At 59.2% G+C, this 442,681-nt stretch carries 453 protein-coding genes, 1 tRNA gene, 39 pseudogenes, 1 riboswitch and 1 other annotated feature (2 of these 495 only partly in view); of the genes and pseudogenes, 289 read left to right on the forward strand and 204 right to left on the reverse strand.

Annotated features, from left to right (window positions below; translation table 11 throughout):
• Positions 1-258, forward strand: partial view of a DUF982 domain-containing protein gene (locus ACR9ZQ_RS01125; protein ID WP_481426612.1) — the 3' portion only. 42 nt of this gene lie to the left of the window's left edge; 258 of the gene's 300 nt are visible here — the last part of the coding sequence; the start codon falls outside the window, past its left edge; it ends in the stop codon at positions 256-258.
• Positions 259-310: 52 nt separating this feature from the next.
• Here ACR9ZQ_RS01125 and ACR9ZQ_RS01130 read toward each other — a convergent pair whose 3' ends face one another.
• The 3 genes from ACR9ZQ_RS01130 to ACR9ZQ_RS01140 all read right to left on the reverse strand — a co-directional run bounded on the left by ACR9ZQ_RS01130 (position 311) and on the right by ACR9ZQ_RS01140 (position 3,215).
• The gene (locus ACR9ZQ_RS01130) at positions 311-1,096 is read right to left on the reverse strand and encodes a transglutaminase family protein (RefSeq protein ID WP_481427262.1); all 786 of its coding nucleotides are present in this window, start codon (positions 1,094-1,096) and stop codon (positions 311-313) included.
• 477 nt (positions 1,097-1,573) lie between these two features.
• A complete protein-coding gene (locus ACR9ZQ_RS01135) occupies positions 1,574-2,434 on the reverse strand; it encodes a D-amino-acid transaminase (protein ID WP_481426613.1) in 861 nt (286 codons plus the stop codon).
• A 7-nt stretch (positions 2,435-2,441) separates the two neighbouring features.
• Positions 2,442-3,215 carry a LamB/YcsF family protein gene (locus tag ACR9ZQ_RS01140; RefSeq protein ID WP_439018680.1) on the reverse strand — a complete coding sequence of 258 codons (774 nt, stop codon included), beginning with the start codon at positions 3,213-3,215 and terminating at the stop codon, positions 2,442-2,444.
• A 243-nt stretch (positions 3,216-3,458) separates the two neighbouring features.
• On the opposite strand from ACR9ZQ_RS01140, the gene pxpB reads away from it, so the two are divergent.
• The 8 genes from pxpB to ACR9ZQ_RS01180 are packed head-to-tail and all read left to right on the forward strand — an operon-like array spanning position 3,459 to position 10,284.
• Positions 3,459-4,202, forward strand: a complete 744-nt coding sequence (pxpB, locus tag ACR9ZQ_RS01145; RefSeq protein ID WP_481426614.1) for a 5-oxoprolinase subunit PxpB — start codon at positions 3,459-3,461, stop codon at positions 4,200-4,202.
• On the forward strand, positions 4,199-5,167 hold the full coding sequence (locus ACR9ZQ_RS01150; RefSeq protein WP_481426615.1) for a 5-oxoprolinase subunit C family protein: 969 nt from the start codon (positions 4,199-4,201) through the stop codon (positions 5,165-5,167). The genes pxpB and ACR9ZQ_RS01150 overlap by 4 nt, the downstream gene beginning before the upstream one ends.
• Positions 5,167-5,811, forward strand: coding sequence for a GntR family transcriptional regulator (locus ACR9ZQ_RS01155; protein ID WP_481426616.1), 645 nt, complete (start codon positions 5,167-5,169; stop codon positions 5,809-5,811). Before ACR9ZQ_RS01150 ends, ACR9ZQ_RS01155 begins: the two co-directional genes overlap by 1 nt.
• The gene (locus ACR9ZQ_RS01160; RefSeq protein WP_481426617.1) at positions 5,808-6,755 is read left to right on the forward strand and encodes an NAD(P)-dependent oxidoreductase; all 948 of its coding nucleotides are present in this window, start codon (positions 5,808-5,810) and stop codon (positions 6,753-6,755) included. Before ACR9ZQ_RS01155 ends, ACR9ZQ_RS01160 begins: the two co-directional genes overlap by 4 nt.
• Positions 6,752-8,011 carry a hydantoinase/carbamoylase family amidase gene (locus ACR9ZQ_RS01165; protein WP_481426618.1) on the forward strand — a complete coding sequence of 420 codons (1,260 nt, stop codon included), beginning with the start codon at positions 6,752-6,754 and terminating at the stop codon, positions 8,009-8,011. Before ACR9ZQ_RS01160 ends, ACR9ZQ_RS01165 begins: the two co-directional genes overlap by 4 nt.
• Positions 8,004-8,642 carry a GntR family transcriptional regulator gene (locus ACR9ZQ_RS01170; protein ID WP_439018674.1) on the forward strand — a complete coding sequence of 213 codons (639 nt, stop codon included), beginning with the start codon at positions 8,004-8,006 and terminating at the stop codon, positions 8,640-8,642. Before ACR9ZQ_RS01165 ends, ACR9ZQ_RS01170 begins: the two co-directional genes overlap by 8 nt.
• 10 nt (positions 8,643-8,652) lie before the next feature.
• On the forward strand, positions 8,653-9,837 hold the full coding sequence (locus ACR9ZQ_RS01175; RefSeq protein ID WP_481427263.1) for a M24 family metallopeptidase: 1,185 nt from the start codon (positions 8,653-8,655) through the stop codon (positions 9,835-9,837).
• 33 nt (positions 9,838-9,870) lie between these two features.
• Positions 9,871-10,284, forward strand: coding sequence for a VOC family protein (locus tag ACR9ZQ_RS01180; RefSeq protein WP_481426619.1), 414 nt, complete (start codon positions 9,871-9,873; stop codon positions 10,282-10,284).
• A gap of 62 nt (positions 10,285-10,346) precedes the next feature.
• Here the strand turns inward: ACR9ZQ_RS01180 and ACR9ZQ_RS01185 are convergent, their stop codons facing one another.
• Positions 10,347-11,522: a M24 family metallopeptidase gene (locus ACR9ZQ_RS01185; protein WP_481426620.1), complete on the reverse strand. Its 1,176-nt coding sequence runs from the start codon at positions 11,520-11,522 to the stop codon at positions 10,347-10,349.
• A gap of 290 nt (positions 11,523-11,812) precedes the next feature.
• Between ACR9ZQ_RS01185 and ACR9ZQ_RS01190 the strand changes: the two genes are divergently transcribed.
• The 7 genes from ACR9ZQ_RS01190 (at position 11,813) to ACR9ZQ_RS01220 (ending at position 16,942) form a co-directional block, all read left to right on the forward strand.
• Positions 11,813-12,439, forward strand: coding sequence for a DUF1989 domain-containing protein (locus tag ACR9ZQ_RS01190; protein WP_481426621.1), 627 nt, complete (start codon positions 11,813-11,815; stop codon positions 12,437-12,439).
• Positions 12,436-13,245 carry an amino acid ABC transporter ATP-binding protein gene (locus ACR9ZQ_RS01195; protein WP_439018670.1) on the forward strand — a complete coding sequence of 270 codons (810 nt, stop codon included), beginning with the start codon at positions 12,436-12,438 and terminating at the stop codon, positions 13,243-13,245. The genes ACR9ZQ_RS01190 and ACR9ZQ_RS01195 overlap by 4 nt, the downstream gene beginning before the upstream one ends.
• Complete coding sequence (locus tag ACR9ZQ_RS01200; RefSeq protein WP_439018669.1) at positions 13,245-13,901, forward strand: amino acid ABC transporter permease; 657 nt, start codon at positions 13,245-13,247, stop codon at positions 13,899-13,901. Before ACR9ZQ_RS01195 ends, ACR9ZQ_RS01200 begins: the two co-directional genes overlap by 1 nt.
• A 6-nt stretch (positions 13,902-13,907) precedes the next feature.
• Positions 13,908-14,867 carry an agmatinase gene (gene speB / locus ACR9ZQ_RS01205; RefSeq protein WP_481426622.1) on the forward strand — a complete coding sequence of 320 codons (960 nt, stop codon included), beginning with the start codon at positions 13,908-13,910 and terminating at the stop codon, positions 14,865-14,867.
• A 60-nt stretch (positions 14,868-14,927) separates the two neighbouring features.
• Entirely contained in the window at positions 14,928-15,716 is a 789-nt protein-coding gene (locus tag ACR9ZQ_RS01210; RefSeq protein ID WP_481426623.1) for a transporter substrate-binding domain-containing protein, read from the forward strand.
• A gap of 92 nt (positions 15,717-15,808) precedes the next feature.
• The gene (locus ACR9ZQ_RS01215; protein WP_481426624.1) at positions 15,809-16,753 is read left to right on the forward strand and encodes a 2-hydroxyacid dehydrogenase; all 945 of its coding nucleotides are present in this window, start codon (positions 15,809-15,811) and stop codon (positions 16,751-16,753) included.
• A 45-nt stretch (positions 16,754-16,798) separates the two neighbouring features.
• Positions 16,799-16,942: a hypothetical protein gene (locus tag ACR9ZQ_RS01220; RefSeq protein WP_481426625.1), complete on the forward strand. Its 144-nt coding sequence runs from the start codon at positions 16,799-16,801 to the stop codon at positions 16,940-16,942.
• Between the two features lie 315 nt (positions 16,943-17,257).
• On the opposite strand, the gene ACR9ZQ_RS01225 is transcribed toward ACR9ZQ_RS01220, so the two are convergent.
• Entirely contained in the window at positions 17,258-18,286 is a 1,029-nt protein-coding gene (locus ACR9ZQ_RS01225) for an SDR family oxidoreductase (RefSeq protein WP_481426626.1), read from the reverse strand.
• A 100-nt stretch (positions 18,287-18,386) separates the two neighbouring features.
• On the opposite strand from ACR9ZQ_RS01225, the gene ACR9ZQ_RS01230 reads away from it, so the two are divergent.
• Positions 18,387-19,313: an AraC family transcriptional regulator gene (locus ACR9ZQ_RS01230; RefSeq protein WP_481426627.1), complete on the forward strand. Its 927-nt coding sequence runs from the start codon at positions 18,387-18,389 to the stop codon at positions 19,311-19,313.
• Between the two features lie 73 nt (positions 19,314-19,386).
• On the opposite strand, the pseudogene ACR9ZQ_RS01235 reads toward ACR9ZQ_RS01230, so the two are convergent.
• Both ACR9ZQ_RS01235 and ACR9ZQ_RS01240 read right to left on the reverse strand, forming a co-directional pair.
• Positions 19,387-19,467, reverse strand: a pseudogene (locus ACR9ZQ_RS01235) (plasmid pRiA4b ORF-3 family protein); the annotation flags it as partial.
• A gap of 108 nt (positions 19,468-19,575) precedes the next feature.
• Positions 19,576-19,875 (reverse strand): hypothetical protein, encoded by a 300-nt coding sequence (locus tag ACR9ZQ_RS01240; RefSeq protein WP_481426628.1) that lies wholly within the window; start codon positions 19,873-19,875, stop codon positions 19,576-19,578.
• A gap of 555 nt (positions 19,876-20,430) precedes the next feature.
• Positions 20,431-20,562: riboswitch (TPP riboswitch) on the forward strand.
• 92 nt (positions 20,563-20,654) lie between these two features.
• Between ACR9ZQ_RS01240 and thiC the strand changes: the two genes are divergently transcribed.
• Genes thiC through ACR9ZQ_RS01265 form a run of 5 tightly spaced genes read left to right on the forward strand, consistent with a single transcriptional unit; the run spans position 20,655 to position 25,039 of the window.
• Complete coding sequence (gene thiC, locus ACR9ZQ_RS01245; RefSeq protein WP_481426629.1) at positions 20,655-22,478, forward strand: phosphomethylpyrimidine synthase ThiC; 1,824 nt, start codon at positions 20,655-20,657, stop codon at positions 22,476-22,478.
• Positions 22,478-23,455, forward strand: a complete 978-nt coding sequence (locus tag ACR9ZQ_RS01250; RefSeq protein ID WP_481426630.1) for an FAD-dependent oxidoreductase — start codon at positions 22,478-22,480, stop codon at positions 23,453-23,455. The genes thiC and ACR9ZQ_RS01250 overlap by 1 nt, the downstream gene beginning before the upstream one ends.
• 4 nt (positions 23,456-23,459) lie before the next feature.
• Positions 23,460-23,657, forward strand: coding sequence for a sulfur carrier protein ThiS (gene thiS, locus ACR9ZQ_RS01255; protein WP_018444541.1), 198 nt, complete (start codon positions 23,460-23,462; stop codon positions 23,655-23,657).
• 3 nt (positions 23,658-23,660) lie between these two features.
• Positions 23,661-24,434 carry a thiazole synthase gene (locus ACR9ZQ_RS01260; RefSeq protein ID WP_481426631.1) on the forward strand — a complete coding sequence of 258 codons (774 nt, stop codon included), beginning with the start codon at positions 23,661-23,663 and terminating at the stop codon, positions 24,432-24,434.
• Complete coding sequence (locus ACR9ZQ_RS01265) at positions 24,431-25,039, forward strand: thiamine phosphate synthase (RefSeq protein WP_481426632.1); 609 nt, start codon at positions 24,431-24,433, stop codon at positions 25,037-25,039. The genes ACR9ZQ_RS01260 and ACR9ZQ_RS01265 overlap by 4 nt, the downstream gene beginning before the upstream one ends.
• 574 nt (positions 25,040-25,613) lie before the next feature.
• Here the strand turns inward: ACR9ZQ_RS01265 and ACR9ZQ_RS01270 are convergent.
• The 4 genes from ACR9ZQ_RS01270 to ACR9ZQ_RS01285 form a co-directional block, all read right to left on the reverse strand.
• A complete protein-coding gene (locus ACR9ZQ_RS01270) occupies positions 25,614-26,558 on the reverse strand; it encodes a DMT family transporter (RefSeq protein ID WP_481426633.1) in 945 nt (314 codons plus the stop codon).
• A 2-nt stretch (positions 26,559-26,560) separates the two neighbouring features.
• Complete coding sequence (locus ACR9ZQ_RS01275; RefSeq protein ID WP_481426634.1) at positions 26,561-27,283, reverse strand: GntR family transcriptional regulator; 723 nt, start codon at positions 27,281-27,283, stop codon at positions 26,561-26,563.
• A 70-nt stretch (positions 27,284-27,353) separates the two neighbouring features.
• On the reverse strand, positions 27,354-27,707 hold the full coding sequence (locus tag ACR9ZQ_RS01280; RefSeq protein ID WP_481426635.1) for a RidA family protein: 354 nt from the start codon (positions 27,705-27,707) through the stop codon (positions 27,354-27,356).
• A 41-nt stretch (positions 27,708-27,748) separates the two neighbouring features.
• A complete protein-coding gene (locus ACR9ZQ_RS01285; RefSeq protein WP_481426636.1) occupies positions 27,749-28,996 on the reverse strand; it encodes a D-amino acid dehydrogenase in 1,248 nt (415 codons plus the stop codon).
• Positions 28,997-29,210: 214 nt separating this feature from the next.
• Here ACR9ZQ_RS01285 and ACR9ZQ_RS01290 point away from each other — a divergent pair, with 214 nt between their 5' ends.
• From ACR9ZQ_RS01290 to ACR9ZQ_RS01315, 6 genes are all read left to right on the forward strand, one after another.
• Entirely contained in the window at positions 29,211-30,305 is a 1,095-nt protein-coding gene (locus ACR9ZQ_RS01290) for an ABC transporter substrate-binding protein (RefSeq protein ID WP_481426637.1), read from the forward strand.
• 82 nt (positions 30,306-30,387) lie between these two features.
• The gene (locus tag ACR9ZQ_RS01295; protein ID WP_481426638.1) at positions 30,388-31,281 is read left to right on the forward strand and encodes a branched-chain amino acid ABC transporter permease; all 894 of its coding nucleotides are present in this window, start codon (positions 30,388-30,390) and stop codon (positions 31,279-31,281) included.
• Entirely contained in the window at positions 31,274-32,167 is an 894-nt protein-coding gene (locus tag ACR9ZQ_RS01300; protein ID WP_481426639.1) for a branched-chain amino acid ABC transporter permease, read from the forward strand. Before ACR9ZQ_RS01295 ends, ACR9ZQ_RS01300 begins: the two co-directional genes overlap by 8 nt.
• Positions 32,160-32,918, forward strand: a complete 759-nt coding sequence (locus tag ACR9ZQ_RS01305; RefSeq protein WP_481426640.1) for an ABC transporter ATP-binding protein — start codon at positions 32,160-32,162, stop codon at positions 32,916-32,918. The genes ACR9ZQ_RS01300 and ACR9ZQ_RS01305 overlap by 8 nt, the downstream gene beginning before the upstream one ends.
• Positions 32,915-33,634, forward strand: a complete 720-nt coding sequence (locus ACR9ZQ_RS01310) for an ABC transporter ATP-binding protein (protein WP_481426641.1) — start codon at positions 32,915-32,917, stop codon at positions 33,632-33,634. Before ACR9ZQ_RS01305 ends, ACR9ZQ_RS01310 begins: the two co-directional genes overlap by 4 nt.
• A 27-nt stretch (positions 33,635-33,661) precedes the next feature.
• Entirely contained in the window at positions 33,662-34,459 is a 798-nt protein-coding gene (locus tag ACR9ZQ_RS01315; RefSeq protein ID WP_481426642.1) for a maleate cis-trans isomerase family protein, read from the forward strand.
• 124 nt (positions 34,460-34,583) lie between these two features.
• Here ACR9ZQ_RS01315 and ACR9ZQ_RS01320 read toward each other — a convergent pair whose 3' ends face one another.
• From ACR9ZQ_RS01320 to ACR9ZQ_RS01330, 3 genes are all read right to left on the reverse strand, one after another.
• Entirely contained in the window at positions 34,584-34,907 is a 324-nt protein-coding gene (locus tag ACR9ZQ_RS01320) for a transposase (RefSeq protein ID WP_481427264.1), read from the reverse strand.
• Between the two features lie 294 nt (positions 34,908-35,201).
• The gene (locus ACR9ZQ_RS01325) at positions 35,202-35,585 is read right to left on the reverse strand and encodes a type II toxin-antitoxin system VapC family toxin (RefSeq protein WP_310389972.1); all 384 of its coding nucleotides are present in this window, start codon (positions 35,583-35,585) and stop codon (positions 35,202-35,204) included.
• Positions 35,582-35,782 carry a type II toxin-antitoxin system VapB family antitoxin gene (locus tag ACR9ZQ_RS01330; RefSeq protein ID WP_016736583.1) on the reverse strand — a complete coding sequence of 67 codons (201 nt, stop codon included), beginning with the start codon at positions 35,780-35,782 and terminating at the stop codon, positions 35,582-35,584. Before ACR9ZQ_RS01330 ends, ACR9ZQ_RS01325 begins: the two co-directional genes overlap by 4 nt.
• Positions 35,783-36,022: 240 nt before the next feature.
• On the opposite strand from ACR9ZQ_RS01330, the pseudogene ACR9ZQ_RS01335 reads away from it, so the two are divergent.
• Positions 36,023-36,634 (forward strand): annotated as a pseudogene (locus tag ACR9ZQ_RS01335) (GTP 3',8-cyclase MoaA); the annotation flags it as partial.
• 480 nt (positions 36,635-37,114) lie between these two features.
• Here the strand turns inward: ACR9ZQ_RS01335 and ACR9ZQ_RS01340 are convergent.
• Positions 37,115-38,023: a LysR family transcriptional regulator gene (locus tag ACR9ZQ_RS01340; protein ID WP_310389956.1), complete on the reverse strand. Its 909-nt coding sequence runs from the start codon at positions 38,021-38,023 to the stop codon at positions 37,115-37,117.
• A gap of 1 nt (position 38,024) precedes the next feature.
• Here ACR9ZQ_RS01340 and ACR9ZQ_RS01345 point away from each other — a divergent pair, with 1 nt between their 5' ends.
• Positions 38,025-38,897, forward strand: coding sequence for an SDR family NAD(P)-dependent oxidoreductase (locus ACR9ZQ_RS01345; protein ID WP_481426643.1), 873 nt, complete (start codon positions 38,025-38,027; stop codon positions 38,895-38,897).
• A 66-nt stretch (positions 38,898-38,963) separates the two neighbouring features.
• Positions 38,964-39,800, forward strand: coding sequence for an alpha/beta fold hydrolase (locus ACR9ZQ_RS01350; RefSeq protein ID WP_481426644.1), 837 nt, complete (start codon positions 38,964-38,966; stop codon positions 39,798-39,800).
• Positions 39,801-40,044: 244 nt separating this feature from the next.
• On the opposite strand, the gene ACR9ZQ_RS01355 is transcribed toward ACR9ZQ_RS01350, so the two are convergent.
• Positions 40,045-41,055, reverse strand: a complete 1,011-nt coding sequence (locus ACR9ZQ_RS01355; RefSeq protein WP_310389949.1) for a LacI family DNA-binding transcriptional regulator — start codon at positions 41,053-41,055, stop codon at positions 40,045-40,047.
• A gap of 132 nt (positions 41,056-41,187) precedes the next feature.
• Here ACR9ZQ_RS01355 and ACR9ZQ_RS01360 point away from each other — a divergent pair, with 132 nt between their 5' ends.
• The 4 genes and pseudogenes from ACR9ZQ_RS01360 to ACR9ZQ_RS01375 all read left to right on the forward strand — a co-directional run bounded on the left by ACR9ZQ_RS01360 (position 41,188) and on the right by ACR9ZQ_RS01375 (position 44,528).
• Positions 41,188-42,111, forward strand: coding sequence for a TIM barrel protein (locus tag ACR9ZQ_RS01360; RefSeq protein WP_481426645.1), 924 nt, complete (start codon positions 41,188-41,190; stop codon positions 42,109-42,111).
• A gap of 19 nt (positions 42,112-42,130) precedes the next feature.
• Positions 42,131-43,303 carry a Gfo/Idh/MocA family protein gene (locus ACR9ZQ_RS01365; RefSeq protein ID WP_310389945.1) on the forward strand — a complete coding sequence of 391 codons (1,173 nt, stop codon included), beginning with the start codon at positions 42,131-42,133 and terminating at the stop codon, positions 43,301-43,303.
• Between the two features lie 108 nt (positions 43,304-43,411).
• A pseudogene (locus ACR9ZQ_RS01370) lies at positions 43,412-43,519 on the forward strand (rhizopine-binding protein); the annotation flags it as partial.
• A 106-nt stretch (positions 43,520-43,625) separates the two neighbouring features.
• Complete coding sequence (locus ACR9ZQ_RS01375) at positions 43,626-44,528, forward strand: sugar phosphate isomerase/epimerase family protein (RefSeq protein WP_113319459.1); 903 nt, start codon at positions 43,626-43,628, stop codon at positions 44,526-44,528.
• Between the two features lie 207 nt (positions 44,529-44,735).
• Here the strand turns inward: ACR9ZQ_RS01375 and ACR9ZQ_RS01380 are convergent, their stop codons facing one another.
• Positions 44,736-45,617, reverse strand: coding sequence for a LysR family transcriptional regulator (locus ACR9ZQ_RS01380; protein WP_481426646.1), 882 nt, complete (start codon positions 45,615-45,617; stop codon positions 44,736-44,738).
• 180 nt (positions 45,618-45,797) lie between these two features.
• Between ACR9ZQ_RS01380 and ACR9ZQ_RS01385 the strand changes: the two genes are divergently transcribed.
• The 18 genes and pseudogenes from ACR9ZQ_RS01385 to ACR9ZQ_RS01470 all read left to right on the forward strand — a co-directional run bounded on the left by ACR9ZQ_RS01385 (position 45,798) and on the right by ACR9ZQ_RS01470 (position 62,240).
• A complete protein-coding gene (locus tag ACR9ZQ_RS01385) occupies positions 45,798-46,790 on the forward strand; it encodes a hydroxyacid dehydrogenase (protein ID WP_481426647.1) in 993 nt (330 codons plus the stop codon).
• A gap of 34 nt (positions 46,791-46,824) precedes the next feature.
• Positions 46,825-47,508: an RraA family protein gene (locus ACR9ZQ_RS01390; RefSeq protein ID WP_310389939.1), complete on the forward strand. Its 684-nt coding sequence runs from the start codon at positions 46,825-46,827 to the stop codon at positions 47,506-47,508.
• 87 nt (positions 47,509-47,595) lie between these two features.
• Positions 47,596-48,552 carry a Bug family tripartite tricarboxylate transporter substrate binding protein gene (locus tag ACR9ZQ_RS01395; protein WP_113319462.1) on the forward strand — a complete coding sequence of 319 codons (957 nt, stop codon included), beginning with the start codon at positions 47,596-47,598 and terminating at the stop codon, positions 48,550-48,552.
• Complete coding sequence (locus tag ACR9ZQ_RS01400; RefSeq protein ID WP_481426648.1) at positions 48,552-49,016, forward strand: tripartite tricarboxylate transporter TctB family protein; 465 nt, start codon at positions 48,552-48,554, stop codon at positions 49,014-49,016. Before ACR9ZQ_RS01395 ends, ACR9ZQ_RS01400 begins: the two co-directional genes overlap by 1 nt.
• Before the next feature lie 12 nt (positions 49,017-49,028).
• Complete coding sequence (locus ACR9ZQ_RS01405) at positions 49,029-50,537, forward strand: tripartite tricarboxylate transporter permease (protein ID WP_481426649.1); 1,509 nt, start codon at positions 49,029-49,031, stop codon at positions 50,535-50,537.
• A 70-nt stretch (positions 50,538-50,607) separates the two neighbouring features.
• Complete coding sequence (locus ACR9ZQ_RS01410; protein WP_481426650.1) at positions 50,608-51,588, forward strand: D-2-hydroxyacid dehydrogenase; 981 nt, start codon at positions 50,608-50,610, stop codon at positions 51,586-51,588.
• A gap of 2 nt (positions 51,589-51,590) precedes the next feature.
• Positions 51,591-52,901, forward strand: coding sequence for a glycerate kinase type-2 family protein (locus tag ACR9ZQ_RS01415; protein ID WP_481426651.1), 1,311 nt, complete (start codon positions 51,591-51,593; stop codon positions 52,899-52,901).
• An 18-nt stretch (positions 52,902-52,919) separates the two neighbouring features.
• Positions 52,920-53,930, forward strand: coding sequence for an ABC transporter substrate-binding protein (locus ACR9ZQ_RS01420; RefSeq protein ID WP_481426652.1), 1,011 nt, complete (start codon positions 52,920-52,922; stop codon positions 53,928-53,930).
• 52 nt (positions 53,931-53,982) lie between these two features.
• On the forward strand, positions 53,983-55,032 hold the full coding sequence (locus ACR9ZQ_RS01425; RefSeq protein ID WP_481426653.1) for an amidohydrolase family protein: 1,050 nt from the start codon (positions 53,983-53,985) through the stop codon (positions 55,030-55,032).
• Positions 55,029-55,961 carry an SMP-30/gluconolactonase/LRE family protein gene (locus ACR9ZQ_RS01430; protein ID WP_481426654.1) on the forward strand — a complete coding sequence of 311 codons (933 nt, stop codon included), beginning with the start codon at positions 55,029-55,031 and terminating at the stop codon, positions 55,959-55,961. Before ACR9ZQ_RS01425 ends, ACR9ZQ_RS01430 begins: the two co-directional genes overlap by 4 nt.
• Positions 55,962-56,085: 124 nt before the next feature.
• Complete coding sequence (locus ACR9ZQ_RS01435) at positions 56,086-57,147, forward strand: ABC transporter substrate-binding protein (RefSeq protein WP_481426655.1); 1,062 nt, start codon at positions 56,086-56,088, stop codon at positions 57,145-57,147.
• A complete protein-coding gene (locus ACR9ZQ_RS01440; RefSeq protein WP_481426656.1) occupies positions 57,147-57,968 on the forward strand; it encodes an ABC transporter ATP-binding protein in 822 nt (273 codons plus the stop codon). The genes ACR9ZQ_RS01435 and ACR9ZQ_RS01440 overlap by 1 nt, the downstream gene beginning before the upstream one ends.
• Complete coding sequence (locus ACR9ZQ_RS01445; RefSeq protein WP_481426657.1) at positions 57,961-58,851, forward strand: ABC transporter permease; 891 nt, start codon at positions 57,961-57,963, stop codon at positions 58,849-58,851. The genes ACR9ZQ_RS01440 and ACR9ZQ_RS01445 overlap by 8 nt, the downstream gene beginning before the upstream one ends.
• A 182-nt stretch (positions 58,852-59,033) precedes the next feature.
• Positions 59,034-59,379, forward strand: a pseudogene (locus tag ACR9ZQ_RS01450) (MOFRL family protein); the annotation flags it as partial.
• 5 nt (positions 59,380-59,384) lie between these two features.
• Positions 59,385-60,554 (forward strand): alpha-hydroxy acid oxidase, encoded by a 1,170-nt coding sequence (locus tag ACR9ZQ_RS01455; protein ID WP_481426658.1) that lies wholly within the window; start codon positions 59,385-59,387, stop codon positions 60,552-60,554.
• A gap of 304 nt (positions 60,555-60,858) precedes the next feature.
• Positions 60,859-61,515: pseudogene (locus ACR9ZQ_RS01460) on the forward strand (thiamine pyrophosphate-dependent enzyme); the annotation flags it as partial.
• A 21-nt stretch (positions 61,516-61,536) separates the two neighbouring features.
• A complete protein-coding gene (locus ACR9ZQ_RS01465) occupies positions 61,537-62,172 on the forward strand; it encodes a 5-deoxy-glucuronate isomerase (RefSeq protein WP_481426659.1) in 636 nt (211 codons plus the stop codon).
• Positions 62,169-62,240, forward strand: coding sequence for a 5-deoxy-glucuronate isomerase (locus ACR9ZQ_RS01470; protein WP_481427265.1), 72 nt, complete (start codon positions 62,169-62,171; stop codon positions 62,238-62,240). The genes ACR9ZQ_RS01465 and ACR9ZQ_RS01470 overlap by 4 nt, the downstream gene beginning before the upstream one ends.
• 471 nt (positions 62,241-62,711) lie before the next feature.
• On the opposite strand, the gene ACR9ZQ_RS01475 is transcribed toward ACR9ZQ_RS01470, so the two are convergent.
• The 4 genes from ACR9ZQ_RS01475 to ACR9ZQ_RS01490 are packed head-to-tail and all read right to left on the reverse strand — an operon-like array spanning position 62,712 to position 67,353.
• The gene (locus tag ACR9ZQ_RS01475) at positions 62,712-63,485 is read right to left on the reverse strand and encodes a crotonase/enoyl-CoA hydratase family protein (RefSeq protein WP_481426660.1); all 774 of its coding nucleotides are present in this window, start codon (positions 63,483-63,485) and stop codon (positions 62,712-62,714) included.
• Positions 63,486-63,524: 39 nt separating this feature from the next.
• On the reverse strand, positions 63,525-65,684 hold the full coding sequence (locus tag ACR9ZQ_RS01480) for an acetate--CoA ligase family protein (RefSeq protein WP_481426661.1): 2,160 nt from the start codon (positions 65,682-65,684) through the stop codon (positions 63,525-63,527).
• A gap of 48 nt (positions 65,685-65,732) precedes the next feature.
• Positions 65,733-66,167 carry a Zn-ribbon domain-containing OB-fold protein gene (locus ACR9ZQ_RS01485; protein ID WP_446957023.1) on the reverse strand — a complete coding sequence of 145 codons (435 nt, stop codon included), beginning with the start codon at positions 66,165-66,167 and terminating at the stop codon, positions 65,733-65,735.
• A 13-nt stretch (positions 66,168-66,180) separates the two neighbouring features.
• Positions 66,181-67,353, reverse strand: coding sequence for a thiolase family protein (locus ACR9ZQ_RS01490; protein WP_481426662.1), 1,173 nt, complete (start codon positions 67,351-67,353; stop codon positions 66,181-66,183).
• Between the two features lie 191 nt (positions 67,354-67,544).
• Here ACR9ZQ_RS01490 and ACR9ZQ_RS01495 point away from each other — a divergent pair, with 191 nt between their 5' ends.
• Complete coding sequence (locus tag ACR9ZQ_RS01495; RefSeq protein WP_481426663.1) at positions 67,545-68,210, forward strand: TetR/AcrR family transcriptional regulator; 666 nt, start codon at positions 67,545-67,547, stop codon at positions 68,208-68,210.
• A 295-nt stretch (positions 68,211-68,505) separates the two neighbouring features.
• Here ACR9ZQ_RS01495 and ACR9ZQ_RS01500 read toward each other — a convergent pair whose 3' ends face one another.
• The gene (locus ACR9ZQ_RS01500) at positions 68,506-70,083 is read right to left on the reverse strand and encodes a 4-hydroxyphenylacetate 3-hydroxylase N-terminal domain-containing protein (RefSeq protein WP_481426664.1); all 1,578 of its coding nucleotides are present in this window, start codon (positions 70,081-70,083) and stop codon (positions 68,506-68,508) included.
• Positions 70,084-70,331: 248 nt separating this feature from the next.
• Here ACR9ZQ_RS01500 and ACR9ZQ_RS01505 point away from each other — a divergent pair, with 248 nt between their 5' ends.
• The 8 genes and pseudogenes from ACR9ZQ_RS01505 to ACR9ZQ_RS01540 form a co-directional block, all read left to right on the forward strand.
• Positions 70,332-70,946: an FAD synthetase gene (locus ACR9ZQ_RS01505; protein WP_481426665.1), complete on the forward strand. Its 615-nt coding sequence runs from the start codon at positions 70,332-70,334 to the stop codon at positions 70,944-70,946.
• On the forward strand, positions 70,939-71,463 hold the full coding sequence (locus ACR9ZQ_RS01510; RefSeq protein WP_481426666.1) for a flavin reductase family protein: 525 nt from the start codon (positions 70,939-70,941) through the stop codon (positions 71,461-71,463). Before ACR9ZQ_RS01505 ends, ACR9ZQ_RS01510 begins: the two co-directional genes overlap by 8 nt.
• Before the next feature lie 51 nt (positions 71,464-71,514).
• The gene (locus ACR9ZQ_RS01515) at positions 71,515-72,384 is read left to right on the forward strand and encodes a dioxygenase family protein (RefSeq protein WP_481426667.1); all 870 of its coding nucleotides are present in this window, start codon (positions 71,515-71,517) and stop codon (positions 72,382-72,384) included.
• Between the two features lie 64 nt (positions 72,385-72,448).
• Complete coding sequence (locus ACR9ZQ_RS01520; protein ID WP_481426668.1) at positions 72,449-73,627, forward strand: muconate/chloromuconate family cycloisomerase; 1,179 nt, start codon at positions 72,449-72,451, stop codon at positions 73,625-73,627.
• A gap of 8 nt (positions 73,628-73,635) precedes the next feature.
• Positions 73,636-74,031 carry a hypothetical protein gene (locus tag ACR9ZQ_RS01525; protein WP_481426669.1) on the forward strand — a complete coding sequence of 132 codons (396 nt, stop codon included), beginning with the start codon at positions 73,636-73,638 and terminating at the stop codon, positions 74,029-74,031.
• On the forward strand, positions 74,028-74,897 hold the full coding sequence (locus ACR9ZQ_RS01530) for an alpha/beta fold hydrolase (protein ID WP_113319474.1): 870 nt from the start codon (positions 74,028-74,030) through the stop codon (positions 74,895-74,897). Before ACR9ZQ_RS01525 ends, ACR9ZQ_RS01530 begins: the two co-directional genes overlap by 4 nt.
• 7 nt (positions 74,898-74,904) lie before the next feature.
• Positions 74,905-75,801, forward strand: a complete 897-nt coding sequence (locus tag ACR9ZQ_RS01535; protein WP_113319475.1) for a LysR family transcriptional regulator — start codon at positions 74,905-74,907, stop codon at positions 75,799-75,801.
• Positions 75,802-76,049: 248 nt separating this feature from the next.
• Positions 76,050-76,295, forward strand: a pseudogene (locus tag ACR9ZQ_RS01540) (aromatic-ring hydroxylase C-terminal domain-containing protein); the annotation flags it as partial.
• An 18-nt stretch (positions 76,296-76,313) separates the two neighbouring features.
• On the opposite strand, the pseudogene ACR9ZQ_RS01545 reads toward ACR9ZQ_RS01540, so the two are convergent.
• From ACR9ZQ_RS01545 to ACR9ZQ_RS01610, 14 genes and pseudogenes are all read right to left on the reverse strand, one after another.
• Positions 76,314-76,472: pseudogene (locus tag ACR9ZQ_RS01545) on the reverse strand (FAD-dependent monooxygenase); the annotation flags it as partial.
• The gene (locus tag ACR9ZQ_RS01550; RefSeq protein WP_481426670.1) at positions 76,423-77,412 is read right to left on the reverse strand and encodes a hypothetical protein; all 990 of its coding nucleotides are present in this window, start codon (positions 77,410-77,412) and stop codon (positions 76,423-76,425) included. The pseudogene ACR9ZQ_RS01545 and the gene ACR9ZQ_RS01550, both read right to left, overlap by 50 nt.
• 100 nt (positions 77,413-77,512) lie before the next feature.
• On the reverse strand, positions 77,513-77,905 hold the full coding sequence (locus tag ACR9ZQ_RS01555; protein ID WP_481426671.1) for an ester cyclase: 393 nt from the start codon (positions 77,903-77,905) through the stop codon (positions 77,513-77,515).
• Positions 77,906-77,919: 14 nt separating this feature from the next.
• On the reverse strand, positions 77,920-78,789 hold the full coding sequence (locus ACR9ZQ_RS01560) for an NmrA family NAD(P)-binding protein (protein WP_481426672.1): 870 nt from the start codon (positions 78,787-78,789) through the stop codon (positions 77,920-77,922).
• A gap of 2 nt (positions 78,790-78,791) precedes the next feature.
• A complete protein-coding gene (locus ACR9ZQ_RS01565) occupies positions 78,792-79,496 on the reverse strand; it encodes a ribonuclease activity regulator RraA (RefSeq protein ID WP_113319479.1) in 705 nt (234 codons plus the stop codon).
• Between the two features lie 81 nt (positions 79,497-79,577).
• On the reverse strand, positions 79,578-81,119 hold the full coding sequence (locus tag ACR9ZQ_RS01570; protein WP_481426673.1) for an aldehyde dehydrogenase family protein: 1,542 nt from the start codon (positions 81,117-81,119) through the stop codon (positions 79,578-79,580).
• A 57-nt stretch (positions 81,120-81,176) separates the two neighbouring features.
• The gene (locus tag ACR9ZQ_RS01575) at positions 81,177-81,719 is read right to left on the reverse strand and encodes a flavin reductase family protein (protein ID WP_113319481.1); all 543 of its coding nucleotides are present in this window, start codon (positions 81,717-81,719) and stop codon (positions 81,177-81,179) included.
• Complete coding sequence (locus ACR9ZQ_RS01580) at positions 81,716-83,185, reverse strand: 4-hydroxyphenylacetate 3-hydroxylase family protein (protein ID WP_481426674.1); 1,470 nt, start codon at positions 83,183-83,185, stop codon at positions 81,716-81,718. The genes ACR9ZQ_RS01575 and ACR9ZQ_RS01580 overlap by 4 nt, the downstream gene beginning before the upstream one ends.
• A 160-nt stretch (positions 83,186-83,345) precedes the next feature.
• Entirely contained in the window at positions 83,346-83,723 is a 378-nt protein-coding gene (locus ACR9ZQ_RS01585; RefSeq protein WP_481426675.1) for a hypothetical protein, read from the reverse strand.
• Between the two features lie 18 nt (positions 83,724-83,741).
• Complete coding sequence (locus ACR9ZQ_RS01590; RefSeq protein ID WP_162747884.1) at positions 83,742-84,755, reverse strand: ABC transporter permease; 1,014 nt, start codon at positions 84,753-84,755, stop codon at positions 83,742-83,744.
• A gap of 94 nt (positions 84,756-84,849) precedes the next feature.
• Entirely contained in the window at positions 84,850-86,409 is a 1,560-nt protein-coding gene (locus tag ACR9ZQ_RS01595; protein ID WP_481426676.1) for a sugar ABC transporter ATP-binding protein, read from the reverse strand.
• A 93-nt stretch (positions 86,410-86,502) separates the two neighbouring features.
• A complete protein-coding gene (locus ACR9ZQ_RS01600; RefSeq protein WP_113319485.1) occupies positions 86,503-87,090 on the reverse strand; it encodes a carboxymuconolactone decarboxylase family protein in 588 nt (195 codons plus the stop codon).
• Between the two features lie 18 nt (positions 87,091-87,108).
• The gene (locus ACR9ZQ_RS01605; protein ID WP_481408023.1) at positions 87,109-87,696 is read right to left on the reverse strand and encodes a carboxymuconolactone decarboxylase family protein; all 588 of its coding nucleotides are present in this window, start codon (positions 87,694-87,696) and stop codon (positions 87,109-87,111) included.
• A 78-nt stretch (positions 87,697-87,774) separates the two neighbouring features.
• On the reverse strand, positions 87,775-88,866 hold the full coding sequence (locus ACR9ZQ_RS01610) for a TMAO reductase system protein TorT (protein WP_481426677.1): 1,092 nt from the start codon (positions 88,864-88,866) through the stop codon (positions 87,775-87,777).
• Positions 88,867-88,969: 103 nt separating this feature from the next.
• Here ACR9ZQ_RS01610 and ACR9ZQ_RS01615 point away from each other — a divergent pair, with 103 nt between their 5' ends.
• Positions 88,970-90,391: a GMC oxidoreductase gene (locus ACR9ZQ_RS01615; protein ID WP_481426678.1), complete on the forward strand. Its 1,422-nt coding sequence runs from the start codon at positions 88,970-88,972 to the stop codon at positions 90,389-90,391.
• Positions 90,392-90,679: 288 nt separating this feature from the next.
• On the opposite strand, the gene ACR9ZQ_RS01620 is transcribed toward ACR9ZQ_RS01615, so the two are convergent.
• On the reverse strand, positions 90,680-90,967 hold the full coding sequence (locus ACR9ZQ_RS01620; RefSeq protein WP_481426679.1) for a DUF1330 domain-containing protein: 288 nt from the start codon (positions 90,965-90,967) through the stop codon (positions 90,680-90,682).
• Positions 90,968-90,984: 17 nt separating this feature from the next.
• The gene (locus ACR9ZQ_RS01625) at positions 90,985-91,836 is read right to left on the reverse strand and encodes a fumarylacetoacetate hydrolase family protein (RefSeq protein WP_481426680.1); all 852 of its coding nucleotides are present in this window, start codon (positions 91,834-91,836) and stop codon (positions 90,985-90,987) included.
• Between the two features lie 243 nt (positions 91,837-92,079).
• Between ACR9ZQ_RS01625 and ACR9ZQ_RS01630 the strand changes: the two genes are divergently transcribed.
• The 7 genes from ACR9ZQ_RS01630 to ACR9ZQ_RS01660 all read left to right on the forward strand — a co-directional run bounded on the left by ACR9ZQ_RS01630 (position 92,080) and on the right by ACR9ZQ_RS01660 (position 98,435).
• The gene (locus ACR9ZQ_RS01630) at positions 92,080-93,000 is read left to right on the forward strand and encodes an FAD binding domain-containing protein (RefSeq protein WP_481426681.1); all 921 of its coding nucleotides are present in this window, start codon (positions 92,080-92,082) and stop codon (positions 92,998-93,000) included.
• A gap of 11 nt (positions 93,001-93,011) precedes the next feature.
• Entirely contained in the window at positions 93,012-93,509 is a 498-nt protein-coding gene (locus ACR9ZQ_RS01635; RefSeq protein ID WP_113322646.1) for a (2Fe-2S)-binding protein, read from the forward strand.
• The gene (locus tag ACR9ZQ_RS01640; RefSeq protein ID WP_481426682.1) at positions 93,506-95,131 is read left to right on the forward strand and encodes a xanthine dehydrogenase family protein molybdopterin-binding subunit; all 1,626 of its coding nucleotides are present in this window, start codon (positions 93,506-93,508) and stop codon (positions 95,129-95,131) included. The genes ACR9ZQ_RS01635 and ACR9ZQ_RS01640 overlap by 4 nt, the downstream gene beginning before the upstream one ends.
• A 1-nt stretch (position 95,132) precedes the next feature.
• Positions 95,133-96,074: a VOC family protein gene (locus ACR9ZQ_RS01645; RefSeq protein ID WP_481426683.1), complete on the forward strand. Its 942-nt coding sequence runs from the start codon at positions 95,133-95,135 to the stop codon at positions 96,072-96,074.
• Positions 96,075-96,267: 193 nt separating this feature from the next.
• Positions 96,268-96,684, forward strand: coding sequence for a cupin domain-containing protein (locus tag ACR9ZQ_RS01650; protein ID WP_481426684.1), 417 nt, complete (start codon positions 96,268-96,270; stop codon positions 96,682-96,684).
• 68 nt (positions 96,685-96,752) lie between these two features.
• The gene (locus ACR9ZQ_RS01655) at positions 96,753-97,154 is read left to right on the forward strand and encodes a RidA family protein (protein ID WP_113322642.1); all 402 of its coding nucleotides are present in this window, start codon (positions 96,753-96,755) and stop codon (positions 97,152-97,154) included.
• A gap of 252 nt (positions 97,155-97,406) precedes the next feature.
• Positions 97,407-98,435, forward strand: coding sequence for an ABC transporter substrate-binding protein (locus ACR9ZQ_RS01660; protein WP_481426685.1), 1,029 nt, complete (start codon positions 97,407-97,409; stop codon positions 98,433-98,435).
• Between the two features lie 80 nt (positions 98,436-98,515).
• Here the strand turns inward: ACR9ZQ_RS01660 and ACR9ZQ_RS01665 are convergent, their stop codons facing one another.
• Complete coding sequence (locus ACR9ZQ_RS01665) at positions 98,516-99,196, reverse strand: GntR family transcriptional regulator (RefSeq protein ID WP_113322641.1); 681 nt, start codon at positions 99,194-99,196, stop codon at positions 98,516-98,518.
• Between the two features lie 320 nt (positions 99,197-99,516).
• Between ACR9ZQ_RS01665 and ACR9ZQ_RS01670 the strand changes: the two genes are divergently transcribed.
• Complete coding sequence (locus ACR9ZQ_RS01670; RefSeq protein ID WP_481426686.1) at positions 99,517-99,747, forward strand: transposase; 231 nt, start codon at positions 99,517-99,519, stop codon at positions 99,745-99,747.
• 405 nt (positions 99,748-100,152) lie between these two features.
• Here the strand turns inward: ACR9ZQ_RS01670 and ACR9ZQ_RS01675 are convergent.
• The 3 genes and pseudogenes from ACR9ZQ_RS01675 to ACR9ZQ_RS01685 all read right to left on the reverse strand — a co-directional run.
• A pseudogene (locus tag ACR9ZQ_RS01675) lies at positions 100,153-100,599 on the reverse strand (type II toxin-antitoxin system HipA family toxin); the annotation flags it as partial.
• Positions 100,592-100,876, reverse strand: a complete 285-nt coding sequence (locus ACR9ZQ_RS01680) for a helix-turn-helix domain-containing protein (RefSeq protein ID WP_481427266.1) — start codon at positions 100,874-100,876, stop codon at positions 100,592-100,594. The pseudogene ACR9ZQ_RS01675 and the gene ACR9ZQ_RS01680, both read right to left, overlap by 8 nt.
• Positions 100,822-101,514 carry an NAD-dependent epimerase/dehydratase family protein gene (locus ACR9ZQ_RS01685; protein ID WP_481426687.1) on the reverse strand — a complete coding sequence of 231 codons (693 nt, stop codon included), beginning with the start codon at positions 101,512-101,514 and terminating at the stop codon, positions 100,822-100,824. The genes ACR9ZQ_RS01680 and ACR9ZQ_RS01685 overlap by 55 nt, the downstream gene beginning before the upstream one ends.
• A 100-nt stretch (positions 101,515-101,614) precedes the next feature.
• On the opposite strand from ACR9ZQ_RS01685, the gene ACR9ZQ_RS01690 reads away from it, so the two are divergent.
• Positions 101,615-102,541: an AraC family transcriptional regulator gene (locus ACR9ZQ_RS01690; RefSeq protein ID WP_481426688.1), complete on the forward strand. Its 927-nt coding sequence runs from the start codon at positions 101,615-101,617 to the stop codon at positions 102,539-102,541.
• Positions 102,542-103,079: 538 nt separating this feature from the next.
• Here ACR9ZQ_RS01690 and ACR9ZQ_RS01695 read toward each other — a convergent pair.
• On the reverse strand, positions 103,080-103,640 hold the full coding sequence (locus ACR9ZQ_RS01695) for a TetR/AcrR family transcriptional regulator (protein WP_439018661.1): 561 nt from the start codon (positions 103,638-103,640) through the stop codon (positions 103,080-103,082).
• Positions 103,641-103,784: 144 nt separating this feature from the next.
• Between ACR9ZQ_RS01695 and ACR9ZQ_RS01700 the strand changes: the two genes are divergently transcribed.
• The 3 genes from ACR9ZQ_RS01700 (at position 103,785) to ACR9ZQ_RS01710 (ending at position 106,540) form a co-directional block, all read left to right on the forward strand.
• Complete coding sequence (locus tag ACR9ZQ_RS01700) at positions 103,785-104,480, forward strand: glutathione S-transferase N-terminal domain-containing protein (RefSeq protein ID WP_113322638.1); 696 nt, start codon at positions 103,785-103,787, stop codon at positions 104,478-104,480.
• Positions 104,481-104,587: 107 nt separating this feature from the next.
• Entirely contained in the window at positions 104,588-104,965 is a 378-nt protein-coding gene (locus ACR9ZQ_RS01705) for a tautomerase family protein (protein ID WP_113322637.1), read from the forward strand.
• A 114-nt stretch (positions 104,966-105,079) separates the two neighbouring features.
• The gene (locus ACR9ZQ_RS01710; RefSeq protein WP_481426689.1) at positions 105,080-106,540 is read left to right on the forward strand and encodes an NAD-dependent succinate-semialdehyde dehydrogenase; all 1,461 of its coding nucleotides are present in this window, start codon (positions 105,080-105,082) and stop codon (positions 106,538-106,540) included.
• A gap of 534 nt (positions 106,541-107,074) precedes the next feature.
• Here the strand turns inward: ACR9ZQ_RS01710 and ACR9ZQ_RS01715 are convergent.
• A pseudogene (locus ACR9ZQ_RS01715) lies at positions 107,075-107,754 on the reverse strand (IS110 family transposase); the annotation flags it as partial.
• 315 nt (positions 107,755-108,069) lie between these two features.
• Positions 108,070-108,960, reverse strand: a complete 891-nt coding sequence (locus tag ACR9ZQ_RS01720; RefSeq protein ID WP_481426690.1) for a LysR family transcriptional regulator — start codon at positions 108,958-108,960, stop codon at positions 108,070-108,072.
• A 233-nt stretch (positions 108,961-109,193) separates the two neighbouring features.
• Here ACR9ZQ_RS01720 and ACR9ZQ_RS01725 point away from each other — a divergent pair, with 233 nt between their 5' ends.
• Together ACR9ZQ_RS01725 and ACR9ZQ_RS01730 are read left to right on the forward strand one after the other, a co-directional pair.
• The gene (locus tag ACR9ZQ_RS01725; protein ID WP_131622108.1) at positions 109,194-109,748 is read left to right on the forward strand and encodes a nuclear transport factor 2 family protein; all 555 of its coding nucleotides are present in this window, start codon (positions 109,194-109,196) and stop codon (positions 109,746-109,748) included.
• A 102-nt stretch (positions 109,749-109,850) separates the two neighbouring features.
• A complete protein-coding gene (locus tag ACR9ZQ_RS01730) occupies positions 109,851-110,180 on the forward strand; it encodes an Atu4866 domain-containing protein (protein ID WP_113322633.1) in 330 nt (109 codons plus the stop codon).
• 102 nt (positions 110,181-110,282) lie between these two features.
• Here the strand turns inward: ACR9ZQ_RS01730 and ACR9ZQ_RS01735 are convergent, their stop codons facing one another.
• Positions 110,283-111,182 (reverse strand): LysR family transcriptional regulator, encoded by a 900-nt coding sequence (locus tag ACR9ZQ_RS01735; RefSeq protein ID WP_481426691.1) that lies wholly within the window; start codon positions 111,180-111,182, stop codon positions 110,283-110,285.
• Positions 111,183-111,277: 95 nt separating this feature from the next.
• Between ACR9ZQ_RS01735 and ACR9ZQ_RS01740 the strand changes: the two genes are divergently transcribed.
• Positions 111,278-112,075 (forward strand): SDR family oxidoreductase, encoded by a 798-nt coding sequence (locus ACR9ZQ_RS01740; RefSeq protein WP_481426692.1) that lies wholly within the window; start codon positions 111,278-111,280, stop codon positions 112,073-112,075.
• A 115-nt stretch (positions 112,076-112,190) separates the two neighbouring features.
• Entirely contained in the window at positions 112,191-112,775 is a 585-nt protein-coding gene (locus ACR9ZQ_RS01745; RefSeq protein WP_481426693.1) for a dioxygenase family protein, read from the forward strand.
• A gap of 96 nt (positions 112,776-112,871) precedes the next feature.
• Here the strand turns inward: ACR9ZQ_RS01745 and ACR9ZQ_RS01750 are convergent, their stop codons facing one another.
• The gene (locus tag ACR9ZQ_RS01750) at positions 112,872-113,612 is read right to left on the reverse strand and encodes an SDR family NAD(P)-dependent oxidoreductase (protein ID WP_310390134.1); all 741 of its coding nucleotides are present in this window, start codon (positions 113,610-113,612) and stop codon (positions 112,872-112,874) included.
• Between the two features lie 79 nt (positions 113,613-113,691).
• Here ACR9ZQ_RS01750 and ACR9ZQ_RS01755 point away from each other — a divergent pair, with 79 nt between their 5' ends.
• Entirely contained in the window at positions 113,692-114,372 is a 681-nt protein-coding gene (locus ACR9ZQ_RS01755) for a TetR/AcrR family transcriptional regulator (protein WP_310389908.1), read from the forward strand.
• 107 nt (positions 114,373-114,479) lie between these two features.
• Here the strand turns inward: ACR9ZQ_RS01755 and ACR9ZQ_RS01760 are convergent, their stop codons facing one another.
• The 5 genes from ACR9ZQ_RS01760 to ACR9ZQ_RS01780 all read right to left on the reverse strand — a co-directional run bounded on the left by ACR9ZQ_RS01760 (position 114,480) and on the right by ACR9ZQ_RS01780 (position 119,214).
• Positions 114,480-115,118 carry a class I SAM-dependent methyltransferase gene (locus tag ACR9ZQ_RS01760; RefSeq protein ID WP_481426694.1) on the reverse strand — a complete coding sequence of 213 codons (639 nt, stop codon included), beginning with the start codon at positions 115,116-115,118 and terminating at the stop codon, positions 114,480-114,482.
• Entirely contained in the window at positions 115,115-115,753 is a 639-nt protein-coding gene (locus ACR9ZQ_RS01765; RefSeq protein ID WP_481426450.1) for a DedA family protein, read from the reverse strand. Before ACR9ZQ_RS01765 ends, ACR9ZQ_RS01760 begins: the two co-directional genes overlap by 4 nt.
• Positions 115,754-115,756: 3 nt before the next feature.
• Entirely contained in the window at positions 115,757-116,740 is a 984-nt protein-coding gene (locus ACR9ZQ_RS01770; RefSeq protein WP_481426451.1) for an oxidoreductase, read from the reverse strand.
• A gap of 255 nt (positions 116,741-116,995) precedes the next feature.
• Positions 116,996-117,847 (reverse strand): SDR family oxidoreductase, encoded by an 852-nt coding sequence (locus ACR9ZQ_RS01775; RefSeq protein WP_481426452.1) that lies wholly within the window; start codon positions 117,845-117,847, stop codon positions 116,996-116,998.
• Positions 117,848-117,900: 53 nt separating this feature from the next.
• Positions 117,901-119,214: an MFS transporter gene (locus ACR9ZQ_RS01780; RefSeq protein ID WP_310389899.1), complete on the reverse strand. Its 1,314-nt coding sequence runs from the start codon at positions 119,212-119,214 to the stop codon at positions 117,901-117,903.
• A 163-nt stretch (positions 119,215-119,377) separates the two neighbouring features.
• Here ACR9ZQ_RS01780 and ACR9ZQ_RS01785 point away from each other — a divergent pair, with 163 nt between their 5' ends.
• On the forward strand, positions 119,378-120,301 hold the full coding sequence (locus ACR9ZQ_RS01785) for an AraC family transcriptional regulator (protein WP_481427267.1): 924 nt from the start codon (positions 119,378-119,380) through the stop codon (positions 120,299-120,301).
• Positions 120,302-120,821: 520 nt separating this feature from the next.
• Here the strand turns inward: ACR9ZQ_RS01785 and ACR9ZQ_RS01790 are convergent.
• Positions 120,822-121,730, reverse strand: coding sequence for a LysR family transcriptional regulator (locus ACR9ZQ_RS01790; RefSeq protein WP_481426695.1), 909 nt, complete (start codon positions 121,728-121,730; stop codon positions 120,822-120,824).
• Between the two features lie 249 nt (positions 121,731-121,979).
• Here ACR9ZQ_RS01790 and ACR9ZQ_RS01795 point away from each other — a divergent pair, with 249 nt between their 5' ends.
• The 5 genes from ACR9ZQ_RS01795 to ACR9ZQ_RS01815 are packed head-to-tail and all read left to right on the forward strand — an operon-like array spanning position 121,980 to position 126,235.
• On the forward strand, positions 121,980-122,756 hold the full coding sequence (locus tag ACR9ZQ_RS01795; protein ID WP_481426696.1) for a 5-oxoprolinase subunit PxpA: 777 nt from the start codon (positions 121,980-121,982) through the stop codon (positions 122,754-122,756).
• A gap of 18 nt (positions 122,757-122,774) precedes the next feature.
• Positions 122,775-123,017, forward strand: coding sequence for an acetyl-CoA carboxylase (locus ACR9ZQ_RS01800; protein WP_310384180.1), 243 nt, complete (start codon positions 122,775-122,777; stop codon positions 123,015-123,017).
• Entirely contained in the window at positions 123,014-124,399 is a 1,386-nt protein-coding gene (locus tag ACR9ZQ_RS01805) for an acetyl-CoA carboxylase biotin carboxylase subunit (RefSeq protein WP_481426697.1), read from the forward strand. The genes ACR9ZQ_RS01800 and ACR9ZQ_RS01805 overlap by 4 nt, the downstream gene beginning before the upstream one ends.
• Positions 124,399-125,274, forward strand: coding sequence for a 5-oxoprolinase subunit B family protein (locus ACR9ZQ_RS01810; RefSeq protein WP_481426698.1), 876 nt, complete (start codon positions 124,399-124,401; stop codon positions 125,272-125,274). Before ACR9ZQ_RS01805 ends, ACR9ZQ_RS01810 begins: the two co-directional genes overlap by 1 nt.
• On the forward strand, positions 125,264-126,235 hold the full coding sequence (locus ACR9ZQ_RS01815; protein ID WP_481426699.1) for a 5-oxoprolinase subunit C family protein: 972 nt from the start codon (positions 125,264-125,266) through the stop codon (positions 126,233-126,235). The genes ACR9ZQ_RS01810 and ACR9ZQ_RS01815 overlap by 11 nt, the downstream gene beginning before the upstream one ends.
• Positions 126,236-126,257: 22 nt before the next feature.
• Here the strand turns inward: ACR9ZQ_RS01815 and ACR9ZQ_RS01820 are convergent, their stop codons facing one another.
• Complete coding sequence (locus ACR9ZQ_RS01820) at positions 126,258-127,277, reverse strand: GntR family transcriptional regulator (protein WP_310384187.1); 1,020 nt, start codon at positions 127,275-127,277, stop codon at positions 126,258-126,260.
• A gap of 548 nt (positions 127,278-127,825) precedes the next feature.
• On the opposite strand from ACR9ZQ_RS01820, the gene ACR9ZQ_RS01825 reads away from it, so the two are divergent.
• From ACR9ZQ_RS01825 to ACR9ZQ_RS01885, 13 genes are all read left to right on the forward strand, one after another.
• Complete coding sequence (locus ACR9ZQ_RS01825; RefSeq protein ID WP_481426700.1) at positions 127,826-128,914, forward strand: ABC transporter ATP-binding protein; 1,089 nt, start codon at positions 127,826-127,828, stop codon at positions 128,912-128,914.
• Positions 128,915-128,951: 37 nt separating this feature from the next.
• Entirely contained in the window at positions 128,952-129,851 is a 900-nt protein-coding gene (locus ACR9ZQ_RS01830; protein WP_310384191.1) for an ABC transporter permease, read from the forward strand.
• A gap of 1 nt (position 129,852) precedes the next feature.
• Positions 129,853-130,698, forward strand: a complete 846-nt coding sequence (locus ACR9ZQ_RS01835; RefSeq protein WP_310384193.1) for an ABC transporter permease — start codon at positions 129,853-129,855, stop codon at positions 130,696-130,698.
• Positions 130,698-131,435 (forward strand): SDR family NAD(P)-dependent oxidoreductase, encoded by a 738-nt coding sequence (locus ACR9ZQ_RS01840; RefSeq protein WP_310384195.1) that lies wholly within the window; start codon positions 130,698-130,700, stop codon positions 131,433-131,435. Before ACR9ZQ_RS01835 ends, ACR9ZQ_RS01840 begins: the two co-directional genes overlap by 1 nt.
• A 13-nt stretch (positions 131,436-131,448) precedes the next feature.
• Positions 131,449-132,222, forward strand: coding sequence for an SDR family NAD(P)-dependent oxidoreductase (locus ACR9ZQ_RS01845; RefSeq protein ID WP_481426701.1), 774 nt, complete (start codon positions 131,449-131,451; stop codon positions 132,220-132,222).
• 103 nt (positions 132,223-132,325) lie between these two features.
• Positions 132,326-133,561 (forward strand): ABC transporter substrate-binding protein, encoded by a 1,236-nt coding sequence (locus ACR9ZQ_RS01850; protein ID WP_481426702.1) that lies wholly within the window; start codon positions 132,326-132,328, stop codon positions 133,559-133,561.
• A 99-nt stretch (positions 133,562-133,660) separates the two neighbouring features.
• Positions 133,661-134,770, forward strand: a complete 1,110-nt coding sequence (locus tag ACR9ZQ_RS01855) for an ABC transporter ATP-binding protein (protein WP_481426703.1) — start codon at positions 133,661-133,663, stop codon at positions 134,768-134,770.
• A gap of 53 nt (positions 134,771-134,823) precedes the next feature.
• On the forward strand, positions 134,824-135,705 hold the full coding sequence (locus ACR9ZQ_RS01860; protein WP_481426704.1) for a polysaccharide deacetylase family protein: 882 nt from the start codon (positions 134,824-134,826) through the stop codon (positions 135,703-135,705).
• An 11-nt stretch (positions 135,706-135,716) separates the two neighbouring features.
• A complete protein-coding gene (locus tag ACR9ZQ_RS01865) occupies positions 135,717-136,049 on the forward strand; it encodes a hypothetical protein (RefSeq protein WP_310384205.1) in 333 nt (110 codons plus the stop codon).
• A complete protein-coding gene (locus ACR9ZQ_RS01870; protein ID WP_481426705.1) occupies positions 136,042-137,091 on the forward strand; it encodes a CobW family GTP-binding protein in 1,050 nt (349 codons plus the stop codon). The genes ACR9ZQ_RS01865 and ACR9ZQ_RS01870 overlap by 8 nt, the downstream gene beginning before the upstream one ends.
• Positions 137,088-138,302 carry an ABC transporter substrate-binding protein gene (locus tag ACR9ZQ_RS01875; RefSeq protein ID WP_481426706.1) on the forward strand — a complete coding sequence of 405 codons (1,215 nt, stop codon included), beginning with the start codon at positions 137,088-137,090 and terminating at the stop codon, positions 138,300-138,302. The genes ACR9ZQ_RS01870 and ACR9ZQ_RS01875 overlap by 4 nt, the downstream gene beginning before the upstream one ends.
• A gap of 20 nt (positions 138,303-138,322) precedes the next feature.
• Complete coding sequence (locus tag ACR9ZQ_RS01880; RefSeq protein WP_310384211.1) at positions 138,323-139,696, forward strand: amidase; 1,374 nt, start codon at positions 138,323-138,325, stop codon at positions 139,694-139,696.
• A 44-nt stretch (positions 139,697-139,740) separates the two neighbouring features.
• Positions 139,741-140,709, forward strand: a complete 969-nt coding sequence (locus ACR9ZQ_RS01885; RefSeq protein WP_481426707.1) for a cyclase family protein — start codon at positions 139,741-139,743, stop codon at positions 140,707-140,709.
• A gap of 262 nt (positions 140,710-140,971) precedes the next feature.
• Here the strand turns inward: ACR9ZQ_RS01885 and speB (ACR9ZQ_RS01890) are convergent, their stop codons facing one another.
• Complete coding sequence (speB, locus tag ACR9ZQ_RS01890) at positions 140,972-142,027, reverse strand: agmatinase (protein ID WP_310384215.1); 1,056 nt, start codon at positions 142,025-142,027, stop codon at positions 140,972-140,974.
• A gap of 96 nt (positions 142,028-142,123) precedes the next feature.
• On the opposite strand from speB (ACR9ZQ_RS01890), the gene ACR9ZQ_RS01895 reads away from it, so the two are divergent.
• A complete protein-coding gene (locus ACR9ZQ_RS01895) occupies positions 142,124-143,287 on the forward strand; it encodes an aminotransferase (RefSeq protein ID WP_310384217.1) in 1,164 nt (387 codons plus the stop codon).
• Here ACR9ZQ_RS01895 and ACR9ZQ_RS01900 read toward each other — a convergent pair.
• From ACR9ZQ_RS01900 to hutC, 4 genes are all read right to left on the reverse strand, one after another.
• A complete protein-coding gene (locus tag ACR9ZQ_RS01900; RefSeq protein ID WP_310384219.1) occupies positions 143,264-143,803 on the reverse strand; it encodes a flavin reductase family protein in 540 nt (179 codons plus the stop codon). The two genes, ACR9ZQ_RS01895 and ACR9ZQ_RS01900, sit on opposite strands and share 24 nt — an antisense overlap.
• Positions 143,800-145,155, reverse strand: a complete 1,356-nt coding sequence (locus ACR9ZQ_RS01905; protein ID WP_481426708.1) for an LLM class flavin-dependent oxidoreductase — start codon at positions 145,153-145,155, stop codon at positions 143,800-143,802. Before ACR9ZQ_RS01905 ends, ACR9ZQ_RS01900 begins: the two co-directional genes overlap by 4 nt.
• Positions 145,156-145,265: 110 nt before the next feature.
• A complete protein-coding gene (locus ACR9ZQ_RS01910; RefSeq protein ID WP_481426709.1) occupies positions 145,266-146,207 on the reverse strand; it encodes a LysR substrate-binding domain-containing protein in 942 nt (313 codons plus the stop codon).
• Positions 146,204-146,947: a histidine utilization repressor gene (gene hutC, locus ACR9ZQ_RS01915; RefSeq protein WP_481426710.1), complete on the reverse strand. Its 744-nt coding sequence runs from the start codon at positions 146,945-146,947 to the stop codon at positions 146,204-146,206. Before hutC ends, ACR9ZQ_RS01910 begins: the two co-directional genes overlap by 4 nt.
• A 221-nt stretch (positions 146,948-147,168) precedes the next feature.
• Here hutC and ACR9ZQ_RS01920 point away from each other — a divergent pair, with 221 nt between their 5' ends.
• From ACR9ZQ_RS01920 to ACR9ZQ_RS01975, 12 genes and pseudogenes are all read left to right on the forward strand, one after another.
• Complete coding sequence (locus tag ACR9ZQ_RS01920) at positions 147,169-147,996, forward strand: transporter substrate-binding domain-containing protein (RefSeq protein ID WP_454857942.1); 828 nt, start codon at positions 147,169-147,171, stop codon at positions 147,994-147,996.
• 98 nt (positions 147,997-148,094) lie between these two features.
• The gene (locus ACR9ZQ_RS01925) at positions 148,095-148,736 is read left to right on the forward strand and encodes an amino acid ABC transporter permease (RefSeq protein ID WP_481426711.1); all 642 of its coding nucleotides are present in this window, start codon (positions 148,095-148,097) and stop codon (positions 148,734-148,736) included.
• Positions 148,733-149,401, forward strand: coding sequence for an amino acid ABC transporter permease (locus ACR9ZQ_RS01930; protein WP_310384232.1), 669 nt, complete (start codon positions 148,733-148,735; stop codon positions 149,399-149,401). Before ACR9ZQ_RS01925 ends, ACR9ZQ_RS01930 begins: the two co-directional genes overlap by 4 nt.
• Positions 149,398-150,189 (forward strand): amino acid ABC transporter ATP-binding protein, encoded by a 792-nt coding sequence (locus tag ACR9ZQ_RS01935; RefSeq protein ID WP_454857948.1) that lies wholly within the window; start codon positions 149,398-149,400, stop codon positions 150,187-150,189. Before ACR9ZQ_RS01930 ends, ACR9ZQ_RS01935 begins: the two co-directional genes overlap by 4 nt.
• Positions 150,190-150,260: 71 nt before the next feature.
• On the forward strand, positions 150,261-150,506 hold the full coding sequence (locus ACR9ZQ_RS01940) for a sterol carrier protein domain-containing protein (protein WP_481427268.1): 246 nt from the start codon (positions 150,261-150,263) through the stop codon (positions 150,504-150,506).
• A gap of 323 nt (positions 150,507-150,829) precedes the next feature.
• Positions 150,830-151,285 (forward strand): NUDIX domain-containing protein, encoded by a 456-nt coding sequence (locus tag ACR9ZQ_RS01945; RefSeq protein ID WP_481426712.1) that lies wholly within the window; start codon positions 150,830-150,832, stop codon positions 151,283-151,285.
• Between the two features lie 227 nt (positions 151,286-151,512).
• Positions 151,513-151,797: a type II toxin-antitoxin system TacA family antitoxin gene (locus ACR9ZQ_RS01950; protein WP_113324334.1), complete on the forward strand. Its 285-nt coding sequence runs from the start codon at positions 151,513-151,515 to the stop codon at positions 151,795-151,797.
• Positions 151,797-152,272, forward strand: a pseudogene (locus tag ACR9ZQ_RS01955) (GNAT family N-acetyltransferase). Before ACR9ZQ_RS01950 ends, ACR9ZQ_RS01955 begins: the two are co-directional and overlap by 1 nt.
• A gap of 120 nt (positions 152,273-152,392) precedes the next feature.
• Positions 152,393-153,076: an IS6 family transposase gene (locus ACR9ZQ_RS01960; RefSeq protein ID WP_481426713.1), complete on the forward strand. Its 684-nt coding sequence runs from the start codon at positions 152,393-152,395 to the stop codon at positions 153,074-153,076.
• Between the two features lie 522 nt (positions 153,077-153,598).
• A tRNA-Met gene (locus ACR9ZQ_RS01965) sits at positions 153,599-153,676 on the forward strand.
• 112 nt (positions 153,677-153,788) lie between these two features.
• Complete coding sequence (locus ACR9ZQ_RS01970; RefSeq protein ID WP_405049730.1) at positions 153,789-154,103, forward strand: hypothetical protein; 315 nt, start codon at positions 153,789-153,791, stop codon at positions 154,101-154,103.
• 94 nt (positions 154,104-154,197) lie between these two features.
• Positions 154,198-154,452: a hypothetical protein gene (locus ACR9ZQ_RS01975; RefSeq protein ID WP_439019144.1), complete on the forward strand. Its 255-nt coding sequence runs from the start codon at positions 154,198-154,200 to the stop codon at positions 154,450-154,452.
• A gap of 146 nt (positions 154,453-154,598) precedes the next feature.
• Here ACR9ZQ_RS01975 and ACR9ZQ_RS01980 read toward each other — a convergent pair whose 3' ends face one another.
• The 4 genes and pseudogenes from ACR9ZQ_RS01980 to ACR9ZQ_RS01995 all read right to left on the reverse strand — a co-directional run bounded on the left by ACR9ZQ_RS01980 (position 154,599) and on the right by ACR9ZQ_RS01995 (position 159,235).
• Entirely contained in the window at positions 154,599-154,880 is a 282-nt protein-coding gene (locus tag ACR9ZQ_RS01980) for a hypothetical protein (RefSeq protein ID WP_481426714.1), read from the reverse strand.
• A gap of 152 nt (positions 154,881-155,032) precedes the next feature.
• Complete coding sequence (locus ACR9ZQ_RS01985) at positions 155,033-155,227, reverse strand: hypothetical protein (RefSeq protein ID WP_481426715.1); 195 nt, start codon at positions 155,225-155,227, stop codon at positions 155,033-155,035.
• Positions 155,228-155,630: 403 nt separating this feature from the next.
• Positions 155,631-157,633 (reverse strand): annotated as a pseudogene (locus ACR9ZQ_RS01990) (CocE/NonD family hydrolase).
• Between the two features lie 21 nt (positions 157,634-157,654).
• Positions 157,655-159,235, reverse strand: coding sequence for an ABC transporter substrate-binding protein (locus tag ACR9ZQ_RS01995; protein WP_481426716.1), 1,581 nt, complete (start codon positions 159,233-159,235; stop codon positions 157,655-157,657).
• Positions 159,236-159,356: 121 nt separating this feature from the next.
• Here ACR9ZQ_RS01995 and ACR9ZQ_RS02000 point away from each other — a divergent pair, with 121 nt between their 5' ends.
• The 7 genes from ACR9ZQ_RS02000 (at position 159,357) to ACR9ZQ_RS02030 (ending at position 167,201) form a co-directional block, all read left to right on the forward strand.
• Positions 159,357-160,142 (forward strand): helix-turn-helix domain-containing protein, encoded by a 786-nt coding sequence (locus tag ACR9ZQ_RS02000; protein WP_481426717.1) that lies wholly within the window; start codon positions 159,357-159,359, stop codon positions 160,140-160,142.
• Positions 160,143-160,690: 548 nt separating this feature from the next.
• The gene (locus ACR9ZQ_RS02005; RefSeq protein WP_481426718.1) at positions 160,691-162,100 is read left to right on the forward strand and encodes an ABC transporter substrate-binding protein; all 1,410 of its coding nucleotides are present in this window, start codon (positions 160,691-160,693) and stop codon (positions 162,098-162,100) included.
• 149 nt (positions 162,101-162,249) lie between these two features.
• Positions 162,250-163,221 (forward strand): ABC transporter permease, encoded by a 972-nt coding sequence (locus ACR9ZQ_RS02010; protein WP_481426719.1) that lies wholly within the window; start codon positions 162,250-162,252, stop codon positions 163,219-163,221.
• Positions 163,222-163,234: 13 nt separating this feature from the next.
• A complete protein-coding gene (locus tag ACR9ZQ_RS02015; protein WP_113321138.1) occupies positions 163,235-164,122 on the forward strand; it encodes an ABC transporter permease in 888 nt (295 codons plus the stop codon).
• Complete coding sequence (locus tag ACR9ZQ_RS02020; RefSeq protein ID WP_481426720.1) at positions 164,119-165,093, forward strand: ABC transporter ATP-binding protein; 975 nt, start codon at positions 164,119-164,121, stop codon at positions 165,091-165,093. Before ACR9ZQ_RS02015 ends, ACR9ZQ_RS02020 begins: the two co-directional genes overlap by 4 nt.
• Positions 165,090-166,079, forward strand: a complete 990-nt coding sequence (locus tag ACR9ZQ_RS02025; RefSeq protein WP_481426721.1) for an ABC transporter ATP-binding protein — start codon at positions 165,090-165,092, stop codon at positions 166,077-166,079. Before ACR9ZQ_RS02020 ends, ACR9ZQ_RS02025 begins: the two co-directional genes overlap by 4 nt.
• A gap of 42 nt (positions 166,080-166,121) precedes the next feature.
• Entirely contained in the window at positions 166,122-167,201 is a 1,080-nt protein-coding gene (locus ACR9ZQ_RS02030) for a serine hydrolase domain-containing protein (RefSeq protein WP_481426722.1), read from the forward strand.
• Between the two features lie 9 nt (positions 167,202-167,210).
• Here ACR9ZQ_RS02030 and ACR9ZQ_RS02035 read toward each other — a convergent pair whose 3' ends face one another.
• Positions 167,211-168,431: a LysR family transcriptional regulator gene (locus tag ACR9ZQ_RS02035; protein WP_481426723.1), complete on the reverse strand. Its 1,221-nt coding sequence runs from the start codon at positions 168,429-168,431 to the stop codon at positions 167,211-167,213.
• 123 nt (positions 168,432-168,554) lie between these two features.
• Between ACR9ZQ_RS02035 and ACR9ZQ_RS02040 the strand changes: the two genes are divergently transcribed.
• Positions 168,555-168,737: a hypothetical protein gene (locus tag ACR9ZQ_RS02040; protein ID WP_481426724.1), complete on the forward strand. Its 183-nt coding sequence runs from the start codon at positions 168,555-168,557 to the stop codon at positions 168,735-168,737.
• A 9-nt stretch (positions 168,738-168,746) separates the two neighbouring features.
• On the opposite strand, the gene ACR9ZQ_RS02045 is transcribed toward ACR9ZQ_RS02040, so the two are convergent.
• The 4 genes from ACR9ZQ_RS02045 to ACR9ZQ_RS02060 are packed head-to-tail and all read right to left on the reverse strand — an operon-like array spanning position 168,747 to position 172,483.
• On the reverse strand, positions 168,747-169,523 hold the full coding sequence (locus ACR9ZQ_RS02045) for an ABC transporter permease (protein WP_481426725.1): 777 nt from the start codon (positions 169,521-169,523) through the stop codon (positions 168,747-168,749).
• On the reverse strand, positions 169,507-170,337 hold the full coding sequence (locus ACR9ZQ_RS02050; protein WP_310384261.1) for an ABC transporter ATP-binding protein: 831 nt from the start codon (positions 170,335-170,337) through the stop codon (positions 169,507-169,509). Before ACR9ZQ_RS02050 ends, ACR9ZQ_RS02045 begins: the two co-directional genes overlap by 17 nt.
• Positions 170,338-170,351: 14 nt before the next feature.
• Positions 170,352-171,353 carry an ABC transporter substrate-binding protein gene (locus ACR9ZQ_RS02055; RefSeq protein ID WP_481426726.1) on the reverse strand — a complete coding sequence of 334 codons (1,002 nt, stop codon included), beginning with the start codon at positions 171,351-171,353 and terminating at the stop codon, positions 170,352-170,354.
• Between the two features lie 47 nt (positions 171,354-171,400).
• Positions 171,401-172,483: a 4-oxalomesaconate tautomerase gene (locus ACR9ZQ_RS02060; protein ID WP_481426727.1), complete on the reverse strand. Its 1,083-nt coding sequence runs from the start codon at positions 172,481-172,483 to the stop codon at positions 171,401-171,403.
• Between the two features lie 109 nt (positions 172,484-172,592).
• Between ACR9ZQ_RS02060 and ACR9ZQ_RS02065 the strand changes: the two genes are divergently transcribed.
• Positions 172,593-173,495 carry a LysR family transcriptional regulator gene (locus ACR9ZQ_RS02065; protein WP_439019159.1) on the forward strand — a complete coding sequence of 301 codons (903 nt, stop codon included), beginning with the start codon at positions 172,593-172,595 and terminating at the stop codon, positions 173,493-173,495.
• Positions 173,496-173,806: 311 nt separating this feature from the next.
• Here ACR9ZQ_RS02065 and ACR9ZQ_RS02070 read toward each other — a convergent pair whose 3' ends face one another.
• The 7 genes and pseudogenes from ACR9ZQ_RS02070 to ACR9ZQ_RS02100 form a co-directional block, all read right to left on the reverse strand.
• A complete protein-coding gene (locus ACR9ZQ_RS02070) occupies positions 173,807-175,195 on the reverse strand; it encodes an enoyl ACP reductase FabMG family protein (protein ID WP_481426728.1) in 1,389 nt (462 codons plus the stop codon).
• 252 nt (positions 175,196-175,447) lie between these two features.
• Positions 175,448-176,113 (reverse strand): annotated as a pseudogene (locus tag ACR9ZQ_RS02075) (IS6 family transposase).
• 209 nt (positions 176,114-176,322) lie between these two features.
• A complete protein-coding gene (locus ACR9ZQ_RS02080) occupies positions 176,323-177,048 on the reverse strand; it encodes a ribonuclease activity regulator RraA (protein ID WP_439019161.1) in 726 nt (241 codons plus the stop codon).
• 14 nt (positions 177,049-177,062) lie between these two features.
• On the reverse strand, positions 177,063-178,799 hold the full coding sequence (araD, locus tag ACR9ZQ_RS02085; RefSeq protein WP_310384272.1) for an L-arabinonate dehydratase: 1,737 nt from the start codon (positions 178,797-178,799) through the stop codon (positions 177,063-177,065).
• A gap of 40 nt (positions 178,800-178,839) precedes the next feature.
• A complete protein-coding gene (locus ACR9ZQ_RS02090) occupies positions 178,840-179,709 on the reverse strand; it encodes an ABC transporter permease (protein WP_439019162.1) in 870 nt (289 codons plus the stop codon).
• A gap of 4 nt (positions 179,710-179,713) precedes the next feature.
• Positions 179,714-180,532: an ABC transporter ATP-binding protein gene (locus ACR9ZQ_RS02095; protein WP_481426729.1), complete on the reverse strand. Its 819-nt coding sequence runs from the start codon at positions 180,530-180,532 to the stop codon at positions 179,714-179,716.
• A gap of 62 nt (positions 180,533-180,594) precedes the next feature.
• Positions 180,595-181,599: an ABC transporter substrate-binding protein gene (locus tag ACR9ZQ_RS02100; RefSeq protein ID WP_310384278.1), complete on the reverse strand. Its 1,005-nt coding sequence runs from the start codon at positions 181,597-181,599 to the stop codon at positions 180,595-180,597.
• Between the two features lie 147 nt (positions 181,600-181,746).
• On the opposite strand from ACR9ZQ_RS02100, the gene ACR9ZQ_RS02105 reads away from it, so the two are divergent.
• The gene (locus ACR9ZQ_RS02105; RefSeq protein WP_310384280.1) at positions 181,747-182,439 is read left to right on the forward strand and encodes a GntR family transcriptional regulator; all 693 of its coding nucleotides are present in this window, start codon (positions 181,747-181,749) and stop codon (positions 182,437-182,439) included.
• A 127-nt stretch (positions 182,440-182,566) separates the two neighbouring features.
• Here the strand turns inward: ACR9ZQ_RS02105 and ACR9ZQ_RS02110 are convergent, their stop codons facing one another.
• The 5 genes and pseudogenes from ACR9ZQ_RS02110 to ACR9ZQ_RS02130 form a co-directional block, all read right to left on the reverse strand.
• Positions 182,567-182,794 carry a CopG family transcriptional regulator gene (locus ACR9ZQ_RS02110; protein ID WP_439019322.1) on the reverse strand — a complete coding sequence of 76 codons (228 nt, stop codon included), beginning with the start codon at positions 182,792-182,794 and terminating at the stop codon, positions 182,567-182,569.
• 244 nt (positions 182,795-183,038) lie between these two features.
• Entirely contained in the window at positions 183,039-183,245 is a 207-nt protein-coding gene (locus ACR9ZQ_RS02115) for a helix-turn-helix domain-containing protein (protein WP_439019165.1), read from the reverse strand.
• A 44-nt stretch (positions 183,246-183,289) separates the two neighbouring features.
• Positions 183,290-183,862 (reverse strand): CGNR zinc finger domain-containing protein, encoded by a 573-nt coding sequence (locus tag ACR9ZQ_RS02120; RefSeq protein WP_481426730.1) that lies wholly within the window; start codon positions 183,860-183,862, stop codon positions 183,290-183,292.
• Positions 183,863-183,918: 56 nt separating this feature from the next.
• Positions 183,919-184,245 carry a hypothetical protein gene (locus ACR9ZQ_RS02125; protein WP_310384284.1) on the reverse strand — a complete coding sequence of 109 codons (327 nt, stop codon included), beginning with the start codon at positions 184,243-184,245 and terminating at the stop codon, positions 183,919-183,921.
• Between the two features lie 40 nt (positions 184,246-184,285).
• Positions 184,286-185,163: pseudogene (locus tag ACR9ZQ_RS02130) on the reverse strand (alpha/beta fold hydrolase).
• A gap of 361 nt (positions 185,164-185,524) precedes the next feature.
• Here ACR9ZQ_RS02130 and ACR9ZQ_RS02135 point away from each other — a divergent pair.
• Positions 185,525-185,863 (forward strand): GNAT family N-acetyltransferase, encoded by a 339-nt coding sequence (locus ACR9ZQ_RS02135; RefSeq protein WP_481426731.1) that lies wholly within the window; start codon positions 185,525-185,527, stop codon positions 185,861-185,863.
• Positions 185,864-186,175: 312 nt separating this feature from the next.
• Here ACR9ZQ_RS02135 and ACR9ZQ_RS02140 read toward each other — a convergent pair.
• A pseudogene (locus tag ACR9ZQ_RS02140) lies at positions 186,176-186,995 on the reverse strand (agmatinase); the annotation flags it as partial.
• A 1,450-nt stretch (positions 186,996-188,445) separates the two neighbouring features.
• Between ACR9ZQ_RS02140 and ACR9ZQ_RS02145 the strand changes: the two are divergent.
• On the forward strand, positions 188,446-188,637 hold the full coding sequence (locus ACR9ZQ_RS02145; protein WP_481426732.1) for a hypothetical protein: 192 nt from the start codon (positions 188,446-188,448) through the stop codon (positions 188,635-188,637).
• Positions 188,638-188,813: 176 nt separating this feature from the next.
• On the opposite strand, the gene ACR9ZQ_RS02150 is transcribed toward ACR9ZQ_RS02145, so the two are convergent.
• A complete protein-coding gene (locus tag ACR9ZQ_RS02150) occupies positions 188,814-189,077 on the reverse strand; it encodes a DUF982 domain-containing protein (protein ID WP_310384293.1) in 264 nt (87 codons plus the stop codon).
• 462 nt (positions 189,078-189,539) lie between these two features.
• Here ACR9ZQ_RS02150 and ACR9ZQ_RS02155 point away from each other — a divergent pair, with 462 nt between their 5' ends.
• On the forward strand, positions 189,540-189,707 hold the full coding sequence (locus ACR9ZQ_RS02155) for a hypothetical protein (protein ID WP_481426733.1): 168 nt from the start codon (positions 189,540-189,542) through the stop codon (positions 189,705-189,707).
• A gap of 429 nt (positions 189,708-190,136) precedes the next feature.
• Here the strand turns inward: ACR9ZQ_RS02155 and ACR9ZQ_RS02160 are convergent, their stop codons facing one another.
• Positions 190,137-190,373: a DUF6894 family protein gene (locus ACR9ZQ_RS02160; protein ID WP_310384300.1), complete on the reverse strand. Its 237-nt coding sequence runs from the start codon at positions 190,371-190,373 to the stop codon at positions 190,137-190,139.
• A gap of 681 nt (positions 190,374-191,054) precedes the next feature.
• On the reverse strand, positions 191,055-191,378 hold the full coding sequence (locus ACR9ZQ_RS02165) for an I78 family peptidase inhibitor (protein WP_481426734.1): 324 nt from the start codon (positions 191,376-191,378) through the stop codon (positions 191,055-191,057).
• A gap of 572 nt (positions 191,379-191,950) precedes the next feature.
• On the opposite strand from ACR9ZQ_RS02165, the gene ACR9ZQ_RS02170 reads away from it, so the two are divergent.
• The 5 genes and pseudogenes from ACR9ZQ_RS02170 (at position 191,951) to ACR9ZQ_RS02190 (ending at position 193,468) form a co-directional block, all read left to right on the forward strand.
• Entirely contained in the window at positions 191,951-192,103 is a 153-nt protein-coding gene (locus ACR9ZQ_RS02170; RefSeq protein ID WP_310384303.1) for a hypothetical protein, read from the forward strand.
• A gap of 27 nt (positions 192,104-192,130) precedes the next feature.
• Positions 192,131-192,363: pseudogene (gene rpsU / locus ACR9ZQ_RS02175) on the forward strand (30S ribosomal protein S21).
• Between the two features lie 50 nt (positions 192,364-192,413).
• On the forward strand, positions 192,414-192,608 hold the full coding sequence (locus tag ACR9ZQ_RS02180) for a hypothetical protein (RefSeq protein WP_310384305.1): 195 nt from the start codon (positions 192,414-192,416) through the stop codon (positions 192,606-192,608).
• A gap of 27 nt (positions 192,609-192,635) precedes the next feature.
• The gene (locus ACR9ZQ_RS02185) at positions 192,636-193,220 is read left to right on the forward strand and encodes an alpha-ketoglutarate-dependent dioxygenase AlkB (RefSeq protein WP_481426735.1); all 585 of its coding nucleotides are present in this window, start codon (positions 192,636-192,638) and stop codon (positions 193,218-193,220) included.
• A gap of 77 nt (positions 193,221-193,297) precedes the next feature.
• The gene (locus tag ACR9ZQ_RS02190) at positions 193,298-193,468 is read left to right on the forward strand and encodes a cold-shock protein (RefSeq protein WP_310384309.1); all 171 of its coding nucleotides are present in this window, start codon (positions 193,298-193,300) and stop codon (positions 193,466-193,468) included.
• Between the two features lie 61 nt (positions 193,469-193,529).
• Here the strand turns inward: ACR9ZQ_RS02190 and xth are convergent.
• Both xth and ACR9ZQ_RS02200 read right to left on the reverse strand, forming a co-directional pair.
• A pseudogene (gene xth, locus ACR9ZQ_RS02195) lies at positions 193,530-194,304 on the reverse strand (exodeoxyribonuclease III).
• Between the two features lie 3 nt (positions 194,305-194,307).
• Positions 194,308-194,484 carry a hypothetical protein gene (locus tag ACR9ZQ_RS02200; RefSeq protein WP_310384311.1) on the reverse strand — a complete coding sequence of 59 codons (177 nt, stop codon included), beginning with the start codon at positions 194,482-194,484 and terminating at the stop codon, positions 194,308-194,310.
• Positions 194,485-194,683: 199 nt separating this feature from the next.
• On the opposite strand from ACR9ZQ_RS02200, the gene ku (ACR9ZQ_RS02205) reads away from it, so the two are divergent.
• The 6 genes from ku (ACR9ZQ_RS02205) (at position 194,684) to ACR9ZQ_RS02230 (ending at position 198,749) form a co-directional block, all read left to right on the forward strand.
• Positions 194,684-195,586, forward strand: coding sequence for a non-homologous end joining protein Ku (ku, locus tag ACR9ZQ_RS02205; protein WP_310384313.1), 903 nt, complete (start codon positions 194,684-194,686; stop codon positions 195,584-195,586).
• Between the two features lie 12 nt (positions 195,587-195,598).
• On the forward strand, positions 195,599-196,411 hold the full coding sequence (gene ku, locus ACR9ZQ_RS02210; RefSeq protein WP_481426736.1) for a non-homologous end joining protein Ku: 813 nt from the start codon (positions 195,599-195,601) through the stop codon (positions 196,409-196,411).
• Positions 196,408-197,439, forward strand: a complete 1,032-nt coding sequence (gene ligD / locus ACR9ZQ_RS02215; RefSeq protein WP_481426737.1) for a non-homologous end-joining DNA ligase — start codon at positions 196,408-196,410, stop codon at positions 197,437-197,439. The genes ku (ACR9ZQ_RS02210) and ligD (ACR9ZQ_RS02215) overlap by 4 nt, the downstream gene beginning before the upstream one ends.
• A gap of 172 nt (positions 197,440-197,611) precedes the next feature.
• Complete coding sequence (locus ACR9ZQ_RS02220; RefSeq protein WP_481426738.1) at positions 197,612-198,085, forward strand: Hsp20 family protein; 474 nt, start codon at positions 197,612-197,614, stop codon at positions 198,083-198,085.
• Between the two features lie 76 nt (positions 198,086-198,161).
• Positions 198,162-198,461, forward strand: coding sequence for a DUF982 domain-containing protein (locus ACR9ZQ_RS02225; RefSeq protein ID WP_310384322.1), 300 nt, complete (start codon positions 198,162-198,164; stop codon positions 198,459-198,461).
• A gap of 9 nt (positions 198,462-198,470) precedes the next feature.
• A complete protein-coding gene (locus ACR9ZQ_RS02230; RefSeq protein ID WP_310384323.1) occupies positions 198,471-198,749 on the forward strand; it encodes a hypothetical protein in 279 nt (92 codons plus the stop codon).
• Between the two features lie 12 nt (positions 198,750-198,761).
• Here the strand turns inward: ACR9ZQ_RS02230 and ligD (ACR9ZQ_RS02235) are convergent, their stop codons facing one another.
• The gene (gene ligD / locus ACR9ZQ_RS02235; protein WP_481426739.1) at positions 198,762-201,425 is read right to left on the reverse strand and encodes a DNA ligase D; all 2,664 of its coding nucleotides are present in this window, start codon (positions 201,423-201,425) and stop codon (positions 198,762-198,764) included.
• 226 nt (positions 201,426-201,651) lie between these two features.
• Positions 201,652-202,242, reverse strand: a complete 591-nt coding sequence (locus ACR9ZQ_RS02240) for an SOS response-associated peptidase (protein WP_481426740.1) — start codon at positions 202,240-202,242, stop codon at positions 201,652-201,654.
• A gap of 50 nt (positions 202,243-202,292) precedes the next feature.
• Between ACR9ZQ_RS02240 and ACR9ZQ_RS02245 the strand changes: the two genes are divergently transcribed.
• Together ACR9ZQ_RS02245 and ACR9ZQ_RS02250 are read left to right on the forward strand one after the other, a co-directional pair.
• Complete coding sequence (locus tag ACR9ZQ_RS02245) at positions 202,293-202,802, forward strand: SOS response-associated peptidase (RefSeq protein WP_310384329.1); 510 nt, start codon at positions 202,293-202,295, stop codon at positions 202,800-202,802.
• A 32-nt stretch (positions 202,803-202,834) separates the two neighbouring features.
• Positions 202,835-202,915, forward strand: a pseudogene (locus ACR9ZQ_RS02250) (damage-inducible mutagenesis protein); the annotation flags it as partial.
• Here the strand turns inward: ACR9ZQ_RS02250 and ACR9ZQ_RS02255 are convergent.
• From ACR9ZQ_RS02255 to ACR9ZQ_RS02265, 3 genes are all read right to left on the reverse strand, one after another.
• Positions 202,905-205,091, reverse strand: a complete 2,187-nt coding sequence (locus tag ACR9ZQ_RS02255) for an ATP-binding protein (protein ID WP_310384331.1) — start codon at positions 205,089-205,091, stop codon at positions 202,905-202,907. The pseudogene ACR9ZQ_RS02250 and the gene ACR9ZQ_RS02255 overlap by 11 nt on opposite strands.
• A gap of 231 nt (positions 205,092-205,322) precedes the next feature.
• Entirely contained in the window at positions 205,323-207,011 is a 1,689-nt protein-coding gene (locus tag ACR9ZQ_RS02260; protein WP_481427269.1) for an ATP-binding protein, read from the reverse strand.
• Positions 206,998-208,518 (reverse strand): ATPase domain-containing protein, encoded by a 1,521-nt coding sequence (locus ACR9ZQ_RS02265; protein WP_310384332.1) that lies wholly within the window; start codon positions 208,516-208,518, stop codon positions 206,998-207,000. The genes ACR9ZQ_RS02260 and ACR9ZQ_RS02265 overlap by 14 nt, the downstream gene beginning before the upstream one ends.
• Positions 208,519-208,773: 255 nt before the next feature.
• Between ACR9ZQ_RS02265 and ACR9ZQ_RS02270 the strand changes: the two genes are divergently transcribed.
• Positions 208,774-209,382 (forward strand): LOG family protein, encoded by a 609-nt coding sequence (locus tag ACR9ZQ_RS02270; RefSeq protein WP_481426741.1) that lies wholly within the window; start codon positions 208,774-208,776, stop codon positions 209,380-209,382.
• A gap of 437 nt (positions 209,383-209,819) precedes the next feature.
• Here the strand turns inward: ACR9ZQ_RS02270 and ACR9ZQ_RS02275 are convergent.
• Positions 209,820-210,082: pseudogene (locus ACR9ZQ_RS02275) on the reverse strand (DUF3302 domain-containing protein).
• A gap of 127 nt (positions 210,083-210,209) precedes the next feature.
• Here ACR9ZQ_RS02275 and ACR9ZQ_RS02280 point away from each other — a divergent pair.
• Complete coding sequence (locus ACR9ZQ_RS02280) at positions 210,210-210,509, forward strand: type II toxin-antitoxin system TacA family antitoxin (RefSeq protein ID WP_481426742.1); 300 nt, start codon at positions 210,210-210,212, stop codon at positions 210,507-210,509.
• A gap of 6 nt (positions 210,510-210,515) precedes the next feature.
• On the opposite strand, the pseudogene ACR9ZQ_RS02285 reads toward ACR9ZQ_RS02280, so the two are convergent.
• The 5 genes and pseudogenes from ACR9ZQ_RS02285 to ACR9ZQ_RS02305 form a co-directional block, all read right to left on the reverse strand.
• A pseudogene (locus tag ACR9ZQ_RS02285) lies at positions 210,516-210,851 on the reverse strand (glycosyltransferase); the annotation flags it as partial.
• Between the two features lie 88 nt (positions 210,852-210,939).
• Positions 210,940-211,362, reverse strand: a complete 423-nt coding sequence (locus ACR9ZQ_RS02290) for a hypothetical protein (protein ID WP_439019181.1) — start codon at positions 211,360-211,362, stop codon at positions 210,940-210,942.
• On the reverse strand, positions 211,337-211,639 hold the full coding sequence (locus ACR9ZQ_RS02295) for a hypothetical protein (RefSeq protein ID WP_481426743.1): 303 nt from the start codon (positions 211,637-211,639) through the stop codon (positions 211,337-211,339). Before ACR9ZQ_RS02295 ends, ACR9ZQ_RS02290 begins: the two co-directional genes overlap by 26 nt.
• Positions 211,640-211,697: 58 nt before the next feature.
• On the reverse strand, positions 211,698-213,326 hold the full coding sequence (groL, locus tag ACR9ZQ_RS02300) for a chaperonin GroEL (RefSeq protein WP_113321190.1): 1,629 nt from the start codon (positions 213,324-213,326) through the stop codon (positions 211,698-211,700).
• Positions 213,327-213,382: 56 nt separating this feature from the next.
• Positions 213,383-213,697, reverse strand: a complete 315-nt coding sequence (locus tag ACR9ZQ_RS02305) for a co-chaperone GroES (RefSeq protein WP_310388834.1) — start codon at positions 213,695-213,697, stop codon at positions 213,383-213,385.
• Between the two features lie 275 nt (positions 213,698-213,972).
• Between ACR9ZQ_RS02305 and ACR9ZQ_RS02310 the strand changes: the two genes are divergently transcribed.
• From ACR9ZQ_RS02310 to ACR9ZQ_RS02320, 3 genes and pseudogenes are all read left to right on the forward strand, one after another.
• Positions 213,973-214,245 (forward strand): usg protein, encoded by a 273-nt coding sequence (locus ACR9ZQ_RS02310; protein ID WP_113321192.1) that lies wholly within the window; start codon positions 213,973-213,975, stop codon positions 214,243-214,245.
• Between the two features lie 94 nt (positions 214,246-214,339).
• Positions 214,340-214,630 (forward strand): hypothetical protein, encoded by a 291-nt coding sequence (locus tag ACR9ZQ_RS02315; RefSeq protein WP_113321193.1) that lies wholly within the window; start codon positions 214,340-214,342, stop codon positions 214,628-214,630.
• Positions 214,631-214,930: 300 nt separating this feature from the next.
• Positions 214,931-215,017: pseudogene (locus ACR9ZQ_RS02320) on the forward strand (Hsp20 family protein); the annotation flags it as partial.
• Here the strand turns inward: ACR9ZQ_RS02320 and ACR9ZQ_RS02325 are convergent.
• On the reverse strand, positions 215,013-215,741 hold the full coding sequence (locus ACR9ZQ_RS02325) for an SDR family oxidoreductase (protein WP_113321194.1): 729 nt from the start codon (positions 215,739-215,741) through the stop codon (positions 215,013-215,015). The pseudogene ACR9ZQ_RS02320 and the gene ACR9ZQ_RS02325 overlap by 5 nt on opposite strands.
• 95 nt (positions 215,742-215,836) lie before the next feature.
• On the opposite strand from ACR9ZQ_RS02325, the gene ACR9ZQ_RS02330 reads away from it, so the two are divergent.
• Positions 215,837-216,259: a winged helix-turn-helix transcriptional regulator gene (locus ACR9ZQ_RS02330; protein ID WP_113321195.1), complete on the forward strand. Its 423-nt coding sequence runs from the start codon at positions 215,837-215,839 to the stop codon at positions 216,257-216,259.
• A 10-nt stretch (positions 216,260-216,269) separates the two neighbouring features.
• Here ACR9ZQ_RS02330 and ACR9ZQ_RS02335 read toward each other — a convergent pair.
• Positions 216,270-216,583, reverse strand: a pseudogene (locus ACR9ZQ_RS02335) (hypothetical protein); the annotation flags it as partial.
• A 327-nt stretch (positions 216,584-216,910) separates the two neighbouring features.
• Here ACR9ZQ_RS02335 and ACR9ZQ_RS02340 point away from each other — a divergent pair.
• Positions 216,911-217,183: a hypothetical protein gene (locus ACR9ZQ_RS02340; protein ID WP_481426744.1), complete on the forward strand. Its 273-nt coding sequence runs from the start codon at positions 216,911-216,913 to the stop codon at positions 217,181-217,183.
• A gap of 520 nt (positions 217,184-217,703) precedes the next feature.
• On the forward strand, positions 217,704-220,328 hold the full coding sequence (locus tag ACR9ZQ_RS02345) for an autotransporter family protein (RefSeq protein WP_481426745.1): 2,625 nt from the start codon (positions 217,704-217,706) through the stop codon (positions 220,326-220,328).
• An 836-nt stretch (positions 220,329-221,164) separates the two neighbouring features.
• Here the strand turns inward: ACR9ZQ_RS02345 and ACR9ZQ_RS02350 are convergent.
• On the reverse strand, positions 221,165-221,368 hold the full coding sequence (locus ACR9ZQ_RS02350) for a hypothetical protein (protein WP_481426746.1): 204 nt from the start codon (positions 221,366-221,368) through the stop codon (positions 221,165-221,167).
• A 182-nt stretch (positions 221,369-221,550) separates the two neighbouring features.
• Here ACR9ZQ_RS02350 and ACR9ZQ_RS02355 point away from each other — a divergent pair, with 182 nt between their 5' ends.
• The 3 genes and pseudogenes from ACR9ZQ_RS02355 (at position 221,551) to ACR9ZQ_RS02365 (ending at position 225,243) form a co-directional block, all read left to right on the forward strand.
• The gene (locus ACR9ZQ_RS02355; RefSeq protein ID WP_113321489.1) at positions 221,551-222,609 is read left to right on the forward strand and encodes an alpha/beta fold hydrolase; all 1,059 of its coding nucleotides are present in this window, start codon (positions 221,551-221,553) and stop codon (positions 222,607-222,609) included.
• 168 nt (positions 222,610-222,777) lie between these two features.
• The gene (locus ACR9ZQ_RS02360) at positions 222,778-223,827 is read left to right on the forward strand and encodes a class I SAM-dependent methyltransferase (RefSeq protein ID WP_481427270.1); all 1,050 of its coding nucleotides are present in this window, start codon (positions 222,778-222,780) and stop codon (positions 223,825-223,827) included.
• A gap of 740 nt (positions 223,828-224,567) precedes the next feature.
• A pseudogene (locus tag ACR9ZQ_RS02365) lies at positions 224,568-225,243 on the forward strand (transcriptional regulator).
• A 13-nt stretch (positions 225,244-225,256) separates the two neighbouring features.
• Here the strand turns inward: ACR9ZQ_RS02365 and ACR9ZQ_RS02370 are convergent.
• Complete coding sequence (locus ACR9ZQ_RS02370) at positions 225,257-225,598, reverse strand: MBL fold metallo-hydrolase (RefSeq protein WP_481426747.1); 342 nt, start codon at positions 225,596-225,598, stop codon at positions 225,257-225,259.
• A 127-nt stretch (positions 225,599-225,725) separates the two neighbouring features.
• Positions 225,726-226,103: an RT0821/Lpp0805 family surface protein gene (locus tag ACR9ZQ_RS02375; protein WP_481426748.1), complete on the reverse strand. Its 378-nt coding sequence runs from the start codon at positions 226,101-226,103 to the stop codon at positions 225,726-225,728.
• Between the two features lie 943 nt (positions 226,104-227,046).
• Here ACR9ZQ_RS02375 and ACR9ZQ_RS02380 point away from each other — a divergent pair.
• The 4 genes from ACR9ZQ_RS02380 (at position 227,047) to ACR9ZQ_RS02395 (ending at position 228,379) form a co-directional block, all read left to right on the forward strand.
• Positions 227,047-227,256: a cold-shock protein gene (locus ACR9ZQ_RS02380; RefSeq protein WP_113186317.1), complete on the forward strand. Its 210-nt coding sequence runs from the start codon at positions 227,047-227,049 to the stop codon at positions 227,254-227,256.
• Between the two features lie 130 nt (positions 227,257-227,386).
• Entirely contained in the window at positions 227,387-227,611 is a 225-nt protein-coding gene (locus tag ACR9ZQ_RS02385) for a hypothetical protein (RefSeq protein WP_481426749.1), read from the forward strand.
• A 29-nt stretch (positions 227,612-227,640) separates the two neighbouring features.
• Positions 227,641-228,021: a DUF6481 family protein gene (locus ACR9ZQ_RS02390; protein ID WP_113322098.1), complete on the forward strand. Its 381-nt coding sequence runs from the start codon at positions 227,641-227,643 to the stop codon at positions 228,019-228,021.
• An 82-nt stretch (positions 228,022-228,103) separates the two neighbouring features.
• Complete coding sequence (locus ACR9ZQ_RS02395) at positions 228,104-228,379, forward strand: hypothetical protein (protein ID WP_113186314.1); 276 nt, start codon at positions 228,104-228,106, stop codon at positions 228,377-228,379.
• 904 nt (positions 228,380-229,283) lie between these two features.
• Here the strand turns inward: ACR9ZQ_RS02395 and ACR9ZQ_RS02400 are convergent.
• A pseudogene (locus ACR9ZQ_RS02400) lies at positions 229,284-229,597 on the reverse strand (plasmid stabilization protein).
• Between the two features lie 140 nt (positions 229,598-229,737).
• Here ACR9ZQ_RS02400 and ACR9ZQ_RS02405 point away from each other — a divergent pair.
• From ACR9ZQ_RS02405 to ACR9ZQ_RS02420, 4 genes and pseudogenes are all read left to right on the forward strand, one after another.
• Positions 229,738-230,631 carry an SDR family oxidoreductase gene (locus tag ACR9ZQ_RS02405; protein WP_113322096.1) on the forward strand — a complete coding sequence of 298 codons (894 nt, stop codon included), beginning with the start codon at positions 229,738-229,740 and terminating at the stop codon, positions 230,629-230,631.
• A gap of 22 nt (positions 230,632-230,653) precedes the next feature.
• Positions 230,654-231,152: pseudogene (locus ACR9ZQ_RS02410) on the forward strand (alpha/beta fold hydrolase); the annotation flags it as partial.
• Positions 231,153-231,592: 440 nt separating this feature from the next.
• Positions 231,593-231,841, forward strand: a complete 249-nt coding sequence (locus tag ACR9ZQ_RS02415; RefSeq protein ID WP_113186312.1) for a type II toxin-antitoxin system VapB family antitoxin — start codon at positions 231,593-231,595, stop codon at positions 231,839-231,841.
• Entirely contained in the window at positions 231,838-232,251 is a 414-nt protein-coding gene (locus ACR9ZQ_RS02420) for a type II toxin-antitoxin system VapC family toxin (protein WP_113186311.1), read from the forward strand. Before ACR9ZQ_RS02415 ends, ACR9ZQ_RS02420 begins: the two co-directional genes overlap by 4 nt.
• Positions 232,252-233,217: 966 nt before the next feature.
• Here the strand turns inward: ACR9ZQ_RS02420 and ACR9ZQ_RS02425 are convergent.
• Positions 233,218-233,517 (reverse strand): DUF982 domain-containing protein, encoded by a 300-nt coding sequence (locus ACR9ZQ_RS02425; protein ID WP_113186310.1) that lies wholly within the window; start codon positions 233,515-233,517, stop codon positions 233,218-233,220.
• Positions 233,518-233,539: 22 nt separating this feature from the next.
• On the opposite strand from ACR9ZQ_RS02425, the gene ACR9ZQ_RS02430 reads away from it, so the two are divergent.
• Positions 233,540-233,941, forward strand: coding sequence for a hypothetical protein (locus tag ACR9ZQ_RS02430; RefSeq protein WP_481426750.1), 402 nt, complete (start codon positions 233,540-233,542; stop codon positions 233,939-233,941).
• A 203-nt stretch (positions 233,942-234,144) separates the two neighbouring features.
• Here the strand turns inward: ACR9ZQ_RS02430 and ACR9ZQ_RS02435 are convergent, their stop codons facing one another.
• Together ACR9ZQ_RS02435 and ACR9ZQ_RS02440 are read right to left on the reverse strand one after the other, a co-directional pair.
• The gene (locus ACR9ZQ_RS02435; RefSeq protein ID WP_481426751.1) at positions 234,145-234,654 is read right to left on the reverse strand and encodes an Hsp20/alpha crystallin family protein; all 510 of its coding nucleotides are present in this window, start codon (positions 234,652-234,654) and stop codon (positions 234,145-234,147) included.
• 52 nt (positions 234,655-234,706) lie between these two features.
• Positions 234,707-235,183 carry an Hsp20 family protein gene (locus ACR9ZQ_RS02440; RefSeq protein WP_481426752.1) on the reverse strand — a complete coding sequence of 159 codons (477 nt, stop codon included), beginning with the start codon at positions 235,181-235,183 and terminating at the stop codon, positions 234,707-234,709.
• Between the two features lie 213 nt (positions 235,184-235,396).
• Here ACR9ZQ_RS02440 and ACR9ZQ_RS02445 point away from each other — a divergent pair, with 213 nt between their 5' ends.
• The gene (locus tag ACR9ZQ_RS02445) at positions 235,397-235,621 is read left to right on the forward strand and encodes a hypothetical protein (protein WP_113322091.1); all 225 of its coding nucleotides are present in this window, start codon (positions 235,397-235,399) and stop codon (positions 235,619-235,621) included.
• A 57-nt stretch (positions 235,622-235,678) separates the two neighbouring features.
• Here ACR9ZQ_RS02445 and ACR9ZQ_RS02450 read toward each other — a convergent pair.
• Positions 235,679-235,931 (reverse strand): annotated as a pseudogene (locus ACR9ZQ_RS02450) (amylo-alpha-1,6-glucosidase); the annotation flags it as partial.
• A 142-nt stretch (positions 235,932-236,073) separates the two neighbouring features.
• Between ACR9ZQ_RS02450 and ACR9ZQ_RS02455 the strand changes: the two are divergent.
• Positions 236,074-236,457, forward strand: coding sequence for an SPW repeat protein (locus ACR9ZQ_RS02455; protein WP_481426753.1), 384 nt, complete (start codon positions 236,074-236,076; stop codon positions 236,455-236,457).
• Between the two features lie 680 nt (positions 236,458-237,137).
• Here the strand turns inward: ACR9ZQ_RS02455 and malQ are convergent.
• From malQ to ACR9ZQ_RS02475, 4 genes and pseudogenes are all read right to left on the reverse strand, one after another.
• A pseudogene (gene malQ, locus ACR9ZQ_RS02460) lies at positions 237,138-238,967 on the reverse strand (4-alpha-glucanotransferase); the annotation flags it as partial.
• Positions 238,968-239,884: 917 nt separating this feature from the next.
• The gene (locus tag ACR9ZQ_RS02465) at positions 239,885-240,088 is read right to left on the reverse strand and encodes a DUF6894 family protein (protein WP_481426754.1); all 204 of its coding nucleotides are present in this window, start codon (positions 240,086-240,088) and stop codon (positions 239,885-239,887) included.
• A gap of 419 nt (positions 240,089-240,507) precedes the next feature.
• A complete protein-coding gene (locus ACR9ZQ_RS02470) occupies positions 240,508-240,996 on the reverse strand; it encodes a hypothetical protein (RefSeq protein ID WP_113322089.1) in 489 nt (162 codons plus the stop codon).
• Between the two features lie 131 nt (positions 240,997-241,127).
• Positions 241,128-241,814 carry a TetR/AcrR family transcriptional regulator gene (locus tag ACR9ZQ_RS02475; protein ID WP_113322088.1) on the reverse strand — a complete coding sequence of 229 codons (687 nt, stop codon included), beginning with the start codon at positions 241,812-241,814 and terminating at the stop codon, positions 241,128-241,130.
• Positions 241,815-242,034: 220 nt separating this feature from the next.
• Between ACR9ZQ_RS02475 and ACR9ZQ_RS02480 the strand changes: the two genes are divergently transcribed.
• The 5 genes from ACR9ZQ_RS02480 (at position 242,035) to ACR9ZQ_RS02500 (ending at position 246,927) form a co-directional block, all read left to right on the forward strand.
• A complete protein-coding gene (locus ACR9ZQ_RS02480; RefSeq protein WP_481426755.1) occupies positions 242,035-243,174 on the forward strand; it encodes a patatin-like phospholipase family protein in 1,140 nt (379 codons plus the stop codon).
• A 27-nt stretch (positions 243,175-243,201) separates the two neighbouring features.
• Positions 243,202-243,960 carry an acetoacetate decarboxylase gene (locus ACR9ZQ_RS02485; RefSeq protein WP_481426756.1) on the forward strand — a complete coding sequence of 253 codons (759 nt, stop codon included), beginning with the start codon at positions 243,202-243,204 and terminating at the stop codon, positions 243,958-243,960.
• A gap of 25 nt (positions 243,961-243,985) precedes the next feature.
• Positions 243,986-244,768: a 3-hydroxybutyrate dehydrogenase gene (locus ACR9ZQ_RS02490; RefSeq protein WP_113322085.1), complete on the forward strand. Its 783-nt coding sequence runs from the start codon at positions 243,986-243,988 to the stop codon at positions 244,766-244,768.
• A gap of 129 nt (positions 244,769-244,897) precedes the next feature.
• On the forward strand, positions 244,898-245,791 hold the full coding sequence (locus ACR9ZQ_RS02495; protein ID WP_481426757.1) for a DUF2092 domain-containing protein: 894 nt from the start codon (positions 244,898-244,900) through the stop codon (positions 245,789-245,791).
• Positions 245,792-246,111: 320 nt separating this feature from the next.
• On the forward strand, positions 246,112-246,927 hold the full coding sequence (locus ACR9ZQ_RS02500) for a hypothetical protein (protein WP_481426758.1): 816 nt from the start codon (positions 246,112-246,114) through the stop codon (positions 246,925-246,927).
• Positions 246,928-247,037: 110 nt separating this feature from the next.
• Here the strand turns inward: ACR9ZQ_RS02500 and ACR9ZQ_RS02505 are convergent, their stop codons facing one another.
• Positions 247,038-247,721, reverse strand: a complete 684-nt coding sequence (locus tag ACR9ZQ_RS02505) for a TetR/AcrR family transcriptional regulator (RefSeq protein ID WP_481426759.1) — start codon at positions 247,719-247,721, stop codon at positions 247,038-247,040.
• Between the two features lie 175 nt (positions 247,722-247,896).
• Between ACR9ZQ_RS02505 and ACR9ZQ_RS02510 the strand changes: the two genes are divergently transcribed.
• From ACR9ZQ_RS02510 to ACR9ZQ_RS02530, 5 genes are all read left to right on the forward strand, one after another.
• Entirely contained in the window at positions 247,897-248,961 is a 1,065-nt protein-coding gene (locus ACR9ZQ_RS02510; RefSeq protein ID WP_481426760.1) for an efflux RND transporter periplasmic adaptor subunit, read from the forward strand.
• Between the two features lies 1 nt (position 248,962).
• Positions 248,963-250,060, forward strand: coding sequence for an efflux RND transporter periplasmic adaptor subunit (locus tag ACR9ZQ_RS02515; protein ID WP_481426761.1), 1,098 nt, complete (start codon positions 248,963-248,965; stop codon positions 250,058-250,060).
• Positions 250,057-253,089, forward strand: a complete 3,033-nt coding sequence (locus tag ACR9ZQ_RS02520) for an efflux RND transporter permease subunit (protein WP_481426762.1) — start codon at positions 250,057-250,059, stop codon at positions 253,087-253,089. Before ACR9ZQ_RS02515 ends, ACR9ZQ_RS02520 begins: the two co-directional genes overlap by 4 nt.
• 1 nt (position 253,090) lies before the next feature.
• The gene (locus tag ACR9ZQ_RS02525) at positions 253,091-254,374 is read left to right on the forward strand and encodes an alpha/beta hydrolase (RefSeq protein WP_481426763.1); all 1,284 of its coding nucleotides are present in this window, start codon (positions 253,091-253,093) and stop codon (positions 254,372-254,374) included.
• A gap of 64 nt (positions 254,375-254,438) precedes the next feature.
• Positions 254,439-255,089, forward strand: coding sequence for a TetR family transcriptional regulator (locus ACR9ZQ_RS02530; protein WP_481426764.1), 651 nt, complete (start codon positions 254,439-254,441; stop codon positions 255,087-255,089).
• Between the two features lie 221 nt (positions 255,090-255,310).
• On the opposite strand, the gene ACR9ZQ_RS02535 is transcribed toward ACR9ZQ_RS02530, so the two are convergent.
• A complete protein-coding gene (locus ACR9ZQ_RS02535; protein ID WP_481426765.1) occupies positions 255,311-255,478 on the reverse strand; it encodes a hypothetical protein in 168 nt (55 codons plus the stop codon).
• A gap of 146 nt (positions 255,479-255,624) precedes the next feature.
• Here ACR9ZQ_RS02535 and ACR9ZQ_RS02540 point away from each other — a divergent pair, with 146 nt between their 5' ends.
• Complete coding sequence (locus ACR9ZQ_RS02540) at positions 255,625-255,873, forward strand: hypothetical protein (protein WP_162748115.1); 249 nt, start codon at positions 255,625-255,627, stop codon at positions 255,871-255,873.
• A gap of 163 nt (positions 255,874-256,036) precedes the next feature.
• On the opposite strand, the gene ACR9ZQ_RS02545 is transcribed toward ACR9ZQ_RS02540, so the two are convergent.
• A complete protein-coding gene (locus tag ACR9ZQ_RS02545; protein WP_439019202.1) occupies positions 256,037-256,240 on the reverse strand; it encodes a hypothetical protein in 204 nt (67 codons plus the stop codon).
• Positions 256,241-257,474: 1,234 nt separating this feature from the next.
• Here ACR9ZQ_RS02545 and ACR9ZQ_RS02550 point away from each other — a divergent pair.
• From ACR9ZQ_RS02550 to ACR9ZQ_RS02565, 4 genes are all read left to right on the forward strand, one after another.
• Positions 257,475-259,037 carry a PAS domain-containing sensor histidine kinase gene (locus ACR9ZQ_RS02550; RefSeq protein WP_113324756.1) on the forward strand — a complete coding sequence of 521 codons (1,563 nt, stop codon included), beginning with the start codon at positions 257,475-257,477 and terminating at the stop codon, positions 259,035-259,037.
• Positions 259,038-259,616: 579 nt separating this feature from the next.
• The gene (locus ACR9ZQ_RS02555) at positions 259,617-261,059 is read left to right on the forward strand and encodes a DUF7125 family protein (protein ID WP_481426766.1); all 1,443 of its coding nucleotides are present in this window, start codon (positions 259,617-259,619) and stop codon (positions 261,057-261,059) included.
• A complete protein-coding gene (locus ACR9ZQ_RS02560) occupies positions 261,056-262,096 on the forward strand; it encodes a sensor histidine kinase (RefSeq protein ID WP_481426767.1) in 1,041 nt (346 codons plus the stop codon). The genes ACR9ZQ_RS02555 and ACR9ZQ_RS02560 overlap by 4 nt, the downstream gene beginning before the upstream one ends.
• Positions 262,097-262,238: 142 nt before the next feature.
• Positions 262,239-262,610 carry a response regulator gene (locus ACR9ZQ_RS02565; RefSeq protein WP_481426768.1) on the forward strand — a complete coding sequence of 124 codons (372 nt, stop codon included), beginning with the start codon at positions 262,239-262,241 and terminating at the stop codon, positions 262,608-262,610.
• A 113-nt stretch (positions 262,611-262,723) separates the two neighbouring features.
• Here ACR9ZQ_RS02565 and ACR9ZQ_RS02570 read toward each other — a convergent pair whose 3' ends face one another.
• Positions 262,724-263,233, reverse strand: coding sequence for a GNAT family N-acetyltransferase (locus ACR9ZQ_RS02570; protein ID WP_113186299.1), 510 nt, complete (start codon positions 263,231-263,233; stop codon positions 262,724-262,726).
• A gap of 307 nt (positions 263,234-263,540) precedes the next feature.
• Between ACR9ZQ_RS02570 and ACR9ZQ_RS02575 the strand changes: the two genes are divergently transcribed.
• Entirely contained in the window at positions 263,541-263,882 is a 342-nt protein-coding gene (locus ACR9ZQ_RS02575) for a hypothetical protein (RefSeq protein ID WP_481426769.1), read from the forward strand.
• A 331-nt stretch (positions 263,883-264,213) separates the two neighbouring features.
• On the forward strand, positions 264,214-265,071 hold the full coding sequence (locus ACR9ZQ_RS02580; protein ID WP_481426770.1) for a polysaccharide deacetylase family protein: 858 nt from the start codon (positions 264,214-264,216) through the stop codon (positions 265,069-265,071).
• A gap of 719 nt (positions 265,072-265,790) precedes the next feature.
• Here ACR9ZQ_RS02580 and ACR9ZQ_RS02585 read toward each other — a convergent pair.
• The 3 genes from ACR9ZQ_RS02585 to ACR9ZQ_RS02595 form a co-directional block, all read right to left on the reverse strand.
• Positions 265,791-266,711, reverse strand: coding sequence for a Hint domain-containing protein (locus ACR9ZQ_RS02585; protein WP_481426771.1), 921 nt, complete (start codon positions 266,709-266,711; stop codon positions 265,791-265,793).
• 466 nt (positions 266,712-267,177) lie between these two features.
• Positions 267,178-267,786, reverse strand: a complete 609-nt coding sequence (locus tag ACR9ZQ_RS02590; protein WP_477924218.1) for a J domain-containing protein — start codon at positions 267,784-267,786, stop codon at positions 267,178-267,180.
• A gap of 263 nt (positions 267,787-268,049) precedes the next feature.
• Entirely contained in the window at positions 268,050-268,277 is a 228-nt protein-coding gene (locus ACR9ZQ_RS02595) for a hypothetical protein (protein ID WP_113186294.1), read from the reverse strand.
• A gap of 531 nt (positions 268,278-268,808) precedes the next feature.
• Between ACR9ZQ_RS02595 and ACR9ZQ_RS02600 the strand changes: the two genes are divergently transcribed.
• Positions 268,809-268,958 carry a hypothetical protein gene (locus tag ACR9ZQ_RS02600; RefSeq protein ID WP_310390474.1) on the forward strand — a complete coding sequence of 50 codons (150 nt, stop codon included), beginning with the start codon at positions 268,809-268,811 and terminating at the stop codon, positions 268,956-268,958.
• A 139-nt stretch (positions 268,959-269,097) separates the two neighbouring features.
• Here the strand turns inward: ACR9ZQ_RS02600 and ACR9ZQ_RS02605 are convergent, their stop codons facing one another.
• Both ACR9ZQ_RS02605 and ACR9ZQ_RS02610 read right to left on the reverse strand, forming a co-directional pair.
• Positions 269,098-269,847, reverse strand: a complete 750-nt coding sequence (locus ACR9ZQ_RS02605; protein WP_481426772.1) for a hypothetical protein — start codon at positions 269,845-269,847, stop codon at positions 269,098-269,100.
• 472 nt (positions 269,848-270,319) lie between these two features.
• Positions 270,320-270,889 (reverse strand): type 1 glutamine amidotransferase domain-containing protein, encoded by a 570-nt coding sequence (locus ACR9ZQ_RS02610; protein ID WP_310390472.1) that lies wholly within the window; start codon positions 270,887-270,889, stop codon positions 270,320-270,322.
• 185 nt (positions 270,890-271,074) lie between these two features.
• Between ACR9ZQ_RS02610 and ACR9ZQ_RS02615 the strand changes: the two genes are divergently transcribed.
• Both ACR9ZQ_RS02615 and ACR9ZQ_RS02620 read left to right on the forward strand, forming a co-directional pair.
• The gene (locus tag ACR9ZQ_RS02615) at positions 271,075-271,428 is read left to right on the forward strand and encodes a hypothetical protein (protein ID WP_481426773.1); all 354 of its coding nucleotides are present in this window, start codon (positions 271,075-271,077) and stop codon (positions 271,426-271,428) included.
• Positions 271,429-273,369: 1,941 nt separating this feature from the next.
• Positions 273,370-273,791: pseudogene (locus ACR9ZQ_RS02620) on the forward strand (alpha/beta hydrolase); the annotation flags it as partial.
• A gap of 6 nt (positions 273,792-273,797) precedes the next feature.
• Here ACR9ZQ_RS02620 and ACR9ZQ_RS02625 read toward each other — a convergent pair.
• The 6 genes from ACR9ZQ_RS02625 to ACR9ZQ_RS02650 form a co-directional block, all read right to left on the reverse strand.
• Complete coding sequence (locus tag ACR9ZQ_RS02625; protein ID WP_481426774.1) at positions 273,798-274,037, reverse strand: DUF6894 family protein; 240 nt, start codon at positions 274,035-274,037, stop codon at positions 273,798-273,800.
• 3 nt (positions 274,038-274,040) lie between these two features.
• Positions 274,041-274,175: a hypothetical protein gene (locus ACR9ZQ_RS02630; RefSeq protein WP_481426775.1), complete on the reverse strand. Its 135-nt coding sequence runs from the start codon at positions 274,173-274,175 to the stop codon at positions 274,041-274,043.
• Positions 274,176-274,250: 75 nt separating this feature from the next.
• Positions 274,251-275,126, reverse strand: a complete 876-nt coding sequence (locus ACR9ZQ_RS02635; RefSeq protein ID WP_481426776.1) for an alpha/beta fold hydrolase — start codon at positions 275,124-275,126, stop codon at positions 274,251-274,253.
• A 16-nt stretch (positions 275,127-275,142) separates the two neighbouring features.
• The gene (locus ACR9ZQ_RS02640; protein ID WP_481426777.1) at positions 275,143-276,411 is read right to left on the reverse strand and encodes a cation:proton antiporter; all 1,269 of its coding nucleotides are present in this window, start codon (positions 276,409-276,411) and stop codon (positions 275,143-275,145) included.
• 256 nt (positions 276,412-276,667) lie between these two features.
• Positions 276,668-277,012: a hypothetical protein gene (locus tag ACR9ZQ_RS02645; protein ID WP_481426778.1), complete on the reverse strand. Its 345-nt coding sequence runs from the start codon at positions 277,010-277,012 to the stop codon at positions 276,668-276,670.
• Between the two features lie 190 nt (positions 277,013-277,202).
• Complete coding sequence (locus tag ACR9ZQ_RS02650) at positions 277,203-277,433, reverse strand: hypothetical protein (protein WP_481426779.1); 231 nt, start codon at positions 277,431-277,433, stop codon at positions 277,203-277,205.
• Between the two features lie 599 nt (positions 277,434-278,032).
• On the opposite strand from ACR9ZQ_RS02650, the gene ACR9ZQ_RS02655 reads away from it, so the two are divergent.
• The 4 genes from ACR9ZQ_RS02655 to ACR9ZQ_RS02670 all read left to right on the forward strand — a co-directional run bounded on the left by ACR9ZQ_RS02655 (position 278,033) and on the right by ACR9ZQ_RS02670 (position 279,895).
• The gene (locus ACR9ZQ_RS02655; protein WP_481426780.1) at positions 278,033-278,533 is read left to right on the forward strand and encodes an MgtC/SapB family protein; all 501 of its coding nucleotides are present in this window, start codon (positions 278,033-278,035) and stop codon (positions 278,531-278,533) included.
• A 226-nt stretch (positions 278,534-278,759) separates the two neighbouring features.
• Positions 278,760-278,987, forward strand: coding sequence for a hypothetical protein (locus tag ACR9ZQ_RS02660; protein ID WP_113322056.1), 228 nt, complete (start codon positions 278,760-278,762; stop codon positions 278,985-278,987).
• A gap of 155 nt (positions 278,988-279,142) precedes the next feature.
• Entirely contained in the window at positions 279,143-279,418 is a 276-nt protein-coding gene (locus tag ACR9ZQ_RS02665) for a hypothetical protein (RefSeq protein ID WP_481426781.1), read from the forward strand.
• Positions 279,419-279,481: 63 nt separating this feature from the next.
• Positions 279,482-279,895: a YybH family protein gene (locus ACR9ZQ_RS02670; protein WP_481426782.1), complete on the forward strand. Its 414-nt coding sequence runs from the start codon at positions 279,482-279,484 to the stop codon at positions 279,893-279,895.
• 24 nt (positions 279,896-279,919) lie between these two features.
• Here ACR9ZQ_RS02670 and ACR9ZQ_RS02675 read toward each other — a convergent pair whose 3' ends face one another.
• The 4 genes from ACR9ZQ_RS02675 to dinB form a co-directional block, all read right to left on the reverse strand.
• A complete protein-coding gene (locus tag ACR9ZQ_RS02675; RefSeq protein ID WP_481426783.1) occupies positions 279,920-280,630 on the reverse strand; it encodes a DUF899 family protein in 711 nt (236 codons plus the stop codon).
• Positions 280,631-281,000: 370 nt separating this feature from the next.
• A complete protein-coding gene (locus tag ACR9ZQ_RS02680) occupies positions 281,001-281,909 on the reverse strand; it encodes an alpha/beta fold hydrolase (RefSeq protein ID WP_481426784.1) in 909 nt (302 codons plus the stop codon).
• Positions 281,910-282,536: 627 nt separating this feature from the next.
• Positions 282,537-283,034, reverse strand: coding sequence for a hypothetical protein (locus tag ACR9ZQ_RS02685; protein ID WP_481426785.1), 498 nt, complete (start codon positions 283,032-283,034; stop codon positions 282,537-282,539).
• Positions 283,035-284,462: 1,428 nt separating this feature from the next.
• Positions 284,463-285,551, reverse strand: a complete 1,089-nt coding sequence (dinB, locus tag ACR9ZQ_RS02690) for a DNA polymerase IV (protein WP_113322073.1) — start codon at positions 285,549-285,551, stop codon at positions 284,463-284,465.
• Between the two features lie 277 nt (positions 285,552-285,828).
• Between dinB and ACR9ZQ_RS02695 the strand changes: the two genes are divergently transcribed.
• From ACR9ZQ_RS02695 to ACR9ZQ_RS02710, 4 genes are all read left to right on the forward strand, one after another.
• Positions 285,829-286,020, forward strand: coding sequence for a CsbD family protein (locus ACR9ZQ_RS02695; protein WP_113186274.1), 192 nt, complete (start codon positions 285,829-285,831; stop codon positions 286,018-286,020).
• A gap of 71 nt (positions 286,021-286,091) precedes the next feature.
• The gene (locus ACR9ZQ_RS02700; RefSeq protein ID WP_113322049.1) at positions 286,092-286,430 is read left to right on the forward strand and encodes a hypothetical protein; all 339 of its coding nucleotides are present in this window, start codon (positions 286,092-286,094) and stop codon (positions 286,428-286,430) included.
• Between the two features lie 276 nt (positions 286,431-286,706).
• The gene (locus tag ACR9ZQ_RS02705; protein WP_481426786.1) at positions 286,707-287,063 is read left to right on the forward strand and encodes a hypothetical protein; all 357 of its coding nucleotides are present in this window, start codon (positions 286,707-286,709) and stop codon (positions 287,061-287,063) included.
• Positions 287,064-287,084: 21 nt separating this feature from the next.
• Entirely contained in the window at positions 287,085-287,324 is a 240-nt protein-coding gene (locus ACR9ZQ_RS02710) for a hypothetical protein (RefSeq protein ID WP_481426787.1), read from the forward strand.
• 57 nt (positions 287,325-287,381) lie between these two features.
• Here the strand turns inward: ACR9ZQ_RS02710 and ACR9ZQ_RS02715 are convergent.
• From ACR9ZQ_RS02715 to ACR9ZQ_RS02725, 3 genes and pseudogenes are all read right to left on the reverse strand, one after another.
• Positions 287,382-287,629: pseudogene (locus tag ACR9ZQ_RS02715) on the reverse strand (TraM recognition domain-containing protein); the annotation flags it as partial.
• A gap of 581 nt (positions 287,630-288,210) precedes the next feature.
• A complete protein-coding gene (locus ACR9ZQ_RS02720; RefSeq protein ID WP_481426788.1) occupies positions 288,211-288,435 on the reverse strand; it encodes a hypothetical protein in 225 nt (74 codons plus the stop codon).
• Positions 288,436-288,567: 132 nt separating this feature from the next.
• A complete protein-coding gene (locus ACR9ZQ_RS02725; protein WP_037062590.1) occupies positions 288,568-288,777 on the reverse strand; it encodes a cold-shock protein in 210 nt (69 codons plus the stop codon).
• 408 nt (positions 288,778-289,185) lie between these two features.
• Between ACR9ZQ_RS02725 and ACR9ZQ_RS02730 the strand changes: the two genes are divergently transcribed.
• Entirely contained in the window at positions 289,186-290,253 is a 1,068-nt protein-coding gene (locus tag ACR9ZQ_RS02730; protein WP_113322046.1) for an AI-2E family transporter, read from the forward strand.
• A gap of 164 nt (positions 290,254-290,417) precedes the next feature.
• Here the strand turns inward: ACR9ZQ_RS02730 and ACR9ZQ_RS02735 are convergent, their stop codons facing one another.
• A complete protein-coding gene (locus ACR9ZQ_RS02735) occupies positions 290,418-290,594 on the reverse strand; it encodes a hypothetical protein (protein WP_310390460.1) in 177 nt (58 codons plus the stop codon).
• Between the two features lie 322 nt (positions 290,595-290,916).
• On the reverse strand, positions 290,917-291,357 hold the full coding sequence (locus ACR9ZQ_RS02740; protein WP_481426789.1) for a hypothetical protein: 441 nt from the start codon (positions 291,355-291,357) through the stop codon (positions 290,917-290,919).
• A gap of 375 nt (positions 291,358-291,732) precedes the next feature.
• On the opposite strand from ACR9ZQ_RS02740, the gene ACR9ZQ_RS02745 reads away from it, so the two are divergent.
• Positions 291,733-292,215: a pyridoxamine 5'-phosphate oxidase family protein gene (locus tag ACR9ZQ_RS02745; RefSeq protein ID WP_405049802.1), complete on the forward strand. Its 483-nt coding sequence runs from the start codon at positions 291,733-291,735 to the stop codon at positions 292,213-292,215.
• 243 nt (positions 292,216-292,458) lie between these two features.
• Here ACR9ZQ_RS02745 and ACR9ZQ_RS02750 read toward each other — a convergent pair whose 3' ends face one another.
• On the reverse strand, positions 292,459-292,686 hold the full coding sequence (locus ACR9ZQ_RS02750) for a hypothetical protein (RefSeq protein WP_481426790.1): 228 nt from the start codon (positions 292,684-292,686) through the stop codon (positions 292,459-292,461).
• Between the two features lie 83 nt (positions 292,687-292,769).
• Entirely contained in the window at positions 292,770-293,003 is a 234-nt protein-coding gene (locus tag ACR9ZQ_RS02755) for a hypothetical protein (protein ID WP_481426791.1), read from the reverse strand.
• 509 nt (positions 293,004-293,512) lie between these two features.
• Here ACR9ZQ_RS02755 and ACR9ZQ_RS02760 point away from each other — a divergent pair.
• On the forward strand, positions 293,513-293,698 hold the full coding sequence (locus ACR9ZQ_RS02760; RefSeq protein ID WP_481426792.1) for a hypothetical protein: 186 nt from the start codon (positions 293,513-293,515) through the stop codon (positions 293,696-293,698).
• Positions 293,699-293,942: 244 nt separating this feature from the next.
• On the opposite strand, the gene ACR9ZQ_RS02765 is transcribed toward ACR9ZQ_RS02760, so the two are convergent.
• Positions 293,943-294,314, reverse strand: a complete 372-nt coding sequence (locus ACR9ZQ_RS02765) for a low affinity iron permease family protein (protein ID WP_481426793.1) — start codon at positions 294,312-294,314, stop codon at positions 293,943-293,945.
• Between the two features lie 274 nt (positions 294,315-294,588).
• Between ACR9ZQ_RS02765 and ACR9ZQ_RS02770 the strand changes: the two genes are divergently transcribed.
• Positions 294,589-294,861, forward strand: coding sequence for a hypothetical protein (locus ACR9ZQ_RS02770; protein ID WP_481426794.1), 273 nt, complete (start codon positions 294,589-294,591; stop codon positions 294,859-294,861).
• 190 nt (positions 294,862-295,051) lie between these two features.
• Positions 295,052-295,333 (forward strand): hypothetical protein, encoded by a 282-nt coding sequence (locus ACR9ZQ_RS02775; protein ID WP_481426795.1) that lies wholly within the window; start codon positions 295,052-295,054, stop codon positions 295,331-295,333.
• Positions 295,334-295,544: 211 nt separating this feature from the next.
• Here the strand turns inward: ACR9ZQ_RS02775 and ACR9ZQ_RS02780 are convergent, their stop codons facing one another.
• The 6 genes from ACR9ZQ_RS02780 to ACR9ZQ_RS02805 form a co-directional block, all read right to left on the reverse strand.
• Positions 295,545-295,721, reverse strand: a complete 177-nt coding sequence (locus ACR9ZQ_RS02780; protein ID WP_481426796.1) for a hypothetical protein — start codon at positions 295,719-295,721, stop codon at positions 295,545-295,547.
• 394 nt (positions 295,722-296,115) lie between these two features.
• Entirely contained in the window at positions 296,116-296,745 is a 630-nt protein-coding gene (locus ACR9ZQ_RS02785) for a hypothetical protein (RefSeq protein WP_481426797.1), read from the reverse strand.
• A 406-nt stretch (positions 296,746-297,151) separates the two neighbouring features.
• Complete coding sequence (locus tag ACR9ZQ_RS02790) at positions 297,152-299,452, reverse strand: glycosyltransferase family 4 protein (protein WP_481426798.1); 2,301 nt, start codon at positions 299,450-299,452, stop codon at positions 297,152-297,154.
• Positions 299,449-302,691, reverse strand: coding sequence for a glycosyltransferase (locus tag ACR9ZQ_RS02795; protein ID WP_481426799.1), 3,243 nt, complete (start codon positions 302,689-302,691; stop codon positions 299,449-299,451). The genes ACR9ZQ_RS02790 and ACR9ZQ_RS02795 overlap by 4 nt, the downstream gene beginning before the upstream one ends.
• Positions 302,684-305,038 carry a UDP-galactopyranose mutase gene (glf, locus tag ACR9ZQ_RS02800; RefSeq protein ID WP_481426800.1) on the reverse strand — a complete coding sequence of 785 codons (2,355 nt, stop codon included), beginning with the start codon at positions 305,036-305,038 and terminating at the stop codon, positions 302,684-302,686. Before glf ends, ACR9ZQ_RS02795 begins: the two co-directional genes overlap by 8 nt.
• A 72-nt stretch (positions 305,039-305,110) precedes the next feature.
• Positions 305,111-306,247, reverse strand: a complete 1,137-nt coding sequence (locus ACR9ZQ_RS02805) for a glycosyltransferase family 4 protein (protein WP_481426801.1) — start codon at positions 306,245-306,247, stop codon at positions 305,111-305,113.
• 682 nt (positions 306,248-306,929) lie between these two features.
• Between ACR9ZQ_RS02805 and ACR9ZQ_RS02810 the strand changes: the two genes are divergently transcribed.
• The 3 genes from ACR9ZQ_RS02810 to ACR9ZQ_RS02820 all read left to right on the forward strand — a co-directional run bounded on the left by ACR9ZQ_RS02810 (position 306,930) and on the right by ACR9ZQ_RS02820 (position 308,695).
• Entirely contained in the window at positions 306,930-307,202 is a 273-nt protein-coding gene (locus ACR9ZQ_RS02810; protein ID WP_481426802.1) for a BON domain-containing protein, read from the forward strand.
• A gap of 127 nt (positions 307,203-307,329) precedes the next feature.
• Positions 307,330-307,725, forward strand: coding sequence for a DUF1236 domain-containing protein (locus ACR9ZQ_RS02815; RefSeq protein ID WP_481426803.1), 396 nt, complete (start codon positions 307,330-307,332; stop codon positions 307,723-307,725).
• 121 nt (positions 307,726-307,846) lie between these two features.
• The gene (locus ACR9ZQ_RS02820) at positions 307,847-308,695 is read left to right on the forward strand and encodes a DUF1236 domain-containing protein (RefSeq protein ID WP_481426804.1); all 849 of its coding nucleotides are present in this window, start codon (positions 307,847-307,849) and stop codon (positions 308,693-308,695) included.
• A gap of 497 nt (positions 308,696-309,192) precedes the next feature.
• Here the strand turns inward: ACR9ZQ_RS02820 and ACR9ZQ_RS02825 are convergent, their stop codons facing one another.
• A complete protein-coding gene (locus tag ACR9ZQ_RS02825; RefSeq protein WP_113186366.1) occupies positions 309,193-309,375 on the reverse strand; it encodes a hypothetical protein in 183 nt (60 codons plus the stop codon).
• Between the two features lie 409 nt (positions 309,376-309,784).
• On the opposite strand from ACR9ZQ_RS02825, the gene ACR9ZQ_RS02830 reads away from it, so the two are divergent.
• Positions 309,785-310,102: a DUF982 domain-containing protein gene (locus tag ACR9ZQ_RS02830; RefSeq protein WP_481426805.1), complete on the forward strand. Its 318-nt coding sequence runs from the start codon at positions 309,785-309,787 to the stop codon at positions 310,100-310,102.
• A gap of 152 nt (positions 310,103-310,254) precedes the next feature.
• Here the strand turns inward: ACR9ZQ_RS02830 and ACR9ZQ_RS02835 are convergent, their stop codons facing one another.
• Positions 310,255-312,033 carry an adenylate/guanylate cyclase domain-containing protein gene (locus ACR9ZQ_RS02835; protein ID WP_310384705.1) on the reverse strand — a complete coding sequence of 593 codons (1,779 nt, stop codon included), beginning with the start codon at positions 312,031-312,033 and terminating at the stop codon, positions 310,255-310,257.
• Positions 312,034-312,648: 615 nt separating this feature from the next.
• On the opposite strand from ACR9ZQ_RS02835, the gene ACR9ZQ_RS02840 reads away from it, so the two are divergent.
• A complete protein-coding gene (locus ACR9ZQ_RS02840) occupies positions 312,649-313,044 on the forward strand; it encodes a response regulator (RefSeq protein ID WP_113322033.1) in 396 nt (131 codons plus the stop codon).
• 626 nt (positions 313,045-313,670) lie between these two features.
• Here ACR9ZQ_RS02840 and ACR9ZQ_RS02845 read toward each other — a convergent pair.
• The 3 genes from ACR9ZQ_RS02845 to ACR9ZQ_RS02855 all read right to left on the reverse strand — a co-directional run bounded on the left by ACR9ZQ_RS02845 (position 313,671) and on the right by ACR9ZQ_RS02855 (position 315,562).
• Complete coding sequence (locus ACR9ZQ_RS02845) at positions 313,671-313,859, reverse strand: hypothetical protein (RefSeq protein ID WP_481426806.1); 189 nt, start codon at positions 313,857-313,859, stop codon at positions 313,671-313,673.
• A gap of 316 nt (positions 313,860-314,175) precedes the next feature.
• Positions 314,176-314,457, reverse strand: coding sequence for an SDR family NAD(P)-dependent oxidoreductase (locus ACR9ZQ_RS02850; protein ID WP_481426807.1), 282 nt, complete (start codon positions 314,455-314,457; stop codon positions 314,176-314,178).
• Between the two features lie 160 nt (positions 314,458-314,617).
• Entirely contained in the window at positions 314,618-315,562 is a 945-nt protein-coding gene (locus tag ACR9ZQ_RS02855) for a DMT family transporter (protein WP_481426808.1), read from the reverse strand.
• 96 nt (positions 315,563-315,658) lie between these two features.
• On the opposite strand from ACR9ZQ_RS02855, the gene ACR9ZQ_RS02860 reads away from it, so the two are divergent.
• Entirely contained in the window at positions 315,659-316,270 is a 612-nt protein-coding gene (locus ACR9ZQ_RS02860; protein WP_310384698.1) for a CGNR zinc finger domain-containing protein, read from the forward strand.
• Here ACR9ZQ_RS02860 and ACR9ZQ_RS02865 read toward each other — a convergent pair.
• Positions 316,192-316,657: pseudogene (locus ACR9ZQ_RS02865) on the reverse strand (ATP dependent DNA ligase). The gene ACR9ZQ_RS02860 and the pseudogene ACR9ZQ_RS02865 sit on opposite strands and share 79 nt — an antisense overlap.
• Positions 316,658-316,897: 240 nt before the next feature.
• Positions 316,898-318,787: a molecular chaperone HtpG gene (gene htpG / locus ACR9ZQ_RS02870; RefSeq protein WP_481426809.1), complete on the reverse strand. Its 1,890-nt coding sequence runs from the start codon at positions 318,785-318,787 to the stop codon at positions 316,898-316,900.
• 496 nt (positions 318,788-319,283) lie between these two features.
• On the opposite strand from htpG, the gene ACR9ZQ_RS02875 reads away from it, so the two are divergent.
• The gene (locus tag ACR9ZQ_RS02875) at positions 319,284-319,430 is read left to right on the forward strand and encodes a hypothetical protein (RefSeq protein ID WP_310384693.1); all 147 of its coding nucleotides are present in this window, start codon (positions 319,284-319,286) and stop codon (positions 319,428-319,430) included.
• Positions 319,431-319,645: 215 nt separating this feature from the next.
• On the opposite strand, the gene ACR9ZQ_RS02880 is transcribed toward ACR9ZQ_RS02875, so the two are convergent.
• Complete coding sequence (locus ACR9ZQ_RS02880) at positions 319,646-319,930, reverse strand: hypothetical protein (protein ID WP_029868566.1); 285 nt, start codon at positions 319,928-319,930, stop codon at positions 319,646-319,648.
• Between the two features lie 461 nt (positions 319,931-320,391).
• Here ACR9ZQ_RS02880 and ACR9ZQ_RS02885 point away from each other — a divergent pair, with 461 nt between their 5' ends.
• On the forward strand, positions 320,392-320,709 hold the full coding sequence (locus ACR9ZQ_RS02885; RefSeq protein ID WP_481426810.1) for a DUF982 domain-containing protein: 318 nt from the start codon (positions 320,392-320,394) through the stop codon (positions 320,707-320,709).
• A 670-nt stretch (positions 320,710-321,379) separates the two neighbouring features.
• Here the strand turns inward: ACR9ZQ_RS02885 and ACR9ZQ_RS02890 are convergent.
• The gene (locus ACR9ZQ_RS02890; protein ID WP_310384749.1) at positions 321,380-322,846 is read right to left on the reverse strand and encodes a sensor histidine kinase; all 1,467 of its coding nucleotides are present in this window, start codon (positions 322,844-322,846) and stop codon (positions 321,380-321,382) included.
• Between the two features lie 204 nt (positions 322,847-323,050).
• Between ACR9ZQ_RS02890 and ACR9ZQ_RS02895 the strand changes: the two genes are divergently transcribed.
• Together ACR9ZQ_RS02895 and ACR9ZQ_RS02900 are read left to right on the forward strand one after the other, a co-directional pair.
• On the forward strand, positions 323,051-323,293 hold the full coding sequence (locus tag ACR9ZQ_RS02895) for a hypothetical protein (protein ID WP_481426811.1): 243 nt from the start codon (positions 323,051-323,053) through the stop codon (positions 323,291-323,293).
• 625 nt (positions 323,294-323,918) lie between these two features.
• Positions 323,919-324,782, forward strand: a complete 864-nt coding sequence (locus ACR9ZQ_RS02900; RefSeq protein ID WP_481426812.1) for an alpha/beta fold hydrolase — start codon at positions 323,919-323,921, stop codon at positions 324,780-324,782.
• 231 nt (positions 324,783-325,013) lie between these two features.
• Here the strand turns inward: ACR9ZQ_RS02900 and ACR9ZQ_RS02905 are convergent, their stop codons facing one another.
• On the reverse strand, positions 325,014-325,358 hold the full coding sequence (locus ACR9ZQ_RS02905; RefSeq protein WP_029868648.1) for a hypothetical protein: 345 nt from the start codon (positions 325,356-325,358) through the stop codon (positions 325,014-325,016).
• 624 nt (positions 325,359-325,982) lie between these two features.
• Here ACR9ZQ_RS02905 and ACR9ZQ_RS02910 point away from each other — a divergent pair.
• From ACR9ZQ_RS02910 to ACR9ZQ_RS02920, 3 genes are all read left to right on the forward strand, one after another.
• Entirely contained in the window at positions 325,983-326,351 is a 369-nt protein-coding gene (locus ACR9ZQ_RS02910) for a response regulator (protein WP_310384686.1), read from the forward strand.
• Between the two features lie 353 nt (positions 326,352-326,704).
• On the forward strand, positions 326,705-327,181 hold the full coding sequence (locus ACR9ZQ_RS02915) for an Hsp20 family protein (protein WP_481426813.1): 477 nt from the start codon (positions 326,705-326,707) through the stop codon (positions 327,179-327,181).
• A gap of 69 nt (positions 327,182-327,250) precedes the next feature.
• Positions 327,251-327,550 carry a DUF982 domain-containing protein gene (locus ACR9ZQ_RS02920; protein WP_481426814.1) on the forward strand — a complete coding sequence of 100 codons (300 nt, stop codon included), beginning with the start codon at positions 327,251-327,253 and terminating at the stop codon, positions 327,548-327,550.
• Positions 327,551-327,945: 395 nt separating this feature from the next.
• Here ACR9ZQ_RS02920 and ACR9ZQ_RS02925 read toward each other — a convergent pair whose 3' ends face one another.
• Together ACR9ZQ_RS02925 and ACR9ZQ_RS02930 are read right to left on the reverse strand one after the other, a co-directional pair.
• Complete coding sequence (locus tag ACR9ZQ_RS02925; protein WP_481426815.1) at positions 327,946-329,523, reverse strand: PQQ-dependent sugar dehydrogenase; 1,578 nt, start codon at positions 329,521-329,523, stop codon at positions 327,946-327,948.
• Entirely contained in the window at positions 329,523-329,960 is a 438-nt protein-coding gene (locus ACR9ZQ_RS02930; RefSeq protein WP_310384679.1) for a DUF2231 domain-containing protein, read from the reverse strand. Before ACR9ZQ_RS02930 ends, ACR9ZQ_RS02925 begins: the two co-directional genes overlap by 1 nt.
• Before the next feature lie 629 nt (positions 329,961-330,589).
• On the opposite strand from ACR9ZQ_RS02930, the gene lov reads away from it, so the two are divergent.
• Together lov and ACR9ZQ_RS02940 are read left to right on the forward strand one after the other, a co-directional pair.
• Positions 330,590-331,585: a blue-light-activated histidine kinase gene (gene lov, locus ACR9ZQ_RS02935; RefSeq protein ID WP_481426816.1), complete on the forward strand. Its 996-nt coding sequence runs from the start codon at positions 330,590-330,592 to the stop codon at positions 331,583-331,585.
• 47 nt (positions 331,586-331,632) lie between these two features.
• Positions 331,633-332,864 (forward strand): IS3 family transposase gene (locus tag ACR9ZQ_RS02940; protein ID WP_112904619.1). Its coding sequence is split into 2 segments (ribosomal slippage): positions 331,633-331,924 and positions 331,924-332,864, totalling 1,233 coding nucleotides; the frame shifts between segments, so codons are not numbered across the junction.
• Positions 331,917-332,033 (forward strand) — a sequence feature (AL1L pseudoknot). It overlaps the preceding gene by 117 nt.
• Before the next feature lie 180 nt (positions 332,865-333,044).
• Here the strand turns inward: ACR9ZQ_RS02940 and ACR9ZQ_RS02945 are convergent.
• On the reverse strand, positions 333,045-333,323 hold the full coding sequence (locus ACR9ZQ_RS02945) for an HU family DNA-binding protein (RefSeq protein WP_310384674.1): 279 nt from the start codon (positions 333,321-333,323) through the stop codon (positions 333,045-333,047).
• A gap of 429 nt (positions 333,324-333,752) precedes the next feature.
• Between ACR9ZQ_RS02945 and ACR9ZQ_RS02950 the strand changes: the two genes are divergently transcribed.
• Positions 333,753-334,187: a hypothetical protein gene (locus tag ACR9ZQ_RS02950; RefSeq protein WP_310384673.1), complete on the forward strand. Its 435-nt coding sequence runs from the start codon at positions 333,753-333,755 to the stop codon at positions 334,185-334,187.
• A gap of 120 nt (positions 334,188-334,307) precedes the next feature.
• The gene (locus ACR9ZQ_RS02955; RefSeq protein WP_481426817.1) at positions 334,308-334,895 is read left to right on the forward strand and encodes a hypothetical protein; all 588 of its coding nucleotides are present in this window, start codon (positions 334,308-334,310) and stop codon (positions 334,893-334,895) included.
• A 379-nt stretch (positions 334,896-335,274) separates the two neighbouring features.
• On the opposite strand, the gene ACR9ZQ_RS02960 is transcribed toward ACR9ZQ_RS02955, so the two are convergent.
• Positions 335,275-336,087, reverse strand: coding sequence for a DUF1206 domain-containing protein (locus ACR9ZQ_RS02960; RefSeq protein ID WP_481426818.1), 813 nt, complete (start codon positions 336,085-336,087; stop codon positions 335,275-335,277).
• Positions 336,088-336,630: 543 nt separating this feature from the next.
• On the opposite strand from ACR9ZQ_RS02960, the gene ACR9ZQ_RS02965 reads away from it, so the two are divergent.
• The 3 genes from ACR9ZQ_RS02965 (at position 336,631) to ACR9ZQ_RS02975 (ending at position 345,161) form a co-directional block, all read left to right on the forward strand.
• The gene (locus ACR9ZQ_RS02965) at positions 336,631-336,786 is read left to right on the forward strand and encodes an entericidin domain-containing protein (protein WP_025668328.1); all 156 of its coding nucleotides are present in this window, start codon (positions 336,631-336,633) and stop codon (positions 336,784-336,786) included.
• Between the two features lie 538 nt (positions 336,787-337,324).
• Positions 337,325-343,477 carry a HAMP domain-containing protein gene (locus ACR9ZQ_RS02970; RefSeq protein ID WP_481427271.1) on the forward strand — a complete coding sequence of 2,051 codons (6,153 nt, stop codon included), beginning with the start codon at positions 337,325-337,327 and terminating at the stop codon, positions 343,475-343,477.
• Positions 343,478-343,487: 10 nt separating this feature from the next.
• The gene (locus tag ACR9ZQ_RS02975) at positions 343,488-345,161 is read left to right on the forward strand and encodes a response regulator (protein ID WP_481426819.1); all 1,674 of its coding nucleotides are present in this window, start codon (positions 343,488-343,490) and stop codon (positions 345,159-345,161) included.
• Between the two features lie 311 nt (positions 345,162-345,472).
• On the opposite strand, the gene ACR9ZQ_RS02980 is transcribed toward ACR9ZQ_RS02975, so the two are convergent.
• Entirely contained in the window at positions 345,473-345,739 is a 267-nt protein-coding gene (locus ACR9ZQ_RS02980; protein WP_481426820.1) for a DUF6894 family protein, read from the reverse strand.
• A gap of 321 nt (positions 345,740-346,060) precedes the next feature.
• Between ACR9ZQ_RS02980 and ACR9ZQ_RS02985 the strand changes: the two genes are divergently transcribed.
• The 4 genes from ACR9ZQ_RS02985 to ACR9ZQ_RS03000 all read left to right on the forward strand — a co-directional run bounded on the left by ACR9ZQ_RS02985 (position 346,061) and on the right by ACR9ZQ_RS03000 (position 349,020).
• Positions 346,061-346,291, forward strand: coding sequence for a VOC family protein (locus ACR9ZQ_RS02985; protein WP_405049734.1), 231 nt, complete (start codon positions 346,061-346,063; stop codon positions 346,289-346,291).
• A 529-nt stretch (positions 346,292-346,820) separates the two neighbouring features.
• Positions 346,821-347,234: a hypothetical protein gene (locus ACR9ZQ_RS02990; RefSeq protein ID WP_481426821.1), complete on the forward strand. Its 414-nt coding sequence runs from the start codon at positions 346,821-346,823 to the stop codon at positions 347,232-347,234.
• A gap of 421 nt (positions 347,235-347,655) precedes the next feature.
• Complete coding sequence (locus tag ACR9ZQ_RS02995; RefSeq protein WP_481426822.1) at positions 347,656-347,952, forward strand: hypothetical protein; 297 nt, start codon at positions 347,656-347,658, stop codon at positions 347,950-347,952.
• Between the two features lie 204 nt (positions 347,953-348,156).
• Positions 348,157-349,020, forward strand: coding sequence for an SDR family oxidoreductase (locus tag ACR9ZQ_RS03000; RefSeq protein ID WP_481426823.1), 864 nt, complete (start codon positions 348,157-348,159; stop codon positions 349,018-349,020).
• Positions 349,021-349,032: 12 nt separating this feature from the next.
• Here ACR9ZQ_RS03000 and ACR9ZQ_RS03005 read toward each other — a convergent pair.
• Together ACR9ZQ_RS03005 and ACR9ZQ_RS03010 are read right to left on the reverse strand one after the other, a co-directional pair.
• Positions 349,033-349,244 (reverse strand): annotated as a pseudogene (locus ACR9ZQ_RS03005) (IS5/IS1182 family transposase); the annotation flags it as partial.
• 722 nt (positions 349,245-349,966) lie between these two features.
• Positions 349,967-350,500, reverse strand: coding sequence for a DUF4142 domain-containing protein (locus ACR9ZQ_RS03010; RefSeq protein ID WP_310384654.1), 534 nt, complete (start codon positions 350,498-350,500; stop codon positions 349,967-349,969).
• 466 nt (positions 350,501-350,966) lie between these two features.
• Here ACR9ZQ_RS03010 and ACR9ZQ_RS03015 point away from each other — a divergent pair, with 466 nt between their 5' ends.
• The 9 genes from ACR9ZQ_RS03015 to ACR9ZQ_RS03055 all read left to right on the forward strand — a co-directional run bounded on the left by ACR9ZQ_RS03015 (position 350,967) and on the right by ACR9ZQ_RS03055 (position 360,129).
• A complete protein-coding gene (locus ACR9ZQ_RS03015) occupies positions 350,967-351,224 on the forward strand; it encodes a GlsB/YeaQ/YmgE family stress response membrane protein (protein ID WP_310384652.1) in 258 nt (85 codons plus the stop codon).
• 842 nt (positions 351,225-352,066) lie between these two features.
• Entirely contained in the window at positions 352,067-354,463 is a 2,397-nt protein-coding gene (locus ACR9ZQ_RS03020; RefSeq protein WP_481426824.1) for an FdhF/YdeP family oxidoreductase, read from the forward strand.
• A gap of 54 nt (positions 354,464-354,517) precedes the next feature.
• Complete coding sequence (locus ACR9ZQ_RS03025; RefSeq protein WP_310384745.1) at positions 354,518-355,054, forward strand: c-type cytochrome; 537 nt, start codon at positions 354,518-354,520, stop codon at positions 355,052-355,054.
• The gene (gene coxB, locus ACR9ZQ_RS03030; RefSeq protein WP_310384650.1) at positions 355,054-356,043 is read left to right on the forward strand and encodes a cytochrome c oxidase subunit II; all 990 of its coding nucleotides are present in this window, start codon (positions 355,054-355,056) and stop codon (positions 356,041-356,043) included. The genes ACR9ZQ_RS03025 and coxB overlap by 1 nt, the downstream gene beginning before the upstream one ends.
• On the forward strand, positions 356,040-357,953 hold the full coding sequence (ctaD, locus tag ACR9ZQ_RS03035) for a cytochrome c oxidase subunit I (protein WP_481426825.1): 1,914 nt from the start codon (positions 356,040-356,042) through the stop codon (positions 357,951-357,953). The genes coxB and ctaD overlap by 4 nt, the downstream gene beginning before the upstream one ends.
• Complete coding sequence (locus tag ACR9ZQ_RS03040) at positions 357,950-358,552, forward strand: cytochrome c oxidase subunit 3 (protein ID WP_310384646.1); 603 nt, start codon at positions 357,950-357,952, stop codon at positions 358,550-358,552. Before ctaD ends, ACR9ZQ_RS03040 begins: the two co-directional genes overlap by 4 nt.
• Positions 358,549-358,860 carry a hypothetical protein gene (locus ACR9ZQ_RS03045; RefSeq protein WP_310384644.1) on the forward strand — a complete coding sequence of 104 codons (312 nt, stop codon included), beginning with the start codon at positions 358,549-358,551 and terminating at the stop codon, positions 358,858-358,860. Before ACR9ZQ_RS03040 ends, ACR9ZQ_RS03045 begins: the two co-directional genes overlap by 4 nt.
• Positions 358,848-359,741: a cytochrome c oxidase assembly protein gene (locus ACR9ZQ_RS03050; RefSeq protein ID WP_481426826.1), complete on the forward strand. Its 894-nt coding sequence runs from the start codon at positions 358,848-358,850 to the stop codon at positions 359,739-359,741. Before ACR9ZQ_RS03045 ends, ACR9ZQ_RS03050 begins: the two co-directional genes overlap by 13 nt.
• 79 nt (positions 359,742-359,820) lie before the next feature.
• Complete coding sequence (locus ACR9ZQ_RS03055) at positions 359,821-360,129, forward strand: c-type cytochrome (RefSeq protein WP_310384743.1); 309 nt, start codon at positions 359,821-359,823, stop codon at positions 360,127-360,129.
• Here ACR9ZQ_RS03055 and ACR9ZQ_RS03060 read toward each other — a convergent pair whose 3' ends face one another.
• Entirely contained in the window at positions 360,130-361,095 is a 966-nt protein-coding gene (locus ACR9ZQ_RS03060) for a cytochrome c (RefSeq protein WP_310384640.1), read from the reverse strand.
• A gap of 240 nt (positions 361,096-361,335) precedes the next feature.
• On the opposite strand from ACR9ZQ_RS03060, the gene ACR9ZQ_RS03065 reads away from it, so the two are divergent.
• The 8 genes from ACR9ZQ_RS03065 to ACR9ZQ_RS03100 all read left to right on the forward strand — a co-directional run bounded on the left by ACR9ZQ_RS03065 (position 361,336) and on the right by ACR9ZQ_RS03100 (position 366,271).
• The gene (locus tag ACR9ZQ_RS03065; RefSeq protein ID WP_025668348.1) at positions 361,336-361,536 is read left to right on the forward strand and encodes a hypothetical protein; all 201 of its coding nucleotides are present in this window, start codon (positions 361,336-361,338) and stop codon (positions 361,534-361,536) included.
• Position 361,537: 1 nt separating this feature from the next.
• The gene (locus ACR9ZQ_RS03070; protein ID WP_481426827.1) at positions 361,538-361,744 is read left to right on the forward strand and encodes a hypothetical protein; all 207 of its coding nucleotides are present in this window, start codon (positions 361,538-361,540) and stop codon (positions 361,742-361,744) included.
• 406 nt (positions 361,745-362,150) lie between these two features.
• Positions 362,151-362,666, forward strand: coding sequence for an acyloxyacyl hydrolase (locus ACR9ZQ_RS03075; protein ID WP_405049737.1), 516 nt, complete (start codon positions 362,151-362,153; stop codon positions 362,664-362,666).
• Between the two features lie 479 nt (positions 362,667-363,145).
• Positions 363,146-363,307: a hypothetical protein gene (locus tag ACR9ZQ_RS03080; RefSeq protein ID WP_162747955.1), complete on the forward strand. Its 162-nt coding sequence runs from the start codon at positions 363,146-363,148 to the stop codon at positions 363,305-363,307.
• Positions 363,247-363,750, forward strand: a complete 504-nt coding sequence (locus tag ACR9ZQ_RS03085) for a BA14K family protein (RefSeq protein WP_481426828.1) — start codon at positions 363,247-363,249, stop codon at positions 363,748-363,750. Before ACR9ZQ_RS03080 ends, ACR9ZQ_RS03085 begins: the two co-directional genes overlap by 61 nt.
• Positions 363,751-364,297: 547 nt before the next feature.
• A complete protein-coding gene (locus ACR9ZQ_RS03090; protein ID WP_481426829.1) occupies positions 364,298-364,867 on the forward strand; it encodes a nutrient deprivation-induced protein in 570 nt (189 codons plus the stop codon).
• Positions 364,860-365,276, forward strand: coding sequence for a phage holin family protein (locus ACR9ZQ_RS03095; RefSeq protein WP_025668358.1), 417 nt, complete (start codon positions 364,860-364,862; stop codon positions 365,274-365,276). The genes ACR9ZQ_RS03090 and ACR9ZQ_RS03095 overlap by 8 nt, the downstream gene beginning before the upstream one ends.
• Positions 365,276-366,271 carry a DUF3618 domain-containing protein gene (locus tag ACR9ZQ_RS03100; protein ID WP_481426830.1) on the forward strand — a complete coding sequence of 332 codons (996 nt, stop codon included), beginning with the start codon at positions 365,276-365,278 and terminating at the stop codon, positions 366,269-366,271. The genes ACR9ZQ_RS03095 and ACR9ZQ_RS03100 overlap by 1 nt, the downstream gene beginning before the upstream one ends.
• A gap of 211 nt (positions 366,272-366,482) precedes the next feature.
• On the opposite strand, the gene ACR9ZQ_RS03105 is transcribed toward ACR9ZQ_RS03100, so the two are convergent.
• Positions 366,483-367,094 carry a hypothetical protein gene (locus tag ACR9ZQ_RS03105; RefSeq protein WP_481426831.1) on the reverse strand — a complete coding sequence of 204 codons (612 nt, stop codon included), beginning with the start codon at positions 367,092-367,094 and terminating at the stop codon, positions 366,483-366,485.
• A 196-nt stretch (positions 367,095-367,290) separates the two neighbouring features.
• Between ACR9ZQ_RS03105 and ACR9ZQ_RS03110 the strand changes: the two genes are divergently transcribed.
• On the forward strand, positions 367,291-368,370 hold the full coding sequence (locus tag ACR9ZQ_RS03110) for an ROK family protein (protein ID WP_310384742.1): 1,080 nt from the start codon (positions 367,291-367,293) through the stop codon (positions 368,368-368,370).
• Positions 368,371-368,529: 159 nt separating this feature from the next.
• Here the strand turns inward: ACR9ZQ_RS03110 and ACR9ZQ_RS03115 are convergent, their stop codons facing one another.
• The 9 genes from ACR9ZQ_RS03115 to ACR9ZQ_RS03155 form a co-directional block, all read right to left on the reverse strand.
• Positions 368,530-368,820: a hypothetical protein gene (locus ACR9ZQ_RS03115; RefSeq protein ID WP_113321425.1), complete on the reverse strand. Its 291-nt coding sequence runs from the start codon at positions 368,818-368,820 to the stop codon at positions 368,530-368,532.
• Positions 368,821-368,975: 155 nt separating this feature from the next.
• Complete coding sequence (locus ACR9ZQ_RS03120) at positions 368,976-369,275, reverse strand: hypothetical protein (protein WP_481427257.1); 300 nt, start codon at positions 369,273-369,275, stop codon at positions 368,976-368,978.
• Positions 369,275-370,912, reverse strand: coding sequence for an IS66 family transposase (tnpC, locus tag ACR9ZQ_RS03125; protein WP_481426832.1), 1,638 nt, complete (start codon positions 370,910-370,912; stop codon positions 369,275-369,277). Before tnpC ends, ACR9ZQ_RS03120 begins: the two co-directional genes overlap by 1 nt.
• Positions 370,913-370,970: 58 nt before the next feature.
• Positions 370,971-371,321 carry an IS66 family insertion sequence element accessory protein TnpB gene (gene tnpB, locus ACR9ZQ_RS03130; protein ID WP_481426833.1) on the reverse strand — a complete coding sequence of 117 codons (351 nt, stop codon included), beginning with the start codon at positions 371,319-371,321 and terminating at the stop codon, positions 370,971-370,973.
• Positions 371,318-371,725 carry an IS66-like element accessory protein TnpA gene (gene tnpA / locus ACR9ZQ_RS03135; RefSeq protein WP_481426834.1) on the reverse strand — a complete coding sequence of 136 codons (408 nt, stop codon included), beginning with the start codon at positions 371,723-371,725 and terminating at the stop codon, positions 371,318-371,320. Before tnpA ends, tnpB begins: the two co-directional genes overlap by 4 nt.
• Before the next feature lie 124 nt (positions 371,726-371,849).
• A complete protein-coding gene (locus tag ACR9ZQ_RS03140; protein WP_310384619.1) occupies positions 371,850-372,176 on the reverse strand; it encodes a hypothetical protein in 327 nt (108 codons plus the stop codon).
• Position 372,177: 1 nt separating this feature from the next.
• Positions 372,178-372,537, reverse strand: a complete 360-nt coding sequence (locus tag ACR9ZQ_RS03145; RefSeq protein ID WP_481426835.1) for a hypothetical protein — start codon at positions 372,535-372,537, stop codon at positions 372,178-372,180.
• On the reverse strand, positions 372,537-373,757 hold the full coding sequence (locus ACR9ZQ_RS03150) for an NRAMP family divalent metal transporter (RefSeq protein ID WP_481426836.1): 1,221 nt from the start codon (positions 373,755-373,757) through the stop codon (positions 372,537-372,539). Before ACR9ZQ_RS03150 ends, ACR9ZQ_RS03145 begins: the two co-directional genes overlap by 1 nt.
• Positions 373,754-374,179, reverse strand: coding sequence for a hypothetical protein (locus ACR9ZQ_RS03155; protein WP_025668367.1), 426 nt, complete (start codon positions 374,177-374,179; stop codon positions 373,754-373,756). The genes ACR9ZQ_RS03150 and ACR9ZQ_RS03155 overlap by 4 nt, the downstream gene beginning before the upstream one ends.
• A 341-nt stretch (positions 374,180-374,520) precedes the next feature.
• Here ACR9ZQ_RS03155 and ACR9ZQ_RS03160 point away from each other — a divergent pair, with 341 nt between their 5' ends.
• From ACR9ZQ_RS03160 to ACR9ZQ_RS03180, 5 genes are all read left to right on the forward strand, one after another.
• Positions 374,521-374,919 carry a DUF1236 domain-containing protein gene (locus tag ACR9ZQ_RS03160; RefSeq protein ID WP_025668368.1) on the forward strand — a complete coding sequence of 133 codons (399 nt, stop codon included), beginning with the start codon at positions 374,521-374,523 and terminating at the stop codon, positions 374,917-374,919.
• 214 nt (positions 374,920-375,133) lie between these two features.
• Positions 375,134-375,313, forward strand: a complete 180-nt coding sequence (locus tag ACR9ZQ_RS03165; protein WP_310384612.1) for a hypothetical protein — start codon at positions 375,134-375,136, stop codon at positions 375,311-375,313.
• Positions 375,314-375,389: 76 nt separating this feature from the next.
• On the forward strand, positions 375,390-375,656 hold the full coding sequence (locus ACR9ZQ_RS03170; protein ID WP_481426837.1) for a hypothetical protein: 267 nt from the start codon (positions 375,390-375,392) through the stop codon (positions 375,654-375,656).
• 405 nt (positions 375,657-376,061) lie between these two features.
• Entirely contained in the window at positions 376,062-376,679 is a 618-nt protein-coding gene (locus ACR9ZQ_RS03175; protein WP_113321398.1) for a flavodoxin family protein, read from the forward strand.
• A gap of 4 nt (positions 376,680-376,683) precedes the next feature.
• Positions 376,684-376,845, forward strand: coding sequence for a hypothetical protein (locus ACR9ZQ_RS03180; RefSeq protein WP_310384608.1), 162 nt, complete (start codon positions 376,684-376,686; stop codon positions 376,843-376,845).
• Between the two features lie 556 nt (positions 376,846-377,401).
• Here the strand turns inward: ACR9ZQ_RS03180 and ACR9ZQ_RS03185 are convergent.
• The 3 genes from ACR9ZQ_RS03185 to ACR9ZQ_RS03195 all read right to left on the reverse strand — a co-directional run bounded on the left by ACR9ZQ_RS03185 (position 377,402) and on the right by ACR9ZQ_RS03195 (position 379,053).
• Positions 377,402-377,629 carry a hypothetical protein gene (locus ACR9ZQ_RS03185; RefSeq protein ID WP_310384605.1) on the reverse strand — a complete coding sequence of 76 codons (228 nt, stop codon included), beginning with the start codon at positions 377,627-377,629 and terminating at the stop codon, positions 377,402-377,404.
• Between the two features lie 232 nt (positions 377,630-377,861).
• A complete protein-coding gene (locus tag ACR9ZQ_RS03190) occupies positions 377,862-378,440 on the reverse strand; it encodes a CHAD domain-containing protein (RefSeq protein ID WP_481426838.1) in 579 nt (192 codons plus the stop codon).
• 19 nt (positions 378,441-378,459) lie between these two features.
• Positions 378,460-379,053 (reverse strand): CYTH domain-containing protein, encoded by a 594-nt coding sequence (locus ACR9ZQ_RS03195; protein ID WP_481426839.1) that lies wholly within the window; start codon positions 379,051-379,053, stop codon positions 378,460-378,462.
• 71 nt (positions 379,054-379,124) lie between these two features.
• On the opposite strand from ACR9ZQ_RS03195, the gene ACR9ZQ_RS03200 reads away from it, so the two are divergent.
• From ACR9ZQ_RS03200 to ACR9ZQ_RS03220, 5 genes and pseudogenes are all read left to right on the forward strand, one after another.
• Positions 379,125-379,595, forward strand: a complete 471-nt coding sequence (locus ACR9ZQ_RS03200) for an NUDIX hydrolase (protein ID WP_481426840.1) — start codon at positions 379,125-379,127, stop codon at positions 379,593-379,595.
• 31 nt (positions 379,596-379,626) lie between these two features.
• Positions 379,627-380,511, forward strand: a complete 885-nt coding sequence (locus ACR9ZQ_RS03205; protein ID WP_310384597.1) for a hypothetical protein — start codon at positions 379,627-379,629, stop codon at positions 380,509-380,511.
• A 140-nt stretch (positions 380,512-380,651) separates the two neighbouring features.
• The gene (locus tag ACR9ZQ_RS03210; protein WP_310384596.1) at positions 380,652-380,819 is read left to right on the forward strand and encodes a hypothetical protein; all 168 of its coding nucleotides are present in this window, start codon (positions 380,652-380,654) and stop codon (positions 380,817-380,819) included.
• 73 nt (positions 380,820-380,892) lie between these two features.
• Positions 380,893-381,255: pseudogene (locus tag ACR9ZQ_RS03215) on the forward strand (ProQ/FINO family protein); the annotation flags it as partial.
• A gap of 453 nt (positions 381,256-381,708) precedes the next feature.
• Positions 381,709-382,023, forward strand: coding sequence for a DUF982 domain-containing protein (locus ACR9ZQ_RS03220; protein WP_481426841.1), 315 nt, complete (start codon positions 381,709-381,711; stop codon positions 382,021-382,023).
• 18 nt (positions 382,024-382,041) lie between these two features.
• Here ACR9ZQ_RS03220 and ACR9ZQ_RS03225 read toward each other — a convergent pair.
• Positions 382,042-382,230: pseudogene (locus ACR9ZQ_RS03225) on the reverse strand (glycoside hydrolase family 32 protein); the annotation flags it as partial.
• Positions 382,231-382,557: 327 nt separating this feature from the next.
• Between ACR9ZQ_RS03225 and ACR9ZQ_RS03230 the strand changes: the two are divergent.
• From ACR9ZQ_RS03230 to ACR9ZQ_RS03250, 5 genes are all read left to right on the forward strand, one after another.
• On the forward strand, positions 382,558-382,803 hold the full coding sequence (locus ACR9ZQ_RS03230) for a type II toxin-antitoxin system prevent-host-death family antitoxin (protein WP_310384590.1): 246 nt from the start codon (positions 382,558-382,560) through the stop codon (positions 382,801-382,803).
• A 53-nt stretch (positions 382,804-382,856) separates the two neighbouring features.
• The gene (locus tag ACR9ZQ_RS03235) at positions 382,857-383,192 is read left to right on the forward strand and encodes a hypothetical protein (RefSeq protein WP_481426842.1); all 336 of its coding nucleotides are present in this window, start codon (positions 382,857-382,859) and stop codon (positions 383,190-383,192) included.
• 53 nt (positions 383,193-383,245) lie between these two features.
• The gene (locus tag ACR9ZQ_RS03240) at positions 383,246-383,551 is read left to right on the forward strand and encodes a four-helix bundle copper-binding protein (protein ID WP_310384586.1); all 306 of its coding nucleotides are present in this window, start codon (positions 383,246-383,248) and stop codon (positions 383,549-383,551) included.
• A gap of 247 nt (positions 383,552-383,798) precedes the next feature.
• A complete protein-coding gene (locus ACR9ZQ_RS03245) occupies positions 383,799-384,095 on the forward strand; it encodes a hypothetical protein (protein WP_310384584.1) in 297 nt (98 codons plus the stop codon).
• Positions 384,085-384,675: a type II toxin-antitoxin system VapC family toxin gene (locus tag ACR9ZQ_RS03250; RefSeq protein WP_439019223.1), complete on the forward strand. Its 591-nt coding sequence runs from the start codon at positions 384,085-384,087 to the stop codon at positions 384,673-384,675. Before ACR9ZQ_RS03245 ends, ACR9ZQ_RS03250 begins: the two co-directional genes overlap by 11 nt.
• A 62-nt stretch (positions 384,676-384,737) precedes the next feature.
• Here the strand turns inward: ACR9ZQ_RS03250 and ACR9ZQ_RS03255 are convergent.
• Positions 384,738-385,042 (reverse strand): annotated as a pseudogene (locus tag ACR9ZQ_RS03255) (L,D-transpeptidase); the annotation flags it as partial.
• A 947-nt stretch (positions 385,043-385,989) separates the two neighbouring features.
• Between ACR9ZQ_RS03255 and ACR9ZQ_RS03260 the strand changes: the two are divergent.
• The 3 genes from ACR9ZQ_RS03260 (at position 385,990) to ACR9ZQ_RS03270 (ending at position 388,695) form a co-directional block, all read left to right on the forward strand.
• Positions 385,990-386,439 carry a type II toxin-antitoxin system RelE/ParE family toxin gene (locus ACR9ZQ_RS03260; RefSeq protein ID WP_481426843.1) on the forward strand — a complete coding sequence of 150 codons (450 nt, stop codon included), beginning with the start codon at positions 385,990-385,992 and terminating at the stop codon, positions 386,437-386,439.
• Positions 386,436-386,816 (forward strand): helix-turn-helix domain-containing protein, encoded by a 381-nt coding sequence (locus ACR9ZQ_RS03265; protein ID WP_481426844.1) that lies wholly within the window; start codon positions 386,436-386,438, stop codon positions 386,814-386,816. The genes ACR9ZQ_RS03260 and ACR9ZQ_RS03265 overlap by 4 nt, the downstream gene beginning before the upstream one ends.
• A gap of 457 nt (positions 386,817-387,273) precedes the next feature.
• Positions 387,274-388,695: an ISNCY family transposase gene (locus ACR9ZQ_RS03270; protein ID WP_477921601.1), complete on the forward strand. Its 1,422-nt coding sequence runs from the start codon at positions 387,274-387,276 to the stop codon at positions 388,693-388,695.
• Between the two features lie 6 nt (positions 388,696-388,701).
• Here ACR9ZQ_RS03270 and ACR9ZQ_RS03275 read toward each other — a convergent pair whose 3' ends face one another.
• Positions 388,702-389,439 carry a hypothetical protein gene (locus ACR9ZQ_RS03275; protein ID WP_477921599.1) on the reverse strand — a complete coding sequence of 246 codons (738 nt, stop codon included), beginning with the start codon at positions 389,437-389,439 and terminating at the stop codon, positions 388,702-388,704.
• A 424-nt stretch (positions 389,440-389,863) separates the two neighbouring features.
• Between ACR9ZQ_RS03275 and ACR9ZQ_RS03280 the strand changes: the two are divergent.
• The 7 genes and pseudogenes from ACR9ZQ_RS03280 to ACR9ZQ_RS03310 all read left to right on the forward strand — a co-directional run bounded on the left by ACR9ZQ_RS03280 (position 389,864) and on the right by ACR9ZQ_RS03310 (position 395,436).
• Positions 389,864-390,053: pseudogene (locus ACR9ZQ_RS03280) on the forward strand (type II toxin-antitoxin system HicA family toxin).
• 8 nt (positions 390,054-390,061) lie between these two features.
• Complete coding sequence (locus ACR9ZQ_RS03285) at positions 390,062-390,487, forward strand: type II toxin-antitoxin system HicB family antitoxin (protein WP_310384733.1); 426 nt, start codon at positions 390,062-390,064, stop codon at positions 390,485-390,487.
• A 550-nt stretch (positions 390,488-391,037) separates the two neighbouring features.
• Positions 391,038-392,234: pseudogene (locus ACR9ZQ_RS03290) on the forward strand (DUF932 domain-containing protein).
• A 42-nt stretch (positions 392,235-392,276) separates the two neighbouring features.
• A pseudogene (locus tag ACR9ZQ_RS03295) lies at positions 392,277-392,528 on the forward strand (hypothetical protein); the annotation flags it as partial.
• Positions 392,529-392,536: 8 nt separating this feature from the next.
• Positions 392,537-393,571, forward strand: a complete 1,035-nt coding sequence (locus tag ACR9ZQ_RS03300) for a DUF7146 domain-containing protein (protein WP_310384464.1) — start codon at positions 392,537-392,539, stop codon at positions 393,569-393,571.
• A 330-nt stretch (positions 393,572-393,901) separates the two neighbouring features.
• Complete coding sequence (locus ACR9ZQ_RS03305) at positions 393,902-394,822, forward strand: DUF2493 domain-containing protein (RefSeq protein ID WP_481426845.1); 921 nt, start codon at positions 393,902-393,904, stop codon at positions 394,820-394,822.
• Positions 394,823-395,169: 347 nt separating this feature from the next.
• Positions 395,170-395,436 carry a WGR domain-containing protein gene (locus ACR9ZQ_RS03310; RefSeq protein ID WP_310384460.1) on the forward strand — a complete coding sequence of 89 codons (267 nt, stop codon included), beginning with the start codon at positions 395,170-395,172 and terminating at the stop codon, positions 395,434-395,436.
• A gap of 52 nt (positions 395,437-395,488) precedes the next feature.
• Here the strand turns inward: ACR9ZQ_RS03310 and ACR9ZQ_RS03315 are convergent, their stop codons facing one another.
• A complete protein-coding gene (locus ACR9ZQ_RS03315; protein ID WP_310384457.1) occupies positions 395,489-395,659 on the reverse strand; it encodes a hypothetical protein in 171 nt (56 codons plus the stop codon).
• Between the two features lie 444 nt (positions 395,660-396,103).
• Between ACR9ZQ_RS03315 and ACR9ZQ_RS03320 the strand changes: the two genes are divergently transcribed.
• The 4 genes from ACR9ZQ_RS03320 to ACR9ZQ_RS03335 all read left to right on the forward strand — a co-directional run bounded on the left by ACR9ZQ_RS03320 (position 396,104) and on the right by ACR9ZQ_RS03335 (position 397,814).
• Positions 396,104-396,415: a DUF736 domain-containing protein gene (locus ACR9ZQ_RS03320; RefSeq protein WP_025668403.1), complete on the forward strand. Its 312-nt coding sequence runs from the start codon at positions 396,104-396,106 to the stop codon at positions 396,413-396,415.
• A 275-nt stretch (positions 396,416-396,690) separates the two neighbouring features.
• Entirely contained in the window at positions 396,691-396,957 is a 267-nt protein-coding gene (locus ACR9ZQ_RS03325) for a type II toxin-antitoxin system prevent-host-death family antitoxin (RefSeq protein WP_310384454.1), read from the forward strand.
• Complete coding sequence (locus ACR9ZQ_RS03330; protein WP_481426846.1) at positions 396,954-397,370, forward strand: hypothetical protein; 417 nt, start codon at positions 396,954-396,956, stop codon at positions 397,368-397,370. The genes ACR9ZQ_RS03325 and ACR9ZQ_RS03330 overlap by 4 nt, the downstream gene beginning before the upstream one ends.
• 273 nt (positions 397,371-397,643) lie before the next feature.
• Complete coding sequence (locus tag ACR9ZQ_RS03335; protein WP_310384451.1) at positions 397,644-397,814, forward strand: hypothetical protein; 171 nt, start codon at positions 397,644-397,646, stop codon at positions 397,812-397,814.
• A gap of 90 nt (positions 397,815-397,904) precedes the next feature.
• Here the strand turns inward: ACR9ZQ_RS03335 and traG are convergent, their stop codons facing one another.
• Genes traG through traC form a run of 3 tightly spaced genes read right to left on the reverse strand, consistent with a single transcriptional unit; the run spans position 397,905 to position 400,327 of the window.
• Positions 397,905-399,827 (reverse strand): Ti-type conjugative transfer system protein TraG, encoded by a 1,923-nt coding sequence (traG, locus tag ACR9ZQ_RS03340; RefSeq protein WP_481426847.1) that lies wholly within the window; start codon positions 399,825-399,827, stop codon positions 397,905-397,907.
• A complete protein-coding gene (gene traD, locus ACR9ZQ_RS03345; protein WP_481426848.1) occupies positions 399,814-400,029 on the reverse strand; it encodes a type IV conjugative transfer system coupling protein TraD in 216 nt (71 codons plus the stop codon). Before traD ends, traG begins: the two co-directional genes overlap by 14 nt.
• Before the next feature lie 4 nt (positions 400,030-400,033).
• A complete protein-coding gene (gene traC / locus ACR9ZQ_RS03350; RefSeq protein ID WP_439019243.1) occupies positions 400,034-400,327 on the reverse strand; it encodes a conjugal transfer protein TraC in 294 nt (97 codons plus the stop codon).
• A 248-nt stretch (positions 400,328-400,575) separates the two neighbouring features.
• On the opposite strand from traC, the gene traA reads away from it, so the two are divergent.
• The 4 genes from traA (at position 400,576) to ACR9ZQ_RS03370 (ending at position 406,238) form a co-directional block, all read left to right on the forward strand.
• Positions 400,576-403,887, forward strand: coding sequence for a Ti-type conjugative transfer relaxase TraA (traA, locus tag ACR9ZQ_RS03355; RefSeq protein ID WP_481426849.1), 3,312 nt, complete (start codon positions 400,576-400,578; stop codon positions 403,885-403,887).
• 65 nt (positions 403,888-403,952) lie between these two features.
• Positions 403,953-404,450, forward strand: a complete 498-nt coding sequence (gene traF, locus ACR9ZQ_RS03360; protein ID WP_481426850.1) for a conjugative transfer signal peptidase TraF — start codon at positions 403,953-403,955, stop codon at positions 404,448-404,450.
• Complete coding sequence (locus ACR9ZQ_RS03365; RefSeq protein WP_310384443.1) at positions 404,440-405,603, forward strand: conjugal transfer protein TraB; 1,164 nt, start codon at positions 404,440-404,442, stop codon at positions 405,601-405,603. The genes traF and ACR9ZQ_RS03365 overlap by 11 nt, the downstream gene beginning before the upstream one ends.
• A gap of 17 nt (positions 405,604-405,620) precedes the next feature.
• Complete coding sequence (locus ACR9ZQ_RS03370; protein ID WP_310384441.1) at positions 405,621-406,238, forward strand: TraH family protein; 618 nt, start codon at positions 405,621-405,623, stop codon at positions 406,236-406,238.
• 227 nt (positions 406,239-406,465) lie between these two features.
• Here the strand turns inward: ACR9ZQ_RS03370 and ACR9ZQ_RS03375 are convergent.
• Positions 406,466-406,909, reverse strand: a pseudogene (locus ACR9ZQ_RS03375) (nucleotidyl transferase AbiEii/AbiGii toxin family protein); the annotation flags it as partial.
• A gap of 78 nt (positions 406,910-406,987) precedes the next feature.
• Positions 406,988-407,854, reverse strand: coding sequence for a type IV toxin-antitoxin system AbiEi family antitoxin domain-containing protein (locus ACR9ZQ_RS03380; protein WP_481426851.1), 867 nt, complete (start codon positions 407,852-407,854; stop codon positions 406,988-406,990).
• A gap of 471 nt (positions 407,855-408,325) precedes the next feature.
• Here ACR9ZQ_RS03380 and ACR9ZQ_RS03385 point away from each other — a divergent pair, with 471 nt between their 5' ends.
• From ACR9ZQ_RS03385 to ACR9ZQ_RS03440, 12 genes are all read left to right on the forward strand, one after another.
• On the forward strand, positions 408,326-408,454 hold the full coding sequence (locus ACR9ZQ_RS03385; protein ID WP_310384434.1) for a hypothetical protein: 129 nt from the start codon (positions 408,326-408,328) through the stop codon (positions 408,452-408,454).
• Between the two features lie 224 nt (positions 408,455-408,678).
• On the forward strand, positions 408,679-409,686 hold the full coding sequence (locus ACR9ZQ_RS03390) for an ABC transporter substrate-binding protein (RefSeq protein ID WP_481427272.1): 1,008 nt from the start codon (positions 408,679-408,681) through the stop codon (positions 409,684-409,686).
• A gap of 9 nt (positions 409,687-409,695) precedes the next feature.
• A complete protein-coding gene (locus ACR9ZQ_RS03395) occupies positions 409,696-410,595 on the forward strand; it encodes an ABC transporter permease (RefSeq protein WP_310384432.1) in 900 nt (299 codons plus the stop codon).
• Positions 410,592-411,395, forward strand: a complete 804-nt coding sequence (locus tag ACR9ZQ_RS03400) for an ABC transporter permease (protein WP_310384430.1) — start codon at positions 410,592-410,594, stop codon at positions 411,393-411,395. The genes ACR9ZQ_RS03395 and ACR9ZQ_RS03400 overlap by 4 nt, the downstream gene beginning before the upstream one ends.
• Complete coding sequence (locus ACR9ZQ_RS03405) at positions 411,392-412,477, forward strand: ABC transporter ATP-binding protein (protein WP_310384428.1); 1,086 nt, start codon at positions 411,392-411,394, stop codon at positions 412,475-412,477. The genes ACR9ZQ_RS03400 and ACR9ZQ_RS03405 overlap by 4 nt, the downstream gene beginning before the upstream one ends.
• 112 nt (positions 412,478-412,589) lie before the next feature.
• Positions 412,590-413,453, forward strand: a complete 864-nt coding sequence (locus ACR9ZQ_RS03410; RefSeq protein WP_310384426.1) for a TauD/TfdA dioxygenase family protein — start codon at positions 412,590-412,592, stop codon at positions 413,451-413,453.
• Positions 413,454-413,477: 24 nt separating this feature from the next.
• Positions 413,478-414,131: an RraA family protein gene (locus ACR9ZQ_RS03415; protein ID WP_310384424.1), complete on the forward strand. Its 654-nt coding sequence runs from the start codon at positions 413,478-413,480 to the stop codon at positions 414,129-414,131.
• Positions 414,128-415,021, forward strand: coding sequence for a carbon-nitrogen hydrolase family protein (locus ACR9ZQ_RS03420; RefSeq protein WP_481426852.1), 894 nt, complete (start codon positions 414,128-414,130; stop codon positions 415,019-415,021). Before ACR9ZQ_RS03415 ends, ACR9ZQ_RS03420 begins: the two co-directional genes overlap by 4 nt.
• 73 nt (positions 415,022-415,094) lie before the next feature.
• Positions 415,095-415,382 carry a hypothetical protein gene (locus tag ACR9ZQ_RS03425; protein WP_481426853.1) on the forward strand — a complete coding sequence of 96 codons (288 nt, stop codon included), beginning with the start codon at positions 415,095-415,097 and terminating at the stop codon, positions 415,380-415,382.
• Between the two features lie 25 nt (positions 415,383-415,407).
• Positions 415,408-415,749: a hypothetical protein gene (locus tag ACR9ZQ_RS03430; protein WP_481426854.1), complete on the forward strand. Its 342-nt coding sequence runs from the start codon at positions 415,408-415,410 to the stop codon at positions 415,747-415,749.
• A gap of 424 nt (positions 415,750-416,173) precedes the next feature.
• Positions 416,174-416,485 carry a PepSY domain-containing protein gene (locus tag ACR9ZQ_RS03435; RefSeq protein WP_310384418.1) on the forward strand — a complete coding sequence of 104 codons (312 nt, stop codon included), beginning with the start codon at positions 416,174-416,176 and terminating at the stop codon, positions 416,483-416,485.
• 36 nt (positions 416,486-416,521) lie between these two features.
• Positions 416,522-417,124 carry a general stress protein gene (locus tag ACR9ZQ_RS03440; protein WP_310384416.1) on the forward strand — a complete coding sequence of 201 codons (603 nt, stop codon included), beginning with the start codon at positions 416,522-416,524 and terminating at the stop codon, positions 417,122-417,124.
• A gap of 323 nt (positions 417,125-417,447) precedes the next feature.
• Here ACR9ZQ_RS03440 and ACR9ZQ_RS03445 read toward each other — a convergent pair whose 3' ends face one another.
• Positions 417,448-417,789 (reverse strand): response regulator, encoded by a 342-nt coding sequence (locus ACR9ZQ_RS03445; RefSeq protein ID WP_310384414.1) that lies wholly within the window; start codon positions 417,787-417,789, stop codon positions 417,448-417,450.
• Between the two features lie 244 nt (positions 417,790-418,033).
• Positions 418,034-418,447: an HD domain-containing protein gene (locus ACR9ZQ_RS03450; RefSeq protein WP_049818532.1), complete on the reverse strand. Its 414-nt coding sequence runs from the start codon at positions 418,445-418,447 to the stop codon at positions 418,034-418,036.
• A 243-nt stretch (positions 418,448-418,690) separates the two neighbouring features.
• Between ACR9ZQ_RS03450 and ACR9ZQ_RS03455 the strand changes: the two genes are divergently transcribed.
• Both ACR9ZQ_RS03455 and ACR9ZQ_RS03460 read left to right on the forward strand, forming a co-directional pair.
• Positions 418,691-419,074 carry a response regulator gene (locus ACR9ZQ_RS03455; RefSeq protein WP_310384412.1) on the forward strand — a complete coding sequence of 128 codons (384 nt, stop codon included), beginning with the start codon at positions 418,691-418,693 and terminating at the stop codon, positions 419,072-419,074.
• Positions 419,075-419,152: 78 nt separating this feature from the next.
• Positions 419,153-419,662, forward strand: coding sequence for a sigma-70 family RNA polymerase sigma factor (locus tag ACR9ZQ_RS03460; RefSeq protein ID WP_310384410.1), 510 nt, complete (start codon positions 419,153-419,155; stop codon positions 419,660-419,662).
• A 330-nt stretch (positions 419,663-419,992) separates the two neighbouring features.
• On the opposite strand, the gene ACR9ZQ_RS03465 is transcribed toward ACR9ZQ_RS03460, so the two are convergent.
• The 3 genes from ACR9ZQ_RS03465 to ACR9ZQ_RS03475 form a co-directional block, all read right to left on the reverse strand.
• Positions 419,993-420,520, reverse strand: coding sequence for a response regulator (locus ACR9ZQ_RS03465; RefSeq protein ID WP_310384408.1), 528 nt, complete (start codon positions 420,518-420,520; stop codon positions 419,993-419,995).
• A 701-nt stretch (positions 420,521-421,221) separates the two neighbouring features.
• Complete coding sequence (locus ACR9ZQ_RS03470; RefSeq protein ID WP_310384406.1) at positions 421,222-421,467, reverse strand: hypothetical protein; 246 nt, start codon at positions 421,465-421,467, stop codon at positions 421,222-421,224.
• 158 nt (positions 421,468-421,625) lie between these two features.
• Positions 421,626-422,213: a cysteine hydrolase family protein gene (locus ACR9ZQ_RS03475; RefSeq protein WP_025669692.1), complete on the reverse strand. Its 588-nt coding sequence runs from the start codon at positions 422,211-422,213 to the stop codon at positions 421,626-421,628.
• Positions 422,214-422,615: 402 nt separating this feature from the next.
• Here ACR9ZQ_RS03475 and ACR9ZQ_RS03480 point away from each other — a divergent pair, with 402 nt between their 5' ends.
• The 5 genes from ACR9ZQ_RS03480 to ACR9ZQ_RS03500 all read left to right on the forward strand — a co-directional run bounded on the left by ACR9ZQ_RS03480 (position 422,616) and on the right by ACR9ZQ_RS03500 (position 426,732).
• Entirely contained in the window at positions 422,616-423,029 is a 414-nt protein-coding gene (locus tag ACR9ZQ_RS03480; RefSeq protein ID WP_310384401.1) for a CBS domain-containing protein, read from the forward strand.
• A 423-nt stretch (positions 423,030-423,452) separates the two neighbouring features.
• The gene (locus ACR9ZQ_RS03485) at positions 423,453-423,788 is read left to right on the forward strand and encodes a hypothetical protein (RefSeq protein WP_310384399.1); all 336 of its coding nucleotides are present in this window, start codon (positions 423,453-423,455) and stop codon (positions 423,786-423,788) included.
• 250 nt (positions 423,789-424,038) lie between these two features.
• Positions 424,039-424,539, forward strand: a complete 501-nt coding sequence (locus ACR9ZQ_RS03490) for a YciE/YciF ferroxidase family protein (RefSeq protein WP_025669695.1) — start codon at positions 424,039-424,041, stop codon at positions 424,537-424,539.
• Positions 424,540-424,688: 149 nt separating this feature from the next.
• Complete coding sequence (locus ACR9ZQ_RS03495) at positions 424,689-425,102, forward strand: GFA family protein (RefSeq protein WP_481426855.1); 414 nt, start codon at positions 424,689-424,691, stop codon at positions 425,100-425,102.
• Positions 425,103-425,292: 190 nt separating this feature from the next.
• On the forward strand, positions 425,293-426,732 hold the full coding sequence (locus ACR9ZQ_RS03500; protein WP_481426856.1) for a phospholipase D-like domain-containing protein: 1,440 nt from the start codon (positions 425,293-425,295) through the stop codon (positions 426,730-426,732).
• Here ACR9ZQ_RS03500 and ACR9ZQ_RS03505 read toward each other — a convergent pair.
• Complete coding sequence (locus ACR9ZQ_RS03505; RefSeq protein ID WP_310384390.1) at positions 426,724-427,692, reverse strand: putative bifunctional lysylphosphatidylglycerol flippase/synthetase; 969 nt, start codon at positions 427,690-427,692, stop codon at positions 426,724-426,726. The two genes, ACR9ZQ_RS03500 and ACR9ZQ_RS03505, sit on opposite strands and share 9 nt — an antisense overlap.
• 117 nt (positions 427,693-427,809) lie before the next feature.
• Between ACR9ZQ_RS03505 and ACR9ZQ_RS03510 the strand changes: the two genes are divergently transcribed.
• On the forward strand, positions 427,810-428,508 hold the full coding sequence (locus ACR9ZQ_RS03510) for an endonuclease/exonuclease/phosphatase family protein (RefSeq protein ID WP_481427273.1): 699 nt from the start codon (positions 427,810-427,812) through the stop codon (positions 428,506-428,508).
• A 37-nt stretch (positions 428,509-428,545) separates the two neighbouring features.
• On the opposite strand, the gene ACR9ZQ_RS03515 is transcribed toward ACR9ZQ_RS03510, so the two are convergent.
• From ACR9ZQ_RS03515 to ACR9ZQ_RS03525, 3 genes and pseudogenes are all read right to left on the reverse strand, one after another.
• On the reverse strand, positions 428,546-429,346 hold the full coding sequence (locus ACR9ZQ_RS03515; RefSeq protein WP_481426857.1) for an SDR family NAD(P)-dependent oxidoreductase: 801 nt from the start codon (positions 429,344-429,346) through the stop codon (positions 428,546-428,548).
• Positions 429,347-429,356: 10 nt separating this feature from the next.
• A pseudogene (locus tag ACR9ZQ_RS03520) lies at positions 429,357-430,527 on the reverse strand (zinc-dependent alcohol dehydrogenase).
• 263 nt (positions 430,528-430,790) lie between these two features.
• The gene (locus ACR9ZQ_RS03525) at positions 430,791-431,858 is read right to left on the reverse strand and encodes a YihY/virulence factor BrkB family protein (RefSeq protein WP_481426858.1); all 1,068 of its coding nucleotides are present in this window, start codon (positions 431,856-431,858) and stop codon (positions 430,791-430,793) included.
• A gap of 604 nt (positions 431,859-432,462) precedes the next feature.
• On the opposite strand from ACR9ZQ_RS03525, the gene ACR9ZQ_RS03530 reads away from it, so the two are divergent.
• Complete coding sequence (locus tag ACR9ZQ_RS03530) at positions 432,463-432,654, forward strand: hypothetical protein (protein ID WP_310384383.1); 192 nt, start codon at positions 432,463-432,465, stop codon at positions 432,652-432,654.
• A 154-nt stretch (positions 432,655-432,808) separates the two neighbouring features.
• Here ACR9ZQ_RS03530 and ACR9ZQ_RS03535 read toward each other — a convergent pair whose 3' ends face one another.
• The 11 genes and pseudogenes from ACR9ZQ_RS03535 to ACR9ZQ_RS03585 form a co-directional block, all read right to left on the reverse strand.
• Positions 432,809-433,210, reverse strand: a complete 402-nt coding sequence (locus ACR9ZQ_RS03535; RefSeq protein WP_310384381.1) for a hypothetical protein — start codon at positions 433,208-433,210, stop codon at positions 432,809-432,811.
• Positions 433,211-433,218: 8 nt separating this feature from the next.
• Complete coding sequence (locus ACR9ZQ_RS03540; RefSeq protein WP_481427274.1) at positions 433,219-434,088, reverse strand: TIGR02587 family membrane protein; 870 nt, start codon at positions 434,086-434,088, stop codon at positions 433,219-433,221.
• Positions 434,089-434,312: 224 nt separating this feature from the next.
• Complete coding sequence (locus ACR9ZQ_RS03545) at positions 434,313-434,471, reverse strand: DUF6894 family protein (RefSeq protein ID WP_405049733.1); 159 nt, start codon at positions 434,469-434,471, stop codon at positions 434,313-434,315.
• A gap of 3 nt (positions 434,472-434,474) precedes the next feature.
• On the reverse strand, positions 434,475-435,206 hold the full coding sequence (locus tag ACR9ZQ_RS03550) for a Crp/Fnr family transcriptional regulator (protein WP_310384379.1): 732 nt from the start codon (positions 435,204-435,206) through the stop codon (positions 434,475-434,477).
• Between the two features lie 426 nt (positions 435,207-435,632).
• Positions 435,633-436,031 carry a response regulator transcription factor gene (locus tag ACR9ZQ_RS03555; RefSeq protein WP_481426859.1) on the reverse strand — a complete coding sequence of 133 codons (399 nt, stop codon included), beginning with the start codon at positions 436,029-436,031 and terminating at the stop codon, positions 435,633-435,635.
• Between the two features lie 228 nt (positions 436,032-436,259).
• Positions 436,260-436,544 carry a hypothetical protein gene (locus ACR9ZQ_RS03560; RefSeq protein ID WP_481426860.1) on the reverse strand — a complete coding sequence of 95 codons (285 nt, stop codon included), beginning with the start codon at positions 436,542-436,544 and terminating at the stop codon, positions 436,260-436,262.
• Positions 436,545-436,951: 407 nt separating this feature from the next.
• Positions 436,952-437,214 (reverse strand): annotated as a pseudogene (locus ACR9ZQ_RS03565) (hypothetical protein).
• 41 nt (positions 437,215-437,255) lie between these two features.
• The gene (locus ACR9ZQ_RS03570) at positions 437,256-437,510 is read right to left on the reverse strand and encodes a DUF6894 family protein (RefSeq protein ID WP_481426861.1); all 255 of its coding nucleotides are present in this window, start codon (positions 437,508-437,510) and stop codon (positions 437,256-437,258) included.
• A 134-nt stretch (positions 437,511-437,644) separates the two neighbouring features.
• Entirely contained in the window at positions 437,645-440,911 is a 3,267-nt protein-coding gene (locus ACR9ZQ_RS03575) for an error-prone DNA polymerase (protein ID WP_481426862.1), read from the reverse strand.
• On the reverse strand, positions 440,908-442,422 hold the full coding sequence (locus tag ACR9ZQ_RS03580; RefSeq protein ID WP_481426863.1) for a DUF6504 family protein: 1,515 nt from the start codon (positions 442,420-442,422) through the stop codon (positions 440,908-440,910). Before ACR9ZQ_RS03580 ends, ACR9ZQ_RS03575 begins: the two co-directional genes overlap by 4 nt.
• Positions 442,343-442,681, reverse strand: partial view of an ImuA family protein gene (locus ACR9ZQ_RS03585; RefSeq protein WP_481426864.1) — the 3' end only. The gene runs 417 nt beyond the window's last position; only the last 339 of its 756 coding nucleotides appear in the window; the start codon falls outside the window, past its right edge — the gene reads right to left on this strand; its stop codon occupies positions 442,343-442,345. Before ACR9ZQ_RS03585 ends, ACR9ZQ_RS03580 begins: the two co-directional genes overlap by 80 nt.

The raw sequence follows: 442,681 nt of genomic DNA on the forward strand, positions 1-442,681 counted from the left end.
GGCCTTGGCTTTCCGGCAGAGGTTCGCAGCGTCATGGACGCCTACCGGCATCTTTGCGAATGGCCAGCATCGCTCAGGGATCCTGCGCATTCTGTTGCTCTCAAGGCATGCGTCGCGGCGTTGCGCGGCGAGATCGAAGCCGAGACCGCGCGCGGCCTGTTTGCCGCCTTTGCCGAGAAACACGATTTGTTCGCGCCGGAAACCAGCGTGATCGCCAGCTCACACCTGCAGCGCGACCGGGATCAGCACGTGCAATAAGTGCCATGGGCGAATGGCTGGACGACTAAAATCCTCGTGGGCCTGCCGAGACTCACGTGGATACCTCGACCTCCACGTCCATCGATATGAAGGCATCGGACGCACCGACGAAGCTGCCGGCGACGGGAACGGATTGCGCGATATCGCGAGTGACGGCGACAGGGATGAGATTGGCCCCGCCCATGCTGCGATTGGTCGGATCGAACGTAATCCATCCAGCACCGGGTACGAATACCTCGACCCAGGCATGGGTCGAGCCCTGATCCCGCGAACCAAGCAATATTCGATCGGGATTGAACAGGTATCCCGACACGATGCGCGCTCCAAAGCCCAGACAACGAACAGTTTCAACAAACAGCACCGCGAAGTCACGGCATGATCCCCAACCACGTTCCAGAGTTTGGGTCGGCGTCTGTGTGCCTTCCGCCTCACGGCTTTGATAGGAGATCGATGAAGACACTCCCGCACTTATGTCCTTGAGAAGCGACAGCGTGTCCGTCGAATTGCTTGCGACAAATCCCTGTGCCCACCGCTGAAGTTGCTGGAACGGGTCGGCAAACTGACGAGCCGTCAGCGCGCCGAGATCGGTCCATTCCTCATCCGAATAGCGGAATGGAAAGGTAATGGCGGAGCCTGCAATAGCAAAGACCGGCCATGCGGCAGCGGTGAGGTTGACCAAGGCGACGCTGTCGACGGTCAGGATATCGGTCATTTCGCTGAAAACCGCGGTGGCAACCGCGTTGCCGAATACATCGGTCGCCCAACTGATCTGGGCTTGTGGCGTTGTCGACACTTCATGCGAAAGCAGCCGGAGATCTCTGCCCTCGCGCGGCCTCAGCGACGGCGGCGATTGCGAGCGATGAATTCGTTTCAGCGCTCATCAGCAACGCCGATACGTGGGCGCTCCTGCTTGTCGGTATATTTTGATTTGTCACCACGGGGCATGGGAATTTCCTCCTTTGCTGACCTTGGAAGAAACGGACGCTAGAAAGCTTCGTTCCACCGCCGGTGGCGTGGGTCGCCAGTTCGAATCCCGTCAAGGCGAAGGATCTGTTTGAAAGGTTACGGCTCGTAAATAGACAAACCGATTTGTGAAACTGCCTTATTACGGCAACTAAAATATCTGCCATGAGGGAATTGATTGAGGATCGCGGTAGCGTCAAGCGCGAATGGTTGACGACTGTTTATTAAAATTTGATCCTACAAAACCGTATAAACCCAGAGGCTGCCTAGCGCTAATGAGGTTTGTCAATGGTGATGGGCCACGGGACGCGGGACAACATCGTTGTCACCCGCGAACGGGCGACAAGAAGGGTCAGATGGCGTTCGCCAACTTGTTATCGATGTAGAGCTGGCGAAGCTTCAACGTCCGCGGCCCCGGCTCGCCGTCACCGACCGGCTGCCCGTCGATCGAGGTCACCGGCAAGACGAAGTTGGTTGCCGAGGTGATGAAGGCCTCGGGGGCATTCTTTGCTTCGTCAGGCGTGAAGGCGCGCTCTTCGACGACGAGCCCAGCGTCGCGGGCGATGTCTAGAACGCTGAGGCGGGTGATGCCGTGGAGGATCGCGTTCGACAGGCCGCGCGTGATCAGTTTCCCGTCCCTGCTGATGATGTGCGCGGTGGCCGAGCTCGCTTCAGTGACAAAGCCGTCCTCAACGAGCCAGGCGTCATCGGCGCCGACAGATGCCGCCTTCATCTTCGCCATCGAGGGATAGAGCAGCTGGACCGTCTTGATATCGCGCCGCGCCCAGCGCTGATCGGGGACCAGCGCCACGGAAATCCCCGTCTTCACCTTTGGATTGTCGAGTACGGCTTTCGCCTGGGTGAATAGAACCAGGGTCGGGGTTGCGTCCGTTGGGAAGGTGAAGTCGCGATCGGCTACGCCGCGGGAAATCTGCAGATAGATGAGCCCCTCATCAAGATCGTTCCTGCGAACGATCTCGCGATGGACGGCAAGCAACTCCACCTGCGTCAGTGGGCAGGCTATGCCGAGTTCGAACGTGGAGCGCTGAAGGCGGGCCGCGTGACCGGCATATTCCAGCAGCTTGCCGCCGACAACGCCGGTGACTTCGTAGATCGCGTCGGCGAACAGGAAGCCCCGGTCGAAAACGGAAACTTTCGCATCGGCTTCGGGGAGCCAGCTGCCGTTCAGGTAGACGGTACGGGTCAAGATCATTCCTCGTTCAGATTCTAGGCGTGGAGAAGGGGGCAATGTCGATTCCGGCGGCGGTGAGTTTACTGCGCAGCGCCCGCGCCGTCGCGGCGGCGCCTGGTGTGTCGCCATGAATGCAGACCGTTGCGGCCTCAACGGCGAGGCTCCCACCGCCGAGTGTCGGAATCTTGTTGTCGGCAACCATGGACAGCACCTGGTCGACGCTTTGTTCGACATCATGAATGACGGCGCCATCCATCTGCCTCGGCGCCAGCATGCCGTTGTCGAGATAGCGGCGATCTGCATAGACCTCGCAGGCAACGCGCAGACCGGCTGCTTCTGCCGCACGCATGGTTTGCGAATATGGGAGGGTGATGAAGCCGAGGTTTGGATCAACGGCGCGGATGGCGCGCACGCAGACGCCGGCCAGTTCCGCGTCCTCGGCGGCCATGTTGCCGAGCGATCCGTGCGTCTTGACATGCGTGATCGGCCAGCCAAGCGCCGTCGCCATGCCCTGAATGGCGGCGATCTGGTAGATGATCTGCGCCTCGAGATCCTCCGGCCGTTCACCCGAGATGCGGCGACGGCCGAAACCATAGAGATCCATGAAGGATGGATGGGCGCCGACCGCGACGCCATGCTTCTTGGCGCTCAAGATCGTGTCGCGCATGACAATGGGATCGCCTGCATGGAAACCGCAGGCTACGTTGGCCGTGGTAATGATCTCCATCATGGCCGCATCGTCGCCGATCTTGTAGGCGCCGAAGCTCTCGCCCATGTCGCAGTTCAAATCCACTGATACCACGGTCGAACTCCTTGTTTGCGAGGGCGGTGCCGCCCATTCGTCAGATTCAGGCGGCGTAGGATAATGCTTGACATACAGTTGGTGTACTGAAATGACAAGAGCATTGTCGATTGAGAATCTCGCTTGTCGAGACGTGTAATGGTGATGGTGGAAATGTCTCTCACTTTACGTTTGCGCCCGGCACTTACGCCGCTTGAGCGGCATTACTGCGCCCGAAGCCCTCGTAAGGATTAAGTCCCTGAAATGGCCACGACGCAGCCGGTAAAGCACAACTATCCGCGCATTATCCCGTCTGGCGACAGCGCGCTTGTTGTCGAATTTTCCGATCAGATCGATGAAGAGACGAATGAGCGCGTGATCGCGCTAGCGGACATGCTGGCGACACAGCCGATAACGGGCGTCATCGAAACCGTTCCGACCTATCGTTCGCTACTCGTCGCCTATGATCCCATCATAATCCGTGGGAAAAACCTCTCCGCTTCGCTCGAAACGCTGCTCGGCCAGCTGTCGTTGGGCGGCGCAATTGCACGCCGGCTCACCGTGCCTGTCCTTTACGGTCACGAGGTCGGAATCGATCTCGAAGAACTTGCGGAGATGAAGCAGATGTCGCGCAAGGAACTGATCGCCTTGCATGCCTCGGCGGACTATCGTGTCTACATGATCGGTTTCGCGCCGGGCTTTTCCTATCTCGGCGGCCTACCGCAGCAGTTGCACACGCCGCGCCTTGCCGTTCCGCGCCAGCGGATCGAAGCCGGCGCGATCGGCATCGGCGGCAAGCAGGCCAGCATCAATTCCGCTCCTGGACCCAGTGGTTGGCGGTTCATCGGCCGCACGCCGCTGAGGCTGTTCGATCCCTCGCGCGCCGACCCGTTCCTGTTGCGCGCCGGCGATCGCGTGCGCTTCCGCCCGGTTGATGCCGACGAGGCCGAAAGCCTCGATGCCGCCATCACGCGAGGTGAGCCGGTGGAGGAGTGGGAGACGCGATGACTGTGCTCCATATCAAGCAAGCCGGCCCCATGCTGACGGTCCAGGATCTCGGACGCACCGGGCTGATGCGTCTCGGCGTCTCCGGCGCGGGTGCCATGGACCGTGCATCGATGCTGATCGGCAACCGGCTTGTCGGCAACGCGGATAGCGACGCGGCGCTGGAATTCGCGCATGTCGGCGGGGCCTTTGTGGTCGAGAAGCCGGTGCGTTTCGCGGTGACCGGCGGCGCCGTCGATATCACCGTCGATCGTCAGGTCAGGCATGGTTGGGAAAGCCACTGGCTGATGCCGGGCGAGATCCTGAAGATCGGCGCTTTGAGGCAGGCCGTCTGGGGTTATCTCGCCATCTCGGGTGGCATCGAGACGCCGAAGGTTCTGGAGGCGCGCTCGACGCATCTTCGCTCCGGGCTCGGTGGCGTGGACGGCCGGCGTCTTGCGATCGGCGATGCGCTCCCGCTTGGCGAGACGAAACAATCGTCGCTGCTGGCGTTGCGCAAGCCCTGCTCCCGCTCGAATGGTCCGATGCGCGTCGTTCCGGGGCCGCAGGCGGATCACTTCGACGCCACCGCCTGGAAGGATTTCCTGCGGGAACCGTTTCGCATCACGGCAAGCCGAGACCGCATGGCGCAGGTCCTGGATGGTCCCGCGATCCATGCCTTCGCCGGTCACGATATTGTCTCGGATGGCACGGTGGCGGGCTCGATCCAGGTGCCCTCGTCTGGCCGGCCGATCGTGTTGATGGCGGAGCGCCAGACGACGGGCGGCTACCCGAAGATTGCAACCGTTGCCTCCGTCGATTTGTCACGGTTGGCGCAGACCGCGACGGGCAGCACCATTCGTTTCAAATCCATATCTCAAGACGAGGCGGAGGATCTGCTGATCGCGCGTAACAAGGCGCTCGCGGATTTTCTTGCGTCTCTCGAAGAAAAACCAGAGGCCGCTATAAAGGCGGAGGAACGAGAATAATGAACCAACCGCTTGCCAAGCAGGCCTATGCGAAAATCATCGAGATGATCCTCGCTGGCGAACTCAAGCCCGGCGATGTCTTGCAGGAGGCAAAGCTCGGTGAGGAGCTTGCCATGTCGCGCACGCCGGTGCGCGAAGCGATCAAGCGCATCGAGGCCGAAGGGCTCGCCGTCCAGGAAGGGCGCTTTCTCAAGGTGCGCACGCTGACACCAGCCGAGGTGAACGAGATCTTCTTCCTCAGGAGCGTCATCGAAGGCTATTGCGCCCGCCATGCGACCGCGGTCGCTCTCACCATCCTCGACGGTCTCGAAAGGCGTGTGACCGCACTGATGACGGAGGGGCCGGGCGAGGAGGACGAGCAGCGCCGAGTCGATGACGATTTCCATCTGACGCTGGCGCGCTCCACGTCCAACCAGATGATGGTGCGCACCATCAGCGATCTGAGGCGCCGGACCTGCATGTTCGACCACAGCCTCGTTCCCGCACGCTATCTAAAGGGGTGCGAAGAGCACCTCGAAATCATCGCCGCGCTGCGCGGCAAGGATGGCGAGCGCGCCGGGAAGCTGATGAGCCAACATGTCCTCAATGCCCGCGACGCGATTGTCGGGCGGCTTGAAAGCAATGAGCGGAAAGCAACACGATGAAGTGCCTGATCGTTCAGCCCATTCACAAGGATGGCCTTGATCTCTTGCGGCAAGCGGGCGTGGAACCCGTCCTGTGCCCATCGACTAATGTAGAAACCGTATCGACGATGATCATTGGCTGCGACGCCGTCATCACCCGCGATGCCGGCCTGTCGGCCGCACCCATTCTCGCAAGTGACCGCCTGAAGGTGATCGTCGTTCACGGCGCGGGCCACGATGCCGTCGACAAGCGCGCGGCGCACGAGAAGGGCGTGCTGGTGTGCAATACGCCTGGCGCGAACGCGCAATCGGTTTCAGAACTCGCCTTGGGGCTCACGCTCGCCGCAGCCCGGCTTGTTCCGGCAGCGGATCAGGCGGTTCGCTCCGGCGAGCGTAGTTTCCGTGAGGCCCACAAGTTTCGTGAATTGTCAGGCAAGATCGCGCTCGTCGTCGGATGGGGCGCGACGGGCGCCGGGCTGGGGCGGATGCTTGACGCAGCACTCGGCATGAGGGTTCTCGTCTTTTCGCCGAGAAGCGCCGACACCGGTTTGTTCCAGCGGGTGAGCACGCTTGCAGAAGGCCTCGCGCAGGCCGATGTCGTCTCGCTACACACCCCCATGCGCGACGAAACGCGTGGGATGATCGGCGCCAGCGCGTTTGCCGCAATGAAGCCGGGCGCCATTCTCGTCAACACGGCGCGCGCCGGCCTGATCGATGAGGACGCACTTGCCGAGGCGCTTGCAAGCGGCATTGTCGCCGCAGCGGCACTGGACGTCTATTCGCCGGAAGCACCGAGTGGTCAGCTGGGCGCGTCCGAGCGGGTTATCTTCACCCCGCATCTGGGGGGCACGACGCCGGAGGCGTTGCAGCGCGTGGCCGTCGGCGCCGCCCGCAATGCGCTTCTGGCGCTTTCCGGCGCGAAGCCGGCCACAACCATCGAATTCCTTCCGGTGGTAGCCGCGTGAGCGCAATCATCAGTGACACGATCGCTCGGCTGCTCGATCGCATCAACGCCATCTCCGATCCCGGACCGGGTTTCACCCGCCCATCATACAGCCCGCTTGAAAGCCGCGCGCATGATGTGGTCGCCGACGAGGTGGAACGTCTGGGCATGACAGTGACACGGGACGCCGCGCTCAATCTCTTTGCGCGCCTGCCGGGACGCGATCGCGATGCACCACCAATCTATATCGGCTCGCACGTCGATACGGTTGCCATGGGCGGCGCCTATGACGGCGCGGCCGGCGTCGCCGGCGCCGTCGCCCTTGCAGCCGCTTTCGTGGAAAGCGGAGAGGCGCCGCCGGTCGATCTTGTCGTCACCGTCACGCGCGCAGAAGAAAGCGTGTGGTTTCCGGTGTCCTATGCCGGATCCCGCGCAGCGCTCGGGCGCTTGACGGCGCCCGAACTGCAGGCGAAGCGAGCCGATAATGGCCGCACCCTCAGCGACCACATCCGCGCGGAAGGCGGGGATCCCGATGCCATATTGAGTGGTTCAGGCCTTTCGCCCGCACGCTTCATCGAACTGCACATCGAGCAGGGACCGGTGCTTTATGACGCGAACGAGGCGTTCGGTATCGTCGATGGCGTGCGCGGTGGCTTGCGCTACCGCAACGCAAGCGTCCACGGAACCTGGGCGCATTCCGGTGGCGCGCCGCGCGCTGCGCGCTCTGATACCGTTTTCGCGCTTGCCGACCTTGTCGTCGCGATGGACCGGCATTGGGGAGACGTGCTGCGATCGGGCCACGATCTCGCCGTCACCTTCGGCAGGGTCGATGCGGCTAGTTCGGAACATGCCTTTGCCAAGGTGCCGGGCCGGGTCGACTTCTGTGTCGATCTGCGCAGCGACGATGTCGCGGTGCTGGACCAGGTCGACGGTCTCCTGCAGGCCGAGGCCGCGGCGATCGCCACAGAGCGCGGCGTGCGCTTCGATTTCGGTGCACAATCGAGCAGCCAGCCGACGCGGCTATCCGCGACGCTTGGCAATATGATCGCAGATGCGGCGAGAGTTTTGGGCCATTCGCCACGGCGCATGCTCTCGGGGGGAGGGCACGATGCCGCCGCCTTCGCGCAGGCCGGTTGGGATTCCGTCATGGTGTTCCTGCGCAACTGGAACGGCAGCCACAATCCCGACGAAGCCATGGATAATGCGGATTTGGCCGCAGCGGCTGAAACCTTGTACGCGGCAATATCAGACGAGAGGGGCGGTTCACGACATGAGTGACAAGGAAACCCTGACACAGCAGGTCTATCGCGACCTGAAGCAACGCATCCTCGAAGGGCAGTTCTCTTCCGGCGATATGCTGACGGAACGTTCGCTCGCGCAGGACTCCGGCATATCGCGCACGCCATTGCGGGCGGCGATCTCGCGCCTGGAGAAAGAGGACGTCATCTCGAGGCTGCCGAACGGCGCGCTCATGGTGCGCCAGGTGAGCGTCGAGCAGTTGCTTGAGATCGTCCAGCTTAGGCGACTGTTGGAGGGGGCCGCCGCCGAGACGGCGGCAACGCGGCCGCTTACGCCCGATCTCATCCAGTCGCGTGAGCGCATGTGCGCCTACGCCAATGGCGGTGACATTGCCTTCGATCACTTCTGGCTCGACGACGATGCATTTCACAACGCCGTTGCCTATGCAGCCGACCTCCCTTTGCTCGCGACCATGCTGACCGAGATGCGCGGCATTGCCCGCCGCTGCACGATCACTCGCACCCACGACCGGTTCGACCAGCAGGCGCTCGAGCACATCGCCGTGATCGACGCGATCGAAGCCGGGAACGGGGCGGCCGCGCGAGCGGCGATGGAGACTCATTTCGACAGCGTGCGCGCCCGCTTCCTCGGCTGGCTGGCGCGGAGCTGAGATAGTGAACATGCAGCCCAACCTACCCAATGAAGATCTGGAAGCGCTCTGCGGAAGCGAGGCTTCTTTTTCGCGGGACGAGTTCGCCCGACGCCAGGCGCTGGCCGTGTCGGCGCTGGGGGCCAGCGGCCACCAAGCGCTTATCGTCACCGGACCGGAGACGATCTACTGGCTGACCGGCCGCCAGACCGCTGGATATTTTGCTTTTCAGGCGTTGATCCTGACGGCGTCGGGAGACGTGACGCTGCTGGTTCGGCAGTTGGAACTTTATGGCACGGCGGCCAACACCTGGCTTTCCGATATCGCCGTCTATCAGGATGGCGACAGCCCCGTCTCAGCGCTGGTGGCGCTGCTGCGGGACCGGAAGATCACCCGGCCGGCAATCGAACTCGGTGGCTGGTTTCTGCCGCCCAGACTCGCCCACGAGCTTGCCAGGGAGCTGGGGCAGGAGCGTCTTGCCGACGGCTCCGACATTCTGCCGCCGCTGCGCATGATCAAATCCGCCGACGAACTCGCAGCGATCCGCGCCGCCGCGCGCTACGCCGAAGCGGGCATGATCGCGGCTATCGATGCCTGCGGGGAAGGCAGCAACGAAAACGAGATCGCCGCCGTCATGCTGCAGGCGGCAACGCGGGCCGGCTCCGAGGCCATGGCGATGGAGCCGCTCGTCTCCTCCGGCCACCGCAGCGGCCTGCCGCACATGACCTGGCGGCGGCGCCGGCTGGAAGCAGGAGATCCGGTCTTCCTCGAGCTCGCGGGCAGCCATGCGCGCTACCACGCGGCGCTGATGCGCACCGTGTGGATCGGCAATGCGCCGGATGAAGCGCTCCGGATGATGGATTGCTCATTGCAGGCGCTCGATGCTGCGCTGGCCGCGATCCGCCCGGGCGCCGCCTGTTCGGCGCCACACGAGGCGGCGCAGCGTATCATAGACGATGCCGGCTACACCGCCGCCTTTCGAAAGCGCATCGGCTATTCGATGGGCGTCGCCTTCGCGCCTGATTGGGGCGAAGGCGGCATATTGAGCCTGTTTACCGGCGTGTCACGCGTGATCGAACCGGGGATGGTGTTCCATCTACCCGCCACGCTTCGAAGCTACGGTCACTGGACAGTCGGCGCGTCGGAGACGGTCATCGTCACGGACGACGGCGCCGAGCCGCTGTCCGTCCTGCCGAGAACACTCACAATTCGCTGATCAATACCTTTCACACTCACAAAGGAGGCCACCGTGCGCTCACTTTTCCATCTCGCCTACCACGTCACCGATCTTGACGAAGCACGACGCTTCTATGGTGACGTCCTCGGTTGCGCCGAAGGTCGTTCCACCGACACCTGGGTCGATTTCGACTTCTTCGGCCACCAGATCTCGCTGCATCTCGGCAAGCCGTTTGATGTGACGCGCACAGGCAAGGTCGGCGATCACATGGTGATGATGCCGCATCTCGGAGTCGTCCTGCCGCTCGAGGATTGGTTGGCGCTCGCCGAGCGTCTGCAGAAGGGCGGCATCGCTTTCGATATTCCGCCGGTCATTCGCTTCGAAGGCGAGCCGGGTGAGCAGCGCACGATGTTCTTCTTCGATCCGAGCGGCAATCCGATCGAAGTGAAGGGTTTCAAGGACTTCGACAGCGTTTTTGCACATTGACATGAAAGGACCGGGCGATCGCATCGCCCGGTCCTTTGAATTCCGGCAGTCGCTAAGCTTCTCTAGAAGACGCTCGGCGAGTTCGTGACCAGCTCGTTGCCGTCTTTACCGATAATGATGATGTCTTCGAAAAACGCTGCGCCGACGCCGTCGAGCGACAGAAATGATTCGACGCCGAACACCATGTTCTGCTCCACGATATCATCGGGCATAGACATGGTGGTCGAGATGCGCGGCAGCTCGAAGCCTAGCCCGATCCCGTGGCCGTAGAAGGGGAAGTTCTTCATGATCGGTGAAATCGAGCCGCCGAAGGCTGCCGTCATCCGGTCGCCCTCCGCCGCGACTTCAAGAAGCTTTACGCCTGGCCGCAGCATGTCGGACAGCCCATGCACGATGTTAGCGGCCGCTTCGATCAGGCGCAGCTGCTCGCTGTTGGCCTTGCCGCGAACCGCCGTCCGGCCGGGATCGAGATAGTATCCCTGAAACAGCGGGCCATGCAGTGTGCCCGTGACGATATCGCCGTCTTGAGGTGTATCGGCGCTATAACCGGTCAACGGGAACCGCTGGTCGAAGCCGAGCGTATCGCCGTGATTGGTTCCGATCATCTGGATGCGGCCGCCGCGCCTGACGACCTCACGCGCCGCTTCGCCGGCCGCCTCGCGTTCCGACATGCCGCCGATCAGGCCCTGCATCAGGGCATTCACACCCGCCGTCGCCGTCTCGCCGGCGACGCGATAACAGTCGAGCTCGCGCGCGCTCTTGATGCGGCGCACGGATCGAACGAGATCGTCGGCCGGGACCCATTCGATCTCGGGTGCGATGGCTTCCAGCTGCCGGTAGTATTTCACCGGAATGAAGTTGGTTCCGACGATCGCCACCGGACCCGTCACGCCTCGTTCGACCAGCGAGCGGGCGACGCTTTCGAATGGATGGTTGCTGGACCGGACGTCATCGATGGAGACGAGATCGCGGCGAACCTCTGGTTCGTCGATATGCAACTGCGGTGCGCGGCCTTGCTGCAAGATGACGCCCGCGAAGGAGCGCGCCGTCCAGATCAGCGAATCCATGCCGCCGCTGATGGCGTAGTGGTTGGAGAGGTAGAGGATATCGCCGCAATTGTCGGTCGTCCCGCCGCCGCGTCCGAAGACGACGGCGGTCTCGAAGCCGCGCCGTTTCATCTCCGCCTGAACGCGGGTCAAGCGCTGCGCGTATTCGTCCGGCGGGAAGTAGCGGTCCATGATTTCACTCCGTATGCACTCATGCGTCAAAGCTCTGATTTTCGGTACACCACGAGTATCCGAACGTCAATCAAGCCTTTTGACCTTCTGCTAACTAAAGCGCCGATCCGTGAAATCTGCTCACAGCATAGGCATTCCATGTCTAAATTATATACAAGAAGGCAATTATATAGGCGGTAATTTATTGAAATTGCTACTTGAACTCCACTGGTATACTGAATACGGTTGCCTGCGCTCGATCGATCGGCCCCACCCCCACACCGATCGCATCGAAGAAAGACGAGTTTGAAATGAGCCTAGACGCAGACATTGTTCCCGCCACCGAGGGGCGCTCCTTCAAGATGAGGGCCGGGCAATTCGCCCTCGTGACGAACACCCACGGCAACCAGGTCGTCGATGCCTGGACATTGGCCGCGAGCGATCTCTTCGAAACATCATCTCTCGATCACACGCGGTCGATGAACAGCAACATCTTCTTCACCGAGGGCATGGCGCTGATGAGTTCGCGCCGCCGGCCGATGCTGACGATGGTCGCCGACAGCGCCAAGGTGCGGCACGATACGCTGCTCTGCCCGTGCAATCGCGAGCTCTACCAGCAGCTCGGTTGCCAGGAATATCACCGCAGCTGCACCGACAATTTTCACGAAGCGCTTTCGGATCTGGACATTGCGTTGCCGTTCACGCCGGCGTCGCTCAACCTGTTTATGAACGTTCCCGTCAAGGCTGACGGCCAAGTCGATCGCGTTCCGCCGGATACCGCCGCTGGCGACTACGTCGTCATGCGCGCCGAGATGGATCTGGTCCTCGTGCTGTCCGCCTGTCCGCAAGATATCACGCCGATCAACGGTGCCTCTCGCACCCCGCGGGATGTCGCCGTCAGCATTCTCGATGTGCTTCCGGCGGAGGTGTCCGCATGAGCGAGCCGCTTCTGACATTACGCGAAATCCGCAAGAGCTTCGGCGAGAACGAGGTTCTGAAGGGCGTGTCGCTGACGGTCCAGGCAGGCGAGGTGGTTTCGATCATCGGCGCCAGCGGCTCCGGAAAGAGCACGTTCCTGCGATCCATCAACGCGCTTGAGATGCCGCAGTCCGGCTTCATGGATTTCGAGGGATTGTCCTTCGATTTCCGCCCGGCATCGCGCTTTTTCCCCACACCGTCGCAGCTGCAGTCGCTGCGCGCTCGCGTTGGCATGGTGTTTCAGAGCTATAATCTCTGGCCGCACATGACCGTTGTCGAAAACGTCACGCATGCGCCGAGGCGCTTGCTGAGGATGCCGCGAGCACAGGCGATCGAGGAGGCTGAAGCGCTGCTGTCGCGGATCGGCCTTTTCGAGAAGCGCCATAGCTATCCATCACAATTGTCCGGCGGGCAGCAGCAGCGCGTGGCGATCGCCCGCGCCTTGGCGATGAAGCCGCGCCTGATGCTGTTTGATGAGGTCACCTCGGCGCTCGACCCGGAGCTCGTTCATGAGGTCCTGGTGTTGATGGCCTCGCTGGCATCCGACGGCATGACCATGCTGCTCGTGACCCACGAGATCGCGTTTGCGCGCGACGTTTCCTCCCGCGTGCTGTTCTTCGACAAGGGTGTCGTCGCAGAGGAAGGGCCGCCCGAGATCCTCAGGCATCCAGAAAGCGATCGCCTGAAGCAGTTCCTCCATCGCATTCTGCATGACGAGGTCGGCCACTCCGTTTCGAGAGACAATGGCCAGGGAGTGAAGGCGTGATGGGCGGCTTTATGGAGGAACTTCAGCTCTATGGTCCGGGCTTCCTCGAGGCGGCATGGGCGGTCTTCGGCCTCACGATTCTGACCATCATCGTCAGCTGGGCCTGCGGCTTGCTGGCAGCCCTGGCGCAACGCTCCAAATGGAAATCCGTGCGTGCGATCGCCGGCTTCTACATCTGGTTCATCCGCGGCACGCCGACGCTGATCCAGGTCTTCATCATCTATTTCGGCCTGCCGCAGATTGGCATCCGGCTCTCTCCGTTTACGGCGGGCGTCATTGCGCTCGGCATCAACAGCGGCGCTTATGTCGCTGAAATCGTTCGCGGCGGCCTGACTGCCATTCCACGCGGACAGAGTGAATCCGCCCTGGCGCTCGGCTTCAGTCCGAGCGAGACCATGCGCACGATCATCCTGCCGCAGGTCTTCCGCATCATCCTGCCATCAGTCACCAACGAGGCGATTTCGACGCTGAAGAACACCTCGCTCCTGTCGACGATCACCGTCGTCGAGCTGACGCTCTACGCGCAGACGCTGATCGCTGCCACCTTCCGCCCGTTCGAGTTCTACATCGCGGTCGCGGTCATCTATCTCGTTCTGACCACGATCCTGACCTTCGTCGCTTCCTGGCTCGAGCGACGCTACGCGAAGCTGGGGTGAGGGCACATGAGCGTTCTTCCAATCGATTCTCTTGAGACCCCACGGTTCTGCGGTATTCCCACCTTCATGCGCCTGCCGCAGGCGACGACGCTGAGCGGATTGGACGCCGCGGTCATCGGCCTGCCGTCCGATTCCGGTGGCCCCTATCGCACCGGCGCGCGCTTCGCGCCGAACGCAGTGCGCGCCATGTCGGTGATGCTGCGTCCGATCAATCCCTATCGCGGCAATATCAACGTCTTCGAGCAACTCTCCGTCGCCGACGTCGGCGACGCCAATGTCGTGCCGGGATACGAGATCGAATCCCTTGACCGCATCGAGGAGTCGGTCGCCGCGCTCGCCAATGCCGGCATCGTCCCCTTCGCGATCGGCGGTGATCACTCAATCACGCTTGCCGAGATCAGGGCGCTCGCCAAGGTTCATGGCCCAATCGCACTGATCCACTTCGATTCCCACACCGATACCTGGGACAAGTATTTCGCTGGCAAGAAGTACAGCGCCGGAACGCCGTTTCGTCGCGGCGCCGAGGAAGCGATCATCGATCCCACGCACTCGATCCAGATCGGTATGCGCGGCTCGCTGTTTCAGAAGGACGATATCAGCCAGTCGATCGATCTCGGCTACGACGTGCTGTCCACCGACGATGCACTCGATCTCGGCCCTCACGGTCTCGCCCAGCGCATCGCCGATCGCGTCGGCGCGCGACCCGCCTTCGTCTCCTTCGACATCGATTTCATCGATCCGTCCGCTGCCCCTGCGGTCCAGACGCCCGAGGCGGGCGGGCCAACGGCGCGCGAGACCTTGCAGATCCTGCGCGCCCTTCACGCCATCAACCTCGTCGGCTGCGACGTGGTTGAGGTCAATCCGCTCTACGACGGGCCGGGACAGGTCACCGCTTTGTTGGCCGCAACCGTGATGGCGGAACTGATGGCCTTGCTTGCTTCCCAACGCGCCAAGGCGAAGGGCTGACGAAAACCGGCGTGCGATGCCGAGTGAATGCACCGAACCAACATAAAAGGGAACTGAACCATGACATTGAAGTCGCTGATCATGACCGCCGCCGCCCTTGCCGGGATGGCTGTCGGCTCTTTCGCCCACGCCACCGACCTCGAGCTGCTCCAGCCGGGCAAGCTGATGGTCGCCACTGAAGGCACCTACGCGCCGTTCAGCATGCGCGCACCTGACGGCAAGCTCGACGGCCTGGAAATCCGCGTCATGACCGAGGTGGCAAAGCGCCTCAACCTCGAATACACGCCGGTCCTCATCAAGTGGGACTCGCTGCTTGTCGGCCTCCAGGCAGACCAGTACGACGTCATCAGCGCCGCGATGGACATCACCGAAGCCCGTCAGCAGCAGGTGACCTTCTCCAACGGCTGGCTGGAATCCGGTGGCCGCGTTGTCATCCCCAACGATTCCGCGATCAAGAACGCGGCTGATCTCAAGGGCAAGACGGTCGGTGCGCTCGTCGCATCGAGCTGGACCAAGATCGCCGAGGAAAAGGGCGCGACCGTCAAGGGCTACAAGGCCGAGTCCGACACCATGCAGGACCTGGTCAACGGCAATGTCGACGCCGTCATCACCGATGCGATCGCAGCCGCCTACGTCATCAAGTCTGCAAAGATGCCGCTGAAGATGACCGACGATTATGTCAGCCACGTCCAGAAGGGCTTCGCCTTCAAAAAGGGCAAGCCGCATCTGGTCGCGGCCGTCAACAAGGCGCTGGCCGATATGGTCGCCGATGGCACCTATGCCAAGCTGACGACGGAACTGGTCGGCTTCGATCCGGCACCGAAGGATCCGATCAAGACCATCCAGTAATGATTATACGGCCGGGCATCGAAAGTGCCCGGCCTGCGTTTTTTCCAATATCGCCCGGCGTTTTCGCCGGACAGGTCATACAGAGCTGATCGATGTCGACTCTCATCGCGCTTGTCACGCGCTTGTCCGAAGAAGCCGAAAAAAACTGGCTCATGGTCCTCAGCGAAGCCATGCCGCGCGAAACCATCCGCTCCATTCGTGAACTGCGGCCGGATGAGCTCGCCTATGTCGATATAGCCATCGTCGCCAACCCCGACCCCGCTGATCTCGAGCGGCTGCCGAACCTCAAATGGGTGCACAGCCTGTGGGCCGGCGTCGAGCGGCTGGTTCTGGAGCTTGAAGGTTTTCCACATCCGATCGTGCGTCTCGTCGACCCGGATCTGGCGCGGACCATGGCCGAAGCCGTGCTCGCCTGGACGCTCTATCTCTCCCGCGACATGCCCGCTTACGGCATGCAGCAGCGCCAAAGCCTTTGGCGGCAGCTCCCTTACCGGTCGGCGCCCGATACCCGGGTGGGTCTGCTGGGCCTCGGCGCTCTTGGCTGCGCCGCCGCACGACAATTGCAGCTGGCGGGCTTTGCGGTAAACGGCTGGAGCCGGACCGAAAAGCAGGTCGAGGGTGTCGAGACCTACTTCGGCCTGGATGGCTTGGATGCCATGCTCAAGACGTCAGACATCGTGGTGTGCCTGCTGCCGCTGACGTGGGAAACGACTGGTCTCCTCGGCACGCGCGAATTCCAGCTGCTTCCCGCGAATGCCGGCTTCATCAATTTCGGGCGTGGCCGGATCGTTAGAACACTTGAGCTGGTGGCTGCGCTGGACGCCGGCGTCGTCAAACACGCCGTGCTCGACGTCTTCGAGAGCGAACCGCTGGAAGAACAAAGCCCTCTATGGGATCGCCCCGGGGTAACCGTCTTGCCGCATATCTCCGCGCCCACCAATCCGTCGACCGCCGCGCAGATTGTCGCTGGCAGGATTGGTCAGTATCGCGCGGATGGCATCTTGCCTGATGGCATCGATTTCAATCGAGGCTATTAGTGACGTTCCGTCATCATTTTTGAAATGTCGCGACGAGGGGCAGGAGTGACGAATTCGCACTGGGGTGGTCCTGGACCACGCGATACGCCGAAGCCGATGGTGCAGCCGAACGATATGTATGTTCGCGATCTCCAGGTCGATACGCAGATGGCGAAGCCATGGGAAAATTTCATCGATTGGCGCTCATAAATAGCGGATCTCAGGTTCGTATCGGTTCAAGGCGCGCATGGCTGGCTCGCTTTCGCAAGCGCCAAATTGGAAATGAAGATTAGCTGGCTGAACGTTGGCTTGGCGCCCGTCATGTCGATCGTTCAGGCATTTCGGAACGGGGCGTTAAGCTACCGTTCGCTATGGCGAAAAAAGTCGGCGTTGCTGTCGGTGGGAAGTTCTGATTCAGTCTTTCCAGACATTGGGAGGACCTGGCGACGATGGGCGCTCGAGGCTGGCGAGACGGCAGGATGGGTCCGATCCCGTCCCCCCGTCTCGGGCCATAGGGGGCGCCTCTCAGACGTTGATTATACCGATCTCGATCATGCTCCGCGCGGCCGCCTCGATCGCCTCGGCGGGCGGTCGCGGTTGCCATCCCAAAAGACGCCTGGCCTTATCGCCGCTGGCCGACAGATCAATGCCAAGAAGCGGAAGAAGCGCTCTCACCTTGGCGTCGGTCTCGGCTGCGGCCTTCATGTCTGCGTCCGACACCTCTTTGGTGGATACCTTTCGCGCCTGTTCGCCGAGGCGTTCCTTGAGAATCCTGGCTACATCGACGAGCCATAGCGCGTCGCCAGAGGTCGCGAGAAAGCGTTCGCCCGCGGCGGCCGGATCAGTCATTGCCCGCAAGTGAAGGTCAGCCACATCGCGAACGTCAACAAAACAGGACTGGATCCGAGGCTGCCCGGGCTGGCCCTCGATCATGCCCTTCAGCATCATCAGCGAATGCGAGGTGTCCGGGCCAAGAGCCGGGCCCATGACGGCGGTCGGATTTATCGTTGCCAGTTCCATCTGACCGCCTTCATCGGAGATGAACTCCCAGGCGGCGCGCTCCGCCAACGTCTTCGATTTCTGATAAGGCGCGATAGGACCGTCGAGATCACTCCAATCCTCCTCGGTGAAGGGGCGACCGGGACTGGCCTTGCCGGCGCCAATGGCCCCGAAGGCGGAGGTCAGCACCACTCGTTTCACCCCAGCGTCGCGGGCCGCACGGAGCAACCGAAGGTTGCCGTCGACGGCGGGCCGGATCCAGTCTTCTTCGCTCGCATAGTTTCCTGAGGGCGTGGAGGACGCGCTATGAATGGCATAGACGCAACCTTGCGCGGCGTCGGCCCATCCCTCGTCCTTGAGCAGGTCGGTCTCGACGAAGCTTAGCCGGTCCCCCGGCTCGGCGCCGCCATGGGCCAGATAGGCACGGACCTCTGCTTCCCGGTCGAGCGATCGAATGGCGGCCCGTACCCGGAAACCGGCGGCAAGCGCTGCGATGATGGTGTGCTGCCCGATAAATCCGGTTCCGCCGGTGATTAGGACTGTGTCGTCTGCCATAAATGCTCCGAAAGCGGTTAATGTCTTCAACCGTAAAATAGCCGGTCAAGTCGGATTGAGAATGCTTGAACGTCTAAGATACATACGCGATAGTCCAAAGATGACTTCTGACGCACTCTCCGAAATTCTCCATCTCACAACCGTGGAATTGATGGTAACCGGTGGCTTTGACGCAGGGGGGCAATGGGCCCTCCGGTTTCCGGCCCCGAAGTCGATCAAGTTTTTCGCCCTGACTCAGGGCGCATGCTGGACGCAGATCGATGGCGAAGCGCCTGTGCGCTTCGAAGAAGGGGATGTCGGTCTTCTGACGGCGCAGCGCCCCTACACAGTATCGAGCGATCCGTCGGTGACGCCGCTCGACGCGATGGCGCTGTTTTCCGGGCGCGGCCGCTCGTTCGTCACCCTGGGCGATGGAGCGGATTGCAGTTATCTGGGTGGGCATGTCTTGCTCGATCCGACCAGCGGCACGCTTCTGTCGGAAGCCCTGCCGCCGTGGCTGCGCATCGACGGTGCGACCGAGCAGGCCGGGCGGTTTCGGTGGTTGCTCGACGAACTGGTGACCGAGCGCACGCAGCGCCTTCCGGGAAACGCCCTTGTCGCATCGCAGCTGGCGCAATTGCTGTTCGTTCAGATTTTGCGGGCACAGATGAATGGCAACAGCCGCATTCCCCGGGGTTGGTTGCGCGCACTAGGCGATCCACGCCTCGCGCCGGCCGTGCAGCTCATGCATGAGGACCCGGCGCGCTCGTGGCATTTAGACGAACTGGCCCGGGCCTGCGCGATGTCGCGGTCGAGCTTCGCCGCGCGCTTTACCGCGACGGCAGGTATCGGGCCGCTCGGCTATCTTGCTCGGTGGCGTATTCACATTGCTTGCAGGGCGCTGCGGGACGACGATTTGCCGGTGGCATCGGTTGCCGCCCTGATAGGCTATTCCTCGCAAGGAGCGTTCAGCAATGCCTTCAAGCGGGCGACCGGCCTGTCGCCTTCTCTGTGGCGCGAAAGACAAGCGGGAGCCAACGCGGCTTGAAGCCGTTGCTGCGGGTCAGGATGGATGTAGGCTCGGGTTTTTTTGAGACATTCCACTTCGACCCTCACCCAACTCATTTCTTTGGGGTGGCTTTCGGTTTCGGTTGATAGAGACGCCGTTTGACGTTCGAGCGCAGAGCGTTGCGCACATCCTTGCCCCACAAGCGTCTCAGGTGGCGGATCGCTTTCATCTCATCCAGAATCTTCGGCTCGCTATCGAGGAGCGGATGAGCCTCTCGGGCCGAGCCACCGCCAGGGCACTGCTACCAGACACGGAGATCGAGAACGATCATGACGATCGGGCATTGGATGAGCCGGCGCCTAAGACGCCTTGGCGCAATCAGCTTCGAGGCGCGCATCGACAGTCGCGGAAGGATGTGTTCGAGACAGTACACGCCTTGAGCAAAGAAGGCCCGACCTGCTCGGACATTGCACGTCGCACAGGATATGGCCGACGAGATGCCGATCATCCCAGACAAAAGCTGACCGAACAGCGCGGCGCCGGCACCTATCAACGCCGCGATGATCGCGATACCTTCAGGTCTGGACAACAGATCGAGCATGTTTCCTACGATGGCGCGACCCTAGGCTTGAGCGGTTGCAGGGTCAATCGAAGCCACATGTCAACAAAGGTCCGAAATCGTGCCGGCTATTTTGGAGGCCCGGTGGCGTCGTCTTATTATCGGGTAGTGACCGATGACTGTAGAGAGCAATGTTGGAGAAGAAGAAGCACTATTTTAGTCACTTCGGCCTGTCCGCCGGTATCGGAGAATGTGCAGCGCGAAATCTGGTCTATGTGTAGGGGGCACTGCATGCCCGATGTCTCTGCCTCCGCTCAGAAGTCGATCCAATCCCGCATCGACACCGAGCTCCGCAATGCCAGCGGCCTCGGCTTGCGCACTTCTCCAAATAGGGTCGTTCGCATTTCAAACGGCGTATCCATCGAGAGTCAGTGGCTTAGCTAGTTCTTATCCCTTCAAGGCGAGAATTTGGAAGTTCGGCGACATCCTTCTCCCACATTCCATCATCTGCCCGGTTTCCACATCAAAACATGTCCAAGAGCCGGACGACGGAAGTTCCACGGTTGACACGAACTCGGCCCAGGACATAGTCTTTGCGACATTCACCAGGGGGGTCCCGGCAAGGGGCTGAGATACTGCTGGACAATATGGCTTTGCCTGTTGTGGCGCAGTGACCCGTTGAACCTGATCCAGTTCATACTGGCGTAGGGACGGTGCAAGCGCTCGAAGGCTTCGGATTCCCGCGTGGATTCCATGCCGGCGTCTTTTCATCATTCCGGCTGATTGACTGGGTCTCCAATTGCAACTTGGAGCCTCAAACCATGACCATTGCTGCAAAGAACGTCACACCCACCGTCACTACCGGCCCGCTACCGGCCTCGCGGAAAATCTACATCCCCGGAGATATGCACTCCGACATCCGCGTGCCGATGCGCGAGATCAGCGTCCATCCGACATCGGGCGAGCGGCCTGTCGTCGTTTATGATTGCTCCGGCCCTTACACTGTCGAGGGCGCTGATATCCGCATCGAGCAGGGTCTGTCACAGTTCCGTCGCGGCTGGGTGCTCGCCCGCGGCGATGTCGAGGCCTATGAAGGCCGCCATGTGCGTCCCGAAGACAACGGCTTTGTCAGCGGCGAACGGCTGACACCGGAATTTCCGGCCAAGCGCCAGCCGCTGCGGGCGAGGGGCGACAAGGCCGTGACCCAACTCGCCTATGCGCGCGCCGGCATCATCACTCCGGAAATGGAATTCATCGCTATCCGCGAAAATCTCGGCCGCAAGGCACAGGCGGAGGCCATGAGCCGCGATGGCGAATGCTTCGGCGCCCATATTCCCGATCATGTGAGCCCGGAATTCGTCCGCCAGGAGGTCGCCGGCGGCCGGGCGATCATTCCCGCCAACATCAATCACCCGGAAAGCGAGCCGATGATCATCGGCCGGAACTTCCTGGTGAAGATCAATGCCAATATCGGCAATTCCGCCGTCACCTCGTCCATGGCGGAGGAAGTCGAGAAGATGGTCTGGGCGATCCGCTGGGGTGCCGACACGGTCATGGACCTGTCGACCGGCCGCAACATCCACAATATCCGCGAATGGATCATCCGCAATTCGCCGGTGCCGATCGGTACCGTGCCGCTCTACCAGGCACTCGAAAAGGTGAACGGCATTGCCGAGGACCTCACCTGGGAGGTCTATCGCGATACGCTGATCGAACAGGCCGAGCAGGGCGTTGACTATTTCACCATCCATGCCGGCGTGCGGCTCGCCTATATCCCGCTGACCGTCAATCGCGTCACCGGCATCGTTTCCCGCGGCGGCTCGATTATGGCCAAGTGGTGTCTGCACCACCACAGGGAGAGTTTTCTCTACGAGCATTTCGAGGAGATCTGCGACATCTGCCGCGCTTACGACGTTTCCTTCTCGCTCGGTGATGGCCTGCGCCCGGGATCGATCGCTGATGCCAACGATGCGGCGCAGTTCGCAGAACTGGAAACGCTCGGCGAGTTAACGAAAATCGCCTGGACGAAGGATTGCCAGGTGATGATCGAAGGCCCCGGCCATGTACCGATGCACAAGATCAAGGAAAACATGGACAAGCAGCTCGCGGTCTGCGGCGAGGCGCCCTTTTATACGCTCGGACCGCTAACCACCGATATCGCGCCGGGCTATGACCACATCACGTCCGGCATCGGGGCTGCGATGATCGGCTGGTTCGGCACCGCCATGCTCTGCTACGTGACGCCCAAGGAACATCTCGGCCTGCCGGACCGCAACGACGTCAAGGTGGGCGTCATCACCTATAAGATCGCGGCACATGCCGCCGATCTCGCCAAGGGCCATCCGGCGGCGCGGGTGCGCGACGATGCGTTGTCGCGCGCCCGTTTCGAGTTCCGATGGGAGGACCAGTTCAACCTCTCGCTCGATCCGGAAACCGCCCGTTCCTTCCACGACGAAACACTGCCGAAGGAGGCGCATAAGGTGGCGCATTTCTGCTCCATGTGCGGCCCGAAATTCTGCTCGATGCGGATTTCGCACGATATCCGCGCCGAAGCGCAGAGGGAGGGGTTGCAAGCAATGGCCGCCAAATATCGCGATGGCGGCGATCTTTACATGCCGGTCGAAAACCTTCCGAGGAACGCATAGTGGCTGCGTTTGTCGTCAAAGGGGCCGGCGTTGCCGGCCTGGCGGCGGCCCATGAACTTGTCAAGCGGGGCTTTTCGGTTGAGGTGATCGAGAAGGCCGGCGCGGCGGGGCTTGGCGCCTCGCATTTTGCTGGAGGAATGCTGGCACCCTATTGCGAGCGGGAGGCGGCCGAAGACGTTGTCCTGACACTGGGGCTGGGCGCAGCCGGATGGTGGGAGGAGGCCGTGCCCGGCGAGGTTCGTCGCCGCGGTACTCTGGTAGTGGCGCAGCCACGCGACCTTCCGGATCTCGCCCGGTTTGCCGCGCGCACGACCGGTCATGTCGTGATCGATCGCAAGGGCGTAGGCGACCTGGAACCTGCCCTTGCCGGCCGCTTCGAAAAGGCTCTTTTCTTCGAGCAGGAAGCTCATCTCGATCCACGGCGCGCACTGGCCGGGCTAGCCGACAGACTCCGTGAGCGCGGCGTGGTCTTCCATTTCGGCGGACACGAGCCGCAGGACCGGCGATTTGCTGGCGTGCTCGACTGCACCGGGCCAGCGGCGATACCGCGACTTTCCGGCTTGCGCGGCGTGCGAGGCGAAATGCTCTATCTGGAAACTGCGGATGTGACGCTTTCCAGGCCGATCAGGATGCTGCATCCACGCCATCCGATCTACATCGTGCCCCGCGACGATCACCGTTTCATGATCGGGGCGACGATGATCGAGGCCGAAGATGACGGACCGATTGCCGCGCGTTCGCTAATGGAATTCCTGAACACGGCCTACGCGCTGCATCCGGCGTTTGGCGAGGCACGCGTTATCGAGACCGGGACTGGCATACGTCCGGCGTTTGCCAACAACATTCCGCAAGTAATCGAAACGGAGGAGGGGCTCGCCATCGCCGGTATGCATCGGCATGGCTTCCTGTTGGCACCCGCCATGGCTATGCGGGCCGCCGATATTCTCCTCGGGCGACATTCACGTCTGAAAGGCTAACCCCATGAAACTGATCATCAATGGCGAAACCCAGGACTGCAAGGCCGTAACCCTGGCCGAACTTCTTCATGTTCTGGAATACGAGGGCGACTGGTTGGCAACCGCCGTCAACGGAGATCTCGTGCATCGCGAGGACCGAGCCGGCCACCGACTCGACGACGGTGATCGTATCGAAATCCTGTCCCCGATGCAGGGAGGTTGATCCATGCTTTCTCTTTATGATGCTGAGTTGTCTTCGCGGCTTCTGCTCGGTACCGCGCGTTATCCGTCACCGGCCGTCCTTGCCGAGGCGGTTAGCCGGTCCGGTGCGGAGATCGTCACGGTCTCGCTTCGCCGCGAAACGGCCGGCGGAAAGATGGGGGGAGCCTTCTTCGAACTCATCCGCCAGCTCGCGGTGCACGTCCTGCCCAACACCGCGGGATGTCACAGTGCGTCGGAGGCGATCCTGACCGCCAAGATGGCACGCGAAGTATTTGGTACCGACTGGATCAAGCTTGAGGTGATCGGCCATCACGACAGTCTCCAGCCGGATGTGTTCGAACTGGTCGAAGCCGCACGCATACTTTGCGCGGAAGGGTTTTGCGTATTTCCCTATACGACGGACGATCTGGTGGTCGGTGAAAAACTGGTCTCCGTCGGATGTCGGGTCTTGATGCCCTGGTGCGCGCCGATCGGTTCTGCGGCCGGTCCGCGCAACCCTTCCGCGCTCAAGGCAATGCGGAGCGCCTTTCCGGACATCCCGCTGATCGTGGATGCGGGGATCGGGAGGCCGTCGCATGCGACAACGGTGATGGAATTTGGTTACGACGCGGTGCTGCTCAATACCGCGGTCGCCGTCGCAGGCGATCCGCCTGCCATGGCCGAGGCGTTTGGCAAGGCGATCGAGGCCGGAAGGCTCGCTTATCTTTCCAGCATCCTTGAGCCGCGCGACATGGCGGTACCGTCCACCCCGGTTGTCGGAAAGGGCGTTTTCGCATGAGGCTCGATCCCTTCTATCTCATCGTCGACAGTTCCGAATGGATCGAACGTCTCGTGCCGCTGGGCGTCAAGCTGGTGCAACTGCGCGTGAAGGATCGCCCGGACGAGATCCTGCGCCAGGAAATCCGTCGTACCAAGGCCGTTTGCGCAGCGGCGAATTGCCAGCTGGTTGTCAACGACTACTGGAAACTGGCGATCGACGAGGGATGCGATTTCATCCATCTTGGCCAGGAGGATTTTGTGGAAGCGGACCTTGATGCTATTCACAGAGCCGGCCTGAAATTCGGCCTCTCCACGCATGACGAGTCAGAGCTTGAAACGGCTCTGGCTGCGAGACCCGCCTATGTGGCGCTCGGTCCGGTCTATCCCACCATTCTCAAGCAGATGAAATGGGCGCCGCAAGGTCTGGAACGGATCACAGACTGGAAAAGGCGTGTCGCACCCTTGCCGCTGGTGGCGCTCGGCGGCTTGAATGTCGACAGGCTACAGGGCGTATTCGACGCGGGCGCCGACACCGCAGCCGTTGTCACCGACATTACCTTGAACGCCGATCCCGAAGCGCGGACGCGCGAATGGATCGATCGCACGGCACCGTGGCGTTATTGAGGGTACCACCACGCTTCCGTGGTGTGCTCTTCAGGAAGTCCGATATCGAGCGTCGACTCGCTGTGGACGCTGATCGCGCCGGAAACGGGAATTTCACGAGTTGCCGAGCGGCGCTTCCTAAAAACGGAGCCCGGATACGTCTGATATGATCTCCACCAGTCGAATGATCGGCCCGAGGAGTTTTTGTTCTACGAGATTTGGGAGGATAAAATGCGCTCGATGTGCACAACAATACCGAGGCCATGAAGGCGTTGGGCGCCAAGAATGGGCACTTGTTCAAGTCTGTCGCCCTAGAAGTACACACGCATTGCCTGACCACGCGCCGACTGGCCGGTTCATCGGCTGGCCCGCAGTTTCACGGTGCCAACACCGGCTAACGCCGCTTGTAGTGTTCTGGAGGCATTCCCAATGAGGGCTTTCACGCCGCCTTCTGATCGCGCCTCAAGGCAGTATCAAAAGCGAGAGAGATTAGGCACGCAAACGACGAAGTTCCATATATAAACTTTATGCCACGAAGTCGAAATAGCGGGTCGAGGGTTCTAACCCCCTCAAGGCGGGACAAGGTGTGAACATTTCAACCTCGTCGCGTCGTAAACATGATCGTCGAGACGCCAAGCAAGATCAGTGCAGTCCCGAGCAGTGAAAGCAGGGCCGGTGTTTCACCAAGTGCTGCCCAGCCAAGTGCAACGCCGACGAGCGGATTAACATAGGCAAAGGTCGAGGCGATCGTCGGAGGAAAGATCTTCATCACCGCTATATAGGCCAGCAAGCTAGCCACTGAACCGAAGGCCACCAGGTAAAGAAATGCGGTGACCTGAAGCGGTGCGAAATCGGTTGGCGGCAGAACAGCGTTCCCGCTCGTCCAGCAAAGGCCGGTGAGGACCATCGCTGCCGAAAGCGTCTGAAGTCCGGCGGCCCATACGGGTGACGTTGCTGCAAACAGCGGTTTCTGGATCAGGCTGCCGATCGACCATGTTAGACCTGCGCCACAGAGCACGAAAGCCAGCCAGACGGCATATCCGCTTTCGACGGGTGAAGAACCGGCGAGGACAATTGGCGGTCCGACAACGAAAAACAGGCCGCACAGACCGATGGCGAGGCCTGCCACGACTTGGCGCGAGGGGCGGGTTCTGTCGATCATGCCGGAGATGAGCGTCGTCCAGATCGGGATCGTGCCCATGGCCATGACGATAAAGCCCGAGGCAGCGTGCGGGGATGCGAGTGTTGCGAGCCCATTGCCCATCACCCACATGAGGATACCGGAGGTCGCGCAAATTATGACCTGTCTGGCCGTTAGAGCGGGAAATCGCCGGGTGCTCACAAGGCCGATCATGATCAGCATCGCCGATGCAGCCCACATGCGCCAGGTTTGCAATTGCAGCGGGGCGACTGCCGGCGGGCCGGTGACAGCGATCTTCACCGCGAAATAGGTGCTGCCCCAGACAAGATAGACGACCAGCAGATTGCCAAGACCGTTCCACGCGGTACTGCGCGACTTTGCCCCTTCGAGTACGGACATGCTCAGGCCTCCCGCATGAAGATGCGCGCAAGGCCTTCCTTCATCGTTTCCATGGCGTCGGTAGCGCTGATCTTGATGTGCTCGCCCATGATCTGCGATGCCGTCTGTCCATCTCTACGCGCCATCGCCTCCGCAATGCTCTTATGCTCGGTATAGGTGGTGGAAAGGCGCCGATGTTTTTCCACTTCGATCTGCCGGACAAAATGAATGCGGGTATTGATGCCCTCGATCATCTTGGCGAGTTCGGGATTGCCCGAAAGCCTGGCGATACGCATGTGGAATTCCTCGTCCTTGGCCGTCAGGTCGACACTGGACAGCGCATCTGCCATGGCGGAGGTCTTCTGCCACCAGTCGACCAGTGCCCTCAATTCGGGATCGGACGCTTTTTCCGACGCGAGCCTTACGGCTTGTTCCTCAAGCAAGATGCGCACATCGGTCAAGTCGAGGATTTCCTCGACATCGAAGCCGCGGCAGAAGAAGCCGCGATTGACCTGAAACGTGATCAGCCCTTCGGTCACCAATCTTTGCAGGGCTTCGCGGATCGGGCTGCGGCTGACCTGCATTTTCGCCGCAAGTTCCAGTTCGTTGATCCGCTCATTCGGCTTGAACCGGTATTCCATCGCCATACGGCGAATTTCCTCATAGACACGAGGTCCGGTTTTCGCAGGTTTCGGTGCCAACACGTCGTGATCCTTGAGGTTGTGGCGATAGGACGGCGGGACCATTGCGCTAATGCCATGCAGCCTGTCAATTGAAACCGGTGCGGCCATGCGAGGATGACCGCACCGGACCGATTTAGATACCCGCGATGACGGCAATTTCGACGGTAAACGGTGGGGCTGCAAGCTTGGATTCGACGCAGGCGCGGGCAGGGGTGTTGCCGGGCGCCACCCATGCGTCCCAGACGGTGTTCATCTCGTTGAATGTCGCAATGTCGGTCAGCCAGATCGATGCGGAAATGAGCTTGCTCTTGTCCGAGCCTGCTTCGGCTAGAAGTTCGTCGGTTTTTGCGAGGATATCGGCCGTCTGCTCGGCAACAGAGGCGCCGGGCGCACGCAGGGCGACCTGGCCTGCAAGAAAGACGAGGTTTCCATAGGCAACGGCCTGCGACATGCGGGGGCCCGCGCCAAATCGGGTAATCTGGTTCATGCTTTCTCCTTTTCGGTGGGATGATGATAGGTGTGCTGCTGTCAGGCGGCGTGAGGAATGCTCTCCAGATCGACGGGAGAGCTTCGTCCAGCGATCAGGTCGGCGATAATGCGCGCCGAGCCATGCGACATCGTCCAGCCGATATGGCCGTGCCCAGTATTGAGCCACAGGTTGTCGATGCCCCGGCGGCCGAGCACCGGAAGGTTGTCCGGCGTCATGGGACGCAGTCCCGCCCACATATGGGCGCGATCATAGGCGATGCCGTTGGGGAACAGCGATCGCGTCACCTCCATCATGAAGGCAAAGTCGGACGGCTTGTGGGACCGGTCGTAACCGGCAAACTCTGCCGTTGCCGTGACGCGGATTGCATCGCCCATCGGCGTGATCGCGACGAGATTGTGCTCGTCGAGGACCGGCACTTTGGGCGCCAGGTCGGGATCGGTGATCGGGATCGTTAGGGAATAGCCCTTGATCGGATAGATGGGCAGCGAAAGCCCGATCTTGCGGGCCAGTAGCGGGCTTTCGCTGCCGAGACTTAGCACATAATTATCCGCGGTGAACTCGCCCTTGCTGGTTACGACACGGGTAATGCTGTTGCCGCTGCGCTCCAGTTTGAGAATGCGGGTGGCGGTCAGGATGCGGCCGCCGCGGCTGCGGACGATATCGGCCAGCGCCTTGGTGAATTTGGACGAACTGCCGGTCTCGTCGGTGGGGCAGAGAATGCCGCCGGCGATGAGGTTGCGGGAAGCGAGCAATGTCGGCTCGCGACGCACGATTTCGTCGGCGTCGATGACGCTTATCTGCTGGCCGTCACTTTCCAAAAGCCGCATGTTGTGGACGCCGGCATCGAGCGCCGCCTTGTTGCGGTGGAAATAGATGATCCCCGACGTGGTGCGGTCATAGGCGATCCCTTCGCGGGCCACGACATCCTGCAGGACGGCCTGCGAATGGGTTGCCAAGCGATGCTTGCGCAGCGTGTTCAACCTTGCCTTTTGCGCCGTGCATTGCATCAAGAAGTGCCACGACCAGCTGTAGAGATGCGGATCGGTGGACAGGCGAAAGCGCAGCGACTGGTTCTTCAAGACAAGTGATTTCAACAGGATTTTCGGTGCGGCGGGTGACGACCAGACGAAGGAATGGCCGGGCGCGATCATGCCGGCATTGCCCCAGCTTGTGCTCTCCGCCACCTGATTTTCCTGCTCCAGCACCGTCACCTCATGGCCGTCCTGAAGCAGCTGATAGGCGGTGGTGATGCCGACGACGCCACCACCGAGGATCAAGGCATGCATGATCACTTCCTCTCTGTCGAAATTAGTGTCGACAATAAATATGCCGCGCGATGCGCTGTCAATATCGATTTTCCATAACCCTGGAATGCGGGAATTCGCGCATATCCGGACCGATTACTGACGCATCGCAAAAAAATGTTGCAGTGCATCTTGACGGAAAAATTTATTGTCGTTTCTATTGTCGACAATAAATCTCAAGCAAGAGGGGTGTGACATGAAGAGCATTTTGTTGAGTGGCGTGTTCGTTCTGGGCCTGTCGATGGCGGCCTATGCGCAGGAAGCGGTGATCGGTGCGATCCTGCCGCTTTCGGGGTCAAGCGCCACGCAGGGCGACGATCAGCGGCGGGGCATGGAACTGGCGCTCGAGAAGATCAATGCCGGAGGCGGTGTCCTCGGTCATCCGCTCAAGATCGTCACCGAGGATTCCGGCGGACGCACGGCAACCGCACTGGATGCGGCCAAGAAGCTCGTCACCGTCGACAAGGTGCCCGTCATCCTTGGTGAATTTTCGTCTGGCATCACCATTCCGATTGCCCAATATCTTCTGCAGCAGGGCCGGGCGCATATCAATATCGGCAGTTCCAGCACCCAGATCCGCACGCTCGGCAAGGGCGCCTTCAGCGTCATCGGCCTCGATGACGTCTCCGGGACTTTCGCCGCCCAGGACGTCTTTGCTGACGGTGCCAGAAAGGTTGCGGTCATCGCCCCGAACAATGCCTATGGCCAGGGCATTGCCAACGCGTTTGCCGCCAAGTTCAAGGCGCTCGGTGGCGCCATCACCTCGACGGTTCTTTATACGGAGGGGCAGACGACCTATCGCCGCGAGCTGCAGCAGCTTGGAGCCGGCGCGCCGGATCTTTACGTCTATACCGCCTATGGCAAGGAATCGGCGACCATCAACCGCGAAAGCTTCGAACTCGGCCTCAACGACAAGAAATGGTACGGGCTCTATCTGACCATGTGCACTGCCGACAGCGACCCGCAATATGTCGAGGGCCAGATCGGCATGGACCTGAACTATATCGGTGGCAACGGTGTCGACTACCAGAAGGCATACGAGACCAAATACAAGGGCGGCTTCACCTCGACCTTCAACGGCTTTGCGTATGACGGCGTCATGCTGGTGGCCGCTGCCATCAACAAGGCGAACTCGCTCGATCCGCAGAAGTTCGAAACGGCGATCGCCGAAATCGGCAAGAGCTACGAGGGCGCCACAGGTCCGATCGCGCTCGATGCCGACGGGCAGCGCAGCGCCCAGCCCTATCTTCGTCTGAAGATCGAAAGCGGCAAGGCCGTCGCCACCCAGTAAGCACCGTCGGCGCCGGCGTCCCGCGGGGAGACCCACAGGAAGCCGGCGCTCCGATATCCGCTGATTGAACCGGACGAAAATCATGTTTCAATTTCTTGCCGACGTGTTGATGCGCGCCTGCGACCTCATGCTCGTGGCGATCGGCATGAGTGCCGTCTACTCGCTGATGAAGTTTCCCAATATCGCGCTCGTCCAGTATGCCGCGACCGGCGGTGTCCTGGCGATCGCGCTGCAGAAGGCAGGCGTGCCGGTCGGCGTGGCGATCATCTTTGCAGTCGTCCTGACAGGCCTGCTTGCGGTCGTTCTCAACGAATTCCTGTTCAACCGGATGCTGAAAATCGGCTCGTCAACGGCGATGATCGGATCGCTGGCGGTCAGCATGGTCTTCTCGGCCATCTTCCTCGTCACCGTCGGCCCGAGCCCCAGCCGATTTGCGCTGCCGGTCTCACGTCCCATCCGCATCCTCGATGCCCGCATCACCGAACCGCAGCTTCTCGGCTTCGCCATTGTTGCGGCCACGATCGGGGTATTCGCGTTTCTCTATTTCCGCACCGATCTCGGACGCTGCATGCGCGCGACATCAACGAATGAAGTGCTTGCCGATGCCACCGGTATCAATACCGGCCGGATGAAGACCATCATCGTGCTGATCAGCGGAGTGATGGCGGCGCTCGGCGGCGTGGCGATCGCGCTGAAGGGCGAAGTCGACATCCAGGTCGGCATGGACCTGCTGCTGCCGGTGTTTGCCTCCGCCATTCTCGGCGGGCTCGGCAACCCGTTCGGCGCCATTGCCGGCGCGTTGCTGATCTCCGCGGCTGAAACGGTCGTGACGGCCGTCAATTTCGGTCCGCTGATGGGAGAGGTCGTCGCCTTCCTGCCGGTCGCCTATGCCAGCGCGATCTCCTTCCTTCTTCTGGTCGCAGCGCTTCTGTGGCGTCCGCGCGGTCTGTTCGTCAGCGAGGTCAAGCGTGTCTGATTTCATAATCCACGTCACCATCATGTCCGGCTTTTACGCACTGCTCGCATTAAGCCTCAACCTTCAGGCCGGTTTCGGCGGCCTGATGAATTTCGGCCAGATCGCGCTGTTTGCCTGCGGCACATATGGGGCGGCCATCGCCTTCCATTTCGACCTTGGCGCAAATTCCGGCTTCGTTCTTGCCATGGTCGCGGCAGGTCTCCTGGGCTGGACCTTTGCGAGCGTCGGCCGCAACCTCCAGGCAGACTATTGGGGCATTGTCACGCTGGCGCTGGCCGAGGTCATCCGTATCGTCGCAACCAACGAGGACTGGTTGACCGGTGGTGCGCAGGGTATTGGCGGCATTCCCCCGCTCTATCCCGGTCTGGACGGCCAGACGCGCCAGATCGCCGTCCTCGTCATGGTTTTGGCGCTCGTGCTTGCCGCCGGGTTGCTGTGCCGCCATCTGACCGGCGGCCGTTACGGCCTGTCGATCCGGATGATGCGCGAGGAACCGCAGCTTGCCGCCTCGCTTGGTTACGATACGATCGCCCTTAAGCGCCAGTTGATGGCCGCATCCAGCGTGCTGGCAGCGGTATCCGGTTTTCTGTTTGCCCATTACGTCAGCTTCGTCGGGCCGGAACAGATCGACAGTTCGGAGACCTTTCTGATCTGGGCGATGATCGTGGTCGGCGGTCTTGGCAACAATGCCGGCGCCATTGTCGGTGCATTCCTGCTGCAATTCACCTTCGCCTTCATTCCCTTCGTCAAGGACTGGATCGGCCTGCCGACCGAATATGTCGCAGCCGGCCGGCTGTTTCTGACCGGCGGCGGATTGACTGCCTTCATTCTGTTTCGGCAGTCGGGCATCGTCCCGGAACGTGTGGGAGGGCGCCGTTATGTCTGATCCGGTGCTTACGCTCGAAGGTGTGGGCAAATCCTTCGGTGCCAATCAGGTCCTGGCGAATGTCGGTTTCCGGATCGGGCAGGGAGAGATCGTCGGGCTGCTCGGGCCGAATGGCTGCGGAAAGTCGACCATACTCAATCTCGTGTCCGGGGTATTTGCTCCCGATGCCGGAGCCGTAGTCTTCAACGGCGAAGATATTACCGCCCGCAGCATGGACCGGATCGCGCGAAAGGGGCTGGTACGCACTTTCCAGCTGCCATCCATGCCGTGCAGGATGACGGTTGCCGAACTGCTCTATGGCGGTGCGGCGCGCAAAGCCGGGTTTCAGAGCCTGTTCACGCGGGAGAAGAATGACCGCGCGGAAATCGACGGGCTGCTGCAAGACCTTGCACTGTCGCATGTCCGCCATCTCCCGGCCGCCTCCCTGTCCGGCGGACAGAAGAAGCTGCTGTCGGTTGCGCTTGCCCTGCGCACCTCACCGCAGATGATCTGCCTCGACGAGCCGACTGCCGGCGTGCATCCCGATCTGCGCCATCACATGGTCGGGCTTTTGCGGCGCATCAATGCAGCCGGCATCACGCTTTTGATCGTTGAACACGACATGCACTTCATCCGCGAACTCTGCAGTCGCTGCGTAGTGATGGATCGCGGTTCGGTGATCGCCGACTGCAGGCCGTCGGAACTCACCTCCAACGAGCAGGTCGTCGAGGCCTATCTCGGCAATGCCAGACAGAAGAGGGCGATGGCATGATCGAAGTCACCGATGTGCGGGCCGGTTACGGCGATGGGCCGGATATTCTCAACGGCATTTCATTGAAGGCGGAGCCGGGCAGGATCGTCACTATTCTGGGGCCCAACGGCTGCGGAAAATCGACGCTTCTAAAGTGCATTGCCGGTTTCGTCCGGCCGCGGGCGGGCAATATCCGCATGTCCGGCGAGGCCGTCACCGACGTGCCGACCTACCAAAAGGCGCGCCACCATCGGGTCGGTTTTGTGCCGCAGACGGACAATGTTTTCGCCACCATGACGGTGGCGGAAAACATCCTGCTTGGCGGCCGGCTGATGGAGAAACGAGACCGCGATCGTCGGTTCGATGCGCTTCTTGGCCAATATCCGAGCCTGGCTGCCAAGAAGAACAGACGTGCATCGGCCCTATCGGGCGGCGAGCGGCAGCTGCTCTCGCTGGCTCGCGCGCTGATTTCGGAACCGTCGATCCTCTTGCTCGACGAACCCTCGGCCGGCCTTTCTCCGAAGATGATGCACGATGTCTTCGAGGCGATCGCGGATGTCCGCCGCCGCGACGGTCCTTCGATCCTGATGGTCGAGCAGAACGCCTTCGAGGCGCTGCATGTGTCCGACACTGCCTATGTGCTGTCGCTCGGCAACGTAGCGATGCAAGGCGCGGCCGCGGATCTTCTCGCCAACTCGGCGATGCGTTCGCTCTATCTCGGCGGCGATAGCCATTAATCCTTCACGCATAGCGGAGATATCACCATGACGATCTATTCAGCTCAGGACAAAGCCCCGCTCGTCGTCAACAGGGAAGGTCTGCTTTTCGACATCGATGACGGCATCGGCACGCTTGCCAATCTCGGTCTTCTGGTACTTCGAACAGACCAGACGATCGAGGATGAATTTCGCTTTGCGCTGCCGTCGTCGGAGGTGGCGCTCTACGAGGCGCGGCTCTACAGCGATGTCGAGATCACGCCGGCAAACCTGATGAAAATGTCGGACGAGATCCCCGGCACGGTCGGCCTGCTTCCGGATGTGGCATTCGACGTGATCGGATTCGCCTGCACGTCCGGCTCCCTCGTCATCGGCGAGGAGCGCATCACCGAGCGTGTCCACGAGGTTCTGCCGGGCGTGAAGGTGACCAATCCGGTCACCGCCGCCCGCGCTGCGATGGAAGCGCTTGGCGCCCGGCGCATAGCCCTGCTCACCCCCTATATGCCGGAAATCAACCACTCCCTGCGTGCCTCGCTGATGGCGAGGGGCATGGATATTCCGGTCATGGGCTCGTTTCATGAGCCAGACGACAATCGTGTGGCGCGGATCACACCGGCTTCGATCGAGCGCGCCATTCTCGAGCTGGGAAGCTCGGATGAATGCGATGCTTTGTTTGTCTCCTGCACCAGCATGCGCGTTACGCGCATCGTAGCGCAGGTCGAGGCGAAGCTCCGCAAGCCGGTGACATCCAGCAACCATGCGCTCGCCTGGCATATGCTGCGGCTTGCGGGATATGACCAGCCAATGCGAGGTCTTGGTCGGTTGTTCTCATCGCCAGCGGCCTGACTCGTAAAACAAGCATCGGACCGGGATACTGCAAAATTAGTTGGGTCAGGGGTTCGTATCTATTCAAGGCGACCAACGCTAACACCGTGGCCGCATGAGCAGTTCGTGCGGTTCGAAAAGTTCCTCATATCCTGTGATTAGCATTCGGAAGCGCCAACGTCGTCATCAAACCCGATCGGGCACAACTTTCGACCACCAGATGGACCGGACCTGATGTTTTGGTTCGGAACTTTGTCGACGGCAACGCCAGCCCTTTGCTCCGGCGTGAAAGGGTGGAGAAGTCAGGCACGGCAATATCAAACTCCATCAGCGCCGCGACACTGCGCATCAGACCTTTGGTCTGGCGCAGCGCCAGCCCGTAGACGACGCGCAGGGTCAAGCACAGCGTAATCGCCAGATCCGAGTATTTCGGCTGGCTGCCCCGAGATACCCGCGCGACGCAGACCACAAGCAAAGCGCCTCATCACTCACCCACACGGTCACATCACCACATTGACGCAGGCTTTCATTATACTGCGCCCAATTCGTCACCTGAAATTTCTGCTTGGCTATCTTGCACCGCCGGTCGGCATTGAACTTATGCGGCATCAAAGGCACCCCGGGAACAAAACGGCCGCCTGATATCAGCAAATCCAGGATCGATGCAACAAAGTCCGTCTTAGGCTAGGAAGATCGCATAATATATCGATAAAACTCTGCGGTCAGGCGGCTCTCGACCAGCATGAGCGCTTCGATAGAGCATTTAGTTTCGCGCATTGGCAGGGGTGTAAAGTGACGCCCCCGCTTTTTCGGCCGCTGCCCGCAGACGCTTGTCTCTGGTCCATAAGGCCGCTCGCTGATCGAGGAGAACCGAGGCCATCAAGTGTGCATCGGTGTAGCCAATGCCCATACTGAAAATGGCGTGGCGATCAATCATCATCATGACTTCGTCGTGCGTCGCGACGAGCGCTTCGCGCTGGGCCGTCAGGAAAGCTATCACGCTGCTGCGATCCCGAAGACTGCCAAGTGCAAGCTCTCCGATTACGGCTGGATGGCATAAAAGACGGTCGTCCTCAATAATCTTACGCAGCTCTGAATCGGCATGCCGGAAATGATCGATCCAGATGGAAGTGTCGGCAAGTATCACTTGGCGGCTGCGCTCCGGCGGCGTGGGGCTGCCTCCGCGTCCGGCATAGTTCCGCCGAGAGCGATGAGGCGTTTTCCCGACTCCACACGGACAAGCGTCTCCAACGCTTGGCGGACCAGAGTGGCGGTTTCTTTCGTGCCGGTTAGGGACCTAGCCCTTTCCATGAGCGTGTCGTCGAGATTGATAGTCGATCGCATTGTTGGTTTCCTGATTATGGTGTTATAGATAGCACCATTTGGTGATGAAATCTACGCCTGATCTCTATTCCAATACGTCCGCAGTCGGATATTCAAATCCACCAATGTAAAATTTCGCGCGGTCGCGGGCGCTCCGAGCTTAAGGCAAGTACGGCCTCGCCAGCGATATACGTCGAGTTGTACCCATAAAATCTAAAAAGCCGCAGGCGCGCCGGTTCGTATCCGTCGACTGCACGACTTCCGCATCGTTTCTCGGCTTTGACCCGGGGCGGTTCTCTGGCAACCGTGCTTGAAGGGATCGATGCTGCGCAGGATGCGGGGCTGGCGATCAAGATCAATGCGGTTGCGCTGCGTGGGAGCACGGAAGACGAGATCGACGACCTGATCTCCTTCGCTCACACGCGCGGCATGAGCCTGACGCTGATTGAGACCATGCCTCTTGGAGAAACGGGTGAGGATCGGCTCGATCAGTAACTGCCGCTGGACCGCTTGCGTCGCCAGATAGAGGCTCGCTGGTCGCTGACCGATATCGGCCTGCGTACCGGCGGACCGGCGCGCTATGCAAGGGTCGACGAAACCGGAGGCGTCATCGGTTTCATCACGCCGATGACGCATAATTTCTGCGAGAACTGTAATCGTGTGCGTGTGACTGCCGCCGGCGTGCTTCATACCTGTCTCGGCCAGAACGATGCGGCGGATCTGAAGGAGGCCATACGCGCATCTGATAACAACAATGTGTTGCTCGAGACGATCGCACATGCTCTCAAGCACAAGCCGAAGGGGCACGACTTCGTATTGGATCGGGCGCCGGTTCCACAGATTTCGCGCCATATGTCAGCGACCGGTGGCTGACCTTATACGAAAGCTGGAACATGCTCGCGCATCGTCACCCTCGACAGCGCACAGAGTTGGTGAACGCTTAGCGTAATGTGTTCTATGAATTTGGCCAGGTCGTTCCCCCGGAACCACTCATGTCACAAGTAGAGAAACTATCATCGAAGCCGCTGCAGTAGGCCTACCAGAGCGTATCCAGGAAGAGAGCAGCGACCTCTTTACCCGAACAGTGGAAAAGACGTTGTCGATTGATTAAAGAGCAAGTGATTGGCTGGTTTATCGCGGCAAAGTGAGATTGCGCCGCCCTCTTCAGACAATCCCGGGAACCAGCTTCTCGCCCGTGACCTCCACTTCATCAAGCTGGTCGTGGAGGATCGTGAGGTGTGGGCGGTCGTCGGCCCGACGGTCCTTGATTTGCTGCATCAGGCTCTTCTGCTGAGAATATTTGCGCCTTGCACGCCGGCTCGGCGTTGTTTGAACCTTCGTGTTGTCCCCTGCTCATCCCGAAGCCGCCCGTCGCGAGCCGTCCGTATTCGTCATGCACTCAGCCCGGATGAGGTCAGCCACCGTCGCCACCCGCTCGATCCGATCTTGCCGATTGGTGACATGCAGGAACGTCAGGTCGCGCGAGATCGCTTTTGTCCCGGGAAGATTGCAGCGCATGAGTTCGCCGCTTTCCAGCTGGGGCGCGAGGACCCGGAGCGACTCCAGAGCCACGCCGAATCCGGACAGGACTGCGGGTATGATCTGGGACGCCCGATTGAATCTGAGCCAGTTAACATTGACTGTCGCAATCCCGTTAAGTTGCAGCCAGTCTTTCCATGTGACGGCGTTTGTCTCGTTGACGATCAGCGCACAGTCGGCCAGATCGCTTACATTCTCCAGGCGTCCCTTCAGGCTTGGGGCGCAGACGGGGGTAAAAACATCGGGCCCCAATGGCTCAAGATCGTGAATTTTCGCCGCTGGCTCGCCATAGACGATCGCGACATCGAAGTCCCGAAAGCGTTTGAAGTCGGGTGCCTCGTCCGCAACGATCCTGATGTCGCGGATCTTGGAAGCTAGAAGCGATTGCACGACGACGGCTAGGAGTTGGCTTGCAAGGCCTGGCGGGCTGGAGATGGAAATGGGCGTGTCGCGCGCTTCCGTAAGCGTCCGCAACCCGAGACGCATTTCATCGAACCCCTTCGCCACGTGCTTCAGCAGGTTCTCCCCTTCCAGCGTCAGTTGCAGCCTGTTTCCGACACGCAGAAACAATTGGCAAGCCAGGCGCTCTTCCAGTTTTCGAATGGCCTGGCTCACCGCGCTTGTCGAGAGAGCCAAGTGTTCAGCGGCAACGCGGAACGAGCACGTCTGGCCCGCCTCAGCAAAAATCTCAAGGGCGCTCAAGGGTGCGCTCAGACGTGTCATCGTGAAGCTCCGCTTAACGGTTGAGAAACCAGAAGTCGTTTGCTCGCCGTCGATCTCGATCCTAATCATAGTCTCTGAGGAGACAGGGGCTGGTGATGTTATCGCCGCCGGAGGAAGCATGCAACGAGAACTGAACGGCCGCGTCGCGCTGGTAACTGGTGCTGCACGAGGCATAGGCTTTGCCATCGCCGAGCGGCTTGCGCAGCAGGGTGCCCATGTCGTTGTTTCGGACATCGACCTTGCCGCTGCAGAGTTTGGTGTCGCGCGCATCATGCGGAACGGCGGCTCGTCAAGTTTCGTTGCGGTCGATCTCGGTCAGCCAGGCGACGTCCTGCGTATGGCCGAGGAGGTCAGGCAGCGGCATTCGAGCATCGACATTCTGGTGAATAATGCCGGTATCGTGTCGACGGGCCCGATCGAGAACGTGGAATTGGAAGAGTTCCAGCGTCTCATGACCATCGATCTCACTGCAGTTTTCCTTCTCACAAAAGCCTTTCTACCCGCCATGGCCGTTTCCGGTTGGGGGCGCATCATCAATATAGCATCCGTCGCCGGGCAACAGGGCGGCGGCTTGTTTGGTAACAGCTGCTACGCCGCGGCGAAGGGCGCTGTCATTGCATTCAGCAAGGGGATAGCGCGAGAGGCTGGCCGTTCGGGCGTCACATGCAATGCCATCTGCCCCGGTCTAACCGACACGGCGCTGACCTCCAAACTGAGTGTGGCGCAGAGAGAGCAGATCATCTCGACCATACCGGTCGGACGCCCTGGAGAACCGCGGGACATTGCCGGGGCAGTCAGTTTCCTGGCCTCGGACTCGGCCAGCTTTATTACGGGCGTCACATTGAACGTTGATGGTGGCTTCATGCGCTATTGAAGGATGGACAAACAATCGGCAGGTCAGGGAGGCCGGCTGCAAAGTATAAAAAAGGGAGGAGCATACATGCAGAAGAATTTTACAACAACCGACGGCGCAGTCCTGACTTACACGGACGAGGGCCAAGGCCCCGCGCTGATCATGCTACCGGGCTGGTCGCAATCGGCCGCCATGTTCCGGCACCAGATCGAACATTTCTCGCCAACGAACCGTGTGCTGGCCGTCGACTTTCGCGGGCACGGGAAATCGCCGGACGCTGCGCGCGGTTTCCGCATCTTCCGCTTTGCGGCTGACATCATGGAACTGATGAAGCACGAGAAGATCGAAAAGGCCACGTTGCTCGGCTGGTCGATGGGCGCCTCGGTTATCTGGGCGATGATAGACATCTTCGGCACAGTCTTCATCGACAAGCTGATTCTCATAGACGAGCCAGCAACCGTCATGCGGCAGGCCGGCATGAGCAATGAGGATGTCTTGAATTCCGGTGCACTGTTTGACGCAGCCACCATGATCGCCATCGCAGATCAGATCAAGGGCGCCGAAGGCGCCACGGCGCGCGGCGCTTTCCTGGACGGCATGATCACGAAGGGCATTCCGGCAGATCTGAAAGCCTGGCTGCTTCAGGAGAACCTTCGCGTCAACGCCGTTCATATCGCAAATCTCTTCGTCGACCATTGTTCGATCGACTGGCGCGATATCTTCAGTCGCATCGACCGCCCGACACTGGTCATCGGTGGGCGCGTAAGCCACGTCAATCCACGCTCGCAGGAATGGATCCATGGGCAGATCAAGGGGTCTCGCCTTGTGATCTTCGAAGAAGCGGAAGGCGGAGCGCATTTCGCCTTCATCGAGGCACCTGAGCGATTCAACGAGGTTGTCTCAGACTTCCTTGCTGGGCAATAGGCGAGCCTGTCCTTGAGCAGATCGGAAGCAGACGGTTCCCGATACCAGATGCAAGGTTCGAACCACACCGTACCCTGCCTGCATTTCAGGGGGACTTGGAGGCCCAGAACGAAAGGCTTCGCCGCTTAGGTTCTGATACGGCAGCACCTTGCTGATAGTTTCGCTGACAATCCTTTCAAGAGCCTCACAGGGGGCGAACCTGATGCCGAGCCCACCGGAGTTCGTTCGCCTTGTGTCTCAAACGCTACGCATTTTCGGCGAGAAAGATCTGAATATCGGTTGCGATAGAGACTGCTTCTCCCGGCAGTCGGCCGAGAAGTTTTGCAACAGTTTCCACTGCTAGCCGAGCCTCCAGAAGTGGCCGTTGATCGATAACCGCGTTGATCTTTCGGGACTTTAGCAGCATACGCCGGTTAGGAGTGAGTTCGTGGGTAATGACCGCCGTATCTTCGATCCGACCAAGGCGTTGAAGTGTGCTCACGATCGGCACCGCACCGGCGGATAGGTGATATATGCCGCGCAGACCGGGGTCATCCCGGAAAGCAATCTCCACCACTCTCCCTGCTTCCTCTTGGTTTTCCCCCGTCTCAAGAACCGCAGCAAGGCTACACTCCGGATAGCGTTCGGTCAGGACTGCGCGAAAGCCCTCCTCTCTGTCCCGGTGGCCGGCGATGTCGCGCGACCCGGCGATCACGATCACCCGCCCGCCCTCCCGCAGGAAAAGCCCCATCAGGTCTCCGGCTACGCGGCCCGCTTGCCGATCGTCTGGTCCGACATAGGCAGCGCGTCCGCAGTCCGTGAGGTCAGTCGCCAAGGTCACTACAGGTATCTTGTGGGACAGCACCGCTACGGCTTCCCTCACACGAATATCGTCTGGGCTCGTGATGACGAGACCGTCGTATGAGCGACAATCGCGGACGGCCGCGGCAATAGCCGCGGGCTTCCCGGGATCAATGTGGTGGACGAAGAATTGCAGATTCAGCGCTGTGTACATTCTCCCAGCTAGATCAATGCCTTCTCTCAACGCTGCATGAAATGGATTAACCGGAGGCTGCATGAGGACTGCGACGCGCAGGGCACGAGAGGGCGTGCGGTCTAACGCCCGATCAATACCAAGCGCACGCGCCGTGGCCAGTACGAGGTCCTCTTTATCAGCGCGCACCCCTCCGCGATTGTTCAAAACCCTATCGACTGTGGCAGTCGAGACACCGGCTGCTTTCGCGACATCCGTAATGCTCACCTTTCGCGCAACCATCTGCCTCTCCATGCTCATTCTGATGGAATCCCATCAAAATCAAACTTTGTAAACCGTATATCTCAAGCTACATCTCTGCGTCGAGGAGGGTCGCCCACAGAGTGAGCGGCACTAGGGAAGGACCAGAACATCATGAGTATTACAGTGACCACGGCACCGTGCTGCTGGGGCGTCGATGACGTGCGCAATCCGGACCTGCCTCCATGGGAGCTCGTGTTCGATGAGGTCAAGGCGGCCGGGTACGGCGGAATGGAGCTTGGCCCTTATGGCTACGTGCCTTTGGACATCGACCTGGTTTCTTCGGCCCTAACGAGCCGAGGGCTCTATATCGTGGCCGGAACGATCTTCAACGACCTTGTCGCTTTGCAAAACCGCGAGAGCCTTCTGCAACAGACCGACGAGATTTGTTCGTTGATCACCCGCCTGCCAAGGCCGCCCAAATCTGCAGGCCAGCGCTTCTCGGCGCCCTATCTGACCGTGATGGAGTGGGGACACGACGAGCGGGATTATGCGGCGGGTCATTCCGACAGAGCGCCGCGGCTTGATGACGCCGCGTGGGCCGGCATGATGGACAATATACGGGCGATCTCCGATCTTGCCCGCGACAAATATGGCGTTCGCGCCACCATTCACCCGCATGCCGGCGGCTATATTGAATTCGAGGACGAGATTGCCCGTCTCGCCGCCGACGTCCCCCAGGACGTCGCCGGCTTCTGCCTCGACACGGGCCACACCTGGTATGCCGGCATGGACCCTGTCGAGACCCTGCGCAAGTACGCCGATCGGGTCGACTACATCCACTTCAAGGACATCGACAAGGCCGTCTTCGACCGCGTGATGGGCGAACACATCCGTTTCTTCGAAGCTTGCGGGCAAGGCGTGATGTGCCCGATTGGAAACGGCTGCATCGATTATCCCGCCATCCGCGCGCTTCTCGATGAGCTTGGCTATGAAGGCTTCATCACAGTGGAACAAGAGCGTGACCCGCGCAACGCCGGCGGCAGCCTCGCCGATGTGAAACTCAGCCGCGACTATCTCAAGTCGGCCGGCTTCTAATAATCCGGACGGAAAGCTCATGATTTACGGAACTCGTCAGACGAAACGACCGCTACGCTGGGCAATGGTTGGTGGCGGCCGGGGCAGTCAGATCGGCTATATTCACCGCAGTGCCGCGCTTCGCGATCGCTACTTCGATCTCGTCGCGGGCGCCTTCGATATCGATGCAGAACGCGGCCGCGCCTTCGGCATCGAGCTGGGTCTTGAGGCCTCGCGATGCTACGCCGATTGGCGAATGCTCTTCGCGGAGGAAGCAAAGCGTCCGGATGGCATCGAGGCAGTGTCGATCGCCACACCCAACAACACCCATTACGAGATCACGAAGGCAGCGCTCGAAAGCGGGCTGCATGTGGTGTGCGAAAAGCCGCTATGCTTCACGGTGGCCGAGGCCGAGGATCTTCAGCGTATTGCCGCAGAGCGTGGCCGTATTGTCGGTGTGACTTACGGTTACAGCGGCCACCAAGTGATCGAGCACGCCCGCGAACTCGTTGCAGCCGGCGAACTGGGTGAAATCCGTCTGGTAAACCTGCAATTTGCTCATGGCTTTCATAATGAGGCTGTCGAGCTTCAAAATCCGGCGACTCGCTGGCGCGTCGATCCCAAATTCGCCGGCCCAAGTTATGTCCTCGGCGATATTGGTACGCATCCGCTTTATATCTCCGAGGTCATCCTGCCTGATCTTCATATCAAGCGGCTTCTCTGCGCCCGCCAGAGCTTCGTAAAGACACGCGCACCGCTGGAAGACAACGCCATGACCCTGATGGAATATGACAACGGCGCCTTCGGCACCGTGTGGTCGAGCGCCATCAACGCGGGTTCCATGCACGGACAAAAGGTGCGCATCGTCGGGTCGAAGGCATCGATCGAGTGGTGGGACGAGCAGCCGAACCAGCTTCGCTTGGAGGTGCAGGGCGAGCCGGTGCGTATCCTGGAGCGTGGCATGGGCTACTTGCATGCAAGGGCGCTTGCCGACGATCGTATCGGTGCAGGCCATCCGGAAGGCCTTTTCGAGGCTTGGGCCAACCTTTACGACCGCTTCGCCATTGCCATGGAAGCGCGCAACGAAAACGATGCAGGCCGTTTGGCGAGCATCCGTTATCCGGGCATCGAGGCAGGTGTGGAAGGGGTGCGCTGGGTAGAGAATTGCGTGCGGTCTGCCGACCTCGGCGGACTCTGGGTCGACTATCGGTGATTGGGTAACAGGGTACGACGGTCGCACCCTCCCTCAGGTAGAGCTGTTAATCAGGGAGGAGGGCAGCAGGGAATCCAAATTGACTATGACAGCCTATTGGGAGGCCTGATGGCGGGAACCCCACATGCCAAGAACATCGGTGCGTCGATGGCCTTGTTCGACGACAACTTTCTGACCGTTCTATGCAGCGGCATGATCGACTACTCCAAGGAGCTTACGCGAAGTAGACGGCCTCTGGTTGCGGGCCACACCTTCCTGGCCCGCAACCGCTAAGACCGCGCCAGAAAGCGCAACCTCGACATATATTCGCCCGGAGGCAGAAATGCGTATCGCAATAGACCCGTTCATGCATCGTCACTTGAGCCTTGAGGAACTGCCGAGCAAGGTGCGCGAGCTTGGCTACGACTGGATCGAGATGAGCCCGCGCGCCGATTTTCTCGAATGGTTCAAGGCGCCGCGAGTGTTCCCGCAGCGCATTAAGGAGTTCAAGAAAGCGCTGGCGGCCGAGAACGTCAAGATCGCTTCGCTTCTCCCAATGTATCGTTGGGCCTCGAATGATGAGACGGAGCGCCAGGCGGCGGTGAAGCACTGGAAGCGTGCTATCGAAATTGCCGTCGAGATGGAAATAGACACGATGAACTCCGAGTTCGGCCGTGGACCGCATCCCGACAAGGGAAGCTGCTATTGCTGCCACACGGGATCGATGATCGAGGCCTGCGAGGACGCCTGGTGGCGCTCGATCGAGGAGCTGGTGCCGGTGTTTGAACGTGAAAACATCCAGCTCAATATCGAGCCGCATCCTGAAGACTGGTGCGAGACACTGCAGCCAGCTCTAGACATCATCCGGACTGTCAACTCGAAGAATGTGAAGTTCCTCTATTGCGCGCCACACACGTTCTACTTCGGCGATGATACCAAGGCGATGCTGCGCGAGGCAAAGGATGTTCTCGCTCACGTGCATGTCGGCGACACGTTCAATCACAAGGCAAGCTCCGGCCTGCGCTACATCCTGAACCCGCCCGGCACGCAGGCTCGTGTGCATCAGCACCTCAATATCGGCCAAGGCGAGGTTCCATGGGACGACTTCTTTGGAACGCTGGCGGAGATCGGTTTTAATGGGATCATGACCGCCTGTGTTTTTGCTTGGGAAGATAAGGCTGATCACTCGGGCAAGCTCATGCTGTCGGAGATGAACCGCTACATCGAAAAATACTGGCCAAAATAATTCTGGATGCGCTTGAGGCGCATCCCAACCGAAGCGGAAGCAGGATCGGTCGACGGAGGTGACCTTTTCGCCCGACAGAAAGCTGGCTATAGAAACCGTCCACCGCTGTGCGGACTTTACGGAGAACCAAATGAAAAGTCTCTCGATCTGATCACAGTCGGACGTTCTTCGGTTAGCCGAATCCAGTCATGGGCGCAAAAGCCTTAATCAACGCGCTACGCCGTAGGGCGCGCTGAGCCTACTCAAGTGCTGATGCAGCCGATCGATGATGGCAGTGCGCGTACCAGATCGCCTTTCCAGCAGCCCGATCGGCCGCAATATCTGCGGTTCGCCAAAGGGTACCGAGACGATCGGAGCTGCAATGTCTCTCAACGCGATCCAGGGAACCACGGACACGCCGAGACCGTGAATAACGCAAGAGACCACCGACGCAATCGTGTCGATCTCGGCTATCAAGTTTGGCTCGACGCCGGTTTTTGCAAGCTCGGTCTCGATAATCTGGGCGAGCCTGAATTTACTGTTGAACCTGACATAAGGCAGCGTCGAAAGCATATCGAGGCCAGACATGGGTGGAGTGCCGTCAGGACCGATGACCAGAAGAGGTTCATTGATAAACGGGTGCCACCTTAAGGCTGAAGGAATTCCGGAATATTCGGCGACCATCGCGCAATCCAGACGGCCTGATATGACATCGTTCATCAATTCATCCGTATTGGCGACCTGGAGCTTTATCCTGAGATCGGGATAGTCGGCCTTGAGGGCGACGATTGAGAGTGGCAGGAGCGAAAGAGCACTTGAGCGAACGGAGCCGATCGTGAACGTGCCGCTCACGGCTCTGCCGGAGATAGCGTCAATGATGTTGTCTGCACCACGAACCAGAGTACGTGCTGCTTCGAGCATCTGTAGACCATGGCCGTTAAGCGTGATGGGCCTGGTCGAGCGATCGAACAGCTCTCCGCTGACCTCCAATTCCAGTGCTTGCATCTGCTGACTGACAGCGGATGGGGTCAAACCTACGGCCTCGGCAGCCTTTGCAAAAGTGCCGTGCTCAGCTATCGCGATGAAGGTTTTGAGTTGCCGCGTATCCAAACCGACCTCCCACGTATTAAGTTTTCCTGTTCATGTTGGCCAGAATTATTCGCTTTAATCAAGGCTCTCTTATGTTACGTTCTCTTCAGGAGACGCCAGGAGGAACTTTGGCGTATGGGAGGATGGTGAAACGGTGCGAAAGCAGCGCCGCGTCCTCGCGCATTCCAGTTCGAGGTACGCATGGGAAGCCGAAACATCCTGGTCACTGGACCAGCCATCAATGAACAAGCCGTGAGCCTGATTGCCAGCAAGGGCTACCAGGTGTCTTACGTCCCCCCTTACACGAGCGAAGACGATCTGGTCCGCATCGTGACGGAACTTGATCCCGTGGGCGTCGTGGTGCGCATGGGACGGTTCGGTTCTGCGGCGATCGAGGCTGCGCCTTCGCTCCGTGTCCTTTCGAAGCACGGTGTCGGCGTCGACAATATCGATGTGGACGCCGCGTCGCGCCGCGACATACCCGTTGTCGTCGCTGCCGGCGCGAATGCCCTTTCGGTCGCTGAACATGCGATTGCACTGCTCTTTGCCGTGGTAAAGCGGATCGTGCCACTCGACAGCAGCCTGCGCGCCGGACGCTGGGAGAAGCCGGGCTTCTCTGGGAAGGAACTCGCCGGCATGACCATCGGCCTTGTCGGCTTCGGAGCAATCGCTCGCCATACCGCATTCTTTGCCAAGGGGTTAGGCTTAACGGTGCAGGCGTTCGACCCATTTACCGACGAAGCGGCGTTTGCCGAGGCAGGAGTCGCCCGAGCAGCCGATGTCGACGACCTTATCGCGTCCTCCGATATTGTCAGCCTCCATTGCCCCCTTACTCCCGAGACCCGTAACCTGCTGAATGATCGCCGCCTTGGTATGATGAAGTCGGGCTCATTTGTCATCAACACCGCTCGGGGCGGCCTGATCGACGAGGAAGCGCTCCTTCGCGCCGTCGAGAGCGGACAGATCGCCGGGGCCGGGCTGGACACGTTCCAGACGGAGCCGCCCGCGGACAACCATCCATTCTGGCAGAACCAGCGGATCGTCGTCACACCGCATATCGGCGGCGTAACCCAAGAGGCCAACGTTCGCGTGGGGGTGGACGCGGTGGAAGGCATCTTCGCCATTGTGGAAGGACGTCCCCTTGGTCGCGAGAGGATCGTTAACCACCGGGCACTGGCCAAGACGCCCGCCTGATACGTCACAAATTCAACAGCATAAGGAGACGACGTTGACCATAGGATTCAGGGTTCGAAATAGGGACAGGGTCATCGATCAGGAATGGATCGACAAGTTCAAGGAGCTTCCAGTCGCTAACATCAGCGACAGCATGCACCGCATGTATGCGGGCGGGGCCCAGCTTCGCCCGATGCACCGCGATGGCAAACTTGTCGGCCGCGCACTGACCGTCAAAGCTCCTCCGGGCGACAACCTCATGCTGCACAAGGCGATGGACATGGCCGTGGACGGCGACGTCATTGTCATGGATGCCGGGGGCGACGTGACACACGCCCTGATGGGCGAGATGATGCTCGACTACGCTCATCGCCGTGGCGTCGTCGGTTTCGTTCTTAACGGTGCGATCCGTGATGCGGACGCCTTCCTCGAGATGAACATCCCCTCCTTCGCAGTAGGCGTCACCCATCGAGGTCCCTACAAAAACGGACCGGGCGAGATCAACACGCCGATCGCCATTGGCGGAATGGTGATCATGCCGGGGGACCTGATCGTTGGCGACGCGGACGGCGTTGTCGTTGTCCCGATCGACGACGCCGCAGAGGTCTACGAAAGGACGGTCGCCAAGCACGCCGCCGAGCAAAAGCAGATCGAGAATATCAAAGCGGGCACGCACAATCCGACATGGTTCAACGACGCCCTCGTCAAGGCCGGATGCGAGCTACCGTCGACGAACTGAACGATGCTGGCCGACGCTCCGGAGGGGAAACGTCGGCCAGTCATGAAGGCACTGGAACACCAATCAACACTATCCTGGGAGGATAAGATGAAGCATCTGATCGGAAACACCGCTTTGGCGATGACGCTGCTCTTCGGCGCTGGCGTAGCACATGCCGACTGGCCTGCCGACCGTCCAATCGAGTTCATCGTGGCGTTCGCTCCGGGCGGTGGCACCGATGTGATGAACCGGACGCTTGCCCCTTTCGTCGAGAAAGAGTTGGGCGGCAAAATCACCATTCTGAACCGCCCGGGTGCCTCCGGTGAGATCGCCTACACTGCGATGACCCAGGCTCGCCCCGATGGCTACACGGTTTCCTCGCTCAACACCCCGGGCTATCTGACGATGCAGATGGATCGCAAGGTCCGTTTCGATCCGAAGAAGCTCTGCGTCGTCGCGCGGATCGTCGAAGACCCCGGCTCCTTCATCGTGCAGGCCAATTCCAAGTTCAACACGCTGAAAGACCTCGTCGCCTATGCGAAGGAGAACCCCGGGGCCGTGACTGTCGGCACGACTGGCCTCGGAACCGATGAGCATCTTGCCATGCTCCAGTTGGAGAAGTCCGCAGGCATCGACCTGACGGCCGTTACGTTCAACGGCGCGAACGAAGCCCGCACTGCTCTTCTTGGTGGCCACGTCGATACGATCGGCATCAACGTCGGGGAGTTCGTGGGCAGCGACCACTCCGCGTTCAAGAATCTCGGTCAGTTCGCGGAAGAGCGGGCCTCCATCGCGCCCGACCTTCCAACCGCAAAAGAACAGGGGTTCGAAGTCCTGATGAGTTCTGAGCGCGGTATCGCGATGGGTTGTGACGTGCCGGAAGAAATCCGGACGAAGTTCTCGGCCGCAGTGAAGAAGGCTCTCGACAATCCAGAATTCCAGGCAAAGGCGAAGCAGATGTCGCTTGCCCTTTCCTACCGCTCTTCTGAGGAGTGGAACAAGGAGCTTCCCGTCAGAGCTGAACGTCTGGGCGCGATCTGGAAACTGGCCAAGGAACAGAAGTGATGGCCGCTCCACGCAAGGCTGGAGGAACCGGTGACCGGCCGGACCTCTTCACCGCTGCTTTATTCATCGGATTTGGTGCGCTCGGCCTCTGGGCCGGGCGCGACCTGACCATGGGCACGGCGTCCGCCATGGGTCCAGGCTATCTCCCGAGAATAGTGTGCTGGCTCCTGATCATCATCGGTGTTGCGATTGGCGGGTTCGGCACGGTCCGGGCACGGGTCGACATCGATAAACCGAGACTGTGGCCGCTGGTGATCATCCTGGCCGCCGTGGTGGGATTCGCATTTGTCGCTGAGTTCTTGGGTTTCGTCGCGGCTTCCGTCTGGTTGCTTTTGGTCGGCAGCATGGCTGATCGCGATTCAAGGTTCCGCGAAGTTATCTTGCTCACTGCCGGGCTGACAGCGTTTGGCGCTTTGGTCTTCATCGTCGGCCTCGGGGTACAGATGCCGATCTGGCCGTTCTGAGGGAGGTAAACCATGAACTTCGTCGATCTTCTCATGTTGGGCTTCAGCGAGGCCCTGACGCCGACAAACCTTGGCTTCTGTCTTATCGGCGCTCTGTTGGGCACCTTGATCGGGGTCCTTCCAGGTATCGGGCCGACGGCGACGATCGCCGTCCTGCTGCCGATCACGTTCTACCTTCCGCCTTTGGCGGGGCTCATCATGCTCGCCGGCATCTATTACGGCGCTCAGTATGGCGGATCAACCACGGCGATCCTTGTCAACCTTCCAGGCGAAGCGTCCTCCGTGGTTACCGCTGTCGACGGCTACAAGATGGCTCAGCAAGGAAGAGCTGGTTCGGCGCTTGCTGTCGCAGCACTCGGGTCCTTCTTCGCCGGGACCGTCGCGACATTCGGCATAGCTATTGCCGGACCTACTCTGTCGTCATTCGCCCTGTCCTTCGGCCCGGCAGAGTACGTATCGTTAATGCTGTTCGGCCTTCTGGCCGCGACAATACTGGCGCGCGGGCCAGTCCTGAAAGCGATCGGCATGATCCTTCTCGGTTTGCTACTCGGCATGGTCGGTATTGACTCCAGCTCCGGCGAGGAGCGCCTCACGTTCACTGCGGTCGAACTCTTCGACGGTATCGACTTTGTGGTCATTGCCATCGGGCTGTTCGGCTTTTCGGAGATCATTGAGAACCTTGAAAATGTCGAAGCTCGTGGCGTGCTGGTCAGCAAGCTGAGCCGCCTTTGGCCGACCCGAGAAGACTTCCGGCGCGCATGGCCTGCCGTGCTGCGGGGAACCGCCGTCGGCACGCTTCTCGGCGTCTTGCCAGGTGGCGGTGCAACGCTCGCATCGTTCTGCGCATACTCCGTGGAAAAGAAGGTGTCCAAGCGTCCTCACGAGTTCGGCGAAGGTGCAGTCGAGGGTGTCGCTGGACCGGAAGCTGCCAACAATGCGGGCGCGCAGTCGTCGTTCATCCCGCTTCTGACCCTCGGCATTCCGTCGAACAATATGATGGCGATGATGCTGAGCGCCTTCATCATCCACGGTATCACGCCGGGGCCGACGGTCCTGGCAACCCAGCCGGAAATCTTCTGGGGTCTTGTTGCCAGCATGTGGATCGGCAACCTGATGCTTGTCGTGATCAACCTGCCGCTGATCGGGGTCTGGGTGAAGCTCCTGACGGTCCCGTATCGTCTGCTGTATCCGGCGATCCTTCTCTTCTGCTGTGTCGGTGTCTACAGCATCAACAACCGCATATTCGACGTGGCACTGGCTGCTGGGTTCGGCCTGCTGGGTTATGCCTTCCGTAAGGCAAAGTGCGAGCCGGGTCCGCTGCTTCTGGGGTTTGTCCTTGGGCCACTGCTGGAAACCAACATCCGTAGGGCTCTGACAATCTCCCACGGCAATCCCAGCGTGTTCGTGGAGCGGCCGATCAGCCTCGTCCTGCTGATCGCGACAGCCGGCGTGCTTCTCCTGATGATCCTGCCGTCGTTCCGCAAAACCCGCGAAGAAGCCTTCCAGGAAGAAGAAGCCTGAGGCTGATCTTAAAAGTGAGCGGCCGCTTCAAAGCGGCCGCAGTTCTCCCTCTGAACTTGGTGTCCTCCCAATGCCTGATGCTACCCGCAATCCTCTTCGCATTGTTCTCCTAGATCGCAAGACCTTGCCCGACGACATTCACTTCCGTGCCTTCTCCTTCGCTCATGAACTCGTTCAGTTCGACCAGACGGCTCCCGACGAGGTGCCGGAGCGCATGAAGGATGCCGACATCGTCATCACGAACAAGGCGCCCGTACGAGGCCCGGCAATCGCCTCCGCCCCGAACCTCAAGCTGGTGGCCGTGGCGGCCACGGGCACCGACGTCGTTGACGTGGCCACTTGCGCGCAGCGTGGAGTAACGGTCTCCAACATTCGCAACTACGCAGTCAACACCGTTCCCGAACACACCTTCGCTCTGATCCTTGCGCTTCGCCGCAGCCTCCTGGCATATCGCAACTCGGTACAGGCCGGGCGCTGGCAGGAAGCAAACCAGTTCTGCTACTTCGACTTCCCGATCAACGATCTCGCCGGTTCGACGCTCGGCATCATCGGTGACGGTGCTCTTGGGCGCTCGGTGGCCGACATTGGCCGGGCCTTCGGGATGAAGGTACTGTTTTCCGACTACAAGGGAACAAAAGGAATGGGGCCGCTCTATACGCCCTTCGAGAAGGTCCTCGAGGTTAGCGACATCATCACCTTGCACTCCCCATTGATGCCATCGACCCGCAACATGATCTCTACTGCGGAGTTCGCACAGATGGCCAGGCGGCCGCTCCTGATCAACACCGCGCGCGGCGGTCTCGTCGACGAGGCCGCGCTGGAGCACGCGTTGAGAAGCGGCCAAATCAGTGGCGCCGGCTTCGACGTCGCCACCGCAGAGCCGCCTGCAGACGATCATCCGCTGATGCGTCTCCTCGATCTGCCGAACTTCATCCTGACGCCGCACGTGGCGTGGGCTAGCCGCGAGGCGGTCCAGTCGCTGGTCGATCAGCTAATCGACAACGTCGAGGCGTTCGAGCGGGGCACACCGACGAACATCGTGGCCGCTTGATCATGGCGGCCGTATCGGACACCAGAGCTTTTTTGTCCGACCTGTTTCGCGCTGCAGTCGCTGCTGCCGATCCTTACGAAGCGATCAAGGCAAACCTTCCGCAGCAGCCGAAAGGGCGGACCGTCGTCGTGGGAGCAGGCAAGGCATCGGTGGAAATGGCGCGTGCGTTCGACGACCTGTGGAAAGGCTCTCTCGAGGGTGTCGTCGTGACGAAACACGGGACACGGGCGTCCTGCGGTCGGATGGAGGTCATTGAGGCGTCTCATCCGGTTCCAGACGAGGCAAGCCTGAAGGCTTCGAGGCGATTGCTGCATTCCGTTTCCGATCTCACCCAAGACGATCTCGTGGTGGCATTGATCTCTGGAGGCGGATCGTCCTTGCTGGCTTTTCCGTCGGATGGTCTGACGCTGGATGATGAGATCGCAGTTGCAAGGACGCTTCTCTCGTCGGGTGCGCCCATCTCCGCAATGAACACCGTTCGGACACAAGTTTCGAAGATCAAGGGAGGACGCCTGTCGATCGCCGCCTATCCCGCCAAGGTCGTGACGCTGATCGTATCCGACATCCCGGGAGACGATCCCGAGCTGGTTGCCAGCGGCCCGACCGTCCTCTCGCGCTCGACCCCGCAAGATGCCCTTCGCGTCATTGAGCGATATGGCATGGCGTTGCCGGGGCGTGTCATCCGGCATATTCACGAGGAGTCAGCTGGAATCGACCCGGACCATCCATGCTTTGGAAGTAGCGAGATCAAAGTCATCGGATCTGCCCGGACTTCACTGGAAGCTGCCGCAGTACTTGCGCGGCGGCAAGGCATTCCGGCAGTCGTTTTAAGCGACGCCATCGAAGGCGAAGCGAGCGAAATCGCAAAGGTTCATGCCGCGATCGCAAAGGAGGTCGCGCGCAACGACCAGCCGTTCGGCAAGCCCGTGGTGATCCTGTCGGGAGGGGAAAGTACGGTCACGCTTCGCGGCAACGGAAAAGGTGGAAGAAACACCGAGTTCCTCCTCTCGCTCGCGATCGAGATTGCCGAACATGGAGACATCGCGGCTCTTGCAGCGGACACCGATGGCATAGACGGCTCCGAAGACAATGCCGGAGCGTTCGTGGACGGGGAATCGAAGGCGAGGCTTTGGGCCGCAGGTCTCGATCCCCATGACCTGCTCGCCTCGAACGACGCCTTGACTGGATTTAACGCCATACGTGATCTGTTCGTGACCGGCCCGACGGGAACCAACGTCAATGACTTCCGGGCAATCCTGATCTGGTCACCGGACATGCACGACAATCTAAAATCGAAACGGCGCATCGGATAACGCGCCGAGGGAGGAACTATGCAGCTCAAACTTCAAAGCTTTGGCTTTATCACATCCCTGATTCTTGCGGCTGCGTCTCTGGCTTTGCCGCCAAATGCATTGGCTGGAGATGACAAGCCTATCTCGATCGCCGTTCAGTACGGCTATGCCTATCTTCCGGTGATCGTAGCAGAGCAGAAGGGCTATTTTGCCGAGCAGCTCAAGGCCAATGGATTTTCTGGTAAGGTAGAGATCAAGAAGATCAGCGGCGCACCGGCCATCAATGACGCGCTGATCAGCGGGACCGTCGATATCGGAGCATACGGCTTGTCCGGCATGTTGATCGCTGCTGAGAAAACAAAGTCGACGATCAATATTCGGGGTGTCGCCGTATTGTTGAACGGTGACAACGGATTTTACACAAACAGAGCCGATCTGAAGAGTCTGAAGGATTTGAACTCCAATGATCGCATTGCAGTAACCTCGACGACCGGCCAGCAGGGACTGCTCTTGCGCATGGCGGCAAAAAAAGAATACGGCGATGCCCGTCGTTTCGACACGCTCATGGTGCAACTGCCCCATCCCGATGCGACAAGTGCTCTACTGGCTGGGGGATCGATAACCGGCTACGTGGCTAATCATCCCTATAGCGACATTGTTGGCGCGGATCCGAAGATACACAAGCTCTTCAATTTCTCCGATTATTTTGGCCAGCGTGCGACGAGCGCGATATTGGCAACCACCGGGAAGTTCATGGAGGACCGGAAGGGTGCCGGCGAAGCCATCTTTTCAGGCCTGAAGGAAGCGGACGACTTCATCAGGAATAATCCGAAGGAAGCGGCTGCAATTTTTCTGGCATCTGAAAAATCACCCCTCTCACCGGATCACATCGAAAATATGCTGATTTCTGTCAAGGACGAGTGGAGCAGCGTCCCTAGCGGAGTCATTGCTTTCGCGGATTTCATGACCGAGAACGGCCTCCTGAGGAACAAACTTCAGAAGTGGCAAGACGCCTTCTTCGAGCCGGTTGCCTCAGGAACAGGGAACTGATCCGCGATCCGTCATCGGAAATCGCATCTATGTAGCAACGAGGTCGGAATTGTTGGCTGGAAATTCGCCCCATATTCCCGTGCGTCAGGACTGGTTGGCTCAGGAAAAGGAGGAGGTTCTTTTCCCCGACATGCCGATCCTTGATTCACACCATCATCTGTGGGACCGCGCCGGTCATCGCTATCTTTTCGATGAATTGCTCGAGGATGCGCGGCAAGGGCATAACATCCAGGCGACGGTCTTCGTGCAAAGCAGGTCGATGTACAACATCGACCAAGCGGACGATCTGCTGAGACCGGTTGGCGAGGTTGAATTCGCAAACGGCGTGGCAGCACGGTCGGCCTCCGGTCTTTACGGATCGTTCAGGGCTTGCGCCGGGATCGTCGGGTCCTGCGATTTGATGGCCGGTGACCGGATCGAAGCCGTTCTCGATCGGATGATGGCTGTTGGCGGAGAGCGCTTTCGCGGCATCCGCAACCAGACTGCCTGGCATGCAGATCCAGCGATTGCGACCAATCCTGCTCCTCCGGTAAAAGGGCTGCTTTTAGAGGCCACGTTTCGCGACGGCGCTCGCCGGCTGGGAGCGCGTGGGCTGACGCTCGATGTCTGGGCCTATCACACGCAACTCGCAGAATTCGAAGATCTGGCACGTGCTTGCCCGGACGTGGCGATTATTCTCGACCACCTTGGTGGTCCGCTGGGGGCCGGACGTTATAGAGGGCGGCGCGAGGAGGTGCTGGCCGACTGGCGCGCGTCCATGGCAAAGATCGCAGATCTGCCGAATGTCTACGTCAAGCTCGGCGGCCTTGCGATGGGGGCGGGGGGATTTGATTTCCATCTTTCCGCCCGCCCGCCCTCATCTGAGGTGCTCGCAGCGGCCTGGGACCCATATATTTCCTTTGTGATCGATCGCTTCGGTACGAAGCGCTGCATGTTCGAGAGCAATTTCCCGGTCGATAAGGGCATGGTTTCCTACCGCTCGCTCTGGAACGCCTTCAAGCGTCTGACCGAAAGTTTCAGTTCTTCGGAAAGGCAGGAGCTTTTCTTTTCGACGGCGACACGTGTCTACAATCTCGGCATTACGCCGGAAGGAGAGTTTTGATGTTCTTCGCACCCCCGCCGACCATCCAAACAGAAATCTTCTCGCGTATGCCGGACCGCTTTCGGCAACCGCGCAAGACACGCTGGGCTGATGTCAACCGATCCGGCATGGTGATTGATTCGTACCTTGAAGGTCCTTGCTTCGACAATCATGGCAATCTTTACGTGACTGACATTCCGTTCGGACGGATTTTCAGAATTACGCCCGACGGAGAGTGGGACCTCGTCAGCGAATACGATGGCTGGCCAAACGGCATGAAATTTCACAGCGAAGGCAAATTCTACATCACCGACTACAAGCGGGGCGTCATGCAGCTCGATGTTGGCACAGGGTCGGTCTCGCCGGTGATCGAAGAATACTTCTCTGAGGGGTTCAAGGGCGTCAATGACCTGGTCTTTGCCGCTAACGGTGATCTTTATTTCACCGACCAGGGGCAGAGCGGACTTCAATCGCCAACCGGCCGGGTTTTCCGGTGGTCTGCGGCGGGAAAGCTTGAATGTGTGATGTCCGGAATCCCCAGTCCCAACGGGATCGTCATCGCGAGGGACATGAGTTATCTCCTCGTTGCCGTCACCCGAGCTCAGCAGATTTGGCGGGCGCCGCTTCATGACGGGGTCGCAACCAAAGTTGGCGTCTTCCTTCAACTGCATGGCGGGATGGGCGGACCGGATGGTCTCGCACTGTCCGAGGATGGAGAACTTTTTGTCGCCCAGACCGGCTTTGGCTCGATATGGCATGTGTCGCGGGTGGCCGAGCCGCTGCATCGCATTAAGTCCTGCGCCGGCATTTCGACGACCAACATGGCCTTCGATCCCAAGGACCGGCACGTCATGTACATCACCGAGTCCCAGACGGGCAGTATCTTGCGGGCGAGGCTCCCGGTTCGAGGTGAGGAATTGTACGCGGCTGGGGGTAGAGTAGCGCCTTAACGAAGATGATGGATACGAACGACGGTAACGAGCAGGTGTTGCCTAGCGTTAGAGGTGTGGTCTCCGCCGACCGGCGTCTTACCAACTAAAACTGCCTACCCATCGGGATGATGGGTAGGCTCTCATGATTGTCGTGAAGCTTTTAAAAGCGGTGAAACTCGTGGAGGAGTTCATGTTTAATCTGACAAGACGTCAATCTTTGGCTTTCGGTGGCATTGGCCTGCTGGCTGCCTGTGGAGCGCCTTTGATCGCCCGGTCGCAAGAGAAGAAGACCGTCAAGGTCGCCACGCAGTACGGTACGAGCCATCTCGCGACCACTGTCGCGGAAAAGCTGTTGCTCTTCCAGAAGCACGCAGAAAGCAATGGGATCGCCGGAACCGAATTTCAGGTGCAACGTGTTAGCGGCTCAACGGTCATCAACGACGGCATCTTCAGCGGTAGTCTCGATATCGGCGCGTATGGAGCCACTGCCCTTATTGCAGCCTGGGCCAAGACCAAAGGCTCCTACGACCTGAAGGGGATCGTGGCGTGCAATGAGGCGGTGTTGACGCTTTACACCAACGACCCGTCGATCAAGTCGATCAAGGACATCAAGCCAACGGACCGCATTGCGGTGACCGCCACGACGTCGCCCCAGGCCATCATGTTGCAAATGGCGGCCGAAAAGCAATTCGGAAAAGGGGAGGCCAAACGCTTCGACAAGCAGATGGTTCAGTTGCCGCATCCCGACGCAACGACCGCATTGATCACCGGAACAGGAATTACTCTCTACTTCGCCGCGCCTCCCTTCATCAGCACACTTGAGGCATCCAAGAAATGCTTCAAGGTCGTCGATGGTCAGGAGATCATGGGAGGGCCTTATTCCGGTGCGCTCTATGCTGCGACCCAAAAATTCGCAGACGCCAACCCGAAAGCGGTGACCGCGTTCGTGGGCGCTCTGAAGGAAGCCATGGATCTGATCCGGAACGATCCGGGTAAAGCGGCCGAGATCTATTTGGCTGCGGAGAAAACGAGCCTTTCCAAGGCTCAGGTTGAAGAGGCGATCCGTGGGCAGGTCTTCACAACCGAGCCACGCGGGATGCAGAGTTTCGCCGACTTCCTGGCAAGCACCGGCGCGATCAAGCAGGCACCTGCCAGCTGGCGCGATATGTTCTTTGAACCTATCAGCAAGGGAAACGGTAGCTGATGAATATGAACACGCAATTCGCAACTGGCACGCAAGGGGTGCCCGCATCATCGCCCTTACTTTCTGTGAACGGCGTTACTCTGCAATACAAGACGGGAGCCGCCATTCTCACGGCGACCTACAAGGTCAGCTTCGACGTCCAAAAGGACGATCGCTTTATTCTCCTCGGTCCGTCGGGCTGTGGAAAATCAACGCTTCTGAAAAGTGTCGCCGGCTTTATGGCGCCGGTCGAGGGTGACATCAAGCTCGCTGGCAAGGCGGTTAAAGGACCAGGCCCCGATCGCATGATGGTCTTCCAGGAATTCGACCAGCTCATGCCCTGGATGACTGTGATCGACAACGTCATGTTCCCGATGCGCCGGTCGGGACGCTTTCCGAAATCCGAGATCCGTGATCGTGCAAGGCGCGTGATCACCAAGGTGGGGCTATCGAAGTTCGAGAATTCCTATCCTCACATGCTTTCGGGCGGCATGAAGCAACGTGTCGCCATCGCGCGCGCTCTCGCCATGGAGCCGGCGATGCTTCTGATGGACGAGCCCTTCGCGGCCCTCGACGCACTGACCCGCCGGCGGATGCAGGAAGAGCTGCTTGAACTCTGGGATGACGTGCGGTTCACGCTTCTGTTCGTGACACACTCGATCGAGGAGGCGATCATCGTCGGCTCGCGAATTCTCGTTCTCTCACCACATCCCGGCCAGGTTCGCGCGGAGCTTGATGCGACCGCCTATGGGCATCAGCACCAGGGCGATGCGGACTTCATGGCCTTCAATCGAAAGATCAATCAGATGCTCTTCGGCGATCAGGAGGTTGCCCATGACTGAGGTTCTCACAGCACGGCCAACCCCATCGGCGAGGCCCGATCTGGAATACAAGACAGTTGATATCGCCCAGATCGGCAGCATCAAGCAGGACATCGGCTTTCTGGAAGGCCTTTTCAACATCACAGGGTTTCGCCGCGCGCTTGTCCTGATCGGGCTGTGTGCGATCTGGGAGGTTTACGCGCGTTACCTTGGCAATCCGCTGATGTTTCCGTCGTTCAGCGACACCATCACGACGCTCTGGGGCGATATCATCTCTGGTCGCCTGCCTTCCGCAGCGATAACCTCTTTGCAGGTTCTTGTGACCGGTTATGCGACGGCCATCGCGCTTGCCGCGGTTATGACGACGCTTGCGATCTCGACGCGCTTTGGCACGGACTTGCTTGCGACGCTGACGGCTATGTTCAACCCACTACCGGCGATCGCTGTTCTGCCGCTCGCACTTCTGTGGTTCGGCCTCGGCACCAGCAGCATCGTCTTCGTGATAGTCCATTCAGTCCTATGGGCGGTATCGCTCAACACCTTCACGGGCTTTCTTTCCGTGAGCCAAACCCAAAAGATGGCTGGCCGGAATTACGGTCTTGGCGGTTTGCGGATGGTGTTCTTCATCCTCATTCCCGCAGCCTTCCCGTCGATCCTGTCCGGCTTGAAGATTGGTTGGGCCTTTGCATGGCGTACCCTGATTGCCGCGGAACTGGTGTTCGGCGTATCGGGGAATGCCGCCGGCCTCGGCTGGTACATTTTCGAGGCCCGAAACGCACTCGAAACCTCCGGCGTGTTTGCCGGACTGCTCACCGTCATCGTCATTGGTCTTGTGGTCGAAGGACTTGTCTTCCGGACGATCGAACTTCTGACAGTCCGCAAATGGGGAACCCAGAACGGTTAACGGCGGCATATACGGCGACAGCTTACGGCGATGCCGGCTGCTGTTTCTCGAATTCCAGAAATTAAAACAGACGAGGCGCACATATGAATGCGACGAACGCAAATGACGTGCACATTCAGGGCCGCGTGATGGTCACGGGACCTGCGCTTCCTCAGAATAGTGATCAACAGTGTGACCACGGTCAGCCGTTTCGCAAACCCGTAGTAATCCTTTCGGGAGGGGAAAGCACAGTCCTCTTCGCGGCAGAGGAAAAGGCGGACGAAAGACCGAGTTCCTCCTTTCGCTGGCGATCGAGATTGCCGAACATGGAGACATCACCGCTCTGGCAGCAGACACCGATGGGAAGACAATGCCGGAGCCTTTGTCGATGGTGGATCGGTGGCCACACTTCGAGCCGCGGGCCTCGATCCCTATGACCCGCTCGTCTCGAATGACGCCTGGACAGGGTTCAACGCCTCAAGCGATCTGTTCGTTACGGGCCCGACCGGAACCATCGTCAACGATTTCCGGGCGATCCTGATTGGATAAACAAAATGCAGGCAAACACGCGGGCCCTCGACAAATATCTTTGTCTTGATGACTTCGAAAGAGCTGCCAAACGCCATCTGCCGCGACCTCTTTTCGGTTACGTCGCAGGTGCCAGCGAGACCGGGGCATCGCTGCGCTACAACAGGGGAGACCTCGCCAACTATGCGTTCCTGCCTCGCGTGTTGAGGGATGTTTCTCAACGGAGCACAGGGAGGGCAATTTTTGGCGAGAGTTATAGCGCGCCATTTGGTATCGCTCCGATGGGCATCAGCGCCCTCATGGCCTACCGTGGTGATCTTGTTCTCGCCCAAGGGGCCAGCGAAGCGGGAATTCCCATGATCATGAGCGGGTCGTCCCTGATCAGGCTTGAAGAGGTGGTTGCGACTGCTCCCGCCACCTGGTTTCAGGCGTATCTTCCCGGAGAACCCGAGCGGATCGACGCCCTGGTGGATCGGGTGGCCGAAGCTGGGTTCAAGACACTCGTACTCACCGTCGATACCGCGGCATTGGCAAACCGAGAAAACAATATCCGGGCGGGTTTCTCCACGCCGCTCAGGCCGAGCCTCGCTCTTGCATGGCAGGGGGTCACTCATCCCCGGTGGACAGTTGGCACGTTCCTGCGGACGCTGCTCCGGCACGGTGTCCCGCATTTCGAGAACTCCTTCGCGACGCGCGGTGCACCGATCGTCTCCTCTCACGTCATGCGCGATTTCGGACGTAAGGACCATCTGAACTGGACACATCTCGAGCGCATCCGGAACCGGTGGGCTGGGAGGCTGGTGGTGAAGGGCGTTTTGCATCCTGACGATGCTGCCACCGCCCAGGTTCTGGGTGCTGACGGCGTAATCGTCTCGAACCACGGCGGAAGGCAGCTCGATGGCGCGATATCGCCTTTGGCCGCTCTCCCCGGGATCGTTCAACGCGTGGGCGAAAAGATGCCGGTGATGGTTGACGGTGGATTTCGTCGCGGTACCGACATCATGAAAGCTATTGCCCTCGGCGCATGCTTTGTCTTCGTCGGCCGCCCTTTTCTTTACGCGGCTGCGGTTGCCGGGTTGCCTGGTGTGATGAAGGCGGCAGAGCTTCTTCACGTTGAACTTCATCGTAACATGGCGCTCCTCGGTCTCTCGACAATCGACGAACTCACCAGGGAGTATGTCGTACAACTCGCGTGAGAGGCCAAAAAGCGGGGGCGACCTATACGGTATGTAGATGCTGCTCCGACATTTTGGTTGGGCCGATCAAACCAAGCAATGCCATGTTCCCGTCGAGCTCTGATCTGAGAACAGTGCCGGCCATCCGAATCCCGTCATGCCTGCGGCCGAGGCGGCGTACACAAGCGGGCGGCCGACGAACACAAATTTGGCTCCCATAGCTCAGGCTTTCAGAACGTCAGATCTAGGCCGAACCCTCCATCCAGCATAACCACTTTCTGGGTGTAGTCGATGCCGGTGAAATCATCCGAGCTCTGCCGAGCCAGCGCAGGTCATTGGCGCGGTGCAGCGGGTGGCAACGGACGACACTTTGGTTATGTGCGCCGCCGGCACCATGCCCGGCGCGCTCCAGGTACTGCGGCAATCCGCTCGCAATGGCTATCATATGGAATACGGCTATAGCTGCATGGGTTACGAAGTGGCGGGCGCCATGGGAATCCGTCTGGCGACTGTTCCAAGGAGGTCATCTGCTTCGTGGGCGATGGCAGCTACATGATGGCCAATTCTGAGCTCGCCACCGCGGTCATGATGCGAGTGCCATTCACTGTCGTGCTGACCGACAACCGAGGCTACGGATGCATCAACCGGCTGCAGCAGGAATGCGGCGGCGCCGAATTCAACAATATGTACAAGGAGTCGAACATCGAGGACCAGCCGGAGATCGATTTCGTTGCGCATGCCGCCTCCATGGGTGCCCACGCCGAAAAGGCCTTCGGCATTGCCGATCTCGAAGCCCGTATCGTCGCGGCGCGTACGCACCAAGCCGACCGTCATTGTCATCGACACCGAGGCCGTTAGCGGTACGGGAGCGGGCGGATCCTGGTGGGATGTCGCGGTACCCCAGCCAGGTGGACCGGAGCGGCTCGAGAAGGCCCGCGCCCATTACATCACCAATCGTGCGCTCCAGCGTCTTATTAACTGACGATACGGAAAGGTTAAGTCCATGGCAGATCTCATTCGAAAGCCCTTCGGTGACCATGGGAAGATCCATGAGATCACGCCAGCCGGGGCGGGGCGCTGTGTCGGTTTCTCTCTTTACCGCCTGCGGGCCGGGGAGGGCGCCGCCGAGGCTACCGGTTCGATGAAAGCAATCCTGGTGGTGGTGGAGGGCAAGGCAACCGTCGCGGCCGCCGGCAAAGATTGGGGTGAGCTTGGCGACCGTAGGGACGTGTTCGAGAAGACACCTCCTCATTGCCTCTACGTTCCGAACGGAATGCACTGGGAAGCGAAAGCGACCACCGACTGCAAAACCGCGGTGTGCCTGGCGCCGGGTAGGGCGGTCACGCCACGCGTCGCATCGGCCCTGATGGCATCAGCCTCACGGGCGGAAGGATTCAATGCGCGCTACATCAACAACATCGCCATGGAGGGTGAGGATTACTGTGACATCCTGCTGGTGACGGAGGTGTTCACGCCTACCGGGCATTGGTCATCCCATCCCAGCCACCGCCACGATGAGGATGATTTCCCGCGAATCACCTATCTGGAGGAGATCTATTATCACCGCCTCAAGCCACCCCCAAGAGGTTCGGAATCCAGCGGGTGTATACGGAAGACGGGTCTCTCGACGAGACGATGACTGTGAAGAACCACGATGTCGTCTTGGTGCCGCGCGGCCATCACCCCTGCGGTGCGCCTCGCGGGTAGGAGATGTACTATCTCAACGTGATGGCCGGCCCGCGCCGCTTCCAGGCCGATCCGGTCATGAGTGGTTGATGAACCGATGACGTCTGACGTTAGCGCATAAGCATCCGCGAGACCGGATTGGCTTGTGGTTTCAACACGCCCTCGGCTTATTCTATTACCGGGCTTTCTGCACTGTCTATCTGAAGAGCCTGCAGGATACCGAAGCGACTTTGCCAAGAAATCGACGATCTATGGCCGCAACCTCGGCCGTTCGCCGCAGGAGCTCGCCTGCACCGCGCGGCACGGATCGAACGGCGTTTCCTGTGCGGCGGAGATCGTACATGTTCATGAGTTTACTCCCTTGAGATGATGGACGGCGCCAGTCGGCCGGAAGTCGGTTGATGGCGAACTTCTCGAAACTGTTGACGGAAACGTCCCGACCCCGCCGAAACAGCCTGACAACAAGGTCAATGGTTGGGCTTTTCGGTTGAATTAGAACCGGATGTCGCGCTTTTGCAGGAAGGCATCGATGCCCGCCTTCGCATCGTCAGTGGTCAATGTAAGGGCTTGGGCGATGGCCTCAGTAAACAGACCCGGTCCGTCAGGCATCTCGTCGATCTGAGCCAGCGCGTTGAGCATGAGGTAGTTGGAGATCTGCGCATTTCCAGCCACGTTCTCGGCGATTTCCAAGGCCGTCTTGAGCGATTCGCCTGGCTCGACGAGGTAATGCGACAGGCCGAGCCGCTCGCCCGTCTCGGCGTCCAGCTTGCGTCCGGTGAGCATCAGTTCGGTTAACCTCGACACGCCAATGATCTTGGCGATGCGCACGCTGCCGCCACCGCCGAGAAAGATGCCGCGCCGCCCTTCCGGCAACTGGTAGAACGCAGTCTTGTCGGCGACGCGGATGTGGGTGGAGCAGGCCAGTTCCAGCCCGCCGCCGATCACCGCGCCGTGCAGGGCGCTGATGACTGGGCGGCCGCAGTTCTGAATGTCATCGAACAGGCGATGGCTCATGCGCGAACGCAGCACGCTCTCGAACGGGGATACATGCTGGTGTTCGGAAAGATCCAGTCCGGCGCAGAAGTGATTGCCGCGCCCGGCTATCACCACCGCGCGCACATCGTCGGTGAGGCGGTCAACGGCTTCTCGCAGACCATCGAAGATGCGCTGCGAGAAGGAATTACGCTTCTCCTCGCGGTTCAAGGTGATGATCGCTGTCCTGCCCTGAACTTCGTAAGTCACGACATCATTGGAAGGTGCACTCATTGGGTATTCTCCAGCTTGGTGGATTTCATTCTGGTCACTTCACGTGGTCACGATAAGAGCGTCCAGGGCGATCGCGCCTTTGCCTTGGCCATGGGCTACGAGCGGATTGATGTCGATCTCGGCGATTTGCGGTGCGGACAGCATTAGTCGGCCCACGACGGCCACCGCATCGGCCACGGCATCCAGATCGACTGGTTCCGCACCGCGGTAGCCGGTCAACAACTTGGACGCTCGCAGGTTGCGCAATTGCGCGACGATGCGATCATGTTGCAAATCGGCAGGCAGCAACTTTACGTCGGCCAACACTTCCGTCCAGATACCGCCCAGGCCGACCATCACCGTCGGTCCCCATTGCGCGTCGCGGCTGCCGCCGACGATTAGCTCCAGGCCGCGCTCGCCCATCGCTTCGATGAGCACGCCGTCGAGTACTAGATCGGGTTTGGCTTTCACCACGTTGGCGTGCAAGCGCTGCCAGGCTTCGCGCAGGCCGGCTTCGTCGCGGATGCCGACCAGCACTCCGCCAACTTCGCTCTTGTGCATCAGCGAGGCTGCTTGCGCCTTGATCACCACCGGGTAGCCGATGCGCGCTGCGATGGCCACCGCTTCGTCCACATTCCGCACCAAGCCACCTTCGGGCGTCTGGATGCCGAGCGAACGCAGGATCTCCTTGCCGCGCCATTCCGCCGTAGGGCCTTTTCCCAATGATGGCAGTTCGGACAAGAGGGTGACCGGAACTTCGGACCCTAGCGCCTGCCGTTGACGTAGCGTGCGTGCCAGCCCGGCCAGCGCGCGGATCGCCCGCTCCGGCGAGCGCATCAGCACGACGCCGTGCGTCTTGGCGCGTGCCACGATGGCATCTGGCAGCGGCACGTCTTCGTTCAAAAGCGTTAGAATAACTGGCTTGGTGCTGCGCTCGATCGCATTGAGGAAGTAGGTCAACCAAGGAACCAGCAGCGACGGCGAGGCGTGGGGAAAACACACCAGCAGGCTGCCGATGCTGGCATCGTGCAACAGTGCTTTGATGCCTTGTTCCAGCAATTGCGGTTGGAAGGCGACCGCAGTTCCGAGGTCGAGCGGATTGCGCGGCGTAAGGAATTCCGGCAGATGCTCCCTAAGCACTGCGGCCTGCTCATCGGAAATCGGCGGCATGTCCAGGCCGAGCGGCTCCGCATAATCCTGGGCGATGCCGCAGACGGCGCCGGAGCCCGTCACCAGTGCCAATCCGCCAACGGGCGGTTGTGGGAAACGCAACAGCAGCTGGCCGATATCGATGGCTTCTTCCAGGCTGTCCACCACCACTACGCCGGCACGCTCGGCCATCAGGCGTATGACCGCATGGTTGCCGGCCAGCGCCCCGGTGTGGGACTGCGCCGCCACTTGCGCCTTCTCGCTCTTGCCCGGATGCAGCATGACGACGCCTTTGCCTGCTGCGTGCGCGCGCTTTGCAGCGGCAATGAAGGCGCCGGCCGAACGTATCTGTTCCGCATAGATGATGACCGCACCGGTGGCCGGGTCGTCGGCGTAGTAATCCAACACCTCGGCCAGGCCGATGTCGGCCTCGTTGCCCGTGGTCAGCATGTACGAGATCGGCACCCCTCGTGCTTCGAGCGAGCTGGCAAGATGCACGCCAATGCCGCCGCTCTGTGCGGCGATCGCGATGGCTGGGCCGGCGTCGTCCTGCAACTGCGAAGGCAGGTCGATGGGAACCATCATCAAGTGGAAGCCATCGACATAGTTGTAGTAGCCGACGGTATTCGGGCCCAGAAGCGCCAGGCCACCGGTGCGAGCCACTTCGCCAATCTCGATCTGCTGCCTGCGACCTTCCTCCCCCATCTCGGCGAAGCCGGAAGCGAAGCAGACCGCTGCGGGGATGCCCAAGTCGATGCACGATCTCACAGTGTCCAGCACGGCAGCGGCGGGGACCATCAAGATTGCCAGATCTACACCGGCAGGCAATTGTGTGATGTCGGTGAGCACTGTACGCCCATGAAGGGTGCCGCCGCTGCGCCCCACCAGATGGATTGCGCCCCGATAGCCGCTCTTAAGCAGATTTCCCAGTACAAGCTGTCCGGCGGACCCCGGCTTGGACGACACCCCAATGAGGGCGACCGACGCTGGATTGACGATCGGCCTAAGCCTTGCTCCACCTGGCTTATACATTCCTTGGGACTGGCCCTCGTGATTACCTGTGTTCCTCATTTCATGTCCTCCCTTTAATGGTCCTCAATTGAGATGCCCGACGTGTTGTCAGGCCACCTCATCCGGCTGAAAAAGCAGCAGATGTGTCCCGTTTTCGAGTGGGAGCCAGTACGGTTTCACCCGGATTCCGACCTTGACCTGTGCCATGCTGGTCACCACGAGGTTGGAAATGACGTCCACCCCCACATCGAGGCGAACCAGCGCCACGACATACGGCTCATGTCCGCGCAAGGCGTTGTTGCCGCGATGTGTCAGCGTGTGGCTGAACAATTCGCCACGGCCATCGACTTCCTCCCATTGCAAGTCGCTGGTGCCGGTGGCGATGCTCACAGGACGTGGAAAGAACTGGTACTGTCCGGTCCGCGTGCAGCGCTGGATCAGCAGCCGCTTCTCCCGCGTGGCATCCCAGTAGGCTTGCGAGAAGCTGCGGGCGCGGATCGGACCGCGCGCAACGGACAGCGTGTCGTTGATGAGCAATGTCATGTGGGGTTACCTCTCAGGCATCGGGGACGAGGATGAGTGCGTTGCTGGAAAACCAGCTGTGGTTGCAGGTGAGCCAGCCAATACCAGTCACCAAAGCGTTGCGGGTATTCTTGAGCTGGCGCGGACCGCCGTCGCCGAACAGCTGGCGTACAGCCTCGACCAAGTTAGTGCCGCCGCCGGCCAAGCCGACCTGCCCGGCGGATATCTGGCCGCCGCCGGTGTTGAGTGGTAGGTCCCCGTCGTAGTCGAAGCTGGTTTCCCGGATGTAGGCGCTGCCCTGGCCCTTGCCGCAGAAACCCAGCATTTCCAGTTGTAGCAGGATTGCGATGATGAAGTCGTCATAGGGCTGGAACGAGCCGATGTCCTTCGGCTTGAGCCCCGCCTGCTTGAACGCCCTCTCGCCGGCGAGGCGATGGCCGGTTTCGGTGGCGTCGGAAATGCTTCTGCCGCCGTGCAGGTTGGACAGTTCGCCGTAACCGACTGGAACGACGAAGCGATCCAGCTGCTTGTTCTTGGCATTCTTGCGGCTGGTTACCAACAGGCCATTGGCGCCATCGGCCGGCATCACGCAGTCCAACAGACGCACCGGCTCGCTGATCATGCGCGAATTCAGGTAGTCCTCGACCGTGATCGGCTTGCGCAGCTTCTCGCAGGCGTTGGCGTTGAGGAGGGCGTGGTTTCGCTGGGCTACCGCAAGCTTCCCCAGCGCGGCAAGGTCGAGCCCGTATTCGTGCTCGTAGCGCGTGGAGATCAGACCGAACGCGCCCGGCGGTCCCATCTCGCCGTAGGGATCGATCCATTCTTCGTGGAAACCATAGGTCTCGAACTGGTATTCGCGTGTCGGGGTGTCGCTGTTGAGCAGCAGCACCGTAGAGCACAGGCCGGCGTCTATCGCTGCCGCAGCCCTGGCGACCGAGGCGACCGACGAGCACCCGCCCAGTTCGGTCTTGTCACAAAAGTTCAGCTGTAGCCCCAGGTAGTCGGCCAGCATCTGTGACCAGAATTCATTTTTCGCCGTCGAAATGGATGGCGTGACGATCATGCCGTCGATCTCATCCTTTTCAAATCCGGTCGTGTTCAGCAGCGAATTGAGAACTTCACCTGCTAGGCCAAGGACATCAATCGGGCTTTTGACCGTGATCTTCGTCTCGGCATAGCCGACGATCGCAGTGTCGCGCAGTGGCATTTCGGGTTTCCTCCTCTGGTGGGCGTAAGATTTTATAATTGAACAACATGTCTAATGCAAGATATTTTGAATCGAACAATGTGTAAAATACAAGACGTTTGAAGGGAGCGCTCGCCAAGGCGACGACGGTCCCTTTCAATCGAGGGCGTAGTCGCGTTATGTTGCAAGAAAACAGTTCGAAGGATGGTCGGTTGGGTAAGAAAGTGGAGTCCGATGCCGTCGTGGCACGAAGGGCCGAAGTCGCAAGGGCACGCAGGGAGCGTTCCCGCCAAGCATTGATGAGTGCGGCCTTCGACCTATTAGGCAGAGAGTTCGGACGGATCGACAACGTTGATGCGATCGTCGTACAGGCAGGGGTAACGCGCGGCACGTTTTACAACAACTACGGCAGCCTAGAAGAGCTTTTGAAGTACCTGTCCAAGCACATTACGCATGGCTTTAATCTCAAGGTGCTGGAGTACATCGGCTCCATTTCCGCGCCCCCCGAACAGGCGACAATTTTCACAAAGGCCTACATGCAGAAAGCATCGGCGGATCACCGCTGGGGCTGGGGGATGGTCAATCTCTCTCTTTATGGCCCCATCCTCGGATCTGCCTCCAGCCGGATGACCGAATCGAATGTCAGACGGGGGATCGAGTCAGGCGACTACACCTGCGCATCGGTCAGTGTGGGATGCGATCTCGCCTCCGGTGCGTTGCTTGCCGGCATGATGCGTATCCTTCGCGAAGGCAACAGCAAGGGTTATATATCGGGTGTAGCGCAGGGCGTGATGCTTGCTTTGGGTGTGCAGGAGGAACGCGCCAAATTGCTGGCCAGGAAACGACTGCCATCCACCCTCGGCTTGGCCTTCAGTTGAGAGCTGCAGCACGGGTCAACTGCGTGAAGACTTGTGGGATGGCCTCCGACTGCGTATCCGCATCACGTGGACGCAGGTCCCCCTCCCGGAAGCGAGCCGGGAAAATGAGTTGGTGAAAACTAAGTTTTTGCGGGGGAGCTCGCTTCTTCCTCCGTTGCGCCCGACTGCAGGTATTAGCCCGGCGTTCTAAGTCACGCACATGCCTGCGCCGGTGGCGAACATCATTGTTCGCCGACCGGCTTTATGGCACCGCGTATCGCCTCGAGTCTGCGGGCGGTGACCGCTCCGCCGTGGCTCAGCTCTGCGTCATGCGGCGGCCGACAAGGCTGATATCGTCGGGATTGACGAGGTCACCGCTTGTCCAGCCGGACAAGTCGTATTCGCTCATGCAATCCTTTACCATCGACTGCATGGCCGCGAGATCGCCGGTGGCGGTGGCAGCTCCCAGGGTCTCAATACGGAGATTTTCGTAGTTGCCGGCGTAATTTCGCTCGTAGAGTTCGTGGCGGCCGCCGAATTCCGTACCGATTGCGTCCCAAAGAAGCTTGAGGAGCTTGACGCGGTCGAGTGCTGCATAGCCGTTCGACCCACGGACGAAGCGGTCGAGATAGGGGCGAACGGCCTCGCTTTCGAAGTCTGCGGCGCTGGACGGCAGATAGATTAGACCGCTGGCAACATGGCGCTCTATAAGTTCCTTGATCCGCGGATAGGCCTGGGGCGCGAGCACGCGATAGGCGAGGCCGGCATTCAAGTTGGGCAGGTTGTAGCCGTCGGTGCCCTGCCAGGGAACGGGCGACTTGACCATTGCATCGCTCAGCGCGTGGAACGTGTTGCGCCAAGCAATTACTTCACCGACACCCGCCTGCACGCCGCGGAAATCCTTCGAACCAGTCGCCTCCACTGCCATCGAGAAGAGGCCGGCGATGAAGTCCAGTTTGACGGAAAGACGCGTAAGACCGTGCAGGGTGAAGCGCGGAATAAAGCCGGATGCCGGGAAGAACTGGTTGATCTTGTCGACATCGCCATAGACGAAGATGTTTTCCCAAGGCACGAGGACCTTGTCGAAGACCAGAATGGAATCGTTTTCGTCGAGGCGGCTGGAAAGCGGATAGTCGAACGGGGAACCGGTCGCGGCGGCATTGAACTCATAGGACGAGCGCGCAATCAGCTTGATGCCGGGCGAGTCCATCGGTGCCGTGAAGATCAGCGCGAAGGACTTGTCCTTGATCGGGATGCCGTAATGGGCGATGAAGTTGTAATGGGTAAGCGCCGACCCCGTGGCCACCACTTTGGCACCCGAGACGATCAGACCCGCATCCGTTTCCTTTTCAACATGCATGAAGACGTCGCGGACTTCCTCAATGGGGCGGTCACGGTCGATGGGCGGATTGACGATGGCGTGGTTCCAGTAGTCGAGACGTTCCTGCGTCTGGCCATACCATCTGCGGGCATTTTCGGCATATTCCCCGTAGAAAGCGGAGTTTGCGCCCAGGGTGCCGAGGAAGGATGCCTTGTAGTCCGGCGAACGCCCCATCCAGCCATAAGAAACCTTTTGCAGTTCGGCGATGGCATCGCGCGATTTCACAAGATCTTCCGTCGTCTTGGAGCCGAGGAAGAAGGGGTGGGTGAGCTTGCCCGAACCCGTATCGGTCAACACGCCGATTTCGTTCTTCTTCTCATGGAAACGGTCGTACCAGCGGGCGACCATGCGGGCCGAATTCCGGAAGGCCGGATGCTCGGTGACGTTTTTCACGCGTTCGCCGTAGATATAGATCTCGCGGCCGTCCTGGATGCTTTCCAGGAATTCCGCGCCTGTATAGGCGTCGGTCGTTTCCTGATGGTCAGGACTCCGCTTGGCAGCCATGTTGTGCATGTCGTTTCACTCCTCCGTTTGCCCGGCCAAGATATCTGCAAGCCGGTAATTGACCTCGGGGGAGCGCACTCCTGACGCTTCCCGTTTCGTCAGAATCATGCGTCGGAATAGGCTCGAATGATAGGTATCATGCGATACCGGATCGGGTATCGCCATGACCCATATCCAGCGGTAGCATCCAGCAAGATCGACGCTTGAGTGCCCATTTTTCAGGGCTGCGCTCAGCAGCGATCGCATTGGAGGAGATCATGCAGCAGCATCTTGAATTCCCCGCTTCGATCCATCGGCAGGACACTTTGAAACTGTCGGGCTGCGTTCTGACGATTGGTGCGTTCGATGGTGTCCATCGCGGTCATCAAGAGCTGATCGGCACTGCCGTACGTCACGCCCGCAGGCTTGGTCTCCCCTCTGTCGTCTATACGTTTGATCCGCCGCCAAAGGCCCTGCTGGCCGGCGCCCAGCCGCTGACCGAAATTGGCGACAAGCTTGCCCGGATGTCGGCGCTCGCACCCGATCATATCGTCGTCGCGCCTTTCGATACGGCCTATCGGGCACGCACGGCGGAGGATTTCATCAGAGAGATTGGCGCGTTCAACCCGCACATGATCTGGGTTGGCGAAGATTTCCGCTTCGGTTCCTGCAAGCGCGGAAATAGCGAGATGCTGGCGCGTTACTTCGACACGCGCATCTTGCCGGCCGTACGTTGCGAGGCAGGCGAAATCGTCTCCAGCAGCCGGATCCGCGCACTCAAGGCGGCCGGCCGGTCGAACGAGGCCGCCAGCCTTGAGGGGTGGCCTGGCATTCGGTTCGATAGATGTCCGTCGGCGAATTCTCCTCTAACCAATGGTGACTACCATGTCTGATGTTGAGCCTCGAGCCTTCCGCGACGCGTGCGGCGCTTTCGCCACGGGTGTCAATGTCATCACCACACTTTGCGACGGGCACGATCACGGCATGACGGCAAACGCCTTCATGTCCGTTTCGCTCGATCCGCCGCTTATAGCCATTTCCATTGCCGAGAAGGCAAAGATGCTGGGCAAGATACAGCGTGCCGGAAGGTTTGCAGTCAGCGTGCTTGCCTCCGGCATGGATCCGATCGCCTGGCATTTTGCGGGAAAGCCGAACGACAACCTGCGGAATCTCTTCGAGACCATTGGCGGTCTGCCGGTTGTTCGAGGCGCCCTGGCGACCTTTGTCGCCGAGGTCCACGACGAGATTCTGGCCGGCGATCATACGATATTTCTGGGTCGCGTGACTACGCTCGTCCAAGCTCCGGAGCCGCAACCGTTGCTGTTTTTCAAGGGCAAGTTCGGGGAGATCGAGGACACCCGGCGTGCGCCGGCCAGTATGCTGCAATTCGAAACAGAGCTGATGTGGTGAGATCTCCTCATCGGTCCGCAAATACAACGAGACGCATCCAAGGAGGAGAAAATGCGAAACGTCACCCAGCAGAACATATCCGATGTCGTGATCGCGGCATTGTCGGTGGATATTCCCGCTCGTAACCGGGAGATCCTGACGAGCCTCATCCGCCATATCCATTCATTCTGCATCGAAGCGAAGATCACACATGCGGAACTCATCGCTGCTTGTCAGTTCCTGGTTCGCGCCGGGCACATTTCTGATGACGCCCGCAACGAGTTCATCCTGCTGTCCGATATTCTTGGCGTGGAAGTTCTCGTTGACATGCTCGACCACAAGGTGACCGATGGCGAGAGCGAATCCACCGTCCTCGGCCCGTTCTATCGCGAAAATCCGCCCATTCTGCCCAAGGGCGCTTCCATCATCCAGAAGCATTTTGAGGGCAGCCAGACAGTACGGGTCAATGGCACGATCCGCGATACGACAGGCCAGCCCATTTCCGACGCGATCATCGATGTCTGGGAAGATGCGCCAAACGGTCTTTACGAACAGCAGGATCCCGACCAGCCGGATTACAACCTGCGCGGCCGCTTCATGACCGACGCGAACGGCGAATACAGTTTTGTCGGCATTCGGCCGGCACCTTATCCAATCCCATATGATGGCGCTGCCGGCGAGTTGCTCAATTACATGGGTCATCATCCGTGGCGGCCCGGCCATATCCACTTCATGATCCAGAAGGATGGCTATCAGGGGCTCGTATCGCAGATCTACGATGCCGATACCCAATATCTCGACCACGACTCGGTCTTTGCCGTCAAGGAAAGCCTGATCGGTAAGATGAACCAGACTCCGGCGGGCTCAGACACCGACCTGGTCATGCAGTTCGATTTCAAGCTCAAGCCTCTCGCAGGCCAGACGGCAATCGCTGCGGAATGATAGAAAACCCCGTTCGATCTTTCCCCGGTCGGGCGGGGGCTCGTTTTTGACAGGTAATGTAGACATGACGCTCGCTTTCACAGAGACCGTTGTCCCCCATGATCGCGCACCGGATCTTCTGCACGACACGCTGATCCGCTCTGTGACGGCGACGATCATCGAAGCACCGACCGTGCGTCAGCACAAGCTCTCGAATACAGAGATCGCCTATCAGGGGTTCGTTCTGGTGCGTGTGCAGCTCGAGAACGGTGTGGTGGGCGTGGGCGAGGCCTCGACGCTTGGCGGCCCCCGCTGGGCAGAGGAAAGCGTGGAATCGATATGGGCGGCCATCACCCATTATCTGGCTCCGGTCCTGATCGGCCAGCCGGCCATACACTTCGAGGCCAACGCGGTGCGGATGGGCAAGGCCGCAACGCGCAACTTTTCCGCAAAGGCTGCGGTCGAATCCGCGCTTTTCGATGGCGTCGGACACTCCCTGGGCCTGCCTGCGAGTGCCCTTCTGGGCGGCGCGGTGCGCGACCGTATCGGCGTGATCTGGGCGCTGGCGTCAGGAGATCCGGTTCAGGAGCTTGAGGAGGCGCGCGAAAAGCTTCGCCTGCGTCAGCACAAGGAATTCAAGATCAAGCTAGGCTTCAACACGCCGGAAACCGATATCAAGCGTTTGCAGCAGCTACGAAACGGCCTGGGCGATGACGTAAAGCTTATCGTCGATGTCAACCAGGCATGGAGTGAAGCGCAATGTATCCGTCTGTTTCCGGCTCTCGACGAACTGGATATCGCGCTGATCGAACAGCCTGTCCCGGCCAGTCAGCGGGAAGCCATGGCCCGTATCGCTGCCCGCACCCGCATCCCTCTTCTGATTGATGAAGCCGCCTTTACCAAGGAAGAACTAGCAAGCGTTGCGGCCATTGGCTGCGGCAGCGTCTATTCGCTCAAGCTGGTGAAGAGCGGAGGGCTTCTGGAGCTCAAGCGCGCCGCCGGCGTGGCTCAGTCATTCGGTATAGAGCTTTATGGTGGCTGCCTGCTCGAGAGCAGTATCGGCGCGGCGGCGCATATGGCGGTGTTTTCCACCCTGCCAAAACTGGAATGGGGCAGCGAGCATTTCGGCCCCCGCATTCTGGTCGATGATCTGGTTGAAGAACCGCTGATCTTCGAGGAATTCGAGATCCGGCTGCCGCAAGGCCCGGGTTTGGGAATTGCGCTGGATGAAGATAAGGTGCGTGCTATGGCGCGCAGGAAGTGAGAGGTGCCATGAGTATCAACCGGCAGCAGGCCCGCCAGAGGCTGGAAGACATGGCGGTCGCTCTCGACCGCATGCCCTATATCGTGCGCATGGGACGGCTGTTCAACGAAACGGTCCTGATCGACATCGACGGGAATGAATTTTATCTCGCCTTCGACAAGGGCAGGGTAGCCGAGATCAAGGAGGGGCCGAGCAAGAAGCTGCCTTGGCGGTTTGCCTTGCGCGCTCAGGGCCAGGCGCTCTGGGAGTTCTGGCAACCCCTACCGCGTCCCGGCTATCACGATATTTTCGGCCTTGTGAAATACGGTTACGGCCGCATTGATGGCGATATTCTGACCTTGGTCAAGAACCTGCGCTATTTCAAAGAGTTCATGGCGCTCGGACGTCAGGAGGCGAATCCATGACAGAACATATTGAGGCAATCCTCGGCCGCTACGTCAATCTCGCTATCAACGGCGTTGCCCACCGCATATATTTCGAAGAAGCAGGCCAAGGCAGGCCGGTACTCTGTCTGCATACAGCGGGTGCCGATACGCGCCAGTGGCGTTTCGTGCTGAATGATCCCGACTTCACGAATGAACACCGCTACATCAGCTTTGACATGCCTTGGCATGGCAAGTCATTGCCGCCCGAGGGGTTTGAAACTGCAGAATATCTCCTCACCACCGAAGCCTATATCGACGCCATTCTCTCCCTCTGCGTCGCGCTGAAGCTCGACAGGCCGTTGCTCGCCGGCTGCTCGATGGGTGGGCGGATCGCTTTGCAACTGGCGGCGCTTTACCCCGACCGCTTTTCCGGCTTCATAGCCATCGAGGCGTCCGATTTCCAACCCGCTTGGTACGACATCGATTGGTTCCACCGGCCGGACGCGCATGGCGGCGAAATGGGGGCCGCACTGGTGTCTGCCAACATAGCCCCGCAGGCACCGAAACCAGAACGCTGGAACACGCAGTGGATGTTCATGCAATCCGGCCCGGGTGTGTTCCGCGGTGACCTGAGCTTTTACACCCAGGACGACAGTCTAATTGCACGGCTTGGCGCAATCGATACGACGAAAACCCCCGTTCATATCATGTGCGGTGAATATGATATGACCTGCACGCCGGAGGACGCACGCCGCACGGCGAAGGCAATTCAGGGCGCGACCCTTGCGATCATGAAGGACCTCGGTCATTTTCCGATGAGCGAGAACCCGAAAGCCTTCAAGCCCTATTTCATGAGGGCCATGAAGCACATGGCAGCTTCGACTGCAGAACTGACGGAAACCTAAAGAAGCGATGGACTTCAAACGACTGAGTTATTTTCTTGCTGTGGCGGAGGAACTGCACTTCGGCCGCGCTTCGACGCGGTTGGGGATCGCTCAGCCGCCTCTAAGCCGGCAGATAGCACAGCTTGAGAAGGAGATCGGCGCGGTCTTGTTCGATCGCAGTCGCAGCCAGATTCGCCTCACCCAGGCAGGAGAGCTTCTGCTGGAGCGGGCGAAGGAAATCCTCGAACGCGTCGACCAGACCGAGCGCGAGGTCATGAGGATCGGCCAAGGTGTCGCGGGTCGATTGCGGATCGCCTTTGTCGGCACGGCGACCTACGGATTGCTGCCCAACATCATTCGGGCCTTTCGCACAGCCAATCCCGCGATCGAGTTGGCGCTTTCGGCCATGAATAACGCTGATCTCAAACGAGCGCTCATCCAGCGCGAAATCGACATTGCGGTCGCCCGGCCCTCTATCGAGGATCCGGAAGTGAAATCGGAATCGCTTGGAAGGGAACCGCTGATCCTCGCGCTCCCCGATACGTTTGCGGAAGGCGAGCACGTCCTTGCCGATTTGAAGGGGGAGACGTTCATTCTCTACCCTCGGCGGCCCCGGCCGAGCTTCGCCGATTTCATCATCGATGTCTGCAAGAGGGACGGCTTCATTCCCGCCTCGCAGGTCATGGCGCAGGACTACCTCACGGCGATCAGTTTGGTTTCCGTCGGGGTTGGAATCTCGCTCGTTCCCCTCTCGGTGTCTCAGAACCAGCGCCCCGGAGTCGTCTATCGTGCCTATCGGGGTAGTAATCCCGGCACGGAATTGTCACTAAATTACCGCCGCGACAATCGCTCGCAGCATGTGTTCCGTTTCGTCTCCCTGGCCCGTCAAATGGCGCGCGAGCAAAGCCCGCCTCATCTTGGTTAACGCCGCCCTCGATCTCGTCCCCCGGCACGCACATCGGCTCGCCGTTGATCCGAGCAACAAGCCTGCCGACAACAAGGATTTCATGATCCTAGTCTTCTCCTCCTAAGAGCCACCTCCGGCCCGGTTATTATGCGTAGAACCATGGGCGCGCGACGAGCAGCTTCATCACCAGGCGACCACTCGCCCGGGTGCGAAGATCCCCCACGCATGGCTGGTAGGTGCCGACGGCAAGCGAGTATCGACTCTCGATGTCGTGGTTCACGCTCGTCACCGGGATCGCTGGGCAGGTGTGGGAGGAATCGGTTGCGGCGCTTGCCCTTCCGTACCTCCGATGCGTCCGCGTGGGAGCCGGAAAGTACTCTGACCCGTACTTCTACTGGGCCCGCATCAGGGAGATCGAGGAGGGCGGTGCCCTGCTTGTGCGGCCGGACGGTGTGATCGCATGGCGGCAGAAGCAGGCCGTCTCCGGCAAGCGGGATGTTAGCACTCTGTTGTCAAGCGTGCTGGCGCAGTGCCCGCGCGACGATCTGTCTTCCGTCCGGAGCGCGCTCCTCGCCATAGGATGCGAGATGCTCGAGGGTTGCGTATCCTTTGATCAAGGAGGCCAGCTTCCAGGCTAGGTTAAATCCGTCCTGGACGGACGTATTGAGACCGAGACCACTCGAGGACGGGATCGCCAACCACTACCTCAGCATGCGTTCCCTTGTTAGCGACGTCGCAATTAAGCTTTTTCCAAGCCGAAACGAGATAGGCCCCGGCCGGGATGGTAATAGGAGCTTCGATTATCGCGGTGGGTTCGAGACTGAGGTAAATCTTCACACGAGCCAACGGATCGCCTTTCATATTCCAGATATCTGCAAAATATTGGCCTGCAGGCGGCAGGATCGTCGCCGGCTCAAATATCAGCTTAGTGCACCCGTCCGAAAAAGCTTTGGTGATCCAGCCACCTTTCAGCGCGGCATTGGCCTTATCTAGATCACCCGAACTTATCCAAGACCGTACGAGGGTTGAGGAAATTCGTTCACCCCGAACAATCAGATCAGGAACGACGATGACATCGAATTCGCAGGCCAAGCCGAAAAGCCGGAGATCGTCGACCGAACCTCTGCGCCCTTTGCCGAAATGGAAGTCCTCGCCCACCACAACCGCCTTGGCGCCCAGTTGCCCTGCAAGCAATTGCGAGGCGAATCCCTCTGCAGACAGGTTGGCGAACTCCGAATCGAAACGCGGCATGAAGAGGAGGTCGATTCCCAGCCGCGCGCAGATCAACTGCTTGGCATTGCTTCCGGAGAGCCTGAAAGGCGTCGCATTGGGATTGAAGAACTGTTTGGGATGGGGCTCGCAGCTCATGATGCCGAGAGGGGCTTTGAGAAGCGCCGCATGCCGGCGTGCGGCCGTCAGTAGTTCCATATGGCCGATGTGCAACCCGTCAAAATTACCGAGAAGCAGGACGCTTCCCCAGACATGGTCGGGAACCGGTTGTCGCGCCTCGAGCACCACCACGCGGTTCGCACCTGCCGGTGCCAGAAGGGTGGCATCAAAATCGGGATGCCAGCTATGTTCGCCTATGTCTTTGGGTTGCATCGGCCTTCTCCGCCCGACCGTCTTCATCGAAAATCATATCACGACCGCCGTGTTGAAACACGGCCGAACCGCATCTGCCGGGATCACTGGCAATACCCTGGCAAGATTTTTCCGCGCTTTTGCGCCCTCATGTCATTAGATTGCTGAAGTCCTCGAAATGCCAGGTTTCAGCAATCGCGCCGTTCTCGATACGATGCATGTCCATGCCGTGGAAAACAGCGTGTTTTCCTGATGGCGCATGCCCGTAGAAATCCTTGATGTGGTGGCCCTCCAGCCGAATGCGCACCACCACATGATCCGCCTCCGCCACCACCTGTTCGGGGGTGATGTGCAGTCCTTCGAATGCCTTGCGAAAAGTGCCGACGACGCCGATCAGGCCTTCCGGGCCGGGGATCTGGCCTGGCGCCTCCGGATGGTCCGTCCAGACCGGTGACAGGATAGTACGAAAGATATCGGCATTGTCTGTGTTGAAGGCTTCATAAAAGCGGGCGACCAGTGCCTTGTTGTCGGTTATGGACATGATCTCTGCTCTCATCACAAATGGTCGGCAACGAACGCTTTTGCAGCCGTTGCCATGGTGGTCGCCCCGCGACGCGGCTCGCCACCCTCGAAGCGGATAGTACCGTTGTTGAAACCGTCGAACATCTCGATGAAGGCCTCGACAGTGCGCGGGCTCATGCCACCGCCTGCGAAGATCCCGGCCCAGGCCTCGCGCGGCACCGCGAGCGCTTTGACGTCTGTTCCGAGCGCTGCGGCAATGACGGCGGCGGCCGTGTCCGGTGAGGTGTTGGTGGGACCAGCAAGCTCCACGATCCGACGGCCGATCCAGGTTTCCTGCATTAACCTGGCCGCGAGCGCGCCGATATCGGCAACGCAGACCATTGGCACGGCTTTGGTAAGCGGCGACAGCATGCCAGGCAGAACACCATCGGCGCGGGCAGGGGCCAGCACGTGCCCCCAGTTTTCAAAGAAATAGCCCGGGCGAAGGAACGTCACCGGCTTTGCGAGGTCGCCGAGGCGTTTCTCGAGGATGTGATTGGTACGGATGATGCCGTTACCAGCCGGCAGATGAGCCGAAATCGACGACAGCACCACGACCCTCGCGACATCAGAACCGAGAATGGCGCGCGCAAAAACATCGGCACGGCGCTCGGCCATATCAAAGGGATTTTCGGCGCCGTAGGCCGGCGGGTTGAGCAGATAGGCTGATGTTGCGCCATTCAGTGCCGCTGCCAGTGCATCAGCATTGTCGATATCTGCGACGGCGACCTCTGCCCCCTTGTCCGCCCAGACCTTGCCCTTCCCCGCATCCCTGACAATGACGCGCAAAGGAAGCTTCTGTGCAAGGAGCGCGCGTGCCGTGGCCGCCCCTGTCTGTCCGGAAACGCCCGCGACTGCATACATGCTCAATTCCTGTTCTTCTTCCAGAGTTCGTATTCGGCCCTGCTTTCGTCGGTTGCCGGAAACAGGCCGTAAATGGAGCGCCCTTCAGCAATCTTATGCTCGGCGAATTCTTCATATTCGACGGTTGATAGGGCCTCGACCGCGATCTCATCGACCAGATGTGCCGGGATCACCACCACGCCTTCTGTATCACCCACCACGATATCGCCGGGATAGACGGCAACGCCTGCGCAGCCGATCGGCAGATTGAGATCCGCAGGGTGCAGCGTAATCGGCGTGGCCGGCGATGCCGTCTGGCGCTGATAGGCGGGCAAACCCGTGCGCATGATGCCCGGCAGGTCGCGGTACCCGCCGTCCGTCACGATGCCCGCGCAGCCCCGCGCCTTCAGGCGGCCAATCAGCAGATCGCCGGCAGAGGCGGCGCGCGTATCGCCATGGCTGTCCACCACCAGCACGAACCCCTCCGGACATTCTTCCATCGCGCGGCGCTGGACATGGGTTTCCAGCTGATAGTTCGCCATGGTGTCGAGGTCTTCGCGCGAGGGTATGAACCGTAGCGTAAACGCAGGGCCGACCATGTTCGGCAGGCCCGGTGTAACGGGCGCCACACCATGCAGAAACTGGTTTCGCAAACCGCGCCGCAGCAGGCAGTTGGTGAGCGTCGAGACATTCACCTTGCCGAGCCGCGCCCGCGTGACCGGATCCATCGCTCCCACCGGACAATCCTTTTTCAACATATCACTCTTGAGAAATGGACCGGCGATGCACCATCAACCGGCCCTATGGCATCAGCTTTCGAGAAGTGCGCGCCACGGGGTCTCGTCACCCCAGTTGATGGCCACGCTCTGGCGGCGCATATAGGCCTTCCAGCTTTCCGAGCCGCTGGCGCGGCCGCCTCCGGTTTCCTTTTCGCCACCGAAGGCAGCACCGATATCGGCGCCGGTGGTGCCCATGTTCACCTTGGCGATGCCGCAATCGCTGCCCTTGGCCGAGAGGAACGCCTCGATATTGCGGATATTGGTGCTCTGGATGCCGGAGGCGAGACCCTGCGGCACGCTGTTGTGCAGCTCCAGCGCTTCATCGAAGCTGTCATATTCGATGATATAGAGGATGGGCGCGAAGGTCTCATGCTGGACACAGGGCCAGTCGTTTTTCGCCATGATGATGGTCGGCTCGACATAATAGCCGGGGCCCGGCATGACGTTGCCGCCATAGACCACCTCGCCCCCAAGCGCCCTGGCGTCGGCGATGGCTTTTTCGAATTCGGCAACGGCCGGTTTGTCGATCAGCGGGCCGATGAGGTTGCCCGGCACGAAGGGGTCGCCGAGCTTGACCTTGGCGTAGGCTTTCTTCAAGCCTTCGACGACCTCCTTGGTCCGCGATTTGTGGACGATCAGCCGGCGTGTGCTGGTGCAGCGCTGCCCGGTGGTGCCGAGCGCGCCGAAGGTGATGGCGGCGATGCAGAGATCGAGCTCCGCGCTTTCGTCGACGATGCAGCCGTTGTTGCCGGAGCATTCCATCAAGTGGCGGCGACCGAGATCCTCGGCGAGAATTTTCGAGACGTGGCGACCGATCTTGCTCGATCCCGTGAACGAGACCAGCGAGACGCGCTTGTCGCGCACCAGCTCTTCCGAGATGCTTTCATCGCCCGGAATGACCAGCGAGAAAACGCCTTCGTAGCCGAGTTCCGACATAGCCTGATTGCAAAGGTGCTGGATGGCGATGGCGGGCAAGGCGACCTTGGGGCTCGGCTTCCAGACCACGGTGTTACCGCAGACCGCGGCAACCAATGCATTCCACGACCATGGAGCGGCCGGGAAGTTATAGGCGGTGATGATGCCGACGACGCCGAGCGGCAGCCACTGATCGTACATGCGGTGCTCGTTGCGCTGCGACTGCATGGTGAAGCCGTAGAGCATACGCGACTGGCCGACGGCGAACTTGGCCATATCGACCATTTCGCCGATCTCGCCTTTGCCTTCGGTGATCGACTTGCCGGTTTCGAGCGCCAGCAATGCGCCTAGTGCATCCTTATGCTGTGCAAGCAGTTCGCCGATGCGGCCAATCAACTCGCCGCGCTTGGGTGCAGGCACCATGCGCCAGGTCTTGAAGGTTTCGGCGGCCGTATCGATCGCCTTTTTCATGTCGGCCGATGTGGCGGGCGAAATGCAGGCGATCGGCTGCTCGGTCGATGGATTGATGGACGCGAATGCCTTTGCTGGATCGATGGAAGACCAGCCGTTTGGGCCGCTGCAGGCGCCTGGGTTGACGTCCTTCAGCCCGAGCGAGGCGAGGATTTCGGCGGATTTCGGATGGATCTGAATATTCATCACTAAACTCTTTCAGTTGTGTAGGGGCGCGGGCAGCTTTGCGGGATGCAGCACGCTTTACGCGTCGCTGCGCACCGTCGTGAAATTGCCGTTGGAATAAAGCAGCGGCTCGCCTTCGGGGCCGAAGCAGACATGCTTGATCTCCCCGATGATGACGCCATGCGACGGCGTAACGAAAATCTCGTCGACGACGCAGTCGAAAGCGACCAGCGCATCGGCGAGAACCGGAGCACCGGAGTGCGGCGAGACCCATTCGGCATCGGAGAACCGCTTTTCCGGCCCGATATCGGTCATGTTGGCAAAGCGCCGCGCCAGTTCCAAATGCCGGTAGGCCAGCACGTTGATGCCCATGCGACGGGATTGCAGGATGTACTCGAAGGTCTTGCCGACGACGTTGACGCAGGCCAGAAGTCGGGGCGGCTGTCCCGACAGCGAGCAGACCGCGGTGGCGGTCAATCCGTGCAACCGCCCGTCATGGGCCGTCGTCACCAGGTTGACCGCCCCGGTCAACCTTCGCATTCCCTGCCGGAAATGTTCGATATCGACGGGAAAGCCGGGCGGCGAATTGTCGATCGGCAGGGAGGGCGACGGGGAGGTCATTCCGCGGCAACTCCCTTGGTATCTGCGCGCGAATAGCTGCCCAGCAGTTCATCCACCATGCCGGTCGCCCCGCTCCAGTCGAACGCGCCGAAGACACGCATCAGCGCCGCGAAATGCGGGCCGTTGTAGAACATCTCATACTGCGTGTGGCGCGAGCCGAACTCGGAGCCCAGCGCATCCCAGGCAAGCTTCATCACCTTGACGCGGTCTTCGGGGCTTGCAATCGACGAATACTGTGTCTTGCCGATCAGTTTTGCCATTTCCGAATTGTCGAAATCCTCGACGCCCGATGGCAGCATGATCACGCCGCCCCCCGCAAGTTTGCGGATGGAGTTGATGAAGGTCGGATAAAGTTCCTGGCTATAGGCCTGCGTCGTGTAGACCTGAAGCTGGCGCGGAAAGAAGAAGCCGTTGCGCTCGGCCGGATCGTGGATCAGCGAACGGAACATGCCGTCGATCACCATGGCCTGCGAGGCGAGATTGCCGAGTGATTCCTGAATGGCGGGGAAGTTGATGACGCCGGTGGTCTCCGCCATGCGGCGCGCGAGACCGGCAAGGAACTTGAGCTTGACGGTGTAGCGCGCCTGGCTTTGGGTGTTCATCAGGATTTCGGCGGCAGTGGCGTGGAACTGCGCCCGGCACATCGAGGTCTTCTTGTAGATGAAGACGCGTTCCCACGGCACTTTCACGTCGTCGAAGTAGATGACGGCGTCGTTCTCGTCGAAGCGGGCGGCCAGCGGATTGTCGAATTCTGAATGGGCCGACTGCTCATAGGATTTGCGCGACAGGATTTTGATGCCCTTGGCGGCCAGCGGCATGGCGAAGGACAGGGCATAGATATCATCTATGCCTTCCTTCAGCGGGTTCTGCACGCCGACCAGCACTTCTTCGGCGAGCGGCGCCGATGTGCCCAGCATCTTTGCGCCGCGAACGGTGATGCCTTCGGCATCCTCGTCGACCACGCCGAGGCTATGATACTTGTCGTCATGCTCGCCAGCGAGCTTCGAGCGGTCGCCCTGCGGATTGACGATTGTGTAGGTCATCGCCAGATCGCGGTCGCGCGCATATTCGTAATAGCCGCGCAGCGCATCGGCGCGCTTCTTGTCGTAGTCCTCGAACACGTCGATATGGGTGATCATGCCGGTAATGGCGGCGGGAACATGGTCTGGCGACCGGCCGAGCCAGCCATAGCTCTGCTCTGCCCAGGCTTGCGCGGCCAGACCGCGCTTGATCAGCTTTTCGCGTGTATCGGGCAGTTCCCACGAGCGGTTGACCTGCTGGCCGGTCGGCGTGGTGAAGGTCATCTGCTCCTGGTTGGCTGCCTGATAATCGTACAGCGACGCGGCAGACCGCACCGCGTTGCGGAACGCGGGATGGTCCACATGGTCCTTGATCAGCTCGCCATTGATGAAAATCTCGCGGCCGTCCCGCAGACTCTGGATGTAGTCGGTTCCCTTGCGCGACATGGTTTATGCCTTTCCCTCTGTTTATTTTCGCGACCTGACGGCCACCTGAATTGAAATCATCTTATGATATTTCAGACGTATTTCAATACTGCGAAACTGTCTTTTTTGAGGCGCCGGACGATTGTCCGGCGCGAGAGCTTTCTGCTTGGGTAACATGCCGTCAGAGAGTGCCTGCGGCGAGGCCCAGAATACCGCCCGCAAGCGCGATATGCTCGACCAGGAAAAACTTATGCATCACCACTTCGCCCGGATCCTCGTAGGTCCAGTAGCGATGGAACAGCGCGTCGGAGGCGAAGGTGAAGACGATCAGCAGCGCCGCTCCGATCCAGGCGGTAGGCGTGTAAAGCAGAAGCAGGCTGCCCAGAAACGAGATAGCGATGCCTGCGGCAAACAGCAGCTTGCCCGGTCCGCCGAGCCCGATGCGCTGGAACTCGGCATAGTGATGGCCGCGCGCGGCGATATTGAACTGCACCGACCAGAGAAAATAGAATGCCACACCGATGCGGCCGGCGAGATTGAGAAGTTCGGGCGTCGTCATTGGGTCCCTCTTGATGGTTTACCGTGCGATCATCTTGGTGCGCAGCTGGTCGGCGACCAATGCGAGGATCAGAATTGCGCCAAGGATAATCTGCTGCACGTAGGATTCGACGCGGATCAGGTTCATGCCGTTGGTGAGGATAGTGATGAAGACGGCGCCCAGAAGCACGTCGCGCACCTTTCCCGTGCCGCCGAACAGCGAGACCCCGGCGATGACGCAGGCCGCGACACTTTGCAGGCCGTAGCTCTGGCCGTTCAGCGCTTCCCCCGAGCCGGTGCGGGCAAGGAACAGTACGCCGGTGATCGCCGCCATCAGGCTGGATAGCAGATAGGCGAAGATGAGCTGGCCGCGGGTGTTGATGCCGGACAGCTGTGCTGCCCGGATGTTGGAGCCGACAGCGTAGAAATAACGGCCGATGGTGGTGCGGTTGAGCAGCAGCCACATCAGCACGAACAGCGACAGCGTCACCAGCACGGCGGGTGCCAGCCCGAGAATACGGCCATAGCCAAGCACGCGCATGAAATCATCGGGGATCTGCGTCACCGGCAGGCCGGTCGTCATGCTGAGCGCAATGCCGACGAGGCTGGTCATGGTGCCGAGCGTCATCATAAAGGGGGGAACGTTGAGATAGGCGATGCCGATGCCGTTCACGAGGCCGACCGCCATTCCGGCCAGCAGGCCGCCCGATACGGCAAGCGTAATCGCCACGCCCATGGCATCGGGATGCGCAAGAAGCACCGCCTTCAGGATGAGACCCGTGACCACACCCGCAAAGCCGACCACGGCGCCCACTGAAAGATCGAGACCCGCCGTCAGCAGCACCACGGCTTGTCCCATGGCGATGATGATCAGAAACGTGGACTGGCGCGCCACGTTGAACATGTTGATCGAGGAGAGGAAGCGCTCTTCGCGCAGAGCGAAGAACAGAATTGCGCCGACGAGCAGGAAGGGCAGGATGCCCAGATGCACGAAGGCTGCTTTCAGCAATCCGTTTGATGGCTTGGGAGCGCCGGTTTCGGAAACGGTGGCCATGGTAAACCCTTTCTGCTCTGCCGCACGTCTCGCCGCGATAAGTCGATGGGCAAGCTCATGCGAAAGTCTTGGATGGGCGGACGCCCGATGAAGTTCATGCGGCATTGCGGGTGCCAAAGAAGCCGTGCAAAACGCGCCCCTCGGAAATGTCGGCCTTGTCCATCTGATCGACGATCTCGCCATTGCGCACGACGAACAGACGGTGGCTGAGGTTCAGCACTTCGGGGAGATCCGAACTGACGATCACGACCGCAGCGCCTGCTTCCGCCAGTTGCTTGATCACACCATAGACTTCCACGCGCGCCGACACGTCGATGCCGACGGTGGGTTCGTCGAACAGGAAGATGCGCGTATCGCGCGCCATCGCCTTGGCGATCATGATCTTCTGCTGGTTTCCGCCGGAATATTTGATGACGAATTTGTCCAGTTCGAGCGGACGCACGCGCAGGCGCTCGCCCAGCGTCTTTGCGAATTTGCGTTCCTTGCGGATCTTCAGCCAGCCGAAGCGCGACAGGAGGGATTGCCCGACCGTAGACAGGGTGAGGTTTTCGCAGGTCGGACGCAACAGCATCAGCCCCTCGTTGCGGCGGTCGGAGGTGATGTAGGCCAGGCCTCGGTCGAGCATTCCGCGCGGCGATGGGGCCGAGACAGTATCGCCCTGCACCTGCACGACGCCCTCGCTGATCGGCTCCAGGCCGAAAACGGCGCGAATGATGTCCGATTTGCCGCAGCCGACCAGACCGGCAATGCCGACGACTTCGCCGGCGCGGGCAAGCAGGGTCGCGTCGCGGATCTGGCCGTTCCGCGTCGTGAGGCCGACAATGTTGAGAAGGTCTTCGCCGGGCTCGTGCGCAATATCAGGGAAGAACTGCTCGAAGGATCGGCCCGTCATCAGTTCCACCAGCGTCGACTGGCTCGTTGACTTCACATCTACCGTCTTGACGAAGCGGCCGTCGCGCATGACCGTGACGCGGTCGCCGATGACCTCGATCTCCTTCATGCGGTGGGTGATGTAGATGATGCCGACACCCTTAGCGCGCAGGGCGCGCACCAGTTCGAACATCGATTCCGTTTCCTTCTGGGAGAGCGAAGCGGTCGGCTCGTCGAGGATCAAGACGCGCGGTTCGGTCAGCAGCGCCTTGGTCATCTCGACCATCTGCTGGCAGGCGCGCGAGAGTGTGGCGACGATAGCGGTCGGCGGTATATCGAAGCCGAATTCGCGCAGCGCCTTCGCGACACGGGCGCGGCGTTCGCCCACTTTCAGAAAAATGGAAGAGCACGGCTCCGCACCAAGAAAAATGTTTTCTTCGACGGTCAGTTGCGGCGCGAGACTGAATTCCTGGAACATGGCCGCCACGCCATTCTTTCGCGCATCGTGCACATCGCGAAAATGCACCGGCTGGCCATCGAGCGTCAGCGATCCTTCATCGGGCTGCAGCGCGCCGCAGATGATGTTGATGAGGGTAGATTTGCCCGCGCCGTTTTCGCCGAACAGCACATGAACCTCACCCGGCTTGAGGGCAAAGGTCATCTTGCTGAGCGCCTGCACGGCTCCGAAGCGCTTCGATACGCCGGTCGCCTGAAGCAGTGGGCGGTCGCCATCGGCCGGATAGACGTCAGCCGTTGCCGCGTCGTTGATATGAGACGTCGTCACTGATTACTCCCAAGTTTTTATCCGCCTGCCAAGGCGGGGGCACACCGGCGTTCCCTTTTTTTCTTACCGGTGCTCATCTGGCGGGAATACGGTCTATCCGTGCTTCCCTAAAGTCCAGCCTACCGGCTGTAGATTGTCCTGCGCATACCGCCTCGGCTTGTCTTCGAGGCGGGTGGCCATCGTATCGTTCCAGCGATTGAGAAAGGCATGCCATGCAATCAGACCAACGATGAGCAGGATCGTCCCGTCGTCGAAATGGCGCTCCATGTCCCGCATGTCGGCATCCGTCACTTCGCCCGGCATTCGGGCCGCATGGCGACAGAGCCGCAGCACCGCCCGTTCGCCGTCGGAATAGAAAGGTGCCGTCTCGTAGTCGTGGACGGACAGCAGCTTCTCGCGGGCAAGACCCAGCTGTTCGGCGCCGAAGGCCAGATGGGCAGCGCTATACATCGCACCTGAAAACAGGCTGAACGCAAAACCCGTCAGGCGGCGCAGCGGCTGCGGCAGACGGTCATCATACCACAGCGCATCGGCGCATTTACCCATCGCATCCAGCAGAGCGGGATGGCGCCCGAGCGTCAGGAAGCTGTTCGGCACATAGCCGTGATCCCTGCCGATGGCACCGATCACGCCTTTGAAATCCGGCATATCCTGAGGTGTCAGGGGCTCTACGCGCGCCATCGGGCTGTTCCTGTTCCGTTATTCCTGGTCGAGATGCCAGCCGAGCGGCCCGAGATTTTCGGACGCCCATTTGAATGGGATATCCTCCAGCCGGGTCTTGGCGATCTCGTTCCACTTGTTGAGGAAGGCCATGAAGCAGATCATGCCGACGATGAAGGTGACGATGGATTCGCTATAGTGCTGCTTCAGATCCTCGACATCCTTGTCCGTCACCTCGCCCGGGATGCGGGCAGCATGGCGGCAGAGACGGAGCACGGCGCGCTCGGCATCGGTATAGACCGGCGATGTCTCGTAATCGAAGATGTTCATGATTTTCTCGCGCGCAAGGCCGAGTTCCTCGGCGCCGCAAGCGCAGTGTGCCGAACTGTAATACGAGCCTGCATAATGGCTATAGGCGAACGTCACCAGCCGTCGCAGCGGCTCGTCAACCGTCGCCGGATACCAAATGGCGTCCGATAGGGCGCCAACGGCATTCAGGATTCCCGGGTCGCGCGCCATGGTGAAGAAGCTGTTCGGCACATAGCCGATGGAATCCACCATACCCTTGAAGATCGGTTCGTATTCCGAAAGATCTTCACGCTTCAAAGGTCCGATACGCGGCGCCATCTTTTGTCTCCTGCTGTTTCCTCAATGCGGGCCGGGAAGGCCGATCCGAAGACCGCCCTTCCCGTGGGAGGATTTCGATCAATCGACGGAAAGCTGAACTTTCCAGTCGGAAGGCGCAAAGTTTGCGGCAGGAACGTCGGCGACATTGCTCTTGTCAACCAGCGTCACGGCCGGGATGGCGTCGGTGTATTCAGCCTTGTTTTCAAGCAGACGGATTGTCATGTCGACGGCCATTTTGTTGATCATGATAGAGTTTTCAACGACAACACCGGCAACCTCGCCGTTTTCAATGGGCTTGATCAGATCAGGGGTGATGAAACTGCCGTAAAGGCCGATTTCACCGACGCGACCCTGCTCCCGCAGGGAATTGAGAACCGCTTCGATCGCTGTGCCGATGCCGACGATGTAGTTGACGTTGGGATAGGTCACCAGGCCGTCCTCGACCAGCGGCTGCTGCTCCAGACGGCTCGATCCGCCATACATTGTCTTCTCGGACGCCACGTCGGAGCCCTTGATGGCTTCAAGATAACCCTTGGCAGTATCTTCCGACCAGGACACGCCGGCCGGGCCCGGTAGAACGAGAGAGGTCTGCTTGCCGGAGCCCGCCGGATGCTTGGCGGCCAGAGCCTCGCCGATGATCTTGCCCACTTCGATATAGGTCACCACGGCTCGGCCATCGACCGGGCCGTCGATGCCGACATTGACATCCACCACCTTGATGCCCTTGGCGCGGGCTTCGGCAATCTTCTGATTGAAGGCGGTCGGCGAAACCGCCATGATCATAATGGCGTTGGCGCCGAGCGTCACGCAATCGTCGAACTGGGCCAGCTGCTTGTCGAGGTTTCCATAGCCGCCGGCATCGAAAACGGTGAGCTTGGCTCCGAGGCGCTTGGTCTCTTCGACAGTGCCGTAGAGATAAGAGCGCAGAATTTCATTCGTGGTGTGCGGCGCGAGGAAGCAAAGGTTCCATTTCTTTGTCACTTCGCTCGAATCAAGCGACTTATAATCGACCTTCTTGGCCGTGAAGGGTAGCTTTGCGCTGTCTCGCAGCTGGCCCATCGCCAGAACCGGGAAAGTCCAGCTGTCGGCGGCATTTGCTGACGTGAATGATGAGAAGATTGCCGTGGCACAAACAAGGGTGGCGGCGAGTGCGTTCAAGCAGGTTTTCATTTTTTTCTCCCTCTGGATCATGAGGTCCCACATTGACAATCATGATATTTGACTGAAATATCAGAGCAACATCAGCCTGTCAATAACGAGTGGAGAACAGCAAGTGACCAAAACAATTTATGCCGATGTCGTGATCGCCGGCTCAGGCGCCGGCGCGTCCGCGGTGGGCGGCGAACTGGCGGCGGCCGGCCTCAATGTGGTCGTGCTGGAGGCAGGACCACAGCGCTTTTCGCCGCTTGGAACCCATGTGCGCAATGTCTATAGCTCCGAGGCCGATCTGTCCGTCGTCGGAGATGTTATCTATGGAGAAATGCTGACCTATCCGAGCGGCGAGGCGGAGCCCGTCAGCCAGATCCGGGATCTGCGCGTGAGCCACGCGACGGGCGGAATGTTCGCCTTATGGATGGGCAATTGCCCGAGACCAGATCGCGGCGAACTGCCAGCATGGATGGATACGGCGGACTGGGAACCCTACTTTGCCCGCGCGTCCAGCCTCATGCATATCGACCTCAATGGCGGCGGTCAGGGCGCGATGTTCGAAACGCTGCTCGACCGCGTCAAGCGCACGATCGGTGCGCGGCCGCAGGGCCGTGACGTCAAGCCGATGCCCGTGGCCGCGCGGCGTGTGGACGGCCGGTTCAAGATCTGCGCGTCCGACGATCTGTTCTTCCGCGATGCGCCCGTGCCCGACACTATCACTGTCATGCCGGATTGCATCGTCCAGGAGGTTCTGTCGGACGGTCACCGCGCGACGGGCCTTCGCGCGGTGGATCGCACGAACCGGTCCGAAATCATCGAGGTCTATGCCGATACGGTGGTGATTGCCGGCGGCACGGTGGGATCACCGAAGATTCTGGCGGCATCCGCCATCGAGGCCGGTCCGGCGCTCGGACGCTACATTCACGAACATGCCTGTATCGGATCGCGCGTCACTTTGAAGGAGGAGATCCGGCATCTCATTCGTGATGATGAGCCGGTCTATTCGATCTGGGTGCCGTTCTGCGAGGGCAAGCCGTGGCAGAACCAGCTTTGCCGTTTCACGCTGAGTTCGGATGGCGGTCGGCTGGCCCCCGGCATCCGCGAGGTCGACACCTCGGATATCTTCACCTTCGTCGCCATCGACGTGGTGCCGGAAAACCGCTTCGTGTTCGACCCGGAGCGCAAGGATCCCTTCGGCCTGCCGCATGTCACGGCGCAATACGCCTTCACCCGAGCCGACCGGGTCCGTATCGGACAAGCATTGGCCGAGCATTTCGTCATCGCTTCGGATGTCGGCGAAATGGAGCCGGGCTGGACGCCGAGCCTCTATGCCGCCGGCGGATCGACCCATTTCATGGGATCCTGCCGAATGGGACCAGAAAACGACGGAACCTCGGTCGTGGATCGGTACGGCAAGGTGTGGGGATACGACAACCTATTTGTCGCGGACAATTCCGTGATCGAAACGTCCAACGCCGGAAATCCGACTTTCATGATGGTATCGCAGGCCCTGCGCACCGCAGACCGGATTCTCGGCCGGGTCTGAACCTTGCAGGAGATGGCCCGCAAGATTGGCCATCTCCTACAGCTGACAAAGCCCGTTTATAACAATGCTCTCCACGTTATCCGTCATGCCGGGCTTGCTCGGCATCCAGCAGCGTCGCGTCTGCGACGCGGATAAGTCTTTTGCGATCAAGCGTGATCGCACCGGACCCCAGCTCAAGGCGGGAAAGGAGCAATGGGAGACGTATTTCTCCTCAAATTAGTCTTGAGGACACGTGTCAGCAGCCGGAAGATGGCCCGGTCCTACGGGCCACCTTCCGATCGCGAGAGATCAGTATTCTTCCATCACGATGAAATCGAAATCGCCGGCTTCGTTGCGCAGCGGCCAGATCGCCTTGTAGGCGTCGCTGTTGTACCAGGCTTCGGCAGAGGCGACGTCCGGGAACTTGAAAATTGCCGTGCGCTTGTGCCTGTGCTTGCCCGTCAGTACCGCCTTGACCTCGCCGACGGAGATGAACTCGCCGCCGTAATGGGCGACGATCGGACCGGAGCGGTCCACATATTCCCGCATCTTGTCGGGATTTTTCAGGGTGCCGTGGGCAATGAAATAAGCTGCCATGATCGTGTCTGCCTTCTTTAAGCGCGTGCTTCGATTGTTAGGTGATCCTGAACGCCCAGCCCTTCGACTTCAAGCCGTACCCGCTGTCCAGGCCTCAGGAAAACCGGGTTGGGCTTGATGCCGAGACCGACGCCGGGCGGGGTACCGGTCGCGATGATATCGCCGGGCTCCAGCGTCATGAAGCGGCTGAGATAGGAGACGAGATAGGCAGCGCCATACACCATGGTTTTGGTCGAGCCGTCCTGATAGCGTTGGCCATCGACCTCGCACCAGAGCTTCAGGTTCTGCGGATCGGCTACCTCGTCGCTGGTGACCAGCCATGGGCCGATAGGGCCGAAGGTGTCGTGGCTCTTGCCCTTGGTCCACTGACCTTGCATTTCCGACTGGAAGGCGCGTTCCGAACCGTCGTTGATGGTGCAATAGCCGGCGACATGCGACAGCGCATCCGCTTCCGTGACGTATTTGGCGCGCGTGCCGATGACGATGCCAAGTTCCACTTCCCAATCCGACTTGTCGGAACCGCGTGGGATTTCCATCGGATCGTTGGGCCCGCAGACCGCTGATGTCGCCTTCATGAAAATGACCGGCTCCGGGGGCACGCTCTTGCCCGTCTCCGCGGCATGATCGGCGTAGTTGAGGCCGATGCAGATGAATTTGCCGATGCGCCCGACGCATGCGCCGATACGCGGCGCGCCCGTGACGGCGGGCAGTGACGACGGGTCGAGTGCGGCAAGTTTCGCCAGCCCCGCATCGCCAAGCGTAGCACCTGCGATATCGTCGACGATCTCGGTGAGATCGCGGATGGTGCCGCTCTTATCGAGAAGGCCCGGGCGCTCGCTGCCCGCCTCTCCAAAACGCAGTAGTTTCATTGTTGTCAATCCCCGTTGGAGTTCATTTCGTGTTTCTTCTCAGGCTTGTGCAACAGTCTCTAATCGCGGGACCGCAACTTTCGCGCCAGATATGACAGCGACCTGACCACAGAATTAATTCATAAGTCAACGCTTGATATTTCACACGGATATCTGTAATGCTGCAGTGAATACGGCGTGCGCCAGAGGAGCATCACGTCTATAATTCAGTAGCAAGTCGGAAACGGAAACAGGGAACGGGACATGCGGCGAAGCACGCAGCTATTCGACTTCGCAGAGCCGACAGAGGTTGCAGACGTGCTTGCGCTTGCAGCGCTGCCGGGCTCGCGTCTATTCGCTGGCGGCTGCGAGCTGGCACATGCGATGCGTCGTGGCGATCTCGACTGTGCCCGTCTGGTCAGCATCATGCACCTCCCCGGACTCGATGACTTCCGCGCCCATCCCCGGACGGGGCTTGAATTCGGCGCGCAGGTCCTGCTTCGGCGTCTGGCGGCGGATATCTGGGTCAGCAAGCGCTGGGCAGCCCTGCACGAGGCGATCGAGCAGATCCAGCCACCGCATATCGTCAATATGGGCACGGTGGTCGGCAATGTCTGCGCTGCCTCCATCTATCACGATTTGCCGACCGCTCTTGCCGCGCACCGCGCGATGATCCGCATCGACAATGGCAGCGCCGTCAAGGACATCTCCATTGATGCGTTCTATATGGCGCCGGGTGAGACGGTGTTGCGTCCGGGTGAAATGGTGTCCTCGATCTTCGCGCCGCCGCCTGCCGCCGATGCAGGAAGCGCCTTCCGGAAAATCTCGCGCGCTGTTCGCGGCGAGGGAGACATCGGCAAGGTCAGCGCCAGTGCCTATGTCGCGCTCGATACGGCAAAGGAGACCGTCACGGAAGCGGTGCTCGTCATTGGCGGTCTCGGCTCAATGCCGCGTCGCATGTATGAAGCGGAAGCCTCTCTCTGCGGCGTCTCCGCCGAGACGGACAATTATGCCGCTGCCGCTGATCGGGTAGTCGAAAGTCTCGCTCGCTGCGATGATATCGCCGGTCTCGATGATGTCATGGTCGCGTGGATCCGCGTTCTGGCGCGGGATGTGCTGGAGCAGGCGGCAAGCCGCGCGCGCTCGCGGCATGATCCCGCCGAAGATGCGCATCTGGCCTATTGAGGAGCGGCGATATGGTAGCCAGACATGTCAGATTCAAAATTAACGGCCGCGAGCGGGATGTTGTCATCGATACACGCCTGCTGTTGGTCGATGCCATTCGCGAGACGTTCGGATTAACGGGGACGCAGCGGTGTGGCCTCGCCGGATGCAGCGGAGCATGCACCGTCCTCGTCAATGATTGGCCGGTCTTCTCTTGCCTTATGCTGGCGGTTAGCGCCGATCGCGCCTCTATCCGCACGGTTGAAGGATTTCGCTGCGATGATGGCGACCTGCACCCGCTTCCGCGGGCGTTCATCGAGCATTGCCCCTCGCAATGCGGCCATTGCACGCCGGGGATGCTGATGTCGGCCATGGCGCTCTTGGAGAGCAATCCGCGCCCGACCCGCGAAGACGTCCGTCGCGGGCTTGCCGGCAATATCTGCCGATGCACGGGATACTCGAACGTCATCGACGCCGTCATGACGGCGGCCCAGCATATGCATGCGGCCCGCGAGGTAAACGCGCGATGACCCTGGCTCCCGAATTTCGGATTAAAAGGCTGGAACCGCAGAATAACGCCGCGCGCGTGACAGGATCAGAGCAGAACGTGGCCGATCTTTCTGCAGACGGCATGTTGCACGGGCGCATCCTCGTTAGCCCGCATGCGAATGCCCGGATCCGCAGCATCCACACATCGAAAGCACTGGGGCTACCGGGTGTCGTCGCCGTGCTCACCCATGCGGATTGTCCCGCACCGCCGGCCCTCGGCGGATCGCCTCGGACGGCCCCGCTGCTTAGTTCGCAGGCGCGGTTTGCCGGCGACTGGATCGCCGTCGTCGCGGCCGAAGCCGGGCTGATCGCCGAGGAGGCGCTCGGCCTGATCGAGATCGATTATGAGCCGCTGCCCGCCGTGCTTGACATAGCGCAGGCTCTCGAAACCGGCGTGCATGGCGATGTCAAAGCCGCCGTCGCCAATGCTGCGCGAACCGCCGCATTCGCAGGTATCGCATCCCAACCATTGCGCGTCGATTTCGGCCAGCAGGCAGCATTTGCCGCCCATGATGCCGGGGGCGACGTGACGGTGATAAGCGCGGCGGATGGACATGTGGCGGAGCGGTCGCTTGAGGCCGTTGCTGCATTGCTGGTCAAGACCTGCGCCCGCCCGGTGAAAGTCGTTGAACCGGAGTTGGCGGATGCGTTCTCCCGACAGGCATCAGCCCATCACGCCGTGCGGATGGCCGCCAATGAAAAGGGCGCGATTGTCGCGCTCGACCATGTCGTCGTTGTCGATGCGGGTGCCTATTCCGAGGGAGAGACCGTCCATGCCGATATCGCTACGCTGACGGGTGCCCTTCGCGTCGATTCGCTCAGCGGCGCCGTCTCGACCGTCTATACCCACACGCCCCCGACCGGTAGTGCCGCCATGTCCGACACTGTAAACAGTGGTTTCATCGTGCAGCAGGCCATTGATATGCTGGCCGAAACGCTTGATATGGATCCGCTCGAATTTCGTCTCAACAATCTGGTGGCAGGTGAGGCGGGCGCACGCATGGACGCCTGCATCCGCGCTGGGGTAGATCGGTTCGACTGGCTCAGCAAGTGGCACGGATGGGCGCGAGATCGCGCCGCCGGCGGCCGCTATCGTCAGGGCATCGGACTGTCAATTCTTTCGCGGCATCACGACGGTCAACTGTTCGGCCATCAGGCGGATTTCGTCGAGGTTGAGGTCGATACGGAAACCGGCTTTACGGTTTTGCTGTCCCATGTCTGCGCGCTCGACATCACGGATTTTCGGGGTCTTCCCGATCCGGTTCAACTGCAGGCAAGCGTCTTGCGCAGCATCGGCAATGCGCTGATCGAGGATTCTCCGTTTGGTGGCTCTGGAACAGCGGCAGTTACTGGCGCCTTGCGCGCACCGACGATCATGGATGCGCCGGACCTGGATTACGTTTTCACGGGAACGCCGCTTCCCGAGGGCGCCGATGGTGGGCATGACCCGGCCCGGGCCGGATCGGCTGATCTCGCGCCTGCAATGGCGAATGCCATCTATGACGCCGGTGGCATCCGCATGACGACACTGCCGTTTTCGGCCGACGCAATTCTCCGGAGCCTTCACGCGCAGGCCTGGCGATACGAACCAAAAGGGGAATAATATGGAACGCGTCAACCTTCTGGACGTCGCCTACACGGCCTACCAGGTCGATGATATCGATCTGATGGAGCGGTTTCTGACCGATTTCGGCATGACGCGGTCTGCCCGCACAGAGACGGCACTCTACATGCGCGGCTCCGGCAGCAACCATCATATCCATGTGACGCGTCTCGGCGCGGAGCGCAAATTCCTGGGTGGGGCCTTCAAGGTCGCCTCACGCGAGGAACTGGAAAAGGCCGCGCAAATTCCCGGCGCTTCGCCAATCGAGGAGATCACCGAACCGGGCGGCGGCTTTCGCGTCACGCTGAAGACGCCGAACGAGCACACGATCTGGATCGAGTATGGCGTGGCCACCGTTCCGGAAATACCCGTGCGGCGCTCCTATCGCATGAACTTCGCCTCCGAACATCTTCGCCATAACACCGCAGTCCGCCAGCGGGCCGAAGCAACGCCTGCGCTGCGCATTGGCCACTTCGTCCTGTGGGTGCCGGATGCCATGTCGGAAATCGACTGGTTCATGAAGCATTTCGCACTGGTGCCTGCCGACTATATCTGCGCCCCCGCCGAACCGGAGCCGATCACCGTTGGCACCTTCCTTCGCCTCGATCGCGGCAATGAGTATGTCGAGCATCATTGCATCCTGATCAACCAGTCCAAGCATTTCGGCTGTCACCACAGCTCCTATGAGGTGCTGGATCTGGACGCGGTGGCGGCAGGGCACGATTATCTTGTGGCCAATGGCTGGACGCTGGATGCCGGCGTCGGACGCCATTATCTGGGAAGCCTGATCTACGATTACTGGCTGGACCCCTTCGGGTTCCGCATCGAGCACTACACCGACACCGACATCATCAACAACGAATATGTGCCGGTGCGATTTGTCGGAAGCGCGGATGAAACCACGCAGTGGGGAATGGCCCCGCCGCCGACATTCTTCGACTGACGACCAACAGAAGCTTTGAACGTGGACCGCTTGCCGGATCGTGGAGCTGCGCCCGGAATAACAATCTTGAGTAGAAACCTAAGACATGGATTTGGTGAAAATAACCATAAGTTGCTACCCGGTGGCGAGGTCCGCCGGGCTTGAACTTTGCATCCCACACAACTCGCTGACCACACGTTAAGAAGAGGCAATCATGACACCGGAAACACTCGAAATCCTGATCAACAAGGAAGACCTCATTCCCGCAAACTGGCTCGACTTCCCGGAATACGGCTTTCGCCAGTATTTTCTCTGGAGAAACGAGAAGACGGGCGCCAGCATTGCCCTCCTGGAATACGAGCCGGGCGGCGGCATTCCGATCAAGCACTCGCACGCATCCAATCAGTTCATGTACTGCCTGGACGGCGAATACGAATACACCGACAGCAAGATCACGCTGAAAGCCGGCTCCTTCTACATGAACCCGAAGGATCACCCACATGGGCCGACTGTAGCGCTGACCAAGTGCCAACTCGTCGAAGTTTATGACGGTCCTCACTATTACGAAAAGCCGTCCTTCCATACCGATGAAACCATCGGCGGCTTCCTGGACGGACAGTTGAAAGGCTGATCATCCCGCGCGCGCGGCTGGATGGCTGACGCGCACTCAAAAACCATCCACGTCCTAAGGAGCAAAGAATGCCGATCAAGAGAGTTGTCAGTGAACATGTGACCGAAGCCGCGCCCGGTCTCTGGTCGAATTGCCTGGTGGTCGGGGATGTCGCCTATATGTCGGGACTGACCGCCCGGGGCAAGGACTTCAACACGATCCTCGGCGACGATGAATACGAGCAGACCAAGGTCATTCTGGAAAAGCACAAGGCGCTGGTGGAAGCCGCTGGCGGCAAGATGTCCGACTTTGTCAAGCTCACCATCTACGTGACGCGGATCGAACATCGCGAACTGGTATGGAAAGCACGCAAGGAGTTTTTCCAGAACGACTTTCCTGCATGCACTCTGGTCGAGGTCAGCAATCTGGCGCATCCGAAGATCTTCATCGAGATTGAAGGTATTGCCCATGTTGGTCACGGAACCTATTAACTATTTCCGGTTGCAAGCGGCAAGTATACCGGTAGCGCCAATGTGCCACCCGTTTTGCGGATGCGCGAAACCGCGCATCAAACGAAATCGAAACCCCGAAATATGTGAAGCAACGCTTCACCGTCGTATATTGAAAGAGGAAAGATCCACATGATCATCACTCGAAGAGGGACGATCGGCCTTGCCCTCGGTTCGGTCCTTCTCGCCAGCCCGATCTTACCTGTGCAACAGGCCTATGCGAAGGACGTGAAGGTGGAAACGCGCACGCTTGACGAACTGCACAAGGTTGCCCTGAAAGAGGGCGGCCGGCTGATCGTCTATGCCGGCGGCGATACGCCTGGCCAGCAGGACGGGATGAAAAAAGCGTTCGAAGAACGGTTTCCCGGAATGACCCTCGACATCGTCGTCGATTATTCAAAGTTCCATGACGCGCGTATCGACAACCAACTGGCGACAGGCACGCTTGTGCCCGACGTTGCACAATTGCAAACCCTGCAGGATTTTCCGCGCTGGAAGAAGGGCGGCGTCCTCATGGACTACAAGCCAGCCGGCTGGAACGCAATCTACAAGGATTTCCGTGACAAGGACGGCGCCTATACTGGCATTTTCGTCGACGCCTTCAGCAATCTGGTCAACAGCAAGCTATTGCCGAACGGCCAGTGGCCGACGGAAGCAAAAGATTACCTGCGCCCTGAATTCAAGGGAAAACTCGTCGTCACCTATCCCACGGACGACGACGCCGTGCTGTTCTGGTTCAAGCAGGTTGTAGACAAATACGGCTGGGGTTTTGTGGCTGACTTCGCCAAGCAGGAGCCGATGTACGTCCGTGGCACGCAGGCGCCAACCGATGACGTTGAAGCCGGCAAGGCGGTGGCGACCTTCAGCACCGACGGCGGCCTGATCCCGTTTGACGGAACAGTCGCACGCTTCGTGCTCCCGAAGGAGGACCCCTTCGTTGCCTGGGCGCAGCAGGCGGCGATCTTCAAGGATGCAAAACACCCCGAAGCGGCCAAGCTGTACCTGAACTGGCTCCTCGACAAGAACACCCAGGCGCATATCTGGTACATGTGGTCCGTCCGCACCGACGTTCCGCCGCCCAAGGGCTACCGACCTATCTGGGAATACAAGAACGGCAATCCAACAGCCTTTGGAAAGTTCATGGCGGACCGGGCTGGCGTCGAACGCTTTCGGACACAAATTGGGTTGTATCTTGGTGAAGCCAAGGGCGAGCCTTCACCCGGTTATCCAGGGCTGCATCCCGAGAAGGCGCTGCCGCACTGATCGGCAGCCAAGTTCACACCGATGAGAGCCCGTCGGGTTTTTTTCAAACCGGACGGGCTTCTCGACTGATAATGACGGCCTTAGACGACGGCGGACATAATCCGCTGACGCAAGCTCTCGATATGGCGTGCCATCGCGTCATTCGCGGCTTTGCTGTCGCGCTCGCGCATGGCGGCCAGGATGCTGGCGTGTTCGTCGCCGGTGAGGCCGAAATCGTGAAACTGCCACAGCGGCAGAAACCAGATCCTGGACATACGCTCATGCACCGATCGCAAGAAGTCCGCGATCAGGCTGTTGCCGGAAATTTCCGCAATCTTCGTGTGAAACTGCCGGTCGAGTTCCATAAGGCGAACCTTGTCGCCTGTCGTGCGGAGACGCTCGTAATCTGCATTGATCGTTTCCAGATCGGCAAGATCGACGTCGGATCGCCGTTCCGCGCACAAACCCGCGCAGTAAGGCTCGACAACGGTACGCGCCTCAAGCGCCAGATAGATTTCAGAAAGCGATTCCGCGCGAACGATAATGCCCTTGCGGGGAATGATCTCTACCAGGCCTTCCTGCTGCAACCGGTGAAGAGCATGATTAACAGGCGTCCTCCCCAAATTCAAATCGGCGGAAATCTGTGTTTCCTGTAAAAACTGTCCAGGTACATACTTAGCCGAAATCAGCTTATCTTTCAAAAGATTGTAAGCCATTTCCGAAAGTGGTCTCGACCCGTCGGAGCGCGCTTTCACCGGTTTTACGATCGTCTTTTTCTTCATCCTTCAACCCATTGCAAATTCATTGTCCACGTCGAGGACTCTAACATACGTATAATATATCAGACGAACATTACAACATCGGAGTAGAAATGAAGTAGGCTGCCTCAAAATAGGCTGCCGAGCCGCGCCATGGCCCGATTTCAAACCATAACGCGACCGGCCTACTCGTCGACTAGCGCGACGGCGTAGTGCGGGTCGAGATATTCCTTATACTCTGTTGAAGCACATGTCGCCGCTCAGGTGGGAGCATATCAATCGAGGATGCTGTAAAAGGTTGGCGTTTTGGTGAATTGGTCGACGCCTTACGATCATTGCGCAGGGTGAACACGACTATCGCCGCGACGCTGGCCGCAGAGATCGGAGACATTAGCCGCTTTGAAAATCCACGCCAGCTCATGGCCTGGTTGGGATTGGTGCCAAGTGAGCATTCCAGCGGCAGTACAGTGCGACGAGGTCGTATCACCAAGACAGGCAATGCTCTGGCCCGAACGATGATGGTTGAAGCGAGTTGGTCGTATCGGCACCCCCTCAAGAACGTCATCCTTATTTGAAGCGCAGCCAGCATCAGCCTCAAGAGATTAAAGATATTGGCTGGAAAGCTCAGACGCGATTGTGCAAGCGCTACCGGGACCTATCAAAAACCGGAAAACCACAGCCTCGTGTTCTGACTGCCATTGCGCATGAACTTGCCGGATTCATCCGGGGCATTTCTCGGCACCTGCCAATCCGGGCCTCGTAGTCTGCGACGTACCAGACCGTTTCTGCCTGTGCAGTATGCTGGAGATGACGGCCAAAGATTAAGGAACCCTCGACCTACGTTGGGATAGATATCCGTCCTTAGAGAGAGGCAAGCCCGCATCGAATATGGTCAGGCGGTGAAAATCCGCGGATGAGAGTATGATAACCATCGGTTCGGATCGTCATCTCCAGCACCGTGCACAGGCTGCATCAATTGACCGACCTCGGCGCAGCAACTCATGGGAGCCCCGCGCCACCTTGGCCAGCATCCAGGAGGTTTCCTCGTCGCCGAGCCAGCGGAAGCGGAGCGCGCCGAGCCGTGTCTCGTCGGCGACGCCAAGCAGATAGTCGCTTTCGGCCAGCGTGCGAACGGCCCGACTATCGCGCTCAGCCATGCGCCTTTCCGAGCGTTGCATGAGGCGTCGCCCCCAGGTATCGGGCGCTGAGTCGCCAACAGAGCCAAAGGTTGCGAGGCCGGCGGGTGGAGCGAACGTTCCCCGGCTCAGAGCCAGAGCGGGCTCCAGGGAGAAGCGGTAGGGGTCCTCAAGCCAGGCACTGTCATACTCAAACACGATCGTTTCGGCACCACGGACGCGATGGCTCCGCGCCAGTCCGATCGGACGTGTGCGGCCGTGAAGGTCGAGATGAATTTCAAAATCAGCCATCGCGTGACGATCCCGCCGGTCGCTTTGGGTGAGCGTGCTTGGGCAACTCCGCACTGGCCAGGGCCTGGCCGACGCTGTCGTTACTGATGTCGGCGACTTTGCTCAGCCCATCTAGCAAACCGAGTGCCTGGAGGACGCCTGCATAGATGCCGATGCTGACATTGGTGTCGCCAGCCTCGATCTTTTGAAGCGTTGAGCGTGAGGTGAAGGCGCGTTCGGCTATTACCGCCATAGGCAGGCGGCGACGTCGACGTGCGTCGTGGATGTCGGCGCCCAGATGGTCGGGTAGAAAAGCTGATTGTTTATCATCAGCGAATGCGAGGTGTCCGGGCCAAGAGCCGGGCCCATGACGGCGGTCGGATTTATCGTTGCCAGTTCCATCTGACCGCCTTCATCGGAGATGAACTCCCAGGCGGCGCGCTCCGCCAACGTCTTCGATTTCTGATAAGGCGCGATAGGACCGTCGAGATCACTCCAATCCTCCTCGGTGAAGGGGCGACCGGGACTGGCCTTGCCGGCGCCAATGGCCCCGAAGGCGGAGGTCAGCACCACTCGTTTCACCCCAGCGTCGCGGGCCGCACGGAGCAACCGAAGGTTGCCGTCGACGGCGGGCCGGATCCAGTCTTCTTCGCTCGCATAGTTTCCTGAGGGCGTGGAGGACGCGCTATGAATGGCATAGACGCAACCTTGCGCGGCGTCGGCCCATCCCTCGTCCTTGAGCAGGTCTGTCTCGACGAAGCTTAGCCGGTCCCCCGGCTTGGCGCCGCCATGGGCCAGATAGGCACGGACCTCTTCTTCCCGGTCGAGCGATCGAATGGCGGCCCGTACCCGGAAACCGGCGGCAAGCGCTGCGATGATGGTGTGCTGCCCGATAAATCCGGTTCCGCCGGTGATTAGGACTGTGTCGTCTGCCATAAATGCTCCGAAAGCGGTTAATGTCTTCAACCGTAAAATAGCCGGTCAAGTCGGATTGAGAATGCTTGAACGTCTAAGATACATACGCGATAGTCCAAAGATGACTTCTGACGCACTCTCCGAAATTCTCCATCTCACAACCGTGGAATCGATGGTAACCGGTGGCTTTGACGCAGGGGGGCAATGGGCCCTCCGGTTTCCGGCCCCGAAGTCGATCAAGTTTTTCGCCCTGACTCAGGGCGCATGCTGGACGCAGATCGATGGCGAAGCGCCTGTGCGCTTCGAAGAAGGGGATGTCGGTCTTCTGACGGCGCAGCGCCCCTACACAGTATCGAGCGATCCGTCGGTGACGCCGCTCGACGCGATGGCGCTGTTTTCCGGGCGCGGCCGCTCGTTCGTCACCCTGGGCGATGGAGCGGATTGCAGTTATCTGGGTGGGCATGTCTTGCTCGATCCGACCAGCGGCACGCTTCTGTCGGAAGCCCTGCCGCCGTGGCTGCGCATCGACGGTGCGACCGAGCAGGCCGGGCGGTTTCGGTGGTTGCTCGACGAACTGGTGACCGAGCGCACGCAGCGCCTTCCGGGAAACGCCCTTGTCGCATCGCAGCTGGCGCAATTGCTGTTCGTTCAGATTCTGCGGGCACAGATGAATGGCAACAGCCGCATTCCCCGGGGTTGGTTGCGCGCACTAGGCGATCCACGCCTCGCGCCGGCCGTGCAGCTCATGCATGAGGACCCGGCGCGCTCGTGGCATTTAGACGAACTGGCCCGGGCCTGCGCGATGTCGCGGTCGAGCTTCGCCGCGCGCTTTACCGCGACGGCAGGTATCGGGCCGCTCGGCTATCTTGCTCGGTGGCGTATTCACATTGCTTGCAAGGCGCTGCGGGACGACGATTTGCCGGTGGCATCGGTTGCCGCCCTGATAGGCTATTCCTCGCAAGGAGCGTTCAGCAATGCCTTCAAGCGGGCGACCGGCCTGTCGCCTTCTCTGTGGCGCGAAAGACAAGCGGGAGCCAACGCGGCTTGAAGCCGTTGCTGCGGGTCAGGATGGATGTAGGCTCGGGTTTTTTTGAGACATTCCACTTCGACCCTCACCCAACTCATTTCTTTGGGGTGGCTTTCGGTTTCGGTTGATAGAGACGCCGTTTGATGGCCAGAGATCCGAGATACCATGTCTGGTCGCCGAAAGGCTCCAGCCAGACGCAGCCCGTCAGCGCCCGGCTGTCCGTGTCAATCCATCTCAGCAGCGAGGCTGACGGCCTGGCCGAGATGTCGGCGCGCAGAAGTGCCGCTGTTGTTCGATCGCCTTCCAGGTAGGCCTCTTCGTTGCTCCATCCAGCGACCCGCCGACGCCGCGATAGGCCCGATTGATAAGGTCTACGACGAAGGGGATATCCCGGTCCTCTACGCTCGCATACATGGGTGGTTCCTATTTCTGTCGATGCCGACATCTTGCCAAACGCATTGATGGCGGACGCTAGCGTACTCTCTCATACCTGATGACATAAACTTCGCGCCAAGTGCGTTTGCTTCCGGATGCGAAAAAACCGTAAGCGTGATCGAATTTACGGAATGAGGCCATTGGCGCGATAGGTCGCGATGATCTCCTCGTAAAGGGAAACATCGTTGCGGGTGTGGGCGATCAACTGTGCGCCCTGAACGGCGGCATAGATGGCGCGAGCCTGACGCTCATTCTCCTTGACCCCGCCGGGGTTGCGCAAAGCCAACACACGGGCGAGCCATTGTTCGTTCATGATCCCGTATTTGACAACCTCGGCCTGGACTTCTTCAGGCAGCTGATTGCGCTCGGCTCCCAACATTCCGGCAAGGCACAGGCGGTTGTCGGCGCGCAGCGTCTCGGCGAAGACGTCGGTGTAGCGCGCCATGCACGTCTCGACGTCAAGACCCTGCGTTAGCAGTTCGTCGAGAACAGCGCCATAATGGGCTGTATAGCGATTGGCGAGAGCCGCACCCAACTCGCCCTTGGTCGCGAAGTAATAGTGAATGCTGGCACTCTTGATGCCGACATCCTTGGCGAGCTCGCGAAAGCTAAGACCGCCATAGCCGAGGTCCTGCAAGGTCAGCGTTGCCGCCTCCATGATCCTATCCTTTGTATCCGCAGTCACTGTCGCTTCCTTTTATCGCATCGAGATTTTTATCTACCTGACGACAGATAGTCGTTGACAGCACAAAAAGCAAGGCGTAGGTGTAGCTCCACTGACTACCTGACGACAGGTAGAACGTCGAACCAGTCAAAAGGGAACATCACTATGTCAGACAAACTTCGCCTCTTCACATCGCCCTCCGCCTTCCCGAACCCGCAGCGCCTTCGCCTCTTCATGCACGAGAAGGGCATCGCCTCTCACTTCGAGGAGCAGGTCTACGACATGAGCCCGGTCGGCGAGCAGCGCCAATGGCGGCATGTCAAGATGAACCCGTGGGGCGAAACGCCCACCCTGAAGCTGGCCGACGGCACATACATCGCGGAAACCGACGCCATCGCCCGCTACCTCGACCAATCTATGCCGGGCCGCAAGATCATGGGCGAGACGGCACTGGAGCAGGGGCTGGACAATATGTGGGGCAACCGCATCTGGGTGCACATCCTCTACCGCATCGTCACCGCCTTCCACGTTCTCCATCAGGGCCTTGGCCCTAAGCTCGAACTGACCACCAATCACGCCTGGGGCGAACATTGCCGCAAGGAAGCCCTGGCGCATGCCAGCCTGGTCAACCAGCACCTGGCCGACGGACGCGAATGGATGCTGGGCGGCGACGCGCCGACCTTCTCGGACATGACGATGGCCGTTGCCATCGCCTTCTCGAAGTTCCCTATAAACGCAACACCGCTGGATGAACGCTTCGAGCATATCGATGCTTACTGGAAGCGCTGGCAGGCCCGGCCGTCCTTCCAGGCCGCCTATGCCGACCGCAATAGCGGCGTGCCCGAAATCGACGAACGCTAGTCGTCACAGAAAATCGGCAGAGCCAGATTTGCCGATCCCCGAAAACCTTTAACTCAACCCCGTCCAACCCAACCCTGGCACTTCAACCTCAATCAAAGGAGACCATCATGCCCTTCGCCCGTATCGACCTCATCAAGGGAAAGTCCACTGAGTACCGCACCGCCGTCGCTGACATCGTCTACCGGGGCATCGTCGATGTCCTGAAAGCTCCGGATGGCGATCGCTTCATCGTCGTCAGTGAACACACCGCAGAGAACCTGATCTATGATCGCAAGTTCCTCGGCTTCGACCGCTCGCCGGACTTCCTGCTCATCCAGGTCACTAGCACCGTCGGCAACGACAAGCCTTCCAAGCTTGCCTTCTTCCGCTTCATCGCCGACGAATTGAAGGAGAAGCTTTCTGTCCGCCCCGACGATATCATGATCAACATGGTCTATGTCGATCGTTCCGACTGGTCGTTCGGCAACGGCGAACCCTGGAACTGACGGCGCCTTCGTGACACGGTCGCCCAAAAGGGCGACCGCCACCGGAAAGACATCCCCGCGTAAATGCTCGACGCAGATCAGTCCAATAGACTTCGGAAAGGCAAATCAATGACAATGTCAATCGAACAACTCAAAGCCGATGGCTGGTTGAAAGAAGCCAACTATATCGCCGGTGAATGGGTCGGCGCCGACGACGGCAAGACATACGCGGTGGTAAATCCAGCGACGGAAGCCCGGATCGGCGGTATCCCTTGGACTGGCGCGACCGAAACCCGTAGAGCCATCGACGCAGCTCACTCCGCGTTCGTCAGCTGGTCGAGAACAACGGCGGCCGAGCGCGCCGCGCGGCTGCACCACATGGCGCAGATCGTCTACGACAACCTCGACACGTTTGCCGCCATGCTCACTCTGGAGCAGGGGAAGCCACTGCCCGAAGCCCGCGCGGAAATGAAGCTGGGTGCGGACTATATCCAGTGGTTTGCCGAAGAAGCGCGGCGCATCAACGGCGAGATCGTGCCGTCGCCATGGAAGGATCGTCAGATCTTGGTAACGCGGGAGCCGGTCGGTGTCGTCGGCGCGATCTCGCCGTGGAATTTCCCGTTCTCGATGCTTTCTCGCAAAGTGGCGCCGGCGCTGGCTGCCGGTTGCACCATCGTCATCAAGCCTTCCGAGTTCACGCCGTTCTGCGGCTTGCTCTATGGAATCCTGGCAGAAAAGGCCGGCGTGCCGGCCGGTGTGGTCAATGTCGTGACGGGCGATGGCGCAGCGGTCGGCGGTGAACTCACCAGCAACGCAAAGGTGCGCAAGATCACCTTCACCGGTTCCACGCGCGTCGGCAAGCTGCTCTATAAGCAATCTGCAGACACCATGAAAAAGCTCTCCATGGAATTAGGCGGCAATGCGCCGACCATTGTCTTCGACGATGCGGATCTTGATCTTGCCATCGAACAGGCCATCGCCGGCAAGTTCCGGAACAGTGGCCAAACCTGCGTCTGCACCAACCGTTTCTATGTGCAGGACGGTATCTATGACGAATTTGCGCGGCGGCTCACCGAGCGCGTTAAGCTGTTGAAGGTCGGCAACGGCTTCGAGGCCGGTGTCGAGCAAGGGCCGCTGATCAATCAGGCAGCGGTCAATAAAGTCGAAGCGCATGTCGAGGACGCCAAGGCCAAGGGCGGGCGCGTGTTAACGGGCGGCCAGCGGCACGCGCTGGGTGCGACGTTTTTCGAACCGACGGTCATCGCCGACGCCACCCCCGACATGCTCATTGCCCACGAGGAGACATTCGGTCCTGTCGCGGCGCTGTTCCGATTTAAGGACGAACAGGATGGTATAGATGCCGCCAACGACACGGAGTTCGGTTTGGCTGCCTACTTCTTTACCCGCGATCTGGCACGCACCTTCCGCGTCGCCCGCGCAATCGAAAGCGGCATGATCGGCATCAATGCCGGGGTGATCACGACACCGGAAGCCCCATTTGGCGGGGTTAAGGACAGTGGTATCGGTCGTGAAGGCTCCTCCCATGGGATCGAGGACTATCTCAACATCAAATATATGAGCCTCGGTGGGCTCTGATGTCTTCGGTCCGTTTTGGGGCGCAATCGGCACTCAAAACGGACCGTTTAAACCACGCCTTCTACAGTGTATTGCTGCAGAACGTCATAGGCGTATGACTTCGCGTCGAGAGGCAAAGCGGTGATTGCTATCAACGGGCCCATGGTTCGATTCCGTTGTCTAATCGCCTGCATCGGGTCAAGCGGATTTTAAACGAGGTATTTCGTTGCCGTGTTGCTAGCGCGAGATCTTTTTCACATTTCCTTTCGACATCTTGTTATTCCTGCAAATTCGTCCGGGGCTGGGAGCACGGTTGTCTCCGCGGTCGACATGCAGTCGCCGCATGATGGGTTTTCGCAGGGCAGGTCTTCCTATGTTCAAGACGCAGTCTCAACGAGCTGCGACGGAATCGACGGAATGACCCAACCCACGTCCACAGCAGGGACGCCCAGCATCTCAGTCGGATTGAGGTGCTGAGGCAGGTAGGCCGGCGCTTCGGTTAAGCCGCTGCGCCGGCCAATGGATTGAATGCTTCCCCGGTCTTGAGCATCCTAACGAGACGGCCGTGACGGCACCAACGCCTGGAATCGTCATCAGGAGCTTCGTAGCCCGGCTCTGCCTGGAAGCTACGAGCAATTGGTGATCAAGATTGGATGCGCGCTTACGTATATCGCGCCATGCCTCGAGCAGGGGCAATATCACAGCTGCCAGGCCGCTATTTCCATTCAGCAGCGCTCTCACATTGGCATCAAATACCCCGCCTCCCCTTTGGGCACGATGAGACCAAACGTTTTCAGGAGACCACGTATTTGGTTGCTGAGCTGCTTGGAAATGCTTACGAGCTGGCTACGCGCTGCCACCAGTGTGCGCGTCACCATGTTGTCGAAAGTCTTTACTCGCACGACTTTGTAAAATCCGGCTTCAGCCAACTGCGCTAGGCCATCCGCATCATTGGCATCAGTCTTATTGAGGGTTTCATTCAGAACCTTTTGCGCATGACGTGCTTCAATGCAGATCGCGGGAATTCTTTCGGCTTTCAGCGCATGATAGAACCATGTCGACAGTGGACCTGTCTCGAAGACGACTAGCTTTGCGTGCGGAGCATGCTTGCGGATGATTTGCGGCAGAACTTTCGGATCAGAAGGGCATTTCCCTCGCCAGATACGCTTCCTATTCTCTCGGATCGAAACCGCAGTATCTTTCAGCGAAACATCAAGCCCGATATATTGGTCCATGGTTGCCTCCCATTTGATGCTGGGCCCGGTTCCAATCGTGAGCCCGTATTTCCATCTTACCGGGGGCAACCACCCATGTCAGATATTGCTGAGGCAATGCCTTTGGGGAAACCGTCCGCGATTACCCCATGTTCAAGGCGTGCGAACGCTTTTTCTCGAAGACAGGTTCGTGGGAGCCGGCGCTCCTGGACAAGCGGGCAATCCAGGCCGTCATCCGCGATGCCGCAACGGCGCTAAGGTAACCATGAGCTTCGGAGCGTTCCGCATCGACCTGCCCGGTAGTGCCTATCACGACAGCGATTTCATGGGCAGGCGCTATCGCCACCGCTTGACATGGTCGACGAGCGCTCGAAGCTTGGGAGCGAGATTGCGCCGGCTGGGGTAATAAAGAAAAAAGCCGGCAAACGGAGGGCGATACTCCTGAAGGAGAGGGACCAACTGACCCGAGTCGACATAGGGTTTGAACGTGTCTTCCATGCCGAAGGTAATGCCGCCGCCGGCACAGGCCGTGCGGATCATAAGCCACATGTCGTTGGTGGTTATCTGCGGGTCGACAGCCACGTCGAATTCGCGCCCGTTTTCGCCGAATTCCCAGCGATAGGGTGCGCTATGTGGCGCTGGTCGCCAGCCGATGCACCGATGCGCGGCGAGCTCCGAAGGATGCTCAGGCTTGCCGAAGCGTTCGATGTAGGATGGGGCGGCGAAGGCGCCCTGACGCTGATCGCCCGATACGGGCACGGCAATCATATCCTGATCAATGACTTCGCCCAGGCGCACCCCCGCGTCAAAGCCTTCCGCGACAATGTCGAATTCCTCGTCCGTGACAGTCACGTCGACCTGAACAGCGGGAAAGGTGTCCGCAAATCGCGCCAGAAGCGGCCCGGAGATGAACTGCTCGGCGATGGATGACACCGCCAGCCTCAACAGTCCGCTCGGTGCGCTGTCGCGGTCCGCCGTCGCGTCGAGCGCCAGTCCGACTTCGGAAATGGCCGGCGCCACTCGCTGATACAGTTGTTCGCCGGCCTCCGTGAGACTGACGCTGCGTGTCGTGCGCTGCACGAGCGCCACACCTAGCCGATCTTCGAGACGCCGGATCGTCTGGCTGACCGCTGGCCGTGTGACGCCCAGATTCTCCGCGGCCACGCGAAAGCTCCGCGCTTCGGCGACTGCCAGGAAAACAGAGATGCCATTCATATCGATCGCCATTGGTTAGAATTAGTTACCATAGTGGTCATCATTGGGCAAATTGTTCGCTCTCCTTGGCGCGTCTATCTTGGATCTCGCAACCAGGAGACAGCGATATGACGCTTGATCAATATAAACTTCTTGGACGCTCGGGCTTGCGAGTTTCGCCGTTGAGGCCTGTCGACGGTGCGCTCAGCTTCAGTGTCGGTCGACAGGTCCCATCAAGCCCTCAGCAACAGGAAAGGACCGATACCATGACCATTCTCCCGACATACAACCGGATTGCCGGCGCAAGCCGAACGGCTCTGATCACACTGGCATTGCTGTCGCCCGCCCTGCCGGGCCCAGCCATTGCCAACACCGCAGCAACGCAGATGCAGGCTCCGCACAGTGCCGCAATGGAGCAACGGAACAAGGCTATCGTCGAAGCCGCCTTCGAAAAATGGCGCGGGGGTACCTATGTCTTCGCGGAACTTCTCGCTCCCGACGTCGTCTGGACGATCCACGGCTCCGGACCGGTTGCCGGCACCTATCGCAACCAGAAGGATTTTATCGAACAGGCATCGCGCCCTCTGACCAGTCGCCTTGCGTCGCCGGTCGTGCCCGAGGTGCACGACATCTTTGCCGACGGCGACACCATCATTATCCGCTTCGACGGGACGGCGACCACGACGTCGGGCGCACCTTATCGCAACCAGTTTGTCTGGATCTTCAAGATGAAGGATGGCCTCGTCGTCAATGCGGAAGCCTTCCTGGACCTCGTTGCCTATCAGCAGGTCGTCGACAACAACGCCCCACGTTCCCAATGACCGACGCCTGCGGTTTCGGCAGAACTGAGTGTCTGCCGAACCGACACCGCGCACCCACGCGCGATCCAAACTGAGAACGGTAACGCTTAACGGAGCCCGACCATGCGACAGCCATTTGCAGCACTCATCACAGCGGCCACACTTTCGTTTCAACCCGCAGAAGCACAGGAGACAAATTTGCAGCCGAACCACCCCTACGTTGGCATGTGGGTCACCGACGACAACCGTGTTCGCCATGAACTTCTGCCAAGCGGACGCTATGTCGAGGCCCGCGGTCAGCGTGAGCGAGCCTATGAGGGCCGCTATGAAGTCGAGGGAACGCATATCGAGTACTGGGATGACACGGGCTTCACTGCCGACGGCGATTTCGTCGATGCCAACACGTTGCACCATGGCGGCATGATCTTGCGGCGCAAGCCATCGACGCCCTGACATACCAGGCGAGCATCCGCAATGCGAAAGGGCTAAAAGCGATGGGTGCCGCGGGTCTACCACATCCATCTGAGGGGGCGGATGCCATTCACCGTCGTCCCCTCATCGTGTTCTGTCCACCTCTCGCAAGAGGTCGATGAAGGCCCGAAGCGGGAATGGGACGTGCCGGCTGCGCGGGTAATAGAGGGCCAGACCAGGCGTCGGCGGGCACCAGTCATCAAGTACCGTCACCAGCTGACCGGACCCCAGAAACGGCTGGGCGAAGTATTCCGGGACATAGGCAATACCGCGCCCGTCCGCCGCCGCCTGCACGAGAAGATCATTGTCATCGAGTGTGAGGTTGCCCGGCACATCGATCGCGACTTCGGCGCCGCGTTTGGAAAACTCCCAGCGATAGCGCTTTCCGCTCGGCAAACGTTGGCGGACGCAGCAATGCGCATAAAGATCGTCGGGCGTGTGCGGTCCTGCTTTCCCGTCCAGATAGGAAGGTGCTGCCACGGCGATGAAACGCACGTCGCCACCGAACTTCACCGCGACCATGTCTTTCGGGACAGTTTCCAGCAGGCGTATTCCGGCATCGAAACCCTGTTCCACGATATCGACGAGCCGACCTTCCGAAACAAGATCAAGCTCGACGTCGGGATAAAGATCCAGGAAGCGCGGCACGACCTCTGCGAGGAGAATGCGCGCGCCGCTCTTGTTTGCATTAATCCGCAGTGTGCCGCTCGGGGTGCCGCGTTCCTCCGACAAGGTATCGAGCGCCTGATCGAGTTCCTGGAGGACCGGATCGAGGCGCGCGAGCAGGCGAGCGCCCGCCTGGGTCAGCGACACGCTCCGTGTCGTCCGGTTGAAGAGCCGCACGTCCAGTTTTGCCTCCAGTCCGATGATTGCATGGCTGAGAGCCGAGCGCGAAACGCCCATGACGTCTGCCGCTCTGCGGAAGCTCCGGTGGCTGGCCACCGCCGCGAAGGCGGCAAGATCGTTCAGGCTGGGGCGCACCATTCGTGATTTATCCTCACCATCTCATCTCACATTGCCAATCTTATATCACCAATCGTCCACGTCTACATTCGGAGACGAACAGACGAGGAGATCACATGCCAAAGACATGGTTCATCACCGGCGCTTCGTCCGGGCTAGGTTTCGAGATGACGCAGCAGTTGCTCGCGCAGGGGCAGACGGTGGTTGCAACCATCCGCCGTCCAGGGGCGCTGATAACGCAACTCGAGCAGGAATACCGTGAACGCCTGGATATCGTGCCGCTCGATCTGGTCGAGCCGCAGAGCCTCGCCTCGGCCGTGAAAGATGCATTCCAACGGCATGACCGCATAGACGTGATCGTCAGCAACGCGGGCTATGGCCTATTCGGTGCTGCAGAAGAACTCACAAACGAAGAGATCGACCGGCACATAGCCACCAACCTTGCTGGATCCATCCATCTGATCCGCGCAGCACTTCCCTTTCTTCGAAGGCAAGGCGGCGGGCGTATCGTCCAGGTCTCGTCCGAAGGAGGGCAGATCGCCTATCCGGGCTTCAGCCTCTATCATGCAACCAAGTGGGGCATCGAGGACTTTGTCGAGGCCGTGGCACAGGAAGTGGCGCCTTTCGGTATCGACTTCATTATCGCAGAGCCGGGACCGACCGGCACGAATTTCGGAGCCAATCTCGTCAGCGCAACACCGATGGATGCCTACAATGAGACCCCTGCCGGCGCCGTTCGCCGGGCGATCGCTGAGGGCAGCTTCGAGATCAGGGGAGATGCGGCGCGCACCGTAGCCGCAATCCTGTCGGCCGCCGAGAGCGAAACACCGCCACTGCGGCTGGCGCTGGGTAGCACGGCTTATTCCTCTATTTCACAGGCGCTTTCCGCGCGCTTGCATGCTCTTGAGGCATAGCGAGAAGCGGCGAATTCCGCCGACCGACAGAACCTGTGAACCGCAGCAGCGGCACGGGTAAGGCCGCCTGGACCAATTCGCCATCATCCTAGAACAAATCACTTGGAGGCCAGCCTTGCCTTCCACCAGACGTTCGCTTCTGACTGCCTTTCTGACGCTCCCTCTTATTGACGTAGCGAGAATGAACGCGTTTGCGCGGGCCGCTCCCGAACTGCCGCTCACCCCTGCATGTGACAATGAAGACGAGCTGACGCTCGAACGGGAAGCCGGTCCCTTCTTCAAGCCGAACTCACCGGTCAATCGGGATCTCTATCCGGATGCGCCCGGAGGGGAGCGAATAACCGTCGCGGGTTTCGTGCTCGACAATCGCTGCCGGCCGCTCGGCGGCAGTCTCGTCGAAATCTGGCACGCGGACGAAAACGGCGACTATGACAGCGTGGGTTTCCGTCTGCGCGGACACCAGTTCACCAATTCCCAAGGGCGCTGGTGGTTCAACACTATCGTGCCCGCGCTTTATCCCGGCCGTACGCGGCATTTCCATTTCAAGGTTCAACGCCCCGGTGGGCGCGTCCTCACCACTCAACTCTATTTTCCCGGAGAGGCCAGAAATGCGGGAGATAGGCTGTTTGACGAAGCGCTGCTCCTCGAAATCAAGCAAACCGGTGACGGAAGCTTCGGGCGGTATGACTTCGTGACCTGACAGAAGACAGCCGCCGGAGAGGATAGGGTTCAGTTGCGATACGAGCTGAAAGCCGGATGCCGTAAGACACGACGTCCGGACAACGCGAGGCCAAGATCAGGCGTTGAAGCCTGCATCTACACTGAGAACTGCACCCGTAATCAGATTTGCACCTGGACCTGCCAGAAACGCGACGGCGCTGGCGACTTCGCGGGGCTCGCCAAACCGGCCGAGCGATGTGAGGCTCCGCTGATAATCGGCATTCTCGCCATTGGCCGGGTTCATGTCCGTGTCCGTTGAACCGGGGAGAACAAGATTGACGGTGATGCCGTGAGGCCCGAGTTCGCGCGAAAGGCCTCGCGTGAAGGACAGTAGCGCCGACTTCGACATGGCATAGGTCGTCACGCCCGGGAAAGGCACGCGCTCCGCCAGAGAGGAGCCGATCGAGATGATCCGGCCTCCGGATGACAAATGTGGGATCGCCGCCTGAGCGAAGAGGACGGGCGCGCGAACGTTGACGTCAAGCATGGCCTGCAGGTCGGCGAGTGCCAGATCCGCGGTCATGCCGCCGGTTCCGATGCCGGCACTGTTGACGAGAATATCGAGCCCTCCAAGGGTGTCCACCGTCTCGCTCACGGCGCGACGGATGGCGTCCGGGTCGGCGCTGTCGGCCTGAATGGCAAGCCCGCGCCGGCCTTTTTCCACGATCGTCTGAGCCACTGATGCAGCCCTGTCTGCCGAGCGTTGATAGGTGAACGCGACATCTGCGCCCTTCTCGGCGAGCGCAATCGCGATCGCGGCACCTATACCCCGGGAACCACCATTCACCAGGGCACGCTTTCCAAGCAATTCCATCATCATTTCCTTTATGCAGTGATCGATGCATAAATAGGTAGCGGCATTGCAAATGGTCGTCAACTGATTTATGCAGTGGTCGATGCACAATGATGTTTCAATCTACCCCAACCGCTCAGAGCCGACCCGCCGCTCACGCGGGCGCCCGCGGGAATTCGACCGCCAAGCCGCGCTTGCAGCGGCGACACGGCTGTTCTGGATCAAGGGTTATGAGGCGACCTCGATTGCGGACCTGACGGAAACAATGGGGATCGGGACAAAGAGCCTTTATGCGGCCTTCGGCTCGAAGGATGCGCTCTATGCGGAGGCGCTCAAATATTACTACACAACGTACGAAGGGTTGGTCTGGACCCGCTTCAGGGCTGCTTCGACAGCGAGGCAGGCCGCACTGCTCTTTCTCCAGGATTCGGCGATCGCCATGACCGGTGGAGATCTCGATCTACCCCATGGGTGCATGGCGACGCTCGCGACCGTGGGCAGCGAAGGACATGCCGAACTGGACGAACTCATGCGCGCGACCCGCGCCGGCGGCTTCGACCTCCTCAAGGCCCGCTTCGACAGGGCGAAGAGCGACGGTGACCTCAAGGCCACGGCAGACACGACCAAACTGGCGAGATTCGTGCAAACGGTGCAAAGTGGGATGGCGATCCGCGCCCGCGACGGAGCGGATCGCGATGAACTCCATGCTGTGGCGGAAATTGCGCTTTCTGGCTGGGACCATATCACCGGCACCATCGATCACCGGATGCAGGGCAAGGCGTAATCCCATTGACTGAGTGCTGAAGGAATGCTTCAGGCTGTACTGGAATGTCCGGTGCTCGCCGGATTCAGCCGGAACAGGAATAGCAATGCAGGTGGAGCTGCTGCTCGCTAGGATGGAGCTTTCTGGCCATCGAACATTAGATCCTGATGCGCCGGTTCGAATGTTCTCCGCGGTCGTCGTCGGCTGATACGGTAGACGGCCGCAGGAGGGATATTGGCGAAGGTCCAGCCGATATACGTCGCCTTCAGGCCCAGACGGTCGAGCAAAGGTCTGGCGATCGGGCATCGCGGGCCATAAGTGAATTGGTAGAACGCTCCACCCGGGCGAAGATGCGAGAACGCCCCCTCCAGGATAGCATGCACTTTGCGCAATGGCATCGATAGAAGAGGAAGTCCGCTGACGACAGCACCCACAGGGGCAAAGGCATGAAGCGGCAACTTGCGCAACTGTGTAGCATCCATCTGGACGGTTTTTGCGGTTGGGAAGCGATCGCTAAGTTGGTTGGCAAACTCAGCACCATACTCGACCAGCACGAGATTTTCTTCAGCGACACCTCGATTCAGCAATGCTTCCGTAAAAACGCCTGTTCCCGGACCCAGCTCAATGACTGTGCCTGTGTCCGCAGAAATTTCGGTCGTCATGAGTGAAGACAACGCGCGTCCTGATGGCGTAACCGAGGCGACGCGAAGGGGAGCGGAAAGCCACGCCCGAAAAAACAAAAAGGCATCAGCAGTCCCGTTCGTCATCGCTCGCTGGCTCCCGGAGTAACGCGCACCGCATATCGTCGCTGAAGCCGCCATACCAAGGCCACAAGTCCCTCTGCGACAACAAGCAGGATCAGTATCTTCAGTGCGAGCGCGGATGAATTGATACCCGGAATGACCAAAACAGCGAGATAACCTGCGGCGATGAACAAGCCGTTCCACAAGACTATGCCGACTGCTACGCCAGCGACAAACCGCAGCGTACTTGTGCCCAAAAGCCCCGCCGCGACCGGCGCGATCAGCCGCACAGTGGGAATGAGTTGCGACAGGATCGTCAGCGCTTGTTCCCGGTCGCGCAGGGAGGACAATGTCCAATTGATACGCGGCCGCGACATACCCATCCATCCGCTCACCGAGTAAAGAAGCGCTTTAGACCGCTTTTGGCCGACTGCTCGTACGAGAAGGTAGAGACCGAGTGCTCCAATGGAACTTCCGACCGTCGTCCCGATGACGGCAGTTTGAAGCGACCAGACCTCGTCGTCGGCCGCGATACCGATGGCGACGAGAACGCCATAGGAGGGCAGGGCAGGCAAGAAACGCTCCGCCAGACCGATCGCGAAGAGACCGAATATGCCGTATATCGCAATCCAGTCGACAAGATTTCCGAGCGGGTCCATCTCTTACCCCTCCCGCGCGATCGTTGTCGCGCCTGGGCCAGAGAGCTCTGGAGTGGGAGCCTGGGCATTGAACGAAATGCCCGTGAGTTTTTCCGAGATTTCCCACAGCTTGTGCGCCACATGCTTTTCCATCGCCCGGCGCGGAATTTGTGCTTCCGTTGGATGTCCACGGGTCTCGCTGAGCCTATCGGGACCGTAATAGCCGCCGCCTCGGGCCTCTGGGGACGTGGCTGCAAACAACGTCGGCAGCGCACCCTGTGCAACGGGCTGGAATAAAAACCACAAGAACGTCCTGAGGAGGCCTTGAGCACTGTGGCGCCCAGGGGCATTGTGAAGCAGATCGGTGCGCGACACGCCTGGGTGGGCAGCGATACTGGTGACACCCCAGCCTGCCTCTTCACTTTGCCGTTGCAATTCGAAAGCAAACATCAAGCAAGCCAGCTTCGACTGACCGTAGGCAAGCATCGGCTTATAGTGCCGCTCCCATTGCAGATCGTCGAAGTTGATTGCGGCGCTTGCGCTTCTAACAGCAACGCTGGAAAGCGTGACGACGCGTGGGGCTTGTCCAAGCTTGAGCAGCGGCAGCAGGTGGCCCGTCAGGGCAAAGTGGCCGAGATAGTTGGTGCCGAATTGCAGTTCGAAACCATCCTTCGTCGTCTGACGCGTCGGCGGCGTCATCACGCCGGCGTTGTTGATGAGCACATCGATGTGGTCGCGGGTTTCTTTCAGCCTCTTCGCAAGCGCCTCGATCGAAGCGAGGTTGCCGAGATCAACAATCTCCAGAGTGACCGATGCTTGGGGCGCCTGTTCCTTGATGCGACGGATCGCCTCGGCACCCTTCGTCGGATTGCGTCCTGCGATGATAACGTCGGCGCCAGATCGAGCCAGCGCAAGCGCGTCTTCGAAGCCCAGACCTCCGGTGCCGGTGATCAGGATCGTCCGGCCCTTTTGAGACGGCATATCGTCAAGTGTCCACGGCTGTGACATCAGCAAATCCTTCTGTTTCTGGTGGGACAAGATCGCCCGCCGAAGACGCATTGTTCAGGGGCGCGTCTTCGGCGGACAGGAGGCCGCCATGGGGTGAGGCGACCTTTCGCGCATCCGGACCGGGACGGTTCGGGGCCCGAGCCTATTCGATCGCGTTATAGGCTTGCCGCGACCTCACGCGTTCGCTGCATCCACGGCGAATATTCGGGTGCGATCCTGCTGGCTGCGAGGCAAGTTCGCCGCAGCGGTCATCCGTCATGCGATACCGCCGTTTGCAAAGACGTTTTGGCCATCGATCCACGCCCCGTCCTGCGAGCAGAGGAGCCCTATGACATTGGCGATATCTTCGGGCTGGCCCAGCCGACGAAGCGGCGTTGCTTCGGGTATGCCGCGAAGCGCTTCCTCCCCGTGCTGGCGCAGGAGTTGGGTATCGACAGCGCCTGGTGATATTGCATTGACCGAGATGTTACGGCCGCCCAGTTCCTTGGCGAGAACGTTTGAGTAGATCTCCTGCGCCGCCTTGGTTGCGGCATAAGCTGCCGTTCCGGGAGGGCTCATTTTGATGATGCTTGAGCTCAGGCTGATGATCCGGCCACCAACGCGGACCCGTCGCGACGCCTCGCGCAGGACATTGAAGCTTCCCTTGACGTTGGTGGCCATCATCCGGTCAAAGGCCGCGTCGGTCATTTCAGCGAACGGACCGACATTCATGATGCCGGCATTGTTGACCACCACGTCCACGCCGCCGAACGCCTCGTCATTGGCGTCGAATAGCGCCTTGACCGCGGCCGGGTCTGCAACGTCCCCCTGACGAACGATGGCACGACCGCCAGCCGCCTCGATGTCACGAACGACCGCTTCGGCAAGATCCCGGTTCGTCAGATAGTTCACCGTCACAGCATACCCGTCCCGCGCCAAGCGTCGTGCGGTCGCGGCGCCAATGCCGCGGGAAGAGCCAGTGACGATCGCACCACGCTTGTCACTTGGTTGAGCGATAGCGCCACTATCTGACGATTGGGCCGATGCAATGCCGCTCATGGCGATGGCGGATGGCACGGCCGCCGCCAGCGCGAGGAACGTGCGCCGGGAATTGTCTGTGTTGGACATTGGAATATCTCCTAAGAAGTTTCGAGTGTTCAGCCGGCAGCGGCGGTTTGCGGTCAGGGTTGGCGAAGGAAGGCGCCAACCCTTTGGTTTGCGATGAGGAGAGTGATGCCTGCCAGCATGGTCGACAAAGGCACGATCAACAAGCCAAGGCCGAGGCCGTTTGAAATATCGGCTGCGCTGGCAGCATCGCTGACAATGCCAACGATCAGAGGGCCAAGTGCAGGCCCGAGGAGGCCGCTTCCGATCATGACGAGGCTGGTCGCCTGCGCCTGACGTCCAGAACCGGCGATCAGATGCGCGGCGCCGAAGCCCCAGGGCAACATGAATGAAAATGACAGCATTCCAGGCACGAAGAGTGCAATGGCCATCCAGCCGGTCGGTGCAAACAGCGCCGCAGTTGTCGTTACGCTGGCGATCAAGAACAGAATTGCCGGCGGGCCGAGCACCTTGCCGGTGCCTGAGCGAACCGCGAAATCAAACCAGCGTCCGCCGCCCAAAGTCCCGATAATGCCCATCAACCCTTGCAACATGCCGAACGAAACGCCGACCTCCGTCGCGGTAAAACCATGGGTGCGGATCAGAAACGGTATGGAGAAGGCATAGAAAGGCGCGCCTGCGAAGCCCAGGAAAATAGTGCCCGCGAACAACCAGCGGAACGCCGGGGATGATAACAGGTCAAGGCTGGTTTGCAGAAAGGGTTCATTGCGAGAGGCGGTTGTCGGAAGTGGAGGGGTGGGACCGGCAACAACGATGGTCACCAGCCCGATCAGGATTCCAATAGCTCCAGCACCGATCAAAACGACGCGCCAGCCGAAAACATCTGCGATCGCGCCGCCGGCGGCAAAGCCCACCATGGTGCCCAACGGGATGCCCATTGCGAACAGGCCGATTGCCAGACCGCGTCGCTCCGGGCCAATTTTGCGGACGATGAGAGCGTGACCTGCCGGCACTGCGCCAGCCTCCCCGAACGCAACGCCGAAACGTGTGAGGGCGAGGAACATGAAACTGGCGGCAAAACCGCCGAGTGTCGTCATGACACTCCAGATCAGGACGCAGGACACCAATACGAGCCGGGGAGACCCCCGATCTGCCGCTCGGGCGAGCGGCAATGAGAGGAGTGCGTAGCAGACGGCAAACGCAAGGCCGGTGAGCAGGCCCATCTCCGTGTCGGTCAGTTCCAGATCCGCTTTGATCTTTTCCGCCAGGATGAACGGCAATATTCGATCGATCTGGGAGAACGCGTTGATCAGCAAAAGCACAATGCATACGGCGGCCATCCGCAGGCCTGTTACGTATTCCCTGTTGGACGCAATGGGCGGCGCTCGTGTCTCTAAGGGATCTATTGACCGGGCGACGATTTCTGTCATCTTGAGGTTCACTCCTCGCTTGGTTGCACCCTTAAGCTAGATGGAGTGTCCAATGACCAGAATGCCCGAACCTTCAAGAAACTTGCCTATTCCTGCAGGAGAGGCGATGATGCCGGCGAGGACCCACGTCTTACCGTGGCCTCTGAAACAGCCGGAGCCCCGTTTGAATTCTCCATTGCTATCAGCCGTAACGGCCTACATTGAAGACCAAGGTGGCGGGCAGGGCCTGTTTCCGACGGCCATAGAAGGCTTCAATATCGTCCGCTCGTTTCAGTCGATGATGCCCATGCGCAACATCTATCGGCCGTCGCTTTGCGTGGTGCTGGAGGGTGCGAAAGAGCTGCAATTTGGCGACGAGCATCTCAACTACCGCACCATGGAATGCTTGGTCGTCAGTGTCGGGGTCCCTGCGACCGGAAGAATCGTCGAGGCCAGCGCTGCAACGCCTTATGTTGGCGTCATGGTCGACTTTGATGTGGCGGCCGTAAGGGAACTCCTCGAACAATTAGAAGCGCTCCCTCTGCAGTCGGACGCATCAGGTCCATGCGCCTTCGTCGCGAAGGTCGATCAGCCCTTGGAAGATTGCATCCTTCGTCTCGTTCGGTTGCTGGCGACACCGAAAGCGATTCCTGTTTTGGCACCTTCGATCGTCCGGGAGATCTGCTACTGGTTGTTGAGCGGGCCGCATGGCGGCGAAATCTGCAAGCTGGCCTTGCCGGAGTCGAACATTGAGCGCGTCGTCAGAGCTGTATCAGTCCTGCATACCAATTTTGCAGAAACGCATCGGGTGGAAGAACTGGCTGAAATTGCGCGGATGAGTCCGTCATCGTTTCATCAACATTTTAAGGCGCTGACAGCTATGACACCTCTCCAGTTTCAGAAACAACTTCGCCTACTGGAGGCGCGCCAACTCATGGCAACCCAAGCTGCGAGTGTCGCCGAGGCCGCCTACAAAGTCGGATATGAGAGCGCTTCTCAGTTCAGTCGAGAATATTCGCGAGCCTTCGGTGTCGCACCCAAACAAGATGCCTTGAAACAACAACAACTCCAGGACCTATATGCTAGCCGTACCGTGCGTTCAGCGTAGTGCATTAGCGGAGCCGCCGATATAGGGAGAGTCAGCAGTACCACATGCGCCCTGTAAACTCCGTCGCCTCGGATTGCAGCTGGCTTCAATAAGCTTCCTTTGCGAGAGCTTTAGCAGCGAAGATTTGTCTCGATCACCTCAGGTGGCCAGATTAACGATTTCACCCACGGTGGTGGCTTCACGCGCATATTCCGCAAATCGTGAGTAGCTCCAGTGGCTTTTCCAAAAGGAGTCGCGTGGCGGCGGTTCGGGTTGGTTCAAGGCGAACACTAGAGCCATTGGTGTTTCAATAGAAGCATAGCCTGTGTGTGCTGCGGTCCTTCCACCCATGCGAAAACTACCGCCGCGCGGGCCGTCACCGCCGATCTCCACGCTCTTCCGACAGATCGCGAGCCATTGAATTTCTCCGTCTAGGTCGAGGTCTTGAATTAAACCGCAAAGATGTTTCCGCTAAAACTCCACGCCTTCGGACGGGATCGGCAGCTCAGCTCACTGACATGGTCGCTTGAAAGGGCAAAACTCATGCATTGGTACCCGGCAGGCCGAATGCCTGCTGAAAATACCGGCGAAAGGCATGCATAGCGGGTGTGAACTCGATATTGGCGCGCCAAGCGAGACCAACGTCCATCGGTGGCACGGGATCCTTGATATTGACGGTCTCGATCCGCCGGCCCTCCAGCGACCAGGGGCGGTGCACCATATCAGACAGGATGGCGACGCCGAGGCTGTTGGCAACCATCGAGCGCACGGCCTCGATCGACGAGGTGCGCAGCATCACCCGCGGCTGATAGGGCGTCGTGCTCCAGTACTTCAGCGATGAATAGGCCGCCTCGTCTACGGTCAACATGATATAGGGCTCCTCGGCGATATCCCGCAAACCGACGCCCACGCGCTTCAGCAGCGGATGCTGTGCCGGCACCCAAAGCCTGCGGATGGACCGCAAAAGCGTTTCCGTGGTGAGGGCGCTGTTGAGGATATTCGAGGTCAGCAGCACCGAAATGTCGTAGCGGTTGGCAAGCAGGCCTTCCTCGATCAACTCGCGGTTCACCTCGTAGAGTTGGATTCGGAGCTTGGGATAGAGCCGGCGCATGCGTTCGATGTGGAGCGGCAGGAAATAGCCGATAACGGTGTAGGTTGCTGCGACCGTCAGATCTCCTTCGAGATCGCCGCTAACATAGTTCAGATGCGTTGCCTCATCGACCTTGGCGAGGATCTCGTAAGCATAGGAAAGAAACTGCCGGCCGGCGGCGGTAAGCTCCATGCCCTGCGGCGTGCGGATGAAAAGAGAAACGCCGATCGATTTTTCCAGCTCCTTGATTGCAGTCGTCACTGCCGACTGCGATATCGAGAGCTGTGTGGCCGCATAGGAAATCTGTCCCTGTTCGGCCGTTGCGACGAAATAGCGGAGCTGCCGGAAGCTGAGGCTCATCGTCTATATCTCCCATCGAAATATCTGAAATCGGCGTAAATAAATCTGATCGAGTGCATTTGTTTCGTGCTCGAGCCTCGCGCATTAGAGGCGAAATCTAGCCAAGCTATTGAACTCTACCACTTATCTGTTGCCTGAGATTTAGGCGCATGTATCTGATTTATCGATAATGATGACCTAAAAATTGAATTTTTCAAATCCTGTTTTGTCGCGTAGCGTTTTACCAAGGGACAAAAGCGGATAGACAGTTTGAAGAGCATCATCGACATCAACTGCGATATGGGAGAAGCCTTCGGCCGCTGGCGGATCGGCGATACGAAGGATTCGCTGCTGATCTCCCACATCAGCTCGGCCAATATCGCCACCGGCTTCCATGCCGGCGATCCGAATCTCATCAACGAGACCGTTGCACTTGCCGCCGCCCATGGCGTCGGGGTCGGCGCCCATCCCGGCTATAACGACTTGCAGGGCTTCGGTCGCCGCAAGATTGTCGGCAGCAGCAAGGAGCTCGTCAACGACATCATCTATCAGGTGGGGGCTCTGCGCGAGTTCGCCCGCCGCCACAGCGTGCCGGTGCAGCATGTCAAGCCGCATGGAGCGCTCTACATGGAGATGGCGGTCAATCCGGATTTGGCGCAGATCTTCGTCCAGTATATGCGCACCGTCTCGCCCAACGCCTTTGTCTTCTGCATGGGCGGCTCGGCGACGCACAGGGCAGCGCTTGATGCGGGACAGCCGGTCGTGCGCGAGTTCTATGCAGATCGCGACTACGACGACAGCGGCTCGATCGTCTTTACCCGCGATGCCGGCCGTCCCGATCCGATGGTGCTGGCCCAGAAAGTGCTGCGCGCCTGCCAGGAGGGCAAGGTCCGCACGGTCACGGGCAAGGACATCGACATCGAATTTGAATCCATCTGCTTTCATTCCGATACGCTCGGCGCGCTCGATATCGTTCTAAGCGTGCGCGAGCTGCTGGTCGGCGCCGGTATCCGGATCGCGCCGGTGTCGCAGATCCTTGGCCACTAGACTTTGCGGAGACCGACCATGAGCAAGATTGAAATCCGTTCACCACTCCCGGGCACCTTCTACCGGGCTTCCGCGCCGGATGCGCCGCCTTTCAAAGCGGATGGCGACGATGTCACCGAGGCCGATACGATCGGCGTCATCGAGGTCATGAAGACATTCCAGGAGGTTCCAGCCGGTGTTGCCGGCAAGGCGATTACCTTCCTCGTCGACAATGAGGAGCCTGTCATGGCCGGACAGGTCATCGCGGAGGTCGTAGCATGACGATCGGCTCGGTGCTTGTCGCCAATCGCGGGGAAATTGCGGTTCGCGTCATCAAGGCGGCGAAGGCGCTCGGCATCCGGACCGTGCAGGCGTATAGCGCAGCAGACACGGACATGCTGGCCGTGAAGTTGGCCGATGAGGCGGTAAACATCGGCCCGCCGGCGCCCAAGAAATCCTATCTGAACATCGAGGCGGTCATTGCCGCCGCCAAGGCGGCCGGCGTCGATGCCGTGCATCCGGGCTATGGCTTTCTGTCCGAAAACGGCGACTTCGCCGATGCGGTGCGCGATGCCGGCATGATCTTCATCGGCCCGCCCGGCGATGCGATCCGCACGCTCGGTGACAAAGTGGCGGCGCGGCAGGTGGCAAAACGTGCGGGCTTACCAACGGTGCCCGGCAGCGACGGGCGGGTCGCCGGGCTCGACAACGCGCGTTTGCTCGCAGCCGAGATCGGTTTTCCTGTCATGATCAAGGCGGCGGCGGGCGGCGGCGGACGTGGCATCCGGATCGTCGGCAACATCGCTGAGTTGGAGCAGCAGTTTCCGTTGGCTTCGGCCGAGGCGCTGGCCGCCTTCGGCGACGGCGGACTTTATATGGAAAAGGTCATCCGCCGCGCCCGACACGTCGAGGTGCAGATTTTCGGCGACGGACGGAATTTCGTGCATTTCTTCGAACGCGAATGCTCGTTGCAGCGGCGGCGCCAGAAGGTGTGGGAAGAGGCACCCGCCTTCCTGCTGCCTGCCGACATGCGCGAACGGCTTTGCATGAGCGCCGTGGCGCTGGCGCGCGAGGTCGGCTATCGCGGCGCCGGCACGGTCGAGTATCTTTACGACGCCGAAACGGGCGCCTTTTATTTCATCGAGGTCAACACCCGCATCCAGGTCGAGCATCCCGTGACCGAGATGATGACCGGGTTCGATCTGGTGCAGGAAATGTTCAAGGTCGCGGGTGGTGCGGCCCTGTCGGTCGCACAGCGAGACATCGTGGCCCGCGGCCATGCGATCGAGTGCCGCATCAATGCCGAGGACCCATTCAAGGCCTTCCAGCCATCGCCGGGCACGATCACGTTGCTGTCCGTCCCGGAAGGAGAAGGGATCCGCTTCGATACGATGCTCTATGAAGGCTACACGATCCCGCCCTTTTATGATTCCCTGCTCGGCAAGCTCATCGTGCACGCGCAGACACGCGAGACCTGCCTCGAAAAGCTCGCCACGGCGCTCACAGCACTGGCGATCGAAGGCGTACCGACGACAGTGCCGATGCACCTGGCACTCGCCCGTGACGCAAGTGTCGCCAAGGGTGCCGTTCACACTCGCTTTCTCGAACAATGGCTGGAGCAGGATTTTCCCGCACTGGCCGGCCGGACCCAGGAGGTTGCCTGATGCCCGCACGATATACGTTTGGCGGTGACGAACACCTCTTCGTCGAGTGCAGCAACGAGATGTCGCTAGAGGCATTCTTCAAGAGCCTGTCCATGGCGAGAGCGGTCCGGGAAAGCCAGATCAAGGGTGTTAGCGAGATCTGCCCGGCCAACGCGTCGTTCCAGGTGAGGTTCAATCCCGATCTCATCAAGCCGGACGACATCCTGCGGGAGGTCAAGGCGATCGAGGGCGTGGCGGAAAATTCCGAGCCGGTCCTGAAGACCCGCATTATCGAGATCCCGGTCTTCTACAATGATCCGTGGACGCATGAGACGCTGATGCGTTTTCGTGAGAGGCATCAGGAGCCCGGCGGAACGGATCTCGACTATGCCGCTCAAATCAACGGCTACGGCGGCGTCGACGATTTCATTACCGCACATGCCGGTTCTCCCTGGTTCGTGTCGATGGTCGGGTTCGTGGCTGGGCTGCCCTTCATGTACCAGATGGTAGAGCGGCAGCGGCAGATCGAAGTGCCGAAATATCTGAGGCCACGCACCGATACGCCCAAACTGACGGTCGGCCATGGTGGCTGCTTTAGCTGCATCTATTCGGTGCGTGGCGCCGGCGGCTACCAGATGTTCGGCGTCACGCCGATGCCGATCTTCGACCCGACGCAGCAAACGAGTTACCTGCGCGATTTCATGGTGTTCTTCCGTCCCGGCGACATCGTCAAGTTCAAGCCGGTCGATCGCGACAGATACGACACGGCGGTCGAGCAGGTCGACAAAAGGCTCTTCAGCCCGCCGATCCGTGAGGTCCGGTTCGATCTGCGCGAATTCAGCAAGGACATCGACGGTTACAACGCCGCACTGGAGGGCATTCTCAATGACCATTAAGGTGCTGCACCCGGGATTATCGACGAGCGTCCAGGATCTCGGCCGTCCCGGCTATTTCCACCTCGGCATCCCGATCGGTGGTGCCATGGACCGCTACGCCATGCGTGCCGCCAATCTGCTCGTCGGCAACGAGGAAGGGGCAGCGGGTCTGGAGGCGGTCTTCATGGGGCCAAAGCTTGAATTTGCCGAGGATCGGCTCGTGGCCGTCACCGGTGCCGACATGCCGGCCAAGGTCGACGGCGTGGCGCAGCCCGGCTGGACCGCTTTCAAGGTCAGGGCGGGCCAGGTGTTGAGCTTCGACTTCCTGAAATCCGGCGCGCGCATCCTGATTGCGGTCGCAGGCGGTATCGACGTGCCGGAAGCGCTTGGCAGCCGGTCCACCTATCCGATCGGTGCACTCGGCGGCTACAAGGGCAGGGCACTGATGGCCGGTGACGAACTGCCTGTCGGAAAAGCCGACCTTGCCGAAGACGGAAAAAGCGTCGCCGAAGAGTTGCGCCGTAACGTAGCAACGCCGGCGGAGCTTCGCGTACTGCCGGGGCTCTACTGGGACCGGCTGACCGATGCGGCCAAGGCAAGCTTCTTCGCCGACGAATGGAAAGTGGCGCCTGAGGCCGACCGCATGGGCTACCGCTTTCGTGGCGGGCGCAAGCTCGAGTTCCTTGACCGCAAGCAGCCCTTCGGCGCCGGTTCCGATCCGTCGAACATCGTCGATAGCTGCTACCCCTACGGCTCGATTCAGGTGCCGGGCGGGACGGAGCCGATTATCCTCCATCGCGACGCGGTCTCGGGCGGCGGCTACTTCATGGTCGGCACGGTGATTTCGGCGGACATGGACCTCATCGGTCAGTTGCAGCCGCATACGCCGGCGCGGTTCGTCGAGGTAACGATGGACCAGGCGCTGAAGGCGAGGGCCGATCAGGCGAAGCTGCTCGACCGTCTCCGCCAAAGCTTATCATGAGGTGACGATGATGGCTGGCCGATCACTCGACGCGCGTCAGGTAATCGGCGGTCACGCTCGGACCGGGAATGATGGCGACGATCTTCATCTGGGCGATCATGCGCTTCATGGAGGCGTCGAGATGCGTCTCCAGCATGGCGGCGGCAGCGTCGACGGCGCCGCGCATGAGAAGCTCGACGATAAGCCGCATCTCGGTAATGGCGGTCGGATCATCAGGCAGGCCGAGATGACGCAGCAGCCGCTCGGCAGCGTTGACGGGGAGCAGGTTGTTGCGGATCAGCTCCCGTGTCTTCTCGTTCGACGTCGTCAGCACGCAGATGTCGATCATCTGTTCCTGAAGCTCCTCGAGTTTCTCCAGGTGGTCGACCGGCTGCGAAGCTTCGAGACCGGCCAGGCGGGTGAAGAGTTCGGTCAGGCGTTCGCGGTCGACGGCAGTAGCGCCAGCCTTGAGCGCCGAGGGCTCCAGCATGCGTCGGAGCGTGAAATGATCCTTGATCGTCTGGGCCGTGAGCGGGCCGGCGATCCAGTGGGAACTCTGGTTCTTCCGGACGAGGCCACGTTCCTGCAGACGGCTCAGGACGTCGCGTACAACCGTACGGCTGACCTTGAAATGATTGGCGAGCTCAATCTCGATGATGCGGTACTGGCCGAAGACGACGCAGCCGGCCACGTCGCGCTCCACCGTATTGTAGATGCGCGCCCAGGACGAGCGGCTCTGCAGCGCCTCGTCGGCATGTTGGGCGATGACAAGGCCGAGGGACTTGATATCAGTGCGGTTTGGGACGAGACCCGCATCCTGCGGACCGACCAGGAAGCCACGTCCCTGGAAGCGGTGGACGAGGCCGTCCGCCTCCAGACGAAGCAGGGCGCGCTGCACCGGTGCGCGGGACGTTTGGAGAATGTCGGCGATCGGCCCCTCGAGCAGAACCAGACCCAGCGGCAGCCGCCCGCCGACGATATTGTCTCGCAGGATGTGCTCGGCAATCTCGTACCGACGCTGGGCCGTCTGTGCTGGGAGATTGCGTATCATGAGGCGGGGCATCCTCCATCCAAGAGCGGATGGCAATAAAGCGGGAATTCTCTTTAGTCCATTTTGATAGTTCAGACTATGGCAAAATAAATGTCTTTTGCATACCAAAATTGCATTTGTGAGGTGGTGCTGAACGATGTGGTGCATCACGGCCATCCCGACCATTCTGCGTTGCAAATGGTCTAGACGGCGCGAGCCGCTGCACGACAACCGCGCATTTGGTGCAGAAATACGCGATTTTCAGCGGAAAAATGCTCAAAAACTGCGCAGGTTTGACGCGGCTTCGGATGCGTCGCTGTTCGCCCTTCCTCTCATCCAGTGCCGCCGCGCGTTGACGTATCCAAAAGGCCGGTTGTTTTAGACAAAAGTCTATTGAATACAAAAATCATTTATGTCATCAATTCAGCATAGGGATGCCGCCAGAAGCATTCCTGAGGTGAACGACAAAAAACGCCAGACTGCCGATCGATTTCCGCCGCGTGCTTTGCTGCACACGAACGGTTCCGGCTGCCGTTTCGCAAGGCGCGACGGCAGGGCGGGCGATCCGTGTCTGGCGCCAAATGGAGAGGCTCTTGTCTTCGGTTCTCAAGCTCGCAGGTGTCACCAAGACCTACGGTGTGCTGAACGCGCTCGCCGGCATCGACCTGTCGCTGCCGAACGACAGCTACGTTTCTCTTCTGGGGCCGAGCGGATCGGGAAAGACGACACTGTTGCGCGTCATCGCCGGCTTCGAGCAGCCGGACCTCGGCACGGTCATGTTCAAGGGGCAGCGGATCGAGACAATGCCGCCGCATCTGCGCGACATCGGTTTCGTGTTCCAGAATTTTGCCCTCTTTCCGCATCTGTCGGTCTCCGGAAACATTGCCTTCGGACTGGAAAATCGTGTCGAAAACCCCATAACCGATCCCGCCATCGTGCAGGCCCGGGTCAAGGACATGATCGCGCTTGTCGGTCTGTCGGGCCTGGAGGATCGCGGCGTTGCGCAGATTTCCGGTGGCCAGCGGCAGCGCGTGGCACTGGCACGCACGCTCGTCACCGAACCGTCGCTGGTGCTGCTCGACGAACCGCTTGGCGCGCTCGACGCCAATCTTCGCGCCCGCATGCGCGGCGAACTCAGGCTGATCCGCGAGCGCTGCGGCGTTACCTTCCTGCACGTGACCGGCAGCGAGAGCGAAGCGCTTGCCATGGGCGACATGGTGCTGGTGCTCGACAGCGGCCGAATTGCGCAGGCGGCAGACGCCGACACGATCTACAACCGACCGAAATCGCTGTCGGTAGCGGGCTTCCTCAACTGCTACAATCTCTTCGAAGGCCGGCTCGCCGGCGAGAGTTTCCTCGGGCCTTACGGTACCTTCCCACTCGACGACCAGCCGCAGTTCCGCGATGACCGCACGGGTTACGCCATCCGCTACGACCGTGTCGCGATCCGCCCGGCCGAAGCGCCGGTCGGCGACGACGAGGTGAAGATCGAGGCGACCTTCGTCGCCGACGAATATTCGGGCGCCGCGATCAACTCCTTCTTCTCGCTCGATGACGGCCGCGTCTTCGAGGTGGAATCGCACCTCAGTCGGAGCAAGCCGCCGTCCTGTACGCCTCACTCGCGCTACGCGCTCGTCTGGAAGCGCCGGGATGCCCTCGTTTACGCCTGACACTCTTGCCGCACAACGCGGGACGGGAGACTGATTGATGTCGATAAGTGCCACAACAGCCGAGACCGAAAGCGTCGTGAAACCGGTCAAGAAGGCATCCAGCAAGACGCTCTGGCTGTTGGCGCCGGGCGTCATCTGGATGCTGCTTTTCCTGGTGACGCCGATCATGATGATGGTCTACGTGTCCTTCTGGACGCAGACGACCTTCAAGATCACGCCTGATCTCACCATCAAGAGCTGGGTCACCTTCTTTACCACGGACACCTATCTCAGCGCTCTGTGGACGACCGTCAGGATCTGGTTGATCGTGCTCGTCTCGACGCTGGTCGTCGGTTACCCGGCAGCGCTCTATGTCGGTCTCTTCGTCAAGAACAAGACGATCCAGACGGCACTTCTCGTTCTCTGCGTCATCCCCTTCTGGACCTCTTTCCTGATCCGCGTGCTCGCCTGGCGGCCGATGCTGGGCAAGGAGGGGGCGATCAATCTCATCCTGCAGGGTCTAGGCATCATCAACCAGCCGATCGAGGTGCTGCTGTTTTCCGAGCTCTCGGTCATCATCGGCATGACGCAGATCTATTGTGTCTTCATGGTCGGGCCTATCGCCTTCATGATGGGCCGCATCGACCAGAGCGTCATCGAGGCGGCGCAGGATCTCGGTGCCGGCTTCTGGCGCATCTTCCGCACCATCATCCTGCCGCTCACCATGCCGGGCGTGGTGGTCGGTGCAATATTCGTCTCCGTCATGGTGCTCGGCGAGTTCGCGACGGCGGCGGCCCTCTCCGGCCGCAAGGTGAACCTTCTCGGCAACATCATTGTTACCCAGGTCGGGTCGCTGAAATGGGCTTTCGCTGCCGTCGTCGGCGTCGTGCTCACCGTGCTCATGGGCATTGTCGTCGCCGCGCTGCTGCGCGTCGTCGACCTCAGGAAGGAGCTCTGACATGCAGGCTGGTGGCATCAAGTTCTCCCTCGGCATCTACACGGCGCTCTTCCTCGTCTTTCTCTACGCGCCGATGGTGGTGCTCGCTATTCTATCCTTCCAGACGGGACCGGAAGGCGGACCGCAATTCCCGATCATCGAATGGTCGACCTATTGGTACAAGCATCTCTTCGGCCTGACGCCGCCATCGCGCATCGCACCTCTGCCGATCAACGAAGCCTTGGTGCGCTCGCTCGTACTCTCGGTGATGACGATGATCGTCTCCACCGTGCTCGGCGTCACCTCGGCGCAGGCCTTCCGTCGGCGCTTCCCCGGCTCAGGCGTCGTCTTCTACCTGATCGTTCTCGGCATGATGGTCCCCGGCGTTCTGGTCGGGCTCGGCATGGCGCTCGTCGCCAATGCGCTCGGCATCGACCGGCACTGGTGGGGAACGGCCTTCGTGCTGCACGTCGTCTACACCTATCCCTTCGCCTTTCTCGTCATGCTGGCGATCCTCAACCGCTTCGACCAGAGTGTGGAGGAGGCGTCGTGGTCGCTAGGCGTGTCGCCGGCACGCACCTTCCGCAAGGTGACGTTCCCGCTGATCTTTCCGGGCGTGCTCTCGGCCATGCTCTTTGCCTTCACCCTGTCCTATGACGAATTCTCGCGTACGCTGTTCGCATCCGGCCGCGACCTGACGCTGCCACTCGCCATTTACGGAACCTTCTCTGTGGAGGTGCATCCAAACGTCTTCGCCTTCGGCGTGCTGACGACGATCTTCTCCTTTGCGCTGCTCGGCATCTACGCCGTCCTCATGATGCTTTCCATACGCCGCGCCAAGCGTGTCGCGATCCAGGAGGAGGCGTGATGTCGATACCTGCAGCTATCGTCACGGGGGCAGGATCCGGCATCGGCCGCGCAATCGCAACCCGGCTGTCGCAGGACGGTTATGCCGTACTCGTCAACGATCTCCACCTCGACCGCGCGCAAGCGGTGGCCGAGGAGATCGCCGCTGCCGGCGGCACGGCGGCAGCGGCGGCTGGCGACGTCTCTGCCGAGACGGATACGGCGCGCGTCTACGAGGTCGCAGTCTCAGCCTTCGGCCATCCGCGACTGCTCGTAAATTGCGCGGGCATCGTCCATCAGGCGCTGTTCGAGAACCTCGAGGTCGCAGATTTCGACCGGATGTTTGCGATCCATGTGCGCGGCACCTTTCTGATGACCAAGCTCGCATTGCCATCAATGCTCGCTGCCGGGGAGGGGGTCATCGTCAACGTCGCGTCGCAGCTCGGCCAGATCGGCGGCATCGAGCTCGTCCATTATGCCGGCGCCAAGGCGGCGATCATCGGCATGACGAAATCGCTGGCCCGCGAGGTCTCGAGCCGCGGGGTGCGCGTCAATGCCGTCGCCCCCGGGCCGATCAACACGCCACTGGTGCGCGAACTCTCGCAGGAATGGCGCGTCCGCAAGGCCGCCGAGCTGCCGCTCGGCCGTTTCGGCGAGCCGGAAGAAGTTGCCGCCACCGTTTCGTTTCTCGCATCGCCTGCCGCCAGCCTGTTCGTCGGCCAAACGCTTGGCCCGAACTCCGGCGACGTCATGCTCTAGTCAGGAAAACACAATGACCACGATTTCTTCGACACCCCGCATCGTGCTGATCACCGGCGCCGGTATCGGCATCGGCAAGGCGACCGCATTGGCATTCGCCAAGCTCGGCGACCACGTGATCGTCACCGACGTCCTGAAGGACGAAGGGCGCGCTGCCGTAGCGGAGATCGAAGCCGCGGGCGGCTCGGCCGAATTCATCGAGCTAGACGTCCGGTCGACATCGGCGGTCGATGCTGCGGTGGCCAGCGTGGAGAAGCGCCACGGCTGCCTTGACGTCATTATCGCCAATGCCGGCATCGCCCACAAGGCGCCGCTCGATGTGCTCGACGATGACAGGTGGGAGCTGACCTTCGACATCGATCTCAAGGGCATCTTCCGTGTGGTCCGCGCCGCCGCGCCAGGAATGAAGGCACGTAAATCAGGTGCGGTGGTGGCGCTTTCGTCGATCATGGGTGTCGCCTACGGCTGGGACGAACATGTGCATTATTCCGCCGCCAAGGCCGGCGTTGTCGGCCTCGTACGCGGCCTGGCGGTCGAACTTGCCCGCGACGGCATCCGCGTCAACGGCATGGCACCCGGCTACATCCGCACCGCACAGCTTCTCTCGGAAGAAAATTCGCTGGGACCGAAGGGCGCCGAAGCGGCAAGCGCCTTCATCCCGATGGGGCGGCTCGGCGAACCGGAAGACGTTGCAGATGTGATCGTCTTCCTGGCCTCGAACAACGCGAGATACATGACCGGCCAGACGCTGGTCGTGGATGGGGGGCTCCTCGTGGGCCGATACTGACGGAGGGTGCGTCAGGACCGATCCCGCCCTGACGCCGAGGCCGGACGAGAACGATGGGTGGTCATGGAGGCCATTCTGGGGAACAAAAAACCGGAGAACGACAATGACACTTTCGATGGACATGAATCGACGTTCGCTGCTGAAACGATCCGCGGGCGCCATGGCGCTTGCCATCGGCGGCGGCACACACTTCCTCTCCTCGCGGGCAGCCTATGCACAGGCAACCGGCCTTGCCGGCGAGCAGCTGCGCACGATCGGCCTTTCGGTCACTGTGCAGGAACGCATCCTCGCCGAGTTCAAGGCGGCCAGCGGCGTTGGCACGACATCCGGCACGGCGGCGACCTTCCCGGATGCGCAGACCCGCATCCTTTCCGGTTCGAAGGATTATGACGTCTGGGAAACGATTGGCGAGCGCCTTCCCTCGGTCGTGATGACCGACAATGCCGACCCGATCGAGACTTCGGGTCTGAAGAGCTGGTCGAATATCCGCGAGATATTCACCAAGCCCGATCCGCGGTTCGATCCGAAGGCGCAGATCGTCGGCCAGATCTGGACCGACGAAAAGCAGACGGCGCTCTGGATGGTGCCTTCGGTCTTCAATTTCAACTCCGTCGGGTACAATCCGGACGTGCTCTCCGACGAGGAAGCCAACAGCTGGACGGCGATCTTCGACAGCAAGTACAAGGGCAAGTCCGGTCTCAATACCGACCCGCTGACGGCTTTCGGCCAGGCGGTCATGGCGATGAACACGCTCGGCCTCTCCAACGTCAAGAATCCCGGAAATCCGACCGCCGCGGAAATCGACGAAGCCGCAAAGTTCCTGATCTCGAAGAAGAAGGACGGCCAGTTTCGCGCTCTCTGGGGTGATTTCGGCGAACTCGTCAATTTCCTCGCATCCGGCGAAATCGTCGTCTGCGACGCCTGGCAGCCGGCCGTCATGGCCGTCAAGGCGCAGGGAAAACCCTGCAAATACGCCATCCCGAAGGAAGGCTATCGCGCCTGGTCGATCGGCAACACCATGCTGAAGGGCACGCCGAACAAGGAAGCCGTTGTCGCCTATGCGGATTACTGGCTGTCGGGCGAACCGGGCATCACAGTGTCGGAACAGGGCTATTATTCGCCGACCACCAACATCAAGCAGAAGATGGCGCCGGAGAAATACGCCTTCTGGTACGAAGGCAAGCCATGGGTCGGTGCGGCGGAGCGCGGCATCAAGGAGGGCGATCTGCGCGATGGCGGTTCGCTCGAGACCCGCGCGGCAAACGTTGCCTACTGGCACCAGTGGCCGGATGAATACGACCACCTCATCCAGAAGTGGGATGAGTTCCTCAGCGCCTGATGCGTCACTCCCAGCGCCCCATCCGCGATGTGGTGAAGGCGCCAACTGGCAGGCGGCTCCGGCCGCCTGTCCTTCCACCCGCAACCCGGAATGACCGCCATGATACATGACCTCGAACTTTACCAGATCGGCAAGGTCTACGATAACGGAACGCCGGCCGTGATCGATTTCAACCTCGCCGTCGACAAGGGCGAGTTCATCGCCTTTCTTGGTCCGTCGGGCTGCGGCAAGACGACGACGCTGCGGATGATCGCCGGCTTCGAAAGCATCTCCTCCGGTAATCTGATGATCAAGGGCGAGCGGATCAACGATATCGGTCCGGCACAACGGCCGACCTCGATGATCTTCCAGAATTACGCGCTCTTCCCCCACATGACGGTGCGCAGCAATATCGGCTACGGCCTCGAGGTGAAGCGCATGCCGAAAGCGCAGCGGAATGCAAAGGTCGATCGTATCCTGGAAAAGCTCGGCCTCGAGGGCATCGCCGACAAGCGATGCGACAAGCTTTCCGGCGGCCAGCGACAGCGCATCGCGCTTGCGCGTGGCCTCGTGGTCGAGCCTGATATCCTGCTGCTCGACGAGCCGCTCGGCGCCCTGGACGCCAATCTGCGCAAGACGATCCAGAGCGAATTGAAGCTGCTTCAGCGCGAGCTCGGCGTGAGCTTCGTCTTCGTCACCCACGCCCAGTCCGAAGCGCTGGCGCTGTCCGACCGGATCGTCGTGATGAACCAGGGCCGGATCGAGCAGATCAGTCGGCCGCACCAGCTCTATACGCGGCCCAACACGCCTTTCGTCGCGCAGTTCATCGGCCGCAACACGATCTTCAAGGGTGCGGTCAAGGGCCACGAGAAGGGACATGTCATGGTCGACACGCCGCTCGGCCTTCTCACCGGCGATGCCAACGGCGCGGTCGCCGACGGAGACGCGGTGAGTGTCGTGATCCCTGCGGAAGCGATCGAGGTGCATGCGCTCGACAAGGGCGGCCGCGAAGCGATCGCTCAGGCCGCCGACGGCAATGTCATCGATGCCAGGATCCGCCGCTTCGACGTCGTCGGGCATATCTCGCATCTTTCGGTCGCTCTGCCGGATGGACGCGTGCTGGCGCTCGAAGCCCATGTCGACAAGTATCCGCCCGGCGCCTTTCCGGTCGATGCGCCGGTCGCGATCGCCTTCAAGCCGGAAAACGCCACCGTCATTCCCGCCCACTGAAAAGCCGGCCGATCAAAGCCGGACCAACGAGACCATCACAAGGAGACCCCGCAATGGCAAAAGAAATCTTCTGCAGCTTCGGCATCGACGTGGACGCCGTCGCCGGCTGGCTCGGCTCGTATGGCGGCGAGGATTCGCCGGACGACATCTCGCGCGGCCTGTTTTCCGGCGAGGTCGGCAGCCTGAGGCTGTTGAAGCTCTTCGAGCGTTTCGGCATCAAGACCACCTGGTTCATCCCCGGCCACTCGATCGAGACGTTCCCGGAACAGATGCAGGCCGTCGCCGATGCCGGCCACGAAATCGGCATCCATGGCTACACGCATGAAAATCCGATCGCCATGACGCGCGAGCAGGAAATGGAGGTGCTCGACAAGTGCATCGCCCTCGTCACCAAGCTCTCCGGCAAACGGCCAACCGGCTATGTGGCGCCCTGGTGGGAATTCTCCAACGTCACCAACGAGCTCCTGCTCGAGCGCGGCATCAAGTACGACCACTCGCTCATGCACAACGACTTCACGCCTTATTATGTCCGCGTCGGCGACAGCTGGACCAAGATCGACTATTCGAGGAAACCGTCGGACTGGATGGTGCCGCTGAAGCGCGGTCACGAGACCGACCTGATCGAGATTCCGGCATCCTGGTACCTCGATGACCTGCCGCCCATGATGTTCATCAAGAAGGCGCCGAACAGCCACGGCTTCGTCAACCCGCATGACATCGAGCAGATGTGGCGCGACCAGTTCGACTGGGTCTATCGCGAGATGGATTACGCCGTCTTCCCAATCACGATCCACCCTGATGTCGCCGGCCGGCCGCAGGTTCTGATGATGCTGGAGCGTCTCTACGCCCACATGATCAAGCATCCCGGCGTCAAGTTCGTGACGATGAACGAGATCGCCGACGACTTCGTCAAACGCTTCCCGCGCAAGAAGTAAGAGGCAAGGCGATGTGTTCGCTCTGCGGTATTCTGGGTGGCAACGAGCACTGGGCCGACGCGGTCGCGCGGCCCGGGGTCTATACCCGTACCGCCGAGCGGATCGACCGCCGGCGCGAGCGCGCCCGCCGTGTTGCGATCGCCAACCGCATTCTCGATGCCTTCGGGCTTGGTATCTCCGACTGGCAGGGATCCTCCTTCCTGCTGTCGACCCGGACCGGAAAGACCGAGATCATCGAGGATCTCGGACACCTCTGGCCGGCGGCCGAGCGGCTTGCGGGCCGCCCGCTCGATCCATTGGCCGAGCCGCTTCTCGACCGGTTGGAGGCGAGCGGCCATGACTAATGCCTTTCCGGACTTCACGCCCGTCACGCTGCTGACCGGCTTTCTCGGATCCGGCAAGACGACGTTGCTGCGACGGCTGTTGACCGATCCGGTGCTCTCGAACGCTGCGGTGCTGATCAACGAATTCGGCGAGGTCGGGCTCGATCATCACCTGCTCGAGCGGATCGACGAGAACATGGTGCTGCTGCAATCCGGTTGCCTTTGCTGCACGGTGCGGGGGGAACTGGCAGATGCGATCCGCGATCTGCATTCGAAGCGCGAGCGCGGCATCGTCCCGCCCTTCGACCGGATCGTCATCGAGAGCACGGGGCTTGCCGATCCTTTTCCCGTTCTTTCCACACTGAAGGCCGATCCGGTGTTGCGGCATCATTTCAGGTCCTCGGGCGTAATTGCCACGGTCGATGCCGTCAATGCGGGGACACAGCTTGCCGCCTATCGCGAGCCGATGCGGCAAGTGGCGGTGGCAGATGTTCTGGTGCTGACCAAGGCCGATATCGCCGAGGCCGGCCAAGTCGCGCAGGTCACGGCGATGATCCGGCAGATCAATCCGGATGCGCCGATCGTCCTTTCGACGGACGATGTCTTTGATGTCATCATGCTGCTGGAGGACACGACAACGGGCCGCGCCGAGGCGATGCAATCGCCGGGCGGCTTCTATTGCGACGATCCGGGGCCTCGTCTTGCCGGCGAACATTCCGGCGGCATTCGGTCCTTCGTGCTGGTGAGCGAAGGCACGGTCGATTGGACAGCCTTCGGCATCTGGCTGACCATGCTGCTCAACCGGCACGGCGACCGCATCCTTCGGGTCAAGGGCATTCTCAACATCAAGGGCGAAGACTTTCCCGTGGCGGTTCACGGGGTGCAGCACCTGGTCCATCCGCCCGTCCATATGCAATCCTGGCCAGGCGGGGACCGGCGTTCCCGCATCGTCTTCATCGTCGATGGCATCGCGCCCGCGGCGATCGAGCGATCGTTCAACGCCTTCAACGGGTTGGGTGCGGCACAGCGCGCGCCGCGGCGGGTCGAGGAGACGCAGCCATGAGAAAAATGCCGACGCCGAAGAGTTTCCCGACGCCCGCCCTCCATACAGAGGGCCGGATCAAGCTGCGCATCCTGGGCACGGCGATTTCGCTGCTGGAAGAACTCCGGCTCGGTGCTGAGCGCGATCTCGGCATGGACATCGAATTCGACAATCAGGACTTCATGACCGCCCAGCACAAGGCGGCGCTGGAGCCGATGGCTTACGACATCTACGACCAGTGTTTCCACAACCTCGACATCGTCTGGTACTGGCGCGCCGTGCAGCCGATCGACATCGAGCGGATCACTCTCTGGGACGAGATCACGGATCTGACCAAGACGGGCCGCATCGGGCCGAATGCGCGGATTGGGCAGGGCGATGCGCCGGTGACCAAGCTTTTCGTCCAGCCGAACCTGGCGCTTGCCGAGACGCCCTCGCAGCGCATTTCGATGCTGCCGACGACCCATAATTTCGACAGCTTCGCCTACCGGACGGATGCGGCCAATTCCAACCAGATGACCTCCTGGGCGGCACTGCTCGACCCGCGTTGGCACGGACGCGCAGCCCTCGTCAACGAGCCCGCAATCGGCATCTTCGATGCAGCACTTGCGGCGCAGTCGGCCGGCCTTATGACCTTTAACAATCTCGGCAACATGAGCATCGAGGAGATCGATCGGTTGCTCGACATTCTGGAAGAGCGCAAGAAGGCCGGCTTTTTCCGCGGCTTCTGGCGTTCGGCCGAGGACGCGGCGAACCTGATGACGAAGAGCGACACGCAGATCCAGTCGATGTGGTCGCTCGGGATCAGCAAGCTGAACCTGCGCGGCTTTCCCGTCGAACTCGCCAATCCTGCCGAGGGTTACCGCGCCTGGCATGGCGGGCTCTGCCTGTCGAAGCGGCTCTCCGGCCGGATGCTCGACGCGGCATACGATTATCTCAACTGGTGGATCTCCGGCTGGCCCGGCGCGGTGGTGGCCCGGCAGGGCTATTACATGTCGACGCCGGCACGCTCGCGGCCGCACATGACGCCGGCCGAATGGGACTATTGGTACGAAGGCCTGCCGGCGGCGACTGACCTGCCAGGCCCTGACGGGCTCCTCCGCGTTAAGGCGGGTGCCGTGCGCAGCGGCGGCTCCTACTGGCAGCGCGCCAACTCGATCGCCGTCTGGAACACGACCATGGACGAACACAATTACCTCGTGCGCCGCTGGATGCAGTTCGTGGCGGCGTGAGTGGAACTGGAAACGACAGAATGACACTCTCTTACGGCTCCCTCTCGATCGCCCAGTTGTCCACCCTCATCCAGGGCGGCAGCGTCGATCCTGTTGCGGTGGCGGAGCAGGTCTTTGGGGCGATCGAGGACCATGACGACAAAGCGATCTTCATCTCGCTGACGCGGGAGCGGGCAATGGCGGAGGCGCATGCCTCGTCGAAGCGGCTGAAAGACGGTCGTTCGCTCGGTTTGCTCGAAGGCATTCCGGTCGCCTGGAAGGATCTCTTCGATGTTGCCGGCAGCGTTACGGCGGCAGGATCCAGGCTGCTTCTTCGCGATCAGGCACCGGCTGCGGCCGATGCCGCCGTCGTCTCTGCGCTCGCTGCGGCCGGCATGCTCGCAATGGGCCGGGTCAACATGAGCGAGTTCGCCTTCTCCGGCCTTGGCATCAATCCGCATTTCGGGACGCCGAAAAACCCCCGCAGCACGGACGTCGCCCGCATTCCGGGCGGCTCGTCCTCCGGTTCGGGCGTGGCGGTGGCGGCTGGTGTCGTGCCGGTCTCGATCGGCTCCGACACCGGCGGTTCGGTGCGCATCCCGGCAGCGCTGAACGGCATCGTCGGCTACAAGGCGACGCGTGGGCGCTATCCCATGGCGGGCGTGTTTCCGCTTGCCACTAGCCTCGATTCGCTCGGGCCGCTCTGTCGCTCGGTGCAGGATGCCGTCTGGATCGACGCGGCGATGCGTGGAGCCATGGCACCGACGGTCAGTTACAATCCGCTTGCCGGACTGGAGGTCGTCATTCCCACCAACATCGTCTTCGACGATGCCGAGCCGGGTGTTCTTGCAGCCTTCGAGGCGGCCGTCGAGCGTATGTCGGGCGCCGGTGTCGTATTCACGCGGCTGGAGATCCCGGCCTTTGCGGAAATTCTGCAGCTGATGGCAAGCCACGGAGCCCTGGTGACGGCAGAGGCTTACTGGCTGCACCAGGCCCGGATTACCGGGCCGGATGCCGGGCTGATCGATCCGCGCGTGGTCTCGCGTACCAGCTTCGGCGAGAAGATCAGCCTTTCGCACTATCTCGACATTCTGTCTGCCCGCACGCGGCTCATCGAGGCGGTGGACCGGCTGGTCGGTGGCCGGCTGATCGCCTTCCCGACCGTCGCGCATGTGGCGCCGCCGGTCGAGCCGCTAAAGACTGACGACCAACTCTTCCTCGCCACCAATGGCAAGACGCTGCGCAACACGCTGCTCGGCAATTTCCTCGACTGGTGCGGTGTGTCGATCCCCTGCGGCGCAGGTGACGCCGGCATGCCGGTCGGCTTCCTGTTGTCAGGGCTGGCGCGGACTGACGAGCAGCTGCTGTCGGTGGCGCTTGTCGCCGAACCGGTCATTCGCGGCGAAACGATCTGAAGGCGACCGGCTGGCGGCTGCGAAGATGAACAAGGAGAGTGGCAATGTGCATGGCCTGTTATGTCGACGAAGCGACCAAGAGCAAGATCATCGCTTACAATGCCGAATTCCATAAGGTGACGAAGAGCCCCTATGGCAGTGACGACGAGATCGGCATGCTCAACCTGATCGACGCCAGGTCGCGCTCGGCGATCATCGGCCGCACCGACGCGTCGAAGGTCTTTGACCTCTCGGTCGACCATTTCGTCGGCATGCCCGGCTGGTTCGGTGCTGGCGACCAGCCCTACCAGATATGGATGACCCACACGCCGCAGGGCGAAATCGTCGCCAACACCATGGGCGTGACGCGCGAACAGAACGAGCTCGTCGCCTATTCCGGCGACAGTATCTCGATGTACACCCATTGCGGCACGCATATCGATACGTTCAACCACTTCGGCTACAATGGCGAGATCTTCAATGGCTTCACGGCACGCGATCACCTCGGCAGCCGTGCCTGGGATATTTGCGGCCCGGAAAAATATCCGCCGATTTTTGCACGCGGTGTTCTTCTCGATATCGCGGCCATGTATGGCGTTGACACGCTGCCGCCGAGCCATCCAATCGGCAAAGCCGACATCGAGGACTGCCTTAAGAAGCAGGGCCTAACAATCCTGCCCGGCGATGTCGTTTTGCTCCGCACTGGCCAGATGCGGTTATGGCCCGACATGGCCTTCACTAGGAATACACCTGGCCTCAACCGCGAGGGCGCCGAGTATATTTCCAAGCACGGTGCCATCATGATCGGCGCCGACAACCTGACCCTCGAACAGACGCCGTCGGCGCATGAATTAAACTTCTTCCCCGTACACACCTATCTGCTGGCGGAAGCAGGTGTTCCCATCCTGGAAATGGCTTACCTCGAGGAACTTGCTAGCGAGAAGCTCTACGAATTTGCCTTCTTCGGCGCATGCATCAAATTGCGTGGAGCGACGGGCGCACCGATGCGTCCAGTGGCGATGCCACTGACCTGAGCGCGGGGGTGGACGACTCCGCAGATCTGCGACAGTTATATTGCACTGCGATATCAGCTATTGCAATGCCGTAAAGCCATCTGCGCAAATGTACCGAGGCGAAGGTGATACCAGCGCCCTCTAGCGCCGAACGGATTTTATGATCATCCCCGGCTTCAGCCATAACCGCTGCTTACTAGCGATGTTGCTTTTACCGTTCGTTGGCGTTCAACAGCTTCGTCAGGAGACTGCCCGCATTTCTCGCATTCCTTGAACAGAATGTTCAGCGTCTGCCGATCGATGGGCTGAACACCATCAGGCTGAGGATCTCGAAGAGCACCTGCGCTGCGGCGTGTGCAGTGTTGCTCGTTGCGTCATATTGCGGTGCAACTTCGACGACGTCGCCGCCGACCAGATTTACGCCTTTCAGCCCGCGGATCAATTCAAGGACTTCACGCGTGGTCAATCCACCGATCTCAGGCGTGCCCGTGCCGGGTGCAAAGCTCGGATCGAGGCTGTCAACGTCGAAGGAAAGATAGGTCGGGCCGTCTCCGACGATGGATTTTGCCTTGGCGACGACCGCCGCGATCCCCATTCCACTGATCTCCTCGGCATGGATCACGGTCATTCCCGACGCATAGGAGAATTCCCACAAATATTCGGCCGAACCGCGGATGCCGATCTGGATTGTCCTTGTCGGGTCGAGTGCGCCGTCCAGCACAGCGTTCCGGAACGGTCCGCCGTGATGAAACTTTGTCCGATCGAATGCACCGCTTGTGTCGCAATGGGCATCGATATGGATAAGACCGACCGGTTGTTGCCGGCCGATGGCCCTCAAAATCGGATGGCTGATCGAATGATCGCCTCCGACGGCAAGCGGGGCGACGCCGGCATCAACGATTTGGCCAATGCGCCTTTCGATGTCGTCGTGGCTGAGCTCTAGCCGGTAACGGCTCTGGAATGAAACGTCGCCGATGTCGGCGACCCGAAGATCAAAAACCGGCGCCGTGGCGAGAACGTGATTGTACGGGCCGATCCTTTCGATGGCGCGAAGTGCGCGCGGTCCGAAACGGGAGCCTGGGCGATTGGTGACACCGAGATCCATCGGGATTCCCGTGATTGCGACCTGGAGATTGCCGAAGTCCGGCTCTTCGGCAGCGACCTGCATATAGGGTGCGCTGAGGAACGTTGGCACTCCAGAATATGGCGCCAGTCGCGTGCCATTTTTGGAGATGATCTTGTCCGCCACTTTTCGAAACGTCTCATCGAATATCTCGCCGCCATTGGTGTCCGCAAACTCCGAGCGCAGCTGCTCAAGCCGCATTTTGTCCCACGCCATCGGCATGCGTCTCCGCTTCAGTTTCGTCTGGCCCAACAAAGAGGTTGAGAAAGCCATTGGTATCGTTGTAGCAATCGGGATCAAAGAGAAATCGATATGACCGCCGCAAAATTCAATTCGCTCGTTTCCCGCCTTTCTGCCCCGCCCATTCCGTCCGTCGTTGCATGGGGCCGTGAATACAAAGGGCTGAAGGGTCCACTCATCGATCTTTCGCAAGCCGTGCCCGGCTATCCTGCACATCCGGAGATGCTGCGTCTTCTCGGCGAGACGGCCGGACAACAGGCGATGACGGGATACGGGCCGATCGAGGGCGAGTCTTTATTGCGCAAGACCTACGCTGCCCATGTTGCCGAGCTTTACGGCGCGGCCATTTCCGCCGGCAATATTCACATTACGGCCGGCTGCAATCAGGCGTTCATGTGTGCCGCGATCGCGCTTGCTGGCGCAGGCGATACCGTAGCGCTCACCAATCCCTTCTATTTCAATCATGACACGACGCTGTCGATGCTGGGTATCGGGCGGCGATTGGTCGACTGCGATCCCGCCAACGGGTTCTTTCCCGATACGCGTTCGGCCGAGGCGGCACTTGCGGCCGGCGCGAAGATGCTGGCGGTCGTTACACCCAACAATCCGACCGGGGCAGTGTATCCGCCGGAGCTGCTTCATGAGCTTTTCGTTCTCTGCCGGAAATATGGCGCCTGGCTGATCCTCGATGAGACCTATCGCGATTTCCTCGGCGCCGATCACGGACGGCCGCACTCGCTGCTGTCAGAGCCGGGTTGGGAGGATACGCTCGTTCTTCTCTACAGCTTCTCGAAATCCTTCTGCATTCCTGGCCATAGGCTGGGTGCGATCACGGCAGGACCCAAACTCGTCGCCGAGATTGCGAAAGTGATGGACAACATGCAGATCTGCGCACCGCGTTCGGCTCAGATCGCCGTTGCATCGGCCATCCCGTTGCTCGCCGACTGGCGGGCCGGCAACCGTGCCGAGATCGCTCGCCGGGCGGATGCGCTGAGGCTGGTCGTGTCCAGGCTGCCAGGCTGGGAGATTGGAGCGATCGGCGCCTATTTCGCCTTTGTTCGCCACCCTTTCGCCGATCGATCGTCTTCCGAGGTGGCCGAAAAACTCGCCAGGGAATCCGGCGTCGTTTGTTTACCCGGCGCCTATTTCGGCGAGGGACAAGAGCGTTACCTCAGGCTTGCATTTGCCAATGCGGATGTCGCGTCGATAGGCCTATTGTCCGAGCGTCTTTTCTAGACCGCGGCGCTCAGCCTCTGCCGGAAGTTGATGAAAAGTGCCGCGCCAATAGAGAAGCGGCCCTATGCTCTTTCGGATTTTGATCGCGCAGATATGCCCGATCAAAATTGCATGGGAATGATGGTGGAATGCGGTTTCAAGCCTGCAATCCAGCACTGCAAGAGCCTTTTCAAGGACGGCCGCGCCGGTCTTCAGGCGGTACCATCCCGCATCGCCATAGCGTTCGGCGCCTTTGCGTCCATCTAGGCCGGCAAAGGATTGCGCCACAGTCTGCTGATCGGCGGCGAGCACGTTGACACAGAAGCAGCCGTACCGTTGCAGCACTGGCCATGAGGAAGAGGCACGATTGACGCTGACGATGACGGAGGGTCGCTCCGCCGAAAATGAAGAGACCGACGTCGCGGTGAAGCCGGTGCGGTCTTCCCCGTCTCCGACGGTGATCACGCTGACGGCACCTGCCAGATGACGCATCGAAAGCTTGAAGTCCGCTTCGCTGATCAAGGTTTCTGCGCTCATAGGCCCGCTGCTTGCGTTTTGGCGAAGCGGTTCGCCGGCATTGAGAGGCCGAGGTTCTCGCGCAAGGTTCTGCCCTCGTATTCGTCGCGGAACAGCCCGCGGCGGCGAAGCTCCGGCAGAACGAGCCGCACGAAGTCGTCGAGACTGGACGGCAAGGTCGGAAACATCAGGATGAAGCCATCGGCGGCGCGTGTCTCGAACCATTCCTCCATGTAGTCGGCAATCTGGACCGGCGTGCCCGTCATGCCATTTCCGGTATGCTTCTCGGCATAGTGCCGGATGAGTTCGCCGACGGTGCGGCCGCTTCTGACGAAATCGACCAGTTCGTCGAACAGGGCGCGCGATCCCTTGGGCGCCGCCGGCAAGCGATCCATGGGGAAAGGCTTGTCGAGAGCCACGTCGCGCAGGTCCGCTTCCAGGAATTCGGAGAGCATCAGCCGGCCAACGTCCGGATGCATCTTATTGATCAGATAATCCACCTTCGCCTTGGCCTCGGCTTCGGTCTCACCGACGTTGATAACGATGCCCGGCATGATTTTCAGATCGTCCGGATCGCGTCCATAGGCCGGCATCCGGCTTTTGACGTTTTGATAGAAGGCTCGGTTGCGCTCGATATTCGACGCGAGGCTGAAGACGATCTCGGCCGTGCGTGCCGCCATGTCCATTCCGGGTTCAGAACCGCCCGCCTGGGCGATGACGGGGCGACCCTGGGGCGTTCGCGCGATGTTAAGGGGGCCGCGAACCTGGAAGTGCTTGCCTTTATGATTGAGCGTATGGTGTTTGCTCTTGTCATAGTAGACACCGTTTTCACGGTCGAGAAGCAACGCGCCTTCCTCGAAGCTGTCCCAAAGACCGAACACGACATCGACGAATTCGTTGCCGCGCTCATAGCGCAACGCATGCGGGTCGAGCCCCTCGCGGTTGAAGTTGTAGCCGGTTTCGTCGTGGTCGGAGGTGACGACGTTCCAGCAGGCGCGTCCCCTGCTCAGATGGTCGATTGAGGAAAACAGACGCGCGACATTGTACGGCTCGTAATAGCTCGTCGAGACCGTCGCCACGAGACCGAGATTATCGGTTGTGACCGCCAGAGCCGAAAGCAGCGAGAGAGGTTCGAAACGGTTCATCTTTGTGGGAATGCGGGCGAGCGCATTCGCGTCACCGACGGCAGCGGCGGGAGAATCCGCCATGAACATGAAATCGAATTTGGCCGCCTCGGATCGTTTGGCGACATCGAGCAGATGAGCAAAGTCGTTGGCGCCATTGACGTCGCTTGCCGGATGCAGCCAGGAGGCGGGATGAAAACCGAACGTATAGACGAAAGTTCCGAGTTTCATCTTGTCGGCCCGCGCCATCGAACTCTCCTGCCATGTCGGTCATGCCACCGCGGGAAACCGCCTGCGCAAATTATCGTCAGGCACAAATTTTCATCAAGATCGCGTAGCTGAGTTCTGTTTTAGTTTTTCTAAAGTGTCGGCGCGGGCGCGGACGTCAGGGCCTGCTGACGGGAAACAGCCACCAGCCAATCGCGGAATTCGCGCCCATGGGGCTTCTGCAACGCCGCGCGATCCCAGGCGAGATAATAGCTTTCGCGCAGCGCGATGCGTGTGTCGACGGGGATGACGAGCGTCTGTGCCTCGAGCTCATCGGCAATCATAGACATCTGCGCCAGGACGACGCCGCGCTTGTTGACGGCTGCGTCAATCGCACTGCTCGACAGAGTGAAGGAAAGACCGGCTGTGCTCTCCTCGAACGCGGTGCCCGTCTTAGCAGCAAACTCGCGCCAGCTTGGATAGGGTGTGAAGTGCCGCTCCCATTGGACATGCAGGAGTGGATATTCGAGAAGCCGCGCGACGGAGGGCGTCTTGCCCTTGATCAGCGCCGGCGAGCAGGCCGGGACGACCCAATCGCGGAACAGTTCCGTATAGTGTTCATGCTGCAGCACATCCGATCCATAGCTGATGCGGAAATCGACGTCGTCGAAGCCCATGCGCGGTTCCTTGTCGCGGCCGACAATCCTGACATGAGCATTCGGGTGAAGGGCCTGCCAGTCGAAGATCCGGCGCCCTATCCATTTATTGACAACGGAAGACAGGGCGCTGAGAACCAGAGCATTCTCATTGCGCGCCCGTTCCAATATCTGTTCCGCGAGCGCGAATTGCTCGAAACCCTTCGCTATTTCCTGGTGATAGAGCCGCCCCCATTGGGTGAGTTCCACAGTGCGACCGTTGCGCTCCAACAAGGTGACGCCGAGAAAGCTCTCGATCTTGCGAATCTGCTGACTTATCGCGCCGGCGGAAACCTTCAACTCGAGGGCCGCGGCGCTTACGCCGCCACAGCGGCCGACGGCTTCGAACGCCTGTAAGCCCTTGAGCGGCACCGTCCTGATAGGCTGTTTTACCGTCAAAAGGAGCTTCTCCGCGGCGGTTGATCTGGGATACCTCTCTCCGTCGGATGAAAGTCGCCGGCGAATTGGAAACGGTCGCCGGGATGGATGATCTCGACGTGAGTGACCGTCCGGCTGCCCTGCCATGTCTGACGGATCAGAGTCAGGCAGGCCTCGCCACGCTCGGTCTCAAGCAGGCGTGCCGTGGCGGCATCGGCCGAAACCGCACGAATGACATGCCTTGCCTTTGACCAAGGCACCATGTCCAGCAGCCATTTGCCGGGCGGAACCGAAGCAAAGCTTTCGGTTCTGGCAGACGGTACCATGGCGAGCATGATAATGCGCCGCTCCAGCGCATTTGGCTTGCCGTCCACGCTGTGCAGGCAGTGAAGCCGCAGGATCTCCGATCCCGTCGTCTCGCCGAGCTTTGCCGCGGTGGCATCGTCCAGTGTCTCGAGCCTTCGCCGCAGGATCCTGTAGCTGTGGTCATGCCCCGCCAATTCAGCTTCCGTGGAAATGTCCTGGATATCCATCACGGTGCGGTCGATCTGCCGGGCAGCGACGAAGGAGCCAACCTTGCGGCGGCGTGTGATCATTCCCCGTCCCGCCAGGGCCGAAAGAGCCTTGTTCACGGTCATTCGGGAACATTGATACTCTTGTACTAGCTCGTGTTCGAAGGGGATGCGGTGACCAGGTTGCCAAACACCAGCCATGATCCTGGTTTCGATGTCTTCGAAAATTCTCTGATGAATTGAGACCATAACTCACCTCGATCCAGCGATGACATTCAATTTCCACCAAAGCCGCCGCTACCGGCACTGTGCGGCACAAATCTTGCCTCCGCCGAGTTTAGCGTTTGACAGTGTAGGCCGGCCTGTATCTATTTGTATAGACAAAAGCGGATCAGAGAAATCCGCTCGGCGGGACAACGATTGGGGAACTTGGACCTTCCACCGGAAGGCTAAAAACTGGAGAGAAAAACATGAGGAAGAATTCGCTTCTGAAGGGCCTGGTCGGCGCTGCATTTCTGTTTGGCGCGACGATTTCCGCCCATGCGGCGGACACGCTTGCCGCCGTGAAGGCCGCCGGCAGCATGAAGGTCGGTACCGAGACGGCCTTCGCACCGTTCGATTTCATCGACGCTGGCGAACATGTCGGCTTGAACGTCGATCTTTTTAACGAGATCGGCAAGGAACTCGGCGTGAAAATCGAATGGGTGACGCTTCCCTGGGATGGCGTCTTTCCGGCGCTCGAAGCCGGCAAGTTCGACGTCGTCGCAGGCCCAGCAACGATCACCAAGAAGCGCATGGAGCGCTATCGTTTCACCCCGCCGCTTGCCGAGGCGACCATCGCGATCCTGAAAAAGGCCGGCGACCAGACGATCAACAAGCCGGAAGATATCGCTGGCAAGAAGATTGGCGTTGGCAAGGCGACCGCCCAGCTCGATCAGCTCAAGGAGTTTTCCGAAGCCCTGCCGACAAAGGTCGATATCCGCGAATACCCGGCCTTCACCGAGTCCTATGCGGATCTCGCGGCCGGCCGCATCGCCGGTGTTGCCAATTCACTGCCGAATATTGCTTTCGTCGCCAAGCAGCGCGAAGGCACGTTCGAAGTCGTGATGCCGCCCTTTGGCAAAAAATCCTATTTCGGCTTTATCGGCCTGAAGGATGCAGATCATGCGCCACTGATGGACGCAATCGACGCCGCCATGCTGAAGATCAAAGCTGACGGCCGGATGGCGACGCTACAGAAGAAGTGGTTCGGCGCGAGCTTCGACACACCAGATTCCGTTAAGGACCCGGCATTCTGATCGGCCATCGGAAATCGGCCATGCCCGCGGTGTTGCCGGGGCATGGCCGAGAAATGCGACCGGATCTTCCTCACCGCCAAGCGAGCGAAATCTGAACAATGTCCGTCAAACTCTTCGAGTTGCTTCTGCAGGCATCGATCTACACGGTGACCATCAGTGTTGTGTCGATCCTCATCGGTTTTGCGATTGCGATCCTTCTGTCGGGAATGCTGCTGTCGGGGCGAGGGCTTTTCGTGCGACCTGCCCAGATTTTCATCAGCTTCTTTCGCGGCGTGCCGCTGTTGGTGCAACTGCTGCTGATCTACAATCTGCTGCCGGTCATCGGCATCAATGTGCCGAGCATCGTGGCCGCGATCATCGGCCTGTCGCTCTGCACGGCAGCCTACCAGGCCGAGAACCTGCGCGGCGGCTTTACCAGCGTGCCTCTAGGCTTGGTGGAGTCGGCGGAAATGGTTGGTCTGACGCCGCGCCAGATCTTCCGACGCATCAAGGTTCCGATCGCCTTGCGCCTCACGTTTCCAGCTCTTGTCAACGAGGCGATCCTCATTCTCAAGGCGTCGTCATTGGTCTCAGTCGTTGGCATCGTCGAACTGACGCGTATGGCCCAGGACCTTGCCGGCAGCACCTTCCTGCCGCTGCAGCTCTTCGCATCCGCCGGTCTCATCTATCTGGTGATCAACTGGTTGATGGCGCTTGCCGGCGGCCTGATCGAAAATAAACTCCCGGGGGCGCCGCGTTGACCTTCGACATCAATGTCCTCATCGGGCAATGGCCCGCCATCGTCAGCGGTGCCGGCGTGACGATCATGATATGGATTCTGGGCACCATCGCTGCAGCCGTCATCGGCTTCCTGACGGCAGTCGCCCGGCAATATGGCGGCGTGCTGATCAACAAGGCGCTGGGTGCCGTCGTAGCCGTACTGCGCGGCACGCCGTTTCTCATCCAGATATTCCTGGTCTATTACGGCGGCCCCTTTGTCGGCCTTGATCTCGATCCCTTGCCCGCCGGATTGATCGGCATTTCGATCTATGGCGCGGCCTATTTCAGCGAGATCTTCCGCTCCGGCTTCCAGGCTGTGCCGAAGGGCCATATCGAGGCTGGCGAGTGTGTCGGCCTGACAAAGGGGCAGATCGTCAGGCGCATTCTATTGCCGGAAATGACGATGCTGGTGCTGCCGCCATCCGTGAATATGGTGGTCATCCTGATGAAGGAGACGGCGGTCTTGTCCATTATCACCGTGCCGGAGCTGACGGCCACGCTGAGTGCAATCGGGTCGCAGCAATATGCCTTCGTCGAAGCACTCTCCGCATTGGCGCTTTTCTATTGGGTGCTCGTCGAAGTCACCGGCTGGCTTGGCAACCTTGCTGAAACGAAACTTTCCAGATTCAGGTTTTTCAACGCATGAGCGTCCCCGCAATAGCAGTTAGGAATCTCATCAAGACTTTCGGAGAGACCACGGTCCTTCATGGTATCGATCTCGCTATCGAGCCCGGACGGGTTTCCTGCCTCATCGGCCCTTCCGGTTCCGGCAAGAGCACGCTTTTGCGCTGTATGGCTTTTCTTGAGGAGGCAACGCGCGGGACGATCTCCATCAACGGCGAGGTGCTTGGCTTCACCGAGGATTCTCAAGGACGGCGCGAGCGCATCTCCGCCGCCACCAACCGGGCGATCCGTGCCCAAATCGGCATGGTGTTCCAGCAGTTCAATCTCTGGCCGCACATGACGGCCCTCGGCAATGTCAGCGAAGCATTGAAGACGGTTCACAAGATGAGCCGCAAGGATGCGGAGGAGCGGGCAATGGCCCAGCTCGTCAAGGTTGGTCTCGAGGGCCGGGCCGGCCACTATCCCTCGCAGCTATCAGGCGGACAGCAGCAGCGCGTGGCGATCGCCCGGGCCCTGGCGCTGAAGCCCAAGATCATGCTGTTTGATGAGCCCACCTCGTCGCTTGACCCGGAGTTGACTGGCGAAGTCTTGAACGTCATGCGCGATCTGGCCTCCGAGGGCATGACCATGGTCGTTGTCTCGCACGAGATAGGTTTTGCTGCGACTGTCGGCCAGCAGATCATCTTTCTCGATCACGGCAAGGTGCTCTTCAGCGGATCGCCCCAGGAGGTCTTTAAGAAGCCGAGAAACCCCCGCCTTGAACAATTCCTCGATACCTATCTCGACCGCGGCGCCTCGATGTTGCTTTAATGTGCATGTCCTTCCCGACCGTCAGGCGGATTGAGACGAGCACCTAGAATCTCCTCCAAATCCTCCAGTATATCGAGGCCCCGGACGTCGAACGCCCCACGGTTTCTGTTGTCGACGGCATTGCCTCGGTCGATCGGCGGAGCCAAACACCGATGACCGTGAGTATCTACGCGGCGCAGCTTGCGAGCCTGTGCACCGGTTTCCGGTCGGCGGCGTTCCTTCGTCGGGCAGGCCGTCTCGACGGGTCCGACAAGGCAATCATGATGCTCGGCCGTGCGTTCGCGGGACCCGCGGCTTGGGTTGGGGAGCATTTCTAGCTGGGCGGCTAAGGGAGATAGCAACGCCAAGCGAAAGAGGCGAATCTTGGAACCGACGTTTTCCCTGCTTTCCCGAAATGGATTGGCTCGTGCCCTACGTCTCCAGTCTTATATCCTTGAAATGGAGAGGCTGACACGAAGACCAGGTCGCCGGTTCGACTCCTGTCAAGGCGACCGTGTGGCATAGAGGTTCTGCCCCGCCATTTGCGGCAGCGATCAAAAACATTCGTTCCTAGCGGGAGCATGTCAATGCGCTCTACCCAACCGGCTTGCCACGTGCCGCAAGCTTGAGCGCTATCGGAAAAACAAGCGCCACAGACAGCATGAATATCGCCCCCGACAAGGGTTCAGGTGAAGGGTGGAGTCTACCCGCTGGGGCCATCGAGTTGGGCGAGACGCCGGAGCAGGCGATAGAGCGTGAAGTACTTGAAGAAACCGGCCTTACGGTTATCCGCTCGGAAGTTCTGGCGGTATTTGGCGGTAGAGAGTTTCGATACACCTATCCGAACGGAGATCAGGTCAAATATCTGGTTGTTTTATTCAGATGCCTGACGCGCGGAGAAGCAGGCGGATATACGGATACCGAGACGGTCCGCTTGAAATTACATCTTTCGATGAAATGCCGAAACTTGCTCTTCCTTACCCAATGCAGCTTCTGTTCCCGAACATCGGTCAACCCAGTTTGCCTCAGTAGTCCGCTTCGGGCCGGCTGCTCATTGGCTTCCGCCCCTTTGCTCGAATATCCAACCGCAGTTTCATTATCGAGGTTCAGGACATGAGCGTGAACATCGAGATGGATGCAGCGAACCGGCTATCGCTGCTTCCTAAGATTGAGGGCGAGCTAGCTACTGGGAGTGACGCCGGACCCGTTCGCCATGGAAGCCATCGACGCTCATGTCCGGAGAGCTGAAATGGCGGCTTAAGGCCATCGAACCGCGATGCCGCAAGAAATAGATACACGTTGTGTATGCGTTTGTGCTATATTGGGCTTGAAGGAAAAAATGCCATGACCAGCAAAAACGCAACCGGCAGCCATAAACGCCCCGTCAATTTGAAGGTTCGTGAGGACGTCCGCGTCCTGATCGACCGTGCCGCCAAGGCCCACGGGAAAACCCGCTCGGATTTCATGATCGATGCCGCGCGCCGCGCCGCCGAAGACGCGCTTCTCGACCAGACATTGGTGCAGGTCGATCCCGACAGCTATAAACACTATCTGGCCGTGCTCGACCAGCCGCCGGGCGGCGAAGGCTTCGAACGGCTGATGAACGCACCCAAACCCTGGCAGCCGTAATGTTGTCAGCACCGGTGCTTCTCGGCGAAGCGCACGATCTCCAGCTCTTTGACAGCGGGCACGACAGCCTCGATGAATGGCTGCGCCGCCGGGCGCGGGCCAATCAGGTCAGCGGCGCCTCACGAACCTATGTGGTGTGCGAAGGCGAGCGCGTTGTAGGTTATTATTGCCTGTCATCGGGAGCGCTCGCGGTCGCAGATGCGCCGGGAGCAATCCGGCGCAACATGCCCGATCCCGTTCCCATGGCCGTGCTTGGCCGTCTGGCCATTGACCGCAACTGGCAGGGAAAAGGTATCGGATCCGCACTGTTGCAGGACGCCGTGCTGCGCACCGGACAGGCAGCGCATATCATGGGTATCGCGGTCTCCTCGTTCACGCAATCTCCGACGAAGCCAAGGCCTTCTATGAGCATTATGGGTTTATGGCCTCGCCGGCGAACCCCATGACCTTGGTGTTGTCATTGAAAGCTCGATAAGGCCATGAGTCATGGCGGGTTTATCGGTTCTGTCGCAAACTTTCCAGCGGATTTGCAACCTGTATGGTCATGTCATAGATCTGGGTTGAAGATGAGCAGGCATTGTTGAGTTCCCCGATCATGGTCGATTTCAAAGGCAGTCACTACCCGAAAGACGTGGTCTTATACGCGGTGTTTTTCTACGTCAGATATGTGGTCTCCTATCGTGATTTGGAAGAGATTGTGGCTGAGCGCGGCGTTGCCGTTGACCACGCGACGCTGAACAGATGGGTTGTGAAGTATTCGCCCTTGATTGCCTGCCGCGCTCATCGCCGCAAATCCGCGACCAGCAGTTCCTGGCGAATGGACGAGACCTATATCCAGGTCAAAGGCAAATGGACCTGTTTCTATCGCGCTGTCGATAAATTCGGCAAAACCCTTGATTTCATGCTGTCTGAACACCGCCATGAGGCTGCGGCCAGCGCCTTCTTCACCCGCACAATCGAGAACAACGGCTGGCCTGAAAAGGTCGTCATCGACAAGAGCGGTGCGAACCTGGCAGGATTGCAAAACCTGAACTGGCTCCTGCTGTTGCAGGGATGGTTCTGGCTGATCGAGATCCTGCAGGTCAAATACCTCAACAACATGCTAGAGCAAGACCATCGGTTTATTAAGAAGCTGACCCGTCCGATGAAGGGCTTCAAATCCTTCAAGGCTGCGTCAGCAACATTGGATGGCATCGAAGTGGCGCATATGATCCGCAAGCGGCAATTTCCAACGAGTGGCCAATCCGCATTTCAGCAATTCGCCGCGCTCGCAGCATAGGTGTGTCCAGCGATAGCTGTTTCCGTACCCGTTCCAAAAGTTTGCGACAGAACCTCTCAGCACGCCCCGTCGCCGAGGCGGGTTTTGTCGTGGCCCGCACTAGTGGTGGCCGCATGAAGGCGTTACCGCCCTTGGCTAGTGCGCCGCTGGTTGACGATGCGCCCATCTCTTTGACGGATTGCGATCTCGTAGCTCACCCCTCTGCGAACCCCGCGATAGGTAAAGTACCTGCCGCGGCAATTCGTCTGACGGACACCGCGAAAGCCTCGGGTACGAAGCAGCCGCGCTCCCTGAGGGCAGGATATACCTCGTCCGTGGTTTAGGCTGCTGCCCGAGCCGACGATAACCTGAGCGCTCGCCTCCAGGGGAACCGCCACCGGTGAGACGAAAACCGCCAGTGCAAGCGCACATCCAAGTAGAGCCTTGACACTCATAGTCATCCTCCTGGTTACACCGCGAGAAAAGTCAGGGCACGATATAATCGCCTAAGTTGCAGCTTCGCGCAAGAGGCGGCCGACCTCATGTCGCAGTAGAGCAGCCCGGTAGCTCGCCAGCCTCATAAGCTGGAGGGCGGAGGTTCGAATCCTCCCTCCGCAACCAAAACCAGCCCGCCCGGTTCGCCGAGGCGGGTGTAAACATGAACGGCAAGTTCACATAACGTTCATCCCCGTAAGAGCATGGTCGCCCACATTAGAAATGGAAAGGCGTAACCATGAATAGTTTTTCTCGCATCGGTACTGCTATAGTTGCTGCTGTTATCGCAGCATCTAGCTTTGGCATGGCCTCAGCCGCCCCCATGGCGGCTCAGCATCCGCAGGTCGCTTCGAGCGTCGAACTTGCGCAGTACCACCGCGACGACCGCCGCCGCGAATATCGTCACGACCGCCGGGACCGTTATGAACAAGGGCGCGACCGTCGCGGCTACTGGAACGGTCATCGTGGTTACAGGGACTACCGCAAGGGTTATCGTCGCCACAGCGACGGCTACTACTACCCGCGGTCTGTGTTCCAGCTCTACATCCGCTAAGCGGTTTCAGCTTCCTTCGACAACCCCGTCAGAAATGGCGGGGTTTTTTCGTTCCCGAGTCAGGCGGTATCCGGACCAAGAAGGAGAAGACGCCATGAGCGTACAGGCAATGTTCTACGCGAAGGAAATCAACCATCGCGCCACCACCAATCCCGGCGACGTCAATGTCGAAGTGAAGATGTCCGCTGCCTTCGGCGCCTACCTTCGCGGCCTTCCGGAAGGCAATGAAGACTGGTCGAAGTATACGCCCTCGGGCGAGCTTCCCATGACCGTCACCAACCCGGCCGCCATCGAGCAGTTCGAACCGGGCGCTGTCTATCGCCTGACATTCGAAAAAGTCAGCCAGTAATCGAGGAGGGGAGCGTCATGTCGAACTGGAAGCGGGCGCTCCTCATCCTGGCGGTCGTTGTAGCGGTTTCCTGCATGGCTGCCGCTTTCCTCACGGCACGCCAGTCGTATCAGCCACCCGGTGAGGGGATCTGGCGGGCGCTGCAACTATCCCGCCTTGGTAATGTTGTTGGAAAACCATGTGCTTGCATGTTCGTTTGGCGCTTTTGTCGCCCAGTCTGATCCGGGCTTGATTTCAACGATGACAAGACCGTCGTCAGAATCCATCTCGTTGGCCAAGATTTGTCGGATAGCGCTGGCAGGTCCGACAAGGCTGCCAACCCAGAGCGACTTCAGCGGCGAGATGCACTTCATGGTTCGAAATGTCTTTATCAGACCGTCATAGTTCCGGACTTTCCGGAGGTCGTAGCTAATCATGTAGTGTGGCATTGCCTGCTCCTGTGTTGGTTGCAAGCTGAGCAGGACAGATCCGATTGAGTCGCGGAAGAGACACGGCAACTTCACGGTGTGAAAGCCTGAGATCCAGCTTTCCACGTTGTTCGACTTCTCCACAGGCAGGCCAAGGAAGGAAAGAATCTTTCTCACGTGTGCCAATAAAGGCCACGAGCGCGCCAAACGGCGACGAGCTGCTCTTCAATCTCCTGTGGTGACCGATGCCCGAAGCGTTGGGCTAGAACTACGGAGAGAGCTTTCAGGTCCATTTCCCGAGGCGCGTTCTCCATTGCCCGGTCAGCTCGGGCCGCGATCCCGGCTATCAGTTCGTCATCATCATTCATTGAATCCTCCCAGGGTATCCCAATGCCACTTCTGAAAAATGCACGGCATGAAAAGTTCGCGCAGGAGTTGGCGAAAGGCAAGTGCTGGTAGTGGCGGGCATGTCTAAGCGACCAACACCCCCGGAAGACATGCTCGAAGACACGAGCATCCGGTTTGAGCCCGCCTTTGATCTCACTGAATGGGCTCGGTCATCCTTCATCGATGAGACCGCCGAATAGCCGCGCTCAACCTGCACTAAGATGGTCTCACCTTAGGAACCGCGCAAGGCAACTCCTTCCCGACTTAGCCTAGATATTGTCTTTCTCCACCTCAGAAGAAGGGAAAAAAGCTCGAGCGAGTAACCGTCCGTTGCCGCCGGCTGATACATCGGATGCGCTTGGAGCAGCTTTCACACGCATCTATCTACATCAGGTCGCGGGGGATACGCTTCTTCTCGAAAATCTTTTCGAAGATCCGCGTCTCGCCTTCATAGGCGATGACCGAGGCACTGATCACCCAATCCTTTGCCGTGCAGGATATGGCCGAAACCGCGACTGTGCGAACGAACCAGCCGGGGCGTTGCATGTCGCATGTCCATGTCGAGATGCCCGTCATCGAGAGCGGGTCATCCGGCGAAATCGACCATGTCTCATCCCGCACCTGGCGCGTGCTGAGCCCGGTGTCGGGATGCTCGAAAAGGCCGGTATCCTCGTGAATGCGGTATTCTGTTCGATTGGCGGAAAGCTCCCTGATGACCTGCCTTTTGGTCTCCGCCGGCGCATGCTCGATATATTTCGGCAGTGGATCGGGATTATCCGGTTCCTTCACGGCGATGAGGCGATGATCGGTAAGTATCGGCAGGGCAAGTTCGATTGAGGCCGTATCGATGACAAGGCCGGGATCAGTCGGCGGCGGCAGGATCATCGGCCAGTAGGCCGTCGAAAGCGAAAGGCGAATGCGATGGCCAGCGCGAAAGCGATAGCCGCAGGCATCGAGCAGCAGGCGCACCGACGTCCGCTCTCCGCTCTTCACGGGTTTGGGCTCGGCATTGCTATCACGATGAGCAAGATTGAGAACGCCGAAGGAAACGCGTGTCGCAGTACCGTCCTCATGCACGTCGACGAGCCGCACGCAGAGATTTGCGGTCCTCTCCTCACAGCGAAGCGCCAGGGTAACAACAGGCTGGCCGAGATAGTCGTGATCTTCGGCAAGTGGCGCGGTCTCGAATGTGAGCGAGCCGGCATCGTCCCCGCGCTGGTCGATGGCCATTTCGGCATCCGGTTTCAGCGTGAAATATTCCCCGATGCTGTTCCGGTATCGAGCGGCGAGCGCAGATAGACCTCGTGCGCCAATGCCTGCGGCTCGGCCTTACCTTCCTCGATCCGGCCCGACGAACCGACGTGGAAGAATTGCGTTGTCGGCGCATGCCATGCGTCCATGGCGACCCAGAAACCGGGATCGGCATCGCGGCGTGGGGCAGGGCGCACGGCATCGAGGATGTAGGCGCGAAGCTGCGGCGTATTTTCCGCACCGTTTTCTTCGCCGCGCAGCCAGCGGTTCCACCAGGCGATCGCTTCGCCATGGAAATCGGCGCGCGGCTTTGGAAAGGCGAAATGCGGATATTTGTGAACCCAGGGACCAATCAGCGCCTTGGCTCCCGCCCCAAGCCCCGCGATCGCCTTCAGCGGCGTATTGCGATAGCCGTCGGCCCAGCCGGCAATCACCAGCGCCGGGATCTCCACGCCTGAGAAATCCTCACAGATCGAACCGTGTTTCCAGAACGCGTCGCGTCGCTGGTGGCTAAGCCACTCCTCCATGAAGAAGGGCTCGTTTTCCAGCCGCTCCAGCCACATGTCCTTCCAGCGATCACCGACGATGGCAGGATCGGGCGGGCGGGACTGGTAGCCGAGCATGGTCGCCGCCCAAGAGAGCTGTGCGGAAAGGTGACAGCCGTTCTTGTAATGGATGTCGTCATTGTAGCGGTCGACGGTCGAGGCGATCGAGATGACGGCCTTCAATGCCGGGGGTCGAAGGGCTGCGACCTGCAGGCTGTTGAACCCGCCCCAGGAAATGCCCATCATGCCGACCGAGCCATTGGACCAGGGCTGGGCGGCGATCCAGGTTATCAGTTCGCAGGCATTGGCAAGCTCAAGCTCGGTATATTCGCCGTCGATCACGCCTTCGGATTCGCCCGAGCCGCGGATGTCGACACGCACACCGGCAATGCCGGCGGCGGCAAAGACCGGATAGGTCGACTCATCGCGCAGGCTCGTTCCATCGCGCTTGCGATAGGGCAGGAACTCGAAGACGGCCGGCACCGGATCGGCGTCCGCACCATCGGGCATCCAGATGCGCGCAGCAAGGCGTGTTCCGTCCCCCAAAGTAATCCATTGATTTTCGATCGTCGTGAAGTTGTGCTCGGTCATGGTGACATATCCCGAAGAGGATTAGGCGTTAAACCATACACGGCTGCCGATATAGCCGTTGGACATATCGTTGCCGATATCGTCGACATAGCCCCTCAGTGTTTTCGAAGAGGCCATGATGTAGTCGTTGAAGACGGGCAGGATCAAACCGCCATCATCTCGCACCATCAGAGCCAGCTGTCGATAAAGCACCTTGCGCTTGGTTTCGTCGAGTTCGGCCCTTGCCTGGAGCACCAGCTTGTCGAAGTCCGGACGCTTGAAACGCGTGTCGTTCCATTCCGCGGTTGAAAGGTAGGAAGTGGAATAGCGTGAATCCTGGGTCGGCCGACCGCCCCAGAAAGACGCGCAGAAAGGCTGCTTGTTCCAGACGTTGGTCCAGTAGCCGTCTTCCGGTTCGCGCTTGACGTCGAGCGCAATCCCCGCCTTGCGCGCACTTTGTTGAAACAGGATCGCCGCATCCACCGCGCCTGGAAAGGCAGCATCCGAGGTCAGCAACTGAACCGGACGGTCAAGGCCCGATTTCTTGAAGTGAAAGGCGGCCTTGTCCGGATCATATGGCCGCTGCTCGATATCGGTCGGCGCAAGCGCATAGTTGGAATTGACCGGATAGTCGTTGCCGATCGTTCCGTAGCCGCCCAAAACCTTGTCAAGGATCGCCTGGCGATCGATGGCATATTTCAACGCAAGGCGAAGGTCGTTATTGTCGAAGGGTGCTGTGTCGCAATGCATCAGGAGACAGTAGAAGCCCTTGCCAGCATTGCGGACGATCTCGACGGTCGGTGCCCGCTGCAGCATCGGTACGGTTTTCGGGTCGACATTATTGACGAAATGGACCTGGCCGGACGCAAGCGCTGCAATGCGGGCGGTGTTGTCGTTGATGACGAGGATTTCGACGCTGTCGACAAAGCCGCGATTGGCGCGCCAATCCTTCGGGTTCTTCTCGAAGGTTGCCCGCACGCCGGGCTCAAAGCTCTTCAGAATGTAAGGGCCGGTACCGATGGCCGTCGCCGGCTTGTCGACGCCGCCCTTCGGCTGGATGATCAGGTGGTAATCGGTGAGAAGGAGCGGCAGATCCGCGTTGCCTTCGCTCAGCGTCAGGACGAGATCACCCGCCTTTTCATCAATGCCTGTGATCGAGGTCATGAGCCCAAGAGCGCCCGACTGCGAGTTCTTGTCCGCGTGCCGCTTCAGCGTCGCGACGATATCGGCGACGGTCATCTTGCTGCCGTCGTGAAATTGCACATCGTTCCTGATCTTGAAGGTCCAGACGGATGCATCTGCTGACGGCGTCCAGGACGTTGCCAGCGACGGCAGGGGTGCGCCGGTCTTGGGATCTGATTCGAGGAGCGTGTCGCCCCAGAGGCGGCCAACGACGAACAAGACGGAAGCGCTATAGGTCGCCGGGTCAAGCGTATCGCTGGTCGCACCGCCTTTGAGGCCGAGCTTCAGGTGGCCGCCACGCTTCGCTTCCTGCGCGCCGGCATCGAGCGGCATCAAGAGGCCGGAGGTGAGGGCTGGCAATACGCCAAGTGCTGCGGCTCCCCCAAGGAAATGCCGGCGGCCGATTTTCAACTGCGAAAATTGATCCTTTTGATGCGTCATGACAGTTCCCTCGTTCAGTTTTGTTAAGAGGGACGTTAAGCGCCAGACAAACTCGCGCAATTTCGCGACTTGACGCACTTTTAAGCGAGTTTACGCTAGCTTGGTCAAGACGGAGCTACCGATGCCTCACCTGGTCGAGAACCTGAAGATTGCATGCGCAACGCAGCGTTCAATTTCGCATCTGTGCCGTGCAATCGATATCAACCGGCAACAATTCAATCGATACATCAACGGCCAGACGAGACCGTCCGCCCATAACCTGGCTCGCATTGCTAACCATTTCGATGTCGAAGCAGCCGATTTTTTCCTCACCCCCACACTGTTTCGCAAACGCCTCAGCAAATCTGTGGTAGGCGCCTACGAAGGTTCCGAGCTTTTCAACGCGTTTCCAGGCAACCTGCGCGCGCTCAGGCGTCACATCGGCTACTTCCAGACCTATCACCGCTCGCCGTCTTGGCCGGAAATGGTCGTATGCTCATGCAGTAGGCTGACAGAGCAAGGCGGGTTGATGCACGTCAAGTCAATGGAACGTCTGCGGGATCCCGGAAATGGAATCCAGCAGCTTTCAAAATACGTTGGGCTTGCGGCCTTCTATCGTAACCGGATCTTCATCACGGAGCGTGTCACCGGGCCGAACTCCATCTTGTCGCAGACAATCCTCCTGCCATTCGATGAATACCAGCGCGTCTATTTGCGTGGAACGACAATGGGGATTTCCTGGCGAAGGGAAAACCTCCCCTATGCCTCACGTGTTATCTGGCGCCACGTCGGCACCGAGCCTGACCTCCGCGAACTTCTTGGGCGCTGCGGGCCTCTGCCGCTGTCGTCACGCCAGCTGCCACCCACGGTGCGCTCGTTTCTCGCGGATCCAGCCGCCGAAGTGTATGCGATGCCGGCAGAGTATTAGGTTCCTACCCGGCTAGGCCTCCGGCATTGCATTCCTAGCATTGCAGGTAGCAGTTCCAAGCAAAGCCCTGTTAGGCGAACGCATAATTTCGACTGTTGTTGCGAAGTCGGGTATGCCTCCGGCGACACTGAGGGATTTGAATGGCGAATGATTGAAGGCTGCTGCCTCGGCCTCACGCTGCTAACATTGAAGCAAGGGTCTGCCTCCACGCCATTCCCGGCGATGCCTCAACTGAGGGGTGGTAGCTTCTAATGGAACGTAGTTTCCGCGCCAATGAGCGGCATTATTCTCCTCACGAATAACAAACGCAAAAAACATTCATTTGTTAAATTCTAAGCGCCGTCGATAATCAAGGAAAAATTGGGCAAAGACGTATGCCTTGAATAAAGGGAACCGGATATATGAAAACGAGCATAATACTTTTGGCCGGCATCGCGGGCGCTGTCGCGAGCCCTGTCCTTGCTAAGGACTTGACGATTGGTCTCAGCGGGATGGTGACGTCTATCGATCCACACTTTTACAATGCGTCGCCGAATAACTCGATTTCCATGCAAATTTTTGATCGGCTGACGGAGCGCACCGCAGGCGGCGAACTGGTCGAAGGTCTCTCGACAAAGTGGGAGACCGTTTCCGACACCAAATGGCGCTTCACGCTACGCGAAGGCGTGAAGTGGCACGACGGCAAGCCCTTTACCTCGGACGATGTTGTTTTCACGCTCGGTCGCGCTGGAAGCGTGCCAAACAGCCCAGGAGGCTTCGGCGGATTCATGCGTAACATCGCGAGCGTTGAAGCGGACGGCGACAATGCGGTCATTGTCAACACGAAGGCACCCGCACCGACGCTTCCGGGCGATCTCGCAAATATCGCCATCGTTTCGCGCCATGCAGGCGAGGGCGCCGACACAGCCGATTACAACTCCGGCAAGGCAGCAATCGGGACAGGCGCGTTTCGTTTCACGACATTCAAGCAAGGCATCGAGGTCGGCCTTGAGCGCAATCCCGATTGGTGGGGCAAGAAAGTTGCATGGGATCACGCGACGTACCGCATGATTTCCAGTGCGAGCGCCCGCACGACCGCCGCTCTGGCAGGTGATGTTGATGTTATTGACGCGCCGGCTGCGACCGATATCGCGCGCTTTGAAACCACCGCCAACCTTTCCTTTGTCAGCACTCCGGGCCTGCGGGTCATTTATCTTGCACCATCGACATCCGGTGATGCATGGAAGGCCAATGTGAAGGGGCCGAAGGGGGAGGCGCTGGAGAAAAATCCTCTGGCGGATCCGCGCGTGCGCAATGCACTGTCTGAAGCGATCAATCGCGAAGGCATTGTCGACAAGATCATGGAAGGCACCGCGACGGCGTCCGGCCAGTGGCTCCCCAAGGGCGCATTCTCCTACACGCCTGATATTCAGCCGCCGAAGCCCGATCCTGTGGCGGCCAAGAAGCTCCTGGCCGATGCCGGGTATCCAGAGGGTTTCCAACTGACGGTCCATGTGCCGAATGATCGATATCCCAATGCACCTGCGGTGGTCCAGGCTGTTGCGCAGATGTGGACGAGAATTGGCGTGAAGACGAATGTGGAAGCCCTTCCCTGGACGACCTTCTCATCGCGGAAGTCAGAATTCTCCATGAAGCTTCTGGGTCTTGGAAATGCGACCTATGACGCCAGTTCCATGCTGGTGAACGTTCTGGGTACCGTCGATCCGAAGCGGGGGCTGGGTGCGGCCAATGATAGCGGGTACTCCAACCCGGGTCTCGATGACCTCGTCTCCAGGGCAATGACGATCTACGACGACAAGGCGCGTGAAACGGCCCTTATCGACGCCGTAAAGGTTGCGATCACTGATGGAGCCATCATCCCGCTCTATCAGCAGAGCAATGCCTGGGTGATGCGCAAGGGTTTGTCCTATGCCCCGCGCATCGACGAGCGCACGCTTGCCAAGGATATTTCCGAATAAAGCGCGGAGATGAGCGGCCGGTGCCAAGGCACCAGCCTTCTTTTCCGCCGATCGATGGCGAAGTCGTCTGAGCAAATGCCGGCTATAGTGCGCCTGCCAGACCATCCCCAAAGGCGTGGTCGGTATCTTACCAATAACAAGAGGGTATCATGACCCTGTGGATTATCCAGCGCCTGTTGCAAGCGATCCTGGTCGCTCTGGCAATGGCCCTGATTGTATTCGTCGGTCTTCACCTGATCGGAAGCCCGATAGAAACCTTGCTTCCGCCAGAGGCGACCCACGACGATCGCCTGAGATTGATTGCGGATCTCGGTCTCGACCGGCCTCTTTACGAGCAGTTTTTCCTGTTTCTGAAAGGCCTCTTCCAAGGCAACCTCGGGGTCAGCTATGTCTATAAGGAGCCAGCGGTCGAGTTGATCCTGTCTCGCTTGCCCGCAACGCTTGAGCTCGCCTTCGCCGCTGTCCTGCTGTCGCTGATCGTCGGCGTGCCGCTTGGACTTGCGGCGGGCTGGAAGCCTGACAGCCCCTTCGCGGGCGTTATCATGATCGGCTCGATCTTCGGCTTCAGCCTGCCGATTTTCTGGATCGCGATCCTGCTCATTATGATCTTCAGCGTCCAACTCGGCTGGCTTCCAAGCTCGGGGCGCGGGGCGACCGAAATCGTCTTCGGGATACCCTGGTCCTTCGTGACCCTGGATGGCCTGCGGCACATGTTGTTGCCAGCCGTCAGCCTCTCGCTTTTTAATATATCGATGGTGACGCGTCTAACCGAAGCGGGCGTGCGTGAGGCGATGTCGAGCGAATATGTGCGATTTGCCAGAGCAAAAGGCCTGTCGCCGAGGCGTATCCTCAGCGTCCATGTCCTTAAAAACGTGATGATCCCGGTCGTCACAGTAGTGGGTCTGGATATCGGTCAGACGATCGCGTTTTCGGTCGTGACCGAAACCATCTTTGCCTGGCCGGGCGTCGGCAAGATCATCATCGACAGCATTGCCGCGCTCGATCGCCCCGTCATCGTCGCCTACCTCATGCTCGTGGTTATCATGTTCGTCATCATCAACCTCGTCGTGGATGTTACCTACAGGCTGCTCGATCCACGCATCCGGCTTCAGGGAGAGTGATGTGCAAGCGGTTATGAACTCCTCGAAATTTCGCACAGGTCTGCAATTCATGAGGCAGTTCGCGCGCGCGCCTTTGGCAGCGCTGGGACTGATACTGATTGTCCTAATCGTTCTCGTGGCCGTCTTTGCGCCATATCTGTCCCCACAGAATCCTTATGACCTGATGCAGTTGGACATCATGGATGGGCGTATGGCTCCCGGCACAGAATCGTCGGCAGGCTTCATGTTCCTGTTCGGGTCCGACGATCAGGGTCGGGACATGCTGTCGGCCATTCTCTATGGTTTGCGGATAAGCCTGATCGTGGGACTTGGCTCCGCGGCGCTCGCCTTCATCATCGGGACCGCGTTCGGACTGACGGCTGCCTATGTCAGCGGACGGCTTGAAACCGCGATGATGCGGCTGGTGGACCTTCAGCTTTCCTTTCCGACGATACTGTCGGCGCTGTTGATCCTTGCACTTCTGGGCAAAAGCGTCGGCAATGTTGTCTTCGCAATCGTTCTGGTGGAATGGGCGACCTATGCCCGCACGGCACGTGGCGCTGCCTTGACGGAGCTTCGCCGGGAATATGTCGAGGCGGCGCGCTCCCTGAGGTTGCCGCACCGCAACATCCTGTTTCGTCAATTGCTGCCCAACTGTCTGTCACCCCTCGTCGTGCTACTGACCATGCAGGTGGCACGGGCCATCACGCTTGAGGCAACACTCAGCTTTCTGGGTCTCGGCGTTCCGGTGACAGAACCCTCGCTCGGGCTTCTGATTTCCAGCGGCTACGAGTTCATGCTGTCAGGAACCTACTGGATTGCGCTTTTCCCGGGCATCGCACTTCTGATCACGATCTTTGCCATAAATCTCGTTGGAGATCGTCTGCGCCAGTTGCTGGATCCGAGGGCTGCACGAAGATGAGCGCCATGCTTGAAATCAAAGGTTTGAAAACCGAGGTCGTGACCGAGCAAGGCAACGTCACCCTTATCGATGACATCAATCTGAGCCTTGCTTCGGGCGAAGTCATGGGCCTCGTCGGGGAATCCGGATCCGGCAAATCGGTGACCGGGCTTTCCATCATGGGCCTGCTCGACAAGCCCGTACAGGTCACCAGCGGTCAAATCCTGTTCAAAGGGCGGGACTTGCGAAGCGCCTCGCAGAAAGAGCTGCGATCCATCCGGGGCAACCGGATTGCAATGATCTTCCAGGATCCGATGTCGACGCTCAATCCCGTGCTTCGCGTGGATACGCAGATGATGGAGGTCGTGCATGCCCACGAAACCGTCAGCAAACAGGTTGCGCGGGAACGCGCTAGAGACGCGCTGGGCATGGTTGGCATTCCAAGCCCCGAGGAGCGTCTCAGCGCTTATCCGCATCAGTTCTCCGGGGGCATGCGGCAGCGAGTGGCAATCGCCATTGCGCTTCTCATGTCGCCAGACCTGATCATTGCAGATGAACCGACGACCGCGCTCGACGTGACGATCCAGGCGCAGATCCTCTCGATTGTACAGAAGCTTGCCCGAGAGAAAGGTACCGCCCTGATATGGGTCACCCACGATCTTTCCGTCGTTGCCGGTTTGGCCGAGAAACTGTCTGTCATGTATGCGGGACGCATTGTCGAGCAAGGCTCGACGGCCGATCTGCTGAGACGGCCTTTGCATCCCTACACCAACGGCCTGATAGCAAGCTTGCCGGCCCATAACCAGCGCGGCGCACGGCTGAGGCAGATATCCGGAACCACCCCTTCTGTGACCAATATGCCCAAGGGTTGTGCGTTTCGCCCTCGGTGCTCGTCAGCCACTGAAATCTGTCTAACCGCTCCGGCGCTTGAGCCGGTGGAAGGGCGCCTTCTTCGCTGTTTTCACCCCGTCATGGGAGGAGCGTCATCGTGAGCAATCGATTGGACGTGCGCAACGTGAGCAAGCTCTTCAGCCGCAAATCGGGGGTCGTGGAGCGCGGAGCGGAGTTGATGGGCCTGAAAGCTCCAAATCCGGTCGTCCAGGCGCTGGATGACGTCAGTCTCACCGTCGCAGAACGCGAAGTCGTCGGCATCGTCGGTGAATCCGGCTGCGGAAAATCAACGCTCGGTCGCGTTATTGCGGGGCTGTTGCAGGCCTCCGAGGGCTCTGTCCTGTTTAGAGGCAAGCAGCTGACGGAGATGGATGGTAAAGAAGCAGAAGACGCGCGACTGAAGGTTCAGATGATCTTTCAGGACCCTTCGTCATCGCTCAATCCGCGGCAGTGCGTGCGCGAGATCATCGGGGCAGCGCCGCTACACCACAAAATGACGAGCCCACGTGAGCTCGATGATTATGTCAGCCAGCAGATGGAGCGGTCAGGGCTTGATCCATCCATGGCCACCCGTTTCCCGCATCAGTTCAGCGGCGGTCAGCGCCAGCGCATCGGCATTGCGCGCGCACTTGCTGTACAGCCTGATATGCTGATCTGTGACGAATCCGTTGCCGCGCTCGATGTCTCGATACAGGCGCAGATCCTCAATTTGTTCCTCGACCTGAGAGAGCAGCTTGATCTCACCTATCTTTTCATCAGTCACGATCTCTCTGTTGTCGAGCACATCTCCGACCGCGTCGTGGTGATGTATCTCGGACGCGTTGTGGAAGAGGCGCCGGTCGGCGAACTGTTTTCGCACCCAAACCACCCCTATACGCGCGCGCTTCTTCAGGAGCGACCAAGCCTCGATCCCGTTCAACGGCGCTTTTCGGCCATAGAAGGCGAGATCCCGAGCCCGCTTTCACCTCCGCCGGGGTGTCATTTTCATCCTCGCTGTCCGTTTGCGATGGAGCGTTGTCGTGTTGAAAGACCGGAACTTCGGACCATCGGCTCAGGGCACAAGAGTGCCTGCCATCTCAACGATTGAACCTCCCACAATCGACAAACCTGAACGTTAAAAGGATTCAACATGTCTGTTTCAGCGCCTCTGGAACACCAGCCGCAACCTGTCAGCCAGGAGTTTCCATCTCGGGAGTGGGCGGTCGTCCGGTCTCCTGAAGAACACGGTCTTTCTGCCGAAGTTCGAGAGAAGGTCGACGCCATGCTCGACACCTTGCCTACCACCTCTTTCATGGCGGTCGTTGGGGGCAAGGCGCTTTACACCTACGGCGATGTATCGGAAGTCAGCTATCTCGCGTCGACCAGAAAAAGCATTCTCTCGATGCTCTTCGGCAAAGCGGTTGCGGAAGGAAAGATCAATCTCGATCTGAGCATGGCGGATTTGCACGTCGACGAAGACCATGGTCTTCTTCCCATCGAGAAGACAGCGACTCTACGTCATCTGCTGATCAGCAGTTCGGGTGTCTATCACCAGCCGGGCAGCCCCGGCAGCAACACGAAGAACATCCCGGCGCGTGGCTCGAAAAAGCCAGGCGACTATTTCCACTACAACAACTGGGATTTCAACGTTCTCGGCGCGGCCTTTGAACAACTGACCGGTCGCAGCGTATTCAAGGCTTTCGAGGAGGATTTCGCGGGTCCGATGGGCCTTCAGGATTTCGATCCGTCGCGCCAGCGCATGATGGGATATGAAGGTGCCTCCCGCTACCTCGCCTATCACTTTTTCCTGTCAGGCCGGGACATGGCACGGCTGGGCCTGACGATGGTGCGGAGCGGTAGTTGGCGCGACCAGCAAATCGTACCGGCCGAGTGGGTCGCGGAAAGCACGCGCATTCATGTTCCCGCCGACAAGATGAATGAGAGCGAAAAATCCAGGATCGCCGGCTATAGCTATCTTTGGTGGATCCCAGTCGTGACCAAGGATAGGCCTGAATGGGAAGGTGCCTTCGTCGCAGCGGGCCATTTCGGACAGTTCATCCTGTGCATGCCTGCGCTGGATATGGTGTTTGTAAACCGACGCGCTATTCCAGACCATCTGGCTATTGCCCGTAACGACGGAAGCTTCAAGGAAGAACTGCCAGCGGTTACCATGGAGCAGTTCTTAAGTGTTGCCGACCAGTTTCTCGCGGCGAAACTGAGCATCAATTAACGTTATCGGTCAACGCAGGTCTTCAGCAAAACACGCGGAGATTTGCTCACGCAGCCAAAGGCTTGCCGGATCGCGTTCTTTTTCGGCAAGCCAGATCATGCTGGTGGATTGCTTTTCCTCCGCGAAAGGCGATTCCAGCAGTAGCAGTTCGTGTGATCGCTCGAACAGCTTGGCGACGCTTTCCGGCATCATGGCGACGAGGTCACTGCGGGAAACAATTGCAACGGCGGCGGAAAAATGCGGGACGACCGCTACCACTCGACGTTCCAGTCCCATCGCGTCCAGCCGCTCATCGATCCACCCGCGACGGCTCGGGGCAGACGTAACCTTAACGTGGCCAAGCGACAGCAAAGCGTCGAGCGTCAGCGGGTCTTTCGCTGCCGGATTATTGGCCGACATGATGCAGACCCGTCTTTCGGTGAAGAGGGAGGCGCAGCGATATCGGGCGGGAAAATTGTCAGCGGTCATAACGGCCACGTCGATGGTTCCCTCATCGAGATGTTCCTGCACTACCGGAAGAAAGTTCTTGTTGTGGGTCACACCCGTGCGCGGCATGTGGATGACTTCCAAAACGCAATGTTCGGCTTGGGAGCGGACACGTTCCACGAGCCGGGGCATCAGAACAACAGAGAAATAGTCGTTCATTCCAATTCTAAATGCCCGGTGGGACGTCGCAGGCTCGAAGCTTTGCTTCGACAGCATGACCAACTCCGTATCCTCGATAATCCGCCTTACCGCTGGGAATATCTCCGTGCAATAACGGGTCATCACGAAGCCACCCGAGGTCTTTTTGAACAGGTCGTCACCGGTTATGCCGCGCACGCGTTTCAGCGCATGGCTCATCGCAGGCTGGGAAAGACCGATATACTGGCCAGCAGCTGTCATATTACCCTTCACGACCAAGGCATAGATGACTTTTAGAAGATTGAGGTCGATGGACCCCAATTGAAACCGCTGCATGCGAACCCTGCCTACCCCTTGAAACTTACCGATCATAATGGCACCGACGTCACTGCGCAAAGAGAGCAACTTGCTTGCAACCGCAATAACAGAGCCAAACTTGCTGTGAGAGGCACCCTGCGCGTGCGCACGAAAGTAAGCAGCATGTCCCAGACCAGCCAAGAACGGATGCGCAAGCAGCTCGACCTGGGCAAAAGCCCAAGCATCATGCCAACGGCCAACGTCAGAATTTTCGGTCGCTGAACAATGACCGACGCCCGCTTGATCCACCCTGGATCGCCAGTGGCCGGAGGAGGGTGCCCTCGAAGAGGTCCGGGTTCTGTCCCAGGCTTTTGGTGCGTGCCGGAAAACCGGCACCGACAGGACACCAACAATGGCGGCCATGACGCACCGATGGCCAAAGCGGCAGGGACAAAGTCGATGCTCGCGATCAACGCAATCCAGAGGAGCGAGAAGATGACGCCGCCCAAGCTCGCGCCGCATATCAAGCCGGTGCTGGTGGCAGTTCGAACACAAGGACAAAAAGAATGGGGTGCTGACAACAGCGCCCCAAACCCTAACTCACATGGAAACTGATCCGATGATTTACGCCGCTCTTTCTTCTGCGGCGTTCGGTCTCCACTTGATCAGCCGGCCTTCCAGAACATCGAGGATTCGGTCGATGATGAGCACGAAAACGGCCAGGATGATGATGCCGGCAAACACTCCAACCGCGTCGAAATTGCCCTCCGCCTGCGCGATCAGGTAACCGAGCCCTGCGGAGGAGCCGAGATATTCACCAATAATGGCGCCGACCACCGCGAAGCCGACCGAGGTGCGAAGGGAGGACAAAATCCAGCTGGACGCCGCCGGAAAATAGACATGCCGCAACAGATCGGAACGTTTGGCCCCGAGGATCCTTGCATTTGCGAGGACGACTTGATTGACCTCGCGAACGCCCTGCATGGCGTTGAAGAAGGTGATGAAGAAGACAAGCGTTACCGCGAGCGCTACCTTCGACCATAGGCCGAGACCAAGCCAAAGCACGAAAATTGGGGCAAGCACAACGCGCGGAATGGCGTTCAGGCCCTTGATGAAGGGGTCCAAAATCCGTGCCGCACTGCGGCTGAGACCGAGCCATACACCGGCTGCGACGCCGAGGCCCGTGCCGATGATGTAGCCGAGCACAGTCTCCGTCAGGGTGATTGACACATGACGATAGAAGCTGGGGTCAACAATCCAGCGGATCATCTGGTTGAAGATGTCGAGCGGGGCTGGAAAGAAGAAAACATCGATGAAGCCGGCGGTTACGCCAATCTGCCAGCCGCCGAGGATAAAGATTAGCATCCCGAGTTGGATGATGCGTTCAGTCACGACGTTCATAGCTTTTCTCCACTTCGCCGCGCAGGGAAGCCCAGATATTTCGATACAGATCCATAAAGCGTGGATCGAGTTTAATTTCCGCGACGTCGCGGGGGCGCTCGAGTTCCACCGGGAAGCTTTCGATGACCCGTGAACGGGGGCCAGCTGCAAGAATTGCGACCCGGTCGCCGAGGGCTATTGCTTCTTCGAGGTCATGCGTGATCATTACGACAGCCCTGCGCTCTTCCTGCCACAGACGCAGGAGTTCGTTTTGCATGAGGTGCCGTGTGTGGATATCGAGGGCCGAAAAGGGCTCGTCCATTAGGATGACTTTGGGGCCGGAGATCAGGGCCTGCGCCATCTGCACGCGCTTGCGCTGACCGCCCGAAAGCTGATGCGGATAGCGATGCTCGAACCCTTTCAGCCCGACTTTCGCAAGCCAGTTCATAGAACGCTCGCGCCGCTCGGCACTTGGCACACCTTTGAACAGCAGTCCGAGCTCGACATTCTCGATCGATGTCTTCCATGGCAGCAGTGCGTCCTGCTGAAAGAGATAGCCGATATCGTTCTGGACGCCCTTAACCGGAGCGCCGTCGATCGCCACTGTTCCATTGGCAGGCTTCAAAAGACCGGCAATGGCGTTGAGAACGGTACTTTTGCCACAGCCTGTCGGTCCCACGATGGCGAGAAACTCGCCATCGGCCACCGTCAGGTTCACGTCCTGCACCGCGACATAGGAGCCGAATGACATCGTGACCGCGTCAATCGATACCATTGGCCTTTTGTTTAGCTCGCCCGACGGAACGGACATGGGTTTTACGACAGCCAATGCCATGGCCTCCTCCTGGGTTAGTTGATGGTCTTGTCGGTGACTTTGTCCACGAATGCGTTCGTGTAGGTCTTGGAAAGATCTATGGTCGCGGCAGCAACCTTTTCGTTGAAACTCTTCAGGACGGCGAGGGGTGTCTGAGTATCCGTCGCGCTGAATTTGCCATCGACCGAGAAAATCGGTTTGGCATTCTCGACGGCCTTCACATAGGTGTCCCGGTCACCGGAGATGAATTCCTTCGGCAGTTTTTCGACGATCTCTTCAGCGCTGTGTGTGTTCATCCAGGCAAGCGCTTTCACGGTCGCGTTTGTGACTTTCTGGATGGTTTCCGGATTCTCATCGATATAGGCCTGCGTCGCATAAAGGACGGAGGTCGGGTAGATCCCTCCGTAGATTTCCGTGGCACCCTCGTCGCTGCGGGCGTCGATCAAAATCTTGCCGACACCCTTGGCTTCGATAAAGGTTGCTGCCGGATCGTAGTTGACCAATAGATCAACCTTCCCTTGCTCGAGCGCCGCAACAGCAGCTGAACCGGAGCCGACCCCGATCAACGAGACGTCGTCAGCCGATAGGTTGTGGCGCTGCAGATAATAGCGAACGAAGAAGTCTGAAGACGAGCCCGGCGCTGTGATACCGATTTTCGCGCCCTTGATCGTTTCAGGTTTGGAAGGATCGAACGCAGCGTTCTTTCCACCGGCAAGCACGAGCCCGGAATTGCGGGCCAGTTGCACGAAGGCGACAACAGCCTTGTTCTGCGACTGCATCTGGATGGTGTGGTCGTAGAAGCCGACGGCAATATCCGTGGAGCCGGCAACGAGCGCCTGCAGCGTCTTGGAACCGCCCGATGCGAAGTTTTCGACGGTGACCTCAAGACCTTCCTTCTCGAAGAGACCCAGGCCAGCTGCGACTGGAAAGGGCAGGTTGTTGAGGTTGTAGGACCCGACGCTGATGCGGACGGGTTCCGCAATAGCCGAACCGGCGAAAGCGACCGTTGCCGCAAGTGCGAGCAATAGTTTACGCATGTGTATTCCTCCCTGATGCGTGGCGCCCTCCCGGCAACCACTTTCGATTATGCCGCGCAAACCATTTGCGCGATAGGTTTTGCAAAGACCTGGCCTTCGAAGAGGCGCCGGGCCGTACGCAGGATTCCAGCAACGGTCTTGCCGTCGCGGGTACCCAGTTTCACTTCCAAACGGCCGCTTGGATGTTCGAGAACGAGAATGACCGGTGGCTTGCGGTCTCCGATCAGCCGCGAGGCGACGGTTCCGTCGCTGATGCAGGCCGTGGCTATGCCGACCGCACCGGTCGTTGCGAGAGATGGGTGGCACTGATGCGGCATGAAATAGCGCACACCGAGATCGCCGCCGCTGTTGGGCCTGGAGATGAGAACTGGCTTTGGCGTGACCTGATTGCTGACGTCACCCATACCCATGCGCCGGCCGGCTTCGAGCCTTAAAGTTTCGAGCCGCTGGAGCAATGGACCGTTGGCATTGAGCTCGGCGGTGGTTTCATTGCCGGTCACGCCGAGGGCGCCGGCCTCAAGCAGCATCATTGGCATAGCGCAGTCGATGCAAGTGACATCGATTCCGTCAATGCTGTCGCGCGGGTTGCCGGTGGGAAAAAGCTTGCCTGTGCGTGCCCCGGCAGCATCCATGAACGTCAAGGCGATCGGCGCCGCATTGCCGGGCACACCATCGATCGAAGCATCTCCCAAGTAGGCGACACGGCCATCGGGGGTCGGAACCTCGGCTTCGATCAGTTTGCCGGTATTGACATTGTGGATACGCACGCGGGTTACGCCGCTAGTCGATTGGACCAATCCGGCCTCGATCGCGAACGGCCCGACGGCGGCCAGCATGTTTCCGCAATTGGGAGCGGTATCGACGAACTGCTGATCGATGCGAACCTGGGCGAAGAGATAATCCACATCAGCATCCGACACGGTTGCAGGGCCAACGATGGCAACCTTGCTGGTGACCGGGTTTCCACCGCCGATACCGTCAATCTGCAGAGGATGACCAGAGCCCATGACCGAAAGCAAGATCTGATCGCGTTGACGCGCATCCGATGGAAGATCGGATGCGAGAAAGAACGGCCCCTTGGAGGTACCACCTCGCATCAGAACACAGGGAATGGAAATCAGGTCGTTCATGGTTGTGCCCGCATACTGATGTGATTTAAATATCAATCAGCTTCTTTGTTGCAGTAAGCGGCAAAATGATTGATATGTGAAATGCTAATATCAGAGGGAATGATGCGTTATGAGCATTAATTGCGAGATATTGGATCTGCGCGCATTTCTATCGGTCGTCGAACTGGAAAACTTCCATCGCTCTGCCGAAGCGCTCAATCTGTCCCAGCCGGCACTCAGCCGTCGAATTCAGAAGCTGGAGCTGGCAATCGGGGCGCCCTTGCTCGAGCGCACCACACGTCATGTCTCGACAACCGCGCTTGGCGCGGAGCTGATCCCCCTGGTGCGGCGCATGCTCGAGGAGTTCGACACGTCGCTGTTTGCAGTGCGTGACGTCGGATCTCAGCGCAGCGGCCTTGTGACGATCGCATGTCTGCCAACGGCCGCTTTCTACTTTTTGCCGACCGTCATTAAGCAGTTCAGCGCCGAGTATCCGAATATTCGTTTTCGCATTCTCGATCTGCCGGCCACCGACGGTCTGCAGGCAGTCGCCCGCGGCGAGGTGGAGTTCGGCATCAATATCATGGGTTTTTCAGATCCCGACCTCATCTTCGAGAGGCTCATCGAAGATCCATTCGTTCTGGCGGCACGCAAGGATCATCCGCTGGCAGCGAAGAGCGAACTCGAATGGGACGATCTGGCGCCCTATCAACTGATTACAGTTCACCGGTCCAGCGGCAACCGTACGCTTCTCGATGCAGCGCTGGCGAAATCGAACCTGAAACTGCGTTGGTCCTACGAAGTCACACATCTTTCAACATCGCTTGGTTTGGTGGAGGCCGGGCTTGGAATTTCGGTTCTGCCGAAACTCGCTACTCCGCAGGAAGAGCACCCATTCCTCGTCACGAGACCTATTCGCAATCCTGAAATCTCGCGAACGATCGGCATTGTGCGCCGTCGCGGTGGGACGCTTTCGCCGGCGGCAGAGCGCTTCATGACCATGTTGATTGGGACGTGGGCAGAAGAAAGCTGAGCGGCAAACGGGTTTATGTTGGCGAGAACGCCACGCTCGGCGTACCGGTCGCCATCGTGAGAGCTATGAAGTTGATCGTCTGGAAGCCCGCTCTCCCGATCCGATCTCCGAACAGAATTCGCAACCTTCATTTTCATGTTTCTTGAGGATTTCATTTGGTGCCAATCGGCAGACAGGATGGTGGATATGCCTGCGACGGCTCCTCCGAAAGGGCGGATCCGCGTTCGAACGACCGAATAATGAGGTGATGTTGCTAGATCAGCATAGGGATTGTTGCTGGGCAGCACCTGACCCCCATGGCCATTTAACAGTCAGGCAATCTCCAGCCTTGATGCAGCGTCATCACACGATCGGCGTGTTTTACCTTTCGATGTAGTCTTGTATTCTCCGTGGGAAGCATTGAGGCGGCGGGCCACGATGTCGTGGTTGAGCCACCGGACTGGCCCGGAAGGTGAAGATGATGCACCGAAAATAAGTTGTCCGGTCGCTTCCACGACCAGAGCGCTCAGGAGATCGCTGATCATGACTTTGCTGTCACGGTGCATCGAGGTGATCTGGTTCGACGTGCCGATCGTCAGGTCGGCCTGTCCCTGGTTGTTGGGCATCGGCCACGCGGAGAAGTTATAGAAAGGGGTCATGACTTCGCTCGCCTGCAGGTCACTGATCTTGCGGATGACGTCATCTATCGTGAAACCATCCGCCAGAAGCTCTTGGCATTTTCGCCATTGTTCGGCCGCCCATTCGCCACCGTTCTCCTTCTTCAGCGCAAGCAGAAGGGGTATGAGAGGCAGTTCAATGCCCGTGAATACGTCGGATGAATTGGTCCGGATCTCGGGACAGTTGTAGACGCTCGCCTTCACGCCCATCGCCCAGGCATCCTCGGCAATACCTTCAAGGCGCATCTTGGCGTAGCCCTGCGTGTAGTTCGTGTATGTCTGCCACCGGTATTCTCCGTCGATCAGGATACCCGTGCCGTGATAGCCATATGCCGTGTACCTAACCTGGCCGCCCGAGGCTTCCACGCGCTCCCGGATCGCCGCGCTGAAATCGATAAGATGGCGGAAGGTGTTTGCCGACACCTCGTCGAAATTGCGAAGGATCAGTTTGCCCATATCGCTTTCGACCAGGGCTTGCGACGACATGTGTCGCGGTCCCGTTCCCTTGTAGATTCTGTTGGCGACGACCAGGAAGGCTTTTGCCTTGGGAATGCCTCCGGCCATCGTATGGGCAAAGAAAACGTTGCTCCCGTCGGCAATCATGCCGTCGAGGATGGTCATGACCTGCGACAATGAATCCGTAAACCGTGCCGTCCCTACGGCCTGGCATTTTTCTATATATTCCCAGTCAAGCCTTTCACGCTCCCAGCTTTCGAGCGTTAGCCCGGCAAGAAGGTCGGTAGGCGTGGGACCGTCTGCTGGCGCGTCGAGATCGAAGCCAGCCATCAGCGGAACGTTTATGATTGTTCCGCCGAGCCTTGCTTCCGCTTCACAGAGCTCATCGTCGGTCAGAGGCCGCAGGACATTCTTTTCGTCGCGCCGCCCGACCGTAATTCCGACGATCCGCATTCCGACTTTCCGGACTTGGTCGAGAAGGCCGGTCGCGTAGCCGCGACCGAACAATTCGCCGAAGAGAACGAAGACGTCGCCTTTGCGAAACACTGTATTTTCGGAGATATTCTCCAGCGCGATCGGTTTTTCCATCGAGTCACCGCTCCAATAGTCGTTGATGACTTATTGAACACAGTCGTTCTCGATGGAAAGTCATTTAAAATGACGGATGATGTCGAAACGTGAAGCTTCAAAAGCCCTTACATCACTGCTCTTCAAGCTGCCGCAGGCAGGGGGCAAGCCCGTATCGGCATTTGACGCGCATTCCAAGCTGCCGCTCTCTATCAAGGGCATTGTAAACTTAACGGGCACGAGGCAGTCGTAGCCAGCTTGCACTGTGGCGGCTCACGTCCGAGCGATTTTTGCCCACAGGTTCATTGCCTCTGAACGCAGGTCTCGATGATGGCTGGATGAGATGTCGTGGCGGGGATGTGGAACAGGTTGGCAATCGGATCATGGATGGAGACGAAGCGCTGCAAATGGCGCTGTGACTTGAAGCGCTTCATGATCCGCTCTCGCCGCCGGATTGGCTGATGGGAATTCTCCGCTCGATTGTTCAATCCTTTATGTGAACGGTGTTCGACACTTGGCATGATCTCGCGCTTTGCAGCGTCGTAGGATCGAAGCTTGTCGGTGATCATCACACGCGGCGCGCGCGCCTGGCTCTTCAACAGCTTGCGCATCAGACGCTTGGCTGCCTTTGCATTGCGACGACTTTGCACCAGAACGTCGAGGACGAAACCGTCCTGATCGACGGCGCGCCAGAGCCAGTGCTTCTTGCCGCGGATCGAAACGACAACCTCGTCGAGGTGCCACTTGTCACCAAGACGACCGGCTGAATTTCTCTGCCCAAAGCCGGACCGTTTGATGCGAGACAATAATCCCTCGTGCCGCCAGCATGTCTTCGACCATCCGCAAGCTGAGAGGAAAACGCAAATAGAGCCAGACAGGATGCGCGATGATTTCAGCGGGAAAGCGATGGCGGCGGTACAGCGGATCACGGTCTGTCATGGTCCGTCATCTCACATCGACATCCACGCTTCGTTAAGTTGACGATGCCGCTCCGACTGCCAACGCCACATCCCTACCTCAACTTGTATCCATGATAACTGACTTTATCATCGATAAACAACGTAAAACGAGCGCATCGACGTTCGACCCCGTCATCATGACCACTGTCAATGGGTTCAATTCCACCTAGGGCTTACACGAACCGGCTTTTAGCACCCACGTGTTTGTCGCCAGGTTTCGTATTTTTCTAGGTGCTCATCCTTGGTGGGCGGGTAAAGACCGATGATGGCTTCGCCAGCCTTGACCTGCTCGAGGACAAAATCCTCGTAGCTTTCCATCGCCGTGCATTCCTCGGCAAGTTCTTCCGCAAGATGAGCTGGGATTACCATCACGCCGTCTCGATCGCCGACCACAACGTCTCCTGGGAACACGGCGACGTCGCCGCACGCGATGGGCACGTTGATGTCGATCGCTTCGTGCAGGGTGAGGTTGGTGGGAGCGGACGGTCTTGCGTGATAGGCGGGCATGTCGAGTGCGCCGATACCTGCGGCATCACGGAAGCCGCCATCGGTGACGACGCCGGCGGCACCGCGCAGCGCCAGTCGGGTGATAAGGATGGAACCGGCGGTGGCGGCGCGAGCGTCCTTGCGGCTATCCATGACCAGCACATGGCCGGCAGGGCAGGTCTCGATCGCCACGCGCTGCGGGTGGTCGGCGTTGCGGAAGACGGTGATCGGGTTGCGATCCTCACGGGCCACGATATAACGCAGCGTAAAGGCCTGGCCGACCATGGTATCCGCCTTCGCGGCAACCGGCACCACGCCCTGGATGAACTGGTTGCGCAGGCCGCGCTTGAACAGCGCCGTGGCAATCGAGGCGGTCGAGATCTTCTTGAACTTGGCGCGGGTCGCGTCACTCAGCACGTAATCGGTCATCTGTATTCCCTTCCTCAATAGATATCCGGCTCGCCGGCATTTTTGCCGAAACCGGTTTCCAGAAAATCGAAATCGCAGCCTTGGTCGGCCTGGGTCACGTGGCGGGAGAACATCCAGCCGTAACCGCGCTGGAAGCGGGGTTCAGGCGCCTTCCATTCGGCCTTGCGGCGGGCAAGCTCATCCTCGCCGACCAGCATGTCCAGTTGACGATTGGGCAGATCGAGACGGACGATATCGCCGTTTTTCAGAAGCGACAGCGGCCCGCCGACATAGCTCTCCGGCGACACGTGCAGCACGCAGGCACCGTAGGATGTGCCGGACATGCGGGCATCGGAGATGCGCAGCATGTCGCGGTGGCCTTTTTTGATCAGGGCTTTGGGGATGGGCAACATGCCCCATTCGGGAAAGCCGGGTCCGCCGAGAGGGCCGGCATTGCGCAGCACGAGAACATGGTCGGGCGTGACATCGAGATTCTCGTCGTCAATCGCCTTCTTCATCTCCGGGTAGCTGTCAAACACCATGGCCGGGCCCTGGTGCACATGGTACTTCGGATCGCAGGCGGCAGGTTTGATCACAGCCCCGTCGGGACAGAGATTGCCGCGCACCACGGCGAGCGATCCCTCATGATAGACCGGGTTGGAAAGCGGGCGGATGACGTCGTCGTTATAGACCTGCGCACCCTCGAGGTTTTCACCCATGGTCTTGCCGGTCACGGTCAAGGCGGAAAGTTCGAGCCGATCCTCGATCTGCTTCATCAGCGCGCGCAAACCGCCAGCATAGAAAAAGTCCTCCATCAGGTAGTCTTTTCCGGAGGGCCGGACATTGGCGATGAGAGGCGTGACGCGGCCGAGTGCATCAAGGTCGTCGAGCGTCAGGTTGACGCCGGCGCGGCGCGCCATGGCGATCAGGTGCACGATGGCATTGGTGGAACAGCCCGTGGCCATGGCAACGATCGCGGCATTGCGGCAGGCGGCGTCGGTGATGATCTGGTCGGGGGTAAGATCTTCCCAGACCATGTCGACGATGCGACGGCCGCAAGAGGCCGACATGCGCTGGTGGTTGGCATCAACGGCCGGGATCGACGAGGCGCCGGGCAGGGTCAGGCCCATGGCATCGGCAATCGCGGTCATGGTCGAGGCGGTGCCCATGGTCATGCAGGTGCCGGCGGAGCGGGCGATGCCGCCCTGTACGCCCAGCCATTCCTCATCGGTAACGTTGCCGGCACGGCGTTCGTCCCAGTATTTCCAAGCGTCCGAGCCTGACCCCAGCACCTTGCCGGCATAATTGCCGCGCAGCATCGGGCCGGCCGGCAGGTAGATCATCGGCACGCCGGCGGAAATCGCCCCCATCACGAGGCCGGGCGTGGTCTTGTCGCAACCGCCCATCAGCACCACGCCGTCGAGCGGGTGCGAGCGGATCATTTCCTCCGTTTCCATCGCCAGCATGTTGCGGTAGAGCATGGAGGTCGGCTTGGTGAAGCTCTCATCGACGGAGAGCGACGGCATCTGCACCGGGAAGCCGCCGGCCTGGCTGACGCCGCGTTTCACGTCCTGCACGCGTTCCTTGAAATGCGAATGACAGGTGTTGAGTTCCGACCAGGTATCGAGAATGCCAATGATTGGTTTGTCGCGAAAGTCCTCTTCCGCATAGCCAAGCTGCATCATGCGCGACCGGTGACCGAAGCTTCGCAGGTCGTCGGGCGCGAACCAGCGGGCGCTTCGCAGCGTTTCGGGCGTCTTTGTTTTCGTCATGGGAATGACCTTCTCGGGAATGCGAAGGAACAGCCTGACGCTATTCCTTCATGCCCCATTTCTGGATGGTGTGGCGTTCGATCGTCTGGAAAACCAGGTTTTCGACGATAAGGCCGATGATGATGACGGTGAGCAGGCCGGCGAACACGGCCGGGATGTCGAGCAGGTTGCGGTTCTCGAAAATGAACCAGCCGAGACCGCCCTGTCCGGACGAGACGCCGAAGACAAGTTCGGCGGCGATCAGCGTGCGCCAGGCAAAGGCCCAACCGATCTTGAGGCCGGTGAGGATGGACGGGAAGGCAGCCGGCACGAGGATGCGCAGCACGTAGGAAATGCCGGTGAGACCATAGTTGGCCCCGACCATGCGCAAGGTGCGCGATACGCCAAGGAAGCCGGAATGCGTGTTGAGGGCAACGGCCCAGAGCACCGAGTGGACGAGGACGAAAACCAGGCTGGAGGCACCCAGCCCGAACCAGATCAACGCCAGCGGCAGCAGCGAGATCGCCGGCAGTGGGTTGAACATTGCCGTCATGGTTTCGAGGAAATCGGTGCCGATGCGGGTGTTGATGGCAAGCACGGTCAGGAACGCGGCAAGCACGGTGCCGACAGCATAACCCATGAACAGGATCTGCAGCGTCGTCCAGATACGGGCCGGCAGCGTGCCGTCGGCAAAGCGGTCGATCAGCGTGGCGATCGTGTCGGTGAGCGTCGGGAACAGCAACGGGTTGTCGAGATAGGAGGAGTAGACCTGCCAGATGATGGCGAGCGTCAGGATCAGCAGCGTCTTGCGCAATGCTCCGATGCCCCACAGGGTCTCGAAGGCGCTGAGCTTCTGTTCCACCGGCTTGATGTTGTCATAGGGTTTGTTGGCCTCGACATCGGCCGCCAGAATGATGTTTGCGGACAGCATGGCTCTATTCCTTGTGACCGGGCTCGTTCGAGAACAGCAGGTTATGGATGTCGCGCTCGAGGGCTGCAGCGCTGCCGTCCTCGTGGCTGATCTTGTCGACATCGACGACCTCTGCCTTCACCCGGCCGGGATGCGGCGAGAGTAGCAGGATTCGGTTGGAAATCTTGATCGCCTCGGCGATCGAGTGGGTAACGAAGATGACCGTGAACTTGGTGTCTTCCCAGAGCTGCAGCAGTTCGTCCTGCATCTGCCGGCGGGTCAACGCGTCAAGGGCGGCGAACGGTTCGTCCATCAGCAGGATGTCCGGCTGCATGGCCATGCCGCGGGCAATCGCCACGCGCTGTTTCATGCCGCCCGACAGCGTGTGCGGATAGCTGTTGATAGCGCGGGTGAGCTTGACCTTGTCGATATACTGGCGGGCCAGCGCATCGGCTTCGGCCTTCGGCAGCTTGCGGGCGACCAGAAGCGGGAACATGACGTTTTCCAGCACCGTCTTCCACGGCATCAACTGGTCGAATTCCTGGAACACCATCATGCGATCCGGCCCGGGACACTTCACCTGACGGCCGTTGATGTGGATCGTGCCTGCAGATGGCGTCATGTAACCGCCGACGGCCTTGAGCAGCGTGGACTTGCCGCAGCCGGAAGGGCCGAGCAGCACGAAACGGTCGGATTCGCGGACATTGAAACTGACGTCTTCGGTGGCGGTGATGAGAAGGTTGGGTGTCTTGTAGCGCAGTGTCACGTGGTCAACGGACAGAAGCGGTGCCTTGTCGGCAGCCGGCGCAATGCGCTCGGCGGCGGCAATATTTGCCTGCATCATGGGTTCACTCCCTAAGAGGAGCAGCGGCGAGCGTGTCCGCCGCTGCTGGTGTCGCGACGGGCTCAGTTGCCGTTGAGATAGGCGCTGTCGGGCAGGTAATAGTCCGTCCAGGCCTTTGGCATGGTCTTCAGCGTGCCGATCTTGTTGAGATGTGCGGCAAACTTCATCGTTCCCTGCGGGTCGGTGCGCCATTCGTCCATGCCGGGTTCCTTCAGCATGGCGAGAAGATCGTCGAGGCTGGTCTTGTCGCCGGAGACGGACTTATAGGCTTCAAGGGCTGCCTTCGGATCCTTCTTGATGAAGGCGACGGCCTCTTCGGTTGCCGTACGCAGTGCCTTGACCAGTTTCGGATTGGCTTCTGCGAAGGCCGTGGTGGTGAAGAAGGTGGCTTGGGTCAGGGCACCGCCAAGGATTTCGCGGGAATCCGTGACCTTGTGGACACCTTGCTGTTTCAGCTCGACATACTGGAACGGTGGTGCGGAGAAGTGGTTCTTCACTTCATGCTTGGAGTTGGCGATGGCTGCCACTGCATCCGGATGGCCGAGCTGCACGGTGTTGGAATCGAATTTCTTGACCTGATCGTCGCCATACATCTTGGCGGCCGCCATCTGCAGCAGAATCGCCTGGGTGGAAACGCCGACGGTCGGCACGGCGATCTTGTCGCCCTCGCCAATGTCCTTCAGCGATTTGATGCGCGGGTCGTTGGAAACCATGATCACCGGCTGAGCCGAGCTGGTGATGATGCCCTTCACCTTGCCGCGGGTGCGATCCCACAGAAGCAGAAGGTTGCCGGTGCCGGTGTTGACGACATCGACATTGCCGGCAAGCAGGGCGTCGGTCTGGGCGCCACCGCCGCTGAAGGTCCGCCATTCGACGGTGACGCCCTCGACGCCTTCCTTGGCAGCCTGCTTCTCGATGAGTTTCTGCGTCTCCATCACATGGCTGGCAAGATAGAGAATGCCGGGCTGCCGGGTGATGGAGATATTGGTCTTGTCCTGCGCCTGGCTCGGACAGGCCAAGCCGAGAGCCATAACAATTGCGGTCACGCCGCTGATCAACAGTCGCATGGTTTTCCTCCCAAGGTGCGAGCCCTCCCGGCCCGGGTTTCGCCTAGTGTGAAAAGCGAATAATGTATTGAAGCACTAAAACATCAGTGCATCAACCCCGCTTTTATGTTTTAGTACTGCGATGGCGAGCAGGTGGATGGAAATGGCATGGGTAGTGTGATGAGGGGCAGCCAACTGGACCGTTCGCGGCAGGTGGCGCTACAGGTGCATGAAATTCTGCGGGAGCGGATTCTCAAGGTGGAATTGGTGCCGGGCACGATTTTGTCGCGGGCATCGTTGCAGTTGGAGTTCGGGGTCAGCCAGACGCCGGTACGTGACGCCCTGATGCGGCTGCAGGAAGAAGGGATCGTCGATGTCTATCCGCAATATGCGACGGTTGTGGCGAAGATCGATATCGACCATGCCAGGCAAGCGCAGTTCCTGCGGTTATCGATCGAACTCGAAGCGGTGCGAAGGTTAACTGAGGCTGCGCCCGCCGAGACCGCAGCCGAGCTTGGAGAAATTCTTGCCAGGCAGAAAGCGGTGGCAACGCCCGAAACCTACGACACATTCGACGGCATCGACCGCGAGTTTCACAGAAAACTCTATGAAAGGAGCGGCATCCTGCAGCTCTGGGCAAATGTTCGACGCCAGAGTGTTCACCTCGATCGACTGCGTCGCCTAAACCTGCCAATGCCTGGAAAAATGCAGATGGTGATCGCGGATCACGAGGCGATTGTTGAGGCCGTGGCGTCCGGCAAGCCGGAGAGTGCTGCGGCGGCGTTAAAGAAGCACCTTTCGGGTACCCTTTCTATCATCGACGTTATCAGTGCAGAATTCCCTGATTACATTCGACCATGACCGCAATTAGGCTTACCTGTCCCGCCGGAACCAGTTTTACCCGTTACCATCACTCATTGCATGGTGAAGTTCACATGGGCTCTGACAATCCAAACACCCCTGGCGCGATTGACGTCGAGCAGGAAAGTCACGGCAGTTCGTCACGCATGGAGTTCACGATTTCGAGCGTCACTGGCGGCGTATCCGGCCGAGTTGAGAGCAGTGGAATGAAATTGCGCTCGCCGCTGCTGGGCGGTCGACGCAGAGAACGTCTCGCCAGCTCAGAAATGACCTCGCCGACGCTCCGGTGCTGCTGGGTGGCCATCGCTTTTGCGGCGATCAGAACATCGTCGTCGATTGCCAAGGTCGTTCTCATATCCGCCTCATCACGCATCATATAAAACAAGTGGTCGTCCTTCTCAATGTGGGTACCAAGGACGCTCCCATTGCGCCAATCTGTTCGCCGGCGAAAACCGTTGAAATCACATTCTCAAATGTGCGCAAACCACGGGTCTCCGGTTCGAACTGCTCAAGGCGGCGGAGCTTGGACGCAACGAAACAGCCTCTGCAACCTTGGTTCAAAGATGGCACGCTAAGGTCAACAGCACCGCCCGGCAACCTCAATCGCGCCTATGACCGGACTGATGGCCAGTCCCCGAATTTGCGAAAGAATGCGCGGAGAAGGCCGCCGCGCTGCCAAAGCCGACTTGACGCGCCGCTGACTTCACCTTCCCTCCTTTGGCGAGCTTCCGTCGAGCAAGAGTCAAACGCCATCCCGTCAAATAAGCCTGCGGCGTTGTACCGACCAAATCGCGAAACAGTGCCATGAAATGGCTTCGTGACAGCCCCGGTGCGGAGTCCCGCTATCTGCTCATGGAAGTTGTTTCGGGTTAACGCGCCCCTTTCTGTACGCCATCTTTTTGGCGCGATTGCCGCAGGTGCCCATGTCGCACCAGCGCCTTGAGCCGTTCTTCGTGCGATCGATGAAAAGCCAGTGACAATCATCCGGTGGACACTGCTTCAGTCGAGAGAGTTCGTCGCCACGAAGCAGGTCGAGGGCTGACCATGCGAAGGTGCCCGTCACACGATAGATTCCCTCAAAATGCAATGTGTACGGGGATCCGGAAAGCGAAGCATGGCGCAGGGCCACCGCGGCAATATCGCGAATGACGTCCAAATCCGTGCGCAGCGGATCGAGGCCGCTCGCGATCGCCGAACCCGCCGCATAGACCGCCTTGCGAAGCGCAAGGACTTGCTCGAGCAGTGTCCTTTGCTCCGGCGGCGATGCGACGAACTCGTCGCCTATCAGGCCGACTTCTTTGGACCACGCCAAGAGGTCATCGAAGGTCGCCAAATGGTCGACTTCCCAGGCCGTGCTGCGCCAACTGATGGTGTTGGCGAGATCAAGCGCGAGATTGCCTGAAATGCGGTGGGGCAGGGACATCGCGTAGCTTTCATTTGTTTCCTTAATCGGCGCCGTCGCCCTGGAACGAGGCGAGTTCAACGCAGGCTCTGATTGTCAATCAGGATGCGATGGAGCTCGATGCGCTCCGGCAGCTCGATTAAGAACTCTGCGTCGCGATCGAGATGATGAACCTTGATCGGATCGCCCTTCGTGAAGGCGGTCATCGCCTCAATGTCCGGCCAATAGGAGATAGTCGTGAACCACGTCACCTCGTCCCGGTCCTCTCGAAAGAGCTGGACGCCTAAGGCAACCTCCTGAAGCGGAGCGATGCCCTCGGCTCGCAAATAGGGCTCGTAGCTGTCGGCGACGTCGCAGCGAGTACGGCCGCGCCAGATACGTGCAATTGTGGGCTTTGTGACCATGTATGTCTCCTCGAGTTCGAGATTTCGCTTAGAGGCGCGGTCATCGGAGCGCCCGAGAGAGGAACTCGCGGACGAGCGGTAGCGCCTGTTCGAAGTGCGTTTCCAGCAGCCAATGGCCGGCATCGTTGAGAATGTGGAACTCGGCGTCCGGGAGATCGCGCTGGTAGGCTCGCGCCGACGCCTCCGGCATGTAGCCGTCCTGTGGGCCCCACACCACCAGCGTCGGCGGGCGGTGCTCGCGCAGATAGGCTTGATAGCGCGGGAACCAGTCGAGGTTCTGCTCCAGCTTTTCCATCAGGCCGACTGACACCATTTTGCGTGTTGGGGTGTCCATGAGCGGCCAATGCAGTTTCCAAAGGTCAGGGGGACTCGGCTTGCCACCTCCTCCGAGACTTCACCGACGAACTCCTTACGAAATCCGTCCTCGCTTACGGCCGCGTCGAGAGGGCGGTGCTTCTCGGGCGACCTGTCGGCCCACCACGCTTTGATCGTCTCGTATTTAGGGCCGAGCACGTCTTCGTAGATGTCGCCGTTCTGAATTATCAGCGCGGCGATCCGCTCCGGCTGGGCGATGGCATGCCGGAGACCGATCTGCGAGCCGTAGTCGTGGAGCCAGAGCGCGTAGCGCTCCAGGCGGAGCGCCTCAGCGACATCGCCGAGCACCTCGGCGTAAGCGTCGAAGTCATAGCCGAACTCGGCGGGGTCAGGCGTGTCGCTGTAGCCAAAACCCGGCCAGTCGAAGGCTACGGTGCGCCACTGATCGGCGAGCGCCGGCATCAACCTCCGGAACTGATAGGAAGAGCACGGGTATCCGTGCGGCAGGAGCAGAACGGGAGCGCTCCTCGGTCCCGCTTCCCGGAGGAACAGCGTATGCCTGCCAATGGCGGCCCGACGATGAGTTATTTCGCGTCTTGTCATGCTTTTCTCTCCTAACAGCTTCTCCCGTCTATTGGAACCGTCATAATGCATTTAGACGGTTCTTGTTCCATTCTCCTGGATGCGCTAATGGTTAGCTGTCTGTCGCGGTTCCCCTAGCCAAACGCGAAGCAGCCATGCGGGCTGCTGCCAAATTCAAAGCCGTTGCGACCGGTACAACAATGAAAAAGAGCCGAATGACATCATTGATGATCGAGCATCCCCGTTTTCTCTTGCGGGATTTCACAGATGCGGATCGAGCCGCGTTTCTGGGTTACCAGATGGATCCGCGCTATCTCGCGCTCTATGACTTTGAAGCTTCAGACGTTCAGCGGCCTAATGATCTCTTCGATTTATTCAGCGAATGGAGCAAAGCTACGCCACGCACAATTTCCAGATCGGTATCTTCGACGGACGAACGGGAGAGCCGTGCGGCTGCGCGGGGCTTCGTATGTCGAGAGACGACGCGCCAGTTCTCGGAGTCGAACTCGCTCCCGCAAAATCGGACCATTTCGCGCTCGCGTTCGATGTGGCCGCAGCGCTGGTCGGATACGGCTTCAGCCGACTGCGGCTTTCTACGATCGTCGGGAATACCTCAAGCGGCAACAAGCGCGGGGAGAAGCTTGCTCGGTGGTTCGACGCTAAGATCATCGCCGAACGCGATGGCCCCGAGGGATGCGCACCCGCGGCTTTCGAGAAGTAGCCTGGGCGATTGATCGCGCCGCATCGGAGGCGTCGCCTAAGAATAGGCGTCCACAAAAACCGCACGTGGTGTCGTCGCGGACGCACTGACCGCAGAAACCGGCCGAGCCGGACCAAATTTGACGAAGTAAGCACTAACTGCGTTCTATCGTCTGGTGTCTTATTGCAAACAAGGTAACCGACCGCACGTTCGATCAATTTTGCGTCCCTTTGATGCATCTTGGATAGCGTTTGTTGCTTCCAAACTTGATGAGTGCAGAGCGATTAGCTTTCCTATTCGACGCCCTTTCACCCGCCTCTGTAACTAAACATATCAATTTGTATAAGGCTTCCCGAATAGCGCTCGTGTCGGGTTTGTGTAAGAACACTGCTGCTTCGCGTTTATGAAGATTCTGCCAATCGTGTTGAGCAGCAGCTGGGCTGCCAAGATGGCCGTCGAGCCTGTATGGTCGTAATCCGGCGCCACTTCGACGAGATCGACGCCGATGATCGTGCCACGTTTGGCAAGCCCGGCGATCAGTTCCAGGACCTCATAGTAGATGAAGCCGCCATGGCTCGGGGTCCCAGTGCCCGGCGCGATCGACGGATCGAAGCCGTCGATATCGATCGTCAGGTAATAGCGTTTCCCAGCCTGAACACGCTCCAGAACGGCATCGACACCAAGCTTGCGGATCTGGCGGACCGAGAGGATATCTGAGCCCTGCGCCCGGGCATAATCATAACCTTCCTTGGCGGTAGAGGAGACATTGCGGATGCCGAGCTGGGTCATGCCGGTGACCCAGGGTTTTTCCGAGGCGCGGCGCAGCGGGACTGCCATGGCCGAAGCGAACGCCGTGGCGCTCGTCAACGAAGTCGAGATGCGCATCAAACTGCACGACATGGATCGGCTCCTGCTCGCTGAAGGCGTTGATGCAGGGAATGTTGACCGAATGGCCGCCGCCGAGCACGACCGGAAGCGCGCCGGCGGCCAGGATCTTTCGCACGCCATATTCGATATTGGCATGGCTCTTCATCGTGTCGGTATGGACGATATCGGCGTCACCGAGATCGACGATGCGTAGGCCTTCCAGGTAGGTGTCATAGCCGCCGGCGTGGCCGAAGGCGAAAAGTGTCGACGCCTCGCGAATGCCTCGTCTGGCTGTCGGAACCGACATCAAAGCCGACCCGACGCCGTCGCGCGGAGAAAATCGCTGATAGCAACAGGCATGAAGTACGCCTCACGGCCATGTTCATCAATGGAGACCGATGGCCGGCTGAACTATCAGGCACCCAGACCGTGCTGGTGTCCGATGGCCCGATGATCATGCCAGACTGCCGATGATCGCGGCCCCGGCAATGAGGATGACGAATCGGAAACGCAGTGCCGGAGGGTTTATCTTCATCGTGGATCATTGCCGGAAAACGCCTGACTAAGCCTCGACAATATAAACAATCGTCAGCGCAGCGGGTGGCCGTTGTCGCGTGCCGGTTATCACCTTCCGAAGGGCGTTCCCGCTGATACACTGAGGGAATAGGGAAAAAATCTGATGTTGCCAGCGCCCATTCAGATCTCAGGGCGCCAGCAGGACGAAATTTGCGGATAGAATCGGACCAAAGTCCGATGCTAGAAAGGCCGCCCTTAGCGCCCTCTCATCATTTGCCTCGCAAAGAGGCGACAGGCTATAAATTGTTGTGGGAAACGATCGAGCGAAAAAAGCCCCGCGTAGGGCGGGGCTAGGAGAGCGGACTGGAAAAATGGAGAAGCGCGCGACATGCGTACATCCCCACGGCTTCGTGAACGCAAAGTTCAAGGAAAGGTTCCCAGAAAAATAAAGAGGTCGCTGCGATCGAAAAAGAGCCCGCCGAAACGGGCCAGTTTTGGGGGGCTAAACAGGGGATCGCGCGACGCCTTATGGGCAGGTTGACTGGAGATCTCGCCGCACGATCCTTGCGCTCAACTTTGGGAGACCTGTAAAGTTCCGATGATGGAGCTAATTTTTGTCAGTCGCCTGGTTCGTCCTATCATTGCCTGATTGGGACCAAGTGCGAAGACCGTGGTGCCGCATGACGGTGGACCTCAGGGAACTGAGAGATCAACTTCGCGACCTCAGGTGTACTTATCCCGTCCCTGGTGATGGCCCTGCCGCCGATAAGGTTGCCACGCTGTTAGAGCAGGCTATTGTAGGCAAAGGCGCCATTGAGCACGATTGATACGCTCAAGGGCACGGCCGTAAATTTGCTTAGTCGATCGCAGCTTCTCAACTAACTGCCCGCGTCAGAGTGCCGGCCCAGCAGAGCAAAAATTGCGATGGGTGGAGAAGGACCCTGAGTTAGGACGAAGGGACCCTTCTCCGACTGATGGGGCAGCATCAGCGAGGCCGACATATAAGCGGTGGATGTCAATGAAATGACAACCAGATGCTATCCCGCCACCGCCCCATCATCGTCTGATGGTTTTTGTCGTGATATAGATTGCCAATAAGTCCAGCGTGGGATGATGATGGCCTCTACGGCGAAGGCGCGCTTCACGGACTGAGTGCGGACGTCAGAGCATCCATATGCTTGAAGGGCTCGCCGTCCGGTGCGATATCCAGCGAAACGGTGATGCAGGAGACGGTGAAGGCAAGGCCGATCACGCCCGAACACCTCGATGATTTCCGCGTCGCTCAGATGGGAATTCGCCTCCCGCACCAACGCACCATCGGCCTCTGCCGGCAGTCCAGCGGCATCGACGAGGGCCAGAATGCTGAGCTGGCGCGGCGAAAAATGTGCGGGGGCATGGCCCGGTTTTTGTAATTCCTGCATTTGCTCATGGCGGGTCCTTCCGCGGCAGTCGGAGAGCACGTCTAAGAGATAAGAGGCGAACGGGCTCAGCGATACTCAACAACTCGTGACAGTGGCCGATCGGTGTTTGCAACTGGGCCCGCCAGTCGGGTCCGGCTCGGCCAGCGCCTCGATGCGGGTGGAGATTTTCAATGGATGACGGCGACCGCGGCCACACCAGCTTCGTTAGCTGCCCGGAGAATAGCGCTTCTCAGCTCCCTGCTACTGGTTTTTCCCGTCATCACGTCGAGACAAGCTTTCACCGCGGTTAGAAATTCCTCGCCGTCATCTGATGGCCACTCCTTGATCAAAGCGTTGGCAGCCTCAAGAGCGGTTCGAACTATCAGCCGGCGGCTTGGATCCTCGAAGATGAGGATGACTTGATCAAATTCGGTCGACATGTCGATTTTCATAACGCAGTAACTCCACAAAACGCCTGGCCACCCGTATCGCGCGAGAACCTAAACGTGAGGATGCAGACTGTCGTGTGAAAACCGCGTGACATGTGCCGGCGGTCACAGCGTCGCGCTCTTGGCCTGATCCAGGATCACGTCGATGAAATCGTCGCTGTCCAACACCGTCGAAACGCCGCCGTTCTCGTGGATGAAAATGACAAGCCAATGCATGCTGTCGAGCTGTACTGCGATATGGGCCCCAATTCTTGGACGTTGCCGTCATGCTGGGCGGCTTGGCTTATATCCCGATCCGGGAGGCGACCAACGACTTGAAGCAGTCTGTCAGCATCCTCGCTGACAAGATGGTCACTCGGAAGGAACCGGAAGGAGCACTCAGCGCAGCGCAGAAGACCGCGCCAGGCCGATTCTGGCGTCAAGGAACTACGTGACGCCCAGGTGCCGCGGGAGGAACTGGACCGAGTGTTCGGCAACTATGACCAGCGCTTCATCGACCAGCAGCGCCAGATCGATGAGGTCAAGACGCCTCGGGGCTCGGTTTACGACGCTCGGGATATCTTGCTCGACTTGAGAGAACCGATCGATCGGATGGAGCGCCAGCGGCTGTCTGCGGCGCAAAATGGCGGCTAGCTCACCAGCCACCCGCCGGATAAAGCGCTACTACCGCTTGTTGGGGATCAGGCTCTATAGGAGGTGCTCCTCCAATTCATGCAGACGCTTATATAGTGAGCGACAACCATTCCGTGATTACCGCTATCGGTCTGGTATTTCTCTCTGGACCTCAAGGCATCGCCATAGGTCTCGATTAGTTCGGTTAATGATTTGCCGTTGGCCCTGGCTTCGTGCACTTGCCTACCAAATAGGCTGCATTATTGCTGATCCTCGCAGGTCGAAACTGAATACGAGGTGAAGCCAAGCGATGGTGCCGGTCCCGCATTTCTGCCTAACGCCTCGGGGTGCACGGTTCGCTACGGGGGCAGAAAGTAAGGGCCGGCAGTAAATATGACGAAACATCGGCCGCCAGGACAAGTAAGTAATTAGGATACTATCCGATCTGCGCTAGTCGAACTTCAACACAGATTTGAAAGGGACCTCGCGAAGAACGCGACCATCTTCAGAAGTGATGACGAAGGACTGGCCGTCGACGACCTCACCAGACCGCAGCCTTTCCGCTAGAATTTCCCTCGCTCCGAGAATAGCTTCCTCTTCCGCCTTCTCAATTGTAGGGAGATCAATCCCCTCTGGATCTTCTTCGAAGTTTTCGCCATTTCGAACATGGAAATAAAAAACCGGCATGTTCAGTCCCTCAAAGCGTACCGAGTTGCTGTAACGGAAAAAAGGGCGAGAAGTTCCCGGCGAGGTGGACCGCGCAACGAACCGCAGGGCTTTGAAGGGATCACCACGGAAAGGGTTCGCCGCACGATCCGCGCGTCAAACGGGGTTGTGGACGGAAAGTTCCATCCGTTTGCCGTTTTTGTTTTCGCGCAATGTTGTTCAGCAAAAGGTTCGGGCCGCCCGCGGACGATCGCTGGATTGGCTCGCCAGTTACAAACATCAGAAGCTCGCTGCCTGACGGAATGCGGTAGGCTGCAATCTCCCACCGGTTTTCGTGATCGACAAGCGCCAGCGTACGACCTGCTTGTTTGGCAGGCGGATCTCGTCAAAAACGTCTTTGGGACGATGTTGCGATCAAGGTTGAGGGCCGCGCGGAGTTCCGAGAGTGTGCGGCAAGGAGGTCGCCGCGCGGCCCACTTGCCTTGCAACGTGTTCTTATTATGTTCTCGTTGTTTCGGGAGTCAATAGTCGGAGGTTGCAGTCTCGGATGATTCGGGGAACTTAACTCTTCGTCGCGAGTTGCACGCGCGGACCGTGCAGCCGGGGGATTGAAGCCTTGACCCCACTAAAGTCGGATGTGCGGTCCACCCATGTTCATCACCATCGAGGACGAAATCGCACCGGCCAACCTTGTTGTCTGGCCTACCCGCAGGTTGCCCCCACCACGCGGCCGGAGGTCGGATCGGTCTCGAGGGTCACCCTGTTATCTCGGAAATCATGGGTGACGGGCTGACCGGGTGCAATTTGGCGTACGACGGTTGCCCCAGTTTGTTGCCCGGCTTCCTTGTCGGTCGGCTTTGGTTGCCCGACCAGCGCGCGTGCAGCTTCGGGATCGCACCGACCACGGGGAATTTCAGAGCCTGCGGAGCAAGCCACCAAAGCCGGAATGGTGCTGAGGAAAACAAGAATAGGCGTAATACGAAGAGTAGATCTCATGACTTTTGCCTCTTTCGTTCGACGACACATGCGCTCTGTGAATTGCGGTCAGCTTCTTTGTGCGGCGCAGTATTTCAAAATTTAACGCAGATATAAGCCACCTGAACGACGGGGGCCGGCGATTCGAGTCCTTTCAAGGCGATCTTGCGGCGGGTTGTGATTGACCTTTAGCAAGGGAAGGCGCTGGCAATGCGCTCTCAGTTCCGGGCATGGGCAAGATCTCGCAGTGGTGGCAGACCAAATAGACGCGCGTACTCGCGGCTGAACTGGTCGGGCATTACCCCACGCTGAACGCAATGGACGACGCGTTGCCCTGTCCGGCAATCAGTAGCGATGGGGCATGCCGAAGGCGGACGCGTTTTCGCGTATTGCAAATGGGCTCAACGCCGTGGCCGCCTTTAGTGACGGTGCACGGATGCCCACTCCGGGGGATTGTAATATTCTTTGCGAGTACCCATGTCTTGGACTCGCCAGACAACCCTTTGGGATTCGTCCGTCGTCTTTTTAGCCGACGGCAAGCTGGCGCCCTCCGACTGTTTCGTGACGGGCCAATCCAACAAGTACTGATGATGCCTGCCGATTGGCAGGCAAAAGGAAACTCATTGAACAAGATAAACATCGCTGCCGCGCCTGCGGCCGCGAAGCCGCGGGATCGCGATGAGACCGTCGTTCGACCGACCGGAAAGTGGAAACCATATCCCTGCCTCCTCACACGCCGCGAACTGCAGGAAATTATCGCCGAACAGCTCGGCTGATTACGATGCTCACAAGAGAAGAAGACAATGCAAGTGCTCGTCAGAGACAACAATGTCGGGCCCTCAGGGTTCTGAAGAAGAAGATGCAGCGCGAAGGACTTTTTCGCGAAATGAAGGAAGGGCGCGCTTACGAAAAGCCGTCCGAACGCCGCGTTCGGGAAAAGGCGCAGGCGATCAGCCGCCATCGCAAAGCCGCACACAAGAAGCTGCAGCGTGAAGGGCTGATCGCCGCGCCGACGCGGAAGGCCTCCGCTCGGTAGTGCCCTATCGCGCCCCGACGCCGTGCGACAGTCCTCGAAAGGATAAACGAATGGAAGAACTCACCAGCCTAACGATTTCCGAAGAGCGCCTGGAGGATTGCCGCGACGTCATAGAACCTGAGCTTCAGGACCTGATCCGCAGTGCGCTGCAGACGGGTTTCTCGCGCGAGGAGATCCTGATCGCCGTCAGCGAACTGGTCGCCGAGGACTTCGCGACCGTGATGAAAACGCCGAGCGTCCATTGAGGCAATAGGCAACTTTGAGAGCCGCATATGAGCATAATGGAACAGCATGACCTCTTCGGTGCAATCGAGCCTGCGCTGCCGAACGGGTTTCGTTATACGCCGGATGTCGTCCCCGACAATCTGCAGCGGGCCCTTCTGGAAACGATGCCCGGACTTCCGTTCGCGGCATTCGATTTCCACGGCTTCGAAGGCAAGCGCAGGACGGTTTCGTACGGCTGGAAATACGACTTCGATACCCAGCGGGTTCGGAGAGGCAACGATATTCCGCCGTTTCTTTTGCCCGTGCGCGCGCTTGCCGGCAGTTTCGCCGGTATCGATCCCGACCGGTTGGAACAGGCTTTGGTGACCGAATATGGTTCCGGCGCTCCGATCGGCTGGCACAAGGATAAATTTGTCTTCGGTCGGGTGGTGGGAATTTCGCTTCTCTCTCCGTGCACATTCAGGCTAAGGCGACGCCACGGCGACAAGTGGCAGCGCAGCTCGATTATTCTCGAACCTGGATCGGCATACGTGATGGCGGGTGATGCACGAACTGTCTGGGAGCATTCCATCCCTGCGGTCGACAAGCTTCGTTATTCGATTACCTTTCGCGAACTAAATCCCGGTGCTTAAGGGAGCCATTGCCGACCGCGTATGCGAATGGCGGCTGCAAAAATTCAGGCAATTCTCCTCGTAGAGGAAAATCATATATGCTCACGGGTAAGGTGAAATGGTTCAGCCCAGCTAAGGGTTTCGGTTTCATCACGCCTGACGAAGGCACTGACGACGTTTTCCTGCATCTCTCAAAGGTTGAGGAAGCCAATCTACCGACATTGGAAAGCGGAACCGCGCTTCAGTATTCTAATCGCTCCTTCTATTGATATCTCCGCCGCAGACTCCCGGGAGAGGGGCGGGTAGACGGGTATCTGGCCATAAGGTAAGTTACCGGTCATCGAGTTCAATCCAGGTGGGTGCATGATCACTCGTGTGCTCCCAAGAACGCGCAAACTTGACGACACCGCACGCCGTTAGCCGTCCAGGCAGGGACGGGTTCAGCAGAAAATGGTCGATGCGCAAACCGGCATCACGAGCGAAGGCGTTCCGGAAATACTTCCAGAATGTATAGATGCGCTCATCGGGATGGAGGTATCGCATCGCGTCTGTCCAGCCCAGGGCCACGAGGTCGGCGAACGCGGCTCTCACGTCCGGACGAAACAACGCGTCGTCCATCCACCGCTCCGGCTTGTAGACGTCGAGGTCTGTCGGCAGACGTTGAAGTTGCCGACGAGCGCCACTGGCACATCGAGTTCCAGCAGTTCATCCGCGTAGGCGTGCAACCGTTCGAACCAGCGGAGCTTGTCGTCGAACTTTGGGCCAGGCGCGGGATTCCCATTTGGAAGATAAAGACAACCCACGACGATACCGTCGATCGCCGCTTCGATGTAGCGGCTGCGGCTGTCGTCGGGGTCGCCTGGAAGTCCTGGACGCGTTTCGCGCGGGTCCTGATCGCGGACGAGGACCGCAACGCCATTCAAGGGTTTCTGGCCGTGCCAGATCGCACCGTACCAGGCGCGCTCTGTCTCTCGGGGGAGACTTCTCGTCCGGCGCCTTCAGTTCCTGCAGGCAAACGACGTCGGCCTTCGCCTCGTCCAGCCAGCGAAGCCGCACGTCGAGCCCGTCCGTTGATGCCCCTGGCGTTGTACGGGGCGAGCTTCATCCGTCAGTGCTTGCGATCGCCCCTGTCGCCCTGGCCCGGCTTGGCGTCGTATTTGGCATCGTGGCGCGCGTCGGCTGACAGCGACCTCGAGACCTCGACGCTTTCCTTGAACTTCCCTTCCTTGTCACGACGGACATAGCGTTTGTCGGTACCGGTGTCGATCAGTTCGCGTTTGCTCATGGCGGGACTCCTTCGTGGTTGCTGCACACCAAAACGCGCGTGGCGTCCAAAAGATGCATGCGAATCAGGACTTTACGCAGGACTCGCAAAACGGGCGGGCCTAATCGCGCTAAGTCATTGAAAAATGATTCGTTTCGAACTCGGAACAATTCCATGCCGATTCGCTTGAATCGCCTAGGTCGTGTAGGGAGATTGCGTCATGGTTGCTCCGCGAGCGAATTGGAAGGGCTTCATCAAGTTCGGAGAGGTTGCCTGTCCCGTGGCTCTCTACACCGCCGCATCATCGTCGGCCCGCATTGCCTTCAACACGCTGAACCGCAAGACTGGCAATCGTGTGAGGCGCGAGTTCGTCGACAGCGAAACGGGTGATCCGGTCGAGCGGGACGATCAGGTCAAAGGCTACGAGATCGAAAACGGCCAGTACATTATTCTCGAGCCGGATGAGGTCGCGGCCGCCGTACCCGAGAGCGACAAGACCCTGAAGATCAACGCGTTCATTCCCTGCAACGAAATCGACGACGTCTATTTCGACAAGCCCTATTACCTGGCACCCGACAAGATGGGTACCGATGCCTTCATGCTGCTGCGCGATGGCATGAAGAAAGCCAAAGTCGCGGCGATCGCGCGTACGGTGCTCTTCCGCCGTATGCGCACGGTACTGATCCGGCCGCATGGCAAGGGTTTGATCGCTACCACGCTGAACTTCGACTACGAAGTCCGCTCATCGGCGGAAGCCTTCGAGGAACTCCCAGATCTCAAGATCGAAGGCGAGATGCTGGAGCTTGCCGAGCACATCATTGGCACCAAGAAGGGAAGCTTCGACGCCAGTACATTTGAAGATCGCTACGAAACAGCCGTTGCCGAGCTGGTGAAGGCCAAGATCGAAGGTCGTTCGCTGCCGAAAAAGAAAGCGCCCGCAGAATCCAAGCAGAGCGATCTTCTCCAGGCCCTGCGCGAGAGCGCCGGTCTGGTCGCGAAGAAAGCGGAGCCGAAACGCACCGCCGCCAATGCCAATAAGGGCGCTGGCCGGCAGAAGGCGACCAAGCCTATTGTGGCTGCGAAATCCAAGTCTGCTGCTGCGCCGACGCGCCGCGCGAGCTGATCGGAGGAAGGAATGGCTGTCCGCCCCTACTGGAAAGGCTATCTGAAGCTCTCCCTCGTAACCTGTCCCGTGCAGATGATGCCAGCGATCTCCGAGAACGAGAAGGTGCGCTTCCATACCCTGAACCGCGAGACCCAGAACCGCTTGGTCAGCCATTACGTCGACTCCGTCACCGGTAAAGAGGTGAAGGACGAAGACGAGGTGAAGGGCTACCAGCGCGGTGAGAACGAATACGTCATTCTGGAAGACGAGGAGTTGGAGAACGTCGCCCTCGAAAGCACCAAGACGATCGACATCTCGACGTTCACGCCGCGCGACAGCGTCGAGTGGATTTGGCTCGACACCCCCTACTATCTGTCGCCCAACGACCCGGTGGGGCAGGAAGCGTTTTCGGTCATCCGTGACGCGATGGAAGCCCAGGACATGGTCGGCATCTCCCGGCTGGTCATCTCCCGCCGCGAACGCGCCGTCATGCTGGAACCGCGCGGCAGGGGCATTGTACTTTGGACATTGCGATTTGGGGATGAAGTCCGTGACGAGGATACCTATTTTGCAGGCATCGGCGATGAGACGGAGGATTCCGACATGATGCCTTTGGTGCAGCAATTGATCAAAAAGCAGACGCAGCACTGGAATCCGAAGATGGTGATCGATCCGGTGCAGGACCGGCTGCTCGATATCATCGCCGAAAAGAAGAAGACGCTGAAGAAGCCAACGAAGACCAAGGTCAAGACGCCGGCCTCGTCGCCCGCGGCGAGTAACGTTATCAATATCATGGATGCCTTGAAAAAGTCGGTAGCGGCGGAAAGCCGGAACGGCAAATGAGCAAACGCGCCAAGCCGTTGCTGCACGACGACAGCTTCACCGCGAAATCCCAGCCGCGCCGTAAGCGCGATCCCGCGCAGCCGAACCTTCCTTTCGATCCAATGCCCGATCGGGTCGAGCCATGCCTCGCACTGTTAAAGTCCGTCCCACCGGCAGGCCCCAACTGGGCCTACGAAATTAAATGGGATGGCTATCGCCTGGCAATTCACATCGAGCCAGGCGGTGTTCGGATCATCACCCGCGGCGGCCACGACTGGACACACCGGTTCCCAACAATTGCGGCTGCAGCTAAGGAGCTTGGGGGCGGGACAGCGATCCTCGACGGGGAGGCTGTCGTCCTCAACGGTGAGGGCCGCTCCGACTTCGGAGCGCTGCAGCGATCGCTAGGCGGACGCGGCGGCAAACGGGCCTCGACAAAGTCCATCCTATTCGCCTTCGACCTCCTGTATTTCGATGGGCACGATCTGACGAAGACTGAGCTGTCGCTCCGCCGGCACCTATTAGAAGATCTGCTCGATGGCGCGGTTGGTGCGATACAGCTTTCCGAAGAGGTGCAAGGCGACGGCGCCGAGCTTCTGGAAAACGCCCGCTTGCTTGGGATGGAAGGTATCATCGCCAAACACCGCGACAGCCCGTACCGCTCCGGCCGGACGGGAGACTGGCTGAAAATCAAGTGCGTCCAGAGCGAAAGCTTCATGATCATTGGGTACGAGCAGTCAGCCGCCGCGCGAGGCGGGATCGGCAGCCTTTTGCTTGCGGCTCGCCGCGGCCATGACTGGGTCTATGTCGGCGCCGTCGGCACGGGCTTCAAGGAAAAGGACGCGACATACCTGAAGACGACGCTCGATATGTTGAAGACCAGGACGCCTGTCGTTCCGCTGAAGGGCAAGAACTATATCTTCGCCCAGCCGACGCTGATTGCCGAGATCGAGTTCCGGGGCTGGACCGACGACGGCAATTTGCGGCACGCGTCCTACAAGGGACTTCGGGAAGTTCAGGATAACGCGGCGGTTTACGCGCTAGATTGAGTGGCGGGCCGGCCCACGCAAAAAGGCCAGAATTTTTTCTGGCCGCACTCTTGAATCAAAACATGCCAAAAACCAAATCGATTACGTCAGCCGCTGATGACAGGGCTGGCTTTGCTGGAGGCGTCGTCTTTCGGCCCTCCCGTACCCATGTTGCTTCAAGGAGGATATGGCTATGGCAACATCTTACGACTATGCACCCCTCTTCCGCTCGAGCGTCGGCTTCGACCGGGTCTTCAATCTTCTCGAAAACGCCCAGCGTGCCCGCTCGATCAGCGACTGGCCGCCCTATGACATCGTCAAGACCGGTGACGACAGCTACCGGATCTCGATTGCGGTGGCGGGCTTCGCGCAGGACGATCTCGACATCACCTTCCAGTCCAATCTTCTGACCGTCACCGGCAAGAAGCAGGAAGCAGCAAACGAAGGCTACCTGCATCGCGGCATTGCCGGCCGTCCCTTCGAGCATCGGTTCGAACTTGCCGATCATGTCATGGTGAACGGGGCCGACCTCAGCAACGGTCTCTTGTCGATCGATCTGGTTCGCGAGATCCCGGAGGCACTGAAGCCGCGCAAGATCTCCATCCAGAGCGCTCCCGCAATGACGTCTGCTGCTCCAGCGCAGATCGAAGCGCAAAAGGCCGCGTAACTGCGTTATCCGCAGAACAGGGCGCCGTTGCGACGGCGTCCATCCATCAACATTCCGGGTTGGGAAGGAGAGAGCGATGAAACCCGATATGTTCAGACAGCCAGTTTTCATTCTTGTCGGCCTTGGCTTTCCGGCAGAGGTTCGCGGCGTGATGGACGCCTACCGGCATCTTGCCGAATGGCCGGCCTCGTTGCGGGACGCGGCGCACTCGGTGGCGCTCAGGGCATGCAGTGCCGCGTTGCGCGGTGAAATCGAAGCGGAGACCGCGCGTGGGCTCTTCGCCGCCTTTGCCGAGAAACATGATCTGCTGGCACCGGAAAATAACGTGATCCCCGCGTCGCACCTGCGGCGGGACAAAGATCCGCACGTGCGGTGAGGTGGTCCGATGATACACGATATGTTGCAGCAGGCGGCCAGCAACGCTATGGCCATGGGACCAACGATCCTGCTTCAGGGTGCGCAGCTTCGGAGGCCAATCGATGTGGTGAGAGCGCCGTCTCTCTGCGTCGATGACAAGCGAGCAATCCTCGCGGCCTGGGCATCGGATTTTTATGCGGTTGATTCAAAGCCAGCCCTCCGCCAGGTGCCAGGAACACCAGAGCCAGTCTCGATCGATGAAGTGCAGTCTGCCCTTAAAGAACTCGACCGGCGCTATGGGATCTGACCGATCGCGCGTTCAGGCGGCCTGATTCATCGACTTGGCAAGGCGCTTGATCGCCTGTTCGAGCGATCGCTGCCCATCGCAGTAGTCCTGCCAGGCACTCGTCTTCGCCAGGAGTGCCGGCACCGTGCGGACGGTAAATCGCTTCGGATCGAGATCCGTCTTCACCTGGCTCCATGCGAGAGGCATCGACACCGGAGCGCCGGGCCGGGCGCGCGGCGACAGTGGCGCCACGGCAGTCGCCATGCGATCGTTGCGCAGATAGTCGAGGAAGATGCGGCCGTTGCGTTGGTTCTTCGCCATCTTGATCAAATAAAGTTCTGGGTTCTCCCGCGCCATCTGCAGGCAGACGTCGTGCGCAAAACCTTTTGCCTCGGGCCATGCCAGTTTCTTGCCCTTCGCCACCGCAAGCGGCGTGACGACATGCAGCCCCTTGCCGCCCGTGGTCTTGCAGAAACTGACAAGGCCGAGTTCCTCCAGCCGATCACGCAACTCTCGGGCTGCCTCGACGACGGTGGAGAAGGGTACGTCCGGACCGGGATCGAGGTCGAAGACGAGCCGACCCGGGACCTCGGGCTGTTTCGGTTCGCAATTCCAGGGGTGCAGTTCCACGCCGCCGATCTGGGCGATGGCCGCCAAGCCCTCTACGCGGTCGATCTGCAGGTAGGGCTTCTTATTGCCGAAGACGGTCACCAGTTCCAAGAGGTTCGACGTTCCGGGCATGGCATGGCGCTGGAAGAACTGCTCACTGCCTATGCCATCGGGCGTCCGGATGATCGAGCACGGCCGGCCTTTGATGTGGTCGATGAGCCAAGGTCCGACGACTTCGTAGTAGTTCGCAAGCTCAACCTTGGTGACCGGCCTGTCGTCGCCAGCGTCGGGCCACAACGGTTTCTCGGGATTGGAGATCAACACGCCCATCACATTTGCCTTGCCGCCCTTCCGGAAGGATTTTGCCGGCGCTGGCTTTTCGGCCTCTGCCTCCGGATCAGGCACATCGGCTTCTACGGGTGAGGCAGGCTTCTCGGCGACGACTTCCGCTGCTGGTTTGTCTTCCCGCAGGCCCTTAAACGCTGCCTGGCGGACAAGGCCATCGGCGGTCCAGCCCGCGAACTCGATCTCCGCCACCAGGCCCGGCTTCACCCACACGACGTTGGCATCCTTCTTCGGCGACCCGATACCGGTGAACGGTGACTTGGCCGTTTCCAGCGCGCGCAGCTTGGGGAGCAGAACATCGACTTTGCCGGCGCCATAGCCCGTGCCGACACGGCCGACATAGACGAAATGGCTGCCGCGGTTGACGCCAACCAGCAGCGACCGGAACTTGCCGTTGGTCGTGGCATATGCGCCGATCACCACCTCATGGCCTGCCCGGCACTTCGATTTGACCCAGGTGTCGGTGCGGCCAGATTGATAGGGAGCGTCGGCCTGCTTTGAGACGATCCCTTCGAGCGAGAGCTTGCAAGCAGACTTCAAGACGGCGTCGCCGCCGGTTTCGAAATGCTCGACGAAACGCAGGCGTGGATCGTCGCCTGCATCGCTCAGCAATGTCTGCAGCCGATCCTTGCGCTCCGTCAGCGGCAGCTCTCGAAGATCCTCATTGCCGTCAAACATCAGGTCGAAGGCGAAATATACCAGCGCATCCGTCCTGCCTTCCGATAGCGCCGCCTGCAGCGCGGCGAAGTCCGGCGCCCCGTTTTCATCGAGCGCGCAGATCTCCCCGTCAATGATCGCGTCGGGCAGGTTTGCGGCGGAAGCAGCGATGGCCGGATATTTGCCTGTCCAGTCGAGGCCCTTGCGGGTCTTGAGCGTCACATCGCCGTTTTCGATACGCATCTGGATCCGGTAACCGTCGAACTTGATCTCGTGGATCCAGCCGTCCGCCGTAGGTGGACGTTCGCGCGTTTCGCAGAGCTGCGGCGCGATAAACTCCGCTATCGCGGATTTCGTTGGCTTTGTCGGCGTCGGCTTCTTCTTGGGCTTCGTTTCTGCTTTGCGTTCTTCCGCTGCAAGGCCGTGGTTGCTGTCCCACACGGCATCCGCCTGCACGTCGCCACTTTCGATCATGAACGGTTTTGGCTTCTTGCCCCTGCCGGCAGCGATCGCTTCCATCGTCCGGCCGGAGGCAACAGAGGTTGCGTTCTCTTCCAGGACTGCCGCGCCGTTGTCCTCGACGGAGAAATCATCGTGGTGTTTGATCAGCAGCCAGTTGGTGCGTTTGCCGCCGTCACGGTCACTACGCATCCGCACGAGAACGAAGCTGCCATGCAGTCGCTCGCCTTCGAGGGTGAATTTGAAGTCGCCCTTAGCAAGAGCCTGCTCGGGGCTCTTGCTGCCTTCCGGCTCCCAATAGCCGCGATCCCAGAGCATCACCGTGCCGCCGCCATATTGGCCTTTCGGAATCGTGCCTTCAAAGTCCCCGTAGTCGAGCGGATGATCCTCGACCTCGACGGCAAGACGTTTGTCGTGTGGATCGAGAGACGGGCCTTTGGTCACCGCCCAGGATTTGAACACACCACCGAGCTCAAGCCGGAGATCGTAATGCAATCGGGTCGCGTCATGTTTCTGGATGACGAAGCGGCGACGGTTCGAACCCTTCAACTTCGCCTGGCCGCTCGGCTCCTGCGTCTTCTGAAAGTCGCGCTTCTGCTTGTAGGTTGAGAGCTTGTCGCTGGCCATCGCGATCCCCGGTACACTTCCTCCATCCGCGTCGAATGACGACGGAGCTGAGGCGCAGGCCGGACAGGTGGGACGCTCGGCTGCCGTTTCGTTGGCCGCAAGGAGCGCGTTCATCATCCCTGTCACGTCCGGTTGGACGGCACGCGACCTCGCAACTGAGAAGCCCCCAGCGCGCATTTTGTTCCAATTCAGCCTGTCGAGATGCGGTAGTGGAACAGAAAACGCGTCAGCCGACCTGTTCGACATTAAGGGTGCCGGCGGGAAGCGGCCTGATCAGAGATTTCGCCGAGACAGAGGGATCGAGCCAGTCGGCCCAGGCGTCCCGCTCAAGGATAGCGATCTGCCGGTCATGGTAAGGTGCGATATCCGGGCCAGGCTCCGTTGTCAGCATGGTGAAGGCTTGCCCGACGTCATCCGTGTCGCGCCAGATGCCGGCGACGCAGAAGATCGGTTCCTCCTTCTTGGTGAACAGCCACTTGTCCTTGCGCTTTTTCCCCTTTTCCGTTGGATCGGTGAACTCGTAGAAGCCGTCTGCGATGATCAGGCAGCGATTGGAGTTGAACTCGCGTCCGTCCGATCGAAAGTTATACACCGGCCGCTTGTTTAGTCCCGGCCAGCTCCAGCGCCGCTGCACTAGATCGCCTTCACCCCGCGCGCCCTCGACCGTGCGGACGATCGGCGCCATGTCGGTGATCTTGATGTCCTCGCGTGCATCAACGTTCGGTGCACCTTCACCAAAACGGATCTTGATCTTGAGGTGGGCGAAATCCTCGACGATCGAAGCCACGTCCATCATCAACCGATAATCATTGCACATGTGTTCCTCGCAGTCTTGTCGTGAAGCTGAGTTCTTGCTATGTTCTACATATGGTGAACGCGAAGGTTTTCCAGTCCGACGCCCCGCTCGACGAGCGTCGCGTTATCATAAGACGGCGGGACGGCGATGTGGAGATGGTCGAGCTGCCCTGGGGGCTGCGTCCGCTCGATGGTGGGTCGCGCGCGGTCAATGTCGTCCGCTCTGAAGGAAAGACGTTTTCAACCCGCCGCTGCCTGGTGCCGGCATCCGAGTTCCGTCATCGCAGTGGGGGCAAGAATTTCATTTTTTCGCTCGCCAACGGCGACTGGTTCTATTTCGCAGGGATCTGGCGGCCGGGCTCTTCAGATTGGCCCGAGGCCTATGCCATCCTGACGATCGAGGCGAATGCCGACATCGCGCCCTATCATGACCGGCAGATGGCGGTCCTGACGCGCGATCAACGGATGGATTGGCTTGACCGGCTTGTACCCGAAGATGAAATCCTGCGGCCACTTCCCGTCGGAACCTTCCGTGTCAAACCTCTTTCCAACGCTTCCTTCCAGCCAAGAGTTGCGGTCTAAATTGCGAGCCGCAACGACGGCGTCAACGGGTTATTTCCGACCTGCGCGAGCGCATCGCCTCGCTGGAGGGCGTGTCGGCCAGAAAGGCTGGCTGTCGAGCCATCAGTTACGGTCGAGGACATCCCGGACGCGTACGGCCAGATCCTCGAAGGAGAATGGCTTGGGCAGCAAATGCACGCCCTTGTCGAGCCGGCCATGATGAACGATGGCGTTGCGGGAATAGCCTGTCGTGAACAACGCCTTCAGCGTCGGGTCTGTCTCACGCGCTTTAGCAACCACGTCTGCGCCGCTCATGCCGCCTGGCAACACCACATCCGAAAAGATCAGATCGACTTTACCGTGGGTCGACAGCGCCTGCAGAGCCGCAGGGCCGTCCTTGGCTTCGAGTACATGGTAGCCGAGTTCGCGCAGCGATTCGACCGAATAGGCACGGACATCCGGATCGTCCTCGACGACAAGAATGACCTCGCCGGGCGCAGCGTCGGGGATAGCAGGTGCCTCTACCACATCTTCATCGGCCCCGTCCGACAAGAGCCGCGGCAGGTAGATCTTGACCGTCGTTCCCTCTCCGACTTCCGAGTAGATCTTCACATGGCCCTTCGATTGCTTGACGAACCCATAAACCTGGCTGAGGCCAAGCCCGGTGCCCTTGCCCTGGTCCTTGGTCGTAAAGAACGGCTCGAACACGTGCGACAGCGTATCGGCGTCCATCCCCGACCCAGTGTCGGAGACGCTGATGGCACTATACTGTCCGGGGATCACTTCTGCGTGCGCTGAAGCATAGGCTTCGTCCAGATGAGCGTTGAATGTCTCGATGGTCAGCTTGCCGCCTTCAGGCATCGCGTCGCGCGCATTGATTGCGAGATTAAGAAGCGCGCTTTCCAGTTCGTTGGGATCGGCTTCCGCCTTCCAGAGGCCGGCGGCGAGTACAACTTCAATGTTGTAGATCTCGCCGAGCGTCCGGTGCAGGAGTTCGGACATGCCGCGGATCAGGCTGTTGGCATCGATCGGCTTGGGGTCGAGCGGCTGCCGCCGGGCAAAGGCGAGAAGCCGTTGCGTCAGGGCCGCTGCCCGCCTCGCGCCGTTCATCGCCTGCGAGGCTGCCCTTCGCAACCGCCCCGCTTCCGGCGGCAGGTTCCGCGTGAGCGTGTCGAGATTGCCGACAATGATCTGCAGTAGATTGTTGAAATCGTGGGCGACTCCCCCCGTCAACTGCCCAACCGCCTCCATTTTCTGGGCTTGCCGCAGCGCCTCTGCGTTCTGGGTCAGCTCCTCCGTCTTCTGCTTGACGAGATGCTCCAGATTGGCGTTCAGTTCCTTGAGTGCTTCTTCAGCGCGGCGTCTTTCCTGCAGCTCACGTTGTGCGGCCTCGTACAGCCGGGCGTTGTCGATGGCGACCGCAGCTTCGCCGGCGAGGCCAGCGAGACCGCTTTCTGACGCCTCGTCGAACACGCCGATGTCAGCATGCCCGAAGAACAGTCCACCAATTACCTCGCCCATTCGCGAGATGACTGGCACGGCCAGATAGCTCCGTACGGGAAGATGACCTTCCGGCATCCCTTTTCGCGGCTCATTCTTGCCGTACCGGCTGTCCTGGGTGATATCGGCGGAACGCACAATCCCCTCTCCGAGAAAGGTCGGTGCAAAGACAGCCGTATTGCGTGGCATGGGAAACTTCGAGAATGCCTCGCGAGGTACACCGGATAGCGTGTAGAGCATGTAGCTCTCGCCCGATGGATTGATGACGTTGTGGAAGAATGCGCCGAACTGCGCTCCGGTAAGCTCGACACCGGCATCCGTTACCAGTTGAACAACCTTCTCCAGGTCATTCTCGCGCGCGAGGTCTGCTCCGGCTCGATTGAGGATCTCGAGCGCGCGGGTACGCTCTCGCAGCGCGATCTCCGTCTCGCGCTGCTCGGTGCGATCACGCAGCACTTTCACGAAACCGACAAGCTTTCTCTCATCATCCATTATCGGCGTTGTCTCACCAACGGCCCAGATGCGGCCACCGCCCCTCTGTAGCCGCCATCCTTCGCCGCTTCCCTTTCCGCTGGTCCTGGCGTCGGTCAGTTCCGCCTCGAGCAGCGCGGCGGCTCCTCCTTCCGGCGGAAAGATCGCCACCAGAGTTTTGCCCAGCATTTCGTCCTGCGACCAGCCGAGGAGAGCTTCAGCGCCCTTGCTCCAGCCGGTGATTATGCCATCGACGTCGAGCATGATGATCCCGGTGTCGACTGCGCTGTCGAGGACCTGTTGGAGGCGTTCGGCGGGGAAATGGGAAGCAGTGTTCATTCTATGGCCTGCTCGTTGAGGTGCAGATGGCGCGGCGCGATGCAATGCGGTGGACTTGCATTGGAGGGATATGGCGAGAAGTTAAGCAATCTGCGAACGACGGAAGACGGCGCGCGATCGGCGTGCTCCCCATCTGCGCACTCCCACACACATGACTGGCGAAAGGACACACGGTCCTTCTTGGATGAGCAGATACCCGTCGAGCCGCTCCCGCTGTTGTTTGTTGCACCCTCAATTTCCGTCTCCACCGGCCATGGTTCGCCGAAGGGCCTCTTCGAGCTCCGCCAATTGGTAGGGCTTGCGCAGGATCTTGATCCCCTGTGCCTCCGCGTCCTGTTTTGCCGCCTCGGAATAACCGCTAGTGAGCAGGACGGGCAAATCGCTCCGGCGGAGCCGGATCTCCTTCGCGAGCTCCACACCGTTTATCCCGCCTGGCATCATGATGTCAGAGAACACGAGGTCGACGCTGCGGCCGTTGGCCAAGGCGCCAAGTGCAGCTGCAGCCGACGCTGCCCGCACCACCTCAAATCCGAGCTCGTCGAGCATCTCAGCAACGAGCGCCGCGACTTCGTCGTCGTCTTCGACCAGCAGGACGTTACCGGCAGCTTCTGCTCGCCGCCTTGCGACATGCAGATCGACCAGGTGGTGCTGATCAAACGCTGGACGGTTTGAGGAGCGCGGTAGCAGTAGCGAGATCGTGGTTCCTTTCCCAACTTGACTTTCTATCTCGACCGTTCCGCCGGACTGCTGAGCGAAGCCGTGAACCTGCGCGAGACCAAGACCCGATCCCTTGCCGATATCTTTCGTCGTGAAGAAGGGCTCGAATACCCTCGCCTGCACCTCAGGCGTCATTCCGGAGCCATCGTCAGCGACGACGAGGCGAACAAAGTCGCCGTGACCGTCAGCTTCTGCCCGTGCCGCTTTATTCTCGCCGGTAATCTTGATCGTGCCCCCCTTCGGCATCGCGTCGCGCGCGTTGACCGCGAGGTTCAAAACCACGAGTTCGAGTTCGCTGGCATCGACTTCGACCGGCCACAAGTCTGGTGAGAGATCAATGACGACGTGGACGTCGCCCCTCAAGCTACGGTCCAGCAACTCCCGCATGCCGCCGATCTGGCGCGCCAGGTTGATGGTTTGCGGTTTGAGCTCCTGACGCCGGGAGAAAGCCAGCAGCTGGCGTGTCAGGCCCGATCCTCTTTCAGCAGCTTGCCGCATGCCGTCCATCAGCCGCTTGCGCCTCGCCGGGTCCGCCTGCCGATCGAGCATTTCGAGGCCTCCGGAAATGACCATCAGCAGGTTGTTGAAGTCGTGAGCGATGCCCCCTGTCAACTGGCCAATGGCTTCGATCTTCTGAGCCTGACGAAGTTTCTCCTCGACTTCGGCCCGGACGCGTATCTGGTCCCGCAGAGCTGTGTTAGCTGCTTCAAGCGCCTCGGTTCGGGCCACAACGAGTTGCTCAAGCTGCTGTGCCGAACGCTCGCGTTCCTCAAGCAGCGCGCGCAGCTGCAACTGCCGTTTCCTTGCACGAAGTGCTGATTGCAAGCTGCTGACGAGCGTGAGCGCCTGGACCGGTCGCTCCAGAAGCGCCACATTGCGCAGCTTGGCGATCACGTCCTGCCGCCACCCTTCGATGCCCATCTGCTCCTGGCGGCTGGTGAGCAAAATAAAGGGAAGGTCCGACCACGGTGGCTGGTCGGCGACCCATTTGTATAACGAGCTGGCATTTGTTCCAAACAGCGCTTCCTCGGCAAGAAACGCTGCTGATGCGCCGGCTTCAAGTTCTCTCACAAACGCGTAAAGATCACCGCATGCTTTGGCAGCGATCCCGTTGCGCATGAGCAGCTCGACGGACGCGGCCGCATCCCTGCCCACCGGTGCAAAGACGAGAACGGGTTCGGGCTCGGATTCACTTAACGCCATCACGTCCGTCAACTGAATTTACTGCTGGAGCTGCGGTAAAATGGGGCGATCCCGCCAGCACGCCAATGAAGCCGGCCGTCGGTGGCCCAAGCCAAATGCCTTTATCAGACAGGCTGAATTCGCGAACGCTATGCTCGTGCTGGCCGCTTCGCTTTTTGACGACCGAGATCGCGCGGCGAACCGTGCCGTGCACCTCGAAATAACGCAGCATCACAACGGCATCGCTGAGGTAGCTCAGGTCGAGCGGCGCTTCGAGAGGACCGACGAGCCCATGTTGAGCGAGAACAAGGATCGACATGATACCGCGCTGCCCGAGATAGGTCAGCAATTCGTGCATCTGCAGGATCAGGAAACGCTCGTCCGGCATTGCATTCATGTAACCGTTCAAGCTGTCAATGACGATGACGCGGGCACCATCGTTCTCGACGCTTCTCTGGACGTTGGCCGTGAATTCGCCTGGCGACATTTCCGCCGGATCGATCTGCTGCAAGCGGATCATCCCGCTTTGCAAATGTTTCTGCAAATCGAAGCCGAGAGTCCTGGCCCGCGCCTGCAGGGTTCCACGCCCTTCGTCGAAAGCATAGATGACGGCATGCTCGCCACGGTCGGCGGCCGCCAGAGCATAGGTCAGGGCGAGCGACGATTTTCCCACCCCGGCCGCGCCGAGAAACAAGGCGTTCGTCCCGCGCTCGAGCCCGCCACCCAGCATCTGATCGAGTTCTGCGATGCCGCTCGAGGTAAACTCCTCCTCAAACGCAAGATGGTGATCTGCTGCGATCAGCCGGGGGAAGACGTGGAGCCCGCCCTTCTCGATGATAAAATCATGGTAGCCCCCGCGAAACTTGATCCCGCGCATCTTTACGACGCGAAGGCGGCGACGTTCCGCGCCGTAGTCGATCGCGGTCTGCTCCAGCAAGACGACACCATGCGCAATGGAATGGAGCTGAAGGTCGTTTTGCTGAGACGATAAATCGTCGAGAAGAATGACCGTACACTGTCGGCTGGTGAAATAGTGCTTCAGCGCGAGCACTTGCCGCCGGTAACGCAGAGGACTATGGGCCAGCAGACGCAACTCGGACAGGCTGTCGATGACGACCCGCTTTGGGTTGAGCTCGGACACTCGGTCGAGGATGAGCTTCGTCGTCTCGTTCAGTTCCATCTCCGCCGGATGAAACACCGTCAGCTCGCGATCCGGATCGAGCGTCGTTTCCGGGGGAACAAGCTCGAAGAGGCTGACGCCGTCGAGCGACCAGCCGTGGCGTTTGGCGACGAGCTGCAGTTCGCGTTCCGTCTCCGACAGCGTTATATACAGCACCTGCTCCCCTTGCCGAGCGCCTTCGAGAAGAAATTGCAAGGCTATCGTGGTTTTGCCTGTTCCGGGGCGGCCCTCGTAGAGGTAAAGCCGGTTTTCGTCCAAGCCACCTTCAAGGATCACATCAAGGCCCGCGACCCCGGTGGAAATGCGCGGCGTGTCGATCGTCTCCACTTCATCTGATGTTTCAGACATGTCTTACCTATGCAGCATGAATAAGCGGTGAGATGCATATAGATCAGCGTTGTTGGGGCTCAAGTGGCCGAATAGCGAGCTTTGGCTGTGACGGTCGGTCCCGGGACAGTTCATAAGAACGGTCTCGTCGTCGCTCCCTTCGCTCTAGTGTTCCGAGGGTCTCAGCGCTCGCCGAGTGACGAGGGGAGGGCGGACCCAACGCGGCGGAACATCCCGTCTCTTGACTAGAGCTTCTGCCTTACCGTTTATGATGCAATGACAAACATTCATTCGATTTGCGTATATTGTGGTTCTTCACCGGGCAACGATCCTGCGTTCGTTGAAGCCGGTGAAAAATTAGGTGCTGCCATCGCCAAGGCGGGGCTGGAACTGATCTACGGCGGTGGCACCAACGGCGTGATGGGCGCCGTCGGCCTCTCAGCGCTGAAAAACGGCGGCAAGGTCGGCGCTATCATTCCCAAGTTTCTGACAAATCGCGAATCGACCGCTGATGCGCTCAGGATTTTCGATGATTTGACCATGACCGAGACGATGCATGAGCGTAAACACGCCATGTTCCAACGTTCCGACGCTTTTGTCGCGTTGCCGGGTGGGATAGGCACTGTCGAAGAGATCGTTGAAATCATGACCTGGGCGCAGCTAGGACGGCATCGGAAGCCTATGGTCTTCGCCAATATATTGGGCTTCTGGAATCCGATGCTCTCCATGATCGAACACATGGAAAAAGTTGGATTTTTGCATAGCCGCCATCTGATCCAGCCAATCGTTGTCGATCGGGTTGAGGACATTATACCGGCCATCCAAAATGCCGCGCGACCTCCCGAGGTTTCCGAAGGCGTCCCGTCGATCATCGACAATATGTAAGACGGTATCGACCAATCGATTTTGTGACGGTTGGCGCATGACCTTGCCCCGTTGAAGTAATGCGTTATGAAGTAAGCTCTGGCCTATCGAAAGGACCAGGGGATGAAGCGCAGGGGCGAGGCGGACCATCCCATTAGTTGTGAGCCACGCGATGTAAGCCCGCAACGCGGATGATGGAAAACCATGACCGACAATTCGAGGAGTGGGCATACCGCATTCTTGATACCGCGGAAGACTGGGGTACTTTCACATCAAGAAAATCTTACCGGTCTGCTTCGACCCCACAAACCCTTGTTATGACGAAATGATCACCGCCAATATTGGCCGCTCGTCGGTTCACCTCTCCTCAAGAGCTCGGACCGTCTGGCGGTAATCCACCCTTTAGTGAACATCCCTCGATGACGAGGACCGGGGCCAAGGGATACCGTCGATCCCAGCTAGGATGTGCCGGACAAGTTACGGAGAGCGGCCACGACATCGCCATCAAGCCATCCGACATAGGCCCAGATGAGCACCAGGGGCCAGAGCGCACAGCCCAGGAACAGCGTGACCCATCCTCCGATGGCCACTGCCTGCGCCCATGGATGGTTCCGAGTGTGGCAATCATGCCTGGAAGCATGGCGAGGAAGACAACGACTGCGACCGTGCTGAGGACGAGCACGACGAGAACGATCCAGGCGAGGATGTCCAGCACACCGATGTCGTCACCTCACCTGAGCTGGACTTCGACCCCAAAACACCAAAGCGGAACTTGTAACGACATCATCTTTACGGCGCTTGTGAGATGATGTCGTTACGCTATACATTTGTCGAGACAGGAGATTTCTATGCCCACCCCCTCGCGTACAAGTAAAAGCCAGGACGCCAGCGTGCCGTTGAATATGCGTATCAAGCCTGCGACCCGCAACTTGATCGACCGCGCCGCCGAATTGCTCGGCAAGACGCGCACGGATTTCATGCTGGAGGCTTCGGAGCGCCGTGCCGAGGAGGTGCTGCTTGACCGTACCATATTGACGGTTAGCCCCGAAATTTATGCCGAATACCTTGCCCGACTGGACGCACCCGCACAGCCCAATGAGCGTCTGAAACGCACGATGTCCACCAAAGCGCCGTGGGATGAGGCGTGACTCTCAGTGCACCCATCCCACTGGCCGATCCCGGATCAATGGGAAATGCAGGAGATCGACGTGGAAGTGAAGGACGTCAAATTCATGGGCGCGCCTGCGAACTTCCTCCAGCATCACTACCTGGTGTGGCAGGTGATCCCGGACAGCCGGGTTAAGCCTGAGCGCGACATCCGAGCATGCCACTAGCTTGGCGTCCGTAACAGAGTCGCCGCTTGCGAATAGGGTAACTTCGTGGCCCTGACGGACCAACTCCTCGGTCAGATAAGAAACGATCCGTTCCGTGCCGCCATAGAGCTTGGGCGGAACACTCTCGGCAAGGGGTGCGATCTGAGCGATCTTCATCGGCAAAACCTCCTCAATTGAGCAAAGAGTCGTCGGCAAAAATCATGCCCGCGTCCTCGAACAGGCACACGGCAGCTGGTGGCAGTGTTTAGATCTCAAACGGCTGTCGGCGGTGGTCTCCTTTCCGGTAGCTGCACAGACCAACGCCGCCAAACCGGCGCGACGGCGAGCGACGGCAACGGCTTCTTTGCATGTCGAGGAAATTGGATGCACCCTGCTCCTCGGATTGCCAATCAGACTGGTCCAGAGTCTTCAACGCTTCGATGATCTCGTCATAAGAGACGGCTTTATCCGTGCCGGGATAAAGACGAAGTGCCGGAATGGACTCGATGGCAAAGAGGTCGGATGCCCACGATGCGAGAATGGCGCGTTTTGCGTCATCGCCGATATCGCTGGCAACAAGCACGTCACGGGGGTGATTAAAATGCTTGGACGGATGAAGCAGTTGCGCGGCGCTGATTGCTGCTTCGGTACTATGGTTCGTTCTACTGTTGTTGATGTCCTCTCTCATTTTCTGGCTCCATAGATAAATCGATGGTACCTGTGGTGATGTGCCGGAGCTCGGCAAGAAGCGGACGGTGCTCCTCGTGCGCCACCGGTATTTCGGTGATTGCCATTGCTTCCGACAGCAGTCTGTCCCGGTCTCGCACGCCCCTGCTGAAGAGCCTGGCGACCGTCGCGGTCAGCCGACCGATAGAGGCCGGCTCGCCCGTTATTCCTTTGGAGCGGGCAACCTCTTTCACGACACTGGCGCAGAGGCGCGCATCTTCTTTCGATGGCAAACTCATGTTTTCTCCGCAAGTGGCTCGCCCCGCGGCGGCTGGGACGAGCCTTACCGATCACTTCTTAGAAGTCCATTCCTGCGCCAGGGGGCATGGCCGGAGCAGTGTCCTTCTTCGGCTTTTCGGCGATCATGGCCTCGGTTGTCACGAGAAGGCCGGCGACGGAGGCCGCGTCCTGGAGTGCTGCGCGTACGACCTTTGCAGGATCGATGACACCCTGTGCATAGAGATCGCCGTATTCGCCGGTCTGGGCGTTCCAGCCGTAGGAGAACTCGGCCTTTTCGCGCAGCTTGCCGACGATGATCGAACCTTCTGCGCCGGCATTCTCGGCAATCTGGCGCACCGGGGATTCGATTGCGCGCCGCACGATCTCAACGCCGACACGCTGGTCCTGGTTGGCCGTATTAAGATTGTCGAGCGCCTTGACGGCGCGCAGCAACGCGACACCACCACCCGGCAGGATACCTTCCTCGACAGCCGCACGCGTGGCATGCAGCGCGTCATCGACGCGGTCCTTCTTCTCCTTAACTTCGACTTCAGTGGAACCGCCGACGCGGATGACGGCAACGCCGCCAGCGAGCTTGGCAAGACGTTCCTGCAGCTTTTCGCGGTCGTAGTCAGAGGTGGTTTCTTCGATCTGGGCGCGGATCTGTGCAACGCGACCGTCGATCTCGGCCTTGGAACCGACGCCATCGATGATGGTGGTGTTCTCCTTCTCGATCGCCACCTTCTTGGCGCGACCGAGCATGTCGAGGGTGACGGACTCGAGCTTGATGCCGAGGTCTTCGGAGATGACAGTGCCGCCCGTCAGGATAGCGATGTCTTCCAGCATGGCCTTGCGGCGATCGCCGAAGCCCGGAGCCTTGACAGCGGCAATCTTCAGGCCGCCACGCAGCTTGTTGACGACGAGGGTTGCAAGGGCCTCGCCTTCGACATCTTCAGCAATGATCAGCAGCGGCTTGCCGGACTGCACGACGGCTTCCAGGACCGGTAGCATCGATTGAAGATTGGAGAGTTTCTTCTCGTGGATCAGGATATAAGGATCCTCGAACTCGACGCGCATCTTCTCGGTATTGGTGACGAAGTACGGGCTCAGGTAGCCGCGGTCGAACTGCATGCCTTCGACGACTTCGAGCTCGGTTTCAGCGGTCTTGGCTTCTTCGACGGTGATGACGCCTTCATTGCCGACCTTCTCCATTGCTTCGGCGAGATAGCGGCCGATTTCCTCGTCGCCATTGGCCGAGATAGTGCCGACCTGGGCAATTTCCGCATTGTTGGAGATCTTGCGAGCGTTGGTCTTCAATTCCTTGACGACCGCGTCCACGGCAAGGTCGATACCGCGTTTCAGGTCCATCGGGTTCATGCCCGACGCGACCGCCTTGGCGCCTTCCTTGACGATCGCCTGGGCAAGAACGGTTGCCGTCGTCGTGCCGTCGCCGGCTATGTCATTGGTCTTCGAAGCAACTTCGCGCAGCATCTGCGCGCCCATATTCTCGAACTTGTCTTCGAGTTCGATTTCCTTGGCGACCGAAACACCGTCCTTGGTGATGCGCGGTGCGCCGAAGGACTTGTCGATCACGACGTTGCGGCCTTTCGGGCCGAGCGTCACCTTCACGGCGTTGGCCAGAACATCGACCCCTCGCAACATGCGGTCACGGGCATCGATGTTGAATTTCACGTCTTTCGCAGCCATTTCTTTAACTCCTCAATAGGCAGCTATTGTTGACTGATGGGTTGATAGCCGGATGCTCAGGCAGCCTTCTTCTGCTCGCTCTGGGCTTCGATGATGCCCATGACATCGCTTTCCTTCATGATCAGCAGATCCTCGCCGTTGATCTTGATCTCGGTGCCGGACCATTTGCCAAACAGGATGCGATCGCCTGCCTTGACGTCGAGGGCCTGGACCTGGCCGGCCTCGTTGCGCGCGCCGGGACCCACGGCGATGACCTCGCCTTCCTGCGGCTTTTCCTTGGCGGTGTCGGGAATGATGATGCCGCCCCGGGTCTTCTCCTGAGTTTCGACGCGGCGGACGAGAATGCGATCATGCAGCGGTCTAAACGACATGTTTTCCTCCATCGGACAAAAAAGATGACGCAATCCCCTGGCCGGACCGGATGACCAGTCCGGGCGGGTGCAAAACCTCTATGAGCGTTTTGCGCAAAATGATCTGGTTTTGCGATTTTTCGATTTCAAGAGGGCAAAGAGAAAAAATTAGCAATCCACGACAGGTGCTGCTAACCTACTGGAAGGGAACACAAAACTGGCTTCACTCGTTCACAAACCGTTGAAAGCCGCAAATTCTTGCGGCAAATTTCAAAGGTCATGAAACGGAGATGAGCATGCAATTTTCATCCGACCTGGAACGCCAGCTCAATGGCTATGGTCTCACCACCGCCCATATCCTTTACCGCATTCCCGATTTCGAATCCCTGCTGCAGACCTATGTCTGGCAGGACTACGATCTGGCGCCCGATTTTCCCGAGATGCACAAGTTCCTGGACTTCTGGCAGGAGAGCCTCGATGGCCCGCTGCATTCCGTCCGCTACAGCCATCAGCGCCTGATCGGGCCGAACGAATGGCGTCGTGTCGAAGGCGAGTTCAAGCTGAACTGAATCTTGAATCCGGATTTTCCACTTCCTAGTTCACGTGATGATCGGGGCTTGATGAGCCCGGTCGCTTTCCCACGTCTGCATGGAGTGAGACCACATGGAAGAGACCATCAATATCATCAGAAGCGCCAGCATCCCGGAGAGGGAAGAGATCATCATCGATTTCGCCCGATGGCTTGAGACCGCTTCGCAGGAGGCTCAGGTCTATGGTGAAGGGCGGTTCGCTTTGATGTCTGCCAATATGGCGGAAGCGATCCGCATAAACGCCGATGAACTCGCACGCGACAATCCCGAAACGACTGAGCGGGTATTGCAACAGGCGTGCGCAATGATCTCGCAGTTCAAGGCGGCGTACCCGCATCGCGTTCTCAGTCGTGCAGTCCATTAACCGGGCGTCCCAACTCGTCACCGGTGCGCACGATATTGGACGGCGCACCGAGAGGTTCTTTCTTGACTACACAAGGGAAGCGCATCCAGTCCTCGCGGCGTGCTGAATATCGGAGGCGACAGGACAAGGGCGCTCCTGAGCTCGGCTCGCGGGCGGTAAAAATTTTTGTCTGAGCAGATCTCGAATCAGGAAATCGGCAAAACACAAATTGAATTCCACCCCCCGCTGAAATCAGGGCTGGCTTTGCCGGGAGCGCCGCTTTTGGCACTCCCGTACCCTCGTTGCTCCTAGGATATGGCTATGGCAACGTCTTACGACTACGCACCTCTCTACCGCCCGAGCGTTGGCTTCGAGCGGGTCTTCGATCTCTCGAAGGCAGCCATCAGACCTGAGCCATACCCCCATCAACGGCTATTTCTGCACCGGTGGTAAAACTGCTCTCGTCGCTCGCAAGGAAGAGGGCAGCTGCCGCCACCTCATCAGGTCTGCCCATACGTCCGAGAGGGATCATACTAGACAGTGCGTCTCGAACCTCCTGTGAGGTCCTTGCCATCATCGCCGTATCGGTCGGTCCAGGGCTGACAACGTTGACGCGAATGCCTTTGGGAGCAAGTTCGTTTGCCCATGTGCGAGTAAACGATCGGACTGCGGCTTTCGTCGCACCATAGACACCATATCCTCTTGTGCCGATATCGCTCGCAATCGAGCCAATCAGCACAATCGTACCGCCGGGCTGCATGATGTCGATGGCACCCTGTACCGCAAATACAAGGGATCGGACGTTCAGGCCAAATGTCCGATCAAAATGATCTTCGGAAATCTCATCAAGGGGTGCGTATTCGGATAGGCCCGCGTTCACGACAAGCACATCGATGCGGCCTTGTTCCGATCGGATCTGCTCAAAGACGCGCTGAAGATCGGCGTTGTTACTGGCATCCGCCTGGATCGCGTAGATGCTGCCCATGCCGGTTAAGTCTGGTTGGCTCTCCGCGCCCTTGCGGCTGGTCGCGTAGACCTGCGCTCCCTCGCTGGCGAACCTTTGAGACACGGCTCCGCCGATGCCGCCGATACCGCCGATAACGAGGGAAATCTTGTTTGCTAATCTGGTCATGTTAACTCCACCAACAATGATGAAGCTAAGGTATATCCTCTATACCTACGGTCAATTACGCACTATATGTAAAGCAGATATCGAGGAGTATACCCATGTCCGCAGTGAAAGAAGGTCCGCTCATCAAAGCTTGCTCGTCTCATAGCCACAAGGCTGTCTCTGCAGAGGCGTTGCTGGACGTTGAGAAGGCGCGGCCCGTGCTTGAGCAGATCGCCAACAAGTGGTCGGTCTTGATCCTGACCGTCTTGTGCACCCGGCCATCGCGCTTCAACGAGATCATGCGGCGCCTGGACGGGATCACTCACAAAGCACTCGCCGACGCATTGAAGCGCCTGGAGCGCAATGGCCTCGTTCGCCGCGACGTGCTTACCACGACAACGCCGGTCGGTGTCGAATATACCATCACCGCGCTCGGCCGCTCCCTTCAGCAACCGTTCGAGGCGCTCTACGCTTGGTCCATGACCTACGGTCCGGAGCTTGAGCGCGCGCAAGAAGAATACGATAGGGTTCGAGACTAACTCGACTGATAGAGAACTTCGCCAGGATGGGAGGCAGTACATAGGCCCCGAACCAGTCCGCTGATGAAATGCGCAGACTGCCTTTGAGATTCTGCTCCGCCCTGCAAGCCGGCGTTTCACTGCCAGTGCACCCTCTTCCATCTGCTCCGCCAGCCCGATGATCCCGTTGCCCTCTTCGGTCAGTACGAGAGGACGGTAAACTCCGACTTTGGAGCGCTGGATGTACAGGTGTGGAAGATCGACGGCAGTCACGCCCTCTACATCTCGCAGGCCCTTGCCGTTGCGAAGGTTATCGAGGGAGCAGCCAAAGCTACCAAGTAACATAGGATAGCGGCTCGCAATTGCAGCGCCTCTCTATGGGCTCGCTAGCTGCGTCGCGTCTGAGGACGTTACGCAGCTCCTTTGGGACTTGACCATTTAAAGTTAACGGCGAGCCCGGATGGCTGCTTGACGGCTAAATCGGCCCCGCCTGGGAAGCGATATCTTGCTTCAATTGGCCATGGAGGTCTCGGAGAACGGCCATGCCGTGTTCAGGCGCACCCGCCACACTTGGCCCATGGAGATAGTCTTGTTGATTTGACTGGCATGGCGCGCGATCGGTCTGCCGACCATGACGCCTGTTTCTTATGTTGTCTGCGACAGCGAACTCAGATGAATGAAAAGGGAGCCATTCGCGACCTCAATTTTCTTGAGGAGATCCGCGCTGACTTCGTCTCTTGTCACCGCTTTAAAATGACGCCACTTCTGGTTTGTGGCGTCCGCAGGTATTGCCTTTCCTTCACGCAAAAACAGCGTCAAGTCGGGTTCGTCATCCGATTTGTAGATGCAAATCCTCATCGCCGTCCCCGTTTTGCAGTGCAAAATATTGTGCGCCGCAATGTCAATGATGGCAAACATATTTTGCCGGATAAGCGAAAATCGTGACCGGTCAGAGTAGATGCTATCGAGATCGCCGGCGGCGCTTAGAGATAAGGAGCACCGAGTTAGCTGACTGATGGAAGAAAGATCGAAAGGGAGGGGCCTCGCCGCCACCTGTGCGTCCTGCTGCCTCAGAACAACCGCTAAGCGGATAGGCGAAGGCGCTAACCAGCGAGATAGCAACTCAGCGAGTGTTCTAACATGCGTATGCGTCTCTCGGCCAAGCGGTGCCCGTGCGAATACGTGAATCGGTGATTGCGCATATGAGATGGGCCGGTGAATGAGGAGAGCCAGACACTCCCCGTCACGCACCTGTGACGGACCCAGAAGTTACCAAATCCCTAACATGTTGATTTATAGAGCTGCTGCATTTGAATATTCTGTTGCCGCCCGGCAACAACCTGTCGCCTTTGGCGCAGTACGGGTCCCTTTGTGATAAGCCGATCTTGCCTGACAGGCCGAACCGGCGCAAAAAAGCACATCCTTAAATCGTATTGATATTAGCAACAACTTTATGGAACCAGGCATGAGCGGCGGTGCTGTTGGTAAAGGGAATATCGGAAAATGGAGGCTTCTTGCGGGTGTCAGCGCTGCGGCGCTGATCATCGCCTGCGGGCTCGCCTCGGTGGCATCGGCGCGGGAATACCTGGTCGGCAACGAGACAGAACTGCGAAACGCCATTACGGCGGCGAACACAGATGGCGATAGCAGCGCAATTATCAAACTGACATCTACGTTCCCGCTTAGCGGCACAGTCCTTCCAACCCCTGCCAAGCCGATCACTATCGACACGCAGGGCTTCACACTCACCGGCATTCAGATGTCGACGACAAACGGCCATGCGTTGACCTTCTCCGGCACAATTATCGGTGCCACGGCGCAACGCGGGATATATCTCAATAGTTCGCTTGTTGTTTCCTCGCTAATAAACAACGGTTCAATAACTGGGGGAGCCAACGGAACATCCACTACTAGCGCCGGTGTTAGTCTGGCTGGCCCGACGACCTTCGTTAACAACGGGACGGTGGCCGGCGGATCCAATTCGCTTGGCGGGCAAGCCGGCTTTGGTCTCCAGGCCAATCGAGGCTCCACCATCACCAACTATGGCTCGGTTCACGGCGGCGACGGCGGTCCAACCGGGTTCGGTGGGCCCGCTGTGTTCCTGGGCGGGATCGGAACAGTCAACAGCACACTGACCAATTACGGTACGATCCGTGGCGGCGATGGTGGGACGGCATCGGGGGTTGGCGTGGAAATGCGTCGCAACGGAGAACTTTTAAACCGTGGCACGATCGAAGGCGGCAGCAACGCCGCAGGCGTGACGGTCGAAACGACGCCGGGTGCCTCGATCGTCAATAGCGGAACGATCCTCGGCGGTCTTACGGCTAGTGGTCGAACGGACGCCATCGCCACGGACGCGACGTCCAGCCTGAACCTCGAACTTAATGCAGGCTCCAACATCATCGGCAATGTCGTCGGCAATACCACGTTGTCAGATACGCTTCGGCTCGGCGGCACGGGCACCGGCAGTTTCGACGTTTCGGCAATCGGCGCTGCCCAGCAATACCGGAACTTCGACACGTTCGAGAAGACCGGCACCAGCACCTGGCTGCTGACGGGCGTCGCCACCACCGCGACGGACTGGACGATCTATGACGGAACACTGCTGATCGGCGACCACAGCGCCGCTTCGAGCATCATCGGCGATATCACCAACTTCGGCACGCTGGGCGGCAGCGGTACCATCTTTGGTGACGTCACGAACTCGGGCACGGTCTCCCCCGGCAATTCGATCGGCACGCTGACGATATCGGGCAACTATATCGGCAATGGCGGCACGCTTCTTATCGAAAGCGTGCTCGGCGGCGATGCCTCGCCGACCGACCGCCTTGTCGTCACGGGCAACACGTCAGGCACGACCAGCGTCAAGGTCACCAATCTCGGCGGCGGCGGGGCGCAAACCGTCGAGGGCATCAAGATCGTCGATGTCGGCGGCACCTCGGCCGGGACCTTCTCGCTGCTCGGCGACTATGTTTTTCAGGGAGATCAGGCCGTTGTCGGCGGTGCATACGCCTATCGGCTCTACCAGAACGGCATCGCAACCCCGGCCGATGGCGACTGGTATCTTCGCTCCGCACTGGTCAATCCGACCGCGCCGGGCGCATCCGCAGCGCCACTCTATCAGCCCGGTGTTCCGCTTTACGAAGCCTATCCGCAACTCCTGCTCGCTCTCAACGGACTTTCCACGCTGCAGCAGCGCCTCGGCGACCGCTATTGGCCTGGGGATCGCACGGCAGCATCGGCCAAAGGGCCTGACAATGTCTGGCTGCGCACCGAGGGGACCCATGCCGGCCTCCAGCCGGACACAAGCACGAGCGGCACCACCTATGACTACGATCTGTTCAAGCTGGAGGGAGGTCTCGATGGCGAGCTCTACCAGGACCAGGCCGGCCGGCTGATCGGCGGCCTGACCGTCCATTACGGCACGGTTTCCGGCGATATTGGCTCGGTCTACGGCGATGGCGATATCGACACGAGAGGCTATGGGGTGGGCGCGACGCTCACCTGGTATGGCGAAAACGATTTCTACGTCGACGCCCAGAGCCAGCTCACCTGGTATGACAGCGACCTGAAATCCGATCTCGTCGATGGCGCCATGGAGAACGGCAACAATGGCTTCGGCTATGCGCTGAGCCTCGAAGCCGGCAGGCGCTTCGCAACCTCCGGGTCCTGGTCGATCACGCCCCAGGCGCAACTCGTCTATTCCTCCGTCGACTTCGACAGTTTCGACGACCGGTTCGGCGCACGGGTTTCGCTTGATGACGGCGACAGTCTGGTCGGACGGCTCGGGATGGCACTCGACCGCGAGGAGAGCTGGCAGCGTGCCGATGGCCAGACGGCGCGCGCGAAAATCTACGGCATTGCCAATCTCTACGGCGAGTTCCTGGATGGCACGGCAGTCGATGTCTCCGGCACTGGTTTCGAAACGAAGAACGACCCGGTCTGGGCAGGCCTGACGCTTGGCGGCTCTTACAATTGGAACGACGAGCGCTATTCGCTCTATGGCGAAGTCGCGGCAAAATCCTCGCTGAAGGACTTCGGCGACAGCTATGCGCTCAGCGGCACCGCCGGATTGCGCGTGAAGTGGTGAGAGATAGACTTTGCTGAAGTAGAACATAGCGGCAGGTCTGGTGGGGCCGCGCGCTAGCTCGTAGGGCCTTGAGTCGAAAGAGGGCGAGCCCCCTCCGCGCGTTCCCAATTTGTAGACGTGGAAACCTGTCGATCGTTCTAGGAAATAGGGCTTGCAGCCCAAAACCGATGCAAGCCCTTCATGCTCGGTCCCCGACACGCATCTGGTCACGGTATCACAACTCAACACCCGCAACACCGGCGTGACATCCACAGTCGTGATGCCGGGTGGTGGATCGCGCGACGTACCATGTGCTGCATGTGATCCCGTCAAGACTAAAGCGCCCCGCGATCCAGACGCCGTAGCTCTTGCTGCACGATAAAGTTCCAAATCCGAAGAGGAAATTTGCAGAGGTGGACCGCGCAACGACTGCCAGGGCTTTGAAGGGATCCATCACAGTGACGGTTCGCCGCGCGATCCGGACATCTAACAGCGTATCCGGCGAAAAGTTCCGACTTACTTTCGGCGCGCTTTCTCAATGTTTCTTCGGTATCACGTGGGATCGGTCGCAATCGGACCGCCGAGAGTGCCTAGATGCTCGGCCCGGAATTGTGTCGAATTCTCGAACGCGGGCCTCGATGATCGAGCGCTGCATGGTGAGAACGGCCGTCCAAGATTGAAACAGCGGCGCTCCTTTTTCGGCATGCGATCCCGCGGGCGCGGCAACCTTCTCAAGAAAGCTATCCGCGCCTGCTCGCAGGCAGGCCGCCTCCGGGAGCCAGATCGTTCCCTGGGAGCGAGAGACTGTTCGCAACTGCCCTGAGACCGTGGCGTCGCAGCTGAGGACTTGCAGACACCTACGACATAGTCTTTGCAGCCAGCATCGCGACGCCGGAGAAAAGCCGCCACAGCGCCAGCAATATCCCGAAAACAAGATATAGGGTCGCGCCGGAAAGCGATATCCCGAAGGGAACGATCATCCTGTAGACGTAGGAGGCCGGTGCAAAGTCGAGCAGCCAGACATGCTCCCCGAACATTAAAAGGTCGCTCGTCTTCTCCACGCCGAACACCCGGCGCTTGATCAGGCTCGCCCAGTATTTGGTTGATCGAGGAGCAAGATTGGTACGCCCTGATCGAAACTCGCTACCGGCTTTCCAAGCATAGCATTTGACCGTTGGGGGCACCAATTGATGGGGAGAGGATAGGTCTGTTATGCGACCGTTCCGTACGATATTCTCGGCGGATGAAACTCAGCCAGACCATACGGTTTTGTACCTCCGCCGACGGCACCCGCATCGCCGTCGCGTCTTGTGGACAAGGCCAGGTGATCCTGCGGGCGGCGCATTGGCTCAGCCACGTCGACTATGATCTCGAGAGCCCGGTCTGGCGGCCCTGGCTCCGGGCGATGTCTGCCCGGAACCGTTTTGTACGCTACGACCCGCGCGGCTGCGGCCTGTCGGACCGGCATGTATCTGACCTTTCGCTCGACGCGTGGCACGCCGACCTTGATGCCGTGGCTGCTTCGATCGAGGACCCGCGCTTCGTTCTCCTCGGTCTTTCACAGGGCGGCGCACTCGCTATCGTGTATGCGCTGAGGTATCCGGAGCGGGTCTCGCATCTGGTTCTCCTAAACGCGTATGGCCAGGGTGCCAGGACGAGAGCTCAGACTGAGGCCGAGCGGCTGGAAGCCGAAACACTTGTCAATTTCGTTCGCATCGGCTGGGGACGAGACAATCCAGCCTTTTGTCAATTTTTCACCAACCTTTTCATCCCCGACGGCACGCCTGAACAGCATCGCTGGTGGGGTGATCTGGAGCGCCTGACTGCAACTCCTGAGGTTGCAGCGCAATTGCTTTGGCAAATGCAGGGGATCGATGTGCTGCAGCTTGCGACGATGCTTCGTGTACCGACATTGATCGCTCATAGCCGTGGCGACGTGCGCGTGCCGTTCGACCAGGGCTGCAAGCTTGCCGCTGCAATTCCAGGCGCCAGCTTCGTGCCGTTAGAGAGCAAGAACCACGTGCTCTTGCCAGATGAGCCCGCATGGAGCGTATTTCAGGCAGAACTCGCTGCTTTTCTCGGGCAGGACAGCCCCGTACGACCGCGCGCCATCAGTGAGGCGGATCTCACACCCGCCGAGGCGGCCCTTCTCGACCTCGTGGCGGAAGGTCTCGACAACCGGGCGATCGCAGAACGGCTCGGCAAGAGCGTCAAAACCGTACGAAATCAGCTATCGGTGATCTTCGGCAAACTCGGGGTGCATAGCCGCTCGCAGGCGATCGTCATCGCGCTCTCCAATTAGTCCCCGACAGCTAGCTGCTCTCTGTGCGGCGGACGGGACGTATGTCCCTCCAATCAGCGGGATTGTTCGCCGCTGCGGGACGATCGCCTCATGTTCCTGGAGGCGACTTGTTCCATCCTCGGCGTCACGGATGGCAAGACGCCGTCCAAGGATGAGGAGGAATGCGAGATGTCGGAACTCAACGAAACAGCTCTCAATGAGCTGGTGGGCCGGGTCCTCGGCGATCTTGGCGGCGCAGTCAGCGTGCCGCTGGTACGGATCGGAGATGCGCTCGGGCTATATGCGACCCTCAGGGAGATCGGCCCAGCGAAGGCCGACGAACTCGCCGAGGCTGCGGGCTGTGCGCCGCGCTATGTGCGCGAGTGGCTGGCAGCCCAGGCGGCTTCGGGGTATGTGCATTACGAGCAGGGGCGCTTCTCGCTGACGCCCGAGCAATCTCTCGTGTTTGCCGCACCGGACAGCCCGGCCAATCTGATCGGCGCGTTCGATACCGCCGCTGCGATGGTGGAGAACCAGCCGAAGGTACAGGCCGCCTTCAAGACCGGTAGGGGTGTGGCCTGGGGCGATCAGGCTGGCTGCATGTTCTGTGCCGTCGCGCGGCTCTTCCGCCCTGGTTACGTCAATGCGCTTGTGCAGGATTGGCTGCCGGCGCTCGACGGCGTCGTCGACAAACTGAAGAAGGGCGTGAAGGTGGCCGACGTCGGATGCGGGCATGGTCTATCGACGATCTTGATGGCGCAGGCGTTCCCAGACTCGCGGTTTACGGGCTACGACTTCCATCCGGGCTCGATTGCCGCTGCGACTGCGCATGTCCAGGCGCACGGATTGACGAATGTCCATTTCGAAGTCGGCCGGGCGCAGGATTTCGAGGGTCGCGATTTCGATTTTATCACCTGCTTCGACTGCCTGCACGACATGGGCGATCCGAACGGCGCGGCGGCTCATATCCGACGTGCACTGAAGAACGGCGGCACTTGGATGGTCGTGGAGCCCATGGCCGGGGATACGCTGGAGGAGAATATCAACCCAGTGGGACGGCTCTATTACTCCGCCTCGACGATGATCTGCGTTCCGACCTCGCTTGCTCAGGAGACAGGTCTCGCGCTTGGTGCGCAGGCAGGAGAACAACGTTTGTCCGACGTGATCCGGTCGGGCGGTTTCACCCATGTTCGACGGGCGGCCCAGACGCCCCTCAACATGATTCTCGAGGCAACTTAATGTCGGGGTCGCCGTCTACGGCCAGAAGGACGCGCAATCTCGGGCGTTAAAGCGATCGACCGCAAAGTCCGGTGTTCCTTAGATTCCCTGCAGGGCGAAGCGAGGGCTGACCGCCTTCGACCGCTTCAGGGCGTGATACACTGCTTCGGCAACGCCTTATCAGCATAAACGCTTAGTCTGCAGTTTGATCGGCTTCGAGTGTACGGACGACCACGCCGTTTCGGACATTTTGTGTTCGCATGATAAACTGCCTCGTCATCGTGACGCTGGAGGTGTTTGGCTGCCAGGAGTTTTCACTTCGATGTCGCCGTCGCTCTTTGAAGCAAGGAATAGATTCGAGTGTCTTTTGGAACCTCGACGCAAAATTCCCACCAACTCTTCGCCACTGTGGTCTTCCCCGTGATCACGAATTGGAAGCTTTTGGTCGGGCTGGCGCTGGCCTGGAAGCCAGCGCCAGCTCTCGACCGCGTGTGGGTTTCATAAATGGACGTTATGTCTCGACGTTCGCCCTATCAAGCGCTTAGCTCGTTTGAGTAAGGCGTCGCCGTCTCCGATCGCTTCACGACCGTGCACCTCGTAGCGTCAAGCGTTACGACCTTAACCGCGTTCGGTCAGCCACACCGCTGCGGAATTGTGCGGCAGCATCGGAGGTGACTATGGACTGGTAGTCCGGTAATCGGTATTGCGAATGTCCCAGCATATCACCAAACCATCCCGTGGATTCTTCAAGGCTTTTTATATTGAAAAAAGTGCAACGCAATTTTGCGGTCGAGTACAAAACCGGCAGGCGAAAACTCGAATTCCAGGTCAAACTCGATCTGGGGCAACATGGATCTAAAATCCGTTGCTCGCGATATTGAGAGAGAGGCAATCCCATATCTCTCAGGCATCTCTCAGAGTGGCAAATCCGACCGCGAGGTGTCTTTACCGGAGCGAGATCAGGCCGAGTCGTTGTTGACACCGCTTTCCGGGACGTCGACAACTGAATCAATGACGCAGGAGATGGGCATGGCCGACGAGACTGATACGATCACAAATGCCGACGTACTGACCGTTGTCGAAACGTCCGATGCGCCGAAGAAACAGCGCAAACCCCGCGCCAAGAAAGCCGCGGCACTCGAAACGGCATCAGCTGACGCAACGGCAGAGCCATCAGCTGCTCCGACCGGCGCCGTTGGCGAGAAAAGGAGAGGTCGTAAGGCAAAGGTGATCGAAGCTGCGTCCAGTAACAAACGTGGACGTGTGAGCCGTGCCGCAAAGGCTGTGCAGACAGCCTCGGCCGTGCCGATGACGGTGATCGATGAGATGGCAGATCTCTTGCAGTTGGAAGAGGAGAATCAACGATTGCGCAAGCTCCTGTCTGAAAAACTGCGCGCCGAAAATGCCGATCTGCGCAAACGGCTCAAGCTCGATTGATATAAGCAGCCGGTCAATCGCCGAACGCCCGGCCACTTCCTGCAGGGTTTTCACCCCGCCCGGCTTGAAGGGTCTTCACGTTTCTGTCGATCACCTTGACGATGTTCGCAAGCTGGGCGTTCTTCTTGGCGAATGCCCATTCCGCCGAGGACATGCGGATCGTTGCCTTGGGGAAGGCCAGCTTCCCGTCCTTAGCGAGGCCGCCCATGTGGTCGGGATGCGAATGGGTTATCAGAATGTCGGTAACCTCTTCCGGTTTGGTGCCTGCCTGAGCGAGGGACTGCTGCAGCGCCCCACCAACCCCAGTATCGATCATGATCACGCGCTTTGGCGCTTTCACCAACAACGCGTCCACGCTCAGCGTGACGGTATCGGAGGGCGCTCCTGCTGCTTTGAGTACTTCACCAGTTTCCTCTGGGGAGTGTCCGACACCGAAGACCTTGCCGTCGTTCGGCAGTACGAACTGGGCGTCGTGCTATAATTCAAGGAGCTAGGGCAGGGGTTGGATACTGCCCACCAAGTTTCCAACTGTTCCCAGACGGGCAAGCTACGCCGTTGAATCGCGCCATACCGTCGAGCGATTGCCGACTGGTTACAAATCCGAGACAGCCGTCCGGTCCATCGTTACTGGGATCGATCTGTTCGATAACGCCCGCGCTGCCTGTCGATGGGTTGGCCCAAGCGAGCGCAGTTGCGCCGACAGCACTGCGACCGACTGTATCTGCGATCACCGCTTGATCAGTCAAGGGCGCCTGGTGCGGGATTGCTGATTGGGCGAGGGGCGTCTCGAGCGGCTCGATATGTGAGCATGCCGTCAAAGCCGCGATGCCCATTGCCGAGATGAAGTGCTTTGGATTCATCGCCCGATAAAGCGTTTTGCTTTTGGTATTTCAAGTTACTTATAGTTCACGTTCTGGCGAGGTTTCAGTGATTGCCTTTGCCGGAGAATGCTCCGGCAGCGCCGCAGCCGCCGCTTCTTGCGCAAACGCTGACAAAGACTGGCCCTTTGGGGCATTGGCGAAACTTGATTTTCTTGACAGAGCGACTTCAAGGACGACAGGTCGCCACTGATCCTTACCTGCGCGAATGCCCATGCCGTGCAGATTTTTCGCGTTTCCGTCAATATCGATGAAGCACGCAGAATATCGCGAGGTACGACCCCAAGCAGCCTGCCAGGACGGGTTCGATATCACCGTTTGGCGCGCGGTACAGCAAACGATGGGTTAGCGGATCAACGATTATTCACGAATGAGCTGTGAATTGCGCTCGCAAACGAGATCAGCTCGTTCGGCTCCATAGCTAACATGGTGAAGCGCCCTGTGGCAGTTCGGACAAATCGCAAGCATTCTGAACTCTATCGCTGCCGCCGTCGGCAAGCTTCTCCCTATGACGTAGGATAATCATCGCCCGGAGCGGTCGTGAAGGGCGCTGGTGTGCGGCAGCACTCGCAACGGCCGCGCGTCCGCTTCAACGCGTACGCTTTGACCCCTGGGTCTTCTTAGAGGGCCGACTATGCCCTGAGGGTAGGGCAGGTAGGGCACGGTGAAGGAGTGCAGTCTGGGCAATGTCACTGTACCTCGGCCGGAAGCAGATTCAGAGTGACTAAGTCGGAAGTCTATCCCGCTCGAAATCTGTTGACGACGAGGACCCTTTGGCCTATTGAACAAGACATCGATATTTGCTTGCTGAGCTTTGGTTACCGCGCGATTGGCAACGCGCCTTGAACGAACCCCTCTTTCAAAAATCGCTATCTTCCGCAGCGCTTTGGCGTTGTGGTTCCTCTATTGCTATGAAAGGGTTCTCATGACCACTGGCACAGTTAAATGGTTTAATTCCACCAAGGGCTTCGGCTTCATTCAGCCCGACAATGGCGGCGCCGATGCGTTCGTTCATATCTCTGCTGTCGAGCGCGCCGGAATGCGCGAACTCGTGGAAGGGCAAAAGATCGGCTTCGATCTTGAGCGTGACAACAAGTCGGGCAAAATGTCGGCCTGCAATCTCCAGTCGGCTTGATTAAACACTGCTTCCCTTTGACCACGGATGTACTGGCACTGGTTGAAGCAACTTATCGAAACGAGGCCAGGCAATTTGCCTGGCTTTTTGTTTATCGCCTTCCAGCGAGCCCATCCGGATCGGAACTCCCATGACAGAGACATACAGCAAATCCCGCCAGCGGGCGGAGGTTGCCTTTGGCGACGTCCAAAAGCAGTTCTTCGCCAAGGATAAAGCAGTCGAAGAACTCGACGCCTTTGTTCTTGCACGGGAGGCGAAGACATTGCGGCTTCGCGAGGCGCGCCTTTCGAAAGAACTTCAGGACCGAGCGTCAGTAACGTCCGCGCTTCTTGCAAAACGCGCCAGAGCGCGCTGATCCCAAGCAACACAATCCAGGACGAAAATTTGAAAAACGCACGAAACAAAGAGCTATCAGATCGGCGCGCCGCAGCGGCGGATGCCAAGACAGCTCTTCTCAATGCCTATCGCGCTGCAAGGGCTGCAGCCGAGCCTCTGCGAGCGACAAGAGAGGCTGAGCGCCTCGCTGCCGCTTCCGCCAGGGAACAAAGGCGCCAGGAGCGCGACCGGCTCAAGCTCGCAGAGCAGGAACGGCGGAATGCGGAAGCCAGCGAGCAACAAGCCGCCGCGGACGCGGTAGCTCAAGGCGCAAACGAAGCCCGCGTCGCAGCCGAGAACGCCCGGATAGCGCGGGTGATCGAGGATGAGGCGGCGCGAAAGGCTGAACGCGACCGTCGTTATGCCAACCGTAAAGCGAGACAAGCTTAGCCTTCCGCTCGATGATCCGAGCTGCCGACGCCGTCTCATCGCGACTCGCTGAAGGTTCTCACTCACACCACAGGAGCCTCCGATGGCACCCGATACGAAGGAACTTCAGGCGATCAACACTGCCTGGCAGATCGCGATCCAGGAGATCTTGCGCATGGTCATCCGCGACATGTATCATGCCGGCGGGGAAGCCGCGTTCAAGACGCATATTAAGCGGATCGAAGAAGCAGCTGTCGACAGCATCTATACGGATCTAAGGCTTCGCGGAACCGATGAATGGACTGAGGTTCTGGTCAAGGAACGGGCGAGCAATTTCGTCACCACCCTGCTGACGTCATTTACCTACGACCGTGCGTGACCCCGCTTGGTGCCCACGGACCAAGTTGGCACAGGTTTCGCGGGGCCTTGTCCTCAAGGGTGGTCGCCGGCGATCTCATGAACTCTGAACAAGCCTATCGAGTCCCAGACAAGCCGATGCTAGGCCACGTCACGACGATGAGGCGCCGCTTGCCTCATCGTGCTGGCACACAATTCGGTCGGTCGGATCTTCTAGCATCAATAAGGGCGGTCAGATCGAGTCTCACGAGCCCAAACCGGCCTTTCTCAAGCGACTGCATGCTCCCGAGTTCAACCACGTCGATGCATAGCTCCCGCCAACGGGCCGCAAGCTGCACTTGGGTAAAGGGCTTGGCGAGCCTGACCATAGTTGTGTCGCCCCTTCCGGCAGTTCGGCATACCCGGTGGCCAGCACTAGGTGCCACGCGCCGGATCTCGTCTGCAAGCTGTGAGCCGGTCATAACCGGCATCGCGTAATTGGTAACGATCGATCGCAGGGGCCATCTTAAGAGCTTCTAAAGCCTCTTGGGCTGAATTCGCCTCGACAGCGGTATCCGACCTCGCACCTCATCCATCGTGCCATGTGGGATTGGTGCGAGAAGCCGGCCGAAAGGGCTGCTTCGCTAGCACTCACGTCGCCCTCCCTCCGTCGCGGGCGATGCCCATCGCTTGCTTGATGCCATGGCGACGATGCGAAGTGCTGGCCCCCGCGCCGCGCGCCAGGGTTGGCGATCGTGAGCGCTTGATCGACGTTGGCCTCAACGAAATCAATTAGAAGGCGCAGTTGCCTGTCGGAGAGGCACGTCCGCGCTTGGTATGACCTGGGCCTGGCTGAGCCGCCATGTGAGCTGTTTCTTGCGAGGGACCTCGGATGGTGTTCGACGGCATCGCCACGCTCGTGACCCCGCGCATGATCATGTGGTTCATCAATGATGAACGCGGTGCTCGGCGTTCCGCTTCCGCGTCGCCGCCGCCTTCTTTGCCGAAGCCGAACGGTCTGCGGCCGATTGCGACGCTGGAGCTTTGCCGCCTTTCTCGCCGGCTTTGTGGCCTGCGGGAGGTATGCTTGCCTTGCCCTGAACCGCCAGCCTCCTTGCCACCGCCATCATCCTTGTTGACAGTCGCCCAGGCTGGGCGCTCGGCCTCCTTCCCGGATCCGCCGCGGTCTTCGTAACTTCGGCAATGTGGTCCGCCCGCGTTCCTGCTTGTCTGTGTGATTGGACTTGTCACCACGGCGCATGACATTCCTCCTTCGATAATAAGGACGAACGAAGGTTCAGAAAGTTTGCTCCACCGGAGGGCTTACAGGAACCAAAGGAGCAAACGGGCGTTCGCAGACAGTCATTATCGCGCAATTTTGCGAAAGCATCAGGTGTCATCATGAGCGACAAAACCTTCTTGAACGATCCTCGCGATCTCTATCCCGCGCCCCCTTTTCCGGTCCAGCCGCAGCAGGCGCCTGGCCTCGCCCGCAAGATGGATCCCGTGCCGGATCACGGTGAGCAAAGCTATCGGGGATCGGGAAGGCTCACGGGCCGCAAAGCCCTCGTCACGGGCGGGGATTCCGGCATCGGGCGTGCCGCGGCCATCGCTTTTGCTCGCGAGGGCGCCGATGTCGCCATCGCCTACCTCCCGGATGAAGAAGCGGATGCCAAAGAGGTGATCGGCCTTATCGAAGCCGAAGGCCGCACATCGCTCGCCCTGCCGGGTGACATCAAGGACGAAGCATGGTGCCGTGAACTGGTCGAGAAAGCCGTTTCACGGCTGGGCGGTCTCGACATTCTCGTCGTCAATGCCGGCCGGCAGCAATATCGCGAGAAGATCGAAGATCTCTCCAGCGAAGATTTCGATAAAACGATGAAGACCAATCTCTATGCGCTCCACTGGATCGCACAGGCTGCGGTTCGTCATATGCCAGCAGGAGCGGCGGTGATCACGACAGCTTCTATCCAAGCCTACCAGCCGTCTCCGATCCTGCTCGACTACGCCACGACCAAGGCTGGTATCGTGGCGTATACGAAAGCGCTCGCCAAGCAACTGATCGAACGTGGCATTCGCGCCAATGTTGTCGCACCGGGCCCAGTTTGGACAGTTCTCCAGCCGAGTGGCGGCCAGCCAGACGAGAAGGTCAAGAACTTCGGCAAGGACAGTGATTTTGGTCGTCCTGGCCAGCCGGTCGAGCTGGCTCCCGTCTTTGTGCTCCTCGCCTCTCAGGAAGCGAGCTTCATCAACGGCGAGGTTTACGGTGTCACCGGCGGCAAAGGCGTCGCCTGATCGGAACGACTTTTAGGTGAGCATGTCGCACGTACCAGCTTTGATACATGTCTCCGCGGGTGTCCTGAATATTGCCTATTACGAGTCAGGTCCAGCGGATGGCATGCCAACGATCCTGCTTCATGGCTTTCCCTATGACGCCATGCCTATGACGACGTTGCGATGACCCTCTCGACATCGGGAAGCCGTTGCATCGTGCCTTTCTTGCGAGGGTATGGCCAGACCCGGTTTCTGTCGCAAGAAACGCCGCGCTCCGGGGAGCAGGCGGCACTGGGCGCCGATTTGTTGGCACTGATGGACAGCCTGTCGATCGAAAAGGCGATCCTTGGAGGATACGACTGGGCTGGCCGCGCCGCCTGCATTGTTGCCGCGCTATGGCCGGAAAGGGGGCTGGGACTGGCGCCGGGGCTACCTACAGCAGCCAGGACATCGTTGGCGCCGTCAATCCGGGTTCGCCCGATCGGGAGGCGCGCGACTGGTACCAATACTATTTCCATACGGATCGGGGCCGCAAGGGCTTGACCCGCGAACCGGTCGATCGGACATGGCGTTCCGCTCCTCAAATGCAAACACGTGCTCTCACCGATAACGGCCTCGGCGTCATCCAGTTTAGTCCAGGAGGCGCGTGGTCCTCGTATGCTCCCGGCCAAAGGCAAATTTCTCGACGCCAGCGGCTGTCGGCCTTTCACGTGCCATGAGGTAGGCCGATGATGTATGGCCATGTGCAGGAGCTTTGGCGGCGTAGTTCTAGATCCCCGTTGAAGCGTCGTCGCCTTCCCAGAGTGATGGCGTGGAGCCGCAATTGAGATTTGCAGAGGGCATCGGCATCCCAGTGGTTGAATTCTGCCTCGGCAGTGCCCGGGCTTGGATGTCTTGATCTGATTGACGGCAAGCCATCAGGCGCCATCTTGATGGCACCCGATTATTGGCTTATATCTGGCAAAAAGGAGAACCACCACAAATGGCCGCACCACAACTCTCTGTCCGAAGCTCAAAGGCAAGGGATCTGGCTCACAGGTTAGCGCGCCGTGAAAATCGTTCGATTGCCGAAGTGGTTGAACGCGCGCTTGAAGCCTACGAGACCCGTGAGGCGGGGCGCGAGCCTGCTTCTAGTTTCTATTTGCGTGTAAACGCGCAAGCTGCCACAGACATTGATCTGGATGCCGTGATCCGTGAAAACCGTCATCCTCATCGAGGCATCGAGGTTTGATATTTCTCGACACCAACGTCGTCTCCGAAACTTTAAGGAAGGCTCCAGGCGAAGCTGTCATGGCTTGGCTGGTTCGGTTCGATGCGGAACTGGCGCTGCCAACCGTGACAATCGCCGAGATCGCTTTCGGTATCCAGAAGATTAGGCCCGACCAGCGGGCCGATCGTCTGGAGCAGGGTCTGGCGGAGTGGCGTCGTCGGTTTGCCGATCGGATCTTTGGGCTGACGGAAGAAGCCGCCCTCGCTTATGGGGAAATCATGGCGGAGGCAATTCGTCGAGGGCGCGCAATGTCAGCACCTGATGGAATGATCGCTGCAGTCGCGCGAGTGAATGGCGGGCGCCTGGCCACACGCAATCTCAAGGATTTCGAAACGACGGGTCTCGATCTCCTGTGCCCGTGGGACTTCTGACCGTTCCTATTCCAGTCTCTGGTTGCCCGTCACGTCCGCATAGACCGCCGCCAGCCACGGTCTCGCCCGCGACGCCGAATCGCTGATCGAGCTTCTGGCCCAGTTCAAGCTATCTGGTCCGCGTCAGACTTCTGTCGTGCGGCCCATCCAGAGCCGGGACATACCAGTGGCCTCGCCAGCGTGCCCTTAGCCGCAAGGTCGCACCCGCCGTCACCGGGTATGCCGCGGTGGCCTACGATGCTTTGCCTCGACGTTGGTCAGCTGTCATGCGCGCTGCGGGCATAGGGATTATAAGCATAGCCGGAATGGATATGCTGCTGGCTCGGGCGGGACCGCGTCGGTGCTGTTTGGCAATACCAACCGCGTAGGCTTTTAACTTTCAGGTCTCGGCACGGGAATCTGGACCAATGCTTTTGGGTACCGGTCCATGTTCTCGCTATGCGCTACGCTGTGCGATTTTGGGGAGAATCGCTCGCTTTTCCTTGGGGGTCTTGTCGTGTGGCTGACTTCAGTTCTCGCCCGTGGGCTGAATCCGGAAGTCCGAGGCTAAAACGTGAATCGCTGCCTTAGCGGTGCGTCGTTTGCCCAACCGCGAGCTAGGCAGTCCTTTTCACTGACTCCATCTGCGCTTTAAAATGCGTAATTCCTAAACTAGTGTCGTTCAGGCCGGCGAGCACGGGCAAAATGATCGGTTGTTGCAATTTTGAGCTTAGAGAGTTCGATGGTGTCGGGCCGTCCTATTCCAGTGTCTGGGGCAAATCGAGAAATCGACAGAATGCGTTGGCGAGCTGCATTTGCTTCGGCGTCTTGCATGGCTGATGTCGGGCATAGCCAGCGTGCGCGGCGGCAACCAAGGTGAGGCGCGTCTCATCCTGATCGCTGCGTTATAGCCAGCATCTTCCATTGCTTGTGGATGGCTCTATTAGAGAGGCCGCATAAACGGCCTCCCCATCGCTTCCTGCTGTCTTAGGGTGAAACGCGGCCACCACCGGTTGGCGTCTTGATCATCCACGGCTGAACCGCAGGCTGCTTCATCAAGATACCCTTCTTATTCCCGAATGCCCGAACGGCATCGCGTGCTACCTCAAGCGGCTTATGTCCATCATGGGCCATGTAGCAGGTCTTGATGGTCGCCTCATGGACGAAATCTCGGGCGTTCTCCGGCCAGTTTTCGAGAAAATCGATGGCGTCCGCCAGAGACAATATCTCTCGAATCAGGCCTTCCCGTTCCTTCAGATAGACGGGACGATTAAAGTTGGCGTTCATTGCTACCTCACTGAAAACATTGGTGATCAACAAGGACGACGCCGGAATCTGGCGCCGCTCAAAATTTACTTTCCCGGTTTTTTCATTTCAATACATCCTCCATGAAAATTTGTCAGATGCCGAATCCATTCTGGAGGAAATTCGCAGTGGCGGGTCAGCCGGCCCAGCGAGCGACGATCTTGGCCGAGACGTTGAGCACTCGGTGCCGTCGGTAGTGGCGGGATGGCGATTGGGGGCACCTTCGCCGACGCCATCCGTCGTGGGCACGCTGTGGTCTCTGGTTGGTAATCGCTGCCCGCCATCGTCGGCACGTCCCGTGTCGGCCATCAAATCTTCGATGAATGGCACGCTGCGCCGGCCGAAAACAAGCCGCCGGCCCTTCGTCCGCGCGGTCCCTGTCATTGTCACGGAGCGCGACGGTTGAAGACCCGGGTAACCGCGTTATCGGGGATGGTGGGTGCCCCAAAACAAGGATGCCCCCGCCGACTATCGATCGAGACACGCAAACCGGAAGCCGTTGCTATTCTCTCGTTATCTGTGTCTGCCAAACTCCATCATTTGTCCTCCCCATCTAGGCGAGGGATGCGCGCCGGCCGCCAGATGGCCGGCGCCGCGCGTTCGTTTCGATCAGCTCTTGATGGCGATGCGCCTGACCTGCGACTGCGCCTTCTCGGTCTTCGGCAAGGTGACGGTCAACACGCCGTTCCTGAAGGTGGCCTCGACCTGATCTTCGTCGAGCTCGACACCGAGCGGAATGCGACGCTCGAAGCGGCCGTAGTAGCGTTCGGAGAACTGCCGATCCTTGTCCTCGCTCTCGGAGCGCTTTTCGCCCTTTAGCGTCAACACGCCCTCATTGAGCAAGACCTCGATGTCCTTCTCTTCTAGGCCGGGGACTTCGGCCGTCACCTTGATCTCCTTGTCGGTGTTGGAGATTTCGACGCTTGGCCACCCACCTCCCAAGACGGAGGTATTGCCAAAAGATGGCAGGCCGGAACCAAAGCCGCGGAAGACGTCATCGAATAGACGGTTCACCTCGCGATGAAGCGACAGGAAGGGATCACGGTCGTCATCGCGTAAGAGACTTGGCACCTGGGCGCCATTATTGCGGCCCCAGGGGATCAGATCACGAACACTCATGTTTCTTCTCCTTTCTGTGGGTTCGTTGGCAAAACTTTTCTGCTGCGAAGGCTTAAGCCGCCTGCTGCTTGCCCTCGATCTGCTGGGCCGCGACCTTCGGCATTGTCTGGCCGGTTCGGATTTCGATCTGACGCGGCTTCATCTCTTGAGGGATTTCGCGCTTGAGATCGATGGTCAGCAGACCGTTGACTAAACCCGCACTCACGACCCTCACGTGGTCGGCGAGTTCAAAGCGACGTTGGAACGAGCCGCTAGCGATGCCGCGATGCAGATATTGGAGGTCATCGGCACTTGCCTTCTGTCCCGAGACGATGAGCATGTTCTGCTCTTGGGTCATCGTCAGTTCGTCCTGTGAGAAGCCCGCCACTGCCATGACAATGCGGTAATCATTCTCGCCAGCTTTGACGATATCGTAAGGCGGCCAACTATCGCTCGTCTCGGCGCGGCTTGCAGCCTCAAGCGCTTCGAACATACGGTCAAAGCCTATGCTTGACCGGAATAGGGGTGAGAAATCGAGGTTTGTCCTCATAGCCATATCCTCCTTATAAGCAACATGGATATAAGGAGACGCCAAGAGCGACCGGCGCCTCCTGGACCTGTGTCAATCCCGGTTAGGAATCGACTAATATTGATATAATTCAGTGTATTAGAATTTCAAGGGAAGTGGAATTTTCGGTGTAAAGATTGAATCTTTCCGAAGCGCCACCTATCTCAGCCGAGTTAGAGAGAGGAGAAAGTGGCCATGACAATGATTTCAGGCGACGTCATCGCCATCCTTGGGCCTGCCGACGAAACTCTGGTGGCTGAAGTCATCGCGACAGGTGCGACCCAGGCCGAACTCGCCGAAGCATTCGCGTGGGCCAACAACGACGAAGCATTGTTTGGCGAAGGTCGCCGTCTGCCGACAGGCAGGATTGCCGTGCTCATCGATCTGCTCTCCGCCGACGAGGAAGAGCAGGACAAATGACGTTGCCGGGGCTTGGCCGCCCAACCGGTCATGCGGTCGTGAGCCCGCGGATATCGCCCTTTCGATGACGTCCACCACGACATTGCGACCGGAGCGTCGAATGGCAATGTCGGCCAAACCACTGCCTATCAGCAGGTGCCGCTCCGTGACCTCGTCGAGGAAGCTCCAAAGGCGCGGCTCGTTCAAGCTGAGGCGTCCGGTTCGAACTCGAGACCGAAGCATAACTGCAATAACGAAAAGGCGCAGCCAATGCCTGCGGCGAGCAGGCGACCGCATAGAAGGTCGGTCTCTGCGCGCGTATGCGCGGCAGGATTTCCCCGCCGGCGATCAGCTATTTACCGGGAGGTCACGGCCCGTTTGCACGAATGGCAAATTGCAGTCTTAAGGCGGACTTGAATTCGAAAAATCGGCGTCCCAAATCTGTTCTTCGCAACAGCCTTTCTGAGGTCGTCATGCGAAAAACCGAGGAACAAGGATCACTACTTCCACGACTCCACACCCTAAGCGCGATTGCCGGAGCGGTATTGTGCTGCTGCCCCTTCGTACTGGATTATGGCACAACATCAATCGGTTTCGCACACGCGCTCATTTCGGGCATGGTACTGGTCATCATGGCATCAATCGCTGCCACAGATATTTGGCCGACGATAGAGCGTGCCTGTTTCGGCCTTGGTGCCTGGATCACGGCCGCGCCCTGGATAGTTAACTTCGACCATCTCTCAGATCCGTTGATCTCGCATATAGTGGTGGGTATCGTGGCGATGTCCGTGTCGTTGATATGCCTCTTGGGACGCAGTGCGCGTGGTGTCGCCACTCACCGACTGGACCGGCGCTAAACAGGCATGCCAGTGACGCCGCTGGTGCTGCCACCAATCACGAGCATTCGCCTGTTCCACCTTAATGGGTTGGCTGTCTCTACCGGTCCCCATGACCGTGTCTCGGCCAGCAATGCTATGTACAAAACCTTGCGGCCCTGGCGGAGGATCCTCCGACCAATCTTTCCCACAAGGACCGGCAGTCAGAGACCGAAGAGCCAGCAACCGTGGCGCAACTGCGGCACGACGCTGCAGCCTTTCTCGCTGCGATCGTCGAATCCTCGGACGATCCAATCATGCCCCGGTTTCTACTTCGCCAGTTTCGCTTCGAGCCAGGTGATCGCCTTCAAGGTCGGGCGCTGCAAAAACTTGCTGTCCTGTGCAAGGATGATCAAACCCAACGGCACCATCCAGAAACCAAGGATGGGGAGAAACCCGACGAACCCGAAGAGAACAAACAAGATGCCGGCTCCCAGGCGGAGCCATCGCAGCTCAGGCTTTCTCAGCCATCTGACAAAACGACCCAAAGGCCGTGGAATTTTGTCGGCGTATTTCTCGACGATCGCGTCGAGCTTTTGGGCATCCGTCTTGTCGGTTGCGTCGCTCACCGCCCCAGGTCGGTTGGACAAGCTGGATGTTTCCTGCGAGTGCTGCTTGCCATGATGGCCGAAATTCCGAACACGGTCCGACAGGCTCACCTGCCGACCCTTGTTCATCGTGTCCGAAATCCCCCTCACGGAGGGAAGGGCAGACAGCCTCTCGATCGACACCGAAAGTTTCGGTTGCCAGTTGGGGTAACTACTGCTCGTACCCGGGACATTGGTTGGTCGCTTTTCGTCGGTCAGGTCGGCGAGACGAACAGCCGCCAGGATGCTCGGCGTCTCGGCGATAAACCGATGCGCCCGGATGGTCATGTCGTCCAGGGCGGATGCCGACGGGGTCTCGGTTAAGATATCGGAGTTCGAATTGCCAATCGCTTGGATCAGCTGCTGGCGTTCCGCGTGGCGCTCATTCTCATGCTGTCGCGTCAGTTCCGGCGAAACAATACCGTGTTCGGCACGTAAGGCGATATCGGCGCCGCGCCACCAGCCCGTCAGCGTCTGATGGTCATGCGTCGATATGCAGGCGAGAGCGAGAGCCGGGTAGTCGACTGCTGCCTTGAAGCCTGCATCATCACGTTCATAGGAGAGAATTCGATAGGACAGGATGTTTGCCGCCGCCAGATCGTGCTGAAGTCCCTGAGGGAGCAATCCCAGATCCTCACCGATGACAAGGCAGCGATGCTGGGCGGATGTTTCTGCCAGGATCCGGATCAGGTCGTCCTGCGGATAACTGACATAAGCGCCGTCGGCCGGCGTTCCATCGACAGGGACCAGGAAAAGCCGGCGCAGGGCCGCGGCATGGTCGATCCTGATGGCGCCGGCATAATGCATTGCCGCTTTTACCATCCGCTGGAACGGCGGGGCCTCACCAGAAGCGATCCGCGAAGGCTGAAACGCTGCAAGATGCCAGTCCTGACCGTCCGGCGCGAACGGATCAGGCGGGCTGCCGATGGTCACGTCCGTAAGATAGACCTCGCGGTCGCTCCATGTTGCTGAACCGTCCAGAGCCTCGCCGACAGCGAGATCGAGATAAAGTCCAATCCGCAAGCCAGATGTTCGAGCATGCGCGGCGGCTTGCGAAAGCTGGCGATGCGTGACCCATTGAAGCCAGAGATGAAAGCGGATGTCATCGTCATTCTCGGCGGCGAATGAACCGACCGCCAGCGCATTCGGATCCTGAAACTCCTTTGGCCAGGAGTGCCAGCCTGCCGAAAAGCCGCTTTGCGTCATCTGCGCCGACAGAGCCTCAAAAAGCGCGTGACGTCGAAGCGTGACGTCGCCATTTCGGACGAACGCTTCAAATTCCGCCACCGTGAAATCAGCCGCATCAGCGCTTTTCCAACGCGCCCATATCGTTCGCAACGCGGAAAGCTTGGCCGATGCGACGGCCTCATATGCGACGAGATCGGTGTCGCGCAAAGCGGCGATCGCCGTTTGGTGGTCGGCATCCGATTGGAAGCCGGGCAGCTTTTCCACCGCAATATAAAGTGGGTTGAGGAATAGCCGGCTGGAAGGTTCATAGGGACTGCATCGTCCTGCGTCAGCAAGAAATGGAGCGTGCAGCGGGTTTAATCCGACAAAGTCACCGCCCAGCGAAGCGACCAGATCAATTATGACACGCAGGTCCTCAAAATCACCAATCCCCCAGTTTCGCTGAGATCGCAGTTCATAGAGTTGAAGACTTACGCCCCAAACCCGTTCGCTCGACAAGAAATTGGGAATGAAGCATCTAGTCGCCGTTTGAAAGACGTTTCGCTTGATGTTCCGGTCATCGGGGCCGCGAGCTTGACTGTCGGGCTGCACATTCAAGGCGTGCAGAAGCTTTCGCTTGGTGTCATCAGAAATTTCCACCGTCTGTCCGTTGGGCGTTGGACGCTTCAGATCAATACCATTCTCAAGCGCCAGTTGATCGAGCGCGCTTCCGTTCAGGCCGGATAGGGGCGTGTCAGACATGCTTCGTTCCTGCACCATGGCGCCCCACTTTCTCACAAAGCATCGGCGCGAAGACGCTGACGCTACCGCCGTGAACCGGCAGGCTTGCCTTGCCGTGACGACAAGCCTTGTGGGACCGCACGACTGCCCAGAGGGTGGCCTAGGCTAAAAGGGGCGTTAGCCCCCTCCGCGCGATCCCAATCTGTAGACGTGGAAATCTATCACTTGTTCCGCGCGATGGGCCTCGCAGCATCAATACAGATGCGAGCCAGGACGCTCGGTCCCCTCACGCATCTCGCCACGGCAATCAAAACTCGAAGCCAGAGTCACCTGGCAACGGCGCGACATTCACAGCCGTGATGTCCCTTGCTGATTGCGCCCTTTTTCCTGTGGCTTGGAGAGAAATCGTCGGCCGTGTTAATTCCGGCGAGGCTTCTGCCTCATGTTGGAGATGAGGCTGGACAGGAGATGCTCCTCCAATTTGCTGCATAAGCTCATATAGTGGGCAAGGATCATCTGGTGATCTTCACCGTCGGTCAGGTATTTCTCTTTGAACCGCAAGGCATCGCCATATGTCTCATTAACTCTGTCAAATTGCGTGCCATGGCACGCAGGGCCTGAGTTCCGGATGCTTATCCAGCAGCGCTTTTAGACCAAATTGAAAACTGTCAGAACCGACGTCTTCCACTCGTTTACACCTGTAAAAGTGGCATCTGACACTGATCTTCACAGGCCCAGCATGAGTATGCGATGAAGAGCCAGCAGATGGTACCGGCCCCCCGTCTCCGGGCTAGCGGTCCAGGGGACGCGCTATGGGGAGAGGAAACGTGGGGCCGGCATAAAATATGAACGAAACATCGGGTGCCCGGACAAGTAAGGAAATCGGATGTAATCCGATCGGTGTTAGTCGAGCTTCAACACGGATTTGAATGGGATCTCGCGCAGGACGCGACCATCTCAGATGTAATGACGAAGGATTGGCCGTCAACGACCTCACCAGCCGGCAACTTTTCCGCCAGAATCTCTCTCGCCCCCTGAATTGCTTCCTCTTTCGCCTTCTTAATTGAGTCGAGTCCAATTCCCTCTGGATCCTTCTCGAGCAATCCATCCTTACGCACGTGGAAATAAAAAGTGGCATGTTCAGCACCTCAACCGTACCGAGGTGCTTTAACCGAGAGGGGCGCGAGAGTTTCCAAGCAAAGAGGCGGACCGCACAGCGCCATTGAAGGTCAGTCGACACAAAAGAGGGTCGCCGCACAATCCATTCCTCGAACCGCGCGTACGGCGGAAAGTTCCCGCCTATCTGTGGGTTTTTTCCAGCTTTTCATAATGCTTCTCGACCAACCGCCACGCTTTACGAGCTGTTTCTACCCAGCCCTCCGAGCATGGCGCCCTGCCAGCGGCTCTTCCCCGGCGTATGGCGTGCTTCTGGCCACAGCCAAGGTGCCTACCGCCCAGCCGGCATTGTCGAACACGTTCCTGGCGCTGGAGACGGAACTCGAGCGAATTTTTACTGGGGCGTCTCAAGTTGCGCAGCTTACCTTATCGAACCAGCCGCCGAAAGGGCGGGTGTCCGCTTCGCAGAAGAGACAGCGCGTCCACCGGCCAGTTCTGCCCGGCAAGCCTCGCCAAAATCGAGGAGAAAATTCATCGCGCCGGAACGGGCAAGGTCCCGGATTTCAGAGAGTGAGCGATTGGGTGTCAAATAGGTTTCGACGATCCTTGCCATCACCAGTTCGGCTGCGTCGACGACCGGTCGAGATGAGATCAGACGCATCTGGGCGACCAGGGCATAGAGCAGCACCAGGTCGGAGACGTCGTCTTTCTGGTGGCTTATTGCGTCACCGAAAAGCCGCGTGGCTTCGGCGATGAAATCAGAAAACAGCTTTTCGCGCTTGGCAGCATCGGCCTCGCGTTGTTTTTCCTTCACCTGTGATCGATGCGTCACCCACGTGGTGGCAAACGAGGTCAGGCTCCCAATCGCGATGCCGGCGAGCCCCATCACAGCAGAGATGTATGCGTCCATGAGATTTCTCCTCTCGGAACGACCCGGAGCGGCGACACGCAAATGGTAGGGCGAGCGAATCCCGTCCGACCCAATGCCCGAGCGTGCCCGGCAAAAATTCAAAGGTTTGCCAGCGCGAGACTTGGAAAGTTCTACTCGGCAGGGGGAGGCCCCACCCACACTCCGACTGGCACTTCCGGGATACAATTCGCCAATCCGTCGAGCATGCCTTGCAGCACGCCCTCGCTCAGCTCCTCAATCTTGCCGCTGGGGCCGACGAGGCTGTCTACCAGCAGCAAGGTCAGCCCATGCATTTGCGACCAGAATATTAGAATGGCACCATCGATCGTGCGCGTGTTTGCCGCGGAGTTAGGAATGACGCGCCCGAGCGCGCCGTCGCAAATCGCCTCTACCACAACGGCTTTCATGCTGTGGGCCGCAGTTCTTTCGATCGCGGGGCGCCCGTTGTCCTGGCCACCAAGGTAGCCGCCGAACATCAATCTGTAGAGCGCTGGATTGTTGACGCCGCCGCAAACGTAAGCGCGCGCTATAGCCGCCAGACGCTCGCGCGGACTGTCGAGTTCCTTCGTCGCATCGGCCATCCGCTTTGCAAGGAGCTCAAATCCGACCGCCGAGACGGCGGCCAGCAATTCGCGCTTATCGGCGAAGTGTTTGTACGGGGCGTTGTGACTGACGCCCGCTCGTCGGGCGAGCTCACGAAGCGAAAATTCCGTGCTCTGGGATTCGCTGAGCACAGAGAGTGCCGCCTCTACGATAGCCCTGTGCAGGTCGCCATGATGATAGGGGCGCTGCTCTGTGATGGAAATGTCCTTGGTCATATTCGTCCATTAGGTGTTTAAGTTGCTCGTGTCAACATTTTTGATTCCAGGATGTTGACATTGTCTACTCCTGCCTTTAAGTGGGCGATGTCAACATCCTTGAGCCGTCCGGCCTGCCATTGCGGCACGATACGAGCACGCAATCGGCGTCTCGGGAGGCTACAACAAAAGAGGTACATTGATGGCCGCTCAACATCCCGTCAAAAACAACAGGCACCGCATGGCCGAGCGTCCGCCATTCGAGCGTATCGCACTGTTGTTACAAGGCGGAGGGGCGCTCGGTTCATATCAGGCTGGCGTCTATCAAGCGCTGGCCGAAGCCGGTCTGCATCCTGATTGGGTCGCCGGCATCTCCATCGGTGCCATCAACAGCGCTCTGATTGCGGGCAATCCGCCCGAAAGACGAGTGGCGGCGCTCCGGAACTTCTGGGAGACGGTGACCGCCCCGGCTCACGGGTTTTCCACGCTGCTTTCGGCAATGCTAGGGGCGATGGGCCTCCAGGGTGATTTCGCGCGCGGCCTGCTCAATCAGGCACATGCCTTCGCCACCCTGATGGACGGCGCGACGGGCTTCTTCACGCCCCGTCCGGTGCCACCTTTCTTTTCATCCGCCGGCAGTATCGAGGCGCAAAGCTTCTACGACGTCTCACCGCTGAGGGCGACGCTGGAACGGCTGGTGGACTTCGACCGCATCAATACAGGAACCATGCGTTTCAGTGTCGGCGCCGTAAACGTGCGCACCGGCAACTTCGAGTATTTCGACACCACGACTCACACTATCGGCCCCGAACATATCATGGCGAGCGGCTCCCTGCCGCCCGGCTTCCCGGCGACGAGGATCGACGGCGAGTGCTATTGGGACGGGGGTCTCATCTCCAACACGCCGCTGCAATGGGTCCTCGATAACACGCCGCGCCAGGACACGCTGGCCTTTCAGGTCGATCTCTGGAGCGCGGGTGGCGAGTTGCCGCGCGACCTGCTCGGGATCGAACTGCGCCAGAAGGATATCCGCTTCTCGAGCCGCACGCGCGCTGCGACCGACCATTTCAAGACGCAGCAGCGGCTGCGCCGCGCACTCGGCCATCTCGTGGAGCTCGTCCCAAGGGACGCGCTGCTGCAAGCCGATCCGGAGATCAAGCTGCTCGTCGATCAGGCCGACGAGAAGGTCTACAACATCGTACAGCTCATATATCGCGCCAAGAAATACGAGGCGAGCTCCAAGGATTACGAGTTCTCCCGGCTGACGATGGAGGAGCACTGGGCCTCCGGCTACAACGACGCCCTTCAAACATTGCAACACCCCGAGGTGCTGCAGCGGCCCGGCACGCCGGACGGCGTCGCCATTTTCGACTTCGATTGAAATTTCACCAAAGAGAAGAGCACGACCATGAAGATCGCCAAAGTCCGCGAAAATGGCTTCGCGATGCCGTTCAACAACCCGGCCTATCCGAGGCCACCCTACAAGTTCTACAACCGCGAATTTGTCGTCATCAACTACCGGACCGATCCGGAGGTCCTTCGCGCCGTCGTGCCGGAGCCGCTGGAAGTGATCGGCGACACCGTTGCTTATGAATTCATCCGCATGCCGGATTCCACGGGTTTCGGCGACTATACGGAAACCGGGCAGGTCATTCCGGTGCGCTTCACGACGCCATCCGGCAAGGTGCAGGAAGGCAGCTACGTGCATGCCATGTATCTTGACGACAACTCTCCGATCGCCGGCGGCCGCGAGATCTGGGGCTTTCCGAAGAAGCTGGCGACGCCGAAGCTGTCGCACGAACAGGAGACGCTCGTCGGGACGCTCCGCTACGGCTCGGTTTTGTGCGTGATGGCGACCATGGGCTACAAGCATCGCGAGCTCCCGCTGGAGCCGCTGGCCAAGGCGATGGCGAAGCCCGCATTCGTGCTTAAGATCATCCCGCACGTCGACGGTTCGCCCCGGATTTGCGAACTCGTGCGCTACTATCTCGAGGATGTGACGCTGAAGGGCGCATGGGCCGGGCCGGCAGCCCTGCAATTGTTCGAACACGCGCTCTGCGACGTCGCGCGTCTGCCCGTGCGCGAGGTCACGTCGGCCAGCCACTATGTTGCCGACCTGACGCTCGGCCTCGGCGAGGTCGTGTTCGACTACCTCCAAAATGACTGATCTCGCGCACTGAAAGGAACTATCCATGTCTCGATTTGATGGAAGAGTGGCGATTGTTACCGGAGCCGCGAGCGGCATCGGCAAGGAAATCGCGCATCGCTTCGCAGCCGAAGGCGGCATTCCCGTGATCGCCGACCTCAATCTCGACGCCGCGAACAAAGCGGCCGCCGAGATCAAAAGCAAGGGCGGCGACGCCTTCGCCGTGGCAATGAACGTCGCCGACGAGGAGCAGGTGGAAAAAGCCGTTGGTGACGTGATTTCGAGACTCGGCAAGATCGACGTGCTAGTCAGCAACGCCGGCATCCAGATCGTCAAGCCGCTGGTCGACTTTCCCTTTGCGGACTGGAGAAAGCTGCTTTCGATCCATCTCGACGGTGCCTTTCTGACCACACGCGCCTGCCTCAAGCACATGTATGCCGCCAATTACGGCCGGGTGATCTACATGGGTTCGGTACACTCCAAGGAAGCGTCGAAGCTGAAGGCGCCCTATGTCACGGCCAAGCACGGACTGATCGGACTGGCCAAGGTACTGGCAAAGGAAGGGGCCGAGCACAACGTCACGGCCAACGTGGTCTGCCCCGGCTTCGTGCGCACGCCGCTCGTCGACAAGCAGATCCCCGAGCAGGCGCGGGAGCTCGGCATCAGCGAGGAGCAGGTAATCAAGACGGTGATGCTCAAGGACACGGTCGACGGCGAGTTTACCAGCACCGATGACGTGGCCGACGCCGTTCTCTATTTCGCAGCCGCCAAGTCCAATGCCGTGACCGGTCAGTCGCTGGTCGTGAGCCACGGCTGGTTCATGCAGTAGGATCGAGGACGGACGACACCCTTTGCGGCGCCGTGCGACAGAAACGCTCCAGCAACTCCGGAACAACTCTACCTCGCGACGAGCCACAGTTGGGCTCGCGTTATCTCGTCTGTGTCAAAGGAAATGAACATGAAAGTCTGTAATGGTTTGCGGCAGGCCCTCACGAAGGCCCGGCGACCTTCGGTGGCCACGAACCGCTCTGTCGACGGCGCATGCGTGCGTGGAATGACTGCGATACTGCGGAACGCCGTCCAGACTACTGCGCTCGGCATGTTCGTAGGATTCGCCGTGCTGCCGACAGCCCGAGCGGATGAGCCGACCCCGCCGATAAAACCGGCGATCAGCGACGAGGCCGCGACCGCCGTTTCGCAGATGGGAAAGACGCTCCTTGCCAGGGACCTGAGGATCACGGCGAGAACGATCAGCATTTACCTGGATCAGTCCGGACAACCGCTTCACATCTTCCATACGATGCAAATCACCGTGCGCCGTCCCGACCGGATCGCCGTCGAGTTTACCGGCGACGACGGCAAGCACGATCTGTTCTACGACGGCAAGGCGGCCTCGGTCTACTTTCCCGACAGCAAGAAGTACGTGACGATCCCGGCCTCGGGCGACATACCATCTGCGCTCAACGAGGTTACGACCAAGCTGGACGTCGATTTTCCGCTCGGCGTCCTTTTTGCAGACTCTCCGGACAAAGTCCTGTTGGGCGATGCCATGGCCGCCTGGCAGGTCGGGACGGCCAACGTGGACGGCGTCGAGTGCCAGCATCTGTTTTTCTCTCAGAAGTCCGGCATCGATCTGGAATTGTGGGTCGAGAAGAATGCCGCGGCGACGCCGCATCGTCTGGTCGTCACCTACCCGTTGCTGCAGGGGCAACCAAGCTTCGTTGCCGAATTCACCAGTTGGAAGACCCAGCCCCCTCTCACCAACTCCGAATTCACCTTTGAACCTCCCGCGGGTGTGAAAAAGATCGACCTGACGCCAGCCGTCGCGTCGGGAACGGAAGGAAGCAAGTGATGAGCTATCTAAAGCGCACCTGCCTTGCTTTTCTCGCTTTGACGGCCGTCACATCGGACGTTGCCTTCGGTCAGTTTGCGCCGCCGCCCGGTGGTCCGCCGCCCCTGCCGTCTGGAGGGCCACCCCATTTCCCGTCGGGAGGGCCGGGCGGGTTCCCACGTCCGCAGATAGGCCGCACCCCGCGTCCGCCGATGGCGAGCCACGGTCGGCCGCCGGTGAGCGCGCAGAAACGTCTACCTGTGAGCCCTCGCACTCGTATGCCAATTGTCGGTGGCGCAAAGGGGCGCTTGGCGGAAAGACCCGGCCGCGGAGGGGGCAACGTGTCCGGAAACATCCGCAACACACTGAACTCAGGCGGTAACATCAACGGCAACCGCACCTTCATGAACTCCGGGGGCAATATTGTCGGAAAGGACTCAGGCAACCTCACTGTCAACAATTCCGGCGATCTCAAGGTCTCTGGCAACGGCAACGGATACTTTGGCCGCGGATACTACGGCCGCGGAGATCACGGCCGCGCTGACTATGGTGGGGGAGATTATGGGCGCGGATACGGCCGCGGAGACCATGGCCGCGCAGAGTACGGCGGTGGAGACTATGGCCGTGGATACTATCGCCGCGAGGCCTACGTCCTGGGCGGGTATGCGGCAGGCGTCGCCGTCGGTGCTGCGGCCGCCTCGAGCACAGGTGGAACGACGTATTCCTCCTCTGGAGATCAGTCTGGATCTACTGCGAGTTCCTCTGGCGCAGCGTCCTCGAGTTCGTCCCACGGCAGCTCTCCGGGCTCTGTTAACGCGGCGTCGTCTGGTTCGTCTCAAGCCAGGTCTTCAGGCTCTTCTGGCGGGTCATATGCGAGCTCTTCCGATCAGAGCCGCTCCGGCCCGCCCGTTGGCGGCGGAGAGGGCGGAACGAATCAGAGCGGCGGCAATAGCAGCTCCCAGTCCATCAATCCTCTGATTGCCGGCCTGTTTGAGAGCCTGCCGCCGGAGGGCACGGCATGGACATCGGAAGAGGCGGTCGGTTGGCTTCAGGCTGCGGCCGCCAATCTACGGATCGTCTATAAGATCCAGGCAAACATCTCGGTCACGGGCGAAGTCCCGCCGTCGAATTACAATCGCGTTCCCAGCGGAAATTAGATTCAGCTCAGCATGGGGAAAGAGGTTGAGGCCGGAGGTCTCACGACCTATCCGGCCTTTGCCAGCATCGAAAACTGCACAGCTCCGTCCGCTCAGACGCACCTTGCAAATCAGACCATTCGTTTCGAACGGCGCAGAAGCCCGTTCATAACGAGGTCAATGTGCGCCTCCATAAGCGCCTTGCCGTCGATTGGCTCTCGATCCGCAAACATCAGACGCCAGACGGCAACGTGAAAAATCGAGTTCGCGAGCACGGCAGGCGCGTCGGCCGCCGTATCATGTCTCAACTCTCCCGATTTCACGCCTTCCTCGATCAAAGCCGTGAGAGCCGCAAGCGTCGGTGCGATGAATAGTTCGTGTCGGCAATCGACCATTTCGGGAAGACGAGCTCCTTCGGCGACGGACAAGCGCAGGAGTTCTCTCGTCTTTCGGTTATTGGCCGTATTTTCATAAGCGATAAGCAGCAGGTCGCGGATCCGGTTGGCGCAGGATCCCCTAAGGCTGCCCATGGCGGTCGACAGGTCTGCGGATGACGTGGACGCGTGGCGAAACATCTCCCGGAAAAGGACGTCCTTGGTCGGGAAATACAGGTAGACCGTTCCCTTTGTTATCCCCATTCGGGTGGCAACGTCTTCAACACGCGTTGCCGCATAACCTTTTGCCGCAAACTCTTCGAACGCGGCCTCCAGTATTTCGTAGGGACGCCGTGCCTTCCGTTCCGACCGCGATGCTTTTTTAACACCGCGTTCCATCATCCATTTGGAATTGTTCGAATATCCGGCGGCTAACCGCATCTGCTTCACCTATGGCAATGTTGCGAGTGTCAACATTTTTCGTTTGATATGTTGACATTGACTACTTTAGTCATTAAGTGGGCGCTGTCAACATCGGGCGACAGCCTGGCAGCAGCAGATTGAAGCTAGCCGATCAACAATGCGGCTCTCTTCGCAAACCCTACCGGAGCAAAAAATGCAGTCTTTTCGATTGCTGGGAATTGGTCTCGCCTGCGCAGTTCTGGCTGCCTGCGAAGACAAAGCCGAAGTGGCGCCGCCGCCGCAGCAGGTCCGCGTCGTTGCGGCGTCGCAGGCTCAGTATCAGCCGGGTGCGGAAATCACCGGCGAGGTGAAGGCAAGAGTTCAGACCGAACTTTCCTTTCGCGTCAGCGGCCGGGTTCTGGAGAGAAGGGTCGACGTCGGATCGCATGTTCACGCCGGCGACGTTCTGGCGCGGCTCAATGATACCGAACAACAGGCGGACGTCAGCGTCGCCCGCGCGGCACTGGAGTCGGCGCAGGCCGTCGTCACACAGAAGACGCTGGCGTTCGATCGAGCAAAGTCGCTCCTGCAGTCGCAGGCTGTTCCACGGGCCGTCTTTGACGATGCACAGAAGGAGCTGCTGAGTGCACAGGCTTCTCTCGAGGCCGCCGAGGCGGCGCTCGCCACGGCTGAGGACGCGCTCTCCTACACCGAGTTGAAAGCGTCTGCAGACGGCATCATCACGGCGCGCGGCGTGGAAGCTGGGCAGGTGGTGTCGGCGGCGCAGTCGGCCTTCACGCTCGCCCATGACGGACCGCGGGATGCGGTGTTCGACGTCTTTGAGGCATTCTTTCTCGATGGCCGGCCGCTTGATGACGTCGAGGTCGCACCGGTCTCCGACCCGTCGCACGACGTCCACGCCAACATCCGCGAGGTCTCGCCCGTCATAGACGCCAAGGCCGGCACGATCCGCATAAAGTTGGGGCTCCAGGACGGCGCGCCGTGGCCGCTCGGAACGCCTGTCGTCGGCAAGCTGCGCGCCCCACCGCGCGACGGAATCGTTCTGCCCTATACCGCGATCGCATCAGCCCAAGGCGAACCTGCCGTGTGGCTCGTCAACACCCAAAACCGTTCCGTTTCGCTCCGGAAAATTTCGGTCGACCGGTACCGCCAGAGCGATTTCGTCGCCACCGGCGGCGTCGCCGCGCAAGACCTGATCGTCACCGAAGGCGGAAAGTTTCTCAAGGAAGGCCAGGCAGTCGCCTGGGAAGGCAAGTGAGATGACCCTCAATCGCATATGCGCCTCTCTCCCGCTTCTTCTGTCAGTGTCGCTGCTTGCAAGCTGCGATCAGAACTCCGTCGCAGGGCAGGAGCCGGCTCCCCGTCCAGTCAAAGTTGTCATGGCTGCGGCCGAACAGGACAAAATCGCAAGCTTGCCAGGCGTGGTTCGGGCCCGCATCGAGACCGACCTGGCATTTCGGACGCTCGGGCGAATGGTGTCTCGCAAGGTCGAGGTCGGCGACCTTGTGCACAAGGGTGATGTCCTGGCGGAAATCGACCCCCTCACTCTGCAGCTCGCAGTCAAGAGCGCGCAAGCCGAACTGCGCAATGCCCAGGCGCAGTTTGAGAATGCCACGACGACCGAATTGCGCAAGCGAAAGCTTGTGCAGAACAGCGCAGCAAGCATTGCGGATCATGATCTTGCCGAACAGCAACTCAAGTCGGCTGCTGCCAATGTCGCGAAAGCGACGGCCAGCCTTGCGAAGTCGCACGAGCAGCTAGGCTACGCCCAGCTGAGGGCCGAGTTCGACGGTGTCGTGACCGCTACATCCGCGGAAACGGGCCAGACGATTTCGGCGGGCCAGCCAATCTTGAAACTGGCGCGCCTCGAGCAGCGCGACGTGATCGTCGACGTGCCCGAAGCGCAGTTCAATCGTGTTCGCCTGGACGACCGCTTCAACGTCGACCTCCAGCTCGACAACAGAATCCAGGCCACTGGCGTGGTCCGCGAAATCGCGCCGCAGGCCGATCCCAATACTCGCACCTATCGGCTGAAGATCGGGATCGATCGGGCCCCCGATATCTTCCGCCTTGGCGCCGTTGTTACAGCGACGCCGCTTGTCGCAGACAAGAAGAACGCGATCACGCTGCCGCTCTCCGCCATTCGCCATGAAGAGGGCACCAGCCAGGTATGGGTGGTGGATCGCGCCACGTCCCAGGTCGCCCTGAGGCCGGTTGAACTCGATGGCCCGGCGTCGCCCCCCCGTTCCGTCCTCGTTCAAGCGGGCCTTCGGGAAGGGGAAGAGATCGTCATCGCCGGAGTCGATGAACTTACCGATGGACAGAAAGTGCAATTCAGCCAGGAGCCACGCCCGTGAACAAATTCAACCTTTCTGACTGGGCGCTCAAGCATCGCTCTCTCGTCTGGTATTTCATGATCATGTTCGCGGTGGCGGGCGCCTTTGCCTATCTTGGGCTCGGCCGCGAAGAAGATCCATCCTTCACGATCAAGACGATGGTGATCCAGGCCCAGTGGCCAGGCGCTTCTGCCCAGGAGGTGACGCAGCAGGTTACCGACCGCATCGAAAAGAAGCTGCAGGAACTCGACAATCTCGAACATACACGCAGCATCACCACCGCCGGTCAGACGATCGTCTTCGTCGACCTGTTGCCGGACACCAACGCGCGCGATGTAAAGCCCACCTGGTCGCGCGTCCGCAACCTGATCGACGACATCAAGCGCGAATTCCCTCAAGGCGTAGTCGGACCCTTCTTCGACGACCAGTTCGGCGACGTCTATGGCAACATCTTTGCCTTTACGGGTGACAGCGGACTGAGCCAGAGGGAACTGCGCGATTTCGCCGAGAACGCCCGAACGCAGATCCTCAAGATCCCCGACGTCGGCAAGGTCGACATCGTCGGGGCGCAGGACGAGGTGATCTACCTCGAATTCTCCACCCGCAAGATCGCCGCCCTCGGCATCGACCGCTCGGCTATCATCGCCACGCTGCAGGCGCAAAACGCGGTCACCCAGTCCGGTTTTGTCGAAACCGGGCCCGAGCGCGTCGCCTTGCGGGTCGGCGGACGGTTCATTTCCGAGGACACGTTGCGTGGGATCAATCTTCGGGTAAACGACCGCTTCTTCCCGCTGACCGACGTCGCAACGATCACCCGTGGCTACGTCGACCCGCCGACTTCGCTCTTCCGCTTCAACGGAAAGCCCGCCATCGGGCTCGCGATTGGCATGAAGACCGGGGGCAACCTGCTCGCGTTTGGGGAAACGCTCGAAAAGACGATGGGTGACATCATCCATAAGCTTCCAGTGGGCGTCTCCGTCGAAAAAGTCTCCGACCAGCCGAAGGTAGTTGACGAAGCAGTCGGCGGCTTTACGAAAGCCCTGTTTGAGGCAGTCGCGATCGTGCTCGCGATCAGCTTCATCAGCCTCGGGATGAGGGCCGGCCTGGTGGTGGCGATCGCGATCCCGCTCGTTCTCGCCATCACCTTCATGGTCATGTTCTACACCGGCATCTCGCTGCAGCGCATCGCGCTCGGCCTCCTCGTCGACGACGCCATGATCGCCGTCGAGATGATGGTTGCACGGCTGGAAGCGGGCGACAGTCTCACGAAGGCCGCCACCTACGTCTACACATCGACGGCCTTTCCGATGCTGACCGGTACTCTGGTTACGGTTGCGGGCTTCATCCCCGTCGCGTTCAACAAGAGCAATGCCGGCGAGTTCACCTTCACGCTCTTTGTCGTCATCGCGGTTTCGCTGGTCGTTTCATGGGTGGTCGCGGTCGTGTTCACGCCGCTGATCGGGGTAACCATTCTACCGAAGTCGATGAAGAAGCATGCGGAGCACAAGGGGCGCTTCGCGAAGGCGTTTTCAAGGCTGCTGCAATTCTGCCTGCGTTGGCGCTGGATGACGATCGTCGCTACGGTTCTTCTCTTCGCCGGATCGGTCGTCGGTCTGTCGATGGTACAACAGCAGTTTTTCCCGAGTTCCGACCGCCCAGAACTGATCGTCGACTGGAACCTGCCGCAGAACAGTTCGATCGCGGAAACGAGCCGCCAGATGGCCCAGTTCGAGCATGAGATGCTGGCCGGTAACCCTGGCGTCGAGCATTGGTCGACATATGTTGGCAGGGGTGCGCCGCGCTTCGTTCTTTCCTTCGACGTGCAGCCGGCTGACGTTTCCTTCGGCCAGACGATTATTGTCACAAAGGGACTGGACGTTCGCGACAAGTTGAAGCGGCAGATGGAAGCCTACCTTCAGAAGACCTTTCCGGGAACGGACGCCTACGTGAAGCTTCTTGACATCGGCCCCCCCGTTGGCAAGCCGATCCAGTACCGTGTGTCCGGCGAAAACCTGCAGACGGTGCGCGACCTGGCACAGAAGCTGGGCTCGATCGTCGGCACCTATCCTTCCCTCAGGAACATTGCCTTCGACTGGAACGAGCCGGCCCGTGTCGTCAAGATAGACGTGCTGCAGGACAAGGCCCGGCAACTTGGCGTCTCGTCCCAGGATATCGCAATGGCGCTTAACACCGTCGTTCAGGGAAATGCCGTAACTCAGGTCCGCGACGACATCTACCTGGTCGATGTCATCGGGCGTGCGGCGGAAAAGGAGCGCGGCTCGATCGACACCCTGCTTGACCTGCAACTGCAAAGCAGCAGCGGTCAATCCGTCCCGCTGTCATCGGTCGCAACCTTCCATTACGAGCTCGAACAGCCGACGATCTGGCGGCGCGACAGAATTGCAACCATCACGATCAAGGCCGGGATCGGTGACGCGACGCAGCCGGCGACCGTTGTAAAAGCACTCTCCGACAAGATTTCGGCCTTCGAAAAGACCATGCCGGCGGGGTATTCGGTCAAGGTCGGCGGCGCGGTCGAGGAGAGCGCCAAGTCGCAGGGCCCGATCGCCAAGGTGGCACCAGCCATGTTCGTCATCATGGCTACGCTCTTGATGATCCAGCTTCAGAGCTTCCACAGGCTGTTCCTGGTCTTCTCGGTGGCGCCGCTCGCCCTCATCGGCGTCGTCGTGGCGTTGCTCGCCAGCAACTCGCCATTGGGGTTCGTCGCACTCCTGGGCGTCCTCGCGCTGGTCGGCATCCTCATCCGCAACTCCGTAATCCTGATCGTCCAGATCGAGGAACTGCGGGCAGAGGGGATGTCGGCGTGGAAGGCGGTGGTGGAGGCGACCGAGCACCGCATGCGGCCGATCATGCTCACTGCTGCGGCCGCAACGCTCGCCCTGGTCCCGATCTCGCATGAGATTTTCTGGGGTCCCATGGCGTATGCCATGATGGGTGGGATCGTCGTCGGCACGGCGCTGACACTTCTCTTCCTGCCGGCGCTCTACGTCGCCTGGTTCCGAATTCCCCGCGAAGTCGAGCAGAACTGAGATGACCATACCGCTCTCATTCCCTGGGCGCATTGCTCAGGGCCTCACCAGGTTTGGGTTCGCCAAGGCGATCGCTGCCCGCTCGGGCCGAGTCGTCCCGGTCCTTGTTGCCCTGTCACTCGTTACATCGGGTTGCGCCAACAGGGTGCAGGATGTCCTTCAACCTCTCGCCGTGACCCCAACCGGCACGAGCCATGTCACCATGCTCGTCGCCACGACACGCAAGCCTTCGGAGGATCCCGGCAAACTCTTTTCCGGCGACCGCGGGACGGCGATCTCCCTTAATAGCGTCGATGTATCCATCCCCGCCGATCGCAACCGCAGGATCGGAGAGGTGCAATGGCCGTCCCGCATGCCGCCAAATCCGCAAAAGGAGTTCGCGGTCACGCAGGTCGCCAAGGTGCAATCTGAGGGCCAGGCTTTTGCTTGGTACAGGAAGAACCGAAATGCGAAGCATCAGGTCGTCATTTTCGTGCATGGCTTCAACAACACCTACGCCGATGCCGTCTTCCGCTTCGCGCAAATCGTCCATGACTCGGGAACTGACGCCGCACCGATCCTCTTCACCTGGCCATCAAGGGGCCGTGTCTTCGATTACCTCTACGACAAGGAGAGCGCCAACTATTCGCGTCGCGCTCTGGAGGATCTGATCCTCCAGGCTGTGAACAGTCCCGACGTCTCCGATGTGACGATCCTCGCCCATTCCATGGGCGGCTGGCTTGCGGCCGAGGCGCTGCGCGGCGTCGCCATGCGCGAGAAATCAATCCCGACGAAGGTGAAGAACGTTGTTCTCGCATCGCCGGACATCGATATCGACGTGTTCCGTCGCCAGTTCACCGAGATGGGGCCGAAGCGGCCACACTTTGTGATCCTGACATCGACACGTGACAAGGCTCTGGAGATGTCGAGCTGGTTATCGGGTGGCGTCAGCCGCGTCGGCGGGTCCGATCTCAGACCCTACGCGCCTCTTCTCGACCAACTCGGCGTTTCGGTTATCGACACCAGCGCCATCGCAACGAACGACCCGCTCGGCCACAATGCCTTCGCCGACAGTCCTGAGATCGTGCGCCTGCTCGGGCGGCGGCTGGCAGGGCAGAGCCTCGAGGGTGGAAAGGCAAGCGTTACCGATCAGATCGGGATGACGGCTGCCAATTTCGCCGGGTCGGCAGCGCGCGTAGCCGTTGCTGCTCCAGTCGCGGTCATCAGCCCGGAGGCGCGAGAAATCCTGAAGCGGGAGCTCTCCTCGAACGGGGGAAAGATGGTGGATGGTCAGATTGCGTACTGATCGTGACCCCTCGATCAGAGCGGTCTGAGGCCCGTCCAGAATGCGGACTAGATAGGAATGGCAAATGGAAGTTGGCACGACTGTAAAAAGCCAGCCGCGAGCTGATTACATCTCCTCGATCATCCAAGCCGGCACGGCAGCGTGCCGGCTGTACGGGCCCTCGAAAACAAACGTCGTCGATATCGCTCGACTGCTCGGGAAGTCGCCGGCAAGTGTGTACAAAACCTTCCCATCCAAGGCGGCAATTTGGGATGCCGTCGCCGAGAAGTTCTTCGAAACCGATCTCACCTTCACGCCCCCTGCCGACGGCGAACTCACCAGTGCGGCGAGCCGCCTGAAAGAAACTGCGCTCGGACAACACCGCCTGATGCTGCAGGCCCGTCAGGGCGATGGCCAAATGTTCCACCTCGTTGTTCTCGCCACAGAAGGCAGTTGGCCGTCGTTCAGAGACCATCTGAAGCGACTTAAGGCGAATGTCGGGGAGCTCGTGTGCGCGGGCATCGCGACCGATGAGTTCGTTCCGAGGAATGTCGACGCGGCCGCATCCTGCTTTTGCGCCTCGATCATCTCCCTGTGGGATCCGAGGATTATTCGAGCACTGCCTTCGAGCGACTGCGAGCTATCAGCTCATGAACTCGCTTCCTTCGCAGTTGCAGGTCTTTGCCAGGCTCCCGCGGCGGCAGACGTCGAGGGACACATTACCGCAGGATGCTAGTCGGCGCGGTGTCAGGCCGCTTCTGTCGCATTACACCAAAGCTGAGCAAGCCAAGCGGACTAAGCGCCGTAACGATCATCACGTAAGTCCGTAAACAGGTAGTGATTTGAGCAGCGCGTCGCCCACCCGCAGGCAAACCCGATCGTGATGTTGTCGAACACGGTCGGGCCGAGAACGGCGCCCAGTCCGACGCCGATCCCCATACCTCGAACCATCGTTCGTTATGGTTCTTGGCCGCCTTCGCGTACGGTGGGTACCTTCGGGTCGGTTTCAACTTCGCCAGGAGTAAAAAAAGTCAAATACGCTACAGCAAGAATGACCGCGGTGACGAATATCGTCAGCACGAACTTGATCATCCCTCCGCTGGCTTTTTGTTCTGTTTCGGTCATGCCGAGTACAACATGGATTAGGCGTCGAAGTTCCCCCGCCGGGCATACTTCGCGATTGCCAAGGGGTGATCCTTGCAGCCGAAGCAAAGTATTTCATCGCAATTCCCGATCCGCGCTCTATTTCTACCTTCAGAAGGAGCATCGACGTGGAAAAACTCAGAGAATTTGCTTCAAGCACGAATGGCGATCAGTGGTTTCTTGGCTTCGACACTGCCACCGACAGAGAAGTAGTCGTTCACCGCGGCAATCCATCGTCAGGTGGCCATGAAACGACAATCCCTGTGAATTCGTTTTTGAATCAGCGGCCGTTTGGCCCGGAACATCAGGCTTTGAACTCGTTACTTGCGGATCGAAGAGCATCCGAGATCGAAGAGACCCCTGCCAAACTGGTCTAGCCCGTGGGAGGATGCCCACCGAAGCCCCAAGAAGCCCCAACTTCTCTAGTGCTTGAGGCCGTATGCGTAAGCAGCGGCCTTTTTGCTTGTCAGGGAGTCTTCTCCTCGACTGGTCACCGGTCCACGCGCAAAAAGCAGGAAACCGCACGATGAAGGAATGCGCCTATTCTCCTTCGGCTCCCAAGCCCTTTGGGCCTGTGAGTTGGCGTAAGTCTTCACCGAGAGATCTAACCGCATCCATTGTCACAGCCAGCGCCGACATGATCATTGCTACGTCATGGTCCTTACCCGCCTGCGACAGCTCGTAGGATCTGGTCTGTAGCTGGTGGCTGATTGAGGTGAGCTGTGCAAAAGTTTCTTCGTTCATGTTAATCCTCCGAAGGTTTAAAGCCCCTGTGGAGGTTTTCGTTCCCAACATTCAAAGGCATCTGCTGGGCCGTGGCGAAGAAGAGCCCACTGGCGCAGAAAGGACCGATTGAAACAGTCTTGATTGTGCGTCGTGGATGGCCGCCGAAAGCCGCCCGCTCAGATCGTACCATGTCGATCAAAGCACCGTGGGATGAGGCGTAACACTCCATCAACGCAGCCATCACCGGCTTCAGGTCTTCTTGGGCTCTTCTCTTTCCAAACCTTCACGACTGTTCTATCGACCTGAGCGTCACAAGGTAGGTTCTCCTGCGGGATGTTCCGCCGAGAGTGAAGATTTGGCAGGTTCCAGGCGACGCGCGCAGCAGTATCCATAGCTCATGGGCACCACCTTGCATTGCGTTAGTCCACGGGGGAGGCGTCGATTTCAAGATCGGGCTCGGCGCGCCTGGATCAGAGAGGATATGACCGCCGCGACGACATCATCGATATCGCCCGATCGCTGTTGCGACCGGGCAGGTGATGAGGAAAGGGGCCGACCATGAATCGCGAGGATAGCGACGGTGGCGAGCTCGGGCTCAAAGCGGAACACGATGGCGCGGGGCAGTCGGTCCCGCTTGCGCCAACGCGCAAGCTCCTGCGGCTGCCCTTCCTCGCGCCCCTCGTGTGACGCGAATTCCCGCTTTCCCGCACTTCTGGTGCGGCCGCTTTGCTGAAAGCTCCGATACGCTTCATTGTTTTCGAACTAGGGTAGATCAGATGATCTTTGCCTCTTACAATCTGGGAGTGCAAGGTGATTAAGGCGACTTGAGGGTCCCCCAACGGCCTCGTAATTTGCGCAGGGCACATTTTGGCAGCCACCCCTCGATCAGTGCAGGATTGCGCCAGAACAGGGTGGACGTCTATTCAAGAAGGTTGTGCAACGTAAGAAGAATTTCGAACCAAGGTCCGTGTTGTAAGCGCTCTGGTTGTGCTATCTGACTCTTGGTAGAAAAAACGAAAGGCACTGGTCGCCGATATCAAACGTGCGCGGACGACGCTTACCGACTCGCGTTCGCGGACAGTTTTTGACTCCTAGAGAGCATACAAAGACGCACGAGTGGAGTTCGAGCCAGGCTCGTGACCATCGGCAGTGTGACGGCACCGGAAAACACATTCACCGTCCATTGATTTCAGCGCGCTTGGCTATACAACTTGGAACACAGGCACCTATTTGGTCGCAGAGCATAGATCGGATGGAACATTCCAAGGCGGCGAAGAAGTTGAACCAGCACCAAGCCAACGAAGAGCAGCGGTATCGGCTTCTTGTCGAAGCGATCACCGACTACGCGATCTACATGCTTGACCCAGAAGGCATGATCACGAGTTGGAATCCCGGTGCAGAGCGCCTCAAGGGGTATAGCGAAAAGGAGATCGTCGGCCGCCACTTCTCGACCTTCTACACCGAGGACGATCGAGCCGATGGCCTACCAGCACGGGCTCTTCAAATTGCGCAACTGGAGGGGCGTTTCGAGCGCGAGGGCTGGCGCCTTCGAAAGGACGGCACGCGCTTCTGGGCGAACGTCATCATCGATCCGATCCGCGACGCCCAAGGTAGTCTCATCGGCTTTGCGAAAATCACACGCGACATCAGCGAAAAAAGGGCCGCTCAGGAGGCAATCTTCCAGGCCCAGAAGATGGAGGCTGTCGGTCAGCTCACCGGTGGGCTGGCGCATGACTTCAACAACCTCCTGATGGCAATTCTGGGCAGCCTGGAAATCGCCCATAAGCGCGCTGTACGCAAGGACGTCATCGACCTCATCGAAAATGCCATCCAGGGCGCTCAGCGAGGAGCGGCCCTTACGCAGCGCCTGCTGGCATTTTCGCGCAGGCAGGAACTTCAGCTTCGTCCCGTCAATGTCGCCGAGCTGGTCGACGGCATGGTCGAAATGATGCAGCGCACGATCGGGCCCGGCATTGTGATCGAGACTGACCTTTCGGCGGATCTTCCGGAGGCAAGAACCGACGCCAACCAGCTTGAGAGCGCACTTCTCAATCTTGTCGTAAATGCGCGTGACGCAATGGCAGGCCAAGGACGGATAGCTATCACCGCGCGAACGGAGGCGGTGTCCGAGAGCCAAGATCCTGAGCTTGCCGCGGGTAGCTATGTCTGTCTGGCAGTTCGGGATCAGGGTGAAGGTATGGACCCACAGACCCTGGCCAGCGCGATTACACCGTTCTTCACGACCAAAGGCGTCGGGAAGGGGACTGGGCTCGGATTGCCGATGGTCCACGGCCTGATGGCGCAGTCGGGCGGCAAGCTGTTTCTCCGATCGAAGCAAGGCGCCGGAACTACAGCGGAGCTCTGGATTCCCGTTTCAGATGAAACCGATGCCGAAACTGTCCCCGCGCAGGAAGTCCCATCCTCAGAATCGGAGGAGCTCCACCCGATGACGGTGCTGGTCGTCGACGATGACGGGTTGGTCCTAATGAACACCGTTCTATTGCTTGAAGACCTCGGCATGGAGACGATGCAGGCTTCGTCCGGCGAGGAGGCGCTTTCCGTCCTCGAGGCAGGCCCGCTTCCCGACGTCGTCATTAGCGACCATGCGATGCCACAGATGACGGGTGCACGCCTCTATCAAGAAATTCGCCGCCGCTTTCCCGCGCTTCCCGTCGTTCTGGCTACCGGCTACGCGGAGTTGCCGAGCGGTGCCGAGGATGTTTCCGGAGCGATCCGGCTATCAAAACCTTTTAGTCAGGATCAGTTGTCGCGAGCCTTGGCGGAAGCCGACAGAAAACGAGAAAGCCGGACCTAAGACTTTCAAAGCAAGCACTATCGGTTGAGACGGTGGCTTTCAGGCAATCCCCGACAAGTCCTACCGAACGCCGAAGCGCCGAACCTGCCGATAAAGCCGAGAGCCGAATTTGCGGGTGGAACTGGAGAGTGGACGATAGATGTCGGACCTGATCAACGCCAATGCAATTTGGTATTCCGTATCGTCAACCATATTTTAGCTGACCGCAACTTTGCATTGTCGACGGATAGCATGGAGGCGTGGCACGACCATGAGCCTGGCAAACGCTGCAGCGGCCAGATCCGCAAACGCCTAGATAGGCCGGCTCCGCCGCCTTTCCCCTCCAGCAAGAACCTCGTGCACGTCCTGGATCGCCCTTTCGTAGAACCGAATCCCGACGTCTGTTGGCGACAGCCCGGTGCGTCGAGCGTACGAGCAGCCGCACCTGCAGACGGTCCTCCGGCTGGCCGGCGGACATGAGGCCGATGCGTCCTGGTGTCATTGATGTTTTGACAAACGCAAATATAACTGAAACGACGCTCATGAGCGAGGAGGCACGGTCCAACTGGGTCCGCGCTATTTGGTTTCGAAAGAAGAGATATGCCGAAACAGAAGAAGCCTGCCGTTGTTAGCACAGGCATTACGGGTCTGGACGAAATCCTGCGTGGCGGGCTTCCGGCGTCCAATCTCTACATGATTCAAGGCGCGCCTGGCTCCGGCAAGACAACGGCTGCCCTCCAGTTCTTACGGGCGGGGGTTGAGGCTGGTGAAAGCTGCATCTATGTGACCCTCTCGCAGACAGCTGCCGAACTCGAGGCGATCGCTGCGTCGCATGGTTGGACGCTCGATGGTATTCGAGTGGAAGAATTGACAACCTCAGGCAGCATTAACGAAGCGGATGAACAGAGCATTTTCTTGACCTCTGACTTGCGGCTTGACGAAACACGCAAGGCAATCGAGGCGGCCATTGATAAGCATAAGCCCCGTCGACTCGTCTATGATTCCCTTCTCGAAATCCGACTGATCACCGGCGATTCTCCACGGTTTCGTCGTGAATTGATCGCCTTCAAAACCTTCCTGGCCAAGCGAAACGTGGTCGCGCTGTTACTCGACACGCAGACGCCTGGGTTCGATCGCAACGGCGAGGAGGTGGAAGGGTTGGCGCACGGCGTCATTCGATTTGACAAAGCGCTCGAAGAATACGGTGGTGTGCGCCGTCGCATCGAAGTATCCAAGCTGCGCGGCGTTCCGGTCGCTGACGGATACCATGATATGGCCATTCGGCAGGGAGAGGGCGTTGTGGTGTTTCCCCGGATCATGCCGAGCACGGGATTGGAAAACACCAAGCCGCAACTGATCAAGTCCGGCGTCGCGGCTCTCGACGACATGTTTGGCGGGGGCCAGGAGGCCGGCACCACGACGCTTGTTATCGGCCAGTCCGGCACCGGCAAGTCGACAATGTCATCTCTTTATGCCACCGCCGCGCTTGAACGCGGCGAGAGTGTCGCGCTGTTCCTGTTCGAAGAGCGCTTGGAAACCTTCTTCCGTCGTTCCGAAGGCCTGGGGATGGAGCTGCGGCAGTTTCACAAAGACGGAAAGCTAATCCTGCGGGATTTCAACCCGAACGAAATCTCACCCGGCGAATTCGGCCGAATCGTCCAGGATGCGGTCACTGAGAACAAGGTCCGTGTCGTTGTCATCGATAGCCTAACCGGGTATCTAAACTCTCTGCCGCATCGGGAAAAAGCAGTGCGCGACATCCAGTCGCTTCTGAAATTCCTGGCTCGGTCCGGCGTGCTGACGATGTTGATTGTCGCTCAGCATGGCTTGCTCGGTCAAAACGTTGGTATTGACGTCGATGTCAGCTTTCTGGGCGACACCGTTCTGCTTTTGCGGATCATTGAGCACGAAGTACGGCTGCGCCGAAGCATCACGGTCGTAAAAAAACGGCATGGCCCGCATGACCTCAACGTTCAGGAGTTACTGATCGAGAGCGGAAGCGTCAGCGTCGTCGCCTATAATCCGCTTCCTGATCCGAAATGAGCGGACATCCGTGCGAAAGTGAAATTGATTGGGTGCTCGTTCTCGCCCCTTTCCGCAAGGACGCCGATTATATTGCTGCCTTGCTTCGGGAGCAAAGGGTCGAGGTGGTGGCGTTACGCGGAAGCGAAGATGTCGCCCATCACCTCGCTATGTCGCCGGGCGTTATCGTCATCGCCCACGAAGCGCTGAACCCACAGATCGTGGCAAGCATCAGTGAACATCTCGCGGGGCAGCCCGACTGGTCAGAAGTTCCCATCCTGGTACTGCTTGAACGAGCCGCATCCATCGCCAAAATTCGCACTCAGCTTGAACGCGCATGGTCCGGTTCGCGCCTATTGTTTCATACCCGACCGATCGCTCAGCTGGAACTTGTCAACAGCATTCAGTCAAACCTGCTCGTCCGTTTGCGTCAGCGTCAGGTGCGCGATGCCATCGATCGTGAAAGAGAGCTGCGTCTCGAGCTCAATCATCGGATCAAGAACATCTTGGCAAGCGTCAGCTCCATCTTCCAGATGACGCAAAGAGGCGCGACCACCCTTGAGGGGCTTTCCTCGGAATTCAAGGGACGCCTTCAGGCATTGTCGGATGTGCACAGCGCGGTCTTCGAGGCAGGCGGGGAGGACGTCTTCCTCTCCTCTGTCGTCGAGCTGACGGTCGCGCCATACAACACCCGAACGAAGCGTCGGATCAACGTTCGAGGGCCCGAGATCGCGGTGGGGCGGGACGCGGCGACGACAATTGCTCTTTGTCTGCATGAGCTCATTACCAATGCTGTCAAATACGGAGCCCTCTCCAACGGGGAGGGGTCAGTAGACATCGTGTGGGACGTTTGCGAAACGGACGAGCCAGTGTTTTCACTGGATTGGGCGGAAAGCGACGGCCCCGAAGTCTCAGTGCCAAGCCGGCAAGGCTATGGCACGCGATATGTTCGCTCAGCACTCGGATCATTGTGCGGGTCGACGCCGGAGATCAGTTTCGCCCGTGGAGGTTTCAAATGCCATGTTTCCGGTCCACTGCGCCGGCTAGCCACATGGTAACCCGCTGTGCCGTATGTCCGGGAACGCAAGCGTCATAAACATCCAAATTTAACGTCTTCTTGTGGATCGTTCGTGTTCCGAGCGCGTTTACGGACTCTACGCCTATAGTAAAAAACTGAGCACAGCACCGTCGGAGTTTCGCATGGACTACAACGGGATCACTGTTCTGGTCGTGGAGGACGAAACACTTCTTCGCATGAACATAGCATTGTCGCTCGAACAAGAGGGTTTTCGCGTATACGAAGCCGAAAATGCTAATCAAGCGATCGCCGTCCTGGAGGCCCACGCGGAGATAGGGCTGATGTTTACGGACATCGATATGCCGGGAAGTATGGACGGGCTGAAGCTTGCGACCGCCGTTCGCAACAGATGGCCGCCGATCAAGATCATCGTGACTTCAGGTCATCGGGAGATGAGCGACAGGGTTCTTCCGGTAGAAGGAAGGTTTTTTGGAAAGCCATACAATCCTGCAATCGTCATGACGGCGATGAGAGAGATGGTGGCGTCGTCTTAAAAGCTCGAGTCCAGGACTCCGCCTCGCTTGCAGACAGCATCCTCGTCGCACGTCTTTCCCGGTGATGCTCAGCGGATTGCTCTTCGCGTCGACGGCGCAAACGGCGATCGGACTTACGGCAGGATCGGCGGTATATGATAGACGACGCAGTCGTATTTATTGTTCTGGCGGTGTTCTCGCATCTCGCCGCCATAGGCCTCTGCAATCCGCCTGCTGGCCAGATTTTCCTCGGCCACCGGATACTCGAAATACCGGACCGGATGCATCCTGCTCACCCACCTCGCCACGGCGCCGATCAGCTCGTGACCAAACCTTCTTCCATGCACGTCGCGGCGTAACCAGATTCCAAGCTCGGGTGTCCCGGATTGAAGGGCGTGTACGCCGAGAATGCCAAGGCACCGACCATCGTCGCGACCGCGGGGGACGAGCGTAAGCTCCGATCCTTCGTCCATAGCAGGTAGCCAGTTTTCCCACACTTCGGCAAAAGCCTCTTCGGTCGGAGGCGGTTCCCAGGCCGTGAACTGCGTGATCTCAGGCGAGATACAGGCAAATACCTCGCCTGCGTCCTCTGGTGCGAAGGGGCGGATGATCGTGCGTTCCGTCGGTATTTCGATGTCCCGCATTTGTCTTGTCCAGCGCGCTCGTAAGTTTTCTACCGGGCTGAATGCTACCTTAACCGGGTTAGCGCCGGTAGCAATTCGCAAAGATTCCCTTCGGTTGGCGCGGCTTGCCCCCTTTGACGATGATCGCTTTGAGTCAGCGTCATTCCGCAAGCGCTGGCCTGGCCGCGCCTTGATCACAATGCGTTAGAAAGTTTGGAGGCTCACCGCCATAACGGGACGTCGCCTCGCGCCAGAAAGCGGTGGAATTTTTTCCGATTTCTTTAATTGCGCTCGATAGGGTTTGCGAGATCAATTCCTTGGAGGTCTCATGGATTTCGGCGACTTCAAGACATATTCGTTCGCCGCGGCACCGGTAATCCTCTTCAGCGCACCGTTGACATACTGGCAACTTGCGAAAGACAAGTTCAGAGCCGGACAAACGTGGCTGATGATCAAGGTCCTGCTCATAGATGCGGCAATGACAGCATTCGGCGGATGCTCCTGGGGCGACGTGTCCACTACCAGCGACTCTGTGAAGGGACTTGCCGCCATGATCGGACTAGCGGGGTTGTTCCTTTCTTTCCTGTTGGTCCCCGTGCTTGGTGGTGGACTTCTAGGACAGGGGCTGGGTTGGGCATTTTGGCGGCTCACGAAGCAATTCCGATCTTGATGTCTTGGAAGGTAGCTTTTGGGCGGGTTGGAGCCTTTTTGGGCCCATATCATCCTGAGGGATAGTTCCACGGCAGAGGGCCCTCAATCTGGTTCTCTGCTCATGGTCGTTGATGATAGCTGTGAGCGTGGCGGTCAGGTTCAATGTGCCTTTGGCCCCATGTCCCGGCCCCCTTTGACTTGCACGCCGGCGCCTGCGGGTGCAAAATCACGCTTGGAGCGAAAAAGGGACGTCGCAGAAGCGTCCTGGAATCTGGCGTTACGGCGCCTGGTCCCCCGAACTCGATGAAGCTGCCGCATGTCGCGGCGGCCCGCGAGAAAGGGTGACCAGAATGTCCTCGCAATCCGTTTCCCGTTTCGTTGTCGTTCATGAAGACGACGTCGGCGTCAGCCATGGCGCCAATACCGCATTCCTCGAGTTCACTCGCCTTGGGCTCTGCACTGCCGGCTCGGTGATGGTGCCGTGCCCGTGGTTTGCGGAAATCGCTGCCATCGCCCGCGACAATCCGGAGCTCGATCTCGGCGTGCACCTGACCCTCAACTCGGACATGAAGCCCTATCGCTGGCGTCCATTGACCGGTGTATCGGATAAGGGCCTCACCGATGCGGACGGCTATTTCTGGGCCGAAGTGCCCGACGTGCGCCGCAACGCCGATCCGGCGGCGGTGGAGCGCGAGCTGCGCGCCCAGATCGACACCGCGCTTGCTGCGGGCATCGATGTGACCCACCTCGATTGCCATATGGGTACGGCGATGATGCCCGAGTTCGTTGCCGTCTACGAGCGGCTGGGGGCCGACTACCGCCTGCCGATCCTCATGATGAAAGACTACATGACGTTCTCCGTCATGGACTATGTCGGTCCCGTGACGACGACGGAATTCGACGCAGCATCGTGTCGGGCGCGGCGGCGCGGGAATCCGATTGTCGACTTGCAGCTAGAAACGCCCTGGGCGTGGCCGCAGGGCATCGAGGCGGCCTACCGCGACCTGTTCTCGCGCGTGCCCGAAGGCGTGAGCTGGCTTGCCCTGCATTTCAATGCACCCGGCGAGATCGAGCGCATGGCGAGCGATGCGGCCTTCCGGACAGGAGAATATGAGTTCTTCCGCAGCGGACGGGCCGCAGAGCTGATGGCCAAATACGGCATCGAGCCGGTGGGCGTGCGGGATTGGCGGGACCGGATGCGCGGATAGGAGACGTCCAGGCGTCCCGAGCCACTTAGCGCCAAAGCAATGTGCCGGGTCGGCGGCGGCGCCGCGAAATCGTGCTGCCCGGACCGGTCCCAGTCGGTCCGCCTTGGGCCTGAGCGTTTCTGAACTGATTTATCCGCATACTTCTACAGCGACCGGAGCGCCTCTGACATCGCCGTGCGACCGACATCGCGGTCGACGGGCACGTGACGTGCGGGCACTAATCCCGGACCCCTGTCGTCACCGTATCGATTGCATCTTCCGGCAGCGACAGATGTCCCTCCCCAGATTGGCACTTGTTGGTGAAGGTCGGGCTCCGGCTTTCTGCTCGGAGCCAGGGAAAATTATAAAACGCATTCGTCGCCGCGCCAGTTATTTGGCCGACTGTCAGCACGCCAAGCTTGATTTCCCGCCTCTTTCTCACCGGCGGAGAACATGCGCGATCCGCAGTCAGGGCAGGACGACGCTCGCATATCTCGCCGTATTGTCCTTTGCTCTGCTAGGGGTTTGCCGGCCAGACCGCGAGGTAGGTGAACGCAGATGGAGCTCAAGACACTCGACAAGAACAGTCGCCACCCGGGGCACGTGATCGCGGTTGAATCGTCGCGCTTCGTATAGCGACCACTTGTCGAGCATCGCGGGCCACGCGTTACGGAGACGATCTTGCCGTATCGAACGAGCTGCGTGGTTTCATGTTCGGCGTGCTCAGTTGCGGGTTGGCTTCACCTCGACGGTAAAGATGCGAAACTGTCCAGCCCATTGCTTTTTTTGGCTTGCGCGTCGATCTTTTTGCAGGCATCCCTGAACGGATCGCGCATCGGCACGAGTGGCGAAGCGCCAAGGAGGAGAAGCGCTTTCAAGTGTTTCCAGCCGCCTTCCTCGCCCAGCACCGGTGCATAGGATGTCATCGCGGCACGTTCCTCACCGTAGAGGCGCTTGTATTCCGCAAAATTGGAGAAGTCCTCGTGATTGCTCCCCAGGAGATGGAAGGTCTCGGCCGCGGCACCTTCGGCAAGGATGACTTCATGCGTATCGAGCAGAACGGCATAGTACTCGATCGACATGTTGTCGGCCGGAGTGACCGGTGCAATGGTCGTGCCGTTCACGAGATCCTTCACCCGGATCAGAACGCCGTTCAAAAACAGCGCATGGCCGGGCGATAGATAGAGATCGGAATGTGGCGTACGGCTATCCAGCGCATGGCGGGAAATCCGGATCGGCACGACGCCTTCATGCCAGCGTGCGCCACTCTTCTTGAAGACCTGGCGGCCGACCCATTTGATGGGACGGGCGCTCCCGTCCGGAAGGGCAACGCGATCGCCGACGCGCAGGTCCTCGACGGGCTTTTCACCGCAATCCGTGAGGATCGCCGTCCCACGCAGGAAACACTGCGGGCCACTGCCGCCGCCACCGCTTCCGCCAGAGCCTCCGTGCCCACCGGAGCCGCCGTGTCCGCCAGAGCCTCCATGTCCACCGGAGCCGCCCCGCCCCCACCGGCGCCCCAACGCATTCGCGGGAGAGGTGGAAATTGCCGTCGCCAATGCCGCAACGCCGGCAAGCCGGGCACCGGCCGCAGCGGCAACACCTAGAAAATGTCTGCGCGCGGTATTGCGTGGCAGATTTCTTTCTTTAAGGCATGTCATCTTGACGCTCCTCTGATTTGGCTTGGTGCCTACCAAGTGTTGTCGAAGCCCACGACCGTGGGTTTCCTTCCGACTTCGCCGAATAGACAGTCGTTTAGAATAATATTTTGAGGAGAACCGGCGTGGGACCAAGGTCTTACCCAGGGGCTATCAAAAAGTTCAGTGGCGCTTATCTCTATTGTTTGACTTGTTTTTCTCGGCCTCGGGCGATCTATTTAGAGCGTACTGACAGGCATGAGCCTGTCCCGTCCGGCGAGTTGCGCAGGTGGTGATCTTTCTCCTGACGGCGGATAATCGATGAGCTTTGAAGGACGCTAGACGTTCACGCCAACGGACTGAGTGCGCTTCATCACCGAAGATTGACGGCTACTGGCCCAATCGGGCGCTGTCGATAGTAGCTTGCGGCTCCGAGCGGCCAACCCGCTAGAATGGTCTCCACATCGGCCACCAAGCGTGTATATCGCACCTAACAGAAGCCATTGAGTTTCAGGATTTTATGAGCGTCAATCGTCGCACGAAGCGCCTCCTCTGACGCGCGGTCTCCATTGTTTGCGTCGGGATGGTGCATCTTGAGCTTCTGCTTGTAACGGCTTCTAATTTCATCCGGCGTAGCGTCCGGTGAGAGACCGAGCGTTTCGAATGCTTTTGCTTCCAGCACCTTAAGCTTGCGGGATTGAATGGCCGCTTTTGCCGCTCTGCCATGCGACGCGTTTTTTCGGGCATTGATCGTCTTCGCGGTCCCGGAGCGAATGGAGGAGGGGAGGGGCGTTTCAGAAGCGTGATTGACTCTAACGCCCCGGGTAGGGCGGCTGCCACTTGCCGCTTCGCGCTGATAGCGGGCCGTGACAGGGTTCGACAGTTTCGTCACGTAATTGTAGCCTTCGCTATACTCTTTCGCGTGGCTACGGCAAAACAGCAGGTACAGCCCCTCAGCATCCGCTCCCACGGGCGCGCGATGCGTGCCTTGTTTGTCGCATCCGTCCCATTGACATTTTGGGCCACTTGTTTCGCGATGGTCGGCCGGTTTCTTTCGCGTCGGTCTCAGGCCGACAAATATCTTTGAATCAGACGTCATGGCGCCTTATACGACCCTGCTGCCGGACACGACAAGACGGCTCACCACCCAAGATACCGGGCCCGCTATATCAGCGCACTTCCCTCAACAGCCTGCGCTCAGGCGTACACCGCGGATACACTCCAACCTTGCCCGCTTCGGCGGGCTTTTTAGGTGACTTGCTGGACGCGAGCCGAATTCGCAAAGCACATCGTGAATGCGCTGGATGAGGTATTATTTGAAGCTGTTTTGGAGGTATTTACACGGTCAATCCCTGTCCAGCGTCATGAATACGCCCCCACAGCCAATAGAGCTGCGCCGAGCGCGATAATGGCTAGGCCTGGCCAGTTTTTGGATATTCCGAGGTACCGGAGACCCTGGCGCCGTGGCTCTAGTGTGTTGCCGCCTTGCGGCGTTCGATGCGGATCACTGGGTCTTCGACCAAGTGCCGACGAAAAGAGAATAAGAAGTCCGCCGATTATGAGAGCGGCACCGATCAGAATCGCCCACATGGATGGCCTCCGCGTCTAGAATGTGGGTTAAACCAAATTCGAACTTGATCGTTCCGCCCTAGATCTGCTGGTGGGTCGATCTAGCGGGCACCAGAACGGCGCCTTGGTGCATTACCGAAACTGCGTAAGTTGGGCTGCCATGATCGCAAGTTTTTCATTTCCGTGTTCGTGTGCGATTTTCTGCAAAGCCTCGCTCTTGACGACTGGTACCATGCTCCTGGGCGAGTTGGTAATGCCGACCATTGCACTCAGTCCATGGCGCCGCCCGCATGTGCCCGCCGGTGATCGGCTAAAGCAAGGGACTGGGACACCCGCTCTCTTCGCATCGGTTCAACTCCGCCGCTATCTCAAGGGCGTCGATTTCTTGGAGGCCTACTAAATCTCTTCCATTCGTGGCAGCGGGCAACCCGGTCATCGTGTCCAATATTCGCCATGTCCCTTCGGGTTCCTGTCCAACGGCATAGCGGCTTGTTCCGTCGGAGCGGCCAGCTCGTGCTGGCACGCTAGAATACATCTGCAGACCCCGCTGCTATGACCATCGGCACCGCGATTGCGGGCGCGATCAACCATAATCTCGCCCTTACCCGCGAATTGATAGAAGCGGCCGAAACGTGGCCTTGGTCGGACGCGGTCTTCCTGCAGTCGGCATCTATGGACCTGTCCATGTCACTTCCTCCTTGAAATCCGAAGACGCCGCTGGCCGGTCTTCGAAACGTCGCCTAGTTCTTCCTTGACGTGATCAACGCGGTTGTTTTCGCACGCGCGCCCATTTTGTGAGCACGCGTGACTTCACCAACGCTTATGCGGTGCCTCCAAGCACTCAACGGCCGCGCGGGAAGCTTTGATCCTGCTTCAGGCCATCCATTTCCTGGGATTGCCTCATCTCGCGATCGGCCCCGATGTCGCTGTCGGAGACGTCGCGCTGGTGTTCGGTTGGAAGGACGTCGTCCCGAAGGTCGTCGGGTAATTCGCTTGCGAGATCGTAGGACCGGATCCGCGGCGATGTCGCGCGGCTGCTCCGGCGGTAGGATCTAACGCCCGGATTTGCTGCCGGGTCCACGGCGAAGGCGTCGTCCCGGGAGGCGTCAGCCTGCTGCTCGCGTTCAGCGTCGCCGATGGAGCGCTGCTGGTTTCCCGAATCCGGGAAAGATACGTTCGCCTGTCGGGCGGTCCAGCCATCCGCCGTCCAGAGATCCGCGCGCTCGTCCATGTCGATCGCACCGTGATCGTCCAGAATGTCGTGGGCGGTGTCGTAGGTTGCGTCGTCGACGGATGCCGACACCAGGAAGCCGCCGCGGCGCAGCCCCTCGGCGTAGACATCGCGATCGTCGTCCGGCAAAAACCAGTCCGCAAGCGCACCGAAGAAACCGCTTCGATCAGCGCTGCCGACATTGGCTTTATCACCATCGGCTTCGTATCCCGGCATAAGCCGGGCATCAGTGACGCCAGCTTCCTTCAGGCGCTCGACAGCCGACTCCGCATCGGCGCGAGAATCGAAAAAGGCCGTGAGATTGCTTTTCACAGCGCCGCTCGAAAAGGCGGGAGCGCTTTCGTTGTAAATGCCTGCCATTGTTTCCTCCATCCGTTGGCCTGCTCAGCGAACGGCCATGAAGGATCAATGTTCCGCAGCCACGAATAAAGTCCTTGGGGCAGTGGCGGGACCGAACTCTGGATCCCAGTAGCTGGCGGGGATTTCCGCAATCGGAGATCGACTATTTCGTGAAGACGGAAACCGGCAACCTTTCTCGCAGTAAGGGAGCCTAACCCGGAGCCTCTCAGGCATCGACTTGTGGCGTCTAAACGCCTCGGGCCCACACCCAACGGCGGCAATGGCGGGAAGCATCTTCGTATCATGGTCAGCGTCGCTGCCCTTCGCGATGCGAAGACGTACCGGACTTTCCTGAGACGGTCGGGAAGCTGTTCATACGAGGCATACCCTGTTAGCTGCGGAGCATGTCTGCTTCCATCACGACTCCGGGTCCGATCTGTTCGGACCCCTTCTTGTGAGCCGACGTCCGCTGACAATATATACTGAACGGCTGTCAGGCGTTGCGAGCCTGGTCTGAATGCCGGCCTTCCGCGAACTCCTCGATAACCTTCGCGCAGAAGGCCGGGAGATCGCCTGGCTTGCGGCTGGTGACCAGCCCCTTATCGGTAACAACTTCCCGATCCGCCCATATGCCGCCTGCATTCTCGATGTCCCTGCGGATCGAGGCATACGAGGTGACCTTCCGACCCTTCAGGACGTCGGCCTCGACCAACAGCCATGGACCATGGCAGATCACTCCCACGGGCTTTGCCTGCTCGAAGAACGAGGCCACGAAGGACACGATTTCCGGATTCGCTCTGAGCTTGTCGGCTCCAACGGTTCCACCGGGAATGACGAGGCCGTCGAAGTCAGTTGCGGACACGTCCTTTACAGCTTTGTCGACAATATAGGTGCTGCCTGGATCGAGATCGCTATTGTTTGTCTTCGCTTCGCCAGCCTCGATGCCGATGACGGTAACGGTTGCACCCGCAGCCTCCACAGCCTCCTTGGGCTGCTTGAATTCCGGGTCCTCGGTTCCGCGCGGTGCGATCAGGATGGCGATCTTCTTGCCTTCAAGAGTCATCGGGTCTTCCTTTTACGTTAGTTGCCAGGAGAAATTACATTTTCAAAACCTCCTGGCGAAGTTGAAGTTCCGACGCTGCGGCAAGCAACAAGCAAGAGAAGCTGGAAACGGCCGCGCTGGCCTCCCGCGACAGCGTCGCCCGGCGGATTTGGAACATTGCTTTCGTTAGCGGAATGAGTTTCCTTATGCTCATGAGCAGTGTTCCTTCATTCGTTTCTGAACTTGTGCGCGCGGCAAATGCGGTGGAGCTTCTGACCAGTCGCGAAATCGAAGGCCTGCTCTTCCGGGCAATCGCCACCATCCGCGATCTGAGGGGTATCACCGGGATACCGGTCGTCGGCACCGGGCACGATGCGGTCATAGGGTTGACCTCACTGGCATCGTCTGCCGGCAAAGCGTCACACCATGAGATCCGGGAAGGCCTGCTCGCCGCAGCGGATATGGTCCGAACCCTTTGGATCGTGGTCGACAGCGGAACGGAAATCAGTCTGACGTTTTCGGATGGCAAACCGGATGCGACGAGTTCGGGAGTGAAATGAGAATACGGACTGCATCCCCTGAAGACGCCGCGCGGATGAGCCAGATGCTTCAAAAGCTCATTGCGGCCGGAAAGAGATCCGCTAGGGCGGACGTCGAGTTCGTCCAGCACCATTATATGGGCCATCCATCAGGTGTGCGCTGTTCACTGGCAGAAGATGCCGACAGGAAATCTACCTGGCTTTCAGTCGGTGATCCGTGCGAGCGACGGGAATGCCTGCGGCACCCCGATCGGCTGGGGCATCATGCGGCACGCATGTCCCCCCGAATGCGGCCAGGACCGGTGTCGGTCGTCACTTGTTCGAGATTACGCGACAGGCGGCGATCGAGGCAGGCCTGACGAAATCGAGGCTTTCAAAGGCGTTTCTGGCTTTAGTGATGTCCGACTTGCGTGGAGCGCGCGCGAACGCACGTGACAAGAGCGTATTGAAATGTCGTATCGTTAGCCACCTTGGGCCAACGGCTCGACATCATCATGCCGATCATCTCCTCGACGGTCTCCCCAAGACCATTTGTTTCTGATCGGGGAAGGCGATCCCGTTGGAATGTTTTTCCGGCGACGATGCGATACTCCGCGATTCGAGCGCGACTCAATTGCCCCGCTGCTCTATCCCTATCCGAAACAGCCGTTCGCAAGGTGTTTTGCAGACTGGCGTGAGCGTCCGCTAACAGACCAAGCCTCTGGCGAAGGGAACCACTTCTCTCGTCGCTCATTGCCACCCCGAGATCGTGGCCGTGTCAATCGGACGTGACGGAGATGGCGAACACGGGGATTTTTCCGATTTCTTCCTGTGGCCAACGAAGTGGCAGTCGAGCGCCCCACCCGTCCGGCGCGATCTCGACCCCGGGACGTGTCCACGACACGTCACTGCCATGCTCGCGGGGTTCGGTTCGCATCGAGGTGCACAAGGTCGAGGGATTTCGAAACGCGTGGGTGGGTAATTGAGATGGACGATCGGATACCGAAAGAACGACAGTCAAGTTCGCAGCGGGCGCGGATAGAGGCTCGGGAGCAGACGACGCGAGTTGCCATGCAGATGCTCGAGGAGGAACGACGGCTGCGCGCACTGAAAACCGAGAGGCTTCGTCAGGCGAGACTTGAGGTGCAGATGAAGGGAAATTCTCCTAGCTAAAGCGAAACCGAGACGGATTCATCCGTCGAAGGCACGAGACGCCTCGCGAGCGACGAAAGTCCGTTGCCGGTCGAACCGGGGACGCGGTTCGCCCACAGCTCCTGAGTGACGCACCTTCTCCAGGCCTTCGGGAAGCGACCTTCGAGGTCCGCCGGCCGCTTCCCGGCTCCGAGCGTTCCGCCGCCTAGCGCTCAAGGAGTTCGACACGATACGCCGCATCGGGACATCGCGATATCGGGTGAATGAAACTCGGAGGACGAGTTGCAGTATGGCCGCACAAGAACGTTCGTGCGATCGGGTAAAAGCCGAGATAGTGCGGACGGTTAGGTTGTGGGCGGGCTGTGGATATCCTGTGTAGAAAGATTGATCATTTGAACCGGCGTTCCACTTCCGTTCATGCCGCGCCTGTCTCGCCGCCCCGACTCGCTCGACATTTGCATCAACCACTCTCCGGCCTCCGCCGCAAACGTCGCCGGGATGGTTCGGGCGCTCCCCGATGGGTCGGGGGCCCTTTTTCTTTTCGAACCTTACGTTCCGAAGGCGGAGCGATCGACCACCAGCGCGAAGGCTAGGACACGCGTCGTCGCAGTGGCGACCGGGCGCGCAAGGTCTCACGCAGCCCGGCATTCAACGTGTCCGCAGGCAATTTCTTATAGTCCTCCTCCTCGGACGAATTGAGGAACAAGGGAAAGAATGACGCGGCGAGACGTCCCAGTCGTTCATGGGGAACCCAAACTTTGCTGTTGTCTCGAAGAGTTGCGAAAAGCTCGCCCGTTGTCCCGTATTTCGACAAGAGCCAGAGCCTCGAATAGGGATTGGTATCATTGGTTTTTTTCGCGCAGCCGGAGAAACCGGAGCGGGCGATCCTCGCCAATGCGAAGGCGTCGCATTCGACGCTATCGCCCGATCTTATGGGCACAGCCGCATATGACGACCTGCTGGACGTGATCCATAGTCCAGATGCAATTCATGGCATGATCGAGGACGACCGCGCTAATATTCGCATTGATCACGAGCAGGACAGCGCCGACCGTGAAGTTGGCAGGAGGGTGACATGCCCGATGCTGTGCCTTTGGTCGACGCAAGATGATCTCAAGAAGATCTACGGCGATCCGGTGCCTATATGGCGCAACTGGGCGACGGACGGGAGCGGATTCGGCATTGATACCGGCCATCATGTTGCCGCGGACAACCCGGAGGCGCTCGCAGCGGGGATCTCGGCGTTCCTGTAGCGCTGTTCAGTCGATCGGTACGATCGCCAGAAGCTTGCCGCTGTCGTCCATGATCTCGAAGAGTTTCCGGCCGGGTCCACTGACGTGCGAAGGTGTCCGTTGCATCTGGGCGCAGAGGAGGGCCTCGGCGATCGCGTTGCCGACGTCGGGCAGCACTATTCCGTCCCGATCCAGAAGAAGCTCCTCGCCCCTGCGGACGTTGAAATGGAAGCGCTGCGAGCCCGAAAGCGCGGGACTTTTCAGCATCGCCTAGCGACTGGTCTTGCGGAACATCGCCGTCTTTAGTTCGACGGTCTCGTGTCGCACCTCCCTCAAAGTCGTTGCGACCAATCCCACGAACATGGATGCGATGAGGACTGTCAGGACGGTCAGAAGGGCGAACATATGATCTCTCCAGGTGCATCAGATGAATGAGCGCGTGAAGGAAAAGTTCCGTGAGCAGCGATAAGGAGCGCGGTGCTAGCCCTTGAGAAAGACCGCCAGCTCCCGTGACACCGCTTCCGAATCCTCCCGCTGCGGGAAATGCCCGACGTTCTGGAGGAGGATGCGCTCGAACGGACCGGTGAATTTCTCGTGGACGTTTTCCGACATCGCCGCAGGAGTGACTCCGTCCTCCTTGCCCTGGATGAAGATCGCTGGGAGCGACAAGGTCTTCGTCTCCTTTACCTTGTGCTCGAGCCAGACGCTGCGCGGATCGGGTTCGGCCTCTTCCCAGCGGACGCGGTAGCTGTGCAGGCTGACGGCCAACCAATCTGGGTTCTCGAAGGATTTCGCGACCGCCTCGAAGGTGGCCTCGTCGAACCAGCCGTCGGGCGCCCAGTTCTCCCACTGGATGCGGGCGAATCCTTTTCGGTCCTTGGCGATCGCCTCTGCGCCGCGTTTCGTCGCCATAAACCACTGGTACCAGTAGAGTTGCGACTGCCGGAATGACGGCGTTCGAAGGCCGCCCATGCGAGGCATTGACGAAAGCTGGACGATCCGCTCGACGCGGTCGGGCCAGCCGATCGCCAGGCATTCGGCGATGTGAGATCCCCAGTCGTGACCGACGACCGAGAACCGGTCGATGCCGAGCCCGTCCATCAAGGCGATCGCATCCATGGCGAGGACGCCACCATTCGCCGTCCTTAAGGCGTTGTCGTTGCGAAAGGTTGTCGGCCCAAACCCGCGCAGATACGGGACGACGAACCTAAGATGGCGATCGTTCATACGCTCGGCGACGGCAGTCCAGGTCGTGGCGTCGTCGGGCCATCCATGGAGAAGAAGAACCGGTTTTCCGTGCCGCGCTCCTGTCTCCATGAAACTGATATCGAGGTCCTCGGTTTGGACATGCGGCATTGCCTCGCTCCTTGAACTACCTGGAGGTCACGGTCGACTTCAACGGATCTAGGCCTCGACGGCGATCGATCCAGCGCATGACCGGGGTCACCGTCGCGCCGTGCATGACGACCGACAAGAGAATGATGAGGAACACTGTCGCCCAGACTGTCTCCACGTTGTCGAACTTCGCCTTGCCTGACGCGTAGGCGAGATAGTAGATCGAACCAAGGCCCCTTATGCCGAAGATCGAAACGATCACCTTCTCCGCCCGCGGCAGGCGGCAGCCGACCAGGCTCGCCCAGGCGGCAAGCGGCCTGACGACGGCGAGCACGAGAACAGCGACCGCCGCAATGCGCCAGTCGGCGTTGGACAGAAGCGAGCCTTCCGCAAGGATCGATCCGAAGCAAACCAGCAGCACCATCATCAGCAAGCGCTCGATCTGCTCCCCGAAGTCATGCAGCTCGCCATGGAATTCGCTTTTGCGCTCGACGCTGCGAAGCGTAAGAGCGGCGACAAAGACGGCAACGAACCCGTAACCGTGTACGAGTTCCGTCGCGCCATAGGCGATGCAGGTGAAGCCCAATGCCGCGAGTCCGTCCCCCGTTCTGGCAATACGGCCTCGCTCCGGCATCCGGAAGGTCAGATAGCCGAGAAGCCTGCCGACCAGCCATCCCATCGCGACGCCGGCGGCGAGCTTCCAGATGACGTCGAAGGCGAACCAATGCGGGAGCCATCCGAACCCGCCGCTGGCTCCCTGACCCGCAATGGCGATCGCGGCCATCACGAAGGGAAAGCTGAGGCCGTCGTTAAGGCCAGCCTCAGATGTCAGCGAGAAGCGGATGGAATCCTCCTCGCCAGTCTGGGGCGGCCCTACCTGTATATCGGAGGCGAGAACGGGATCGGTGGGGGCGAGGGCGGCGCCCAGCAGAAGCGAAGATGCCACGCCAAGGCCAAGAACGGTCCAGCCCAGAATTGCGATCGCGGCAATCGAAAGCGGCATTGCGATGCCGAGAAGCCGCCAGGTCGCCTCCCACCGAAGCAGGCCCAGCGGCCGGTCAATCTTGAGGCCTGCACCCATGAGGGCCACAATGAGCACGAATTCTGTGAGGTGCTCAGCCCATGCGATGTTCTCGAGCGGGTTCATCGCGGGGAGAGGGGTAAATGGCGACCAAGCAAGCAGCACGCCGATCGCGACGCAGCAGATGGGAAGGGACAGCGGCAGACTGCGCAAGGCCATGGGAAGCCAGGCCGTCAGAAGGACGACGGCGCCAAAAATCAGTAGGGTGACGACATAAGTGTTCAACCCAAGCTTCCTTTTCTTACGAGAGCTTTCGCCCACGCTCCTCAATCATCACCATGGGATACTGCCCAATTCACTCTGCTACGGCTTCGATTTTCGGAGAGCCGAAAGCGTCATCGCGCCCCGATACGATCCGGACGGGGATGGCCTTCGAGGCCGGGGTCTTGGATAGCTCGTCGTGGTGATCGATCGCATCGAGCACCTTGCACTCGGGGTGATACGGAGCGATGGTTCCGATCGGCAGGTCGTGGGCCCGGACTTAGAAACCTGCCAGTTCCTGATATTTGTCGTCTCGATGACGTCGGACAGAGCGACCGTTACGAGGATAGCGCAGTCGCCGCCAGCGATGTCGAGACACTTTCGCCTCGGCCTCGTCGACGACCGTCTCCCAAGCTTGCACCGGCCGGCCTCGCTCATCGAGATCGAAGGCGAATATGTTGATGGAAGAGAAGGTGCCCGGCATCAGGCGGTACCGAGCTTCTGCCGGGCGAGCTGCTTTGCCAAATCGTGAGCGTCGTCCTTGCGCTCCTCGGGGAGGCCGAGACCACTCTGGGCGATCGAAGCGTCCTTCAGGCGCGTTGAGGCCTTCGGTGAATTTCGTCATACAATCCTCCTACTCGGACGTCGCCGGTCGCGGCGGGAGGCGGGCGTCGTCCTCGACATCGCTTGTCCGAGCATTTCCGCTCTGTCTCGGGCGATCGCGCTTGTCGCCATCGCTTGCCGGCTTCGGCGAAATTTCGTCGTCCGCCTGGAGCTCGTCCCTGTTCACGTACCTGTTGCGGTCGGTCATCGTCTCACTCCCGGTTGGCCGTCTGCGGAGCGGGAATGCGATCCTTGGCATCGGCGCGTCCGATCTTCGGATCGGCCTCTGTCAAGTTCTCTCCGGCTGTCCGGCTGTTGCCCATGTTGACGGGCGGCGCGCGGCGGTCGTCTACGTTGGTTTCGGGGAGTTCGTCGTCCTGCGTGTCTTTGTTCAAGGGCTTGGGAGGAAGCTTGTCGGAACTGGGGATCGAATTAGTCGTCATTGCGGTTCTCCTTCAAGAGAAAGAACTCCGGTAGCAACACCAAGTTCCTCTTTGGGATGGGGGAACTGGCACGGCGACGCAGGTGTCGGAACCAGGAGCTTCGCATTGGTTCTATCGATGGAATGGAGGATGTCTGATCAAAATCGTTCTGCTCACAACTTCGGTCGCCGTGCTCGTGATGGCCGTCGTCGGCGCTAATCTGCGGCCATCCCGCCACGAGGCTTACTATCCAAAGCCGTACGACATCACGCAAGGATAGGAGATGATTTGCAACTGGTCGGCGCTCCGCGGTTCGTTGCTCCGGCGACGCCATTTTTCGGTCTTGGGCGGCGCCGGACCTCGGCTGATCATGGTCGTTTTCACCTCTTTCAGCCTGACGCGCGCGAGGCCGGGACGGGTTGAGTGCTCGACTGCCGTTTCGTTGGCCGCAGCAGGAAACCGGAAAAACCGCTGCGTTCGCCATCCCCGTCGCGTCCGGTTGATACGGTCCGCGCTCTTTACCGGAATGTCCACGCTGTCCAATAGTTCCTCCCGGCTTACCGATCTTGCCGAGGACGTCTGGTCGCCCATCTATTGGGACTGTGACCAGGGGGATTGGGATGACGGACTGGCTTGGAAATGTCGGTGTGCATATGGATCTGCTCCGAAACCTGGCCGTCCTTGTCGTCGCCTACGTTCTGGCGCTTCCGATCGCCTGGGACCGAGAACGCAATGAACGAAGCGCCGGCCTCAGGACATTTCCTCTCGTCGCGATCGCTGCATGCGGCTTCATTCAAGCCGCCGAGACGGTTACCCACGAGAGCGCCGAAGCGACCGCCCGGATCGTGGAAGGCATAATCAACGGCGTCGGCTTCATCGGAGGCGGTGCGATCCTTGTCGGAAAGGCGAGCATTCGCGGCACGGCGACGGCTGCAAGCCTGTGGGCTACGGGCGCGATCGGCGCGGCGGTAGGCCTTGGAGCTTACGAGACCGCGGTCGTCCTTTCGATCGCGACGTTCGCGACGCTCCGCCTCGTCCTTCCCTTCAAGGCAGAAGGGAAGGACGAGCGCGAGACGTCTGGAGCCAGGCCGAATGAGGCAACGGACAATCCACCTCGATGAATCGCTCGGCCACCAGTTTCATAAGCGCCGACAAGCGAAATCGACGTGCACCTCTCGCGGTGAAGCTTTCGTCCACGGAGAAACTCACGGAAGGTCTGACGTCAGTGGAACGGCGCGCAACAATCTGAAATTTCGCGCGTTTAAAAGACTCTGGGCACGACGGAGGATGTCATGGCGAACATGAACTCCGCCGACAACCGACGACCCCTTGCGGACGAGGTATCAAATGGCCGCTGACACTCTTACCCCCGAACTCTTCGAGGCCGCCTGGGTTGCGGGCGTCGCCGCCGTCGACGATGAACGCATCGACGCCTTGAGGCACCTTCTAGCCATATCCGCACCGACGATCGAGCGGTATCGATCCACCGAGGGAGACTTGCGTCGGGAGATGGACCAGCTTCTCGAGATCGGGCTCTCGAAACTTCAAAGAAGCGGTGAAACTGCTCCGGAGTAGTGGCCATACCTCGCTGAGCGAAGTTATCCGCCATGCGTGCGGCGCGCGTCAGCCATGACTTGCTAATATACGCTACAGTCGCCACTTCACCCTCGTTGCCTGGATCAAACAGAACACGAGCCGCCGCGATCTTACGACCGCGCAGGAGAAGCATCATGCATGGCATTTCGAAGCCCCTGACCGAAATGAACGTCGTCGAGCGGTCGAACCTGCTCGATACCGTCGCCAACGCGTTAGAGGCGAGCGCTTCCGAAGTCGACGGTGATGGTGACCCGCGCGACGCCGCCAATCTCGTGTGTGTGGCCCGCACCATTCGCGGAATGGCCGATGACATGTCGGCGAGAGATCTGCATGCGGCGGAACTGCTTTTGGAACAGGGGATCACGATGATCTACCAGCGCGAGAACCGAAGAGCTTCGCTGGTTCATTAGGCCATGCCGCGAACAAGTTCGGGAGCCGAGCGTTCCCATCCCAGGCAATCCTCGGAGGACGAAATGCCTGCACTGGACGAAAGCTTCGACGAATTCCTTAAACGTCGCGAGAGCGTCTCCCTCGACTACATCAACGGCAGCGCGGAAGCTCTGATCGCCATCTCGACGCCCCACGATCCGGCGACATTCTTTCCGCCGTCCGGGGACCGTATCTCCGGCGCCGCCCAGGTGAACGCGGCGAACGAGAAGGGCGCCGCCTCCTTCAAGGATGGAAGTACCGGCCGCTTCGACGTTCTCCAATCTTCGGAAAGCGGAGACCTCGCCTTCTGCACCGGCATGCAGCACGCCAAGGTTCACTTACAGGGCAAGGACGAGTTGGTGCCAATGTCGCTGCGCGTGACGGAGGTCTTCCGACGCGAAGACGGCGAATGGAAGCTCGTCCATCGGCACGCCGACATGCCGAAATCCGACACATAGCCGCGCTTCGGAAGACTGGCCGGATCAAGCCCCGTAATTGAGCTTCGGGTACCAGTCCGTACCGCGGCCTGCAGGCGTCATGTCCAAAATGTTCCAGAGCGGCGCGATGTCGACCGCCCCTCTTGGATCCTGGCCGGGGTCAGCCGCTTCGGCAGGCATCTCGCCATTGTAAAAGACGCGGACGTCTTTCCCATCCTTCTGGTAGACCGTGAACGCCGGATTTTCAGATCCGTCGTCGTTGAGCAGGCCCAGGTCACGGGTGTAGTCGTCGCCGACGCTCTGAACGAAATCAAGGTCGCGCCATCCGCGTTCGAGAGCGAACGCACGTTGCCGCTCTACCGGGCTGCGACCAATGATCTTGAACGCGACCCGTTGCTTGACGTCGGCACCGTTGCCGTTCGCGCCGCCAAGGAAGTTCGTGCACATGGGGCAGGGCCGTTCGCGCTGTGGGCCGAACATCCAGAAGTACGTCACAAGCGTATCGTGGTGACCGAACAGGTCTGCAAGGCCGATATCGTTGCCGTTTTCGTCCTTGAAGCGATAATTCTTCTGGACGACTGGGCCGGGAGGCAGGCGCCGGCGTTGCTCCGCGAGCCTGGTAAGATGTCGCCGGACTTCGATCTCCTCCGCCAACAAGGCCATCCTTGCTTCGGCGTAATCCGGAGTTTCGTTTGTGAATCGGCTCACGCGTTTCGCGGCCAGTTCTTTCGCGGGTTTCAAGTCGCCCATGTCCATGTGGTTTCTCCCTGGATTCATACCAACCGTCTCGCAGTCCCCAGCCACTCGGTCATCCCGTGCTTATTGTCGGAAGCTGGCGGGCGCGTTTGACGGTTCTCCGCGCCCTCTTGAACTAGACGTGCGAGAAGACCCGTATTCGACAAGAGCTGAATGTTTTTTTGGTCCAGGCTCCGGTGGCCAAAAAACGCAACCTCCAACCGGCCGAAGTCTTGCTCCTCCCCACGCCGTTCCAATCTCAAAAGCGACCTCGATCCTGGAGCCTTCGAGATGGACGACAACGTGGGAGTGATCATCCCGAAAGTCTGTGAGAGACGAGCCAATGATCTGCCGCAAGAGCGTCTGATCAGCCGCTTCACGCTCCCGAGGATCAAACCGATGAAGACGCTGCGCCGTGGAAAAATCGGGCCAACGCCTCCGCCGTTTGGGTGGGATACTCTTCAGGAAAGAAGTGGCCGCCCGGCAAAGCATAACCGACGACGTTGTCTGCCATTTGTCGCCATAATGCCAAGGGTCCGCCTTCGTCAGCATACCAAGTGGCCAATGCGCCAGTTCCACTCCAAAGGGCGATGAGGGGACAGCGAATCCTGTGTCCGGCGATATGGTCTTGCATGTCATGCTCGCGATCGATGCTTGCTGCAGCCCGATATTCCTCGCAAATCGCGTGAACATGGTCTGCGTTGCAGAGCGCCTCACAATAGGCCTGTCTGATCTCTGGTGGGAATGCGGCAGCGGAAGATCCCCAGCCGGCGAGCGCGTCATCGATGACGGCCTCCGGTGCACTAGTGATCAGTCTTTCCGGCAAAGGCTCGGCTTGCGCAAGCAAAACCCACGGCCAGAACGCCAGGGCAAATCGGTCGTCAGCCCGATCCCAGACGGTCGAGGTAGGCACGATATCGAGCACGGCAAGCTTTCTTATCGCCGCAGAATAATCGAGGGCCATGCGGTAAGCGACACGGGCGCCGCGATCATGACCGGCGATCATGAACTCACTAAAGCCGAACTTTTCCATAACTTCGACCATCTCGGCCGCCATCGCTCGCTTGGAATAGGGCAGGTGATCTGGGGCGGACGGGGGACAAGCGCTGGCGCCGTATCCGCGCAGGTCGGCACACACGACAGTGAACTCGCAGGCAAGCAGCGGAGCGACGTCGCGCCACATTAGATGGGTCTCGGGGAAACCGTGCAGCAATAGAACCGGCGGGCCGCTCCCGGCGATGGTGGTGAATATCGATCCACCCGATAAGGAAACTCTTTGTGCGCGGCTCTTCTTCGACACGTTGCTTCTCCTTGCAAGGCGCTCGGGGCGCGCCGCGCAGCTCACCTGAAAGGGACCATTTGTGCGATGCGGCGATCTCGTTCATCTTGTCCACGCCAAACCATTGTGCGGTGGTGACGAATTGGGCGGCGCCATCCGCTCCGCTGAAAATCATGCGAATACGCCGATCTACCTTGAGCTCGTCAAGCATTTCGCCGCCTTCTCGTACCCGGTGACAAGATATCAGCATACCAGATGGCTCCTTGGCGGTCGAAACCTGGTGGATCGGAAGCACTACCCAGATGCTCTGGTGGAGAAGGCGCCAATCAGCGACCACATCGAAAGCAGTCGAATGCTGCCCAGGTGTTCCGCGCTGGCTAAAATGCGACCATCGGCAGATAATGCCATGTCATCCGGGAATTGAAAGCGTCTGCCTGCTTTTCAATGCTGCCTTCCGGCGGAACCAGCAGAATTGACTGCCCATTGACAGATCCCGCCCGAAGATCACCGTATGTGCCAAAAAAATGCGATTTGGCCATTGTCGCGAAGCTCAAAAAGCTTGCTCGCGACGCAGTCGTCCCTCGTTACTGGCGTGAGTTTAAAGTGAAGGGGGAAGAGCCGTGCAAGCTGCACCGGTGAAAACGCAGCCTACTCATCGCCGTGCTGTTGTTCGGCTGCCGTTTTAAGCGCGGCCATCGGGAGCCAGTCTTCCGATCCAGGGAAGCGGACATGCCAGTAGGCCCATCCGTTGAGATTTGGAGCTCTGCCTCTTCGATTCCGGGCCAGAGCACTTGCTGCCTGCGACAGAGTGTCGAACTGCCTGCCGTCTACCACAAGCTTTCCGTTCAAGAACCAGCCAAAGAAATTTTGTTGCCCCCTCATGTAGGACATTTTCGCGTCTGATCCGTGGGGGATGGTGACACCTTCGCCGGTCCAGGCCAATCCGTTTGCTTGAATTGCCTCACCGATCTGTATTTTTGTCATCGCAGCTGTCATCAATGTCCCTGTTTCTCGCAAGGCGGTGCGGAACTGAACCCGCGCATTCTTGGTGGCTGGTGCTGCGGGCAAGGAAAGTGCCGTACGCTCGGAAGTCCTAATTAGATCAAACCGGGGAATTTCCAAGGCAGTGGCAGAGGCCAGATCCATCGCGTCGATCGGACCCTTCGCCACCCCGTCGGAGCTGAGCGTGGGGCGCGGTGGATCAGGCGCGAGATCATATGGAGCTGCGGAGACACGAGTTCCGACAGTTTGCGAAAACCTCGGGCAGCACGAAGGCAATTGCAATCATTGACCGGCTCTTGGGCTGCGGCATGCAGGGCGATTTAGGGACTGTGCGGCGACCTGCTTAAACCTCTGCTCTAGGTAGGGAGCTGTCGCAATCGTCACCTGTGATCCTCATCAAGCCCAATGCGAAGAGCAATTCGGAATGCGCAACCAACGCACGCTGGTTGTCACCCGGGATCAATCGCAGCACCAAGCGCATGATGATAGACAGTGATAATAGGCGAAGACGGAGTAACAGCTGGCTCAATAACTTTTCTACCGGCCCACCTAAGCCTTGGGCTTGGGAACTTCCCCGTTGCTACCTGTGACATGGATTGCGAGGCGCAAGGGGGCGAAGCCATCGGTCTGCATCCGGAATATTAGGTTGTCAACGCGCCGCCAGTGCACTCCCCGCCATCAAGCAAAAGGGGAAGATCTTGATCGCGACAGCCGCTTAGGCCTGTCTTTCTCGCTGATGTTGAGAAGCTCGCCGTTCGCGGCAGACGAACGCCTCGACGGGCCACGGCAGCTCGAGCGCTGGGGCCCGCCTGTTACTCGATACAAAGGCGAGCCCCACCCGCTCGGTCCCCGACATGCATAAGGCGAGGCAAAATAAGCATGCCGCGGAAAAACTGTCGCGTGAAAAACGCGTGACATGGGCCAACCGCCATTGCGCCGCCGCTGGCTTGTGTTCTGGATCATGTTGATGAAATCGTCTCCAAAAAGAAATCCGCCAAAACGGGTAGTTGAGGATGCAAAAGGCGGACCGCTCGATGCCTGCTGGGGACCGACGGGGTCTGCTTTGTCGTACGAACCCATCTGCTTAACATTGAAAGCTGGAGTTTGTTTCGCGTCCGCTGTGCTGCGACGACACAGGAAGAGACCCGCTTGGGGAAACAAGCGGGTCTCATTAGGCTGGAGATGTCATTAAGCAGTCACGATCGCATCATGGGAGAAGATCGAACGAAAGTCATTATGTGAGCTATTTCTAAAATAGATGATTTGATGTCGAGCGCCCGAAATGCGTCTACCACCAATCATGAAGTTCTTTGAGCTTCACTCGTGCTGCTCGGCCGCTTGGGATGCCTCCCGCGCGGATTTTGCCAGCCTTTCGTCGGCACTATCCGCTGCAGATCCAAGAGAGCAAGATGAAGTTTCAGCGATGAGGCCCCCTGTCGTGCCAGATCTTATCGCGTCGATTGACTCGGTACCTGGCCGCAGTCAGAAGCACCCGGTTGCGCCATCTTCAACGTATTCGCGAGGCGATGCTGTTTTGCGCGCCGTGAGTGCGATTTGAAGCTGGCTCGCCGCCTAAAGCGCCAGCCGCAGCTGCGGTTGCGTGAGAGCTGCTCGCCGTTCCAGTGAAGACAGCGACACGCCGAGCAGACGGATCCCTTTTTTCGGCGGGAAGATTGGCGCGAGAAGCAGGCTGACTACCTCCTCAAGATCGGCAATCCCCGGCAGCGCTGCCGGAACTGTCTTGCTGCGCGTGATCTGGGTGAAGTCGGCATATTTGACCTTGAGTGTCACGGTCTTCGCCCCGATTTCATTGGCTTCGCAGTAGCCCCAGACCTTTTCGATCAGGGACTGAAGCCCCTCGCGCGCAGGTTCGTAGGAATGGATGTCCTGCGAAAACGTGTCTTCCGCGCCGATGGATTTTCGCACCCGGTCAGGCTTTACCTGGCGATTGTCGATGCCACGGGCGATCCCATAGAAATACGGTCCCGATTTCCCGAAATGCCCCGTGAGAAGCTCGAGCGATTGCTGCTTGAGGTCGGCGCCGGTCTCGATTCCCAGTCGATGCATCTTTTCAGCGGTTGCCGGCCCGACACCGTGGAATTTTTTGACGGGGAGTTGCTCGACGAAGGCCGGACCGTTCTTCGGCGTGATGACGGCCTGGCCGTTCGGCTTGTTGAGGTCGCTTGCCATCTTGGCGAGGAACTTGTTGTAGGAAATCCCGGCAGAAGCATTGAGGCCGGTGAGCTGCTTGATCTTTGAGCGGATCTCCGACGCGATCTCGGTCGCAATTTCCATGCCTTTGAGATTGTCGGTGACATCGAGGTAGGCTTCGTCGAGTGAGAGCGGCTCGATGAGAGACGTATATTCGGCAAAGATCTCACGGATCTGCTGCGATACGGACTTATAAACGTCGAAGCGAGGCGGCACGAAAATCAGCTCCGGACACTTGCGCCTCGCCGTCACCGACGGCATGGCCGAGTGAACGCCGTAAATTCGGGCCTCGTAACTTGCCGCCGCCACAACGCCGCGAACCGCCGCATAGCCAACGGCAACCGGCTTGCCACGCAGTTCCGGATTATCGCGCTGCTCAACCGAGGCATAAAAGGCATCCATGTCAACATGGATGATTTTTCGGACTGGGGTCGAGCTCATATCGTTCATGGCGCCGTCGGCGATCGCAATGGGATCGGCGGCGCTCATCGAGAGTTCCATGCCGAAACAGAAGGGGAACATAGCAGGCTCCGTTCCCATATCAAGCATTTCATTGAACGGCTGCACGCATCATCAAGCGACTGGAAGCGGGCAGTCTATCTGATGGCGCTATCGGATGCGGCGGCAAAAACTTCTGGACGTGCGAAGATATACCGCCTGGGGCTTTCACGCGTGGAACGAATAACGGTTTCGGGGCTTTCGCTCCTGTCAAACGAAGGAGACTGTTATGGGAAGCACAGCAGACAAGATTAAGGGAACGACGAACGAGGTCGCCGGCAAGGCGCGGCAGGCCGTCGGTAAAGCCGTTGATAATCACGAGGAACAGGCAAAGGGTTCCCTGCAAGAGGCCAAGGGCAAGGCCCAGGTCGCCAAGGGCGACGCCAAGGATGCCGTGAAAAAGGTCGTCGACAGGGCATAGCCACATTCGAGCATACACATTCCCGCACCAAGCCCGCGCCGGTCGCGGGCTTTTTTCAGAAAGATGCATTTATGAAATATTCAACACTCGCCGTTACCGCCGTCCTTGTCGTCCTTCTTGCGGAAAACGCGTCTGCCCAGGCAGTTGAGGATCCCGCAGTCAATGCCTGCAAGAACACAGGCCTTCTCGCTCTTCGGGAGCGCTCGCCGGAGATCACTGATCTTGTCATGGATATGGAGAGCCTCGCCATCAGCAAGTCTGATACCAAAGTCGAGGATGTGGCCGTTAAAACCGTCATTCTTGGAGAGGCCTACATTGCCCGGAAGGAAAAGACGGGAAAGCCGGACAGGTTCGTGTGCTTGCTCGGCGATAAGGGTAAGGTCCTGCTGACGTTCTTCACCGCCCAGTAGTGCATCTGCGACCCCGGAGCTCAGAAACCGACGGCGGCAAGGGGTCGTCATGTGATCGGACCGTCTCGGGCAGGCGGGATAGAACCGCGAAATCGATCGACAGAGGCGCGTTCTCGAAACTTGATTGTAAAATCGACCGTTATGTCCCACGCTTCAGGCTGGCGGTATCTTCTCGAATTTCGGCACCGCAGCACGAGGTGATCCCGGGCCTTTAACCTTATGGTGCAGGACAAAGGCCCCGGCCTCTAGCGGCTTGGATTGCGAGGGATTTATGGCATGACGATGAAGGCGTCGGACGTGTCGGGAAATCTCATAGATGGACGCGCCGCGCAAGCCGCGTTGCTTGACGGTTCCTGCCTCACCGAGCAGGACCATGCTTCGAAAGAACCCACGCGAGCCAGGAGGTCGGAACATACAAAGAACACCATTGGCGTTCCGGCCGATTTTCGGCTATGGCTCGGCAGCAACAAAGTCGAGGCCCCAATGAGTCGGTTGAAGCTCCTCAGAGACCAGCGTCAGCTTGCGCTGTCAAAACTCGAAAGCCTGACAGAGGATCATCCGCTTCGACCACGATATTTGGAACGCGTGCGTGAACTGGACGATCAAATCGAAGCGCTCAACTCAATCAACTAGATGGACAATAAGGGATTAACGATGTCGTTGGCCGAGAAATTCATTGTGGTTCCTTTCAAGCGCAATCGAGCTGGCTTGATCCCAGGCGAGATGCGACAGGCTTCGAATGGGACATCTGCGGAAAAGATCGCTTTTGCAATGTCGGCCAGATCCCTCAGTGTTGGAGCCTACTCCGTGATGGTCGACAGCGAGACGGGTGATATGAGCTCGCCAAGACTGCTGGCTGCCTTCGGTGAAGTTGGTGATTTGACCCAAGACTGAGGTACAGCGATCGCATTTCAGCGCTGCTTCATGGGCAGGCTGCCAACTCGTCCTGTGGAGAGGGCGCGCCACATGCTGTTCGGCAAGGTCCGGACTTCTCCGAATAGAGCGCACGGGCCGCGGTGTTGAAGACGACCGTCTCCTGGCCGAGCAGACCGGAGACCGCCTCTGAACTCTCATTGTTGTTTAAGCCCAAGACCTGCAGCACACCGGCGTTCGGCAGGAATGTGGGCGCTGGCACAGGCGGCCAGCAGTCTGTGAATGTCCTGGGCGATCGGCCAGAGCGAGGGCCGGAAATCCGCAACGCGGTCTTGTCAGATCGCGATTGGTCGGCGATCCACCGATTGCTCGTTTCGCTGAAACCTCACCCTTTTTGACGACGGGCTGCTCAAATGCGGCCGCGTTTAGATGTCCGGAGGGGTAGTCTCGCTCGCCAGCGGTGATCATCGTCCCGATTCCCGTCCTGCCGTGACATCCTCAGCCGCTCGAGTTTGGTGACCAGATTGCCAGGATTTTTTGGGCAACTGAGCCGCCAAGATGGAGGCCAAACGATCGACCAGTTCGATGGTCAGGGTGTAAAACGCTCTGCTCCTATCGATCGATGTAGGTCGGTCGAGGTTCGCTTTCGGGCAAGTTCTCAGCCGGTCGGAGCAGCCTAAATTTCGAGCGAACGCTTCTCTTATGTCGATAATCGAATTCCCCGCCTTTCAGCGCGTGAAAGCTCAGATACGCTTCCTTGGCTCTTCGATGGTCTGCTACTGCTGGCGGACGAGCCTCTCCGGTTCCGTTGCAAACACGTGTCGACCAAACCTCGCGTATTCAATCGGCCACCTACGTGGAGCCGATCCAGGACCTTAAGCCTGCCTTGCCTATTCAGACAGAGTTGTCAGGCCGTTTTCGCTCGTTTGGTTAGCAGGGATGCGGTCGCTGTTGCGCGATCCTGCACTTCCTTTGCAAGACGGGCTTCGCGAAGGCGTACAGTCTTTTCCTGTCGAGATCGAACGAGGGAGTTGAGCTCTTCGGCGGCGTTGTTGCGTGCGAAAAACTGTGATTGTGAGCGGTTGAAGGCTGTCTCAGCCTGTTGGCGAGACTTGCTATATGTTTGTGACATAACTATTTTCGGATGAGGGCCGCCGGGTTGGCGGCAATAAAAAAGGCCAGGCTATACGCCTGACCCTGATTGGTATCAGCTCTCAACAGTGCCAGTACATCCGTGGTCAACGAAAAGCAGATACCGGATGAGTTAGGCAGCCTGCAGATTGCAGGCGGACATCTTGCCCGACTTATTGTCGCGCTCCAGCTCGTAGCCGATCTTCTGACCTTCTACGATTTCGCGCATGCCGGCGCGCTCGACGGCCGAGATATGGACGAACGCATCGGCGCCGCCATTGTCGGGCTGAATGAAGCCGAAACCCTTGGTGGAATTAAACCATTTAACTGTGCCAGTGGTCATGATGAACCCTTTCATAGCAATTGAGGGGCCACAGCACCGGAGCGCTGCAGATGGTGATAGCGATTTTTGAAAGGAAGGTTCGTTCAGGGCGCGGTGCCAATCGCGCAGTAACCAAAGCTCAGCAAGCAAATATCGATAGTCGCTATATGGGCAACGTGCAGCACAATGTCAACTTTTAGTTTTCATATTAGTGAGAAATCTTCATATGGTTGCAATTCGGACCTTTACATCCAGCCGCAATTTCGTTGCCCCGCGCCATGCTAGAACACTGCAGAGGGAATGGCCGGCATGCTTTCTAATAAGCGGAGGCTGCCGCGGACTAGGGAGTTGCTCCGCCGTTGAACCTATCTTGTGCAATTCTTTTGTATAGCTGGTAGGAAAAGAGGCCGTTCAGGGAACAAGGCAGATATGTCCATTCAGCGTACGAGCTTTTACGTCCTTCTGGCGGCTGTGACGATCGCGTTCATCTGGCTGCTTATCCCCTATTACTCCGCTGTCTTCTGGGCCGTCATCCTCGCGATCATCTTCTTTCCCGTTCACAAGCGACTGGAGCGTTTGTTAGGGGGCCGTCGCAGCATTGCCGCCCTGCTGACGGTGTTGATGTGCATATGCCTCGTTATCGTGCCGGCAATGATCATTCTCGGTTCTCTTATCCAGGAAGGAACCAGCCTGTATCAACGGATCAGCAGCAACGAAATCGATCTCAATGGTTATCTGGTCCGGATCCAGAATGCCTTGCCCGGCTTCATCGACAACTGGCTGACGTCACTGAAACTCGGTGGATTTTCGGAACTGCGCGCGAATATCTCCTCCGGCGTCGTGCAGGCAAGCCGGTCGGTCGGCGGCGGTCTGCTCAGTTTTGGTCAAAATACGCTGCAGTTCTTTATCAGCTTCGGCATCATGCTGTATCTGCTCTTCTTCCTGTTCAGGGATAGCGGGGACCTCAGAGGCAAGATCCGACATGCAATTCCGTTGAGCGATGACTATACGCGGCAGTTTCTCGACAAGTTTTCCGCTGTCGTTCGCGCCACCGTCAAGGGAAACATCATCATCGCGATCGTCCAGGGAACGATCGGCGGCGTGGCATTCTGGGCTCTGGGGATTGAGGCCGCCTTGCTGTGGGGTGTGACAATGACGTTCCTGTCGATGCTGCCCGCAATTGGCGCGGCGCTCGTATGGGTTCCAGCCGCCATCTGGCTACTCCTCACGGGGGCCTGGCTGAAAGCATCGATCCTGGTCCTCATCGGCATATTCGTTATCGGGCTGATCGACAATCTGCTGCGCCCGCCGTTAGTCGGCAAGGGAACGCGGCTGCCCGACTACGTCGTGCTGATCTCGACGGTCGGTGGCATCTCCCTGTTCGGCATCAATGGCTTCGTCATTGGCCCTTTGATTGCCGCCTTGTTTATCGCGGCATGGTCGCTTTTCGCCGAACAGCAGAGCGCTGAAAGAGCAAAGTCCAAGATTAAAGAATGATTGTACCGTCAGCTCCCGGGACTTTGCAGCTTGCTCAGAATTCCATCTGTGAATCGAATATCTAGCAATTTGGAGGCGGCCGCGAGGGTTCCGATCCCTTTTAAGTGCTGAGGCTCAATGCCCCAGTCGAGAGAACTGAAAAACTCAAGTCTTGGGATCTCTGACTAGCTTCGCGGAGGGTTCAGTCTTGGCAGAGAATTCGCGTGAGCTGCCGCTTCGCCGGGGTAGGGGAAATCATCACCGATCTGCCGATCGCCATCGAAGACTTTGAAGGTGGGTCCATCGACTTCAACAATCTTGTAGCCGTTCACGTATTCGATATTCCGTGTTTTCCAAGCCACTTGAACTCTCCTTGAAGAATGACTATCCGCGACCCGGGAATTTGATGATCGACAGGCCATACTCGCCGATCTGTCGTAGCACATATTTGTCCAGGTGGGTTTTCCGCATTCGGCGCCATCATCCAAAGGCCCCGCTTTCACCCGGGCGTGTACACTCCAGGCCAATTCGCGAAGAGGAAGTGGTACGCCAGGATCATGACATGGGATGGTCGAGGTGCCGCCGGTGCAGGACTGCACCCCGAAGCATTCTAGCCGATCGTCGAACATCATTGCGATCGTTCGGCTTCTGAGATCTGGAAGGAGCGCAGCGTGGCGCGGATCGTCAGTTGAATGAGCGCTGGGTGGCGCGCAGGTAGGTTTCGGCGAGCCGAACCCGTTCCCCGGCCACGGCGAGCAGCGTCCGCTCAAGGCGTTGGGCAAGGCGTCTCGATATCGACGGCTCGGGGCGCCACCGCGGCAAGCCCGGCCGTATCCGGATGCGGGGTCCAAGACCCGGCCGGTAATGTGCAAGCGTCATGCCTGCCTTGATAAGGAGGCTCTTGATAGGGGGGCGCCGTTCGGCCGCAATCACCATTGAGAAGGCCGGCACCAGGAGCGATTTGGGAACTGGCAATTCGATCTCGTCGATGATGTCGTTTCCGACGTCGTTTTCCTTGACGAAGACGAGGAATTCGTCGACCAATTGATGCGCCCTGTCGAGCTCGCTTTCCTCGGCATGCTCCCCCGAAACCGTGCCATAGTCGCTTTCTATGATCAGACGCATTGTGATCTCCTTTGGGCGGTAACGCGGCTGACGTTTTTTGGTTCGAAAGCGAAAGATAGGCATGAAATGCGGCGGGCTTTCCGGCCTCTGCCGGCATTGTCGTTTGGGCTGGCTAGGCGGTGACCAGAGGCAATGCTGTCATGACAGTGGCCATGCGTGTCCGGATATCTTCAGGCTGGCGCTTTGCTTCGGCACGGGAGGGATCCTGCCTTGAAGCGAGTTCGACAAGATCATCGATAGTCAGGTCGCAGCGTTCGGGAACTCCTGCTGCGCTTCTGTGTTGTTGGGCTGAACCTGTGTGGGCGTCGATGAGGCGTGCAGCTTGGCATTGATGCGCCAACCGAAAGTGCTTTGCGCCAGAAAAAGGAGATCGAGATGATCAAGGATGGAAACGACAGCGAGCGCGTATGGGACCTAGCCGAAAAGATCGGCTTTTGCATGTTGGTAACGAAATCCGGTGACGATATTCGCGCCCGGCCGATGTCAGCTTATGTCGAGCGGCTTGAGAACAGCTTCTATTTTCTGACCGATGTCGACAGCCACAAGGACGACGAAATCGCCCGGCAGCCGGACGTATGCCTCGCCTTTGCCGACAGCAAGGGGCAGAAATATGTATCGGTAACCGGAAAGGCGGAAGTCTCGAGCGACCGCGAAAGGATCCGGGATCTCTGGGCTACGCCAGCGAAAGCCTGGTGGGACAACGCCGAGGATCCGTCGATTCGTGTGCTGAAGGTGACGCCGTCCTATGCCGAGTTCTGGGATAGTCCGGGGACCATCGTCTCTTACATCAAGATGGCGGCTGCCGCGATGAGCAGCGCTAAGCCGGACATGGGCGACAATGCAAAGGTCAGGATGTAACCCCGAGCGGTGAACGGCTTTGTCGGCTCTCTATCACCTGCTCCACCAGCCGCAGGACGGCAGAGGATTGGAGGTCATGCGCGCCGGCCGGTCGACGGCTCCGAGTCCGGCTTGCACGAATAGGTGACGAAAAGCCGATCGATGCGCAAGAGCGAATAGCGGAACGGAAAGGTTCGCACGGAACGAAGATCTTCCGGACAGGCTGGGGCCTGCGCGTCCTGGCAATATTTATGTCCTCGCTAGTTACATGGTGGTTTGACTTGAGCGATCTTTCTGCCGTGGCTCGGTCAAAGCGGAGCCGGCGGCGATCTGCTTACCCCACCGGTCAGAGATTATCGCCTCCGATAACGTCTTGGCCGCATTCCGAACCTCGCTCCGCACGCATTCTTCCTTCTCAAAAAACTCGTGGTTCGTCGCATCCAGGCGTGGGCTCGGACCGCCTTTCCGGGGTTCAAAATCATAGGCGGACATGACATGGCCCCACCACCAAGATGAGATCCTTCATGAATGCCTTGAGAGAAATGCTCGGTCCGGATGCCGTGCTCCGCCGATTTCTAGATTTTCCCTCTTGCAGCGAAAACTAAGATCTTTAGCTGATCGAAGTTTCGGATACCCTGTCGGTAAAGTTCGATGATGATTGCGGCACTTCTCGACATTTCCTCGTCATTGTCACTAAGCTGGAATTCCGCTTTCACGGCCTCCAGGACTTGCGCGCAAAGAGCAAGGTCTTCCGATGTCATCGCCTGGTCACGGTCGGCGATTTTACGCTTATTCATCGTCTTCTCCATCCGCGAACATCGGCGTCATCATATCGTAAAACCAATGATCTCCTGTGATCGGGAGAAGGATGCTCAGGTACGGGTTGAAAAACCCTTCTCCTTCTCACTTACAGCACCAGCGGAATCGAAATTAGGTTTCACCTTCCCGTCTTCAATCGGACTAAGGTCCTATCGGATGACCTCTGCCCCTGCCACTGCCAATGCCGTAGCGATTTGCGCTGTCATGTCATGTACGCAGCTGTGACACGCTTCCGGCATTCGACGATCGAAATTAACGCCCGTCTCTGGCGCGCCGTTCGAAAATCCGCCGCTACGCGACGGGAACCACCGCCGCGCTCAACAGTCCATGCCTTTCCTGGATCCGCAGCCACACGAGAGTGGGGTACCCCTGACGTGCTACCCGACTGGTTGTCCGACTAGAATCTTCTTTGCCGGAAGGTCCGTCATGCGAAGCCACGCTGTCGACATTTAAGTTTTACAATTCTACAGTAGACGTCCCTAATAAAAAGGGAGCTGCTATGGAAGACCTGACGACCGAAGTCTTGAAAGATCCGCTGATCTGCCAGGTGCTTCGTGCCGACCGAGTTACACTCGGAGACTTCGCCAAACTTTTGGAGGAAGCGGCGTCGAGGCGCAGCACGAACTTCTGCGTCGCGCGAGCCCTGCCTGAACGCGACAGGGCTTCAGCCGGCACTCAGGGCTAGCCAACCATTTTCCAACCCCGTCGTGTGTGTGTCGTGGGCGACTTGGCCCGCCAAGCGCGGGCCTTTTTCGCGCCAGGTCAGCGCCCCGAGCGAGGATCATTCATGAGATTGGCTGATTGGCAATGCGGTCGAGCCCCGAGGCAGGGCGCGGCCATCCCCTTGATTATGACGCTGGCGGCCGACAAGCATGACCGAAATGCGTCGACTGCGTTGCCGGCGACAGCGCCGAACAAGGCGCCGATGCTCAAGCATCGATCTGGCGGTCCCTTGCCATCTCCTCGACTTTGTCGGTCTCCCGTTGATCCGCACCGATCCTTTGATTTTTGGCGTTGTCGGTCGATCGAATAAGTTCGTCGGCCTTCGTGTGAAGCGCCCGCATGTCTCGGTTTTGAGAATGCTGCATCAGGAGCAGGAGAAATAGCGTGATCAGGGTTCCGAGCATGTTCGTCAGCAAGAACCACTCCTGAGGAAGCTGAAGGACCATGCCGAAAACGCACCAAGACGCCGTCAAAAGCGCCGCTCCTGCAAGCCCGCGGCGATGCCCGGCAAGCGTTACGGCTTTCTCTGATATCCGAAGAAATCTTGATCGTCCTGCCATTGCCGGAAAATGCGCCATCGTCGACCTGGTTCCGCCAGGAGCGGAGTACGGCGACGTCGCTCTCCGCCCCGGTCGGTGCGGCGCGCCTCATTCCCATGCCGTTCCCAACTCTCCGTCTGCAGGCTCGCGCCAGCGTCTAAAGGTATCTCGTCGTCATTTCGAGTGCGTCCGGGGGTGTTCGGGCAAGCCGATCTGGACATTTGGCACGCATCCCAAGCCGCCGCGGCGTTGCCTTCTTGTCCGCCGCGGGAAGCTCACTATCTCAAATATAACCTCGATCTGGAGGCCCGAGATGGACGACGATCTTAAGACAGAACTCATTGCTTCTCACGAAGGCGAAATCCTTCCACCCGAACGCGATCAGCGCGTGGTTGATGGCCCTGGGGCCTGCCTCTGTTGCGGCCGTTTCCAATCGTTCATGGACGATGATGGCTGCGGGATCTGCGAGAAATGCCTTGCCGCATGGAGCGGACCGCAACCGCGACGCGGGCTACATCCGCAGCTCGACCTTCATCGTGGCGTGGCCGCCGAGGTCTGGCAGGATGAGAACCTTTTTGGAAGTTGACTGCGCCGGCGAGTCGCGGCCTACAGCTGGCCGAGCTGTTTTCATAACCAAGTGCACCGACGACCGCGGTGCGCTGCGCGCGTGATAGCCATGACTTGCTTCGCACGCGATGGATAGCCATCTATGCGCTACCGCTAGCAGACTTCACCATCAGCCGCGCCGCATTTGTCGCCCGCACGAGGAGATCAGCATGCACGTCACATCGAAGCCCCTGACAGAAATGACGCTTGTCGAACGTTCCACCCTTCTCGAGACTGTCGCCGATGCATTGGAGGCGTCTGCCGAGGAAGCCGGGGGAGAGGGCGACGTTCGTTTCGTCGAAAACTCCACGTGCGTCGTGAACACTATCCGCGGCATGTCGCGCGATCTCGGGCGGCGCGACCTCGCCGCCGCCGAGCTACTTCTCCAGCAGGGCATCATGATGGTGTACCAGTTCACCAGCCGGACGCGTGCAAAGATAGCGCTCCACTGATCCCTGCCTTTCGCCAATTGACGGTCGGGGAGACGCGGATCGGTCCCGCGCTGCAGGTCAACTGGCGATCATGAAGTCTCTTCGGTGCCACGTCTCGTCGTCATGATCGACGAGCTCATTCCAGTTCCGATCAGCGCGACGTCGAGTTCAATCATGTTGAAGAATGGACGTTTGTCGAGGCGCAGCACGCGCGGGTCGCCGAAAATGAGTATCACCCGTGAATTGGATCATCTGTGATATCTCGCGCTTTGCATTCGAACGTCGATGCCGGAAATGCTTCGAAGAGACGCGCTCGCGAGAGGACTTCGAGGGGAAGCAAGGGTGGCATCGGAAATGCGATGGAAATGGCGTCGCCGGGAGCGCCGCCGCCCTTGAGCACGATCGTCATGATACCGCTCTTCCGGACGAGCTCGCCGTCCGGCCCCTTGCCAAGGACAGCTTCTAGAAGGTCAGGCTGGAACTTGTCGGTCTGCGCACACGGATTGCGCAGCCCCGTGACCTGAAGTTCGACGTCCGTCCCTAGCTTCAGGACCGCCCCGCGCGGGGAGCGCCAGAAGGTCGACAATCCTCAATGCCACCGATACGTTTTCCATACCTTCCTGTGCATTGCGGGAAAACCTATGGCAGGATTCGGCCGGGTAGTCTGGATTCACGCGAAAGGCCAAGGCCGGCTTCTCCGCCCCGATATCGTAGGACTTGGAAATCGATAGGAGGGCCAGGGCGAAACTTTAATTAGCCTCAATTCAAACCGCCTGATGGTCCAGGCAACAGCACGGTTGAGTTCACCGAAGAAGGCCCTCGACGTCGAACTCCTCCCAGCCATGCAGTTTCGTCGCGGGATCATCGGGATGCCGTTCGGTTGTCTTCGAAGCCATGCCAGCTTTTCTCAGGGATCGCGTCAGCTCCGCCTTGTATCGCGCCTTCCGACGATTTTCGGCAGCAGCGAGCGCATCCTCTTCTCGCCACTCGTCGACCACACCCCTGTCAAGAATGTCCTCGACGAACCTCGGATCGAAGACATGGAAAGTGATCCTCCTTGCGCGCCCGTTTAGCCTCACGGTACGCGTTCCCGCACTTGCCAAGCGGCCGTCTGCAAGCCAACGGTGTCGTTCGCTCGCCTTGATCGTGAGGATATCCTGGATCTCGCGCGGAATGACAGGCAGGCTTTCAATGTCTTCCAGCGCACTAGCGACAATGGATGCCACGGCATGGAATTCTGCCTTGGCACTTGCAGGCATCGATAGCGTGAGTTCTCCTCCATCGACATCGAGCGACATCTTCGAAACGAGCGGGAGTCGTGCACGTAGCTCGAGGAGAATTCCCTTTGCGCGGATGGAAGACCCTAAGGTCGCTGCTGGCGGCAGCACCCAGGTCCTAACCAGCTCGACATCGTTCTTTTCGTGTTTCGGCATGGCGCCTAAATGGGATCACCAGGGCTCCAAGTCAACGACAGCATGCTGAGGAGAATGAGCCCAGGCGCGGCGGACCGGGGAGAGCCACCTTCGGTCCTGCACCCGGAAGCAATGACTCGAGGGCATGCGGCGTGACCATGCCGGTTGCTCCGGGAGGCGTGATCGCCAATATGGGATTTCGACGACACGATATTCCGACAATCAGGTTACGGGTTGCGAATATGTCTTCTCGCTACAACGGCTCATCTCCGTTGAAATCCGGCTCGCGCATGCTCAGCGGCGTGCTTGCTTTAGCTAAGGGGCGCCGTTTCTGATAAGACAGTCGCCCAGGAGATCTACGAGTTTGTCATCTGGCTACGACGGGGATATCCGCTTTCGCGGGCGCCCGCGCCCCGTTGCGAAAGCTTCACCCTGACGACCGATCCTGTCTGACCGGCGAGCATCGCGTGGCGACCTGAGGAAGCGGGAAGACGATCGACTCAGTGAGGATCGCTGATGCTAGACCGGGATCGACAGATCGGCCGGACGCCGACATGTTGGCGGACAACAGTCCGTTCTGACAGCTGCGATCGTCATCCCATCCGGGATGGTTGACGATCGGATAGAGACATATCCCCTCTAGTGGAACGCCGACCTGCATGGCGGCCTTCGCCTCGGCGGCCACGTAGCGAAACCACGACGCGCGCCGGTCGCCCTCAATACCAGTCTCGGCGATCACGATCGGCTTACCGTAGCGCGCGTAGGTTTCAAAAAGAATTCGGCCGAGAGGCTTGTAGAGCGGGTGGCCGATATCGATTGGCGGTCCAGCGTGTATCCACTGATTGTTGAAGTAGTAGTTGACGCCGACGATATCGAGATAGCGTTCGTTTCCACCGATCTGAGGCCATAACCGCCCGGAAATCAGGTCCCAGCCCTGGAACTGCGATTGCCGGTGGCCTTCGGCAACGCCGGCGTCCCACGGCCGTGACGGGTCCATGACGACATTGATGACCGGATCGCAATGAACGAAACGGGCGCGGGGGTCCACGCAAAGGATCGCCTCCATGGCAGCGATTGCGGCACGGGCCAGTTGAACTTTGAGCTCGAACCCTCGGCCATTAGCGAAGGGGTTGAGATATCCGGCATCACCACCACCCCACGAGAAGAACGATATCTCGTTGACGGGGCAGTAGAGGGGGATTTCGTCAGAGCGCTCCCGCACGATCCTTGCACAGGCGCTGGCAAAGGCCGCAAAGCGATCGACGAAACGCGCAGTCCAGATATCGACATCGTCCGGCCAGCCGTAATGCAAGAGGTCCCAGATGACCTGTGTCCCGGTTTGGCGGGCCGCGTCGAGCATCGGAAGGATGCTCGACCACTCGTAGCTCCCGGCTTTGTCGATCAAGTGCCAGCGGAAGCCATCGCGCACCGTGCGGATGCCGAAACCGCCAAGCTGGCGGTAGTCCTGCGCGGTCCAGCGGTCGTGCCCGATCGCGGCAATCATGTCGAGGCGGCGGCCCAAATGGTCTTCGTCACGCCGGCGCAGCCGATGGGTTGAGCATTCGAAGCCGCCCATCAAGAACGATTGGAAAATACCGGTCGGGCCCGCCGACCTTCGCTCGGCAAGAACCTCGGCAAACAATCGCTGCCATTGCGGCACGACCGCTTCGACGCAATAGCTGGTTTCGACTTTGCGGCGCAGGGCAAGACCAAGCATGCGCCGAAGATCCTCGTTGTCGATCAGCTGACGGATCTTTCCGGCCACGTCCATCGCATCGTTAAAGGGGACAAAAATGCCGGATATCCCGTCTTCGATCTGTTCACAGGCGCCATTGTCCGCCGTCGCGATCACGGGCAGGGCGGCGGCACCGGCTTCCGCGATGACGTGCGGCATGCCCTCGCCGCGCGACAGCCAGACGAAGATGTCGAGTGACGATAGAAGGTCGGGAATATCCTTGCGGTCGCCCAAGAACTGCAGCTTGCTTTCAAGGTGCAGCCGGCGCGAGAGGTCCTTCAGTCGCTGAGCATATTGCGGCATGAAGGCGTCAGGGCCGCCGATCACGAGGAAGCGGGCTCGCTCGTTTTGTTCAGCCACGAGGGCGGCTGCTTCAATGAAATCCTCAACATTCTTCTTCGGATCCAGGCGGCCGACCCAACCGATCAAGATGTTGTCGGCAGTCATACCAAGCCGAGCCCTCATTGCGGTACGGATTTGCGGGTCGAACGTCGCCAGGTCGACCATGGACGGTATTTCCAAGGCGTGGTCCTCGCGTCCAGGCATACGAGAGGCGGCCGCCTCGCGGATGGAGCGGCAGACGCCGACGTAGCGGCTGGTCAGGTGCTTCGGTCCTGCCAGTGCCTCCGCAACCAAGCCGCCATGCTCGATGAGCGGCGGGCGGAGATGCAATCGCTCGAGCGCCGGATAGACGTCGGCGACGTTTTGGCAGGATATCACGATGTCATAGCCAGCAATCTTGCCGGCCAAATAGTCGACGGTGTCTTCGAATGAAAGCGCGTAAGGCTTCGTATCGACATCAACGCCGAGCGCACGAAGTTGCTCATGCGTCTGCTCGGGCATTCCGGCCTTGTGAAAACAGGCAACGACATCGATCCGGTAGACGCGGGGATCGAGGTGTTCGGCCAGGAGCCGCACTTCTGTCTCTTCGCCGCCGACCACCAGCCAGGCGAAGACGAACAGGATACGGATAGGTGCAGGCTCTGATATCATTCGCCCACCTTGAATACGACCTGCAGGAATTCCGGGCGGTTTTCGACCAGGTCGGTCAGGAATGCGGGTGCATCCTCAATCGGCACGACATGGGTGATCATGTGCTTTCGGATCGTGTCGCCATGAGACCGCAGGAGATCTATAGTAGCGAGCGCTAGCCTGCTTCGGTTCCAGAGATGTCCCAGGCCGCGCGGTACCCGATTGATCTGTGCACAGCGAATATTGAGGCCGTTATGGTGAAACTCCTCGCCGAGCCGCAGCTCGTCGGCGCCGCCTTGATAGAAGGCGAGGTCGATGACGGTCCCTTGCGGCCTTAGCGCTTTCAACGCCGTATGCAGGCTGCCGGAATGGGCGCGGGTCTGAAACGCGAGATCAGCCCCTCGTCCCATGCCGCCGACATGCCAGCGGGCCTTGGCGTGCTGCCAGGCCCGGTCCTCGGTCATCGCGGTGAGGCCCATCGCCTCGGCTTTGGCGCGGCGGAACTCCGATGGGTCGGAGATGATAATCTCGGAAGCGCCGAGCGATCTGGCAAAAAGCGCCGTCATCAGGCCGACAGTACCGGCGCCGATCACCACGACTGGCCGATCTTTCACGCCGGCGCCCAGGAAAGGAACATGAGAGCCGAAGAATTCGGCATCGGCATGGAGGATGCCGTTGGCAGCAATCGGTCCCATCTGGGCAACAAGGACGCCGAGCAGCGGGTCGATGGCGGCCGGAAGGGGTACGAGAAGATCGTGGAACGGGTCCGCGGTGTGTCCCGACTTGTGAGCATAGGTGGTGGCGACGATGTCGCCTTGTCTAAAACCGTTGGCGCGCGATTCCGATACGCGGGCGACTTCCATATAGCCGAGGAACGGCACTGGATAATGCAGGTCCGGTTCGTTCTCGACGAAGACACCGCGCTCCCCGTCGAAGCGCGAGCGAAAATAGGGATTGGTGTTTTTCAAGAACGTGAGTTCCGTTCCTGCCGAAAAGCCGGTGTAGAGCGTATCGAGCCGAACCTGTCCGTCTCCGGGAGGGCCTTCCTCATATTCAAGGAAATAGGGTAGGCCGGGCGCCTCAACGCCCAGCGAGCGAATGATGCGATGGCCGGGCGCCAGTCCCGGCGGCGGTGCTTCCGGGCGCGGCTGTAGCCGAAGCGGTGCCGGCTCCGGCTGCCGGCTTTGCGGCGGATTGAGGCGCACCGGCTCACCCGCTTGCGCCGAAGACATGACTGCAAGCGCGAGCCGGTGCGTAGCCAGCGCTTCACCGTAGGGGCAGCGAATACGATTCTCGCCGCCGCGAACCGCATCGATGAAGTCGCGATCCTCTCGCCAGACAGGATCGCCGTCGGCTCCGCGCACCGGGCGTCCGCGTCCGACATCCACCATAATTTCGCGATCGGTCAGTTCGATCGCGAGCCGATCGGCAAAGATGTGAAGTCCGACCCGGTGGTTCCAGCCGAGAAGGCATGTGGATGCAATATTTGCGACGACGCCGGATTCAAAGGTCAGGCTGGCGGTTGTCACCGTCGGCACATCGAGACCGGGAAATTCAGGTCTCGCCTTGTGGCCCGCGCGCCCATAGACTTCCGTAACCTCACCGACCAGGAACCGGACGAGATCGAGGAGGTGGGTTGTCTGTTCGACCATCTGACCGCCGGATTTGTCTTTTCTCCACCACCATTGTGGCGGCGGTGTCGAATCGAGCCAGTAGCCGGACAGTAGCTGTGCAGGGTTGTCTTTGAGAAGGCTACGTGCCTCATCGACGATATCGAGGTAACGCCAATGATAGCCAACGCTGGTGACGAGGCCCTTGGCCGTCACGGCTGCGGAAATTTCCTCTGCAGTCTTAAGTTCAAGCGATACCGGTTTTTCGACGAAGAAGGGAATGCTCCGCTCGATGAGATCGCGCTCCGGCTCGCCATGGGCGAAGGGCGGCACGCAGATACAGACAGCATCCGGCCTGACGGCATCCAGCATCTCACGGTGATTGGCAAACGACCTCGCTCCGAAGCGCGTTGCCGCCTGGTCGGCGCGACTAAGGTCAGGATCCGCAAAACCGACAAGCTCCACGTCATCGAAGGCGGAGATGATGTCGAGGTGGCGCTGCGCTATACCCCCAACGCCGATAAAGCCAAGGCGCGTCTTTTGCATGGATGAATCCTTTTGCTGATGCGTGGCGGGTCGAGAGATGAAGCGGTCGTAGACCGCCATCGTCTCTGCGGCCATTCGATGGGCGGAAAAGTCAGTCTCGAAGCGGTTGCGCGCGGACCTTGCGACACGCGCCAGCCTCTCCCGATCGGAGAGGGCATCGACGATGGTGGCGGCAAGTGAGGCGGGGTTTTGAGGCTCCGCAAAAAACGGGTGGTCTTCGCCCAGCGCCTCCACGGTACCGCCGATCCGGGTTGCAGCCACGGGCAGACCCAGCGACATCGCCTCCAGAACGGCAAGCGGCAGGCCCTCGAACAATGACGGCAGGACGAAGAGATCGCTTGCGGCGAGGATATCGGCGACATCAGCACGCTGGCCCAAGAAACGGACATGACCTGAAACACCAAGCTCGCCTGCAAGCTCCTCCATCGCCAAGCGTTCCTCGCCAGACCCGACGAGCAGCAGGCGCAGGCGAGGAAAGACCCGGACTATTTCAGGCATGGCCCGCAGCAGCGTGGCATGATCCTTCTGCGCGGCAAACCGACCCACCATCACGAGGACTATCTTGCCCTGGAGATCCAGGTCTTGCCGCAGCGTGCCCACTGTCGCGACAGGTTCCAATGCGAAAACGCCGTTGCGCACCAGGGTTAACCGATGGGAGGGAACGTGCTCGCTGAAGCTTAGTCGCGAGGCTTCGGAGACCACAATATGGTGGGCGATAGTCTGCGTGTGCAGCCTGTACTGCTCCTGCTGCTCGCTATCCGTAAGAAGGTAGGGGAGATGTTCAGTCCGAATGGCCGGGACACCGGCCCGCGCTGCAGCGTCTCCCAGTTGATGTCCTTCCCAACCGATTCCCGCATGCACGTGCAGGAGGTCGATGTTGCCCTGGCTGAGCCAACTTGCAAACTCTTGACCGTCGGCCGCAAGCTTGACGCCAAGGCCTAGACGGGCGGCACGAGGAAGCAGACGTGAACGGTCTTCAGATAGAAGCGCCAGAACGACGTCAACTTCCTGGGAAAGTGCGCGGCCGAGCGCGAGCATGTGTTCGCCCATCCCGGAGGGATCAAGACTGTCGGTCGCCAGTACGATGCGGGGTTTCCTAGTCAAGCTTGGTATTTACCATGATGTCGGTCAGCCCATGCAGTTTCTGCAGGCGTCGATGGGTCGCGAGCGCCTGGCCGACGACCTGGTCCATATTGTAGTATTTATAGGTGCCGAGTCTGCCGACGAAGGTTACGTCACTTCGCGCGCGTGCGAGGGCTTCGTACTGCCTGTAGAGAGCCTGGTTTTCGGGGCGAGGGATCGGATAATAGGGGTCGCCGTCTGCACAGGCGTATTCATAGCTGATACTGGTTTTGGGGTGGACCTGACCGGTCAGATGTTTATATTCAGTCACGCGGGTGTAGGGCACGTCTTCCGAAGGGAAGTTGATCACGCCAGCCGGCAGCATGCGCCGCATGTCATGCGTTTCGTGCCGGAACTTCAGGCTCCGATAGGGCAGCTGCCCGAGACGAAAGTCGAAATATTCGTCGATCGGCCCGGTGAAGATCACATGGTTCGCCACACCTTGCCGGCGCAATTCCTTGAAATCCGTATCGACCATGACGGTGATGTTTTCGTGGTCCAGTATCCGTTCGAACATCCGGGTGTAACCGTCGAGCGGCATGGCCTGGAACCTGTCAAGGAAATAGCGATCATCCTCATTCGTGCGGGTCGGAATGCGCGCGGTGACGGAGCGATCAAGCTCGGAGGGATCGAGGCCCCACTGCTTGCGCGTATAGCCCTCAAAAAAGATACGGTAGAGTTCGAGGCCGACCTGCGACACCACAACGTCCTTCGAGGTGGTGACTTTTGCGCAGGGTTCGGCGCGCGTTGACAGAAAGCGTTCGGCTTCGACGTCGTTTGACAGGTTGAGGCCGTAAAGGGCATTGAGCGTGGTGCGGTTAATCGGAATCGGGAGCCTGAGGTCACCGAGCTGGGCAAGTACGCGGTGCTCGTAGGGCCGCCAGCCAGTGAAGCGCGATAGGTAGGCGAAGACATCCTCGCTGTTGGTATGGAATATGTGGGGTCCGTATTTGTGGACCCGGATCCCGGCCTCGTCGCAATGGTCGTAGGCATTGCCGCCGATATGGGAGCGTCGGTCGCAGACAAGGACCCTGCGGCCGTCGACAGCCAGCCGCTCCGCCAACACCGATCCGGCAAAACCAGCGCCAACGATCAGATAGTCGTAAGGCTTGCGAAGCGACATGCTGCCGCTACGCCGATAGGATTTTTCCTTGGCAGACAGAGGGATTGTTCTTGCGCCCACAGCCTGATCAACGATACGCGCCATGTGGTCGAACGTTGCATCCCAGGACGAGCGCGCCAGCCGGGCATCCACGTCTTCAAGCCATGGCTTTCCCGAACCTGCCAGTCCAAGCGCGGCATCGCAGCAACGCGCGAAATCGTCGCTGTCGTCTGCGAAGAACACGCCCGGCGCATTGCCGTAGGTGCGCACGACATCCGCAATTCGGGTGCTGACGACGGGCCGCCCGGCTGCGAGATATTCGGGTGTCTTGGTGGGGCTGATGAAGCGGGTCGCCTCGTTTAGTGCGAATGGCATGAGGGCTGCTTCCCAGCCCGAAAGGTATGAGGGCAGGTCGGCGTAATTCTTCTGCCCGAGGTAATGGATATTGGCTGCCTTTGGCAGATCGGAAGGGGAAATCTTTGCGATCGGCCCAAGGAAAACGAAGGAATAGTTCGGCCGGACGGCAGCTGCTGTCCGGATCAGGTCGAGGTCGAGCCGCTCGTCGATGACGCCGTAATAGCCAAGGCGTGGATGCGAAATTCCGGCTTGGTCGGCTGGATCTGCAAGCGTGGTGCGGGCTGTCTGGAAATGGTTGGTATCGACGCTGGAGGGGAAGGCATGGATATTGTCGTGCCGATCCTTTTTCGCTTCGTAGAGGCTGATGCCGCCCGTGAAAACGGCGTCGGCTCGCGCCATCAGCGCCGTTTCCATTTCCTTCAGATGTGGCGGCGCGAAGCGGAAATTCGCAAGCTCGTCCATGCAATCATAGACCACCGCAGCGGCATCGACGTGTTGGGCAAAGGCAAACATCATTGGCGTGTAGAACCAGAGAATCGGCCGCTTTGCGCCATGCAGCGCTATGAGGTCATCGAGCAGCCGCCCGAGGGCCTTTTGCCGTTCGCCATCGCTCCACCAGTGCGGAATGCGTGGCCGGACCGCCTTGACCGACGTCCCTTCGAAAGGATGAATTTCCAGATATGCCAGATGATGATCGGTCGGAATGAATTCCTCGAAGAAGAATACTTGCCGATGCCGGGAGAAGCGCTGCATCAGATGCTGAGGTCTTTGCAGCACGAAGTCCCACCGAAGATGAGAAAAGCAGATCAGAGGGGAACCCGGCGGTAGCGATGTGGCGGACGCTTGCGGGAAGGAGTTCAGCACGTTCATCGAAAACCTCGCGACAGTGAAATCCTCAACAACGGTGAACTGTCAAAGTTCCTAAGACGCGGATTAATTCGGTCAGGGGTCCATGATCAGCTGGCGAAGCCGTCGAATGCTGTGCGGCCAGGTCCAGTTCGCGAGCACGACCGCGCGTGGCCGAAGCATGTCTGCCCGTTTCAACAAGTCGCAAATTCCCTCGTGGAAATCATCCGCCGAAGCCGTTCGGCCGGTCTGCGGCGTGATGTATTGCAGGCCACAGCTGAGGGCGCTGTTGGCAAGCACGGGGATGCCGGCCAGCATGTATTCGGTGAGGATGGCAGGTGCACCGTCGTCTTCGCCGCAGACGACCCCGATCCGCGATTGGTTCATCAGCCGGTTGACATCATGAAACGGCACGCCCGGCGGCCCGACGAAATCGACGGTGATACCGAGCCGGTCAACACGGCTGCGCAGGTCATCGACAAGCTCCCCGTAGCCGCAGACGCACAAGGCGCGGAGCGAACGCGGTAATTTGGCGAGTGCGTCGAACAGGATATCGTGACGTTTATAAGCCTGAGCTGCCGCGACGTAGATCACGTCGTAGATCTTGGGCAGGTTCAGTTGGTGGAAGGTCAGCTCCGATGCGAATTCGGGGCCGATCGGCATGACGATAGTACGCATACCGGGATGCCTGGATCGCACGAGCTCTGATTGCCACTGCGCGCCCGTAATAACGAGATCGAAATGGCGGCTGACCTCAACGGGCACTCGAAGAGCGGGGGCGTCAATGGAATTGTAGATTTTGAAACTGTCGCGACAGGCGAGCAGGATCTCCTCGCTCACGCCCAGCCCCCACACGCAAAGGATGTCGGGAGGGCCAAAAGCCTCGATATGTCCGAGCATGTCGTTAGACGCGAAGGGAGCCTCCGGCCCGTTCATACGAAACGCGCGGCGCAGGAGAGACGGAGCATCGTCGATCCATTCCGAAGGCGGATCGAGGTCCCGCCAATGCGTCCAAATCTCAGCGCAGTCTGCGAGCCCGCCCTTTAGGGCAGCGAGTGGAAGCCGCTCGAGATAGCCGCCGTCAACTTCGACGTCGTCAATATTGAGGATGGGTGAAGGCGAGACCCCACGCCCGCCCTCGATCCATTTCGCTCGAAATTCCTGGACAGACGGGAGGGCCCCGTTACCCCAGCTCCCGCCTTGAAAGTCGCTGATGACGACGATACGGCGCATGTGGTCATACACTCCCAGCGCGAGTAGAGGCGATTGCTTCAGCTCGAAAAACGGCTCGGTGGACAGACCGGCCGCGAATGGCGTGAGGGCGGGCTAAGGCTTGCGGTCGAACTTCGGTCGCTTGACCACGCCGGAGGAAAATGGAATCCGGCCCCCGATTGTTTTTGCAGCTTGGGAGCCGAACCATCGCCGAAACAGTGCAGCGCATCAGTGGAGCGCATCGGGGAGCCGGGGAAGCAACTGCACACATAGCCGCTGGCCAAGCAGGCGATAACGCCGGTGGACACGAACCAGACCGACTGCTGATGGAAAATGCGGGACAGATGACCGTGCCGATGCGGGGGCCGAGCAGGTTAAGCAGACGCTGCACGACGATCGCAGAGACGGGCTGTGGCACGGGCGTTTCCTTTCTGACGCGATGAGTTGTCTCATGGTTTTGTGAGCGACAGCCCAACCTCCCGCCCGGCCGATTGTTCCGGGGGAGTTTGCCTCTGTTTGGCGGATGTCTGGTCAGGGCACTCTGAGATACCGCGGCACGTCGCAACCTGACGCCAGGTCGCCTTTACGAGCGCGCCGCGGGCGCGATGGGACCTAAGTCCGTCTGTCAGGCTCTGACGGTCTTTATCATATTAGCACAAAGTTAAACACGATGTTCCTTTGAGGGGAGGAACAGGGAGGAAACATGAAATTTGGTTCTGACAGCTTCAGCCACGAAGAGTGCTGCTCGCAAGGGCATAGTTCCGCGTCGACCATCGCCACGATCCAGTGTGCGCTCTCAGTTGACCCAGACATCGACAGTGGCGCCATCACAATCCACATGCTCGGACCGGTCGCCGTCCTCGAGGGCTATATCTCGAATGCTGCTGACCGGAACAAAGTGATTTCGATAGCTGCAATGATTGTCGGCTTCCACAATGTCCAAGACCGGATGTTAAGCCGCATTCCGAACCAATAGATTGACCCTTCAGGCGATAAGACCAAAGTCCCAATCTACAGGGACTGAAGTCCCTGGCCTGGAACACACTCTTGCTTTTGCGGTTTTGCCTCGCAGCGGAACAGACCGCTGTAACGGAGGAAAACAAATGTATATCAAAGCAGTAGGTATTGCAGTCGCGCTTGTGATGGCGTTCGGCCCGGCCTTCGCACAATCTTCGACGGTAACGGGCGCTGCTGGCGGCGCCGCCACGGGCGCAATCGTCGGTGGTCCGGTCGGCGCCGCTGTCGGGGGTATTGTAGGCGGTGTGGCTGGCAGCGTCATTGATCCGCCGCCGCAGAAGGTCGTGACCTATGTCCAGCAGGCACCCGCTCCCAAGACGAGCGTCGTCGTTAAGGAGAAGGTGGTTGTTGGCCAGCCGCTCCCAGAAACCGTTGTCGTAACGCCGATCCCGGATGAACCCAAATACTCCTATGCGATCGTCAACGATGAGCGCGTGATCGTCGAGCCTTCTTCGAGGAAGGTGATTCAGGTCATCCAGTGATATCCAAGTCACCAACCTGACCCTCAGGCGGCGCCTGCCGTCCATTCTTGAAAAACAAGAGCACGCATGGACTTCGCAAGATCGCGGAGACGGTATGTTGTGCCCATCAGGGAGATCAATCATGAGAGACAATCATCTCACCATTATCGTAGCCGCATTGTCACTTAGCGTGTCGCCGCTGGCCACCCTGCCTGTCGCGGCACAAGGCAGCGATACAGCACCGTCTCAAACGCAGGCGGAAACGCAATCGGGTTCTGGTTCGCAGGCCGACACCAAGTCAAATTCGCAGTCCGGCTCGCAGACTGAACAGTCGAAATCCGGTGCAACTGTCTCGGGTGGTAGCGACTGTACTCCCAACGCCGCCGGTGCGTGCCCGAATGGCGAGGGCCAGCCGTCGCAACACAAGGCGGGGGACGTCTCCGATACACAGAAATCGTCAACACCAACGAAATCAAAATCCAGTTCGCAGGACGCTTCCGAAGGCAGTGCCGCCGGACAGAAGTCCGATGCCAAGGCGGGAGCAACCGATAGCAGCGGTTCTGGCCCGGCAGGCTCACAAAGCGGCGCGCAGGGCCCCAATTCGTCCGGCACCATGACGAAGAGCGGTGACGCGTCGAAGCCGTCGACCGACCAGAACACGTCGACGCCCAATAACAAATCCACGGAAACGAACGTCAGCAACAATAGCTCCACGAACAACACCAAAACCAACGTCAACGTCACAGTCGAACAGCAGACCGAAATCAGAGAGGTGGTGAAGGAAGTTCGGGTCGAGCCTGTTCAGGAAGTCGACTTCACGGTATCTGTCGGCACCAAGATTCCCAAGAGGGTCCACCTGGAACGGCTGCCGCCGCGTATTGTGAAGATCGTCCCAGCTTACGAAGGCTACCGCTTCTTCCTCCTTGCAGACGGCCGGATCGTTATCGTCGATCCCGATGCTCTCACGATCGTCTACATAATTTCGGCCTAGCAGGCAGCACCCGGCGGTGCATGCCGCCGCCGGGTGCTGTATGAGGATTTCCAGGATTGAACAGATACAGCCTTCGCGTTCCAACTTACGTTCACACCCGGCCCGAGCTATTGGCGTTACCGGCCCGTTGCGAGCCTGCACAAGCTGATATTCGCTCGCCGTTTTGCCGCTGCACCAAATATCCTTTTTCCACGAGTACCAGGCTCGAAAGAACGGAGCCAAACGCAAGACGGGTGTTTGAAAAGCCAAGGGATAGATAGTCCGTCAGCCTGGGTCTGTACCATTGATCAGATCGTCCTCAGGATGGGGTAGGCCACAGTCATGAACTCGCGGCGTGCTCTTGCTTTTGACGACCTCATCTTCAATTGCGACGCCGGAGCTTTTGCACTCCCACGCGACGAGCATCACTACGAGCCTGCATCAGGATCATCGGCGTTTTAACGCCGCGTAAAAAAGCCCGCGCGGCGGCGCGGGCTATGGGAACTTCCGGTAAAGCCTTAACTATTCTTACGGCTTTGCTGACCAGCCTTTCCATGCTGTTCATGCGAACCGCCTTGAGTGCCACGTGAATTGTCTTGCCGGCCTTCCGAACCAGAAGATGCGGATTTCGCACCCTGATTTTTATGGCTTTGCTGACCGGCTTTAACGTGCTGTTCGTGGCTTCCACCTTGGTTGGCCATTTGACTCCTCCTTGGTTTGTGATTTCGAGGTCACCACAGACCTCGCGGGGCTAACAACCGCGTCGCAAGGATGTTCCGGCCCCTTTCAAGATTTGGAATGGCTCCCAAATTCAGGAAATTGAGCAAACACCCATGTCTCTCCTCATGGTGGCACTTGGTGACTAATTTCGAGCTCCGCCTTTCTGATCGGAACGACCAAATTATCAAACCGACCGCGATGGCGCGTCAGCCGTTTTCGTTTCAGCCGGCGGACGAGGAACCCTTCGTCAATACGCGCGTGTTCGCGGCACTTTTCACAGAGGTCGATCAACCGTTATGCTCTCGGCACGTTAACGCTGTTTTAACTATGTGAAATACAACCACGGCATCCTGGGTGTATGAATCCATTCTCAATGGAACGGGTGAAGGCATGACGACGAATAGATATTCGGCCTTTGCGCCGATTGGTCTCAATTTCCAAACCAACAAGCCGCGAACGATCATCCGTAGTCTCACCGATGCCGCGCGCGTTCTCATCCAGGATTGGCCGCTCGACGATGGCGAGGAATACGTCATTGCGGTCAAGGCTTGCGCTGATGCCCTCGTTGGGAAGACCGGCCCAGAGGAGCTTCGGCAAGCGCTTCTGCGGGCCGCGAACGAGGCCGGCATTTCCGCCCTTTCGCTTGTCCAGGAGGGGACTTTGCGAGATGAGCGCATCGAGCCACGTCAGTTTCTGCGGGGCCAGTGAAGATCGCTTCGTGATGTTGATGTTTACTCGGTATACGGCGAGCGTTTCTACGAGTGTCGCAACGGATCGGACACCATGACACGCCCGTCTGCATACAATGGCGACGTACCGAGCCTGACCTACGCCAGCACCGAGACGCGGTTGCGCTGTCGCTACGCCGGCAAGCCGGCGCGCCTCAGTCCAACGCGGAGCCGCAAAACGTCCCGATCCTCACTGAGATAGGAAACATCGACAAGCCAATTCACATAGTCAGCCGGGCCTGCCGCCCTATCCCCGCACCATCGCGCGCTGACGGCATTGAGAAAGACCTCTGCGCATCTTTCGGCATCCTCGATCCGATCCAGATGAGCGTAAGAGGCGGCGCGCCATGCCATGTCCCGCGGCTCTCTATCAGGTGTGTCGAACGTTCTCTGTTCCAGGAGAAGTGCGGCTTCACTGTATCTCGCCGAAAGGAACAGGAGGCGCGACTTGTAATAGTTGTACCAACTCGGATAAAGAGGGTTCATTCGGTAGGCGATCTCAGCACCAGCCAGACCCCGTTCCGCCCGGCCGAGCGCTCCTTGCATCCAGGCCCAGAGGATCAAAATTGTGGCATCATTCGAATTCATGGACTTCGCCAGATTGAGGTGGTGCTCTGCTCTTTTGAAGTCTCTCCAGGTCAGGCATATATAGCCTAACGTGCACTGCACTCGCGGATCACTCGGATCAAGAGAAAAAGCTGTTTCGGCCGAGCGCAAAGCCTTAATCCGGTTCTCGTCGCGCTCCCTCGGGACGCCTATGCCGCTGTCGGAGGCTCGATTGAGGTAGATGTAAGCGAGGCCCGTATGGGCTCTTGCAAAGCTCGGGTCGGTCCTGGCGGCGCGTTCGAACAGCGCCTCTGCGCGCTCCTGTGCCCCAGGCCTGAAGTCGTCGGAGAGGCGGTTGCCTTGCAGGAAGAGGTCGTAGGCCCGCACGTCTTCCGGTCGGCGTCTTCGCGATGTCAACTCGTTATTGTCGATGACACGTTGTGCCACCATCGCAACTATGTTCTGTGCAATCTCTTCCTGCGTGGCGAAGATATCCTCGATGGACCGGTCGTAGCGATCGGCCCACAGATGCGTCCCACCGATTGTTTCAACGAGCTGTACGGTGATCCGCACCCGGTTGCCCGCCCGCCTGACACTGCCCTCGACAGCGTAGCCGGCGCCGAGAAGCCGCCCGATCTCGCGCAGGTCCACCGCCCGACCGCGAAGTGCAAAAGACGACGTTCGTGCAATCACCATCAATTCGGTGAAGCGGGCGAGTTCTGTGATGATGTCTTCCGTAATTCCGTCGCTGAAATAGACCTGTTCGGGATCGCCGGACATGTTCTCGAACGGAAGAACGGCGATCGCCGGTCCGGTCAAGGTCGAAACCTTGGGTGAAACGAACGCAGATCCGCTGAGCGGCAGATGATAGGTTCTGATTGGCCTCGAGAGATTCTTGAGCTGCTGTTCTCCAGCATATTCGATCGTCGCGTCGATCTTTCCGGCGAGATGTTCATATGCGCTACCGGAGATCAATATATCGCCGGGCGGGCAGAGTTGCTCCAGCCTCGCTGCGACGTTCACTCCGTCCCCTAGAAGATCCTCGCCTTCGACAACGACATCGCCAAGATTGATACCGATGCGAAAGACGATGTTGCTGGAGGTATCGGATGGATTATTTTGAGCTGCCACTGCGTTCTGAATCGTGATCGCACAGGACACCGCCTCGACGATCGAGGCGAATTCCGCAATCAGGCCGTCGCCCATCAGTTTCACGACGCGCCCGTCATGTCTGGTGATCAGCGGCTGGAGCACTGTGGCCTGCAACCGGCTCAACGTCGAAAGCGTCCTGCCCTCGTCCTTCTCGACGAGCCGTGAATAGCCGACTACATCGGCAACGATGATAGCTGCCAGCCGTCGCTGCAAGGCGCGATCCTCCGCTCATGGTAACAATCGTGCGCGAACCACTTGAAGGTTGTCAGCATAATCTGTGACCGGCGGAAGAAGCGAGGAAAAATCTCGACCAGAGACGGTATACTCGGGAGGGGGAGGTCGTTCTCTGTTGCGCACCGTTCACGCTCAGTTTCGGATGATGCCTGGCGGGATCGGGTTGGCCGCAGACCGCGAAATGCACAGCCTTCCCGTCTCGCGAGCACAATGCCGGCGAAGCACTCGTCATGCCGGCCCCGCCGATCTGCGAACGTTCGCAAGATCTAATCGGCTGAGCTAGTGCGAGCGGGCAACGCTTGCGGATGCTTGCGACGGTTCTGACGCGCAGGTCCTTTCGCAAACGAGGGCCAATCCCGGCGTCACCGGCGGAGTGAGCCTGGTCTCTGCATCGGCGCAGATCGTGAAAGAGGTATGATGGAAGGCTGGACATCGGCAGACGACTTTCAGGTTTTGGAAGCCTGGTTCGATTGATCCGACCGAGGAATGGATGACCCGCCAGGGAACCGCGCCGGCGTGAAGGTTGATTTCCAAAAAATGTTGCTAGTTCTCGGACAAGGCCCATCTTGTGGCGAAACGGAACCGGAAATTTACATGCGCATCCTTATCGTCGAAGACGAATTCCTCATCGCAATAAACCTCGAAGGAATGCTTGCCGACCTCGGCCACGAGGTCGTGGGACCGGCGCGCACCAAGACCGAGGCGCTTGAGGCAGCAGATGACGCCGCAGTGGCGCTCGTCGATGTACGGCTGGCAGACGGCATCACCGGGCCCGAGATCGCCGAGGCCCTGCGGGCGAGGGACATCACCGTCGTGTTCACGACCGCCAACCCGGAAGCCGTTCTCGACAGCAGCGCCGGTGTCGCTGTGATCTCCAAGCCGTACGACGAGCACGTCATTGGCCAGGCTGTCGCCTATGCACAAGCTGTCCGAGAGGGCAGGGAGATGCCTGTTCCTCCGAGGCTGACGCGCATTCCGGTCGCCATGTAATGACTTGGAATAAATATCCGCAAACGCGCCCGTGCGCTATAGTCGGTCGGCATAGCGACACAGCCGGGCATCAATGCGCCAGAGATTGGAGACCCCGGAACCAATTGGATGCGCTAACCGGAAGCTTGCGCACCGGGAGTGGTCAATCAAACAGCGATCTCGCTACTGCCGGTCTGTAACAGCGGGTGCGCGATCGCTTCTCGTCAAATCTGGTATTGTTCATCGCTTGGAACCTTTTCGCTCATTGCTCAAGCGTCTCATATGGTCGCGGTTCGAATTGCCATGTCAGCCTCTTCACCGGCCTAGCAGCGGGTCAGATTGACAATCCAGGACCTTCACTTTCCCCTGCCGTGTGATGGGGAGTTTCCCGGCTTTTCGTTGGGGGCGACCATGTCCTTTGCAATTGTTTCTGAGCTTCGTCAGGCGCACGGATGCATGCAGATGCCGACCTACGAACGCCGTCGACTCCTGCCCTCAGTGTCATCTCGACCTCGATACCGTTGGGCATCTTCTGGCTGACGACGGGATAGACCGTCTCGGAAGCAGTGCTTTTGCACGAAAAGCCGGCTTCGTTAGAGACGCATTGACTAGCTTGCGCGGCGCGACCTTGCACGATCGCTAACGTTTTATCGGAACCTGGGCGGCCGCGGTGGCGCATTCGCTTGGATTTCATGTAGGGGAGCGTGCTTACCTAAAAGCCTTCGTAGCTTGCGTTCTTCCAGCGCACTAATACCGAACTTCTTGCACAGTTCGGCGACGTTGTGTTCGTTCGGTCCGGGCATTCGAACCTGGCGATGGTCTTTCGAGCGAGACATGCTCGTTCCTCCTGATTGTAGAACGCGCGTGACCATCCTGCGGTTTCGCGGGATGTTCGAAAATAAGACGTCTTGCGGCGTATGTCTTCGACGCAACGGCACAGGCACTGCAGGCGATGTCAGAGTACAGGGACTGAAATCATCGGTGACCAAACCGGACCGTGTCATACCGCGTGAGACGCCTCAGGCATTTCGACGCAATAGCGCGGCGAGCCCGTTCGATAGTGCTTTCGGACCGGCCAAAATGGCGCGCGTAAGATGTGGGCCTATTGTCGGCTTCCGGCTTTCCAGCTGAGCGCTCACCAGTGTTCAATGCCTATTGCGCGGTCCTTCCACCGTCGACCATGAGGATGGCTCCCGTGATAAAGCTCGACGCGGGGGACGCGAGGAAGGCGATCGCCTCTGTTACTTCATGCGGCTGACCTATGCGACCGACGCGGTGCTGGGTGGCGAAGCTGGGCAGCATCGCACGGCCGTCACCCTCGATGACACCTTCCATGATGTCGGTTTCGATCCTGCAAGGGGCGACAGCATTGGAGCGAATCCCACTCCCGCCGCCCTCGATGGCGATCACGCCGGTAAGCTGCGCAATATCCATCCCGCCCTTATCTTCCTCTGAAAATCCGCAGGTTCATCGATTATCTATGGGCGCAGCTTTAAGTCAAAGCCGCTTCCGATGACGCCCTTATCGCGGCTTTCTGCGAAAGCTTGCCCGGTACGCGTCTGTTCGGTTCAGGCATGCCACCGCCACTCTACGTTCAGCTTTCACAGGTCGCCGACTCGGTCGCCGGCACTCCCGACATTGCAAGATAGGCGCCGCTCAGCATCACGACGATTCCGATCACATCCATGACGGTGATCTGCTCAGCGAAGACAGCAGCGCCAAGACCAACAGCGATCACCGGCGAAACGAAAGCGTAGCTGCCGGCACGAGATGCGCCGATGTCCCGCAACAGGCGCATGAAGGTCGTGTAGCCGATCAGCGAGCCGAAGATCACCAGAAAGAACCAGCCGAGCCAGGCGGTGGTTCCCCAATTGCCGGAGAGAGCAGATAACGCCCCCGGTTCGAAAGCCAAGGCTGAAATCAGGAGTGCGATGCCTCCGACCAAGGTCGTCATGCCTGCAACGAACAAGGCTGGATAGGTTCGCAGCAGTGGGCGGGCGAGCACCGAACCATAACCGTAGGTGAAGGCAGCGGCCGCAACCGCCAACCCGCCCCATAGGCTGGCGCCCGGGAAGGGATCAGGGGATGGGGAGGTTTTGTGCGAAGAGGCGGGCCAGAACAGAACGATAAGCCCTGAGACCCCAAGAGCGATCGCAAGGATCCGACGGCTGTCCAACCTTTCTTCGTTTAGCAGGAGAGCGAATACTAGGAGCGCAATCGGGGTGAGCGACATCTCCAAAACAGCCGCCGTTCCGGACTCGATATATTGCATGCCCCAAAATAGCGGGCCATAGCAGAGCGTGATCATCAGAATGCTGACGGCTGTGAAGCGAAATCCATCTTGCAGCTTCAGGCTCGCCTTTTCGCCCCTTGTCCACGCGTATAAGAGGAGCAATATGCCGGCAGCGGTGAAACGCGTGCCGGCAAAAAGCAGTGGCGGGACGACGTCAATGCCGGCTTTGGTTCCAATCCAGGTGCTTCCCCAAATTGCGCAAAGCATCAGGAAGCGTAGTTGGTTTTTGCTGACGCCGGTGACCATGATGGCTCCGATCTGTGTAACGGGTAAAAATTAATTACACCGTTACAACTCGCTCTTGTCCAGATCGTTCCGCGCAACGATATTCACGGTATGAGCATGCAAAAGACGATCCATGACATCAGCCTTCTTGGCGGTCATCCGGCGCTCGACTTCGTGAATACAGTCGATAGTCGTGGTGAATGTTGGGGTCCCGAATTCCTGAACACCTACGACGACCTCGTGGTTTGGGCCCGTCGCGCTGATCTGATCGACGACAAGGAACGCGATGTCTTGCTCGCCAAAGCCGGCAAGCCGGGCTCCCACGCTGAAAATGCGCTTGAGCAAGCGAAGGAATTGCGCGAGGCCCTCTGCCGCCTGTTTCTATCGGAATCCAATGTAATCTCTATCAGCCAGAACGATCTGGAGCTTGTTGACGGCATGGCCCGCCGGGCACTGGCGCAGCAATCACTCGGTTGCGCTGGAAGCAAAATAGTGTGGCATCGCGCGGACGCCAGGGATCTGGCAGCCATCAGCAACCGTATCGCTCAGATAGCGACTGACCTGTTGACCTCGCGAGAGGGACGGCGTCCTATACGCGCGTGCGAGGGGCCAAATTGCGGCTGGCTCTTCCTGGATCAATCTCGTGGCGGTCACCGGCGATGGTGCTCGGACAAAACCTGCGGATCGCACGCAAGGGTGCGCAAATTTCGGGCTGCCCGGGCCGACTGATCAAGGCCAGGCAGAGCAGATGCCTTTTCGGCTGCACAACCACAAAGTCGCCAGATCATTTGCCGATGTCGAAGACCGCGGTTATCCTGATCCTCCCGCAAGCCTTTATAGGATGCGTGGCGCAAAATCGCGTCGCCGGTCCAGCCGCGCAACTCGATCTCGGCAATGAGCGTCGGCTGCGCGAAGACCAGGTCCTTGCCTTTGAGTGGCAGGACTGGGTTTTTGTCCTGAGTTTGTCGAGGGTCGCCTGAGATATGCCGAATCCTTTTCTTTGAACCCAGTTCCGACGGAGCCGACGGAGACCCAAGCGGAACCGCCGCGGCCGGCAAGGAGCAGGCTTCCGATGCCGCTGCGCGCCAATTTGCATTGCTCGCAACCGATGACCATGAAGCTCTCACTTTGCACGCACTTAACTTCAGGCAATCGCCGTTGCGGCCCAAGCGGTAGGTACTGTCGCGGCGCTTGGCGATGATACCTTCCAGCCCGATTGCGCACGCATTCTCCAGCAGCGTGGTTCCATCGCCCGCAACTTCCACCGACGGCTGGATCGCGCCACCGGCGCCGTCGGGCGCGAGCGACAACTGCCCGCGCCAACCCAGAAGTGGCGGCCAAGAGAGCGCCGAGGATTCAGAGGCGCGCCGCTTTCTCGAAAAGACGCCCGAGACGTTCGGCAAAGGCACGAGGATCTGTCGGCTTATCGCCATCGAGAATGCGGGCCTGGTCGAGCAGCAGCTGCGCCGCGTCGCCTTTCAGCGGCGAATGATCCTCCAGGTCGGCGATTGCCTTGATCATCGCGTGGTTCGGGTTGATTTCCAGGATCGGCTTGGCAGTATCCTGGAGGCGACCGGCGCTCTGCAGGATCTTCTCCATCTGCCGGTCGTAACCTTCGTCGGAGGCGACGAGGCAGACCGCGCTTTCCGTCAGGCGAATTGACGCCCTGACATCGGCAACCTGGTCGGCAAGCCTGTCCTTGACAAAGGCAATGAAGGTCTGGGCACCGGCGGCCGTCTCCGGTGGTGGGGCCTTTTCGTCGTCGAGCGCGGGAAATTGCGACAGATCCGCGGCGCCCTGCGTAATCGACTTGAACGTCTTTCCTTCGAATTCCGGCGCGTTCATGACCCAGAAACTGTCGATCGAGTCCGTCAGCAGTAGCACTTCGACGCCTCGCGCGCGGAAACCCTCCAGCTGCGGCGATGCCTTCAACTGTTCCAGGCTGACGCCGGCAAGATAATAAATGGCGCTCTGTCCATCCTTGGCGTCCCGCACATAATCGGCAAGTGAGCGATATCCATCCGAGGAAGCAGTGGTGCGGAAGCGTGACAAGGCCAGAAGCTGGGCACGCCGCTCGAAATCTTCGTAGATGCCCTCCTTCAATACGGCGCCGAAATTCTCCCAAAGCGTGAGGAAGGTATCCCCTTGGCTTTCGGCAAGTTTTTCGATCGCCGTGATGACCCTGTTAGCGACACCCTTTTTTATCGAGGACAGGACAGGGCTCTCTTGGATCATCTCGCGCGAGACGTTGAGGGGTAGGTCGGATGTGTCGACAAGGCCGCGCACGAAACGAAGGTAGCGGGGCAGGAGTTCGGCATCGTCGGTAATGAACACGCGCTTGACGTAGAGTTTCATTCGGCCCTTGCGGTCAGGATCGAACATGTCGAAGGGCTGCGAGCCGGGAACGAAAGCAAGAGCGGAATATTCATGTCGGCCTTCTGCACGGAAGTGCACGGTCAGCGCCGGATCGTCATATTGGCCGGAGATTCCGCGATAAAAATCACGATACTCATCCTGACTGACGTCGTTTTTCGATTTCGTCCAGAGTGCGCTGCCATCGGTGATCCGTTGCGCTTCGCCGCCGGGCTTGTCGACAATGCTGATTGCGACCGGCACGTGGCCCGACTGCTCCTTGACAATCTGCTCGATGGTCCGCCGGGACGTATATTTCTTCGCCTCCTCCATCAGATGAAGGAGAATACGAGTGCCGCGTGCGGGCGCCTGCGCAACATCGACGGGGCTGACGCTGTAGTTGCCTTTACCGTCGGAAGACCACAGCCAGGCCTCGTTCGAGCCGGCCCGACGCGAGACGACGTCGACGCGCTCGGCTACCATAAAACAGGAATAGAAGCCAACGCCGAACTGGCCGATCAATTGAGCGCCTTCGGCCACTTTGCCGGCTTCAAGCTGTTCCATGAAGGCCCGCGTACCCGACCGGGCGATGGTTCCGAGCGCTTCAACCAGCTCTTCCCGGCTCATCCCGATCCCGTTGTCCTCCACGCATAGCTGTCGATGCTCCTCATCGAGCGACAGAACAATGCGGCTCTCGGGATCGGATCCGGAAAGCGACGGCGTTTCGATCGACTCGTATCGCAACTTTTCGCAGGCGTCGGCGGCGTTCGAAATCAGCTCGCGCAGGAAGACGTTCTTGTCCGAATAGACCGAGTGCACCATCATATGCAGAAGGCGGGCGACGTCGGCCTCAAAGACATGGCTCTCAGCGGGCGTTTCTGCGGCGGTCGGCATGTGTGCGGCTACTCCTTCATATTGAAAACGGCGTCGATGAGTTGGCAAAGTCATGCGCGAATTTCAAGGGGAGGATCGGCGATCAGCCCGACATGCGCGGCGATTGTCCCGCTCAAGGACGTCTGGTCGTGATAACGCTGCCGGTTCTACGATCGCCTATGCGCCGCCGGCGACACCATTGCCACGAAACGGTCCCCCATCCGCGCTTTGTCGTGGTTGCATATTTTGCTCGCCCGACGAGAACGCGATAACGCGAGGTCGGAGATCTAGAGGCTGATCTCATCCGTTATCGAATGTATGGTCGGAGTGCGCCTTTTTGCCGACATCAACAGGTCCAAATCGATAGAAGACGGCCCGAATTTGGCAAACAAGTACTTGGCCTCCGGGCAAGCAAGCTCGTATTTCTGCTGAAATTCAGCAAGCGTGTAGGCGTGTCCGCGCAACTTTTTGCGCCGCTCGACGGCTTTGCGAATTCATTGTCTCCGGTGGCCGGATAATGACGACTGACAATCTTCAGGGTGGCTGGTGCGATACGACGGGGGACACCATGCTCCGCGAACAGACACGTATCAATCACCTCGAGCGCTTGCGTGAAAGCCTCTATCCGGAGTTTGCCGCATCGTTGGAAACTCCATTCCCCTGATCCGCGGCTTCACGGTCGCTATTCATGGCGCCGCCCAGCTGGATTGTCGCGAAATCACGATCCTGCGCCGTGGATGCCCTGGCCCGGAGAGTGGAGCGCAACTGTGATCGGTGGACTGCGCCAGCTTCTCACTGCCTACTCGGAGCCCGACAATCATGTCGGGCTCATTTTTCCGGCTTCGTGGATTAGCGGGCTTCATCCACTATTGCTGGCCGCTACCTGCTAGGCGTCGTCGGTGCGTTTGGGGCATTGCCCCCCGTCGGCGCAACCGGTGTCGCCGGGGCGGGGACGGCCGTCGGCTCTGCCTGATTGGTGGACGCGGTCGTTTGCGGATCAGTGCCCGGCGTCCCGTAGTTGTAATATGCAAATCCTGCGATGGCGATGAATGCTATCAAGATGATGAAAGCCCAGGGTCCGCTGCGGCGGCGGTCGATCGGGGTTGTTCGCAGGTCAGCATCCCGGTCGGGGCGGCCGAGGGGATCATTCGGTGTAAATACCATGGTGCATCCTCCATTTGTTGCAGAGAGAAAAGCATGTGGCGCTCTTTTTGTTCCAGCGATGGGACGACCGGTAGCTGAGTGCCGACGGCCTGCAGTTGCAGCTGTCGCCCGGGATGTTCTTCATCCTAGGGACGAGGTCGTCGTGTTTCGCAGCATGAGGCGACGACGGGCATTTGGACGGTGACGGGGATGTCGACGCCGAAGCGATGACCAGATAACGTCGTAACGAGCAGGAGCGCAAACCGGTCAAAATGAGCCGTCACTCAGCCGCGGGGTGGGATCGTCGCGATATTGTTAATGGATAAAATTCGCGAAATTGACGATGCTGCTCATCGTTGGCTTCGTGGTTGTCGGCCTTGTCGGCCACGCCGAGCCGTGCGCCTCTGTTACCTCTTGAACGCTCGTAGACCCTTCACAATATCTTATCGTCAGGATCATTGGTGGCTTGTAAGGAGGACAAGATGCCGCTGAACGATGTTCCATGGAGTCGGCCGGTCAGGATCCGGCTTCAGTGTGGTTTGGACCGCACATTTGCAGGCACATACGATGCCTTGGATTTCCTAGAAAACGAATGGCCATTCCGTTACGGCCAGCGACATGACCGGGCAGTTAAGTTGTGCCGGGGAGCGCTGAGTGGCGCGATACCCGCTGTGCTTGCTCGCGACGCATTCGTTGGCGCATGCCTTGAAGCCGGCATGCCCACCGTAGCGGCGGGACCGGACGGGAAATCCACGGTGTTTCCCCGGCGGCTTCCTCATCTGGCTTTTTCAAGCAGATAACGCCGGGGAGGATGCTGGCGGCCGCAACGATGCTTGGCGATTCGGGCTCGCGCGGCGACAGCGGGGATTTAGATGCGCGAGAGGCGCCCTCACGCGCCTCTTTCAAAGCCGAAGCTAATACGTCGACGTTGCCAGCTTCGATCCGCTAGGAATGGCCAGCGCGGCAAGGTTCACGTCCCGCCGCTACGCCTTCACCTTTTCCTGAGTGAAATTTGCCCGCAAACCAAGAACACCCCAATGACGGTGCGAGATCCTGAAGCGTCGAATTTGTCGTCGTTCAGGACGGTGCGTATCGTCGTCAAGACGAATGATCTGTCCCCTTGCCGACAGATCCATTTGGAGACCTCTCCGCGGTATCGCCCCGGACGGATCACCGCGGGCATACCACCTCGCCCTGGAATACCCAGTTACGGCCTGTTGGCGAGAGACTGACGGCCAGCGCAGGCCAAGCCGCCAGGAGTCTAGTTGGGTGGATCAGCCCGTGATAGCGATTCGCTTGATCTGCGACTGCGCCTTCTCTTTTCGCCAAGGCCACCGGTTAGAACTCCGTTTTGAAACGGGCATCGACCTGTTCTTCGTTGGGCTCGAGCCTGAGCGGAATGCGCCGCTCGAACATTCCCCGAGATCGTGAGTTCGGCGCAGTGTTGCGCTGGCCGACCAAGGCGCCTCGTTAGGCCGAGTCCGCAACCTCGTGGTCAGAATCTCTCCATTCTACATCCAGAGGTGCGCTGATCAGGCAACGCAGGCCACTCTCGTCATACGCAAGTTCTGCGCGGCCGTTGAGCTGTCCCGACGACATTGCCTCGATCAAGCGCGACCCGAACCCACGCCGTGAGGGGGGTCTAACCGGAGGGCCACCGCTCTCACTCCATAGCAGTCTCATGAAGGGGTCGGGCGAACCTTCCAACTTCCAGGAGACTGCAATTTTGCCAGACTCGGCCGATAAGGCGCCGTATTTGGCAGCATTGGTGGCCAACTCATGCACAATGAGCGCGATCGCGACCACTGCTTTGGGCGAGATACTGATATCCGGCCCACTGATGTCGACGCGCTCCGTCGAGTATGCTGACAGCGCTTCTGCGACCACCCGTCGAAGACTTGCGGCCCCCCAGTTGCCATGGGTGAGCAAATCATGGGCTCTCGCCAAGCTTTGCAGCCTTGCGTCGAAAGCCGCCCTTGCTGCCTCGATATCCCGCGCGCCCGCAAATGTCTGACGTGCGATGGCCGCAACCGTTGCCAGGATATTCTTGACCCGATGGTTTAACTCGGCGATGAGAACCTCCTGGACCCGCTCGGCTTGTTTGCGCGCGGTAATATCCCTGGCGATTTTCGAGGCGCCGACGATACTGCCATCCGCATCATAGATCGGAGATACCGTAAGGGAGACCTCCAAGAGTTTTCCGCTCTTATGGCGCCTGATCGTCTCGTGGGTCTCGATACGCTCGCCGGCCCTGATGCGGGCGATGATGCGAGCCTCCTCGTCTACGCGATCGTCTGGAATAAGAACTGTCACCGGCTGACCGAGAATTTCGCTGGACGAATAGCCGTAGAGCTTCTCGGCGCCATCGTTCCAGTCGGTGACCATCATAGAGAGATCGATGCCGAGAATTGCATCTTCAGAGGAAGCAATGATCGATGCGAGCCGTTTGAGCGTCGCCTCGTAGCCGACCCGGGCGGTCGTTTCGCTGACGATACAGAAGACCGCGAGAACCTTGCCGTTTTCATCGGATACAGGGGAATAGGAGATATCGAAATAGACCGTTTCAGGCCTGTTATGCCTCTCGATATAAAAAGGCCTGTCCTTGGCAAAAACGGTCTCGCCAGTCTCCAAAACCTTGCGCAGCAGCGGCTCCAAATCATCCCAGAGCTCCGTCCAGTTTTCTTTTGCCGGCCTGCCAAGCGCTGCAGGGTGCTTTGTCCCGATGGTCGGTGCGTAGGCGTCATTATAAATGGCGATGAAATCAGGTCCGCAGAACATGACGATCTGAGCACGGGAGGGAAGCGCGATATCGACTGCGCATCTGAGCTGGATCGGCCAGGACGATATCGGTCCAAGGGCGGTGCCTGCCCAGTCGCAATCGCGAATGATCGCGGCCAGTTCGCCCTTGTTGGACACGGCAGGATTATTTTCGCGCATAAAAGTCGCCTCGGTCTTTGTGTCACTTTTGAAAGTTCGCGAGCAGCAAGTCAACGGCAGAAAAGGTCCAAAACCGGCTCGTCTGCATATCGATGGGCGCGATTGTAAGTCCAAGATGAAATTGGGAAAAATTTCGCGCGCGGCCACTGGAAACGGTAAAGAGCAGCACTAGGTCAGATCTCCTAAAACAACGATCACCATTGCATGCAGGATATCAAGCGAGACCCAAGGAGGCTCGCACCGAACAAAGATCGCCTCGTCAGCAGCGGACTATTGGGATTGAACGAAATCTTTCGAGGCGACGATCCCGCATCCCAACCGGCATATGACAGCCGGCGGCTTCGGGATCCGGAAGACTGCCTCAGCACAGTCATTGCGGCCTGGTTTGAAGGCCTGAAGCCCGTAAATGCGGACGAGGCGATCCTTCTGCTGGGGGCGGCCGAATGAACCGATATCGACCTCCCGGTTCCATGGACGGATTGAATGCCGTTGACGGGCTGTCGATGCGGAGCCCTTGCTGCTCATCCTCCCCAGGTTTTTCCGAAAATTGTTAAACTGTAGCGACTACTCTAACCTGCGGGTCAGAGGTCGCGTGAAAGGCTGGCAGGAGAAGAGTATCAATGATCCGACTGGTTTCCTGTATTACCCAGCATAACTGGCCTCTATTGCTTGTCGCAGGCTCCGTCCTGCCGGCCTATCTGACGCATTGTTCCTGAGATCATCATCCTTGTTGTAATCGGTCGGCTGTTTGGCGAGGCGATGGTTGGGATCGGGCAGCCGTCGATCATGGGGCCGATCACTGGTGCTATTCTCCTCGGCCCATCAGTCGTTTGGGCTCGTATTGTCCGATGCGCGATCGGCGCTATTTTCAACGAGCGACGCAGCCGCCGACACCTTGATGGAAACTGCCGATCGGTCATGCGTATTCACTGGACCCTAGCCGCCAGAACAACGGCGGCACTGGCTTTGGATCGGCGGCAGACGATGGATGTGAAGGTGGTGATCTAGCCGAAGGCCACAGTCCTCGAGGCCGCTGGAAGGCCGACTTCATCACCAACGCTGGAGGGGGCAAATGGCATTTCGAGATTTCCAGCTCATGACCGTCCATGTCGGTGCCGGTCCTATCCGTCTGCGTGTTGGTGGGAGCGGTCCTGCCATCGTTCTCCTGCACGGCCATCCACGCACGCACATGACATGGGGGAGGGTCGCCGATCTTTTGTCGTCATCGTTTACCGTCATATGTCCCGACGTTCCCGGGTTCGGCCGCTCATATGTGCCACCGGACGCTGCTGACAGCCGGCACTCCTCGAAGGCAGAGAAGGCGATTGCTCTGGTAGAACTCATGAGACGATTGGGCCACAACGAGTTCTTCGCTCTTGGCCACGATCGAGGCAGTCTCACGGCGTTCCGCATGGCTATGAACCATCCGGAAGTAGTTCGAAAGCTAATTGTCGTCGATTGCATTCCGGTTCTCGAACACCTCGAGCGAGCAGATTGGAAGTTCGCCAGAGACTGGTACCACTGGTTTTTCTTCGCCCAGCCAGAGAAGCCCGAGAGAGTGATCCTGGCCGATCCCGAAGCATGGTACGATAGTCTTTCGCCAGACCTGATGGGTGAAGAAGCCTACGAGGATCTACGCAAAGCGATTCATCGGCCGGAGGTCGTTCACGGCATGATGGAGGACTATCGCGCCGGGATTTGCATTGACCATCTCCACGATAAAGCAGATCGCGACGCAGGTCGCAAAGTTATCTGTCCGATGCTGTGCCTGTGGTCGGCTCGGGACGATCTTGCAAAGATTTACGGCGACCCCGTTGCGATCTGGCGGGACTGGGCGACCGACGTCCGTGGTTTCGGTATCGAAAGCGGTCATCACGTGGCCGAGGAGAACCCCGTCGATCTTGCAAGGGCGGTCGCCACGTTTCTTTCAGAATAAACTTCTGTCAGGTTGGTATTTCAGCTGAAGCCCAGTGCGGTCCGCCTGATCGGCCAAACGACGGTCAATAGACGCCTTTTCGTCAACATGTTCCCGATCGGCCTTCGATCGCATGAACCCGGTAGTTGGAGTTCGGATGGTGCTTGGAGACCTGACAGCAAAGCCCGCCGTCGATCGGCGGGCCATGAACTTTGCGACCACTAACAAGTCATCAGGCCATTTGGCCGGATGTCACTGGCCGTCGGTGTCCGGGCAAGCGTCGCTTACCGACGCACCGCTATTGCCTGCCTGGGTATCGACTGTGCCAGGAGCAGCTCGGGCAGGACAGTTTGCGCGGTTGACGGCGCCCGTTGAGTTCATGGGGCCGCCGACAGTGCTATTCGTTGAGCCGGGGTCGATTACGACAGGGCCTGTCCCTGTGTTGTTCTGCATGTCGCCATTTGCGCCGCCGCCAGCGTCTTCACCCATGGTCTTATCGCCTGCCATATTATTCGGCGTCGGGTTGGACTGAGCATAGGACAGGGATGTTGCCATGCCGAGGGCGAGCAGTGACGCAGCTACGAGTTTCATACGCATTATCTTGTCCTTCAGGGTCATCGTTTCTCTCACGGCAGCTAAACAACGGCTGATGGCACATGTTCCAATGCGGCAGGTCACGAAAGATTTATGGAACCTCCTATTCGGCGTGTTGAGGTCAAGCGCTATCGAGCCTTCCGCTTTCAGCGGTATCCGACATCGTTCACGGGCCTCGCTTCTCTTCGGGATCGCGTCTTTGCCCCTCCCATTAGGGGGTCAGTAGAATGAAGTAGAACAATTTAAGACGCGTCTTGGTCGGTAAGCCCGATCGGTACAAGTTCCATAGCGGCCTCACTTCATTCATCGTCCCGTGAAGGACATCGTTCCACCGGCTGCCAGTCCGCGGTCCGCATCCTGGCCAGCGGCAGGCAGGGAAATTTCATTGTTGCGGCCGGGTGCTCAGTACCCGGGTACCTTGGTCCGGGATACCCCCGGACTGAAGTCTTATACGAGGAACAGCTAAAGGAATCGGGGTGTTTAGTGTGTGGCGGCGCCAAGAGGCAATCACCGAACTTGGTGAGAGAATGATCTACGAGATCTCAAAACTGTGAGCTTTGCCTTACCGATCACCACGCCCTGGTGGCGACGGCTGTGAAGCGTGTCGAACTGCCTTGGAGAGGAACCATGCGTCTACTCATCGTCGAAAAGGAACCGGCACTTGCTCTCGCGATCGAGGGTATCGCGATCGCCGAAGGATTTGAAATCGCCGGTATTGCGACAAACACTTCCGAAGCGATAGAGCTTGGACCGGAGGCGGATGCCGCGATCATCGACGTTCGGCTTGGTGACGGCCTTACTGGCCCCTCCATCGCACGCGCGCTGTTTGCTGGATTCGGACTGGGCGTCGCCTATCTATGTGCTGATCCTGACATCTTCGAAGACGCGAAAGGAGGGGCCCCCATCAGCCCCGAAAGAATAAGGAAGGCGTTATCCCTGGCGGCAAAAAGCGCTCGCGAACAAATGCTTCAGGATCGGTCTGGGCAGACGACATAGAACGATCCGCCGGATTTAGTTGCTCACGATCTGGATCGTCGAAGCTGCGTCCAATAAGACGGTCGATGCTGCATCCATCCTCGTTTAAAAGGCTCGTAGGACCGTGTTCGTCCAAGAAAAGTCGATCGGCACTTGATGCGAGCACTTATACGCCGTCTCAGAGCCCCGGAATTCACGAGTCGGATTGGGTCGGCGGGCGGAGGCGAAAACAGGCATATTTTTCTGTTACAGCTCTTGAAACGGAAATCGTGAAAAACCAACTCAACCTCGGCCGCCGCTAATGATGGGCTGGCTCCGCTGGAAGAAATAGCGTCCGGCATCTGTACCCATGTTTCTTCAAGGAGGATATGGCTATGGCAGCATCTTACGACTATGCACCCCTCTTCCGCTCGAGCGTTGGCTTCGACCGGGTCTTCAATCTTCTCGAAAACGCCCAGCGTGCCCGCTCGATCAGCGACTGGCCGCCCTATGACATCGTCAAGACCGGTGACGACCATTACCGCATCTCGATCGCCGTGGCAGGTTTTGTCCAGGAGGATCTCGATGTCACCTTCCAGTCAAACCTTCTGACCGTGACCGGCAAGAAGCAGGAAGCAGCAAACGAAGACTACCTCCATCGCGGCATCGCCGGCCGACCGTTCGAACACCGTTTCGAGCTTGCCGATCACGTGCGGGTAAGCGGCGCTAATCTGAGAAACGGTCTCTTGTCGATCGATCTTGTTCGCGAGATCCCCGAGGCACTGAAGCCGCGCAAGATCTCTATCGAGGCCGAATCCGCATTGGCGCAAGCGGCCGCTCCGGCGCAGATCGAAGCGCAGAAGGTTGCCTAACGCTTCCTGCGAGGAGGGCGCCGCTGTGACGGCGCCCTCAGGACGTTCCAGGTTGGGAAGGAGGGGATCATGAAACCCGATATGTTCAAAAAGCCTGTGTGCATTCTTGTCGGCCTCGGATTTCCGGCTGAGGTTCGCGGTGTGATGGACGCCTACCGGCATCTCGTCGAATGGCCGGTGTCGTTGAGGGACACTGCGCATTCCGTTGCATTCAAGGCCTGCAGTTCCGCGCTCCGAGGCGAGACAGAAGCAGAGACCGCGCGCGGCCTGTTTGCCGCCTTTGCCGAAAAACATGATATGTTGGCGCCGGAAACCGACCCCATTGTCGCGTCCCAGATCCAGTGCGACAGTGATCCGCACGTGCGTTGATGTCGACCGATGGGTGACAGTACCTTGGCGCATGCCAGCGAGTGGGATCGTGACTGCAACATCCGTTCTGGCGCGAAAAGAAGGCCCGTTTCGGCCGCCAGGCGAGGTAGTAATGGCATCCGACCTTTTCGTCGAGGACAAGCGGACAATTCTCGCTGTCTGAGCGTCGGCCTTTCGAAGCCGCCGCTCAGGCATGTTCCTGCGTGCCGGCGACTTGGCTACGACGAATTCGATCAGTTGTGCTGTGACTTCGGCAATGTCGCCGGTGTCGGAGATGGATACCCGTGTCTCCATCGTCGTTGGATAGACACCGCGCTTCAAATTGGCTGACCGCACGCCATCAGACCCCGCCGAACGTACCGCGTCTTCGACAGCAAGTCAGGATTGCGACTTGCCTAGGGACCGGCTGCCGGGGCGACCTGCATTTGCGAAGGTGCGGACCTGTCCGATTGTCCGGCATCTGATTTCAGGTCGGTCGGATGCTCGTTGTTAGAGGCCGTCGGCGCCTCGGGTTGTGCAGTCGAACCCGTCGTGTCCTCTCCGATACCCGGGTCCACGTCGATAGTCCGATCGACCTTGGTATCCGTCGAGGCTTGCGTGTTTCCCAAAACCTGGTCCGTGCCGATTGGCTGGGGCGTGACCTTGCCGTCAGAGGAAGCAACGCGCCAGACCATATTGCCGGCATCATCAGCAATAAGGAGCGCACCCGTACCGTCGATCCCCAGGCCGACCGGGCGTCCTTTCGCCTGATCGCCTTGGATAAAGCCCGTGACGACATCCTGCGCTTTGCCGGATGGCTTGCCATGCTCGAATGGCACGTACACCACCTTGTAGCCGTTGAAGCTGTCGCGGTTCCAACTGCCGTGCTCGCCAACGAAGGCGCCGTTGGCGTATGCGGTTGGAAGCGCGGAGTTCATCGAAAAAGTCAGACCGAGCGCTGCGACATGGCTCGACAAGCCATAATCGGGTGGGATCGCCCTTTCGACCAGATCGGGACGTTGCGGATGCACGCGCGCATCGACGTGATTGCCATAGTAGCTCCAGGGCCACCCGTAGAAACCACCTTCCCTCACCGATGTCATGTAATCAGGAACGAGGTTCGGCCCGAGTTCGTCGCGTTCGTTGACCACCGTCCAGAGCATCCCCGTCTCAGGGTTGAAGGCGAGCCCATTCGGATTGCGCAGACCCGATGCGAAAACGCGCGCGGCACCGGTCTGGCGATCGACCTGCCAGATCGCTGCGCGGCCTTTTTCCGCCTCAAGCCCGTTCTCGACAATGTTGGAATTCGAGCCGACCGAGACATAGAGCAGCTTCCCATCCGGGCTGAGCGCCAGATCTTTTGTCCAATGGTGGTTTATCGGACCCCCGGGCAGTGGGGTCAGGACCTTTGGCCGGCTGGTGATCTCATTCTGCCCAAGCTTATAGGGATAGGCGAGAATAGCGGAGGTGGAAGCGACGTAGAGCGTGTCGTCGATCCAGGCGACCCCGAACGGCGAATCCAGTTTCGTCAGAAGCTCGTGCTTCTCATCCACTGTCCCATCGCGGTTCGTGTCACGCAGCAATGTGATGATGTTGCTTTCTTTCTGCTCGCCCATGTTCCCATGGGCCATCGACATGATCCAGCCCCGGATGAAATCCTTCGGTCGTGAGGTCGTTTCCGCAGATGGTCCGCGCGACTGAATCACCAGCACATCGCCGTTCGGCAAGGTATGGACTGTCCGGGGATTAGCCAGGTCCTTTGCATAGGCTGTAACAGTCAAGCCATTCGGCGCAGCCGGTGCCTCGCCATCCTGCCACCCAACGACCTTCGCCACTTTCAATTGCGGAAGCAGCGATGGGGCCGGATCCGGAAGGATCGGGTTTGGACCGATCTGCTTCGAAACGTCAAATCTTCCACTTTCGGCGTAAGCTGCGGGGCCGACCACAACAAATAGCGTCAAAACGGACCCGCCGAGGATTTGGGATTTCTTCATCATATCCTCCAAGCCAGCCTGCCATATTTGCGGGCGGACAGTGCTACGCAAATCAGGCACAACAGAAATGTCGCAGCTGAAAGCGCCAGTCCATAGGGAACCACTGCCGTCCAGCCATCGCCGGCATGCACAAGGCTGTTGGCAAAAGCGAGCGCCAGTATGATCAAGTAGAGCAGACAGGACAGGACGGGAGGCCGCAGCGGACGGGTGCGGGGACGCATCAGATCCATCAACCCGGCGAGGATCGCAAGCGCGCCGAAGACCAGGCCCGTCAGCAGCAGCCATGCGGAGAAGTTCTGCCACATCAGATTGCCGCTCTGCCAGAAGGCGATATCGGTGGCTTGTGCAAGCGTGAAGCACACGAATGGAAATGGCACAAAGAGCGACTGTATCGGATAGGCGGCTGCGTCTCGATCAGTCGGAGAAAATATTGCCATGGATGCTCCGTAGAATGAGAGCTTTAAGATGCTTATCAAACTACGTCGACGGGAGATGGTTCCGACCCCACGTGTTGGTGCAACAACGGGCACGAGCGGCGTTGGAGTACAGGGCGGAACGCGAACAAGAAGGAGATGAAGCAACCGCGGAGGTCTAACGTGCTCCACGGCGCAATCCTTCCTGCGGTGGAAAACGAGTTCGCGAGCACGATGTTTCAACCGGCCGAACTTGCCTGCGAAAACAGGGAGTCGTCTCAGTTGGCCGGCGCGCCGCCTTGCCAATAGGACGTGCTGCGCGTTTCCATTATTCACTGCACTATCGTCGCTCATCTACGCAACCTGCGACCTCCATGAACTTGCTGCGGGTCCTGGAAGTCGGGTCCGTTCACAAACTCGCGGGGTTCATCCGCCTTCTCATTGCCGGGATCCTCTCGCGTTCCAATCACCGTCTTCAGCGCGGTTTCCGGACAGCGGATGTGGGAAAGCGGCGCGGCCGAACGTTTTCGTGGACGTGACACGTTGTCAGACACGTCTCGGAGGACCCGCGCCGCAATCCCATTGAATGACCGTGTCGGAAACAAAGGAGCTCGCGCCGCGTTATTGGTCCATCTCTTCGCAAGCGTGGACGCATGAAAAGCCATTCAACGAAAAAACTCGAAGGTGATTTGCCTTCCGCATCGTCGGAGGCGGCCTACGGCGATCGCAAAGAACTGGCAGCCATCGCCTTCGAGCGCACCAGGATGCCGATGGTCGTCACAGACGCGCGTACACCCGATCTGCCGATTGTACTGGCAAACAAATCATTTCTCGAACTGACAGGCTACAGCGCCGAGGAGGTGCTCGGCCGCAACTGTCGTTTCCTGCAAGGGCCTGCGACATCTCCTATAGCTGTTGCAGAAATTCGTGCAGGCATAGCCCACGAGCGGGAGGTCAACGTCGAGATCCTCAACTACAAGAAAAACGGCGAGCCGTTCTGGAATCGCCTGCACCTAAGTCCAATCCACGGCGACGATGGACGGATCCTGTATTATTTTGGATCTCAAATCGACATGACAGAGTATCGCCGCGTCGAAGCCCTGGAGGCCTCCGAGCACCGCTTGCTGAGGGAGGTCGATCACCGCGCGAAGAATGTCCTGGCGATAGTCGATAGCATCGTCCGCCTCAGCAATGCAGATAACCCGGCACTTTATGCCGCCGCGATCCAACATCGCGTGCAGGCGCTTGCCCGTGCCCACGCCTTGCTTGCTGAGCGAAGATGGACAAGCATTTCCGTTGAGGAACTCATTCGTCAACAAGTGGCGCCGTTCGCAGCGGCCCGCGCTTCATTTAGTGGGCCGGACATCAGGTTGCCGGCATCGATCGTCCAGCCACTTGCGCTCGTTTTCCACGAACTCGCTGTCAACGCAGCCCGTCATGGCGCCCTTGCCGTCGAGCAGGGCACACTTTCCATCCGTTGGAGGCCGGGGCAGTCGGGCAGGGGCCTCAGCATCCGGTGGCAGGAGACCGGCGCCGACGCTCCGTCTAAATGGACCAAACGAGGATTTGGTACCGTGATTGTCGGTGCGATGGTCGAAAAACAGCTCAAGGGGCGCCTTGAGAGAAACTGGCTCGATGAAGGGCTGTGAACCGCCCCGGATTTACCGGAGACCCCAACTCGTGAGAAGTAGGGTCTATGGCAAGCAAGACGACGAACAAATTCTCTCCTGAAGTCCGCGCCCGTGCCGTTCGAATGGTGGCGGACCATGAAGCCGAGCATCGTTCTCGATGGGCGGCAGTATCTTCGATTGCGGCCAAGATCGGCTGCTCGGCGCACACACTGAATGAGTGGGTGAAGAAGGCGGAGGTCGATAGTGGCAAGCGGGCAGGCCTGCCGAGCGATGTGGCCGAGAAGATGAAGGCTCTGGAGCGGGAGAACCGCGAGCTACGTCAGGCCAACGAGATTTTGCGCAAGGCGTCGGCATATTTTGCCCAGGCGGAGCTCGACCGCCCACTGAAGCGATGATTTCCTTTATCGACGAACACCGCGCGGTGCTCGGGGTCGAGCCGATCTGTAGACTGCTGCCGATTGCCCCGTCCACCTACTATGAGGTCATTGCCAAGCGCAGGGACGTGGGCCGCTTATCGGCCCGCGAGCGGAATGATATCGCCATGAAAGTCGAGATACGCCGGGTGTTCAACGAGAACTTCCAGGTCTATGGCGTGCGGAAAGTCTGGCGACAGTTGCAGCGAGAGGGTTACGACATCGCCCGCTGCACCGTCGCTCGGCTCATGAGGGCGATGGGCCTTCAAGGCATCATTCGCGGCAAACCCGTCAAAACCACCGTGTCCGACAAGGGCGGACCATGCCCGCTCGATCGCGTCAACCGCCAGTTCAAGGCTCCAGCGCCAAACAGGCTGTGGCTTTCCGATTTCACGTATGTGGCCACTTGGCAGGGCTTCGTTTACGTCGCTTTCGTGATCGATGCCTTCGCCCGCCGGATAGTCGGCTGGCGGGCGAGCCGGACCGCTCATGCGGGTTTCGTCCTCGATGCTCTGGACCAGGCGCTTCATGATCGGCGGCCCGTCCATCGCGGCGGGCTCATTCATCATTCCGACCGCGGTGTTCAATACGTGTCCATTCGCTATTCCGAACGACTGGCAGAGGCGGGCATCGAGCCCTCCGTCGGAAGTGTTGGCGACTCCTATGACAATGCTCTGGCCGAAACGATCAACGGTCTTTACAAGGCCGAGGTCATCCACCGGAGAGGACCCTGGCGCAACTTCGAAGCCGTGGAGTTTGCCACCCTCGAATGGGTCGATTGGTTCAACCACCGGCGTCTTCTGGAGCCCATCGGGAATATCCCGCCAGCCGAAGCCGAACAACGTTACTACGCCATGCTGGATGCACCAGCCATGGCCGCATAACTTAAACCAAACGGTCTCCGGCAAAGCCGGGGCGGTTCACTGCTTATCGACATTGAAATCCCAACGGCGGAGTTGACCACCTGAGAACGGCTTACTTGGCAGGTGAAAGCAACGTCGAACCCAGGGTTATCAAATGCGTAGCGTTAGAGCCTCTCCTGACCGGACGAGGCTCTTCGCGTATCACTTGTTCATCGCATCCTTGAGCGCCTTGGCCGGCTGGAAGGTCAGCTTCTTTGCGGCCGCAACCTTGATCGTCGCGCCGGTCGAGGGATTGCGTGCTTCACGCTCCGGCGTCGCCTTGACTTTGAACTTGCCAAAGCCCGGCAGCGAGGTTTCGTTGCCGGCAAGAGCTGCCTCGGTGATCGAGGCGAGGACCGCCTCGACGATCGCCTTACCCTGTACCTTCGTCAGACCGTGTTCGCCAGCAATCTTGTCTGCGATTTCGTTGGTCGTCGTCATGTCGTTCTCCGCATCGTCGTTGATGCGCAATCCCTGACACCGACCGCGTCCATTGTCATGGAGGCGACACCGGCGATGGCGCTCGTTCAGCGAGATTTCCACAGTTTCCAGTCGATCCGTCGCCTCTGGCGTGCTTGTTCGTGCCAATTTCAGAAAATGAGGCAGATAGCCGGGCTTCTCGCGTCACCCTTCAGTCCATCGATCCGTCAGCTCCTGATTTTCGTTCATTCCTCCATCGAACTCGTCCGCTTATCTCATCCAACCGGACGGCAGTAATTTTCAGTGATAGGGTCGGCAGTTCATCGGACTGACGGGGCGAGGTGGTTGGCAAACAGCTGAACTATCGTCAATAAGTTCGAAATAATCTTCAACGATTATTGACGGCGACTGATATGGTCGAGCGACTTTACTAACCGCAAGGATTTACCGATGGCAGATGATCCGAACCCAACCCCTGCAGTCGAGACCGCGTCCGCAGATGCGTCTTCGAAGACAAGAGAAAAGAAGACGCGAGCGCCGCGTAAGCCCAAGACCGCCGCTGAAGCGGTTGCCGATACGTCGGTGAGCGCTCCGGTCAAAAAGACCCGCGGCCCGGCGAAAAAGACCGCGGCGCCCACGGCGTCCGTTGCCCCGGCGGCGACCGCAACCGTCACCAAGGCATCTGTTCCTGCAAAGAAGCCTAGGGTTTCGAAGGCTCAGCCTGCCAAGCCTGCGCCGCAGGCCGTCGAGGCCACCCCGCCGGAAACCGACGGTTTTGCGGATCTTCTGAAGCTCGAAGAAGAGAACCAGAAGCTGCGCAAGGCGCTCTCCGACAAGCTCCGCGCTGAGAACGCCGATCTGCGCAAAAAGCTCGGATTGGTTTGATCATCAACAAACCGGTCCACCGGGCTTGATCTTGTTTTATGACGAAGGACCGGGCTCGCATTGCAAGCCCGGTCTCCGGCTCGGTACTATGGCACTAAGAAAACGAGTCGGGAGGTGGTGATGAGATCACCGTGGAAGCTAATCAAGGACTTTGCGTCGCGCCATAGGGCGACAGAAGCGAGTGCACCGGCCGATGAAATCGTGGCGATACCCGATCCACGAGCAGAGGAATACCGGCAAGATCCAACTCTGCGGACGGAAATAGAAGCCGTAATCGAATCTGAGTTGACCGTTTATGAGAACGAAGCGCGTGAACGGTCGGGTTCAGCTGGTGCGGCGGCCGAGCCACCCGCTCGGGTGGACCAACCCGATCCTTTGGTTGGCAAGCTGTCAGAAGCCAGCGCTTTAAAGGTTTATGACCAACCTTTGCCGACCGCAACCGTCATCGCAGGTGAAAACGGCGCGGGAGTTCCGCCGGGCGGTACAAAAAAGCAAAGGGCAAAGGCTGCTCGGACGCGGGAAAATCGCGGGGAACAATCTAGCGTCACACAAGCGGCCGGAGAGCCAGCGGCGGAGAAAAAAACGTTCCTCGATGAGGCCATTGAACTGGAACTCGAAATTAAGGATCTGCGATCGCAGCTCTCAGCAAAACTGCTTGAGCAGAACGCACATTTGCGTCGCCTGCTCGAACGCTATGACGACAAGTGAGCCATCGGACCGGCGCAGAACGGCAGGCCGCCTTCAATCTTTACGAGCGATGTTTGCCACCGACATCCGCGACGTCCTATCTCCGGAAACATAGGCGCTCCGATCGCCCATGACATGCGCGCCGGCGGATACGCTATTGCCTACACCGACCGGGTGGCCGCGGAGTTTCCGCATGCCAGGTGGTTGGAACTCTCGTCGGAACATAGGATGCGGCCTGCACCGACACCTCTGGGCCGGCGCGGCAACGCATTCAATGGAGGCAAGCAGAGGGCGTTGCCCCGCCGCCTGCCTGTCGAAAAGGCCATTTCGTGCGCGTTTTATCAGTATCGGCGCTACTCCGACGTTCTCGAACCCTTGAGGCCACAGACGGCCGTGGAACTCATCGAATTGCCGGCATTGACCGCTTTGTCGTTGCCAGTGAAGGTCTATGGATCACCCGGTATCGAGCCTCAACAAGGTTGTAGATGCCAAACGCGGCCAGACCTGCTGCGGCAGCGAAATAAAGAATGGCCCCGTACGGGAGCTGCCGGACCCAGGCCATCGCGTCGCCCATACTTCCAGCCTGTTCCGGATCGACCCGAAATCCGGCATAAACGAAAAGCATGCCTGTCACAGCGAAAACGACGCCGCGAGAGACGAGACCATAGATGCAGACGGCTCTAAGAAAACCCTTGCTGACGGCTGGAAGGCGCAGATACCGCTCGAATTTCCCCGTAATGCCCTTTGAAGCCGTTATAGCGCCGCCGCTGACGAAGCCGAGGCCCACCGCTACGGCAAGATAAAAACCGAACGGCTGTGACATGATCCAGTGGGCAAGCCCCTTCTCACCAGCGCCCTCACGCCCGCCAGAAGGAAAAAGGGCATGTCCGAGCGCGTAGCTTGCCAGGGCGAGATAGGTCACTGCGCTGCCAAGCAATGCGAGCCGGATGGCCATGGCTTTCGCTCCGAACCCATGACCATCTGTGTCGGCGACGGACTGGGCCAATCTCCAGGCCACAAACCCCAAAAGACCCAGACCGATCGATGCCACCCAGACCCGGCCTAGAGGCTGTTCCAGAAGGGTCGCGAGGGCCGATTTCGTTTCAGGGGCCACACCGGAACATAGGGCTAGCCCGGCGACAAGAAGGAAAACGATACCCCGTGCAACATAGCCGCACTTGGCAAGCATATCGAACCGAGATTGGCGGATCATGGCGGATGGGTCCTTTACGTTCGTACCAGCTAACGCGCCATCACTCGAAAAGTTTTCAGGCGCCGGTCGATTGCTCGCGCACTTCGATCTGTCCGTCGTCTTCCCCTACCTCCAGGCGACCGTTGCTCGCGCTGCGGGGCACAACCTGCGTGCGTGCGTGCGGCGATTAAAATAGGCCTTTGCGACAGGGCAGTCCTACCAGCATGGAAGGTGCTTCGAGGTCTGAAGCGCACGACATTCCATTTTCGCAACGTCGCCGATCAGGCACGGTCAGCTGCGCGCGATGTCTCCACGCCAGCCGTTGAAATCCGTGGGCTCTAACCGCGTGATGGTGCGTTCCAAGCCTTGAACCCGATCGTTCAAAGGCTTCGCATCGACCTGGAGGCGCTCAAGAAAAAAGCCTCGCCCGAAGGCGAGGCTGACCGTGATAAAATCTTGGGAGGCAGTATTATGGCGGCTTACCGCGTCTTGGTTGCGTCAAGCTTGTGGAACCCATCTGCTCTTCAACGGTTATGACCCTGTTCAACCAACAGGGGAATCCCAATGAAGACCGCTTCCGTAATCGCCGCCACCGTCTGCATGATGCTTTCGCTTAGCGCTTGCGCCAACACAATCCGTGGCATGGGGAAAGATACCGCAAACACTGTGAATGCGACGCAGAGCGCCGGCCATCGCGTCGGCAATGCGGCGGCTCACTAAGCGATCAGCAGCTGCCATCGAGCCGCCCTCAGCGACGGATATGGTGGCACGAGGAAGGCGCACGTTCCATGAAGGTGACCTTGTGCCAGCCGGCATCACCATTCGTTTTGACCCCAGATGACGGCACGTGTCGTAGCACTCCAAGCGAAATTATCGTACCGAGCGCCGTCTGCCGGCGGTAAACGGCGTCAATTCAAACCTGCCATTGGCAGCCCCTTGAGCGAGACGAGTTCATTCGTTCTCGTTGCTGCGCGTTCAAGCCCTCTGTCCCAGGAAGGCGCGTAAACATCCGCCAGATGTCGAAACCCTACTGTCCAGCGATGGGCGAGGAACCCCATACCAATTTTCCACCTGCGCGCTACATTTTGCCCATCGAAGAATGGGGGATTCCATGGTCAATCAAAACGTTGGGATTGGGCGTCAAGAGGTTGGAAGCGTCGGTGGGAGCGAGCGTGAGGTGAATGGCATTTCCGAGCGTTCCGCAAGCGCGCTCTTGGAAATCCTCACCGCAGTCAGACGGGGTGATTTCTCTGTTCGAATGCCCTCGGATCTGACGGGTGTGACGGGCAAGGTTGCCGACGCACTCAACGACATCATTGCAGCCAATCAGCGAATGTCTCAGCAACTCGACCATGTCGGCCAGGTCGTGGGTCGGGAAGGGCAGACGAGCACGCGGGTCCGATTTGGTCTCTCGGACGGATCGTGGTCGGACATGGAAGGATCGATCAATCAGCTGATCGGAGACCTTCTCTGGCCGACGACGGCGGTCACCCGAACGATCACCGCCGTCGCCAAAGGCGACCTTTTGCGGACGGTGCCGCTTGATGTCGACGGCCGACCGCTGAAAGGGGAATTCTTGCGCTCTGCTGACATCGTCAACACGATGATCAAGCAGCTTAGCGTCTTCACCTCGGAAGTCACCCGTGTTGCGCGCGAAGTCGGCACGGACGGCAAGCTTGGTGGACAGGCCCAAGTGCCGGAGGTGACCGGTGTCTGGAAGGATCTGACCGAAAGTGTCAATTCCATGGCCTCGAACTTGACCGCTCAGGTGCGAAACATTGCCGACGTTACAATCGCGGTGGCCAACGGCGACCTTTCCAAGAAGATTACGGTCGACGTGCGAGGCGAAATCCTGCAACTCAAGGAGGCCATCAACACGATGGTGGACCAACTTCGCTCCTTCGCGTCCGAAGTGACACGCGTTGCCCGTGAGGTGGGAACTGAAGGCAAACTGGGAGGGCAGGCCCTGGTGCCGGGCGTCGCCGGAACATGGAAGGATTTGACGGACTCGGTCAATGCAATGTGCGGGAACCTGACGGCTCAGGTTCGAAATATCGCCCAGGTAACGACCGCCGTGGCGCGTGGCGACCTGTCGCGCAAGATCACGGTTGATGTCTCCGGCGAAATCCTGGAACTGAAGGAGACCATCAATACGATGGTCGATCAGCTGAACGGATTTGCCGGCGAGGTAACGCGCGTCGCGCGCGAAGTGGGTACCGAAGGCCGGCTTGGCGGGCAGGCCCAGGTTCCCGGTGTGGCGGGTACCTGGAAAGATTTGACCGACAACGTCAATTCAATGGCGTCGAACCTGACCGCCCAGGTCCGCAATATCGCTGATGTGTCCACCGCAATTGCCAACGGCGACCTGTCGAAGAAGATCACCGTCACGGTGTCGGGGGAAATCCTTGAGCTGAAGGAAACCATCAACACGATGGTGGACCAGTTGAACGCGTTTGCGTCGGAAGTGACCCGTGTCGCTCGTGAGGTTGGAACGGAAGGCCGGCTTGGCGGGCAAGCCAACGTCACGGGCGTCGCTGGCACCTGGAAGGACTTGACCGAAAACGTCAACTCGATGGCCGGCAACCTGACCGCCCAGGTGCGTAACATCGCTGAAGTTTCCACTGCGATCGCCAGTGGCGATCTGTCGAAGAAGATCACCGTCGACGTCAAGGGCGAGATACTCGAACTGAAGGAGACCATCAACACAATGGTCGATCAGCTCAATGCCTTTGCTTCCGAAGTGACGCGCGTGGCGCGCGAGGTTGGCACGGAAGGACAGCTCGGCGGGCAGGCGAATGTTCGCGGCGTTGCGGGCACGTGGAAAGATTTGACCAACTCGGTCAATTCGATGGCCTCAAACCTTACCGCCCAGGTGCGCAATATTGCCGAGGTCGCGACCGCCGTCGCCCAGGGCGACCTGTCGAAGAAGATCACGGTCACTGTTTCGGGCGAGATCCTCGAGCTGAAGGAAACCATCAACACGATGGTTGACCAGTTGAATGGCTTTGCCGGCGAAGTGACGCGTGTCGCACGCGAGGTCGGTACGGAGGGGCGGCTGGGTGGCCAGGCGAACGTGCTGGGTGTTGCCGGTACGTGGAAGGATTTAACGGACTCGGTCAATTCCATGGCCGGAAACCTCACGGCCCAGGTGCGCAATATTGCGGAGGTCTCAACCGCAATTGCCAATGGTGACCTGTCAAAGAAGATCACTGTTTCGGTTTCGGGCGAAATCCTTGAGCTCAAGGAAACCTTGAACACGATGGTGGACCAGTTGAACCGGTTCGCCTCCGAAGTGACCCGCGTGGCGCGTGAGGTGGGAACGGAGGGCAAACTCGGCGGTCAGGCGCAGGTGCCGGGGGTCGCCGGCACCTGGAAGGATCTCACCGAAAACGTCAACTCCATGGCCTCCAACCTCACCGGCCAGGTGCGCAATATTGCCGAAGTCACGACGGCCGTGGCGCGTGGTGACCTCTCCCGAAAGATCACCGTCGACGTGAAGGGGGAAATCCTCGAACTGAAGAATACCATCAATACGATGGTGGACCAGTTGAACGCCTTTGCCGGCGAAGTGACGCGCGTTGCACGCGAAGTGGGTACCGAAGGCAAGCTAGGCGGTCAGGCGCAAGTGCCAGGTGTCGCCGGCACCTGGAAGGACCTGACCGACAGCGTCAACTCCATGGCCGGCAACCTGACGGCACAGGTGCGCAATATCGCCGAGGTCGCCACCGCGATCGCCAATGGTGACCTGTCGCGCAAGATCACCGTCGACGTGCGCGGAGAAATCCTGCTCCTGAAGGATACCCTCAACACGATGGTCGATCAGCTGCGCTCGTTTGCGGGCGAGGTGACGCGCGTAGCGCGAGAGGTCGGCACCGACGGACGCCTTGGTGGACAGGCCGTCGTTCCGGGTGTCGCTGGCACATGGAAGGACTTGACCGACAACGTCAATCTGCTTGCCGCAAACTTGACAACCCAGGTTCGCAACATCGCGGAAGTGACGACGGCCGTCGCGCGCGGCGACCTCTCCCGAAAGATCACGGTCGATGTGAAGGGTGAAATCCTCGAGCTGAAGAACACCATCAACACCATGGTGGACCAGTTGAACGCTTTTGCCGGCGAAGTGACACGTGTCGCACGCGAAGTTGGCACTGAAGGCAAGCTCGGTGGACAGGCGCAAGTGCCGGGTGTCGCCGGCACCTGGAAGGACCTCACCGATACCGTCAATGTCATGGCCGCAAACCTAACCGAACAGGTGCGCGGCATCGTCAAGGTCGTGACGGCGGTGGCCAACGGCGACCTCAAGCAGAACCTCACCGTCGCCTCCAAGGGCGAAGTCGCCGCTTTGGCCGAGACCATCAACAATATGACCAACACGCTCGCCACCTTCGCCGACCAGGTGACGACCGTGGCGCGTGAAGTCGGCGTCGAAGGCCGACTTGGCGGGCAGGCGAACGTGCCAGGCACGGCCGGCACCTGGAAAGACCTGACCGGCAACGTAAACCTGCTCGCCGCCAACCTGACGACCCAGGTGCGCGCGATTGCGGAAGTCGCGACTGCGGTCACCAAGGGCGACCTGACCCGGTCCATCCAGGTCGAAGCGCGCGGCGAGGTCGCGGAACTGAAAGACAATATCAACACGATGATCGGAAACCTGCGCCTGACGACCGAGCGCAACACAGAACAGGACTGGCTGAAAACCAACCTTGCCCGCTTCACCAACATGCTGCAGGGGCAACGCGACCTGACACTCGTGGGAAAGATGCTGCTTTCGGAGCTTGCTCCGCTTGTCGGAGCCCATCAAGGGGTAATCTATCAGGTCGATGACGGCCCTCAGCGGATGCTTTCCCTGCTGTCGGTCTATGCGCAGGGGATGGAGACTGCCCATCCCACGCGACTTGAGTTCGGTCAGGGCCTTGTCGGCCAGTGCGCCAGCGACGCTCGGCGGATCCTGATCACAGACCTCCCCGTCAATGTCGTCCCGATCAGCTCTGGCGTATTCTCGGCCTTGCCAAGGAGTGCCATAGTCCTGCCGGTCCATTTCGAAGGACAGGTCAAGGCGGTTATCGAACTTGCCTCGGCAGGCAATTTCACGGAACTGCAGATCTCCTTCCTGGACCAGTTGACCACGTCCATCGGCATTGTCCTCAACTCCATTGAAGCAACGATGCAGACCGAAGGCCTGCTCAAGCAGTCGCAGCAGCTTGCAGCGGAGCTTCAGACCCAGCAGCGCGAACTCCAGCAGACCAACGAGCAGCTCGAACAGAAAGCCCAGCAGCTCGAGGAGCGCAATGTCGAGGTCGAGGCGAAGAACCAGGAAATCGAGCAGGCCCGTCGCGCTCTTGAAGAACAGGCCGCCGAGCTCGCGCTGACGTCGAAATACAAGTCTGAATTTCTTGCAAACATGTCGCATGAGCTACGCACGCCGCTCAATTCCATCCTGATCCTCGGTCAACAACTCGGGGAAAATCCGGAAGGAAATCTTTCGGGTAAGCAGGTCGAATTCGCCAAAACGATCCATGGGGCGGGGACGGATCTTCTCAACCTCATCAGCGACATCCTCGACCTGTCCAAGATCGAATCCGGAACCGTATCGGTAGACGCTGAGGAAATCTTCATCAACAACCTGCTTGAAGTGATGGCCCGGCCGTTCAGACACGAGGCGGAGAACCGCGGCCTGACATTCGGCGTGGAAATCGGGGGCGACGTCGCCAGGAGCATCATCACCGATTCCAAACGACTTCAGCAGATTTTGAAGAACCTGTTGTCGAACGCCTTCAAGTTCACGGCTGAGGGCGGGGTCACGCTTCGTGTGAATGCAGTGGCCGGCGGATGGTCTCCGGATCATTCTTCGCTAAGGCACGCGCCGTCCGTCATCGCATTCGAGGTTGCCGACACCGGCATCGGTATTCCTCCGGAAAAGCAGCGCATCATTTTCGAAGCCTTCCAGCAGGCTGACGCGTCAACAAGCCGAAAATATGGGGGCACAGGCCTCGGCCTCGCCATCAGCCGCGAACTCGCAAACCTGCTCGGCGGGGAAATTCAGCTTCGAAGCACTCCGGGCGCGGGCAGCACCTTCGTCCTTTATCTTCCACTGACCTATGTTGGTGCGGGTACCATAGCGCCACAGGAGGTTCCAAAATCGAACAATATCGTGCAACTCGCGGATGCAGCAGCGAGCCGGCGGGCGGACAAGCCGACCGAACATGTCGAAGATGACCGGGATCGCATCGCATCTGGCGACACGGTTCTGCTTGTCGTGGAGGATGATCCCCATTACGCCCGAGTTCTGCAGGACTTGGCGCACGACACCGGCTTCAAGGTTCTGGTGGCGATGCGCGGCGCCGACGCCCTGGCTCTGGCGCAGGAATACAAGCCGGCTGCGATATCCCTTGATATCTTCCTTCCCGACATGCTGGGATGGACGGTGTTGAGCCAGCTCAAACAGAACGCCCAGACCCGCCACATTCCGGTGCAGATCATCAGTCTCGATGAGGATCGCCAACACGGATTGACCCGGGGCGCCTTCGCGTTCATGAGCAAGCCGACAACGCCCGACGGACTAGTCAAGGCTCTATCGCGGCTGCGATCCTATACGGAGCCGAGGCGCAAGCGCCTGCTTTTGGTGGAAGACAACGAGGCTGAGCGGATCAGTGTGATGGCGCTCCTTGGCCATGACGACATAGACATCGCCAGCGTCGGCTCGGGATCGGAGGCTCTTGCCGCGCTTAGGAACGACCCTGCCGATTGTGTCGTCCTCGATTTGACGCTTCCCGATATGTCGGGCTTCGAAGTGCTGGAAAAAATGCGTGACGATACCGACATTGGCGAAATTCCTGTCGTTGTCTTCACGGGCCGCGAACTCTCTCCCGAGGAGGACGCTCGGCTTCACAGCATGGCCCGAAGCGTGGTCGTCAAGGGCGTTGAATCGCCCGAGCGGCTTCTGGATGAAACGGCGCTCTTCCTTCACCGCGTCGTTGCGGACATGCCGGCATCCAAACAGGCCATGCTGGAAGACCTGCATAGTTCCGATGAGGACCTATTTGGTGAAACCGTTTTGCTCGTCGACGATGACGCGCGCAATATCTTTGCGCTCAGTAGCGTGCTTGAGCGCCGTGGCATGAGGGTCCTTACGGCGACTACCGGCAGCGAGGCGATCGAGGTGATCAATGGCGAGCCGTCAGTGGCCATCGTGCTGATGGACATCATGATGCCGGGTATGGATGGTTATGAGACAATGCAGGTCATCCGCGCGGACCCCACTTTCCGGCGACTTCCAATTGTGGCCTTAACGGCAAAGGCAATGAAGGGGGACCGCGAGAAGTGTCTGGAGGCTGGTGCATCGGACTATCTGGCCAAGCCGGTCAATACGGAGCAGCTCCTCTCGGCGCTCCGCATGTGGCTACACCGTTGAGGAGTTCGCCATGAAGTCCGTGAACATCCTTTTGGTGGATGATCAGCCCGCGAAACTACTCAGCTACGAGGTCATCCTCCAGGACCTCGGCGAGAACCTTATTAAGGCGCAATCGGGCCGCGAGGCGCTCGAACATCTGTTGCGATCCGAAATCGCCGTGATCCTGGTCGATGTCTGCATGCCTGAACAGGACGGTTTCGAGCTGGTCAGCATGATCAGGGAACATCCTCGCTATCAAAACACCGCTATCATATTCGTCTCGGCCGTAATGATGGCGGAGCCGGACCGTCTGCGTGGATACGAGGCTGGAGCCGTCGATTATGTGTCGGTTCCAATCGTCCCTGAAGTGCTGCGCGCCAAGGTCCGGGTATTTGCCGATCTCCATCGCAAAACCCGGGAGCTGGAGGGGCTGAATTCCGACCTCGAGGCGCGGGTCCTTCAAAGGACGGCCGAACTCGAAGCATCGTCGGCACAGCTGCGTCAACTCAATGAAGAGCTAGAGCAGCGCATCGAGCAAAAGACCCGCGAGCGGGAAGAAGCCCTCGCGCAGCTTTTTGAAGCCCAGAAGCTTGACACGATTGGACAGTTGACCGGTGGGGTTGCACATGATTTCAACAATCTGCTTATGGCGATCCTCGGCAGCCTGAACTTGTTGAAGAAACGCTTGCCGGACGATGAGCGGAGCGAACGTCTCATCATGAATGCCCTGCAGGCCGCGGAGCGGGGATCGGCTTTGACACAAAGGCTACTGGCGTTCGCCCGGCGCCAGGATCTGAAACCCCAGGCAATCGATTTTGCAAGGCTGTTCGATGACGTCGAAGATCTGTTGGGTAAGGCAGTGGGACCGCGGATCTCCTTTGAAACAAAAATTCCGGCAGGACTTCCGCCGGTCCTGATTGATCGAAATCAGCTTGAGCTTGCTTTGCTCAACCTGTTCGTCAATGCCCGAGATGCCATGGAAGACGGTGGGAGCGTCACAATAGAAGCCGCAGCCGACGAAGACCCACCCGCGACACTTAAAGGCGGCCGGTTTCTGCACATTTCCGTCGTCGATACCGGTGAGGGCATGGACGAGGCGACGCTTGCCCGCGCCGCAGAACCTTTCTTCACAACCAAAGGAATCGGCAAGGGTACCGGGCTCGGCCTATCGATGGTGCATGGACTGGCTGCGCAGTCGGGGGGTGTCCTCCAGATCTTCAGCAGCAAAGGATCAGGAACAACCGTTTCCCTTTGGCTGCCTGTGGCAGAGCAGATCGAGGAGGGTGCCCGGGCGCCTGAAGCCGTTATGTCTGATACGGCCCACTCCACCTTCGCACAGCACAGGGTTCTTGTGGTCGACGACGACATGCTGGTCAGGATGGGCACCGTCGCGATGCTGGAGGACCTGGGTCACGTCACTGTCGAGGCAGCTTCAGCTTCACAGGCAATGCTCGTGCTGGAAAGAGGGGACGGGTGCGATTTAATAGTTACCGATCACGCTATGCCCGGAATGACAGGGGCCGATTTGGCGCGTCGCATTTTTACGTCCTATCCCGGAATCCCGGTCATTCTTGCGTCAGGCTACGCCGATCTTCCAGAGGATTCCGCATATCATGGCATGATACGGATGACCAAACCATTTACCCAAGAACAACTCCAGACGGCGATTGAACGAGCGTTCATGGACAGGGCCGCCGTGGCCTGAAAACTGCATCCTGTCGGGCGAAGACGCCGGCTGCCTGTTGGTACCGCAGGCACCGGCTCCGTTTGCGTGGGTCCGAGAACGCGACTGAACGGGAGGTAGTGGAGACGCTGCCGGAGCAAAACCCTAATTTCGCGCAGGGGAAAAGATGAACACGTCGCTTGCTGTTAGACCGTCGCTGTAATCGAATCCTGCGCATTTCCGCCCGGGCGCAATCTTCGTATTGAAATCGGTCAGCGATAGTTGCGTGCGGGCTAGACGAACGGCAGTTCTAGGGTCCCCACCATGGTTTGAGCGTTGGTTGGCGCAAGAATTCACTCTGGGCCTGGCATCACAGCACCCTTTGCATCGCACCAATCAATTGAAATGCGCAAGCTGACGATGGCAATGGGAATTCGGTCCGGACCGAGAACTGTCACGGCCTGCCGAGCTCCGGGGACGGTAGGAATACCGTCCAGTGCCATGTCGGACAGCGCCCGCCGTGCATAGATGATTGCGCAGGGAAGGTCGGGCAGATCCAACCCTATGTCGCCGTCGAATTCCTCGTCGAGGTCCTGCACCGCGAAGTAATATGTCGTCATCTGGTTCCATCCCTGTCGGTAAACATGAACGCCATTGCCCGATAGTCGTTCCGATCTCGAAGCTGATACCGATCTATGATCCAGCGTTGCCCCGGACCGATCGCGGGTTAAGGGAACCGCGATTGACGAACGGAATTCTGGCCCATGTCCTGCGAAGGAGGCCGCGCCGATGCAAACCCTGCAAATCGCCCTGATCGACCATGTCCATATACGGGTCGCGGACCTTGAAGCGAGCCGCCGTTCTATCGCGCAGCGCTTGTTGCATTGGGGCGAAGCTTCAGTTCGGAGAGCAAGTCACATTTTGCCTGTGAAGAACTGTGGGTGGACAAGGCCAATACCCACGTTTCGCGGTTGCATCTCGCGTTTCGTGCAACAGATATGGCAAGTGTTGTTCGTTTCCATTCGATCGCGCTCGAGGCTGGTGGCAAGGACAACGGAGGTCCAGGCTTTCGGCATTACCATCAAGGATATTTTGCAGCCTTCGTCTTTGATCCTGATGGCAATAACATCGAGGCGGTGTTTCATGGCACCGCAGCCGACATGCCCCTTTAGGAGGAAAAAATCGTATCCAATATGCGATTTTAGCGATCGTTGGCAGGTGATCTCTGCATTGGCGGGTTGGGATCCGGCTGGCGTCGAGTTCATGTTTTCCACGCAAGCAAAGCTGACCACGACGCGCCACCCGATGACCTTCATCCCTTACTAGCGCCCCTTCGACACTACCCTCACGAAAATATCTGCAAGGCGCGGAACCGACCGCGGTGGAGAAAGTTGATATCCGTCACTCAAACGCACGCCCCCAACCCGTACGAGGGTGACAGGTCCTAAAGACCTAAAAGCCCCCGCACGCCCTTGCGGGGGCTTTTGTCATTTCTCTCGCAGATAAACGCTGTTCTACGATGCCGGGTGAACGCCTCGCATGAAATGCTGTCGCGGCCTCGACAAAGACAAGCCGGTGACATGGCCCCAGGACTGTTCGCACCCGGAATCGCGGACGATGGAACAAACAGCTGTGAAGCGGCGTCTTTGTTCGATGCAAGGGTGCGCTAATCGATTGCACCCGCAAGTACGGAGAGACATTATGCCAGCCCAAAAAAACCAAACGGCCTCGCTTATCTCGGGGGGCGCGAAACTCGGCGAGCCCGTGCCGCGTGCCATAATCGATACGAATGTGGGATCGGTCGGCATCCCGCCGCAGCCTGGGTTCAATGCCGAGGAGGAAATCGGAGCCCTGCGCAAGCAATTGGACGCCCTTCGCAAACAGGTCGCGGAGGCCTCCGGAAAGATCAGAGGGGGAGCCCGTCAGGCGGCGCGACAGACTGAAGCCACCGTGAAGCTCTATCCTGTCTCCAGCCTGATGACCGTCGCTGTGCTTGTCGGTGCGGTCGCTTTCGCCATTGCTGGGCTGAGGTCGCCCCCGCCTCGGTCGCGCTACGAGCGCATGCTGGATGATCTTGGCACTTTATACGGCAGGGTACGCCATCGCAGTGGATGAATTTTCCTGATCGTCGGCAAGCATAGTCGCCGGCGCCTAAAATAAAGGGTGACCAAACTCGGTGTCATCCCTGCAAAGCGGCCTTGCCAATTGTCGGCAAGGCCATGCAGTCGATCATGCGTTGTTAAAAACGAAGGCGATATCCCTCGGCACCTCGGTTCATGATAGGCATAATCCTTCCTGGCGAGGGTCGCACCCCCCAGCGAATGACTTCAATCCGCATTCATCAGACCGCGCGCATCAGGTGCAGGCAATCTGTGCGTCAGGCGCTTCAGCTTTCTTACGGCGCCCGTCCGCGAGTGGCGAGAGGGGTTTTGCCTTGTTTTGCCTGCGTTTGAGGGTAGCGGGTCGCGTATGGAATCCAACTGTGGCGGAACCAATCGCTGGTGGCCGCATTCACCGGACGTTGAAGGAGATTGATATGCAGATCATTGGAACGAATGTCGTCGGTCAATCCGACGGCAAAACCACAGTTGAATTCAAAGGCGAAGGCGGCGAGCTCATTTCCGTCGTGCTGGCCTCCGATGGATTGGAGGACGCTGCAGCCGTGCGGCGCGCGAAGGAAATGATGGTTCAGGTTGCGACCTTCAACGTCGCAAACGACGCAGTCGAAGACGCTGGATCGTCAGTCGAAGGGCTTGCAGAAGTTCGCGTTGAAGGGCTGGAAGAAACGTCACCGACAACCGCATCGCCTTCCTCTTCGAATTCGGTGGCTTGAGCGACAAAGTGCTTCAATTGTTTCTTGCCGCTGCGCGAAGGACGGATCTTTCAGGACGATCTGCGCAATGATCGCATGGCGACCGCAGTTCTTCCCTATCGCCGCGCGCTCCGGCCCGAAACTTTAAGGCTGCAGAAGTCACGGAAGCAACGGAACCGTTACGCCTCGTGGAGGTTGATTCGACGCTACGAACAGGAGGTCCCAATGAGCGAAGAACGACGACCGATCCCGCCGTACCCGAAGCAAAAGCAGGAGCCGCCTGGCAAGACAGCTAGGATGGAGCCTATCCCCGACCACGGGGAGCATTCATATGAAGGAAACGGCAGATTGAAGGGCAAGGTGGCTCTCATCACCGGCGCAGATTCCGGAATCGGCAAGGCAGTCGCGATCGCCTTTGCTCGCGAAGGCGCTGATATTCTTATATCGTTTCTTGATGAAATTGACGACGCGGAAGATACCGCTCGATGGGTGAAAGAAGCAGGTCAAAAAGCTATCGTCGCGCCGGGCGATATCACCTCCGAAGGTCATTGCGAGAACCTGGTTCAGCGGGCAATTCGAGAGCTCGGGGCGATCGACATTCTCGTCAATAATGCTGCCTTCCAGCGCACCTACGCGGACATTTCCGAAATTCCGGTGGAAGAGTGGGATAAAACCTTCCGCACAAATATCTATGCACCTTTCTTCCTGTCGAAGGCTGCGATCCCGCACATGCGACCTGGCAGCTCTATCATCAACACAACGTCCATACAGTCGCGTCAACCGTCGCCTCAGCTTCTTGCTTACGCGTCGACGAAAGGCGCTATCTCCAATTTTACGGCAGGACTTGCAGAAATGGTCGCCGAGAAAGGCATCCGCGTGAATGCGGTAGCGCCAGGTCCCATTTGGACGCCTCTTATACCCTCGACCATGACCGCAGAAAAGGCCGCGAAGTTCGGACAGCAGACATTGATCGGGCGAGCCGGGCAACCGGCGGAGCTCGCCGGCGCCTATGTATTACTGGCGTCCGATCTCGGAAGCTTCATGACCGGCGCCATCGTTCCTGTCACCGGCGGCGAGATCATGATCTAAGATTTGGGGCAGCTAGGTCGTAGACTCATAAGCGCGCAGCCCCAGCCGCATTGAGGCGAGTTTGACCATAGCAAGCAAGTTTGCGGCGAGGTTGCGTAGCGCGTGGCAACCCGGCGGAAGTGGTTCAGTTGGAGAAGAACCGCTCGATTAGATTGGGCTCGCGGTAGAGCCGTTTTGCTGGAGCGGGGTTTTCACTTCCGATTGGATTTCGCTGGGATGTTCGGCGCGCGGTCGGTGGCTGGACGAAACTGACCGTTGCCCTCCGCCCGGAATGTGAGGAGCGCGTCGATGTCGATCCTAGCGATGACAGCGAGCCGCTGGTACTTGTAATCCGTTCAGAATCCGCTGATCTCGCCAGGAAAGCCGCTCTGCTCCTCAATCACAGTCTGGCGGAGAACTCAGCGAACAAGCACCTCGCTAGGACGAATTCGCGCCATCAGTTTTATGGGTTCGCGACCTTGCTTTGGACACCGGTTCGCCGCCGCTCTAAGGATGGAGGTCGCTTGTACGAAAACACCGCTGCATCCAGTCCGAGCCGGGAACGTTGTCTTCACTTTTCGTCCTGCTGGCGGCTCGCGTCGACCGAAAGGGTAGAACCGACCCGCTACCACGTGCGGAAAAACGTGGGATTGACTATGTCCGGTCAAGCCAACTCGTAGAATCCGAGCACTATCAAACGAGCACATAAGCGCCAGCAGGTGCTGGATCCGCGGCAATGCCGCTGCTCCTGCGTCTTGGCCCACTATCATCGGCTTTTCCAGCCGAACTGCCCCCATCCCGCGAGGTCGGGGGCGAGAAGGTCGTCGTCAGCTTCCCATAGCTTGCGGATGTGCACCGACCCCTCCGCGTGACATCATCAATGAGGTCGAAACCGCCCGGCACTGTCCCGCGTTCAATACCAGCTGAGGCGTCGATGCACACAGCTGCCAGAAGACTTCCCGATCTTCTACTTGTTCATCTCTGTTGCCATCTGCAAATGATGCTCGAGCGCGGGCCTGGTCTTTGCTGCCCAAGCCTTCAGTTCGGCATCGTCACCCTCGTCGCCGTATCGTTTGAAAAGATCGACCGCATCCTCGTGCACGTCCTCCTGGTCCGAATGATACTTCTTGGTAAAATCATCGCCTTGCAGCTTCTTGAGGTCATCGAGCATGCTTTGCTGAGAGGAGCTCATGGCAGCTGGAATGGTCGCCTTGACCTTGCCGCCCGACACGAATGCCTTCAATTCTTCAGACGTCTTGGTGTGGTCGGTGATCATCTGCTGGGCAAAGGTTTTCGTCGCGGGGTCCGAAGAACGCTCCAGCGCAAGCTTGCTCGATTCGATCTCGAATATGTCGCTTGTAGCTGCTTCGGTGACGAAATCCTCTGTCTTGGGTGCAACACCCATCACCGAGTTGACACCGGTCTTTTCGGCGGCAGACTGCGCTAGAGCAGGGGAGGTAAGCATGACGGCGAGGCTCGCGAGAACATAGGTAGTTTTCATGAGGGAACTCCATTGGCCGGTGGTGGAGCCTGTTGAACTTCCTGGTGACGACTTCGTTCCGGAGTGATGCGATTTTTGATCGCTAGACCCCAAAGGCCCCTCATAAATCCAAAAGCGACATGTGGAGTTGCTTTATTAAGGTGAGGGCATGGAACGAGGATTTCACGTCCACGTTTTTGACATGTGGCAGATGCTTGCTAGACAGGACGAACAGGGTCACGATTTCAGCGGGCAATTGCCGTGACTTCGTGAGGAGTGGCGAAAGGCGCCTTCTACAACCGGCCGTCCGCGGCCCTCGGAGCTGACCTCATCCCGCGAGATGGATCATCCGTATAGGTGACGAGAGGAACCAATTGCCCATACCGGTGTTACGGCCTTGATCGTTCGTAAAGATTTCAACGGCCTGTGAATCATTCGGGCGGCCACCGCGTCACAATTCAGCTTCAACACAGTAGGGAGAATTCTCATGGAAGACGCAGGTATCGGCTGGATCGCCGCAATCATTATCGGCGGCATTGCAGGATGGCTCGCCGAAATGTTCATGAAGAGCAATATGGGCGTTTTGATGAACATCCTGCTCGGAATTGTCGGCGCTATCGTCGCCAATTTCCTCCTGTCTCTTTTCGGGGTCGTCCTCGGCGGGTGGCTGGGCTATCTCGTCGCTGGTTTTATCGGGGCCTGCATTCTTATCGCGCTTGTACGCATGGTTAGGCGAACGGCTTGATCGAGGAATCGGATCGGCGTTTTTGCGGGACCGGAATGGACCGATCGGGTCGTCGGCGAGTCCGCACGGTCTGGCGGCAGAAATGCGATGGCGTGGAGTGCTACTTGGCGGTCTGTCGCTCCTTACGTGATTGATGATCCTCAACGTGTTGGTCTGGGCGACGACTTTGAAAGGAGACATTGGTCGTGCCCGGGATCCGCTGCTTTTCGAGTTAAAGGCAGCCGCGCTCAGCCGAACGGTTGCCGCGATGGCGACGAGGAGGATAAGCGCCATGGATCAGCAGCCACTCTCTTCATTGCCTCCGCTGCGCGGAAGAAACCCGGGTCCAGTGTTGCACGGAGAAGAGAATGCGTTGCGATGTTGATGAAAACTGATCACGAGACAAAGTGGGAACCCGCTCTCCAGTCCTTCCACCCGGTAGCTGTACGGTAGCGGACAAAATGCATGACGGAGGAACTCGGCGGGCCCAACGTCGTTCTAGACCTGTTGTGGCTTATTTGCACGCCGACTACAGATAACCAGCCATGCCTGGCAGACCTTAAATGCAAGACAACCATCATCAGATAACCAAGTGCAGGCGCTCGGGCAATCCAGAGACGGATCTTCGCCCGATGACGATCATAGAGACTCACATAGGCCGGCAGGTTGTTGGGTCCGCAAACTCGATCGACCATCCGTCCTCGAACACCATTGGCTGGCGTGCAGTCGGTAGCTGGCAGAGCTGGCATTTGCCATAGTCGTTGTCGCTTCTTCGTTGCCCGAACCGCTTTGGTTTCTAGCAAGCACTCGGGCTCGATTGCCGCCCAGTGGGCACGATTTCCCTTTCCCCCAAGGTCAGCCAGATGTCCTCAAGACCGAAAAACCCAAAGATTGGATTTGATAGCGGCCCCGCCGGAGGCTGGGGGTCGGCGAAGTCTGTTGGCGAAATCATATTGCGCGAACACATTCCGCTGACCGGACCCTCTCTGCTTTCCCACCAGAACAAGCCAGACGGATATATGTGCGTCAGCTGTGCCTGGGCCAAGCCGGCAAAAACGCACCCATTGGAGTTTTGTGAAAATGGCGCAAAAGCAACGGCGTGGGAAATCACAAAACGTCGTGCCGACGAGGCGTTCTTTGCAAACCACACGCTGACGGAACTTGCGAATTGGCTGGACCATGACCTGGAAGAACAGGGCCGTTTGACCCACCCCATGCGCTGGGATCCTCTATCCGACAAATACCTCCCCGTCAGTTGGAAGGCTGCCTTCGACGAGATCGGGCGCGAACTGCGACAGGTCGCTCCAGAGCAGGCTGAGTTTTATACTTCAGGGCGTGCATCACTCGAAACGTCCTATATGTATCAGCTATTTGCCCGCATCTTCGGCACCAATAACCTCCCAGATTCGTCGAACATGTGCCATGAGAGCACTTCCGTTGGCCTCCCGGAAAGCATCGGAGCGACCGTCGGCACTGCGATCCTTTCGGATTTTCAAAACTGCGACTGCATTTTCTACATCGCGCAGAACGTGTCGACGTCGTCGCCGCGAATGCTTCATGATCTACAGGATGCCGTCGATCGTGGCGTCAAGATTGTTACCTTCAACCTCCTGAAAGAGCCGGGCCTAGAGCGTTTCGTCAATCCGCAGGCACCGGGAGAAATGTTGAGCGGGAAGGAGACGCAGATCTCCAGCGAATATTATCAGGTGCGGAACGGCGGAGACGTCGCTGCGCTTTTTGGCGTATGCAAAGCATTGATCGAGGCCGATGACGCCAAAAACGAACTGCATGTCAGCAAGGTCTCAGGAGCCGACGCGGAGCCGAGAAGCGATAGCGCTGCAGCGGTTGCGTTTGCCGCCTCCGTTGGAGCTGTCGATAAGAAGCATGTGCTTGATCACGATTTCATCGCCGAGCACACCGCCGGTTTCCAAGAGTTTGCGGCCGTGGCACGCAAACATACGTGGCAGGAGCTGGAGAGAGTTTCCGGCCTGAGCCGCGAGCAGATGACACAGGCCGCGCGCACCTACGCCGACGCGAATGCGGTTCTGCTTGTCTACGGTATGGGACTGACCCAGCAGCTAATGGGTGTCGACAACGTTCACATGGTGGCTAACCTTGCGCTCTTGCGGGGCAATATCGGCAAACCAGGGGCCAATATCTGTGCCGTGCGTGGTCACTCCAATGTTCAGGGACAAAGAACTGTTGGTATTACCGAAAAACCCGCCCTCGTTCCCCTCGACAAGCTTGCGGAACTCTACAAATTCGAACCGCCGAGGTGGGAGGGGCATTCCACGGTCGACACCTGCCGGTCCATCCTATCGGGCCAGACACGTGCTTTCCTAAGCCTCGGCGGCAATTTCATTCGCGCGATCCCGGAAACGGCTGCTATGGAGGCGGCCTGGCCGAAGCTGCGCCTCACTGTCCAGATCGCAACGAAGCTCAACCGCAGTCACCTTATTCACGGGGAAATCGCCTATCTCCTGCCATGCCTCGGCCGCCTGGAGATCGACCGGCAGGCTAGCGGGCCGCAGGCGGTCTCGATCGAAAGCTCGGTTGCCCATTTCCATGGCTCCCGGGGCAGAGTGGAGCCTGCAAGTCCCCATCTTCTTTCCGAGCCGGCGATTATTGCGGGAATGGCCAAAGCGACATTAACCAAAGGGCAGGTGCCATGGGATGCTTGGGTTGCGGACTACTCGCTTATCAGGGCGGCAATCGAGGAGACCTATCCCGAGACCTTTAAGGATTTTAACACACGTCTTTTTCAGCCGGGCGGACTGACCCGGCCGGTTCCGGCGCGCGAGCGCAAATGGGTAACGGCCAATCAAAAGGCAAACTTCATCACTCCGCCTCGACTGTTTCCCGACTTTGGCGAGGCGGCGGCTCGTCCCGACGTGCTCAATCTCGCAAGTCTGCGCTCGAATGATCAGTTCAACACGACGATCTATGGTTACAGCGACCGTTTCAGGGGCGTCGACGGTACGAGGCATGTCCTCTTCGTCAACCGGGATGACATTGCCGCGCTCGGGTTCGCTGCCGGTGACCTGGTCGACGTAATCACGGCGATCGACGGTCAAACCGACCGCAATGTGCGAGGCTTCCGCCTCGTCGCCTACAATATTCCGAGGGGCTGCTGCGCAGCATATTATCCGGAGGTGAACCGGCTCTTTCCTTTGAGCCATCATGACCCGAAAGCCAAGACACCATCCTACAAGCTCTTGCCGGTCCGGTTCCGTCGATCCGATCAATTGTCCGTAGAGTGAGGCCTCGTGTTCCGGTGCTCGATTGTGAAGGTCCTGCTCGTGTCGCTTGGTCTCATGTCAGCCGTAGCGATCGGCTATTTCAGGGAGCCGCGAGTTTACCGGACCGATCCTCCGGTATCTGCCGCGCTTGACCAGTTCCGGCTGATGCCAAACCGCATCAGCGGGGCCCCCACGGAGGTATATTTTGCGCTTGGCCAGTCCTACGAAAGAACCGGTTATGATCTCAGCCAGGGCAAGCGGCTATATTCCTGGTTCGGCTGTTCGGCCTGCCACGGTGACGGGCGGGGCGGGACCGGCCCATCTTTCATTGATGGCTGGTGGTATTACGGGCCATCCATGGTGTCGATCGTCGCCTCGATCAGAGATGGGCGACCTCACGGAATGCCCGCCTTCAAGGACAGGATGACCAGTGACGAGATCTGGCAGTTGGCCGGCTACGTCAAGTCACTCGGCGCTTACTCGACGAGCGTGGTGGCACCAAGTCGCAATGATGATAAAACTGATCGACCGGCCGAAAATCGCGGTCCGGCGTCGATACTCTTCGACGAAGGACCAAATCCTATCCATGCGGAACAGGGGCCATCGCCCTGATGAGAAACTGCCTGGCCATATCGCTTTTGTCCGTGCTTGCGGGATGCACTGGTCCTCAGTCGGCACTTGATACCCATGGCACGTCAGCCGGCGCGTTGAAGGATTTGATCATCCTTGTCGTCGTCGTATGTACGGCTGTCTGGCTGCTTGTTGTCGCTTTCCTGGCCTGGTCGCTGTTGCATGGGAGAAACCGGCCGATTATCGAGCATGATCGATCGGAGCGGAACATAACGAGGATCGTCAGCGCCGCGGTGACAGGAACCGTCTTGGTCATAAGCGCACTGACCGTGGCAAGTTTTTACACGACCCGGGCGCTCTACAACAGCTTAGATGCAGCTGTCACCGTCCGGGTGAAGGCGCAGCAATGGTGGTGGCAGTTCATCTACGAATATCCGGATGGAACGCAAATCTTTCAGACCGCAAACGAACTCCACATCCCGGTTGGTCAGAATGTGCGCCTGCAACTGGAATCGATCGACGTCATCCATTCATTTTGGGTCCCGAGCCTTGCCGGCAAACTCGACATGATCCCGGGCCGGTTGAACACCCTGACGCTGAACGCAAAGAACCCCGGCATTTATCGAGGGCAGTGTGCCGAGTTTTGTGGGCTCCAGCACAGCCATATGGCGTTTCTGGTGGTGGCACAGGAGGAGCGGGACTATCGAAGTTGGCAGTTCGCGCAACACCAGAGCGCGATTGAGCCTTCTGATCCCGAGGCAGCCCTTGGAAAGACAGCATTCATGAGCAAGCCTTGCGCGGCCTGCCATACCATCCGCGGAACAATGGCAGGTGGGACCTCGGGCCCGGATCTGACGCATGTCGGCAGCCGCGCAACAATTGCAGCAGGACTTTTTGATCGGACCCGCGGCTCGCTGGCGGCCTGGATTGCCGATCCTCAGACCTTGAAGCCTGGCAACAATATGCCGCTGATACCGCTGACGAGCGACGAGCTCCGGCAGATCTCAGCCTATATGGAAGGCCTGAAATGACCATGGATCGACAGGCGCACCGGCCCATCGATAGCGATTTTGACGATGGAGAGATCGAGCGGCGGCTGGCAGTCACCTGGTGCGCGCGATCGGGGTTCTGGGGTGGCGTCGCCACCGTCGATCACAAGACGATTGCGCAACGCTACGTCTCCACAGCTTTCATCTTTCTCGTCCTCGGCGGCGTGCTCGCGCTGGCGATGCGCCTGCAGCTTTCCCAGCCGGAAGCACGTTTCATCAGTGCCGATCGCTACAATCAGATTTTCACAATGCACGGCACAAACATGATGTTCCTGTTTGCGGTGCCGGTCATGGAAGCAATGGCTGTCTATCTCGTGCCGCTGATGGTGGGAACACGCAACATCGCATTCCCGCGTCTCAATGCGTTCTCCTACTGGATTTACCTGTTCGGCGGCATCCTTCTCTGGCTGGCCTTCGCGCTAGATACCGCTCCGGATGTGGGCTGGTTCGCCTATGTCCCCCTTGCCGGACCGCAATACGGCCCAGGCAAGCGGACTGATCTCTGGGCCCAGATGATCACGTTTACGGAGGTCGCAGCCCTCGCCGTAGCAGTGGAAGTTGTTGTGACCGTCTTCAAGCAAAGGGCACCCGGCATGTCACTCGACCGTATCCCCGTGCTTGTGTGGGCGATGTTGGTCATGTCGTTCCTTGTCATCCTGGCAATGCCAGCGATCATGTTTGGTAGCTCGACGCTGATCCTCGACCGGCTGGTCGGCACCCAATTTTATAACCCGGCGAAAGGTGGTGACGCGCTTTTGTGGCAGCACTTGTTCTGGTTTTTTGGCCACCCGGAGGTTTACATCATCTTCCTGCCTGCCGTAGGCATGGTGTCAACCATCTTGCCAACATTTGTCGGGCGCCCGCTTTTCGGCTATTTGTGGCTGGTGATGGCGCTGATCACAACCGGCGTGCTCTCCTTCGGACTGTGGGTCCATCACATGTTTGTGGTCGGCCTTCCCCGCGTAGGCGAGAGCTTCTTCACCGCATCCAGCATGTCGATCGCCGTGCCGGCCGGCATCCAGATTTTTTGTTGGCTGGCGACACTTTGGTCCGGGCGGCCGGTGTTCAAGACGCCACTTCTCTTCGTACTCGGATTTATCGTCACTTTTGTGATGGGAGGCTTAACCGGGGTTATGGTCGCATCGGTCCCCTTCGATACACAGGTTCACGATACCTATTTCGTTGTTGCGCATTTTCACTATGTCCTGATCGGCGGGGCAGTCTTTCCATTGGTCGGCGCGATCTATTATTGGTTTCCCAAAATGACCGGGCGAATGATGAGCGAGCGGCTCGGACAACTGGCGTTCTGGCTGATTTTCGTAGGCTTTCACCTGACGTTCTTTCCAATGCACATTCTAGGCCTGTGGGGCATGCCACGCAGGATCTATACCTACCAGCCGGAATTGCCGTGGAGTGGCTTGAACCTGTTTGTCAGCTTGAGTTCGATCATATTGGCATTGGGCTTTGTGGTCTTCTTCATTGATGCCCTGCGCAGTTTTCGGTCTGGACCGGCGGCCGGACCGAACCCCTGGGGTGCCTCGACACTCGAATGGGCGACAGCCTCACCCCCGCCATCATACAACTTCAGGCGCATCCCGGTCGTTCGCTCGCGAAATCCGCTGTCGGACGATGTTAAGGATCTTTCGACCGCTGCAGGCTTGCGCACGGATCGCCGGGAGCTTTTGGTGACAAGTGTCGTCGAAGCCTTACCTGAGGCGAGGGAATCCTCACCACGGGACTCGGTCTGGCCATTCTGGTCGGCGATCGCTACCACGATCATGCTGATCTGGTCGATTTTCTCGCCCTGGGCCGTGATCTGGGGATCTATTCCAGTCGCTATCGCCTTGATCGGCTGGTTCTGGCCGAAGGGCACGCCGGAGGACGAATCGTGAAAGACCGCGTCGTTCTGGACGTAGCCGCCCTGCCGCTTCATGGCAGAGGCTCCAAAAGCCCAACCTGGTGGGCGACCTTGGCCTTCATGTTGATCGAGGGCAGCGGATTTGGCCTGGCGATTGCTGTCTACTTCTATCTGATGAGCCTGGCGCCCGCATGGCCAATCGAGGCTCCCCCGCCCGACTTGTGGGCCGGCACCTGGCTGACCGCAGTCCTCGTTGCCAGCGCTATTCCCAACATTCTTGTCTCCAGATGGGCACGTCAGAAAGACCTTCGCAAGGTCCGGCTCGGGCTTGTCGTCATGACGGTCTGCGGTGTCATTCCCATGGCATTTCGCGCTTTCGAGTTTGCGGCTCTGCACATCAATTGGGACGCAAATGCATATGGCTCGATTGTCTGGACCCTTCTCGGGCTCCACACCACGCATATCCTGACCGACCTGGTGGAAACGCTCGTTTTGACCGCCCTGATGTTTTCCCGTCATGCCGACAACCCCAGGCGTTTCGGGGATGTCGAGGACAATGCCCTTTATTGGCATTTTGTGATCATCACATGGTTGCCGCTCTACATCTGCATCTATTGGGTCCCACGCTTATGAGCTTTCTGCTTGGACGATATGCCGGCCTAGTGCTGCCGCCGACAGCCTGGGCAATCAACACGCAATTGGGGCAGATCCTGCCCTACGCGGATTGCAACGGTGGTGTATCCTGGACGTTGATCGGAGCATTCGCCGCCGCTGCGATCGCCGCTGCCGGGGTCCTTTTCTGCTACAATGCGTTAACCGCCCAGCCGTCTCGAACCGGGTCGTTTGTCGGCAAGCTTTCGCTCCTATTCGGCCTGGCGGTTTCTTTCGCGCTCATTCTGCAGGTTGCGGCGACAATCTTGGTGAACCCATGCGCACGCTGATAGCTTTGCTGCTCTTGCTCCTCCGTGTCGGGCCGGCCGCCGCTCATGGCGGGGAACCTCATGCCGGGCTTGATTGGACGATCGATCCGTGGATCGTCACGCCAATCCTCATCATTGCCGTTCTGCACGGTGCCGGCACGCTTCGACTGTGGCAACGACGCAAGCGGTTCAGCGCTCGCTTGATCGCTTCGGTCGGCCTGTTCTGGTTGGGCGTGGCGGTGATGGTGATCGCCCTTGTCTCACCTTTGCACGAACTCGGCGAGCATATGTTTACGATGCACATGATCGAGCATGAACTGGTCATGATCGTGGCGGCGCCGCTTCTTGCGTTGGCACGCCCGGTCGGCCTGCTTCTTTGGGGTCTGCCGAAAAAAGCGAGGCATCAAGTTGCGGCTGCGATAAGGCACCGTGCCGCACGTGTGGCTTGGGGTGTTGTTTCGCTTCCCCTTGTGGCGACGCTTTTGCACGGTCTGGCAATTTGGGTCTGGCACGCGCCGACCCTCTTCGACGCGAGCGTGACGGACGTCCTGTTGCACAGGCTCCAACACCTAAGCTTTTTCCTGACGGGTCTCCTCTTCTGGTGGGCGATTACCTGGCGTTGCGACTACGGGACCGCTGCCTGGCATCTTTTCGTAACAATGATTCATACTGGCGTTCTCGGAGCCTTGATCACGCTCGCACCAAACGTCATCTTCCCGGACCAAACCCGCTATTCCGATCAATGGGGCCTGACACCGCTGGAAGACCAGCAAATGGCTGGTCTCATCATGTGGGTACCGGGCGGGGTCATTTATGCGGCCGCAGCACTCTGTTCCGTGGCTACCTGGATCCTTTCCTCCAGCCAGGGAGGCAGGCGTGCCGACCGCTTCCACACTGTCTAAACCTGTCCTTGGCTTCATGCTATTTTTGCTGGCGGCTGGAGCGGTCGCTTTCGCTGCTGATCTGATCAGGCAAAGGGCCATGGCTCGAGACGTCGCCGAAGCGCTTACCGGGGGAGATGTGACACGAGCTCCAGCCGCGCTTCGCCGATACGGATGCGGCGGATGCCACACGATCGCTGGAATAGCTGGTGCTGACGGAAAAGTGGGTGGGCGCCTGTCAGATCTTCGCCAACAGGTCTACATCGGAGGTGTGGTGACAAACACGCCGCAGAACCTCACGGCTTGGATCGTGGCGCCACAGCTATTTTCACCGACTTCGGCAATGCCTGCTACCGGTATTTCCGAAGCAGAAGCGCGTGACGTTGCGGCCTATCTTTATTCTCACTGATCAAGGCTCCGGCGTTGGTCGCGGCGGTAGCGATTTGATATAACGGGCTATGGCTTGACGGTCACCCGGTGGCAGTTGCCTGGTGTTCGTTACCACGTCCACCATTGATGAGCCCACCCGTCCATGTTGCGGGGTTTCCCCGGTCTCCAGCATTACAACGATGTCGGCTTCGCTCCAGGTGCCGATGCGGTCCGGCGTGATGTTCGGCACAAAGCCTGTCCCTTCCGGGTCGGGTCCGCCGGCAAATCGGGTCGATGATTTGATGGCACCCAGCCTGTTTCGTGTGGAATGACAGTCGGCGCAGTGGCCGAGGGTCTCCACGAGATAGCCGCCGCGATCGTGAAGCGGGTCGCCGTTGAGGGTGGCTTCGGACTGCCCCTGCCTGAAAAACAGCATCTTCCAGAAGGCAAGCATACGACGGTATCTGAAGATCAGGGGAACTTCGTGCGGCGGCTGTTTGCCGGCAACAGGTTGCAATGTCTTAAGGTATGCGTAGAGGTCACTGATGTCGTCGACGGATATCGCCGTATAGCTCGGATATGGGAAGGCCGGATAATAATGCTGGCGTTGGGGTGATATGCCGGCAACCAATGCGTTCGCCAGATCAGATGCCGACCAAGCGCCGATGCCGTCGCTGCGATCGGGCGAGATGTTGGGTACGCGAAAGGAGCCGAAGGGAGACGCCAGCAGCAGCCCGCCTCCCAAGCGAAGCCGGTCAGGCTGACCAGGGCTTGCGTGGCACGATGCGCAGTCGCTTGCGTCAAATACCGCCTTGCCACGCGCTGCGTTGCCGCCTTCGAGGCGCTCATCATTCGGCCGAAATGCGGGAACAGCCTCGGTAACCTTCCAACCGATCAACAGACCGGACAAGACGATTGCTGTTCCCAGACATGCCAATATCGGCCAAGGGCGGTTGCCATCGGCGGATGATGTTAATTGGGCGGCAAACTCGCTCTCTTCGTTCATCACGCTCCAACCAGCGCTGTGTCTTTTCTCGCTGTAGCAACGAATGATCCTTGTCGCGGGTTCCGCAAGCTCGGGCACGGTATGCGACCGTTTGACAAGTCAGATGACCCATCCCCGTCGCACGCGCTGCGGCACGACTGCGCTGCCGAGCAAATGGAATGGTTTACCGAGAAAGCGGCGCATCCACGGGGAACCTTGAGCTGCAGCAAAAGTTAAGCTCCCAGTGAAAGGAGATTTGTCATGGGAATGAATAAACCGAAAGATGGCGCCGCCGGCACTACCGATCAGTCACCCCGCTGGGAGGGCCCGCAGGAGAACACGCCGCGTGGCTATCTGCGCGCCAAGGACAATCCGGATCACGCGGAGGATGCAAATGGGGAGACGAATGCCGATCCCAAGGTCAAGACCGTATCGGACGGTTACAAGCAGAAAGGCGAGTAAAATGGCAGACGTCGAAAAGGATGCCGAGGGTCAGTTCGCCAAATCGAAAGCCGATCGAAATGCGTCCGGCGTTCATAGCGCCAAGCCGACGGTGATCACCGGTTCCGAAGACGCGACCGTACACAAGATCCCTCCCGGCCAAGAGCCGGCGAAGGATTGGGACATTAACTACGATCCCGACAGCTCGAACGAAGGACGGATGCGCTAATCATTTCTTGCAGTGCAACGTGCTTCACAGAGCGCTTGAGCACGTCCTTCTTTAAGCCGCGTCGTCAGGAATGGCATTCCGTCGGAGAAAACCTATTCATCGCACAAGGCGACTATAGGCCGCCACGTCCGAAATGCGCTCGAAATGGGCGATAGGTGGGCGACACCGGGGTCGAGCGTGGTGCCAAGGCTCCAAAACGAGTTGGTACGACGATCCGTCGACTCCTGTTGCACTCGTGATGTGTGATCCAAACGCGTCTGTCTTGCGTGTTTATCGGAAGCGTCGAAAAAAATACTTTCGATTGTTCCCGGGCATGCTAGCAATTGGCCAATCGGCTTTGCGAGGAAATCAACGTGCAATGAGTAGAAATCGACTGAACGCTCAGCTGTCATTTGTACTTTCTCTCATGGCGGCGACCTTCCTTGGTGGTCATGCGTCAGCGGGGGATCAGGTCTTTGATGAACTGCGTTTCGGCACATCAACGTCCGTCCAAGGCGGCGGCTCTGCCGAAGATGGCGTCTTTCCCGAAATAACTGCTTTTTTCGATCCATTCGGGTATGAATCTGCCTCGAACTGGAGAGATCAGCTCATGCGTCCGCGCGTGCACCTTGGGACGTCCATCGGAACCGCGGGTGAAGCAACGCAATTTTTCACGGGATTTAGTTGGACGATTGATTTGACCAGCAAGGTCTTTGCCGAAGCTGGATTCGGCGGCGTTATCCATACGGGGAATCTGGATGGCAACGAGGACGGCCCCAATCTCGGCTGTCGTGTCCTGTTCCACGAATATATTGGTGCCGGCTATCGTTTCACAGAACACTGGAACTTGCTGGCTCAAATCGCGCATTCATCGAACGCAAACCTCTGCAGCCCCAACGATGGGATGACACGCGCAGGGCTGCAGGTCGGGTACAAGTTTTAATCGAAGTCTCTGTACAAGAGTTCGGCCAAGGGCAGGCTCGATGTCGACCCGTGTGCGTTCGAAAGGTTTAGCTTACCGTTGGACGCGACACCCTCCACATCAGATCGCGTACAGCGCTTGGCTCGCGCTAATTCTATAGCCCTTCCCGGCGGTCTGACCGGCACCTTCCAGCAGGATCATAGTGGCGTCCTTTATCGCCGATGGGGGCTTTCGCTGTCCAGAAATGCGTGTCGATCAAGTTCGGGAACGCTTGCCAAGTGGGCCGACTGCATGATTTTGCTTTGACGATGCGGCAAACAAAGGAGCCCGGCAAGAGAGCTGACGTCTTATCCATGCGGCAATAAGCGACGGTCGGGCTGGACGGCGATTTGATGCGCAGTAGCGACTGGTAGGATGACGCAGACCTTGAGAATTGCTTCACAGGAAGCCGGAACAAGTATCCGCGATTGAGGTTGGATCTGCTTAGTGGAGAGGGTCCAATGGCAGATGATGGCAGCGATTCCTACGGTTCCACCGATCCGAGCACGCCCTACGAAGGACAGCACAATCCCCCACCCAAAGGAGGGGTTGCCAAATCCGCATGGGCGGTTGCTTTGCTGGCCGGGTTCCTGATCCTCGTCGGCATTTGGTTCCTTTTATAGCCGAACACGCCTACGAAGTCCCACTCTCGGTGGCGTTCAGGAGACGGTGTTCAATAATTGGAACAGTGAATGCTGGGTTGGAACGGACCCGTCTCTTTCATGCCCACGGAGGAGTTTCGGAAGAACCTCCAACTACAATCAATCGCTATGCGGTGTGGCTCGATCGGCCCAACGCGACCAACAACTACCGCACCGACAGCGGACAGATCCGCACTTGCATATCGCCATATACTACGCCACAGCCGACTGAAGCGGATGTGACTGTGGTCTCAGAAGCCCGCGGTGGAAATTCCAAGGCCGCGTGGTGTGCCGCCCACTATCAGTCTTATAGGGAGCAGGACAATACTTATCAGCCATACGAGGGTCCGCGGCGCGACTGCGAGATTCGTTCCGCCGCAGAAATTGCGTCGGCTGGAAACCTGGGGGACCCGCGGAGGAAGTGACAAAAATTTGCGCGATTATCAGAGGACGAGCTCGCCTCTTCATTGCGACGCGTGTGGCGATAGCGCGTTCCGGCGCTCGTATTAGTCGCATCTCGAAAACTTCAGGCGCCTCGTGTCGAGCGCGCGAAATGAAGCGCGGCGATAGAATCAAGTGCGGTTCGACCATCGGCAAGATCGAAATCTTAAATAGCTGGCCGCCTGGAGCCGGCAGTCTCGTGTAACTCGTGATTGCGACTTCGTGCGATGGAAACGGCGCACTCAAGCGCGGCCCGCCCTTAGGGGTCCGATCCAGCGCTTGTACGCTTTCTGTCATCAGCAGCTCTCTCGGCCATCTTCGCATTGTGGCTTCCGAAGCGTGGCCGTTCGGCCGCAGGTAACAAGGGACCCGGCCAGGAACCGGAAAAACGATTGCTTTAGTCAAGGGCGAACCTGGGGAACATGTCCTAGCAAGTTTCTGCCGCAACAGGACCGGTTGTCCCAGGAACAAACCCGCTGCAGCGAAGTTGGGAGGCATCTGAACAGATTCGTCAACCTCAGGGAGGCAGAGATGCCCGAAGAATTCCGCCCGGGACCATTCAGTCCATCCGGCTTGTCGTCAAGGAGCAATGATGCTTCACCGTCCGCACACCCGGCCCCCACGCTCAGCGATCTCAAGGACAGGGTTTCAGGCGACCTCACACAGGCTGCGGATGCCGTCGAGGCAAGTGCTGCAACTGTTATGACCAAGGTCCAGGACAAAGCTGCCGAGCAAAAGAATTTCGCGGCACGCCAGGTCGGCGGTGTGGCTACTGCCCTCGAAAAGGTCGGCAGCGAACTGGAAGCCGGTGACCAGCGGGACGTGGGCAGACTTGCCCGACGCATAGGTCACGACATTCAGGCAATTGCAAAGGATATGGAGGGGCGCGATCTCGGCGAAATCGCCGGCATGGCGGAGGCATTCGGCCGTCGTCAGCCTGTCGCTTTTCTCGGTGCCGCGGCACTGGCCGGTCTGGTAGCAAGCCGGTTCCTAACCGCCTCGGCAAAACGCCCGGCGTCACGCCCCTCACAGGGGTCGCCTGACGGGACATCACATGCACAGGATTTGTCCGATCGCACCGGAGGAACGAACAATGGCTAAGCTAGGAGACAACACGCCTTTGGCTGAATTGGTCGGTGGGCTTCTCGCGGACGTTACAGGGCTGCTACGCAAGGAAATCGATCTCGCCAAGACTGAGGCTTCGGAAAAACTCAGTAGCGCCCTGAGCGGCGTGGAGGTTCTTTTAATTGGTGTCGTGCTCGCGATCGGCGCCGTCGGCGTGCTCCTCAGCGCCTTAGTCGGCGGACTTGCGGCCGCGCTTGTGCAGAACGGCATGAGCGAAACCAGCGCGCAGGCGCTAGCAGCCGTGATTGTCGGTGTCGTCATTGCCGCCATTGCCTGGGCGCTTGTGTCGAGAGGAATTGCTGCCTTGCGGGGTACGCGATTCAAACTTAATCGAACGACCGCGTCGCTTCGCCGTGATGTGGACGTTGTCAAGGAGAAAATGTGATGACGCAATCTTCTGAAAAATCCTCCGCCGATTTACAGCGCGAGATCGACGACGATCGCCAGAGGATCGAAGCGCGGATCGATGCTATCCAGGAACGGATGTCCCCCGGGCAGCTCGTTGATGAGGTCCTTGCCTATGCCAAGGGAAGTGGCGGCGCTGATTATTTGACCAACCTTGGAAGAGCCGTGAAGGCCAACCCACTGCCGGTAGCGTTAATGGGCGTGAGCCTTGCGTGGCTGGTGGCTAAACAGGGCACCTCCGGGTCTCAAGGCTTGCCGGCGCAGGACGACCGGGAGGTTCTTCCGTTCTATCCCGCGCGGGGGACAATCAAACGCGTTGGCCCGCCAGAAGACATCGGCGGTCTTCGTTACAGCCACTTTACGGACGAGGCTGGCGAACGCTTCAAGGCTCTTACCGATGAGACGGGACGTCGGGCCGGCGATTTCCTTGATTCAACCGGCAAAGCCTATCGCGGCTTTTCGGACGCGGCCGGACAGCGCATCTCTTCCATCAGCGATGAAGCGGGCGCTGCTCTCGATGCTTCGCTGGGGTGGGCATCCGACACTTGGGACAGTGTCAAGGGTGCGGTCGGCGGCGCGACTCAGAAGATCGGCGAGGCCGCGGGATCCGTTTCCAGCGCTGCCGGCTCGACCGGAACGACCCTCATGAATCAGTCGAACCGGTTGAATGAAGCTATTCTGTCGCATTTCCGTGACCAGCCGCTGGTTGGTGGCGCTCTCGCCTTCGCAGTCGGAGCGGCGATCGGGGCAGCACTTCCGCACTCAGAACAGGAGGATGAGATCCTTGGCGAGGCAGCCGACGCGGTCAGGGCCAAGGCTGCTTCGGAAGCGGAAGACGCACTCGAATACGGCAAGGATGCAGCTTCCGCTGTGTTCGACAAAGCACTCTCGGTGACGGCGGATCTCCACGATGCAGCAAAGGGCCGCATCATCGATGAAGTGGATGGTTTAAAGAACAAGGGCGCTGCGACATAAAGTGTCGTTGAGTTAAGGCGCGGCGCATTTTGATCTATGACCTCTGGGCAGAGCCCGCCATGTGCACTCAACGGGTGAGCGACTGATGTTCAGGCAACGGCCGACGGGTTCGCCTGTGATCGTGCTGACGCCTGGGTAAAGCCCAGTCAAAGGACCCACGCTTTGAACTCTGCTTGAAAATGTGCCACGACCTGGGAGAAAGGTCGTGCGGTCATCGAGGAGAGCCGGTTGGATCTTTGCCGGCATCCTTCAAAATGTACTCAACAGTGTAGACCCGAACGCGGGGTCGGCTCCGATCGCTCTTCTGCCCGAATTTGATCTTCTCGGTGATCACCGGGGCGACCTCGTCGCCTCGGCCCTTCCCGATGAGCGAGGCAGCGACGTCGCGGTCGATGACGGCGGGTGGGTGCTGCAGCTGATCCAGGAATCCTTGGGTATCATTCCAACCTTCGGAGCGCCATGTCACGATCCGCTCATCAAGATCCACGGATCCCGCCTCATCGAGAATGCTGAGCGCCAGCTCGTAATTGCGCTCTGAAAGGCCGGAGACCGCGAGCACATGGCCGCCCCGCCGAATACCCTCGCTGTAGACGGCCTGATCCTCTTTGGGAAATAGGAAATCTTCGATGTTACTCCAGAGGCCGTCGTGTTCATCTATGTCTGTTCGTGAGTTCTGCACATCGGCAATGAGACCAATGTTCGCACGTTGAATGCCAGCCGCCACCAGCAATTCGGCCGCTTGCTCGGCGCCAGTGCGATCATCGAAGAATGAGAGCAATGACAAGGATCCCGATTTGTCTGTGTCAGCATGGCTCACGGTCATTGTTGTCCACTCCGTTTCACACTTGGTGATGGGAAATCCATGAATGACGATAGGGTTCCAGAAGTGGTCCGCTTTTGCATGTCGTGATCAGCCGCTGGGACTTGAGTTGCAAGGACGTTTATTCATGGAACATCTCGTCTTCGCACTGCGTTACCTCCTCCCATTCCACGGCTTGCTGCCGACATTTGAGGCTTCGATGGCAAAAACAAAATCGCAAAAGCAGCTTGAGACCGCTCCTCTAATCCATGGCGCAGCGGAACTGTCGTCTGTGACCGTTGACGATTACAGCAGCAAACTACGTGGCAGGAATGGCTTTCTTGGCGATGACGCGAACAAAGCGACATTCATCTCGAAGCTCGAGGAGCTGAGAAAGGTCCAGCGGACGCACGGAATGGATCCGTTGAAAGACATGCCAGCTGACAAACTTTCGAAGAAAAAGATCGATGCCCTGCTGGTGGGCGAAGATGTGGAGGCGGTCGCCGTTGTGATGGGAGCGATCGAAGGTTTCGCTCACGATTTTGCTGGGGTAATCGAGAAATTTGTTCAAGACAGCGTATGGTCTAAGACCGAGCGCATTGTCATCGGCGGAGGGTTCAGACAGGGGCGTGTGGGAGAGCTCACAATTGCCCGGACACAAATTTTGCTGAACGCGTTGGGGATGGACATCAAGCTGCTGCCCACGATTCATCACGCTGATGAGGCCGGCTTGATTGGGGCGGTCTATCTCATGCCCGACTGGATGCTCAATGGCCATGAAGCGATCTTGGCGGTTGACATCGGCGGTACCAACGTCAGGGCGGGCATTGTCGAATTCGGCAAGGGGAAGAAGCGAAACCTTGATGAGACGCGTGTCACCGATTCTATACTCTGGCGCCATGCCGACGACGAACCGAGCCGCACTGCAACGATTTCCAGGCTTGCCGCCATGCTTGGGGAACTTGTCGAAAAGGCAAAGGCCGCTCGTCTTAGGCTTGCCCCCCTCATCGGTATCGGATGCCCAGGTGTCATTGAAGCCGATGGCTCAATCACACGTGGCGGACAAAATCTGCCGGGCGGAAACTGGGAAAGCGACCATTTTAACCTTCCGCGCGAGCTGAAAAAGGCCATCCCAAATATCGGTGGCGATGACATTTTCATCATTATGCATAATGACGCAGTGGTGCAGGGGCTTTCGCAGATGCCGCAGGTGAGGGACGTTTCGAGCTGGGCGGCGCTGACGATCGGCACTGGTCTCGGCAATGCACATTTCACGAACCGAACGGTCAAAAAGAAATAGGGTGGCCGAGAAGATCCCTCCGGACGTTACACGGAATTTCTCTCACTTCCGACATATTTTCGCTCGCCTGGGGGTGACGCGAGCATTCCGGCCATATGCAATGCTTGTCACCTGATACCATCAAGTTTTCCGTAAGTCATAGTCGATCGCGCCATATCGTCAGCGACAATCTTCTCTCAACGTGCCGTCCCGCGCTTCAGCGCGCCACTCGCGCGTACCGGGCTTCGGGCAGACCGGCGTCGAACGCCGGTCGACAGCAATGCTGCCGGTGGCGACATCAAGCGGGATGGAAACCCCGCCCTGGTCATAGTCCTGGCGATAACGATCAGTGCCAGGAGGCATGCCGCCAAACCGGCCACTGGAATCCATGTCGCCGAGAGCCTGCGATAAAGCGGGAACGCTAAGTCCGAGAAGAATGATCGATGTCGTTGCTGCAATGAACCTGCGCATGACCATGTCCTTTAAGATTGTTCAGAAGGAAAATGGACCGGGCTGTCTTTAGTTCCCCGCACCATTGATATAAGGCCAACCTAAGGCGCCGGCACAACGTTCGTTTAAGACCTGCCATTGGAGCACGCGTATCCATCCGGCGAAGGCCGCGCGGCTTATGATTTCGGCTCGTCCGCCATGATGCGTTCGATTTTTTCCTGATCGCATTGCTCGTCAACAAGGAACTGCCGAATACCGCCGTCCGAGGTGCGGATATCCGCGAGGAACTCCTTCAAGCTTTCGATGCCCTGGTCGGTGAAGGTCGTGATGCCCTCCTCGCTGCCGTCATGAGCATGGATCATCTCGCCATAGTCGATGTTGTCGGAGTTGCTGGCGACTGCCTGAAGGAGTTCGAGGTTCTCGCCGATCAGCGTGGCGACGTAGTCGATCGTGTAGACATGCGTCGGGCGCGCCATCAGGCCGCCCTCTGCCGGGTGCTGCCAGCGGCGGTCCAGTTCCACGGCAACAGTTCCGGCAGCCGTGATACGGATATACCGGGCATACGGGCGAGCACGTCCGCCAACCAGGCCTGAGGATCGATATCGTTCATCTTCGCCGTGACGATCAGGGAATACATGAAGGCAGCACGCTCACCTCCGCGCTGGGAGCCGGCGAACAGCCACGCCTTTCTTCCCAGAGCAATACCGCGCAGAGCCCGTTCGGCAGCATTGTTCGAAAGGCAAAGCCTGCCGTCGTCGAGGAACCGCGTGAAGGCCTCCCAGCGTCCTTCCTTCTCGAACATATAGTTGATCGCCTTGGCGACGGGATTGTGCCTCGACATCTCGGCACGCTGAGCCATGAGCCAATCGTGCAGTTCTTCAACGAGCGGACGCGCATGTTGCTGCCGCGCTGTGAGCCGATCCTCGGCAGGCATTCCGTTTATGCTGCGCTCGATGTCGAAGAGCGCATCCATACGGGCCACGGCCTCAAGCGCGACGGGCGATATCTCGTGGGCAGGTTTGCCCTTGCGCACGTTGCCGGCGATGTCAGCGAGTTCGAAGAACTTGCGTCGCGCATGGCTCCAGCAGAGCGCGCTTTTGACCGGCGCGGGGCGGCGGTCGGCACGATAGAGGTCGTTGTAGCCGCCATAGGCATCGGCCTGCAGTGTGCCCTGCCATCCGGCAAGATGCGTGTTGGGATGGGTCTTCTCGCGATCGGGAGAGAAGTGGAAGAGCGCCGCGGGAGGCGCGCCGCCGGCGAAGGGACGGTCATCGCGCACATAAGTCCATAACCGTGCCTGCCTTGTTGCTCCCCTGGCCAGAAGCGGCACGGTGGTGTCGTCACCATGCAGCCGCTCGCCGGCCAGCACATGGGCGCGGATCAGATCATGGATCGGCTGCAGCGCCGTCGCGCAGGCTCCGACCTGATCGGCCAGCGTGGAAAGACTGAGATCGACGCCTTCCCTGGCGTAGCGCTCAGCCTGGCGGTTCAACGGCTGATGTTGGCCGAACTTCTCAAACAAGATCGTCGCCAGCAGGTTCGGTCCCGCCCATCCCCGCGGGGTCGCATGGAAGGGCGCCGGTGGCTGGCTGATCTTCTCGCAATCCCGGCAGGTGAACTTCTCGCGCACCGTCTGGATCACCTTCCACTGGCGCGGGATCGCCTCCAGCGTCTCGGTGACGTCCTCTCCCATCTTGACGATCCGGGCTGAGCCGCAGCAGGTGCAAGTCGATGGGGCTTCGATGATCAGGCGCTCCCGCGGCAAGTGCTCGGGAAACGGCTTGCGGACCGGCCGACGGCGTTCGAAGGCGGAGACATTTGTGATCTTCTCTGCCATGCGTTCAGCCGCGATCTCATCCTCGGTGGCGTCGGCCTCGAGTTCTTCGAGCTGCAATTCCATCTGGTCGATCAGCCGGGCGCGCCGTTCCGAACTCTGGCCATATTGCTCGCGGCGCATTTTGGCGATCTCGAGCTTGAGGTGCCGGATCATTGCCTCGGAGGTCGTTACGACGGCGCGCACCTGCGCGAGATCGGCCTCGGCGGAGGCGGCACGCGCTTCCGATGCCGCAAGCGCGGCGCGCAGTCTGGCTATCTCCGAAGCAGCGTCGTCCATAGCCGAAAGCTACCATGCCGCATGTCGAAAGCCCAACAAAACAGAGTAATGCAGGCGATCAGCCTGCCTTCGAAGGCCGCTGCGTCCAACGAGGATTGCGCCAGTCGATCCCTTCCAGGAGATAGCCCAGCTGCGCCGACGATACAGACACGGCGGAGCCGCTTGGGCTGACCGGCCAGATGAACTTGCCGGCCTCGAGGCGCTTTATGTAAAGCGACATGCCGACGCCGTCATGCCATAGGACCTTGATCAGATCACCCTTGCGCCCCCGGAAGCAGAAGACTTCGCCGCCATGAGGATCACGGCCAAGACCTTGTTGCACCTTCAGCGCCAGGCTGTTCATGCCACAACGCATGTCCGTCACCCCGCCCGCGATCCACACCTTCACCCCGGCCGGAAAGGCGATCATGACCCATCCACGACGGGCAACAGGCGGGCAAGAATGGTCGGATCAAGCGAGGCCGGGATCGTCAGCCGTCGGCCGTTCGGCAGGCCGATCTCGATCGTCTTGTCGTCTTCAGATCGCGGCGGCGAGACCACCTCGCAAGATGCCGCCGCCGGTGGCGAAATCGAAAGTGGCACGAAGGTTGTTGGCGCGGAACCACTCAGAAGCCCGCTCCGATATTGACGACGCCAGGCCGTCAACAAGGACCGCGACAATCCATAACGCCGCGCCGTCGCCGAGCCCTGCCGAAATCCCTGCAGACTTTCCTCGACGATCCGAACCTTCTCCGCGTCAGACCAATCCCGCCGACGACCAAGATCGTCGGCGGACAAGACCTCAATGGGGGAAATCACTGTAGCGCATGACATAAGCCATGGACTTAAAGCCAATCACCAGATCAGGGCAGACGGCCTTCGGCGAATGGATACGAGCACGCCGTTGGACTGCAAGCATCAATTTGTTGCGCAAAGGTCCGCGCCGACACGGCACGGGCTAACGCTCCAAATGGTTTGCAAACAGCGGAGCGAGTTCCTTTTCGTCGCAGAGGAGTTGGAGCTCGCTCTTGCCGAGTTCGATTTGGTTCCAGCGTATGCGATAGCCGCGGTGTCTGCGGCGCAGGCGGAAAAGACCTAAGAGCTCTGTGCCGATTGGCGATGCAGATATTCTCTCCATGGCTGCGTACAGGCCGACATGGAATTCGGTGATTATAAGATCTGGCCCGTCTTGTTGCGCCCATACCTCTTCAATATGGCCAATTGTTTTGCCTGCCCTCGATAAGACGGCTCGCCCCACCAACAATTCGAGATTAATCTCAACCAATTTATGCTCCGGGAATTTTGTTTACCACATGGTCTCTCAACCAATCTTGCCAAGCAAATATGGTGGTGTCGCTCACCGCCACGTCCACCTCGATGTCAACCCCAATGCGGCGCACGGCCGTCCACGCGACGCGATGGGGTCGGGAGTGTCGGTCTCCACCGAGTTGGGACGCGACCCACGTCATCCATTGCTGTGGCTGTCGGCCAAGCCGCCGGGCCATTACGATAGCGCCGACCTCTATCGCGATGACCCGTGGCGGGCCGTCGCGCCGAAGTTCGGCGACGATGCCGTCAACCTTGCCCATCTGTACGCCATTTCGATCGACCAGTTGCTTATCGAGAACATCACGCAGCAGATCCATCACGTACCTCCAAATAACTCGAGCGGGATCGTCACAATCGCCAAGATAGAACCCAGCAGGATGATCAAGACGACGGCCGAATTGGATACGGTTCCGTTGCCATGTTTTCCGACATATCGCTCATCATTCATCAGGAATAGAAAAGGGACGACAGTTAGCGGGAGGGTTGCTGCGGTCAATGCCATGGACAGGATCGTCAGCTTTAGCGGATCGAAGCCTAAAATGATCGGAATGGCCGCTAACAAAAGTGCCAGCGTATAAGCGGCGCTAAAACCCGGGTCTTCACTTGGTTTGCGGTCTTCGCCCCAGTTCCAACCCAGTCCTTGAGCAATCAGGTAGGCTTGCTGCAACCCGAGTTCCAGGATTGCGCCGAAACAGGCGATCCCTAGGGAAGCAACAAACAACCAGTATCCCGAGCGACCAAATACAGGGACGAGCATGGTCGGCAACTGGTGATAATCCGTGACTTGATCAACCCCATTCCGAGCGAGCACAAGAGCGGCCACGATCAACACTGCGATTGATATCGTGCCACCGAAACTCATGCCCAGCCCCGCGATTGCACGATTAGTTCCAAGATAGGTTTCATCCCACGCATCCTCGACCGCGCCAGAAGAATAGAACAAGAATAGGTATGGCGATATCGATGCGCCGAGAATGCTCACGGCCGTAAACCAGTAGCTGGCATGGTCGTGCTGCGGCATACTTGGCAAAGCACCGAGGGCGAGCAACTTCACATTAGGTTTAAGCAATACCGCCGCAATGACGAAACAAAAGGTCACCAATCCGAGGATGGAAACGCCTTTCTCGATGAAGCCGAAAGTGCCCTTCCAGAGTAATAACCAGGCTAGAAAGGCAACTGCCGGTGCCCACCACTGAAAGGTAATACCTGTCGCAAGCTCGAGAGCAATGGCACCTCCTCCTATTTCAGCGGCAAGAACCATCAGATTGAGCAACAGCGTGGAGAGAAAAGGCAGCAAGAAAAATGTCAAACCAAACCGCTCTCGGATGCCGTCCGAAATCGTGTAGCCACTTACCGCGGCGAAACGGCCAGCCATTTCGACAAGGAAAATGATGCAGATAGTGCCGAGCACGATCGCCCAGATGAGTTGAAAGCCAAATGCTGATCCCGCTTGGGCGGCCGTCGCCAGCGATCCGATTTCAAGAAAACCGCCAACGCTTGTGACAATTCCAAGCGATATTTCCAATATTTTTTTCATGTGGATCGTCGCATACCTGACGTTAGGTTGAGACGCTCTATCGCATCACTTAGCTTGGTTGCCGTTTGCACGGTGTCGTGATCTCCAAGCGCGACCTGGTTTTGCGCTTGTGCGAGAAGATCGATGATCTCGCTTAGCGACCTGCTCACCAATTCGCGTTGCGTCCTGTCGGCGTGGCGAAGCGCTTCGATTTTAGAGGCTGCATTTTGGACATTGCGCCGCGTCGACCGCAGGGTCTGCTGTACAAAAGGCGCCGGGAGTTGATTCATGCGCCAGCCATTAAGCGCCATGCGCGCCGAATTCGAGCATGACGAAACAATTCTGGAGTGCTCTTTTATCTGATCCGCGTCGGAAGAGGAGCAACCTGCCGCGACCAAGCAAAGAACGCTTACGCTGATTTTCACTAAATTCGGACTGTTCATGTCAGTTCGGTTGAGCGGTTGCCTCCGCCATAAAACGCGGGTGCAGTCAGCAGGTTCCGGAGCACCGAAGCCGTCCGGAAATCTTTCTGAAGTCGAAAAGCACCGATCCAATGGGGTCGTTGATAAGGTCGATGGGAAGTGCAGCTCATGAAGGTAAGCGCATGGCGAGGCGTCTGCGACCTGAGTGCCTTGCCATTTTCCAATGCGCAGCCTCCTCCTTTGATTTCGGACTTTGGTCCGAGGCACACCCGGACTGAGGTCGCATCCTGGGAACAGCAAAGCATTTCCGTCGTTGGTTGGGCAGCGGTCGGGAAGGCCGCGTCGAACAAAAGGAAAATCAGATGTTTGCCAAGCTTATTCTAGGCACGGCCGCCGCCGCCGCCCTGATGTCGGGCATAGCGTTTGCCCAGTCTTCAACGGTTAACGGCGCTGCAGGCGGCGCAGTCACTGGCGCCATCGTGGGCGGCCCGGTTGGCGCGGCCGTTGGTGGCGTTGCCGGCGCCATCGTCGGTACGGCGATCGATCCGCCGCCGGAAAAGGTCGTTACTTATGTTCGTGAAGCGCCTGCGCCGTCGACCCGCGTCGTGGTAAAGGAGAAGGTGGTCGTCGGTCAGCCGCTCCCCGAAACCGTCGTTGTGACGCCCGTTCCGGAAAATCCGAAATACTCGTATGCGATCGTGAACGACGAGCGCGTCATCGTCGAACCGTCGTCGCGAAAGGTGATTCAGGTCATCAACTGACGGGGTTAAGACGCCGCCTTTTACGGCGTCAGCTCTTGGAGAAATGAAGGCGGCCGCACCCATATGCCGCCACAACGGTGCGGCCTCAAAGACGAGAAGTCATCACTTTCATTATTGCTTCATAAGATGGCCAGATGGTGATGGTGGATCCGAACGAATACCCGATCGTCTATGTTATCACGGCCGGATCGGTCGGTTGTCGATGGAGTGATGCATGGTCTACGAAGAACCAAGGACCAGCCGTCTTGCCTTGCCAATCATCGCCATTCTGCTGGCGATGGTCGGGATTGTCCTGCTTCTGATGTCGAACGCCGGGAGCCATCGGCAGGCCAGGGTTTTTGTGCAGGTCCAACAGCCGGAGGCCGTCAGCAAATCGCGGATTTCTGGCCCTTGATCCGAGTGAAGATGGAGCTCCATCCTTCCCCGGGCCCTATCTCACCGTGGGATCCGACCAGCCTTGGTAAATTGTCATGACGATTAAAGAATCAGATCGAAAATTGTTTGACCGGGTTTGGGCTCTTGGCGCCAAAGCAGTGAAAGACAATCGTATATCTGCGCTCAGAAACGTGACCCTTAGCACGCCTACCTTGGAAGAGTACCAGAATAGCCACGGCAAACGGATGGCGGATCTAATCAAGGTCGTCCAACTTGGGATCCTGGAACTCCGCGCCAGCGGCGAAGTAATCGAAGCTGATGAGGCTCAGCCAAGCCCACGACGGGCGACGAGCCGCACCTGAAATCTCCTCGATTCGGCTTCCCCAAACGTCAGTTTGGATAGACTTTCCTGCGGGCCCTTCTCGTAGGGATATTTGCCACGATCGCTCGTCGGGTATATCTATCCGATAGCTCGCATAGTGACTCCTCCATGCTTAAGGCGCCTGCCTTGCGCTCATTGAAAACAGCACCGTGAAGCGATTGCTTCCTGTAGGCGCCTGGAGGGAACAACTCGGCCGATGATCGGTTTCGTGTGCAACAAGGCGATATCTTAGCTGAGGCAGCGGAAATTCGCGGTCACGCGCAGTGCTTGAACGCCCGTTTTCGGTTGAAGATCGAGAAAGCTCAAACGTCTTGGACACTTGGCGCTGCCGCAAGTCGCCAGCCGCTACCCGTATCATCCTGAGCCCCGCACAACAGGAGTTATCGTGTCTCTTAAAGCCCTTGCCTTGAACGGCACCCTCAAGTCCTCCGATTCCTCTGAGGCGTCCTCCACCGGCAAATTGCTCGAGCTCATCACCGAAGAATTCAAGAAGCATGGCGTCGAAACCAAAACCATCCGGCTTGCTGATCACAACGTCAAGCCAGGCGTGACGTCTGATGAGGGCGAAGGCGACGCTTGGCCGAATATTCGCAAGATGGTGCTTGACGCCGATATCCTTCTTGTCGGAACGCCAATTTGGCTCGGGCAGCCAGGAAGTGTTTGCAAACGGGCACTGGAGCGGATGGACGCGTTTTTGGAAGAGACCGATGAACAGGGCCGCATGGTCTCGTATGGCAAGGTCGCCGCGGTTGCGGTGGTAGGAAACGAAGACGGGGCTCACCACGTTTCGGGGGAGGTCTTCCAGGCCCTTAACGACGTCGGTTTTACAATCCCTGCTAACGCCGTCGCCTATTGGGTCGGTGAGGCCATGGGATCGACGAACTTCGTTGATCTGAAAAAGACCCCGAAGGCGGTTCAGACGATGATTTCCACGCTTGCCCGAAATACCGCCCATCTCGCCAGGCTTCTGAAGCATGCTCAATATCCAGGGGAAGAGCGATAGTATAATGATGATGGCAGCCGGCACGGCTGACAAGGACCCGCTCGAGGCGAGGATCGGGGGCGGTGCGATCCTCGTCGGCAAGGCGAGCATCCGCGGGACGGCCACGGCTGCAAGCCTTTTTGGCGACAGGCCCGATTGGAACGGCAGACGGTCTCGGAGCATATGAGACTGCGATCGTGCTTTCGACCGCCACGTTCGCGACGTTACGCGTGATGACGACCATCAAGGTCGAAGGAAAGGATGGCGACGCCGACGTTGTCGCGTCGGGGATCAGAGAGGGTGATGATGGATGAAGGCCTGGGAGAGATTTCGCGCAACTTGCTGCATGGCCGGCCGTGACTCCGCACCCGCTGCCGCAGCGGGCCGAAACCGACATGACGGAGTGCGCACCTGGGCAGGAACTTGATGGTGCCTCCGACGTTTTGGAACGATGAGGAGGATTTCAAATGTCAGTTCCAAACGAACCCATCGTGCCGCCGGCGCCCGTACCGCCAGTCGATAGCCCGCCACAGGATCCCGATCGCGTTCCCGACGACCAACCACTGCCCGAACCCGACGATCAACCCGGCCCGATGATGCAAGAAGCCAGAAACGACGCGACAGGGGACATGTCTCGGCATTCGCCTCCGGCGAACTAGTAGAAGGTCTGCATTTGAAGCCTTATCTGTCGACTGGGACCATGTCCGCGACCACAGATGCGGCGGCTCCGCTCTTTGGTTTGCTCATTCCGCGGCTTGGCGTAGGGAATCATCCACGGAAAATTCCGCGACGGCCAGGATCTCGAACTCGCTTGGCATGAAATGCTGGTCTGATCCTATGACGGCCAATGTCCAATAATCCGGATCGTCGCCGAATATGGTGGAGACTTGCACGACGGTAACGTTCCCGTCAAAATGTTTCGGGGACCTCGCCCAGTAAAGGGCGCCCGGCACTAGAGACGTATTTGACATGTACGTTACTCCAACTCGATTCCGCTACCATAACAGAAGCCTCGAATATGAACATGCCTCAGTTCGAGTTCGATGCGGTCGCGTTCTCGAAACGACGGGCGGCGTTCCACAAATTGATGGCGGCTGGATGCGGATCATCGCCAGAAGCACCTCGTGTACAGCACGACATCGAGCGAATCCCTGAGCCTTTTCGACGAGAAATTGCATGTCCGCTTGCGGAATGACACTGTCTCTAGCCGGATGTCCGGCCAGACCGTGCTTTTCCAGGGGGCAAGCACCAGTTGCCAGGTCGTTCAGACCACCCAAATCGTCCTTGGAGCGTCTCCATCGCGTTCAGAAGTTTTTTGTGCCGGCGTGCTCCGCGCGTGTCAGCGAAGAGCGAGCGGGAGAACTCCGCCGCATACCTGAATTTCTTGGCGTCCTTGCGAAACTTCGTGCCGATGGTCGCCGTCAATCGTCGAAGCGCCTTTCCGTCCTTTTTCAGCCGTTTGCGTTTCTTCTCCAGCACCCGTGCAGCGAAATTTTGCGCACGCGGGAGTGCCGACGCAAGGAGCCAGCTGTTTGCAAGATGGTCGGTGCGGGCCTCGCCCAGCACCGCAGCCAGCCAGCGCAGTTCGCCGTTGAGACGCACCGGTTCGTCGCCCGAGACGATCGGCTTGAAGAGGGAGAACGCCGAGCGCAGACGCCGCAGGGCCACCCGAACCTGGTGCAGGGCTTCAGGCCTGCGCTTTTCAAGGAGCGCATCTTCGTTCAGACGGAAATGCCGGAGGCAGGAGCTTGCAATTGCCTGGAAGGCAGCAACGGCCGTCATGTCGCGGCCAAGATGAAGGCTAAGCCGGTTTCTGCGCTTCGATGAGAACGAAGCCTCTTTCAGCCTTTGAGCGGACGCCTAACCTGAATGCGGCAACCGCGTCGATCCTGCGCGCAAAGACGAAGAGATCGCTTGGATCACCGTCCTTCAGTTCCAGCTCGGCTTCGCGGATCGACGAACTTCGATCGCCGGAATTCGCCTCGCCGGCATCGATGACGACCTCGATCCGGGAACCGTTCTCCTCGACGTTCCACAATTGCCGCTCGACCGATAAGTCGAATACGGGCTCGAGGCTCAGGTCGCAGCCGAATTGTCCAATCATCGGGCTCGTGTGATCGAGGACGGGCTCTTCTCCCTGGACGGTCGTCTCCCACTCCGAACGGGCAAATAGCGATCTGCCGGGACCGCTGGCCTTCACCGTCTGGGTCCGCACCGTCCCTACCTGCCGGATGCGCAGCGTGTATCCGTTCCGCCATAGGGTGCGATCGACCGTATCGAAGTAAGTGGACGTTTGTTTTAAAACCTTATCAGGTTTCCCAAGAAGATCGGAACCAAGAATTGTGTTCGCGGCTTCCGTTGATAGATCGAGCTTGATTTCGATTTCCGACGACAAGATGAACTCCGGCTTGGAGGGCGGTCCTCAACGCTGTGCATGCTGTCATAGTGCGATGATACAGCGATTTCATGAAGCAATATCGAAACTCGACAACATCCATGCTTGCCAAGGACCTCAAATCATCACGCTCCGGTAATACCGGCTGCGACGTGCAGCAGGCAGGCGCCATCTGTTACCGTCGCAACGAAAGTGGCCGCCTACGGGTCCTTCTGGTCGGAAGCCTGAGGAACGGCCGATGGGGCATCCCAAAAGGGCATCTCGATCCGGGCGAAACCAGCTCTGTCGCTGCTTTGCGGGAAGCGTTCGAAGAGGCTGGCGTCGCGGGAGAGGTCGATCCGGAAGTATTCGGGTCATTTTCCTATCAGAAGGAAAGCACGCCTCATCGTTACCATGTCGCTGTCCATCTTGTCGAAGTGTCAGGGATCGCCACGGACTTCCCCGAAAAGACGATCCGAAAACAGAAATGGTTTCCCATAGAAGTCGCAATCCGCGGCGTTGCGCAATCGGGATTGCGGGCACTCTTGAAACGTCTGCGTTGAACTGCCGGGTCTCGAGAAGCGTTATCGCGAGATGCAAGGCGAAATTTCGGCAATCTCGGGCAATGCAAACGAACCGGACGACGCCAAGCCCGGAGCGAACGTCAACTTTCCGTTCGACCGGATGACCGTCGAACAGTTTCGTCGCAGGTTCCCCCGCGCACGGTGGAGCGATATTCGCCAGGCATGGTTCATTCCCGGCCGGACTGCGTCCCGCAGGTTCGGAAAGTGGCTGGCTGAACGGGAGGCGGAAATCGACGCCCACGCCGATGCGAAGGGGAGGGACGCCTTCGATTTCGATCCGATCGACAGCAGCTATTTGGAGCTTGGCAAGGCAGGCTTCCGGATCAAAACGCCATACTCGAAAACAGTGGTCGAGACGCTTCACGAGGTTCCGTTCTCGCGATGGGACGGTGATCTGAAGATCTGGCATGTCCCCTACCGGTCCTTCGAGGAACTGCGCCAACGCTGGCCACAGATCGAAGCGGCAGCTCGCCGCAACGAGCCGGAGGAACGGCGCCGTCGTGCCGCAGAACGAAAGGGTAGCGAAGAGCAAATGCTATCGAGGCGCCGCTCGATTGAACGCAAGCGGCGACGCTATCCACTTATGAGCGGCCATCTGCCGCCTATCGGTCGCGTTGTTGCGACCTCGTATGGTCTCGTCGTCTTCACCGACATCACGGGCGAACTCGTCGAGCCTCAGGCGGTTGCGGAATTCTATCCAGATGTCACGGAAGACCATGTATGGGGACTGTGGCGGACGCCCACTTTGGACGAGCTCGTACGCACTTGGCCATCGAAGACGGCGCGGCCGGAAGGCGCGCAGTGGTGGACACCGACGATCGATGAGCTTCGGCCAGCAAGGAGAGCGGCTCGGTCGAAGGAGGCAAATGCAATCCGGAGCCAGAGCAGCAGCTAGTTCTTCGCTCCTGCTCGATCGCCCCGATTGCGCGACCAATCAAACGGAACCATGCCGGAGAAAAGTCGTTCTAGGCATGCGAGGACGTGCTCGCCACGTCCTCAAGCCTGCGGACCCCAGCATTGGAAGCCACCACGCAAATGACGCGCAAACAGAAGCGGCGCCACAAGCAGCCCCTGTGGCTTGCGGCACCCAGAATACGTGTTGCGACGAAGGACAGGGCGTCCGCAGGCAGCTATGACGTCTTGATTGTCGGCGCCGGTATTTCCGGCGCCTTGATGGCGCAGGCCTCGCCGGCAAAGGCCTGAGGGTCCTCATGGTCGATCGCCGGGATCCCGTTCGTGGAGGCAGCGCCGCCAGTACCGCGATGATCCAGCATGAGCAGGCGATCCCATCCGTCCCTTTGCCGTAGGGATCTTCAACGAGATCCGGGCGCTGTTGAAGCCGGACGTCGGGGTGACCAGGCTCAGACGTGTGATTGCAGTCTATGTCCGCTTGAAGCCTTACTACTTCGCAAGCGCCCAGCCTGACTCCATGCGCCACGATCTTGCCGGCGCGCCGGTCGAACCGGTTTCCGCGGCTGACAGGCTGGAGGCGCAACGGCGCTTTCTGGAAATGAAGCGGACCCGCATGCAGCCCGAAGTGCAGGCTGCGGTGTCGCATGTGGCTGGTGCTCCCGAACCGACAAAGAACAACCTGATCCGTGCCGCGCTTCTCAAACGGCGGTCGTTGGCCACAAAGTAAGGGTCGGTTCCGGCGCCGTGGCAGACCGTCTCCAATCCGAGCCGCCCCGTCGTGAGACCGTCCAAAGACGTTGAACTGAATGCGTCCTGAAAGGAGTCGCAAAGTTTCGCCACGCAAACCGGTCCCGCGTCTCAAATCGGATGATCCTGACCGACGTCTGAAATCCAGAGGGCCGAAACACAACGGGCGCTCGACCTGATTTAGGGAGCGCCCGCGTGTTGCGACTGACAGCAAAAGCCGAACGATCGGCAGGCCATCAACATGATGTGTGAACTACTACCCCTCTGCTTCAATGACAACTGCCGTTTTTGCAATACCGCTATGCAGCCTTCTCTTCGGCCGAGGCTGTCAACAATAGAGGGCTCTCGGCACGTTAACGCTATTTTAACTATGTGAAATACAACCACGGCATCCTGGGTGTATGAATCCATTCTCAATGGAACGGGTGAAGGCATGACGAATAGATATTCGGCCTTTGCGCCGATTGGCCTCAATTTCCAAAACAACAAGCCGCGAACGATCATCCGTAGTCTCACCGATGCCGCGCGCGTTCTCATCCAGGATTGGCCGCTCGACGATGGTGAGGAATACGTCATTGCGGTCAAGGCTTGCGCTGATGCCCTCGTTGGGAAGACCAGCCCAGAGGAGCTTCGGCAAGCGCTTCTGCGGGCCGCGAACGAGGCCGGCATTTCCGCCCTTTCGCTTGTCCAGGAGGGGACTTTGCGAGATGAGCGCATCGAGCCACACCGGTCGTTGCGCGGCCAGTGAAGCCGCAATCTAATATCTTTACGGCACCCGCGTTGATGCAGTGGTTGAGATTTCCAGGCGATCGGGGTCGCTATTCACGTAGCCGTGGCGTGTTCCACAAACCGCCCCGCCGTCGGCGAAGATCTCGACGATACCGAAGTCATGAAACAGACGAAGGTTTTTCGCCTCGCCGAGCTCCGCAACATAGTGGATTGAACCGTCGGACTCGTCATGGCCAAATTGGCCTACTAGCTGAGTTCCACGAGCCGAGACCACTTGCGGCCAGGTGCCTAACCAATGGTTGCCGCGAAACTCCTTCGCCGGAGGTGGCGGCGACAATGGGATATGACCGCCGCCCAAAGTTGGCTCATATAGCGACTGTCTCGTCAAGGTCAGAGCGCCAGTTCGCTTACCAATTTGCTTTGCCGCACGCCGCCACGTCTCAAGCCGGGCACGTTTCGTCGACGCGACCCAGAACGTGCATTCTCTCAAGGCGATCGCGACCTGCATGAATTGCATGAAATACGTATTTTAGGTACTTCAATGGAGGATGCGATGAAGCAATTTTCTTTTTCCGACATGAACCGTGCCTCAGGCGAAATCCTCGAAGCCGCTCTGGTCGAACCCGTCACCCTGACCAAGCGGGGCAAGGAGAAGCTGGTGATCCTGACGGCTGAACAATATCGCAAACTGGTCGGCCACTCCCACACGGTCGCCTATGGTCTCGACGATGCACCGGACGCCATCCATCACGAGCTGATGAGCGGTCTCGACGAGATCCTGGACGATAGCCATGTTTGACAAAGGACAGGTCGTCCGGTTTCACTATCTGTGGAACCGGCAGGCACTGGAGGGTGAGGAAACGGGACGCAAGGCGCGTCCGGTCTGCGTGGTGGTTCGCACGGCGGCCAATCCGGGCGTCGGTCTTCCTGTTTCCGATTACCTCGCAGAGGCCGCGGGACGAGCGCCTCTTCCTGTCGATCAGTCAGATCGAGTGCCGCCGCGCCGGTCTCGATTTCCCCTGCTGGATTGTCCTTGACGAGTATAATCGCGTCGAACTCGACAAGGCGCTCGACTTCGAGTCGACGAGGCCGCTAGGAAGTTTCAGCCTGGCATTTCTGAAGAAGATAGCCCTCGCCGTCAAGGATGCTGCAGCGGCGCGCAGGCTGACGGGCGTCTCGCGCTCCTAAGATCGTCACCAATCGATTGCTAGCGACTCTATCGTGGGTGGTTTCGGCAAAAAATGTCCTCACTGCCGTTGGCCTGCCGGTCGTTCGGCGGTCTAAGATTACGACTGACCCTTTACCCGCGCGAGGCGGACAAGATCATCTGCCGTCTCGACCAGGAACGTCGGAGAAGCGACCTCCAGCGCCTCACGCCGGGCGCTGAGGTCGGCGGGGCCCCCGCGCATTTCATGCTGATGGGCTCGGAGCACCAAAAGCATGTTTGCAGGGAAGGCGCCGACGACTGCGAACGGATCGGCGATATGCAGAGCTGTGTCGACGCCTGCCGCCGCTGTGCCGAGAGCTGTCGCAAGATGGCGGGGTGATCTGGGAAGGGGCTCCGACCTCTTCCTGCCCAGATGAGAACGGATATCCGGTGAAGCTACGGATATCCGTAACAAGTGACAGGGGGCGGATTCGGAACGCAGCCTTTATGAGACAGACCACCTAACAGGTTCGGACTGCTTTTCATCATGGGCGAGCCGCCATATCGGGATCCCAGCTCGCCACCCGCTATCGATCTTGCCTTTTCGTTCAACGTTACATATACTATGTTGAACACAGGAGAAACCTATGGTTACCCAGTCCCATACTGCTGCGGAGGCCGAAGCAAAGGTCGCGTTGAACCGCAACAGGCTCGTGCTCGAGCAAGCGAAAGCCATCGGTCTCCTCGGCACGGCAAAGAATACCCGCTTGTCGGGACGAGTCCCCTCGGAGTTGGTCGAGGCGGCCAAGAAGCGCGCCCATGTTACCTCCGACACCGAGTTGCTGGAATTGGCACTTTCCCGGCTGGCTCTTGAAGATGACTTTGGCGTGCGTCTGGTGGGCCGCAAGGGCACCATCCCGACGGATGTCGATCTTGGGATTTGATCTCTCCGAAACCCTCCGATCGCTAAAGCCCGGAAAGCACGTGGGAACGCTCGAACGGAGGCCCGACGAAGCTCATTCATGGGCCGCTGACGAGCCTCAAATTGGAGGGCCTCTGTTCCTGGACACCAGCGTCTATCTGGATGTGCTTCAAGGCCGCTCGCCGTTGGAGGTCGATACACTATTGACGTATCGCCTGTGCCACCACTCCGCGGTGTGTCTATCCGAGCTGACCCATGCCTTCGGACGGCTGAATCCAAATCATCCCTCCACAAAGGCGGCCCTCGAAACGATCGCGGCGACCGTAGAAGACATTCCGGAACACCGGCTTCATGCCCCGGATGCAACCACCTGGGGACAGGCCGGCGTGCTGGCGGGGCTCCTCTTTCGCATGAGCAACCTGCCAAAGGGCGAGGGACATGAGCGCCGCTTCGTCAATGATGCCCTCATTTTCCTACAGGCACGGCAGCTGGGTGCGAGCGTATTGACTGCTAACGTCCGGGACTTTGATTTCCTTTCTCAACTCATACCGAGCGTTCGGGTTATTCTGTATCGAGCGCCGCCGGAGCAGCCCTCACCATGAGTGCCGAACTCTCTCCGTCTGCGGCTATTCGGCCGGACTGGAATAGCTTGATTGTGTGCCCGCTATACAATCAACGACGGTCGCCCGATCCAGCCTCGTCCTCGCAATTGCTTGTGCTTGTACAGCTCTTCCACGTCCTGACGATACATCCGAAAGCAGTTACTCGATGCGTTGGTCCCGATCGACGAGGGAGATCATTGGTGCCGTGGATACGCAGTAGCCTGTCTGCGAGATAGATCGCCCGGGTTCCGAGCGGATTGTTCGGCCCGGGCCTCATCGCGGTGGGAAGCTTGGGGTTCTTCTGACGCATGCTTGCGGTGGGGCGCCATTCGGGATGCGCTTTCTTTGACACCACCCGTGTAGACCCGACCGGCTGAACGTGTGTTGCGCCAAAGTTCCCAGGCAGCAACCGCGTCCGAGCTGGAACGTACCTCGTAGTAGAGATTCGCAATCTTCTCACGCCATTCCCACAATTGCTGAACCTCGTTCAAATCACCCACTCCCATGTCGGTACTCACGCCGCTCGTTGATCTGAACGCTAGCTCAACTACCTCGGCGCGGCTACGAATTTGCCTTGTCTACTCGATCGTTTGCGATGGCACATTCATGTGCCATCTAGACCAGGACCAGACTACAGCTGAAAGGCTTCAGCAAGTTGCAACTTATTCCGTTTGCTGTAGTCGACAAAGAGCGATCACCTTACTGAAGAAACGTGGTCCGGTGCTACTTTTCTTGTTTCCGCGAAACGTTCCTAGAAATCCGGTCTTCGGTCCGCCTTTACAGATGTAAAATCGGATCGTTGTATGGCCCAACGAGTTCCTAAAACCGCCTATTTTCAACCAAAACGGAACGTGCGTGGCCTGAAACGGAACGTAACGTGGCCCAAGATTCCAGGCACAAAAAGCCGGGTTATGTACCCGGCTTAAGGAAATTGTAGATTTGGCTTCACTAGGGCTGTTCAGAAACCAGTGTCGGATGTCTCCGACGCGCGGTATTTTCCAGAAATTTGAGCAGCCAGCGGCCAGTCCGGTATCTGAACCAGGTTTCTGAGGGCATTGGCGATCTTTGTGATCTCAACGCTACTAGAGGCATCGACCTCATGCTGCGCCTCGTCAATAACCAGGAACATGACCCCGTGTGAGGCCGCTGCGCAGTCTGGTTAATGGCAGCACCGAAAACGGAAAAGCCGATATCTCGTTGATACAACCATTCATCAACGCGTAGGGATATCTCAACCAATTGCATATTAGAAAAATTGCGCTGTTTTGTGGGCGGTTGACGTGATAGTAATATTACTATATCAAGGGGCATGTAGTGACGTCGGATGATGCAATTGATGTTAAGGAGGTCGTTTTCCTCAATGCTGCGGAAAAAGCGTTCGGAGCGCTCCCTGAGGACGTTCAAGACGCATTCGATCAGTTGATTACTGCTATTCAAAATAACCAGGCCGTACCGGCAAAGCGGCGCGAGGACCTGAAGGGGAAAGCCCTATCGGGGATTAGCGAGCTAAAGGTCGATTTTGACGCAGACACCTATCGAACCTATTTCGTAGCGGAATTTGATGAGGTCGTGTTTATATTGGATGCGGGGATAAAGAAGTCAAAGACGGGCGGGAAAATACCTCAGGAGCAAATCGATGCCCTCGAGTCTCGGAAAAAGCGGGCTATCGCATTCTATAATGACAATCAGGTGCAGTTCCAACTTCGTTACCAAGCAAGACTGAGAAACAGAGAGCGGCGAGCTGCTGCGGAGGTAAGAAAATGAAAGCTTCCAAAATTTCACCCAACAGCGATCTCAAAGACGACGACTTCGCAATTGGCAGTGGCAATTATCTTAAGGATCGTGGGTATGCCGATCCCGAGGAGGCAAAGGCTAAATTCCTCTTCGCGAACGAAATCGCAGTCGCTATCGAACGTATGGGACTTTCTCAGCGGGCCGCTGCCGAACATCTTGGCCTTAAGCAGCCTGATGTTTCTCGAATCGTGAATGGAAACCTTAAAGATTTCGCCGTTTGGCGGCTGATGAAGATACTGTCTGCTCTGGGTAAGGATGTGACAATATCTGTGAGTCCGTCAGAGGATTCACATGGCCACATTTTCGCTGTCGCTGAGGAGCAGATGCCTGTGGCGCTGGCAATGTAATTGCTACTCGTCTCCAAAGTCAAGGTAGTCGTTATGAGCAGAACTCGGGCCTTTGCAGGACGCGGTTGTGACAATTATCCCTAAACGCCAATAAGGCCGCTCACTTCGACCGCTTCTGCATAGCTTAGCGAGGTGTCACGCCATCTCGCCAAATCGAACAAGGTTGGTAAGACTGGTATGTACCATGCTGTGGCGTAAACCGGATGTTGGGCCAAGCTACATTCCGGGTTGGGCCATACTACGTCCGTTTCTACAACAGAACTAGCGCCCAAGAGGATATCTTTAGTTCCATAATATCTATTACGCGATTTTGCCTTGTAGTGGCTATTTAGTAATGCGACAGTTGGGCCAGTTAGAGATGCGACAGTCTCGCCTCTCGACGACTGGTCAATGCCAATGTCGGGAGCAAGGATGACGATCTTCAGCCTGGTCGAGACCATGAGCGGTCGGAGTCGTCATGTCCTGTTTGATCACTATGTCGCAGAAAGAATTGCATCGCCTCGAACTCATCCAGAAGATCCGTGACGAACGCTTGAGCGTTGTCCAGGCTGCCGAACGGCTCGACCTCAGTCGAAGTCAGGTCCATCGGCTGCTGCAGGCCTATGACCGGGATGGTCCGGCCGGGCTTGTTTCCAAGAAGCGATCACGGCCGAGCAACCGGCGCCATAGCGATGAGTTTCGCAATGCGGCGCTGGACCTGATCCGCGAACGCTATCTGGATTTCGGTCCGACGCTGGCGCGTGAGAAACTGATCGAGCTACACCAGATCTCGGTAGCTAAGGAGACATTGCGGCAATGGATGACCGAGGCCGGCATCTGGGTCTCACGCAGAGAACGCAAGAAGCGGGTTTTCCAGCCACGCGGCCGACGTGATTGCTTTGGCGAACTGGTGCAGATTGACGGTTCGCATCACAGGTGGTTCGAGAACCGTGGTCCCAAATGCGCCCTGCTCGTCTATATCGATGACGCGACTGGCAAGCTGCTGCATCTACGGTTTGCCGGATCGGAGAACACATTTGACTATCTGCACGCGACGAAGGCCTATCTGCAGCAATGGGGCAAGCCGCTAGCGTTCTACAGTGACAAGCATGGCGTTTTCCGCAGTACGCATGCGTCTGAGAAAGACCGGACGAGCGGCCTGACACAGTTCGGTCGAGCGCTTTATGAGCTGAACATCGACATTATCTGTGCCAATACCCCGCAGGCCAAAGGCCGGGTGGAGCGCGCCAATCAGACATTGCAGGATCGGCTGGTCAAGGAGTTGCGGCTTCGCGGCATTGACACGATCAAGGAAGCCAACGCCTATGTGCCTGAGTTCATTACGGATTTCAACGCGCGTTTTGGCAAGCAGCCGCGTAATCCGAAGGACATGCACCGGCCGTTGGCCGATCACGAGAACCTCGACGGCGCCATGTGCCGCAAGGAGGTCCGCACGCTGTCGCAGGCCCTGACGCTGCGTTACGACAAGGTCTTGTTCATTCTCGATCCGACTGATCTTTCCAGGTCTCTGGCGGGTAAGAGGGTTGTTGTCTGCGACTATCCGGACGGGCGTCTCGAGATCATGCACGAGAGCTTTGCCCTGCCCTACAGAACCTTTGACACGTTACGCTCCGTGCATCGCGCCGAGGTCGTCGATAACAAGCGGCTGGACGACATGCTGTCTGTTGTCGCCGAGCTGCAGGCTGGGCGGGAGCAGCAGCGCAGCAAGGGCGGACCACGGCGAACTGGGCAGACGGACCATATGTTCGGCATTCGCGATGGCAGCACGGGGAACGGCTACCAGAAGCGTGGACGCAAGCCGAGAACGGATTACATGAACGATCCGCTGGTGATCGAACGGCGGGAGAAAGCGTTATTGAGGCAGCCGGCTGCGGAATAAAGGGCGTCAATGCACGCCGATATCGCTCTGCGTATCTGACTCCAATTGCAGGCAGGCGGACCAAAGCGGCGTCTTGTGGAAGGCTCCGTCTTGAAGAAGCGTGAGCCCTTCTCGTGCCTCATAAAGCAGGCCCAGCCAGCACAGGCGTCGCAGGACGCCATATTGGAGATCGGATTTGAGCTCCCAGGCTTCCAGGGTCATTTCGGTAGCGGACAGAGGTGCCATGTCTGGATAGAGGGTCTTCAGGACGTCCAATGGCGTGCAGCCTTCTCTCGCCTTGATGTTGAGAAGATTGAGGAACATGCGCCACCAGCGTAGGCGCGCTTGCACCTGCGCTTCCCGCTCGGTGGCATGGACATACGAATAGAGGTAATCCGTGGCGACCAGATCGAAGAAGGCTTGCGGATTCACCAGAAACTCCCGGCCGCGTCTGGTTGGCAGCAGCACATCCTTTTTCCGGCGAAGCAGCTTCAGATGGCGGGTCATGTCGCGCACGACCCAGAGCGGCGGCATGTCGCTTTCGTTCAGCACTTTGTTCATGCTGTAGAGGTCTTCGGCTGTGAAGTCGGGCCAGAGGAAGTTCACAGCGGCCCAATGTACGAATTTGCGGTTCATGGCGCCGGTCGCCGTCAATCCTATGCCACCCTCACCGTCAGCATAGGCAACGGACAGAAGCATGCCGCGAAGAAGTGGTGACAGCGCGGCGACATCGACGTCACCCTGCAGCTTTATTTCCGGAAGCATCGCGCGACTTTGATCCCTACCCCGCCCCATGCAGGTGCGCGGGAGTATCGGCCGGCGACGGAACAATTGCCACTGAGAAAGCTAAAGCCGAAGGGGTGCCCCTCACCCGCCCCCGCTCCGCCCTTTCAACCCGGCCCAGCCGGCCGGATCGGGGGCTGATCATCAGAGCCAGTGTCGCGTTTCTAACTGGCTGACAATGGCGCAGTACTAATCAGCTTTGACATGCCTCCAGGCTTGAAAAATAATTAATGTATTCATATACTTATGTGTGTTCATGCCGACGTGCCGGAGGCGCCGGTGCGTCCCATTCAAGCCGAGGGGGCTCGGTCCCTCACCTACAAACGGCTAACAGATGAGGCTACAGGGTAAAACGTGCGTCTCGCTTTCTCTCTTGATTTATACACTCGATGTGTATTTTTTGTTTATGAAGAGCGGCGACATCATAGCGGCACTGAAAAATGATGGCTGGTATGAAGTGGCTACCAAAGGTAGCCACGTCCAATTCAAGCATCCAACCAAACCAGGTCGTGTCACGGTTCCGCATCCGGAGCGCGACATTCCAGTTGGAACGCTCAAGAGCATTGAAAGACAACCCCGGTCTGAAACTGAAATAGGTAGCATGATGCGTAACTATATCGGACTGATCCATAAGGACGCTGACAGTGACTTCGGCGTTTCATTTCCTGATTTTCCCGGCGTTGTCACCGCGGGCACGGATCTTGATGACGCCCGTCGGCTTGCCGAGGAGGCGTTGGCCTTCCATGTGGAAGGACTAGTCGAGGACGGCGAGGCCGTTCCCGAGCCCTCCTCCCTGGATGCTGTAATGGCGGACCCTGACAACAGGAACGGTGTCGCAATCCTTGTTTCGCTCAAAGGCGAAAGTAGAAAATCCGTTCGCACCAATGTCACTCTCTCGGAAGACGTTTTGAATGCGATCGACGCTTATGCGGAATCTCAGGGCCTGACGCGTTCTGGTTTTCTGGCCCGCGCGGCAAGACGCGAAATGGCGAATTCACAGGATGCGAAGGAATACGCGTTAAGTGCATAAGCCTTCCCGGTGAGCGTCGAAGCGCAATAGCTGTGTTTGCTTTCAACGTGGGCTATCGCAACAAGTCAGCGCTTCCATCCCGACCGGGCCGTTCCGGCGTCCAGCTTCACAAGCAGTTCCTCCTTGTCGAAAAGGCTGAGACGTTATGTCCGCAAAGACAAAGTCAAACGCCGCGCTCAGAACTTACTGTAAGCTGAGGAGCGAACCAGAAACATCTGCCCTGGTTTTGATGACCTGAGAGATTGCGGATTGGACTGATTGCGAGCAGCCCTGCTCAGAATCTTGTTCGATTGAGTAGCCCCGCGCTGAGTCCTCGATTGCAGGCGGCCGAGCGAGTTTAGGATACGAGGATCCTGTCAGAGGTGAGTCCCAGGCTGATTTGGACGCGCGCCGCGGAAAGCCTCCTCCTGCGGCCGAGCCTTCGTCTCGGCCGACCCCTTCCGCGCGGTGGACCCGCAACGCCCCTGGAGTGAGAGCGCGGACCGGATTTGGCGTGACGGGTTGAGGGCTGGAGAAGAGGTCTCCGGCGCCCGTCATGGAGTTTGGTCCCATGACCCAGATTGAAATTCCTGACGCAGGCCGTGATACGAGCGGCGGCTACAAGGTTGATGTGCGCCGCGGCGAACGAGTGAGCCGCGTCTCGTCCGAGTGGTTTTCGCGCCCGGCTGACGAGCGCTACCTGTCCCTCTCCGAGCTGGCGCGCTCCGTTCGCGATCGTGCCGATCACAGCCGGACCCGCGTTGTGGAGAGCGCTCGCATCCACGTAGAGGCGAACCGCTCCGATCCGGAGCGCCTGGCGCTCCTGCTCCCCGACGCCGATCGTCCTGTCGTGCCGACCCATTGGAGCTTCGGCCAGCTTGTCGCCCTTGTTGGCGCCCCGGCCGCCTACTAGCGCCAGCTTCCCGCCCCGCTCGCCGCCATCAACCTGCAATATGGCCTGAGCGCCACGCGGGCCGAGCAGATCAAGACGCTCGAAATCGACCACGGGCGGCTGGAACTGCGCGCCGTCACCGGTCCCGATTATGGCCGGATCTTCGATCACGAGCTCGTCGATGCGGTACAGCGCATCGCCGGCAACGGCACGGGCGACACAAGATGGAAGGTCCCCGGCGTCCTCGACTGGTCGACCGGCATTTATAATCCGCGCGTCGATATCACCAAGGACACGACGACACTCTACGCGTCCGACCGCGACGTCTTCCTGTTCCTCGTCGATGACCTCAACCCGATCGAGGCCGGGCGCCTGCCCGATGGCTCTCCGGATCTTTATTTTCGGGGATTCTATTGCTGGAATTCCGAGGTCGGCGCCAAGACGCTCGGCATGGCGAGCTTCTATCTGCGTGCCGTTTGCCAGAACCGCAATCTCTGGGGCGTCGAGGATTTCGAGGAAATCACCATCCGCCACTCGAAATATGCCGCCTCCCGCTTTGCCCATGAGGCGGCGCCGGCCCTGCTCAATTTCGCGAACTCCTCCCCCCAACCCTTCATCAATGGCATCAGGGCGGCGCGCGAACAGATCGTGGCGCGCCATGACGGGGATCGCACAGACTTCCTGCGCCGTCGTGGCTTCTCCAAGGCCGAGACCGGCAGGATCATCGAGGCGGTGCTGGCCGAGGAAGGCCGCCCTCCTGAAAGCATCTTCGACTTCGTCCAGGGCATCACCGCGATCGCGCGGGACAAGCCGCATCAGGACGCGCGTCTCGACATGGAGGCGAAGGCGAAGAAGCTTCTGGATAGCGCCGCCTGACACACGGGGCCGGAGACCCGATTGACGGCGCTCCCGCTTTCGATGTCCACGCCCCTCATTTCAACGGAACCGGCGGCGCTGCCCTCGAGAGTGAGGGGCGGCGCTGCGCGTCGTGACGGGTTAAAGGTCGAAAGAGAGACTTTCGGCAGCCCGTCGCGGAGAAACCCGATGGCTATTGCAGTTCAGAAGATGACCCTGTCGTCCTCGCGCGACATTCCCTTCAACAAGCTGGTGCTGAACCAGTCAAACGTTCGACGCGTAGTCTCGTCCGAGACGCACATCTCCAGGCGGGGGGCTGCGTGATGACCCGTCAGGACGCTTCCGATCTCGCCCATCGCCTTGGCCGGCAGGCAGAAGCAGTGTGCCGCCACTATCTCTCCAGCGGCCGCCGCGTAGGTGGCTACTGGCTGGTCGGCGATGTGCACAACACGCCCGGTCGCTCTCTCTACGTCAGGCTTAAGGACTCACCAAAGGGCCCGGCCGGCAAATGGACCGACGCCGCCACGGGCGAACATGGCGATCTCCTCGACGTGATCCGTGAAAGCTGCGGTCTCGTCTCCTTCCAGGAGGCCGTCGACGAGGCACGGACCTTTCTCGCCATGCCGCAGCCTAGGCCTGCCCAGCCGGCCATGCATCAACTCCCGGCGCTGCACGGTTCGCCCAGGGCCGCACGACGGCTGTTCGCCATGTCGCAGCCCATCGCGGGCACACTCGTGCAATCCTATTTGCGCGAACGCGGCATCACGGATCTGCGCGGAACCGGAAATCTCCGCTATCACCCGCGTTGCTACTATCGGCTCGACGAGCATGTCCCGACCGAGACCTGGCCCGCCATGATCGCGGCCATCACCGATCAGGACGCCATGATCACCGGGGCGCATCGCACCTGGCTTGACCCGACAGGCCAGGGAAAGGCGCCGATCGATAGGCCGCGGCGGGCGATGGGCAACCTTCTCGGCAACGCCGTCCGCTTTGGCGCGAGCGGCGACGTCATGGCGGCCGGCGAAGGCATCGAGACTGTCCTCTCGATGCGACAGGTCCTGCCTGACATGCCGATGCTGGCAGCGCTCTCTGCAACTCATCTTGGCGCCGTCCTGTTCCAGGATACGCTGCGGCGGCTCTACATTCTGCGCGACGATGATACGGCCGGCGACGGCGCATGCGACCGCCTGATCGAACGGGCGAACGCGGTCGGGATCGAGGCGATCGTCCTCTCGCCGCAGCTCGGCGATTTTAACGAGGATCTCCGCATTCTTGGTCTCGATTTGCTGCGCGCCCAGACCCGAATGAAGATCGATCCGCGGGATGTCGGACGCTTCATGGAGCCGGCGGCGTAGCTGGCGAGCGGAAACGTGCTGCAGTGCCGTTGTGCTCGTCCGGATGCTTCGATCGGAGTTAGCGCGCCCCGGCCTTCGAGAGAACGATCGGCCCACAAGCCGGCCAGCCCGGCAATGGCGGCGGCCGACTATTTTCCGGCGGCCCAAGTCCAGACGCGGAAGGCCGCTCCGGACTTGGGCCTTTCCATCGCGAGGCAAAATAGTCAGGCGCCGCCATCCTCCGCTGTCGCTTCGGCCCTGCGCTCACGCTGCGGGTGCAGGGACAGCCGGCCCGTGGGCTTCGTCGCCATGAAGGCCGCGACGGTCGCAGCCCAACCGACGGAGCATCCGATGAACGAGCACGACTTCGAACCGCACCACGAATCCTCACCCACCGAACACGTCCTTGAGGAGCTGCAGCTTCACGGCTATCGGCCCTTTGTCGACGAATCCGACCAGCGGCTCCTGCCGGACGGCAACGCGGTCGCAGGCGCCGTTGCCGACATCTTCGACGCCCTGATCGCGACCCTGGAGGATACGCGCCTCGAACCCGATCTCGACGATCTCCTCTGGTCGGCCGTCAATGTCTTCCATCGGGCGGCCGAGCGGATCGCACGCGAGCTCGACGACAACGAACAAGCCCAGAAACGCTCCCAGAGGGAACAGGACGGCAGTGAGGTGAAGTCGGTCGAACTCGAACGCCTGATCGCCGAGGGCATGACGATGATCGAGCGCCGGAACGCCTTCGAGCTTATGCGCGACCAGGCCGGCGAACACTACGAGCGCCATGTGGGCAAACCCTGGCTCCCGCGCAGCGGATCGAAGGTCAATCATCGCAATCTCACCTCGGCGATGATCGACAGTCGCGACTTCCTGATGGCGAGGAAGCGCGCCGAGCAAGAAATTCTTCTGCCTCCCGGTCCGAAGATCATCATCACAGGTGGAGTTGACTTCAACGATCACCGGATGATCTGGGCCAAGCTCGACCAGGTCTACGCAAAGCATCCTGACATGGTGCTGGTCCACGGCAAGGCGACGAAGGGTACTGAGAAGATCGCTTCGCTCTGGGCGACACACCGCGGCGTGGCACAAATCGGCTTCGCGCCCGACTGGACGAAGCATGGACGCGCAGCGCCCTTCAAACGCAACGATCTGATGCTGGAGATCGTGCCGAAGGGCGTGATGCACTTCCCCGGCACTGGTATCAACGACAATCTCGCAGACAAGGCCAGGAGGCTCGGCATTCCGGTCTGGACGTTCGGCGGCGCGTGAGCGCCGCCGCCTGGGCATAACGAACGGGGACGACGTACCCTCTGCCCCGGCCCCCTTCCCGCTCGCATCGGCCTGAGCCGGCAAGACCAGGTGGCTCTCGTCACCGGACACCCCGCCGCTCTTGTGGGCGATCCTTGATCCAGCAGCACGGTTGGCGGCATCAGCCGGACGGTCCGCTGACGGGCTTGCGCCGTCGCGGGCTGCCGCGGCGATTGCCGCTGCCACCAAATGGGCGTTCCGATGAGAGACGGCCCGGCCTGCGATCCATCATCATCATGAATCGGTGCGGCCGGATCGATTCAAACTTGTCGTTGGACGCGACGGATAAAGCTGGCGATTCTCCTCGCATGACAACCCATTCCTACCAGCTCTATTGCCAGCGTATCGATGAGACCCGAAACATGGCACGCTATTATGCCTTGTCGATCCAGCCGACCCTGTTCGGGGAGATCGCCGTCATGCGCAGCTGGGGTCGCATAGGCAAGTCCGGCGGAGAAAAGAGCGAGATCTTTTCCAGTGAACAGCAGGCGATTTCGCATTTCCTGGCGCTTGCTCGCAGGAAGCGCAAGAGGGGATACGTTCCGGTTGGGATGGATCGACGGGATGTGAATTGAGGATCGCGCGCCGAACCGATCGCCGCCGGCAAAGCCCGGCTGCCGAGCCTGATCAGTCACCGGTGCCGTCTGAGGCCGAGGCAGGTTCGTTTGTCGGTGCCACGGCCACAAGATCCTGATCCCGGCTGAGATCCAGATCGCCCCAGATCGACGACTTGCGTGCGAGGGCCTTCGGTTTCCGGGGCTGCTCGATCTCGACGATGAACGGCTTTGTCTGGCGCATATGTCCTCCGCGCGGGCAAATCTCTTGGCAACGATATCCATTGCATCGGCCTTAGCAACTGGTCGAGCGCGAGAATGTTCCGTTCGGGCGGCCTCGTCGTCGGTGGGTCGGGCGATACGCTCGTCCGGACCTTTCCGGTGATGAATGTGCGGTCGCGCCAATGCTCGTTCCTTCGAGCGTCTGTTATCCGGCAGCCCATCTGCGGGCTCGATGGGGCTTGTCTGACCGGAGAGTGGCTGTGCCTCGATCGTGCTGCCGCAACGGCAATCGCAATTTTCTTACCCCTGCCGGCTTTGCCGTCATTCCGCGCCAACTAACAAACTTGCGACTTGCCGTCCTCCATTACATTTCGGCCCTATGGGTGCGGTCCGATCGTCCCCGGTCTTTGCGACAGCCATCGAGGCCGCGATGGTCGTGGCCCGAAACAGCGAAAGGAACAGGACAATGGCAACCATCGGCACTTTCACTTCCACCGAAACCGGCTTCTCCGGCTCGATCCGGACCCTCGCCCTCAACGTCAAGGCCCGCATCGCCCGGATCGATAACCCCACCGACAAGGGCCCGCATTTCCGCATTTTCGCGGGCGCCGTCGAGCTCGGCGCCGCCTGGCAGAAGACATCCGAGCAGGGCCGCGACTACCTCTCGGTCAAGCTCGACGATCCGAGCTTCCCGGCCCCGATCTACGCGACACTCTCGGAGGTCGAAGGCGACGACGGATACCAGCTGATCTGGTCGCGCCGCGTTAGCCAGGACTGACAGACACAGCCCCGCCGAAAGGCGGGGCTTTTCCTGCTACATCTGGATGCCGGAGCCGGTATCGAATCCTGCTCCGGCATTCATGTATGCGGAGGTTGCGTCCTCGGGGACGCGACTTGCCTCTCTGTGTGTACATTTTGCTCACGCAGGTCCGGAGTCAAGGATTCACAGCATTTACAGCATTTACAGAAAATTCATAATTGCTGTAAATGCTGTAGTATTCCGGTTTACCGTGCTATGGTTCAAACGGGCAGGAAATATTGAGGAGATTGACGATGGTGCGTCGAACCGGTTCCTATACGACGAGCGATCTATCGCGAAAATCTGGGGATATAATTGCGGAGGCGCTGCGCCACCCCGTCACCATCACGCAACGCAACAAGCCGCGGCTGGTTCTTTTAAACATCGAGGATTACCAGCGCCTCATGCAGCAATCGGATGTGCGCACCTCAGGCACGATCGAGACCATGTCCGAGACCTTGCTGGCAGAATTCGAGTCGGCTGTCGAGGAATATGCCGATAGCGACGAGGGCGGCCGGTGACCGGATACGACCATATCCGGACTGCAGCAGTCATTCGCTATCCCTATCTTTGGAGCCGCGAGGCTAGCTATGGCGAAACGGAAGGGCGCAAGCATCGGCCCGTTGCGGTTGGTGTTCGCATGCAAAGGCCGGATGGCGATCTCGTGCTGTTCTTCCCAATAACGACAAAACACCCGGACGGTTCTCGCTTCGCCGCCGAAATCCCGACAATCGAGAAACGACGTGCCGGGCTCGACGCAGACCTCCGACTTTGGATCATCCTCGATGAGTTCAATAGCGACGTTATCGGACGGTCATTCTATCTTGAGCCTGAACCTCCCATCGGGCGTTTAAGCAAGGCCTTTTTTCTGCCCCTCCTTCGCGAATTCGTTGCCCGTCGCAAATCGTCGACAGAGGTTAACCGGTCCCGTTGATCGCCTCGAAAGACGCGCACGAGCATCGAGCTCGGTTGCGTCTTAACGGCGCGATACGGAGAGCGGGATGTTTGCTCTGATCCTCCAACTGTGGCACGGCGAACAGGCGGCCTCAAGGATGCGCGGTCCCGCCAATTTTTCGCGGCCGGACTATGCGTCCGCACAAAATCGGTTCCCCCGCGCCCCGCCTTGCGGTCGCTTTCGCGATCCTTGACCCCGCCTGCTCGCCGCACCGCCGTTCGTCATCTTTCACCCTCTCCAGGAGATAGGACGATGACGTTTTCCATAGAAGAACAGATCGAGGAGCTGCGGGTTGAACTGTCGAATTCGGTCGATCCGGCCGAACGCCGTCAGATTATTGCCGAGTTGGATCTGGCACGAGCCGAACTCAATGTGGCGGTGGCGGAACAGTTGGGCACGATCGATACCGAGCCGCCCTTCTGAGGCCGGTGGGGCGAGCCCCGATCGCCTTACAAAATATCTCCGTCTGGCGGTCGCACGGTCCTAATCTCTTGTCTCAAGCCCACCTGCGACCTATTCAATCGGTCGCACCACGTCACTGTGGAACCGGTTCTCGTTCACGCATGCGCGCATGTCCCGCCTGCGAAACCAGATGGCGCGTCCGCATCGCAGCGGTGCGTTGCCGGCGGTAAAGACGATCTGTTCGTCGGTTCGCATTTGCAGCACTTCATGGGGTTGAATCAACGGCCGGGCTGCGAGCTGCTTTGATCGTGTTCGCGATGATCCCCGAGGCTGGAAACTGCGGCTCTCCTGATTGATCTCGACCGTCGTCGTGCCGCATCGGCGTGAGATATAGTCGGCCGCTTCCGGATCGTTGATGGCCGCAAACGAAATCCAGCTGGCGCTCTCGAACCATTTGCTGGCGGCGTCGCGACCGCCATAGGTTTCGCGCATCTGGCCGATCGATTGATAGATCATCGTCAGCGTGATGCCATACTTGCGGCCGGCGTCTCTCGCGGTTTCGAGAATGCGCATGTAGCCGAGGCGGGCGACCTCATCGAGGAGGAAGAGCGCGTGCCCATTCATTGCGCCGTCCCGGTTGTAGATCGCGTTCAAGAACGAGCCGATGATGAGGCGGGCAAGCCCGGCATGGTTCTCGAGGGTTTTCAGATCGATGTTGATGAACACGTCGGTTTTGCCGGTGGCGATGTCTTCGGTCGAAAAGCTCGACCCGGACACGAGCGCGGCATAGTTTGGATAAGAGAGCCAATGGGTTTCCTTGATCGCATTGGCGTAGACGCCTGAGAAGGTTTCCGGGGTCATGTTGACGAAAGCGGCGACATTTTCCCTGACGAAAGCCGATGCGGAATTGTCGTAGATTTCCTGCAGGCGCTGGCGCAGTTTCGGCTCCGGCTCGGACAGGTTGGCCCGCGCCTGGCGGAGCGTCTGATGGTGTTCGACCGTATGTCCTGACAGGCAGATGTCGGCGATGATTGCGGTTAGAAGCTGCTGCCCGGAGGTTCGGAAAAAGTCGTCGCGTAGGCCTGCTGCGCGACCGCTATCGCTCATGATCCAGGACGCGACGGCAGCAATATCTTCCTCCTTGCTGCCGCCGAATTTGCCGATCCAGTCGAGCGCATTGAATCCACTCTGTGACTGATGCGGATCGAGAATGCGAATTTCGCGACCCGCCGCTTCGCGATGGTCCGACACCATGGGAGCGACTTCGTTTGAAGGATCGAGGAGGACGAGGGTGCCGCCCCATTTGAGCGCCGTCGGAATTGTTACCGAAGTCGTCTTGAAACCGCCTGATCCCGCAAAGACGATCCCGTGGGTCGAGCCGAACGAGCAATCGAAACAAAGTAGTGGTGACCTGCCGCCGGATCCCCAGCTTTCCTTGTCGTCGCTGCGAAACGACCGGCCGGCGACGGAATCGCGATCGACACGGTAGCACTCGCCAATGACAATGCCGCCCGTCTGGGGAAAGAGTTTGTGCGCGTCGCGCAGCGTCATCCAGCCGGCATCGCCATGAATGGCGCGCCTGCCCCGAACGCGCTTTGGCCGAGCGTCGGCGAAGGCCGCATTGCCGAGGAGCACGACGCGCAGAGCGAAGCCGGCCGATATTAATAGAACCGCTGCGCCGGCCACAGCGCCCGCATCGGGAGCGGTCATGATCGATCGACCGCCGACGCCGCTCGTCGCAGACGTCTCGAGGCGCGATGCTTCCCTGAGGACGGCGCTGACGAGGCTCGCGAAGCTTCCCGCTACAACACCCCAGCCTGCATGTCTGATGCTTGCTGATCCGGCGCAGGCAAGTAGGAAGACAATGCCGGTCGCGGCCGCGAGAGCAGACGGCAATGCGATGCCGGCCTGGGTCAGAAAAAGCCTCGTCGCCTGTGTCCCGGCAAATGTCTCTCCGATCCCGCTCGTCGTCATCGTTGCCGATACCATCAGGCCGATCGCGAGGGCGGGCAGCCCGATCCTATGCCCGATCATCCCCGAAAGCCTCCGCGCCGAGCTCTGCCAATCTTGCCCGCTCTTGTTGGTCGCCGCTCAATCGCCGAGCGAGCTCGATCAGGGCCCCCAGAAGCACGGCGCGTTTTTCGAACCTGAGGCCCGCCTTGACGATCAGGCCGCCGAGCTCGATTTTTTCGCGTGTATCCTTTTTTCGGGCGTCGGATTTGGTCACGCGTGCCATGCGCTCAATCCTCAGCAGACCCGCCCGTAGTCGCGCCAGGCGCGACCGGCGCGGTTTGAACCGGCCCCGCTTCGGATCGCCTGGCCTGCTCGCTGCCGCCCGATGTCTTGCCTTTGCGAAATCGCCTCGTGAGCTCTTCGAAGGCAGCCTCAAGTTCGGCCTCTTCGACCTCGATCTCGCCAAATCCTGCTTTCAGTGCGATACGGCCGATACGTTCGGCTTCACGCGTTTCGGCAAGCCTCAGCTGTTCCTGCAGCTTGGAAATCTCCTCACGGATCCTGGAGGATGGCTTCTTCATTCCGGTTCGTCCTTTCATGCCGTTTCGAACGCGATCGGCATGACAGTCCCGTAGATCGGCACGCCGATCTACTATCACATATGCGAGTTGGCGCAGCCGACACCTTTGCGCATGATCCCGGCCGATCCGGAGGAGCGGTCCTGAAGGGCGCAATTATACGTCGCTGGCGCGACGTCCTTGCTGAGGGCCCGGACTGTTTCCGTCTCCAACGGACATTGTGGTTTCGCCGACCTCCAGGAGCCGTTCCCGTGGCCGTTCCGCATTTTTCCGTCAGCATCGTCGCCCGCGGCTCCGGCCGCAGCGCCGTGCTGTCGGCGGCCTATCGTCACTGCGCACGCATGGAGTTCGATCGGGAAGCCCGGATCATCGATTACACGCGCAAACAGGGGCTCCGGCATGAGGAATTTGCAATCCCCACCGATGCTCCGCCGTGGCTGCGGTCAATGATCGCCGATCGTTCGGTCTCTGGCGCCTCCGAGAGGTTCTGGAACACCGTGGAAGCCTTCGAGACCCGCGCCGATGCACAACTTGCCAAGGATTTCACCATCGCCTTGCCGATCGAGCTAACAGGCGAGCAGAATATTGCCCTCGTTCAAGATTTCGTTGCGACCCAGATCACGGCCAGAGGTATGGTGGCCGACTGGGTCTATCACGACGTTCCGGGAAATCCGCATGTGCATCTGATGACGACGCTGCGTGCGCTGACGCATGACGGTTTCGGGGGCAAGAAGATTGCGGTGCGCGGCGCTGACGGCAATCCGATCCGCAACGATGCGGGCAAGATTGTCTACGAGCTCTGGGCTGGTGGCATCGACGATTTCAACGGGCTGCGCGACAGCTGGTTTGTCTGCCAGAACCGGCATCTGGCGCTCGCTGGTCTTGAGATCAAGGTCGATGGGCGCTCCTTCGAAAAACAGGGGATAGAGCTGACGCCGACAATCCATCTCGGCGTCAGCGCAAAGGCGATCGAGCGGAAAGCGGCTGATCTCAGCCCTTACGTCTTGCTGGAGCGGCTCGAGCTTCAGGAGGCGCGGCGCGCAGAGAATGCTCGCCGTATCCAGCTGACACCCGATATCGTGCTTGACCTGGTCACGCGGGAGAAAAGCGTCTTCGACGAACGTGATGTGGGCAAGGTGCTGCATCGCTACATCGACGATCCTGGCCTGTTTCAGAGCCTGATGGCGCGGATCGTCCAGAGCCCGCGTGCTTTGAAGCTCGAGGAGGAGCGGACCGATTTTACCACCGGGCTGCGTACGCCGGCCAGATACACGACCCGCGAGATGATCCGCCTGGAAGCCGAGATGGCGAACCGGGCGATCTGGCTGTCGCAGCGCTCATCGCATGGTGTCAGACGAAGAGCTCTGGAGGCGACGTTTGCGCGTCATTCGGCTCTGTCTGACGAGCAGAAGGTGGCGATCGAGCATATTGCCGGCGGGGAGCGGATCGCAACCGTGATCGGCCGAGCCGGCGCCGGCAAGACGACGATGATGAAGGCGGCCCGCGAGGCCTGGGAGGCGGGAGGTTATCGTGTCATCGGCGCAGCACTTGCCGGCAAGGCGGCAGAGGGACTGGAGAAGGAAGCGGGTATTGTCTCTCGCACCCTGTCGTCCTGGGAACAGCGCTGGAGCCGGGGCCGAGACCCGCTCGATGACAAGACGGTCTTCGTTCTCGACGAGGCCGGCATGGTGTCGTCTCGGCAGATGGCATTCTTCGTCGAAGCTGTCACGCGGGCCGGCGCCAAACTCGTGCTTGTCGGCGATCCCGAACAACTGCAGCCGATCGAAGCCGGTGCCGCCTTCCGGGCAATCACCGATCGCATCGGCTATGCCGAACTCGACACCATCTACAGGCAGCGCGAACAGTGGATGCGTGACGCCTCGCTCGACCTTGCCCGCGGCAATGTCGGTCGGGCCATCGACGCCTATAGGGCCAACGACAAGATCGTGGGCTCGCAGCTGAAGGCGCAGGCCGTCGCCAGTCTGATCGCGGACTGGGATCGCGATTACGATCCGGCCAAGACCTCGCTGATCCTGGCGCATCTGCGTCGCGACGTGCGCGCCTTGAACGAGATGGCACGCGAACGGCTTGTCGAGCGCGGTATCGTGGAACAGGGCTTCGTCTTTGCGACGACCGAGGGCAAACGCCAATTTGCAGCCGGCGACCAGATCGTCTTCCTGAAGAACGAGGCTTCGCTTGGCGTCAAGAACGGCATGTTGGGCAAGGTGGTCGAGGCAGCGCCCGGCCGCATCCGCATCGAGATCGGTGCGGGCGATGACAACCGGCAGGTGGTCGTGGAGCAGCGCTTCTACGGGCATGTCGATCACGGTTATGCCACGACGATCCACAAGAGCCAGGGCGCCACCGTCGACCAGGTCAAGGTTCTGGCCTCGCTGTCTCTCGACCGGCACCTGACCTATGTGGCGATGACGCGCCACCGCGAGGATCTTGCCGTCTACTACGGACGCCGGTCCTTCGAAAAGGCCGGCGGTCTCATACCAATCCTGTCGCGCAGGAATTCCAAGGAAACGACGCTCGACTACGAGAAGAGCTCTTTGTACGGCCAAGCCTTGCGCTTTGCAGAGGCCCGAGGGCTGCACCTCATGAACGTCGCCCGCACGATCGCACACGATCGCCTCCAATGGGCCGTCCGGCAGAAACAAAAACTCGCCGACCTCGGTGCCCGTCTTGCGGCAATCGGCGCTGCACTCGGACTGGTCCCAGGAGGCAACAACCAATCTATCCCGAATAGGATCAAGGAGGCCAAGCCAATGGTATCAGGCATCACCACCTTCCCGAAATCGCTTGAGCAGGCTGTCGAGGACACGCTCGCCGCCGATCGCGGCCTCAAGAAACAATGGGAGGACGTCTCGACCCGCTTCCATCTGGTTTACGCCCAGCCGGAAGCGGCCTTCGAGGCGATCAATGTCGACGCCATGGTCAAGGACCAGTCGGTCGCGCAATCCACCCTCGCGAAGATTGCCAGTGAGCCCGAAAGCTTCGGTGCGCTGAACGGCAAGATCGGTCTCCTCGCCAGCCGTGGCGACAGGCAGGACCGGGAAAAAGCCGTTGCCAACGTGCCAGCGCTCGCCCGAAATCTTGAACTCTACCTTCGTGAGCGGGCCGAGGCCGAATTGAAGCATGAGACGGAGGAGCGCGCGGTCCGGCTCAAGGTTTCGGTCGACATCCCGGCCCTCTCGCTAGCGGCCAAGCAAACGCTCGACCGCATTCGCGATGTGATCGATCGCAACGATCATCCGGCTGGCCTCGAATATGCGCTGGCCGACAGACAGCTGAAGGCCGAACTCGAAGGTTTCGCGAAGGCTGTGTCCGAGCGCTTCGGGGAGCGGACCTTCCTCCCCCTGGCCGCGAAAGACACTGATGGCAAGACCTTCGAGACCGTCACGGCAGGAATGACGGCCGGCCAGAAGGCTGAGGTCCAGTCCGCGTGGAACTCAATGCGCACCGCTCAGCAACTTGCTGCTCATGAACGAACGACGCAAGCGCTCATGCAAGCCGAGACGCTGCGACAGACGAAGAGCCAAGGGCTCTTTCTGAAATGACGGCGGGAGCTGGAGCGCGCCGGGCGATGACCCCGCAACAACGACGAGCGGCCGGAATGATTGTGATGACTGCATTTCTCGCCATTCTGGCGATCGGCACTGTCCTCGCCGGCGGATACTGGATCAATCTGACGCCGAGCGAGCCGCTCGGCCTATGGCGTATCGTCCCGCTCTATCGTCCCGTTGCTGTCAACGACCTGGTATTCATCTGCCCATCCGCAACCGCGGAAATGCGGGAGGCACTTGCGCGTGGCTATCTCCGTTCCGGCTCCTGCCCAAGCGGCATCGCACCGCTGATCAAGACAGTAATCGCCGTCGCAGGACAGCGTGTCGAAATCGGCGCCAGCGTGAGCGTGGACGGGCGGATGGTTTCCTCTTCCAGTCTTGCGCAACGGGACGGCAAGCGCCGCCCATTGTCGCCGTTTCCGGGTGGTATTGTGCCGCCAGGATATGTCTTCCTGCATTCCGCCTTCCCCGCCTCCTACAACTCCCGATATTTTGGTCCGATGCTTGCCTCCGGCATCCTCGGCCTAGCGCAGGAGGTCATCACCTTTGCGCCGTGACTATCTTCGAGCGATGCTGCTGATATTTGCCTCGATCGCGATCGGCGCTGTGGGCTGGAGCGGCCATGTGATGCTCTTGCCCGTCGCGATCGGGTTTCCGGTTGTTTGGTCGATCTCACAAAGCAGATTGGTAGCTGCACTCGTTTCCACCGGATACTTCCTGGCCGCGTCGCACGGTCTGCCACAGGGCGTTGCCGCCTTCTATTCGTCCGATATCTGGCCGGGCTTGTTGCTCTGGCTATGCGCGTCCATCAGTTTTGTCATCGTGCACGCCGTCTCCTGGACGAAGAAGGCTGGCGCTCGTCCGTTCTGCTATCTTCTCGCGGTCGTCATCATGGCCCTCCCGCCGTTCGGCATCACGGGCTGGGCGCATCCCGTCACTGCCGCGGGGGTTCTGTTTCCGGGATGGGGATGGTGGGGACTTGGGCTTATGACAGCTAGCCTAGCGGGCCTCGTCACCCGCATGTGGCCAGCTGTCGCCATCGCCTTGGCAGGCCTTTGGCTGTGGTCCGCCGCAATCTGGACCGACCCGAAACTACCGGAAGCCTGGCGCGGGGTCGATCTGGAATTGGGTGCTTCGCTTGGTCGTGAGGCCGGTCTTCAACGGCAGCGTGACCTGATCGCGACGGTGCGCGGTGCGGCTGGCGATAACGCCCGCTTTGTGGTGCTGCCGGAAAGTGCGCTCGGTTTCTGGACACCGACCGTGGAGCGATTTTGGACAGGCGCCCTCGGCGACGGCGATGCGACTGTCATCGCTGGCGCTGTGGTGGCCGACGCGAGGGGCTACGACAATGTCCTCGTGTCGATCGATAGCAAGAGCGTCCGCATCCTCTATCGCGAACGCATGCCGGTCCCCGGCTCGATGTGGCAGCCGTGGCGATCCTGGTTCGGAGAAAGTGCCGGTGCCAGGGCGGATTTCTTCGCAAACCCAGTCGTTTCCGTTGGTGCCGGCCGGGCAGCCCCTCTGATCTGCTACGAACAACTGATTGTTTGGCCGATCCTTCAGTCCATGCTCCACGATCCGGATCTTGTCGTTGCTGTCGGAAACGGATGGTGGACCGAAGGCACATCGATCGTCTCCATCCAGCGGGCTGCTACGACCGCATGGGCGAGGCTCTTCGCAAAGCCGCTTGTTACTTCCTTCAACACCTGATCGCCAAGGAGACACACATGCTCGACGAAGCTGTGATAAAAGAATGCGCCGACCCTTCCCTCAGACCCGCGATCGTCGAGCAGTTCGTGACATCAGCGGGCTCCGCCGATCCCCTCGCCGTCACCGTCAGATCGGGCGGCCGATTGATCCTCGTGCCGAAAGTGTCGTCAGCAGAGGATGCGATGGCGATCGTACGGCAATATGCTGGTCGGGCGGTCGTCCGCGTTGGGCTCACTCAGTTTCCCGCGGGCGTTGGCGCCAAGGAACCGGCGGATCTGAAGCCGGACATTGTCGATGCCTGCCAGAACCTTCGCCAGGGCACGGCGATGTTCGCCAAGGTCCTGAAGATCGTTGGGAAATGGTATGGCAACCCCACGAGCAAAGACGTCTTTCCGCAGATCCTCGAGGATGCGGTCTACGCATGGAAGACCGGCGAGTTCGAGGGTGTGCATGTGTTTCAGGTAGAGGATCCGGGAACGGAGGGCGAAATGCCGCAGCAAAGTAGAGAGAAGATCCTCGCCGAGGAAGAGGAAGACGCTGACGCAAAACCAAGAGAGGAGCAGGCAGAGGCGGAGCGAGATGCTGGGCGCGCGCGGATACGGATCGATCTGTCGCGCATTGGTGGCCAGCAATAGCACCGGGTTCGTCCCGCGTTGGCGTCATCTGTCGGCCATTCCTTGATCAGGAATGTAGGGCGCGTCGCCAAACATACGCCCGACCCTGTGCGCCAATCGACCTCGCAGAACCAGCCCGACCGGGGCGTTGGCGGATGCTGTTTCCCGGCGCGGCGCGGTCATCGACGCTGGAAAATGGCGAACCGCGACACGGCGGCCTGCCGACTGCGGTCGTTCTCAGCCAATCTTCAGCCGAATTTTCTCTTCAGCTCCTCGCGCTGCTGCGCATGTTTCTCCGGGTTGACCTCGCGCAGCTTGCGCAGGTTCACGACCTTCCATTTGACGGCAGGCAGGTCGGCGGCCCGGGGCAATCCAATCGCGTCGAAGTCAGGCTCTCCGTCATGGAGGGTGAGCAGAAAATGCCGTTCGGGCGCCTTCAGCATGCCTTTTATGTCCTTTATCAAGCGAAGGCGCGTTTCCTCAAGGTCCTTGAGGGGAATACGCACCTCGGTCATGCCTTCGAATTCCCGCGTGAATGACATCTCCAGAGGCTGTAGCGATGGCCCGATAACCTCATGCATTGGGCGGCTGGACATCGCGACATAGATCAGGAAGGTCCGAAACAACTCATCGGTAATGCCTTCATTGTCGTAGAGTAGCCGCACATCGTAGAGGTCGCGCGGATGCTGGCGCCCTTGAGCGCGAACGCCTCCTCCCTGGCGATCTGAGGCAGGGCTCGGATCAGTAGTTGCACCTCAGATTTGTAGCGGTCACGCGCCAAGTTCTTCTTCCTTGCGGCCAGGCACGAATTCAGGCGGGACGGTCACGCGATAGATCGGGTGCAGGCGCCCCCCCTTCACAATCGAACGATCCCCACTTCCAAGATCGACATTGGCCAGATCGAGATGTTTGCGCCATGCATGTCCATGCCGCTCGGCGAAGACCAGAAAGAGCCGTTTTACTTTCACACTGCGACAGTCCTGCAGAAGCTCGGAAAGCTTTCTCGGCCGCAGATTACTCAGTGACTGGAAAAGCGTATCGACGTCATGAAAGCTTTCCTCTTTGGGGAGTTCATCAATCATTTCCATGATCGCACGTTCGGGCGATGACATCCTCATTGGCCACGTCCAAGGGGAAAGCGAAAGCGATTGGCCATCGCCACTCGCCAAGCTGAAATCGCTGTTGTCGATGCCCAGATCCAAGTCGGTAAACAGATTGGTCGGTCTCAAACATGGCCTGATGTTCAGGCTCAATCTTTCGAACCAAGACGGCACCTCACCGTAAAGATATAGCCGGGCGTTTCCGCCAAAGGATAGGTAATGGGTCACGCCGGCAAGCTGCAATGCACTCATACCGCCAACATGAACCCGGTGGTTCATGAGTTGCTGCGTGGACAAGACCGGTATTTTCCAGTCTATCAATACGTCTGGTCGAGTTCCGGCCGGGAATGGTCGCCGAAACAGGCCCCGTCCAAGGCTTTCGAGCCAGCCGTTCCGTGTATATTGATGCGCGGATTGCCTGGAGATGCCGTTTTGGTTCATCCAGGAGGAGTCGACCAGGAAACCTTGAGGCACTTGGTTTAGGACTTTCTTTAATGAATCGTCTTTTTGTCTATCCATGATTGACGTAAATGCCATTTTCGAAAGTTGGCGTCCAGATAACTTTATCATGTGTCGAAAATGTCAATTAAATATTGACCAATAGGAATATCTATAAAGGCTCGTCCAACCGAAAAGCCATTCTAGCCCATGGCGATCTACGCCAAACCTATTACCTGATTGACCCGGAGCGGCGTACCTATCTAGGTCAGGTACTCGCCCAAGCGCTGCGATGTTGGCGCTGCCCTTGTGATGCTGGACTCCTCGCCTCCCCTGCGCTGTGCGTCTCTACACCTCACAGCTTAGCTGAGTGGTGGCACAATGGTGTTGCGAGCCCATGGCCCTACCATAGCACCCGGAGCATCTAAACGGAATTTGGCCGGGCGCGGTTTTCACCGACTGCGCCTTTCGTCATCGAGGGTAGAATTGAACGGGCGGACCGAAGGTCGACAATTTAGACCGGGATGATAGCTGACAGTTTTGCGGCGCGAAGCGTCTGGAGACGCCGCCGTGATCGATCAGGCCGACATCGAGATTGCAGAAGCACACGACATGGTCGCCGTTTTCCAGCTCGGCCAACCTGACGAGCTCGCCATGAACTTCGCCACGACATACTATACTGCAGCAATCGTCATCTGATGGATGGGAAAGTCTCCAACCTAGGCCACATCGTCTCAGTTTCTCGCTCGTCGTTCAAGCGACAAACGGCAGGACGGCGCGGAGGTTCCCGTTCATATCGCCGAGGCATTAATCCCAGCCAATTGCTATTAGACGTGTGAAGTCTGCGTCGTCACCCTTTTTCCGGGAACATTACCAACCGGGAGAAACCGACGTTGCGAAGAATCCAATCACCGCTTCTTCTCATGGCAGCCTGTCTGCCTGAGCTCGCGCATGCCGAAACGCTCGTGGTCAATAGCTATGGCGGACCTTACGAGGCCATCATTCGCCAGGCCATCATCGAGCCATTCGAGCGCAAGACCGGCATTGATGTCGTCTATGACGCTGTCGGCTCCGCCTCACAGGACTATGCCAAGATCAAGGCGACCAACGGGCATCCGGGCTTCGACGTCGTCGTCATGACTGCGTCGCAGTCGCTCCAGGGCTGCCGGGATGGCGTGCTGGACAAGCTGGACGCCGCCGCAATCCCCAACCTCGCCTCCCTCACGGCAAGCCTTCAGGACGCGGCCGGCCCCTGCGGCGCCGTGCACGAGGTCCAGTACCTGTCGCTGCTCTACAGAACCGACAGGCTTGGCTCCGCGCCGACCTCTTGGACGGACCTTCTCGGCCCAAATCTGGAAGGCAAGGTCGTCCTGCCGACTTTCCAGAATATCATGGCCGTCTATCTCCTGGAGATGATGTCGATCACCGAGGGAGGCGGGCTGATCGACAATATCGATCCGGGTTTTGCGGCCATGGCGCGGCTTGCCAGGCAATCGATCGGCTTCGAGCAATCCTCCGCCATCCTCGAAAGCTACATCAAGGACGGCACGGTCTGGGCGATGCCCTTCTGGAACGGTCGCGCCCAGCTGCTCGTCGACGAGGGTCTGCCCGTCGACTACGTACGGCCGAAGGAAGGGACCATCCCGCTTCTTGCGACGCTGAACATTCCCGTCGGCTCCGAGCATAAGGCCGCGGCAAGATCCTTCATCGATTTCTTCCTCGAAAGGACCAGCCAGGAAGCCTGGGTCACAGGCTACAAGGTCGGCAGCGCCCGCACCGACATCGAGGTTCCGGAAACCCTACGCCGCCGGCAGATCACCTCTGCCGAAGATCTCAAATCGCTCAGGATGCCCGATCTGACCGTGCTCGGTGACAAGCTCTCCGAATGGGGCGAACGCTGGGACCGAGACGTCGTCTCGCAGGCCCGTTGAGGAGTTTCCATGGTAACGCTTGCTGCCACTGTCCCGGCCGTTTCCGGGCGCCTAACCGTGCGAGCGCCGGCATCGATGCTGCTGGCGCCGTCCTGCCTCCTGCTTACGACCTTCTTCGCGCTTCCGATGGGCGTGATGATCGCCATGAGCTTCCTCGATAGCCGGACCTTTGTCCCGACGCTCGCAAATTACGAACGCTTCTTCCTCGACGGGTTGTCCCTAGCCGGTTTTGTTCGCACGGCGATCATGTCGGCTCTTGTCGCCGTGGCCGTCACACTGCTCGGCTATCCAGTGGCCTATTTCCTCGCCCGTTCGCGATCGCGCTGGCGGACCGTCGTTTTCGCGCTGGCGCTCGCGCCCGAACTCGCCGGCGTGGTGCTGCGCACCTATGGCTGGCTGATCATCCTCGAGGATCGTGGCTTCATCAATGATGCGCTGATCCATCTCGGTGTCATTTCAACGCCGCTTCCCCTCTCGAAGAGCTTGTTTGCGGTTGTCGCCGGGCTGACGCATGTCGTGCTGCCCTTTGGGATATTGTCGTTGATGACGAGCATACAGGGCATCGACGTCAACCTCGAACGCGCTGCGCAGATGCTTGGCGCCTCCAGAGCCTCCGTCATCCGTCATATCGTCCTGCCGCTATCCGTGCCCGGCATCGTCAGCTCGCTGTTGATCAGCTTCACAATGGCGGCCAGCGCCTACGCGACGCCCGCCCTTCTGGGCGGCGCGCGCTTCAAGGTGCTCGCGACGATGATTTCCGAACAAGTGCTGTTCTACATCGACTGGCCCTTCGCCAGCGTCATGTCGATCGCGTTGCTCGCGATGATGCTCACAGTCTCGCTGATCGGGATCCGATGGGAGGCAAGCCTCAAAGCACGCAAAACATCGCGGAAGGGACAGACGCAATGACGAAATTGATTGCAGTTGGTTTCTGGTCCGTGCTCGCTCTGGTGCTGGCCTTCATCACACTTCCGCTCCTGGTCGTCATCGCGGCGTCGATCAGCCCGAACGCGTCGGTGACCTTCCGACCCTGGGAATGGACACCTGTCTGGTATGGCGGTCTCTTCGAGGAGCGATGGCTCCAGCCCTTTCTGTCGAGCGTCCAGATTGCGGTGATCGTTGCGGCGATCAGCGGCCTTCTCGGCACACTGGCCGCCTTTGCGCTTGTCCACGAGCGCATTCCGGGTTCGAGCGCGATCATGGCGGCCCTTTTGTCGCCGCTTTCGGTTCCGCAGATAGTCAAGGGGGTGGCGATCGTCTTGTTCCTGTCGATCATCGGTCTGCAGAAGATGCTCGGTACTCCGGCGCTGATTGCCGCACATGTCGTGCTTGCACTCCCGTTCGTCATACGCATGGCTGCAGGCGCACTTGCGAATTTCGACGAAAACCTCGATCGGGCAGCGCAGATCCTCGGCGCCAGCAAGCACCAGCGGATGTTCTATGTCGTCCTGCCGCTGATCAAGCCGGGCGTTCTGTCCGGCGTGACATTCGCCTTCATCATCTCATTCAACAACATTCCGCTGTCGGTCTTTCTGGTCCGACCAGGGGACACGACCCTGCCGATCGCCGTCATCAATCACCTCGAATACAGCCTCGATCCGATCATGGCGGCGGTCAATGTCGCATCGATGGCCTTCATCCTGGCGGTGATCCTGATCTTCGAGAAAGTCGGCGGCTTTTCCGCACAGCTTCATGGAGGAAGCAAATGAGCGAATTCGATATCGAACTCCTGTCGGTCAGCAAATCCTTCGCAGGCCTGAGCGTGGTCAGGGACATAAATCTACAAGTTCCGGCGGGCGAGTTCGTGAGCATTCTCGGTCCCTCTGGCTGCGGCAAGACAACGACGCTGAACATGATTGCCGGTTTCAGCACGCCAAGCCAGGGTGACATCCGCATCCGCGGACGCAGCCAGGTGAAAGTGCCGCCCGAGAGACGCAATCTCGGCCTGGTGTTTCAAAACTATGCGCTTTTCCCGCACATGACGGTTGCCGACAATGTCGGCTTCGGGCTGCGCATGCGAGGCGCGCCGCGTGCCGAGATCGGCGCAGCCGTCGAGAAGGCGCTGCGCGGCGTTCACCTCGAGGGTTTCGGCACACGCTATCCTTCAGAACTCTCCGGCGGCCAGCAGCAACGTGTCGCGCTTGCCCGGGCGATTGCCCCTAAGCCCTCCGTCCTGCTCCTCGATGAGCCTCTCTCCAATCTGGATCTCAAGCTGCGCGAGGCAATGCGGGTCGAGTTGAAGGAGATCCACGAGACGCTCGGCATGACCTTCATCCACGTGACGCACGACCAGGAAGAGGCCATGGCGATGTCGGATCGAATTATCGTCATGGACGCCGGCTCGATCGCCCAGCAGGGCACACCCGGCGACATCTATCGCAATCCCGCCTCGCGGTTCGTTGCCGATTTCATAGGACGGTCGAACATCCTGCCGGTCAGCGCATCCTCGCCCTCGGCCGCAGGCGTGAAGCTGTCGATCGACGGCAGCCCGATCGTCTTGAGGGCGCGATCGGCTGCGGCCGACGGCGGCGTGATCAGCTTCTGCTCGATCAGACCGCAAAGCCTGACGCTCGCGGCCCGGGCAGCGGTGCCCGATGGCATGAACCGGCTCGAAGCGACGATCCACAGAGTTATCGATCTTGGAGCCCATGCAGAGCTGGAGGTCGTGGTGGAGGGCGGACACCGGCTTGTTCTGCACCATCCAGGCAGTGCGATGGCCCGTTCCTATGAGCCCGGTCAGGCCGTCACCATGTCGGTCGATCCGGCCGATGTGCGTCCCCTTTCCCGGTGAGAGCGACCGATCGCCCTCGGTTATCAATGCGCGGCGATCGATATTGGAACTGCGGTCCTGCGCCAACCTAGGATGGCTCCGGTCTCAAGGAAGACCACAGAAGGAGATTGAAATGCTGAAGGAAAGACTGAAGGCGGTGCAGCAGGAGAGCAATGTCTGCGCCGACATCGAGGGGTTCGATTTCAACAATTATGATGCGCGCGATATTGAGGATCTGCGCCAATACTGGCTCCAGTATGGCGTGCTGCGCTTCAAGCGCACCCGGATCAGCGATGCCGATCAGGTGGCATTCTCGCGCCATTTCGGCGAGTTCGTGATCCATCCGAAACAGTTGCAGGAAGGCGGTCATCCCACCCATCCTGAGATCCTCGTCATCAGCAATGCGACGAAGGACGGGAAGCCGACGGGCGCCATGGGCAACAGCGAGGCGACCTGGCATACCGATACCTGGTTCTATGAAAAGCCGCCCGCCGGCGCGATCCTGCGGGCCGTCAAGGTACCGCCCACAGGAGGCGATACGTACTTCCTGTCGACCTATATGGCCTATGAGACGCTGCCGCTGGTCCTGAAGAAGCTCGTCACCGGCCGCCAGATCTTCTTCCAGCACGTCTATGACAAGACCGGCAAACTCCGTCTCGGCGAGGTGGCTCCCTCCAGCCGGGATTTCCGCGAGTGGAACGGCATGGTCCATCCGCTGGTGCGCACGCATGGGGAAACGGGCCGAAAGGCGCTCTATCTCGGCGGCACGGCTGACGGTGCCTGGATCGTCGGCATGCCGATCGACGAAAGCAACGCGCTGCTTGCCGAACTCTGGGATCATACGACCAAGCAGCAGGAGGTTTTCGTCCAGCGATGGGACGAGGGCGACATCATGATGTGGGACAACCGATGCACCATGCACCGGCGTGACTCCTTCGACCCGGCGTCGATCCGCATCATGCATCGCACGACGACTTCGGGCGAGCGCCCGATCTGATCTCCCTTTAGGAAGGACCGTGACGTGACACCCTTCTATCGGGCCAATGAACGCCAGCTTTGCCTACCCCCGGATCTCCTCGACATGCTTCCGGCCGTCGAGACCGCAACGATCGGACATGTCGAGCATCTGGGCTTTGTTGGCGCCAATGTCCGTCCCGTCTTTCCATGCCGGGCCTTTGGCCCCGCCTTGACCGTCGCGGCGCCGGGCCGCGACGGCGTTGTCATCTACAAGGCGATTGACATGCTGAAGGCGGGCGACATGCTGGTCATTTCCCGCGTCGATGGCGACGATGTTGCCTGTGTCGGCGGCGGTGTTGCGACCGCCGCCAAGGCCAAGGGGGCGAGTGGCATCGTGATCGACGGCCCCTGCACCGACGTCGAGGAGATCAGGGACATCGGCCTCCCCGTCTGGTGTCGCGGTGTCTCGTCGCGCACCACAAACCGGATCTTTGCGATCGGCGGGTCGATCAATGTTCCGATCGCCTGCGGCTCGGCCGCTGTGCTTCCAGGCTATGCCGTTCTTGCCGACAGCGAGGGTGTCTTCGTCGCCGATGCCGAGCGCATGCGCGCGCTTGCCCATGTTGCGATCGCCCGCCAGCAACGCTCGGCCGTGCTGCGCCGCCATCTTGCTTCCGGCAGCTCCATCTTCTCATTCGATCAACAGGACCTCGCATGAAGATCTCTCTCATCCAGATGAATGCCCGGCCTGATCGGGCCTATAATCTCTCCGAGGCAAGCCGCCTGATGTTGAAGGCGGTGCGCGATAAGCGCCCCGATCTCATCGTCTTGCCGGAACATTTCGATTGGACGGGAGGAACGACGGTCGAGAAGTCGGCGGCCGCGGATCTTGTTCCGGGCGGCAGGGCCTACAACATGGTGCAGCACTTTGCCGCCGCGCACGGTGTTGCGATCCATGCCGGCAGCATCCTTGAGAGTGTGCCCGGCCATAACCGGATCTTCAACACGAGCGTCATATTCGACGCTTCCGGAAGACAGGTCGGCACCTACAGGAAAGTGCATCTCTTCGATATCCTGGCGCCGGACGGCAAGCGCTACGCGGAATCGGACACTGTCGCGCCCGGAAACCAGTTGCTGATCTATGAGCTCAACGGGTTTCGGATCGCCTGCTGCATTTGCTACGATCTCCGCTTCTCCCGGCTGTTCGACCGATTGGCGAGCCATCATGCTGACGTCTTCATCCTGCCGGCTGCATTTACAACGCAAACCGGTCGCTATCACTGGGAGGTGCTGTGCCGGGCGCGCGCGATCGAGTACCAGGCTTTCCTGGTCGCCTGCGGACAATGCGGTTCCTATACAGCGCCTGACGGCGAGGATCGCCACATGTTCGGAAACTCGATGATTTGCGACCCCTGGGGGAAGATTCTGACCCAGGCCGGCGATGAGGCAGGCGTGTTCAGCGCGCGGCTCGACCCGCGGCGTCTGGAACAGGTGCGATCCTGGATACCAATGGACAGTCATCGCGTCGATCTCGGCGGCATGCCGGTCGCAATTGCCAAAATAGGCGCGGCAAGCAAACCTGCCCTCGCCCGTGAACACCGAGGCTAATGCGGCCGCGCCTTGGCTTCTCTCCCTTGACCTTGCCGATCCTTGCGACAAGTCACAGGCAAAGCGGGGCCTCATGCGGATCGATCCTACAAAACCTCAATTCACGTCGGTGCAAACGATCGCGATACTGGTCCCCTTCGCAGACACGCTGCTCGCGTTGCTGAAGGATTTGGGCGAGGACGATCGCGGGGAACTTGCGCTGCTGGTTGAGGACGTGTCCCTGACCATGCGACGGCTGGCACCCGATATCGGCGAAGGCGATCCAGACGTCGCCTTCGAGGTGGTCCCCTCTTGCGCTCGCCTCATCGGCGTGTTGAGGCACGTCACAAAGCGACAGCCGAACCGATCGTCATTGCACTGACGAGACGGTGTCGACAGGGGACACCATGGACCGACGACAAAAGACACGGACTTTCGGGCAGGTTTTCGAATCCAGGAAGCCGTCTGCGGATGGAGAGGCGGACGCCTGTCTCGAATTCGAGAGTTTCCAGCCTTTCGCCTTGTCCGCGGACGGCAAAGTCAGCGTCCGCCTAGCCCTCACAAGCGACGAGACACTCGACCTTTCGACCAACACGGTTTGCGCCGCCAGACTCGCCGGTGCCCTTCTCGACGTCGTTTCAAGGTCCGGTGACCTGCTCGTCGACCTCGCGGTTTATGATCCCGACAGCGGCGATCAGCGGGTCAGGATCAAGCCGGCGGCAAGCAGTGCCATCAAGTCCGAATCCTAGCCGATTTTGGCGACGTCCCATGCAGCCGAAGCGCTTGCGTGTGTCACACGAGGCACCGGGCAATCATCAGGCGTCCGGAACTCATGGCGACAATGAAAGAGAGAGCCCTGTTGTGCGCTCATCTGACGCTGTTGACGACGTCTCGAGCGCTTAATCGCGCGGGCGAACCTTTCATCCGTCAGCAGCCTTTGAAAGAGACGCGCAGGGACATCCCAAGCGAGGGATCGTCCTGCGGCGTCCGGCGAACAAGGTTCATGGAATAGAATCCGATCGTATCCCAGAGACGAATTCCACCCGAGCGACAGTCGCACATCTGATCGATAGGCCTTTTCGCGATCGCCGCAGCCGATTGCGCCCTTATCACTAAGCGTCGGAACAATTTGTATTTTTCGATGTTTTAGACGGGCAACAAAAGGAGATGACTATGAACAAGACCGCCGCACTTTCCCTGGGTCTTTTGCTTTCGGCAACGGCTGTCTTTGCCCAGAGCGAGACGCCTTCGACGACGCAGACCACACCTGCCGTCAATACGGAACACAACCCGGGCGCCCCCGTGGCCGGCAAGAACAGTTTCACGGAGGATCAGGCAAAGTCCCGCATTGAGGACGCCGGGTACACCGATGTCACGGGGCTTAAGCTGGACGATCAGGGTGTTTGGCGCGCCGCCGCAAAAAAGGATGGCAAGGACGCGGCCGTTTCCCTGGACTTTCAGGGCAACGTGACGCTGGCCAAGTAACAAAGATCCAAATTACAAGACATTAAGGAGATCCACATGCGAACGATTACAGGACTGTATGATCGCTATGACGACGCCCGCGCAGCCGTGAAGGCATTGGAAGATGCCGGAATTTCGTCTGACGACATAAGCATTGTAACGAATAACGCCCACGGCGTGGATATCGAGGGACAGGGAAGCCATGCCGCCGAAGGCGCAGGTACCGGCGCCGGTGTCGGCGCGGTGGCCGGCGGAGCCGGCGGACTATTGACCGGGCTCGGCCTGATGGCCATTCCCGGCGTCGGGCCTGTTGTTGCGGCTGGGTGGCTAGCTGCAACTGCCGCCGGCATGGCGGCTGGCGCAATTGCGGGCGGGGCCGTCGGCGGCATTGTCGGGGCAATGATCAATGAGGGTGTTCCCGAAGACGAAGCGAATTTCTACGCCGAAGGAATCCGCCGGGGCGGCTCGGTCGTAACCGCGAAGGTAGAGGACAGCAGGGTCGCCGAGACGCAAGCCATTCTTGGCAGGTCGCGTCCGGTTGACTACGCATCGCGTCGGGCCAGCTATCAGGAGCAGGGCTGGAGTCGGTTCGATGAGGCGGCCCAGCCCTATACGCCTGAACAGATCGAGACCGAGCGCCAGCGCGATCGTCGTCTCTAATTGTATTCCGAGGATTTTGGCGGCTCTCCTTAAGCCGCCAATTTTCCCGTGCGCTCTCCGTGGATCCGTAACGCCGCGCCTTCGGCGAGGTTTATTGATTGCTGTATCCGATGATCCGGAGCGGGTTCGATCTGCCAGTTGTTTTCGGATCGAAGCAGATGCCCTATCCGCAAGCGGGCTCGATTGCGCGGGGCGAACCTCGCTGCGTAGAGGCGCATTCTTGCGAAAAAGCTACGCACAGCCTGAATAAATAGCGAACGTTAATTGTGTTCCGCCCTGCGGCGCCCTCGCGGGTCGAACCGACGACATCGCGTAGAGCACAGTCAGGATAACGCCTTTGCGAGACTGCGACGAACGCTGTCGTCGGAAAACGGTTTTCCGATGATATCGACCGAACCCTCTAGACCCGCGCCGACAGCGTCCGGGCGACCGGTAACGAAGATCACCTTGATCTGGAAGCGATCAATGAGCCTCCGCGCGAGGGCCGCTCCGCTCGAACCGTCGGAAAGGCCAAGATCGACAAGTGCCGCATCAACGCGAGGCGCGTAGGCGAGCGCCTGCTCCAGTGTTGAGACGGGCCCAACGGCCTGATGACCCTCCTCCTGGACGATCCTCTCCAATTCAAGGGCAATGATAGGCTCGTCTTCCGCGATAAGAATGCGCATGATCTCCTCGTCATGGTTTAACTACGCTGTCAGCCTCATCCTTAGGCGGATAGTGATCTACTGACGTTCGAAGGGGAGCAGAATGTGGGTTGGATGAAAGGCAACGGTCATGAGAACCTGTTTTGTCCGACTTTGTTCCCAATCCGCAGAAAGACCGCCCAGGAGTTGCCTGCCGAAAAAAACGTTGGTGGAGTCGTGCCGTGGGCAATGAATTGACCCGCAAGGCGAACATGCTGCTGGCCCTTCATCCCGCGAGGAGAGCCAAGGCGCGCTTGTATTTCTCCGCATCAAGCCCCGCCTGCTCGGCCTGAGCGAGATTGTCTTCCAAGTCGGCCTGTTTGACGGACCGCGCAAGCGGGTTTGCCGCTGCTCTGCTAACGAGGTGGGCGTCGTCCTCGTCTGCCTTGCGCGTAAGAGCATCCACGGCCGCGATGATTTTGGCAGCGAAGCCTTCTTCTGTCAGACGATCAATTGTCCAAGCCGGTGCCTTTTCCGGAATGTCATGCAAATAAGCGACGATCTTCTCATCCTCGCTCACCAGGCGATCGGCAACACGCTGGCAGTGATGAAAATAGGGATTGCCAGCTTTGTCTTGCTGCCCCTCGTGAGCGACCATGGCAACTTGCCTTGCATGCTCCAGATGGTGATAGTCCTGCATGAGAATTCCTCCGCCTTCGCAAGCTAACGCGGATGTTGCCATAGAGTTCAACGGCGAGCGAAGCATGAGCTTCGCGGGCTTATTACAGAACGGGGCAATTCGCGGGAACTTCTTTTGTCACTGACGCTTAGACGTTTAAATTCAGGCGCAGCGATCAGAATCGATGTTTGCATGTTGCCAGATCGCCGGCATGGAATCCTTTGAATATGAGATAATTCGTCGTCAACCGGGGAATGGCATCTGATGGGAAGTGGAAGTCTTCACCTCTTGAGGGGAAAGCGTATCCTTATCGTCGAGCATGAATATTTCGTGCCCGATGAAACCAGAATGGCCCTCGAACGGGCCGGCGCAACTGTCATCGGTCCTGCTCCTTCCGTCGAGATCGGTTTGGCCCTAATCGAAGAATATGTGGTCGAAGGCGCAATCCTAGACATCCGGCTTGAGGGTCAAACGGTTTTCCCAATTGCGGAACGTCTCCAAGACACCGGAATCCCATTTGTCTTCGCCACTGCCTATCTTGGTAGTGGCGTGCCGGAGCACTATGGGGGGTATTATCTTGCTGGCAAGCCGAACGCACTCGAGGAGATCGCGAGCGCGCTCTTCGATCCTTCCCCGAGAATCCAATAGGGCCCGTACGTTAGCGTACGGATAAGGAACGAAGAAAGGTCAAGTTTCTTTATCCGCTTTAGATGGAGGAACGGATGAATGAAAACAGCAGAGAGTAATTGTGCCCAGCTAGAACAAGAACTGGTTGCGTTAATTCCGGCGTTGCGCAGTTTTGCGCGAGCCTTCCAAAGGAATCCTGGCGACGCCGATGATTTAGTACAGGAAACTCTTCTCCGGGCACTGAGTCATATCGATCGCTTCCAGCAAGGCACCAGGCTCAAATCATGGGTTTTTACGATCATGCGAAACACTTTCTGCACCCAGTATCGTGTAGGAAAACGTGAGATTGTTGGCAGTGAGGAAACTGCGGCCTTGGATGGCTCGGTGCCGGCCGATCAGGAGTGGCACATGCGGGGTCGGGAACTTGAAGCGGCCTGCGCAGCACTCGCCGAACCTTATCGTTCCGTCTTCGAATATGTGCTGATTGAAGGACATTCGTACGAAGACGCGGCCTCCCATTTCCATTGCGCGACCGGCACGATCAAGAGCCGGATAAACCGTGCGCGGCTTAAACTGAGCGACCGGCTTGGCGAAGAAGCGGCGCGGTAGGACAGCCAGCGGCGTCCTCGCATCGCAATGGTAATGCCTTCATTTTTCCGGAGGACCCTTCGACCTTGTCATGGTTCTAATAACTGGGCACGGCACCCGATGCTCGGCGACGACCTCTCGATGAGCTATAGTTGATTGCTGATCCCTGCTACATTGCTTTGGCGTGTCGCATCGACCCGTGGTTATCGAGCGCACCCACGATGCGACCGATACCCCATCGGGGGGGTGGGCGAGGCGATCGTCCCCTCGCCGCAAAGAAGCCAAAGCCGAAATCGACAGTAGGTCCTTGCCGAGTAAGCCGAGGGGCCGATGGAAATATGGCCTCGCGGACTATGCCAGAAGCTTAAGCAACTCTAAGCCGGCGGTTGGTTTGGCGACAAAGGTTACGCCCGCTTCCATATCCTTGTGAGAAAGCTTGACAAGGCCGGACGTCACGATCACCCGCGTTGAGGGCCAGTGAGAACGCACCTTGGCGACGAGGCCAAGGCCATCCATGCTGCCGGGCATATCGATATCAGTATACAGGGTGTCGATGACATTGTTCTTCAACAGAACGAGCGCCTCGTCGGCGTTGGCGGCCTCAAGTGTCTGGAACCCAGCCTGATCCAGAAAATCGACAATGTTATAACGGAGCTGGAATTCGTCCTCGACAATGAGGACACTTCGAGGCTCGATTACGCTTGCCCTTGGTCTTTCCATCACTTCCCTGCCGTCGGCGGAAGCTTGAGTTTCCTCCAGAAGCTCGCGCTCGAGTACCGCTTGTTGCCAGTGGATCTCGTCCTGGCCGAACGGTCTTCCTGCCTGCTCCCAAAGCGAGTAGGCCCGTGCTGCGATCCATTCATTGCGATTGTTGTTCATGAATTCCGTCCCGTCTTTAGCGGCTACGAAACGCTAAACCCGGTCGAGAGTTCCTGTTGGTGAGCAAGTTCGCCCGCTTAAGCCGCCGTCCGTACGCTGGCGGACAAACCGCCGCCAAGAAGGTGCCTGATGCACCATCTTTCGGGTTCGTCATTCCCGTTGAGTTCTCTCCCTTTCGACTGCAACGGCGGGAGCGAAAGCCCGTTGCCGGGGAGGTCCCAACCGACATTTGCGCTGGTCAAGGACCGAGCTGCTACGCGCAATAACCTGGGTCGGCGCTATGGGTTGTGCAGCGGATGGTGCCTCATCTTCAGGCAATTGTGAAATTCGCAAGATTGATACATCGAATTTGTAGGCCTTGAGCGCGACGCCGGGGGAGTGGAAGCTCTACCGGATTGAGGCTATTCGCCAAAGTCTAGCGCTGCTGCTCTGCCTGCTGTCTCGCTGCCTTTAGCCTGGCACTCTTCTCGTCACGGCGCCTTCGTTCATCTTCAAGCGCGTCGCGAGCAGCGCGATCTGTTTGTTCGAACGCCTCTCTCCTCTGAGTAAGCGATGTGGACAGGCGCCGTCGGGGCGTGGCATTGTCGTCGGCCATCTACTGGTCTCCCGTTGATTGTAGGGAGGAAACGCACCAATAGCTCCAACGATACACGGCCGTACGCTAGCAGACGAATTGGCCATGGTCTGCAAAACATTAGCGTCTAAAGTAGTGGCTGGCTTTTCTTCCAGTCGCGATACGGTGCCAGCAACTGCCCCGGAAACCGGCGCTCAATCTCTTCTTCGACCAATGCGATTCGAGAGAGAACCTCTTCGCGCTCTTCTCCCTCAACGTTCTCACTGAGGACTTCAAGTTGTCGCATCGTCGCAAAGACCTCTTCAATGCTCATAGCGGTAAAATGTGATGCAAGCTCTTCAACCGATTGCGCCACAAGGTCGGTGTACAGCATACGTGTCTCCGTCTCTGATCAAGCAGGAACTTCGACTTCCGGGTATTGTTCCCTGTTTTAGGAACAAGAAGCCCTCGACCCTGAATGGCGTCCTCGGCAAGGGACGTCGAGGTCATTTCCTTCAGGCAAGATTGGCTGACAACATGATCCTGCGGAAATCATCTCGCGCTGGCGGCTTTCTTGAGGAAGGTCTCCGTCTCAAGAAGGTCGAGCTGCACCGAAAATCGGTCGCCGAGCAGCTTGAGCGTCGCATCGTGGGTGTCGTCGGCGCCGCTGCAAATTGCATCTGTGAGCACACGTATACGATATCCGAGATCGATCCCACCTAAGACAGCGGCGAGCACGCATACGTCCGTTTCGCCGCCGGTGATGACAAGCGTCTCGACGGCTTCGGTCTGGAGCACGCGGTGAAGCTGACCACTCATCCAGGGAGAGTAAGTCATTTTATCAAAAATACGGGCCGGTGGCACGAAACGGCGGAGCTCGGAAACGAGATCGATGAGATCCCGGTCGAGACGGTCGAGCGTCATGTCCTGCCATTTGCGATAATATGCCTGCCAGGCGCCCGGCATCTGTTCTGCGCGTAACGGTGGAATGAACCGGGTGAAGATCGTTTGATCCGGATAGCGGCTGGCGATCTCCACGATGGCTGGGGATACTTTCGACATCCATGCAACGCGCCACGGCGTGTCCTCCGCAAACATCCGTTGCATGTCTATGCACAAATGAATCCAATGTCCGCTCAAGTGCCTGCCGTCCTCTGCCGGAATCCTTTCTAACTTCGCTCGGTAGTAGAGGTTCCAAGACCGGGTTCGATGGAAGAAACCTGCCCCACCGTCAACGTACTCATCGGAATTTACAAGCCTCGCTTCTTTCCTTCGTGCGGCAAACTTGCGGGTATCGCGGGGCTGGATCGACGAACAGCGTCCGTCCCCGGCACGCACCCTTTCTCAACTGCAAAGGTGCCCTTCTCGGCTCGCTGCTCCGCTCGCCAAGCTGATTTGTCTGCTCGCATGTTTGGCCGTGGGTCGTCTGCACCTTGAGCCCCCGCCGCTGAAAGCTTCCAAAGATGACGATCCGTCCATTACGATGGGAACCTCAAGAGCGCCTTCAAGTTTTGAGAACGCAAACCCATGGGAGGCACAAACATGCAAGTTAAAGACGTAATGACGAAGCAGGTGGTTACCGTAACCCCCGACGCCAGCATTCGGGACGTTGCGCGGCTGATGTCGGAGATCGATTCCGGCGTTATTCCGGTCATCGACGGGCAAGTATTGGGTATTGTGACCGACAGAGACGTCGTCGTGCGTGCCGTTGCGGAAGGCATTGATATCGCGAGACCTATCTCCGACATCATGACGAGCGGGATTGAGAGCTGCTTGGAAACCACCGAACTGCGCGAGGCGGCCCATCGAATGTCGGAACTTCAGATGCGGCGACTTCTCGTGTTCGACGATGCTGGATCTATTACGGGCATCCTGTCACTCGGGGATATCGCGCGCTTAAATGAGGAACTCGCGGGCGTTACGCTGGAGGAAATTTCCGACGACGAGGCCCGATAGGGGTCGCGCGCTCGCCAGAAAACCTCTCTCGCGGAATGCGTCGCGCAACGCAGCGTCGTTCGAACAACCCCCAGGAGTATGGAGCCGGTCGTGTCGCAGACGTCGCCTTTCCTTTCCTCGTCGCGACCCGATCGGCTGGTGAGCCAACCATCGTTGGCAACGGTGCGGCAAAAAGGAAACCGGCGCTGTTCAGCAGGTTCCGCGCATCCGGTATCTCGACACCTGCCGTCATTGCTATGGGCCATCCGGTTTCCCCACCCTGTCGCAGGTCACTCGAATTCCTTTCCATCTCTTTTCACCGGAGGCCGACGCCCAGCAATACCCAGGACAATGAAGTCCGCTGTTTGCCCGATACGACCGCCGTTAGCGCAAGGAACCAATTCAGCGATCTGAAGTTTGAGTTGCAGCGCAAAGGAGGTAGAGATGAACACCCTTATCAAAGTTGCACTTATACCACTGCTCCTGAGTGGCGTCTCCGCGCCCTCCGTGGCTCAGGCGCAAGTGGAATTTCATATCGGCCCCGGCGGCGTCGACGTGCAAAACCGTGATCGTGATCGATATGTCGATCCGGATTACGATCCCGGTTCGCGCCGGCGCTGCGATCCGCGTGATGCATTGGATAACGCACGCGATGCTGGTCTTCGGCGTCCACAGATCATTCGCGAAACCGCGCGAAGGATCACCGTCCAAGGCTTCACGCGGAGCGGAAGGCCCGACCGCATCAGCTTCGCCAATGTCAGGGGTTGTCCCGAAATCTAGAAGGACTCTCCTGCTGTGCCGAAGGCGACCAGCATTTTGTGATGGGGAGCGGGCAACGAGTTTTAATGCCAACCGCAGCAGGCGCCATTGACCGGCTGGGTTTCTCCTAGCTGCGAACGAGCGCGGTCAAGGCAGTCGTTTCGGTCCGCATCCGTACAGGAACATACTGCCTCTGCCTGCATTAGGGTTGGTCTTCGCTGGCCGCAGACGCCGGCGAACATCATCAATCGATCCCGTAGGAGGAACTATTATGGCATCGACAAAGACCTTGGACGACCTCTTTCTTGACACTCTCAAGGACATATATTTTGCTGAAAAGCAGATCTTGAAGGCGTTACCGAAGATGGCCCGTGCGGCCCAGTCCGAAGAAGGCAAGGCGGGGTTCCTTCAACACCGCGACGAGACGCAGGCTCAAATCGAGCGCCTTGAGCAGGTTTTCGAACTTGTCGGCAAACCTGCGCGGGGCAAGACCTGTGAGGCGATCCAGGGCATCATCGCCGAAGGCGAGGAAATCATGGAGGAATTCAAGGGTGCGCCCGCGCTCGATGCCGGCCTGATTTCGTCGGCCCAAGCCGTCGAACACTACGAAATCGCGCGCTACGGTACGCTGATTGCCTGGGCGAACCAGCTCGGCCTTAAGGATGCCGTGCCACTCCTGAAAGCAAGCCTTGCTGAAGAAGAAGCAACCGACAAGAAGCTGACGCAGCTCGCGCAAGCACAGGCCAACCCTAAAGGCCAAAAGGTCGCCTGACCACGATCACGTCAGCAAGGCCGCCCGAAATGGGCGGCTTTTTTTCGTATCACGAGGATGTCAAATGGTTAAGACGGCTGCGAGCCGGAAAGAGGAACCTATTTTTCGGCGCGTTGTTGCGCCCTTGCCCCCTCGTGCCGGCTAAGGCCATGCAACAGCAGCAGTTTCAAAAAGGAAGACACATGGTTCGACAGGGCGGTTGTTTATGCGGCGCGGTGCGGTTCCAGGTTGAAGGGGAGCCCTATCGCACCGGACTGTGCCATTGCGCGGATTGCCGTAAGGAAAGTGGTTCATCGTTCGTCTATTTCGCCCACTGGTCGCGTGACGCTTTTTCGGTGACCGGCGATCTCAAGGCATATGCGGGGCGAAGCTTCTGCCCTCATTGCGGTTGCAGGCTGTTTTGCTTGAACAAGCAGGATGTCGAAATCCGGCTGGGCTCCCTGGACGAGGCGCCGAGCAGGATTTTCCCGCAGATGGAGGTCTGGACGAAGCGTCGCGAGCCCTGGCTGCACGCTTTTAGCGGAACCGGGCAATATGCTGAGGACCCGCCAAAGAACAGCTGAGGTCGAAATCGCCCAGCGCCAGGTCGCAAGATAAGGCTGTTGTTTAGGTCGGTTCGTGAATTTGGGCCGCGGCCAGCGATGCGATAAAGGCCCGGCGAGCCTGCCGTCGCGATCAAACAACGTTTCGGAACTCATATGAGGAGCACTGCGTTTGAGCAGTTGTAGCGACCCCACGACCCTGATGAGCCGTATGGACAGTACCCTCCCGACTTCCGCCAAAACCTACGTTGGAACTATGCCGCCAAAGATTTTGGCGGGCGGCCCGTCAACTGACTACCCCTTCGGTGGAACGGCGCATTCGGTGGAATTTCTTGTCAACGGCAAGCTCTACTTTGAACGCCTTGCCGAGACGTTGCGCCAGGCGTGTGGTTCCATCTTCATCATTGGGTGGGATTTCAATCCGGACATAATGCTGGAACCCGGCAGATCGACTGAAACCCTCGGCAATTTGCTGAGGAGCGCGGTTGAAGCCAACCCCACGCTTGATGTCAGGATCCTTGTGTGGTCAATGGGGCCGATCTATTCGCAAAAGTCGCTCCGATCCTTTTATCGCACTGACTTCCCGGCCCATCCGCGCATTAAGTTGCGCTTCGCCTCCCACAAGCACTGGTACGCCTCTCATCATCAAAAACTTGTCTGCGTCGACGACGATGTCGCCTTCATTGGTGGTATTGACCTGACCTCGCGACGGTTCGACGACCGACGGCATGCTGCCTGCGACCCACGTCGGCAGGACCCGGACGGAAAACCACACGATCCACTGCATGACGTCCAGGCCATGGTCACGGGGGAGGCCGCCTGGCAGATCGGTCGCATCGCGCGGCGCCGATGGACCCATTCGAGTGGTCAGGATGAACCGCTTCCTTATGTTGCATCGCAAGGCCGCCAACTATCGAGCCGCTCGGTATCGATCAATAACATTCCTGCCCGCTTTGCGCTGACCGAACGGGGAATGGGGATTGGCGGTGGCACACGAGACGGCATACGAATGACGCTCGAGATCATCAAAGACGCAAGGCACAGCCTCTATATCGAAACGCAATATCTGGCGTCCCAGACGATTGCCAAGGCGCTCGCCGCGCGCCTTGGCGAATTGGACGGCCCGGAGATCGTCATCATCTGTACCCGCAGCTCGCACGGATTCATCGAGCAGTTGGTCATGGGTCGCAACCGCCGTCGGGTCATCCGCTGCCTTAAAAAGGCTGATCGGCACGATCGGCTGCGGGTCTTCTATCCGTCGGTGCCCGGTGTGGAGGGCGAGGCAGAGGTCCTGGTTCATTCGAAACTGCTGATCGCCGATGATGCTATCGTGCGGATCGGCTCGTCCAACCTCAATCACCGGTCGGAGTGGCTCGATACCGAATGCGATATGCGCCTTGACGCCACAACGCCCGACCATCTCGAGGCAATCGCCAATCTGCGTAATCGTCTGCTTGCCGAACATCTCGGAATGTCGGCAGCCACAGTCGCCGATCAAATGCGCCAGCTTGGCTCGATGATTAATACGATCGAGGCTTTGAACGGCGGTCCCAGGTGCCTGCGAGCGCTCGACACGGATATCGGTCCTGGCCGCCTCGAGCCGGTGATTGGAACCTTGCTCTTTGACCCGCAGGCGCCCGCCTTATCCTGATCGGGCCTCGGAGGGCGGTCGCGTCACGGTCTTTCCATCCTTGCGCGATTGGCCTTTGCGCGGCGCGAATTCCGAGATCAGCAGCAAGCCTGTGCCCAGCATGAGCGGCAGCACGAAATAGATCGCCCGGAACGCAATCAGTGCGCCGATCGTGGCAGCATCCGGAACGACGTGCCTGACCGTTGTCTCCAGGACGCCGAGACCGCCCGGGATGTGGGTCGCAAGGATCGCCGAATTCGCGAGTACGAATGCCGTCACCGAACGGAGAAATGCGACCTCGGCGAAGGCGCTCAAAAGTGCATGCAGGCATGCCGATACGAACAGGAAATTCACCGCCCCAATCGCGACTTGGCAGATAGCGATCGGGAGCGGAGGCAATTCAACCGACCAACGCCAGAGATGGAGGCGGGCCCGCACCAAACCAGATGTCGCCACATAAGTGAGGGGCGCCAGCAACAGGGCAGCACCTGATAGCCGGGCGCTGCCTTCAGACAGCCGCAACAGAGGCGCTGCGTCTGAAGCGTTGACAATCAGGGCAAGGGCGCCGAGCGTGACAAGTCCAAGGCCGACAGTGATGCCGCAGAAGAGAACGATCTTCGCCACGTCCTCGGTCGATAAGCCCCAGCGGGAATAGAAACGATAGCGGAAGGCGCCGCTGCTCAAGCCGGCGAAACCGATATTGTGGCCGAGGGAAAGACTGACGAAGGACGCGAGCGCGACCTGCCGATAGGCGAGTTGTTTGCCAAGCGACCGGACCGCCAGAAAATCGAAACCTGTCAGGCAGATATAGGAGCCGGCTGCTGCGAGCGTAGCAAGCAGCAAGCTTTGAATGGGGATGTTCGCAAAGGAATCCAAGATCTCGCTTGCGCTATATTGGCGGAAAATCCGGTAGAGAAGAAAGGCGGCGAGGCCGATTGCGGCGACGAACAGGCCTTTCCAGATCAGCGATTTAAGAGTCATGCATGCTTTCCCGGACGCGCGGAATGGCGTCGTGAAGTTGGAACGAACGAGGCGCTGTTGTGTTCCTCGCAGGGGATCAGAGGTTTGAGGACGCCCTTGGCAGAAAACATCACGCTCATGACCTATAACGTCCACAGCTGCGTCGGCACCGACCGGAAACTTGATCCTGGGCGCATTGCTCAAGTCATCGCACAGGCCAAGCCCGACATTGTTGCACTCCAGGAGGTCGATGTCGGCCGGTCGCGCACAGGGGGGCTGGATCAGGCGAGGGCAATTGCCTCGCTCTTGAAGATGCAGGCCCATTTTCACCCGGCACTAACCGTGGCGGAGGAACTCTACGGAGATGCAATCATCACGGCACTTCCGACCGGCGCAAAAAAAGCCGGTCTCCTGCCCTCGATGGGTGAGCCACGCGGGGCGATCGCGCTCGAAATATTCGTCAGCGATCAAAAGCTGCTTGTTATCAACACCCATCTCGGTTTGCGCGGGCGCGAACGCATACAGCAAATGAACACATTGCTCGGTGCCGGATGGATTGGAGATCATGACGGTCCCGTCATCCTCTGCGGCGATTTCAATGCGATCCCCGCATCAGCCGCCTACAGAGCTGCGGCCCGCCGGCTTCGCGACGTGCAACAGGTAAATCGGACCGGTTTCCGTCCCACCTTCCCGTCCCGGTTCCCTGTTATGCGGCTCGACCATATCTTCGTGACGGAGGCAATAGGTGTTGTCGATGCCTATGTCCCGAATGACCCGCTCGCAAGGATGGCTTCGGATCATCTTCCGCTGGTTTCGATACTTGCTCTTTCGCGATAATCGGTGTCGGTGATCAGCGGCGCGGCCTGTCTGAGGGCTATTTAGTGCCCGACCCAGGCTCTGCCATTTTTGCATACTGATGCGCGAGTACGCTGGCTGGCGTCACATTGGCGACGACGGCCTGCAATTTGTTCTTCCAGCCGCTGACGACATCACCTTCGCCGTCGAGCATGGCGTCATAGCCGATCCGCGCCACATCGGCCGGATTGTCCTTCTTTGCCTGGCCGATCGACGTATCCATCAAGTCGGCCCGTTTGAAGAATTCCGTTTCAGTCGCACCGGGCATCAAGCAGCTTACGGTTACGCCGCTGCCTCTCAGTTCCTCGCGCAGCGCGAAGGAGAAGCTGTTGATGAAGGCCTTCGTGCCGTTGTAGACGGCCTGGTAGGAGCCCGGCATGAAACCGGCGATCGAACCGGTCAGCAGGATCCGCCCTTCACCACGGGCCCGCATATGATTGCCTATTTGCTGAACGAGATAGATCGTACCGGTGATATTGGTGTCCACCACCTTGCGCACGTCGGCGAAATTCTGATCGAGAAAACCCTTGCCAAGACCACGGCCGGCATTCGCCATCAGGAGATCGACGGACCGACCGTCGGCCTCGATGCGCTCGATCAATCTATCGACGCCCTCAAGAGTCGAAAGGTCAGTCTCGATGGGCTCGACCGCGACACCGAAAGCTTTCAGTCGGGACGCCGCCTGCACGATGCGGGCTTCGTCAGCGGCGATGATGAGATCGTAACCATCCCGTGCGGCGCATAGGGCAAGCTCAAAGCCGATGCCGGTGGAGGCGCCGGTAATAACGGCCATGCCTTTCGTCGAAGCAGTTTCGGCCATGTTGTTTCTCCTAGGGCTTGAGGACAACCTTGATGCAACCATCCTGTTTGTCGCGAAACGTTTTGTAGAGATCAGGACCGTCCTCCAAAGACGCCCGATGTGTTATGACGAATGAAGGATCGATTTCGCCTTTCTGAATGCGCTCCATCAGAAGCGGCAGGTAGCGTTGGACGGGCGTCTGGGCCATCTTGAACGTCAGGCCACGGTTGATCGCAGAACCCAGCGGGATCTTGTCGAGATAGCCGCCGTAGACGCCGACGATCGAGACCGTGCCGAAGTTCCGGCAGCAATGGATCGCCTGACGCAAGACGTGGGGCCGGTCGGTCCCCATGAAAGTTGCGACCTTGATGCGGTCGATGCGCGAATCCCAGCTTGCCGAGGCGTCCGCCTCGGTGCCTACCGGCATCGATGCAGGCATCCGCTCCGCGGCCGCTCGTCAGTTCCATGATCCTGTCGTAGATATCCTCATCCCGGAAATCCTGCGTGATGGCACCCGATCTTTGCGCGAGCGCCATGCGCTCCGGCACGGTGTCGATGGCGATTACCCGTTCGGCCCCAAGAATAAAGGCGGACTTGATCGCCATCTGACCCACTGGCCCGCATCCCCAGACCGCGATCGTCTCGCCCGGCTGGATGTTGCAGAATTCAGCCGCCATGTAGCCGGTCGGAAAGATGTCGGAAAGAAAGAGAACCTGCTCATCGCTCAGACCGTCCGGCACCTTGATCGGACCGACATCGGCATAAGGCACGCGCAGATATTCCGCCTGTCCGCCGCTGTAGCCGCCGAGCAGATGCGTATAGCCGAACAGGCCGGCGGGCGAATTTCCCCACATTTTGGTGACCTTTGAGGGATCGGGATTAGACCGTTCGCAACCTGAGAAGAAGCCCCGCTTGCAGAAGAAGCACTCGCCGCAGGAAATCGTAAAGGGAACGACGACACGATCGCCGACCTTGAGCTTGCGGTTGTCCTTGCCGACTTCGACGACCTCGCCCATCGTTTCGTGGCCCATAATGTCGCCACTATGCATGTCGGGCATGACGCCATTGAAAAGGTGAAGGTCCGAGCCGCAGATGGCGCAGGCGGTAACCTTGATGATCGCGTCGCGACCGTCCTCAATCTCCGGATCGGGTACGCTCTCGCAGCGGATGTCATGTTTGCCGTGCCAGGTAAGCGCCTTCATGCGTCGTCCTCCTCTTGTCAATTCTGCTGCCTTTGTTCCTGCATTGTCGCAAATCGGAAGCCGCTACGGCACGCGACGATCTTTGGCAGGTTCGGTTGATGATCCCAAACCTCAGCGTAGCGACCTTGTTCCCTACAAATCGTTGGCCAGTGCTATTGCGATCGCTTCTTTGGGGTCCAAGGTCGCCGGGTTGGCAAAGGCGCCTTCAGCATTGATGATCGCAGCCATTGCAGGCGGCGCCCACACGCAGTCAGCGCACCGGTTCAATCGGCCCGGCGCCCTAGCGTGTCGGCAACATAGGCGCCGCGTGTGCCCATCGGCCGGGGCGTGCCGGTTGTGGTATCCTTTGTCGTCTGATGCTCAAGCTCGGCATTGAGCTCGGCGCCAATGATGAGGATGGTGACGGAGAGCCAGATCCAGACGAGCAGGCCGATCAACGCGCCGAGTGTCCCGTAGGTGGCATTATAGTTGGCGAAGTGGTCCAGATAGAAAGCAAATCCAAGCGACATTGCCGACCAGGCGATCGTCGTCAACACCGCTCCCCAGGTCAGCCAGCGCAACCTTGCTGGTTCGCGGCTCGGTGCGAACCGATAGATCGTCGTGACCGCGCCGGCGACGATGATGAGCAGCAACGGCCAGCGGCCAAAGAGGGCGAGCTTCTCTTTCAACCCGTCGAGCCAGACATAGGACAGAATGAGCGGTATGACCGCAATCAGTGCCACGACCGCGATTGCGCCGACGATGGTGCAGAGCGTGAAGGCAAGGCCTATAAGGTTGAGGCGGACGAGCCCGCGTTTTTCCTTTTCCTCGTAAGCTACGTCCATCGCATCAAAAAGGGCGAGCGTGCCGCTATGAGTGCTCCACAGCGCGAAAGCAAGGCCGACGAAAAACGTTATTCCCAGACTTTCTTCCCGTCGGCCGGCGAGCGCCCGGATCTGGTCGGCAACGATGTCAAAGGCGCCGGGTGGCAGCATGATCGCAAGCTTGCGCAGATGATTTGCGATGGTGAGCGGATCGGCGGCGAGGCCGTACAGGGAAACGAGAGCGGCAAGAGCGGGAAACATCGCCAGCAGCAGGTAGAAGGTCACACCCGCCGCGATCAGCATCACCCTGTCTTCGCTGACCTCCCCGACAACGCGCCAGAAAACGTCCCGCAACCCTCGCATTGGGATTTCTTCCGGAACATCGGCCTCTCTGCCGCGACCAACATCGTGACCGGGCGCAGCATTTATCTGAGATCGACCCCTGACCCCTCCAAGAGACAAAGCGAGGCCAGCAACAGCCGCAAGCCCCAACATAATTTTGGGTACGTTGTGCCGTCGCATTCCCATAGTTATGTGCTCCGTTGCTTGCCACTAGGCCCTATGCAATGAGGTCAACCAGATATCAAAGCTATCGTTGATCGCTCGGCACGCGGCTGCTGATGGCGCAATCGTGCAAAAGGCCGATTTGTTCCAATCATCTGATTACTCTTCTGCTCGAGGGTCTGCCTGATCGTCGAGTTCCAAAAAGATGAAGGCGTTAAGACGGAAAAACTCCTGTCTGGCGCCGGGACCATCGCCCCGCGACTGTGTCCTCCGGTGAAACCAAAACCGCCGAAAGTATTAGGGTCACTCGAAGTACAGCCGAATGGACCCGGAGCCTTGTCCGTCGAAACATCGTCCCTTCTTTCCCGTCGGAATTGGCGTTATGCAGCAGGTGCTCGAGCTCGCCATAGGCCAGTATCGGCATGGCCGGGGGAAGCGCCGCCGGGTGGCGCATAGCCACTTTCCTTACTGGATTCAAAGCTGCAAGGACTTCGTTCGCCAGCTGGCTCGGGCTCGGCCGGCGGGCTGTATTTTTCTAGCGCCACAGCAAGAGGTGGGTCGCGTTGCCAGCGCCTCCTACCGTACCAAAGCTTGACTTCTGGTGGTGGCGCAGATGGGCGGTAACTGCATGACCGAGCGCGAGGACGGTACGGCATTGGGCAACATTGTTACGCGCTCAGCGCCGGTCAACGCGATTGCGCGCAGGGCCGAAACGAACAGGCTCGCGGTCGTACCAAGTGATTTTTCACCCGGTCGTGTTGATCAAGTTCACCGGATGGCCAGAACCATCAGCGCGGCTTTCCAACTGTTGGCAAGGTGAAATCCGGCGCCAGTGTGTGGGAAGCTGGAGAAGGCCGAAACCGAAGACGAGTTCAGAGAAAAGCTTCGGAATGCTCGCCTTGGTCCTGTCCGCGTCGCAAGTGCGAACCATCCTAGTCGCGGCTCAGTTTTGTCCCAGGCCACCTCGCCTGAAGTCAGGGGTCCATATATCCGGATGCCCGGATCGTCAGATTGGCCTCGGTGACGGGTATCGAAAAGATCAAGGCGCCCGTTGCCAGCGACTGTGCCGGCACGTAGTCGAATGTCGCTTCCGAGATCTCTGTCCCGCCGTCCAACCTTTTGGCCTCGCCTTGAACGTGCACCGCAGAGGCGGTCTTATTTGCATCATTTTGGACAGCGAAACGGACCTGATGGTCTGAATCCCCCGCCATAGGCGGAAGCCTTTTGATCGAGAGGCGGGGCGGCAAAGGCGATTGTGTAATCGCCTGATAAAAGATGAAACCGATCATGGCTGTCACGAGCAGCGTACTCGCCAGCCCGACCGCCCATTCGACAGGGTGAGGCTTGTTTGCGGTGCCGTTCGGCTTATCGTCCACTGGACTCCTCATAGTATCAGTCGCGCGGCAGCCGCGCCGATCGAACATGGCAGGCCAAGAACGATGACGGCGGTGAGCATCGGCCAGATCGCCGCATCTCCAAAACGCTCGAAAGTCCACAATGCGTATGCGCTGACAAGAAGGGACATCACATATCCCGGCAGTGTGAAGCGGATGACGACATGCCAGGCGGGCACCTCGTCGCCGATCTCATGTCCGCCCTTGAAGGAAACGGCATAGACGAACCCGTGCATGACAAGGAGGGAAAGTGCAACGACAGCCAGGACGTGCCATGGCGTCATTTTGTAGGATAGCAGGATCATCTCCTCGGTCGGCGCGACGTTAAGGCCAAGAAACAGCGCGCCAATCGCCATCAGAAACATCTCGCCGGCATAGTCTGCCGGCCCCTCCTGGATCGGATCGTCGTCGTCCTCGGTGTTGTCTCCCGGATCGCCATTAAGCTGGCTACGGGCGAGAAGTGCGCCGATGCTTGCCGGAACAGCCTGCACGGCGATTTTTCCAACGACCTCGTGAAATGGCTGACCAAACTGCAGGACACCGACCGCGGTCAGGACTGCGGTGGAGGAGACGATGCCAATTGCATAGGCGATGGCCGCGTCCCGGATCGCATCGCTCCAGGTATGGGTAGCCTCGAACCCGACATTGTTGGACAGAACAATGAGCAGCGGAATGTTGAGGAGAAGCAAGATCAGCAATCGGCTACGATCCATGTAGAAGCCAAGTTCCCACATCTCCATCGTCATGAACATCGGCAGGGCAAATATCAGCGCGCCTGCAAGCCCGCGGCCGAGTCCCGCAGCAAATCGGGTGCCGTTCCATTTTCTGGATTGTCTCTGCTGTGCGTTCGAAGCCATCATCGCCATGAAACTAGGCAAGCGGTGGCGCTTGGCCAGTGCCACGAGCGGCGCCAGGCAACATTGGCAAGCTATAAACATATTTGATAGACGCAGGTCGCGTAAGGCTAGGTCTTCACGACGCAAAGTCGAGCATGACCTGGTTCCGGCCAGGACCGTTTAGGACGGCAAGGCATCCTTGAACCGGACCGTGGCGGCAAGCCTTTCTCGTCAACGATTTCGAACGTCTACCCGTCCATTTCCCGGCCGGATTTCAGCCGTTCTGCCATGAGTTCACGCGCATGCGCCTTTGCTTCCTCGATTGCGACGGCAACGTTGGCGCACACGCTTCCTTCGGGGTCGCAGATTAGCTCGTCGCCATTCCTGATTTGAAAACAGTATCGCATGCTTCACCGTTTGGAGTTGCCACGTCCGTTCGCCCCGATCAACCGCTCGTATTCCTGCTCGGGAACGCCATAGGAGCCGGCCGCAAATTCTTCCAGCCCCGCACGGTTGCGGATTATGATCGACCCCCTTAGCGAGCGGATCAGGTGATGGCCTTCAAGGACGTGGAGCGAGGTCGTCACGCCGGGGCGGCGCGCCCCTAACATCAGCGCGATATAGTCGTGCGTTATCGCCATCTCGTCGGTGCGAAGGCGGTCGTGGCACATCAGGATCCAGCGTGCCAGTCGTTGCTCAAGCAGGTAGCGGACATTGGCAAGTGCTGTGTAGGCGACCTGGGTTGCAAAAACATGCATGTATTTGATAAGGGGGACCTGAAAGTTCGAACTCCTCATGGTCGCTTCGCGCATCGCGGCGATCGGAACGCGGTAACCTGCTCCCCCGACATTCATTTCGATCAGGTAAGGGACCGTATCGTCGCCGATGATCGTGGCAGTGGGCACAAAGCCTTCCCAACCGAACATGCCGGCTTCCGCCATCTGGCCTGTCGACGAAACAGTCATGACAGCCCCGACGCCGCTTTCGAGAAAATAGACATGTTCGAGCTTTTCCCGAGGCACGGCAATCCTGAATTGCGACGGGAGATCGACCATCTCCAGGTACGGCGAAAGGAGGCCAAAATCGTCCCGATCGAGAGCCGTCAGCATACGATTGGATATTTTATCCTGGCTAGGGCCCATCTCTTCCTCCCATCGCCACTGGCCAGGAGCACGCCGCAGGGCCGGCCCGGAGGCGTATCAATCTCTATTGAACGCCATTTCAGAGCTCGTGGTTCCGGTCGTGCTCGCAGATAAACATCATTGTCGCCAGAGGCGGAAGATCCGCGAGAAGCGATTGACCACGGCCATGCGCCTCGGCGGGCTGCGTGTCCGGTCGCCAGTTCCTGCGCCCGCTCCGCCATATACGGCCGCATCGGTGTTGAGTATTTGCCGCCAGCGGCCGTAAAATGAGACCCTTATCCCGTAACCGGGCAGTGGCACAAGATGAGGTCGACCGGTGGATGTCGCCGACGCTGCCATTTTATGAAGAGACATTGTCTCGGATGGGCTTGGGGCAGACCAGCCGGCCGATCCGTCCTCTATGGCTATCAGCCCGGTGCGCTAGCCCTATGGATAGGAACGGTAGCGAGAACTGAAATGGGGCAAGCTCCGGTTGCCCCTTTCAATATGAGCGGTGACGGTCTTTGCTAGCGCAGCGAAATCGTAGGGCTTGGTCAGAAAAACAGCACCCCTGATACGCGAAATATCGACCTTGCGCCCTGACGTCACCCATATCGGAACGGATGATCTTGTCGTCCTCACAAGTCCGGCAAGGTCAAGACCTGTCAGGCCGCCAGGCATGTCGACATCCGTGATGAGCGCCTCGATCTTGTCATGTCTGGAGAAAGCAGCCACCGCTTCGAGGACGGTCCCGCATTCGATCACCACGTGCCCCGCATCGATCAACGCGTCGGCGAGCGCGAAGCGGATCAGCATCTCGTCTTCCACGATCAGGATTTTTGCCATTCCCGCACCTCTATGTGTTGAGATGACAGTGGAACGTCGCGATGTCCCAATCCGATACAATTGACGACCAAAGACCTTTGTTTATGGTGAATCAATCGTGAACGAATGGTTGGCCTTGGATTACCTGGGGTGACATGCGGAAGTCTCGCTTGTCGAAGGGTGTGGAGTGGCAAACTCGATCCGCAGGGAGCCACCTGCAAAACCCCCTCCCTGGCTGGGGCCGGTGCGCTATCGCGTCGAGCCGTAAATCCATGCGATGGCTGCGGTGATGGCAACAGCGGCAAGCGGATTGTTTTTGATCCACCTTCTGGCGCCGTCAAGAAATCCTTCCTGTTGTCGCGGTTGGCTTGCTGGTGGCGCTCCGGCCACCGACGTACTGGATTGCGAGACCGGATCGGAGGCTGGAAACGTATCCTCCAGGGCCTGGTCCAGCTCCCCCTTGTTTTCCCAGTCCTTGTTCTTGGCCTTGTCGAGTTCGTGTGCCTTTACGGCGGGGGATTTCACGTCGTTCATGTCTTTTCTCCACGTGTTCGCCCTTTTTAACGTCGTCCCGGTTTTGAAGTTCCGCGGCTGGCCGCAAGCGCTTTACGCCGCCGAGACCTGAGAGACGACCTAGCCCTTTGCGGCGCCGGTTGGCATCTGCTGACAGCGTTCTGCGAAGACGCAGGAACCGGTATGCCGACGCCGAGAAGGGCCGCAAACGCGCCATGCAGCGTTCGGCATGGGATGATCTGGTCGTCCCGTGCGAGCGGATCGGCGTTTATGTCACGCTCATGCTGGTCAGGCGGACAAGTGCAGAACCAATGATATTATCGTCGGCAAAACGTCGGTCATCCCAGCTGTTCCATGGATCGGCAGGCGGTGCCGAACCGGATCCAGTAAAAAATCGCCTTGACGAACTCGGCAGCGATCACCGGCCATCATGTCAACTTCCCGACAAGAGCCGCATAGTCGGAGAACGTGAAACGTTGGCCACGCTGATGGGCCTGGTTCGCCAGGCTTAGGAGGTGGATCGGAAACAGGACGGCGGCCTGATTGGCCTCGGATAGCTGATGGGTGTCGTCCTGCTCGACAGCGCAGCGCCAATTTCCTTGTGCTCCAGCACGCCCCTATCGGCCAGCGTCTCGCAGAGCGAGGCGAGCGCCATGACCATGCCTTCCAGTTGAAGATTGGCGGTATTCAAATTGTCCTCCAGCGATGGGGTTGGTGTGCGATCCTGGCCCGTCAGGCCGTTGGATCGGGAACGGATTTCGGCACTTCTTCGAGCAGCAGCCGGAATTCGGTGATCGGCCGTCGATCTTCATCGAAGAGCTCGACCGAGACCATATTAAACGGTGCTTCAGGCAGGCCGTCGCGGGCCATCTCGGCAAGGGCAAGTCGTGCCTGGTGCTTTGCATCCTCAAGGCTTGGAAACTCATGTGCAAGTTCGGTCGGTTCCGGGCTCGTGCGATCGATGACCTGAAAGATGAATTTTGGCATCGCGACCTCCATCGCCGACAACATCGGACAGCTCTCTTTGTTCCCGTGCGAGAGGATGCTGCTGTCGACAAGCGATGGAAGTCGTCCTGACCTGCCGGCCGAACTTGCCTGTTCGGGTGCAGGGTCCGGGTGTTTCAGTGGAAATTGCGGCTTTTGACCTTCAGAGTGTCGATATGCAGGTCCGGGATGAAGATGTCGCGCGACTTCATCGCCGCCGCCGCCGTTTCGCGCGGATCGGCTCTTTCGGGAGAACCATGGGCAAACTCGTCTCCCCTTCCCGTCGCCAGGCGGAATTCCACATCCCGGTCAGCGAGATCGTTCAGGCTGTTCGACAGGTCGAAGAGTTGCTGGGCAACGAGATGAACGACATCGCCCTCCCGCTGGATGCGCCCGTTGATCGCCATCATCGAGGCGCCAAGCGCAATCCGTCTCGACCGCTCGAAGAGCTTGGGCCAGATGACGACATTGCCAACCCCTGTCTCGTCTTCCACCGTCAGGAAAATCACACCCTTTGCCGAGCCGGGCCGCTGACGCACCAGGACCAGTCCGGCCGCCATCAACCATCGGCCGTCGGAGGCCGACATTGCCTCCGAACAGGTGACGATGCGGCGCTCGGTAAGCTCTCGACGTAGGAAACTGACCGGATGGTCCCGAAGCGTCAGTCCTGTATGCCCGTAGTCGAGGACGACGTTATGGCCCTCAGCCATCGGCCGGAGTTCGACGTCTGGTTCCTGTTGCTCTCCGACCGTCCTTTCCTCCCGTACTGCGGCCGCCGCAGCAAAGAGCGGCAATGGCTCATCTCTTAGCGCCTTGATCGCCCACAGGGCATCGCGACGCTCGAGGCGGAAGGAGGGTCGGAAAGCATCCGCCTCGGCAAGTTCCACCAGGCAGGCGGCAGGAACACCGGAACGACGCCACATGTCGTCGACACTGTCGAAGGGTTGATCGGCTCTTGCAGCGACGATCCGGGCGGCATCAGCCGTTGCCAGACCACGTACCATGCGCATGCCGAGCCGAACTGCGAGCCGGTTGGAACCCGCGACCGGTTCCAGCGTGCAATCCCAGCGGGACCGGTTGATGCAGACGGGCCGGATGGCGACGCCGTGTTCCCTTGCGTCGCGCACGATTTGGGCCGGCGCATAAAAACCCATCGGCTGGCTGTTCAACAATGCCGCACAGAAGACATCCGGATGGTGGCACTTCATCCAGTTCGAGGCATAGGCAATCAGCGCAAAGCTTGCGGCATGGCTTTCCGGAAAACCATAGGAACCGAACCCTTCGAGCTGACTGAATGTCTTTTCGGCAAATTCGGGCTCATAGCCGTTGCGGATCATGCCGGAGATCAGCTTATCCTTGAAGCGGCTCACCCCGCCGGTGAATTTGAAGGTCGCCATGCTTTTTCTGAGCTGATCGGCCTCACCGCCGGTGAAGCCCGCGCAGACCATGGCGACCTTCATGGCGCTTTCTTGAAACAGCGGTACGCCGAGCGTCTTGGCGAGAACGGATTCCAGCTCGGGCGTCGGATATTCGGGCTTCTCCTTGCCCTCCCGGCGACGGAGATAGGGATGCACCATGTCGCCCTGGATTGGACCGGGGCGGACAATCGCGACCTGGATGACGAGATCATAGAAGGTTTCGGGCTTGAGGCGTGGCAGCATCGACATTTGCGCGCGGCTCTCGATCTGGAAGGTGCCCAACGTATCGGCCTTGCGGATCATCGCATAAGTCTTCGCATCTTCCTGCGGGATGGTCGCAAGATCGAGATCTACATTCTTCTCCTCGCGCAGCAAGGCAAAGCTCTTGGCCATGCATGTCAGCATGCCGAGCGCCAGCACGTCGACCTTCATGAATTTGAGTGCCTCGACGTCATCCTTGTCCCACTCGATCACCTGCCGATCGACCATGGAGGCCGGCTCGATCGGCACCAGATCGTCGAGCCGGTCATGGGTCAACACGAAGCCGCCCGGATGCTGGCCGAGATGGCGTGGCGCACCCATCAGCTGCTGGGCAAGCCGGAGGGTGAGTGCAAGCCGGCGGTCGTCGGGATTGAGGTTGAGGTCTCGGACATGTTGTTCACCGACGGCCTCGCTCCAGGCCCACACCCCCGATGAAAGTGCCTTGATCAAATCCTCGGGCAGTCCGAGCGCCTTGCCGACGTCGCGGATGGCGCCCTTCGTCCGGTAGCGCGTGACGGTGGCGCAGAGTGCCGCCTTATGGCGCCCGTACGTCCTGTAGATCCACTGGATGACCTCCTCGCGCCGTTCGTGTTCAAAGTCGACATCGATGTCGGGCGGCTCGTCGCGTTCCCTGCTGACGAAACGTTCAAACAAAAGGTCGTTGGTTTCAGGGTCGATGCTGGTAATGCCGAGGATGTAGCAGATGGCGCTATTGGCGGCCGAGCCCCTCCCCTGACAAAGGATGCCCTGGCTGCGGGCGTAACGAACGATCGAAAAGACCGTCAGGAAGTAAGGCGCGTAGCGCATTTCCTTGACGAGATCGAGCTCGTGGCGGATGGAGCAAAGCACCTTCTGCGGCAGGCCATCGGGATATCGCGCCGGGATGTGTTCCCGGACATAGTGTTCAAGCGACTGCTGCGCGTCCATGCCGGCAACAATTGCTTCCTCAGGGTACTGACAGGTCAGTTCTTCCATGGAGAACGTGCAGCGCGCGACAATCTCCATCGTCCGCGCAAGCGCTTGCGGATAGCGTGCAAACAGCCGCTGCATTTCCTCCGGCGACTTGAGGTAACGGTCGGCATGGCGTTCGCGCTCGAAACCGACATCGTCGATCGTCGTGCGGTTTCGAATGCAGGTCACCACGTCCTGCAACTGCCGCCGGGCGGGCTCGTGAAAGAGCACGTCATTGGTGACGACGGTTTTGACCTTGTGGCTGGCAGCCATCACGGCAATTTCGTGCAGCCGGATCTGATCGTTCGGCCGGCGCCTGAGGCTCAAAGCTACATAGGCTCTGCTCTGGAAAATCTGCGCCATCTTCCTGAGCTGGAGGGCGCATGTCTCATCGGCGAGATCCGGCACCAGGATGGCGATCAGCCCTTCCGCATAGAGAGCGACGTCGTCGAGCGCCAGGATGCATTTGGCCTTCCCGCCCCTGCTCTTTCCGAGCGTCAGCAATCGTGTCAGCCGCGAGTAGGCCGCACGGTCTGTCGGGTAGACGAGGATCGACATGCCGTCCGTCAGGTCGAGACGACAGCCGACGACCAGGCGAAGACCGGTGGCTCGCGATGCCTCCAGTGCCCGCACGATACCCGCTAGCGAATTGCGGTCGACAATGCCGAGAGCCTCTATGCCGATGGCCGTGGCGGTCGCAAACAGTTCGTCGGCCGAGGATGCGCCGCGCAAAAAAGAAAAATGCGTCGTGACCTGCAGCTCGGCATAGGTCATGTGAAGGCTCCATGCATGAACCAACGATGCGATCCGGTCTCGGGGTCGACACCGTCGCCAGCGCGATAAATCCAGTAGCGTTCACCGGCCTCGTCCGCGACGGTGAAATAGTCGCGCACGGCGACCCATTCCGACGATCGCTGCCACCATTCGCCGAAGATGCGCTCGGGCCCGTCGGCCTGTTTCACCCGGTATCGCTTACCGCGCCAGGTGAACCACACGGGAGGGTGGTCGGGCAGCAGCGCCATGACCTCGATCGGTTCCGGGCGATCCATCAGCCGGACCGGGCGCGGCCAGTTCAACGGCCAGCTCTGTCCCTGCTCTTCGGCGACAGGCGAGATGCTTTGCAGTGATCGCTCCGCAACGTCGCTGGCCACCGGCGCGACGCGGTAGAGACGGAATTTTCCACGATTGCCGAGAATGTCGACGAAAGCGCCGATATCGACCTTGGCCTCTTCGATCAGGGCGGAAGCAAACTGCCTGTCTTTAAGCGGCTCGACCATGATGGCAGTAAGGCAGAGCTTCTCGATGCCGAAGCCCGGATCGATGCGTTCGATCCGATCGTGCAGGAGTTTGGTCAGCCAGGCAATGTCACGGACAGGCTTTGCAGTTCCGGCCCTCAACGCCTGGACCGTATTGTCGACCCGGTGGACGATGAGGTCCGTGCGGCGTACGCCAAGTCCCCTTGCCTCAAGGATATGGCAGAGCCCGCGCACCAGCAGCGAGACATATTTGGCGATCGTCTCCGCAGCGCCGATCGGATCTGCGAAGGACCTTGACACTTCGACGAAGTCGGGCGAGCGGATTGGATCGATGGGCTCGGCTACCCGGCCAAACATCTGATCGAGCCTGCGTGTGATCTCCGGGCCAAAGCGCAGGGTCAGCGGTGCTCTTGGCGTTGCCGCCAGTTCACCGACGGTGCGAAACCCGAGGATACGCAAACCTGTCACGACCTCCGCGTTGAGACGAAGCGAGGCAATCGGCAGATCGGTAACGGCATCGACTGTCTGGCCTGGTGCCACCACGCTTGTCTCGTTGCCGATCGAGCGCGCCAGTGCATGGGCTGCTCCCCAGCTGTCTGCGACCGCTGCCCGTGCCGCCAGACCTTTGGCGCGGAAGCTGTTGACCAGAGCCGACAGCATGGGTCCCTCCCCGCCCTGCAGATGGTCGGCACCCTCGGTGTCCATGACGATGCCGTCAGGTGGGTCCAAGGCAACGACAGGCGAATATCGGGTGAGCGCCCAAAGGGTGATGCGCTCCAATGCCGCAAGATCGGCTGCAGGATCGGCATCGACCATGTTAAGTCCCCGCACGAATGCCTGCGCCTTGGCGGCCGGCATGCCGATAGTCAGGCCAAGCTTTGCGGCGTTTGCGTCGACCGCCGACAGCCATCGCTTCGACCCGCTCTTTGCGACCACGACAAGCGGTGCGTCAGCCGGAAGGGACGGATCGACGCGTCTGATCCGATCTGTCCGCAGCGTCGGAAGATATACGGAGACGACCCTGGCCATCACATGCCTCGACGATGAAATCTGTACTTTCTCCGGCCTTGATCCTGATCAATTCGGCGAGCCACCTGGCCCGACCGATGCCGGGAACGGGCAGCGGCTCGGACGGCAAGACCGAAATGCGCCAGCGCGAGGCAGCGGCCGTTGGATGCCCGAAATCACTTGCTTCCGTCTGGCGTCGCCAGCGCCGGATGATCAGCCCGAGCGTTCCGGATCTCTCCGCGGCCAGTTGCAGGCGGCGTGAAACGACCATTGGCAAGCG

The sequence above is a fragment of the Rhizobium sp. KNZ14-9A genome (assembly GCF_056755015.1).

Excerpts from the sequence above, each read along its gene's own strand:
- ACR9ZQ_RS01135 (WP_481426613.1), bottom strand. The coding sequence starts at position 2,434 with ATGATCTTGACCCGTACCGTCTACCTGAACGGCAGCTGGCTCCCCGAA.
- pxpB (WP_481426614.1), top strand. The coding sequence starts at position 3,459 with ATGGCCACGACGCAGCCGGTAAAGCACAACTATCCGCGCATTATCCCG.
- ACR9ZQ_RS01150 (WP_481426615.1), top strand. The coding sequence starts at position 4,199 with ATGACTGTGCTCCATATCAAGCAAGCCGGCCCCATGCTGACGGTCCAG.
- ACR9ZQ_RS01155 (WP_481426616.1), top strand. The coding sequence starts at position 5,167 with ATGAACCAACCGCTTGCCAAGCAGGCCTATGCGAAAATCATCGAGATG.
- ACR9ZQ_RS01160 (WP_481426617.1), top strand. The coding sequence starts at position 5,808 with ATGAAGTGCCTGATCGTTCAGCCCATTCACAAGGATGGCCTTGATCTC.
- ACR9ZQ_RS01170 (WP_439018674.1), top strand. The coding sequence starts at position 8,004 with ATGAGTGACAAGGAAACCCTGACACAGCAGGTCTATCGCGACCTGAAG.
- ACR9ZQ_RS01175 (WP_481427263.1), top strand. The coding sequence starts at position 8,653 with ATGCAGCCCAACCTACCCAATGAAGATCTGGAAGCGCTCTGCGGAAGC.
- ACR9ZQ_RS01185 (WP_481426620.1), bottom strand. The coding sequence starts at position 11,522 with ATGGACCGCTACTTCCCGCCGGACGAATACGCGCAGCGCTTGACCCGC.
- ACR9ZQ_RS01190 (WP_481426621.1), top strand. The coding sequence starts at position 11,813 with ATGAGCCTAGACGCAGACATTGTTCCCGCCACCGAGGGGCGCTCCTTC.
- ACR9ZQ_RS01195 (WP_439018670.1), top strand. The coding sequence starts at position 12,436 with ATGAGCGAGCCGCTTCTGACATTACGCGAAATCCGCAAGAGCTTCGGC.
- ACR9ZQ_RS01200 (WP_439018669.1), top strand. The coding sequence starts at position 13,245 with ATGGGCGGCTTTATGGAGGAACTTCAGCTCTATGGTCCGGGCTTCCTC.
- speB (WP_481426622.1), top strand. The coding sequence starts at position 13,908 with ATGAGCGTTCTTCCAATCGATTCTCTTGAGACCCCACGGTTCTGCGGT.
- ACR9ZQ_RS01210 (WP_481426623.1), top strand. The coding sequence starts at position 14,928 with ATGACATTGAAGTCGCTGATCATGACCGCCGCCGCCCTTGCCGGGATG.
- ACR9ZQ_RS01215 (WP_481426624.1), top strand. The coding sequence starts at position 15,809 with ATGTCGACTCTCATCGCGCTTGTCACGCGCTTGTCCGAAGAAGCCGAA.
- ACR9ZQ_RS01225 (WP_481426626.1), bottom strand. The coding sequence starts at position 18,286 with ATGGCAGACGACACAGTCCTAATCACCGGCGGAACCGGATTTATCGGG.
- ACR9ZQ_RS01230 (WP_481426627.1), top strand. The coding sequence starts at position 18,387 with ATGACTTCTGACGCACTCTCCGAAATTCTCCATCTCACAACCGTGGAA.
- ACR9ZQ_RS01240 (WP_481426628.1), bottom strand. The coding sequence starts at position 19,875 with ATGCTCGATCTGTTGTCCAGACCTGAAGGTATCGCGATCATCGCGGCG.
- thiC (WP_481426629.1), top strand. The coding sequence starts at position 20,655 with ATGACCATTGCTGCAAAGAACGTCACACCCACCGTCACTACCGGCCCG.
- thiS (WP_018444541.1), top strand. The coding sequence starts at position 23,460 with ATGAAACTGATCATCAATGGCGAAACCCAGGACTGCAAGGCCGTAACC.
- ACR9ZQ_RS01260 (WP_481426631.1), top strand. The coding sequence starts at position 23,661 with ATGCTTTCTCTTTATGATGCTGAGTTGTCTTCGCGGCTTCTGCTCGGT.
- ACR9ZQ_RS01265 (WP_481426632.1), top strand. The coding sequence starts at position 24,431 with ATGAGGCTCGATCCCTTCTATCTCATCGTCGACAGTTCCGAATGGATC.
- ACR9ZQ_RS01270 (WP_481426633.1), bottom strand. The coding sequence starts at position 26,558 with ATGTCCGTACTCGAAGGGGCAAAGTCGCGCAGTACCGCGTGGAACGGT.
- ACR9ZQ_RS01275 (WP_481426634.1), bottom strand. The coding sequence starts at position 27,283 with ATGGTCCCGCCGTCCTATCGCCACAACCTCAAGGATCACGACGTGTTG.
- ACR9ZQ_RS01280 (WP_481426635.1), bottom strand. The coding sequence starts at position 27,707 with ATGAACCAGATTACCCGATTTGGCGCGGGCCCCCGCATGTCGCAGGCC.
- ACR9ZQ_RS01285 (WP_481426636.1), bottom strand. The coding sequence starts at position 28,996 with ATGCATGCCTTGATCCTCGGTGGTGGCGTCGTCGGCATCACCACCGCC.
- ACR9ZQ_RS01290 (WP_481426637.1), top strand. The coding sequence starts at position 29,211 with ATGAAGAGCATTTTGTTGAGTGGCGTGTTCGTTCTGGGCCTGTCGATG.
- ACR9ZQ_RS01295 (WP_481426638.1), top strand. The coding sequence starts at position 30,388 with ATGTTTCAATTTCTTGCCGACGTGTTGATGCGCGCCTGCGACCTCATG.
- ACR9ZQ_RS01305 (WP_481426640.1), top strand. The coding sequence starts at position 32,160 with ATGTCTGATCCGGTGCTTACGCTCGAAGGTGTGGGCAAATCCTTCGGT.
- ACR9ZQ_RS01310 (WP_481426641.1), top strand. The coding sequence starts at position 32,915 with ATGATCGAAGTCACCGATGTGCGGGCCGGTTACGGCGATGGGCCGGAT.
- ACR9ZQ_RS01315 (WP_481426642.1), top strand. The coding sequence starts at position 33,662 with ATGACGATCTATTCAGCTCAGGACAAAGCCCCGCTCGTCGTCAACAGG.
- ACR9ZQ_RS01330 (WP_016736583.1), bottom strand. The coding sequence starts at position 35,782 with ATGCGATCGACTATCAATCTCGACGACACGCTCATGGAAAGGGCTAGG.
- ACR9ZQ_RS01340 (WP_310389956.1), bottom strand. The coding sequence starts at position 38,023 with ATGACACGTCTGAGCGCACCCTTGAGCGCCCTTGAGATTTTTGCTGAG.
- ACR9ZQ_RS01350 (WP_481426644.1), top strand. The coding sequence starts at position 38,964 with ATGCAGAAGAATTTTACAACAACCGACGGCGCAGTCCTGACTTACACG.
- ACR9ZQ_RS01355 (WP_310389949.1), bottom strand. The coding sequence starts at position 41,055 with ATGGTTGCGCGAAAGGTGAGCATTACGGATGTCGCGAAAGCAGCCGGT.
- ACR9ZQ_RS01360 (WP_481426645.1), top strand. The coding sequence starts at position 41,188 with ATGAGTATTACAGTGACCACGGCACCGTGCTGCTGGGGCGTCGATGAC.
- ACR9ZQ_RS01365 (WP_310389945.1), top strand. The coding sequence starts at position 42,131 with ATGATTTACGGAACTCGTCAGACGAAACGACCGCTACGCTGGGCAATG.
- ACR9ZQ_RS01375 (WP_113319459.1), top strand. The coding sequence starts at position 43,626 with ATGCGTATCGCAATAGACCCGTTCATGCATCGTCACTTGAGCCTTGAG.
- ACR9ZQ_RS01385 (WP_481426647.1), top strand. The coding sequence starts at position 45,798 with ATGGGAAGCCGAAACATCCTGGTCACTGGACCAGCCATCAATGAACAA.
- ACR9ZQ_RS01395 (WP_113319462.1), top strand. The coding sequence starts at position 47,596 with ATGAAGCATCTGATCGGAAACACCGCTTTGGCGATGACGCTGCTCTTC.
- ACR9ZQ_RS01400 (WP_481426648.1), top strand. The coding sequence starts at position 48,552 with ATGGCCGCTCCACGCAAGGCTGGAGGAACCGGTGACCGGCCGGACCTC.
- ACR9ZQ_RS01405 (WP_481426649.1), top strand. The coding sequence starts at position 49,029 with ATGAACTTCGTCGATCTTCTCATGTTGGGCTTCAGCGAGGCCCTGACG.
- ACR9ZQ_RS01410 (WP_481426650.1), top strand. The coding sequence starts at position 50,608 with ATGCCTGATGCTACCCGCAATCCTCTTCGCATTGTTCTCCTAGATCGC.
- ACR9ZQ_RS01415 (WP_481426651.1), top strand. The coding sequence starts at position 51,591 with ATGGCGGCCGTATCGGACACCAGAGCTTTTTTGTCCGACCTGTTTCGC.
- ACR9ZQ_RS01420 (WP_481426652.1), top strand. The coding sequence starts at position 52,920 with ATGCAGCTCAAACTTCAAAGCTTTGGCTTTATCACATCCCTGATTCTT.
- ACR9ZQ_RS01435 (WP_481426655.1), top strand. The coding sequence starts at position 56,086 with ATGATTGTCGTGAAGCTTTTAAAAGCGGTGAAACTCGTGGAGGAGTTC.
- ACR9ZQ_RS01440 (WP_481426656.1), top strand. The coding sequence starts at position 57,147 with ATGAATATGAACACGCAATTCGCAACTGGCACGCAAGGGGTGCCCGCA.
- ACR9ZQ_RS01445 (WP_481426657.1), top strand. The coding sequence starts at position 57,961 with ATGACTGAGGTTCTCACAGCACGGCCAACCCCATCGGCGAGGCCCGAT.
- ACR9ZQ_RS01455 (WP_481426658.1), top strand. The coding sequence starts at position 59,385 with ATGCAGGCAAACACGCGGGCCCTCGACAAATATCTTTGTCTTGATGAC.
- ACR9ZQ_RS01465 (WP_481426659.1), top strand. The coding sequence starts at position 61,537 with ATGGCAGATCTCATTCGAAAGCCCTTCGGTGACCATGGGAAGATCCAT.
- ACR9ZQ_RS01475 (WP_481426660.1), bottom strand. The coding sequence starts at position 63,485 with ATGAGTGCACCTTCCAATGATGTCGTGACTTACGAAGTTCAGGGCAGG.
- ACR9ZQ_RS01480 (WP_481426661.1), bottom strand. The coding sequence starts at position 65,684 with ATGAGGAACACAGGTAATCACGAGGGCCAGTCCCAAGGAATGTATAAG.
- ACR9ZQ_RS01485 (WP_446957023.1), bottom strand. The coding sequence starts at position 66,167 with ATGACATTGCTCATCAACGACACGCTGTCCGTTGCGCGCGGTCCGATC.
- ACR9ZQ_RS01490 (WP_481426662.1), bottom strand. The coding sequence starts at position 67,353 with ATGCCACTGCGCGACACTGCGATCGTCGGCTATGCCGAGACGAAGATC.
- ACR9ZQ_RS01500 (WP_481426664.1), bottom strand. The coding sequence starts at position 70,083 with ATGCACAACATGGCTGCCAAGCGGAGTCCTGACCATCAGGAAACGACC.
- ACR9ZQ_RS01505 (WP_481426665.1), top strand. The coding sequence starts at position 70,332 with ATGCAGCAGCATCTTGAATTCCCCGCTTCGATCCATCGGCAGGACACT.
- ACR9ZQ_RS01510 (WP_481426666.1), top strand. The coding sequence starts at position 70,939 with ATGTCTGATGTTGAGCCTCGAGCCTTCCGCGACGCGTGCGGCGCTTTC.
- ACR9ZQ_RS01515 (WP_481426667.1), top strand. The coding sequence starts at position 71,515 with ATGCGAAACGTCACCCAGCAGAACATATCCGATGTCGTGATCGCGGCA.
- ACR9ZQ_RS01520 (WP_481426668.1), top strand. The coding sequence starts at position 72,449 with ATGACGCTCGCTTTCACAGAGACCGTTGTCCCCCATGATCGCGCACCG.
- ACR9ZQ_RS01525 (WP_481426669.1), top strand. The coding sequence starts at position 73,636 with ATGAGTATCAACCGGCAGCAGGCCCGCCAGAGGCTGGAAGACATGGCG.
- ACR9ZQ_RS01530 (WP_113319474.1), top strand. The coding sequence starts at position 74,028 with ATGACAGAACATATTGAGGCAATCCTCGGCCGCTACGTCAATCTCGCT.
- ACR9ZQ_RS01535 (WP_113319475.1), top strand. The coding sequence starts at position 74,905 with ATGGACTTCAAACGACTGAGTTATTTTCTTGCTGTGGCGGAGGAACTG.
- ACR9ZQ_RS01550 (WP_481426670.1), bottom strand. The coding sequence starts at position 77,412 with ATGAAGACGGTCGGGCGGAGAAGGCCGATGCAACCCAAAGACATAGGC.
- ACR9ZQ_RS01555 (WP_481426671.1), bottom strand. The coding sequence starts at position 77,905 with ATGTCCATAACCGACAACAAGGCACTGGTCGCCCGCTTTTATGAAGCC.
- ACR9ZQ_RS01560 (WP_481426672.1), bottom strand. The coding sequence starts at position 78,789 with ATGTATGCAGTCGCGGGCGTTTCCGGACAGACAGGGGCGGCCACGGCA.
- ACR9ZQ_RS01565 (WP_113319479.1), bottom strand. The coding sequence starts at position 79,496 with ATGGATCCGGTCACGCGGGCGCGGCTCGGCAAGGTGAATGTCTCGACG.
- ACR9ZQ_RS01570 (WP_481426673.1), bottom strand. The coding sequence starts at position 81,119 with ATGAATATTCAGATCCATCCGAAATCCGCCGAAATCCTCGCCTCGCTC.
- ACR9ZQ_RS01575 (WP_113319481.1), bottom strand. The coding sequence starts at position 81,719 with ATGACCTCCCCGTCGCCCTCCCTGCCGATCGACAATTCGCCGCCCGGC.
- ACR9ZQ_RS01580 (WP_481426674.1), bottom strand. The coding sequence starts at position 83,185 with ATGTCGCGCAAGGGAACCGACTACATCCAGAGTCTGCGGGACGGCCGC.
- ACR9ZQ_RS01585 (WP_481426675.1), bottom strand. The coding sequence starts at position 83,723 with ATGACGACGCCCGAACTTCTCAATCTCGCCGGCCGCATCGGTGTGGCA.
- ACR9ZQ_RS01590 (WP_162747884.1), bottom strand. The coding sequence starts at position 84,755 with ATGGCCACCGTTTCCGAAACCGGCGCTCCCAAGCCATCAAACGGATTG.
- ACR9ZQ_RS01600 (WP_113319485.1), bottom strand. The coding sequence starts at position 87,090 with ATGGCGCGCGTAGAGCCCCTGACACCTCAGGATATGCCGGATTTCAAA.
- ACR9ZQ_RS01605 (WP_481408023.1), bottom strand. The coding sequence starts at position 87,696 with ATGGCGCCGCGTATCGGACCTTTGAAGCGTGAAGATCTTTCGGAATAC.
- ACR9ZQ_RS01610 (WP_481426677.1), bottom strand. The coding sequence starts at position 88,866 with ATGAAAACCTGCTTGAACGCACTCGCCGCCACCCTTGTTTGTGCCACG.
- ACR9ZQ_RS01620 (WP_481426679.1), bottom strand. The coding sequence starts at position 90,967 with ATGGCAGCTTATTTCATTGCCCACGGCACCCTGAAAAATCCCGACAAG.
- ACR9ZQ_RS01625 (WP_481426680.1), bottom strand. The coding sequence starts at position 91,836 with ATGAAACTACTGCGTTTTGGAGAGGCGGGCAGCGAGCGCCCGGGCCTT.
- ACR9ZQ_RS01630 (WP_481426681.1), top strand. The coding sequence starts at position 92,080 with ATGCGGCGAAGCACGCAGCTATTCGACTTCGCAGAGCCGACAGAGGTT.
- ACR9ZQ_RS01635 (WP_113322646.1), top strand. The coding sequence starts at position 93,012 with ATGGTAGCCAGACATGTCAGATTCAAAATTAACGGCCGCGAGCGGGAT.
- ACR9ZQ_RS01640 (WP_481426682.1), top strand. The coding sequence starts at position 93,506 with ATGACCCTGGCTCCCGAATTTCGGATTAAAAGGCTGGAACCGCAGAAT.
- ACR9ZQ_RS01645 (WP_481426683.1), top strand. The coding sequence starts at position 95,133 with ATGGAACGCGTCAACCTTCTGGACGTCGCCTACACGGCCTACCAGGTC.
- ACR9ZQ_RS01650 (WP_481426684.1), top strand. The coding sequence starts at position 96,268 with ATGACACCGGAAACACTCGAAATCCTGATCAACAAGGAAGACCTCATT.
- ACR9ZQ_RS01655 (WP_113322642.1), top strand. The coding sequence starts at position 96,753 with ATGCCGATCAAGAGAGTTGTCAGTGAACATGTGACCGAAGCCGCGCCC.
- ACR9ZQ_RS01665 (WP_113322641.1), bottom strand. The coding sequence starts at position 99,196 with ATGAAGAAAAAGACGATCGTAAAACCGGTGAAAGCGCGCTCCGACGGG.
- ACR9ZQ_RS01685 (WP_481426687.1), bottom strand. The coding sequence starts at position 101,514 with ATGGCAGACGACACAGTCCTAATCACCGGCGGAACCGGATTTATCGGG.
- ACR9ZQ_RS01690 (WP_481426688.1), top strand. The coding sequence starts at position 101,615 with ATGACTTCTGACGCACTCTCCGAAATTCTCCATCTCACAACCGTGGAA.
- ACR9ZQ_RS01700 (WP_113322638.1), top strand. The coding sequence starts at position 103,785 with ATGTCAGACAAACTTCGCCTCTTCACATCGCCCTCCGCCTTCCCGAAC.
- ACR9ZQ_RS01705 (WP_113322637.1), top strand. The coding sequence starts at position 104,588 with ATGCCCTTCGCCCGTATCGACCTCATCAAGGGAAAGTCCACTGAGTAC.
- ACR9ZQ_RS01710 (WP_481426689.1), top strand. The coding sequence starts at position 105,080 with ATGTCAATCGAACAACTCAAAGCCGATGGCTGGTTGAAAGAAGCCAAC.
- ACR9ZQ_RS01720 (WP_481426690.1), bottom strand. The coding sequence starts at position 108,960 with ATGGCGATCGATATGAATGGCATCTCTGTTTTCCTGGCAGTCGCCGAA.
- ACR9ZQ_RS01725 (WP_131622108.1), top strand. The coding sequence starts at position 109,194 with ATGACCATTCTCCCGACATACAACCGGATTGCCGGCGCAAGCCGAACG.
- ACR9ZQ_RS01730 (WP_113322633.1), top strand. The coding sequence starts at position 109,851 with ATGCGACAGCCATTTGCAGCACTCATCACAGCGGCCACACTTTCGTTT.
- ACR9ZQ_RS01735 (WP_481426691.1), bottom strand. The coding sequence starts at position 111,182 with ATGGTGCGCCCCAGCCTGAACGATCTTGCCGCCTTCGCGGCGGTGGCC.
- ACR9ZQ_RS01740 (WP_481426692.1), top strand. The coding sequence starts at position 111,278 with ATGCCAAAGACATGGTTCATCACCGGCGCTTCGTCCGGGCTAGGTTTC.
- ACR9ZQ_RS01750 (WP_310390134.1), bottom strand. The coding sequence starts at position 113,612 with ATGATGGAATTGCTTGGAAAGCGTGCCCTGGTGAATGGTGGTTCCCGG.
- ACR9ZQ_RS01755 (WP_310389908.1), top strand. The coding sequence starts at position 113,692 with ATGCACAATGATGTTTCAATCTACCCCAACCGCTCAGAGCCGACCCGC.
- ACR9ZQ_RS01760 (WP_481426694.1), bottom strand. The coding sequence starts at position 115,118 with ATGACGAACGGGACTGCTGATGCCTTTTTGTTTTTTCGGGCGTGGCTT.
- ACR9ZQ_RS01765 (WP_481426450.1), bottom strand. The coding sequence starts at position 115,753 with ATGGACCCGCTCGGAAATCTTGTCGACTGGATTGCGATATACGGCATA.
- ACR9ZQ_RS01770 (WP_481426451.1), bottom strand. The coding sequence starts at position 116,740 with ATGTCACAGCCGTGGACACTTGACGATATGCCGTCTCAAAAGGGCCGG.
- ACR9ZQ_RS01775 (WP_481426452.1), bottom strand. The coding sequence starts at position 117,847 with ATGTCCAACACAGACAATTCCCGGCGCACGTTCCTCGCGCTGGCGGCG.
- ACR9ZQ_RS01780 (WP_310389899.1), bottom strand. The coding sequence starts at position 119,214 with ATGACAGAAATCGTCGCCCGGTCAATAGATCCCTTAGAGACACGAGCG.
- ACR9ZQ_RS01790 (WP_481426695.1), bottom strand. The coding sequence starts at position 121,730 with ATGAGCCTCAGCTTCCGGCAGCTCCGCTATTTCGTCGCAACGGCCGAA.
- ACR9ZQ_RS01800 (WP_310384180.1), top strand. The coding sequence starts at position 122,775 with ATGAGCAAGATTGAAATCCGTTCACCACTCCCGGGCACCTTCTACCGG.
- ACR9ZQ_RS01805 (WP_481426697.1), top strand. The coding sequence starts at position 123,014 with ATGACGATCGGCTCGGTGCTTGTCGCCAATCGCGGGGAAATTGCGGTT.
- ACR9ZQ_RS01810 (WP_481426698.1), top strand. The coding sequence starts at position 124,399 with ATGCCCGCACGATATACGTTTGGCGGTGACGAACACCTCTTCGTCGAG.
- ACR9ZQ_RS01815 (WP_481426699.1), top strand. The coding sequence starts at position 125,264 with ATGACCATTAAGGTGCTGCACCCGGGATTATCGACGAGCGTCCAGGAT.
- ACR9ZQ_RS01820 (WP_310384187.1), bottom strand. The coding sequence starts at position 127,277 with ATGCCCCGCCTCATGATACGCAATCTCCCAGCACAGACGGCCCAGCGT.
- ACR9ZQ_RS01825 (WP_481426700.1), top strand. The coding sequence starts at position 127,826 with ATGGAGAGGCTCTTGTCTTCGGTTCTCAAGCTCGCAGGTGTCACCAAG.
- ACR9ZQ_RS01830 (WP_310384191.1), top strand. The coding sequence starts at position 128,952 with ATGTCGATAAGTGCCACAACAGCCGAGACCGAAAGCGTCGTGAAACCG.
- ACR9ZQ_RS01835 (WP_310384193.1), top strand. The coding sequence starts at position 129,853 with ATGCAGGCTGGTGGCATCAAGTTCTCCCTCGGCATCTACACGGCGCTC.
- ACR9ZQ_RS01840 (WP_310384195.1), top strand. The coding sequence starts at position 130,698 with ATGTCGATACCTGCAGCTATCGTCACGGGGGCAGGATCCGGCATCGGC.
- ACR9ZQ_RS01845 (WP_481426701.1), top strand. The coding sequence starts at position 131,449 with ATGACCACGATTTCTTCGACACCCCGCATCGTGCTGATCACCGGCGCC.
- ACR9ZQ_RS01850 (WP_481426702.1), top strand. The coding sequence starts at position 132,326 with ATGACACTTTCGATGGACATGAATCGACGTTCGCTGCTGAAACGATCC.
- ACR9ZQ_RS01855 (WP_481426703.1), top strand. The coding sequence starts at position 133,661 with ATGATACATGACCTCGAACTTTACCAGATCGGCAAGGTCTACGATAAC.
- ACR9ZQ_RS01860 (WP_481426704.1), top strand. The coding sequence starts at position 134,824 with ATGGCAAAAGAAATCTTCTGCAGCTTCGGCATCGACGTGGACGCCGTC.
- ACR9ZQ_RS01865 (WP_310384205.1), top strand. The coding sequence starts at position 135,717 with ATGTGTTCGCTCTGCGGTATTCTGGGTGGCAACGAGCACTGGGCCGAC.
- ACR9ZQ_RS01870 (WP_481426705.1), top strand. The coding sequence starts at position 136,042 with ATGACTAATGCCTTTCCGGACTTCACGCCCGTCACGCTGCTGACCGGC.
- ACR9ZQ_RS01875 (WP_481426706.1), top strand. The coding sequence starts at position 137,088 with ATGAGAAAAATGCCGACGCCGAAGAGTTTCCCGACGCCCGCCCTCCAT.
- ACR9ZQ_RS01880 (WP_310384211.1), top strand. The coding sequence starts at position 138,323 with ATGACACTCTCTTACGGCTCCCTCTCGATCGCCCAGTTGTCCACCCTC.
- ACR9ZQ_RS01885 (WP_481426707.1), top strand. The coding sequence starts at position 139,741 with ATGTGCATGGCCTGTTATGTCGACGAAGCGACCAAGAGCAAGATCATC.
- speB (WP_310384215.1), bottom strand. The coding sequence starts at position 142,027 with ATGGCGTGGGACAAAATGCGGCTTGAGCAGCTGCGCTCGGAGTTTGCG.
- ACR9ZQ_RS01895 (WP_310384217.1), top strand. The coding sequence starts at position 142,124 with ATGACCGCCGCAAAATTCAATTCGCTCGTTTCCCGCCTTTCTGCCCCG.
- ACR9ZQ_RS01900 (WP_310384219.1), bottom strand. The coding sequence starts at position 143,803 with ATGAGCGCAGAAACCTTGATCAGCGAAGCGGACTTCAAGCTTTCGATG.
- ACR9ZQ_RS01905 (WP_481426708.1), bottom strand. The coding sequence starts at position 145,155 with ATGGCGCGGGCCGACAAGATGAAACTCGGAACTTTCGTCTATACGTTC.
- hutC (WP_481426710.1), bottom strand. The coding sequence starts at position 146,947 with ATGGTCTCAATTCATCAGAGAATTTTCGAAGACATCGAAACCAGGATC.
- ACR9ZQ_RS01920 (WP_454857942.1), top strand. The coding sequence starts at position 147,169 with ATGAGGAAGAATTCGCTTCTGAAGGGCCTGGTCGGCGCTGCATTTCTG.
- ACR9ZQ_RS01925 (WP_481426711.1), top strand. The coding sequence starts at position 148,095 with ATGTCCGTCAAACTCTTCGAGTTGCTTCTGCAGGCATCGATCTACACG.
- ACR9ZQ_RS01935 (WP_454857948.1), top strand. The coding sequence starts at position 149,398 with ATGAGCGTCCCCGCAATAGCAGTTAGGAATCTCATCAAGACTTTCGGA.
- ACR9ZQ_RS01945 (WP_481426712.1), top strand. The coding sequence starts at position 150,830 with ATGAATATCGCCCCCGACAAGGGTTCAGGTGAAGGGTGGAGTCTACCC.
- ACR9ZQ_RS01950 (WP_113324334.1), top strand. The coding sequence starts at position 151,513 with ATGACCAGCAAAAACGCAACCGGCAGCCATAAACGCCCCGTCAATTTG.
- ACR9ZQ_RS01960 (WP_481426713.1), top strand. The coding sequence starts at position 152,393 with ATGGTCGATTTCAAAGGCAGTCACTACCCGAAAGACGTGGTCTTATAC.
- ACR9ZQ_RS01970 (WP_405049730.1), top strand. The coding sequence starts at position 153,789 with ATGAATAGTTTTTCTCGCATCGGTACTGCTATAGTTGCTGCTGTTATC.
- ACR9ZQ_RS01975 (WP_439019144.1), top strand. The coding sequence starts at position 154,198 with ATGAGCGTACAGGCAATGTTCTACGCGAAGGAAATCAACCATCGCGCC.
- ACR9ZQ_RS01980 (WP_481426714.1), bottom strand. The coding sequence starts at position 154,880 with ATGCCACACTACATGATTAGCTACGACCTCCGGAAAGTCCGGAACTAT.
- ACR9ZQ_RS01985 (WP_481426715.1), bottom strand. The coding sequence starts at position 155,227 with ATGAATGATGATGACGAACTGATAGCCGGGATCGCGGCCCGAGCTGAC.
- ACR9ZQ_RS01995 (WP_481426716.1), bottom strand. The coding sequence starts at position 159,235 with ATGACGCATCAAAAGGATCAATTTTCGCAGTTGAAAATCGGCCGCCGG.
- ACR9ZQ_RS02000 (WP_481426717.1), top strand. The coding sequence starts at position 159,357 with ATGCCTCACCTGGTCGAGAACCTGAAGATTGCATGCGCAACGCAGCGT.
- ACR9ZQ_RS02005 (WP_481426718.1), top strand. The coding sequence starts at position 160,691 with ATGCAAATTTTTGATCGGCTGACGGAGCGCACCGCAGGCGGCGAACTG.
- ACR9ZQ_RS02010 (WP_481426719.1), top strand. The coding sequence starts at position 162,250 with ATGACCCTGTGGATTATCCAGCGCCTGTTGCAAGCGATCCTGGTCGCT.
- ACR9ZQ_RS02015 (WP_113321138.1), top strand. The coding sequence starts at position 163,235 with ATGAACTCCTCGAAATTTCGCACAGGTCTGCAATTCATGAGGCAGTTC.
- ACR9ZQ_RS02020 (WP_481426720.1), top strand. The coding sequence starts at position 164,119 with ATGAGCGCCATGCTTGAAATCAAAGGTTTGAAAACCGAGGTCGTGACC.
- ACR9ZQ_RS02030 (WP_481426722.1), top strand. The coding sequence starts at position 166,122 with ATGTCTGTTTCAGCGCCTCTGGAACACCAGCCGCAACCTGTCAGCCAG.
- ACR9ZQ_RS02040 (WP_481426724.1), top strand. The coding sequence starts at position 168,555 with ATGGCCAAAGCGGCAGGGACAAAGTCGATGCTCGCGATCAACGCAATC.
- ACR9ZQ_RS02045 (WP_481426725.1), bottom strand. The coding sequence starts at position 169,523 with ATGAACGTCGTGACTGAACGCATCATCCAACTCGGGATGCTAATCTTT.
- ACR9ZQ_RS02050 (WP_310384261.1), bottom strand. The coding sequence starts at position 170,337 with ATGGCATTGGCTGTCGTAAAACCCATGTCCGTTCCGTCGGGCGAGCTA.
- ACR9ZQ_RS02055 (WP_481426726.1), bottom strand. The coding sequence starts at position 171,353 with ATGCGTAAACTATTGCTCGCACTTGCGGCAACGGTCGCTTTCGCCGGT.
- ACR9ZQ_RS02060 (WP_481426727.1), bottom strand. The coding sequence starts at position 172,483 with ATGAACGACCTGATTTCCATTCCCTGTGTTCTGATGCGAGGTGGTACC.
- ACR9ZQ_RS02065 (WP_439019159.1), top strand. The coding sequence starts at position 172,593 with ATGAGCATTAATTGCGAGATATTGGATCTGCGCGCATTTCTATCGGTC.
- ACR9ZQ_RS02070 (WP_481426728.1), bottom strand. The coding sequence starts at position 175,195 with ATGGAAAAACCGATCGCGCTGGAGAATATCTCCGAAAATACAGTGTTT.
- ACR9ZQ_RS02080 (WP_439019161.1), bottom strand. The coding sequence starts at position 177,048 with ATGACCGATTACGTGCTGAGTGACGCGACCCGCGCCAAGTTCAAGAAG.
- araD (WP_310384272.1), bottom strand. The coding sequence starts at position 178,799 with ATGACGAAAACAAAGACGCCCGAAACGCTGCGAAGCGCCCGCTGGTTC.
- ACR9ZQ_RS02090 (WP_439019162.1), bottom strand. The coding sequence starts at position 179,709 with ATGCTGTCCGCAAACATCATTCTGGCGGCCGATGTCGAGGCCAACAAA.
- ACR9ZQ_RS02095 (WP_481426729.1), bottom strand. The coding sequence starts at position 180,532 with ATGATGCAGGCAAATATTGCCGCCGCCGAGCGCATTGCGCCGGCTGCC.
- ACR9ZQ_RS02100 (WP_310384278.1), bottom strand. The coding sequence starts at position 181,599 with ATGCGACTGTTGATCAGCGGCGTGACCGCAATTGTTATGGCTCTCGGC.
- ACR9ZQ_RS02105 (WP_310384280.1), top strand. The coding sequence starts at position 181,747 with ATGGGTAGTGTGATGAGGGGCAGCCAACTGGACCGTTCGCGGCAGGTG.
- ACR9ZQ_RS02110 (WP_439019322.1), bottom strand. The coding sequence starts at position 182,794 with ATGAGAACGACCTTGGCAATCGACGACGATGTTCTGATCGCCGCAAAA.
- ACR9ZQ_RS02115 (WP_439019165.1), bottom strand. The coding sequence starts at position 183,245 with ATGGCACTGTTTCGCGATTTGGTCGGTACAACGCCGCAGGCTTATTTG.
- ACR9ZQ_RS02120 (WP_481426730.1), bottom strand. The coding sequence starts at position 183,862 with ATGTCCCTGCCCCACCGCATTTCAGGCAATCTCGCGCTTGATCTCGCC.
- ACR9ZQ_RS02125 (WP_310384284.1), bottom strand. The coding sequence starts at position 184,245 with ATGGTCACAAAGCCCACAATTGCACGTATCTGGCGCGGCCGTACTCGC.
- ACR9ZQ_RS02135 (WP_481426731.1), top strand. The coding sequence starts at position 185,525 with ATGGAGCAAAGCTACGCCACGCACAATTTCCAGATCGGTATCTTCGAC.
- ACR9ZQ_RS02145 (WP_481426732.1), top strand. The coding sequence starts at position 188,446 with ATGCAGGAGACGGTGAAGGCAAGGCCGATCACGCCCGAACACCTCGAT.
- ACR9ZQ_RS02150 (WP_310384293.1), bottom strand. The coding sequence starts at position 189,077 with ATGAAAATCGACATGTCGACCGAATTTGATCAAGTCATCCTCATCTTC.
- ACR9ZQ_RS02160 (WP_310384300.1), bottom strand. The coding sequence starts at position 190,373 with ATGCCGGTTTTTTATTTCCATGTTCGAAATGGCGAAAACTTCGAAGAA.
- ACR9ZQ_RS02165 (WP_481426734.1), bottom strand. The coding sequence starts at position 191,378 with ATGTGTCGTCGAACGAAAGAGGCAAAAGTCATGAGATCTACTCTTCGT.
- ACR9ZQ_RS02180 (WP_310384305.1), top strand. The coding sequence starts at position 192,414 with ATGGAAGAACTCACCAGCCTAACGATTTCCGAAGAGCGCCTGGAGGAT.
- ACR9ZQ_RS02185 (WP_481426735.1), top strand. The coding sequence starts at position 192,636 with ATGAGCATAATGGAACAGCATGACCTCTTCGGTGCAATCGAGCCTGCG.
- ACR9ZQ_RS02190 (WP_310384309.1), top strand. The coding sequence starts at position 193,298 with ATGCTCACGGGTAAGGTGAAATGGTTCAGCCCAGCTAAGGGTTTCGGT.
- ACR9ZQ_RS02200 (WP_310384311.1), bottom strand. The coding sequence starts at position 194,484 with ATGAGCAAACGCGAACTGATCGACACCGGTACCGACAAACGCTATGTC.
- ku (WP_310384313.1), top strand. The coding sequence starts at position 194,684 with ATGGTTGCTCCGCGAGCGAATTGGAAGGGCTTCATCAAGTTCGGAGAG.
- ku (WP_481426736.1), top strand. The coding sequence starts at position 195,599 with ATGGCTGTCCGCCCCTACTGGAAAGGCTATCTGAAGCTCTCCCTCGTA.
- ligD (WP_481426737.1), top strand. The coding sequence starts at position 196,408 with ATGAGCAAACGCGCCAAGCCGTTGCTGCACGACGACAGCTTCACCGCG.
- ACR9ZQ_RS02220 (WP_481426738.1), top strand. The coding sequence starts at position 197,612 with ATGGCAACATCTTACGACTATGCACCCCTCTTCCGCTCGAGCGTCGGC.
- ACR9ZQ_RS02225 (WP_310384322.1), top strand. The coding sequence starts at position 198,162 with ATGAAACCCGATATGTTCAGACAGCCAGTTTTCATTCTTGTCGGCCTT.
- ACR9ZQ_RS02230 (WP_310384323.1), top strand. The coding sequence starts at position 198,471 with ATGATACACGATATGTTGCAGCAGGCGGCCAGCAACGCTATGGCCATG.
- ligD (WP_481426739.1), bottom strand. The coding sequence starts at position 201,425 with ATGGCCAGCGACAAGCTCTCAACCTACAAGCAGAAGCGCGACTTTCAG.
- ACR9ZQ_RS02240 (WP_481426740.1), bottom strand. The coding sequence starts at position 202,242 with ATGTGCAATGATTATCGGTTGATGATGGACGTGGCTTCGATCGTCGAG.
- ACR9ZQ_RS02245 (WP_310384329.1), top strand. The coding sequence starts at position 202,293 with ATGGTGAACGCGAAGGTTTTCCAGTCCGACGCCCCGCTCGACGAGCGT.
- ACR9ZQ_RS02255 (WP_310384331.1), bottom strand. The coding sequence starts at position 205,091 with ATGAACACTGCTTCCCATTTCCCCGCCGAACGCCTCCAACAGGTCCTC.
- ACR9ZQ_RS02260 (WP_481427269.1), bottom strand. The coding sequence starts at position 207,011 with ATGGCGTTAAGTGAATCCGAGCCCGAACCCGTTCTCGTCTTTGCACCG.
- ACR9ZQ_RS02265 (WP_310384332.1), bottom strand. The coding sequence starts at position 208,518 with ATGTCTGAAACATCAGATGAAGTGGAGACGATCGACACGCCGCGCATT.
- ACR9ZQ_RS02270 (WP_481426741.1), top strand. The coding sequence starts at position 208,774 with ATGACAAACATTCATTCGATTTGCGTATATTGTGGTTCTTCACCGGGC.
- ACR9ZQ_RS02280 (WP_481426742.1), top strand. The coding sequence starts at position 210,210 with ATGCCCACCCCCTCGCGTACAAGTAAAAGCCAGGACGCCAGCGTGCCG.
- ACR9ZQ_RS02290 (WP_439019181.1), bottom strand. The coding sequence starts at position 211,362 with ATGAGAGAGGACATCAACAACAGTAGAACGAACCATAGTACCGAAGCA.
- ACR9ZQ_RS02295 (WP_481426743.1), bottom strand. The coding sequence starts at position 211,639 with ATGAGTTTGCCATCGAAAGAAGATGCGCGCCTCTGCGCCAGTGTCGTG.
- groL (WP_113321190.1), bottom strand. The coding sequence starts at position 213,326 with ATGGCTGCGAAAGACGTGAAATTCAACATCGATGCCCGTGACCGCATG.
- ACR9ZQ_RS02305 (WP_310388834.1), bottom strand. The coding sequence starts at position 213,697 with ATGTCGTTTAGACCGCTGCATGATCGCATTCTCGTCCGCCGCGTCGAA.
- ACR9ZQ_RS02310 (WP_113321192.1), top strand. The coding sequence starts at position 213,973 with ATGCAATTTTCATCCGACCTGGAACGCCAGCTCAATGGCTATGGTCTC.
- ACR9ZQ_RS02315 (WP_113321193.1), top strand. The coding sequence starts at position 214,340 with ATGGAAGAGACCATCAATATCATCAGAAGCGCCAGCATCCCGGAGAGG.
- ACR9ZQ_RS02325 (WP_113321194.1), bottom strand. The coding sequence starts at position 215,741 with ATGACCAGATTAGCAAACAAGATTTCCCTCGTTATCGGCGGTATCGGC.
- ACR9ZQ_RS02330 (WP_113321195.1), top strand. The coding sequence starts at position 215,837 with ATGTCCGCAGTGAAAGAAGGTCCGCTCATCAAAGCTTGCTCGTCTCAT.
- ACR9ZQ_RS02340 (WP_481426744.1), top strand. The coding sequence starts at position 216,911 with ATGAATGAAAAGGGAGCCATTCGCGACCTCAATTTTCTTGAGGAGATC.
- ACR9ZQ_RS02345 (WP_481426745.1), top strand. The coding sequence starts at position 217,704 with ATGAGCGGCGGTGCTGTTGGTAAAGGGAATATCGGAAAATGGAGGCTT.
- ACR9ZQ_RS02355 (WP_113321489.1), top strand. The coding sequence starts at position 221,551 with ATGAAACTCAGCCAGACCATACGGTTTTGTACCTCCGCCGACGGCACC.
- ACR9ZQ_RS02360 (WP_481427270.1), top strand. The coding sequence starts at position 222,778 with ATGTCGGAACTCAACGAAACAGCTCTCAATGAGCTGGTGGGCCGGGTC.
- ACR9ZQ_RS02375 (WP_481426748.1), bottom strand. The coding sequence starts at position 226,103 with ATGAATCCAAAGCACTTCATCTCGGCAATGGGCATCGCGGCTTTGACG.
- ACR9ZQ_RS02380 (WP_113186317.1), top strand. The coding sequence starts at position 227,047 with ATGACCACTGGCACAGTTAAATGGTTTAATTCCACCAAGGGCTTCGGC.
- ACR9ZQ_RS02385 (WP_481426749.1), top strand. The coding sequence starts at position 227,387 with ATGACAGAGACATACAGCAAATCCCGCCAGCGGGCGGAGGTTGCCTTT.
- ACR9ZQ_RS02395 (WP_113186314.1), top strand. The coding sequence starts at position 228,104 with ATGGCACCCGATACGAAGGAACTTCAGGCGATCAACACTGCCTGGCAG.
- ACR9ZQ_RS02405 (WP_113322096.1), top strand. The coding sequence starts at position 229,738 with ATGAGCGACAAAACCTTCTTGAACGATCCTCGCGATCTCTATCCCGCG.
- ACR9ZQ_RS02415 (WP_113186312.1), top strand. The coding sequence starts at position 231,593 with ATGGCCGCACCACAACTCTCTGTCCGAAGCTCAAAGGCAAGGGATCTG.
- ACR9ZQ_RS02425 (WP_113186310.1), bottom strand. The coding sequence starts at position 233,517 with ATGAACGCCAACTTTAATCGTCCCGTCTATCTGAAGGAACGGGAAGGC.
- ACR9ZQ_RS02435 (WP_481426751.1), bottom strand. The coding sequence starts at position 234,654 with ATGAGTGTTCGTGATCTGATCCCCTGGGGCCGCAATAATGGCGCCCAG.
- ACR9ZQ_RS02440 (WP_481426752.1), bottom strand. The coding sequence starts at position 235,183 with ATGAGGACAAACCTCGATTTCTCACCCCTATTCCGGTCAAGCATAGGC.
- ACR9ZQ_RS02445 (WP_113322091.1), top strand. The coding sequence starts at position 235,397 with ATGACAATGATTTCAGGCGACGTCATCGCCATCCTTGGGCCTGCCGAC.
- ACR9ZQ_RS02455 (WP_481426753.1), top strand. The coding sequence starts at position 236,074 with ATGCGAAAAACCGAGGAACAAGGATCACTACTTCCACGACTCCACACC.
- ACR9ZQ_RS02470 (WP_113322089.1), bottom strand. The coding sequence starts at position 240,996 with ATGGACGCATACATCTCTGCTGTGATGGGGCTCGCCGGCATCGCGATT.
- ACR9ZQ_RS02475 (WP_113322088.1), bottom strand. The coding sequence starts at position 241,814 with ATGACCAAGGACATTTCCATCACAGAGCAGCGCCCCTATCATCATGGC.
- ACR9ZQ_RS02480 (WP_481426755.1), top strand. The coding sequence starts at position 242,035 with ATGGCCGAGCGTCCGCCATTCGAGCGTATCGCACTGTTGTTACAAGGC.
- ACR9ZQ_RS02485 (WP_481426756.1), top strand. The coding sequence starts at position 243,202 with ATGAAGATCGCCAAAGTCCGCGAAAATGGCTTCGCGATGCCGTTCAAC.
- ACR9ZQ_RS02490 (WP_113322085.1), top strand. The coding sequence starts at position 243,986 with ATGTCTCGATTTGATGGAAGAGTGGCGATTGTTACCGGAGCCGCGAGC.
- ACR9ZQ_RS02495 (WP_481426757.1), top strand. The coding sequence starts at position 244,898 with ATGAAAGTCTGTAATGGTTTGCGGCAGGCCCTCACGAAGGCCCGGCGA.
- ACR9ZQ_RS02505 (WP_481426759.1), bottom strand. The coding sequence starts at position 247,721 with ATGCGGTTAGCCGCCGGATATTCGAACAATTCCAAATGGATGATGGAA.
- ACR9ZQ_RS02510 (WP_481426760.1), top strand. The coding sequence starts at position 247,897 with ATGCAGTCTTTTCGATTGCTGGGAATTGGTCTCGCCTGCGCAGTTCTG.
- ACR9ZQ_RS02515 (WP_481426761.1), top strand. The coding sequence starts at position 248,963 with ATGACCCTCAATCGCATATGCGCCTCTCTCCCGCTTCTTCTGTCAGTG.
- ACR9ZQ_RS02525 (WP_481426763.1), top strand. The coding sequence starts at position 253,091 with ATGACCATACCGCTCTCATTCCCTGGGCGCATTGCTCAGGGCCTCACC.
- ACR9ZQ_RS02530 (WP_481426764.1), top strand. The coding sequence starts at position 254,439 with ATGGAAGTTGGCACGACTGTAAAAAGCCAGCCGCGAGCTGATTACATC.
- ACR9ZQ_RS02535 (WP_481426765.1), bottom strand. The coding sequence starts at position 255,478 with ATGACCGAAACAGAACAAAAAGCCAGCGGAGGGATGATCAAGTTCGTG.
- ACR9ZQ_RS02545 (WP_439019202.1), bottom strand. The coding sequence starts at position 256,240 with ATGAACGAAGAAACTTTTGCACAGCTCACCTCAATCAGCCACCAGCTA.
- ACR9ZQ_RS02550 (WP_113324756.1), top strand. The coding sequence starts at position 257,475 with ATGGAACATTCCAAGGCGGCGAAGAAGTTGAACCAGCACCAAGCCAAC.
- ACR9ZQ_RS02555 (WP_481426766.1), top strand. The coding sequence starts at position 259,617 with ATGCCGAAACAGAAGAAGCCTGCCGTTGTTAGCACAGGCATTACGGGT.
- ACR9ZQ_RS02560 (WP_481426767.1), top strand. The coding sequence starts at position 261,056 with ATGAGCGGACATCCGTGCGAAAGTGAAATTGATTGGGTGCTCGTTCTC.
- ACR9ZQ_RS02565 (WP_481426768.1), top strand. The coding sequence starts at position 262,239 with ATGGACTACAACGGGATCACTGTTCTGGTCGTGGAGGACGAAACACTT.
- ACR9ZQ_RS02570 (WP_113186299.1), bottom strand. The coding sequence starts at position 263,233 with ATGCGGGACATCGAAATACCGACGGAACGCACGATCATCCGCCCCTTC.
- ACR9ZQ_RS02575 (WP_481426769.1), top strand. The coding sequence starts at position 263,541 with ATGGATTTCGGCGACTTCAAGACATATTCGTTCGCCGCGGCACCGGTA.
- ACR9ZQ_RS02580 (WP_481426770.1), top strand. The coding sequence starts at position 264,214 with ATGTCCTCGCAATCCGTTTCCCGTTTCGTTGTCGTTCATGAAGACGAC.
- ACR9ZQ_RS02585 (WP_481426771.1), bottom strand. The coding sequence starts at position 266,711 with ATGACATGCCTTAAAGAAAGAAATCTGCCACGCAATACCGCGCGCAGA.
- ACR9ZQ_RS02590 (WP_477924218.1), bottom strand. The coding sequence starts at position 267,786 with ATGACGTCTGATTCAAAGATATTTGTCGGCCTGAGACCGACGCGAAAG.
- ACR9ZQ_RS02595 (WP_113186294.1), bottom strand. The coding sequence starts at position 268,277 with ATGTGGGCGATTCTGATCGGTGCCGCTCTCATAATCGGCGGACTTCTT.
- ACR9ZQ_RS02600 (WP_310390474.1), top strand. The coding sequence starts at position 268,809 with ATGACCATCGGCACCGCGATTGCGGGCGCGATCAACCATAATCTCGCC.
- ACR9ZQ_RS02605 (WP_481426772.1), bottom strand. The coding sequence starts at position 269,847 with ATGGCAGGCATTTACAACGAAAGCGCTCCCGCCTTTTCGAGCGGCGCT.
- ACR9ZQ_RS02610 (WP_310390472.1), bottom strand. The coding sequence starts at position 270,889 with ATGACTCTTGAAGGCAAGAAGATCGCCATCCTGATCGCACCGCGCGGA.
- ACR9ZQ_RS02615 (WP_481426773.1), top strand. The coding sequence starts at position 271,075 with ATGCTCATGAGCAGTGTTCCTTCATTCGTTTCTGAACTTGTGCGCGCG.
- ACR9ZQ_RS02625 (WP_481426774.1), bottom strand. The coding sequence starts at position 274,037 with ATGCTGAAAAGTCCCGCGCTTTCGGGCTCGCAGCGCTTCCATTTCAAC.
- ACR9ZQ_RS02630 (WP_481426775.1), bottom strand. The coding sequence starts at position 274,175 with ATGTTCGCCCTTCTGACCGTCCTGACAGTCCTCATCGCATCCATGTTC.
- ACR9ZQ_RS02635 (WP_481426776.1), bottom strand. The coding sequence starts at position 275,126 with ATGCCGCATGTCCAAACCGAGGACCTCGATATCAGTTTCATGGAGACA.
- ACR9ZQ_RS02645 (WP_481426778.1), bottom strand. The coding sequence starts at position 277,012 with ATGACGAAATTCACCGAAGGCCTCAACGCGCCTGAAGGACGCTTCGAT.
- ACR9ZQ_RS02650 (WP_481426779.1), bottom strand. The coding sequence starts at position 277,433 with ATGACGACTAATTCGATCCCCAGTTCCGACAAGCTTCCTCCCAAGCCC.
- ACR9ZQ_RS02655 (WP_481426780.1), top strand. The coding sequence starts at position 278,033 with ATGACGGACTGGCTTGGAAATGTCGGTGTGCATATGGATCTGCTCCGA.
- ACR9ZQ_RS02660 (WP_113322056.1), top strand. The coding sequence starts at position 278,760 with ATGGCCGCTGACACTCTTACCCCCGAACTCTTCGAGGCCGCCTGGGTT.
- ACR9ZQ_RS02665 (WP_481426781.1), top strand. The coding sequence starts at position 279,143 with ATGCATGGCATTTCGAAGCCCCTGACCGAAATGAACGTCGTCGAGCGG.
- ACR9ZQ_RS02670 (WP_481426782.1), top strand. The coding sequence starts at position 279,482 with ATGCCTGCACTGGACGAAAGCTTCGACGAATTCCTTAAACGTCGCGAG.
- ACR9ZQ_RS02675 (WP_481426783.1), bottom strand. The coding sequence starts at position 280,630 with ATGGACATGGGCGACTTGAAACCCGCGAAAGAACTGGCCGCGAAACGC.
- ACR9ZQ_RS02685 (WP_481426785.1), bottom strand. The coding sequence starts at position 283,034 with ATGGATCTGGCCTCTGCCACTGCCTTGGAAATTCCCCGGTTTGATCTA.
- dinB (WP_113322073.1), bottom strand. The coding sequence starts at position 285,551 with ATGAACGATATGAGCTCGACCCCAGTCCGAAAAATCATCCATGTTGAC.
- ACR9ZQ_RS02695 (WP_113186274.1), top strand. The coding sequence starts at position 285,829 with ATGGGAAGCACAGCAGACAAGATTAAGGGAACGACGAACGAGGTCGCC.
- ACR9ZQ_RS02700 (WP_113322049.1), top strand. The coding sequence starts at position 286,092 with ATGAAATATTCAACACTCGCCGTTACCGCCGTCCTTGTCGTCCTTCTT.
- ACR9ZQ_RS02705 (WP_481426786.1), top strand. The coding sequence starts at position 286,707 with ATGACGATGAAGGCGTCGGACGTGTCGGGAAATCTCATAGATGGACGC.
- ACR9ZQ_RS02710 (WP_481426787.1), top strand. The coding sequence starts at position 287,085 with ATGTCGTTGGCCGAGAAATTCATTGTGGTTCCTTTCAAGCGCAATCGA.
- ACR9ZQ_RS02720 (WP_481426788.1), bottom strand. The coding sequence starts at position 288,435 with ATGTCACAAACATATAGCAAGTCTCGCCAACAGGCTGAGACAGCCTTC.
- ACR9ZQ_RS02725 (WP_037062590.1), bottom strand. The coding sequence starts at position 288,777 with ATGACCACTGGCACAGTTAAATGGTTTAATTCCACCAAGGGTTTCGGC.
- ACR9ZQ_RS02730 (WP_113322046.1), top strand. The coding sequence starts at position 289,186 with ATGTCCATTCAGCGTACGAGCTTTTACGTCCTTCTGGCGGCTGTGACG.
- ACR9ZQ_RS02740 (WP_481426789.1), bottom strand. The coding sequence starts at position 291,357 with ATGCGTCTGATCATAGAAAGCGACTATGGCACGGTTTCGGGGGAGCAT.
- ACR9ZQ_RS02745 (WP_405049802.1), top strand. The coding sequence starts at position 291,733 with ATGATCAAGGATGGAAACGACAGCGAGCGCGTATGGGACCTAGCCGAA.
- ACR9ZQ_RS02750 (WP_481426790.1), bottom strand. The coding sequence starts at position 292,686 with ATGTCCGCCTATGATTTTGAACCCCGGAAAGGCGGTCCGAGCCCACGC.
- ACR9ZQ_RS02755 (WP_481426791.1), bottom strand. The coding sequence starts at position 293,003 with ATGGAGAAGACGATGAATAAGCGTAAAATCGCCGACCGTGACCAGGCG.
- ACR9ZQ_RS02760 (WP_481426792.1), top strand. The coding sequence starts at position 293,513 with ATGGAAGACCTGACGACCGAAGTCTTGAAAGATCCGCTGATCTGCCAG.
- ACR9ZQ_RS02765 (WP_481426793.1), bottom strand. The coding sequence starts at position 294,314 with ATGGCGCATTTTCCGGCAATGGCAGGACGATCAAGATTTCTTCGGATA.
- ACR9ZQ_RS02770 (WP_481426794.1), top strand. The coding sequence starts at position 294,589 with ATGGACGACGATCTTAAGACAGAACTCATTGCTTCTCACGAAGGCGAA.
- ACR9ZQ_RS02775 (WP_481426795.1), top strand. The coding sequence starts at position 295,052 with ATGCACGTCACATCGAAGCCCCTGACAGAAATGACGCTTGTCGAACGT.
- ACR9ZQ_RS02780 (WP_481426796.1), bottom strand. The coding sequence starts at position 295,721 with ATGACGATCGTGCTCAAGGGCGGCGGCGCTCCCGGCGACGCCATTTCC.
- ACR9ZQ_RS02785 (WP_481426797.1), bottom strand. The coding sequence starts at position 296,745 with ATGCCGAAACACGAAAAGAACGATGTCGAGCTGGTTAGGACCTGGGTG.
- ACR9ZQ_RS02790 (WP_481426798.1), bottom strand. The coding sequence starts at position 299,452 with ATGATATCAGAGCCTGCACCTATCCGTATCCTGTTCGTCTTCGCCTGG.
- glf (WP_481426800.1), bottom strand. The coding sequence starts at position 305,038 with ATGAACGTGCTGAACTCCTTCCCGCAAGCGTCCGCCACATCGCTACCG.
- ACR9ZQ_RS02805 (WP_481426801.1), bottom strand. The coding sequence starts at position 306,247 with ATGCGCCGTATCGTCGTCATCAGCGACTTTCAAGGCGGGAGCTGGGGT.
- ACR9ZQ_RS02810 (WP_481426802.1), top strand. The coding sequence starts at position 306,930 with ATGAAATTTGGTTCTGACAGCTTCAGCCACGAAGAGTGCTGCTCGCAA.
- ACR9ZQ_RS02815 (WP_481426803.1), top strand. The coding sequence starts at position 307,330 with ATGTATATCAAAGCAGTAGGTATTGCAGTCGCGCTTGTGATGGCGTTC.
- ACR9ZQ_RS02820 (WP_481426804.1), top strand. The coding sequence starts at position 307,847 with ATGAGAGACAATCATCTCACCATTATCGTAGCCGCATTGTCACTTAGC.
- ACR9ZQ_RS02825 (WP_113186366.1), bottom strand. The coding sequence starts at position 309,375 with ATGGCCAACCAAGGTGGAAGCCACGAACAGCACGTTAAAGCCGGTCAG.
- ACR9ZQ_RS02830 (WP_481426805.1), top strand. The coding sequence starts at position 309,785 with ATGACGACGAATAGATATTCGGCCTTTGCGCCGATTGGTCTCAATTTC.
- ACR9ZQ_RS02840 (WP_113322033.1), top strand. The coding sequence starts at position 312,649 with ATGCGCATCCTTATCGTCGAAGACGAATTCCTCATCGCAATAAACCTC.
- ACR9ZQ_RS02845 (WP_481426806.1), bottom strand. The coding sequence starts at position 313,859 with ATGTCTCGCTCGAAAGACCATCGCCAGGTTCGAATGCCCGGACCGAAC.
- ACR9ZQ_RS02850 (WP_481426807.1), bottom strand. The coding sequence starts at position 314,457 with ATGGATATTGCGCAGCTTACCGGCGTGATCGCCATCGAGGGCGGCGGG.
- ACR9ZQ_RS02855 (WP_481426808.1), bottom strand. The coding sequence starts at position 315,562 with ATGGTCACCGGCGTCAGCAAAAACCAACTACGCTTCCTGATGCTTTGC.
- ACR9ZQ_RS02860 (WP_310384698.1), top strand. The coding sequence starts at position 315,659 with ATGCAAAAGACGATCCATGACATCAGCCTTCTTGGCGGTCATCCGGCG.
- htpG (WP_481426809.1), bottom strand. The coding sequence starts at position 318,787 with ATGCCGACCGCCGCAGAAACGCCCGCTGAGAGCCATGTCTTTGAGGCC.
- ACR9ZQ_RS02875 (WP_310384693.1), top strand. The coding sequence starts at position 319,284 with ATGACGACTGACAATCTTCAGGGTGGCTGGTGCGATACGACGGGGGAC.
- ACR9ZQ_RS02880 (WP_029868566.1), bottom strand. The coding sequence starts at position 319,930 with ATGGTATTTACACCGAATGATCCCCTCGGCCGCCCCGACCGGGATGCT.
- ACR9ZQ_RS02885 (WP_481426810.1), top strand. The coding sequence starts at position 320,392 with ATGCCGCTGAACGATGTTCCATGGAGTCGGCCGGTCAGGATCCGGCTT.
- ACR9ZQ_RS02890 (WP_310384749.1), bottom strand. The coding sequence starts at position 322,846 with ATGCGCGAAAATAATCCTGCCGTGTCCAACAAGGGCGAACTGGCCGCG.
- ACR9ZQ_RS02895 (WP_481426811.1), top strand. The coding sequence starts at position 323,051 with ATGCAGGATATCAAGCGAGACCCAAGGAGGCTCGCACCGAACAAAGAT.
- ACR9ZQ_RS02900 (WP_481426812.1), top strand. The coding sequence starts at position 323,919 with ATGGCATTTCGAGATTTCCAGCTCATGACCGTCCATGTCGGTGCCGGT.
- ACR9ZQ_RS02905 (WP_029868648.1), bottom strand. The coding sequence starts at position 325,358 with ATGCGTATGAAACTCGTAGCTGCGTCACTGCTCGCCCTCGGCATGGCA.
- ACR9ZQ_RS02910 (WP_310384686.1), top strand. The coding sequence starts at position 325,983 with ATGCGTCTACTCATCGTCGAAAAGGAACCGGCACTTGCTCTCGCGATC.
- ACR9ZQ_RS02915 (WP_481426813.1), top strand. The coding sequence starts at position 326,705 with ATGGCAGCATCTTACGACTATGCACCCCTCTTCCGCTCGAGCGTTGGC.
- ACR9ZQ_RS02920 (WP_481426814.1), top strand. The coding sequence starts at position 327,251 with ATGAAACCCGATATGTTCAAAAAGCCTGTGTGCATTCTTGTCGGCCTC.
- ACR9ZQ_RS02925 (WP_481426815.1), bottom strand. The coding sequence starts at position 329,523 with ATGAAGAAATCCCAAATCCTCGGCGGGTCCGTTTTGACGCTATTTGTT.
- ACR9ZQ_RS02930 (WP_310384679.1), bottom strand. The coding sequence starts at position 329,960 with ATGGCAATATTTTCTCCGACTGATCGAGACGCAGCCGCCTATCCGATA.
- lov (WP_481426816.1), top strand. The coding sequence starts at position 330,590 with ATGAAAAGCCATTCAACGAAAAAACTCGAAGGTGATTTGCCTTCCGCA.
- ACR9ZQ_RS02945 (WP_310384674.1), bottom strand. The coding sequence starts at position 333,323 with ATGACGACGACCAACGAAATCGCAGACAAGATTGCTGGCGAACACGGT.
- ACR9ZQ_RS02950 (WP_310384673.1), top strand. The coding sequence starts at position 333,753 with ATGGCAGATGATCCGAACCCAACCCCTGCAGTCGAGACCGCGTCCGCA.
- ACR9ZQ_RS02955 (WP_481426817.1), top strand. The coding sequence starts at position 334,308 with ATGAGATCACCGTGGAAGCTAATCAAGGACTTTGCGTCGCGCCATAGG.
- ACR9ZQ_RS02960 (WP_481426818.1), bottom strand. The coding sequence starts at position 336,087 with ATGATCCGCCAATCTCGGTTCGATATGCTTGCCAAGTGCGGCTATGTT.
- ACR9ZQ_RS02965 (WP_025668328.1), top strand. The coding sequence starts at position 336,631 with ATGAAGACCGCTTCCGTAATCGCCGCCACCGTCTGCATGATGCTTTCG.
- ACR9ZQ_RS02970 (WP_481427271.1), top strand. The coding sequence starts at position 337,325 with ATGCCCTCGGATCTGACGGGTGTGACGGGCAAGGTTGCCGACGCACTC.
- ACR9ZQ_RS02975 (WP_481426819.1), top strand. The coding sequence starts at position 343,488 with ATGAAGTCCGTGAACATCCTTTTGGTGGATGATCAGCCCGCGAAACTA.
- ACR9ZQ_RS02980 (WP_481426820.1), bottom strand. The coding sequence starts at position 345,739 with ATGACGACATATTACTTCGCGGTGCAGGACCTCGACGAGGAATTCGAC.
- ACR9ZQ_RS02990 (WP_481426821.1), top strand. The coding sequence starts at position 346,821 with ATGCCAGCCCAAAAAAACCAAACGGCCTCGCTTATCTCGGGGGGCGCG.
- ACR9ZQ_RS02995 (WP_481426822.1), top strand. The coding sequence starts at position 347,656 with ATGCAGATCATTGGAACGAATGTCGTCGGTCAATCCGACGGCAAAACC.
- ACR9ZQ_RS03000 (WP_481426823.1), top strand. The coding sequence starts at position 348,157 with ATGAGCGAAGAACGACGACCGATCCCGCCGTACCCGAAGCAAAAGCAG.
- ACR9ZQ_RS03010 (WP_310384654.1), bottom strand. The coding sequence starts at position 350,500 with ATGAAAACTACCTATGTTCTCGCGAGCCTCGCCGTCATGCTTACCTCC.
- ACR9ZQ_RS03015 (WP_310384652.1), top strand. The coding sequence starts at position 350,967 with ATGGAAGACGCAGGTATCGGCTGGATCGCCGCAATCATTATCGGCGGC.
- ACR9ZQ_RS03020 (WP_481426824.1), top strand. The coding sequence starts at position 352,067 with ATGTCCTCAAGACCGAAAAACCCAAAGATTGGATTTGATAGCGGCCCC.
- ACR9ZQ_RS03025 (WP_310384745.1), top strand. The coding sequence starts at position 354,518 with ATGTCAGCCGTAGCGATCGGCTATTTCAGGGAGCCGCGAGTTTACCGG.
- coxB (WP_310384650.1), top strand. The coding sequence starts at position 355,054 with ATGAGAAACTGCCTGGCCATATCGCTTTTGTCCGTGCTTGCGGGATGC.
- ctaD (WP_481426825.1), top strand. The coding sequence starts at position 356,040 with ATGACCATGGATCGACAGGCGCACCGGCCCATCGATAGCGATTTTGAC.
- ACR9ZQ_RS03045 (WP_310384644.1), top strand. The coding sequence starts at position 358,549 with ATGAGCTTTCTGCTTGGACGATATGCCGGCCTAGTGCTGCCGCCGACA.
- ACR9ZQ_RS03050 (WP_481426826.1), top strand. The coding sequence starts at position 358,848 with ATGCGCACGCTGATAGCTTTGCTGCTCTTGCTCCTCCGTGTCGGGCCG.
- ACR9ZQ_RS03055 (WP_310384743.1), top strand. The coding sequence starts at position 359,821 with ATGGCTCGAGACGTCGCCGAAGCGCTTACCGGGGGAGATGTGACACGA.
- ACR9ZQ_RS03060 (WP_310384640.1), bottom strand. The coding sequence starts at position 361,095 with ATGAACGAAGAGAGCGAGTTTGCCGCCCAATTAACATCATCCGCCGAT.
- ACR9ZQ_RS03065 (WP_025668348.1), top strand. The coding sequence starts at position 361,336 with ATGGGAATGAATAAACCGAAAGATGGCGCCGCCGGCACTACCGATCAG.
- ACR9ZQ_RS03070 (WP_481426827.1), top strand. The coding sequence starts at position 361,538 with ATGGCAGACGTCGAAAAGGATGCCGAGGGTCAGTTCGCCAAATCGAAA.
- ACR9ZQ_RS03075 (WP_405049737.1), top strand. The coding sequence starts at position 362,151 with ATGGCGGCGACCTTCCTTGGTGGTCATGCGTCAGCGGGGGATCAGGTC.
- ACR9ZQ_RS03080 (WP_162747955.1), top strand. The coding sequence starts at position 363,146 with ATGGCAGATGATGGCAGCGATTCCTACGGTTCCACCGATCCGAGCACG.
- ACR9ZQ_RS03085 (WP_481426828.1), top strand. The coding sequence starts at position 363,247 with ATGGGCGGTTGCTTTGCTGGCCGGGTTCCTGATCCTCGTCGGCATTTG.
- ACR9ZQ_RS03090 (WP_481426829.1), top strand. The coding sequence starts at position 364,298 with ATGCCCGAAGAATTCCGCCCGGGACCATTCAGTCCATCCGGCTTGTCG.
- ACR9ZQ_RS03095 (WP_025668358.1), top strand. The coding sequence starts at position 364,860 with ATGGCTAAGCTAGGAGACAACACGCCTTTGGCTGAATTGGTCGGTGGG.
- ACR9ZQ_RS03100 (WP_481426830.1), top strand. The coding sequence starts at position 365,276 with ATGACGCAATCTTCTGAAAAATCCTCCGCCGATTTACAGCGCGAGATC.
- ACR9ZQ_RS03105 (WP_481426831.1), bottom strand. The coding sequence starts at position 367,094 with ATGACCGTGAGCCATGCTGACACAGACAAATCGGGATCCTTGTCATTG.
- ACR9ZQ_RS03110 (WP_310384742.1), top strand. The coding sequence starts at position 367,291 with ATGGCAAAAACAAAATCGCAAAAGCAGCTTGAGACCGCTCCTCTAATC.
- ACR9ZQ_RS03115 (WP_113321425.1), bottom strand. The coding sequence starts at position 368,820 with ATGCGCAGGTTCATTGCAGCAACGACATCGATCATTCTTCTCGGACTT.
- ACR9ZQ_RS03120 (WP_481427257.1), bottom strand. The coding sequence starts at position 369,275 with ATGGCGCGCCCGACGCATGTCTACACGATCGACTACGTCGCCACGCTG.
- tnpC (WP_481426832.1), bottom strand. The coding sequence starts at position 370,912 with ATGGACGACGCTGCTTCGGAGATAGCCAGACTGCGCGCCGCGCTTGCG.
- tnpB (WP_481426833.1), bottom strand. The coding sequence starts at position 371,321 with ATGATCGCCTTTCCGGCCGGGGTGAAGGTGTGGATCGCGGGCGGGGTG.
- tnpA (WP_481426834.1), bottom strand. The coding sequence starts at position 371,725 with ATGTCATGCGCTACAGTGATTTCCCCCATTGAGGTCTTGTCCGCCGAC.
- ACR9ZQ_RS03145 (WP_481426835.1), bottom strand. The coding sequence starts at position 372,537 with ATGGATCTGCTGCGTGATGTTCTCGATAAGCAACTGGTCGATCGAAAT.
- ACR9ZQ_RS03150 (WP_481426836.1), bottom strand. The coding sequence starts at position 373,757 with ATGAAAAAAATATTGGAAATATCGCTTGGAATTGTCACAAGCGTTGGC.
- ACR9ZQ_RS03155 (WP_025668367.1), bottom strand. The coding sequence starts at position 374,179 with ATGAACAGTCCGAATTTAGTGAAAATCAGCGTAAGCGTTCTTTGCTTG.
- ACR9ZQ_RS03160 (WP_025668368.1), top strand. The coding sequence starts at position 374,521 with ATGTTTGCCAAGCTTATTCTAGGCACGGCCGCCGCCGCCGCCCTGATG.
- ACR9ZQ_RS03165 (WP_310384612.1), top strand. The coding sequence starts at position 375,134 with ATGGTCTACGAAGAACCAAGGACCAGCCGTCTTGCCTTGCCAATCATC.
- ACR9ZQ_RS03170 (WP_481426837.1), top strand. The coding sequence starts at position 375,390 with ATGACGATTAAAGAATCAGATCGAAAATTGTTTGACCGGGTTTGGGCT.
- ACR9ZQ_RS03180 (WP_310384608.1), top strand. The coding sequence starts at position 376,684 with ATGATGATGGCAGCCGGCACGGCTGACAAGGACCCGCTCGAGGCGAGG.
- ACR9ZQ_RS03185 (WP_310384605.1), bottom strand. The coding sequence starts at position 377,629 with ATGTCAAATACGTCTCTAGTGCCGGGCGCCCTTTACTGGGCGAGGTCC.
- ACR9ZQ_RS03190 (WP_481426838.1), bottom strand. The coding sequence starts at position 378,440 with ATGACGGCCGTTGCTGCCTTCCAGGCAATTGCAAGCTCCTGCCTCCGG.
- ACR9ZQ_RS03200 (WP_481426840.1), top strand. The coding sequence starts at position 379,125 with ATGAAGCAATATCGAAACTCGACAACATCCATGCTTGCCAAGGACCTC.
- ACR9ZQ_RS03205 (WP_310384597.1), top strand. The coding sequence starts at position 379,627 with ATGCAAGGCGAAATTTCGGCAATCTCGGGCAATGCAAACGAACCGGAC.
- ACR9ZQ_RS03210 (WP_310384596.1), top strand. The coding sequence starts at position 380,652 with ATGACGCGCAAACAGAAGCGGCGCCACAAGCAGCCCCTGTGGCTTGCG.
- ACR9ZQ_RS03220 (WP_481426841.1), top strand. The coding sequence starts at position 381,709 with ATGACGAATAGATATTCGGCCTTTGCGCCGATTGGCCTCAATTTCCAA.
- ACR9ZQ_RS03230 (WP_310384590.1), top strand. The coding sequence starts at position 382,558 with ATGAAGCAATTTTCTTTTTCCGACATGAACCGTGCCTCAGGCGAAATC.
- ACR9ZQ_RS03240 (WP_310384586.1), top strand. The coding sequence starts at position 383,246 with ATGTCCTCACTGCCGTTGGCCTGCCGGTCGTTCGGCGGTCTAAGATTA.
- ACR9ZQ_RS03245 (WP_310384584.1), top strand. The coding sequence starts at position 383,799 with ATGGTTACCCAGTCCCATACTGCTGCGGAGGCCGAAGCAAAGGTCGCG.
- ACR9ZQ_RS03265 (WP_481426844.1), top strand. The coding sequence starts at position 386,436 with ATGAAAGCTTCCAAAATTTCACCCAACAGCGATCTCAAAGACGACGAC.
- ACR9ZQ_RS03270 (WP_477921601.1), top strand. The coding sequence starts at position 387,274 with ATGTCCTGTTTGATCACTATGTCGCAGAAAGAATTGCATCGCCTCGAA.
- ACR9ZQ_RS03275 (WP_477921599.1), bottom strand. The coding sequence starts at position 389,439 with ATGCTTCCGGAAATAAAGCTGCAGGGTGACGTCGATGTCGCCGCGCTG.
- ACR9ZQ_RS03285 (WP_310384733.1), top strand. The coding sequence starts at position 390,062 with ATGCGTAACTATATCGGACTGATCCATAAGGACGCTGACAGTGACTTC.
- ACR9ZQ_RS03300 (WP_310384464.1), top strand. The coding sequence starts at position 392,537 with ATGACCCGTCAGGACGCTTCCGATCTCGCCCATCGCCTTGGCCGGCAG.
- ACR9ZQ_RS03305 (WP_481426845.1), top strand. The coding sequence starts at position 393,902 with ATGAACGAGCACGACTTCGAACCGCACCACGAATCCTCACCCACCGAA.
- ACR9ZQ_RS03310 (WP_310384460.1), top strand. The coding sequence starts at position 395,170 with ATGACAACCCATTCCTACCAGCTCTATTGCCAGCGTATCGATGAGACC.
- ACR9ZQ_RS03315 (WP_310384457.1), bottom strand. The coding sequence starts at position 395,659 with ATGCGCCAGACAAAGCCGTTCATCGTCGAGATCGAGCAGCCCCGGAAA.
- ACR9ZQ_RS03320 (WP_025668403.1), top strand. The coding sequence starts at position 396,104 with ATGGCAACCATCGGCACTTTCACTTCCACCGAAACCGGCTTCTCCGGC.
- ACR9ZQ_RS03325 (WP_310384454.1), top strand. The coding sequence starts at position 396,691 with ATGGTGCGTCGAACCGGTTCCTATACGACGAGCGATCTATCGCGAAAA.
- ACR9ZQ_RS03335 (WP_310384451.1), top strand. The coding sequence starts at position 397,644 with ATGACGTTTTCCATAGAAGAACAGATCGAGGAGCTGCGGGTTGAACTG.
- traG (WP_481426847.1), bottom strand. The coding sequence starts at position 399,827 with ATGATCGGGCATAGGATCGGGCTGCCCGCCCTCGCGATCGGCCTGATG.
- traD (WP_481426848.1), bottom strand. The coding sequence starts at position 400,029 with ATGGCACGCGTGACCAAATCCGACGCCCGAAAAAAGGATACACGCGAA.
- traC (WP_439019243.1), bottom strand. The coding sequence starts at position 400,327 with ATGAAGAAGCCATCCTCCAGGATCCGTGAGGAGATTTCCAAGCTGCAG.
- traF (WP_481426850.1), top strand. The coding sequence starts at position 403,953 with ATGACTGCATTTCTCGCCATTCTGGCGATCGGCACTGTCCTCGCCGGC.
- ACR9ZQ_RS03370 (WP_310384441.1), top strand. The coding sequence starts at position 405,621 with ATGCTCGACGAAGCTGTGATAAAAGAATGCGCCGACCCTTCCCTCAGA.
- ACR9ZQ_RS03380 (WP_481426851.1), bottom strand. The coding sequence starts at position 407,854 with ATGGCATTTACGTCAATCATGGATAGACAAAAAGACGATTCATTAAAG.
- ACR9ZQ_RS03390 (WP_481427272.1), top strand. The coding sequence starts at position 408,679 with ATGGCAGCCTGTCTGCCTGAGCTCGCGCATGCCGAAACGCTCGTGGTC.
- ACR9ZQ_RS03395 (WP_310384432.1), top strand. The coding sequence starts at position 409,696 with ATGGTAACGCTTGCTGCCACTGTCCCGGCCGTTTCCGGGCGCCTAACC.
- ACR9ZQ_RS03400 (WP_310384430.1), top strand. The coding sequence starts at position 410,592 with ATGACGAAATTGATTGCAGTTGGTTTCTGGTCCGTGCTCGCTCTGGTG.
- ACR9ZQ_RS03405 (WP_310384428.1), top strand. The coding sequence starts at position 411,392 with ATGAGCGAATTCGATATCGAACTCCTGTCGGTCAGCAAATCCTTCGCA.
- ACR9ZQ_RS03410 (WP_310384426.1), top strand. The coding sequence starts at position 412,590 with ATGCTGAAGGAAAGACTGAAGGCGGTGCAGCAGGAGAGCAATGTCTGC.
- ACR9ZQ_RS03420 (WP_481426852.1), top strand. The coding sequence starts at position 414,128 with ATGAAGATCTCTCTCATCCAGATGAATGCCCGGCCTGATCGGGCCTAT.
- ACR9ZQ_RS03425 (WP_481426853.1), top strand. The coding sequence starts at position 415,095 with ATGCGGATCGATCCTACAAAACCTCAATTCACGTCGGTGCAAACGATC.
- ACR9ZQ_RS03430 (WP_481426854.1), top strand. The coding sequence starts at position 415,408 with ATGGACCGACGACAAAAGACACGGACTTTCGGGCAGGTTTTCGAATCC.
- ACR9ZQ_RS03435 (WP_310384418.1), top strand. The coding sequence starts at position 416,174 with ATGAACAAGACCGCCGCACTTTCCCTGGGTCTTTTGCTTTCGGCAACG.
- ACR9ZQ_RS03440 (WP_310384416.1), top strand. The coding sequence starts at position 416,522 with ATGCGAACGATTACAGGACTGTATGATCGCTATGACGACGCCCGCGCA.
- ACR9ZQ_RS03445 (WP_310384414.1), bottom strand. The coding sequence starts at position 417,789 with ATGCGCATTCTTATCGCGGAAGACGAGCCTATCATTGCCCTTGAATTG.
- ACR9ZQ_RS03450 (WP_049818532.1), bottom strand. The coding sequence starts at position 418,447 with ATGCAGGACTATCACCATCTGGAGCATGCAAGGCAAGTTGCCATGGTC.
- ACR9ZQ_RS03455 (WP_310384412.1), top strand. The coding sequence starts at position 418,691 with ATGGGAAGTGGAAGTCTTCACCTCTTGAGGGGAAAGCGTATCCTTATC.
- ACR9ZQ_RS03460 (WP_310384410.1), top strand. The coding sequence starts at position 419,153 with ATGAAAACAGCAGAGAGTAATTGTGCCCAGCTAGAACAAGAACTGGTT.
- ACR9ZQ_RS03465 (WP_310384408.1), bottom strand. The coding sequence starts at position 420,520 with ATGAACAACAATCGCAATGAATGGATCGCAGCACGGGCCTACTCGCTT.
- ACR9ZQ_RS03470 (WP_310384406.1), bottom strand. The coding sequence starts at position 421,467 with ATGCTGTACACCGACCTTGTGGCGCAATCGGTTGAAGAGCTTGCATCA.
- ACR9ZQ_RS03480 (WP_310384401.1), top strand. The coding sequence starts at position 422,616 with ATGCAAGTTAAAGACGTAATGACGAAGCAGGTGGTTACCGTAACCCCC.
- ACR9ZQ_RS03485 (WP_310384399.1), top strand. The coding sequence starts at position 423,453 with ATGAACACCCTTATCAAAGTTGCACTTATACCACTGCTCCTGAGTGGC.
- ACR9ZQ_RS03490 (WP_025669695.1), top strand. The coding sequence starts at position 424,039 with ATGGCATCGACAAAGACCTTGGACGACCTCTTTCTTGACACTCTCAAG.
- ACR9ZQ_RS03495 (WP_481426855.1), top strand. The coding sequence starts at position 424,689 with ATGCAACAGCAGCAGTTTCAAAAAGGAAGACACATGGTTCGACAGGGC.
- ACR9ZQ_RS03500 (WP_481426856.1), top strand. The coding sequence starts at position 425,293 with ATGGACAGTACCCTCCCGACTTCCGCCAAAACCTACGTTGGAACTATG.
- ACR9ZQ_RS03505 (WP_310384390.1), bottom strand. The coding sequence starts at position 427,692 with ATGACTCTTAAATCGCTGATCTGGAAAGGCCTGTTCGTCGCCGCAATC.
- ACR9ZQ_RS03510 (WP_481427273.1), top strand. The coding sequence starts at position 427,810 with ATGACCTATAACGTCCACAGCTGCGTCGGCACCGACCGGAAACTTGAT.
- ACR9ZQ_RS03515 (WP_481426857.1), bottom strand. The coding sequence starts at position 429,346 with ATGGCCGAAACTGCTTCGACGAAAGGCATGGCCGTTATTACCGGCGCC.
- ACR9ZQ_RS03525 (WP_481426858.1), bottom strand. The coding sequence starts at position 431,858 with ATGGGAATGCGACGGCACAACGTACCCAAAATTATGTTGGGGCTTGCG.
- ACR9ZQ_RS03530 (WP_310384383.1), top strand. The coding sequence starts at position 432,463 with ATGACCGAGCGCGAGGACGGTACGGCATTGGGCAACATTGTTACGCGC.
- ACR9ZQ_RS03540 (WP_481427274.1), bottom strand. The coding sequence starts at position 434,088 with ATGATGGCTTCGAACGCACAGCAGAGACAATCCAGAAAATGGAACGGC.
- ACR9ZQ_RS03545 (WP_405049733.1), bottom strand. The coding sequence starts at position 434,471 with ATGCGATACTGTTTTCAAATCAGGAATGGCGACGAGCTAATCTGCGAC.
- ACR9ZQ_RS03550 (WP_310384379.1), bottom strand. The coding sequence starts at position 435,206 with ATGGGCCCTAGCCAGGATAAAATATCCAATCGTATGCTGACGGCTCTC.
- ACR9ZQ_RS03555 (WP_481426859.1), bottom strand. The coding sequence starts at position 436,031 with ATGGCAAAAATCCTGATCGTGGAAGACGAGATGCTGATCCGCTTCGCG.
- ACR9ZQ_RS03560 (WP_481426860.1), bottom strand. The coding sequence starts at position 436,544 with ATGAACGACGTGAAATCCCCCGCCGTAAAGGCACACGAACTCGACAAG.
- ACR9ZQ_RS03570 (WP_481426861.1), bottom strand. The coding sequence starts at position 437,510 with ATGCCAAAATTCATCTTTCAGGTCATCGATCGCACGAGCCCGGAACCG.
- ACR9ZQ_RS03575 (WP_481426862.1), bottom strand. The coding sequence starts at position 440,911 with ATGACCTATGCCGAGCTGCAGGTCACGACGCATTTTTCTTTTTTGCGC.
- ACR9ZQ_RS03580 (WP_481426863.1), bottom strand. The coding sequence starts at position 442,422 with ATGGCCAGGGTCGTCTCCGTATATCTTCCGACGCTGCGGACAGATCGG.